This is a genomic window from Sphingobacterium paramultivorum, from assembly GCF_014109745.1.
Lineage (GTDB): Bacteria > Bacteroidota > Bacteroidia > Sphingobacteriales > Sphingobacteriaceae > Sphingobacterium > Sphingobacterium paramultivorum.
Window position 1 is genome coordinate 2,709,417 of the sequence record NZ_CP058555.1, and the last position, 461,373, is coordinate 3,170,789.

At 39.8% G+C, this 461,373-nt stretch carries 354 protein-coding genes, 8 tRNA genes, 3 rRNA genes, 1 other RNA gene and 1 pseudogene (2 of these 367 running past the window's edge); 145 read left to right on the forward strand and 222 right to left on the reverse strand.

What is annotated here, in order from left to right:
• Positions 1 to 416, forward strand: partial view of a M15 family metallopeptidase gene (locus HS960_RS11750; RefSeq protein WP_200845597.1) — the 3' portion only. It extends 265 nt beyond the left edge of the window; only the last 416 of its 681 coding nucleotides appear in the window; the start codon falls outside the window, past its left edge; its stop codon occupies positions 414 to 416.
• Positions 417 to 427: 11 nt separating this feature from the next.
• Complete coding sequence (locus HS960_RS11755; RefSeq protein WP_159728767.1) at positions 428 to 1,309, forward strand: AraC family transcriptional regulator; 882 nt, start codon at positions 428 to 430, stop codon at positions 1,307 to 1,309.
• On the opposite strand, the gene HS960_RS11760 is transcribed toward HS960_RS11755, so the two are convergent.
• The 6 genes from HS960_RS11760 to HS960_RS11785 form a co-directional block, all read right to left on the reverse strand.
• On the reverse strand, positions 1,292 to 1,999 hold the full coding sequence (locus HS960_RS11760; protein WP_153847409.1) for an HAD family hydrolase: 708 nt from the start codon (positions 1,997 to 1,999) through the stop codon (positions 1,292 to 1,294). The genes HS960_RS11755 and HS960_RS11760 overlap by 18 nt on opposite strands.
• Before the next feature lies 1 nt (position 2,000).
• Entirely contained in the window at positions 2,001 to 2,990 is a 990-nt protein-coding gene (locus tag HS960_RS11765; protein ID WP_153847408.1) for a lysylphosphatidylglycerol synthase transmembrane domain-containing protein, read from the reverse strand.
• On the reverse strand, positions 2,983 to 3,933 hold the full coding sequence (locus HS960_RS11770) for a CDP-alcohol phosphatidyltransferase family protein (protein ID WP_153847407.1): 951 nt from the start codon (positions 3,931 to 3,933) through the stop codon (positions 2,983 to 2,985). Before HS960_RS11770 ends, HS960_RS11765 begins: the two co-directional genes overlap by 8 nt.
• Entirely contained in the window at positions 3,914 to 4,798 is an 885-nt protein-coding gene (locus HS960_RS11775) for an ATP-grasp domain-containing protein (RefSeq protein WP_227550282.1), read from the reverse strand. The genes HS960_RS11770 and HS960_RS11775 overlap by 20 nt, the downstream gene beginning before the upstream one ends.
• A gap of 13 nt (positions 4,799 to 4,811) precedes the next feature.
• Positions 4,812 to 5,522, reverse strand: coding sequence for a nucleotidyltransferase family protein (locus HS960_RS11780; RefSeq protein ID WP_153847406.1), 711 nt, complete (start codon positions 5,520 to 5,522; stop codon positions 4,812 to 4,814).
• Positions 5,523 to 5,704: 182 nt separating this feature from the next.
• Positions 5,705 to 7,033: an inositol-3-phosphate synthase gene (locus tag HS960_RS11785; protein ID WP_153847405.1), complete on the reverse strand. Its 1,329-nt coding sequence runs from the start codon at positions 7,031 to 7,033 to the stop codon at positions 5,705 to 5,707.
• Between the two features lie 637 nt (positions 7,034 to 7,670).
• On the opposite strand from HS960_RS11785, the gene HS960_RS11790 reads away from it, so the two are divergent.
• Positions 7,671 to 9,530 (forward strand): CocE/NonD family hydrolase, encoded by a 1,860-nt coding sequence (locus HS960_RS11790; protein ID WP_182332756.1) that lies wholly within the window; start codon positions 7,671 to 7,673, stop codon positions 9,528 to 9,530.
• A gap of 84 nt (positions 9,531 to 9,614) precedes the next feature.
• On the opposite strand, the gene HS960_RS11795 is transcribed toward HS960_RS11790, so the two are convergent.
• Complete coding sequence (locus HS960_RS11795) at positions 9,615 to 10,823, reverse strand: CynX/NimT family MFS transporter (protein ID WP_159728771.1); 1,209 nt, start codon at positions 10,821 to 10,823, stop codon at positions 9,615 to 9,617.
• Positions 10,824 to 10,912: 89 nt separating this feature from the next.
• On the opposite strand from HS960_RS11795, the gene HS960_RS11800 reads away from it, so the two are divergent.
• Both HS960_RS11800 and HS960_RS11805 read left to right on the forward strand, forming a co-directional pair.
• Positions 10,913 to 11,707, forward strand: a complete 795-nt coding sequence (locus HS960_RS11800) for a helix-turn-helix domain-containing protein (RefSeq protein WP_153847402.1) — start codon at positions 10,913 to 10,915, stop codon at positions 11,705 to 11,707.
• Between the two features lie 407 nt (positions 11,708 to 12,114).
• The gene (locus HS960_RS11805) at positions 12,115 to 13,431 is read left to right on the forward strand and encodes an NYN domain-containing protein (RefSeq protein ID WP_182332758.1); all 1,317 of its coding nucleotides are present in this window, start codon (positions 12,115 to 12,117) and stop codon (positions 13,429 to 13,431) included.
• Positions 13,432 to 13,543: 112 nt separating this feature from the next.
• Here the strand turns inward: HS960_RS11805 and HS960_RS11810 are convergent, their stop codons facing one another.
• The gene (locus tag HS960_RS11810) at positions 13,544 to 14,209 is read right to left on the reverse strand and encodes a DUF2625 domain-containing protein (protein ID WP_182332761.1); all 666 of its coding nucleotides are present in this window, start codon (positions 14,207 to 14,209) and stop codon (positions 13,544 to 13,546) included.
• A gap of 203 nt (positions 14,210 to 14,412) precedes the next feature.
• Between HS960_RS11810 and HS960_RS11815 the strand changes: the two genes are divergently transcribed.
• Positions 14,413 to 14,943 (forward strand): YfiT family bacillithiol transferase, encoded by a 531-nt coding sequence (locus HS960_RS11815; protein WP_159728779.1) that lies wholly within the window; start codon positions 14,413 to 14,415, stop codon positions 14,941 to 14,943.
• A gap of 77 nt (positions 14,944 to 15,020) precedes the next feature.
• Here the strand turns inward: HS960_RS11815 and HS960_RS11820 are convergent, their stop codons facing one another.
• The 3 genes from HS960_RS11820 to HS960_RS11830 are packed head-to-tail and all read right to left on the reverse strand — an operon-like array spanning position 15,021 to position 20,304.
• Positions 15,021 to 15,248, reverse strand: coding sequence for a hypothetical protein (locus HS960_RS11820; RefSeq protein ID WP_153847398.1), 228 nt, complete (start codon positions 15,246 to 15,248; stop codon positions 15,021 to 15,023).
• Between the two features lie 3 nt (positions 15,249 to 15,251).
• Positions 15,252 to 17,801 (reverse strand): SEL1-like repeat protein, encoded by a 2,550-nt coding sequence (locus HS960_RS11825; RefSeq protein ID WP_182332763.1) that lies wholly within the window; start codon positions 17,799 to 17,801, stop codon positions 15,252 to 15,254.
• Between the two features lie 25 nt (positions 17,802 to 17,826).
• On the reverse strand, positions 17,827 to 20,304 hold the full coding sequence (locus tag HS960_RS11830) for an SEL1-like repeat protein (protein ID WP_182332764.1): 2,478 nt from the start codon (positions 20,302 to 20,304) through the stop codon (positions 17,827 to 17,829).
• A gap of 174 nt (positions 20,305 to 20,478) precedes the next feature.
• Between HS960_RS11830 and HS960_RS11835 the strand changes: the two genes are divergently transcribed.
• The gene (locus tag HS960_RS11835) at positions 20,479 to 21,036 is read left to right on the forward strand and encodes a hypothetical protein (protein WP_159728787.1); all 558 of its coding nucleotides are present in this window, start codon (positions 20,479 to 20,481) and stop codon (positions 21,034 to 21,036) included.
• A gap of 48 nt (positions 21,037 to 21,084) precedes the next feature.
• Entirely contained in the window at positions 21,085 to 21,645 is a 561-nt protein-coding gene (locus tag HS960_RS11840; protein WP_159728789.1) for a hypothetical protein, read from the forward strand.
• 121 nt (positions 21,646 to 21,766) lie between these two features.
• Here the strand turns inward: HS960_RS11840 and HS960_RS11845 are convergent, their stop codons facing one another.
• The 5 genes from HS960_RS11845 to HS960_RS11865 all read right to left on the reverse strand — a co-directional run bounded on the left by HS960_RS11845 (position 21,767) and on the right by HS960_RS11865 (position 26,658).
• A complete protein-coding gene (locus tag HS960_RS11845; protein ID WP_182332766.1) occupies positions 21,767 to 22,471 on the reverse strand; it encodes an NUDIX hydrolase in 705 nt (234 codons plus the stop codon).
• A gap of 3 nt (positions 22,472 to 22,474) precedes the next feature.
• The gene (locus HS960_RS11850; protein ID WP_182332768.1) at positions 22,475 to 23,386 is read right to left on the reverse strand and encodes a cysteine hydrolase family protein; all 912 of its coding nucleotides are present in this window, start codon (positions 23,384 to 23,386) and stop codon (positions 22,475 to 22,477) included.
• Between the two features lie 186 nt (positions 23,387 to 23,572).
• Positions 23,573 to 24,355, reverse strand: coding sequence for an NAD(+) synthase (gene nadE, locus HS960_RS11855; protein ID WP_182332770.1), 783 nt, complete (start codon positions 24,353 to 24,355; stop codon positions 23,573 to 23,575).
• Positions 24,345 to 25,835 (reverse strand): nicotinate phosphoribosyltransferase, encoded by a 1,491-nt coding sequence (locus tag HS960_RS11860; protein ID WP_200845598.1) that lies wholly within the window; start codon positions 25,833 to 25,835, stop codon positions 24,345 to 24,347. Before HS960_RS11860 ends, nadE begins: the two co-directional genes overlap by 11 nt.
• 10 nt (positions 25,836 to 25,845) lie before the next feature.
• Positions 25,846 to 26,658, reverse strand: a complete 813-nt coding sequence (locus HS960_RS11865) for a ribose-phosphate pyrophosphokinase (RefSeq protein WP_153847389.1) — start codon at positions 26,656 to 26,658, stop codon at positions 25,846 to 25,848.
• Between the two features lie 704 nt (positions 26,659 to 27,362).
• Here HS960_RS11865 and HS960_RS11870 point away from each other — a divergent pair.
• From HS960_RS11870 to HS960_RS11880, 3 genes are read left to right on the forward strand one after another with little or no spacing between them, the layout of a single operon-like run.
• Positions 27,363 to 27,854 carry a hypothetical protein gene (locus HS960_RS11870; RefSeq protein WP_153847388.1) on the forward strand — a complete coding sequence of 164 codons (492 nt, stop codon included), beginning with the start codon at positions 27,363 to 27,365 and terminating at the stop codon, positions 27,852 to 27,854.
• A gap of 2 nt (positions 27,855 to 27,856) precedes the next feature.
• Positions 27,857 to 28,813, forward strand: a complete 957-nt coding sequence (locus HS960_RS11875; RefSeq protein ID WP_153847387.1) for a hypothetical protein — start codon at positions 27,857 to 27,859, stop codon at positions 28,811 to 28,813.
• Between the two features lie 15 nt (positions 28,814 to 28,828).
• Positions 28,829 to 29,506 carry a YiiX family permuted papain-like enzyme gene (locus HS960_RS11880; protein WP_153847386.1) on the forward strand — a complete coding sequence of 226 codons (678 nt, stop codon included), beginning with the start codon at positions 28,829 to 28,831 and terminating at the stop codon, positions 29,504 to 29,506.
• 13 nt (positions 29,507 to 29,519) lie between these two features.
• Here the strand turns inward: HS960_RS11880 and HS960_RS11885 are convergent, their stop codons facing one another.
• Genes HS960_RS11885 through HS960_RS11915 form a run of 7 tightly spaced genes read right to left on the reverse strand, consistent with a single transcriptional unit; the run spans position 29,520 to position 37,971 of the window.
• Positions 29,520 to 30,491, reverse strand: coding sequence for a Gfo/Idh/MocA family oxidoreductase (locus HS960_RS11885; protein ID WP_228280292.1), 972 nt, complete (start codon positions 30,489 to 30,491; stop codon positions 29,520 to 29,522).
• Positions 30,484 to 31,695 (reverse strand): M20 metallopeptidase family protein, encoded by a 1,212-nt coding sequence (locus HS960_RS11890; protein ID WP_228280294.1) that lies wholly within the window; start codon positions 31,693 to 31,695, stop codon positions 30,484 to 30,486. The genes HS960_RS11885 and HS960_RS11890 overlap by 8 nt, the downstream gene beginning before the upstream one ends.
• Before the next feature lie 40 nt (positions 31,696 to 31,735).
• On the reverse strand, positions 31,736 to 33,301 hold the full coding sequence (locus HS960_RS11895; RefSeq protein ID WP_159728805.1) for an SLC5 family protein: 1,566 nt from the start codon (positions 33,299 to 33,301) through the stop codon (positions 31,736 to 31,738).
• On the reverse strand, positions 33,282 to 34,673 hold the full coding sequence (locus HS960_RS11900) for a hypothetical protein (protein WP_182332774.1): 1,392 nt from the start codon (positions 34,671 to 34,673) through the stop codon (positions 33,282 to 33,284). Before HS960_RS11900 ends, HS960_RS11895 begins: the two co-directional genes overlap by 20 nt.
• A 3-nt stretch (positions 34,674 to 34,676) precedes the next feature.
• Positions 34,677 to 35,444, reverse strand: a complete 768-nt coding sequence (locus tag HS960_RS11905) for an SDR family NAD(P)-dependent oxidoreductase (protein ID WP_228280296.1) — start codon at positions 35,442 to 35,444, stop codon at positions 34,677 to 34,679.
• 16 nt (positions 35,445 to 35,460) lie between these two features.
• A complete protein-coding gene (gene dgoD / locus HS960_RS11910) occupies positions 35,461 to 36,639 on the reverse strand; it encodes a galactonate dehydratase (protein WP_075991901.1) in 1,179 nt (392 codons plus the stop codon).
• Positions 36,640 to 36,648: 9 nt separating this feature from the next.
• Complete coding sequence (locus tag HS960_RS11915; RefSeq protein ID WP_075991900.1) at positions 36,649 to 37,971, reverse strand: aspartate aminotransferase family protein; 1,323 nt, start codon at positions 37,969 to 37,971, stop codon at positions 36,649 to 36,651.
• Between the two features lie 160 nt (positions 37,972 to 38,131).
• Between HS960_RS11915 and HS960_RS11920 the strand changes: the two genes are divergently transcribed.
• Positions 38,132 to 38,929, forward strand: a complete 798-nt coding sequence (locus tag HS960_RS11920; RefSeq protein WP_182332776.1) for an SMP-30/gluconolactonase/LRE family protein — start codon at positions 38,132 to 38,134, stop codon at positions 38,927 to 38,929.
• A gap of 33 nt (positions 38,930 to 38,962) precedes the next feature.
• Here HS960_RS11920 and HS960_RS11925 read toward each other — a convergent pair whose 3' ends face one another.
• The 6 genes from HS960_RS11925 to HS960_RS11950 form a co-directional block, all read right to left on the reverse strand.
• On the reverse strand, positions 38,963 to 39,601 hold the full coding sequence (locus HS960_RS11925) for a GntR family transcriptional regulator (protein ID WP_153848019.1): 639 nt from the start codon (positions 39,599 to 39,601) through the stop codon (positions 38,963 to 38,965).
• A gap of 66 nt (positions 39,602 to 39,667) precedes the next feature.
• Complete coding sequence (locus tag HS960_RS11930; protein ID WP_182332778.1) at positions 39,668 to 42,316, reverse strand: hypothetical protein; 2,649 nt, start codon at positions 42,314 to 42,316, stop codon at positions 39,668 to 39,670.
• Between the two features lie 4 nt (positions 42,317 to 42,320).
• Positions 42,321 to 43,313 carry a DUF4466 family protein gene (locus tag HS960_RS11935; protein ID WP_159728818.1) on the reverse strand — a complete coding sequence of 331 codons (993 nt, stop codon included), beginning with the start codon at positions 43,311 to 43,313 and terminating at the stop codon, positions 42,321 to 42,323.
• 8 nt (positions 43,314 to 43,321) lie between these two features.
• Positions 43,322 to 43,717 carry a hypothetical protein gene (locus HS960_RS11940; protein WP_046676362.1) on the reverse strand — a complete coding sequence of 132 codons (396 nt, stop codon included), beginning with the start codon at positions 43,715 to 43,717 and terminating at the stop codon, positions 43,322 to 43,324.
• 25 nt (positions 43,718 to 43,742) lie between these two features.
• Positions 43,743 to 45,575: a RagB/SusD family nutrient uptake outer membrane protein gene (locus HS960_RS11945; protein WP_159728820.1), complete on the reverse strand. Its 1,833-nt coding sequence runs from the start codon at positions 45,573 to 45,575 to the stop codon at positions 43,743 to 43,745.
• Positions 45,576 to 45,586: 11 nt separating this feature from the next.
• Positions 45,587 to 48,772, reverse strand: coding sequence for a SusC/RagA family TonB-linked outer membrane protein (locus tag HS960_RS11950; protein WP_159728822.1), 3,186 nt, complete (start codon positions 48,770 to 48,772; stop codon positions 45,587 to 45,589).
• A 376-nt stretch (positions 48,773 to 49,148) separates the two neighbouring features.
• Here HS960_RS11950 and HS960_RS11955 point away from each other — a divergent pair, with 376 nt between their 5' ends.
• From HS960_RS11955 to HS960_RS11980, 6 genes are all read left to right on the forward strand, one after another.
• Positions 49,149 to 50,669, forward strand: a complete 1,521-nt coding sequence (locus HS960_RS11955) for a PQQ-dependent sugar dehydrogenase (protein ID WP_182332780.1) — start codon at positions 49,149 to 49,151, stop codon at positions 50,667 to 50,669.
• 5 nt (positions 50,670 to 50,674) lie between these two features.
• A complete protein-coding gene (locus HS960_RS11960) occupies positions 50,675 to 51,907 on the forward strand; it encodes an Nramp family divalent metal transporter (protein ID WP_182332782.1) in 1,233 nt (410 codons plus the stop codon).
• A gap of 7 nt (positions 51,908 to 51,914) precedes the next feature.
• Positions 51,915 to 52,937, forward strand: coding sequence for an NAD-dependent epimerase/dehydratase family protein (locus HS960_RS11965; protein WP_088160970.1), 1,023 nt, complete (start codon positions 51,915 to 51,917; stop codon positions 52,935 to 52,937).
• Positions 52,937 to 53,998: a dihydrodipicolinate synthase family protein gene (locus HS960_RS11970; RefSeq protein WP_159728829.1), complete on the forward strand. Its 1,062-nt coding sequence runs from the start codon at positions 52,937 to 52,939 to the stop codon at positions 53,996 to 53,998. The genes HS960_RS11965 and HS960_RS11970 overlap by 1 nt, the downstream gene beginning before the upstream one ends.
• Positions 53,999 to 54,170: 172 nt before the next feature.
• Positions 54,171 to 55,079, forward strand: coding sequence for a helix-turn-helix domain-containing protein (locus HS960_RS11975; protein ID WP_159728831.1), 909 nt, complete (start codon positions 54,171 to 54,173; stop codon positions 55,077 to 55,079).
• Positions 55,080 to 55,225: 146 nt separating this feature from the next.
• Positions 55,226 to 56,419 (forward strand): MFS transporter, encoded by a 1,194-nt coding sequence (locus HS960_RS11980; RefSeq protein WP_159728833.1) that lies wholly within the window; start codon positions 55,226 to 55,228, stop codon positions 56,417 to 56,419.
• 263 nt (positions 56,420 to 56,682) lie between these two features.
• Here the strand turns inward: HS960_RS11980 and HS960_RS11985 are convergent, their stop codons facing one another.
• From HS960_RS11985 to HS960_RS12020, 8 genes are all read right to left on the reverse strand, one after another.
• Positions 56,683 to 60,858 (reverse strand): hybrid sensor histidine kinase/response regulator transcription factor, encoded by a 4,176-nt coding sequence (locus tag HS960_RS11985; protein WP_182332784.1) that lies wholly within the window; start codon positions 60,856 to 60,858, stop codon positions 56,683 to 56,685.
• A 62-nt stretch (positions 60,859 to 60,920) separates the two neighbouring features.
• Positions 60,921 to 63,620 (reverse strand): glycoside hydrolase family 88 protein, encoded by a 2,700-nt coding sequence (locus HS960_RS27050; RefSeq protein WP_159728838.1) that lies wholly within the window; start codon positions 63,618 to 63,620, stop codon positions 60,921 to 60,923.
• Positions 63,621 to 63,679: 59 nt separating this feature from the next.
• Positions 63,680 to 64,867 (reverse strand): alginate lyase family protein, encoded by a 1,188-nt coding sequence (locus HS960_RS11995; RefSeq protein WP_228280298.1) that lies wholly within the window; start codon positions 64,865 to 64,867, stop codon positions 63,680 to 63,682.
• 17 nt (positions 64,868 to 64,884) lie between these two features.
• Positions 64,885 to 67,455: a glycoside hydrolase family 95 protein gene (locus HS960_RS12000; RefSeq protein WP_182332786.1), complete on the reverse strand. Its 2,571-nt coding sequence runs from the start codon at positions 67,453 to 67,455 to the stop codon at positions 64,885 to 64,887.
• Between the two features lie 6 nt (positions 67,456 to 67,461).
• Positions 67,462 to 69,933 (reverse strand): glycoside hydrolase family 2 TIM barrel-domain containing protein, encoded by a 2,472-nt coding sequence (locus tag HS960_RS12005; RefSeq protein WP_159728843.1) that lies wholly within the window; start codon positions 69,931 to 69,933, stop codon positions 67,462 to 67,464.
• Positions 69,934 to 69,968: 35 nt separating this feature from the next.
• On the reverse strand, positions 69,969 to 71,414 hold the full coding sequence (locus HS960_RS12010; RefSeq protein WP_310441868.1) for an alpha-L-fucosidase: 1,446 nt from the start codon (positions 71,412 to 71,414) through the stop codon (positions 69,969 to 69,971).
• A 25-nt stretch (positions 71,415 to 71,439) separates the two neighbouring features.
• Positions 71,440 to 73,008: a RagB/SusD family nutrient uptake outer membrane protein gene (locus HS960_RS12015; protein WP_159728845.1), complete on the reverse strand. Its 1,569-nt coding sequence runs from the start codon at positions 73,006 to 73,008 to the stop codon at positions 71,440 to 71,442.
• Between the two features lie 27 nt (positions 73,009 to 73,035).
• Positions 73,036 to 76,125, reverse strand: coding sequence for a SusC/RagA family TonB-linked outer membrane protein (locus HS960_RS12020; RefSeq protein WP_228280304.1), 3,090 nt, complete (start codon positions 76,123 to 76,125; stop codon positions 73,036 to 73,038).
• Positions 76,126 to 76,452: 327 nt separating this feature from the next.
• On the opposite strand from HS960_RS12020, the gene HS960_RS12025 reads away from it, so the two are divergent.
• The 5 genes from HS960_RS12025 (at position 76,453) to bglX (ending at position 88,060) form a co-directional block, all read left to right on the forward strand.
• Positions 76,453 to 79,338: a helix-turn-helix and ligand-binding sensor domain-containing protein gene (locus HS960_RS12025; protein ID WP_159728847.1), complete on the forward strand. Its 2,886-nt coding sequence runs from the start codon at positions 76,453 to 76,455 to the stop codon at positions 79,336 to 79,338.
• 266 nt (positions 79,339 to 79,604) lie between these two features.
• On the forward strand, positions 79,605 to 82,706 hold the full coding sequence (locus tag HS960_RS12030; protein ID WP_182332788.1) for a SusC/RagA family TonB-linked outer membrane protein: 3,102 nt from the start codon (positions 79,605 to 79,607) through the stop codon (positions 82,704 to 82,706).
• 20 nt (positions 82,707 to 82,726) lie between these two features.
• A complete protein-coding gene (locus tag HS960_RS12035; protein WP_159728851.1) occupies positions 82,727 to 84,157 on the forward strand; it encodes a RagB/SusD family nutrient uptake outer membrane protein in 1,431 nt (476 codons plus the stop codon).
• A 76-nt stretch (positions 84,158 to 84,233) separates the two neighbouring features.
• Positions 84,234 to 85,619 carry a glucoamylase family protein gene (locus HS960_RS12040; protein WP_159728853.1) on the forward strand — a complete coding sequence of 462 codons (1,386 nt, stop codon included), beginning with the start codon at positions 84,234 to 84,236 and terminating at the stop codon, positions 85,617 to 85,619.
• Between the two features lie 164 nt (positions 85,620 to 85,783).
• A complete protein-coding gene (gene bglX / locus HS960_RS12045) occupies positions 85,784 to 88,060 on the forward strand; it encodes a beta-glucosidase BglX (RefSeq protein WP_182332790.1) in 2,277 nt (758 codons plus the stop codon).
• Between the two features lie 85 nt (positions 88,061 to 88,145).
• On the opposite strand, the gene HS960_RS12050 is transcribed toward bglX, so the two are convergent.
• The 4 genes from HS960_RS12050 to HS960_RS12065 form a co-directional block, all read right to left on the reverse strand.
• Positions 88,146 to 89,480, reverse strand: a complete 1,335-nt coding sequence (locus tag HS960_RS12050; RefSeq protein ID WP_228280306.1) for a sulfatase-like hydrolase/transferase — start codon at positions 89,478 to 89,480, stop codon at positions 88,146 to 88,148.
• Between the two features lie 73 nt (positions 89,481 to 89,553).
• On the reverse strand, positions 89,554 to 91,164 hold the full coding sequence (locus HS960_RS12055) for a RagB/SusD family nutrient uptake outer membrane protein (RefSeq protein ID WP_200845599.1): 1,611 nt from the start codon (positions 91,162 to 91,164) through the stop codon (positions 89,554 to 89,556).
• Between the two features lie 34 nt (positions 91,165 to 91,198).
• Complete coding sequence (locus tag HS960_RS12060; RefSeq protein ID WP_159728859.1) at positions 91,199 to 94,294, reverse strand: SusC/RagA family TonB-linked outer membrane protein; 3,096 nt, start codon at positions 94,292 to 94,294, stop codon at positions 91,199 to 91,201.
• A gap of 438 nt (positions 94,295 to 94,732) precedes the next feature.
• Positions 94,733 to 95,719 carry a hypothetical protein gene (locus HS960_RS12065; RefSeq protein ID WP_182332794.1) on the reverse strand — a complete coding sequence of 329 codons (987 nt, stop codon included), beginning with the start codon at positions 95,717 to 95,719 and terminating at the stop codon, positions 94,733 to 94,735.
• Between the two features lie 226 nt (positions 95,720 to 95,945).
• On the opposite strand from HS960_RS12065, the gene HS960_RS12070 reads away from it, so the two are divergent.
• On the forward strand, positions 95,946 to 97,283 hold the full coding sequence (locus HS960_RS12070; RefSeq protein ID WP_182332796.1) for a cytochrome ubiquinol oxidase subunit I: 1,338 nt from the start codon (positions 95,946 to 95,948) through the stop codon (positions 97,281 to 97,283).
• A 6-nt stretch (positions 97,284 to 97,289) separates the two neighbouring features.
• The gene (gene cydB, locus HS960_RS12075; protein WP_159728864.1) at positions 97,290 to 98,366 is read left to right on the forward strand and encodes a cytochrome d ubiquinol oxidase subunit II; all 1,077 of its coding nucleotides are present in this window, start codon (positions 97,290 to 97,292) and stop codon (positions 98,364 to 98,366) included.
• Between the two features lie 9 nt (positions 98,367 to 98,375).
• On the opposite strand, the gene HS960_RS12080 is transcribed toward cydB, so the two are convergent.
• The 5 genes from HS960_RS12080 to HS960_RS12100 form a co-directional block, all read right to left on the reverse strand.
• Positions 98,376 to 99,002 (reverse strand): LuxR C-terminal-related transcriptional regulator, encoded by a 627-nt coding sequence (locus tag HS960_RS12080; RefSeq protein ID WP_182332798.1) that lies wholly within the window; start codon positions 99,000 to 99,002, stop codon positions 98,376 to 98,378.
• Positions 99,003 to 99,014: 12 nt separating this feature from the next.
• Positions 99,015 to 100,982 (reverse strand): sensor histidine kinase, encoded by a 1,968-nt coding sequence (locus HS960_RS12085; protein WP_159728869.1) that lies wholly within the window; start codon positions 100,980 to 100,982, stop codon positions 99,015 to 99,017.
• 354 nt (positions 100,983 to 101,336) lie between these two features.
• Complete coding sequence (locus HS960_RS12090; RefSeq protein ID WP_159728871.1) at positions 101,337 to 101,891, reverse strand: NADPH-dependent FMN reductase; 555 nt, start codon at positions 101,889 to 101,891, stop codon at positions 101,337 to 101,339.
• Positions 101,891 to 102,388, reverse strand: a complete 498-nt coding sequence (locus HS960_RS12095) for a DUF2480 family protein (RefSeq protein WP_159728873.1) — start codon at positions 102,386 to 102,388, stop codon at positions 101,891 to 101,893. Before HS960_RS12095 ends, HS960_RS12090 begins: the two co-directional genes overlap by 1 nt.
• 1 nt (position 102,389) lies before the next feature.
• Positions 102,390 to 103,016, reverse strand: coding sequence for a superoxide dismutase (locus HS960_RS12100; RefSeq protein WP_159728875.1), 627 nt, complete (start codon positions 103,014 to 103,016; stop codon positions 102,390 to 102,392).
• Between the two features lie 187 nt (positions 103,017 to 103,203).
• Here HS960_RS12100 and HS960_RS12105 point away from each other — a divergent pair, with 187 nt between their 5' ends.
• The 3 genes from HS960_RS12105 to fabF all read left to right on the forward strand — a co-directional run bounded on the left by HS960_RS12105 (position 103,204) and on the right by fabF (position 105,808).
• On the forward strand, positions 103,204 to 103,830 hold the full coding sequence (locus HS960_RS12105) for a helix-turn-helix transcriptional regulator (protein ID WP_159728877.1): 627 nt from the start codon (positions 103,204 to 103,206) through the stop codon (positions 103,828 to 103,830).
• A gap of 84 nt (positions 103,831 to 103,914) precedes the next feature.
• Positions 103,915 to 104,508, forward strand: coding sequence for a TetR/AcrR family transcriptional regulator (locus HS960_RS12110; protein WP_075991866.1), 594 nt, complete (start codon positions 103,915 to 103,917; stop codon positions 104,506 to 104,508).
• A 61-nt stretch (positions 104,509 to 104,569) separates the two neighbouring features.
• Positions 104,570 to 105,808: a beta-ketoacyl-ACP synthase II gene (fabF, locus tag HS960_RS12115; RefSeq protein WP_159728879.1), complete on the forward strand. Its 1,239-nt coding sequence runs from the start codon at positions 104,570 to 104,572 to the stop codon at positions 105,806 to 105,808.
• A 646-nt stretch (positions 105,809 to 106,454) separates the two neighbouring features.
• On the opposite strand, the gene HS960_RS12120 is transcribed toward fabF, so the two are convergent.
• Positions 106,455 to 107,339 carry an AraC family transcriptional regulator gene (locus tag HS960_RS12120; protein WP_120334796.1) on the reverse strand — a complete coding sequence of 295 codons (885 nt, stop codon included), beginning with the start codon at positions 107,337 to 107,339 and terminating at the stop codon, positions 106,455 to 106,457.
• A 505-nt stretch (positions 107,340 to 107,844) separates the two neighbouring features.
• Here HS960_RS12120 and HS960_RS12125 point away from each other — a divergent pair.
• The 3 genes from HS960_RS12125 to HS960_RS12135 all read left to right on the forward strand — a co-directional run bounded on the left by HS960_RS12125 (position 107,845) and on the right by HS960_RS12135 (position 113,186).
• Positions 107,845 to 109,233: an aminopeptidase P family protein gene (locus HS960_RS12125; RefSeq protein WP_153848574.1), complete on the forward strand. Its 1,389-nt coding sequence runs from the start codon at positions 107,845 to 107,847 to the stop codon at positions 109,231 to 109,233.
• 82 nt (positions 109,234 to 109,315) lie between these two features.
• A complete protein-coding gene (locus HS960_RS12130) occupies positions 109,316 to 111,490 on the forward strand; it encodes a S9 family peptidase (protein WP_153848573.1) in 2,175 nt (724 codons plus the stop codon).
• 22 nt (positions 111,491 to 111,512) lie between these two features.
• Positions 111,513 to 113,186, forward strand: coding sequence for a M1 family metallopeptidase (locus HS960_RS12135; protein ID WP_202883789.1), 1,674 nt, complete (start codon positions 111,513 to 111,515; stop codon positions 113,184 to 113,186).
• Positions 113,187 to 113,438: 252 nt separating this feature from the next.
• On the opposite strand, the gene HS960_RS12140 is transcribed toward HS960_RS12135, so the two are convergent.
• The 13 genes from HS960_RS12140 to HS960_RS12200 form a co-directional block, all read right to left on the reverse strand.
• Positions 113,439 to 115,670 (reverse strand): S9 family peptidase, encoded by a 2,232-nt coding sequence (locus HS960_RS12140; RefSeq protein ID WP_182332800.1) that lies wholly within the window; start codon positions 115,668 to 115,670, stop codon positions 113,439 to 113,441.
• Positions 115,657 to 117,081 carry an APC family permease gene (locus HS960_RS12145; protein ID WP_159728889.1) on the reverse strand — a complete coding sequence of 475 codons (1,425 nt, stop codon included), beginning with the start codon at positions 117,079 to 117,081 and terminating at the stop codon, positions 115,657 to 115,659. The genes HS960_RS12140 and HS960_RS12145 overlap by 14 nt, the downstream gene beginning before the upstream one ends.
• Positions 117,082 to 117,087: 6 nt before the next feature.
• Positions 117,088 to 118,860 (reverse strand): DUF885 family protein, encoded by a 1,773-nt coding sequence (locus tag HS960_RS12150; RefSeq protein WP_200845601.1) that lies wholly within the window; start codon positions 118,858 to 118,860, stop codon positions 117,088 to 117,090.
• A 31-nt stretch (positions 118,861 to 118,891) separates the two neighbouring features.
• Positions 118,892 to 120,154: an NAD(P)/FAD-dependent oxidoreductase gene (locus HS960_RS12155; RefSeq protein WP_182332802.1), complete on the reverse strand. Its 1,263-nt coding sequence runs from the start codon at positions 120,152 to 120,154 to the stop codon at positions 118,892 to 118,894.
• 40 nt (positions 120,155 to 120,194) lie between these two features.
• Positions 120,195 to 121,193: a 4-hydroxyproline epimerase gene (locus HS960_RS12160; RefSeq protein WP_182332804.1), complete on the reverse strand. Its 999-nt coding sequence runs from the start codon at positions 121,191 to 121,193 to the stop codon at positions 120,195 to 120,197.
• A gap of 35 nt (positions 121,194 to 121,228) precedes the next feature.
• A complete protein-coding gene (locus tag HS960_RS12165) occupies positions 121,229 to 122,686 on the reverse strand; it encodes an aldehyde dehydrogenase (NADP(+)) (RefSeq protein ID WP_182332806.1) in 1,458 nt (485 codons plus the stop codon).
• Positions 122,687 to 122,855: 169 nt separating this feature from the next.
• On the reverse strand, positions 122,856 to 123,755 hold the full coding sequence (locus tag HS960_RS12170) for a dihydrodipicolinate synthase family protein (RefSeq protein ID WP_075991855.1): 900 nt from the start codon (positions 123,753 to 123,755) through the stop codon (positions 122,856 to 122,858).
• 405 nt (positions 123,756 to 124,160) lie between these two features.
• Positions 124,161 to 127,256 carry an efflux RND transporter permease subunit gene (locus tag HS960_RS12175; protein WP_182332808.1) on the reverse strand — a complete coding sequence of 1,032 codons (3,096 nt, stop codon included), beginning with the start codon at positions 127,254 to 127,256 and terminating at the stop codon, positions 124,161 to 124,163.
• Position 127,257: 1 nt separating this feature from the next.
• Positions 127,258 to 128,364, reverse strand: coding sequence for an efflux RND transporter periplasmic adaptor subunit (locus HS960_RS12180; protein ID WP_182332809.1), 1,107 nt, complete (start codon positions 128,362 to 128,364; stop codon positions 127,258 to 127,260).
• A complete protein-coding gene (locus HS960_RS12185) occupies positions 128,361 to 129,635 on the reverse strand; it encodes a TolC family protein (RefSeq protein WP_159728902.1) in 1,275 nt (424 codons plus the stop codon). The genes HS960_RS12180 and HS960_RS12185 overlap by 4 nt, the downstream gene beginning before the upstream one ends.
• A gap of 90 nt (positions 129,636 to 129,725) precedes the next feature.
• Positions 129,726 to 131,072 (reverse strand): sensor histidine kinase, encoded by a 1,347-nt coding sequence (locus HS960_RS12190; protein WP_159728904.1) that lies wholly within the window; start codon positions 131,070 to 131,072, stop codon positions 129,726 to 129,728.
• Positions 131,073 to 131,074: 2 nt separating this feature from the next.
• Complete coding sequence (locus tag HS960_RS12195; protein WP_182332811.1) at positions 131,075 to 131,755, reverse strand: response regulator transcription factor; 681 nt, start codon at positions 131,753 to 131,755, stop codon at positions 131,075 to 131,077.
• 282 nt (positions 131,756 to 132,037) lie between these two features.
• Positions 132,038 to 132,568, reverse strand: coding sequence for an NAD(P)H-dependent oxidoreductase (locus tag HS960_RS12200; protein WP_182332813.1), 531 nt, complete (start codon positions 132,566 to 132,568; stop codon positions 132,038 to 132,040).
• 154 nt (positions 132,569 to 132,722) lie between these two features.
• Here HS960_RS12200 and HS960_RS12205 point away from each other — a divergent pair, with 154 nt between their 5' ends.
• On the forward strand, positions 132,723 to 133,082 hold the full coding sequence (locus HS960_RS12205) for a winged helix-turn-helix transcriptional regulator (protein ID WP_182332815.1): 360 nt from the start codon (positions 132,723 to 132,725) through the stop codon (positions 133,080 to 133,082).
• A gap of 32 nt (positions 133,083 to 133,114) precedes the next feature.
• Here the strand turns inward: HS960_RS12205 and HS960_RS12210 are convergent, their stop codons facing one another.
• From HS960_RS12210 to HS960_RS12235, 6 genes are all read right to left on the reverse strand, one after another.
• Positions 133,115 to 133,612 (reverse strand): DinB family protein, encoded by a 498-nt coding sequence (locus HS960_RS12210; protein WP_182332817.1) that lies wholly within the window; start codon positions 133,610 to 133,612, stop codon positions 133,115 to 133,117.
• A gap of 377 nt (positions 133,613 to 133,989) precedes the next feature.
• Positions 133,990 to 135,672 (reverse strand): glycoside hydrolase family 32 protein, encoded by a 1,683-nt coding sequence (locus tag HS960_RS12215; RefSeq protein WP_182332819.1) that lies wholly within the window; start codon positions 135,670 to 135,672, stop codon positions 133,990 to 133,992.
• A gap of 253 nt (positions 135,673 to 135,925) precedes the next feature.
• Complete coding sequence (locus HS960_RS12220; RefSeq protein ID WP_182332821.1) at positions 135,926 to 137,341, reverse strand: Gfo/Idh/MocA family protein; 1,416 nt, start codon at positions 137,339 to 137,341, stop codon at positions 135,926 to 135,928.
• Positions 137,342 to 137,352: 11 nt separating this feature from the next.
• Entirely contained in the window at positions 137,353 to 138,744 is a 1,392-nt protein-coding gene (locus tag HS960_RS12225; RefSeq protein WP_182332822.1) for a 3-keto-disaccharide hydrolase, read from the reverse strand.
• Between the two features lie 248 nt (positions 138,745 to 138,992).
• Positions 138,993 to 140,870, reverse strand: a complete 1,878-nt coding sequence (locus HS960_RS12230) for a RagB/SusD family nutrient uptake outer membrane protein (RefSeq protein ID WP_182332824.1) — start codon at positions 140,868 to 140,870, stop codon at positions 138,993 to 138,995.
• Between the two features lie 10 nt (positions 140,871 to 140,880).
• Positions 140,881 to 144,021: a SusC/RagA family TonB-linked outer membrane protein gene (locus HS960_RS12235; protein ID WP_182332826.1), complete on the reverse strand. Its 3,141-nt coding sequence runs from the start codon at positions 144,019 to 144,021 to the stop codon at positions 140,881 to 140,883.
• 997 nt (positions 144,022 to 145,018) lie between these two features.
• On the opposite strand from HS960_RS12235, the gene HS960_RS12240 reads away from it, so the two are divergent.
• On the forward strand, positions 145,019 to 145,504 hold the full coding sequence (locus HS960_RS12240) for a hypothetical protein (RefSeq protein WP_159728924.1): 486 nt from the start codon (positions 145,019 to 145,021) through the stop codon (positions 145,502 to 145,504).
• 32 nt (positions 145,505 to 145,536) lie between these two features.
• On the opposite strand, the gene HS960_RS12245 is transcribed toward HS960_RS12240, so the two are convergent.
• On the reverse strand, positions 145,537 to 146,109 hold the full coding sequence (locus HS960_RS12245; RefSeq protein ID WP_228280308.1) for a Crp/Fnr family transcriptional regulator: 573 nt from the start codon (positions 146,107 to 146,109) through the stop codon (positions 145,537 to 145,539).
• Positions 146,110 to 146,398: 289 nt separating this feature from the next.
• On the opposite strand from HS960_RS12245, the gene HS960_RS12250 reads away from it, so the two are divergent.
• Positions 146,399 to 146,893, forward strand: coding sequence for an STM3941 family protein (locus tag HS960_RS12250; protein WP_182332828.1), 495 nt, complete (start codon positions 146,399 to 146,401; stop codon positions 146,891 to 146,893).
• 138 nt (positions 146,894 to 147,031) lie between these two features.
• On the opposite strand, the gene HS960_RS12255 is transcribed toward HS960_RS12250, so the two are convergent.
• The 5 genes from HS960_RS12255 to HS960_RS12275 all read right to left on the reverse strand — a co-directional run bounded on the left by HS960_RS12255 (position 147,032) and on the right by HS960_RS12275 (position 152,857).
• Positions 147,032 to 148,183 (reverse strand): AAA family ATPase, encoded by a 1,152-nt coding sequence (locus HS960_RS12255; RefSeq protein WP_228280311.1) that lies wholly within the window; start codon positions 148,181 to 148,183, stop codon positions 147,032 to 147,034.
• Complete coding sequence (locus HS960_RS12260; protein WP_182332830.1) at positions 148,141 to 148,839, reverse strand: RNA ligase family protein; 699 nt, start codon at positions 148,837 to 148,839, stop codon at positions 148,141 to 148,143. Before HS960_RS12260 ends, HS960_RS12255 begins: the two co-directional genes overlap by 43 nt.
• A gap of 268 nt (positions 148,840 to 149,107) precedes the next feature.
• Complete coding sequence (locus tag HS960_RS12265) at positions 149,108 to 149,782, reverse strand: LytR/AlgR family response regulator transcription factor (protein WP_182332832.1); 675 nt, start codon at positions 149,780 to 149,782, stop codon at positions 149,108 to 149,110.
• A gap of 5 nt (positions 149,783 to 149,787) precedes the next feature.
• Positions 149,788 to 151,284 (reverse strand): TlpA family protein disulfide reductase, encoded by a 1,497-nt coding sequence (locus tag HS960_RS12270; RefSeq protein ID WP_182332834.1) that lies wholly within the window; start codon positions 151,282 to 151,284, stop codon positions 149,788 to 149,790.
• A gap of 67 nt (positions 151,285 to 151,351) precedes the next feature.
• Positions 151,352 to 152,857 (reverse strand): sensor histidine kinase, encoded by a 1,506-nt coding sequence (locus HS960_RS12275; RefSeq protein WP_153848330.1) that lies wholly within the window; start codon positions 152,855 to 152,857, stop codon positions 151,352 to 151,354.
• A 337-nt stretch (positions 152,858 to 153,194) separates the two neighbouring features.
• Between HS960_RS12275 and HS960_RS12280 the strand changes: the two genes are divergently transcribed.
• From HS960_RS12280 to HS960_RS12305, 6 genes are all read left to right on the forward strand, one after another.
• Positions 153,195 to 153,848 carry a hypothetical protein gene (locus HS960_RS12280; protein WP_182332836.1) on the forward strand — a complete coding sequence of 218 codons (654 nt, stop codon included), beginning with the start codon at positions 153,195 to 153,197 and terminating at the stop codon, positions 153,846 to 153,848.
• Between the two features lie 198 nt (positions 153,849 to 154,046).
• Complete coding sequence (locus tag HS960_RS12285) at positions 154,047 to 154,445, forward strand: hypothetical protein (protein WP_182332838.1); 399 nt, start codon at positions 154,047 to 154,049, stop codon at positions 154,443 to 154,445.
• Between the two features lie 19 nt (positions 154,446 to 154,464).
• Positions 154,465 to 155,034, forward strand: coding sequence for an NUDIX hydrolase (locus tag HS960_RS12290; RefSeq protein ID WP_182332840.1), 570 nt, complete (start codon positions 154,465 to 154,467; stop codon positions 155,032 to 155,034).
• Between the two features lie 69 nt (positions 155,035 to 155,103).
• Complete coding sequence (locus HS960_RS12295; RefSeq protein ID WP_182332842.1) at positions 155,104 to 155,640, forward strand: GNAT family N-acetyltransferase; 537 nt, start codon at positions 155,104 to 155,106, stop codon at positions 155,638 to 155,640.
• A gap of 78 nt (positions 155,641 to 155,718) precedes the next feature.
• Positions 155,719 to 156,813 (forward strand): tetratricopeptide repeat protein, encoded by a 1,095-nt coding sequence (locus HS960_RS12300; protein WP_182332844.1) that lies wholly within the window; start codon positions 155,719 to 155,721, stop codon positions 156,811 to 156,813.
• A 161-nt stretch (positions 156,814 to 156,974) separates the two neighbouring features.
• A complete protein-coding gene (locus tag HS960_RS12305) occupies positions 156,975 to 157,508 on the forward strand; it encodes an NADPH-dependent FMN reductase (protein WP_075991829.1) in 534 nt (177 codons plus the stop codon).
• Between the two features lie 401 nt (positions 157,509 to 157,909).
• Here the strand turns inward: HS960_RS12305 and HS960_RS12310 are convergent, their stop codons facing one another.
• The 7 genes from HS960_RS12310 to HS960_RS12340 form a co-directional block, all read right to left on the reverse strand.
• Entirely contained in the window at positions 157,910 to 159,058 is a 1,149-nt protein-coding gene (locus HS960_RS12310; RefSeq protein WP_153848336.1) for a peroxiredoxin family protein, read from the reverse strand.
• Between the two features lie 8 nt (positions 159,059 to 159,066).
• Complete coding sequence (locus HS960_RS12315) at positions 159,067 to 160,257, reverse strand: thioredoxin family protein (protein WP_182332846.1); 1,191 nt, start codon at positions 160,255 to 160,257, stop codon at positions 159,067 to 159,069.
• Positions 160,258 to 160,333: 76 nt separating this feature from the next.
• Complete coding sequence (locus tag HS960_RS12320; protein WP_182332848.1) at positions 160,334 to 161,782, reverse strand: RagB/SusD family nutrient uptake outer membrane protein; 1,449 nt, start codon at positions 161,780 to 161,782, stop codon at positions 160,334 to 160,336.
• A 12-nt stretch (positions 161,783 to 161,794) separates the two neighbouring features.
• Positions 161,795 to 165,403 carry a SusC/RagA family TonB-linked outer membrane protein gene (locus tag HS960_RS12325; RefSeq protein WP_182332850.1) on the reverse strand — a complete coding sequence of 1,203 codons (3,609 nt, stop codon included), beginning with the start codon at positions 165,401 to 165,403 and terminating at the stop codon, positions 161,795 to 161,797.
• Between the two features lie 94 nt (positions 165,404 to 165,497).
• The gene (locus tag HS960_RS12330) at positions 165,498 to 166,637 is read right to left on the reverse strand and encodes a FecR family protein (RefSeq protein WP_182332852.1); all 1,140 of its coding nucleotides are present in this window, start codon (positions 166,635 to 166,637) and stop codon (positions 165,498 to 165,500) included.
• Between the two features lie 96 nt (positions 166,638 to 166,733).
• Positions 166,734 to 167,327, reverse strand: a complete 594-nt coding sequence (locus HS960_RS12335; RefSeq protein WP_227550350.1) for an RNA polymerase sigma factor — start codon at positions 167,325 to 167,327, stop codon at positions 166,734 to 166,736.
• A 176-nt stretch (positions 167,328 to 167,503) separates the two neighbouring features.
• A complete protein-coding gene (locus tag HS960_RS12340; RefSeq protein WP_200845602.1) occupies positions 167,504 to 167,851 on the reverse strand; it encodes a winged helix-turn-helix transcriptional regulator in 348 nt (115 codons plus the stop codon).
• A gap of 112 nt (positions 167,852 to 167,963) precedes the next feature.
• Between HS960_RS12340 and HS960_RS12345 the strand changes: the two genes are divergently transcribed.
• The 6 genes from HS960_RS12345 to HS960_RS12370 all read left to right on the forward strand — a co-directional run bounded on the left by HS960_RS12345 (position 167,964) and on the right by HS960_RS12370 (position 172,554).
• On the forward strand, positions 167,964 to 169,028 hold the full coding sequence (locus HS960_RS12345; protein ID WP_182332854.1) for an NADH:flavin oxidoreductase: 1,065 nt from the start codon (positions 167,964 to 167,966) through the stop codon (positions 169,026 to 169,028).
• A 150-nt stretch (positions 169,029 to 169,178) separates the two neighbouring features.
• Complete coding sequence (locus HS960_RS12350) at positions 169,179 to 169,832, forward strand: alpha/beta hydrolase (protein ID WP_182332856.1); 654 nt, start codon at positions 169,179 to 169,181, stop codon at positions 169,830 to 169,832.
• Between the two features lie 319 nt (positions 169,833 to 170,151).
• Entirely contained in the window at positions 170,152 to 171,210 is a 1,059-nt protein-coding gene (locus tag HS960_RS12355) for a major royal jelly family protein (RefSeq protein WP_228280313.1), read from the forward strand.
• Positions 171,211 to 171,542: 332 nt separating this feature from the next.
• Positions 171,543 to 171,857: a hypothetical protein gene (locus HS960_RS12360; protein ID WP_159728960.1), complete on the forward strand. Its 315-nt coding sequence runs from the start codon at positions 171,543 to 171,545 to the stop codon at positions 171,855 to 171,857.
• Positions 171,858 to 171,889: 32 nt separating this feature from the next.
• On the forward strand, positions 171,890 to 172,210 hold the full coding sequence (locus HS960_RS12365) for a hypothetical protein (RefSeq protein ID WP_182332860.1): 321 nt from the start codon (positions 171,890 to 171,892) through the stop codon (positions 172,208 to 172,210).
• Positions 172,211 to 172,221: 11 nt separating this feature from the next.
• Complete coding sequence (locus HS960_RS12370; protein WP_182332862.1) at positions 172,222 to 172,554, forward strand: hypothetical protein; 333 nt, start codon at positions 172,222 to 172,224, stop codon at positions 172,552 to 172,554.
• Positions 172,555 to 172,566: 12 nt separating this feature from the next.
• On the opposite strand, the gene HS960_RS12375 is transcribed toward HS960_RS12370, so the two are convergent.
• Complete coding sequence (locus HS960_RS12375; RefSeq protein WP_182332864.1) at positions 172,567 to 173,337, reverse strand: DUF72 domain-containing protein; 771 nt, start codon at positions 173,335 to 173,337, stop codon at positions 172,567 to 172,569.
• A gap of 200 nt (positions 173,338 to 173,537) precedes the next feature.
• On the opposite strand from HS960_RS12375, the gene HS960_RS12380 reads away from it, so the two are divergent.
• Positions 173,538 to 174,641 carry a glutaminyl-peptide cyclotransferase gene (locus tag HS960_RS12380; RefSeq protein WP_182332866.1) on the forward strand — a complete coding sequence of 368 codons (1,104 nt, stop codon included), beginning with the start codon at positions 173,538 to 173,540 and terminating at the stop codon, positions 174,639 to 174,641.
• A gap of 64 nt (positions 174,642 to 174,705) precedes the next feature.
• Here the strand turns inward: HS960_RS12380 and HS960_RS12385 are convergent, their stop codons facing one another.
• Together HS960_RS12385 and HS960_RS12390 are read right to left on the reverse strand one after the other, a co-directional pair.
• Complete coding sequence (locus HS960_RS12385) at positions 174,706 to 175,581, reverse strand: hypothetical protein (RefSeq protein ID WP_182332868.1); 876 nt, start codon at positions 175,579 to 175,581, stop codon at positions 174,706 to 174,708.
• A gap of 26 nt (positions 175,582 to 175,607) precedes the next feature.
• A complete protein-coding gene (locus HS960_RS12390; RefSeq protein WP_182332870.1) occupies positions 175,608 to 176,108 on the reverse strand; it encodes a hypothetical protein in 501 nt (166 codons plus the stop codon).
• Positions 176,109 to 176,493: 385 nt separating this feature from the next.
• Here HS960_RS12390 and HS960_RS12395 point away from each other — a divergent pair, with 385 nt between their 5' ends.
• From HS960_RS12395 to HS960_RS12405, 3 genes are all read left to right on the forward strand, one after another.
• Positions 176,494 to 176,742, forward strand: a complete 249-nt coding sequence (locus HS960_RS12395; protein WP_088160902.1) for a redox-active disulfide protein 2 — start codon at positions 176,494 to 176,496, stop codon at positions 176,740 to 176,742.
• 7 nt (positions 176,743 to 176,749) lie between these two features.
• A complete protein-coding gene (locus HS960_RS12400) occupies positions 176,750 to 176,980 on the forward strand; it encodes a hypothetical protein (protein ID WP_182332872.1) in 231 nt (76 codons plus the stop codon).
• A gap of 114 nt (positions 176,981 to 177,094) precedes the next feature.
• Positions 177,095 to 177,652 carry a GNAT family N-acetyltransferase gene (locus HS960_RS12405; protein ID WP_159728970.1) on the forward strand — a complete coding sequence of 186 codons (558 nt, stop codon included), beginning with the start codon at positions 177,095 to 177,097 and terminating at the stop codon, positions 177,650 to 177,652.
• Between the two features lie 105 nt (positions 177,653 to 177,757).
• Here the strand turns inward: HS960_RS12405 and HS960_RS12410 are convergent, their stop codons facing one another.
• The 3 genes from HS960_RS12410 to HS960_RS12420 form a co-directional block, all read right to left on the reverse strand.
• On the reverse strand, positions 177,758 to 180,004 hold the full coding sequence (locus tag HS960_RS12410; RefSeq protein ID WP_182332873.1) for a GH92 family glycosyl hydrolase: 2,247 nt from the start codon (positions 180,002 to 180,004) through the stop codon (positions 177,758 to 177,760).
• Positions 180,005 to 180,038: 34 nt separating this feature from the next.
• Positions 180,039 to 182,324, reverse strand: coding sequence for a GH92 family glycosyl hydrolase (locus HS960_RS12415; protein WP_202883790.1), 2,286 nt, complete (start codon positions 182,322 to 182,324; stop codon positions 180,039 to 180,041).
• A gap of 359 nt (positions 182,325 to 182,683) precedes the next feature.
• Positions 182,684 to 185,821 carry a GH92 family glycosyl hydrolase gene (locus HS960_RS12420; protein ID WP_159728974.1) on the reverse strand — a complete coding sequence of 1,046 codons (3,138 nt, stop codon included), beginning with the start codon at positions 185,819 to 185,821 and terminating at the stop codon, positions 182,684 to 182,686.
• A 739-nt stretch (positions 185,822 to 186,560) separates the two neighbouring features.
• On the opposite strand from HS960_RS12420, the gene HS960_RS12425 reads away from it, so the two are divergent.
• Positions 186,561 to 187,322, forward strand: coding sequence for a response regulator transcription factor (locus tag HS960_RS12425; RefSeq protein WP_159728976.1), 762 nt, complete (start codon positions 186,561 to 186,563; stop codon positions 187,320 to 187,322).
• Here HS960_RS12425 and HS960_RS12430 read toward each other — a convergent pair.
• Together HS960_RS12430 and HS960_RS12435 are read right to left on the reverse strand one after the other, a co-directional pair.
• Complete coding sequence (locus HS960_RS12430; RefSeq protein ID WP_182332875.1) at positions 187,319 to 188,029, reverse strand: hypothetical protein; 711 nt, start codon at positions 188,027 to 188,029, stop codon at positions 187,319 to 187,321. The two genes, HS960_RS12425 and HS960_RS12430, sit on opposite strands and share 4 nt — an antisense overlap.
• 114 nt (positions 188,030 to 188,143) lie before the next feature.
• Positions 188,144 to 188,893 (reverse strand): HesA/MoeB/ThiF family protein, encoded by a 750-nt coding sequence (locus HS960_RS12435; RefSeq protein WP_182332877.1) that lies wholly within the window; start codon positions 188,891 to 188,893, stop codon positions 188,144 to 188,146.
• Between the two features lie 190 nt (positions 188,894 to 189,083).
• Between HS960_RS12435 and HS960_RS12440 the strand changes: the two genes are divergently transcribed.
• Positions 189,084 to 189,434, forward strand: a complete 351-nt coding sequence (locus HS960_RS12440) for a DUF2200 domain-containing protein (protein ID WP_159728982.1) — start codon at positions 189,084 to 189,086, stop codon at positions 189,432 to 189,434.
• A 33-nt stretch (positions 189,435 to 189,467) separates the two neighbouring features.
• Here the strand turns inward: HS960_RS12440 and HS960_RS12445 are convergent, their stop codons facing one another.
• Both HS960_RS12445 and HS960_RS12450 read right to left on the reverse strand, forming a co-directional pair.
• Entirely contained in the window at positions 189,468 to 190,721 is a 1,254-nt protein-coding gene (locus HS960_RS12445; RefSeq protein ID WP_153846188.1) for a beta-alanine-activating enzyme beta-propeller domain-containing protein, read from the reverse strand.
• Positions 190,722 to 190,745: 24 nt separating this feature from the next.
• Entirely contained in the window at positions 190,746 to 191,960 is a 1,215-nt protein-coding gene (locus HS960_RS12450) for an exo-beta-N-acetylmuramidase NamZ family protein (protein ID WP_202883791.1), read from the reverse strand.
• Between the two features lie 225 nt (positions 191,961 to 192,185).
• On the opposite strand from HS960_RS12450, the gene HS960_RS12455 reads away from it, so the two are divergent.
• Entirely contained in the window at positions 192,186 to 193,052 is an 867-nt protein-coding gene (locus HS960_RS12455) for a helix-turn-helix domain-containing protein (protein WP_182332881.1), read from the forward strand.
• 176 nt (positions 193,053 to 193,228) lie between these two features.
• Positions 193,229 to 194,749 carry an acyl-CoA dehydrogenase family protein gene (locus HS960_RS12460; protein WP_159728986.1) on the forward strand — a complete coding sequence of 507 codons (1,521 nt, stop codon included), beginning with the start codon at positions 193,229 to 193,231 and terminating at the stop codon, positions 194,747 to 194,749.
• 82 nt (positions 194,750 to 194,831) lie between these two features.
• Here the strand turns inward: HS960_RS12460 and HS960_RS12465 are convergent, their stop codons facing one another.
• Positions 194,832 to 196,772 (reverse strand): AAA domain-containing protein, encoded by a 1,941-nt coding sequence (locus tag HS960_RS12465; RefSeq protein ID WP_228280315.1) that lies wholly within the window; start codon positions 196,770 to 196,772, stop codon positions 194,832 to 194,834.
• A gap of 187 nt (positions 196,773 to 196,959) precedes the next feature.
• Between HS960_RS12465 and HS960_RS12470 the strand changes: the two genes are divergently transcribed.
• The 3 genes from HS960_RS12470 to HS960_RS12480 all read left to right on the forward strand — a co-directional run bounded on the left by HS960_RS12470 (position 196,960) and on the right by HS960_RS12480 (position 198,430).
• Positions 196,960 to 197,298 (forward strand): cupin domain-containing protein, encoded by a 339-nt coding sequence (locus HS960_RS12470; protein WP_159728988.1) that lies wholly within the window; start codon positions 196,960 to 196,962, stop codon positions 197,296 to 197,298.
• Between the two features lie 124 nt (positions 197,299 to 197,422).
• Positions 197,423 to 198,124 carry a BlaB/IND/MUS family subclass B1 metallo-beta-lactamase gene (gene bla / locus HS960_RS12475; protein ID WP_159729137.1) on the forward strand — a complete coding sequence of 234 codons (702 nt, stop codon included), beginning with the start codon at positions 197,423 to 197,425 and terminating at the stop codon, positions 198,122 to 198,124.
• A gap of 232 nt (positions 198,125 to 198,356) precedes the next feature.
• Positions 198,357 to 198,430 (forward strand) — tRNA-Ala (locus HS960_RS12480).
• Between the two features lie 73 nt (positions 198,431 to 198,503).
• Here the strand turns inward: HS960_RS12480 and HS960_RS12485 are convergent.
• Positions 198,504 to 198,932, reverse strand: a complete 429-nt coding sequence (locus HS960_RS12485) for a nuclear transport factor 2 family protein (protein WP_083663549.1) — start codon at positions 198,930 to 198,932, stop codon at positions 198,504 to 198,506.
• Positions 198,933 to 199,274: 342 nt separating this feature from the next.
• Between HS960_RS12485 and HS960_RS12490 the strand changes: the two genes are divergently transcribed.
• Positions 199,275 to 200,477 (forward strand): BamA/TamA family outer membrane protein, encoded by a 1,203-nt coding sequence (locus tag HS960_RS12490; protein ID WP_228280351.1) that lies wholly within the window; start codon positions 199,275 to 199,277, stop codon positions 200,475 to 200,477.
• Positions 200,478 to 200,480: 3 nt separating this feature from the next.
• Here HS960_RS12490 and HS960_RS12495 read toward each other — a convergent pair whose 3' ends face one another.
• Entirely contained in the window at positions 200,481 to 201,605 is a 1,125-nt protein-coding gene (locus tag HS960_RS12495; protein WP_159728990.1) for a lipid II:glycine glycyltransferase FemX, read from the reverse strand.
• A 260-nt stretch (positions 201,606 to 201,865) separates the two neighbouring features.
• Here HS960_RS12495 and HS960_RS12500 point away from each other — a divergent pair, with 260 nt between their 5' ends.
• Both HS960_RS12500 and ybaK read left to right on the forward strand, forming a co-directional pair.
• The gene (locus HS960_RS12500) at positions 201,866 to 203,527 is read left to right on the forward strand and encodes a DNA polymerase/3'-5' exonuclease PolX (protein WP_159728992.1); all 1,662 of its coding nucleotides are present in this window, start codon (positions 201,866 to 201,868) and stop codon (positions 203,525 to 203,527) included.
• 3 nt (positions 203,528 to 203,530) lie between these two features.
• Complete coding sequence (ybaK, locus tag HS960_RS12505; RefSeq protein ID WP_159728994.1) at positions 203,531 to 204,007, forward strand: Cys-tRNA(Pro) deacylase; 477 nt, start codon at positions 203,531 to 203,533, stop codon at positions 204,005 to 204,007.
• 1 nt (position 204,008) lies between these two features.
• On the opposite strand, the gene HS960_RS12510 is transcribed toward ybaK, so the two are convergent.
• The 8 genes from HS960_RS12510 to HS960_RS12545 form a co-directional block, all read right to left on the reverse strand.
• Positions 204,009 to 204,776 carry a methyltransferase domain-containing protein gene (locus HS960_RS12510; protein ID WP_182332883.1) on the reverse strand — a complete coding sequence of 256 codons (768 nt, stop codon included), beginning with the start codon at positions 204,774 to 204,776 and terminating at the stop codon, positions 204,009 to 204,011.
• A gap of 42 nt (positions 204,777 to 204,818) precedes the next feature.
• Entirely contained in the window at positions 204,819 to 205,802 is a 984-nt protein-coding gene (locus HS960_RS12515) for a lipoate--protein ligase (protein WP_153846179.1), read from the reverse strand.
• 132 nt (positions 205,803 to 205,934) lie between these two features.
• Entirely contained in the window at positions 205,935 to 206,939 is a 1,005-nt protein-coding gene (locus HS960_RS12520; protein WP_159729000.1) for an ATP-grasp domain-containing protein, read from the reverse strand.
• Between the two features lie 13 nt (positions 206,940 to 206,952).
• Complete coding sequence (locus tag HS960_RS12525) at positions 206,953 to 208,785, reverse strand: flavohemoglobin expression-modulating QEGLA motif protein (protein WP_159729002.1); 1,833 nt, start codon at positions 208,783 to 208,785, stop codon at positions 206,953 to 206,955.
• Complete coding sequence (locus HS960_RS12530; protein WP_159729004.1) at positions 208,775 to 209,554, reverse strand: N-formylglutamate amidohydrolase; 780 nt, start codon at positions 209,552 to 209,554, stop codon at positions 208,775 to 208,777. Before HS960_RS12530 ends, HS960_RS12525 begins: the two co-directional genes overlap by 11 nt.
• 819 nt (positions 209,555 to 210,373) lie before the next feature.
• The gene (locus tag HS960_RS12535; protein ID WP_228280317.1) at positions 210,374 to 211,660 is read right to left on the reverse strand and encodes a Glu/Leu/Phe/Val dehydrogenase dimerization domain-containing protein; all 1,287 of its coding nucleotides are present in this window, start codon (positions 211,658 to 211,660) and stop codon (positions 210,374 to 210,376) included.
• Positions 211,632 to 212,759 carry a 4-hydroxyphenylpyruvate dioxygenase gene (gene hppD / locus HS960_RS12540; protein ID WP_153846175.1) on the reverse strand — a complete coding sequence of 376 codons (1,128 nt, stop codon included), beginning with the start codon at positions 212,757 to 212,759 and terminating at the stop codon, positions 211,632 to 211,634. Before hppD ends, HS960_RS12535 begins: the two co-directional genes overlap by 29 nt.
• Before the next feature lie 31 nt (positions 212,760 to 212,790).
• The gene (locus HS960_RS12545; protein WP_075991796.1) at positions 212,791 to 213,948 is read right to left on the reverse strand and encodes a homogentisate 1,2-dioxygenase; all 1,158 of its coding nucleotides are present in this window, start codon (positions 213,946 to 213,948) and stop codon (positions 212,791 to 212,793) included.
• Positions 213,949 to 214,265: 317 nt separating this feature from the next.
• Here HS960_RS12545 and HS960_RS12550 point away from each other — a divergent pair, with 317 nt between their 5' ends.
• Both HS960_RS12550 and HS960_RS12555 read left to right on the forward strand, forming a co-directional pair.
• Entirely contained in the window at positions 214,266 to 215,240 is a 975-nt protein-coding gene (locus tag HS960_RS12550) for a fumarylacetoacetate hydrolase family protein (RefSeq protein ID WP_153846174.1), read from the forward strand.
• A 10-nt stretch (positions 215,241 to 215,250) separates the two neighbouring features.
• A complete protein-coding gene (locus HS960_RS12555) occupies positions 215,251 to 216,150 on the forward strand; it encodes a flavin reductase family protein (protein WP_159729010.1) in 900 nt (299 codons plus the stop codon).
• A 117-nt stretch (positions 216,151 to 216,267) separates the two neighbouring features.
• On the opposite strand, the gene HS960_RS12560 is transcribed toward HS960_RS12555, so the two are convergent.
• The 5 genes from HS960_RS12560 to HS960_RS12580 all read right to left on the reverse strand — a co-directional run bounded on the left by HS960_RS12560 (position 216,268) and on the right by HS960_RS12580 (position 221,605).
• A complete protein-coding gene (locus HS960_RS12560) occupies positions 216,268 to 218,025 on the reverse strand; it encodes an aromatic amino acid hydroxylase (protein WP_182332884.1) in 1,758 nt (585 codons plus the stop codon).
• 133 nt (positions 218,026 to 218,158) lie between these two features.
• Entirely contained in the window at positions 218,159 to 219,358 is a 1,200-nt protein-coding gene (gene tyrS / locus HS960_RS12565) for a tyrosine--tRNA ligase (protein WP_182332885.1), read from the reverse strand.
• A gap of 240 nt (positions 219,359 to 219,598) precedes the next feature.
• Positions 219,599 to 220,438: a hypothetical protein gene (locus HS960_RS12570; protein ID WP_153846166.1), complete on the reverse strand. Its 840-nt coding sequence runs from the start codon at positions 220,436 to 220,438 to the stop codon at positions 219,599 to 219,601.
• A 228-nt stretch (positions 220,439 to 220,666) separates the two neighbouring features.
• Positions 220,667 to 221,086 (reverse strand): SH3 domain-containing protein, encoded by a 420-nt coding sequence (locus HS960_RS12575; RefSeq protein WP_153846165.1) that lies wholly within the window; start codon positions 221,084 to 221,086, stop codon positions 220,667 to 220,669.
• Positions 221,087 to 221,098: 12 nt separating this feature from the next.
• A complete protein-coding gene (locus tag HS960_RS12580; protein ID WP_088160876.1) occupies positions 221,099 to 221,605 on the reverse strand; it encodes a BON domain-containing protein in 507 nt (168 codons plus the stop codon).
• 233 nt (positions 221,606 to 221,838) lie between these two features.
• Between HS960_RS12580 and HS960_RS12585 the strand changes: the two genes are divergently transcribed.
• Complete coding sequence (locus tag HS960_RS12585; RefSeq protein ID WP_153846164.1) at positions 221,839 to 222,942, forward strand: DUF695 domain-containing protein; 1,104 nt, start codon at positions 221,839 to 221,841, stop codon at positions 222,940 to 222,942.
• A 61-nt stretch (positions 222,943 to 223,003) separates the two neighbouring features.
• On the forward strand, positions 223,004 to 223,627 hold the full coding sequence (locus HS960_RS12590; protein ID WP_153846163.1) for a murein L,D-transpeptidase catalytic domain-containing protein: 624 nt from the start codon (positions 223,004 to 223,006) through the stop codon (positions 223,625 to 223,627).
• A 16-nt stretch (positions 223,628 to 223,643) separates the two neighbouring features.
• Here the strand turns inward: HS960_RS12590 and HS960_RS12595 are convergent, their stop codons facing one another.
• Positions 223,644 to 225,146 carry a hypothetical protein gene (locus HS960_RS12595; RefSeq protein WP_182332886.1) on the reverse strand — a complete coding sequence of 501 codons (1,503 nt, stop codon included), beginning with the start codon at positions 225,144 to 225,146 and terminating at the stop codon, positions 223,644 to 223,646.
• Between the two features lie 141 nt (positions 225,147 to 225,287).
• Between HS960_RS12595 and yiaA the strand changes: the two genes are divergently transcribed.
• Complete coding sequence (gene yiaA, locus HS960_RS12600) at positions 225,288 to 225,755, forward strand: inner membrane protein YiaA (RefSeq protein WP_046675653.1); 468 nt, start codon at positions 225,288 to 225,290, stop codon at positions 225,753 to 225,755.
• Positions 225,756 to 225,846: 91 nt separating this feature from the next.
• Here the strand turns inward: yiaA and HS960_RS12605 are convergent, their stop codons facing one another.
• On the reverse strand, positions 225,847 to 227,592 hold the full coding sequence (locus HS960_RS12605; RefSeq protein WP_182332887.1) for a sensor histidine kinase: 1,746 nt from the start codon (positions 227,590 to 227,592) through the stop codon (positions 225,847 to 225,849).
• Positions 227,589 to 228,926, reverse strand: coding sequence for a sigma-54-dependent transcriptional regulator (locus HS960_RS12610; protein ID WP_159729028.1), 1,338 nt, complete (start codon positions 228,924 to 228,926; stop codon positions 227,589 to 227,591). The genes HS960_RS12605 and HS960_RS12610 overlap by 4 nt, the downstream gene beginning before the upstream one ends.
• Positions 228,927 to 229,154: 228 nt before the next feature.
• On the opposite strand from HS960_RS12610, the gene HS960_RS12615 reads away from it, so the two are divergent.
• The 3 genes from HS960_RS12615 (at position 229,155) to HS960_RS12625 (ending at position 233,412) form a co-directional block, all read left to right on the forward strand.
• Entirely contained in the window at positions 229,155 to 230,750 is a 1,596-nt protein-coding gene (locus tag HS960_RS12615) for an ABC-F family ATP-binding cassette domain-containing protein (RefSeq protein ID WP_182332888.1), read from the forward strand.
• A gap of 288 nt (positions 230,751 to 231,038) precedes the next feature.
• Positions 231,039 to 232,775 carry a GMC family oxidoreductase gene (locus HS960_RS12620; RefSeq protein WP_120334875.1) on the forward strand — a complete coding sequence of 579 codons (1,737 nt, stop codon included), beginning with the start codon at positions 231,039 to 231,041 and terminating at the stop codon, positions 232,773 to 232,775.
• 4 nt (positions 232,776 to 232,779) lie between these two features.
• Positions 232,780 to 233,412, forward strand: coding sequence for a gluconate 2-dehydrogenase subunit 3 family protein (locus HS960_RS12625; protein ID WP_159729032.1), 633 nt, complete (start codon positions 232,780 to 232,782; stop codon positions 233,410 to 233,412).
• Between the two features lie 54 nt (positions 233,413 to 233,466).
• Here the strand turns inward: HS960_RS12625 and HS960_RS12630 are convergent, their stop codons facing one another.
• Positions 233,467 to 234,366 carry an OmpA family protein gene (locus tag HS960_RS12630; RefSeq protein WP_182332889.1) on the reverse strand — a complete coding sequence of 300 codons (900 nt, stop codon included), beginning with the start codon at positions 234,364 to 234,366 and terminating at the stop codon, positions 233,467 to 233,469.
• A 103-nt stretch (positions 234,367 to 234,469) separates the two neighbouring features.
• Positions 234,470 to 234,994, reverse strand: a complete 525-nt coding sequence (locus HS960_RS12635) for a hypothetical protein (RefSeq protein WP_120334876.1) — start codon at positions 234,992 to 234,994, stop codon at positions 234,470 to 234,472.
• Between the two features lie 478 nt (positions 234,995 to 235,472).
• On the opposite strand from HS960_RS12635, the gene HS960_RS12640 reads away from it, so the two are divergent.
• The 4 genes from HS960_RS12640 (at position 235,473) to HS960_RS12655 (ending at position 240,529) form a co-directional block, all read left to right on the forward strand.
• Positions 235,473 to 235,847, forward strand: coding sequence for a hypothetical protein (locus tag HS960_RS12640; RefSeq protein WP_153846155.1), 375 nt, complete (start codon positions 235,473 to 235,475; stop codon positions 235,845 to 235,847).
• Positions 235,848 to 235,912: 65 nt separating this feature from the next.
• Positions 235,913 to 237,886: a DUF3857 domain-containing protein gene (locus tag HS960_RS12645; RefSeq protein WP_182332890.1), complete on the forward strand. Its 1,974-nt coding sequence runs from the start codon at positions 235,913 to 235,915 to the stop codon at positions 237,884 to 237,886.
• On the forward strand, positions 237,883 to 239,784 hold the full coding sequence (locus tag HS960_RS12650; protein ID WP_182332891.1) for a DUF3857 domain-containing protein: 1,902 nt from the start codon (positions 237,883 to 237,885) through the stop codon (positions 239,782 to 239,784). Before HS960_RS12645 ends, HS960_RS12650 begins: the two co-directional genes overlap by 4 nt.
• A 28-nt stretch (positions 239,785 to 239,812) precedes the next feature.
• The gene (locus tag HS960_RS12655; protein ID WP_228280319.1) at positions 239,813 to 240,529 is read left to right on the forward strand and encodes an HAD family hydrolase; all 717 of its coding nucleotides are present in this window, start codon (positions 239,813 to 239,815) and stop codon (positions 240,527 to 240,529) included.
• Between the two features lie 160 nt (positions 240,530 to 240,689).
• On the opposite strand, the gene HS960_RS12660 is transcribed toward HS960_RS12655, so the two are convergent.
• Both HS960_RS12660 and rnpB read right to left on the reverse strand, forming a co-directional pair.
• A complete protein-coding gene (locus tag HS960_RS12660) occupies positions 240,690 to 242,081 on the reverse strand; it encodes a sigma-54-dependent transcriptional regulator (RefSeq protein ID WP_159729039.1) in 1,392 nt (463 codons plus the stop codon).
• 67 nt (positions 242,082 to 242,148) lie between these two features.
• Positions 242,149 to 242,528, reverse strand: an RNA gene (rnpB, locus tag HS960_RS12665) — RNase P RNA component class A.
• Between the two features lie 151 nt (positions 242,529 to 242,679).
• On the opposite strand from rnpB, the gene HS960_RS12670 reads away from it, so the two are divergent.
• Complete coding sequence (locus HS960_RS12670) at positions 242,680 to 243,732, forward strand: helix-turn-helix transcriptional regulator (protein WP_153846151.1); 1,053 nt, start codon at positions 242,680 to 242,682, stop codon at positions 243,730 to 243,732.
• Between the two features lie 90 nt (positions 243,733 to 243,822).
• Here the strand turns inward: HS960_RS12670 and HS960_RS12675 are convergent, their stop codons facing one another.
• Genes HS960_RS12675 through argS form a run of 3 tightly spaced genes read right to left on the reverse strand, consistent with a single transcriptional unit; the run spans position 243,823 to position 247,894 of the window.
• Positions 243,823 to 245,013: a BaiN/RdsA family NAD(P)/FAD-dependent oxidoreductase gene (locus HS960_RS12675; protein WP_182333203.1), complete on the reverse strand. Its 1,191-nt coding sequence runs from the start codon at positions 245,011 to 245,013 to the stop codon at positions 243,823 to 243,825.
• A gap of 15 nt (positions 245,014 to 245,028) precedes the next feature.
• Entirely contained in the window at positions 245,029 to 246,105 is a 1,077-nt protein-coding gene (locus HS960_RS12680; protein WP_153846150.1) for an oxidoreductase, read from the reverse strand.
• A gap of 4 nt (positions 246,106 to 246,109) precedes the next feature.
• Positions 246,110 to 247,894, reverse strand: coding sequence for an arginine--tRNA ligase (gene argS / locus HS960_RS12685; RefSeq protein ID WP_153846149.1), 1,785 nt, complete (start codon positions 247,892 to 247,894; stop codon positions 246,110 to 246,112).
• A 108-nt stretch (positions 247,895 to 248,002) separates the two neighbouring features.
• Between argS and HS960_RS12690 the strand changes: the two genes are divergently transcribed.
• Positions 248,003 to 249,394: an arginine decarboxylase gene (locus HS960_RS12690; RefSeq protein WP_153846148.1), complete on the forward strand. Its 1,392-nt coding sequence runs from the start codon at positions 248,003 to 248,005 to the stop codon at positions 249,392 to 249,394.
• Between the two features lie 536 nt (positions 249,395 to 249,930).
• Here HS960_RS12690 and HS960_RS12695 read toward each other — a convergent pair.
• A complete protein-coding gene (locus HS960_RS12695) occupies positions 249,931 to 250,437 on the reverse strand; it encodes a thioredoxin family protein (protein ID WP_227550184.1) in 507 nt (168 codons plus the stop codon).
• A gap of 95 nt (positions 250,438 to 250,532) precedes the next feature.
• Between HS960_RS12695 and HS960_RS27020 the strand changes: the two genes are divergently transcribed.
• From HS960_RS27020 to HS960_RS12710, 4 genes are all read left to right on the forward strand, one after another.
• Positions 250,533 to 250,667 (forward strand): hypothetical protein, encoded by a 135-nt coding sequence (locus HS960_RS27020; protein WP_262885292.1) that lies wholly within the window; start codon positions 250,533 to 250,535, stop codon positions 250,665 to 250,667.
• Positions 250,668 to 250,886: 219 nt separating this feature from the next.
• Positions 250,887 to 252,464, forward strand: coding sequence for a glycerol-3-phosphate dehydrogenase/oxidase (locus HS960_RS12700; RefSeq protein WP_182332892.1), 1,578 nt, complete (start codon positions 250,887 to 250,889; stop codon positions 252,462 to 252,464).
• A 36-nt stretch (positions 252,465 to 252,500) separates the two neighbouring features.
• Positions 252,501 to 254,000, forward strand: a complete 1,500-nt coding sequence (gene glpK / locus HS960_RS12705) for a glycerol kinase GlpK (RefSeq protein ID WP_153846146.1) — start codon at positions 252,501 to 252,503, stop codon at positions 253,998 to 254,000.
• A 9-nt stretch (positions 254,001 to 254,009) separates the two neighbouring features.
• On the forward strand, positions 254,010 to 254,750 hold the full coding sequence (locus HS960_RS12710; RefSeq protein ID WP_115047842.1) for an MIP/aquaporin family protein: 741 nt from the start codon (positions 254,010 to 254,012) through the stop codon (positions 254,748 to 254,750).
• A 62-nt stretch (positions 254,751 to 254,812) separates the two neighbouring features.
• Here the strand turns inward: HS960_RS12710 and HS960_RS12715 are convergent, their stop codons facing one another.
• Both HS960_RS12715 and HS960_RS12720 read right to left on the reverse strand, forming a co-directional pair.
• Positions 254,813 to 255,772 (reverse strand): GNAT family N-acetyltransferase, encoded by a 960-nt coding sequence (locus tag HS960_RS12715; protein ID WP_153846145.1) that lies wholly within the window; start codon positions 255,770 to 255,772, stop codon positions 254,813 to 254,815.
• Between the two features lie 5 nt (positions 255,773 to 255,777).
• The gene (locus HS960_RS12720) at positions 255,778 to 256,611 is read right to left on the reverse strand and encodes a 1-acyl-sn-glycerol-3-phosphate acyltransferase (protein ID WP_153846144.1); all 834 of its coding nucleotides are present in this window, start codon (positions 256,609 to 256,611) and stop codon (positions 255,778 to 255,780) included.
• Positions 256,612 to 256,865: 254 nt separating this feature from the next.
• Here HS960_RS12720 and HS960_RS12725 point away from each other — a divergent pair, with 254 nt between their 5' ends.
• The 10 genes and pseudogenes from HS960_RS12725 to HS960_RS12770 all read left to right on the forward strand — a co-directional run.
• Positions 256,866 to 257,528, forward strand: a complete 663-nt coding sequence (locus tag HS960_RS12725; RefSeq protein ID WP_182332893.1) for a CBS domain-containing protein — start codon at positions 256,866 to 256,868, stop codon at positions 257,526 to 257,528.
• Between the two features lie 46 nt (positions 257,529 to 257,574).
• Entirely contained in the window at positions 257,575 to 258,459 is an 885-nt protein-coding gene (locus HS960_RS12730) for an NAD kinase (protein WP_153846142.1), read from the forward strand.
• Positions 258,460 to 258,769: 310 nt separating this feature from the next.
• Positions 258,770 to 259,507: an isoprenyl transferase gene (locus HS960_RS12735; protein ID WP_153846191.1), complete on the forward strand. Its 738-nt coding sequence runs from the start codon at positions 258,770 to 258,772 to the stop codon at positions 259,505 to 259,507.
• A gap of 113 nt (positions 259,508 to 259,620) precedes the next feature.
• A complete protein-coding gene (gene bamA, locus HS960_RS12740; RefSeq protein ID WP_182332894.1) occupies positions 259,621 to 262,185 on the forward strand; it encodes an outer membrane protein assembly factor BamA in 2,565 nt (854 codons plus the stop codon).
• Between the two features lie 423 nt (positions 262,186 to 262,608).
• Complete coding sequence (locus tag HS960_RS12745; protein ID WP_046671928.1) at positions 262,609 to 263,142, forward strand: OmpH family outer membrane protein; 534 nt, start codon at positions 262,609 to 262,611, stop codon at positions 263,140 to 263,142.
• Between the two features lie 103 nt (positions 263,143 to 263,245).
• A complete protein-coding gene (locus HS960_RS12750) occupies positions 263,246 to 263,815 on the forward strand; it encodes an OmpH family outer membrane protein (protein ID WP_182332895.1) in 570 nt (189 codons plus the stop codon).
• A gap of 361 nt (positions 263,816 to 264,176) precedes the next feature.
• Positions 264,177 to 264,851: a TetR/AcrR family transcriptional regulator gene (locus HS960_RS12755; RefSeq protein WP_153846138.1), complete on the forward strand. Its 675-nt coding sequence runs from the start codon at positions 264,177 to 264,179 to the stop codon at positions 264,849 to 264,851.
• Positions 264,852 to 265,043: 192 nt separating this feature from the next.
• Positions 265,044 to 266,342 carry a 4Fe-4S dicluster domain-containing protein gene (locus HS960_RS12760; RefSeq protein ID WP_153846137.1) on the forward strand — a complete coding sequence of 433 codons (1,299 nt, stop codon included), beginning with the start codon at positions 265,044 to 265,046 and terminating at the stop codon, positions 266,340 to 266,342.
• Between the two features lie 7 nt (positions 266,343 to 266,349).
• Positions 266,350 to 267,144, forward strand: coding sequence for a (Fe-S)-binding protein (locus tag HS960_RS12765; RefSeq protein ID WP_153846190.1), 795 nt, complete (start codon positions 266,350 to 266,352; stop codon positions 267,142 to 267,144).
• A gap of 428 nt (positions 267,145 to 267,572) precedes the next feature.
• A pseudogene (locus HS960_RS12770) lies at positions 267,573 to 267,817 on the forward strand (heterodisulfide reductase-related iron-sulfur binding cluster); the annotation flags it as partial.
• A 255-nt stretch (positions 267,818 to 268,072) separates the two neighbouring features.
• On the opposite strand, the gene HS960_RS12775 reads toward HS960_RS12770, so the two are convergent.
• Together HS960_RS12775 and HS960_RS12780 are read right to left on the reverse strand one after the other, a co-directional pair.
• Positions 268,073 to 268,489, reverse strand: a complete 417-nt coding sequence (locus HS960_RS12775; RefSeq protein ID WP_153846136.1) for a hypothetical protein — start codon at positions 268,487 to 268,489, stop codon at positions 268,073 to 268,075.
• Positions 268,490 to 268,604: 115 nt separating this feature from the next.
• Positions 268,605 to 269,195, reverse strand: coding sequence for an LOG family protein (locus tag HS960_RS12780; protein ID WP_153846135.1), 591 nt, complete (start codon positions 269,193 to 269,195; stop codon positions 268,605 to 268,607).
• Positions 269,196 to 269,478: 283 nt separating this feature from the next.
• Here HS960_RS12780 and HS960_RS12785 point away from each other — a divergent pair, with 283 nt between their 5' ends.
• The gene (locus tag HS960_RS12785) at positions 269,479 to 271,842 is read left to right on the forward strand and encodes a glycoside hydrolase family 127 protein (protein ID WP_153846134.1); all 2,364 of its coding nucleotides are present in this window, start codon (positions 269,479 to 269,481) and stop codon (positions 271,840 to 271,842) included.
• Between the two features lie 101 nt (positions 271,843 to 271,943).
• Here the strand turns inward: HS960_RS12785 and HS960_RS12790 are convergent, their stop codons facing one another.
• Positions 271,944 to 273,929, reverse strand: a complete 1,986-nt coding sequence (locus HS960_RS12790; protein WP_182332896.1) for a glycoside hydrolase family 97 protein — start codon at positions 273,927 to 273,929, stop codon at positions 271,944 to 271,946.
• Between the two features lie 269 nt (positions 273,930 to 274,198).
• Here HS960_RS12790 and HS960_RS12795 point away from each other — a divergent pair, with 269 nt between their 5' ends.
• Both HS960_RS12795 and HS960_RS12800 read left to right on the forward strand, forming a co-directional pair.
• The gene (locus HS960_RS12795; RefSeq protein ID WP_159729051.1) at positions 274,199 to 274,867 is read left to right on the forward strand and encodes a DinB family protein; all 669 of its coding nucleotides are present in this window, start codon (positions 274,199 to 274,201) and stop codon (positions 274,865 to 274,867) included.
• Positions 274,868 to 274,871: 4 nt separating this feature from the next.
• Positions 274,872 to 275,324, forward strand: coding sequence for an SRPBCC family protein (locus HS960_RS12800; RefSeq protein WP_153846131.1), 453 nt, complete (start codon positions 274,872 to 274,874; stop codon positions 275,322 to 275,324).
• 133 nt (positions 275,325 to 275,457) lie between these two features.
• On the opposite strand, the gene HS960_RS12805 is transcribed toward HS960_RS12800, so the two are convergent.
• The 6 genes from HS960_RS12805 to HS960_RS12830 form a co-directional block, all read right to left on the reverse strand.
• Complete coding sequence (locus HS960_RS12805) at positions 275,458 to 276,483, reverse strand: hypothetical protein (RefSeq protein ID WP_182332897.1); 1,026 nt, start codon at positions 276,481 to 276,483, stop codon at positions 275,458 to 275,460.
• A gap of 220 nt (positions 276,484 to 276,703) precedes the next feature.
• Complete coding sequence (locus tag HS960_RS12810) at positions 276,704 to 277,018, reverse strand: hypothetical protein (RefSeq protein ID WP_182332898.1); 315 nt, start codon at positions 277,016 to 277,018, stop codon at positions 276,704 to 276,706.
• A 664-nt stretch (positions 277,019 to 277,682) separates the two neighbouring features.
• Positions 277,683 to 277,766 (reverse strand) — tRNA-Leu (locus HS960_RS12815).
• A 74-nt stretch (positions 277,767 to 277,840) separates the two neighbouring features.
• Positions 277,841 to 278,719 (reverse strand): Ppx/GppA phosphatase family protein, encoded by an 879-nt coding sequence (locus HS960_RS12820; protein WP_153846129.1) that lies wholly within the window; start codon positions 278,717 to 278,719, stop codon positions 277,841 to 277,843.
• Between the two features lie 365 nt (positions 278,720 to 279,084).
• Positions 279,085 to 279,627, reverse strand: a complete 543-nt coding sequence (locus HS960_RS12825; RefSeq protein WP_159729053.1) for a hypothetical protein — start codon at positions 279,625 to 279,627, stop codon at positions 279,085 to 279,087.
• Between the two features lie 75 nt (positions 279,628 to 279,702).
• The gene (locus tag HS960_RS12830; protein WP_182332899.1) at positions 279,703 to 282,279 is read right to left on the reverse strand and encodes a phosphoenolpyruvate carboxylase; all 2,577 of its coding nucleotides are present in this window, start codon (positions 282,277 to 282,279) and stop codon (positions 279,703 to 279,705) included.
• A gap of 387 nt (positions 282,280 to 282,666) precedes the next feature.
• Between HS960_RS12830 and HS960_RS12835 the strand changes: the two genes are divergently transcribed.
• Positions 282,667 to 284,859 carry an FUSC family protein gene (locus tag HS960_RS12835; RefSeq protein ID WP_228280321.1) on the forward strand — a complete coding sequence of 731 codons (2,193 nt, stop codon included), beginning with the start codon at positions 282,667 to 282,669 and terminating at the stop codon, positions 284,857 to 284,859.
• A gap of 31 nt (positions 284,860 to 284,890) precedes the next feature.
• Positions 284,891 to 285,871: a YpdA family putative bacillithiol disulfide reductase gene (locus HS960_RS12840; protein WP_153846125.1), complete on the forward strand. Its 981-nt coding sequence runs from the start codon at positions 284,891 to 284,893 to the stop codon at positions 285,869 to 285,871.
• On the opposite strand, the gene HS960_RS12845 is transcribed toward HS960_RS12840, so the two are convergent.
• A complete protein-coding gene (locus tag HS960_RS12845; RefSeq protein ID WP_153846124.1) occupies positions 285,864 to 286,481 on the reverse strand; it encodes a TetR/AcrR family transcriptional regulator in 618 nt (205 codons plus the stop codon). The two genes, HS960_RS12840 and HS960_RS12845, sit on opposite strands and share 8 nt — an antisense overlap.
• Before the next feature lie 104 nt (positions 286,482 to 286,585).
• Here HS960_RS12845 and murB point away from each other — a divergent pair, with 104 nt between their 5' ends.
• From murB to HS960_RS12860, 3 genes are all read left to right on the forward strand, one after another.
• Positions 286,586 to 287,602, forward strand: a complete 1,017-nt coding sequence (gene murB, locus HS960_RS12850) for a UDP-N-acetylmuramate dehydrogenase (RefSeq protein ID WP_153846123.1) — start codon at positions 286,586 to 286,588, stop codon at positions 287,600 to 287,602.
• Positions 287,603 to 287,864: 262 nt separating this feature from the next.
• Positions 287,865 to 288,374 (forward strand): RNA polymerase sigma factor, encoded by a 510-nt coding sequence (locus HS960_RS12855; RefSeq protein ID WP_075991748.1) that lies wholly within the window; start codon positions 287,865 to 287,867, stop codon positions 288,372 to 288,374.
• Positions 288,375 to 288,405: 31 nt separating this feature from the next.
• Positions 288,406 to 288,651, forward strand: a complete 246-nt coding sequence (locus tag HS960_RS12860) for a cytochrome b5 domain-containing protein (protein ID WP_120334911.1) — start codon at positions 288,406 to 288,408, stop codon at positions 288,649 to 288,651.
• On the opposite strand, the gene HS960_RS12865 is transcribed toward HS960_RS12860, so the two are convergent.
• From HS960_RS12865 to mgtE, 5 genes are all read right to left on the reverse strand, one after another.
• A complete protein-coding gene (locus HS960_RS12865; protein WP_153846122.1) occupies positions 288,652 to 289,566 on the reverse strand; it encodes a PfkB family carbohydrate kinase in 915 nt (304 codons plus the stop codon).
• A 57-nt stretch (positions 289,567 to 289,623) separates the two neighbouring features.
• A tRNA-Asn gene (locus HS960_RS12870) sits at positions 289,624 to 289,697 on the reverse strand.
• Between the two features lie 88 nt (positions 289,698 to 289,785).
• A tRNA-Asn gene (locus HS960_RS12875) sits at positions 289,786 to 289,859 on the reverse strand.
• Between the two features lie 50 nt (positions 289,860 to 289,909).
• A tRNA-Asn gene (locus HS960_RS12880) sits at positions 289,910 to 289,983 on the reverse strand.
• 246 nt (positions 289,984 to 290,229) lie between these two features.
• Positions 290,230 to 291,606, reverse strand: coding sequence for a magnesium transporter (gene mgtE, locus HS960_RS12885; RefSeq protein WP_075991745.1), 1,377 nt, complete (start codon positions 291,604 to 291,606; stop codon positions 290,230 to 290,232).
• Between the two features lie 806 nt (positions 291,607 to 292,412).
• On the opposite strand from mgtE, the gene HS960_RS12890 reads away from it, so the two are divergent.
• Positions 292,413 to 295,100, forward strand: coding sequence for a TolB-like translocation protein (locus tag HS960_RS12890; protein ID WP_228280323.1), 2,688 nt, complete (start codon positions 292,413 to 292,415; stop codon positions 295,098 to 295,100).
• On the opposite strand, the gene HS960_RS12895 is transcribed toward HS960_RS12890, so the two are convergent.
• The 3 genes from HS960_RS12895 to sppA form a co-directional block, all read right to left on the reverse strand.
• A complete protein-coding gene (locus tag HS960_RS12895) occupies positions 295,097 to 295,951 on the reverse strand; it encodes an endonuclease/exonuclease/phosphatase family protein (RefSeq protein ID WP_159729063.1) in 855 nt (284 codons plus the stop codon). The two genes, HS960_RS12890 and HS960_RS12895, sit on opposite strands and share 4 nt — an antisense overlap.
• A 180-nt stretch (positions 295,952 to 296,131) precedes the next feature.
• Positions 296,132 to 297,322, reverse strand: a complete 1,191-nt coding sequence (locus tag HS960_RS12900) for a phosphoglycerate kinase (protein WP_153846118.1) — start codon at positions 297,320 to 297,322, stop codon at positions 296,132 to 296,134.
• 216 nt (positions 297,323 to 297,538) lie between these two features.
• Positions 297,539 to 299,305: a signal peptide peptidase SppA gene (sppA, locus tag HS960_RS12905; protein ID WP_159729065.1), complete on the reverse strand. Its 1,767-nt coding sequence runs from the start codon at positions 299,303 to 299,305 to the stop codon at positions 297,539 to 297,541.
• 222 nt (positions 299,306 to 299,527) lie between these two features.
• Here sppA and folK point away from each other — a divergent pair, with 222 nt between their 5' ends.
• Together folK and HS960_RS12915 are read left to right on the forward strand one after the other, a co-directional pair.
• Positions 299,528 to 300,031 carry a 2-amino-4-hydroxy-6-hydroxymethyldihydropteridine diphosphokinase gene (gene folK, locus HS960_RS12910; protein ID WP_153846116.1) on the forward strand — a complete coding sequence of 168 codons (504 nt, stop codon included), beginning with the start codon at positions 299,528 to 299,530 and terminating at the stop codon, positions 300,029 to 300,031.
• Complete coding sequence (locus HS960_RS12915; RefSeq protein ID WP_153846115.1) at positions 300,012 to 300,356, forward strand: Hpt domain-containing protein; 345 nt, start codon at positions 300,012 to 300,014, stop codon at positions 300,354 to 300,356. Before folK ends, HS960_RS12915 begins: the two co-directional genes overlap by 20 nt.
• On the opposite strand, the gene pssA is transcribed toward HS960_RS12915, so the two are convergent.
• Together pssA and rho are read right to left on the reverse strand one after the other, a co-directional pair.
• The gene (gene pssA / locus HS960_RS12920) at positions 300,353 to 301,039 is read right to left on the reverse strand and encodes a CDP-diacylglycerol--serine O-phosphatidyltransferase (protein WP_153846114.1); all 687 of its coding nucleotides are present in this window, start codon (positions 301,037 to 301,039) and stop codon (positions 300,353 to 300,355) included. The two genes, HS960_RS12915 and pssA, sit on opposite strands and share 4 nt — an antisense overlap.
• 74 nt (positions 301,040 to 301,113) lie before the next feature.
• Entirely contained in the window at positions 301,114 to 302,613 is a 1,500-nt protein-coding gene (gene rho, locus HS960_RS12925; RefSeq protein WP_153846113.1) for a transcription termination factor Rho, read from the reverse strand.
• 303 nt (positions 302,614 to 302,916) lie between these two features.
• Here rho and HS960_RS12930 point away from each other — a divergent pair, with 303 nt between their 5' ends.
• The 3 genes from HS960_RS12930 (at position 302,917) to HS960_RS12940 (ending at position 306,994) form a co-directional block, all read left to right on the forward strand.
• On the forward strand, positions 302,917 to 304,644 hold the full coding sequence (locus tag HS960_RS12930) for an MFS transporter (RefSeq protein WP_075991739.1): 1,728 nt from the start codon (positions 302,917 to 302,919) through the stop codon (positions 304,642 to 304,644).
• Between the two features lie 241 nt (positions 304,645 to 304,885).
• Complete coding sequence (locus HS960_RS12935; RefSeq protein ID WP_046671899.1) at positions 304,886 to 305,749, forward strand: N-acetylglucosamine kinase; 864 nt, start codon at positions 304,886 to 304,888, stop codon at positions 305,747 to 305,749.
• Positions 305,750 to 306,175: 426 nt separating this feature from the next.
• Positions 306,176 to 306,994, forward strand: a complete 819-nt coding sequence (locus HS960_RS12940) for a UDP-2,3-diacylglucosamine diphosphatase (RefSeq protein ID WP_046671898.1) — start codon at positions 306,176 to 306,178, stop codon at positions 306,992 to 306,994.
• 80 nt (positions 306,995 to 307,074) lie between these two features.
• On the opposite strand, the gene HS960_RS12945 is transcribed toward HS960_RS12940, so the two are convergent.
• Complete coding sequence (locus tag HS960_RS12945; protein WP_153846112.1) at positions 307,075 to 307,758, reverse strand: metal-dependent hydrolase; 684 nt, start codon at positions 307,756 to 307,758, stop codon at positions 307,075 to 307,077.
• 10 nt (positions 307,759 to 307,768) lie between these two features.
• Positions 307,769 to 308,083, reverse strand: coding sequence for a YbaB/EbfC family nucleoid-associated protein (locus tag HS960_RS12950; protein WP_153846111.1), 315 nt, complete (start codon positions 308,081 to 308,083; stop codon positions 307,769 to 307,771).
• Between the two features lie 186 nt (positions 308,084 to 308,269).
• On the opposite strand from HS960_RS12950, the gene HS960_RS12955 reads away from it, so the two are divergent.
• Positions 308,270 to 308,896, forward strand: a complete 627-nt coding sequence (locus HS960_RS12955) for a substrate-binding domain-containing protein (protein WP_153846110.1) — start codon at positions 308,270 to 308,272, stop codon at positions 308,894 to 308,896.
• 71 nt (positions 308,897 to 308,967) lie between these two features.
• On the opposite strand, the gene HS960_RS12960 is transcribed toward HS960_RS12955, so the two are convergent.
• Complete coding sequence (locus HS960_RS12960) at positions 308,968 to 309,987, reverse strand: hypothetical protein (protein ID WP_182332902.1); 1,020 nt, start codon at positions 309,985 to 309,987, stop codon at positions 308,968 to 308,970.
• Between the two features lie 234 nt (positions 309,988 to 310,221).
• Here HS960_RS12960 and HS960_RS12965 point away from each other — a divergent pair, with 234 nt between their 5' ends.
• Entirely contained in the window at positions 310,222 to 310,803 is a 582-nt protein-coding gene (locus HS960_RS12965) for a thymidine kinase (protein ID WP_075991734.1), read from the forward strand.
• 257 nt (positions 310,804 to 311,060) lie between these two features.
• On the opposite strand, the gene HS960_RS12970 is transcribed toward HS960_RS12965, so the two are convergent.
• The 14 genes from HS960_RS12970 to HS960_RS13035 form a co-directional block, all read right to left on the reverse strand.
• The gene (locus HS960_RS12970) at positions 311,061 to 313,784 is read right to left on the reverse strand and encodes a carboxypeptidase regulatory-like domain-containing protein (RefSeq protein WP_182332904.1); all 2,724 of its coding nucleotides are present in this window, start codon (positions 313,782 to 313,784) and stop codon (positions 311,061 to 311,063) included.
• 128 nt (positions 313,785 to 313,912) lie between these two features.
• Entirely contained in the window at positions 313,913 to 315,376 is a 1,464-nt protein-coding gene (gene cls / locus HS960_RS12975) for a cardiolipin synthase (protein ID WP_182332906.1), read from the reverse strand.
• Positions 315,377 to 315,433: 57 nt separating this feature from the next.
• On the reverse strand, positions 315,434 to 316,123 hold the full coding sequence (locus HS960_RS12980) for a sulfite exporter TauE/SafE family protein (protein WP_075991728.1): 690 nt from the start codon (positions 316,121 to 316,123) through the stop codon (positions 315,434 to 315,436).
• A 9-nt stretch (positions 316,124 to 316,132) separates the two neighbouring features.
• Positions 316,133 to 316,555: a FixH family protein gene (locus HS960_RS12985; protein ID WP_075991727.1), complete on the reverse strand. Its 423-nt coding sequence runs from the start codon at positions 316,553 to 316,555 to the stop codon at positions 316,133 to 316,135.
• Between the two features lie 11 nt (positions 316,556 to 316,566).
• A complete protein-coding gene (ccoG, locus tag HS960_RS12990) occupies positions 316,567 to 317,955 on the reverse strand; it encodes a cytochrome c oxidase accessory protein CcoG (RefSeq protein ID WP_182332908.1) in 1,389 nt (462 codons plus the stop codon).
• A 2-nt stretch (positions 317,956 to 317,957) separates the two neighbouring features.
• On the reverse strand, positions 317,958 to 318,884 hold the full coding sequence (locus tag HS960_RS12995) for a cbb3-type cytochrome c oxidase N-terminal domain-containing protein (RefSeq protein WP_182332910.1): 927 nt from the start codon (positions 318,882 to 318,884) through the stop codon (positions 317,958 to 317,960).
• A gap of 3 nt (positions 318,885 to 318,887) precedes the next feature.
• Entirely contained in the window at positions 318,888 to 319,085 is a 198-nt protein-coding gene (locus tag HS960_RS13000) for a hypothetical protein (protein ID WP_046671935.1), read from the reverse strand.
• Positions 319,086 to 319,089: 4 nt separating this feature from the next.
• The gene (gene ccoN / locus HS960_RS13005; protein WP_182332912.1) at positions 319,090 to 321,228 is read right to left on the reverse strand and encodes a cytochrome-c oxidase, cbb3-type subunit I; all 2,139 of its coding nucleotides are present in this window, start codon (positions 321,226 to 321,228) and stop codon (positions 319,090 to 319,092) included.
• Positions 321,229 to 322,159: 931 nt separating this feature from the next.
• Positions 322,160 to 322,271 (reverse strand): 5S ribosomal RNA (rrf, locus tag HS960_RS13010).
• 125 nt (positions 322,272 to 322,396) lie between these two features.
• Positions 322,397 to 325,276: ribosomal RNA gene (locus HS960_RS13015) — 23S ribosomal RNA — on the reverse strand.
• 229 nt (positions 325,277 to 325,505) lie between these two features.
• Positions 325,506 to 325,579, reverse strand: a tRNA-Ala gene (locus HS960_RS13020).
• A gap of 11 nt (positions 325,580 to 325,590) precedes the next feature.
• Positions 325,591 to 325,664: transfer RNA gene (locus HS960_RS13025), tRNA-Ile, on the reverse strand.
• 121 nt (positions 325,665 to 325,785) lie between these two features.
• Positions 325,786 to 327,315 (reverse strand): 16S ribosomal RNA (locus HS960_RS13030).
• The 16S, 23S and 5S rRNA genes sit together here with 2 tRNA genes alongside, the layout of an rRNA operon.
• Positions 327,316 to 327,458: 143 nt before the next feature.
• Positions 327,459 to 327,602 (reverse strand): hypothetical protein, encoded by a 144-nt coding sequence (locus HS960_RS13035; RefSeq protein WP_153848835.1) that lies wholly within the window; start codon positions 327,600 to 327,602, stop codon positions 327,459 to 327,461.
• 675 nt (positions 327,603 to 328,277) lie between these two features.
• Between HS960_RS13035 and HS960_RS13040 the strand changes: the two genes are divergently transcribed.
• Positions 328,278 to 329,300 (forward strand): LacI family DNA-binding transcriptional regulator, encoded by a 1,023-nt coding sequence (locus tag HS960_RS13040; RefSeq protein ID WP_120336504.1) that lies wholly within the window; start codon positions 328,278 to 328,280, stop codon positions 329,298 to 329,300.
• Between the two features lie 141 nt (positions 329,301 to 329,441).
• Here HS960_RS13040 and uxuA read toward each other — a convergent pair whose 3' ends face one another.
• The 9 genes from uxuA to ettA all read right to left on the reverse strand — a co-directional run bounded on the left by uxuA (position 329,442) and on the right by ettA (position 340,249).
• Positions 329,442 to 330,602 (reverse strand): mannonate dehydratase, encoded by a 1,161-nt coding sequence (uxuA, locus tag HS960_RS13045; protein ID WP_182332914.1) that lies wholly within the window; start codon positions 330,600 to 330,602, stop codon positions 329,442 to 329,444.
• A gap of 12 nt (positions 330,603 to 330,614) precedes the next feature.
• A complete protein-coding gene (locus HS960_RS13050) occupies positions 330,615 to 331,433 on the reverse strand; it encodes an SDR family oxidoreductase (RefSeq protein ID WP_088160737.1) in 819 nt (272 codons plus the stop codon).
• A 79-nt stretch (positions 331,434 to 331,512) separates the two neighbouring features.
• A complete protein-coding gene (gene ccoS / locus HS960_RS13055; protein WP_075991720.1) occupies positions 331,513 to 331,701 on the reverse strand; it encodes a cbb3-type cytochrome oxidase assembly protein CcoS in 189 nt (62 codons plus the stop codon).
• A 5-nt stretch (positions 331,702 to 331,706) separates the two neighbouring features.
• Positions 331,707 to 334,100, reverse strand: a complete 2,394-nt coding sequence (locus tag HS960_RS13060) for a heavy metal translocating P-type ATPase (protein ID WP_182332916.1) — start codon at positions 334,098 to 334,100, stop codon at positions 331,707 to 331,709.
• 9 nt (positions 334,101 to 334,109) lie between these two features.
• Complete coding sequence (gene hemN / locus HS960_RS13065; protein WP_182332918.1) at positions 334,110 to 335,480, reverse strand: oxygen-independent coproporphyrinogen III oxidase; 1,371 nt, start codon at positions 335,478 to 335,480, stop codon at positions 334,110 to 334,112.
• 1 nt (position 335,481) lies between these two features.
• Positions 335,482 to 335,898, reverse strand: a complete 417-nt coding sequence (locus tag HS960_RS13070; protein WP_120336507.1) for a Rossmann-fold NAD(P)-binding domain-containing protein — start codon at positions 335,896 to 335,898, stop codon at positions 335,482 to 335,484.
• Between the two features lie 364 nt (positions 335,899 to 336,262).
• Positions 336,263 to 337,330, reverse strand: coding sequence for a response regulator (locus HS960_RS13075; protein ID WP_153844966.1), 1,068 nt, complete (start codon positions 337,328 to 337,330; stop codon positions 336,263 to 336,265).
• Between the two features lie 42 nt (positions 337,331 to 337,372).
• Positions 337,373 to 338,557, reverse strand: a complete 1,185-nt coding sequence (locus HS960_RS13080; RefSeq protein ID WP_159729155.1) for a PAS domain-containing sensor histidine kinase — start codon at positions 338,555 to 338,557, stop codon at positions 337,373 to 337,375.
• Positions 338,558 to 338,566: 9 nt separating this feature from the next.
• Positions 338,567 to 340,249, reverse strand: coding sequence for an energy-dependent translational throttle protein EttA (gene ettA, locus HS960_RS13085; RefSeq protein WP_046672222.1), 1,683 nt, complete (start codon positions 340,247 to 340,249; stop codon positions 338,567 to 338,569).
• A gap of 185 nt (positions 340,250 to 340,434) precedes the next feature.
• Here ettA and HS960_RS13090 point away from each other — a divergent pair, with 185 nt between their 5' ends.
• Positions 340,435 to 342,960: an ATP-dependent Clp protease ATP-binding subunit gene (locus tag HS960_RS13090; RefSeq protein WP_075991716.1), complete on the forward strand. Its 2,526-nt coding sequence runs from the start codon at positions 340,435 to 340,437 to the stop codon at positions 342,958 to 342,960.
• Between the two features lie 138 nt (positions 342,961 to 343,098).
• Positions 343,099 to 343,518, forward strand: a complete 420-nt coding sequence (locus tag HS960_RS13095) for a hypothetical protein (RefSeq protein WP_159729157.1) — start codon at positions 343,099 to 343,101, stop codon at positions 343,516 to 343,518.
• A gap of 49 nt (positions 343,519 to 343,567) precedes the next feature.
• Here the strand turns inward: HS960_RS13095 and recN are convergent, their stop codons facing one another.
• The gene (recN, locus tag HS960_RS13100; RefSeq protein ID WP_153844970.1) at positions 343,568 to 345,229 is read right to left on the reverse strand and encodes a DNA repair protein RecN; all 1,662 of its coding nucleotides are present in this window, start codon (positions 345,227 to 345,229) and stop codon (positions 343,568 to 343,570) included.
• A 303-nt stretch (positions 345,230 to 345,532) separates the two neighbouring features.
• On the opposite strand from recN, the gene HS960_RS13105 reads away from it, so the two are divergent.
• Together HS960_RS13105 and HS960_RS13110 are read left to right on the forward strand one after the other, a co-directional pair.
• The gene (locus tag HS960_RS13105; protein ID WP_075991714.1) at positions 345,533 to 346,147 is read left to right on the forward strand and encodes a SprT family zinc-dependent metalloprotease; all 615 of its coding nucleotides are present in this window, start codon (positions 345,533 to 345,535) and stop codon (positions 346,145 to 346,147) included.
• A gap of 67 nt (positions 346,148 to 346,214) precedes the next feature.
• On the forward strand, positions 346,215 to 346,628 hold the full coding sequence (locus HS960_RS13110; protein WP_112374214.1) for a hypothetical protein: 414 nt from the start codon (positions 346,215 to 346,217) through the stop codon (positions 346,626 to 346,628).
• A gap of 175 nt (positions 346,629 to 346,803) precedes the next feature.
• On the opposite strand, the gene HS960_RS13115 is transcribed toward HS960_RS13110, so the two are convergent.
• Together HS960_RS13115 and HS960_RS13120 are read right to left on the reverse strand one after the other, a co-directional pair.
• Complete coding sequence (locus HS960_RS13115) at positions 346,804 to 347,064, reverse strand: hypothetical protein (RefSeq protein WP_075991712.1); 261 nt, start codon at positions 347,062 to 347,064, stop codon at positions 346,804 to 346,806.
• Between the two features lie 167 nt (positions 347,065 to 347,231).
• Positions 347,232 to 348,245 (reverse strand): PDDEXK nuclease domain-containing protein, encoded by a 1,014-nt coding sequence (locus HS960_RS13120; RefSeq protein ID WP_153844971.1) that lies wholly within the window; start codon positions 348,243 to 348,245, stop codon positions 347,232 to 347,234.
• A 270-nt stretch (positions 348,246 to 348,515) separates the two neighbouring features.
• Here HS960_RS13120 and HS960_RS13125 point away from each other — a divergent pair, with 270 nt between their 5' ends.
• From HS960_RS13125 to HS960_RS13135, 3 genes are all read left to right on the forward strand, one after another.
• Entirely contained in the window at positions 348,516 to 349,115 is a 600-nt protein-coding gene (locus tag HS960_RS13125; protein ID WP_153844972.1) for an SMI1/KNR4 family protein, read from the forward strand.
• A 93-nt stretch (positions 349,116 to 349,208) separates the two neighbouring features.
• Positions 349,209 to 349,994, forward strand: a complete 786-nt coding sequence (locus HS960_RS13130; RefSeq protein ID WP_182332920.1) for an esterase/lipase family protein — start codon at positions 349,209 to 349,211, stop codon at positions 349,992 to 349,994.
• A gap of 154 nt (positions 349,995 to 350,148) precedes the next feature.
• A complete protein-coding gene (locus HS960_RS13135) occupies positions 350,149 to 350,559 on the forward strand; it encodes a hypothetical protein (RefSeq protein WP_182332922.1) in 411 nt (136 codons plus the stop codon).
• A 108-nt stretch (positions 350,560 to 350,667) separates the two neighbouring features.
• Here HS960_RS13135 and HS960_RS13140 read toward each other — a convergent pair whose 3' ends face one another.
• Entirely contained in the window at positions 350,668 to 352,002 is a 1,335-nt protein-coding gene (locus HS960_RS13140; RefSeq protein ID WP_182332924.1) for an SWIM zinc finger family protein, read from the reverse strand.
• Positions 352,003 to 352,006: 4 nt separating this feature from the next.
• Positions 352,007 to 355,117, reverse strand: coding sequence for a DUF6493 family protein (locus HS960_RS13145; protein ID WP_182332925.1), 3,111 nt, complete (start codon positions 355,115 to 355,117; stop codon positions 352,007 to 352,009).
• A 212-nt stretch (positions 355,118 to 355,329) separates the two neighbouring features.
• Between HS960_RS13145 and HS960_RS13150 the strand changes: the two genes are divergently transcribed.
• The 3 genes from HS960_RS13150 to HS960_RS13160 all read left to right on the forward strand — a co-directional run bounded on the left by HS960_RS13150 (position 355,330) and on the right by HS960_RS13160 (position 357,388).
• Positions 355,330 to 356,091 (forward strand): hypothetical protein, encoded by a 762-nt coding sequence (locus HS960_RS13150; protein WP_228280325.1) that lies wholly within the window; start codon positions 355,330 to 355,332, stop codon positions 356,089 to 356,091.
• 49 nt (positions 356,092 to 356,140) lie between these two features.
• Positions 356,141 to 356,587 carry a hypothetical protein gene (locus HS960_RS13155; RefSeq protein ID WP_182332929.1) on the forward strand — a complete coding sequence of 149 codons (447 nt, stop codon included), beginning with the start codon at positions 356,141 to 356,143 and terminating at the stop codon, positions 356,585 to 356,587.
• Between the two features lie 273 nt (positions 356,588 to 356,860).
• Positions 356,861 to 357,388 carry a hypothetical protein gene (locus HS960_RS13160; protein WP_075991705.1) on the forward strand — a complete coding sequence of 176 codons (528 nt, stop codon included), beginning with the start codon at positions 356,861 to 356,863 and terminating at the stop codon, positions 357,386 to 357,388.
• Positions 357,389 to 357,457: 69 nt separating this feature from the next.
• Here HS960_RS13160 and tamL read toward each other — a convergent pair whose 3' ends face one another.
• On the reverse strand, positions 357,458 to 359,809 hold the full coding sequence (gene tamL, locus HS960_RS13165) for a translocation and assembly module lipoprotein TamL (protein ID WP_182332931.1): 2,352 nt from the start codon (positions 359,807 to 359,809) through the stop codon (positions 357,458 to 357,460).
• An 8-nt stretch (positions 359,810 to 359,817) separates the two neighbouring features.
• On the opposite strand from tamL, the gene HS960_RS13170 reads away from it, so the two are divergent.
• Positions 359,818 to 360,567 (forward strand): TrmH family RNA methyltransferase, encoded by a 750-nt coding sequence (locus HS960_RS13170; protein ID WP_182332947.1) that lies wholly within the window; start codon positions 359,818 to 359,820, stop codon positions 360,565 to 360,567.
• Between the two features lie 24 nt (positions 360,568 to 360,591).
• Here the strand turns inward: HS960_RS13170 and HS960_RS13175 are convergent, their stop codons facing one another.
• Positions 360,592 to 360,762: a VOC family protein gene (locus tag HS960_RS13175; RefSeq protein ID WP_202883792.1), complete on the reverse strand. Its 171-nt coding sequence runs from the start codon at positions 360,760 to 360,762 to the stop codon at positions 360,592 to 360,594.
• Positions 360,763 to 361,094: 332 nt separating this feature from the next.
• Here HS960_RS13175 and HS960_RS13180 point away from each other — a divergent pair, with 332 nt between their 5' ends.
• From HS960_RS13180 to HS960_RS13200, 5 genes are all read left to right on the forward strand, one after another.
• Complete coding sequence (locus tag HS960_RS13180; protein ID WP_182332949.1) at positions 361,095 to 362,267, forward strand: MFS transporter; 1,173 nt, start codon at positions 361,095 to 361,097, stop codon at positions 362,265 to 362,267.
• Positions 362,268 to 362,465: 198 nt separating this feature from the next.
• Positions 362,466 to 363,380 carry a hypothetical protein gene (locus HS960_RS13185; RefSeq protein ID WP_182332951.1) on the forward strand — a complete coding sequence of 305 codons (915 nt, stop codon included), beginning with the start codon at positions 362,466 to 362,468 and terminating at the stop codon, positions 363,378 to 363,380.
• A complete protein-coding gene (locus HS960_RS13190) occupies positions 363,377 to 364,054 on the forward strand; it encodes an ABC transporter ATP-binding protein (RefSeq protein ID WP_182332953.1) in 678 nt (225 codons plus the stop codon). Before HS960_RS13185 ends, HS960_RS13190 begins: the two co-directional genes overlap by 4 nt.
• A 27-nt stretch (positions 364,055 to 364,081) precedes the next feature.
• Positions 364,082 to 364,630, forward strand: coding sequence for a GNAT family N-acetyltransferase (locus HS960_RS13195; RefSeq protein ID WP_182332955.1), 549 nt, complete (start codon positions 364,082 to 364,084; stop codon positions 364,628 to 364,630).
• Positions 364,631 to 364,773: 143 nt separating this feature from the next.
• Positions 364,774 to 367,509: a DNA gyrase/topoisomerase IV subunit A gene (locus tag HS960_RS13200; RefSeq protein ID WP_182332957.1), complete on the forward strand. Its 2,736-nt coding sequence runs from the start codon at positions 364,774 to 364,776 to the stop codon at positions 367,507 to 367,509.
• Between the two features lie 81 nt (positions 367,510 to 367,590).
• Here the strand turns inward: HS960_RS13200 and msrA are convergent, their stop codons facing one another.
• Both msrA and HS960_RS13210 read right to left on the reverse strand, forming a co-directional pair.
• Positions 367,591 to 368,106: a peptide-methionine (S)-S-oxide reductase MsrA gene (gene msrA, locus HS960_RS13205; RefSeq protein WP_083663801.1), complete on the reverse strand. Its 516-nt coding sequence runs from the start codon at positions 368,104 to 368,106 to the stop codon at positions 367,591 to 367,593.
• A 199-nt stretch (positions 368,107 to 368,305) separates the two neighbouring features.
• A complete protein-coding gene (locus HS960_RS13210; protein ID WP_120336530.1) occupies positions 368,306 to 369,334 on the reverse strand; it encodes a N(4)-(beta-N-acetylglucosaminyl)-L-asparaginase in 1,029 nt (342 codons plus the stop codon).
• A 419-nt stretch (positions 369,335 to 369,753) separates the two neighbouring features.
• Between HS960_RS13210 and HS960_RS13215 the strand changes: the two genes are divergently transcribed.
• The 4 genes from HS960_RS13215 (at position 369,754) to HS960_RS13230 (ending at position 376,859) form a co-directional block, all read left to right on the forward strand.
• Positions 369,754 to 370,980, forward strand: a complete 1,227-nt coding sequence (locus HS960_RS13215; protein WP_182332959.1) for a C40 family peptidase — start codon at positions 369,754 to 369,756, stop codon at positions 370,978 to 370,980.
• 8 nt (positions 370,981 to 370,988) lie between these two features.
• Positions 370,989 to 372,044, forward strand: coding sequence for a dipeptide epimerase (locus HS960_RS13220; RefSeq protein WP_153844988.1), 1,056 nt, complete (start codon positions 370,989 to 370,991; stop codon positions 372,042 to 372,044).
• A gap of 121 nt (positions 372,045 to 372,165) precedes the next feature.
• Positions 372,166 to 375,372, forward strand: a complete 3,207-nt coding sequence (locus tag HS960_RS13225) for a SusC/RagA family TonB-linked outer membrane protein (RefSeq protein WP_182332961.1) — start codon at positions 372,166 to 372,168, stop codon at positions 375,370 to 375,372.
• A 17-nt stretch (positions 375,373 to 375,389) separates the two neighbouring features.
• Positions 375,390 to 376,859 carry a RagB/SusD family nutrient uptake outer membrane protein gene (locus HS960_RS13230; protein WP_153844990.1) on the forward strand — a complete coding sequence of 490 codons (1,470 nt, stop codon included), beginning with the start codon at positions 375,390 to 375,392 and terminating at the stop codon, positions 376,857 to 376,859.
• A gap of 73 nt (positions 376,860 to 376,932) precedes the next feature.
• Here the strand turns inward: HS960_RS13230 and HS960_RS13235 are convergent, their stop codons facing one another.
• The 6 genes from HS960_RS13235 to alaS form a co-directional block, all read right to left on the reverse strand.
• Complete coding sequence (locus tag HS960_RS13235) at positions 376,933 to 378,336, reverse strand: M14 family zinc carboxypeptidase (RefSeq protein ID WP_153844991.1); 1,404 nt, start codon at positions 378,334 to 378,336, stop codon at positions 376,933 to 376,935.
• Between the two features lies 1 nt (position 378,337).
• The gene (locus tag HS960_RS13240) at positions 378,338 to 379,393 is read right to left on the reverse strand and encodes a S66 peptidase family protein (RefSeq protein WP_153844992.1); all 1,056 of its coding nucleotides are present in this window, start codon (positions 379,391 to 379,393) and stop codon (positions 378,338 to 378,340) included.
• Between the two features lie 9 nt (positions 379,394 to 379,402).
• Positions 379,403 to 380,740, reverse strand: a complete 1,338-nt coding sequence (locus HS960_RS13245) for a dihydroorotase (RefSeq protein ID WP_153844993.1) — start codon at positions 380,738 to 380,740, stop codon at positions 379,403 to 379,405.
• Between the two features lie 237 nt (positions 380,741 to 380,977).
• A complete protein-coding gene (locus HS960_RS13250; protein WP_075991688.1) occupies positions 380,978 to 381,673 on the reverse strand; it encodes a response regulator transcription factor in 696 nt (231 codons plus the stop codon).
• A gap of 103 nt (positions 381,674 to 381,776) precedes the next feature.
• Positions 381,777 to 382,874: a TlpA family protein disulfide reductase gene (locus tag HS960_RS13255; protein WP_153844994.1), complete on the reverse strand. Its 1,098-nt coding sequence runs from the start codon at positions 382,872 to 382,874 to the stop codon at positions 381,777 to 381,779.
• A gap of 231 nt (positions 382,875 to 383,105) precedes the next feature.
• Positions 383,106 to 385,721 carry an alanine--tRNA ligase gene (gene alaS / locus HS960_RS13260; protein WP_182332963.1) on the reverse strand — a complete coding sequence of 872 codons (2,616 nt, stop codon included), beginning with the start codon at positions 385,719 to 385,721 and terminating at the stop codon, positions 383,106 to 383,108.
• 422 nt (positions 385,722 to 386,143) lie between these two features.
• Here alaS and HS960_RS13265 point away from each other — a divergent pair, with 422 nt between their 5' ends.
• From HS960_RS13265 to HS960_RS13285, 5 genes are all read left to right on the forward strand, one after another.
• Positions 386,144 to 386,992: a universal stress protein gene (locus tag HS960_RS13265; RefSeq protein WP_153844996.1), complete on the forward strand. Its 849-nt coding sequence runs from the start codon at positions 386,144 to 386,146 to the stop codon at positions 386,990 to 386,992.
• Positions 386,993 to 387,002: 10 nt separating this feature from the next.
• A complete protein-coding gene (locus HS960_RS13270; RefSeq protein WP_153844997.1) occupies positions 387,003 to 387,845 on the forward strand; it encodes a universal stress protein in 843 nt (280 codons plus the stop codon).
• 90 nt (positions 387,846 to 387,935) lie between these two features.
• A complete protein-coding gene (locus HS960_RS13275) occupies positions 387,936 to 389,279 on the forward strand; it encodes an OmpA family protein (RefSeq protein WP_120336541.1) in 1,344 nt (447 codons plus the stop codon).
• Between the two features lie 144 nt (positions 389,280 to 389,423).
• Positions 389,424 to 390,749: an OmpA family protein gene (locus HS960_RS13280; RefSeq protein ID WP_182332964.1), complete on the forward strand. Its 1,326-nt coding sequence runs from the start codon at positions 389,424 to 389,426 to the stop codon at positions 390,747 to 390,749.
• Between the two features lie 207 nt (positions 390,750 to 390,956).
• On the forward strand, positions 390,957 to 392,315 hold the full coding sequence (locus HS960_RS13285) for a S41 family peptidase (RefSeq protein ID WP_182332966.1): 1,359 nt from the start codon (positions 390,957 to 390,959) through the stop codon (positions 392,313 to 392,315).
• Positions 392,316 to 392,320: 5 nt separating this feature from the next.
• Here the strand turns inward: HS960_RS13285 and HS960_RS13290 are convergent, their stop codons facing one another.
• The 6 genes from HS960_RS13290 to HS960_RS13315 form a co-directional block, all read right to left on the reverse strand.
• Complete coding sequence (locus HS960_RS13290) at positions 392,321 to 392,635, reverse strand: hypothetical protein (RefSeq protein ID WP_182332969.1); 315 nt, start codon at positions 392,633 to 392,635, stop codon at positions 392,321 to 392,323.
• A 78-nt stretch (positions 392,636 to 392,713) separates the two neighbouring features.
• Positions 392,714 to 393,517: a hypothetical protein gene (locus tag HS960_RS13295; RefSeq protein ID WP_182332971.1), complete on the reverse strand. Its 804-nt coding sequence runs from the start codon at positions 393,515 to 393,517 to the stop codon at positions 392,714 to 392,716.
• Positions 393,518 to 393,573: 56 nt separating this feature from the next.
• Positions 393,574 to 394,929: a hypothetical protein gene (locus HS960_RS13300; protein WP_182332973.1), complete on the reverse strand. Its 1,356-nt coding sequence runs from the start codon at positions 394,927 to 394,929 to the stop codon at positions 393,574 to 393,576.
• A 370-nt stretch (positions 394,930 to 395,299) separates the two neighbouring features.
• Positions 395,300 to 398,653 (reverse strand): TonB-dependent receptor, encoded by a 3,354-nt coding sequence (locus HS960_RS13305; RefSeq protein WP_228280327.1) that lies wholly within the window; start codon positions 398,651 to 398,653, stop codon positions 395,300 to 395,302.
• Positions 398,654 to 398,816: 163 nt separating this feature from the next.
• The gene (locus tag HS960_RS13310; RefSeq protein WP_153845003.1) at positions 398,817 to 399,779 is read right to left on the reverse strand and encodes a FecR family protein; all 963 of its coding nucleotides are present in this window, start codon (positions 399,777 to 399,779) and stop codon (positions 398,817 to 398,819) included.
• A gap of 131 nt (positions 399,780 to 399,910) precedes the next feature.
• Complete coding sequence (locus tag HS960_RS13315; protein ID WP_153845004.1) at positions 399,911 to 400,525, reverse strand: RNA polymerase sigma factor; 615 nt, start codon at positions 400,523 to 400,525, stop codon at positions 399,911 to 399,913.
• Between the two features lie 263 nt (positions 400,526 to 400,788).
• Between HS960_RS13315 and HS960_RS13320 the strand changes: the two genes are divergently transcribed.
• Complete coding sequence (locus HS960_RS13320; RefSeq protein WP_153845005.1) at positions 400,789 to 402,666, forward strand: DEAD/DEAH box helicase; 1,878 nt, start codon at positions 400,789 to 400,791, stop codon at positions 402,664 to 402,666.
• Positions 402,667 to 402,824: 158 nt separating this feature from the next.
• Complete coding sequence (locus tag HS960_RS13325) at positions 402,825 to 404,606, forward strand: AMP-dependent synthetase/ligase (RefSeq protein WP_182332975.1); 1,782 nt, start codon at positions 402,825 to 402,827, stop codon at positions 404,604 to 404,606.
• Positions 404,607 to 404,667: 61 nt separating this feature from the next.
• Here HS960_RS13325 and rlmB read toward each other — a convergent pair whose 3' ends face one another.
• Together rlmB and HS960_RS13335 are read right to left on the reverse strand one after the other, a co-directional pair.
• Complete coding sequence (gene rlmB / locus HS960_RS13330; RefSeq protein WP_046672182.1) at positions 404,668 to 405,456, reverse strand: 23S rRNA (guanosine(2251)-2'-O)-methyltransferase RlmB; 789 nt, start codon at positions 405,454 to 405,456, stop codon at positions 404,668 to 404,670.
• 77 nt (positions 405,457 to 405,533) lie between these two features.
• Positions 405,534 to 407,378: a DNA polymerase III subunit gamma/tau gene (locus tag HS960_RS13335; RefSeq protein WP_153845007.1), complete on the reverse strand. Its 1,845-nt coding sequence runs from the start codon at positions 407,376 to 407,378 to the stop codon at positions 405,534 to 405,536.
• A gap of 151 nt (positions 407,379 to 407,529) precedes the next feature.
• Between HS960_RS13335 and HS960_RS13340 the strand changes: the two genes are divergently transcribed.
• Positions 407,530 to 408,729, forward strand: a complete 1,200-nt coding sequence (locus HS960_RS13340; RefSeq protein WP_227550107.1) for a hypothetical protein — start codon at positions 407,530 to 407,532, stop codon at positions 408,727 to 408,729.
• A 159-nt stretch (positions 408,730 to 408,888) separates the two neighbouring features.
• On the opposite strand, the gene HS960_RS13345 is transcribed toward HS960_RS13340, so the two are convergent.
• From HS960_RS13345 to HS960_RS13360, 4 genes are all read right to left on the reverse strand, one after another.
• Positions 408,889 to 409,710 carry a hypothetical protein gene (locus HS960_RS13345; protein WP_182332976.1) on the reverse strand — a complete coding sequence of 274 codons (822 nt, stop codon included), beginning with the start codon at positions 409,708 to 409,710 and terminating at the stop codon, positions 408,889 to 408,891.
• Positions 409,710 to 410,000 (reverse strand): hypothetical protein, encoded by a 291-nt coding sequence (locus HS960_RS13350; RefSeq protein WP_153845009.1) that lies wholly within the window; start codon positions 409,998 to 410,000, stop codon positions 409,710 to 409,712. The genes HS960_RS13345 and HS960_RS13350 overlap by 1 nt, the downstream gene beginning before the upstream one ends.
• 480 nt (positions 410,001 to 410,480) lie before the next feature.
• Positions 410,481 to 411,869 carry a T9SS C-terminal target domain-containing protein gene (locus HS960_RS13355; protein WP_153845010.1) on the reverse strand — a complete coding sequence of 463 codons (1,389 nt, stop codon included), beginning with the start codon at positions 411,867 to 411,869 and terminating at the stop codon, positions 410,481 to 410,483.
• An 85-nt stretch (positions 411,870 to 411,954) separates the two neighbouring features.
• The gene (locus HS960_RS13360) at positions 411,955 to 414,747 is read right to left on the reverse strand and encodes a TonB-dependent receptor (RefSeq protein ID WP_153845011.1); all 2,793 of its coding nucleotides are present in this window, start codon (positions 414,745 to 414,747) and stop codon (positions 411,955 to 411,957) included.
• A gap of 447 nt (positions 414,748 to 415,194) precedes the next feature.
• On the opposite strand from HS960_RS13360, the gene HS960_RS13365 reads away from it, so the two are divergent.
• The 3 genes from HS960_RS13365 to HS960_RS13375 all read left to right on the forward strand — a co-directional run bounded on the left by HS960_RS13365 (position 415,195) and on the right by HS960_RS13375 (position 417,873).
• Positions 415,195 to 415,836 (forward strand): ABC transporter ATP-binding protein, encoded by a 642-nt coding sequence (locus HS960_RS13365; protein WP_153845012.1) that lies wholly within the window; start codon positions 415,195 to 415,197, stop codon positions 415,834 to 415,836.
• A 47-nt stretch (positions 415,837 to 415,883) separates the two neighbouring features.
• On the forward strand, positions 415,884 to 417,278 hold the full coding sequence (locus HS960_RS13370) for an ABC transporter permease (RefSeq protein WP_153845013.1): 1,395 nt from the start codon (positions 415,884 to 415,886) through the stop codon (positions 417,276 to 417,278).
• Between the two features lie 118 nt (positions 417,279 to 417,396).
• The gene (locus tag HS960_RS13375) at positions 417,397 to 417,873 is read left to right on the forward strand and encodes a hypothetical protein (protein WP_182332978.1); all 477 of its coding nucleotides are present in this window, start codon (positions 417,397 to 417,399) and stop codon (positions 417,871 to 417,873) included.
• Positions 417,874 to 417,969: 96 nt separating this feature from the next.
• On the opposite strand, the gene HS960_RS13380 is transcribed toward HS960_RS13375, so the two are convergent.
• From HS960_RS13380 to HS960_RS13420, 9 genes are all read right to left on the reverse strand, one after another.
• The gene (locus tag HS960_RS13380; protein WP_153845015.1) at positions 417,970 to 418,683 is read right to left on the reverse strand and encodes a 16S rRNA (uracil(1498)-N(3))-methyltransferase; all 714 of its coding nucleotides are present in this window, start codon (positions 418,681 to 418,683) and stop codon (positions 417,970 to 417,972) included.
• Between the two features lie 17 nt (positions 418,684 to 418,700).
• Entirely contained in the window at positions 418,701 to 420,014 is a 1,314-nt protein-coding gene (locus tag HS960_RS13385) for a hemolysin family protein (RefSeq protein ID WP_153845016.1), read from the reverse strand.
• A gap of 8 nt (positions 420,015 to 420,022) precedes the next feature.
• Positions 420,023 to 420,565 (reverse strand): inorganic diphosphatase, encoded by a 543-nt coding sequence (locus HS960_RS13390; RefSeq protein ID WP_115047605.1) that lies wholly within the window; start codon positions 420,563 to 420,565, stop codon positions 420,023 to 420,025.
• Positions 420,566 to 420,573: 8 nt separating this feature from the next.
• Entirely contained in the window at positions 420,574 to 421,224 is a 651-nt protein-coding gene (locus HS960_RS13395) for a DedA family protein (protein ID WP_046674211.1), read from the reverse strand.
• Between the two features lie 143 nt (positions 421,225 to 421,367).
• Entirely contained in the window at positions 421,368 to 421,784 is a 417-nt protein-coding gene (locus HS960_RS13400) for an HIT family protein (RefSeq protein WP_153845017.1), read from the reverse strand.
• A 238-nt stretch (positions 421,785 to 422,022) separates the two neighbouring features.
• On the reverse strand, positions 422,023 to 422,496 hold the full coding sequence (gene greA, locus HS960_RS13405; RefSeq protein WP_046674213.1) for a transcription elongation factor GreA: 474 nt from the start codon (positions 422,494 to 422,496) through the stop codon (positions 422,023 to 422,025).
• A gap of 143 nt (positions 422,497 to 422,639) precedes the next feature.
• A complete protein-coding gene (locus tag HS960_RS13410) occupies positions 422,640 to 423,338 on the reverse strand; it encodes a response regulator transcription factor (RefSeq protein ID WP_046674214.1) in 699 nt (232 codons plus the stop codon).
• A 15-nt stretch (positions 423,339 to 423,353) separates the two neighbouring features.
• The gene (locus HS960_RS13415) at positions 423,354 to 425,012 is read right to left on the reverse strand and encodes a sensor histidine kinase (protein WP_153845018.1); all 1,659 of its coding nucleotides are present in this window, start codon (positions 425,010 to 425,012) and stop codon (positions 423,354 to 423,356) included.
• 12 nt (positions 425,013 to 425,024) lie between these two features.
• Entirely contained in the window at positions 425,025 to 426,905 is a 1,881-nt protein-coding gene (locus tag HS960_RS13420; RefSeq protein WP_153845019.1) for an alpha/beta hydrolase family protein, read from the reverse strand.
• A gap of 177 nt (positions 426,906 to 427,082) precedes the next feature.
• Between HS960_RS13420 and HS960_RS13425 the strand changes: the two genes are divergently transcribed.
• The gene (locus HS960_RS13425; RefSeq protein ID WP_153845020.1) at positions 427,083 to 427,373 is read left to right on the forward strand and encodes a DUF4286 family protein; all 291 of its coding nucleotides are present in this window, start codon (positions 427,083 to 427,085) and stop codon (positions 427,371 to 427,373) included.
• Positions 427,374 to 427,393: 20 nt separating this feature from the next.
• Here the strand turns inward: HS960_RS13425 and HS960_RS13430 are convergent, their stop codons facing one another.
• From HS960_RS13430 to HS960_RS13455, 6 genes are all read right to left on the reverse strand, one after another.
• Positions 427,394 to 427,744: a DUF983 domain-containing protein gene (locus tag HS960_RS13430; protein ID WP_227550108.1), complete on the reverse strand. Its 351-nt coding sequence runs from the start codon at positions 427,742 to 427,744 to the stop codon at positions 427,394 to 427,396.
• Positions 427,745 to 427,853: 109 nt separating this feature from the next.
• Positions 427,854 to 428,117: a hypothetical protein gene (locus HS960_RS13435; protein ID WP_153845021.1), complete on the reverse strand. Its 264-nt coding sequence runs from the start codon at positions 428,115 to 428,117 to the stop codon at positions 427,854 to 427,856.
• Between the two features lie 27 nt (positions 428,118 to 428,144).
• Positions 428,145 to 428,846 (reverse strand): RluA family pseudouridine synthase, encoded by a 702-nt coding sequence (locus HS960_RS13440; RefSeq protein ID WP_153845022.1) that lies wholly within the window; start codon positions 428,844 to 428,846, stop codon positions 428,145 to 428,147.
• A gap of 141 nt (positions 428,847 to 428,987) precedes the next feature.
• Complete coding sequence (locus HS960_RS13445; protein ID WP_153845023.1) at positions 428,988 to 429,992, reverse strand: MlaD family protein; 1,005 nt, start codon at positions 429,990 to 429,992, stop codon at positions 428,988 to 428,990.
• 5 nt (positions 429,993 to 429,997) lie between these two features.
• Positions 429,998 to 430,771, reverse strand: a complete 774-nt coding sequence (locus HS960_RS13450; protein ID WP_120336563.1) for an ABC transporter ATP-binding protein — start codon at positions 430,769 to 430,771, stop codon at positions 429,998 to 430,000.
• 6 nt (positions 430,772 to 430,777) lie between these two features.
• Complete coding sequence (locus HS960_RS13455) at positions 430,778 to 431,536, reverse strand: MlaE family ABC transporter permease (RefSeq protein ID WP_075991659.1); 759 nt, start codon at positions 431,534 to 431,536, stop codon at positions 430,778 to 430,780.
• 256 nt (positions 431,537 to 431,792) lie between these two features.
• Between HS960_RS13455 and HS960_RS13460 the strand changes: the two genes are divergently transcribed.
• From HS960_RS13460 to HS960_RS13470, 3 genes are all read left to right on the forward strand, one after another.
• Entirely contained in the window at positions 431,793 to 433,367 is a 1,575-nt protein-coding gene (locus HS960_RS13460) for a DUF6600 domain-containing protein (RefSeq protein WP_159729259.1), read from the forward strand.
• Positions 433,368 to 433,527: 160 nt separating this feature from the next.
• Positions 433,528 to 434,709 carry a nicotinate phosphoribosyltransferase gene (gene pncB / locus HS960_RS13465; RefSeq protein WP_153845025.1) on the forward strand — a complete coding sequence of 394 codons (1,182 nt, stop codon included), beginning with the start codon at positions 433,528 to 433,530 and terminating at the stop codon, positions 434,707 to 434,709.
• Positions 434,693 to 435,403: a class I SAM-dependent methyltransferase gene (locus HS960_RS13470; RefSeq protein ID WP_228280329.1), complete on the forward strand. Its 711-nt coding sequence runs from the start codon at positions 434,693 to 434,695 to the stop codon at positions 435,401 to 435,403. The genes pncB and HS960_RS13470 overlap by 17 nt, the downstream gene beginning before the upstream one ends.
• Before the next feature lie 53 nt (positions 435,404 to 435,456).
• Here HS960_RS13470 and HS960_RS13475 read toward each other — a convergent pair whose 3' ends face one another.
• From HS960_RS13475 to HS960_RS13510, 8 genes are all read right to left on the reverse strand, one after another.
• Positions 435,457 to 436,389: a DUF4097 family beta strand repeat-containing protein gene (locus tag HS960_RS13475; RefSeq protein WP_153845026.1), complete on the reverse strand. Its 933-nt coding sequence runs from the start codon at positions 436,387 to 436,389 to the stop codon at positions 435,457 to 435,459.
• Between the two features lie 97 nt (positions 436,390 to 436,486).
• A complete protein-coding gene (locus HS960_RS13480) occupies positions 436,487 to 437,308 on the reverse strand; it encodes a hypothetical protein (protein WP_153845027.1) in 822 nt (273 codons plus the stop codon).
• On the reverse strand, positions 437,298 to 437,855 hold the full coding sequence (locus tag HS960_RS13485) for an RNA polymerase sigma factor (RefSeq protein ID WP_153845028.1): 558 nt from the start codon (positions 437,853 to 437,855) through the stop codon (positions 437,298 to 437,300). Before HS960_RS13485 ends, HS960_RS13480 begins: the two co-directional genes overlap by 11 nt.
• Positions 437,856 to 438,082: 227 nt before the next feature.
• Entirely contained in the window at positions 438,083 to 438,565 is a 483-nt protein-coding gene (locus HS960_RS13490) for a hypothetical protein (RefSeq protein WP_075991653.1), read from the reverse strand.
• A 68-nt stretch (positions 438,566 to 438,633) separates the two neighbouring features.
• Positions 438,634 to 440,229 (reverse strand): SusD/RagB family nutrient-binding outer membrane lipoprotein, encoded by a 1,596-nt coding sequence (locus tag HS960_RS13495; RefSeq protein ID WP_153845029.1) that lies wholly within the window; start codon positions 440,227 to 440,229, stop codon positions 438,634 to 438,636.
• Positions 440,230 to 440,241: 12 nt separating this feature from the next.
• On the reverse strand, positions 440,242 to 443,583 hold the full coding sequence (locus HS960_RS13500; protein WP_228280331.1) for a SusC/RagA family TonB-linked outer membrane protein: 3,342 nt from the start codon (positions 443,581 to 443,583) through the stop codon (positions 440,242 to 440,244).
• A 103-nt stretch (positions 443,584 to 443,686) separates the two neighbouring features.
• Positions 443,687 to 444,787 carry a FecR family protein gene (locus HS960_RS13505; protein WP_153845030.1) on the reverse strand — a complete coding sequence of 367 codons (1,101 nt, stop codon included), beginning with the start codon at positions 444,785 to 444,787 and terminating at the stop codon, positions 443,687 to 443,689.
• Between the two features lie 192 nt (positions 444,788 to 444,979).
• Positions 444,980 to 445,537 (reverse strand): RNA polymerase sigma factor, encoded by a 558-nt coding sequence (locus HS960_RS13510; RefSeq protein WP_153845031.1) that lies wholly within the window; start codon positions 445,535 to 445,537, stop codon positions 444,980 to 444,982.
• Between the two features lie 214 nt (positions 445,538 to 445,751).
• Here HS960_RS13510 and HS960_RS13515 point away from each other — a divergent pair, with 214 nt between their 5' ends.
• The 3 genes from HS960_RS13515 to HS960_RS13525 all read left to right on the forward strand — a co-directional run bounded on the left by HS960_RS13515 (position 445,752) and on the right by HS960_RS13525 (position 447,079).
• A complete protein-coding gene (locus tag HS960_RS13515) occupies positions 445,752 to 446,270 on the forward strand; it encodes an NADPH-dependent FMN reductase (RefSeq protein WP_153845032.1) in 519 nt (172 codons plus the stop codon).
• Positions 446,271 to 446,352: 82 nt separating this feature from the next.
• Positions 446,353 to 446,574: a VF530 family protein gene (locus HS960_RS13520; RefSeq protein ID WP_153845033.1), complete on the forward strand. Its 222-nt coding sequence runs from the start codon at positions 446,353 to 446,355 to the stop codon at positions 446,572 to 446,574.
• 55 nt (positions 446,575 to 446,629) lie between these two features.
• Positions 446,630 to 447,079: a KTSC domain-containing protein gene (locus HS960_RS13525; protein ID WP_153845034.1), complete on the forward strand. Its 450-nt coding sequence runs from the start codon at positions 446,630 to 446,632 to the stop codon at positions 447,077 to 447,079.
• A gap of 128 nt (positions 447,080 to 447,207) precedes the next feature.
• On the opposite strand, the gene HS960_RS13530 is transcribed toward HS960_RS13525, so the two are convergent.
• The 3 genes from HS960_RS13530 to HS960_RS13540 are packed head-to-tail and all read right to left on the reverse strand — an operon-like array spanning position 447,208 to position 450,544.
• Entirely contained in the window at positions 447,208 to 448,998 is a 1,791-nt protein-coding gene (locus tag HS960_RS13530) for a peptidase associated/transthyretin-like domain-containing protein (RefSeq protein ID WP_153845035.1), read from the reverse strand.
• A gap of 47 nt (positions 448,999 to 449,045) precedes the next feature.
• Positions 449,046 to 450,014, reverse strand: a complete 969-nt coding sequence (locus tag HS960_RS13535; protein ID WP_182332980.1) for a FecR family protein — start codon at positions 450,012 to 450,014, stop codon at positions 449,046 to 449,048.
• Positions 450,011 to 450,544 (reverse strand): RNA polymerase sigma-70 factor, encoded by a 534-nt coding sequence (locus HS960_RS13540; protein ID WP_153845037.1) that lies wholly within the window; start codon positions 450,542 to 450,544, stop codon positions 450,011 to 450,013. The genes HS960_RS13535 and HS960_RS13540 overlap by 4 nt, the downstream gene beginning before the upstream one ends.
• Before the next feature lie 355 nt (positions 450,545 to 450,899).
• On the opposite strand from HS960_RS13540, the gene HS960_RS13545 reads away from it, so the two are divergent.
• A complete protein-coding gene (locus tag HS960_RS13545) occupies positions 450,900 to 451,463 on the forward strand; it encodes a porin family protein (RefSeq protein WP_088160652.1) in 564 nt (187 codons plus the stop codon).
• Between the two features lie 158 nt (positions 451,464 to 451,621).
• Positions 451,622 to 451,695 (forward strand) — tRNA-Pro (locus HS960_RS13550).
• A gap of 46 nt (positions 451,696 to 451,741) precedes the next feature.
• Here the strand turns inward: HS960_RS13550 and HS960_RS13555 are convergent.
• The 5 genes from HS960_RS13555 to HS960_RS13575 all read right to left on the reverse strand — a co-directional run.
• Positions 451,742 to 454,801, reverse strand: a complete 3,060-nt coding sequence (locus tag HS960_RS13555) for a DUF5107 domain-containing protein (protein ID WP_182332982.1) — start codon at positions 454,799 to 454,801, stop codon at positions 451,742 to 451,744.
• A gap of 194 nt (positions 454,802 to 454,995) precedes the next feature.
• On the reverse strand, positions 454,996 to 458,001 hold the full coding sequence (locus HS960_RS13560) for a glycoside hydrolase domain-containing protein (RefSeq protein ID WP_159729269.1): 3,006 nt from the start codon (positions 457,999 to 458,001) through the stop codon (positions 454,996 to 454,998).
• A gap of 162 nt (positions 458,002 to 458,163) precedes the next feature.
• A complete protein-coding gene (locus HS960_RS13565; RefSeq protein WP_182332984.1) occupies positions 458,164 to 459,648 on the reverse strand; it encodes an aryl-sulfate sulfotransferase in 1,485 nt (494 codons plus the stop codon).
• A gap of 72 nt (positions 459,649 to 459,720) precedes the next feature.
• Positions 459,721 to 461,289 carry a RagB/SusD family nutrient uptake outer membrane protein gene (locus tag HS960_RS13570; RefSeq protein ID WP_200845613.1) on the reverse strand — a complete coding sequence of 523 codons (1,569 nt, stop codon included), beginning with the start codon at positions 461,287 to 461,289 and terminating at the stop codon, positions 459,721 to 459,723.
• A 26-nt stretch (positions 461,290 to 461,315) separates the two neighbouring features.
• Positions 461,316 to 461,373, reverse strand: the 3' end of a protein-coding gene (locus HS960_RS13575) for a SusC/RagA family TonB-linked outer membrane protein (protein WP_159729273.1). 3,041 nt of this gene lie beyond the right edge of the window; the window shows 58 of its 3,099 coding nt (coding positions 3,042–3,099); its start codon lies beyond the right edge, outside the window; its stop codon occupies positions 461,316 to 461,318.

Below are 461,373 nucleotides of genomic sequence, written 5' to 3' on the forward strand. Positions count from 1 at the left end.
AAATATTCGACGCCTACCGCCCGCAACGTGCTGTTGACAACTTTAAAACATGGTCCTTAAACACCAATGATACGATCGCAAAAAAAGAATTCTACCCGCTTATCAATAAGAAGAATTTGTTCAATCTAGGCTTTATTGCGTCCAAATCGGGCCACAGCCGGGGCAGTACAGTAGATCTAACGCTCATTAGCTTAAAAGATCAAAAAGAGATTGACATGGGTGGACCTTTTGATTTTTTCGGGGCAGTCTCACATCACCAATACGCGAATCTGACAGCCCAACAGAAAGAGAACCGAAAGATCTTAAAAGAAGCGATGGCTAAATTTGGCTTTAAAGCTTATGATAAGGAATGGTGGCATTACACCTTGCAAGATGAACCCTATCGTAAAACCTATTTTGATTTTATCGTAAAATAAACATGTCTGTAATGGAAACTTCCATCGAACACAAGGGCTTTTATGTTTTTCATTTTAAAGGCAACAAATCAAAACCCGTCTTTAGTTCCGAGCAACAGCACATTTTATCAAAAGGTGAGCTCTATTCACTCTGTTTAATAAAAAAAGGTGAAACTTCCTTCATCATTAATAATGAACGGGTACAAGTTGCTCAAAATCACCTATTGTTAACCAATCCTTCTTCGCGAGTTAATGGCTCTTCGGTCGTCAAATCTTGGGATTGTGAGGTATATTTGATTTTCTTTACGCTGGATTTTAGCTTCAAACTGGATTTCCAGGAGGATTTCTTCGAGGTCACCAAGAAGTCTCTTGCCTTAAATGACAGCTACATCTGGTCGCTATCGAACCAAGATTCAACTAACTTATCCAACTTATTTAAACAGTTTATTCATTACGATCGACAAGGGTCTAGCTATCTTTTCAAGAATCAGATTATAAAGTCATTAACGGAAATATTATTTTGCGAAATAGCCCGTCTAGGAAGCCAAAATATGCGAAATACACCAGCTATTCCCTCTCGGAAAAGAGAGATACTTGCCAATTTCCATTTGCTCCTAAAAAAGTCGTTTCATAAAGAACACATGGTGCAATTTTATGCGATGGAACTTGGTATCACAGCAAAACACCTATCCGTAATTACGAAAGAACTAACCGGAAAATCAGCAATAGAACTTATTCAGAACGTCTTAGTGGAGGAAGCAAAATCGTTACTTTGCCAGGGGCTTTCCATCGGAGAAATTGCGGTGAAATTGCATTTCTCGGATCAATCCTTTTTTGGTAAATTCTTTAAGCGAAATGTTGGAATCTCGCCTAAAGAATTTCGTCAGAATCTTTATTTAAACAAAGTCGATTAAATCAAAGATACTTGTAAATTGTTGGTCTGCAGCTGAAGTATCTTGCAATTTATCCTCGCCCCAAGTCTGCCCTTTCAACCATAAGGTCTGGCAGCCAACGGCTTTGGCAGGTACCATATCTTTACTATAGGAATCACCCACAACCAATACATCTTGCGCAGGAAGACCTATTTTAGTCACACCTAAAGCATAGATTGCAGGATCAGGTTTGCGTACACCGACGACAGCAGACTCCACAACAGACTGAAAATATGGCAGGATACCAAAATCGTCAAGTACTGATTTTAAATTACCATAAAAATTGGACACCATGACAATTGGATATTTTGCATGAAGTGAATTTAACAGTGGTTTTACCTGCTCAACTGTATTCTTTGCCAGCGAATAACCGTCAAAGGCTATTTTATGAGCTAATGACCGATCTAGGTCGTACCCTGCAGCAATAAGATAATCAAATTGTACATTGAGCTTTGCTTCAAGCACTTCTAAAAAATTAAACTGCGGTTTAATGATAGGCTGTAAAGCCATCTGACGTTCCGCGTAGGTATAGGCCTCCTGAAAAGCGTTCAAATTTACAGGAACCTGATATTTTTCATAACCCGACCAGATAACAGCTCCCCAGTGGCCCCCGTTAGTGTCTAAGGTTCCACCATAATCAAAAATAATCCCTTTAATATTAAACTTATTCATGTTATTTCTTTTTTACTAAACTCATCCACCCCAAACCGATCATAATCCAGACAATTTCCCTAATTCGTGTCACAACACCCATAAAAATACCGACTTTCGCAGGCAATCCTATACTCATCACAGCCATTGCTAATCCACCTTCCCGCGTTCCCAATTGCATTGGAAAGAAAAAAACAAGATTGGCAAATAAGGAAGATCCGGAGCTAATGATCATAGCATCAATAAAATCAATATTAATATCTAAGGCTAAACCAATAAAATAAATCTCAAAACAGCCCACAACACGTGCTACAAATTCCCAAAAAAGGGCCGTATAGAAACGATCGCGACGATTTTGAAAGAGGTTTTTCACCTGCTGATCGACGTCATTCAACGTTTCATACTTCGTCTCCAGTAAATTACCGACTCTCTTGCCTACCAAAGGTAGTTTAGACAAAGCTTTCAATAGTGAAACTGTAATCCCCTTCTTATAAAATTTCGTAAATAGCCAAGTACAAATGATAGCCATCACAAAAATCACAGCACAGGCCACATCAACCATTGTACTTGCCGGAACAAACCAAAGAATTAGAAAAACAGAAGCGACCCAGAATAAAATATGCGACAAGATGTGCATGACACCGTATAACAGCACGGAAGAACCTGCCTTTGAACCACCGACATAGTTTTTAAGCTCCATAATACGATAAGGCTCACCACCTAACGCCACAAATGGCGTTATATAATTAATGGCATACCCCGATATAGTCAATTGTAAGACCTTCCAAAAGGGTACATCCGTCTGTGGCAATTCGGGTTCCTGAATAATTGCCTTAAATGCCATTGCGTTCATCCAGTAGAGTATTGCCCAGCTACCGAGTACAGGCAAAAACCACCAGCCAATTTTTTCGAGGTTGTTCCAAATCTCATCGATTCCCATTGCATGAATCATATAGGCCAGTGTACCTATACCGATTAGCATAAAGAGTACTTTATAGACCTTACTACCCATAGGTTGGATCATTTGTTAATTTATCAACAAAATAACCACTTACTTTTTCTTGTCGGTTACACATGTATATCAATATCGGATTTAGGACAAACATATCAAAGAAAAAGTAAATCCAAGGCTGACCGATAAACAACCAGACAAATAGGAAAATCACCCTTGTATTGAACTGTACAATATTTGTATACTTCATCAATGGTTTATTTTGAATTCTAAAGTCGACCATCAATTGTTTTGGCAATTCATCTTTATAACGACTCTTCACAATATGCAACAGCTTTTGCAGTTTTGGAGAAAGCTTTTCCTGGTTACGTGTATAGCCCATGTAGCCATTCAACACAAATTTGCTAAAAAAATTCTTGCGCCAAGACAAAGCATCATAGTCAACTTTCAAATCACGTGTATTGTCCAGCTCACTTCCAGCTTTACCTTTTATAAAATACAAATGTACATTACGATAATAATCAGCCATTGCCGACTGAAGCATATGCGATACACCTGCAAGTACACAGAATACCCATAGCCATTGTGGCCATCCTTCATTAATACTGCGTAAACAGATCGCAATATGAATAGAAGCAAACCAAAAATCTCCAGCAAAACCATCCAAAATACGACCAAAGCGACTTTTATTGTCTGTCATTCTTGCCAGCTGTCCATCAGCACTATCTAAAGAATTGGCAAAAACCAATAAAAGCATGCCAATCACATTAATCCATAATGCAGGATAATAGAATAAAATACCCGCCGCAACACCAAAGAAAATACTAATAATTGTCACAGCGTTGGGTGTAATACCGATTTTGGCACAGACTTGCGCGATGCGATAACCTATAGGTCGATAAAACCAAATATCAATTCGCTCTTCTGTATCATTAGATTTTAAAGATTGTTCGAATGCACTCAAATTATCTTCTTCGATTACATTAACTTGTTCTTTCTGCATTGTGGTTCTTTTCAGTAAATTTATGGTAAACCATTTGAGCAATGGCCTCAGCAGCCTCTGCCCGACATGGCGCAAAACTTGGCCAGTCATTTAAGTCAATAATATGGAAGTCTCCATTTGCATCAATAATCACATCGCCGCCGTAGATATGTACATCCAGGACTTCCGCAGCACGATTAGCAACTTCTTTTAGATTGTCGAGATCAAAAGGAAAATGTACTACCTCGTCATTAATTTGTTCATACAAATCATATTTGTGATGATTGTGTTCATATGGGTAGAAATAAAAGAAGAAATCCGTTCCCCGCACGGCATAAAACTTGAGTAAGTCTCCGGCAAGATGTTCAGAAATCACAGCCTCTTTAATCCCACGAAGTGCATATTCATTCAAGATATGTTGCGCTTCTTTCAGACTAGCAGCAAAGGTAACATCTTCCTTATGAATCGCATGAAAATCGCCACGCTTGATCCATACACCCTTTCCTTTCAATTTTTCGAAAATAGATTGAATATCTGCAACGGTAGAGATCACGATACTCTTCGGATAAGGAACTCCACCTTCCAAAAGCTTAAGGGTCATGTTTTTCCGAAAGCAATTTTCAATTCCAAATCCTGAATTCAAAACATTGATCCCATTATTTTGAAGAGATTGCAACTTTTTAACTAAAGTCTTTGTTCTCCCCATAGTCAGAATATTATCCTGCTTCACCGATGGTGAAGACAAAAATTCATCTTCATTACACACCTCCACCGAAGCACCTTTTTCAGTCAGTTTTAAAACTACTTCATTAAATATAGCGGCATCATTCCCCACATGATTGGGTGAAAAGCGATTTTTTCGAGTTACGCCTAAAATAGAAATCATATCGCTCATTTTACTAACTAACCTCCTCACTCAAAAATTGTTCTGCGACGACACGATCTTTTAAATGATCAATATCGACCACCTTGTCAAATACAAATGCTTCTACTTGTAAATCGTTTTCCAATAAAGCACGCTGAAAATTACGCATTCTGGAATTACCTGCTTCAACGGAGCTTAATGCACAATCCATAGCTGCTTTTCGGAAGCAATAAATTCCGCCAGAAACATACTTCGTTTCTGCGGTCGCTGTATCCAAAAAAGCTTCCACCCGAAGCTGTGAATTTGTGTTCACATAGAGCGGACTCTCATCGTCGACAAAAGGTGTGACTGCCATAAAAGCATCTGCATGTTGATGTTGCTGAAATGCTTCCAAATAGGCATGAAATTCATGTGGTCTAAAAACCGTATCTGTTGTTGTCAGACAACAGGACGACCAATCGGGGTTATTTTTAACAAGCAAGGCAAAACTATGCAATGAACTTGCAGTATCTTCCTCTATTAGCACAATAGGTAATTCAAACGTTGTTTTTTCCAAAAACAATTTCAGCTCCGGAGATTGTTTATTGATGATAACATGAACTCTTTGCGCCCCTTCTTTAACAAACACGCGAATCAATCGCTCAATTAATGGAACTCCATGTAATGGTAGCAAGGGTTTCGGTAAATTAAATCCCTCTTTTCGCAATCGAGAACCTTCTCCCGCCGCTATAATTGCAAATTCCATTTCTTTTAATTGCAAAATAAAATCATTTATAAAAAAGCAAAACCCCCGTCACTATCTCAGCGTTCGTAAGCGCAAAAGTCTACAGAGGGTTATATCACAAATCTTCAATATCGTAAAGATTTTGAAGAAAAAGGGGAAAAACTGTTTTTAAACAATTGTTTCCCCTCTCTTATTAAGGCAGTTTATTGAATACTATCTACTAGCTCCTGGTAATAATCCAATCCCAAATGTGTGATTAAATCTTCACCCATAATGTGGCGCAATGTATTTTGCAATTTCATCAATTGTTTGAAGATATCGTGTTCAGGAGGTAATCCCGGAGCTGTCTGAGGAGATTTCAAGTAAAATGATAACCACTCTTGAATACCTGACATACCCGCACGTTGAGCCAAATCAATAAACAAAGCCAAATCCAACGCAACCGGAGCTGCTAAAATTGAATCGCGACACAAGAAATTGATCTTAATCTGCATTTTGTAACCCAACCAACCGAAGATATCGATGTTATCCCAAGATTCTTTATTATCGCCGTGTGGAGGATAATAGTTGATACGTACTTTATGGTAAAGATCACCGTATAACTCAGGGTTCTTTTTCGCATCCAGAATTTCTTCCAATACCGATAATTTAGAGACCTCTTTTGTTTTGAAATTTTCAGGATCATCTAATACTAATCCATCCCGGTTACCTAAGATATTCGTCGAAAACCAACCTTCAACACCCAAAGCTCTCGCTTGAAGACCAGGTGCCACAATTGTTTTCATCAATGTTTGACCTGTTTTAAAATCTTTACCTGCAATTGCCACACCGTTTTGATGCGCCAACTCCACAATAGCTGGAACGTCACATGTTAAATTTGGTGCACCATTTACATACGGAGCTCCCTCTTTCAATGCCGCATAACAATAGATCATACTTGGTGGAATACGTTGATCATCATTGTCTAATGCTTCCTCTAATTTAGCTAAAGTTGAAAAAGCTTCGTTTGTTTCAATATAACGCTCAGTAGATCCACACCATACCAATACAACACGGTCTAATCCGTTTTTCTCTTTAAATTCACGAATATCACGTTGCACTGCATCTGCCAATTCACGGCGAGTTTTTTCAGATTTGATGTGCGTTCCGTCCAAATTTTTCACAAAATTACGGTCAAACACAGCTTTCATTGGTTGGATTGCCTCCAATTCGGCCTTAACAGCATCCAATTGACCTTTCTCCAATACCTCTGCTTTTGATGCAGCCTCGTATACGTTATCCTCATATACGTCCCATCCACCAAAAACAACATCTTCCAATTTTGCTAAAGGGACGAAATCTTTAATTAATGGATTTCTGTTCTCAGTGCGTTTACCCAGACGGATTCTGCTCAATTGAGAAACAGATCCGATTGGTTTTGAAAAACCTTTGTTTATAGATGCCACACCAGCGATTAATGTTGTAGCCACAGCACCTAATCCCGGAATAAGAATACCCAATTTTCCATTGGCATCTTTCACTTGTTGTCCCATATTAATTCTATATACTTAAATTGTTATTTAATTGATGTATTATGATAAAATAATTCTTAAAATTAGCTTAAAAAAACATATTTCATACCACCCCCCACTTAATTTATAAAATCGTGACAAATACCAATACAAACCCCATTCGAAACCTAAAGAAATAATCTGAAAATGAATTATTATTTAGTGCTCTACTAATCCATCTGATTGAAATTTAACGTTTTTAGCTAAAGTTGTTAACCCCAAAAATAATTCTCCTTAATTTTACTCAATATATTAAGATTCGAAAACTAATCCAAATTCCATCCAAAAAAAGTTTTTCTTTCTTAAAAATTGGTCAATTTTTCTTTTTCTATTCGCTATAAATATGACAATAAAATTGGAAAATGGTTTTAGTAGCACTAACTTTAGCCTTAAATCTAAATATAGGCAATGGATCTATCGTTCAATTTATAAACCAACAGCTGTTGATCCGCTCACTGTAGCTGGAGAAATAGTCTGCCAAACGATAACGCGATGACAAATTTAACTGTATCGCATAGAGCCCAAGGTGCATAAGAGTATCCATAGCATTGCAAAAAATGAAACCAAGTGTAAAATTATAATTTACACCAAAGAATGTACTGAACAAATAATTATCTGAATGAAAAATACAATTTCGTACCTAACTTTAGCGCTTTTAAGCGCAAGCCAGTTACATGCTCAAACAGCTGCCGACTCGGCTTATGTTAGAGATCATTATGAAAAGACCGAAGTAGCAATCCCCATGCGAGATGGGAAAAAATTATTTACTGCGATCTACAGTCCAAAAGACAAATCCAAGAAATATCCAGTTTTGCTCAATAGAACACCCTACACAGTTTCTCCTTATGGGCAGAACGAATACAAAAAAAGCTTGGGAAACTTCCCCCAAATGATGCATGAAGGCTATATTTTCGTTTACCAGGATGTCCGTGGCAAGTGGATGAGCGAAGGTGATTTTGAAGATATACGTCCGACCACGTACAGCAAAGATAAAAAAGCAATCGATGAAAGTACGGATACCTATGATGCGCTTGAATGGTTACAGAAAAATCTCAAAAACTATAATGGCAAAGCCGGGCTCTATGGGATTTCCTATCCAGGCTTCTATTCTACCGTCGGATTGGTCAAAACACACCCTAGCTTGAAGGCAGTCTCCCCACAGGCTCCCGTAACAGACTGGTATATCGGCGACGACTTCCACCATAATGGCGTATTGTTTCTTCAGGATGCGTTTACATTCATGTCAACCTTTGGTGTCCCTCGTCCAAAACCCATCACACCGGATCAATTTAAGGGCAAAATTCAGATCAAAGAAGCCGATAAATATAACTTTTTTGCAGAAGCAGGAACAGCGCGGGAACTCAAAGAAAAGTATTTTGGTGACTCCGTACAATTTTGGAATGACCTGTTTAAACATCCCGACTATGATGATTTTTGGAAATCGCGTGTGATCACCAATTCTTTACAGGAGGTAAGACCAGCTGTGATGGTGGTCGGTGGTTTCTTTGACGCGGAAGATGCATATGGAACATTTAAGACCTACCAATCGATTGAGGATAAAAGCAAAAAAAACAACTCGATTTTAGTCGCGGGACCTTGGTATCATGGCGGCTGGGTTCGTGCAGAAGGAAACTATCTAGGTGATATCCAATTTGAGAAAAAAACCAGTATTACTTATCAGGAACAATTTGAACAACCGTTTTTCAAATATTACCTAAAAGATGAAGGAAACTTCGCCCCTTCCGAAGCCAACATTTTTGTCTCAGGAAGCAACGAATGGAAACATTTCGAACAGTGGCCACCAAAAAATGTAGAGACAAAAAAACTATACTTCCAACCGCAGGGGAAACTTGGATTTGACAAAGTTCAACGTACAGATTCCTGGGATGAATATGTAACAGACCCTAATAAACCTGTTCCGCATCAAGGTGGGTTAATTCAAAACCGAACACGGGAATATATGGTAGATGATCAACGTTTCGCAGCTAGTCGCCCTGATGTCATGGTTTATCAAACAGAACCGTTGACGGAGGACTTAACTATTGTAGGCCCAATCAAAAACTTCCTCAAAGTCTCTTCAACAGGAACAGACGCGGACTATGTTGTCAAACTGATTGATGTTTACCCGAATGATGCCGCAAGTTATCAAGGAAAAACAATGGCTGGATATCAAATGATGGTACGTGGTGAGATCATGGCGGGGAAATACCGAAATGGTTTTGATAAAGCACAGGCCTTGACTCCAGGAATGGTCGAAAAGGTGAATTTTGAAATGCCAGACGTTGCGCATACCTTCAAAAAAGGACATCGCATTATGGTCCAGGTACAAAACTCGTGGTTTCCGCTGGCAGAACGAAATCCACAGGTGTTTTTAGCACCTTATACAGCTACGAAAGCTGATTTCCGCAAAGCTACCCAACGTATTTTTCACGATGTGAACAATGCCACATACATCGAATTTTCTGTCCTCAAAGATTAGCAGGTAAATTCGAAAGCTAGCGCTTAAGAGCTAGTTGAATAAGGCTACATCAGCTAAACACCTATGCCTGATGTAGCCTTATCTTTAATCTTCCGCTACATACTTATCTTCGCCGGCCTTCCATCCCGCAAACAATAAAAGTACGATACTCCCCGCCAAAAAGTAGAACGAGTAATTCCAGGTAGCATCTATTTCGTGCAGCCTACCAAAGACCGGCGGGCCAAAAGCCGCAATGAAATAACCGACAGACTGCGCCATGCCCGATATTTTGATCGCATTTGCCGTTGATCTAGCCCGCAGGGTAAAGAAGAGAATAGACAAACTGAAAGACAGTCCATTGGAAAGTCCCAACAATATGGCGGCAACATAAATTCCCTGAAGCTTGTAATGCCAGAATATAAATATACTTCCGAGCATGCCTATCGCAACAGCAGTTGCCATTAAACGTTGATCCTTCATCCGATGAGCCAAAATAGGTCCAATGAACATAATGGGAATCATGGCAATTTGGATCAAAAACAGCAACCAGCCCGTATCCTCCTTTGGCATACCATAATCCACCAATACTTTGGGCAACCAAGAAATCAAGCTGTAGTAAATTAGGGACTGAATACCCATGAATAGGCTGATATACCAGGCCAATCTTGACCTAAAGATATGCCCGATTCCACTTGTTGTTTGTCTATTTTCAGTAATACCTTGAGCCTTCTTTCGGCCTAAACCATCAAAAAAAACAACAATAAGTGATAACAAGGCTAAAATCACCCAAACACCCAGCGAGCCTTGCCACCCAAGACCAGTCCATTCACCCAATCGTAAACTAAAACCCGAAGCAAAAGCCGCAGTCAGATTCATTGCTACCGCAAAAATCCCTGTCATCAGCCCAATCTGCTTTGGAAAACTGGTTTTTATATAGCCAGGTGTAACGACATTGCCCACACAGATCCCAAGTCCAATTAAAAAAGATCCCACAAACAGCGTTGGCATATTGCCCCAGACCCGAAGCACAATCCCTACACTCAACAGCATTAAACCAAACAATAAAAAACGATGCATGCCCAGTTTATGCGAATATCGGCTTACTGCTACAGAACAGCTCGCAAACATAAAAAGGGGAATTGCCGTCAATAGGCTGCTTTGAAAACTATTTAATTGTAAATCTTCACTGATTTGCCCCAGTACAGGGCCAACGGCTGTAATTGGCGACCGCAGATTGGTTGAGACCATAACAACAACCAATATGGATAACCAGGTCCAAGAAACAGCTGTGGATACTTTTATATTTTCTTTCATAATAAAACCGCGCTATACATGTAATGATCGCCTGCAAAGATATACCTGAAATTTTAATTAAATTTGCCATTAATTTAATTTAAAACGACATGGATCAAACAAATCATACATTGACAATTGAACGCATCCAGAAATCAACCTTTGTCTGGTTTGAAGAAAACTGGATACACGACAACGAGTTGCACAATCATCGGAAAGGCCAGTTGATTTATGTCGAACAGGGTTTCCAATACCTTACCGTCGCAGGAAAAATGTATTTACTCCCCCAAAATCACGTTGCCTGGATTCCCTCTGGTGCATTACATAAGACCAACTCCCACTCTGAGCGCATCAAGCTTATGGTGCTTTTTTTTGATACTCCACAATTCGACAGCGCACAAGACCAGTTGTTTTTCAGTCAGGTGCAGCTATTTTCTGCCCCTAAAGTATTACGGGAAATGATTTTGTATTGTGAAAAATGGTCGAAATTGATTGAAGAAGATGAACATGAAAAAGTTTTCCTGGGTGCTTTACTGCATGAACTCCCCTATTTCGCCGCACAATTGCTCCAACTTGGGATCACCCTTCCTCAGGAGAATAGACTTCAAGCCGTCTTAAATCACCTACATGACCATTACACAGCAGCCTTCACATTAGACGAGATTGCCATGTTGTCCAATCTTTCGCTCCGAACTATTGAGCGTCTTTTTAAAAAGGAAACCGGAATGACACTTGCAAAATATCAGCAGTTACTCCGCATTATCAAGAGTTTGGAACTTCTTAGCACAAAACAATTCACCATCTCCCAAATTGCATATAAAGTCGGTTATAAAAGCGTGCAAGCGTTCACCAATAGCTTTTATGCTGTGATGAAATATAGACCTTCGAGCTTCATGATGGACTAGTTTCGGCACAGCTACAGGTAACCTGTAGCTGAACAGCTACAAAATTCAGAACGTTTTAAAAAAATAGTAATGAAATTTGCACAGGTGTAATATTTACACTATCTTTGTATCATCATAATTTAGGTTTATAATTGGTTATTTAAGGTTTTCATTCTCCCCGTTTGAAAACCTTTTTTTATTTTCACCGTCCCCCAAATCATTTCACTGCTCCGCAAACGTAATAATTCCCTCCCTACGCCCAAACAAAAGCAGCAGATAGCATGTTCTAAAAAAATAGCATTCAAATTAATTCTAAAAAATTCAAGAAATTCTTTAACAATACTGTATTTTTAAAGAATATATTCAGATCAGAAAGGTCACACGAATAGAAAAGAGTTCAAATATTGAAAAAAATAATCTAAACATATATGGCAGAACATGGGGATTTGCAAATCGCAATACTAATCGATGCGGATAATGTATCTTATCGAAAGATCGAAGAGATTTTGAATGAAGTCAAAAGATACGGGATTCCAACCATCAAACGCATCTACGGAGACTGGACCAACCCTTATGTTGAAAAATGGAAGGACAAACTTCTTACCCACGCGATTACCCCCATACAACAATACAGTTATACCCAAGGCAAAAATTCTACTGATTCCGCATTAATTATTGACGCCATGGATATTCTGCATTCGGACAGAGTGGACGGGTTTTGTATTGTATCGAGCGACAGCGACTTCACCCGCTTGGCCACGCGCCTCCGGGAATCAGGCAAGCTCGTAATCGGTATAGGTGAGAAAAAGACACCTAAGCCTTTTATCGCCTCCTGTGACAAGTTTATCTATGTGGAAATTTTTGAAAAAAATCAAAAGAAGGAAACAGTCACAAAGAAAAAACAGCAAAATCAACCCAAACCTGCCCCGGTTGACAACCCGGCAAGTATAGCGGTACTGGATGAAGAAACCCTGGAACTTTTAAAAGACACTGTCGATGATACAGCTGATGAAAATGGCTGGGCTTTCCTAGGCGAAATCGGAAGTCTTTTCAATAAAAGGAAACCTGATTTTGATGCGCGAAATTACGGATACGACAAGATGTCCCACCTTTTTAAAGCCTACAAGGAAGATTTTGAAATTGAAGAGCGGAACACCGACAAATCGCGTATAAAACACTACTACATCCGCAATATCATTAAACGGCCTTTAGCAATGACCAGCCCGGCTACAGCAGCGGAAACCGAGCACAAAACTCCTTCTACTCCTTCCGTACCTCCTACAGAAACTGCGGGAAAAACTGCAAATCAAAACAATAGAAAGAAAGGGCGCCAAGAGAAGCAACGTCAAGATAAAACAAGTTCTGAACCGATACAAAATGAGTCTCCAAAAGTTCAGGAAATTCAGGAGCAAAAAGCCGAGTCCCAAGCCTCCACAGTACAGACACTACCGACAAACATGCTTTTTCCTTCGGAGGGCAACAAGATTACTGCAGATGATGTTAAGAAATCCCAAATAAGGATTACAAAAGAATTTAAACCTTTATTTCCCACTAAATCCCAAAAATTAAGGATTATGATCAATGCCGGAGAATATGAATGCAATTTTACCTACCGAGGCAGAGGATTTCATGTACTTAAACTGGGGAAAGAAGCCGCTACGCAGCTTGGTCTTGCAGAAGGAATACAAATACAACTGATCAAACTGAATGAAGTTAGCTTTAGCCTTCAAAATAAATCCGTTTAGCACTTATTTAGGGTTATTCTTCTCGCTACGATAAGGTGATAGAACAATATACATATTGTCCTATCACCTTATTAAAGCATTAAGCTGAAGGTTTGTCGTATTGAAATAACGATTAGCGTCTGCCTGCAAATTCCATCGTAAAGTGGTAGTTCTCATCGATTGCCATTGGCTTGCGATCTACTTTACGAAAATCCCGAGCTTCTTCAGTCCATAGAAAAGGATAAAACGAAAAAACTTGATTACCAGTCAAGGATTTGACGTCTTCACTCCAGTCTTTCCATTTAAATGTTTCATAAAACTGTCTGATATCCCCTTTCAAAGCCCAAAAAACAAAGTCCGAATAGCCACATTCCAAACTTTCCCATTGTAAGGTATCTTGAGCAAAATAATAGACCTGTCCAATAGCATCTCCCAGAGCGCCGGCATTGATGGCAAAATAACCACCCAAAACATCATCAGCTATAAGTAGAAATCCTCCTTTTTCGCCTTCCTTGTCAAAGCTCTTACCCTTATTCCACTCCATAATTCCGCGATTCAGCTGCGGCGAACCGGAGCCTAAAATCCGTAACCAGCCACCATCGATCAGTATACCACCGCTTTGATAAATAATGGCCCCCATCGGAGATTTTGTCGTAATTTGTGCCCTTAAAAGTTCCTCATCAGCCCGCTTAGGGTTTTGAGGGAGCACTTCATATGAATTTGTCGCTTCCTTCAACCAGCCCTCAACCAGCTTCCACCCCGAATTACTTGTATCAATCAGTTCTTTTAGACTTTTCATTTCTTGTGCTTTTATATGCTAAGATCAATGATCCTCCACACAAACGGGAGGATCATTGATCTTAGCATTTTTGCCGAAATTAACACAATTCTTTATCGCATCCAAATTACAGCTTGCACAAGAACCTATCGAAAAAAAATATTCATCGAAAACATGAACATAAAGATTAGGAACCTTGCATCTATTTTAAGTAATTTTAGGTTATGCAACATGAATTAGAAAAACTCAGATACCCCATAGGTCGTTTCGCGATACCCGATGTAATTGACAGCTCCCTGTTGAATGACTGGATCAAGACAATTGCAGATTTTCCGGCTCGGTTAAAATCCGAAGTCGGCGACCTTACGGACAGTGCGCTAGAGAAGCGCTACCGTCCTGACGGCTGGACGATACGTCAGGTCGTTCACCATTGTGCCGACAGCCATATGAATAGCTTTATCCGGTTCAAATTGGCCCTAACCGAAGAAGATCCAACCATCAAATTATATGAAGAAAAATTGTGGGCCGAACTTCCCGACGCCAAAATAATTCCCATAGAAAGTTCGGTAAAATTGCTTGAAGGTCTACATGAACGTTGGGTCATACTGCTGAAAAGCCTTTCAGCCGAACAACTTGAAAGGGGTTTTATCCACCCCGTTACCAAAAGACTAATTTCTTTAAAGGTCAATATAGGCCTGTATGCATGGCATTGTAACCACCACCTCATGCATATTATCAACGCCAAAAACCATTGATGGAATTACATAGCACAATGATCTTTTGACTGGCAGTCAAAGGATCATTGTGCTAAATTCACTTTATTGCCTTCACTTTACGACAATGACATCGCCCACAAAAAGGCCAGCAATCCTGCAATCAGGAGTCCAATAAGGCCCGACAGAAAAAACGACAGAAAATAATACCCCGCGGTTCGTGTTTTTTTCTTTACGAAATGAACAATACCTACCGTTAATGTATAAATCGTTCCAAATCCAAAAAAAACAATCATGATCAAGTCGATCAGAATGCCACTAAAATCTATATTTGCTGATGATAACATGATTTACTTTTTCTTTTTAAATAGTTTACTAAAAAAGGAAGAACTTGCATGTGAATCTTCGGACTGATTATCCCATTGCAATAAATCCTGTTCGATATCCAGTTCATTGGTTTTTGCAAAACCTAACCAATGGACAAATTTTTCCTGATTTCTAAATGTAGGATCATTCTTGTAATAATCCAATAAGCGCGCTGTGGCGCTTTCGTAAACGCCATAATCATTGGCACGCTCAAAATAGTGGATCGCTTTTTTACTGTCCTTTTTAAATTTCAGTCCCTGATCATAGAGCAATCCATAATAAATATTGGAATAACTATTTTCCTTATCTCTTTTCAAGTAAACCAATAGACGATCGTAATCTTCCAAACTGTAATAGATAGAGGCTATATTGCTGTTGTTTTCAACTAATTTTAATTCCGCTTTCTGATAATAAGTGAGGGCTTTTTCCAGATCTTCTTCAACATAGGTCCCACTTGAATAAAAGTAACCTAAATTGGACAAAGCATAGCCATTCCCCAATTCGGCTCCTTTCATGTAAGCGTCAAATGACTTTTTCAAGTCTTTGTTATAGCCGATTCCATACTGAAAGAGGTAGCCAATTGCATTCCAGGCAGGGGCATATTCTTTTTGGGCGGCCTGTTCATAATATTGAATTCCCCTGTCCAAATCTAAAAAACGATTGTCTTCGCTATCGGTATCCGTAAAGATATTCCCAAGTTCATGCATGCTGCTTTCATTTCCCTGGTCGGCAGAAAAGGTAAAATAGCGCATCGCCTTTTCAACATCGCCCTGCCGGTAGCAGTCTAAGGCCATATGATACAAGGTATAACTATCATAGCTGGATTCAAAATTATCGCCCTTTGCAGTCTTCCATCGTTCAAAAAAACGACTACATACATCAAAATCTTCCCCTGACAATTGATCCAGCTTCTTCAGAAATTGCCCATATTGTTCTTCCTGAATTACTTCCACACCATCGTAGCCTTTTTTATACAAGAGGTCACCTTGCAATAACATCAGATCCTGATAGTGATTAATGCTTGCACAGACATAATCGTAGGCGGAGCTGAGGGCCCTTTGCACTGCGTCAAAATAGTAATATCTTCCCGCATAGTCTTTCAGAATAAAATAATCCATCACAGCAGCATATACAATTTTCACATAGTGCGTTGAGAGCGGGATCAGCCAGGCCTTTTCAGCAGCCTGATAGATCCCACTTCCGGCAGCTGTTTCGATGATATAGCAATCCCAGGCACCATTACCGAAATCAGTCCCCCCTTGAACGGATTGCATTACCAAGTCTTGCAGTACATAGGCCCGGGCTTCCAGATTATACAAACGAATGCTACCGGAATCGGCAAAGAATAATGCACCTCGACCGTTTCCAGCATTGAGTATATCAACATCTTTGACCAGGATAGTTCCATCGGGAGACAAAACAGATTTTTTCTTTTTGTTATTCAAATTGACCGCATAAAAATCAAACAGCAGTTCGCTCAGTGCACCACTGGCAAAAGCACCAAGTAAAATGCCTCTGTTGGAATAATAGTGACGCAGTTTATTTTCGGGAATATCTTGATAGATAAATCCATCATAATCTATGTCAAACGGCTTGTCTGCACCAACAACATTAAAGAACTGACCTTGGGCGTCGATAATGTAGTATTGCTGATCTTTCTTTCCCTGGTAATAACCGTAAGCAAAATCTTCGAGTTCATCATATTCAAGCGGTATGATTATTTCTCCGTTCCCGACGTTGATCAATCCGTATTTTTTAGCTAAGCTCACCTTACCAACGGTTGATCCAACTCCATATTGGGCTGGCGCTGCCGATGAATAAATACAGGGAATAGTTTCTTCGCCGCCCCTATTCAAATAACCGAACAGATCATTTTTCTTTATGACAGCGATCCCTTCATAGTCAAAATCACCAATTTCCTGATAGCTTGCTTCGACCTTCACCTCCCCCTTTGCATTGCGTATCCCCCAAAACCCCTGATCTTCAAAAAATTGATTATCCAGACTATCAATCGCTTCGCTATTCCACCAGCCCAAGCCATAGTTGCCCCATTCTAGCTCGAGCATCGCTAAAAAAGAAGTATAACCAGCGGGTGCCAAAATAGATTCGAGCTCAGCTAAGGACTGTTTTTCGATTGCTTTTTCATAGGGCAAATTCTTCTCATAGATTTCAAATGCAAAATCTTTTGCCTGTTGACTATGTTTAACATCGCTCATGTTAAATACATCACTCGCGTTCAGCTGGAAGTAATCAAAGGGCAAACCGTCCAAAAAATCGAACAGTTTCCCGATAGCTGCCATGGCCAACGCATCTGAATTTAACCTATATTCATGAATGAGCAAATCATAAAAAGCGCGAAGCTTACGGATTCCAGGCTCCTTTTCGGAATAAACTAAGGTACCTTTTGCCTTCGGATTAGCAGCAAATAAGGGTAAAAAAAGCGGCGGAATCACATAATTCCATTCCCCTAAATAATGCGGAAAGTAATCTTGATCCTTCTTATCTGTATTGTAAATATATATGCGATGAGCCATTTTCTATGCGATAATAATTCTCTTACTATTGATCAATTTCAACAGTATTCTCTTTAGCAAAATTTAACCAAAACTCGTATTTATCCGCGTTTGCTGCAGCTCCATGCGCAGCATACAGCTGCAGCAAACGATTGACAGCATAGGCGTACACGTTTTCTTCATTGGCTTGTTCATAGTAACGGATGGCTTTTGGCAAACTTTGTTTAACACCCAGTCCTTCCTCATACAAAATCCCATAATAGACAGCGGCAAATTGATTTGTGGTATCCCTTTTTAAATAACGTAATAAGTTCGCGTAATCTTGTTTTTGATAATAGATTTCTGCCATTTGCGCATCGTTGGGGATACCCGCTTTTTCAGCTTGTTTAAAGTAATCTAAAGCTAAGGCATAGTCCTGTTCCACATAGGCTCCTTCGTAATACCAATTCCCTAAGTTGCTCATGGCTTGCGCCTCTCCAAGCGCAACAGCTTGCTGATACCCTTTTAAGGCCTTCGAAATATCCAATTCAACACCATGCGCTGTCGCATATAGAAAGGCCCAGTTATTCCATGCCTGAGCATGGTTCTGCGCCATTGCCTGTTCATAGAAGAACATTCCCTTTGCGATATCCATTCCATCGTAGCCTGCATCTGTATATATATTTCCAAGGAAATATTGGCAGTCTGCACTGCCGCGATCGGCCGCGATCTTGAGCAGCCGAATGGCTTCGGAGACCTTCCCTTCAGCATCGAGTTTCTTCCCCCTTTCAAGCAGTGTGTCATTATCGAAATACTGTTCATATCCATCACCCGTGCGTTTCGTCCAGGCTTGATAAAATTGCACAAAATAGCTTTGATCGCGCCCCTGTAGCTGATAACGTTCTGTATATAAATGTCCGAATGCTGTTTCGGGTATCTCTATCACATTCCGGTTTAGGTCGAGATGAAAGATCTTCTCTCCCTTAAAAAGCAACAGGAGTTCGCCTGAGATTGCCTCAGGTGCTGGATAATGAAAAGGCGAACAAATATAATCGTAATGCTCACTGCAAAAGTTAAGCTTCGTATCGAAATAGCGCATTCCCGCAGGACAGTGTATGCGCATAAAATCCAAAAAGCAATGTTCGATTTTCTGATGGTCAATAGCAGGTTCAAGTAACCATTCCCCTCGATGAGCATCATAAATCCCCTGTCCTTGGGCACAGCCTACGACAAAAATATCTTTACGGTATTGCTGTATGCTATCTACAGCTACTTTATCTATCAGGCTATCCATCAGTCGAAATACCCCCTGCTCAAGCGAGTAAATCTGCCATCTTTTATTTTTGAGATAGGCAATACTTTGATAGCCATCCAAGACTATAATCCGATCAATTCCTTCATCCAAGATATTGCCATCGGGTTGAATGACGGCAATTTTTGGCTGTAGCTTATTGGGTTTAATCCAAAAATATCGATTGGCTAGCGGCTCCAGGCTACCTTCCAGAAAAGTCCCTAAATACTGACCGTCCATTCGGTAATATTTCCTTTTTATCGTTCCTTTTTGTTGGTTATAGAACAGCTTGTTATAGTCATACATAAACGGCTCGGGTGCAGGATCTGAAATAATCAATCTTCCTTCAGCCGAAAGGAGAATGTGGCTATCCCCTTGTCTTGCGTTTATAAAACCATAAGCGATCCAGTCGAGTTCATCATAGATTGCAGGTATACTCAGCTGTTTGGCATCCATATGCAGTACCCCACGTTTTCCTGCCACTTCTACTTCAGCGTAATTGTTCCCATTGATATGCCGGGCATCGAAAGCGTCGCTATATTGACAGGACAGCAGTTCAGCGCCGCTAGCATTGATATAGCCATATTGTCCATTTGATTGAACTACCGCAATCCCCTGGTCATTGAATTCAAATATCTCATCGTAAATCGCCTCAATCAAAATATCACCTTTGGCATTTTTTAATCCTTGTTTTCCTTCCGCTTCGAAAACCTCTGCTCCTTTCTCCTGCACAAGCCCTTCTGCCCATAAGCCCAAGCCATAATCAATCCAATCGGTTTGAAGAGCATCTAAAAAAGAAGTATAACCAGATTCTTTCACAAGCGGGTCCAGCGGATCTAAGGACTGTTCTTCGACCGCTTGTTCATACAAAGCGGTCTTCATTCTTATTTCCGCCACCCAATCTTTGGCCTGCTCCGCGTCATTTTCTTCATTCATGGTAAAAACATCGCGTCCATCGATCTGAAAGGCATCAAAAGGTAGCTCTTCCAAAAATTCAAACATCCGGTTGACAGGCTCAAAATATATTTTTTTATAATGCAATTGATACCTATCAGCCAACAACGCATAAAAATAGTGCAGTCGTGCGATCCCATCTTCCTTGTTTGCATAAAGCTGTGAGCCTTTGGAACGAATATGAGCAGAAAATAAAGGTAGCATCAGGATAGGAATTTCATAATTCCATTCGGCCAGATAAGAAGGATATGTTTCTTTGGTTTTGAGATTTACATTATAGATATAAATACGATGTGCCATGCGCTAATTTTTCTGTTTGTCGTTGTATCGCATTAATCCATCCCATACGACAAGAATCATGCGAATGCCGTAAAAATACCGTATTTATCGATTTTTTCATTTAGCGGAAAACAGGGATTTTTTTCTCAGCCTATTTTAGGCAACTTTGGTTTGGATTTTGTAACAGAAAGAACAATGAATCATTTCAAATACAGTTATTATATCGGCGCATTGATACTTCTTTCATTGCAAATTGCCTGTCAGGAAAAATCAAAGCCACAGGAAGCACACCTAGCACCCGCAAAAACGACGGAAAGGCCAGTCAAAGATACTGTCTTAAAAGACAGCGCATTGCCAAAACACGCCAAACTGGATAGTATTGACCATGCCAATGCGCAAAGTGTACTGGAATCTGATGAAGTCACCACAGCTTATGTAAACCTAACTTCTCGAGACAGCATCATACGCCTACATTCCAATATACGTTTAGACCATCGCTTCTTTGGCTATGAGCAGGCAGATATAGGCTCGAAAAAACTACTTTTATTTTCCATCTTTACCAACGATGTGGAACACAATCCATTTCAACTCAAACTGGGTGCATATTACGATACCTCTGGCTTAGACAGTAAAGGCTCAAAACTAAAATATGTGGACACAAAGGGTGATTTTGTGCAAGCTAAATTCATCGATTCGACCGATATACCGGTATGCACGATCTATTTCGAAAAAAAATGGGTCGAGATCGAATAAAAACAAGTATAACCAATTTCAAAAAAGTACAACTAACCTAAAATAACCATGAAGTTCACTATAAAAACTATTTTTCTACCCTGTATAGCATTGCTTTTTAGCTGCCAACAAAAGAATGAGGCTAAAAAAACAGCCATTGCAGTTAGTACCCCCGCCAGTATAGACACTTTACAGAAAAAGGAGGCGATGAAATCCACATCCAATGATGACTTGGCTCTTTTTAATCAGCTCTATCCGATTGATATTCTTCAGCCGGAGAGCAAAAATAGTTTCAAGAAATATGGTATCGAATTTTCAGGAATATGTTATGCCTGTGATCTTGCAGAAATCAAAATAAATAAAAAACAGCTGCTTTTGGTCAATGTCTGTGATTCCAATGAAATCTATCAGATTAAAGAATTTACCGCTATCAGCAACGACACAGGCCTAATCATAAAGACCCAGCACAATGAATTTATCTTCAAGCGAGTAGAGAAAGAGCCTATTTTCGAATTACAAATCAAAGGGGATTCGTTGTTGCTAAAGAATAAACGTATCGCAAAATACTACACCCAGAAATCTTTGATCGATCAATTTGAAGTACATGATTGTGGTGATTTTCAGGGTTAGCACCGGCTTAATTTCGTTGCTGTTCACGAATAGCAACAGATCAGGAGAATAAAACAATCCCGATTATTAATAAATGACCTTATACGAATTATTTCATTTCTGCCTGCTCCACCTGTTCTACTTATACTTCAAAATAAAACCCCGATTCAGTAAGTTCTTTATATTTTACCCTGTCAAAACTATAAATCTTCGCAGCCCTGGCACGCCGATCTTTCTGCTTATCGCTGTGGTCGATCAATAAACCCATGCTGAGGATTTTTTTTCGAAAATTCCCACGGTCAATTGACCGTTGCAAAACAGTTTCATACAAATTGTGTAAATCGGGCAAGGTAAACTGTTCGGGCAGAAGCTCAAAACCGATCGGCTGATAACGTATTTTCCCTTTGAGCCTTTCGATGGCGGTATTCAAGATCTGTTTATGGTCAAAAGCGAGGTCTTTGTTTTCATCAATGCCAAACCATTTTACAGCTTCAATATCCGCACCCGCTTCCAAGATATACGTTTCAGGCTTGACGAGCGCATAATAAGCAATGCTGATCACTCTTCCGCGCGGATCACGTGCTAAGTCTGAAAATGTATAAAGCTGTTCAAGGAAAATATCCTTTAGACCGGCCTCCTCCTGCAGTTTACGACGCGCACAGTCGTCGGCGGTTTCTTCTTCCTGAATAAAACCGCCAGGAAAAGCCCATTTTCCCAAGAAAGGTTCTATTGCCCGTTTGGTCAATAATACCTTAAGTTGGTTTTTATCAAAGCCGAAGATCACACAGTCAACCGTTACCGCAGGCCTCGGATATTCATATACATATTTTTTTACAGAGGCAGTCATGTGCTACAAATTTACTTCGGTTGACAATTTGATCTGTATCCCATATTTTTCTTTTAAAGCATCAAACTGCAGGAGGGTTTGCTCTTCAAATCCGGCAATTGGCGACATGCAGTCTATCAATAAGGTAATACGGGAGGTGATGGACCGATCATGTTCAAAATATTCCAAAATCTGCACCGCCGAAGCCAATACGCAATGGCTTGATGCCTCTCCCGCGATATAAATGGCATCGTGTGCCCGTATTGCTTCAAGTACAGCATGGTTTACGAATTTATTACCATCATATTCGGCTTTAATAATACCATACATTTCCGTATTCGGATCCTGTCCTTTGTAAACCAAGATCGGTTTTACCTGACGCACAGCACTATGAAAATAGAGCATATTCGTAAATTGACTCTCAAGCTGTGCGCCAGAGGTCCCCTCCAGACAGTGATATGGCCAGATACACAATTGTTTTTTTCCCTCGGCTTCCAAATGCTGAAGATAATCCAGCGCTAAGGCTGTATGGCCATTCACAGCACGCCAGATACCGTCGCTGACATCAGCATAGCGAATGATGGTAAATGGCTCCGGATGATTTCCTTCCGTATCCAGCCAGCAATCGGCATGGAAAATCTGCATCATCGAATGACAATCAAGACTGCACATCACTTGTGTCAGGGAGCCCAAATTACGGTACATCCATTGTGTTAGACGCTGAACATCTGCTTTGGAACCATTGACCGCAAGACTCCCAATAGATTCCATAAAATCGTTCTGAACATCTATTGCCAAAAGCAGCGTCCGTTTCAGGTCCAAAGCTGCAGGCCGGACCTGCTCCTTTTCTGCCAATGCCAGCATTGCCGGTATATTATCACTTTTGCCGCTGGCAATATGCCGCACATCGACAATCTGATCAAATGGTGTTATCATGCTATTCATTTTATTTAATCAATATCTATTTCAACGCCGCATTTATTACGCAAAACGATGAAGCCATTAAACTTTTCTTCCAGTTAAAAATCATCTTCATTAAAGCATAGTTTTTGTCTCTTGTTACCTGCTATGAAGTGCTTGCGTCGATTGCCATAACTAGCCGATTGCTTTAACTAGTTAAAATTAACCCTTGAACGTAGGCACTGCTGCAAACTTGTGCGCAGATTGTTGTATACGTTTACGAATAAGTTCATCTATAACCGGGTTGCCCGATGTACCTTTCAAAATAAACCCATCGATTTGCGCATAAGTCATTCCCAGTTCATCTTCATCTGTCTGTCCTTCCCAAAGGCCTGCAGACGGACTTTTATACTGAATAGATTCGGGTACGCCCAGGTATTTTGCCAAGGTATATACTTCCTGTTTGGTAACCGTTGCCAACGGATTCAGATCGTAGGCGCCGTCGCCCCATTTCGTAAAATAACCGACTGTAGCTTCGGCCATATTTCCCGTACCAATAACAAATCTGCTGCCCAGTTGCGCAAATTGATACAAATACGTCATGCGAACACGTGGGCGAATATTTGCAAGGCTCAAGGCGCGGTTAGCGGCTGTAGCTTCTGCGACAAATTGTTCTTGATGAATTGCCAACGCATCCACAGCAGACTGAATGTCAAACACATGAAACGGAAAATCAAACTTCTGAATAAGCTCCATCGCATGCTGATGACTTTTACTATTATTCATATCGCTGCCATAGGGCATCATGACCAAATGAACATCTACTTGTGCCAGACGGCATAAGCAGGCCACAACACTGCAGTCGATACCACCGCTCATTCCCAATACAAGTCCCTGACGGCCTGCAGATTTCACTTGCTGAGCAATCCAGGATGCCATCAATTGTGCATACTGTGCAACGTTTTCATCCTGGATGAAAAACGGTTTGTTTACGCTATTTTCCATATACTCGAATTGTTTCAGTTTTCAATCTATTCCTTATTTCTTCAAAACGCGTTGTGTGTGTAAATTCACCGTCCAAATAACAGGTTTGGAGTAGGTTTCTACTTTCCAGTTCAGCTATAGTTTGTGGATTCAGGTTATCTATTAAACGAAATTCATCATTTTCGAATACCACAGCCACCATACCCTTTTGTGACTTCTTAAAGTTTCCCGTATCTGTAGCCGGACGTTTCTGAATTGCTTTAAATTCTCCATTGACAATTTCGGCAGTTCCTTTTAACGCAAAACCAAAAGTATCGCGTGTAACATATTGATAGGTATAAGAGCCTATTCCCAATATGGTATTGGTGGAAGCAAAGCCCTTATCGAGCAGACCTTGACATATTTTGTCGGCTCTATCCACTGTAATGGAATCGCCATAAACCACTCCGATATGTGGATCCAGCTCCTTAAACCCCTTGCTGTTGGTCGTACCGCCAAAAAGTTCAAATAAACGTTCGACGATACCTTTCCGAACGGTACTGCGATCAGATGCCACATCACCACAGATAATTTTTACAGGATCGCCACTATCGGGGCGAATAACAACTTTACCTTCCCTAGCCATAATAAGATCTTTCAGTTTCGGCAATACGTTGTCAACTACATTCCAGAGGTCATATGTATCCGATACGATGGAAATATTTCCACTTGGGTATACCTTGGTGATCAGATGCCGAAATGCTTCCACTTCATCCTCACCGTAGGAACACATCACACTGTGCTCCGTAGACGGGGTGTACATCATCACATCACTTTTTGCATGATAGTAGGATTTCAGATATTCCCTAACAGAAAGCGTAGCTGAGACACCGAAGCTCAATAGATGCCCCCCAGCTGTACGATAAGCCGTTTCAGGAGAGCCCATGCCACGCATGGAAAAATCACCAGCTTGGGTAAAGACTTTATTGACGTCGCCCGTTTTCTCGGCAAAACCCGTCAATAATCTTTTATAGCGATCTGCAATTGTCGCTGCTGTCATCGGTGACCAGATATAGGCCGATAATTGTGTTTCCAGATAACCCGGAAGCCAGAAAAAATTGGGATGTGTATTTTCAATGGTAAACATTGGCACGCCAATAGGCACCAGGCTACCTTCCGGCAAAGCATTTACTTTAATTGGAAGGTACCCCAGCCGATGTAGGTCGCGAATATGTTTCGATTCATGCATCGATGCGAACTTCACGTTTGTATTTTCAAAAACAGCTGCTATTGCCTCTTCGTAAGCCGCCACGACCTCTTCTTCCGGTTGAGCAAAAAAGTTTGCATCAAATGAATTCGTGATTTCGGCCAAGGCCCCCTGTAATCCAAAAAATACAACATGACTAATGCCTTCTATGCGGGACATACGTGGCGTCCAAGTCTCATAAACCCATTGCGTATGTGCAGGGTATTGATCCTTATGGCACAATTTATAACCATCTGTCCAAAGTATTGGATTCATGCTCATTGATTTAAACATAGCTTTCAGTCGTTAAGTTGATATAATTTATTTTGGGGTGCTTGGTATCCATCATAGAATTGGTGGTAAAGACGTTGGTTATCGGTGAATCATCATCCAGCAGATTCCCTTTAAAAATTCGGGGTTCGCAATGTGTGACCAAAAGATAGACTGCACTGGCTCCCATTTCTTTCAATATTTTCCCGGCCCAAAGAAATGTTCCCCCTGCCGAACACAGGTCATCGACAATAATACATTTTGCGCCGAGCGGAATATCTCCGGCCTTAAGTTCCATCCCTTCGATCCGGCCTGTTTGTGGGTTCCGCTTTTTCTCAAAAACACAGCTATTTTCATAGCCACTGTTGATGTAACGTGCCGCGGCTCCCTTATCCGGGAAAACAATCCGATCTGATTCCGAAAAATCAAGTTTTTCCATTAATTGTGGCAACCAGTCCAATGCCGGATAAAGCCCACCACTGTTCGCCAGTAGCTCCAGCGTCACATTGGAATGTGGTTCGACAACAGATACCGTATCAAATTGCAAACTATTGATAAACTCCGACACATATTTCAATGTGAATAAATCACCTTCAATTTTGCGATCCATACGGCTATAAGGCATATAACGGATTAGTAACCGACAAGTTTCAGCTTCGGTTTCATCCAATCGCTTTTTGACAAAAAGCAAGCGGATTAAATCCCCATCCTCCTGATAAGTAAATTCAATGAGATTGTTCTTTAAGATCAACTGATCAAAATCTTTCACTTTTGTCTCCCCATTTGGAAATTGCTCTGTGACTATCTGATGCTTATTTAATACAATCATAGCTTTTAATTTTGCTTTCTACTATTGAGTACTTTTTACTCAACAAATATGAAGATTAAATTTAAGCTTGCAAAATATATTGAGTACTTTTTACTCATAAAATCAAAAAACAATACATAAAATACTGACTATAAGTTAAATAATTTAAATAAAACTGCGTGACGCAAAATTCATCCCCCATTTCTAAATAGTGAACATGAAACTGATTTCCTGATTAGCGTATAGCTAATCAAGATAAGTATTAGATCGAAACATACGCATACCAAGTTGTATCTAATAACAATTTTTAATCAATACTTAGACAGTGATCATTCATTGATTATACAGTATATACTGAGTCATCACTGAACAAGCACTGAACGATCACTGAACAAGCACTGAACAAACAATGTTAAAAGGTAAAATTTGATACCACTCGGATCCCTGTTTGCTAGTACAGCTTCCCGCTCTTTGTTTGATTAACGGGTAGAAAGAAAAACACGTCCTACAAGACAGAAAAATGTGATGGAAATGTTGACTGCACAGGCCTATAGGAAATGTTCAGGTGATAAAAAACCGCTGAGAGACAGTTTCAATAAAAATTAGCTGATTATAGGGATTGAAATTTTGCGATAAAACATGATCTTTGTCTATACCAAAGTCACAAAATTCTTTGTCAGCCCACAATGTGCTAACAAAGAATTTGAATTACTTAAGCATAAAGCATGGAATTAGCCAATCTTATCAAACAGGATATTGAGTCAATTTTACAGATTGAATCTCAAGACATCAGACAATTGGTCGAGGACTATCGCGAAGACTTAATGGATGCGGAGACCTATGACGCCATCGATGCGTACAATATGTTATATTCGAATATTTACGAAATGTCGGAGGAAGAATACCTGGATGCTTTTCGTACATTAGGAGAAGCTTATCCAAACTTTGGCAAGGCCGATGAAAATGACGTCCAAAAATCAATCGCTGAATTGGAACGATTAAAACATGCTTTTAATGAACTACAACTCCATACAACAGAAGGCAAACAGCTTCTAGCATTACAATTAGCGGTTTTGGAACTGGATATTCAGGTCTATCAAAAACAAATCTTATCGCCGACTACACTTGAGATACAAGCTGAGATCAACTTACTGGAAACCGAATCGTTTGGATTAACCAATCAGATCAATCAGTTTTTAGAACAATACCACGATTAGTCATGCTATCATTTTATCCAATGAATCGCTTAGGGTTAAAAACAGGTCTTTGCCTTCTTTACTTACTAGCCGGTCTTGCAACATCGTTGTTTGCATATCAAAACAAGATCTCTTTTCAGTCACAACAGCAGACAGGAAACAGACTACCCTTTTACATTACGGACCAAGGGACGCTTTGTTATAATTTGCCTGTCGACACGATGGGCGTATACGCTATACAGATCAATCTCAACAGACTTTTCCCGACCGCAACGGCAGAGCATCTTCGTTCAAAATATTATGAACTATCAGACAGCACAATAACAATAATCAACTATGCCGAACCGGCTACCGCCATCAACTATAGGGTTACTGATAACAACTTTGTCATATCCAAATCCTCCAATTGGCTCGCGGACTATCAACCTGAATTTCAATTCATCGCTTTGGACAGTCTCAGACACATGGAGAACTTATTCGACACGAACGATTTGGACGGCCTAATGCAGGTGGAAGCAACCAAGCTCCCTTTTGAAAATATACTTTTATTTTTTAGTCAGCTGCATGGATTTTCCACGGTAGAAGAATTTAGCAGCAATGCCATTCATCGGATTTTAGAAAAGGATCAGTATGCTATTGCCAAACAATTTCATCACTTATTTCTGACCAGAAACAGACAAGTCGATGATTTCGAAATACTGAAGGCGGCAATAGAAAAAAACGACATGGATTTTATCCGTAAAAGCTCTTTAAATAGTCTGAACCGTCTGGGTATAGATGAAGTTAAAGCGGATTATAGCTTCACACAATGTACACTACTAGGAAAAGCGATCTTAATGAAAAACAACATAGCCATAGAGTATCTTTTGCAGAAAGGTGCCGCCAAAGATAAAGTATATCAGTATGAATCCGACGTATTATCTGCTTTTCAACTCGCCGAAAGGAGCAAATCAAAGAAAATCATTAAACTATTTCAGTAAATCATAAATAAAACAATGAAAAAGACACTTATTTACCTGATATCTCTTGTTAGTTATCTTGTGATCACCGCAGCGCTGACATTGCCAGTTCATGCGCAAAAAAAGCCAGTGGTTCCCAAGCAATCGAATGCTAATTCAAAACTACCCCAGTTCAACGATGGCGATATGATCTTTCAGTCTTCTATTTCACCGCAATGCAAGGCCATCCAATTAGCAACGCGTTCTCCGTATTCCCATTGTGGGATTATTTTTTACGAGCAGGGCAAACCTTACGTACTGGAAGCCGTACAGCCCGTAACTGTAACTAAGTTAGAACACTGGATTCAGCGTGGCGAAAAGCAGCATTACGCGGTCAAGCGCCTCAAAAATGCTGACCAGGTACTGACCAATTCGAAACTAGCCAAAATGAAAGCAATCGGCAAAGATTTTCTCGGAAAAAATTACGACGCGACATTCGAATGGTCAGACGATAAGATCTACTGCTCGGAATTGATCTGGAAAATATACCAGCGTGGAGTAGGCATCGAAGTTGGGAAGCTTGAAAAACTGAAAGATTTTGATTTAAGCAGCCCCGAAGTGAAAACTAAGCTGAAAGAACGTTATGGTAACAATGTTCCGCTGAATGAAACGGTCATATCACCCGCCTCAATTTTTAATAGTCCATTGTTGATTACGGTGACGAGTAATTATTAAGCAGGCTCGCCCCCTATTTTTGAAGCTGAACAACATTTCCGCCATTTAATTTACTTTCTTCTGCTGCATCTATAAATGCGCATATTGCCAGGGTTTCCATTTCGTCAACCGGACTTACACCTGTTTCGAAAAACGGAAGGATCTTATCCAACAATGGGCCGTACCCCATAAATTGTCCCAAATGGACAATCTGATCTTTCAAAAAAACCGTTCCACCAAAATCATCCTTCCCCTCACGGATACCCCGAAGTGAGGCAATTCTTCCATCCGCCCACTCCCCAACATAAAATGAAGTACCCTGTTCCTGAATAGTTTTTACCGAGCGGCATCCCGGTCCCATCAATGCAAATAACATTTCGACCCCATGGATGCCATACCAATACAGATCCTTATGTGAAGGTTCCGTTACTGCCGGACAATAGACGTCTGCGCCTATTACCTTAGTCCTATCTAATTCCTGAAGACCAGCAATATAACGCAAGGAGCTTGAGGAAAAAACAGGGCAACCGTAGTTTTTTGCCGCTTGAAAAATTTGGAAAGCGTCCCTATAGGAATTCGCTATTGGTTTATCGATAAATAAAGGTTTTTTAGCTTTGATTACTTGAAGTGCCTGCTCCAGATGAAGATTTCCATCATTTGTCTCCAAAAACACATAGTCTACTTTTTTCAATAGCTCGGCAATACTTGATACAATCGAAACACCGAGCTGCTGCACTTCCGCTGTAATTTTCGGAATACGCTCAATACTTAAGGGGATTGTTTTGCTTCCGTAGGGATAAGCCGCAACAACCCTGTATTTTCCGTAGGGATGATTGCTAGCAGCCGTATTAATCGCTCTTGTAAAAGCAACAGCGTGTGTAATGTCTAGCCCAATGATCCCTATCTTTTTTACGTTATCATGCTCCGAGAACACCTTATTATTCGCATTAACGGCATAAGATAATCCAAATGCAAAGGAGGACATCAAGAATTTTTTTCTATTCATTTGATTCATTCAAAAGGGAAATAGCTGCATTGACTAAAACAGCGATTGATGTTTCGAAAGCCTTTTCATCCAGATTGAACTGTGGATTATGAAGACCATATTGTGTGGCAGAATCGTCATTATTTGTGCCGATCAACATAAACAAGGCGGGATAACGATAAGAATAATAAGCAAAATCCTCGGCTGCCATCCAGATTTCGAGATCTTGTGGCACACTATTCCCCATCGTCTCCGCAATAATTGTTTTGACTTTTTGTGTTAATGCGGGATCATTATAAAGCGCGGGATAACCATGCCGGACTTCAACTTCTACCTTTGCACCAAGCGATACGGGAAGCGTTGCCGCTATTTCAGCAACCGTTTCCAGCGCCTCCTTGCGCCACACCTCATCCATTGTACGAAATGTTCCGGCTAATTTAACTTCCTCGGGTATAACATTGGCAGCACCATCTCCAATAAAACGACCAAAGGTCAATACAGACGGTACATCAGGGTTGGCTTTCCGACTGACAACTTGCTGTAATGTGGTGAGTAATTGTGCGCCGATCATAATGGGATCAACAGCCCGATGTGGCTCCGCAGCATGGCCACCACGTCCCTTAATGGTGAAATAGAACTCGTCGCTCGAGGCCATAAATCGCCCGGAACGTAAACCGACTTTTCCTACAGAAACACGAGGACTTACATGTAAACCCAGCACAGCTTTAATCGTTCCACCAAAAGATTCCAGAATCCCGGATTCCAAAACCTGAATCGCTCCGCCAGGAATCTTTTCCTCAGCAGGCTGAAATAGCAAAACAATTTTACCGGAAAACTCCGTTTTATAATCATTTAATATAGACGCTGCCCCCAATAGATTAGCCGTATGAAAATCATGGCCACAAGCATGCATGACACCACTATTCTTCGATTTATATCCCACATCATTTTGCTCGTCTATCGGTAAAGCATCAATATCTGCCCGTAATACCACAATATCATCACTCGCCGATTTTTGACCGGTCAGTACAGCCACAACACCTGTTTGAGCGACAATCTCAAATGGTATACCCAACCCACTGAGTTGCTGCTGAATATAGGCGCTTGTCTCATATTCTTGAAAAGACAATTCAGGATGCTGATGGATATGTCGGCGTATTGCAACGATTTTCGGAAAAATGGTCTCTATCTTGGCATTTAATTCTTTCAGTATTGGGTCGATCATCTGGGTAAGTTTTAAAAGTATAACACTTCAACAAGTTAAGCTAAAAATAACGTACATAAAAATAGAGCACCAACACCGTTATAATTATCCACCATAAGGTCGGATTTCGAAATCCACGGTAAGCGGCTTTATCTTGATCCGGCACCTGAAAAGACTCGCCCGTCAACACAAGATTTTTTAACCTTGCTTCTGAGACCGCAGGTGTCAACAAACTGACCACTGCGCAAGCAATCATACAAGTCCAGAATACAATACCTGTTCTGTTAAAAAATGGCATTTCAGGTAAGGTGTATTCCAAAAGTAAAGAAAGGGGAATTGTTAGTAAACCTGCTGTCAAAGCACCCTGCGATGTGGTTCTTTTCCAAAACACCCCCATTAAAAACATCGTTGCAATACCTGGTGTAAAAAGACCGTATAGATTCATCAAATAAAGGAAAACTGGTTTATCCGAATAACTGATCAATACAACCGCACTCATGATTCCGAGCACGATAATAGCGACTCCGGCACGCTTACCAAAACGGACTGCTTCGTAGTCACTTGCATTTTTATTAATATACTGGCTATAGATATCGACGGTCAGAATCGTTGTACAGGAATTGATCGCTCCTGAAATATGGGACATGATGGCCGAAATTAACCCTGCCATCACCAAACCAACAAGACCTTTGGGCAATAAGGTTTCCACGAGTGTCGCAAACAGTAAATCGGGCTGATCGAGATGCGGCAGGAATTTTGGAGCCACCAATGCCGGAATAGTAATAATCAAAGGAACCAAAAATTTAAGATAGTCACCAAAGATGACACCCATGCGCCCATGCCATTCATTTTTTGCCGCCAATACGCGCTGCACAATAAATTGGTTCGTAGCACAATAAAACACGCTGATACACAACAGTCCGCCTAAATACATGGTCCAGGGAAAGTCAGGATCAGATGCAGGATAAAACATTTTCCAATCCTTGGAGGATTCTACCACAGACTGAAAACCTCCTGCCGCATCAATGGTAGCAAAAGTCAATACTATTCCGCCCAGCACCAAAATGACAAGCTGTACCATCTCCGTCCATATCACCGCTTTTAGGCCGCCTAAAACGGTATATAAACCGGTCAAAATTGCCATTCCAAAAATACTGTATAAAATAGGAATACCGAATAAAGCGTGCAGTGACAGACCGCCCAAATAAAGAACGGCCCCAATCTCCACAAAAACATAGGTAAACAAGATCAAAATAGCGTACAACACGCGGGTAGCGTTGCCGTATCTTTTTTCGAGGTATTCAGGAATCGTATAGAAACCGTTGCGGATATAAAAAGGGAGAAATATCCATAATAATGCATTAAAACCGATTAGAATCGCTCCCCATTCCAGGGTAATCGCGACAAAACCGCGACTATAAGCAGCCCCCATAGCGCCAACGAGATGATGGCTGCTGATATTTGCGGCGATGATACTTCCACCAATCATCCACCAGGGCAGCTTATCACCCGCAAGAAAATAATCCCGCTTCGAGGCGGAGTTTTTTTTCGAAGCGTATAAGCCCAATACCACTATACCAATAATATATACGGCAAAAATAACGACATCAATCCAATCGAGTTTCATCGGTCAATAATGTTTGAATTCCTAATTTAGTTTGTTCAATAAGTATTTCAAGACCGCCGCTGGCATAGGGGCTTTGCCACACAGCATAAATATCCTTATCATAAAGCTCCTTCGGTGCGAGATACCCCACATAGCCATTCGCGATATTGATAAAAACGATCGTATGATCTGGAAATTGGGCTCTCACTTCGATTTGATAACAGGAATAGGCTTCATTGGCCTGCGCCACCAACACAGCATCTCCCATTTTCCAGATCCACACCGGAATAATAGCTTCCTGTTGATCTCCAATGGATTTACGGGTATTATATTTCCGCCAAAGGCGATCTTTCATAACACGATCCGTACAGCGTTCGTATTCACTCAAAATTGCTTCGGGACTAGGCAGTTTTTTGTAAGGCACTTTAACAGATAATACCCTTTGCTTAAAATCGATTGAAGCGGCCTGTTCCCGAAATCCCCAACAGGCCAGTGGAGCCCCCGAAATCAAGGATTCCTTAAAAACCCAGTTTTTATAACTATGCTGTTCCTGGGCCAGCGTCGCGAGAACAGCATAACCCAACTGCTTTCCGTTGGCTTCGACCAGTGCTGGATCCTTTACATACTGTCTCCGCGGAGCTAAATCACCTGACGCGCCCTGTAAAAAAAGACAAGGCACGAATAACGAGCGCTCTACTGTATTTCGCATTTCGCCCACAAAATCGGGTGAGAGCAGATCATTCTCGTGAGCAAAGCTGGTTGGGTGGCAAGCATAATTACAAATAACCGCTTTTAAGCTTTCAGTTTCATTATACAGCCGTCCGACCAACAGGGTTGTATCTGCTTCTTTCAATGGATTGTAACCAATCAGATAATGAGAATCTACTTCCAGATCGCGGTTGCTGGCCAAATCGCATACACCATAGTTCCAGGTTAGACTTCCCTTAAATAGCCCATTTTGTGCCATTTCAACACAAGATATCGCCTGTTGTTTGAGGAATTCAAGGTAAGGCAAAATCAGTTCACCTCCAGGTTGCGCTGCATCTGTCGAACAGATACTAGGCCCCGCATGGGTATGCGATAGCGCAAAAATCAGCTGCGATTCAGCCAGATTAAAATGACTGAGCAGTGCTAATCGCAAATTTTGTTCATCAGCTGCATTTTTCCACCAGCCTAAATCAGCGGTTAGCAGAATTGCAGGCAAGCCATCGCAGGATTGCATATATAGACAATGCATCATCAAAGGCTGATGAACAGCCGTTGCCTGGTCAAATGCAGCTGCCCCCCAATTACGGGAATAGATGCCGATCGGTGGAGTAATATCACATTGGCTAAGTCCAAATCGTCCGTACAAACTACCCGTCGTTTCTTTCAAGAGGTCTTTCTGTTGCATACGTTAAGGTCTAATCAAAGACAGTCCACCATCCATCACGATTGCGGTACCAGTCATATGTTTACAATTGTCCGAACAGATCCATAGCACCTGTTTAGCAACCTCTTCGGCTTCTATAATCTGGCCAAGTGGCACCACAGCCTTTGCTTTCATTTGAAGTTCGGCGTTTGATGACCAGACCACTTTGCTCAGCCCGGCATTGACATAGCCTGGTGCAATTTCGTTGACACGAATTCCGTATGCTGCATATTCAAGAGCCATGGCCTGACAAAGCATACGCAGGCCCGCCTTAGAGACACTATAGGCCGGTAAATTTTGATGTACGGCGTGTGCAGCCCAGCTACCCATAAAAATGATCGAGCCCGCAAGCTCAGTCTCCACAAATGACTTCGCACAGGCATTCGCCAGGAAGAATGAACCGTCGAGATTAACGGCCATTTCATTCTTCCATTCCTCGTTGCTTAACGTGCTGAAATCTTTAATAGTGACACATGCAGCATTCGCGATACAGATGGATATTGCGCCCAACTCCTGCCTTATGCGTTTCACCCAGGCGTCCACCTGCCTGGCGTCTGCAACATCGACCTGATCATAAAACAAACGTGCTCCAGCGTCATCCAACAAGGACCATCGCTCTCTCGCCACATGTGGTTCAAACCGATCCGAGATGCATACAATTGCCTGCTGGGTCAAAAATGCTTCAGCCATAGCCCTTCCGATATCACCAAGTCCCCCACTGATCAATACGACTTTATTCTTATATTCCTCCATTATCGCTATTTTTAGACTACCAATCCCCTACACTACCGTCTTTATAGAAGGTTCGCTGCAATATTTCCTGTTGAAAAGGATGCTTCTTTACCTCTTCTTCATTGATTTCAATACCCAAACCAGCGCGCTTATTCGGCAGAACAATCCGCCCTTTCTCTTGAACTGTAAACCCTTCGGTAACCACGTCCTGGCGCCATTCAACGTCCTTATGCACACTTTCGCAAATAATGTAGGATGGTGTTGCAAATCCCAGCTCAATGGAGGCGGCCGTACTCACAGGTCCCTGAGGGTTATGTGGCGCCATAGATACACGGTAAGCATCAGCCAAAGCTGCGATCTTACGCGCTTCAGAGAGACCGCCACAATGGGTAATATCAGGTTGAATCACACTCACTGCCCGCTTCTCGAGCATATCCCGAAATGCATGCACTCCGATCAAACGTTCGCCTGAAGCAATAGGTGTCGTCACTGCCCGTTGAATCAAGGCAATATCTTCCATGGTCTCTGGCCAGCATGGCTCTTCAAAGAAATACAGGCCGTAAGGCTCCAATGCTTTCGCAAATTGCATCCCCATACGTGGGCTTGGCCGCGCATGGCAATCCACCATAATATCAATATCGTCGCCAACAGCGTCACGCATCGCCTTCACGCAAGCTTCAGCATATTTAATTGGACGAAGACCTTCCAAAGACATTGTCTCTGGGACAGCCATCGATTTAAAAGCGGTAAAACCCTCGTCAACAGCTTTCAGTGCAAGATCACCAAATCGTTTGGCATCATCCGGAGCAGTCTCATAAAAATCCTCCATGCGACCTCCACCTAAATGACAATACAAACGGATATAATCACGCACACGGCCTCCCCACAACTCGTGACAAGGGACATTGTGAATTTTACCTAGAATATCCCATAAGGCGATGTCGATACCACTGATGGCCGTGCCACGAACGATCCCGTTTCCATGCCAGAAGTGTTGTCTATACATCATCTGCCACAGGTATTCAATACGACGCGGATCTTCACCGATCAACAATTGAGAAATATCTTTGATTGCTCCGACCACACTTTGCGTATGCCATTCCAAGGTGGCTTCGCCCCAGCCCCAAAGTCCGGGCTGATCGGTAATAATTTTGACAAAAATCCAATTTCGCATGCGCGCATGGCACACAAAGGTTTCAATAGCGGTTATTTTCATAGTTAGGGTTTACAAACTTTTTATTACGCGTTCAGTTGCCTCCAACGTTCTGTCTATATCATCCTCCGTATGCGCAAAGGAGATACTTCCTTGTTTAATTGGTGCCGGGAAATTGAAAATCCCTTCTTTAATAAGCTTTTTACGATATTGGGTATCCAGTTCAAAGTTGTGGTTATCCAAAATATCATGAAAATTGACTGGCGCATGGTCCATAAAATATGTACAGAAGGCAGATCCTTGACGTGCGACATAAAATGGTACGCCTAATTTAGGAAATATTTCGTTATATCCCTGCTCCAAACGCGCACCAAGTGCTTCTACGTGCTCATAAACTCGATGCTCGGAGCTGCCTAATTTTTTCAATGTCGCAATTGCCGCCGCAGTCGTTAATGGAAAAGCATTAAAAGTACCGGCAATCATCACCCGCTTCGACTTATCAGGATCTACAAAGTAATCCATATATTTTTTCTTTCCTGCAATAACACCCAATGGGTAGCCGTTTGCAACCGCCTTTCCGAAAGTTGAAAGATCCGGCTGAATACCACAGATCGACTGATAGCCGCCCAGCGCATGTCTAAATCCAGTTTTCACTTCATCAAAGATCAACAGAAATCCATGCTCGTCCGCCATCTTGCGTAAGCCTTCCAGGTAACCTTCCTTTGGCTTTACAATACCGATATTCTGAAGAATAGGCTCCAACAAAATACAGGCAACATCATATTTTTGAACCACATACAGCACACTTTCCAAATCGTTGTAGTTGACAATGTGTACTAAATCGCTGTGATTTTTGGGAACGCCAGCACTTAATGAATCGAATGGATATTCCCCCGGACTTTGATATGAGCCAACATCTGCACGTTGACTGATCACATTGCAGGCCACATCGTTATGCCAGCCATTGTAGCCCCCCTGCATAACAATCACATGATCACGCCCTGTTACTGCACGGGCAATACGGATCGCATGGTAAGTCGCTTCCGACCCTGTAGTTGTAATCTGAACGCTCTCCACCGAAGGAACAGACTGACAAAAAAGCTCCGCAAACTCACCTTCCAGTAGCGTTGGCCCAGCCCCCATCAATACCTGCTGTTCCTGCAATGTCTGTAACACTGCGGCGTTCACGTCAGGATCATTATGCCCCAGAAAGGATGCTGCAAATCCAGCCTGATAATCTATGTAGCTGTTCCCATCAATATCTTCGACCAAACTACCATTCCCTTTGACGAAGCAGATATTCGGATCTGACTTCCGATTTAACGATACCACTCCACCAGGTATCCATCTTGCATTCTCCCGCAGTATCGCGGCTGATTTTTCATTTTCTTGCATGCCTATTAAAAGTTTTGCTATTTGTTATTGTTATAATTGGACGATCACCGCCACACATGTTGCAGTCATCAATAAATTGTATTTAAATACACCTTATTTTATGTATACCAAATTACAATATTTTTGTATACATTTAAAATAAATTTTAAAATTTTTAAAAATGAACATTCTCATTGAAGGACTTCTTTTTCCAGAAGGCCCCGCTTTCGACCGGGAGGGTGGCCTATGGCTTGTGGAGAAAGAAGCAGGAAATTTGATCTATTACAAAGACAATCAGTATAGCAGAATAGCTGTGAATGGACATCCCAACGGAATTGCAATCGATAAAAATGGCATGATATGGTTTTGCGACTCACAACAAAACAGCATCCGTTGCTATGATCCCTTCGACAAAACCACGACGACAATAGTCACGGAAATCGCAGGAAAGCCATTAAAAATGCCCAACGACTTATGTTTTGATACCGAAGGGAACCTACTATTCTCCTGCCCGGGAAATGACCTGGAAGATGGCACAGGCTACATCTGCTGTCTACATAAACATGGTGCGCTTACGAAGATCCACACAGGCCTTTTTTACCCAAACGGATTGGCCTTTGCAGCAGACAACTGCACACTTTTTGTCGCTGAAACAGGCACAAAATGGATCTGGAAAATGCACTGGAACAGCTTGACACAACAGGTGGAAAACATCGAAAAATTCATAGAAACAGGCGGTAGTATCGGCCCGGACGGCATAGCCCTCACGCACGACAATTATCTTTTTGCAGCGATTTATGGATCGCAACATATCCTATCCATTGATACCAAAAACAAGACGACCGAGAAAATACCTACACCGGGGAAGAATCCAACGAATTGTGCTTTAGACCCAAAAGGCATTCAGGGACTTATGATTACAGAAGCTGAAAAAGGGCAATTGTTGCAGTGGGACAGCACAAAAAAGGGTCTATTGTAAACAATAGACCCGCTATAAAAATCCAAAAAAACATTAAACCAGTTCCAACGCCTCTTGCTCGCCCCGATCCAAATGATGAACCAGGGTGGTATAAGCTTTATTCCAATCATCCGCTTTCAGCGCATCAACAATAGCGCGATGCTCCTTCTCCGTATCCAGGTAATCTTCCATCTGCCCCATAATAGCCCCGAGTTTCATATGGAATAAGGGGATGTTACTATTCTTGTAAATGGAAATCAACCTTGAATTGCAAGTTCCTTCAATAATCCGCTCATGAAAACGAACATCCGCCTCGCAAGCGCCACCATAATAGCCTTTACTGACCATGTCGGAAAAATCGTTGCAGATCAGTTCCAAATCTTCGATAAGCTCTTTACTTTTCTTTGAAAACAGAATCTTTAATGCGCCTATCTCCAACAGCTCACGCAGCTCACGAATATCCTTCACATCTTCGACCGTCATTTTCTTCACAAAGCAGCCACCTTTTTCACCAAACTCAACCAGACTCTCCCCTGCTAAACGCATAAAAGCCTCACGAACAGCCACTCTACTCACCGCCATCTTATCCGCCCAAGCACTCTCCACCAATCTTGCCCCGCCAGACAGCTGACTGGACAAAATTTTCTTACGTACTTCTAAATAAACTTTATAGGCAAGCGAATCCTCTTTCATATTGTATACAATTTTATGCAAAAATAAGAATACAAAATCATTAAAAAAATTTAAACAATGTATTCTTTAATTAATCTTTCCCTCTTGGGCTCCATACTGTCTTCCCGGCGACAAATAAATAGTTTCGGCTTTAGATTTCCAACTGGTTGTATGATTCCCTTTCAGGACATTTATATTAAAGCTACTATTTTTTAATGAACTTTTCATATTCCAGAAACCATCTTTCAAACCGACCACAACAACTTCATACTGTTGATCTCCCGGTACCACAAATTCAATGGGCTCATCAAGATATTGATTTGGTTTGGCCACCACCAGTAAACGATCAGCCACTCTTATGAGGTAATAATTCGCTTTTTCCTCCGAATACACCGGTAATTTTGAAGAGCCACTCTCCGTCATCTGAAAAACCGAAGCGTAACTAGCCTGATCACTTTCCTGCTTGGGTGAAATCATAATCCGTGTTCCCCTAGCCTCTGGCCATGGAGACTTGACCTGATAAAGATCACCAAAAACAAAAGCAGTCGAATCATCTGAATACAACTTCACCGCACACTCTTTTAACTGTGGCTTCAGCAAATCAACATAAGTAGAACCGGCTGCGTTTTTAAATTTACTGGTCAACACAAAACCTGTTTCACTTGGTACAGGCTTTTCAAGCGTATTGATCTGCCAATAGGGTTCGAATTTCTTATCATTGGTCTTAAGCTCATCCATTAAGACAATGACAGCAGGCACATCCTTTCTCTTTAAATTCAAAAACAGGAAACTTTTTGCATAGGATTTTACTTTAGCCGTATATGCCGCCGTTAGATCCATATTGAAATAGCTATAGCTCGGCTGAATGGGATCGTTACCAAATGCGGATGCCCTGATCTCTCCGGTATGGTACCAGGAATCATTTAACACCTCGTCAACCGTGCGCGGAAAACGCTGGCTAAACCGAGTCCCACCATCGTTTGTTTTCGTCCTGAATAAAAGCGGTTCCGCAGGATCACGCACCAACAGCATACTGTGTGCAACCGACCGTTTATTAAAGTTAAAATCATAAGGGGAACCATACGAAAGATACAGCCCAAGATCACCAACCTGAATACCATGATGATAAATCTGCAGTGCACCTGCATCGGCATGCTGATGATTGCCAAAATGATAACCGCCCCCCTTAATTTCTGCAACCACATCGGAACTTCCGTTCTCTTCGCTCCAGCCTGTCCGGGCAACCATAGACCCTAAAATAGGTCCAAAATCTTTCGTCAACGGCATTTTCTCACGGTCAAAATCAGGCTTCAATTTTGGATCATCCAAGAGGAGGAACAAGATTGGATTGTCAGGCAAACCGCCCTGTTTGACAAACTCAGCCTTAATTACCGGATTGCCTGAATAGGCGTAACAAAGCAGCATGGTCTGTGGATTTTTCCAATAAAAATCAGCACTGCTGTTGTACTTTACATTGAACATATCGCCGTCGCGTAACATTTTTCCGTCAGGCGTGCGCATATACAGCCAATAATAGGGCATATTCTTGATATTATCGTCAAAAACCGGATAACCGAGCATGCGATAATACAACCAGGCTCCATGCATTTCCCACCCAAAACGATAGCCACCGTAATCAACACCTTGATTATGGCGCGGAGACTGATACTCAAACTTGCGCATGGGTACCAATTCTTCCAAAATAGAATACGAAGTATACTTGTAAGGTACAGGATCCTCGTCATATAAAGCAATACTCATTGCCAGCAGATCGCGCGACACCTGTGCCTCATTCCCATGCCCATTGATAATACTTTCGATACCAAAAAAGGGAGGCCAGCCAATTTCCATATCTTGAGCCAGACGCATCATATTTTTATGCAGACTGGTCTTAACGTGTACATCCAATAATGCGTAGCACCAGTCATACACCAGTGCACCCGTGTAAATTGCACGTCCCAACTCGCGTGTAATATCACCATAGGAAACATTCCCGAACTCCAACATTGTCAAGTATTGATCTGCCAGCCTTACCGCCTCCCTGCCTATTTTTTCGTCACCGGACATGAGGTAATAAAACGCTTTTGATTCAATAGCACGCTCGAGCTTTTCATCGTAAAACATTTCCTTATTCGGATCAAAAATAAATTGAACAGGTTGTTGCGCAAGTGTTTTCACTTTCCCCCAAGCTTCCAGATGCTCCGCTTCTTCCAACCGCCCCTTAACGACGGGCAATGATTCTTTGTTAACCCATAGCCTCGGGTGACCTGCGGGAGGAACAATCTTTGGTTTATAATTTTCTGCTGCAGCTGGCGCAACCGGAGGCACAAAGGCATTGATCGAAACAGCTTTAATCTTAAAATAAGCTGGCAATTGCATACCGACCGTCTGCTTCCCTTTCTCAAAATAAAATTTACCAAGATCTTGCTTCGCACCTTTAAAGCTGTCAAATACGATCCGTTTGGTCGATCGTGCAGCGCGAACATCAATCATTGCATACAGCGTCATCATACCTGTTTTATCTGCCGCCTTAATTTTATCCAAATAGATAACCTCACCTTCAGAAACCAAGGTATAGACACCAGCCGTCGGAACATCCACCTGCACCTGCAGGCGCTGTCCATTTCCCTTTATCGAAGTAACCTTTGCCTGCTGCCCATAGGACGTTCCAAGGGTCGCCATAAAAGCGATCCCCAGAAAAGTACCTTTAACTTTTAGCCATATCCTTGCACCCATATCTTTATTTTACTTGCAACCTTTTTACACTGATCTTCATTTCTTTCGTGGTATTATTGACGCTATTGACAAATACATAAGCATTGTATTTACCATCAGCCGTTTGCAGCCATATTCCTGATTCAGCTTTTAAATTAATCGCAAAATCTGGCGCATCTACGAACGATTTATCTTTCAAATCCACATCGTCCACAAATACACTGTATTGCAATCGCGCCAACTGTTGATCGCGCACAGTCCAAGCCTTCACGATCTTCGTTTTATTTGTCAGTCCCACGGGCAAGGTGAAGCTCGGCAAATAACTGGCATCCGTCGTGGGAGCAACCAAAGAATGTGCATAAGTCACCGTTGGCAATGCCCGGTACAAATAGATCAAATCAATCTTATCCGGGTTTGCCGCCGCTTCGGTAGCAGTATACCATTTTAGGTCGGCCACAGAAAAAAAGCAGGCCGCGCCGTCTTTCCCGATCAAGTCCAAAGCCATATCCATATTACGAATCGCATAAGCTTCGGTCTTCAAGGCAATTTCCTGCCCATTACTGGACCTCGCCCTGAACGTAAAAGTGACCGATTTACCTTTTGCTGCTGCCGGTATTTTGTAGCTATAACGCAGCGTTGAAGCGGAGGTATCTTTTGTAAATTTCACCTCCATGCTATTCCCATTTACTGCAGCAGGGTCGCCAACAACAACACCTATATCTGCCCCTGTACTACTGGTGTAGTACGATTTGTTTTCAAGCACGGTACCCTCATCACCCGAAATACTGGCTTCTACAGAAATTGATGTAAGTTTCCCCTGATCTGGCAAAATCGCCGCAGCATAAGCAAAATCTATGGTAGCCCCAACCACATTAGGCCCTAAAGAGCGCTTAATAATATCGTTTTGCAAACCATCTTTTGCTGTTGGAATTTCATAAGCTTCTTCTTTACAAGAACCGAACAACAAGAGCCCAAATCCGATGGACAACAGCCCTATTTTTAAATAATTTGTTTTCATCAGCTTACTTATTTTTGTACTGTCAAATAAACTTTATACGTCTTACGAACCTTTCTATTTCCAGACACGACAGTCCATTCACGTGGCGTATCCAAATTGGAAAAATCCTGTTTTCCTAAAATCTTAGGATCTAACACCGCATCGGTGACCAATGAAAACTGTGGGTATAGATTTTTCAAATCCGTACCAAAGAGCACCTCCACTTTTATGGTTTGCTCAACGGTATCCACCAACGCAGCTTTTGTACGTACCGTCTGAAAATCGGCGCCCAACAGTTCAAAACTACTGACATAACATTCCGACCTGGTCGTGATCAACAAACCATCCTCATCCATTGGATAATCATCCTTACAACCGGACAAGCTAACGAACAGCATACCGATTAAAAATAATGTATATTTCATTTTATTACAGTCAAGTGTTACCATATTATTTCCAAGGTATATTTTGTGTTAAATTCGGATTCCGCGAACGTTCTGTTTCCGGAATTTGATAGATATAACACTTTTGATAAGTCAATTCAGACTCATTGAAAAAAAAGCGTTCCCAATTATTTCCAAAACTATCCTGGAACCATTTTCCATCACCATAAGGTTTGCCAAATACTGTTTCCAGTTTACGCCATCTCCTCAAGTCAAACGCACGCTGCCCTTCGCCAAACAACTCAACAATTCTTTCCTGCTCTATAGCATCAAAAAATGCATCACGAGAAGAGGTTTTAGCTCCAGCAAGCGCAGGTAGGTTACCACGACGCCTGACCTTATTAACCAAATCAATTGCATCCGCCTGTGGACCACCAATCTCATTGGTTGCTTCAGCATACATCAGGTATACGTCAGCAATGCGCATCAAAGGCCAATTGTAATTTCCATCACTACGCGCCACGCCACCATAATTGCGCACAAATTTACGCGATTGCAATCCCGAGAGATTTGTGGTATTATCGGTAAAGGAAGTTTTATAGGAGACGCCGTTAACCGTCACCGCAGCTCCCCAAGTTTTGTAGACAAAGGGAATATAACCTGTGGTCTCCGTAGGGCTCATACTCATAATCAATTCGTAATCCCACAACAAAGTCGCTTTCATGCGATAATCGCGATTACGGTACGACTCAGGGTTCACCGCTGAATTTGCCGTAGTACGTGCTGCAGGATTTTTAACCGGATCTAGCTGAACCATCTTTGGTAAGAAATCTCCCGTAACGGTAGATTGGTAACGGTCGGCCAATTCATAGCGCGGAATCGCTTGATTCTGTCCTAAAGATACCAATGGCCCCGTCCATACACGTTGGTACTCCTCACTTTGTTTTGTTCCCACACCGCCGTGGGTAAGCACCATGACCATTTCCTCATCTTGGCTCAAGTTGCCCGTAGAAGGTATAAACATATAGTAATAATTTGGGAGCACATCAGCCTTCCCCAATTCACCCCATTGACCTGGATCACCATTTCTAAACATTTTGATTCCAAAATCATTGATTACACGTTTAAAATCCGCAGCGGCCGCAGTATATGCCGTTTTAGCCTCTGCAGCAGATTGTACAAATCCATCCAATTCAGGCCATCCATTTTTCTTCCACGACCCCCAGTACAATTGAAACTTACCACGAAAGGCCAATGCAGCAGGCTTACCGGCACGACCAATTGCAGACCCCTTGTTGGGCAATTTGTCCACTGCATAGTTCAAATCGGCCATAATAGAATCTTTCAGCTGTCCAATAGGCATTCTCCGCACCGTATCAGCCTCTATGGGAGCTGGCGCCGATTTATAAAAATAAGGCACATCACCCCATAGGGAAATCAATCTAAAGTATGCAATGGCGCGCAACAACTTGGCCTCCGCCACAATAGTTTCCAGGGTTTGTTTTACAGCATCAGTTTTTGCTACGGGCAACAAACGCGCATTGGTATTTTCGATCACAAAGTTAGAACTGAATATAGATCCATACAATGCTCTGTACATTGCCGATGCACCAGAGCCATAATTCATCGGACTATTGACCGTTAATGAAATAGGCGCCGCACCAGTATTGTACATTTTAAGGTAATCTCCATGTCCATCAAAATGATAGTCGCGATCAAAACAAGGCCTAAATATAGAATAATTCGCCATTAACGCAGCAAGCGCGTCATTTTCGTCCACCCAGAACGTTTCGGAGCTTGGCGTTGTTGTTGGATTCTGATTCAACAAATCTTTGCGACACGCGGACAAACCAAGAAGCAGCAAAGAAGAAATAAACAATATGTTATATATCGATTTCATAAGTTCAAATATTATAAGTCTACATTCAGTCCAACCACAAAACTCTTCGTCATCGGATAGGCATCATTGGTATAGGTACTTTTCTCCGGATCTAAGCCTTTAAAGCTCGTCAATACCGCTAAATTATCTACCGAACCAAATACACGTAACTTCTGGATACCCAGCTTAATCAGTAATTCTTTCTTAAAAGTATAGCCAAGCTGCAGATTTTTCACCCTTAAATAAGACATGTTTTGCAGCCAAAATGTGCTCAAATACGCATTTGGACTCGTTGATCCTAATGTACTTGGAAGTAACTTAGGATAATCAGCATCGCGATTGTCCAGGCTCCACATATTATTCCACTGGTCCTCAGTAATAGCCTGATTTGCCGTTCCTAAAAAGTTCGAATTCGCTTTGTTCATCCAAAATTCCTTTCTTCCTGTGGCAGCCTGCAACAGGAAAGAAAAATCAAAACCTTTATAGTCCACCGAACCTCTGAATCCGTAATTCACCTTTGGTCTACCCAGTTGATAAGCTGGATATGCCACACGGTCATTCGCGTCCAATTTGCCATCACCATTGACATCTTTCAACAAAATATCTCCCGGAGAAGCGCCCTGAGGAACAGCATTATAGACATCCTGCCAAGACTGAGCAATGCCTAACGATTCGAAAGCATAGATAAAATTATAAGGCATATCAATAAATACCGAACCTCTTTGCAACTGCTCATTCCAGGACAGCAGCTTGTTCTTGTTATACCCAACATTAAAGTTCAGCATGTAACCCACATCCCCCTTTCGGTCATTCCAGGTAACATTTGCTTCCAGCCCTTTATTCATCATATCACCAATATTACGTCGGGGGGCAGTGAATAAACCCGTCAGATGCATAGATACATCCGAAGGCCTGTTCATACCGATCGTCTTTCTTTCGTAATAATCCAACTCCGCAGTCAGTTTATTTTTAAAGAATCCAAGATCCAAACCCAAATTAAACACACGTGTCTTTTCCCAGGTAAGGTCATAGTTGATCAGTTTCTTATTGATCAACCCTTTGACAACAGACCCTGTTCCTGTACTATTGTCAATCAAATAATAAGGACTAGAGACCAAAGATTGCTTCTGCTCATACAATCCGACACCACTATTATTTCCCAAAGAACCATAAGAAGCTCTAAATTTGGCCGAACTCATCCTAATCTTTTCCTTAAATGCCGACATAAATACCTCGTCTGAAATCCGCCACCCCACTGCCGCAGACGGAAAAAAACCATATTGATCACCGGGCAAGAAACGTGAAGAACCATCTACCCGGAAGTTCCCTTCAAACATATACTTTCCGAAGGCCGTATAATTTAATCGTCCAATATAAGAACGCAAACCTTCTGCCGATGATGATCCCGACACATTTTGCACGTCTTCAGAAGCGCCATCAATTTCATGTAGACTAGGGTGCAAACGATCTAAGCGACTACCTGCTAAAACACGATTATTCCAATATTCTTCTGAATACACGGCCAAAGCAGAGAAATCATGGTTAGCGCCAAACTTATGATCGTAACTCAATTTGAAGTTCAGCTGGGTTTTGTAATTGTTCCGGTCTGTATTATATATCCCATCATTTGTCGGTACAAGATCCCGGATAGACAGTCCTGTCCGGATATTATATAATTTTGTCGGCATATCTGCCTTCCATTGAAAACGCGTATCATAATTTAGGGCATAATCCACTTTAGCCTCAAATCCTTTAAATGGCTTCCAATTTAAATAACCATTCACCAAAGCCTGCTTTTGATTCATGTGGTTTTGGTTGCGCGTCATGTAATCTGCATAAATATTATTGGCCTGCGGACTTTCATTGTAAGACATTGCACCGCCATAAAAACCGGTAATAGGATCATAAGGCAATATACCTGCTGGTGAGGTAAACAGATCCATCCCACTTGTCGAGTTGGCAGTCATACCGTCTTCGTAGTTATAACGGTAATCGGACCAGTTTCCGGAGAACCGGACCCCAGCACCGATGGTATTGGTTACTTTTGTTTCGAAGTTAAATGCAGCGTTATAACGTTTAAAATCATTATTGATCTGTATCCCCTTCTCATCCAGCATACCGACAGACAAATAATAATTATTATTTTCAGTCCCTCCATTAATGGAAACATTATAATTCCCACTTTGACCATTGCGGAGAATAACATCCCACCAATCGGTACTTGGATATAATCTCGGGTCGATCATACTTAAAGCCAACCATTCGTCGATGGTTCCATTCTTAAAATTGAATGCAGATGCGGCCGTATTATAGGCCTGCGCCCTTTGAGTAGCCGTCATTGCTTTTGCATAATTATTGACAAAATCAAAAGAGCGGGTAGGTTTCACCAGCGATTTGTTGGCACTAAAGGAAATAGCCGTCCTACTGTTTCTTTTACCAGACTTTGTCGTAATCAATACAACCCCATTGGCCGCTCTGGAACCGTATACTGCAGCGGAAGAAGCATCTTTTAGTACGGTCACACTTTCAATATCATTCACATTCACACGGTTCATATTGACATCGGGCATTCCATCGACCACGATCAGCGGTCCAGCACTGTTGACCGTCCCCAATCCCCGGATCAAAAGATCCGCTGCATTATTTCCGGCCATTCCGGAGTTTTGACTTACGGCCAAACCAGGAATAACACCTTGCAATGCCTGCGAGGCATTGGAAAGACCCCGACTCGAGGTCGATTGATCAAAATTGACACTGGCCACAGCACCGGTCAAGTTGCCTTTTTTCTGCTTACCATACCCCACCACAACAACCTCATCCAGTGCATTTTCGATCGTATCAAGCACCAAAGCCTGCACATCTTTCCCCGACACCACTTTTGTATTAAAACCGATTAACCGAAATTGAATCTGATCTGAAACGGAACCCGTTAATTTAAAACGACCTTCTTGATCCGTAACGGTAACAGTTGCATTTTTAAGGTTACGCACTTCTACACCGGACAGTGGCTGCCCTTTGGCGTCCAGCACCTGCCCGACAAGCTGCTGCTGAAATTTAGCTAAACCCGACGAAGGGTTTAAAACATCCGAGATCGGAATCTTTCCATTGTTAAGGGAAGAAGGTACATTTGCCAATGCAGCCATCGAAATAAAAGGTAGCCCCACCAAAAGGCAACTCCTGTTTATTACATCCCGGATTTTAATCTGCTTTAGTATCATGAATACTCAGGTTAAAGTGGTTAAATAAATGATTTATAAGCTCTTTAGTTTATTGGTATTTTTTCAGGAAACATAACGCTCGACCCTAATATGGTCTAAATTGTATTTCCATCGCTATCATAGTGAATACAATAATATATATTTTTTGTATACAATTCAATATTTTTTTTACTTTTTTACAAAAATAGGCTGGCTAACAAGTTCGTGACAATTCCACAACACCGCTCTTTTAGCTGTGTAATTATAAACTAAATCGTATTTAGCCTAGGCTGATAAAATATTTTTGTATACAATTTTACTTATTTTTTGTATATTTATTTTTATTCAACTACATTTGACTAACCAAATAAATCAAAGGAATAACCGTAGATCCTATATGAAAAAACAAACCTATATTTGGCTTGTATCGCTGATCCCGCTACTATCCTCCTGTTCTTCCGAGACGGAAAGAGAAAGTAAGCCAATAAATAACATCCAACTGGAGCACAGCATACTATCGCTATCAAAAGAAGCTACAAAACTCCATGTGCCATGGGATTTACAATATGACCGGATCAACGATGCCATTCTGTTTTCTGAAATCGGAGGAAGTATACGAAGACTGGATACAAAAACAAAAGCTGTTACTTTGGTGGACAGCCTCACCGACGTTTACCACCAGCGCACGTTGGGACTATTGGGAATGGCGCTGTATCAACCCGAACAGCAACAGGCCTATCTTTACCTTTCTTACACCAGCAAAAAGGACAGTCTCATTTTCTCCAACTTATATCGTTACGATTATAATACGGCAGGAAAGTTGTCAAACCCAAAATTGCTTTTACAGATCCCTGGAAACACCGGACATAACGGTTCCAGAGTTATTGTTTCGACAGACAAAAAAGTGTATTGGGCTACAGGAGATGCAGCAAGTGATACCTTTGCGCAAGACAGCACCTCATTAAATGGCAAAATCTTACGCCTCAATCTCGATGGGAGCATCCCAAAAGACAATCCAATTGCAAACAGCTATGTCTATGCATGGGGATTTCGGAACATGCAGGGACTTACCCATGATGCAAAAGGCTTAATTTACACGTCCGAACATGGCGATGCAATCGAGGATGAAATTAACCTGATCCAACCCCTAAAAAATTATGGCTGGCCGCAGATCGAAGGTATGATTGACACGGAAAAGGAAAAAGCTATTGCCAAAAACTCCCCAAGACAGGAGCCCATTAAATCGTGGACTCCAGTCGTTGCACCATCCGGTATGGCGTATTACAGTTCCAATGTTATCCCTGAATGGCAACATAGTCTATTGCTCGCGACTTTAAAAAATCAGTCTTTACGTATCCTAAAATTATCCGCCAATGGTCAACAGATCGTCGATGAGAAGATCCTATTCAAAGATCAACTTGGCCGGCTAAGATCCGTATTGACCTTACCCAATGGAGACATTTATTTCTGTTCAAGCAACCGTGACTGGAATCCGCAAAAGGGGTTTCCAAAACCCGATGACGATGTGATCTATCGTCTCCGTATTACCGATAAAGCCTCTGCACCAATGATTAAACCCCTTGCAGCCAACACGGCCAACTCCCCTGCCAAAAGTGGTCAGGCATTATATGAAGCCTATTGCGCATCTTGTCATAAAGCAGATGGAAAGGGACTTACAAATACCTTTCCCCCATTAGCCAATTCATCTCTTGTCAAAGGCGACCCAGCACCTCTATTGCAGGTTATCCTCCATGGACTGAAAGACAAAACAATAAACAACGTCAAATACGAAAGTGCAATGCCATCTTTTTCATTCCTGAAAAATGAAGAGGTCATTGAAATCAGCAATTATATCCGCACACACTTTGGAAATTCTGCCCCTAAAATCAACCAACAGCATTTAACCTCATTACGATAAATCTCATGGAAAATAAACTCGAGCCAAAACCCTCTTTATTGAAAAGTTGGCTATCCATCTTGGGTCCCGGCATCATTACCGCCGCCCTGGTTTTCGGGCCCAGCAAAATGACCATCACATCAAAAATGGGTGCAGATTATGGCTTCTCTCTATTATGGGTTGTCGTCGTCGCGATCTTTTTTATGATGGTTTTCACCAATATGTCGGCACGTATCGGTATCGCGAGAGACGAATCGTTACTTGTTTTAATTCGCCAGAAATTTGGTAAAACAACGTCCATCATCATTGGCCTCGGAATCTTCCTCGTTGCAACCTGCTTTCAATCGGGAAATGCGACAGGTGTCTCCATTTCCGTTTCAGAAGCGACAGGCACAAACCCCAAAATATGGATCATCGTTTTTAATGTGATCGGCATCCTACTGTTGTTCTTCAAGTCTTTTTATGCGCTATTGGAAAAGCTTATGCTTGGACTTATCATCCTGATGTTATTTGCTTTTCTTTCCACAGCCATTATGATAAAGACACCTGCACAGGACTTTTTCTTAGGCTTTATTCCCAGCATCCCACCTTCATCAGTGGGCTTAATAATTGCTTTTACGGCTTCTTGCTTTTCAATTGTGGGTGCCTTTTATCAAAGTTATCTTGTTCAATCAAGAAGAAAATTATCGGCCAACAAACAGCGTACAGAACGACAGATAATCGGTAGCCGAATAGGCATTATTATTCTTGGCATCATGAGTGCAGCCGTTATGATCTGTGCCGCAAATACGCTCCACCCCCAAGGGATCAAGTTAAATTCTGCCGCTGAGATGGGCCGTGCACTGGAACCGCTTTTGGGAACCTATGCTTCACATCTCTTTTTTATCGGTCTCTTCGGTGCATCCTTTTCCTCCTTGATCGGCAATGCCGTATTAGGCGGTTCGTTACTGGGCGACACCTTTGGCTTCGGCAACGATCTCAATCACCCTAAAGTGAAACTGTTTATTTCTTTGGTCATGATTTTTGGATCTGCCATCGCGCTTATCTTCGGAAATCTTCCCTTGGAGCTTATTGTTTTTGCGCAAAGCATCACCATTTTTTTAGTTCCCTTTATTGGTATTATCCTCTTTCTGATCGCAAACGACAAAGAAATTATGGGCGCGCTCAGAAACAGCCCCTTAACGCGATTATGGGCTATACTCGGACTTATATTACTCGTTTTTCTTGCTTTTAGTAATCTCTATAATTTAATCAAATAATTCAGACATGGACCATAACAATTTAGCGGAATTGGAACAGCAGCTGCTTGCACCATCATTAGATCTAATTGAAGATATAAAAAAGATACAAGGTGATATCCTTTTCCTAGGTATTGGCGGAAAAATGGGGCCAAGCATGGCAAAACTAGCCATGCGGGCTATTCAAGCTGCAGGAATAGACAAAAAGGTCATTGGTGTTTCGCGTTTTTCAACCAAGGAACTTCAACAGGAACTGGAGGATCTAGGCATAAAGACAATCGCCTGTGACCTACTGAATGAGGAAGAACTCAAAAAGATCCCGCAGGTTCCGAATGTCATTTACCTCGCAGGACATAAATTCGGCACCACAGGAAATGAAGATTTTACCTGGGCGATGAATACCTATCTTCCCGGAATGGTGGCTTCTCATTTTCAAGATTCCAACATTGTTGCTTTTTCTTCGGGTAACGTACTTCCATTTGTACCGATAAGCAATGCCGGCGTTTCTGAGGAAAGAACTCCGGAGCCTGTCGGCGAATACGCGCAATCCTGTTTGGGGAGAGAGCGTATATTCGAGTATTTTTCGAAGAAAAACGGTACACCTACCCTGATCTACCGATTGAATTATGCGGTGGATTTTCGCTACGGTGTGCTAGTAGAAATTGCCAAATCGGTCAAAGGGCAGCTCCCGATAGATTTGACAACCGAAAACGTCAACGTCATCTGGCAGGGAGATGCCAACGAAATTGCCTTAAGATCATTACTGCACTGTCAGTCTCCAGCCAAAATACTGAATGTCACGGGACCGGAAATCCTTTCTACACGATGGATCGCAGAGCGTTTTGCTGAGCATTTCAACACAAGGCCGATATTTGTAAATGAACCCGCCGGAACCGCTTTGCTAAACAATGCGTCCGAATGCCATCGTTTATTTGGCTATCCGAAAACAACCATACGCGAAGCGATAGACATTACAGCCAAATGGTTGACCCAAGGCGGCGAACTATGGAATAAGGACACGCATTTTCAAGAACGAAAAGGAAAATTCTAATGAAAACTTTAGACAACAAATTACAACAGTTGCTTTGGGAAGGGACGGTAATTCCGGCACACCCCCTTGCCTTACATGAGGACCGCAGCATTGACGAGGCACATCAACGGCTCCTGACGCAATATTACATAGCTAGTGGAGCCGGTGGAATCGCCGTAGCTGTACATTCAACCCAATTCGAAATCCGTGACCCCGAGATCAACCTTTTTGAAACCGTATTGAGATGGGCTAGCGAAGAAGTCGAGAAAGCGGAACTCCAACGACCATTTATCAAAATTGCAGGCATCTGCGGTGCCACAGAACAAGCTGAACAGGAGGCAACGACTGCACTTAAATACGGTTATGATATCGGACTTTTGAGTATGGGCGGCCTGCAGAGCTGGACTGAAAATGCCATATTAGATCGAGTCAGAGCAATAGCAGCCATTATTCCTGTCTTTGGGTTCTATCTTCAACCCGCCGTTGGTGGCCGTATTTTCTCCTATTCCTTTTGGCAGCAGTTTGCCGAAATCGACAACGTCGTCGCTATCAAATGTGCGTCGTTCAACCGCTACCAGACATTAGACGTTATGCGTGCTATAGCCAACTCCAGCCGGCGAGATCAAATTGCTATGTACACGGGCAATGATGACAATATTGTCAACGATCTGATGAGCGTGTATAATTTCCCCGTAGCTGGAGAAAATGTCGCCATAGAATTTAAAGGCGGACTATTAGGCCACTGGGCTGTTTGGACGGCAAAAGCTGTTGAACTCCTTCAGGAAATAAAAACATACAAACAGGACCCCAACAACCTCCATGCGAGTCATCTCCTGAGCAAAGCGATTGCTGTAACAGACAGTAATGCAGCTTTTTTTGACCCAGCAAATGCATTCCATGGCTGTATACCAGGCTTACATGAGGTGCTCCGCAGACAAGGTCTGATGAAAGGCATCTGGTGTCTAAACCCCGACGAAAATCTATCCATCGGACAGCAAGAAGAAATTGATCGTGTATATAAAGACTACCCAGACTTAAACGACGATGAATTTGTCAAGGAATTTTTAAAATCGAGATCCTAATAGTCGCTTCCTTATAGTCGCTTCCTTTTATAAGGTCTCATCACCCGGGCTAGTCATAGCTAACGACGTGATGGGACCTTTCTTTTTGTTCCAATTCATATTTTACGAATCAATGACCGACTAAGAGAAACAGTATCCAACATGAAATGTTTGATTTTTATAACTTTGCATCATGACAACTTCCGAAAATATTATTGATTTCTATCAACGGGTATTTCGAGAATCCAATTACCCAATTGGCTCCTCGCCCGAACAAATTTCTCATTTTAACTTATTTTCACGTGAGCATTGTCCGTTAAAATCACCTTACAATAGAAAAGATTACTTCAAAATATCCCTCATGATCGGCCAGGGTCAATTGCACTATGGCGATCAATGGATCCCTATTGACCGTCCCGCACTTGTATTTTCAAGTCCACTCGTCCCCTACTCTTGGGAAACAGACAATCCTGATCAAAAGGGATGGTTCTGTCTTTTTACACAAAAATTCATTCAGGAAGACAAACATTATAACCATAACATTCTCGAAAGTCATTTTTTCAACCCAAGTGGTAGCCCAGTCTATTTCTTAACTAATGAGCAGGTCCATCTTTTCGATCACATTTTTCAGCGTATGAATACGGAACTACGATCTGATTTTTCGTTCAAATATGAAATTATCCGGAATCAGTTACAGTTGCTCGTTTTAGAAACGTTAAAACTAGCGCCAAATGAGGGTATATCACCTTACCAAAACGCAAATCAGCGTATTTCCCATCTTTTCCTAGAACTATTGGAACGCCAATTTCCGATTGACACCGAAAATTTACTTCGTTTTAAAAATGCAACGGATTACGCGCAACAGCTCAACATCCATGTCAATTCGCTAAACAGGGCTTTGAAACAAAATACAGGAAAAACCACGCAAGAACTCATCGCACTGCGTATCACACAGGAAGCAAAGGCACTCCTTCACCATAGCAGCTGGAATATCAATGAAATCGCTTATGCCTTAGGTTTTGAAGAACCGGCGAACTTCAGTAATTATTTCAAAAAACATGCTGGTGTACCCCCTTTAGCCTTTCGCAATAAGCCTGTTTGATTTTCATAATAATTTGTTTGAATTCTATATCTTTCAAAACAGGCAATGAAGCTACTTTTGTCGACATCATATTTACAGGGCCAAAGAGAAAAAAGTGGCTGGCAGCATGAACGTCCATAGAGACGGGAAATTTAAAAAATTACAGGATGGAAAAAAACACTAAACCACAGCAATCTTTTATCCCGACGATACTAGCATTTGCACTTGTTCCGATTACAGGACTTGCCACCGATATTTATCTTCCGTCGATGCCACAAATGGCCCAGGAGCTTGGCTTGAACGAAAGCAAAATCCAGTTAACACTTTCGCTTTTTCTAATCAGCTATGGTGTTGCTCAGTTCTTTACAGGAGCATTAGTTGACGCTTGGGGAAGATATCGCATCAACCTCATATCTCTTTTCCTTTTCATTGTCAGTTTCTGGATCACAGCAAGCACGCAAGATATTTGGGTTATTTACCTGATGCGTATACTTCAGGGAATTTTATCGGCATTTGTAGTCATATCAAAACGAGCCTATTTTGTGGATGTCTATGAAGGTGAGCAGCGCAAACACTACCTCAGCATTATGACCATCGTCTGGTCGATCGGGCCGATTGTCGCTCCTTTTATTGGCGGCTACCTCCAAACACAATTTGGTTGGCGTTCTAACTTTATGGTTCTGGCCGTTTACAGTGCCGTACTTTTCATCCTTGAACTGATCTTTTCTGGCGAAACAATCAAACAGAAAAAACCACTCCATATCAACTACCTGATCGGCGAATTTAAAATGATGCTTAAAAGCAATGATTTTACGTTCGGTATAATCATGTGTGGCATCTCCTACGGTCTCGTCATGTTCTACAATCTCAGCGGTCCTTTTTTTATTGAACATCAATTGGGATATAGTGCGATTACAACCGGTTACACCTCACTTATTATGGGCTTAGCTTGGATGTGTGGTGGTTTTATTGGTAAAGCCCTTATTAAAAGAGCCTTGGTTCCAAAGTTGAGAATCGCCAATTTTATTCAGATCAGCCTGATTATATGTATGCTGATCGTTTCACCTTACCTGTCAAACCTATATACATTAACATTTTTCGCATTTGCCGTACATTGTACTGCAGGGTTTATTTTTAACAATTATTTCAGCTACTGTTTGGGCAGGTTTCCATTGTCGGCAGGTATCGCCGGTGGATTAGTTGGCGGAATTACCTACCTCCTTACCTCTTCACTCAGTTACATCACCGTAAGCTTGGTAAATCCTTCTTCGCAGTTTCAGATTGGATTAGGTTATGGCATATTTGCGCTGTTGGGATTGACCATTTTATACGTTATTCGTAAGCTGGTCAAAAGCGTATAAGCTATGCTCCGGTTCTTCCAGCGACAGGGTAACAACAGCCTGTAGCTGACCAACTACAAAATAAAGCTTAAAAGGTGAATTATTTTTAAAATAGTATTAAAAACAACTATATTTGTTGCATCATAATTTAGGTTTATAATTGGTTATTGAAGGTTTTCATTCTCCCCGTTTGAAAACCTTTTTTTTTGCCTCCAAAAAAACCTTCCGGCTGCTTTTAGGGCTGCTGATGCTTACCAAATCGTGGAGACCTTCGCTTATTTTTCTTAATTGCTGCTTTCCTTGATACCGAATTTTTCAACATAGGTACGTGGACTCTCCTTATAGAATTTCTTAAATGTTTTGCTAAAATATTTTGGATCATTGAACCCAACCTGATAAGCCACCTCGCTGATACTCAAACCAGTATCGTTCACCAAAATATAGGCTGCTTTCTTAAGACGTACCATATTAATAAATTCAACCAAATTCAGTCCCGTTTGCTGCTTAATCTTGCGGTACAAAACAGAGCGGCTCACGCCGATGGCTTTTGTAAGATCCTGCACCCCAAAATCTTCACAGCCCAGATTTTCTTCGACAACCTTCAATACCTGATCCAAGAAACGAGTTCTTTCGGGCAGATCTGTTCCCTGTGCTCCAAGAAGATAATTCTGTACAAATTTTTCCTCCAATCGTTTCCGCGTCTGTATGATGTTTGAAATTTTCTGAATGAGATGTGGCATACTGAAGGGCTTGGTAATGTAATCATCTGTACCGATTTCAAACGCCTCTGTGATATAAGGATCGGCTGTACGGGCTGTCAAAAGAATCACAGGAATATGATTTGAACTACTATCATTTTTAATCTGCTGCAAAAGTGTGATTCCATCGCAGTTGGGCATCGTTACATCTGAAATGATAATATCGGGCTGTCTTGCTTGCACCAATTCCAGTGCCTCAATACCATCATTAGCTTCTAAAACAATATATTTTTTTCGTAAGTTTTCACATAGAAAACAGCGGAGCTCCACATTGTCCTCGGCAACAAGTATGATTGGCTTATCTTCATCCGCTGCAGAAGGCTCAATTTCTGTTTTTATAGCATCCACATGTGGCATATTGGCATCTGTTGCGTCTGAGCATACCGTCGCTGCAGTACCGTCTAAAACCATGAGTTCTTCGATACGGACATCCCCCTGGGGCAGGCTGATCCGAAATACTGTATTGAAGTCTGCCGGCTCCTGGGCCATATTACTTTCAACAGTGAGTTTTCCGCCGTGCAGATGTATGATCGAACGACAAAGTGCCAAACCTATTCCGCCACTGGTAGCCGACAGGCCTTTTGCATTGGCCTGATAAAATTGTTCAAATACGAAAGGTATATCTTTTGGTGGGATCCCACGCCCGGAATCCCAAACGGAAACAAGCAATTTCTCCAACTCGCCTTCCCCTTCTAGCTCAACCTGTATCTTTATTTTACCCCCCTTGTCCGTAAATTTAAACGCATTATAAATCAAATTGACAAGGACTTTTTCAAATTGCTCCGGATCTAGACCTGCAACATAATCAGGACTTACCTTATTATCCAGGAAAAACTGAATATTATTTTTCTCGGCAATAAAGTAAAAATTCTGGCGAATGTTTTCCAAATATGTAGCGACATGAACCTTTTGGCAAAACAATTTCATCTTTCCGCCTTCATGTTTTCTGAAATCAAGCAGCTGATTAACCAGATTCATCAAGCGATCCGCATTTCTTGTTGCATAACCGAGGTGCTCCTGTGCATATGCTGAAAGCGAGCGATCGTCTTTTAATTGATTTAACGGCCCAATAATTAATGACAATGGCGTACGGAATTCATGGGAGATATTGGTAAAGAAATTCAGTTTTGCTTCATGAAGCTCCTCCTGTTTTTCCGAATCTATTTGCCGAATCAAAAGGTCTTGTTTCAGTTTGTTTCTACCGTGGAAAAATCGGATAACCAAAAAACTGGCAGCAGCAAAAAGAAGAAAATAGCCGCAATAAGCCCACCATGTCCTCCATGGCGCTGGCAGCACTTTAATCTTCAAAACCGTTGCCTTTTCGTTCCATACCCCGTCGTTGTTGGCTCCCTTTACCCAAAGCTCGTAAGTGCCAGGGTCTAAATTGGTATAAGTAGCCACGGGATTGCTCACATAATTCCAGTCTTGGTCAAAGCCTTTTAGATAATAAGCATATTGATTTTTCTCCGGATGAACATAATTCAATACACTGAATTCCAAACTAAAAACATTTTGATTGTGATCAAGAATCAATTCATCCATCATGGATATATCTTTAGGAATAACACCATCGAGGCCCGGGAGAACTGTTTTATTGAATAATTTCAACTCCGTAAACTGAATGGGGGGAATGTAATTATTGACACTTAAACTATCCGGATTAAATAAGGTGAAGCCTGAGAAACTTCCAAAGGCAAGTTTTCCGTCCCGCAACATTGCTGCTGCATTTTGAATATATTCGTTACCGGGAAGACCATCGATCTTCGTATAGGTTCGTACATGACCAGATAGGGGATCGAAACAAGAAATCCCTGTATTTGTGCTCAACCACAATTTGTTTTTCAGATCACTTAGAATAGCAAAAACATTGTTGATCGGCAATCCGTTTCGCTCATTAAACCTTTTGAACGCTTTCTTCTCCGGAAGATAGCGATTCAGCCCGCCCATATAGGTGCCGATCCAAATCTGTCCTTTTCGATCTTCATGGATACTCACAATATCATTTCCGCTAATTGAAAGGAAATCTTTCTTGTCATTTAGAAAGGAAACAAATTTATCGGTCCCTGCTAATTTTAGATTTAAACCATTGGAAGTACCAATCCATAGATTACCTTTTGAATCCTCTAGTAAAGTGCGCACCATATTGGAACTCAACTGCTTTCTGGCAACATCAAATGTCTGGAAAGTTCCTGCTTTCTGGTTTTTACGAAGTACCTGTAGCCCTCCGCCGAACGTGCCAATCCAAATATCACCATTGCGATCCTCTAAGATCGCATACACGTTATTATTTGCCAGGCCATTACTTACATTGGGATCGAAACGAAAATGTTCATAGCCTTGCTGCCCCTTTCGCCTTAAATTCAACCCGCCATCATAAGTACCTACCCATAAATTCCCTTCCCTATCCAAACAGATAGACTTCACATTATTATGACTTAATCCATTCAGGTTATTTTTATCGTGACGTTCACTAAAAAACGAATTCGTATGCCGATTAAAATAATTCAGTCCTCCCCCCTCAGTTCCAATCATAAGTTCTCCCATAGCATTTTCAACAAATGCACTCACCACATTGTAACTTAAGCTATTGCGCTTAGATTGATGGGTGAAATTCTGAAAATTAGGAATATCCTTGTCATAGATATTGACCCCTCCAAAGTAGGTCCCAATCCAAATAGACCCCCGCTTATCTTGAAATATAGGGCGAATGGAATTATTGCTTAAGCTATTGGGATTTCCGTCGTCTGCCTGGATAAAAAGCAATTTTCCGTTTTGATAAACGTATAGGCCATTGAATGTTCCAATCCAAATCTTTCCATCATCTGTTTTTTTTAAGGACCGCACATCTTGACTGGCCAAACCTGAATGATTGCCCTCTTCGGTTAACGAGGATATTTCGCCTGTATTCTCATTGATAATCCGAATACCATTATATTTCGTACCTACCCAAAATATACCTGGACTAACTTCCAAAACCGCCTGAAACCGTTGATTAACCTTATTATCTGCCGATTTCTCTTTAAAGTAAGTCCGTAGCACCTTTAAGCTATTTCCATCTTTCGATGCGGCTTGCATGAGTACAATGGCATCATCAGTACAAAACCATAATCGCTTTCTGCGATCCTCATACATGGTTCGAAAATTACGATAGTACTCTTTTCCCTGGCTTCTTTCAACGGTAATCTCATTGAAGACCAACTCCGCTTCAGGATGCCGGCCCTCTTTAATCTTGTACAAGCCTATATTTGTCGCAATCCAAATCTTGCCGTTGGAATCCTGAAAAATCTGGTGAACGTTGACATCCATTTTCCCACTGCTACTCTCTACCGTAGGTAATGGTATACGGATAAAATTGTCTGATTCTCGATTGTATAAATTCAGACCTGTCATTGTCCCTATCCAAAGCCGCCTTTTGTTATCTTCCGTAATCGCTTGAATAAAGTTGTGCTCTAAAGAAAGGCTATCTTGCGGATTACTGCGATAAATCGTAAACTTTCGGGCGTCGTATTTATTTAAGCCATCACGGGTACCGATCCACATAAAACCCAAATGATCTTGGGCTATAGCGAAAACGCTGCCTTGAGACAAACCTTCGTTGACATCCAAGTGTAAAAAACGATAGTTTTTTTCCTGCGCACGCAAAACAGAAATTAAAGCTAACGCACAGCAAAAACAGCGCATAAAAACACGTAATGGCATCATAAGGTATATAATTGAAATGGATGATAAAAATAATCATTCCATTGAATAAATACGAACAAGAATCACTTTAATCGATCTTTTAATTGTTGCTCATAAAGTGAGCCGATCGACATTATTCTGTTTTGATTTTCCCAGTAACCAGCATTTCTATTTTTCAATCTTCCAGCAACTTTTTCTCCCTTTACTCCTATGGCAAAATTTTGTCCGGAAGCCCAGGGCTGTTGTACTGCAGCACTTTTGACCGTACAATTCCATAAGACTTGTGTCACCCCAGCCCAGCCGTGTCCACTTCCCCAGTTACCCCGGTCCTGAACATTAATTTCACCATCCGTTACGATTTGATCGTATAAGGTTCCAACAGCCCATCGATGATGTGGACCGATATCCGCATGTGTTCGCTCCGCGCTAGAAAGGCTAAAAACGTTTGGACCGAGGGTCCTAGCCCCTGTTACGTAATCATGGCGTCCTTCCGTGGTATAAAGTTCTTTAAATAAATTAAGCTGACCGTCATTATTGAATGAATACCTTCGGCCACCTGTAATTTGAGATTTTCCATCCAGACACCGCGACTTCATTACTGTAATCTGTTTGGCAAAAGCGCCAAGGCTCACCGCTGCATAACCAAAATAACGCGCGGTGATATTGCGCACCCAACCGTTCGCTATTTTATCCATATCAATTGCAATCCAACCGTGATTTTCGTCCTCATCACTTACAAAATCAGATTCGAAACGTATATTTTCGATTCCAACTTCACTTATACGTCCGTCAAAGGTGTAAGGAATGACAGCCACTTTTCCATACCTCGGATCAATCGCCATCACCAAGGGATTATCAAAAAATACAGAGTCACCTTTAATGGCCAAAATAGTACGTTCAAAATTTAGCTTATATTCCCGCGCTGTCCATTGTTTCGTCCCTTCTCTTTTTTCAATTTGGTTCATTCGAAGCGCTTCAATCCAGGCGTCGTTCATCTCATACGAGAGCAGTACCTGCTCGCCTACTTTCCTTTCCTTCGCATGATCGATTAGGACATATTTAGCCCCTACAGGTCCATATCCATCCTTGACAAACTGTTTTCTAGCCTGGTCCAAGGTATAGCTGCCTGTACCTGAAATCTTCAATAAGCTGCGTTGGTGCTGGCCTGTGGCTTTAAGCAAGGTTTGCCCTATTGCATCACCCTCCCCTCTCAACACGACACCGCTGGCATGAATTTCCAGGCTTCCAGGTATATTGTACAGACCTTTTTTTAACAAAACAGCACCTCTAAAACCGTTTTTATCAAGTGGTTTTGCAGATACAGCATCGATGGCTTGTTGTATAATTTGTTGATCATCGCCATTTACGCTGGGTTTTACAGTAATCACAACAGGAACATTGGGCAGCTTTTGATCACCTTGATGATAGCCCACATGGCTAAAGTCGGGGATTACGTTTCCCTGTTCATCTGGAAAATAGATCAGTTGTCCCGCTGGATTTTTCCGGACCAGATCCGATTGAACTTTTCCGGACTGTAGATCTTCTTGCCGATGCAGTGCTTCCAAAAAGTAATAATCGGCATAACTCAAGGGTTTATCCACTTCAGTATTGGAAGGTTTCGATCCTGTACTGTGTAATAATATAAAACCTTTACTTTTATTTGGCGGCGACATGTAATTATCTATCAGGTTCGCCAATATGGTCTGTGCTTTTGCACGATAATCTTTCCCTTGGTTGCTATACGTGCTTAATTCCAATAGCCCCGACGCTATGACTGTCGCTGCCGACACATCCCTTGGTTCATTTGGAATATTAGGCGCATCGAAATCCCAGTAAGGGATCAAGTCTTTCGGCATATTGGGATGTGCAAACAGCCACTGCGCAACTTTTTCGGCTTGCTGCAGATATTTCGGATCTCCTGTTTCTCTGTAACACATCGTATAACCATACAGTGCCCAGGCCTCTCCCCGCGACCATGTGGATTCATCACTTAAGCCCTGATGGGTGTTTTTATGCTGCACAGCTCCTGTTTTCGGATTATAGTCTATCACATGATAGGTGCTGTAATCTGGCCTAAAATGATTTTTTAGCGTTGTATTGGCGTGGCTCACCGCAATATGATAATAAGTAGAATCTCCCGTAAGTTTGGTTGCTTCAAACAGCAATTCTAGGTTGAGCATATTATCGATGATGACCGGAAAATCCCAGCGGTGGCTATTGTGATCCCACGAACGTATACAGCCGACTGTCGGATTGAAGCGGGTTGCCAGCGTTTTGGCTGCCTGAACAAGCACCTCCCGGTATTGTGGATTTGCGGTTAACCGATAACCGTTTCCTACACTACAGTAGATCTTAAAGCCCATATCATGGGTCTTTCCATTAAATTGCTCCGCTTCTATCGACCTTGTCGTTTCTGAAGCAAGATCTCTCCATTTTTGTTTTCCCGATTTTTCGTAGAGATACCACAGGACTCCAGGAAAAAAGCCACTGGTCCAGTCCCCCCTTTTCACGGCAACCAATTCGTTATCTGAGGAAAGCGTACGTGGCGATACCAAGGATGAATCACTTTTTTTCAAGAGCTGCAATTCTTTATAAAGTAGCTGAGCTTGTTGATCTGCAAGCCCCCAAGCTTTTTGCAGCTGCTTTGTACTCTGTGCCTCAACATGTTGAAAAGCGCACAAAATTCCAGTCAAAAATAGTACTTTGGCAATGGATGGCCTTTTTAAATTTCGAAAGCGCAAAAAGAGGGTATATCTTCGCAAAGACGTAGCATTAACATTCATGTTATCTGTAGGTTTTTAAGGTGAAACGGTTAAGTTATTTTATAAGGGGGCTAGGAAAATCAAAGCCATATAATTGGGTTGCGAATGGGTAAATTTCGAATAACCTCTTCTTGTTCGGGTGCATGATCAAGCTTTTCCCAAAGCTGCAGATAGTCTTTATTCTGGAAAGCCACTGCCGAAAAGACAAGTGCCGGATGTGCAATTGGCCATTGATCCCAATACATGACATCTTTCTGATAAGGCCATTTTTCTTTAGCTGCAATATAGGGGACCATAAAATCAATCCCCGTTTTTATGGTCCGCCCATCAGACAATGTATACTGCCAAAGGGGGGTATTGGTCTTGGACAAAATCTGGCAGATCATGGTCATCGCATCCAGATTAAACAAGGCGTATCCATAAGGTTTTGTCCGCTGTAATTCTCTCGGGAAGCTACCATTAGCCTCCATTTGATTCGGCAATAGCACATGCGCATAACGATATGCACATGTATTGAGTAATACAGTGTCTTGCACTAAACTCGAAAATGCGGCTACCTGCATCACCCAACATGTACCATGGTTGTTGGCGGCATTCATTTCATCGATTCCATATTGATGCGTTGTAAGCCAGCGTAAATAGGTCGCAAACCAGCGATGAATGGCATCCTTGGCTGCCTGTGGAAAATTGGGGTCGTTTTCAAATATCTTTACGCCCTGTGCAACTTCCATCAGATGAATGGTATCAATAATGCCTATTCCTCGCCCTGTAAAACGCCCTTGTATAGCCTGTGCATAAAGAAGATTCGGATTCATCATCGTTTCTGCATCAACGAACCAAGCCTTTAAATGACGAAGTGCCTGTTGTACATATTTTTTATCCGGATTCAAACGATATGCTGAGGCCAGTGCACCCACGATTCGGCTAAAGCGGATCATTGCTTTACGATGTTCAACGAAATTGGCCGGATTAGTCATCCCATCCCGTTGGATATAGGGCGCAGCTGGATCTTTGGGATCGGGCCACCAATAATCGCCTTCAGAATAAAAATCATGAATACCCCCGGCACTCCGGCCCGCGCTATATGCTGTCACAGTCAATGGTTTCTGCTTCATCGCCCATTTGGACTGCTTTAGGATAACAGGACGCAGCGTCTGGATGATCTCCTGCTCAAAAACACCTTCCTTAATTTTTGCCTTCAAAAATAAGGGGGAAATTGCGATCCCAAGAAGACAGCCCATGATGCGAACAATTGATTTAGATTTCATTTTTCCTGGATTTTGATTTATAGCGGAACAATACGGTACTGCTTCCCTTTTATGGTCTCAAATTGAACTTCGAATGTTTTCGTAGCTGCTAACGACGGCAATTTGGATGGATCAGCGATCGTATACGATAGTTGTTCCGGTTTATATAATAGCGTGTTGTCAGTGACAACTGCCTGATTTGATTCGATGCCGACAACTTTAACGGGTAAAGGTGTACGCAAACGACAAACACCTCCAATATTGGATACGATCATTGCTTCGGTCAATACGTTATTTTTCCAGGCAATGTCTACGGTAAAGTTTCCCCTGGCCTTAATTCCTTTAATCGTCCCAGCAGACCATTCATCAGGTAGAGCCGGCAATAAATGAACAGCTCCATCGTGACTTTGCAGCAACATTTCAGTCATTCCGGCCGTAGCACCAAAATTACCGTCAATTTGAAAAGGTGGGTGTGCGTCAAATAAATTCGGATAGGCTCCACCACCGCTCATCTGAGCACGATCCAATTTAGGATCGATAAAATTTAAGGCATCCTTGAGGATTTTATAGGCATGATTTCCATCCTGAAGCCTCGCCCACCAATTTGTCTTCCAGGCCATCGACCAGCCGGTACTGACATCGCCCCTTAAGAGCAATGAACGCTTAGCGGCCGCAGCCAAAGCCTTGTTTTCCGCAAGGCTGATCTGATTGCCTGGGTATAAACCAAATAAGTGGGAAATATGCCGATGCTGATCTTTTGGGTCATCCCAATCTTTAAACCACTCTTGCAATTGTCCGTATTGGCCAACCTGATAGGGATAAAGCTTTTCCTTCGCTCCTTCTAGAGCCGATTTAAATTCAGGATCAACACCCAATATCGTACATGAACGAATAACAGCTGTAAAAAGCTCACGAATGATCGCCATATCCATGGTAGAGGCCATGGTCAATTGATATTCTTTACCTGCTATTTTAATTGTATTTTCAGGTGAAGTGGAAGGATTGGTCACGAGATATTTATTTCCGGGATCTGCAATCAGCCATTGCAACATAAATTGGGCCGCCCCTTTCATCAATGGGTAAGCCTTCTCCTTCAAGAAAGTTTTGTCACCCGTAAAACGATAGTGTTCCCATAAATGTGTGCTCAACCAGGCACCTGACATAGGCCATGCCGACCAGCGTGGCATTCCTTTGGGATCCCAATCATATCCGCCCGGAGGGGAGGTTTTGGCCCATAGATCGGAGTTATGATGCACAACCCAGCCCTTATCGATATGATAATTTATCGATGCTGTTTTAGCCCCGTTGATCGCCAGCTCATCCATAAAATCAAACAAAGGCTGATGACATTCCGCAAGATTGGTATTTTCCGCAAGCCAATAATTCATTTCTGTATTGATATTGGTTGTGTAATTACTTCCCCAGGGTGGCTGCACATGATCATTCCAGATCCCCTGTAAATTTGCAGGCCTTCCTCCTTGTCTGGAACTGGCAATCAACAAGTAGCGTCCAAAATGATAATACAGCGTCAGAAGTCCCAAATCGGCCGGTCCTTTGGAAAACTGCATGACACGCTGGTCTGTAGGTAATTTATCGTGAGCAGAAGTACCGGTCAGCTTAAAGGCTACACGATTGAAGAGCGTTTGATAATCCCTTTGATGGTTTGCAAGTAAGGTGTGAAAATTCTTTTTGGAGACAGTATTCATCCGGTTTTTTGCGAGCAGTGTGGCATCTTTACCTTCCTGACTCGGAGACTTATCAAAACCGTTAAAGCTTGTCGCTTCTGTCAAAAATAAAATCACCTCATCAGCGCCTATAATTTTAAGTTTATCCTGTTCTTTTTTTACCACACCACCGGTAGTTTTTACACTGACCTGTATCGCAAAGGTCATCCCTTTTCCGCCAACACTATCGTACACCACCTGTTGGGGTTCATAATCCCTATTGGCGACAAAACTCGGCGCCTTTCCCTGAAGCGTCAGTTGATTATCCCCTTGGATCGAAATGCTATATCGGAGCTTACTGGTCAAGGAAAGATCCAAGGTAATTGATTTTTTCTTGTCCGCTTTCAATCGAACCACCAATGCTTTATCCGGAAAGCTGACAAAACTTTCCCTTTGGTATCGAACACCTTGATACGAATAGCTCACCTGATTGATCGCTCGTTCAAGATCCAGCTCCCGTTTATAATCTTTGACCTTTTTTTCGTCCTGATGAAAATCCAACCATAAATCGCCCATAGGTAGATACCGAGCAGAATAAGGTCCTTGCATTTTCTTCCAAAGAACTGCTGCGTCTTCATATTTTCCAGCAAAGATGGCTTGGCGCACCTGGGGTAAGACCTGCGGGCCGTTTGGATTATTGCCAGCATCGGGTTCACCCGACCACAGCGTATTATCGTTAATTTGAAACCGATCTTTACTTAGCCCTCCAAAGACCATCGCTCCTGTTGTGCCATTTCCAAGCGGCAGTGCTTCTTCCCACAGTGTAGCCGGCTGATTATACCAAAGCTTCAGCTGCGGCGAATTGCTTTGTGCACTGCATGGAGCAATCGCCCCCAGGAGGCCGAGCAGTAAAAAGAAGTTCAAATGATTCGTTGCTTTTAACATCTTGTGTTATTTTTCTATCGTTAACAAGGTACTCTTTGATCCTTCCATCCGGCCCGATACCACTGCTCTCCCCGAAGGCAGTCGAAGTTTAATCAATGCACGACCATTATAGGCCTGTACTTTTTTCGACCCCGTAGAAGTGCCTTGATCGACGATCAACTGACCATCGCCGGTTGAACCAAAATAGATCCAATCCTTTGCATCGAGACAGGGGGTATTGGTATCATCCACAATTTGGGCTTGCACAGTGATTACTTCGCCTTCCGCAGCAATCTGTTCGACAAGTAATTTGGCAGGTTTACCCCACTTTTTTGTCTGATATTGTTGTTCAATTTCATCCACTAGAATTTCCCGTCCGTTTTTCGCAACAGCTTTAATCTGATTGTTCCCTTCGTTCAGTTTTACCATCCAGCGCAAACCTGCCGCTGGAAAATCTTGGCTATTCCTTTTCTTTAATCCTTGACTTTCTCCATTGACAAAAAGCTCAACCTCACTGGCATTGGAATACACCTTTATCATTTTCGACTCCTCTTTTTCACCCCAACGAATCGGCCAAGTATGGCCATAAATATGCAGCATTGGCTTCGCGGTCCAATACGACTGGAATACGTAGTAAGATTCTTTTTTGGTAAAATCCCGTTCAACAACACCCTTCTGATTGACATAAGGAACAGGATTGTCTGGTCGTACCGGAGTTGAAAAATCTTTAAATGGCCAATAGGCTGTTCCCGTGAGCCAAGGCATTGTTTCTTGTTCCTTTAAGTGCCAATCGATGAGATTACAGATGTAGCTTTCACTCCAATCGCCATCCTTAGAAACCCGTGCTGCACCACCAATGAGCGACGCATCGCCTGCCCGTTCATCCGTTGTGCCATCACCTTTGATTTTAGCTAAAGCGCGATCAGGGTCTTCTGCATGTCGTCTTGCATGACTATCCCCGCCCCACTCCACATGAAGGAAATGTTTTACCTTTTTCATTTCTTCTTCGGACGCTGTTTTATAGTCGGTATAAACACCTCTATACCAACCCGCCCAAATGGAGGGTGAATAAACATCAACAATATCTTTACAGAAATCACAACGTCGTATCGCTGTTTTCCGGCTCGGGTCCAATTGATGGGCTAAACCATTGAGTTCACTCATATAAGCCCTTATCTTCGCCTGATCAAACTCCGTAAAATCACCAGGCCAATCATTTTCATTACCAAGCCCCCAGATAATAACCGATGGATGATTATAATGCTGTTCAATCATATTGGTTAACATCCGTTTTCCCTGAAGTTGATAGACCTCTCCACCTAATCCACCTCTGCACCATGGAATCTCTTCCCAAACCAAAATGCCCAGACTATCACAGGCCTCAAGCACTTTACGACTCTGCTGATAATGTCCCAAGCGTATAAAGTTTACCCCCATATCTTTCATCAGGGTCATCTCTTGCAGGATCTGATCGTCAGTCATTGCTGCAGCAACGCCGGCATGGTCTTCATGACGATGGGTACCGCGAAGCAAAAGCCTTTTCCCATTCAGCAGAAAAGGACCTTTTTCTTTAAACGCTACATGTCTAAAGCCAAAGACACTCTCTTCTTTAAATACTTGTCCATTGCTTTTGATTGTCGTAACTAAACGGTATAAAGCCGGTTGATCAGGACTCCAAAGCTGTGGCTTCTTGACTAGGAATTGTCCAAATTCAAGATTTAATGCTCCCTTATTAACCTGTGGTTGCTGGGTTTGCACGATTTTTCCAGCAGGGTCATAGAGCTGCGTTTCGACTTCAAAATTTGTCTGAGCCGAAAATGGCATCAACCGTCCGCGAACGTTGACCACTCCCTGCTTACCATCGCCCCCTACTGACGCCTCAACAAACACACGCTCCAAAGCTGTCTGCGGAACATATTTCAGGTTTAGATGTCTGTAAATACCTCCATAGACGTTAAAATCAGACAGATCAGAAGGGATCATTTCGAGATCACGCGAATTATCCACACGAATTGAAAGCGGTATTTTGCCCTTAAACTGTTTTTTAAAAGCAGCTGTTTCTTTAAACTTTTCAACCGCATCTGTAATGTCCACAGTCCATTCGTCGTATCCGCCAACGTGCTCCCCAACTTTAATCGTATGGATATAAACAGCTGTCTTTTGTCCGGCTCCTTCAAAATGAAGAAGGGTGTGACCATTTAAATAGGGATTATCGATCTCCAGCGATTTTCTATACCAGCTTGGCCCCTGATAATAATTTATAGCTGGATCAACAGCGTCCAGCGCATTATAACAGTGCGGCAGATTTATCTGCTCCCAAAGTGGAACAGACTCAGGATTACCGGTACCCACCGGTCTTACAGCTTCCCAGATTCCTCCCAGATCGCTCTTTAAGAAATCCCAGCCTTGATCAATCCGCTTAACTTCCTGAGCGTGGAGCTGAGCAACTCCAAAAGTCAACAACAACGCAACTATTCTATTCAATCTACTTTTCTTCATTATGCTATTTTAGTATCTGCTTTTCATCTTCGGCCTTACTCGTCCAAAGCTCCAGTTTTCATGTTCTTTGCTCCGGGCCCTTTTTCGCGCTTAAATTTTCCTGCTACTTCGATCTTAATCACCGTAGCAACAGGATCAATGGCCTGCTCAGGTACGCCAATCTGAATACCATTGGAATTCGATTTTACCTTTAACACTTGATTATTGGCTAAAAGACTAGCTTTTAAAACTTTATTTTCAATCGGAAGTTCGACTAGGCCATTTTTTGGCCAGTCAAATACAGAGACATACAAATAAGTCCGCTTTCCATCTTCCTTCATGGTACATCTCCCCCATTCAAATGGCTGTAAAGGACTACTCTTGGTCGTGTAGACTGCTTCACTATTGGCTTTCATCCATTTGCCAATTACAGCCAAACGTTCTATACTCTCCTGTGGAAAGGATCCATCGGGTTTTGGACCAACGTTCAACAGGTAATTTCCACCTTTGGAAGCAATATCAACGAGATTGCGGATCAAGGTTTCGGCGGATTTCCATTTATGATCGGATGTGCGGTAGCCCCAAGTGCCATTCATGGTCATACAAGTTTCCCAATGTTTACCTTCGAGTTCACTCCAATCTGGAATTTTTTGCTCCGGCGTTTTGGTATCGCCGGGAAAATTAGGCCGTTTCAATCGATCATTTGTGATAATATTGGGTTGTAATGCCAATTGCTCCTGAAGCATATTTGCGGCTTCGTCGGTCATATTGGTTGGTGTATCCCACCATAGCACAGCAATATCCCCATAGTTACTCAACAATTCTTTGACCTGAGGTACAGATACATTTTTGATATAGTCACTAAAACTCGCTGTTTCTTGTTTGGGATCCCAATGGCCATGATGTGCTAGTGTGTAGTCATCTATACGGGTTGAATCTGGATTAGGCCAGCCTTCTCGCATTAATTTACGAGCAGCCGATCCACCAGGGTTATTCCAATCCTGTGCCTGTGAGTAATAAAAGCCAAGTTTCAGGCCATATTTTCGGCAGGCTTCGGCCAAAGGTTTCAAAACATCTTTACCGTAGGGCGTCGCGTCCACCATATTCCACTTACTCGCTTTTGTTTCAAAGAGCGCAAAACCATCGTGGTGTTTGGCCGTGATAATCAAGTATTTCATCCCGGCATCTTTCGCCATGCGTACCCATTCGTCTGCATTATACTGCGTGGGGTTAAATTGCTTTGCCATCGCCTGATATTCATCAACTGGAATTTTAGAGCGGTTCATAATCCATTCTGCTCCACCACGTGCCTGTTCGTGCCCCTTATAAACGCCGCCAAACTGCGCATATACTCCCCAATGGATAAACATGCCAAACCGGGCTTCCTCCCACCATTTCATGCGCACACTATCGGGCAAGCGGTTTACTTGCGCATACAATAATCCCTTACTCATTCCCATGATGAGGATAAGTGCCAGCAACATTTTATATAGAGCTTTCATACCTTAATTTTTCACAGTTCTTAATTTAGAAACCTGGGGTTTGTTTAAAATTGTCATTACCTAAACTTTTGGCCATATCTACCTCAGATTGAGGCACAGGCCATAGGGTATCTCTTGCCATAAATAATCGTGGAGCTCCATCTGGATCCTTGGTTTTATCCATCACCTCTTTAATCATCCCCCAGCGTTTCAAGTCAAAATAACGTTGACCTTCCAAAGCCAATTCAATCCTCCGTTCATGACGGATAATATCGCGGAATTCATTTTTTGTCAAGGAACCGCTAAACTGTACGAGCGGCATTTTCACATCAGCCCTGGATCTTACCTTATTCAATGCGTCTACGGCTGTCTGATCAGGCCCTGCACTTTCATTTTTCGCTTCTGCGTACATCAATAAAATATCTGCATAGCGTAAGAATACCCAATCCTGATCGCTTTGTGTCGCGTAACTTGTTGGCCATTTCGATTCGTTGATATACTTTCGCGGTAAAAAACCACCCAAAACTCCCTCGGCAACCGGATCAAAAGCAGAAGATGCTGTGGTACCTCGCCATACACCGCGGTACATAATTGTCGACTTCAACCGTGGATCTCTATTTTCGTAAGGATTTTTAGCATCGTAAACCGTCGATTCCTTAATATCTTTTCCATCGATGGCATAATAAGAATCCACCAGATACCCCAACGGTTGTATTGTCTTCAGATAAGAATACATCATATCTGCTGGGCTATACATATTGGGGGGTAAAAATCGAGCGGAGAACATGATTTCGGGATTATTATTTTGTCCAGGTTTTCGGAACAGATCGCGATAACCACCCTGATAGATCGAAAACTTGTTTTCATCCATAACAATCTTCGCTGTTGCAGCTGCCTCGGCCCATTTTTTTGAAGTCAATAATACCTTTGTTTTGTAGCCTAATGCAGCTCCCCTCACAGCGTGTCCCTTATATCCTGTATTTGGCAGTTTTTCACTCGCGTAATCTAAATCTGCTAAAATCGCTTCGATAACGTTGGTTTTAGGTGTTCTACCCAGCCGAATACTCGCATCGTCCATACCCAGAGGCTCTAAAGTCAATGGCACATCACCGTACAGATTGGTCAACAAAAAGTAGTAATGGGCGCGGATAAAACGGGCCTCTGCTTTATATCGGTCACGGTCCTGCTGGCTCATGCTTGTAATGCGGTCAATATTGGCAATCAATTTATTACATGCCGCAATGGCCTGATACGAAATCTCATACCCCTCAGATTGCATTCCGCCGGTTGTCGAGGAGATTCCGGATCGCGAAATAATATTGAAGTTATTGGAGGTACTGGACACAAAGGCATCGTCTGAAAGCCCATCCCAAAACATACTTGCTCCCCCCCAACCACCGCGTGCATTGGATGAAGACGTCGAATTGTATCCTCGGCAAAGAAATTCATAACAGCCCGATAGTGCCAAATCAGCATCAGTCTGCGTTTTCCAGAAGGTTGATTCCGAAATTTTATCCGTTGGATTTTTATTTAAAAAATCTTTTGTACAACTGCCTAGTGAAGCTAGGGCAGCTAAGCTTAGGTATAGATATGTTTTTTTTACGCTATTTTTCATCTTTAATTTTTTTTAGTTACCACTAGATTAGAATGTGATGCTCGCTCCAAATGCGAATACTTTATTCTGAGGATGAGTCACATAACGCCCTGATGTTGCACCACCGCTTGATGAAACGCCGCGTTCGGGATCTAAACCGGGGAACTTGGAGAATGTGACCAGGTTATCCGCCGCAAAATAGATGCGAAGGCCAGAAATACCAGCTTTGGACAAGGTGCTCTGTGGAATAGAATAGCCTACCTGAATATTTTTAAGACGCAGGAACGATCCATCTTTTAAAAAGAAAGTCGATGTGGTCCGTACATTATTTGCAGCAGGGGTATTTTCAGCACCAACTATTGGAAGCGATGCATTGGGGTTTTCTGGAGTCCAAGCGTCCATCCAGTCGCGGGTGAATGTACCACCTTGCCTGAAAGGGACTATTCCCCACTCACTTACAAATATTTTTTGTCCCTGAGAACCGAAGAAAAAGGCTGTAAAATCAAAATTCTTCCATACAGCCGTCGCATTAAAGGAATAATCGAAATCTGGATAAGCGCCCGGCACGACAATACGATCATTATTGTCCACAACTTTATCGCCATTTACGTCGGCAAATTTCAGATAACCTGGTTGTGCTGGAATCTGTTGCACCGGAGAGGCTGCCACCTCTTCCTTCGAACGGAATATCCCCGTGTTCTCCAAAAGATAAAAACTACCATAAGGTAAACCTTCCCGGATAATGGTATTGCCCGAGATACGTTCGGCTCCATATTTCATCACCTTATTGCGATTGGCCTGAATATTTCCATTGAGGGTCAGCGATACCTCTCCAATTTTATCACGGTACTGAAGACCGAGCTCTATACCTCTGTTACGCAATTCACCATAATTTACGGTCGGTGCAGTCAGCCCAATATAAGAAGGGAAAGCCGTAGATGCAGATAAAATATCTGATGTTACTTTGTTATACCAATCGAAAGAAGCGGTCAATTTGTTGTTCCATAGCCCGAAGTCCACACCGAAATCCAGGACTTTGGTACTCTCCCATTTGATCCGGTCATTCGCCATGGCTACCTGGCGAGCCCCCTGTTGGAGTGTTTCATCAAAAGGATAAGCAAAAGAAGAATTGTAAACAATCTGATAAGGGTAGTTACCAATATTCTGATTACCCAGTGTTCCAATGGAGGCTCTTAATTTTAGTTCATTAACGACCGTCTTCAATTTCGGCCCATAAAAGGTCTCATCCGAAACTTTCCAACCTCCGGATATTGAAGGGAAAAATGCCCATTTTCTATTTTCAGGGAAACGTGAAGACGCATCATAACGTGCATTACCTTCGAGTAGATACTTGCCTTTGTAGTCGTAGTTTAATCGACCATAGTAAGACCTTAATGACCATTCATTGGTTACACCGTTATTAGACTGTTGACCGGCTCCGCCACCATCAAGCTCAAGCAAATCATTGTTGGGAAACTGCAACCTACTTCCGAACAATTTTTGTGTTTTATTATATTCTGCCTGGGTTCCTGCCAGCACTTTCATGTTATGATTTCCAAAAGACTTATCGTAAGTCAGTTGTGTATAGCCCACCGGGTACACATTGTTGTCGTCCGTTACTTCTAATCCTTGACCACCTACATCAAGCTGTCTGGCGGGTAGGTCATCGGGTTTGGCGAACCACATGTATTGATTAATCACAGGTTTGTTGGTATAGTTTTTTGTAAAGCCATACGTCAATCCGCCGCTAGTCTTCCAATCCAGCCCATCCAATATTTTCACATTTAAAAAAATATTGCCTTGCATAAAATAATTGTTCAGTCTTGTAAATGCATTTTCAGCAACTGCAACAGGGTTTTTATTTGGGGACTGAAAAGGATATGCCCTGGACGTATAACGACCACTACCATCTGGTAATACAGGTCCATAAAGTGGTGATTGACTAATGGTAGACAAAAACTGATCTTCACTACCATTTCTAGGGTATTTCCGATCGCCATAATTCAAGGTAATGCTTGAACCAAAACTTATCCGTTCATTGATTTTAGAGCCTAGGTTAAGCTGTAGATTATACTTTTTAAAAGAAGTCCCGATCATAATATCAGGCTGATTGACGTAGCCCAGTATGACGTTGTAATTTGTTCCTCCGGCACCACCGCTTAAGCTTAAATTGTGCGTCTGTACCGGGACTGTTCTAAAGACAGCATCCAACCAGTTAAAATCGGGATATAATTTTTTATCTGTTGCATTTTTGTAGGCATCAATCATCTCCTGGCTAAAAGAAGCATTTGGATTTGTGACACCGGAGTTTTTATTTGCCTGATTATATAGGTTCATGTAATCAACGGAATTATACACGAGGTCTGGAAGAGCTGAGGCTTTGGTAATTCCGACATTGTAATCGTAGCTCAGTTGTGTTTTTCCAGCTTTACCCTGTTTTGTCGTTACCAGAATAACACCATTTGCTGCTCTTGCCCCATAGATAGCGGCTGAGGCAGCATCTTTCAATAAGGTGATATTCTCGATTGCTTGAGGATTTAAATTTTCCAAACTCCCGGGGATACCATCTACGATAACCAATGGCGCAGAAGAAGCCCCATACGACCCCAATCCGCGAACCTGGAGATTCACATTTTCATTCCCTGCTTCTCCTGATCCTTGGGTAACACGAAGTCCGGGCATGCGACCTTGAAGTAATTGCGTTGGATTTGTAGCGATACGTTTGTTAAGCACCTTTCCATCGACAGCAGCAACAGCACCGGTTAAATTACTTTTTTTCTGGGTACCATAGCCTACAACAACCACTTCGTCAATCAGACTACTGGACTCCTGGAGAACGAGATTAATGTGATCTTTCTTATTGACCTGGACTTCGGCCTTCTCTTTGCCTACCAGCGAAAATATCAGGACATCAATATCTCGCGCAAGAATCTGATAATTGCCGGCCCCATCGGTTACAGTGCCGTTTTTCACCCCCTTTATCTGTACTGTAACCCCCACAAGAGGCTCGCCTGTTGAGGAGCTTACTTTTCCGGATATCTTTATTTGCGATTGGGCAAGCACCACCGGTGCAGACATGCTCATCAATGAAAATAAAAGTAACCCCTTCCCTACCGTTTTGGTTATCGGTGTTATCATAGTTGTTTTGGTTTATTTGGTTATTTAACGAAGTAAATGAACTCAAATATCAAAAATCGTTCACAGCAAAAGGAGTATTTTTTGTTCAAATAGGTGGAATAAATAGCTTCATTCCTGATTTTCAACACGATTAAATGGTTTTTTAAAAAAAATAAAAATAAAGCTCCTGGCTTCTTCTAATTTTTCTTCCATCAATCCGTCGGTTCAGCTCCAAAATAAGATGGAGATCTGCCGGAGCTACCAGCGCTCCGTACGACGAGGGAGATTATCAATTCTGCGATAAAATCGATATATTGTCCCCAAAATCAGTTTAAAGTGAGGGAGTCGATGACAACAAAAAAATATAGTAACGTCTATATCTTTTGGTTTTGCAGCATTTTATTTTTTTTAATGCACCCTGGCTATTGCCAGACAATCATACCTACAGGAACACCTTTTGTAAAACAATACAAAAAAGACCAATACAAGGCTGGAAATCAGAACTGGTCTTTGGCAGTCGATAAAGATGGTCGCATTTATAGTGCAAATACCGAGGGGCTGTTACAATTTGACGGACAATACTGGCGTATCTTTCCACTACCAAATCACTCAACAGTCCGAAGTGTTGCAATAGGTAAAGACGGAAAGATTTACACAGGTGGAAGAGGTGAATTTGGCTATTGGACTTCCAAACCTTTCGGAAACTTGACCTATCACAGTCTCTCTAAACTTGTGCAGGACAAGACCTATTTTCCAAACGAAGAAATCTGGAAAATCATTGTTGAGGACCAACGGGTATTTTTTCATACATTTTCCAAATCCTATATTTGGGAAAACAATCGTATACGGCAACTAACGGCTAAAGGTGAACCTTTTTTATTTCCACATCAGCTCAATAACATGCTATTTTTCGAACAGCTGCCAAGTGGTCTGCATGAATTTAAACAGGATAAATTAATCCCTGTAAAAGGAAAAGATGTATTGAAAAATAAAAATGTACTTGCTATCTTACCTTTCGACGCAACGACCTCGCTTATTGCCACCTCGCGGAATGGCCTTTACCTGATGAAAGCCGATGGTTCCATCCTACCCTGGTCTGTTCCGGCAAACCAGCTCTTGAGCCAATCACAGATAAACAATGGCTTATACCTCTATGACGGACAATATGCTTTTGGCACCATCCAAAACGGTGTTATTGTCATCAATAAAAATGGCCAGGTCATTCAGCATATCAATAAAAACAATGGTCTCCAAAACAATACTGTACTTAGTATTGTCAAGGACAATCAGAAGAATATCTGGGTGGGACTGGATAATGGTATAGACCGCATTGAAATCAATTCTCCATTATCATTTTACACAGATTTTGTCGGAAAAATTGGTACGGTTTATACATCAATTATCTATCAGGGGAAAATCTATCTTGGAACGAATAAGGGATTATTTTCAAGTGAATGGAAAGGATTGACCAATTACAATTCATTGAATTTCTCCCAGATTCCCAATTCAAACGGTCAGGTTTGGACATTAGCGCTATTTGGTGATGAGTTGATTTGTGGACATAATGATGGAACCTTCAAATTGGTTAATGGGCGACTCGAGAAGATTTCACAGATCACTGGCGGCTGGATATTCAAGCCTATTTTTGGAACAAAAAATATTCTTCAAGGCAACTATACGGGCCTATCGAAATTTAGCTTCGATGGTATACACCTTCAGTTCGTCCAGCAATTCGCGGGCGTTAAAGAACCAGTTCGATTTTTGGCGCAAAAAGATAACCATACCTTTTGGATTGGCGATTGGGGACAGATACAACTACTCGGATTTGATGCGAATTTCCAACAGGCAAATATTTTATTTTCCTCCAAACAGGACAGTATCGCTTCAAAGAGGCAATTTACGGGGATTTACACATTAGAAAATAATCTTGTATTTGCGACGGACAGCGGATTTCTCCAATTCGACAATATTGTAAAAAGATTCAGCTATGCCGATGAATTAAACACAGCATTAGGCACCTATAAAAATTCAAATAAGGTCATACCGATCAATACAAACAGCTACTGGTTTATTCAGAAGACAAAAATTGCTAAAGTAGATTTTGACAGTAAGGGCAAACTTCATATTGACTCCAATCTGCTCAGTCCCTTACAGGATCGAATGATGAATAACTATGAAAACATCCTCCCTATTGAAAACCAATACTATCTCATCGGTTTAGATGATGGATTTGCGATCTATCGTCATTCCGATAAATCACAAAAATATAGGTTGCCACTTCCACAAATAGCGCAACTCATCAACTTGACAACAGGACAGGCTATTATTCCAGATTCAGCGTTTAAACTATCATCATCTGACAATAATCTTAGAATTAGCTTTTCAAGTCCATTTTATTCGTCATCACCGATTCAATACCAATATTATCTCGAAGGTTACTCGGACAATTGGTCCGAATGGAGTGAAACTGCCTATCAAGATTTCACGAATCTACCTTATGGAAAATTTCAAATTAAAATAAGGGCGAAGGACAATATGGGCTTGGTTTCGGAAATTCAAGCTTTTTCCTTTACTATTCGGTATCCATGGTACCTTTCTTGGTGGGCAAAGGTATTTTATACACTAGTCCTGATAACGCTCATCTATTTAGCATATATATTTAGTCTTCAGCGGGAGCGTAAGCGTCAGTTTCAAATACGGCGAAAATGGTTAGAAGAGAAAAAGATTGCCTTGGAACGCGAAACCGAGCAAAAGGAAAAGGACTGGATCAAACTTAAAAACCAGCAATTAGAAGATCAGCTTCAATTAAAAAATAAAGAACTGGCCAATGCGGCACTCAATATCGTTTACAAAAATGAGATGTTGAACAATTTACACGACGAGCTCAAACAACTTAAAGATGCAGATGGCAACAAACTAAGTTCGGATGAATTGAAAAAAATAAACAAGCTCATCGATGATGCCCATAATGACGATCGTGACTGGCATATTTTTGAAAGAAGCTTTAACGAATCACATGAGAATTTTTTCAAGAAATTGAAACAAGAGTTTCCTGATCTAGTCCCCAATGATCTTAAACTATGCGCCTACTTAAGGCTCAATATGTCGAGTAAGGAAATTGCCTCATTACTTAACATTAGTACACGCGGTGTCGAGATTAGACGCTATCGATTACGCAAAAAGTTGGGCATTCCAACAGACAAAAACCTCTCTGAATTCCTGATGGAACGTTAAATTCTCATCACAGACACTACATCATTACCACACACGAGCTTTAGTGTATAAAACACACTAAAGCTCGTGTTATTTCGTTAAAAAAAACAAGCTAAAAAACTGACTATCAAAAATATAAAATAAAATAAAAGGTAGACTGAGCAAGCTGAAATTTCATGTAGTAGTGATGTGAAAATGTTAAACTTTGGCAAAGTTGTACTACATCAACATATTTGCCTCAGGGAAATAACCAACTGTATTTTAAACAAACACCAAAAATTAACGATATGAGGAATCTATCCGCATTATTTTTGACATCCATGGTCGTATCGGTTGCCTATGGACAAACTTCGGTACAAGGAGTGGTCAAAGATGGCACAAGCATGATCTCCATGCCTGGCGTCACCATTAGTATCAAAGGGAAAGCAGTATCTACAAAAACCGACGCAACGGGGAAATTTCAAATCAACGCCTCTCCTACCGACTCATTGGTCTTTAACTTTCTGGGTTATCGCACACAAACCGTATACATTGGTAATCAAACGCAACTCAATGTATTCCTAGAAAATCAAAATCAAGCATTGGAAGAGGTTGTGGTTATCGGTTATGGTACACAAAAGAAAGCGGATCTGACAGGATCGATCAGCTCCTTGAAATCATCCGATATCACAAAGCAACCTGCTATGTCGGCAATGCAATCCATCCAAGGTAAAGCTGCAGGTATCAATATTATTGCAAATGAAGCACCCGGTTCCTCACCAAATGTAATTATCAGGGGCTTAGGAACGGCATTATCAGGACGGAATCCACTCTATATTGTCGACGGAATTGCACAAACAGATATTAATAATATCAACCCATCAGATATTGAATCTATGGATGTTTTGAAGGATGCATCCTCTGCATCTATTTACGGTCTTCGGGCTGCAAATGGTGTTATTATCGTGACCACGAAGAAAGGTAAAACGGGGACGACAAACATCAATTATGAAAGCTTTGCAGGCATAAAAAATGTCCTCAATCGTGTGAAAATGGCAAATGCTGATCAGTTTAGAACATTTGCCAATGAATACCTAACCTCGACCAATGGATCGTACCGTTTAGCAGAGAATCAAAAATATAATACAGATTGGTATGACGAATTATTAAATACAGGTTCTGTATTTAATAATTCCGTTAATATTTCTGGCGGAACTGAGAAAGTTGATTACTTCGTATCAGCAAACAATTATACCGAAAATGGTATTCTTGATGGCTCCAAATTTGTAAGAAATACCATACGCAATAACAACGTATATAAATTTTTAAACAATCGCCTAAAGTTCAGCCAAAATTTAAATCTTACATTAACAAACGCAACCCCCAAGCCCTATAGTGCTTTCACCACGGCTTATCGTCAGTCACCGCTGGCTCCCGTGATGTTTGATAATGGCCGTTACGGTTTAGGTCGTGTAAATACAACAACTGGTGTTGCCGGTATTGAGGCAGCTCCTGGGCAAGCCATCGGAAACTTAAATTCAATTGGAAATCCAGTGTATGAGGTTTTACGTCAAAATGAAAGAACAAATACGCTCCGTCTACAGGGAAGTTTTGAGGGAGAATTCAAGATTACGGATTATCTGAAAATCAATTCGCGTATTGGCGGGAATAAATTTTATTCGAAACAACGGATTTTTAATAATGTAAAAGATCAATGGTTAAATGCAAATACGTTATTGAATGAATCTGATTTCATCAAATTAAAGGAAAACAATCCAAAAGCCCTTGACTATGTAGACAATAGTCTGAAATATGAAAATTTGGAACAATTCCGTTGGTCTATCGAGAATTTCTTGACCTTCAACAAGAATTTTGACAAGCATCATATTGAGGCGGTTGTGGGGATGTCACGTGAGAAATACGACATTAATAGCATGAATAGCCAAACTGGCTATAATGTGCCTGAACAAGAGCAGTATTGGAATATTAACTTAGCCAAGGGCACTAATGATTATGGTATTGTCTCTTTACAAACCTATTACACACCAAGGGCATTAGCGTCTTATTTTGGTCGACTACAATACAATTACGATAGCAAATACTACTTAACGGCTACCTTGCGCCGTGACGGATCAAGCGTATTCCGTAATACAGGAAAATATTGGGGTACTTTCCCTTCCGTTGGATTGGCCTGGACGGTAACCAACGAAAGCTTTATGAAAGATGCCAGCTGGATTAATTTATTGAAAGTGCGCGGAAACTGGGGTAAATTAGGTAACCAAGATATCCCGTTAAATGTATCCACAATTTTAACAAATCCAGAAAGTTCAAATTACAACTACGTTTTCGGTCCTGAACAGAATATGGTCTATGGTAGTGCTTATGGTACTCCTGCCGTGAATCTAACCTGGGAAGTAACCAGAGAAACAGGCGCTGGCGTAGACTTTGCGTTTCTAAACAATCAGCTTTCAGGATCCATTGACTACTATCATAAGCTAAATACCAATACTATTCTTGATGTAACGCCAACTTACACTTCTCCTTCAGAGAAAAATTTCTATGCGCATGGTGCCAAAGTGCTGAATCAAGGAGTTGAAGTAGCTTTAAATTGGAACAAAAGCATTAATCCTGAATTCAGTTATACCGTTGGCGTCAATTATGCCTATAACAAAAACAAAGTAACAGAAGTGGTTCCTGCCTATGACCGTGCTACTGGAGGTAGTTTAAATAATGGGGAGATTACCAAACAACTTCGTGTCGGACAACCGATCTATGGCTGGTGGATGTTTGAAGCAAATGGTGTCTTCCAAGACGCTGAAGATGTAAAAAATTACCCATCGTTTGGCGCTGCAAAACCTGGCTATCTGAAGTACAAGGATCAAAATGAAGATGGTGTCATCGATTCCCGCGACAAGGTTTTCTTTGGATCATTTTTACCGACTTCAACATATGGTATCAATGTTGGTGTTAATTACAAAGCTATTGATTTTAATGTCTCCGGATATGGTGTTGCAGGCAATAAGGTTTACAATGGTTTAAATAGTGTTCGTTCCAATGCGGGTGAGAATATCGCGTTGTCAACTTTTGAAAATCGCTGGACTGGCGCAGGTTCAACCAATGAGCATCCTGGTGCAGAAAGAGCATATTGGGCTTCCAGTTATTTCCTTGAATCGGGCGCTTATTTCCGTATCAATAATATCACCGTAGGATACACTTTCAACAACTTATATAGCTCGAGATCTAAACTAAGATTATATGTTACTGCACAGAATCCATTTATATTTACGAATTATAGTGGTTTCTCTCCTGAACTTTCAGGCGACGGTAGTCCAAATTTAACTTCTGGTATTGAGCTTTCAGCTTATCCAACGACACGTAATTTCTTATTTGGACTTAACATGCAATTTTAATCACCTTAGTTTTGAAGACAATGAAAATTAACAAACTTTATATAGCAATTCTTCTTAGTGGGGGCATTGCATTGCAAGGCTGTAAAGACAACAACTTCTTAGATGTACCTTCTAAAGAATATGTTGAAGCCGAAGACAGTGAAGAAATCTACACACCCGAGCAATTTGTCAATGGTGTATATGGAATGTTTACTGATTGGGATTATTCTTTCTCTTACATCGGTATCACGGACATGATTTCCGATAATGCGGATAAAGGTAGCTCAGCTACAGATGCCGGTGGTGATAAACTAAGTTTAGACGAGTTGACTTACACTTCAACAACAGGTTCCTTTCTTTCCATGTGGACACGTTGGTATAAATCTATTGGGCGGGCTACGCAAGCTATTGCATACACAGAAAAATTTGGATTGACAGACGAAGCTTATAAAAACAGATTGATTGCCGAAGCCCGTTTTCTACGTGCATTGAACTACTTCTATCTTGTGCGTGGATGGGGCGATGTTCCTATTCAAGAACGTGATTTAATAAAAAGAGAACCCGCAGCTGAAGTTTACGCTTATATTGAAGCTGATTTACAATTTGCTATCGACAATCTTCCACTCAAATCTGCTTATGCTGCAAAAGATTTAGGTAGAGCAACCAAAGGTGCTGCACAAGGATTAATGTCAAAAGTCTATTTGTATCAAAGCAAATGGCAACAAGCTGCTGATATGGCGAAAACTGTCATCACATCTGGAGGATACAGTCTCGAACCGGATTACGCAACAATTTGGCGTTTAGCGGGGGAAAATGGCCCCGAATCATTATTTGAATTTCAAGCAAGGGGTACCTCTATCGCACATGGTATCCAACAATATAGTCAAGTACAGGCACCTCGTGGAGGAGCGGTCAACTTAGGCTGGGGTTTTAATATCCCAAGTCAAAACTTATTGGATGCCTTCAATGCCGAAAAAGACAATATCCGTCGCGATGCAACGATTATTTTCAGGGGTGAAACCCTGTACGATGGCCGTCTTATTGACAATGGTGTAGAAAATCCCATGTACAATGAAAAAGCGTATTCGTCTGCAAATGGAGGAGCTGCAGATGGTGATAAGAACGTACGTTACCTCCGTCTGGGTGAAATTTATCTTATCCTGGCCGAAGCTGCTAATGAGGCTGGCAATAGCAACGAAGCGCTGAATGCATTGAATATGGTACGGACACGCGTAAAATTAGCCAATGTAACGACAACCGACCAAGCACAGCTCCGTCAGTTGATCTGGAAAGAAAGACGCCTTGAATTAGCTTTTGAGCACGACCGTTGGTTTGATTTAATTCGTACAAAACAGGGAAAAACTGCCATGGCAGCCAATGGAAAAACGTTCCAGGATAAAATGATGCTTTTTCCAATTCCGGAGAATCAACGTATCCAAACGCCAGAAATGCCTCAAAATACCGGTTGGTAATCATTTATACAAAATAACTCCGTTCAAACGACCTATGGTCGTTTGAACATTTTTTCAAGAATTAAACAACATATCCATGAGAAAACGAATAGCATATCCAGCACTTAGCGGTATAGCTTTGGCGCTTATTCTCAGCAGTTCATGCCAAAACGCTACTAATAGCAGTCCAGACAGTCCCTCAAAGATTGATTCAACCGATGGAAGCAAAATCAATGAAGATTCGCTATTAACAACTATTCAGCAACATACATTTCAATATTTTTGGGAAGGTGCCGAACCTACTTCCGGTCTCGCCAGGGAACGCATCCATATGGATGGTGTTTATCCGCAAAATGATCGCAATGTCGTGACCATAGGTGGTAGTGGCTTCGGGCTCATGGGTATGATTGTCGCCATGGAACGTGGGTTTATCAGTCAGGAACAAGGTGTTCAAAAGCTGGATCACATCATGGATTATCTAGGCAAAATCGAACGGTTTAAAGGAGCCTGGGCACATTGGTACGATGGAGAACTGGGTACAGCGAAACCCTTCAGTGAAAAAGATAATGGCGGCGACATTGTTGAAACTGCATTCTTAGCCCAAGGCCTAATCGCCATTCGGGAATATCTAAAAGATAAAGGTGATTCCGCCCATTTGGTTTCTCAAAAGGCAGATAAACTATGGAAAGAAATCAATTGGAATCATTACACAAATGGACAAAATGTTATTTATTGGCATTGGAGTCCAAAATTTAACTTCCAGCAAAATCATCCCGTCAGAGGATACGACGAATGTCTTATTACCTATATTTTAGCAGCCTCCTCTCCTACTTACCCTATTGCCCCCCAAGTGTATCATGAGGGCTGGGCAAGATCTGGGGCCATTAAAAGTTCCGCTAAAAAATACGATATTCCGCTCGTGCTGAAGCACAATGCCAAAGAAGGTGAAGTGGGCCCGCTATTCTGGGAACATTACTCCTATTTAGGATTGAGTCCCAAAGGATTAAAAGACCAATATGCAGATTATTGGGAAGCGACAAGCAACCATGCCAAGATAAATTTGGCCTATGCAGATCTGAACCCAAAAGGTTATAAAGGTTATGGTTCGGATAAAGGCTGGGGCTGGACGGCCAGCTATTCCATCAACGGCTACGATGCACATCACCCAGACAACGACCCTGGCGTGATCTCGCCGACAGCAGCTTTGTCATCCATGCCTTACACCCCACATGAAAGCATTCAGTTTGCACAATACCTAGACAAACAACTCGGCAATAAAGTCTGGGGTAAATATGGCTACTATGATGCCTACAGTGAAACGGCAAATTGGTATCCACAACGTTATCTAGCCATCGATCAGGGGCCTATTATTGTCATGATCGAAAACTATAGAACAGGTAAAATCTGGGAGCTATTTATGCAGGCCCCAGAAATTCAACAAGGGCTAAAGAAACTCGGTTTTACAAGTCCTTATTTAAAATAGTGGTCTGTGGAATCATTTTCAATCCGTCACACGTTGAGAATGGTTCCTTCCACGAAAACAACAGGACATCCCATCAAAGAGGTTCAAGAGTCATCTTGAGCGCTTTATATAAACTTACCATGTAGCGAGGGAAGCAAAATCCATGCGCACAAAAAAATAATACGATGAAAAAAGTAGTAAGTACTTTCCTTCTTGCATTGCTCGCCTGGCATACAAGTCCAGCGCAATCCAATCAGAAAATGGACACGTTCATTGATCAGCTTATGGCTAAGATGACTGTCGACGAAAAGATTGGTCAACTTAACTTGGTAACCGGTGGTGAAGCGACAACTGGAACCACAGTATCCACCGGTGTAGAAGCGAAAATTAAAAATGGTCAAATCGGTGGGATTTTCAGCATGAGTACACCTGCGAAAATCCGCAAAACACAGGAAATAGCGATCAAGCAATCCCGGTTAAAAATACCCATCATTTTTGGGATGGATGTTATTCACGGGTATCGTACGGTGTTCCCAATTCCTTTAGGTCTTGCCGCTACCTGGGACATGAACTTGATTCAACAATCTGCACGTATAGCAGCCGAAGAAGCGACCGCCGATGGAATTAATTGGGCATTTTCGCCCATGGTAGATATCTCGCGCGATCCACGCTGGGGCCGTATTTCCGAAGGTGCAGGTGAAGATACCTATCTAAGCTCTCGGGTTGCCGAAGCCATCGTCCATGGCTTCCAAGGGGATAACCTGGCAGCACACAACACCATGATAGCCTGTGTCAAACATTTCGCCTTATATGGTGCCGCTGAAGGTGGCCGTGACTACAACAGCACCGATATGAGCCTCCATCGCATGTACAATGAATATTTACCACCTTACAAAGCGGCTTTAGATGCTGGAGCGGGAAGTATTATGACTTCTTTTAACGATATCAATGGAGTCCCTGCCTCGGCAAACAAATGGTTAATGACTGATGTCTTACGCAAGCAATGGGGCTTTAAAGGATTGGTCGTAACCGATTACACTGCTGTAAACGAATTAACGGCACACGGTCTTGGTGATCTCCAGCAGGTCTCTGCTTTAAGCCTGAATGCTGGCGTTGATATGGATATGGTCGGTGAAGGATTTCTGACGACGCTAAAAAAATCTTTGGATGCTGGAAGAGTCAAAATTGCGGATATTGACAGGGCTTGCCGTTTTGTTTTGGAAGCCAAGTATAAATTAGGCTTATTTGACGACCCTTATCGCTATTGTGACGAAAAACGTGCAAAAACTGTGATCGGATCGGCTGCCAATCATGCCAAAGCCAGAGAAATTGCAGCAAAGTCATTTGTTTTGTTGAAAAACGAAAACCAAGTGCTTCCATTAAAAAAAACAGGAACAGTTGCTGTCATTGGCCCATTAGCCAATTCAGGTCCAAATATGCCCGGAACCTGGAGTGTCAGTGCTGAATTGGACAAAACAGCCTCTTTAGTGGAGGGAATGAAGGTCGTGTTAGGCAATAAAGTAAATATACTTACCCATCTCGGAAGTAATCTGTTGGAGGATCCGATTTACCAAAACCACGCAACCATGTTCGGCCGCACCATAGCACGCGATTCCCGAAAAGAAGAAGAGATCATTGCAGATGCCCTGAAAGTTGCCCAACAATCCGAAGTCGTTGTGGCCGCACTTGGTGAAGCGTCTGAAATGTCAGGTGAAAGCTCCAGTCGCTCAGAACTGGATATTCCGAAAAATCAACAAAATCTGTTAAAAGCACTATTAGCAACAGGAAAACCAGTTGTACTGGTATTGTTTACAGGTAGGCCGCTAACGCTCACCTGGGAAGACGCTCACGTGCCCGCGATATTAAACGTTTGGTTTGGTGGAACGGAAACAGGAAAAGCAGTAGCCGATGTTTTATTTGGGGACGTCGTTCCTTCAGGTAAGATTACGGCCACCTTCCCACGCAATGTTGGTCAGATTCCGATCTATTATGCACACAAAAATACCGGCAGGCCTTATGGAAACTCGGGCGATTTTGAAAAATTCAAATCTAATTATCTCGATGTAAGCAATTCCCCACTCTACCCTTTCGGTTATGGACTAAGTTATACAACTTTCACCTATGGTGACATCCGTCTTGACCGCAACACAATCGATGAAAAAGGTACTATTCAAGCAAGTGTCGACATCAGTAATACCGGAAATTATGATGCGGAAGAAACGGTGCAACTCTATATCCAGGACTTAGTTGGCTCTGTTACTCGTCCCGTAAAAGAATTAAAAGGGTTTCAAAAAATATTCCTCAAAAAAGGAGAACAAAAAACCGTAAACTTTAATATCAAAGTAGACGATCTTAAATTTTTCGACAACAACCTCAATTATGTTGCTGAACCAGGGAATTTCAAAGTCTATATTGGTCCGAACAGTCGCGATGTAAAAGAAAAAGAATTTGAATTGCTTTAAATCTATTGCATCCGTATAAAAAAACAAGGCGGCCCTTATTTCCTAAGGGCCGCCTTGTTTTTTTGTTAACCATTGTTAGTTCTACCTATTTCATATTCCCATCAAAGCTTTCAAACAATACGCGCAATTCCGCCGCTTTTTCTGGATAATCCTTTAAAATATTTGTTCTTTCACTCGGATCCCAGGCAATGTTATGTAATTCTTCAATAGCATCATAGGGTTTGCCCGAAATCTGATTGACTCCGCCTGCTACCCGCCGATACTTCCAGTCGCCTGACCGAACAGCCTCAACATGTCCATAATTCACCAAAAATATCGGTCTATGTGCTGTTTTTAAATCTTCCGATTTACCATTCAACAAAGAATCGATAGCTTGGCCATCAATGGATTTCTTCGGTAATGATGCACCAGTCCATTTGGCGATAGTAGGCAACACATCCAAGTTGCTAATTGCCTGCCGAATAACTTTTCCTTCTTGCGCATAGCCTTTGCCATAAACAATGAAAGGTACGCGGACACCACCTTCTGTTGTTTCGGCTTTCGAACCTTTGAAGACTCCAGCAGTACCCACATGCCAATTTTTTGTGGCATGATCGTCAGACATCCGCGATGGATAGGATATCCAGGGACCATTGTCACTTGAAAAAATCAAAATGGTATTATCGGCGAGGCCTTTTCGCTCAACCGCTTTCCAGAGCTCCGAAAAATTATGATCCAACTCCTGCATCACCGCACCAAGTGGGCCTGCATTTTGCTGATCTGCAAATCGGTTCTTTTTGTTGGCAAATGCCAAAGGAAGATGCGGGAAATTATGCGCATAGTATAAAAAGAATGGATGATCTTTATCTTGGTCTTCTATAAACTTCACCGTTTCTTTGTGATAAAGTGCGCTCAGGTCCGAATCATCGGGCGCAACGACTTCGGGTTTCCGATTCCTAAAGATCTTAATGACAGAGTCTGTTTTTACATAAGGATCGCGATAATCATGGCTATACAGCATGCCATAAAAAGAATCGAAGCCTTGTTGATTAGGATGATGGTAAGTCTGTTTATCCCCTAAATGCCACTTCCCAATTAACGCAGTTCTATAGCCTACCTTTTTTAATAATTCGGCAATCGTTTCCTCGTCATCAGGCAAGCCTAAATTGGAGCCTGGACCGATCGGCGCGGGAAGATTATAACGGGAAGCATATCTTCCGGTTAATAAAGAAGCTCTCGACGGTGTACACGAGGGCGTAGAAACCATAAAGTTTGTTGCTCTCACGCCTTTACTGGCGATCGAGTCCAAAAAAGGCGTTGAGATATTCGGACTTCCATAACAACCAATGTCGCTATAACCAAGATCATCGGTCAGAATCAAGATAATATTAGGCTTTTTTTGCTGGGCATTGGCAAAAGCCACCAGTAAAAATAAAGCCATAGAGGTCATAAGTTTAGTGTATCGCATCATATTTGTATGAGTTAATTGGAATCGTGTCACAAGATAACAATTTTTACCAATTTGGATTCTGTTTTAGATTCGGATTGAGGTTAATTTCCCGTTGTGGGATGGGCCAGAGATAATGCTTTTTCGCATCAAAAACACGGCTTTCGGAGGCTGCTTCAACGACAACTGCCTCTCCGTTATTATTTTGATACGTGATGCCATACACTTTACCAGGAACAACCTTTTCAGCAGTTTTCCATCGTCTTATATCCGCGAGATGCAATCCCTCAAATGCCAGTTCCACTGTACGCTCGCGACGAACCAACTGGCGAAGTTGTTCCTGATTTACTTGATTACTTATTATTGGAAGTTTTACATCTGTTCGTGAATTTCTAATTTGGTTAATGGCATCGTAAACACTGCCATCAATTTCGCCGAGCTCAATCTTTGCTTCCGCATAGGTCAATAATATCTCAGCATAACGCAATAGCATGATATTCAATCCACTTTTTGAGGGGTTTGCCAAATCTTTTTTATCGATATACTTCTTTATATTGAAACCTGTTGTGGAAGCAATATAAGTACTCCCCACAGCATCAGCAGTCCCACTATTGGGTGCCGGATGAAAAATAGCTCCATTGGGAAGCGGATCGCCATCCAAAAAAATTGAAAAAGCAAGCCGCGGGTCGCGATTTTTATTGGGATTTTTGGGATCATAACCACTATTGGCATCCGTAATTACCAACCCACTGGAAGTCTCGTAACTATCTGTCAAGGCTTTGGTAGGCACATAGGTACTCTGCCCATTTTGCTGGCTATAGGGGGCTAAGAGGTTAAAAACACTTTGCGTGTATATATTTTCCAGAAATTGCTTATCCAACAGCACCTCTTTGTTATTTTCAGCCGCATACGTAAACAGATTTGCATACAGGGGGTAAAGCTCAAATCGTTTGCTATCGATAATCGTTTTTGCGGCTTTTGCTGCTGCTGCAAATCGTCCTGCATATAAATCTGACCGTGCTTTCAGGCCCAATGCGGCCCAACGAGTTATGCGCCCGATATCGTTACTGGAATAGCTTTCAGGCAAACTTGCCGCAGCCAGTTCCAATTCGGTGTCAATAAAATTGTAAATTTCTTTAAGGTCAGCGCGTTGTACCGCCCTTCCCTCTTCCAAGGTCAGCGGGGCTTTTACCAAAGGTACCCCGCCAAATAAATAGGCCAATTTGATATATTGATAGGCTCTTAACACACGAGCTTCGCCGATAAATCTGGCGATTAGTGCTTCATCCCGGCTGCCCTCGATTTTACCAACATTCGCCAAAAAGTAATTGGCCGCACCGATTCCTTTATAGGCACTACTCCAGGTATTGTACAATCGGGAGCTTGAAGCGTCATAAGTACCAAGCTCGATATACGCATCCACAGCGAAAGGCTGATTGACATGCGCTATGTCCGTCAATGCATCTGAAAAGAAGATTTCCGCTCCATCAAGATCATTGTAGAGCGCATTTACAGCAAGCTCCGCATCGGCTTGGCTCTTCCAAAATATATTTTCTGACAGACGATCAGTTGGTACGGCATCCAACAGATTCTTATCACAGCCCATCAGCATAAGCGAAAACAGTCCGAAACTGAAAATCCAGTTTCCTTTTTGATATAGATATTTGTAAAAATTCATGAGTTTTCAATTAAATAGTATAGTAACAATCACACTACAGGGTCAAATTAACTCCCAGTGTATAAAGTCCAGTTTGCGGATAATATACTGCTCGACCAGATTCCGCTTCGGGATCCAAATTCCATTCGTTCAATTTTGAAATTGTCCATAAATTTGTCGCGGATAGGTATACCCGTAGTTTGTTGATTGCTGTCTTTCCGATTGCATTTAGGGGTATTGTATACCCAACCTGTATATTTTTCAAACGCAGATAAGAACCATTGACCACTAAACGGTCCGACGTTGCGACATTGCGCAAATCATATTTGACCACACGCGGAAAGCGTGCATCGGTATGTGTCGGTGTCCAATAATTGCCTGTAAATATTTCATGTGTAAACCCTTCCTGATTTCCCATCTCCGCCAAAGCACCTGACAATCGCGTATCGACTTTCGCCGCCCCTTGAAAAAGGAGATCAAGATCAAAATTTTTAAAACTGAAACTCCCATTAATTCCGAAGGTATATTTGGGAAAGGAGTTTCCGATGGCGGCCATGTCATTTGCATTGATTATACCGTCGCCATTCAAATCCACATATTTCACATCTCCGGGCTTCGTATTGGTGGCATACGTAGCACCATAAGCTTTAATTTCCTCCGCAGACTGAAAGATACCGTCTGTCTTATATCCCCAAAGGGCATTGATAGGGAGTCCTTTGGCAATGATATACCTTGGGTCAATATCCGACCCTGCGATATAGGGTCCTGTACCTTTTAGATCTGTTACTTCATTATGGTTGATACTAAAATTTGCATTCAGCTGGTACGCAAAAGCCCCAGGAGCATTGGGTCTTCGCTGATAATTTGCACTGAATTCCCAGCCGCGATTCAGTACCGTTCCAGCATTTTGGGGCGAAGGTTTTAATCCCAAAACGGCGGGAATATCCAGATTCAGTAAAATATCGTCGGTAACCTTGTTATAATAATCCAAGGTAAACGTCAAGCGATTGTTTAGGAAAGCGGCATCCAAACCCAAGTCATACTGTGTCGTAGACTCCCAACCCAATTGCTGATTGGCATAACTGTCCAGCCGATAACCCTGTACAGATTTACCCCCAAAATCATATCCTGCTGCAATTAAGGCCGAATAATAACTATACAAGTCGACAGATTGGTTTCCCGTCTTTCCCCAGGAAGCACGCAACTTGAATTCGTTGAACCAACTTCCTATGGGTTTCCAAAACTCTTCCTTGGATAGTAGCCATCCTGCTGATGCCGAAGGGAAAAAACCGTATTGTTTGTCTCCCGTAAAACGGGATGAACCATCATAGCGACCGTTCACTTCAAGCAGGTACTTGCCTTTCCAATCGTAGTTTACCCGACCAAAAAAAGAGCGCAAGCCATATTGCACATCATAGCCGCTATTATTCTTTGTAGCGTCGTCAGCCCCCTGTCCAATAGAGGTAATGTCATTGTTGTAGAATCGTTCGCGATAGGCGGTAAGATAATTTTGGTAATTGTGAATCTGTGAATACCCAGCTAATGCCTTGATATGATTTGGCCCAGTCGTCAACTGATAGGTCAACAGGTTGTTCCATGTATACTCGCTGCTATTATCACGAATTTCGGTTAACGAATTGATCGGAAAGCTCTTTACTATCCCCGTATTTCGGTCTTTATTGTCAAAAGCGTTCAAAAAGGTTTTGCTGTTATTGAAATTTACCCTAACACCAAATTGGGAGGTAAACAACAAATTTTTCGCTAATTGAATGTCCGTTTTAACATTGGAGCTTAGGTAGTTTTCATTTACCTTTTTAAAACCACTTTTTTCAATCAACATTAAAGGATTATTTCCTTGTGTACTTAATCCGTAGGTACCATCATCATATTTAGGCACCACCCACATCGAGCCATGGAGAAAGTTATTGATCGGATCACGTCCGGGCTCGGCGGCTTTGCTATATCGGTAGTTTATACTTCCCGTAAAATTAAGCCAAGAGGTTGCTTTGTAATCGTTATTTAGCCGGATATCCGCCAATTCAGCACCATAATGCTCAATAATACCATCCTGCTTGTTATAACGAACCGCCAATCTAGAGCGCAGGATCTCATTTCCACCAGCGAATGACAAGGCATGGTCTTGTTGAGGAGCTGTTTTCAACAGCGTGTCAAACCATGTATTCGGTAAAGGATATTTTTCACGATCAGTTGCCGTTTGGTAAGCCGTAATGGATTCGTCGCTAAATCGCGCTGGCACCGCCAATCCCGCATTACGGTAGGCGTCCTGTTGCAATTGGAGGTAGGATACGGCATCCATTTGCTTGGGCTTATTAATTGATTTCTGCAAAGCGTAATAGCCATTATAATCAATCACAACATGTCCAGATTTTGCACTTTTGGTGGTTACAATAATTACGCCGTTGGTCGCGCGTGATCCATATATCGCCGTGGAAGCCGCATCCTTCAGGACTGAAATTGAGGCGATATCATTGGGGTTTAACTTGGACCAGGGTTGTTCGATTCCATCCACGATGACCAAAGCATTATTCTTGCTGAGATCATATCCACTGGTGCTGCTCGAATTGGTATTAAATGTAGTCAGTCCTCTGATTCGAATATTGGCAGCTGATTGTCCTGGTTTTCCACCAAGGTCCTGCACAGTTACCCCCGGCAATAGGCCCTGTAAAGCTTGCTGGGTATTAGAAACCGGTCTTTTCGTCAGTTTATCGCCATCAATACTGGCGATTGAATTGGTCAACGAGATTTTTTTCTGTGTTCCATAGCCAACAACGACCACCTCATCAAGGTCCTGGGTAACTGGATCCAATTCAATTTTCGTGGGAGATTCGGAAACTAACACGGTCTTTTTCTTATAACCAATGCGCGAGAGTGTAATGGAAAAGGGTAATTTCTGTCCCGTTACAATTTGAAAAAAACCTTTTTGATCTGTTGTAACAACGTGAGTTACAGCTTCAAGTTGAATGGTTACGCCTTCAAGAGGTTGTTTAAGCTGGCTATCATATACATATCCCGATAAGGATGCGTTGATAATTGGTCTAACATCTGTTTGCGCGTATACCTGGTGCCCAACGCCAGATAATAGTAAACATAGCGACAAGGTAGAATACCGGAGTACCCTAAGATTTTTCATAGATAAAGTGTTAATGGTGAATACGAACAAGTGCCAACGCCAATCGAAAACTTGTTTTTATTTTGAAGACATGGGGGGAAGCGAGCGCTTCCCCTGCTGTCAGTTTGAGAAAAGATAAGGGAAATTATCCTATATGGCACATTCGCATCTTTCTTACATAAGGGGATTTAGCCTTCAAAGACTTTGCAGTAATACTTACGAAAAATGTGCTTTTACTAATATTGATATGTTCCATAATAATGTGTTAATTCGCCACGCTGAAAGTAATGCATGTTTTCAACCGCGACCTGTTATCTTCTCACAAATATAGAAGTAATTTTAATATAATCTACCAATTCTATAGATTTTATTAAAAGAAATAAATAGGATATGCAGCGAGGCTATAAATGCGAGCTGGTAGGCTTAAAAGATTATCGATTAGGGATAAGCAAGAAGCTTCTATTGTAGTGTTTTTAGATAGGTTTTAATCAGTATTATTCCTTCCTCATGAAGTACAGTAGTTCCCTTTTGAGGCATATGCATCTCTCCCAATGTAGACATCCGTCCAATAATCTTAGCTTGTTTCAACCAAATCCCAGTTTCATTCAACGGGCTTTCATACCTCAGATCCAGCATGGTCATATAAGCGGTTCCTTTAGGGTTGTGACAATGGGCGCAATTGATCTCCAGGTAAGCTCGGGCACGATTTGCAGTCGATTGACCAATATCTTCATAACTAGCTAAACTATTGGAAACTTTCAACGATTTCAGATCGAGCGCTTCCATCTGGGTCAACCGGACTAGTTGCTGGATGCTGTCACGATCGTGAACGATTATCCGGTTTAGATTTCTGATCTTCGGACCTATCGGGAGCAGATGATTTCCTTGTCGATGGCATGACATACAATCCTTTCGTGAAGGAATAATATAATTTGTTTGTCGCTCGACACCTTTGTTGTCCAAAAATGAGACATGCACGGAAGCACTGTCCATCAACAGAAAAGCTTCATCTTGGGTCGCATTCCATTGATAGGTAGCTGCGTTCCACTGTCCGTCTTTATGAATCAAAAGCCGCGTTTCAAGCAGCCGTTGTCTCGAATCGCCTACCGCATCTCTCGGGGGATAAAAAAAAGTTTTGGCAATGATGGTACCGTCGGGAAAACTGGGCAAACCATCGTCTGACGCGATCATTTTTCCTCCCTTAGGAAGAAAGATGACACGCTTTTTATCGGTATAGTCTGTAAATAAGGCTGAAGCTAATTCATAAGAAACACCTTGGTCATTTGGAACGAGATCAGCAATTTTGCCCTTGAATAAATTGTAATCAGATAATTTATCCCGAAACACAATATTATCTTTAGCGACTGTTCCCCGCCCTGTATTATTCAGTATAATAAAAAGTATGGGGATCAATAAAACACCCATCAAAATTAGCACTTTTTTCATTTCCCTAATGCTCTTCTACCCTTCCGTCATTATCTTAAATTCGGACGAAGATAAGATAAAAAAGAGATTACAGCGGTGGATGCCTTGTGTTGAGTTTCAGATTTTACACTTAAGACAGAAAACAATAAAAAACCAGTTATTTTATCAAAAAATAAAACAGTTTCATGGATATATACGCAAATAAAATGGCTATATTTAACTGTCTTTTAACCAAAACTTCGGCTACATGGAAGATATGATTCTCTATAATCGACTTCAGTTCGCATTTACAATTACATTCCATTATTTATTCCCTCAATTGACCATGGGTTTATCCTTAATGATCGTCTATTTCAAATGGAAATTTCTGCAAACAAAAAATGAAGACTACAACCATGCTTCCAAGTTTTGGATGAAAATCTTTGCGCTAAATTTCACCATGGGCGTTGTAACAGGCATTCCCATGGAATTTCAGTTTGGTACCAACTGGGCCAAATTTTCTGAACTTACCGGTGGTATTATCGGACAGACCTTAGCCATGGAAGGTATGTTTTCCTTTTTCCTGGAATCTTCATTTCTAGGGATGTTTCTTTTTGGAGAAAAGTTGCTGGGGCATAAGCTCCATTTTTTATCCGGACTCATGGTCTTTATTGGATCTTGGGCCAGTGGTTTCCTGATTATCGCCACGCATTCCTGGATGCAGCATCCTGTTGGGTATGAGATTCTTGAAAACGGCAAATTTGTACTGAACAATTTTAGTGCATTATTCAGTAATCCATGGTTATGGCCATCTTATCTACATAATCAAGCCGCTTCATTGGTGACCAGCTCGTTTTTCGTTGCTTCTATTGGAGCATTCTATCTGTTAAGTGACAAGCATAGTAAGTTTGGAAAGATATTCGTTAAAAGCGGCGTTATTTTTGGCGCTATTTCCTCCGTTATGCTGGCGTTTCCTACAGGAGACCTTGCAGCCAAAAACGTAGTCAAATATCAGCCCGCAGCCTTTGCTGGCATGGAGGGAATTTTCAAAACTGAGAAAGGCGGATCAGAGATTATTCTGATCGGTCAACCGGACATGGAAAACAAAAAACTGGACAATAAAATAGCCGTACCGAATGTATTGAGCTTCCTTACCTACCAGCGTTGGGATGCAGAAATTAAAGGATTAAATGAATTTGACCAGTCCTTACATCCAACCAACGTGCCCGGACTGTATTACAGTTATCACATCATGGTAGGTCTGGGTACCACATTCATTGGCATTATGGTCCTTGGAGCCCTACTGCTTTGGCGGAAAAGGTTGTATCAAACGAAATGGTTGTTGTGGATCATTATGTTTATGATTCCTTTCCCCTACATCGCGAATACTGCAGGCTGGTATACGGCGGAACTGGGACGACAACCTTGGCTAGTTTATAATCTCATGCGCATGGTAGACGGTGTATCCCCTACCGTATCTTCTGGAAATACATTATTTACCTTTCTCGGCTTCGTCGGTTTATACATTCTTTTGGGTTTGTTATTTCTGATGTTAGTCTTGAAGATCATTAGAAAAGGTCCTGAAACGACAGTTGCATTAACCTAATTAGCTATGGAAATATTCTGGTTTATCGTATTAACTTTCATGCTGGGAATTTATATCGTACTCGATGGGTACGATTTTGGGGCGGGAATTGTCCATCTATTCTTTGCTAAAACCGAACAGGAGAAAAAAGCTGTTACTAACGCGATTGGGCCGTTTTGGGATGCCAATGAAGTCTGGCTCATCGCTTCCGGCGGTGTCCTATTCTTTGCTTTCCCAACACTTTATGCCTCCTCTTTCAGTGGATTTTACTTGCCGCTCATGCTTGTATTATGGCTGCTTATTTTTAGAGCGATAAGTCTTGAACTCAGAGGTCAGGTTCACCATCGACTTTGGGAGGCTTTATGGGATAAAGCTTTCGGTCTAGCAAGCCTGTTGCTGGCACTTTTCTTTGGCGCTGCCCTAGGCAATGTCGTTCGCGGAGTAAACCTAGGTATGGTAGAAAATGGTGTATCGACCCAAGAGCCACATTATTTCTTTTTAGCACTTTGGAATCCGACATTTGACCCACTAGCCCAACATCAAGGCATTATAGACTGGTTCACCATCATATTAGGTTTAGTTGCCGTCGTTACATTAACAATCCACGGTGCAGGCTGGGTCATTCTGAAAACATCCAGCACACTAAATACTAGATTAAAGAATATTGTTTTTAAACTCAACTTTGTCTTGCTTATTCTCGTCATACTATCGGCCTATGTATGGCATTATGTGAAACCCATCTCCTTAAACAATCTTCAAAATCATTATTGGCTGTGGATATTCCCTTTGATTGCAGCCGTTGGATTACTTGGGCAATTTTGGATCAAGACCTTTAAGAAAGATGGTATTGGCTTCCTATTTTCATCCCTGTTTATACTGGGGAGCTTTGCCACCACCGTTGCTTCCATGTTCCCTATATTATTACCTTCAACGAATGACATAAATCCTTCCTTGACTGTTCAAAATGCCGCAGCGCACGAATATGGCCTTTCAGTAGGTTTAGGCTGGTTTATATTTGCAGCAATTCTGGTGGTTGCTTATTTTATTATCCAATTTAGGGTCTTCAAAGGTAAGCTTGATGACGTCGGTTACGGTGAACACTAAGAGCGGTCTCTATTCGAATCCCAACAACTTATGTTTCATCGCAAGCTGTACAAGTTCAATCATATTTTTAACTTTAAATTTAGTCAGGAGATTGCGCCGATGCGTTTCCACAGTAACTGGACTTAAAAATAACTGCTCGGCAATCTGGTTGGTGGTAAGTCCATTGGAGATCAAAGTCAAAATCTCTTTTTCACGCTGTGTAAGCCTGGGTAGATTGCCGATCGTAGAAATTGCACCACGATAAAGTTCGTTTGCCCGATCACAAATTGCTTCTTTGCCGTCCAGCCCGAGCTGTACACAGCCCAAGAATTCATCGTTGGTAACATCCTTTAAGATATAGCCATTTCCACCAGCCTGCATAAACTGAAAAATAAGGTTACCATCGGCCAAATTGCTCAATGCAACAATAGGAATCATAGGAAACAGTTTCCTCACCTGAGTACAGACATCTACTCCATTTGTCTGCAACAGTTGCATATCCATAAGTATGAGATCCGCTTTCGTGACCTTTAAAAATTCAATTAACGCAATCTCTTCCAAAAAGGGATATACGAGATACCCATCCTGATTATTAAGAAAAGAGGCAACACCTTCCAACAATAAAGGATGATCGTCTAACACTGCAATTATCTTCATGACTCAGCCTATTTAAACAGTTACACCAATTTCGATTTGAGTTCCGGATCCAAGCTTACTCTGAATATCAATTGATCCATTGATCCATTTAACCCTATTGACCATATTATTTAAACCCAATCCATAATTTAACACAGCGGAATCAAAGCCTTTGCCATTATCCTCAACGAGGATATGCAGTACTTCGTCCGATTTACTTACCTGAACGATAATTGCATCTGCGTTTGCATACTTTAATGCATTTGAAATAGCCTCTTGAACAATTCGATATATGGCCAATCCTTTTTGAAAATCCACATTCAATTCAGGTTCATAGTTTTCAAATTGGATCGAAACATGACTATTTTTCATTGTTATACACAATTGCTCCAATGCTGCTATTAATCCAAACTGACGCAACGATTCGGGCATTAGATTATGGGATATCCGTCTTACTTCGCCTAAGATGTCGTTCAACTTCTGCGGCACTTCATCAGTCAAGAGTGTACCACTTGCTACATCGCCGGCAATCTTAAATTTTAGACCTGTTAACATACCTCCTATGCTATCATGCAGATCTTGGGCTATACGCTGACGCTCCTGCTGCTCCCCCTTGAGCATAGATTCCGAAATTTGCAGCTGTTTTTCCTTTTCCAATTTGTCCAACACGATTTCGTGGTTGAGCTGAATCTGTGTATTGAGATTCCGTTGTTTTCGATAGAAAAAAGCAACAAAAAGCACAATACAAAAAAGCAAAACGGCAATACCCAAAACGAGAAAAATCCGAAATTGGTTACGGTCCTTTTCTGCGCGTAGATTCAAAATTTCTTTTTCTTTTTCAACGGTCTTATATTTCGTCTCCATCTCATTCATTTTTTCCAGCAATTGGACCTTCTGAATACTATCGGATAGTTTATTTGCCATATTGGACATCTTCAGCGCATCCTGATAATTACCCATCAGCTCATTCACACCCGCCAGTTGACTGTACACAATTTTACTGTTGTAGAGATCTCGCGTTAATAATCCATTTTTCACGATTTCCTCCAACTGCAGTTTAGCATCAGCATACTTTTTCTGCAAGAGATACACATTAAACTTTCTGAACCGCATCATCTGAAATAATTTCCAATTGTTCATTTTCACCGCCCAATCCAAACCGATATCCAACAGGCGAAGGGCTTCATCAGTTTGTTGCTTTGTGGTAAAATAAAGCGCTTCATTGTAATAGTAGTTGGGTAATTGAGAAGAATTCGGGTAATCGTTCAGGAGCTGTTTGACTTTGTCCAACAGTACTCTTGCTTCTTTGGATTTCACCTGATAACAATAATTACTGACTGTATTGAGATAAGCCACCACAAGTGCAGCACTCGGCGGTTGCTGCTCGAGCTGTTTTATGGCCAATTGATGGTATTCATCAGCTTTTGCAAGCTGATTGGACGACATAAACGTCATGCCGATCATCGTATTTATACTACCTTCCATGATGGGATCATGTGCTTTCGCATAAGGCAGACACTTCCCGTTAAGGATATCCAGAAAATCAGCAAATCCTTTTTTAGGAAATCGAATTAAGCCCAGATTATACCAAGCTTTGGCCAAAAGCCCCTGCTGAAAAGGCTTTTGTGCATTTCCAAGGAGGTCTACACATCGTTGCGCTTCAACTCCTGCATTTTTACTATCCAGAAATTGCCCATAATAAAAGCTTTTGTAAAGTGCCCCCATCGCCTGTAAGCTCCGGAACGGTTTGGCTAACCGCTCCCCCTGTTGCATATGATCCCAAAATTTGGTTGTATCTCTAAATCTATAGTAATCTGCCAAATAGAAATGCTGCATTGCTTTCACACTGTCCTCCGAACTCGACAGCAATAATTTTTCCGCGTCAGATCGATATTTATTTTCATCCAATGGCAAAAAACTCTGTGCAGCTACAGCATGTACAGTAAAGTATACTATAAAAAAGGCAATTATCTTCGTTAACTCTCTCAACTGAAACATCATTAATCCAATATCTTAATCATTTAAACAATTAAACTAAATGGGGCCTTTTCAGCCAATGGTTTCATAATATGTAATAAGAAAGTCTTATGGTGGTTAAAGACTTCTCTCTACCTCTAAATTTGCCGTCGATGAGGCTTCTTCAAAGTCGACAATAGAAAATATAGATCGGAAAACCGCGTAATCAAATGGCGGGTCCAAAAAACAAAGATATATCTCCGCGATGAATTGCTAAAGATATTCTTCTACTTTTTTGAAATTAATTTTCCATATAGGGTTTGGCTAATCTATTTAAATATAGGCTAAAACATCTCTCGTTGATAAAAAAGCCTCTCGAATTACCGAGAGGCCTTTTTATCAACGAGATTCACTACTCTTTTTCGTAGCTATATCGATCATCAAGTCCAGCTTACACTGGTAAGCCGAAGACAGCACATTTGGATTGTCGGACTCAAAAAGCGCAGATTTCATGATGGGCACACTAAAGGGCAATGTCCAGGCGCGGAGCGACTTCGCGATAGCATCCATTGCATTAATGCCCTGTAGTGCATGCACACCATCGGCCCAACAAACCAGTCCGATATGTTTATCCGTCAGGTAAGCCGGTTTATTTTTAGCGCTGACTTCAAGCCAATCCAAACAGTTTTTCATGACACCGGGAATACTTCCATGATAAAGTGGAGACAACCAAAAATGTATATCTGCCTCAAGAAATAAATTATTCATAATCTTGACAGCATTGGGCACCCGATTGAGGCTCAAATCAAATAAGGGTATTCCGCTATCAGCCAAATTAAAAATAGTACTTTCAACGCCCTTTTGGTTCAGTTGGTCGGAAAAATAGTGTGACAATTTTCCCGATGTAGATTCTTGCCTTCTTTCCAAGGCGCCATTGAATATTAATGCTTTCATTATACTTTCCCTTTTTTAAAAATAACTTTTGGCATACCAACCTCACCATACATCAACGTCTGGACAATAGGAATCAAACGTTCTGTCGCTAACATATAAAGTGACGCCGGAATATTAGGACGGGCCCGTATGACAACTTTTTGCTGCTGAAAATGCGACAAATCCATCGCTTGTAAAGCCTGCATCCATAGGTCTATTTCTAAATCCTCCATCGCCTTAAAATCGTAATACGCTGCAACAGGATGAAGTTTTTCCGCCAGGGCCATATAGACCCAAGGCGGGATAATTGCGTCCACAGAACAGCTAATGGCAACCGTCTTATTTCGAAAAGCAGACCAGTCTACCGCCGCCAAAGCTTCTCTGAATTCTTTTTCTTTAACGATTGCTTCCTGATACAACAATGTTTTGATGTCAAAACTTAGGATAGCAAGATCGGTTTTAAAATCAATTAGATCTAAAGCCAATATACCCGTGTTTTCAACTTTATTTATAAACATATCAAACCAAGCCTACAATCACAGCATCGTATTTTTGTTCAACAACAGACCAATCCAAAAGCGACCAAAATGCATCCAAATAATCGGCTCTTTTATTTTGATATTTCAAATAATACGCATGCTCCCAAACATCGACTCCCAAAATAGGGAAACCTCTGCCGATCGATTGTGTATCCATCAACGGATTATCCTGATTGGGAGTAGCTACGATATCTAAAGCGCCAGAATGTTTTACATAGAGCCAAGACCAGCCCGAACCAAATTGCCCAAGACCCGCATTTTTGATCTTGGCTTTGAGCTCTTCCAAAGAACCAAAAGCAGCGTTTATTTCATCGGCTAACTTCCCTGTGGGTACCGTTTTTGGATTGGGCGATAAAATTTCCCAAAATAGCGTATGGTTAAAGTGACCGCCGCCGTTATTGCGGACTGCTGGGCTATATTTACTTACGCTTGTTAATATATCCAATAGATCATCAGCTTCGCTTGCTGTTCCTTCCAATGCCTTATTTAGATTGTCAACATAAGCTTGATGATGCTTTTGATGATGAATCGTCATGGTCTCGCGATCAAAATATGGTTCAAGCGCCGAATAGGCATATTGTAACTGGGGTAATTGAAATTTGTACATAGTTTTATTGTTTTTATGATAAGTCAAAACTAGAGAATCAATCTTAATAAAACAACTAAATAGTTGTTTTATTAAAGTCATAAAACTAAATAAAAAAGAATATACCTGCGTTTGAACCACATTTTAGAACAAAAAATAAAAATACTATCTTTGCTGATAGTCTATAAAACAACTTTTTTATTGTCAAATGCAGAAGAATCCAGCTGATCGAATATTAATGTTATTAAAAATGCGCCGAGAAGCCACTGCTGCTTTGATTGCAACCGAGTTGGCTATAACAAAAGAAGGGGCCCGTAAACATTTATTGAACCTCGCGAATCAAAACCTGATCGTCTCCAATGCCAGGAGCGAAGGTATAGGCCGCCCCTCGACTTATTACAGTCTGTCACCACAGGGCATGGCAAGATTTCCAGATAGTCACGCCGACATTACAGTACAATTGTTGCAGTCGATTAAACAAGTTCTTGGCGAGAATGCTTTGGATCTACTTATCAGTGATCGGGAGTCTAAAGTATATCAAAAATATACTGACGCATTATCGGACATTGAATCCATCGAAAAAAAACTTGAAGTTATAGCCACAAAAAGAACGGAGGAAGGCTATATGGCAGAATGGAAAAAAGAGGCTGACGATTATCTTCTCATTGAAAATCATTGTCCCATATGTGCAGCAGCAACCGAATGTCAGGGATTTTGCCGTTCAGAACTGAATAATTTTCAGCAACTCATCGGTCCGGCATATCGTATCTGCAGAACAGAATACATCATCGAAAATGCCCCCCGCTGTACCTATCGTATTTCAAAGGCGAAATAAAACCAATTTCTAACGCATTCCTGCACAAATTATTAATATACCAAAAAGTATTTTTTATATTTGCATTAAAAGAACAGGAGTAACATGTCAAAAGCAGAACAGACACGACAATATATCATTGAAAAGACTGCGCCCATCTTTAATAAAAAAGGCTACTTTGCAACTTCACTCTCGGACATTACGACAGCGACAGGTTTAACAAAAGGAAGTATCTACGGTAATTTCAAGGACAAGGATGACCTAGCTACCCATGTCTATACCTATCAGAGTAGAAAAATTTCAGAAGCTGTTAATCAGCAGATTATACAGCAAAAAACATCGCTAAAGAAGCTTTTGTCTTTTCTAGATTTCTACAAGGACAATTTCAAAAATATCGCAGCTTCAGGAGGTTGTCCCATGATGAATGCGGCCGTGGAGGCCGATGATTCGCTATCTTTTTTAACCCCCAAAGTCAGACGTTCCTTTGACCTTTGGAGACAGCGGTTAATTCTAATTCTTGAAGAAGGAGTTGCCAGCGGTGAATTTAAACAGCATATTTCTGCTGAAAATTATGCCATCACCTTTATGGCGATGGTCGAAGGCGGAATCTTGCTTTCCAAGATTTCCGGCCGAGGAAAAGATCTTGCCATTGTATTGGATAAAATGAAGGAAATGGTGGATCGGGAGATTAAGGCTTAATTTTCTTACAAAAACAAATACCATTTGGTATATTTACAGGTTTATATTAAAATAAAAAGAGATGAAAAGAGTTGTAATAACTGGCATGGGAACAATTAACCCGCTGGGAGAAAACATAGATATATTCTGGGATAACATTTTGCGGGGCGAAAACCACACAACGCTCATTAGCCGTTTTGATGCTTCGTTGTTTCGAACACAGATTGCAAGTGAAATTAAACACTTTCAACCTGAAAAATATTTAGATAGAAATGAGATTAAACGGAGTGATCTCTTTACGCAATATGCTTTATACAGTGCAGCGCAGGCAATGGAAGATTCGGGACTAGATCTCGATGCCATGGATCCATTTGATATCGGTGTCATCTGGGGTGTTGGTCAGGGTGGAATGGAAACTTTCGAAAAAGAAGTAGAAGGATATGTGACAGGAGATTATAAACCACGATTCAGCCCTTTCTTTGTTCCTAGACTTATCGTCAATATGGCTTCAGGCATGATTTCAATGAAGTATGGCTTAAAAGGAATCAATTACACTACCGTATCGGCTTGCGCCACATCCAATACGGCCTTTATGGACGCTTTTAATTACATTAGGCTCGGCAAAGCCAAAGTCTTTATAAGCGGCGGTTCCGAAGCCCCCATTACCCCCGCTTCCGTTGGCGGTTTTTCTGCCATGAAAGCCATGTCAAGCCGGCATGATAGCCCACAGACTGCAAGCAGACCCTTTGATCGGGATCGTGATGGTTTTGTCATGGGTGAGGGAGCCGGAGCTCTCATCTTGGAAGAATACGAACATGCCAAGCAAAGAGGTGCAAAAATTTACGCAGAGCTTGTCGGAGCTTCGATGACCGCAGATGCTTATCATATGACCTCTCCCCATCCCGAAGGGATAGCGGCAGCAAAAGCCATGTCTCTGGCTTTGGAGGAGGCTAAAATTAATACCAGTGAGCTCGACTATTTAAATCTCCACGCGACTTCAACGCCAGTTGGAGATATTGCCGAACTTAAAGCCGTACAACGTGCCTTTGGAAACCAAAATAATCTATGGGTCAGTTCCACCAAATCAATGACAGGACATTTACTTGGGGCAGCCGGCGCTATCGAAGCAATCATTGCCATAAAATCCATCAATAATAATGTAATTCCGGCAACAATTAATATCGAAAATATCGATCCCGATATTCCCGAGGGAATTCATATTGTGATCAATCAGCCCCTAGAAAAAACTGTTCAGACTGCGATGAGCAATGCTTTTGGTTTCGGCGGGCACAATTCGAGCATCGTTTTCAAAAAGATTTAATTTTTTTTGAAATAATTCTTGACAAAGTGTAATAAACACACTATCTTTGTTGTATCATAATTTAGGTTTATAATTGGTTATTTAAGGTTTTCATTCTCCCCGTTTGAAAACCTTTTTTTTGCTTCCTTATTCCAATTGACGGAAACCTACATACCAATCCACTTATTCAATTTATCAGCATCCAAATCAGTTCCGGCACTTACGGAAACATCGCTTCTATTGATTCATTCCCATCCTACGCCCAATTGATCGTTCCAACGAGCTATTATTCAATTCGTTATTTTTAGGTGTAGTATACGTTGTGCAAAAGAAGTATTTGACCTTATGTTCGAGGCAGTGCTAATTAAACAGATTATTTCCCAAAAGTTAAATAAAACAAATCGTTCACCTTAGTTAAAGCCGGTCATTTTATACCGTTTTCAGAGACACATCAAGCTCGTTTAAAGCACTGTTATGCACCTACCCTTACTATAACTTTAGTGCTATATCCGTGCTTAATGTGTGCTTTATCTGTACTGGAGCTGTAAAGCAGCTCTAAGGAACAGCTTTAAGAGGGCACAATAGGGAAGCCGCTCTTAACTTTGAATTAAGAGCGCCCCCTTTGTTATATCGACCAAGCAGCCAGCATATTTACGGAAATCCTATGCTAAATAACAGAGTAGAGTGTCTGTTTATACTGCTGCACATATTCCTTTGGGTTGCAGCCTACGATTTGTTTAAAAACCCGATTAAAATTAGTGATGCTGTTGAATCCACAGTTATAGGCAATAAAAGAAACACTATCCAAGTGATCCTCATTTAACTGGTTGCAAACTTCTTTGACTCTTATTCTATTGAGGTAGGTGACAAAGGTAACCCCACAATGTTTTTTGAAATATCGGCAGAATGCCTGAGGCGTAAGATTAGCGTGATCAGCAACATCTTCCAGGGTAAGTTCGTCCCGATAATGCTCCCGGATATAGTTACAGATAATATTAATTCGATTTGAAGCATGAATTCCATCAAAAATCACTTCTACTCTTTCATTACAGAGTGCTTCTGTTTCCCGGGATATATTTGCCAAAGATCTCAATAGATAGAAAAAATGCATCAATTTGTCCATTTGGTCTGCAGATTTTAATAAACAAACCCGTTCTGCAATTTGGGAAAAATATGAATCGGGGACCTTAAACCCCCTTGCGTTGTTATAAATAAACTGATTCAGCGATTCAAATTCCTCCAGAGAAAATAGGGATTTAAGCTTTCCATTTGGGTCAAAAAAAATGGAAACAGAGCGAGATTCATTTGAAAACCCGTCCTGAGAGGCCGACTTAAATACATGCGGTTGATTCGCCCCTAAAAAGAAAATATCATTTTCTTTAAAAGGATGTAAGGTATCTTCCACAATCAAAACTCCCTTACCTTTTTTTATCCACATTAATTGAGCTTCTTGATGTCGATGAAAATGAGGATAAAAAGTTTCCAAAACATCTTCTTGTATTGTTAGACTTTGTCCTCGCATGGTCGGCACATTAAATTGGAGCGTTTTCATAGGTTTGTTTAGTTTATGTTACTGCTTAGTTAACATAAATATAACAACTCCAAAGCAACAACACTACTTGCAAACAAAACATAAAAATACTATACCAAAATATGTTTAGAATTCGACAATATTTAATAATCCCTAAGAAATATGCAAACCAAAACAAAGAATTTACAATAAAAATTCACCAGCAGTAAAAAAATGGGTTAAAATACAATTAGACTTTGATAAATTGTGCAAATTATTATTCAACAGAAAGGCTGAACTTTATTTAATTTCGTTGTTTGACCTTTTTAGAGACAAAATGGCGAGCATATTCATTTGTAACAACAGCAAACACCACACTATCAAAGATAGACCTTTAAATAAATGATTTTGACATGCATAAATTTTACGATATTCGTATTAGACAATAACCCGCTAGGTAGACAATTCTACTTCAAGCCGAAGCAGATTACAAACAATTCATGATTCTAGCACAACAAAAACAGTACTTCCTTTAATTTCCAAACTTATGTTCAAAAAAGAAATATATCTTAATCGCCGAAATAATCTGTTATCAAAGTTTACAACTGGCAAAATTCTTTTGTTAGGCAACATTGAAAATCCAATCAATTTTGAGCACAATACCTATCCCTTCCGTCAAGACAGTAGCTTTTTATATTATATCGGTGTCAAAAGTCCACGTTTGGCGGCTGTACTTGACACTGAGAAAAACGAGACCATCCTATTCGGCGATGAAATGACCATTGACGATATTGTGTGGATGGGCCAACAACAGACTTTAGCTGAAAAAGCAGATCTTTCTGGTATCAGCAAGGTCCTTCCTTTCAATCAACTCTTCGACTACCTTAGCAAAGGAAAACAGGAAGATATTCACTACCTTCCTCCTTATCAGTCGCATAATAAATTATTACTTGAGCAGCTAACCGGCCGTCCCGCAAATCAGCTTCAGCCCTCTGCGGCTTTGATTAAAGCTGTCGTTGCGCAACGGAACATCAAATCGGCCGAAGAAATTATCGAATTAGAGAAAGCCGTCGATATTGCTGTTGATATGCACCGCATTGCTATGCGAATGACAAAACCTGATCTTTACGAATATCAGATCAGCAATGCCATGCAACATTTTGCGCAAGATCAGGGAACGTCCTTCTCCTATCCTCCGATAGTCACAAAACGAGGTGAAATTCTGCACAATCATATGCAATTTCACCAACTTTATGAAGGTGATCTCCTGCTCAATGATTCGGGCGTAGAAACGGCCATGGGCTATGCTTCGGATCTGACCAGAACCTTTCCCGTAGGAAAACGTTTTACGGCTTTACAAGAGGAAATTTACCAGATTGTCTTACATGCGTTTAAATCTGCAGAGCAGCTGCTGACATCCGGAATACGTTTTAAAGAAATACATTTAAAAGCCTGTGAAGCGCTTGTAGATGGACTTATACAAACCGGCTTCATGAAAGGCAACGCACAAGATGCGGTCATGAATCACGCGCATGCGCTTTTCTTTCAATGTGGACTAGGCCATATGCTCGGTCTTGATGTGCATGATATGGAAGATCTTGGGGAACAATATGTAGGCTATACCGAAGCTGAGCCAAAAGATACCAAGACTTTTGGAATCAAATCGCTGCGGCTAGGTAAGAAATTGGAGGCTGGCAATGTGCTTACCGTTGAACCCGGCATCTATATTATCCCGGAATTAACGCAGCTTTGGGAACAGCAAAATTTACACAAGGACTTTATCAATTATGATTTCTTAAAAAAACATCTCGATTTCGGCGGGGTCCGTATTGAAGATAATTATCTTATTGAAACAGATGGATACCGTCGTTTAGGAAAATACCTTGAACGTGAAATCCAGGAGATCTATCAGCTAAAAGACAATCCAATTGATTGATTAATTAACGAACAACTAACATAATGATAAACCCAAAAAGTAAACTTAAATTCTTTTGGGGTCAACTCAAACAGATAAACAAATGAACAGCATTAAACAGTCGATCTTTATTATTCTAATACTGATTTTTCAGGTTCCAGCTTCCCTTTTTGCGCAGCGACTCTGGACAGATCATGGTGATCAATATTATGAATTTTCCGACAAAGGAATAGAAATGGTCAACCCCAAAAATGGGGTGCGCTCCATCTTCCTTTCACAGCAATCGCTTATTCCGAAAGGCGCAACAGCAGCCTTGAAAGTCGAAAATTTTTCCATTTCCAAAAACAAGGTGCTTATATTGATCTATACCAATAGTAAAAGAGTATGGCGCGAGAATACAAGAGGCGATTATTGGGTTTACAACAAGAAGACCAATCAGTTGCAACAACTAGGCCAAAAATTCCCGGCCTCACAACTGATGTTTGCGAAATTTAACCCACAAGCAGATAAAGTCGCCTACGTTAATAAAGCCGACCATAATGTTTACGTGGAAGATCTCGCTAATGGCAGCATCGTTTCCGTTACCAAAGATGGAACAGACCGTTTAATCAATGGTACTTTCGACTGGGTATACGAGGAAGAATTTGGCTGTAAAGATGGTTTCCGCTGGTCGCCGGACGGTGCTTCCATTGCTTATTGGAAGCTTGATGCCCGCAACATCCGTAATTTTCTGATGATCAACAATACGGATAGCCTCTACTCCTATACCATTCCCGTGGAGTATCCTAAAGTTGGACAATCGCCGAGTGTCTGTTCGATATGGACCTATGAAATCGCCACTGGAAAAAATACCATGCTGAATATCCCGGGAGATCCCAACCAGCACTATATTCCCCGCATGGAATGGTGTCTTGATAGCAAGCAGGTTATCCTAGAGCAGCTCAACAGAAAACAAAATGAGAGCAAAATCTATACCGTCGCTCTCTCCGATAATAAAGCGCAAAATATACATCAGGAGCAAAGCGACTCGTGGATTGATATCAAAGCACGATGGAACAATAACGATCCTTCGGGATGGGACTGGGTTCAAGGTGGCAAGGCCTTCATCTGGGTCTCGGAAAAGGACGGCTGGCGCAAAATCTATCAGATTGATTTATCGGGCAACGAGAAGCTGGTTATGAAAGCGGACTACGATATGATCAATCTTGATTTTTTCGATCCGAAAAATGAAACGATTTATTTTACCGCCTCTCCAAGCAATGCAACGCAGAAGTATCTGTATAGTGTATCGACAAAAGGCGGAATTCCAAAAAGACTGACCCCGGCCTCATACGAAGGCACCTGCGATTATGATATTTCAAAAGACGGTAAAATTGCCATCTTCAGCTTTAGCAACCGGGCAACATTAAAGCACAATGCCGTTATTGAGTTACCGACACACAAAGTACTCGTAGACTTTGATTTTAAGCGTGAAAAGAAAGTCAGCGATGGTATTGCCGAGTTTTTTAAAGTTAAAACAACCGACGGTATTGAGTTAGACGGCTGGATGGTAAAACCACTTGATTTCGATCCCAATAAAAAGTATCCTGTCGTCTTTATGGTCTACGGCGAACCAGCATCACAAACTGTATTAGACAATTTTGGTGCAGGTTATAACAGTTTATATAAAGGAAATATGGCGCAGGATGGCTACATTTATATTTCTTTGGATAATCGCGGAACCCCTGCTCCTAAAGGCAGCTTGTGGCGAAAAAGCATCTACCGCAATATCGGACAGCTCAATATTCGCGACCAGGCTTCAGCAACACAAGAAATCCTGAAATGGCCTTTTGTCGACAATTCACGTGTGGCCGTCTGGGGCTGGAGCGGTGGCGGATCAAGCACGCTTAACCTACTGGGACAATATCCTCAAATCTATAAAACGGGTATTGCTATTGCAGCTGTAGCAAATCAGTTACTTTACGACAACGTATACCAAGAACGCTACATGGGCCTCCCCCAAGAAAATCTTGCAGACTTTGAAAACGGCTCTCCGCTGAAATATGCAAAAAACATCAAAGGTAATTTACTCTATATCCATGGAACCGGAGACGACAATGTGCATTATCAAAATGCAGAAGTCCTGATCAATGAACTGATCAAAAATAACGTGCAGTTCCAGTTGATGTCTTACCCCAACCGCAGCCATTCGATCAGCGAGGGACAAGGTACACATGAGCATTTAAAAACATTATTTACAAACTATCTAAAATTACATTGCCCTCCGGGTGGAAGATAGACCGAATAGTTATCATTTACAGATGAAAAGAATACTATTTTATGCATTGGGAACCTGCGGTCTACTGACCGCAGGCATACAGCAATCAGCGGCGCAGCTGATGAAAGAAAAAAATGAATTCACAAGAGCGGATTCACTGCGCGGATACCTGTCATCGCTGCGAACCTGCTACGATATCCAATACTATCATTTGGATGTTAAGGTAGATATAGACAATAAGTTTATTTCGGGTTCAAACCTTTTCCGTTTCAAGGCCACAACTGATTTTAATCGCCTGCAATTTGACCTTTTTGCAAATCTCAAAGTAGACAAAGTCGTATATAAGGGGAAAGAACTTTCCTTTACCAGAGAACACAATGCTGTCTTTGTCGAATTTCCTGTGGCTATCAAGAAAGGAACACAGGAAGAGTTTACGGTGTATTACGAAGGCCATCCTACAGAAGCGGTCAAAGCTCCCTGGGACGGCGGCTTTGACTGGAAAAAAGATAGCAATGGAAAGCCATGGGTGGCCACGGCCTGCCAGGGTATGGGCGCGAGTGTCTGGTGGCCAAACAAAGACCATCAATCCGATGAAGTGGATAGTATGCTGATTTCCATCGCTGTCCCAAAAGAGGTGATGAATGTATCCAATGGACGTTTGGTCAAGGTAGAAAAGATGAAGGATGGTTACACCAAATACCACTGGAAAGTTGCCAATCCAATCAACAACTACAATGTCGCCATCAACATCGGCGACTACGTTCATTTTAAGGAAAAATACAAAGGTGAAAAAGGACCATTGGATATAGACTTTTATATTTTGCGCGAAAATGATACGGCAGAAAAAAAAGCCCATCTTCAAAAAAACGCCAACCAGACCTTAGAAGCCTTTGAACATTGGTTTGGTCCATATCCATTCTATGAAGATGGCTATAAACTTGTTGAAACCTACCATACCGGCATGGAACACCAGAGTGCCATCGCCTATGGTAACCATTACCAGAATGGCTATCGCGGCGGGGATGCGTCTGGAACCGGCTGGGGACATAAATGGGATTTTATTGTGGTCCACGAATCTGGTCATGAATGGTTTGGCAACAATATTACTTCAGCTGATCTGGCCGATATGTGGATTCACGAAAGCTTCACTAATTATTCCGAAGGCTTATTTATCAATTATTTCTATGGTAAGGAAGCCAGCCAGGCTTACGCCCATGGTATCCGGAGCGGGATCCAAAATGATAGCCCCATCCAGGGCCCCTACCACGTAAATAAAGAAGGATCTGGGGATATGTATCCCAAAGGCGGTGTTATGCTTAACATGATCCGTACGATGATCGACAATGATGAAAAGTGGCGGAATATTCTCCGGGGATTAAACAGCAAGTTTTATCACCAACAAGTCGATTATAATGATGTTGTCAACTACGTAAGCCAGCAGTCCGGTCTAGACCTGTTAAAAGTATTTGAACAGTATGTAAAGCATACTGCCATTCCTACACTGGAAATCAAACAAGATCCTTCAGGCAGAATATTGGGCCGCTGGATCAGCGAAGTCAAAGGCTTCCATATGCCCATACATATTGGCGTAAAAGGTCAAAAAAGAGAACTTATCCAGTTGGACCAACGTTTCAGACCGATTAAAGTGGCCGGTTTAACGAAAGAGAATATCGATATTGATACGTTTAACTATTATGTCGGCGTATTGGTCGAATAAAAACAGCTTCAACGTTACCAACATGAAATAAACACAGCGCCCCGAAAGCAATTTACTTTCCGGGGCGCTGTATTTCTGAGCCACTCTTATCGCTTCATACCTCTTCCAAATTCGAATAAAATCTTCATGACTTCGCAGACACCAACAGGAATAAAAAGCATACCGAAGGTCCTTTCTGGCCAATAAGATCAGACTCGTTCAGAAAAAACAGGAAATAGGTCTGCATTAGCGGATTATTGTCCTGATGAAAGATCAATACTGATTCCAGGCAGGCGGATCTACGCCAAGAAGATGTTTTACAAAATAGTCCCTTCTTTTCCGTTCACCATAATCTCCCCCGGAAGAATGCCCCATTCCAGGAACCATGATAAAATCATGATTCTTACGCGCTTTGATTAAAGCATCAACCAATTGGAAAGTGGATGAAGGATCCACATTATCATCAAGTTCTCCAACAATCAGTAGAAGATTTCCTTCCAGCTTAGCGGCATTTTCAATATTAGAGCTAGCCGCATATTCAGGACCTACAGGCCAGCCCATCCATTGCTCGTTCCACCATATTTTATCCATTCGGTTATCGTGACAGCCACAGGAGGAAACGCCAACTTTGTAAAACTCGGGATGGAATAACAACGCGCCGGTTGAACTTTGGCCCCCGGCAGATGTGCCATAGATCCCTACCCTGCCGATATCCATGTATTTATATTGTTTTGACGCGGCCTGCATCCAAGCAATTCGATCCGGAAAGCCTGCATCTTTCAGATTTTTCCAACAGACATCATGGAAAGCCTTGGAACGATTTGACGTCCCCATGCCGTCGATCTGTACCACAATAAAGCCCAATTCGGAGAGTTCGTACATCCCGCTCGGGTTGCTATAAAATGATTTGGGTACGAAAGAACTATGCGGTCCCGCATAAATGTATTCGATGACAGGGTAGCTTTTAGCAGGATCAAAATTCGTCGGCCGAATAATAATCCCCCAGATATCCGTTGCGCCATCACGTCCCTTGGCTTTAAAAACCTCCGGTGCACGCCACCCTGCAGTTTCTAACAGACTACTGTTTGTTTTCTCCAGCTCCATGATAAGACGGCCATTTTTGTCGCGCAATACTGAAATTGGCGGCTGATCGACCCGGGAATACGTATCCACAAATTGCGAATAGTCTTTATTGAAAAAAGCTTGATGATTTGCATTTTCTTCGGTCAGCAGTTTTAAGCCCTTTCCGTCTAAACCGATAGCGTAATAGTGGACCAAATAGGGATCTTCTGCGGCATTCATTCCGCTGCCTTCGAAAATAACCGTTCGTTTTTCAGTATCAACATGCACAACTTTCCGAACAACCCAGTTGCCTGTCGTTATCTGGTTCTTTATTTTCCCAGTAATTCCATCATAGAGATACAGGTGGTTCCAACCATCACGTTCAGAGGTCCATACAATCTCCTTTCCATCGGCCAGATCCTCCCGGTATTTCTTGCCGCTATAATCAATAAAGGTCTTATTCTGCTCCTGAATCAGAAAACTCGAGGTACCGCTATTTGCATCCATCTGCATAACGCCATAGACTTGATGCCCCCGTTTGTTATACTCGAAGGTAAATGCTCTGCTGTCATCGCGCCAGGAAAGATCCGAAAGGTAAAATTGATTTGGTATGAGCGCGGCATCAAACACCGACAGTCGATCTTTTTCAAGATCATATAAGATGGGTAGTTTTTGCGCCAACTCATCTCCGGGCTTCACGTAATCGCGTGTCTGAATTTTAGGCTGCAGCTGATCTTTCGGAGAAGATTCAATAAGCGTCAGTTGCCTGATCTCTATTTTTTGAGTTTTTACTGTAGCCAGCTTACGGCTATCTGGTGCCCATTGAATATCATTGCTATAATAATTTGCCGTGTTGCCATCAAAGGTAATTTGTCGCGCCTCGTTTGTGTTTCCTTTTTTTGCCAGGAATACATTATTATTGCGGATAAATGCCACATGTTTTTTATCTGGAGACTCAACTTCCCTATAGGCATTTCCCTGTTCACGCTGCCCCCAATATCGCGTATTTCGATCTTTGTTTCTACTTGCAGCGCCCTGGCTCAATTGCGAGGAACCGCGGTTCCAGATCCACAGGTAGCCCGCGATATCGAGCGACACTTGATCCTCGTCCAGCAATTTTATCTGATCATTGGAAATAACACGATTTTCGATTTTCTTTCCCAATTTTTCATCCACTAACGAAAATACTTTCGTCAGATCAAACAGCTGTTCTTTTGTTTTTGCCTGGGGATTGACCAAAATATACTCTTTTCCCTGCAACGTATTTCGATCATACCAAAAGAGATCCCCCTTATCATTCCAATAAAATTGGCCGGGCAGATTTTCAATTTTGTTGGTCAATTGTTTTTTTAGGTTTTGTGCACGTGTATAATCTGCCAAAGTTCCTTGACCAAACAGAAACTGTGCCGACAACAACAAAACCGCTGTACTAAGAAACTTCATACTTTCTTCGCTTAGGATTGATTAAATAATAGATCGGGATACCCAATAGTGCAATGATAATGCCTGGCCAGGTATAGTTGGGTTTAAAAATAACCATCAACCCAATAAAGGCAAGTCCCATCAGAATATAAAGAATGGGAAGAAAAGGATACCCAAATGCCTTATAGGGTCTGTTCAAATCTGGACGTGTGATACGGAGACGAATAATACCCGCAATCGCGAGTACATAAAATATAACGACCACACAGGTAATCATGTCCAATAAATCACCATATTTTCCGCTTAAACACCATATTGACGCAGCAACACATTGTATCCAGAGTGCCCAGGCAGGTACCGCATGCGCATTGAGCTTACCCGCCCTTTTAAAAAACAAACCATCTTTGGCCATAGAATAATACACCCTCGCTCCTGCCAGGATAATCCCATTATTACAACCAAAGGTGCTTATCATGATCATAATGGCTATAATAGTAATCCCAAAAGGACCAAAAACCTCTTGTGCGACACTCATGGCTACACGATCTTTTGGTGCATTGACCATAGCTTCTAAAGGCAATATGCCGGTGTACATCAAATTAGTCAGGAGATAGATTACGGTAACCAGTAAAGTCCCTAATGCAAGACTCAACCCGATATTACGTTGTGGATTTTTAATTTCGCCAGCTACAGCGGAAGATGAGTGCCAGGAATCGCTGCTGAAGAGCGCACCGACCATAGCCGCAGAGAAAGCGCCCATTGCTGAAAATCCGTCATAAGATGCATACGTTCCATCCGTATTTAAACGACGCATTGACCAAAGAGATATATTGTCCCAGTTCCAAGTCCAAACTTCATGTTTCAAAGCAAGGAAGCCAAAGAGTAACAAGAGCAACAGACTCCCGATCTTGATCAATGTGATGGATGTCTGTACGCGCTTTCCACTATTTACGCCTCTTGAATTAATATAGGTTAATACAATAATGACGGCAATTGCCAGCAGCTGCGCTGCAGATACCCGGTAATCTGACCATTCGAGCAAATAAACATCTTCATCCATAAAAGGGAAGAGATAGGCTGTAAATTTCGCAAAAGCTACCCCCACAGCAGCTATTGTCGCAGTTTGTATAACGGCAAAAAATGTCCAGCCAAATACAAAACTCAATACCGGCCCATAAGCCTCCCGAAGGTAGATGTATTGTCCTCCTGCCTTTGGAAACATCGCACTCAATTCACCATAACTCAACGCTGCAGTCAATGTCATAAAACCACAGATCAGCCATACCACCATCATCCAGCCTGCAGACCCCGTGTTGCGCGCAATATCCGCAGATACAATAAAAATCCCAGAACCGATCATACTTCCAACCACCAGCATAGTGGCATCCAGTAACCCGAGAGACTTTTGAAAATCTTGTTTCGACTCACTCATAAACACCTAGTTATTAAAATGATAAAACTTCCAGTTTGTCTCGTAATCGGGCTTTAACCTCTCGCCCTTGATAATCGCTCTCAACATTTCCATCGGTAGATAATTTTCTTTGATCACACGGTCGTGGAATGCAGCAAATGACATTTTCCCTTGATCTACGACCTCCTCTTTGATGCGCATCAATTGCAAGCCGCCTACGAGATAGGCCAGCTGATATAAAGGATCATAGGAACCTTCAAACGATCTCTTTACTTCACCGTGCGCATTAGCCGACTCAAATCCCACGCGGTTTACCAGATAATCGATGCATTGCTGCGGCGTCCACTCACCTAAATGAAATTTAATACTAAAGGTTATTCTTGCACAGCGATGCATGCGCCAAAATAACATCCCGATTCGCTCCTCCGGAGTTTTTGCAAATCCCTTGCTATACAGCAGCAATTCCCAGTACAATGTCCATCCTTCCGTCCAAAATGGCGTGTTAAATGCCTCTTCGCGGTAAGGCTTGTAACGCCTATTCATAAAATATTGCAGATGATGACCAGGAATCAATTCATGTTGGACTGTGCCACGGGAGAAATAAGGATTATTGCCACGCATACTCATCAATTTCGCCTGCTGATCCATCGTGTTTGTCGGATAAGATATGCTAATTTCCCGTCCGCCTGTAAAAAAGGGGTTGACTCGTTGCCGTTCAGGTGTCATCATGATCATGCCCCAAGTCTCATCTGCCAGCTCAGGAATAGTCATGAGTTTATTTTGTTCAATAAATTGCTGCGCATCGTTATACAATCTCATGATGAGCTCCGGCTGTTCTCCAATGGGTACGTAGGAGTTTTTAACCTTTTCCTGTGCAGCCCGCCAGTCATCGCCGAACCCCATTTCACGGCTCGCTTTCAATAACTCCGCTTCACACCATTTAAACTCTTGATCAGCCAATTTTAAAAGATCGGCAGCGGTATAGCTGATCATTTCTGCTTTGAGTCTTCGGTTTATCTCTTTTTCCCCGATAGGCCAACCAGCAATCTGACTACCGTCATCAAACACTTTCCAATCACTTTTTGCAGCCAATTTCTCCTTATAATCCGACAGCTTGCTTTTCACTTGCTGAAATATGGAGGGTACCCACCAGGTAAATTCAGGGTCATATCCATTATAGAAATCGAAGGTGCTGGTAAGCCTTAAGTCGAGCGAATTTAATAAGGCAACCAGAAAGTTAACATCTGAATAAGGAATATTGGTCTTTTCCTGCAGCGCAGCTATTGACCGATCGATTTCACCGGCAACCAGCGTCAGCTCTTTTGCGACATCTTCTCCTGCCAGACGCTTCCCCCTACGGCGTTCCTTTTCAAGTGCAAAAATTCGCTGTGCGAAAGGTAAATACACGGATAACCGGTTGTAATTCGACTCATCTTCTTTCAATGAAAGGAGATCACTTTTTAGTTTGCGCTTCAGTAAGATAAAATCTACCTGCCCCGATGTTTCGAGTTCTTCATAGGGGAACTTGTCCAGCTTGTTCAAATATTCGTTATCCAAACGTTGAAGACGTGCTAACTGTTCGGGCGAAGCGGCAGCCTGCTGGTTGCCCCAGCCTTTGGGCATAGGGCCATAAAAATAGTTGATCGCCTCAACATCATGCCCATATTGTACAATATAAGGCTCTATAGGTGTTGTATGGTCGTATAATTTCATCTTTTGTGCATGCATGGAGACCGGGAATAGAAAGAGCAGTCCATAAAACAATGTTTTGGGAGCTTTAAAAGAAAAAGAACGATTCATAATTCGGGTGTTGGTTTATATCATAATTTTATCAGTCGAAACGATCAGGCCTAAAACCAGCGATTTCATACTCTATTTTCTGTCCTGCCAATAAATCTGCAACAACTTTCCCATAGGCAGGGCCCAAGCTCAAGCCCATCATACCACCCCCGCCGGCAACTAGGACATTATCAAATTTTTTCAATCTTCCCAGATAGGGCAATCCGTCAGGCGAGCAGGGTCTGTAACCATACCATATTTTTTCGCTTGGGTAATCAACCTTCAATTCCGGATAATATTTAGGAATGGATTCCACAATTCCGCGGACACGATTTTCATAAATTTTGTCATTTGCTGGTCCCAATTCCATCGTACCGCTGAATCGGATCTGGCCATTCATGGGTGTTACAGCAACACGAGCCTCCAATAATAATGCCGCATGATTCAATGTATTCTCTTTCTCGGGCTGATACATAAAAGAATACCCTTTTCCTGGCATAAGCGGTGTATTTACGTGCAACTTTGATGTCAGCTGCGGCAAATAAGCGCCACCAGTCAAGACAAAAGCATCCGCCTGAAAACTTCCTTTGTTGCTGATCGCCTCTTTCACCTTACTTCCGACCGTTATAAATTTATTGACTTCAGTTTCTTCGAAAAAAGCTACGCCTGCGGCTTTCAAATATTGAATCAATTGCCGCATTAACTTTGGTGGATATAATTTTCCGTCACAGCGATAAAGTATAGCACCTAAAACATCTAGCTTCAGATTAGGCTCCAGTTCTTGAACGGCATTCCCCTCCAGAATATCGACATCAAGTCCAAGATCCTGGGCACGATGAGCCAATTCAATTTCTTCATGCTGCATTTCCTTGGATTTATACATCATCAGGATCCCGTTCTGCTTCAGTTCAAAATCAAACCCCTCCTCCTGCGCCAATTCATCATATAATCTGCTGCTGTAGAGATTCAAATCACGTATTGCAGTCGCATGCTGTTCTACGTGTGAGCGATTAGCATGTTTTAAAAACTTCAATCCCCAATTGATCATTCGTGGATTTAGCGAAGGCCGTACATAAAAAGGGCTTTTACTATTGAACATCCACTTTATCCCCTGCGCTACAATACCGGGGGCAGCCAAGGGCGTAAAATGACTGGGGACAATCATGCCTGCATTGCCATAAGAACAGTTATTGTCCAAGGTATTTTTTTCGAGGATTTTCACATCCCATCCGTCTCTTACAAGGTAATAGGCGGAAGCAAGTCCTGCAATTCCTGCACCAACGACGACAACCGTACCTCTAATATTTTCTTTCACGTTGCTCTTGTCTTATTAATTTTTTAAATCACCTGAACTATTAAATCACCTGAAAACCGCCAAAATAAGGATCCTCATCATCCAAAAAAATGGTATTATAGCCTGTTATCCGTGCCCAGCCTTCGATGGATGGGACAATGGCCGGTTTGCCATCCACGGTTGTTTCAGCTTCAATTTTACCAGTAAATTGTGAACCGATATAACTTTCATGTATAAACTCCATCCCTTTCTTAAGTTTCCCTTTAGCATACCATTGCGCCATACGGGCTGATGTACCTGTACCACATGGTGAACGGTCCAATGCATTGTCGCCAACCAGTACCGCATTGCGTCCCGACGAGTTGGGGAGTTTAGGATCCCCTGTCCATTGGATGTGAGTCAATCCATGTATATTAGCATCTTCGGGATGAACAAAAGAATATTTTTCGTTCAGCAGCTGACGGATTATTTTTCCGTAATGAATGAGCTGGCTGGCTGAATAGGAACTGATATCTTGAAAATTAGTCTGCGGATCAATAATGCCGTAGAAGTTTCCACCGTAAGCAACATCGACGCTGATGTTGCCTAGATCCGGGCAATCGACCGTTAAGGCTTCAGCATATAAAAAGGACTTGACGTTCGTAAGCTTTACACTTTTCACCTTAGGTCCCTCTTGAACATAATCGATATGTACAAGTCCAGCCGGAGTTTCCAGCCTTAATTTTCCGGGAACTTTAGGTTGAACGAGCCCCTCCTCAATGGCAATCGTCACCGTACCGATCGTTCCATGTCCACACATCGGCAGACAGCCGCTGGTTTCAATGTAAAGGACACCAATATCATTTTGCGGATCAAAGGGCGGATAAAGCATACTGCCGCTCATCATGTCGTGCCCTCTTGGTTCAAACATCAATCCCATACGGATCCAATCGTACTCACGTATAAAATGCAACCTGCGCTCCATCATGGAATTCCCCTGTAATAATGGGGCTCCTCCTGCCACCAATCGCACGGGACAACCACAGGTATGCGAATCAATACAAAAAAAAGTCTTCTTCATTTCTGATCACTTGTTTATATGGTCATTTGTTTCTATTATGCTTTAGTCCATTGCTGATTGACCAAGCGGTCAATTTGTAATGGGTTTCCGTCTTGTAGTTCTTTAGGCAAAAATTCATTTGGCCAATTTTGAAAACTAATGGGGCGAAGAAAGCGCTTTACCGCATCGGGCCCTACAGAAGTAAAACGCGCATCTGTGGTTGCCGGATAGGGTCCGCCATGATGCATAGCATACTGTACTTCAACCCCAGTTGGCATACCCTGAAACAAAAGCCTTCCGCATTTGTCCTGTGCAATTGAAAAGAGTGCCTGGCATTCGTGGATGTCCTGCGCCGATGCCGCAAAAGTGATGGTTATCTGTCCTTCGAGCTGCTCCATTACATTTTTCATTTCATTGAGGTCCGCACAGGATATAATTAGTCCAAAAGGTCCAAAAACCTCTTCCAATAACTTAGGATTAGCCAAAACTTGGCTTGCTTCCGCCTCAGCAAGCAGGGCCTGAGCAAAATCTTGCGCTGTATTATCCTGCCCTTCTTCCAATATACTGACACCATCGTATTGAACCATTTCCCCTTTTAAACGGTTGTAACTATCCAATATTCCTGCGTGCAGCATTTTGCCGGTAGCGGCAGCTTGAAGTTCCTTCTTCAACTCCGCTTTAAATCGATCTAGTTGTTCGCCGCCGACACTTACTAAAACACCTGGATTGGTACAAAATTGGCCAACACCTAAAAGCAGTGAGGCAATATACTGCTTAGCAAAAGGTTCCAGATTGTTCCCTAAGTAGTCCGGTAAAAGAAAAACCGGATTTACGCTCCCCATTTCGGCAAATACAGGAATAGGATCAGGTCTTGACTGGCCCAGGTCAAATAAAGCTTTCCCACCACGGAAAGAACCTGTAAATGCAACTGCTTTTACGAATCTGTGGCGGACCAATTCTTGTCCAGCAGCAAATGAATCCGACAGCACATGATTAAAAACGCCACTTGGGGCTCCTTGTTTTGAGATCGCCCGATCAATAGCGTCAGCCATTAATTGCGAAGTTTTAAGATGAGCGGGATGTGCTTTTACGATAACCGAACAGCCGGCACCAATGGCACTGGCTGTATCCCCACCTGCCGTTGAAAAAGCAAAAGGAAAGTTGCTTGCGCCAAAAACCACAACAGGACCAAGCCCTTTATTATACTTCCGTAAATCAAATTGACCATTTGGGTCACGATCTATCCGTGCTTCACTGTATAAACCAGTTCGCACAGCATCGGCATATCGACGCCATTGATTGACCGTTCTCGCTTTTTCACCTTGCAGTCTACCCAAAGGAAGGGCCGTTTCCAGATGGGCCGTTTCAATCAGGATGTCTCCCAATGCCTCAATTTCAGCGGCAATGGCATACATCAATTCCGCCCGTTCAATTACATCAGTTTTTTGAAGAAACTGAAATCCAGCCTCCGCCTGTTTTACGACGTAATCAATCTCATTTTCGTTTCTATCCATTCCTTTTGTTTTTATTGTAAGTATCTATCTTCAAAAATCAATAAAAACCTTCCTGATATCTTTATTCCTTGCGGCTTTAAATATAATAAGAAGGTCCTTTTCGCCTATTTTTACCCGGTCCTAAAAAGGAAATTTTCTGAACCTTCGTCCAGAAAGTTCAGAAGCATTCCTATAATTGTGGTCTAGTTGCGATTGAATCTGCAATAATTTTTTTAACACGTTGTTCTTCCTCGCCGATCAATGGCAATCTGGGAGCGCGTGTATAAGGTGTTGAAATTCCTTCTGCTGTCGCCGCCAATTTAATATATTGGACCAATTTAGGATGAATATCCAATTCCAATAAAGGCATAAACCAACGGTATATTTCTACAGCCTTGCTGTACTCGCCAGCCTTTACAAGATCGTACATGGCCACAGTTTCTCTTGGAAATGCGTCGACCAGTCCAGCAACTAAACCATCAGCCCCTAACATCAAAGACTCAAGCCCCAACGTATCTACGCCAGCCATAATCTTTAATCGATCACCAAAACGATTTTTCAAACGCGTGATATTTGTTAAATCTCGTGTAGACTCTTTCACTGCCTGAATATTTGGTTCCAATAAGAGTTCCTCAAACATATCAAGCGATACATAAGTACTATAGTCAACAGGGTTGTTATAGATTAAGATTGGCAATTTGGTGCTTTGTGCAACAGCACGAAAATAAGCGACCGCTTCTCTATCATCAGCTCTATAGCGCATCGGTGGCAATAACATCAAACCATCTGCGCCTAATTCTTCACTGGTCTGAGCTACTTTGATCGCTGCAGCAGTTGTATTTTCTGCAATATTCAACAACACCGGTACACGCCCAGCAACAACCTTCAACGCATATGTCAATAAATCATACTTTTCTTCCGTACTCAAAACACTTGCTTCACCCAATGATCCAGCGATAATCAAACCGTGAACGCCTCCATCCAATTGTGCTTCAATGTTTTTACCAAACATATCAAAATCCAAATTTCCATTTTCATCAAATGGTGATAACATTGCAGGATAAATTCCTTCCCATTTAAATTGTGCCATAGCGTATTATTTTAATATTTCTTTATCACAAATCTATTTGGAATAGCGAGGTCAATCTTCTTATGAATTAATCAACACTGACCTAATATTGACCTTTTCTAGTAAATACAACTCATGAAAAAGCGGAAGAATGGCTTTCTAATTTTAAATACAGATTTATAACTTATTTCAGCAAAACTTCAGATTAGTGCTTTGTAATTTGAAATTTGATTTCAACAACTTAAATGTAAGTTCAACATTTATAACAAGATTTACAAAAAATAGCATGTAAAAGATATATACATGTTTATCGGCGTAAAATTTTGACAGCTATTATGGAATGTATAGCTGCAGATTAGAAATAACAAAGGTTGCACTGTCTGACAGGCAACCTTTGTATCGTATATAATAATTAAAAATGGGTAACTAATCGCGGCTCTCCTTTTTATAAGAGAAGTAAAAAACGATTGGCAGTACGGAAAACGATAGAATCATACAAATAATCAATCCGCCGACAATCATAATAGCCAAGGGTTTTTGGATTTCAGATCCCATTCCGTTTGAAAGTGCAGCCGGCAATAACCCCATTGCCCCCATTAACGCAATCATTAGGATGGGTCTGATCCGGCTTTTTACAGCTTCATAAATAGCGGGTTTCAAGCTCATTTTATTCAACAGATTTTCTTTCATTATCCCTATTAAAACAATGCCGTCAATCGTGGCTACACCAAAGAGAATAATAAATCCGATACCCGCCGAAATTCCAAATGTCGTCCCAGTAACCCACAGCGATACAAAACCGCCTATAAAAGCAAATGCCAGTGTCAGCGAAGAGATCAACGTATCTTTGACGTTGCCAAAATTGGCATACAACAAGAGTAAAATCAAAATAAGAGAAATTGGCACAACATTCATCAGCTGTTTTGTAGCCCGTTCTTTGCTTTCGAATTCTCCTGCCCACACGACCTTATAAGATTTGGGCAATTTAACATCTTTTTCTATTTGTTTTTTTGCATCTGTAATTGTACTTCCCAAATCCCGCCCTTCAATGTTGAAGCCAACACCGATATAACGGGAATTGCCCTCTCTGTAAATAAATGCCGGACCGGTATGGTAATCTATTGTTGCGATCTCCCGAAGCGGTACTTTCTGATCATTCATCGTGGGAATGATGATATTTCCGATCTTCTCAGGATTGTCACGATACGATTTTTGGAAGCGGAGACGTACATCAAAGATGCGCTCGTTTTCATAGAAATGTGTCACAGATTGCCCGCCAATAGTCATTTCAATCACAGATTGCACATCCTTGGTCGAAACACCATATTTGGCCATTTTCGAATCATGCAGCTGAATCCTTAGTTCAGGCAAACCGATATTTTTGAAAACATTGATGTCCGTAATACCGTTCACCTTTTTAAGTGATTCGGCAAACTTATTGGCTTTATTTTCTAAATCTTGTAAATTCTCACCAAAAATTTTGATGACCAGCGGACTTTTTACTCCGGCTACATACTCCTCTACATTATCTTGGATAGGCTGGCTAAAACCAAAATTTATTCCCGGAAAAGTCTGAAGACTATCCCGCATCTGACCAATCAATTTCTCTTTTGACAGCTTTCTTTTCCACTCGCCTTCGGGTTTCAATTCAATATTGAATTCAATATTGAAAAAACCGGTTGGATCTGTACCATCATTGGGGCGGCCTGTTTGCGTCATGATAAAATCAATCTCGTCAAACTGCTTCATCAATTTTGCTTTCATGGTTTTGGTCAGCTTCACAGATTCTTCTAGGTTGACACTATTGGGTAAGGTTGCGCGGACATAAATTGCACCTTCATTCAGTTTCGGAAGAAACTCTGAACCATAATGGCTAAACCGAAAAATACAGACGAGCAAAGCAGCAATAAAAATCGACAATGTCCATTTTGGATGGTCGAAAGCTTTCCTAAAACCTTTAAAAATGGCATTGCGGCTGACCTTGGTGATCTTATTCTCATCTTCTTTGATATTCTTTTTCAATAAGTATTTACACATCGCGGGCACATAGGTCAAACTCAGGATCAAGGAACCCAACAAGGCATAACCGAGCGTAAAAGCCAACGGTGAGAACATCTTTCCTTCCACCTTTTGAAAAGAGAAAATCGGAGTCAATGCGACAATTAAGATCAATAGGGCAAAAAAGATATAGCCTGCTACAGAGCCGGCACTTTTCTTAATGATTCCTAGCTTGGAGATTTTATTAAAGCGTTCCGTCCCGAGCCGATGAGCCTCTTTTTCCAAAGAGACAAAAACAGTCTCCACGATGACCAGCGTTCCTTCGAGCAACAATCCAAAGTCCAATGCCCCCATGGAAATCAAATTTGCAGGGAGCCCCTGTATTTTCAAACAAATAATCGCAAATAGGAAGGCCAATGGGATCACCGATGCAACCATAAAGGTTGTCTTCCAATTGTTTAAAAAGATAAAGACAATAATCGAAACCAGAAGAACACCTTCTATCAGGTTTTTGGAAACCGTATGCACGGTATTATTTACCAGTTTTGTGCGATCTATAACGGGTTCAATCTTGACATTTGCAGGTAAAATACGTTGGTTCAGCTCTTCAATTTTTGCTTTTAGCTTGGTGACTACAGCCGAAGGATTTTCTCCCCTGAGCATAATGACGATTCCCTGGACAAGATCATCTTCCTGGTTGAGTCCCACCTGTCCAAGCCGTGGCTTTGCCCCCAGTTCGATTTCGGCTACATGCTTGACTAAAATCGGTGTATTGCCGACCACCTTGATCAAAATATTACCAATATCATCGATTTTATCCAATAGGCCTACACCACGCACAACATAAGCCTGATTTCCTTTTTGGATCACATCGCCGCCAACATTGATATTCGAACGCGATACGGCTTCATAAACATCCAGTGGCGACAAGTTATAATTGGCCAACTCTGTTGGATTGATCTTTATTTCATAGATCTTTTCCTCCCCCCCAAAGCTGACGACATCCGCCACGCCGGGCACACCGACAAGCTCCCTTTCAATCACCCAATCCTGAATAGCGGAGACTTCCTTGATCGGAAGATTACTTTTCACTACATAGCGAAAAATTTCTCCGGTAGCACCAGATGGTGGTTCGATGGAACTCTCGGCCCCTTCTGGTAAATCAATGGAACGCATCTTATTACCCGCATACTGTTGGGCATAAAAATCCGCTACCCCATCCTCAAATTGAATCGTTACAACAGATAACCCAAACAAGGAGATGGAACGAACATCCGTTTTCTTTGGAATGGTATTCATTTCTTTGGTAACAGGCAGTGTAACGAACTTTTCTATTTCTTCAGCACTGCGCCCGGGCCACTGTGTGATAATCCTAACCCGTGTGTTGGTCACGTCGGGGAAAGCCTCGATCGGTGTATGGAGGTAGGCATATATTCCGCCGAACAATAATGCCAGCGTAAAAAACAGGACGACCAAGGAATGTTTCAATGAGAATGAAACAATATTTTGTACAACTTTCTTCATCCTATCTATTTATCAGTTCATCAAATACGATCAGCTCATTTTCGGTCAGCACCTGATCTCCCTCGGCTACACCAGATTTGACAAAAGCGTATGTTTCATTCTCAGCGACAATATCAATAGCTTTAACCGACAGGTCGCAGTCATTTTTGTAGCGTACAACGAAATTCTGATTGTTATGGAGGATAATGGCATCTTTCGGAATTGCCAGCATACGCTCTCCCTGTCCCGAAACAGCCTTTTCGACCAGCACATCCACGCTCATGCCCGGCTTCAATCTCAGGTCTTTGTTCAACAACTTTACGCGCGCTTTGACCACACGTTCCTCCGGATCAAAGAAGTTGGCTACCTGATCAATATAACCGTCAAAAGTTTCACCTTTATAAGCCAGTGTAGTGATCTTGACAGGAGCCCCGTTTTTGACAAAAGGTAAATTATTTGCATAGATATTGACCGAAACCCACACCTCATTCAGTTTACTGACCGACAGCAAATCGGCGTCATCGCCAACAGTCATACCAGGACTCACCTTTTTATCTACGATATAGCCAGCTTTGGGTGCACGGATGTAAAACACACCATTTTCCGAGGAACCATTCAGCAAACTCATGTTCGCTTTCACATGGCGGATTCCAATCTGCACGGCTTTCAATTCACTTTCCATCTCTTCCAGCTCCCGCTGGGAAGCCATACCATCTTTCAGCAGGCTACGCAGGCTAAGCAATTTACTCTCCGTCAGCCGCTTGCTATTTTCCAGCTCCCGCAGCTCCTTTCCTAAGTCATTGACCGAGGTCCCTTTAAGCGATACCAGAATCTGTCCTTTTTCTACATAATCGCCCATCTTGACCGAAACAGACTGCACGATACCATGTATAGGGCTCTTTAGCGCAGCAAGTTCATCCTGATCGTATTGGATAACCCCATTTAAAGCGATCTGTTCAAATACCGTTCGCTTCTGTATCGAATCAATTTTAATTTGGTTTTTAAAGTCGGCGCTAAGACAAAAGCCTTTAGCAGCAGGAATAGGCTGCTCATCATTTTTCGCCGGCTGACAGCTCCACAATAAACAAATAGATAGCAGTGTCAATGACGTTAAAAAATTACTTTTCATGAGACAATATCCTTTCCGATCAAGTAAATCAGTTCCTCCCTATACTGAAGATATTTCGCCCTGCGTTCCAATATTGATTCTTTGTTTTCCATATAATTATTGATAAAATCTATAAATTCAACGATGGTCAGTCTCCGTTGTTGGAAATTGCGCACATAGCGTTCTAGCGCTACGTCCAATTTACCATCAAAGCCGATATCCGTTGTCTTCAAACTCGTTTCAAGGTTGCTGAGCCGCTCCGAAAGGAAGTCGATCTCCCGTTCGATGTCGATACGAAATTGCTCGATTTCCACTTTATTTTTCTCAAGCTCCAGTTTAGCGATTTTGATATTCCCCTGGTTCCGGTTAAATAGAGGAAGATCCATAGCAACCCCCAGCCCTATAAAATCGCGCATGATATTTCCGCCACGGTCGTAATTCATGGAGACCTGCAAATCTGGTATACGTTCGGCCTTTTCTATTTTCAGCTGAGCATCGCTTTTTTTCAATTCGTTATGGATGATCTTATAGTCGCTGCGATTGTCGAGGGCCATCGTTTTCCATTCTTGTTTTTTTCCCTGGAGAAAATGCGGCATGCCGATCGTATCTGATATAGTGAGTGCGGTCCCTTTCTCTCCGAGATAGCGCGCAACTTCATTCATTTTTGTGATTTTTTCCTGTTGGATTTCATTCAGTTTATTACCAAATGCGATAGACTCGCTTTGAATCCTGAGATAGTCCATCTCACTTACATTGCCTTCTTTCCACTGATTTTGGTATGATTTTGCCAACGTCTGAAAGATATCCACCTGACTATTATATAACTTCTCCTTTTCCTGCAGGATCTGCAATTCGAGACATTGGCTCCGGAGATCATATTTTAGGTTCCGCAGCAATTCCTCAAATTGGAGCTGGGCATTTTCTTTTTCGAGAAGCTGCAATTGCACCCTTTTTTTTCGTTTGCCAGCCATTTCGATGGTCTGTTCCAGTTCGACCGCTACCTGCTGGTACTTACCGTAATTTCCGATCAGAGCCGGAAAGGATTCGCTGGAAGGGTTTTTCCAAAGATTGACTTCAGAGATGGAAATCGTTGGATTGGGCCACAACTTTGCCTGAAGCACGGCAGCTTCGGCTTGCTGCATATGAAAACGCTGCGCCATTAAAGTCAGGTTATGGGCAAGGAATACCTGCTCGATCTCCGCCTTTCGCAAACGGTTTTCAACCGCCTCCTGCGAAAATAGCTTGCTATTCAGGCCAAGAAGTAAAAATAATGTAATACGTAGTTTTCTCACTTAATTTTGAATTTCCACAAAACTAACTGACAGGGATTACAGGCAACTTTAGGTTAAATTAAAGTTTGATTAGAAGGGATTAGAAAATGATTAGAATTGAGGGAATAATAGGGATACCGTTGTACCTAGATCATTTGAACGAATATCAAAGTCTACCCCTTGATCCTTAAATACAATCTGCGCAAAAGAGAGACCGATGCCGCTGCCCTTAACTTTACCAACATTTGATCCTCGATAAAAAGTCTGTTTCACAGACTCCAGTTCGGCTTGTGGGATACCAATACCATGGTCTATGATTTGCAAAGACAGCCTGCCATTTACACCTGTCATTCGGACAAGAACTTCCTGCCCATTTGCATATTTCAGTGCATTTTCGATTAAATTGGAAATAGACAGACTGACGAGCATCTTATTGCCCCGAAAATTAAAGTATCGCGGTTCATCGACCTGTATATCGACTTTCAAGGGCACGGCAAATGATCTCGAAAACTTAGGAACAAGATCCCATACGATCTCGTCTATGCGAAAGGTTTCCAGTGAACGTTTCAGCGCCTGATCGTCGGTCAGCAATAGAAAATTACCAATAAGCTGATTCAGAAAATTCACATGCTCAGTAATGGTTTCGGCCAATTCATGATATTCTTCTTCACTTCTGACCTTTGTACCGAAGACCTCCATTGAGCCCAGGATTCCCGCCAAAGGCGTTCGAAACTCGTGTGAAACATAACTGACAAAATTCTTTCTAATAATCATATTTTCGCTGATCCGACGTAGGAGCGCATTATAACTCTCAATAAGATCTTGTAGTTCATCCTTCGTTTTTATAGTCGTCAGGGGCTCCTGAATCGTGCTTAAATCCTTATGCTGAATTTCTTGGATCACTTTACGAATGGGGAGATAAGCATATTTACTCAGCCAAACCGACAACAAGGCAATACTGATCAATGCAACGAGAAAAACAAAGACAAGCGTAATGAGCAAACGATTCAATTGATGATCAAAATCTGCGCTCGACTCTTTGACAAACACAAAGAAGTCACCCTGATTATCTGGATAATACAAACCAAAATAAAAGCTATCTTCTGTTTTAAAATAAATCGTTTTGTCTGTTTTCAGCTGGCTCAGCAAATCCTTATTAATTTGACTATCAAAGCGCATACCGCCATAACTTACTTTTCCTTCGGCGTTATAAACTGCTACCATGGCACGTTTGACCAGGCTTTCATATTGATTTTTAGATTCCAAATGCTTTAGTGGGCTCTGCTCATCCGCCTCGAGGTAATAAATACCAGCTATTTTTGCATTTTTTTCGAGGGAACTGATCAGATGTCGTTCCGAGGAATTATAAAATATCCAGTAGATGACTAGCGTTGCAAGCCCAAAAATAATGGTGAATACCAGCGTAGAAAAGAGTGTAAGCCGAATTTTTAAATTCATTGTCAGTCCGTTGTAAGCATATAACCGACTCCTTTCACCGTTTTGATAATGGAGGTATCGCTCCCCTCATCAACCTTGCCTCTTAGATAAGAAACGTACACATCGACGACATTGGTGCTGTTATCAAAATCGATTCCCCAAACGGCCTGCAAGATTGCAGTACGTGAAAGCGTTTTATTCCGATTTTCGATCAGATACTTAAATAGTTTAAATTCTTTGGGAGAGAGATCGACATTTTTACCATTCTTATGAACTTCATAACGTTCAAGATCCACTTTTAAATCACGAATTTCTACGCTACTGTCCTTTGGCGCGTTTTTATAATTGTCCCGGCGTACCAGGGCTTTGATACGGCTCACCAATTCCTTAAAGGAAAAGGGCTTGACGAGATAGTCATCAGCACCACTTTCCAAGGCCTCGACCTTATCTTCAATCTCCCCTAAGGCGCTCAAAATCAATATCGGAATATGATTTTTTCGATACCTGACCATCTTCGTAAACTGGATACCATCAATTCCGGGCAGCATGATATCAAGTACAATAATATCCAAAGAATCTGTATTGATCCATTCACGTGCGGCTTCCGCAGATTCAACTAAAATGACCTGGTGCCCCATTTCTTCCAGACCTTTCACCACAAAGCTGCTAATCCTGCGATCGTCCTCTACTAAAAGTATCTGCATATTATACGCTGTTTATTTTTATGCGGGATTATAAAAATTGCGAATTCCTCCCGGAATTCTACAAGTATACGAATTTACAATTTAATCACTCAGTGCCCCATAGCGGTTTGGTTACGACATCACGACCAATGCCAACCCAATTCAGGTGTAAAATATTACACATCCTATAATTTGTTTATATTTAGCTTAACAATTCGGTAAGGAATCAATATGAACACAGTATTGCGCTCCAACAGGAAAAGAAGTCATGAGAGCAGCCTTGTTGACATATGAATTCACTGACTATAACTGCTCCAGAAAACTCAGATACTGCGAAACACTTTGCGCTATCCATTCTTTGGATGACTCTTTTTCTATTCCGTAAAAGACGAAAGGCTTTTTATAATTCGCTTTAACATAGTCAAAAGTAATTTCAAAAGGACTTGTTAATTGCTCCATGCTATATTTATACTTACCCGTAACCCCATACTCCTGCTCGTCTATCCCAGCCGAAATCGCTAATGCGATTTTCTTTCCTTCCAGTTTATACCCACTTTGTTTACCGTAAGCCCACCCGTAGGTAAGCACCTCATCCAACCACTGCTTAAAAAAAGGCGGGCAGTTAAACCAATAAAAGGGGAATTGAAATACAATTTTATCATATTTCTCCATCATCTGCTGTTCTGCCACGACATCAATTTTACCGTCAGCATAGACTTGATGCAACTGATGGATCTCATACAAATCGGGGTGGTTTTCCAAGGCCCTGACCCAACTTTTACTTACGAGAGAGGTCCCAAAATTAGGGTGAATAACGACTATTAATGTTTTCATATTTTTATTTATGTATCTATGTACAAGTCACCAGGTCTAGCCAATTCATTGCGGCAATTTTAATAAACGACATGACTGTGATTTAAAAATAGCGACATAATTCCTATTTTGGCCTATCTGTAACCCAATGTTAGGTACTATAAAAAATGTGCGTATGACTAAAATCAAGACGAGTTCCACTAACTTTTCAAATAAAAAGCAACTTGAGCATAATTGCCCCGAAGTCTTTGCCGCTAATGTGATTGGCGGTCAATGGGCGCTAGCCATTTGTTGTTATCTCATCAATGGCGCGCTACGTTATTCTGAAATCAAAAGATGTTTACCAGGTATCACTGAACGTATGCTCACCCTACGATTGCGAAAGCTGGAAGAGGATAACATTATAAAACGTACTGTATATGCAGAGGTACCGGCACGCGTACTCTATGAGCTAACTGCGCTGGGTTATGAACTCAAACCAATTATTCAAGAACTTGGGAAATGGGGAGAAAAGTTACAACAAGTTCAAAAATAATAGCCTCTAGCGGACAAAAATATAGTTGGTTTTTAATTGATACATCGTGCCGTTACCAGTAATTGGCCAACATGGCGCTGTGCATGCTCAGCAGCGTGGAACAACAAACCAATCAAGGTCGTAGGGATTCGTTTTCTACCCAAAAAACGCACTTCCGTCAAGGTTTTCGGATCAATTAACGCTAGTTTTTGCACAGATTGCTGAATCTGTCGGTGTAAGTTTTCTACAAGCGCTGTTACGCTCACATCGCTATTTTCTATACCTTCCTTATGGAGGTCGTCAAATTGCTCATCCGACAAGGATTTGTTTTCGGCATAAGTAAACATGCGATCGATTACCCCACGAATATGCTGAAGGTGAAAACCTATACTGGCATTACCCCCCGGTTTTGTCCAAAGTTGTGCTGAAGATAGTTGTGCAGTATACTTTAAAACATCTTCTTCAACCTGCAAGAGTGCATGAGCAACAGGTTGGAGAAGAGCAGGAACCCCTTCAATAGGTCCACGCATCCATACTTCTAAATTTTCCATGTTTCTAAAATAGCTAATTGTCTACAACTGATGCTTTTTAAAGTCCACGAAGCCAAAGCGTGCAAAAAGAATACAGCGAACAGTCCGTTTTCGTTAAAAAATACAGTTTACTCCTATAAAAATAGGTACTTCCAATAGCTTGTTTAAAGAAGATTAAATTATTTTTTAAAATAAATTTGCATAGTGTAGGAAATACACTTACCTTTGTATCATCATAATTTAGGTTTATAATTGGTTATTTAAGGTTTTCATTCTCCCCGTTTGAAAACCTTTTTTTTTAAAAAATGACCAAAAAAATATAGTCTTCCAGCACTATTTTTATCATCCTAACAAATTGACAAAAACAGTCTCTCCATTATCGCTATATCATAAAAGTCTTATTTAAACCATATACTGTCAAGCGCATAGAGGTCAGCAGATTCCAATACAACTTCACCATTAAAAGTGACGAGTTCATAAGTTAAATTATTCCGATCAAAATTATAATTTATGGGCATGTAAACTTCTCCATTTTGCGCAAAAAGCTCGAGTCCTGTCCGATCTACAAGCAACTTCAATGCGAGTTTTTTATTTCGCAGCGGTACTTGAGCCCTTACATTATCAACAAGGAGCTCTTCCGTCGAAACGTTATAATTAATTGCCAAGCCCCTCACATTGATCTGAATATTTTTGGCTTGTTGTGGATCGATGACCAAATCCAATTCAGCAAGCTCAGCCTTAAAATGCTGAAACAAACTTGAATCGTTCGAACTAATTTTCTTTCGGCTGATGCTGAGTTTTTCTTTTCTTAATTTTTGCAATTCTGTCACCGGCTCCCGAAAAAGGCGAATACCCTTTTCCGTACTTTTCAATTTGAGTTCCATTGGAATACTCATGGATTGATTAAAAGCGGAGTTCCCTTGATTTGTATGTGTGCGCCACCAGCCGATTTCAATGCGTCGCTTCTTCGGTTCATTGCTAAAAGTTTGCGCGGCATAATAATCACGACCATATTGACTAAACAGGCGTTCGATCTCAGGATGAAAAGATTTTCCATCAAACTCTCCGATCGCATATTGGCTATTAGCCCCCGTCAAAACCCATTTTTTATTGTTCGGGTTACCGTCTACCGCCAATTCAAAGAATTCGGGACACTCAAATAAATAACGGTCATTACCCCGCCCGCCTTTTATTTTGCTCGCAAATGTCCATATTTTTAAATCCTTTGAGGTAAAAATCTGCATCGTGTGTTGTTCCTGTTCCTCTTCAACATAAAGTACAAGAACCCATTGCTTTGAGGGAGCATGCCAAATTACTTTTGGATCTCGGTTTCCTGTTGTTATTTTATCCAAAATATGGTTTGGCATTTTCTCAAATTTCTGACCATCCAAGCTGTATGCCAATCCCTGTCCCCATGATTTCTCCGCAGCCGTATAAAACAGGATCATGAGGTTTGTTACCCCATTTCTCCCAAAACCAGCCGTATTGTTACTATCCACGACAGCTCCACCGCTAAACATGACGCCAGATTCGTCTGGATATAAAGCCTCTCCCAATTCCTTCCAATGCAACAGATCGGAGGACACGGCATGCCCCCAATGCATATTGCCCCAATTGGTTCCATAGGGATTATGTTGAAAAAACAGGTGATATTGTCCATTAAAAAAGACCAGACCATTCGGATCGTTCAACCAACCTCTCTTGGCCGAAAAATGAAATTGTCCCCTTCGATCTTCAGCATAGACCTTATCGTTATCATCGGTATCACTCTGTGCAATAGGATTAAACAAAGGAATTTCTTTGTCTGATGTATTTGCCACCACCTTAAGCTGCTGTCCCTTCCACTTCCCTATATCAAGATAGGCTATCCAATCATAGGTACTATCTGCCAGTTCGACATCAAACCACCTTACTTTATCGTTTCCCAGCCATACCTCAACATGACGTTTGGGAGCACCATTTTTAATTGGAATTTTAAGATACCGATGGGTTGCCTGAAAAGATTGCGTTGATAAATTTTGACCATTGGCATTAAGGACCAATGCTACAATGCCTATAAAGAGCAGGGATACTTTATACATGACGTTAAGGTTTAAAAATTGAATTGCTGCATCACAAATATACCTAAGGGAGGAGAATTACTTTCTACTAGGACTGATCAAAATAGCGCTGATTTGTCTCAATTTGCTTGGGATTATCAGCTTTTTTCGACTTTCCAGCTCTTTTATATAAAGAGCAAGCAAATCGTACATTTCAGGAAAGACTTTTCATTTCAAAAACAAAAAGGGCAATGTTCACATTGCCCTTTACTTTCTATGCCCAGTTACTGGTCCATTACATCTTATAATACTGCTCCCAGCCTCTGGCAGGTGGAGGTCCAGCTAAGAGTGCATTGGCAAACTTATCATTAGTCACTTCTTTTGTCTTTGTATTCAAGATCAACTTGCTGTTTAAGCGTTGTGCAATTACACCCAAACAAAATACTTGGCTCAGAGGACCTGCAATTTCAAAAGCCGAGCGGGTCTTTTCTTCGCCTTTACAACCTTTTAAGAAATTAGCAAAGTGATTTGACGGTGATGTTGGCACTTCCGGTAACCGAGACTCCATTTCCTTAGCTTTCGCTGCTGGAATAATCTGCAAGGTACTAGCATGAGAGCCACCTTTAAATATCAAATCCTTGCTATAGATAATTTTCCCAGGATTTAATTTGGCGGGTTCCAATTTCCCTGTACTTGGTGCAGGAATATTAGGATCCAGTCCGGATACACCGTAGCCTTCCGGTATAGGTGGCAAATTATCCAGTCCATCATACCAATTGATATCTAGTGCTGGCATCTTTTTCCTTTTTGGGAAATGAAATTTCAAGGTCGAAGACATGGGGAAAAAATAGGAATTATACCCATCGAGCTTCACAGCGGACACTTCTGTAGGCAGCCCCAAATCTAAAAATTCATGCGCTGTATCCAATATATGTGCACCCCAATCACCCAATGCCCCCATTCCAAAATCATACCAACAGCGCCATTGACCATTCACAAAATCCTTATTATAATTATGGCCTATGGTCTGCATTTGCCAAAGATCCCAATCTAATGTTTCGGGCACCATTTCAGCGGCAGGAAAACCCTTCATGTTCACATCCCAGCCATGCCATCTACGCGGCATATTCATGTGCGCATCGATGCGCGTCACATCCTTAATAATACCGGCATCTTTCCAGGCTTTAAATTGAAAGTAATTGGCTTCGGAGTGCCCCTGATTTCCCATTTGGGTAGCAAGTTTAGGATTTTTCCGAGCTTTATTTGCCATCAGTTCAACTTCTAGGAATGTTCTCGCCATTGGTTTTTCCACGTAAACATGTTTACCCAAGTCCAGTGCAAGCATTGTTATGGCAAAGTGCGAGAAATCGGGAGTTCCGACACTTACAGCATCGATCTGATTTCCCATTTTGTCAAACATCACTCTAAAATCCTTAAACTTAGGTGCATCAGGAAACAAGCCCAAAATTTCCTGTGTATGCTTCGCGCCAAGATCAACATCACAGAGCGCAACAATATTACAAAGTCCTGTTTTATAGAGCTCTTTAATGATATCGGCAGCCCTATTTCCCAAGCCTACACAGGCTAAGTTGACACGCTCATTTGGCTTGGCCAAATTGACATTTCCCAAGACGCTATTAGACAACATCACAGCTCCTGCAGCGATAACAGACTGTTTAACAAAGCTTCTGCGCGATAAATAATGATTCATAAGAGATAAGCTTAATTGGGTGTATTGATTTTGATACTACGAAATGAAACACGATCACCGTGGTCCTGGAGAAGAATAAAACCTTCCTTCGCTTCGCCAAAGTTTTCCCAATCTTTATATTTGCTGATCTGAACCAAGTCTTTAAACGCTTTGGAGCCCCGCTCATAAGACAACATCTTAATTCCATTTAAATAGTGTTCAACTTTGTTATCTGCTGTAACCACAACCCTACCTCTATTCCACTCGCCGATCGGTCTAAGTGCGCGATCATCACGATTGGACGTAATGAGATCATAAAGCGATGCCAAGGTACGATTTCCATCACGTCCCAACTTCGCGTCAGGATGTAAAGCATCATCCAGCACTTGATATTCCAAACCAATCGCAGATCCTTTTGATTTTTCTTTTAAAGTCACAAAATACTTAACACCACTATTTGCTCCCGGACTAAGCTTAAATTCAAATGAAAGGTCAAACACAGCGTATTTATCTTTTGTGACGATATCACCACCATTGGTTGATTCTCCACCGTCGGATTTCAGAACAGTCATTTGTCCATCCTTAACTTGCCAGCCACGTTCCGGAAATTTATCGCCATGTATACTCCGCCAGCCTTTATTGGTTTTACCATCAAACAAAAGCTTAACACCCTTCTTCTTTTCAGCATCAGCCAAGTCATTTGGCTTCAAGTTCACGATATAAAGATCTTTTGGAAAACCTTTTGATTTGAGGTCGGTTGTTTTTATTTTAATATTCTTAAAGTACACTTTCTTTCCGTCCAGTTTAGGTGGAATACCATGCACCTGCAAACCGATAAAACCAGACCTATCGATCGTATCAACGACATAAGCAACAGGAATATCATTGATCCAAGTGCGCAGCTCATCACCAATGGCTTCAATTCGAATATGATTGAATTCCTCTACTTTATAGGCTTTTTTAGCATTTTCATTTAAATCGAGTGGATAAATCCATCCACGACGCGCCTCATCATAGATTCCACCTGTCCATGCACGGGCAGAGGGGTCTATTTCTACTTGCCTTCCATATACACGTCCGCGCCCATCGTTAGCCTTTGGATCAAGATGGCTCCGTGTCTGAATACCTGAGTTTGTTTCGTTACCTTCAAGTTTAACATCAAGTTCCAATATGAAATCACCATATTCTTTTTCAGTGATCAAAAAAGAATTGGGCGTACCTTTTGTCATTCTGCCGACAATAGCATCACCTTCAATAGAATAGGGAGCTTTTCCTCCGACGGATTTCCAGCCATTCAGCGTTTTTCCATCAAAAAGGTTTGTCCAACCTTTCTCATTACTTTTATCTGTCTGGGCATACGATAATACAGCATTGCTAACGATCGCTGCCATCACAACAGATTTAAATAGTGTATTTCTTTTCATTGTAAAATTTGATCTTGAGTCTATCGACCCGGTTTATTTATTCATCATTGGTTTGTCAATCATAACAAGTTAGAGACCATACTAGCGAAAGCCAGGAGACGATACTACACTTCACTTTCAAGCCAAATAGGCCCCCATTTACTTATTGGCTATTGATTCAATTGACTTAATAAAACAAGATATTAATTAATATAAGTGAAATGAATCAAATGATGTGATTTATTTACGAAAACGTTTGAAAACACTTGTTACTTATCTTCAACCAATAACGGCGTTTTATTTTTCTCGGCTCCCGGATAACCTATATTTTGATTGATAACACCTTTGATATTTGTATTAATTGCATTGGCAGGCACAGGCCATAAGATATGGTGCACACTAATTTTATATTCGGCCCATTTATGTTTGACCCCTTTATTATAGAAATTACTTTTAGCAACCACTCTATCGTACCAGAAATTAACTCCAGCTTGTTTAATATTCGCATTCGTTCCTCCTGGACCACTAATCTGTTTTAAATCATAGACACGACCACCAAATATTTCACATGGTTTTCGGGTTCTTGCGTAAATATAGGCAATCCTTACGAGCTCAATATGTCTGTTTTCTTCATAATACAACTCACGTGCACGCTCATCTAATAGCTCACCGATATTGATTTCGTCTGCCGTCAGCTGTGATGCACCGGCGCGTTGACGGACTTCGTTAATGGCAATGGCAGCCTGGCCAAGATCATTTTTCCAATAATAACTTTCTGCCAACAATAAATAGACTTCAGCAGAACGAAAAATATACCATGGGGTTTCCCCGCCCTCCCATTGTGTTTGCAATGGATCCGGTACAAATAATTTATAATGCGGCCAAGAGAACCATAGACGAATTGAATCCTCAACACTCATCCCCGCCGGTTTAACTAGATTTTTTCCATACCAGGGATTGCCAGTCTTTTTTAAGTTGGGCTCATTATATTTCAAATCTTCCATCTTTCTCCAACTATCCCGATTAAAGATCCCCCGCAAATCATTATCTTCTTTCCCAGATCTCCAAATCTGATTTGTAAAATACCAAGTTGGACGCAATCGTCCTATACCACGACCATAGTTCTTATTTAAATCCAATGAAAGATCAGTTTCATCCGCTGCTAATGATAGCCCTGTCCCCGTTTTTCCGTCCGGTGTTTTTATACCGCCGTTGTTCCAGAAAGGAACGCCATTACGCATTGTTCTTATGCGTGCAGAGCCATCAACTCCAGGATAAGAAACTACATACATTAAACCTTCGGTATTGGCCCCATCTAATTTTGCCTCAACACTATGAAGATCAAACATCAGATTGGTATTTGGTTTACTTTTATTCACCGTAAATCTGCTTTTCATAAGTGGATGAATAGCGACAATTTCTTTTCCAATAGCGATTGCCCGATCAAAATCTGCCAAAGCCATGCATACCTTCATCAACAATATACCACAAGCAGATTTGGAGGTACGCCCACGATCTACTTTTTCGGGTACCCATTGGTAGGCAAACTCCAGATCTTTACGTAATTTTTCGAGAATGCTCCAACGATCGTAACTATAGAAATCATATTTCGGTTCATTTATTTCTTTATCAATAAAAGGAACATCGCCAAATTGATGCACCAATTTAAAATAACGATAGGCACGTTGAAAATAAGCTGCTCCTAAAATCGCGTTTTTTTCATTTTCGTCTTTAAAAGTTCCTGCATCTATTCTTGAAATAATAAGATTAGCGTATTTTATTCCCTTAAATCCCTCGTACCAATACCAACCGACTTTAGTTCTATCGTTGTTATTGAGATCTGCATCGGGGAGCAGTGCGATATCCATATCCATTTGTGGACCAGCTTTATCTGTCGTACCTTCTACGGCTACTTCAGATTGAATCATCTCGGTCAAAATTGGTGCAGCATCGTCAAAAAATTCATGCCGCATATTTCTTTCACAGGCCGTTAAAGCGGAGTACATACCTTGCGCATCGGCTAGTGCAACATCAGGTTCATAGAAAGACAAGGGTTTCGGTTTAAGCCAATCCTTACTACAAGAAAATGTGAAAAAAGCCATTGAACCAATACATAAACTAAATATTATATTTTTTTTCAATTTCATGATCTAAAAATTATAGGGTAAGGTTTAAACTAAGATTATACGTACGGGGAGTTGGATCACCTGAAGCTTCAGGATCACCGAATCTCCAATCTTTTGTCAAATAGGCTACATTTCTCACAGATGCCGACACACGTAACTGCTGGATTTTCAATGCCTGTAAAAGTGTTTTAGGAACGGAATATGATAATACAATATTTTCCAGTCTAATATAAGATTTGTTAATGTAGTTTGTCCCGTTATTTTTGGAACCAATTCGGGCATAATCATTGATCGGATTATCTGGCGTCCAGCGAGGTAGCGCATAATCCGTACTCCGATCTGCAAAATTACTATTGTTTGCGGCCCGATTGAATTCTGCAAAATGTCCCCAATTGGAGTACATAAAGAAAGAAAAGCTCAGCTCTTTATAACGTAATTCATTTCGAAATGACCACCTAAAACGCGGTGTTGTATACCCCTGAAACACGCGGTCAGCATCCGTTAATACCCCGTCTCCATTTTGATCTACATATTTAAAATCGCCAGGTTGGTTGCCGTATTTTGCAGCTGTTTCTTCTTCCCCTAGTTGCCAGATTCCATTTCGTTTGTAGGCCCATATCCTGTCGGGATCCTGTCCAATAAACCATCTATTTTTAACATCGTCCGCTTCCTTTTGGCCGACGATATTTCCCTCACTATCTTTTACATCCACCATATCGCCATACAACTTCACAATTTTTCTCCGATTCAACATAAAGATTGCCGTCGCATTCCAACTAAAATCCCCCCTCTTCATGATATTACTATTTAAGGTAATATCAAAACCTTTATTTGAGAGCTCACCGAGATTGGCGGCAACACTGTTAAATCCGATAATTTCTGGCAATGCACGATCTACCAATAAATCCTGAGTTTTTGCTGTATAAAAATCCAGTGCGCCACTCAGACGACCATGGAATATTGAAAAGTCCAAACCAGCGTTGTACGAACTTTTATTCTCCCATTTCAAGCCCAAATTGGCCATTCTATTCACGTATAGCTGAGATGAAAGATAGAGGTTTCCACTCGCATCAATATACGGATGTAACCCCGAGGTCATGTCGGAAAGAGCTTCATACATTCCAATATCGCGGTTTCCATTTCTTCCCCATGATAGACGAAGCTTACCATAATCCAACCAGGATTTGGTATTTTTCATAAAATCCTCCGCTGTAAAATCCCAGGCAAAAGCCAGGGCGGGAAAGGTTGCTCTTGGATTTTGAGCGCCAAAGGCTGAATACCCATCACGTCGTACAGAAGCTGTCAACATATAGCGATCTTTGAAGGAATAAAACAGACGCCCCATCAGTGCGTCGCCTGTACGATAAGTATCCTCACTCTCGTTCAAAGGAATTGTCCCAGCCTGCAGACGATGCCAGCCCAGAACATCAGAAGGAACAAACTGAGAAGCTGTGGCCTTGGTTCGCCAATACTGCCCTTTCTCTGCATTTTGAAGCAATGTGACTTCAAAATTATGTACATCAAAACGCCGCTTCCAACGCAATACATTATCTAACTGCCAATTATATGTTTTTTCAAATGAGCGTTCGCTACTTCCACCCTTTGCCTTCCACTCGGGATTTTTAGAAGAATCGTGGTTATAATACTCGTGCCAGATAAACGAAGGCGTAAAATTGGATTGTAATTCGATACCAAAAGGCAAAGTAATCACACCGTACAAACTGGAATTCAATGTATTGTAATGATCTTTTCGATCTCTAAATTGATTATCAAAAAAAGGATTTACCGGTGTAACATCTCCAGTAGGAAGTCTTTGATAAATACTTGTAGGATCATCGATATTATTTGATCCATAAGGAGATATCACCGCAGACTGCTTCCAATCCGCCTGTAAAAAACCTTCATTTCGAACCGCAAAATTAGTATTAGCACCAACTTTTAAATAGGGTGTAATCTTTGTTTCTAAATTTAATCTAGTACGAAAATTCCTAAATCTATTCCCCGATATAACACCCTCTCTATCAACATGATTAAAAGACAAATAATAATTTGACACCTCATTACTATTCGATACAGCCAAAGCATAATCTTGCTGGATCCCCTTTTGAAAAACCAAATCCTGCCAATCCGTAATCTTATTGTTCATGTAATTTTCAATTTCCGGAGTCTTTAGTTCCAATCGAGAAAGCCAAGACCTGATCAACTGATCCTCTGTTACATTTGTAACGGGGGTCTTTTGATCGTAATTATACCAATCCAATTGATTGATTCCATTGAGCAGTCTTGGGTCCACAAACATTTCGGGATGTGCTTTAAGATAATCTGCGGTTCTTCGGCCTACTTCAAAATCATAGCGATATTTCAAAAACTCATCAGCGGTCATTACACGTGGCATCCCCGCATTTTCTACCATTCCAAAATTACCATTGAACGTAATCGTTGGCTTTCCTTTTTTACCTTTTTTTGTCGTAATTAAGATAACGCCATTTGCCGCTTTTGCACCGTACACAGCAGTCGCACTCGCATCTTTCAAAATATCGATTGACTGAATATCATTGGGATTAAGATCAGCAAATGTCCCGTCAAAAATAACGCCATCCACGACATTTAGTGGACTGCTGCCAGCTTTCAATGTTCCCTTTCCCCTTACAAGCAAATCGGCATCACCCTTAGCGGAATTACCCTGTCCAATCACCAATCCGGCGGCATTCCCCCTTAATAGATCCTGAACAGACCGAGGCGCCTCCTTTTCGAGCTTTTCGGTCTGCACCGAAACAATTGCACCTGTCACATCCTTTCGTTTGGCAGTTCCGTATCCAATAACGACGACTTCATCTAGATTCTCAGTAGATTCAGAAAGGGTGATCTCTATTTCCCTACCCGCTTCTACTTCAAGTTCCTTAGACGAGTATCCCGTATGGGTAAAACTTAAAGTAATCTTAGCAGTACTTTGCTGCAATTTTAAACTAAAGCGACCGTAGCTATCTGTTACTGTCCCCGTTGAAGTTCCCTTCACCAAAACGGTAACTTTCTCCAAAAAACGCCCATCATTTGTTTTGACGATACCCTTTAGTTCTTTTCCAGTTCCTTGTGAATAAACAATTCCTGTAGACAGCAATAGCATACACAAAAAAGAAAAACTAACGAAAATCAAACGATTAAATTTTCTCATAGATTAAGATTTATTGGTTATTAATAAATAAAACTATAAAAAGCCCAAAAACAGAACCTCTTAGTCATTAATATCAATTGGTTATTATTTAATCAACACAAAACAATAGTATTAATTAAGAAAAAACAATCAAACCTTTTTAATCCATTTATTTACGAAAACGTTTGAATGGCTATAAAAAACAAATCGCTGGATTCCGACAAGAAAAAGAGAACAGGTGCTACTTAAGTCCAAAAACAACATTACGCGAATAAAAACAGCCCTAAATAGGTTTTAAAGCAAATAAAATTTAAAAATAAATTGAGACAAAAGAGCATAGTTTTGACACAAAATGACACCTTTTTTAATTATAATTTCACTATCTTTTAAATTAAAATAAATTTAAGAAAATTAAATTTAACGAAATAAAAAAAATACACACTTAACTAAACATAAGACCGAAATGACCGAGAAATCTTCCTCAACAAGAGAAGCAAAGATCGCATGCATTGTCTATGTCCAATCAAATGAAAAAATATGACTTGGGAACAAAACCATATTTCTGATGAGTTAGTCAAAACAGGTTTCCATCATTCGGCGTCAGAAGTAATTGGTTTATTGCTCTTGTCCTACATCGCCCTGCCCCAACCGTGTAAACAAGGTGGCTCCACATTGAAATCAGCTAAAAAAGTAGACTCAACCTGGGCCCAGACTACTTGCAGGAGGAGCTTGGTAACACGTGGTAATAAAGCGAGCTCGACAATAGGATTATATGTTCAATCCGTATTATTTTAGAAAAGCAAATAAAAACAATCAGTAAAAAATTTGGAGAATACGAAAATTATATACAACTTTAAAGCACAAACACCTGCTCTAAACAGGCTACAAGTTAACAAAGGAAATTTTTTATTTTAAAACGAGGATTTTATCTTAGAATCGCTCATAGATAAAAGTCTAAATTAGTTTTTTTGCAGAAAAACTTACTTTTACTTAATGTACAAACAGTAGCATACAAAATATGACAACCAACCCCATTAAGGTATATACAGTAGTTTCAAAAGAAGTAAAAGAAGATCCAGATTTATTCACCAATCTGGAAGGTGTCTTCTCAACATATGAAAAAGCACAGGAATATATTGATCACTTTTTTGGTAATGCTAAATATGGTTATCGATCTATTGTTACGACCTATTTAGATCCCTTTCAGGAAGAAATCCAAAATAACGATTCTTATTATAGCATTTCATCTCAATTAATGGGGCCGCATTTAGAAGTTGAGATCTGTAAAACTTCTTTTGCCGTTGTCCTCTCCGAAGTTGAACAATTGCGTATCGATCCTGCCACCTCAGAGAAACCTTTGGAATTAAACCTGCACTGTTTTGCTGCTTCTGAGGAAAAGGCAATGGAAAAATTCGAAAAATTAGTACAAGACTATGCAAAAGAACACAAGCTTCAATTTCAAATTAGCCCCTTTCGCATTGCAGATTCGGACCAATGCTACTAACCTTCAATTGCAATGAGATTATAGCAGCAGATTCAGGGAAGTATTTTTTTACGGATTTCACTTAAATATTCTGGAGTAAATCCCAGATATGAAGCAATTAAGTATTGCGGAACACGTTGTACAAACTGAGGATATTTACGGAGCATATCATGGTAGAATTCCTCTTTAGATTTAGAGAATAGATATTTAACCCGCATTTGCGCAGCTGCATAAGCCCTTTGATAAACAAAGCGAAAATAACGCTCCATGATTGGAAATGCAGCAACCAATTTTTCTTGATTTTCTTGACTGATATAAACTAAATCTGACGTCTCTACTGCCTGAATGTAAAATGACGTAACAAGCTTATGTTCGAAAGCCATATTGTCTGTAATCCACCAATTTTCTATTGCGAATTCAGTCGTTTGTTCGACTCCCTTTTCATTAACAAAGAATTTACGGAGAATACCTTTCAATACAAAAAAATGGTATCTGCACACTTGGCCCTCCTCCAGTATATTTTCTTTTTTCGCGACCGTTTTCGTCTTAAAGTAAAGCAATATTTCTTCTAATTCGACCGGATCGACATCGATAAATTTCTTTAAATGTTCTTTAAGTTTTTCCAACAGTCCATCACTTTATTATACAAACAAAGCTACTCATTCCTTTTATCAAAAAAAAGACACGCGGTCCCATTTCAAATAAGCTCAATACGGAAGGGATGGCAAGATAAATTCAAGTAATACGAATAATCATTCAACAAGCACGAATCATAAATCGGAATAGTTTCAATGGCTTTTACCCCCTATCTTTATAACAGGTGCTCCAATAATATGATTAACAGATTGGAGCTATGATGAAAATGGCAGGCTCCATTTTTTGCGGAGTTTGTACTTTTTGAAAAAAGAGAAAGCAATGATCAAAATTAATTTTAGCAAAGGAAAAATTATTATCAGCATGCTGCTATGTTTTCTTCCAGCAGTCATTGGGTTGTATGCTTGGTTATACTATGATCTTATTTTTAAACTAGCCTCCACGATATGGGTACTCGTAGCCGCAACGGTTTTTTATCTTCGACTACAACAGTTGAACCGCTATCGAAGAGGAGAGGCCGCACTCACGATAGATGAGCATACATTACTAAATAGCAGCGTATTGAAACCGCAGCAAATCCCTTGGACGGATATCGATTATTTTATTACTGGTTTATATCGGACAAATTCTATTTTTATAAAATTAAATGACCTTTCATCGTTAAAAAAAGAAAAAACAAGCCGTCTAATTCATTTATTAAGCTTTATTGACCGCAATCTATCAACAAAACCTGCATCTTTTTGGATCGACATGGATGTCATCGATATCAAGGAAAAGGAGCTTTTATCTATGTTGCTACAGCGATTGAAAAAGTAGCTAAAAATTGTATCTCTCTCCGAAAAAAAGGTATTACATAAAAAATCAGCCCCCTATCCAAATAAGTGGGCTGATTCGCAAAATCAATCAAAGATGCAGCACAGTCCTGCTTAAATACCCCCTACTTAAAAGCATCCGCTATGCCGTAATGTAGTGAACCTCATGCGCCTCAGTCAACTGCGGAACTTCCAAATTATGAAGCATTTTATCCAGGACAACTTCCGGCAGAGGGTACTCCCTATCGCCATTCTGCGCGCGCCAAATCTTATAGGGTTTTTCAACGTACAACAATTTCACATAAGCTTGATAGCTTACGAAGAGATCGATCAATTGTTTTCGCATTTGGGAAGTTATGTTGGTGGCATTCCAGATAAAATCCTGTCCACAGCGTAAGTATTTTTTTGCTTGCTCTTTTGCTTCTTGTACAACCCATCCGTTTCTCTTTTTATCAGTAGGATCAATGCGATATTTGCGTCTGATGTCATCCAAACTAATAACAGGAAGGTCGGTATTCATGGCTAAAATCTGATAATCTTTGCCCATTCCCGGCAAACCTGAAAGTACAGTCACCGTGGATTTGAATGTATCAAAAGGCACATAATCAACATAGCTATTGTTTCCATTAAAATATGTAAATCGTGCATTTTCGGACAAAAAAGAACGCGTGGCATCCCAGCAGCCAATCTCTTTACTATACAGTTCGAACATATCCAATGCGTAGAGCAAAGCATCCAAATCGGCACAGTACCTTCCTTTAGCATCTGCTTCGGCCAACAACTTAAGTTGGCCCATATTGACACTCAATGACGCCTCCAAGGCGCTCTTCATTGGATCGACTTTTTCCATCAACCACAATGGCAATCCATGATAGCGTACCAATGCGACAATTTCCTCCCGTAATTCAAAAGGGGTCTCCACATCACGAAATAAAATCTCCCGTGCGGTCTGTGCTCCTCTTTTGGCATGATTTGGAGAGCTGATACGACCATCTGCAGCAACAATTGTCGTCGATCTCTTCTCGACATCATGCAATAAAGCGGATGCCCAGAGAAGCTCCTGCTTTTGGTAATCCAGATTCCGGTATTCAGGGAATCCTTCCAGCTGCTGTAGTACCATTTGGGTATGAATCGCGACATTCCCTTCGGCATGATGCAAAGGATCTTGTTGTACCTGTTCCATATCCCTGACCCAAGAAAATTGCTCCTCTAAAGCCGACCAATTCTTATTTACTGCTATTGTCCATTCCATTAGAAATCCCTCCTTTCCCAAATCATTTTTGTTCTTCGCCATGATTTTGTCCAATGTTCGTCGGTCTGCACATGTCCTTTTCTAACATATTTAAAAACATTGTGCTGAAATTCACTGACAGTATATGCATCAGCATTTCTGCAGACTAACCCCTCCATCGTACATGCTTCTCCAGTTTTAGGGTCAACCGATCCAAATTTAGAAGACTGCATGGCCAAATTTTCGACTGAACCCCGAAGTTCCAACTCAGTCAAACCCTTTACAATTTCAAGTTTTAAAACAGGTACAGTAGGCAAATCAAATAAACTGGCATAAAAAGTAACTTCTTCCCATGAAAGCCACTGATCTTTAATTCGAGCAGCAAAAACATAATAATAGTGCTCAAGTTGCACATATTCGATAGAATGCACAGCATAAAGATTTTCACCAAAAAACTCTAAATCATCCAGATCGTTTTTTAATCTAGACCAATGCTCCCGAAGCTGAGCCGTCCATGGCGACGTGGTTGGAGCCGCATGGGATCGTGCAAATACTCCACGCCGTGAAAGGCAATTATTTTCACCATCTAATTTTTCTGTAAATAACAGTTTATGGAAAGATTGTATATCCTTCCAATAATGTTGATTAAAACGATCGTCGCTGCTTGTCCCTGGCGAAAATGGGAAATGATAGGTACGACCATATTTTGTTGATTCCATTTTTAAAATTTAAATCCATACTAAAAAATTGAAGACATAGGTATAAGGTAAACAAATCGGGTAAATCCCGTTGTTTACTTTCTTCCTAAATATCGACAATGCATTACATGACTTTAAATTTTAAAAATTGACAACACTAATGATCTATTGCTACAAAAGTATTAAATTTATCTTAAAAACATAAACACGCTCCCTTAACCTTTTGACAGCGCAGCCCCTTCCCTACTTTCTAATCAGCCCTGACTTATCAAAAAATGCGTATTCAGCATTAATATAATTTCAATTCAGTATACGTTGTTCCAATGGGAATAACCCGGTCTGCTACCCAAATTTGGGTTTTGTCGAACTTAATCATTTTACTTCGTGCGACGATAAAGGCTCTATGGCAACGAACAAATTCGTTCTTCGGGAGCAGTTCCAGCAGCTCGCTAATGGTAATTCTGGAGCTAACACATTTATCGCCCAAATGTATCTGGGTGTAATTACCTGATGCTTCAATATACAGGATACGATCAATTTCAACTTTAACATGTTCATAACCATCTTTGATGAACAGATAGTCTTTGTTATGCTGTAGCTTTTTTGCCCGAAGGCTATACAATTCGCTCGCCTTGTTGCAGGCTTTCAAAAACCTGCTCATAGAAAATGGTTTAAGCAAGTAATCGATGGCGTCGAGCTCGAAACTCAATAGCGCATGCTCAGAATAAGCCGTCGTAAAAATCACCATTGGCGAAGTATTCAAACTCCGCAGAAACTCTATGCCTGAAATATCGGGCATTTTTATATCTAAAAAGATAAGGTCCACCTGCTCCTTCTGGAGATAATCAATCGCCATAAACGCATCCGTAAATGTACTTTTTAATTCAATAAAAGGGACTTTAGCTATATGGTGTTCAATAACCTGCAGTGCCACAGGTTCATCATCTATCGCGATGGCTATCATAACAATTATTGATTTAAAATCTGATCTATTTGGTTATACAGTTGTTTTCCATTACTTGGTCGAAGAGCCTTTTCTACAACTAATTTTCCTGTTTTATCAAATATAAAATATTGTGGATAATATTCCGCTTTGTCTTTTGCATTTAGCAGTAATTCCTTCCAAAAGGGCTCAATCTGTTTCCTATTTTTACGTAAATGGATTCCGGTTAAATTGTTGACGCGTATAAAGTCTTTCCAGTCCTGATCGCGATGGTCTTCATCCATATCCAAATAAACGAAGGCAATATCTTTATCCATGTATCTTTTCTTCAGTTCAGGTGTATATTTCAATTCAAATTTACAAGGGCCACACCAGGTACCCCAAACATCCAAATAGACCACTTTTCCCTTCAATTCAGCAATCAGGTCGTAGATCGATGAAATAGGTCGATCATCCTCAATCAACCGGATCTGTTTGTTCTGTTTATTCGCTATCAAAAGAGAGTCAAGATCGGCAATATAGCGTTCAACGAGCGGCCTATGCTTATCCGTTGGAAATATCTTCCAATGCGCTCCTGCCAATGCTTTTAAATGTGGTAAGTCCCTGTCATGATATAGATTGACCAGTTGCTGAAAATTGTATTTTTCTACGATAGGCTTGGGAAAATTATTTAAAGCACCAATAAACCGCCAATAATCTTTACTATAGATGTTCATTAATCTATTTGCACTGTCTAGGCTTATCCCGAAATAAGGGATCGGCTCGCTTGAAGGGATCTTCTCCGACCGAATCTTAACAAATGCTTTCGTTTCCAAATAACGCAGGTAATTGTCAAGGAAAGAATAGAAAGAGGGGCCTCCAAAGTTATCCTGTAAATTAATCGATGCTTTTCCAAACAGTTCTAGCACTAAACTATCTGAGGTCGGCTTTGGCAATTCAGCTACACGGGCAAAATCGTTCAGATGGTTAATTCTTTGTGCGTAAAGCTCAGCACGGATATAGTCTTTTAGTTGGCTGGGCAATGAAGTAGTTTGGATCACTTCATTCATTTGATTGCAATCTGCTAAAAAGGGAATTAACAGCTGCTGTCTCAATTCAGCCAAAGAGCGTTTAGCAAGATTGTTTAAGGCTGGGGCTTTCATAAAAAACGGCACTTCATCCAGTTTTATTTGCTGAATAGTTCTATTTTCTGTTAAAGCACTACCGTATGTAAATACGATCGTACTATCAGTTAAATTCGCGATAAGATCCTTACCGGGGCTTAATAACAAGGTTTGAAATACACCGCTGTAAATTAGTGTCGCGGATTTTCGAGCTGTTACTGGCAGCGCGACCTCAAATGTACCATCGCCGGCAACGGTTATCCGTTGCGAATTTTCTTTATAAAAACCGAAAACAAGAGGAATATTGATTTCCAAGGTCTTGTTTGGATCATAATTCCAAACCTTACCGCTCAATTTAAACTGAGCATGACTGCTTAGACAAAACAAGGTCACAAGCAAAAAAACAAGTATTTTTTTCATTGCTGTTAATTAAGAAACCGATAAATCAGGTGAATAATGGATTGAAAAATAGTGGAACTATCTTGATCTAAAGATGTAATGTTAAATGGACAAAAAACTCATTGGCATTTTCATGTATCATCAATTCATGCCGATCTCGATACAGTAATGACAGGCGTTGTCTTACATTTTCCAAGCCTACGCCGCTTTTTAGTTTTTCGGGATCGTTATCACTTTTTGGATTAATGCTATTGCTCACATCGAAAAACAGGACTTGGTCCCGCACTTGCAAAGAGATTTTAATATAAGACGAGTTCTGAAGGCTTATACCATGCTTAAATGCATTCTCAACGAAAGGTATAAGCAACATAGGTGTAATGTGGTAATTTTCAAACTGTTCCTCTATTTCGGTTATAAGGGTAATCTTGTCTGACATTGAAGTCCGGAGCGTTTGTAAGGCGATGTAATTATTCAAATATTCAACTTCACGCATCAACGAAATTTTATCTTGTGTATTTTCATGTAGCATAAACCGCATCATATCACCCAAGCGTTGAATTCCCTCCCCCGTCCGTTCTGCATTTTCCTGCAATGCAGTGCCATACAATGTATTTAAGGCATTAAATAAAAAATGTGGATTTATTTGAGATTTTAGAAAGGTCAGATTCGCGTCCGACTGTCCGAGCTCTGTACGTAGGGAGGCTATTTCGTTTTGACGCATTAGACGTTTTTTAAAGAGAAACCAGGACAGCGGCGTGCTAACCAATAATTGCGTGGGTAAATGAAACATCGCAACGATAAAGATCACTTCGTTTGTCTGATTAAAGAAAAATAACGCGGGCACACTTAATGGCAGGACTGAAACCAAGCTAATAGCAAAGATAGTCCAGAAGAAATCACGGAATTTCTTCTGTTTTTCCTGTAATTTTGGCAACAAATAGTATAAGGAATAGATTACAATACCGACCGCAGACAATACGACCAAAGTCCATAATACCGAAAGTTGTAAATGGGATCGCGATGTAATCAAAAAAAACAATCCAATAAACCAGAAACCTATTCCAAAGGATAAATCCATTTTTAGCTGCTTTTGCAGGGTCAGATTTTCTGCCTTGCTTTTAAGCAAATAGCTGATCAGATATTGCGCGCAGGTGTATAAAGAAATTATAATTGTTAATAAAATAGCTTGCGCAAAAGCCTTAAAAAACATACTATTATAGCTTCTTTGAATACTGTCATAATCCTTCAATTCGTAGGCGTGGCTATAGGTCCGGCATACACCTAAAATCAGTCCGGATGTCAAGATCAGAGCAGCTAGTAATGAATAATTCAGCAGCTCCCGTTTTCTGTTGATGAGGGAAGGAATAAGGACAAAATTTAAAAGGAGAAACATCACATATAGAAGCAAATCAATGATAAAATTCGGCACAAAAAAGTTAAAGAAATAGGAGTAGCTTATTTTTTGGTGAAGGAAATAGTTATGCATACCGCTATCATCCCGATTGTTTGTATCAACAAGCAAAGCATAAACAACAGCAACAAATACGATAGTTGCCATCCAAAATTCTATTTTTCTTACGTCTTTCAGTTTCATGTTATTGGTTTTGATGAGGCAATATTAATTGAAATGAAAACATAAAACAGAAAAATGTGACGAATACCACCAAAAATGTGATGAATCAAATGTTTCTTCATCTTATAGCTGGGATTCTATTGTTGTTTCTATAAAATAGAATTTGATTTTACTATCTTTAAGCTGAAAAGTATCAAACCGGCTTTATTAACTTTATTCAAAAAAGACACTACATAATTAATCCATTATTTACACATTCACGTCCGATTTTGCGGTGTTAGGGCAAATAGCCAAGATTGCATACAACATTGGACTGTCAAATGATCATAAATACAGGAATTAAAAAATAATTGATCACATGGATACATATATCGTGTTAAAAAGGTTCTCTAGTTTAGAAGAAGCGCAAGAATGTCATAAACTACTTTCGGAAAAAGGTGTAACAACGCGGTTGGCAGATAATGTACCCCCTGTGGATATTACATTTTCCGGAAACACGGTTGGATATCAATATGAGGTTCAAATAGATCCTGCCAATTTCGCAAATGCAGAATCTATTTTAGAAGAGCAGGAAATGCAGTCTCTCCCTTTGGTTGAAGACGACCATTACCTGTATCAGTTTTCCGACGAAGAGCTCTTAGAAATTCTTCAAAAACCCGATGAATGGAACAAATTAGACTACGCACTGGCTAGAGAAATTTTATTAAAAAGAGGGAAAGAGATGGATCAGGAAAAGCTTGATCTTTTGAAACAGAAGCGGCTCATGCAACTACGGGAATCGGAACCGCAGCAGAAGTATTGGGTTATTTTCGGCTATATTTCAGCATTTATAGGTGGACTTTTAGGAATTGCAATCGGGTATATGCTGTTTAGTTCCAAAAAGAGCCTACCGAATGGCGAACGGATATTTTCCTATTCGGATCATGACAGAAAACATGGGACAAACATATTCTATATCGGATTATTCGTATTCACAATATCCGTTCTCATCAAAATGCTCTGGGGATTATAACATAAAATGAATACGATTTACATTTTTTAGCGGAACAGCTCAAGTGCAGCTTTGTGACTGTGGTATTCTGTATCCTATCGCAATCTAATTAGTGCTAACGTCAACTGTAAATTTTTAATACTAAAAAAAATACATATATTTAAGATGACATCTTTATTCTTTAATTATTTTTTGTAAACCTACAAACAAATTAACTTTATGAATAGTTTAAAGACCACAGCCACTCATTTCCGTTATAAAAAGCATCCGGGAGATCTATTCAGAAATACGTCTGTTCAATTATTACCTCATCCCTATAAAAATCAAGAAGACTTTTGGGTATGGTTTCATCCCTCCTATCACCGTAGTGAAGACATTTCAGATTTAGGCGACCTGTACAAACAGCTTCACGATACACCCTGCCAAGAAACGATAACAACATCAAAAAATGAGCTATGTTACGCTGCATTAGCGAAAGAACATCTCTTTGAAGAAATAAAATCATTGGAACAAAAGATCTATCAGGATTGTTTTGAAAACTTTTATTTGTTGATTATTGAAGGCCGCATTGAGCTGTTTGAAAGTCATCAGATTGAAAGTAAAGAATCTAGTTCCTAATGTCTATCTTTAAACCGTTATGCATTATTTGACTTGTGCGATTATAAGGAAGGATGATAAGGTACTCATTTGTCAGCGCCCGCCATCGGTGACACATGCCTTAAAGTGGGAATTTCCTGGTCGCATAACCGAGTCCCACCTGCCAACGAAAGCAAACCTGTCGCTCAAAATCAGGGAAGAGCTAAGTATAGATGTTCTTGTCGGAAGGCCCTTAGAGATGACGCAACAAGCCCATAAAAGTCCGGCACTTTGTCGCTATCCTGTTCTCTGCACCTTTTCTTCTGGCGAAGTTGACATGCTAGAATATGTCCAAGCAATATGGGTCTCCTCTGCAGAACTATCGTATTTTGATTGGACCGATACCGATCGACCAATTGTAGAAGAGTATACCAGATACTTTGAGAACTCAAATCCTCCGTCCCGTATAAAGGAAGCTTTTTTAGAAAGCCTAATTGGACTCATTGGTTTTACACTGGTCCATATGTTCTTCAATGTATATATAGGCTTATTGATAACTTTGATCTTAATCATTATTATTGGAATCTATAGTTATTACATCCGAAAAAATATAAGGAAAAGAATCTCATAAAACTTTCCTACATTTATAAAAACTAAATAGCCCCTAATTTCATTTTAGCCATACTGAAGACTTAATCAGATGAAAGATTTCCCACAATTAGAGACAGAACGACTTATTCTTAACGCAATAGACCCGACTGATATTCCACAGATTGTAGACTATCTGCAAGACAAGGTCTATTCAGACTTTACATCAAATATCCCCTATCCCTACCGAAAGGAGGATGCTGAATACTGGCTTAAATTAGCGGAAGAAGCATTTGCCAATCGTAAAGGATTCACTTTTGCTATTCGAAATAAAGATAAAAAACTGATCGGAGCTATTGGTCTGCATGATGAAGGCTCGGATAAGGCTGAGTTGGGATACTGGATAGGTATTCCTTACTGGAATAAAGGTTATGTCACTGAAGCTGCAAAAGCAATCATTGATTTTGGATTTAAAGAATTAAACTTTAACAAAATCTTTGCGACCTACTTCCCTCATAATCCAGCATCGGGAAAAGTCATGGAAAAAATAGGAATGAAAAAAGAGGCACTGTTAAAACAACATCTAAAGAAAGACGGCCGGTATTACGATATTCCATTATACGCTATTTTTAGAACGGAATTGGTTTAGTTTTTTAAGATCTATAGCTCCATTATTACAAAAATACGTTCTGAAATAAAAATTCAATCCTTTAACTCAATAATAAAAATGAAAAACAATATTGGATATATTAGCTTCGTTTTCTTCTTTTTCATTGGGCAAACCGTTTTTGGGCAAGAAAAAAATCGTGAAAAAGCTTCTTCAAAGGGAAAGGAAGCCATTCAACTCATGGACAGCGGAAAAGTGGATGAAAGTATCCTATTACTGAAGGAAGCCCAAAATCTCGATCCAGCCAATATCACATACCCTTATGAGCTTGGTTATGCCTATTATCTAAAAAAAGATTATAAAAGCACAATAAAGTTCCTGGAAAACATTAAAAATGAAAAGACTGTTAATGATAGGGTATATCAACTGCTGGGAAATGCCTATGATATGCTTGGCGAAAGTGATAGCGCAGTGGGCATCTACGAGAGTGGATTAAAATTGTTTCCTAAATCAGGTCACCTCTATTTGGAGATGGGGGCAATCCAAAGAGTAAAAGGAGATTTGGAAAAGGCATTAGACTTTTATGAAAAGGGTATTCAGGTGGATCCGGGATTTTCTTCCAATTACTATTGGGCATCAAAGTTATTCTGTATTTCGGATGAAAAAGTTTGGGGAATGATTTACGGTGAGATATTTATGAATTTAGAAAGAAATAGCAAAAGAACAGCCGAAATAAGTGAGCTTATTTATAATCAGTACAATAACCAGATTAAATTTAAAGGCGACACTGGAATTTCAGTCAGCTTCAGTAAAAATGCGTTTATCCACGAAGGGCCAGCAGCCGATCCCAACCAAATAAAGTTACCTTTTGGTATTGGAGTTTACGAGACGACATTAGCGTTGTCAATGATTGGTTTAAATTCAATAAATATCAATACGCTTGACACGATAAGGACCAACTTCATAAACAACTACTTCAAAAATAAACACGACAAGATATTTCCAAATGTTCTATTCAATTATCAAAAGAAAATCATCGATCTAGGTTATAGTGAAGCATACAATCATTGGATATTGATGAAAGGAGATGAAGACCGTTTCGAAAAATGGCTAGCAAATAATGAAGAAAAATGGACTGATTTTACAAATTGGTTTATGACAAATCCCTTAAAAGTAGACAGCGCAAATAGTTTTTTCCGCGAACAATACAATTGATACCTATCCCCCCTTTCTTTCTTGCAACTCGATGTGTTACCTCAGGATCGGAATGGAGTCGCGAAATTAAAATAATTGTGAGTGGTTTCTATTTCTTGAATTGGATTTTTCATTATAAAATTGACTAAATTTAAACAACCGATAATCATAAAGGATAAAACATGAAAATATTTGCATTCGCTGGGAGTAATTCTTCCACATCAATTAACAAACAATTGGTCAAATTTGTACTCAAAAGCTTCGAGGGGCACGAGATTAATTTGATCGACCTGAATGACTATAACATGCCTGTCTTTTCTGTAGACCTAGAAAAGAATGGATTCCCACAGGAAGCACAGCTTTTCCTAGATCATATAGCCTCCAGTGACATGATCATTTGCTCTCTCGCAGAGAACAATCGCTCCTATAGCGTAGCATTTAAAAATGTATTTGACTGGGCATCTAGAATAAATGTTAAAGTTTTCCAGGATAAACCCATGTTGCTTATGACAACTTCACCAGGAGGTTATGGTGGTGGAAATGTGATGGCCGAAGCGCAGAAATTTTTCCCGCAGTTTGGAGCAATCATTAAAGAAACATTTTCGCTTCCCAAATTTTACGAAAATTTTGATCAGGATAATGGCGTAATCAGTCCTGAACACCTCAATAGTCTAAAGGAAAAAATAGCGGACTTTAAGCAACAAATTTCCTCCTAGCGGCATTCCGCTAAAAATCTATTTCCCTTTTGTGGGTTTTGCACAACTAATGTTATGTACTAGGTACATTTTACTTTGCATATTATTGACTTTTTGCTTACCCTTTCTTTGTTTTGAAAGCAACGAAACACCAATAAAACACCAATAAAACGACAAAGAAATAGCAAAGAAGAAGCGAATCAGCCCCCTAGCAATCCCAAAGGAATAGCGAAGAAACAGCAGAGAAACACCAAAGAAATAGCAGAGAAATAGCAGAGAAATAGCAGAGAAATGGCGACTAAGCTGCAAGCCCTCACCTTAGTCCCCCAAAGAGCAGCGCTATAACAGAAAACTGCCCCCATAGCGATAGCATCTATCAAAGGTTCATAATTAAGGAGGGGCGATTTGCCCCTCCTTAAAATTTATTTAAGTAGCTCTTCGAGTTTCTCTATCAACTTTACTCCTTTTAAGTTGATTCCAACAATCTTACCTTCGGGAGAGATGAGGTAATTTTGCGGGATAGCCTGAATACCGTATAATTGAGCGGCTTGATTTTGCCAGCCATTCAGATCCGACACCTGGGGCCAGGTTAATCCATCTTGTTCAATCGCTTTCATCCAGTTATCTTTCTTCCCGGGTTTGTCTAGTGAAACACCCAGTATCTCAAATTTTGATCCCTTAAACTTTTGATAGGCTTTAACCAAATTAGGGTTCTCAGCACGGCAAGGACCACACCATGACGCCCAAAAATCCAATAGCAGGTATTTACCTTTAAAATCTGAGAGTTTTAATTCTTTACCTTCAGGAGTTACTTGTGCAAAATCTAAAGCTGGCTGTCCAATTCCTAGCTTTTTTGCCAGTTGAATATCTGCTTCTAATTTTTTCCCGATTGCAGTCTGCCTTAATCTTGATGACAAATTGAAAAACAAAGGTTCAGTGGTAACCACATTATCATCGTAGCCGGCAACTTCCTGCAAGGCCAATAAACTGAAGTAATTGTCTGGATTATTGACTATAAAATTTCGCTGCGCCTTCTTACGCTCTGTTTCGATCTTGTCTATTTCTAGCCCAATTTGGTTGAGTGCATTTTCATCACGATTTTTTGCTTGATACAGATCAGCTCTTTTAGATTGCTGAACCATGAGCTTCTTCTCATAGGTGCTTAGATAGTCTTGATACTGCTTATAGGCTACCTGCAGTTTCCCGCCTTGTACCTGTGAAGACTCGAAAGGACTTTGAACAGTGATTTGCGTATTGGGTTCCTGAGGGTCTACATAAAATGTGAGCCGCTCCATCGGTCCACCTTTGCGATTAAAGAAGGAAGCTCCATCTTTGGAATAAAATAACATGACTTGCGTTGGTTCCATGATTTCCCCTTTATAGATAACATCATTGGGACCAAAATTAATAGAGTCAATTGTCAATTTTCTGTCCACGATGTAGCGAACAAATGCTTTAGATTTTGCGGGAAATTGTTTCCCCTTTATTGTTAATTGAAAACGCTGTCCTTGAGCCAATACTGTCCCGAGACAACTTAAAACCAAGAATAACGATGTAGCTATTTTTTTCATGTTGATAATTACAGTGCTTTAGCACGCGCCACAAGAGCATCGGCCAGTTTAATAATTTTTGAAGTTTCCAGTTCAGCCAAGCCACGCGCAGCTTCTGCCGCTTGGACGGCTTCTTTCTTTTTATTTAATGCGATACAAATATCAGCCAATGTTCCTTGATTGGAATAACTTGATGGATTCAATACAACGGCCTGTTTAGCCAGCACATAGCATTGTTTTAGGATAACTGGATTTGCAACAGTTCCCTTCGCATTGGCATTGCGGCGGGCAATAAAACTCAACCGTTCATCTTCATTCTTGAGCAGGCCTTTTCTCAATGTATTCGTAAGGACAACAAACTCCTTATCGGTTCCATGTGCTGCGGTCCACTCTACTTTATACAATGCTGCTTCAATTTTTTGTTCTGGATCTTTTAACCCTTCAAAATAGGCTACGCCAGCATTAAATTCATCTACTTTATGCTCTCTAATATAGCCATACATGGCATAACGCAGCAGTTGCGCTTCTTTTTTCGCAAAATCTGCTGGTGCGGCTATGCTTTTAAAATAAGCTTTGTTCGACTCAAAAAATTTACCGTAGCGATCATCCAGGCTCTGTGCCATCATTTTTATGGTCTCCCATCCATTTGGGCTCTTCAAGAATTCATCGGTAGCCACACTGTCCAATGCCTTTTTTGCTGCATTTGCTGCTTGATTATCGGTTTGTTCCATCACTTTAATATACCGGATCAGGAAATTCGACTCCCGCATACCCAAATCATACGATTTACGCAAATTGGGGATCTGAAAATTAGAGTCATTAGCTTGCTGTGCCTGTTTCAGGAAAAGATCAGCTTCCATGCGAGACTGGGTTCTATAGATCAATGTCCCCTGTCCATCTAAAAATAAATAAGTAGGAAAACTTTTGATTTGGTATAATTTAGCAATATCTACACCTTCTCCTATCTCACAGTCAAATTTAGTATTGATAAACCTGCTGTTAAAATAACGAGCCACTTCAGGCTGTGAAAACACATTCCCTTCCATCCATTTACAAGGAGCACACCAGGAGGTAAATCCATCCAGAAAAATCAGCTTATTTTCCTGCTTGGCCAATTCCTTTGCCTGACCAAAAGTGATCTTCTGAAACTGTATATGTTCTTGCGCAAGCAATAGCATCGACTGCGAAAAAGCCAGTGCTGTCAATAGTATCTTTTTCATTTTTTTTTATTAAGATCCTAATCAATTTCTATGCTGATAGAAGTTGATTAGGATGAGCGGTCTACATCTAATTTTGTTATCGTTCGTATTGAGGAATTCCGGGATTCAACGAAAGTACCTTGGGCGGAACTGGAAGTATCATCCGGGCATCCGTTGATTCCATTTCGAAAATTTTCCCTGCCAATGGATGTTGGATTGACTTTTTAAAATTGTCTGCTATAGCGAGTCGTTTCAAATCAATCAGCCTATCGGATGCCATAAATGGCATTTCGCGACGTCTTTCGTCAAGTACCGTCTGTAAAATAACTTTTGGATCCGTTGAGGTTAACGCTTTGTTATTCTCTATTCGACTATTTCGTAATGTATTCAAGAAACTTAGTGCTTCTGTCGCATTACCTGTTCGAACAGCTGCTTCTGCAGTAATCAAAAACAATTCAGGCGTATTAAATCCAGTACTAAATTCGACGTATGGAGCAAAAAGAACCCGCCCTGGAAATTTTACAATAGTAGCGCCTAAAGAAGCCTGATCGCGACAGAAAAATAATTCATAACGTTTGTCCTTTGCACCTGCAGGCAAATCTTTGGCATAAGTGTCAATCAGCTCTTTAGAGGCATAAAACTCGGCATTGGGGCTACCTAAGGAACTTGTTCCCAATCGAGACCATACGGCCTCCATATTCGTTCTGGAGTCGGGAAATTGGACCGAATTATCTGTTTTTAAACAAACACGTCCCCAAGTTGTCTTATCCTTATTGGTATATAAACTATAATCGATGAGCGTTTTATTGACAGCAAGTGCTTGTTTTGCATTCTCAAGGGCCTCTTTGTATTTTCCCTGATAGAGGTAAACACGGCTTAGAAAAGAGAAGCCGACTGAACGCACTGCTTGAAATCTATTTGACTGCACTGTACTCAAATTTGGCAGCGCATCATTAAGATCGCTAATTACCTGATCATAGATCGCCTGAACAGACACGCGCTCATATTTTTGATTGATATCCTCTTTCAGCACCAAAGGTACCCCTAGATCTTTTGTTGCACTTGCAGGATTATAATGCGCGGCATAGATATTCACTAGACTAAGGTATTCAAATGCACGACCGACCTTAGCCTCAGCCCAAACCCTTTTCTTTTCTGCCTCGGAGCCCTCTGTTGCTGCCAATACATTATTAATCACAACATTGTAAGTGAATATATGGCTATAAGCCGATTCCCAGTATGGATCATACTGGCCATCTTCAAATATAGCACCGTGGGCAAAGCTATAGAGTTGTTTTTTCACATAGTCATAATAGTCATAGCTTGCTGCTGATTGTACATCCTGAGGGTCTCCGGACTGTAAGTTATCTACTAAATAGTTCGGATAAACAGCGGAAGCTCTTACTAAAGATTGATCGTTTAGCAGCAATTTGTAATCATTCAGATTCTCTGGAATTGTAAAACCTTTTGGCTTGATATCCAGATATTTACTACAGCTATTCAATGTCAATAAACCGAATAGCAATCCTATATATATTTTTCTCATGATATTTTCTTATTAAAATCCTACAGATACACCTAAATTGTAAATTATTGGTGCTTGTATACCTCTACTTGGACTCGTTACCGTACTATACCCAGCCCAAACCTCGGGATCGAGATTATCCTTGTTAGCGACCCAACGCCATGCATTCAATATCTGTCCTGTTAGACGCACATAAGAAAGTTTTGTCGGTGCAATCCATTTTGCAGGCAGGTTGTAGGATAATGAAATATCGCGCAATTTAATATAGTCAGCCTTCTGAACAAATTTATGTGCAGCATTGAAAATATCGGAAATATTGCCTGAAGCAGCAGAAACAAATGCAGGAGCAATATCAGGGTTACTTTCATCACCAGGGTTCTTCCAATAATTCAACCATAATTTGTCGAAGTTACTATTGTAGTTAAGCTCCGCGTATTTACTCAGGAACTCTGGATGAACTCCCCGCATCACATGACCACCATTGAAAATGAACATAAAGGAAAGCGTCAAATCTTTATATCGAAATCCATTTCTGAAAGAAACAGTGTAGGGAGGTACTGTTGTACCTTCATAGATTAAATCATCGACAGTCAATTTTTGCGTGGTCTCGACCAGACTACCATCAGCCTTTCGTGCCAAAGGTCGTCCCTTATCATTTAATCCCGCATAATCTATGCTATATAAACTACCCATTGGGATTCCAACACGATTTTGAGGAGCATAATAGTAGTAATACGGTGTATTCTGCTCAACGTAGAGGTCTGTGATCTTGTTTTTGTTGTAGCTAAAATTTATTGTGCTGTTCCAACTGAAGTTTTCACGTTGAATCACCTTACCATTCAGCCCCAACTCGATCCCTCTATTCTGCATATCCGCATAATTAAGCAACACCATATCCCATCCCAAGGTTGGATCCAACGGCGTATTCCCCAATAAATCAGAAGTTTTCTTATTGTAAATATCAAGGGTAGCTGTAAGTCTATCTTTAAATAGTGAGAAATCAAAGCCAACATTGAATACTTTTGTTCGCTCCCATCGCAACAATGGATTAGGCGGAGAATCAATGTAGGCTTGCATTTCACCGTTAAAGTAGTTCAGATTGTTATTCACCCTTGAAATCAAATATGGTCCATTATCCTTTGGCACATTTCCATTTACGCCATAAGTCGCACGCACCGACCAACGATCTAATGGTTCCCAATCAATTTTTGGCAGATGATATAAAGCGCCTATGGACCAAAGAGGTTTGTATTGATTTTTGATATTTGTGCCAAACAAATTAGATTGATCCATCCGGATGCTTCCACTCAAAGTCAACTTACGATCATAGGTATAAGATCCATTGGCATAGAAGGAAACAAATCTATCGACTAGATCCTTAAATCCAGTCTCTTTTTTCGAAATAGTATAGCTATTAAAAAGTGCCTGTGTATTTTGGATCTGAATACCAAAAAGCTCTTCATTAATCCCCTTATAGACTAAACTGCTTTCATCGTACCCGTATTTATAAATATTTGTATAACGATTGTTAATTTGCCTGCGCTCAGCACCTGCAATAGCTATAATTTCATGTTTATCCCGACTGTTATATTGATAATTGAATTGACCACGTAAGGTATAGCTGTTGACATCGTTACGTTGTTCGGCAAATTGTCCCCCCTGCGGAATATTGCGCTTGATTGACCCGTCCTTTCCAATTTGGGTCGCGTCATTGACCATACCTACAACGGACTGGGAATTTTTCCGATTTAAAGTTCCATTGTATCCTTCTGTTCTTTCACTTTGATAGGATAGATCGAAGTCCAACCCTTTAAGTAGCTTAAAGTTGGCAGCAAAATTTAAATTAAGGTATTTATTATAAAACTTTTCATGAATCGCTGCTACGTGCTTTAAAGGAATATAAGTTTCATCTTCCAGTCCCAAGGCATTCAAACGATCAATCTCAAATTGCGATTTTGAATTATACCATTGAGCCGGAGAACCGTCTTCATTTTCAAGAAGATAATAGGATGCCTTGCCTCCCATATAGTTATCGTAGAAATTGAAGCCGATATCGCCTTCTCTATTTTGATTTTTCCCTAATACGTTTGCGCGTAAACTAAACCAATCGGTAAACTTAAAATTATTTTTCAGACTGAATCCCAGTTCCTTATTTGTTGCACGGCCTTTATTATAATCTCCTGGTTGGGTATAATTGAGGGAATAATGATAGGTATAACGATCGGAGCCTCCCGAAACAGCGAGGTTATGTTGCTGATCGAATCGAGTAGTGTTCAGAAACTTATCCATTTGACTGAAGCGGTCACGATTTCGGTATACATCCAAACGTTTTTCCATCTCTTCTTCCGAAATCACGCCACCTTTACGATCGTACAAAATCCGATACACATCATTCATTGCTTTTCTAGGATCAATAACAGCATAATCGCCCGAACGATAATTAAACATTTCTTTTTGAAAGTTGACCAGTTCAGCACTGCTCATCTGATTAAGATAGCTACGGCTTGAAAGTCCCCTAAAAGAAAGTGTATTGCTATAGTCGATCTTTGTTTTACCTGCGGAGCCTATTTTTGTTGTGATCACAATGACACCATTGGAGGAACGTACGCCGTAGATAGAGGCTGCCGACGCATCTTTTAAAACGGTTATAGCAGCGATATCATTGGGATTGATTGCTGTTAAATCGCCTTCAAAAGGCATACCGTCAACGACGATCAGAGGCGCAGCCTGCGCATTGATTGTAGATCGTCCGCGAACCTCGATACCCAGATTATTTTTATTATTCTGCGGACTTGAGGTATTTCGCACCAAATTTAGTCCTGGCAACAATCCATCGATCCGGTCCAGCAAATTAGGCTGGAGCCGTCCTTCCATGTCTTTGGCAGTGACCTGCGCAATTGAACCTGCTGCTCTTTCTTTGCTTATTTTTTGGTATCCTGTATTGACCGTAATGTTCACTTCCTGCAATTGCTCATCCAGGGCCCTTAAGGTGATCGGACCCAAATCGGACTTAGCTGCAATCGTAAGCGGAGCAAATCCGACCATTGTAATGTCCAAAAAGCTATTTGAACTAACACCGTTAATTTCAAAATGTCCATTTTGATCTGTAACGGTCCCTTTTGGAACACCTTTAACACGAATGGTTGCACCTTGAAGCGGTCTGTTGTTATAATCGACAATAAAACCTTTGACCGTCATTAACTGATTAGCGATCGAACGTTGTGTTTGTTGAGATTTCTCATGTACGACAATAATCTTCCCCTTGATCTCAAAATCGAGATCCAAATCGTCCAATAACTTCCCAAGTGCATTTCCCAACGATTCTTTTTTAACAGTTAAGTTAACCTTTGTATCTGGATCAATAGTTGTGGCCGCCCATACATAAGAATAGCCAGTCTGCTTATTGATCTCTGAAAAAATCTTTCTCAACGACACTGATTTCTCATGTATCGATATGTCCTGTCCATACGTTTTAGCTCCAACATGAAGCAGACAACAAGACATTAGTATGGTTGTAAGCGATATGCGCATAATGTTTCCCCTCCATTGCGGCCTACCCCAAATATCTGGGCGATCGCTGTTTTTCATTTGTTGCGTTTGATCGTGTAGGGCACGACCAAGTTGTGCATAATTTTTATACATTTGTTTTAGGTTAAGAATTAAAATTCTGTTACAGTTAGAATTACTTGATCTGAAGCCCTAAATGTTGCAAGCGTTTAGGGTTTCTTCTTTTCATTTAGGTTGTTTTGTCTACATAAATGGTCTTTCCTTTAAATTTAAATTTAATTTTCCTTGTACTCTCCAGTACATTGATGATATCTTTCAGGCTGCTGTTACGCGACAACATCGCTTCAAATTTTTCCGATTTTATTTGGTTATCGAGATAGACGACATCCACGTTATACCAAGACGCCAACTCATCCATAATAACCCCTAAAGTCTCCGAATTGAACACAAAATATCCGTCTTTCAATGCATTACGCAGGTCGAGATCAATTATCCGTCGTTCGATCTGACCAAGTTTGATATAAGATTCTTCTCCTGGCAACAGTATAATTTGCCTGTCGCCTTGTCGAACCCGAACTTTACCTTCGTATAATGTCGCTCTAAAGTCTTCTAGATTCTTGGTTGATTTCACATAAAAATGAGTCCCCAATACGGAGATATTGATCTTCCCTGCTTGTACCACGAAAGGTTTCAGTTTTGGGACCTCACCTCCCCACGGCAAATGTTTCTTGGCAACTTCGAAGTAAGCCTCTCCCACTAAACGAACTTCTCGCATGCTATCTACTTCATAGTAATCTAACTGCGTTTTGGCATTCATCCATACTTTGGTTCCATCAGGTAATACCATGGTCATTTTTCCCCCTTTGGGTGTTGTCGCGAATAAGCTATCCGTCTGGCTGGATTTATTTTTCATGGGAGCAGCAAACGATAATAAAGTATCTCCGGGAACCATCGAAATTGAATGTCCATCTCCCAGACGAACTACCCCCGTCATTTGAGCGGGTTGAATATCTTTATCCGGAGTCTCCTGATATACCATATCCGAAAGATTATGGATAAAAAATAACACCAATAATCCAATCAGTACTGCTGCAATACCGTAAGACCACAAGCGTTTATAAAAAGGTTTAGTGTATGATGTATTGAGGTAATCTTGTTCAAAGAGGGCAAATGACTCCTCCCAATCATAACGGGCTATCCCATCTAAATCCGCTTGCATTTGATCTTTGTTGTCAATAAGATCACATAGCCCCTTATTTGCAGCCTTTTCGGACCTCCATAAGTCCAACTGCAATTTTTCGTCATCGCGCAATCCTTCCAGCTTGGATTTGCTCAGTAAATAAATGATATGTTGGGGTATTTGTTCCATATTGCTCTATATCCTTAAAACAATATTTTGATTTCGTTTCTCTAAAAAGATGGTAGATATTTTTACAAAAACCTATGTATCAGAAGTATAAATTTTCTAATAATAGAGTAAAAGCAAAAGTAGGCAAAAAAACTGGTCAGGCTTGAGTCTTAATCTCAAAAGTTCAATTCCCCTTTTCTTTTGATTGTAGATCGTACTAGTGGTTAGTCCTAAGGAGATTGCTGCTTCCTGTGGGCTTAGATCTTCAACAATCAACTTACGCATCACTTGCTTACACTGCTCAGGCAGCGTATCAATGGCATCATGGATCGTTCGAAGCGTTTCCATATAGATCATTTGATGGCTGATCGGTAAATCGACCAGATCAACTTGTGACGTATAAAAATTGGTTTTTTGTTGAATCCTATTCTCTTGTTGAATCCTGTTTAAAGCGGTGTTTCTACAACTTGTATAGAGAAAACCACGGATTGATTCAACATGATCAAAATCAATCCGGCGCTCCCAAAGCTTTAAAAATACATCCTGCACTATTTCTTCGATGGTACCTTTATCGAGGTTCATCTTTTCTAAAAAATAGCACATTGGACTATAGAAAGTTTTGTACAAAAACTGTAAACCATCCCTTCTGCCCTCTCGAAAAGATTTTAAAAAATCTTGCTTGCTAAATTCTTGGTTTACCTTGTTTTTCACAATTCAATATTACTTAAATTTTAAATAAATATGAAAATTTCATTTATTGTGATCAACAATCCCGCGCTGGCAAGCGATAGAAAACGTACAGGCCAAACCGGTTGACGCGATACTATTCCATTCGATAGCGATTGGCGTAAATACGAAGTAAGATCTATGTATTTAGATTGTAATTTCTACGCGATCAATTCAGTTGACACAGGCTCTTGATAGTAGGCTTCATTCCATTTTGCCAATTGGCACATAATAGGTATTAATGCCTTGCCTTTTTCTGTCAAAGAATACTCTACACGTGGCGGAAGCTCCCTGTACCCTTCTCTCAAAATTACACCATCCTCTTCCAATTCTTTTAATGAACTGGTAAGGACTTTCCGAGAAATGTTTTCGATAAGCGCATCCAATTGGCCAAATCGGGCTTTTCGATCGCGCAAAGTATAGATAATCACGGGCTTCCATCGGGTACCTAAAATTGCCATAGAACGCTGCATCGCGCAAGAACAACTTTTAAATTCAGTCCTTTTCATTTGAATATATTCAAAATAGTTACGCAAAGGTAACTAGTTTATACCAATAATAGTTACAAATATACACTATTTAAAATATCTTTGTGAAGATTCACGATTTAAAACAAGAAAAATGAGCATACAAACACTTTTTAATCCATTTGAGTATAAAAATTTAACACTCAAAAACCGCTTTGTAATGGCGCCCATGACGAGAGCATTTTCTAAGGATGGGATTCCCGACAGCGCTGTAGCGGGTTATTACGAGCGTCGTGCCGCGGGAGATGTTGGTTTAATTTTGACGGAAGGTACAGTTATTGAAAGACCTTCATCAAAGAATTTAAAGGATATTCCAAACTTTTACGGTGACCAAGCATTGGACGGCTGGAAAAATATCGTCGATGCTGTGCACGAAAAAGGCGGAAAAATAGCCCCTCAACTATGGCATGTTGGTTATACCCCAATGCAATGGACTCCGCCTGCTGCGTTTGAAAGCCCAGATACAATGACATTAGCGGATATAGAGGCCACAATACAGGCTTACGCTGACGCTGCAAAATCTGCAAAAGACCTCGGTTTTGATGCTTTTGAAATCCATGGGGCCCATGGTTATCTGATCGACCAATTTTTCTGGGAAGGGATGAACCACAGAACAGACGAATTTGGTGGAAAAACAATTAAGGAGCGTTCTAAATTCGCCGTTGAGGTCGTAAAAGCAATGCGAAAAGCGGTCGGACCTGATTTTGTGATTATTCTACGTTTATCACAATGGAAACAGCAGGACTATACAGCCAAGCTTGCCGCTACCCCTGCAGCGATGGAAGATTGGATCCTACCATTGACGGATGCCGGTGTCGACATTTTTCATGGAAGCCAACGTCGTTATTGGGAGCCGGAATTTGAAGGCAGTGACTTAAATTTTGCTGGATGGCTCAAAAAGATCTCAGGACAGCCCACAATCACGGTTGGATCTGTAGGTCTTGACAAAGACTTTGGTGAAGTATTTACAAATTCTGAGTTCAAGTCCTCTCCCGCTTCACTGGACGAACTTGTCCGTCGTTATGAACGTGGCGATTTTGACCTTGTAGCTGTAGGCAGGGCGATCTTGCAAGACCCGAATTGGGTGAAGAAAGTAAAGGCCGAAAAATACAACGAATTATCGACTTTTGAAGCTAAGAGCTTGGCGAGCTTATCTTAGTAAGCTCGCGCGATTAGGTGGATTAAAATTACGTTATTCAATAGTATAAAACAGGGGCAAAAAATTGATTTTCGAATCAATTTTTTGCCCCTGTTTTATAGCGATAATTCAGTAACTTGTCTCCACAAATGGATACAAACACTTGATTAAATGAAAATCACCGCAACCAAAATATATGTCATCAGCGGTTTGGGTGTAGATCAACGTGTATTCAGCAAGATAGACTTTGGCTCGCTTGATATAACCTATCTGGATTGGATTACACCAAGCTCCAATGAACCACTTTCTATTTATGCAAAAAGAATATCGACTAAAATTACCGCAAAGAACCCCGTCCTCATTGGGCTTTCTTTCGGAGGAATGCTTGCAATGGAAATTGCCAAAATTATAACTGTTCAACGAGTTATTCTGCTAGCTTCGGCCAAAGGACGGTATGAATTACCCGTACTGTATCGATTAGCGGGTAGACTCAAGCTGAACGTGTTTGTCCCTAATTCATTGCTCAAGACCCATAGCTTTCTGTCGGATTATTTTTTTGGTATACGCTGCAAAGAAGATTCCTTACTGCTAAAACAAATCCTAAAGGATACAGATCCAATCTTTATGGCCTGGGCAATACATCAAATTCTACAATGGAAAAACAATTCGGTTCCGGACAATTTAATTCATATACACGGTAGTAGCGATCGTATTATCCCCATCAAAAATGTAAAGCCCAACTTTATCATTAAGGGTGCGGGACATTTTATGACAGTTACACATGCACAGGAGATTGAAAAGCTCTTGCAAGAAATTTGTTCGTAAATCACCCCCTTTTTTAATCACCGAGACCAATCCCAACTTTTCTAGTCGCTCAGAAAATTAAATCCAAGTGGATTCGTATCGGCATTAGTCGTACGATATGCTGAGCAGTGTAAAAAAGTATTATTTGGAGAAAAGGACAAACAATAATTGAGAATAGAAGGTTCTTCTATGAGAGCGCGGTCTCTCTATGAAGCTAAAAATCCCCCTTTATTACTTAGTGGGAACAGTCAAAAGCAATATAGTTAGGTTAAATTATAACAAGAATATGCGAACACGGCTCATATTAAGTTTTTTATTCTGTCACATCTTTTTTCTCACTATGCTGGCACAAGTCAATAATACTACAGCCTCGAAACTGGAGGTCGCAGCAGCCTTAGGTCCGTACCGTCCGATCGGTGTGAGCGTTACCTCCAACAATCGATTATTTGTTTCCTTCCCAAAACAAGCGAAAAATTATCAGTATGCACTTACTGAAATCATCAATGGAAAACCTGTTCCTTATCCAAATGAAGAATGGAATTTAAAAGGAAAAGAGAATTCCCACTTTGTAAATGTTCAGGATATATTTGTCGATACCGAGGACAATCTCTGGGTATTGGATTCTAAACCATCTTCGGCCGGATCAATTTTTGGAAAAGATGAAAAATCAACTCAAGGCCAATTTAAATTGTTAAAAATCGATACAAAAAAAAATAAAATTGAGCATATTTATCGTTTCGACGACCTTGATAAAACCAAATCAGGTTTAAATGATATGCGCATTGACCACAAGCGAAATTTAGCCTATCTCTCCGATCCCGGCCAAGCGGCCATCATTATTTTAGACCTTAAAACTGGACAGACTAGAAAGGCTTTAACTGGAAGCCGTTTTACGCTGGCTGATCCTGATGTAATATTAAGCTATAATGGAATTGAAATGCGCAATGAAAATGGAAAGCCTTTTTCTTCCAACGTGAATAGCATAGCATTGAGTCACGACTTTAAATATTTATATTTCAAACCGATCAATCAAACCCATCTGTATTGTATTGCAACAGAATTTTTAGCAAACAAAAGGCTGACGGATCAAGAATTGGAGGCAAAAGTGAAAGACAAAGGAGAAGTCGGAATCACGCATGGCTTACTAGCAGACATTGATGGAAATATTTACCTAACATCGTCAATAGACTATAGTATTAAATATTTAAATCCTGATGGAAATGTGAATACCCTGGTACGGGACTCCCGAATACTATGGCCCGATTCTATGGGCATCAGCGGAGATGGATACCTTTATTTCTCTTGTGCACAGCTCTTTAAAGACCATCAATGGAATAAGGGAGTTGATAAGGTAGAGTTGCCATATTATGTCTTTAAGGTCAAATTACCGAAATTTTGAGAAGAATGTTACAACAAGTGAAGTTCTGAAGCATAAAACTCGCGCTAACGCATCTACTTTTTACCTAGGTATTATCCCCATGCGCAGCCTTAACAAAATTCCCTTCGAATAGTTCCCCTTTATATTTGTCTACCTTTTCTACCCACAAGATAAGATATTGAAATTCAATCCCATAAAAACAATAAAATCGAAGTAAAAGCACAAATCACTAAGACATGCCCCCAACTATAAAAAACAACGGCATCTTAGATAAAGTATAAAATTTTTAGCAAAAAATTTGCAATACTAATATTTTTAGTATATTTGAATATCAGTTTTAGACAACGCTTTTTATGGAACACAGCGCAGCATATGACAATAAGGATTTACATGTAGGTGACATCGTTCGCTTTCATACCCCCTATCCCGATGAAGATCCGAATACGATTTTCATTGTACTGTGGTCATATTACGATCCTGCTGGAAAATCCTCACGGGCTGAACTAGTTAAATTTGACCAAAGTTCCAAACAAACGCCTGTTATTCAGAAGTGGTTTATACGAGATTTAGAAAGAGTTCCCGAAGTAAGTCCAAAATTGCTGAAACAAATTGAGCTATTTATGAAAAGTAAACTTGGTAATGCTATTATCAGTAAGCTAGTCATCTAACAAATTTTAGATCTTCAAATTCGACGTAAAACATGGAAAACAAATTTAAAGAGAAGCGAGGTATAGTGTCAGGTCCGATCTGGTCTGACTGGCGCGAACAACTTCGGGAAAGTGAATTAGTCGGCTTACATCAGAGACTCGAGAAACTAGAAAGAGAAATACTCCTTGATTGGCTGCAATGGCATGATCCAAAAGGAAACTATACAGATCGCAAATGTATTGAAAATGGCGTGCAGCAGCTTTCCAAATTAAAGGCTGTCGCATATATACATAAAGAAATCCTGCGCATCCACATGAAAAGAAGCTATAATGACTTTTCGAATGCGCATGCACAACTCATCTTTAACAACTAAAATTTCAAATTATGGAATCTCTTATTAAACAGATCATAGCGCATCAGCTTCCAAAAATTCTAGCCATGGAATCGCATCGCAAGGATTGGCGTTATCAGCTTATGAGCTTAAAAGATAAGACGCTATTCGATAGATTAACGCTTATGAAGAGACAAGAATTACTTGCGTGGCTACAATGGTACGATAATGCCGGGACTTACGCTGATCACGACTGCATCCGGAGAGGTATTCCCTTATTTACGAAGGTTGGGGCATTGACCGCAGCTTATCAGCGGATTATGCGTGAACATGAAGGCTGGGACGGCTACATGGGAACTGAATATATCCGTGGCAGTGCACTTTAAAAAACAGACTTTTTAAGCAGGAAATATTTTGCTCGCTGTGATATACTTGGCTAATGTATTCAGATTAGACAGTGCCGCTCCGATTGTATTATTAAAATAAGTATAGACTTCTTTTCCCTCTGCAATCCAGTCGTTAATATAGGTGCTGTATTCAAACAATATGTCGTCCGTATAGCTTCCCTTATAGTCACCATTTGGGCCATGGAATCGCATATAGATTATGTTTGCATTTGCATCTGCGTATTGAAGACGCATACCTTGCATATTCTTATCATGAATAACCAGATTCATATTATAAGATTTTAAAAGTTCAGAAGTTTCTTCCCTATACCAAACGGGATCCCTAAATTCTACACAGATCGGCCACCCTTCACTTCTCTTGTCCTGAGCAATACAATCCAGCAATTCAGCAAGCAATCCAATAGAAGCAAATTTAAAAGATGGTGGTAATTGTATGAGCAAACACCCTTTCTTTTGGCCGACAGCGTCAATAACGGATAGAAATCTGGCGACATCCTCTGGATCAAATTTGAGTTCATTTTGATGTGTAATTCCTTTCCATAGTTTAAACGTAAAACGAAAATTATCGGTCGTTTCTTCGGACCATCTTCTGACGGTTTCTTCTCTGGGGATTTTATAAAAAGAACTGTTTACTTCCAATGAATTAAATAATAAGCTATATACAGCCAATCGACTTTTATCCTGAAACTCCTCAGGATAGTAGCTTTTATTCTTGTAAGGCAAAAGGATACCGCTCGTTCCAGTAAAATATAATCTTTCCATACCTTTATAACAATCGGCTAGCATGTAATTGTTCATTTTTTTCTTTCACAGACAAATTATCTTTTGTATTGATCAGCAATTGAATTGCATATAAAAAACAATTTATCTAAGTTTGAGAAACGAGTATTACAGCAACAGCTATTTATAATCAACTCGTTTTCTAGTTTATTAGCGGATAATTAATCAAGCACCCTCTATCAATGCACAAAAAATCTTACCTCATTTGTTTCGTTATTGGCACCATTTTGGGCAGTTGTACCGGAAATAAAAGTAACGATACAACTTCAAGCTCCCAGCCCGAATATGCCGATAAAAATCCGACATTTACCTTTGACAACATTAAACAGAGCTATACGCAGGGCGAGGATCTGATCTTAAAGATGGGTAGCGAAAAAACGTCCAAAATAGACTCTGTTATTTACGCTATAAACGATAAAAAGATTGGTCAAGTAATCGGAAAAGAACCTTTCAATTACTCATTAAAACAGGAGAAATTTGGCAAGCAAATTATTAAAGCTGTCGTATTTAGTGATGGAAAACGAGAAGAAAATTCAGTCAATATAGATCTATTCCCTTCCACCCCTCCACTTTTGCTAAGCTATAGCATTGTGAATATTTACCCCCATGATATTAAAGCTTTCACACAAGGATTGGAGTTTTACGGGGATAATTTGATCGAAAGTACCGGGAATGGGGTTGGTCCTAGCGGAAATAAGGGTAAATCGAGTGTTCGCATTGTTAATCCTAAAACGGGTCAGCCCACCAAAAAAATTGAATTGGATGATTCAATTTTTGGCGAAGGTGCCACCGTACTAAATGGAAAATTATATCAATTGACTTATAAAAACAATCTAGCCTACCTATACGATATAAACAGCCTTTCTGTTATTAAGACACTTCCTTACTTTCAGCCAATGGAAGGCTGGGGTTTAACTTCTGACGGTAAAAACTTATACATGTCCAATGGTTCTGATTATATCTATACGCTAAATCCAAATGACTTCTCAAAAATGGACTATATCCGTGCAGCAACGAACACAGCCATGGTGGATCAAATCAATGAAATGGAATGGGTAAAAGGAAAAATCTATGCAAATTTCTTTATGGAGGATGTCATTGGACGGATCGACCCTAAAACTGGTACAGTGGAAGCTTTAGTTGATCTATCTAAATTACGTGAACATGTAACACAACATGTGGATTTAGATGTATTAAATGGTATCGCCTACAATAAAAGATCAAACACTTTCTTTGTTACCGGTAAAAACTGGGATAAAATGTTCGAGATAAAGCTAACAGAATAGCTTTATCTCCATCAAAAAAACAACGTATTGTTCCGGAAACATCCAAATTGCGGTATCGCTAACTTTATGGTAATTCTTTCATTTTGTTAAAACCTTCGGTTACCATAGGGACAATTTGCGGTGTAAATAACTGTGGCAAATACATCCTTGCCTCCATATCTTTATTGACAATCCATTGCGCATATTTATCTACTAAAAATTGTAATCGCTGTGCTGAAGATAATCCTGGTAAGGTATAATAGATACTTTTTTCGCCTTCTTTCCCTTCCATCTGCACATACCTCCCTTTGGTCACATTCAGGTGACTGCGGTGTTCAAAATCACGTAGAAAGAGCTCATCTTTATCGACGTTATCCCATTTGGGGTCACGCGGGCAACAAACCGATCCGTAACTTTCTTTTCGATAAACGGTAAGCATGTCTTTTGGGGAAATTGGTTTAACAAAATCGAACCTCGCGTTATCTTCACCAGAAAGCCGGATGCTGTCGACTTTAACCCCGCCATCCTCTCTTTTTATGGAATAATAAAAATTGGTCGTCGCAGGTTCTATACACATTCCGTTTTTCGAGGCTTCTTTGGCAACCTCATCATAATACCTCCAATCGGGGACAATCAGTACAAAATGTTGAAGATCGGGATAGAATTCAGTTGACCTTTTTAGTAACTCCACTGGAATTCTAGTACTCAAAAAGAAAACGTAAGTGGAATCTGGAACGATCTGCAAAGGAAGATCTATTAAGTAACTGCCATTTTTCTGAGTCACAAAATCATTGTCGATCATCACAACCTGACCATAGTATTCGCGATACCAATCGGGTTTCACAGTATCAGCTAATGAATACGGGGGTATTGACTGATGTGCAGCTATTTTGCTCTTACAGGACAATGCCATCATGGGTAAAATGATAAGCAAGTACCACTTATTTTTTAGTGTTAACATTGTTATAAAATTAAAATATATTTCAACTACTTTCCTCTTTGACTATCGACTTTTATTCCAGCTTGATTCAAGAAGGCTATTTGATATCCTAAACATGACTCAGCTAAGGCGGCAATTTTCTCTTTTTCATCAGTAATCTCCCGCAACAGACTTTTTCGATCCCCCTTTTTCTGTTCATCAATATATTTAATTAATAAAACACCATATCCATCAACGATCTCGGTCATATAACCAACTGTAGCGATGTGAAAACTTTCGGCAGTTTTACTGTATTTCAATTGAGAGGCTTCGCATTTTATTCCCTTTATGTAGCTACTCAAAGCGCGTGCCTCATTCAATTTCATGTGATACGAATAGTCTGATTTATCGACATCATATTCGCCTTCCAGCAATTTTCCATAGCTCTCATCCATTTTTTCTCGACAGCTATGAAAGAGCTTAGCCATTTTCTCGTTGTACCCCGATTCCGAATTACCCCTACAGGAACACATGGTAAATATCATAAAGATTAAAGCTAGCATTCTCATTTCTTGATTTTTTTTACAAATAACAGCTTTTTAAAACAGTCTTTCCATCTCGTTTAATATTCGTGGTCTTTGTTTTAAGATTCGTTATTTTCCGCACAATCTACTTGTTCAAAACAAGACGCTTATACCTACTTACACAAACTGTTCGTTACCTGAAAGATGAAAAGGTTGCTCTTTTAAAAAACGAAATCCATAAAAATCACCTTATGCCGTGTTATTAAGAAAAAAGGTCCTTCGAAACCGACTATTTTTGCCATTTAATTAATCCTTTTTTAAAAAAAACAAGAAAAAGACTATATTTAACAAGATTCACACATCATTTAACGCAGAAAACTTTGTTTCTTAAAAAGAATTACGGAACTTAGAGACTATAAACCACCGAAATATGAATAATAGACCTTTAAACGGAATGACTGACGAAGAGCTTCAAACCAACAAAAAAACTGCTCTGGTAATTACTTGGATGCTCACAACCATGCTTTTTATCCTATTAGGCATGGGAATTTATACCTCAATTAGCAAAGGATTCAGTGCACTGATGGCCATTCCTTTCGCCTTATCTCCCATTGTTATTCTGAATTTTAAAAGAATAAAAGAAATCAATGAAGAACTCAAAATAAGAGGAGCTCAATAAAGTCATCATGAAACACCTCTCATTATTCGTATTCTTTATTTTACTCGCGGATATCGTATTTGGTCAAGAGATAAGTAAATCAACGACACAGACGATCACACAATCGGGTATTGGACTAGGTTCCGTAATTGCCGTTGTCACCTCATGGGATCGTAACAAATCTATACTTTGGGCTCTAATTCATGGAATACTAGGTTGGTTATACGTCATCTATTATGCCTTCACCCGCAACGAGTAACGATTCTTAAATATGATTCTCACCAGAAGAGCCAAGCCTATCGTTACCAGAATGTCTTTTCTTACATAACATCGCGATCAATTCCTTTTCTATATCTCGTCCTCAATCAAACACATGAGTTCCTCACCTATTTCCCATACAGATTTTGTCATTGAAGAAGTCAAAGAATCTAGCATTAACTTAATTTCTGAACTAGTAGAGCTGACTTTTAATATTGTCCAAGGAGGTGCCTCCGTAGGTTTTATGGAAGATCTAACAATTGAGCAGGCAAAAAGATTTTGGACTGAAGTACTGAACAAGGTCAAGCAGCAGAAAACAATATTGATTATTGCAAAAGATGCGTTTACGCATCGAATCGCTGGAACTGTTCAACTGCAAATCGACCTCCCATCAAATCAAACACATCGCGCAGATGTAGCCAAAATGTTAGTCCATACCGACTTTCGAAGAATGGGCATCGCACAAAATCTACTTCAACACATTGAAAATATAGCCATTGATCTAAATAAGACACTATTGGTACTAGATACAGTAACCGATAGCCCGGCTTATATCATGTATCAAAAATGTGGCTGGACGATAGTCGGAGATATCCCAAATTATGCCCTCTTCCCGAATGGAACATTGTGTAGCACGACTTACTTCTACAAAAGCTTGTCTATAAAAGCTTGATTCTGCCGACAAAATAAAAAGCCTCCAAAACGATTAAATATTCATTTGGAGGCTTCTCTTAATTATTTGGGAGTTTCACATAAGAAACTCCATTTACCTATAGACCTATCTATTTTTGTACCATACCGGTCCCGGTTTTTCGCCCATTTCTAGCACCAATGTCGCTCCAGACATAATTTGTTCATGTGTAATATAACTTGTTTCAAGAGGCTTACCATCGATCGTAATGGATTGTATATAAATATTAGATTTACTGACATGATTAGCTTTCACAGTAAATTTCTTTCCATTGGACAACTTCAATTCAACTTTTTCAAATAAAGGTGTACCGATTTCGTATTTTCCACTGATGGGATCTACAGGATAAAATCCCAATGAGCTGAACACATACCAAGCCGACATCTGCCCGCAGTCATCATTTCCACTTAATCCCGAAGGTGTATTCAAGTAAAGTTTGTTCATTACCTCTGCCGCATATTGCTGCGTTTTCCAGGGCTGTCCAACCGCATTAAATAAATAGAGTGCATGATGGCTCGGCTCGTTACCGTGTGCATATTGCCCAATCATTCCTGTACTAAAAATTGGCAGTTTGCTGGTGTCAGAAGGATGAAATGTAAACATGCTATCTAACTTCTGTCCAAAGCGCTCTTGTCCGCCAACAAGTTTAATCAATCCAAGGATATCATGTTGTACAGACCAAAAATATTGCCATGCATTACTTTCACAAATATGGGCACTATATTCCTCCGCATCAAATGGAGTAATAAATTTACCATGGCTATCTCGAGGTTGCATAAATGAAGTAGCCGGATTATACACATTTTTATAATTTTGAGCTCTTGCAAAAAATGTTCCCGCAATCTCTTTCTTTCCCATCTTATCGGCCATCATTGCGATGCAATGATCGTCATAGGCGTATTCAAGTGTTCTTGATAGGGACCAGTTTTCGGCATTGTATTCATCTTTGACATCATAAGGCACATAGCCTAGTTTTTTATACAGACCTATACCCCGATAGTTGTCAATATTAACTGTGGCAACACAGGCTTCCAATGCTTTTGATGCGTCAAAATCACCGATTCCTTTTAAATATGCATCTACAATGACAGGAATGGCATGATTTCCAATCATCATATCCGTTTCACTTCCATAAATATTCCATACGGGCAATCGACCGTGCTGTTCATAAAAGGCAATGAAGGACTTAATCATATCATTTACCCGACTAGGGTCGATATAGGTAAATAATGGATGCGAAGCCCTATAGGTATCCCAAAGTGAGAATGTACTATAATTGGTCCAACCTTCGGCCTGATGTACCTTCCGGTCAGCCCCCATGTAAGCACCATCAACATCACCGAAAATTGTCGGTGCCAGCATAGAATGATATAACGCTGTATAGAACTTAACTTGCTCCTCTTTGTCTTTGGTCTCGATTGCTAGCCTACCCAATTCGTGATTCCAATTTTGCTCTGCCTCCTTTAAATAATAATCAAAATCATCTTTTGGAACTTCTACTTTTAAGTTCTTGGAAGCGCCTTCCATACTTACACCCGAAAGGGCCGTACTTAAAGTCACTTGTTCTCCAGCTGCTGTCTTGAAATCAAAACGTGCTTTGAATGCAGTACCAATTCGTTTTGCACTTTTTGCCGTTGTATCAGCGCTGGATAATATTGCTGAACTATCGATATGAACGGCCATAAAAGGCTTAGAAAACCGAGTTTCAAAATAAACGCGTTGGCCTCTTGCCCAACCCTCCGAAAAACGATAACCACGAATAGTGACAGAATCAACCACTTCGATGTGTGAATCCGTGGTAGCATCCCAATTCATTGCTTTCTTTAAGTCTAAAAATACAGCAGACTCGGCTTTTGGAAACGTATAACGTTGAATACCGCAGCGTGCTGTTGCTGTCAGCTCTACATTTATATCATAATCAGTAAGTTTTACCTGATAGTATCCAGCGTGAGCCTTCTCGTCTTTATGCGAAAATTTGGAATGTATACCTAAGGGAGCCGCGGCTTCATGATAAGGTAAGGTAACCGGCATAAAAGATATGTCGTACAAGTCGCCAGCCCCGGTTCCACTTAAATGTGTATGGCTAAAACCAGAAATCGTACTGTCAGGATAAAAGTATCCGGAAATACGGTCCCAGCCAGGCAGCCCATTATCTGGGCTGAGCTGTACCATCCCAAAAGGTGATTGTGCTCCAGGATATGTATTGCCCGTAAAATCCGTTCCGATAAAAGGATTTACATACCCTGCATAAGAAGTCTCATCGGAATTTTTTAGTGAAGCGCAACCAATTAAGGACAAAAGGCCTGCACAGACCGCATAATTAATATATTTCATCGTGTAGATCAGTTTTTCAATTTAGTTTGCCTAATTATCTATTTCCAGTAACGATTAGAATATCCTTACTATTGACCAAAGTCTGATGGTTGATTTTAAATCCATTGAATAGTTTTCCATCGATAACGATCTTTTTGATATAATCACCAGCATCCTCTTTTTGACGTCTTATCGTCACTTTGTCCCCGTTTGGATAATATTTCTTATCGAGTTGGATGGTCACTTTGTCGAATACCGGTGTTACAACTGTATAATCAGGTCTACCTGGACAAAAAGGATAGATTCCAATCATGTTCATTAAAGCCCATGTAGACATTGTTCCCGTATCGTCATTTCCCGGTATACCCCCTGGGCTGTTCGTAAAATGCTTTTCTAAAATTTCTTTGACCAGCTTTTGGGTACGCCATTCTTCTCCTTTGATTTCTGAAAACACATGTGGATACAGCATATCTGGTTCGTTGGTAACATCAAAATACCCTTTATCAAACGTTGCCTGCAGTCTATCCACAAATTTTTGCTTTCCGCCCATCAATTTCACCAAACCAGGTATATCAAATGGTATGGCAAAACTATAGTTCCAAGCGTTACCTTCATGGAAACCATGATTAGGTTCAAAATTGGCGCCCATCAATGGGCTAAATGGACTTAAAAACTCGCCGTTAGGAAGAATAGGTCTGAAAGTCCCATACTCCGAAGAATAATAATGTTTATATCCCTGTGCTCGCTTAGCAAAAATCTGAGCGTCTTTGGTTTTCCCCAATGAACCGGCCAATTGGGCTATGTTCCAATCTGCAACATAATATTCAATGGCATGAGATACCGAATTATCGAATGAATCGCGCAGTGGAACATACCCAAACTTCACATAGTCCGCATTGTCTGGTCTAATTTTATTCGTGGAATCCGTAGTCGTTGCCGATTTCAGAAACGCTTCATAAGCTGTATTAACGTCAAAATCCCGAATGCCTTTCATCCATGCGTCAACGATCACTGGAACTGCCGGATCGCCATCCATGGTATAGCTTTCTCGGCTATACAACTCCCATTTGGGCATCCAACCACTTTCCTTATAAATATCGATCATGGAACGTATCATACCCACCTGCTTATCGGGATAAACCAGCGACATTAAAGGCTGAACATTTCGGTACGTATCCCATAGCGAAAACACGGTGTAACGATTGTGATCTGCAACAAGTGTCTTCCGACTTTCCATGGCAGGATACTCTCCGTTTACATCCTGCAAGATATTTGGATGAATCATAGCATGATATAATGCTGTATAGAACACTGTTTTTTGGTCCTCGGTACCGCCTTCTACCTGTATCTTTGACAATGCATTGTTCCAAAGCGAACCTGCGTGCTTTTGTGTTTTTTCAAAGCTAAAATCTGCTTGTTCAGCATTTAGATTTTTACGTGCGTTCTCAATGCTCACAAATGATACGGCAAGCTGTACTTCTAAGCTTTCATTTTCTTTGACATCAAAACTAAAATATGCGCCAAGATCATCGCCGGAAAGCTGATCGGTATAGTCCGTAAAAATTTTATATTTTCCGGCATCTTTATTCCAATCATTTTCCCACTTTTCTCCGGCACGCTGGAATTTCCAATACCCTCTTTTTGACGGTTTTTTATTGACCCGCATAACAAAGAAGATTGGGTAAACAGCCTGATTATTCGTGTAACAGAAAGAGCCCAACAACTTAGATCCTTCTATTTCGGTATCACTTACATAACGAACTGTTGCTCCCGTTTCATTTGTTAAACCTTCGCCCAAATTAAGCAGGATATTTGCCTGTCCTTTTGGAAAAGTAAATTTCGAAACACCTACACGGGTTGTTGCTGAAACTTCGGTCTTGATACCGTATTTCTTTAACACATTGCTATAATACCCGGGGTGGGCAACCTCCTGCGTATAGGTACTTCCGTATTGATGATAATCAACCTCTAATTTCCCTGAGGTTGGCATCAACAACAGACTTCCCATGTCTGGACATCCTACCCCACTTAAATTAACATGAGAAAAACCTGTAAAATAACTGTTGCTATGTTCATATGGAGTAGACCACCATCTTGCATCCTTATCAAATGCATTAAGTGATGATCCCATTACATTAAACGGAGAAACATTCATCAAGCCGTTGGGAACCTGAGCTCCCGGATTAGTTGTTCCATAATTGCTGGTACCGATAAACGGGTTGACATAGTCTGTAGGAAGCTTTTGGGCAGAAACGTTCTCCCAAAGAAATAATCCTAAAAGTAAAAAACGAATAGATTTGATCATATAATCTTGATAGACGACATTGTTAATTGCTTTCATTCAAGCAAACACCATAGGCCGCGCATTTTAGCGTGTACCTACAATACTACAGATAATCGCAAAGATTTACAAATCTTATAAGTGGTTATATCGATGATTTTACGTTTGTTAATAGGATTTAGCAAAACTAAAAATGTTAAGCAAAGAGATTTATGATAACCAATAACAACAAAAGCCTGAAGTGGGGAACTTCAGGCTTTTACTAACTAACCAATTATTAACCTAAATTATGAAACTACAGATATAACGCCGTCCGAAGGCAGTTTCTTATATCAGACCTCTTAGTTTAACCAAACTTTAACACATCCTTACTATACTTCAACTCGCCCTAAGTATGGTGCGGCAATAAAATATATCTTTTATTGGTACAATCCCCATTGCTTATTAGGGCTGGCTCCCATTTCTAAGACGAGCTCTCCTCCCTTTAGAAGTTCAGAAGCATCAAAGTAAAAGGTATTGAGGGGTTTTCCATTTAATGTTGCGCGTTGTACATACATATTTTTCTTATTTGCATTTTTCGCTTTGATAATAAACTGTTCACCTCTTCCATATTTACCATCCAATCTAATCTTAACCTCCTCAAAGAGTGGGCTTCCTATTTCATAAATTGGTTTGACCCTTGTTCCGCCATCTATCTGAAATAAACCAATAGCATTCATGATATACCAAGCACTCATTTGCCCCTGGTCTTCATCGCCGAGATAAGCATTCGAAACCCCTTGGCCATAATAGCGCTCACCTATGGAGCGGCTCCATTTTTGTGTCAACCAGGGCTTACTCAACCAATTAAAAATATAGGCAAAATGCATTGATTGCTGATTTCCCTGAACAACAGGATAATCCCAATATTGATCATTAGGGCCATTATAGCGCCATTTTTCACTTTCTGGAAATCCCCATTCCAATCGTTTTAAAAACACATCCTGGCCGATCATTTTAGCTAGTCCAGGAATATCCTGTGGCACAAAAAAAGTCAGTTGCCATGCATTTCCCTCGACATAATGATGGTTAGCTCCCGATTTAAAAGGGTCAAAATCTTTATACCATTCTCCTTTTGAATCCTTCATCCGAGCATATCCGCTACTGACATCTATCGCATTTTTCCACCAGTTTCCGCGATCATTGAAATAGCGATACTCCTGCTCTTTTCCTAGCGATTTTGCAAACTGCCCAACTGTCCAATCGTCAAAACTATATTCCATTGAATTTGAAAACCGCCCCACATCATAGGGAACGTACTTATATTTTAAATAGACATCCAAATCCCTATTACCCGCAAAACCACCTTCAAATTTCAATGGACTCGTTGTCTGCATTTTTTTAACAGCTTCAAATGCCTTTTCGGTATCGTAGTCTCTAATCCCCATCTGGTATGCCCCAACAATTAACGGTATTTCATGTTCAGCAACCATGACGGGTATATACTCCATTCCAGCCGGCCCTTTCGCCAGCCAGCCATTTGCGTCATACATCGCAAGTTGCGATCTAACCCATTTACTGGACCATTCCGGTGTAACCAGATTCCAAAACTGATTTAAATTCCAAAAGGTATTCCAGAAAGCATCACAGCCTAAGGCGAGATCCCCTTTATGGGTTAAAGTTCGTATCACTTCATCCGAAGACCTCCATTGACCATTCACATCACTAAATGTGTTTCGGCTTGCCAAAGTGCGATACATATTGGTATAGAATTTCTCTTTTTCAAAATAGTCTGAAGACTTTATCTCCAATCTACCTAAAAGTTCATCCCAAACTTTATGTTGATTTTCCACGACCCGATCAATGGACCATCCGAATGGCTCCGACAGTTCCGTTTTTAAATTCTCCTCTGCATTGGCTAAGCTCACATAGGAAATCCCCGTGCGCAGTTGTACAGCCTTATCTTTGTGCACATCAAATTCCACGTACATTCCCGCAAATTGAGCACTATCGGCGACCAAATCGGTCCGTTCTGTTATCTTATCATTATGCCATGTACCATAGTTTTTTATCGGTTTATCAAACTCCATCACAAAGTATACGACATAATCCTGTTTTGCATCCGTGGACCAAACGTTTTCAGATAATTGATTACTGTATCCCACAACCTTATAGTCAGAAACCTTTTTCAGCGAGAAATCTTTAATTTTATAATCATATTCTCCATTAACCTTAAGATCAATCATAATACGTCCTGTGTCCGACTTATGATAAGTATATTGTTGAAAGCTGGAACGTGTACCAGCCGTCAATTTTACATCGATATCGTGATCAAGGAGATGAACAGCATAATATCCCAATGGAGCCTTTTCGCTGGTTTTATCTATTGCTGATCGATATCCTGAATTTGTACTATACTGATCTCCGACCCGAGTTTTCAATTGACCTGCTGTCGGAAATGTTCCCAATCCAGCCATTGTCCATTCGTGAATATGGCTAAAAGTACCAATAGATTCGATAGAAGGCTCATAACCAGCCTGCCAGCCAATATTTTGGTTATCTGGACTTATCTTTACCATGCCAAAAGGCATCCACGGTCCCGGGGCTATCATCCATCTGGAATGTCCTGCACCCATCATCGTGTTCACATAATCTGAAACTCCACCTAGTCTTTTTGGGCCCCGCTTGATTGTTGATGACTGTATTAATTGCCCATTACTATAAATTTCATACTTACTCCATATATCCTTAGCGACATAAGGCATTGGTATTTCAAGTTTCGCTGTACCTTTTTCAAGTGTTTTCTCATAAATTTTCTTTCCATCTAAGACTACTTTCAACTGTTCATCATCTTTCAATTTCAAGAGATCAACCAGCATATTTTGGACGGGTTTCCCTGCACTTAGGATCTCAAAATCAGCTTGCTGTACATTTTTAACAATTACAGAGCGATTAGCTATTAACTTTACTTGCTGTGAACCCAGCAGTTTAAAGGAATCAAATTCAACCCAACCTCCCTTTATGACAGTCATGGTAATCTGATTTCCTCCTTTCTTAATGAGATTAGCTGGTAATGGTATATTTATCGTAGAATTTCCAGATTTTAAAGGATTCTCTAGCGGCTCACCATTTCCTGCTCCCCGCTCCACCTCAAAATTATAGGGCTTGCCATTGATTGCGATCTGTAGCGTAGGTCTATTTTTAGGGTCACTATTTGCTAATTTAACCTGGAGTGTGCACTGACCATTTTTTATACCATTGTTTAACACATAGTATAGATTTAAAAAATGTGTTCTCAGACCAGAGGTTCCTCCAGTCCCCCCCCATTCATTGGCCGGACCGGGCAATACATAGGGTAAATCCTTTGTTAAAGAAGATTGACCGATGATAAACGCATTGTCTTCATAACCAAAATCATGTTCCAAAAATTTCTTATATCCATTCGGAGACAAGGCAAATTCGCTGCTTGAACCGTCTGAATTTCCCAATTGCCAAATTGCGTGCTCCTGACCAACAACAGACTGCACACACATGAACAACAGACCGGTGGCAAAAGAAAGTGAGAAACGTAATTTCATAAGTATCAGATTTTATAATTTTTAATTACATCAGTTGCTTTCCTCGTAAACTATACGAAACAATTCACAAAACACATCACATTGTACATACATTAATAATCTACAAAAAACGTTTAAAAGCAAAACTTTAAGCACAATATTACTACAAAAAAAACAAATATCAAACGAATAAAATCAAAATGTATATACATATAAAAAGAAAAAAATAAACTGAATCTAATTGACACAAGCGTGGGAAAATGAAAAGTTTTGATTCTTAGATGGAAAAGAGCTGTATTTTGCAAAAAAGGGCAAAATATAGTCCAGTGAATAGCTACTCAGAGAAATAGTTTTATAGGAAATTAGCGGGAATTGTTATTATATTTGCTCCAAACTTTGTCAAATATCTTATTTATTTAAAAATTATTATTGGGAAATTGATTTCAATAGGTTATATTTATATAATTTAATTGCAATATTGGGCAAAGGTAAGCAGTAAAACTATTAGATTTATAATCTAATAAATATTCTACACATTTGTGTAGGACATTTATTATCAAGTAAAATAGAGACAAAAAGTGTTGAAATACGTCATTTTTTAGTTCTAGAAAAACATAAAACACGTATAAATACTTAACAAACGGCTATTTTAAATATTTTATTTGAATTTAAGTCATTATTTTTGCCTTACAAATTAGCGTAAAATTTACGCTAATTTATTATTTAGATACTAGAGTAAATCCTTTTTGTAGTTTACAATATGAAAGTTGAGATTGAAGATTTTTTTAAGCCGGTATATGTTAAAGATAATTTTACTAAGGATGACTACGAAATTGTAGATGCCTATATTAATTTTGCAAAGTCTCTCAGCAAATTAACTTACCAAAGCATATATTTAATTGATTATTCAAAAAAGAGCTTTCTGTTCGTGTCTGATAACCCTATATTTTTATGTGGAAATACTCCTTCTGAAGTTCAAAAAAAAGGATATCAGCATTATTTGGATAATGTACCTGAAGGAGACTTACTGCTGTTAAAGAAAATAAATGAAGTCGGATTCGAATTTTTCGAAAATCTTCCGACTGAAGACAAATTAACGCATTCAATATCCTATGATTTTCATTTGAAGCAAGCTAAAGGAAAACCTCTTCTTATAAACCATAAACTGAAGCCTATTCTTTTAGACAAATCTTCAAACCCCTGGATTGCACTATGTGTAGTTTCCATTTCTTCACATGCCAATGCGGGGAATATTAAGTTTAAATCTGACGATGCGGGCAAACAATTTGAATATAATTTAGATACTGATCTTTGGGTAGAATCTCCTCATGTCAAACTAAAACCACGCGAGAAAGATATTCTTCTTTTTTCAGCTCAGGGATTCACAATGGAACAAATTGCCGATAAATTATACGTTTCAATTGATACCATTAAGTTTCACAAAAAGCAAATATTCTCAAAATTAAAGGTGAAGAGTATTACTGAAGCAACAGCATTAGCTATTGAGCTATCTCTATTCTAATTAGATACTCTATTTTTGCCGCCATTATTATCATTAAAACCCATATGTTTTGCTTTAATAGCAAAGCTATCCGAATCATCACTATTAGCTAAACAATATTGAGCGACTTTATTTTTCTGAATGAAGTAATCGAGCCATTCAGTTCTAATATAAATAGGCAGGGTTTCTGAATATAAATAGATGATTGGACTGCCAAGCTCATACGAAGGTATGCCAAGTTTTAGCAGCGTATTAACCAATTTTTTGTCACACTCGGCGATGATTAAGCCGTTATCCAAAAAATGAGGTGGAAAAAATGCATCAAAGAGCATTTTTTTTAAAATGCTGATCCGTTGACCTTCAATCTTCTTCGAAATAATAAATCGTCCGATATGCCAATAGTGATTTACTTTTTGCGACAAAAGCTCTTCTTTTGATACGGAAAATAATTTTTGAATGGGTAATATTGTTTCTCTATCCCAATAGGTGATGCGAATTGATGCATGGATATTATGCATTTTTCGGTCACGCAGAACATAATAAATTGAAGTATCAAAAAAACTTAAATCTTCGCCTAATAAATTCTTATAATGATGAGTATATTCTTCATTAAGAGAATCATCCAAATTATAATATTCAGCTGTCGTCCTTAAATAAAAATGAATGAGTTCAAAAAGTTCTTCCTTTTTAAGTTTAGTGAAATAATAATTATCAGATGTCCAATTCATGTAGATGGTATTCAAGAGCAATAAAAATAAGCACTTTCCTCCTAAATTCCCGCAGCATTAAAATTACTACACAAAAGTGTAATAAAACAATCGATTCTTTATCTTATATTATAATCAGCGAATCATGGATAAATAATAGGAATCTGGAAACAATTTCACAGGTTTTGCTGTTGCCAAATTGAATACGACGTGACTTACCATGCCAGATAGGAGGTATAAACCTAGGGATAGCTGCGGCGGAGGTGACGTCAACGCAATCTTACCATATTCTTCCAAAAATTCCTCGAACCATTTCGTTTCTATACCTTTTGTTTTTAAACTATCCACAATGAATTTCCCGACATTTAATTCAAATGTCTTGTGGGCCTTTTCCAATGAATGTAGATTAAGACCCTCAGGTGGAAGAACTGTTAAAAATCCTGCCCAGCCCAAATTATAAGGATGTACTACCGGTATATTTCTTTTTGCCATATACTGGTCAAAAACAAAAGGAATATCAGAAGAAAAATCCAGCGCATTGATAGCAACCTTATGGTTAATACCGATATCAAATAGATTATCTTTGTCAATAAATTCTGGAAATACTGTTATTTTGGCTTCCGGATTAATTGTCTGTAAGCGATCCTGTAAAGCAATTACTTTCTTTACACCAATATCCTTGTTTGTATAGTTTTGTCTATTTAGATTTGACAACTCGACAATATCACCATCGGCAATTGTGAAATTTTCGAAACCCATACGCAATAAGCACTCTGCAATGTAACTTCCTATTCCGCAACCTCCTATCAGCACAGGAAAGTCTTTGATACGTTGTTGATCCTCTTCTTTAATATGTATGTTATTTCGAATATACCTCAAATCCATATATAATCTTTCAATAATTTTGTATCACATAAAAATAGAATTATAATTTATATTATTATTAAAGAAATTGCTAAGTAAATTCTATAGTTACGTAGCACCAATTAGCGATGTTTTTGCTTAATTTAGCCAACTATCCTTTGTTTTTATTTTCATTCAAAATGAATACCTTTAATAAAATCAATGTGTAAAAATGGATAATACAAGAATATATCGCATGTCATTTGCTGGTGTATACCCGCTTTATATACAAAAGGCCGAAAGAAAAGGACGCACAAAAGAAGAGGTTGACGAAATCATTTTCTGGCTTACCGGCTATAATCCGGTATCCCTACAGCAAACGATTGACGATAAAATCGACTTTGAACATTTCTTTAAACAAGCACCTTGCTTAAACCCGAATGTTTCAAAGATCTCTGGTGTAATCTGTGGCTATCGCATTGAGGATATTGAAGATCCGCTAGTTCAGAAAGTTCGTTATCTCGATAAGTTAATTGATGAACTGGCCAAAGGTAGATCCATGGAAAAAATATTGAGAAAGTAAGACCTGCTACGATTTGTAAATAGCGCGTACTTACTATTCCAATGCATAGATGGCACCATCAGCGGAACTAAAATAAAGCCGATTTCCATCAATCCATATTGTTGAAAAGATACTTCCCATCTGCAGGTAGTCTGCAAAGAGTCTTGTAATATTATCCTCATATTTTTGTTGCAGATCGGCGCGGAGCATATTTTCATCATTTATAAACAATTGCCTATTCTTTTTACTCGACTCCGTTTGAAAAATAGGCACAACTTCTCCGTTTTTTATATCCAATCTATAAATTACACCATCCAGCGTTCCAAAAAAAGCCTCATTACCAGCAATTGAGGCACTGCTAAATGTATTTAAAGGTACTTTAGGTTCAACTATTTTCACGCCGTCCATTCTATTTAAAACAAGTATACTATAGGAATCCGACATGGTTACAACAAGCTTATCGTCAAAAATACTAGGAACACTTGTCCAGCTTCCCGGTTGATGATATACCCAAAATCCACTTCCATTCGTGGCATTTAGCGCATATACATTAAAGTCACGAGCACCAAAATAGACTGTACTGTCGGCGACTGCTGCATGGAACTGAATCTCACCTTTTGGAAAATAACGTTCGCCAACCGTTTTAAACTTCCAATGAAGGGTACCATCTTTTTTCAAACAATAAAAATAACCATCAAAACTACCAATGAAAACACGCTCTTGTGTCAGCGTTGGGGCTGCATGCACAATACCTCCAGTTAGGAATTTCCAAACAAGTTTTCCCGATTTAGCATCTACGGCATAGACATGATGATCCCCAGACCCAAAATAGACTACACCATCTGCAACCGCAGGAGATGAGAGGAAATAGTCCCATACATCATAACTCTTTTCACCATCTGTTGAAAACTGCCATAATTTTCGACCTGTTTGGGCATCCAGGGCATACAAGTAGCCAGCAGTGCTTAAAAAATACACTGTTCCGGCATCAAGAGCAACAGTTGACCGAATTTCACCTGTAGTTTTATACTTCCAAAGTATATTACCGCTCGTTTTATTCAATGCGTAAAGATTACTGTCGCAAGACCCGACAAAAACGATGTCCTGCCAAACGACGGGCGAAGAAAACAGCATTCCCTTTGTTTTGAATTTCCATTTCAACGCGGGATTTAACCTAATGTTGGATTGTGCTGTATAATTTTGACGATCTAGGCCTCTAGCCAGGTGCTGCGCCCGTAATTGACAAAAACATCCCACTGCAATACATAGGATAATAATTGGGCGCCAATCATATTTTAGTCCAAACATCGATGTACTTTTATTCAGGTTATATTATTGATAGATAAGGTATTTTTCCCTAGTCTTTCTATAATTACTTAGGCCCGGCTCCCAGCTTTTTCGGATTTCTTCTTCCGAAACACCGGCTTCAATTTGCTTGCGAAATAAATCTACGCCCACGAGCTTTTCGATACTGCCAATCTGTTTCGAAAATGATTGATCAAAAAACTTGTCTTTTTCCGGAGAATTCCGATAAAGCGCTATCATCCAGGATAGGTTTATTTTTTTGCTATCTACAAGCTGCTGCAGATCATATTTACGCAGGTCTATTCCATAACATTCTTCATTCATAAACAGTGGCGATTCACTCATCCCTTTTTTACTGACGGGGACAAATGAGAAGTCATATATACCCTTATAGATTGGGCTACCAATTACAACAAAGGGATAATCGGTGCCTCTGCCATGATTCACTTTCACACCTTCAAAGAGGCAGGTACTGGGATATAATAGTATGCTTTGTTCCGTATTTAAATTGGGCGAAGGATTGACTGGTAACTTATAAAGCATACTATGATCATAATCTGCTACGGGAATAATCTTCAATTTACATTTCTTTTTAGTATCCATCCAACCTTCTCCATTGATCATCTGGGCGAATTCAGCTGTAGTCATCCCATGTGCAATAGGAACTGGGAATTGCCCGATACCCGACTTATGTTTTGTCTCCAAAATAGGACCATCAATTAGGTAGGCATTGGGATTGGGCCGGTCTAAGATCAAGAGCTCCTTATCATTTTCTGCGCAGGCTTCCATAATATCCCGAAGGGTATTAATGTTGGTATAAAATCTCACCCCCATATCCTGCACATCATAAATAAACAGATCGATATCTTTTAGATCCTTCGCTGTTGGCTTTTTCTTATTCCCATATAAAGAGACAATAGGAATTTTAGTTGTCGGATCGATTTCGTCTCCCACTTCAGTTCCATTACTTGCATTGCCTCGAAATCCGTGCTCAGGTCCAAAGATTCTCACAATCTGAACCCCGCGTGCAAGTAGACTATCAACAAGGTGTCTCCCTTTAATAACCGTAGATGGATTGCCCAATATTGCAATGCGTTTATTCATTAAATAAGGAAGATAACGCTCGGTCTGCTCGGCTCCAGTTTGTATACGATCATTACAATAATTCAACAAGATCTGTGCTGTTGCATTTCTGAACAGGAATAGAGTCAATATAAAAATGAGCACTGGTTTCATATTCATTTGGTTTATAATATTAAAATATAGCCCCTGAGCATCAGGCTATTTATCCGATTGCAAAAACTAAACTAAGGATAAAGCTTTATTTTAGCAAATCATTTGTTAAAATTGATAAACAAGTTTTATCCAGCTACCTTTGGAGTATTATTGTGAGCATGATTTACACATGAAACAATAGATGACATTCAGAAGCTGTGGCATACTAAATTTTTATAATAATAATTGATAATGGAAAAGCAGGTAAATGCGGGTGAGTTTGTAGATCGTTTTATGACAGGTAGTTTGGAGCATCTTCGCTACCAGCAATCGCCGATCAAGATATTTCAGCTCAGTGAAATCGCTCCTTACATTAAATTCCCTACCCCACCTATTTTCTTGGGCTATAACCTCCTCGTTCATATAACTGAAGGTTATTTTAAACATCAAATTGGAGCTAAGGAATACGTTGTAACAGCTCCGGCAATTCTTATCAGCAATTACGGCAATATCTCAACAATAAAGTCGGTCGATAAATCCGCGAAAGGACATTGCGTTTTGATCAACGACAATGCAATGACTTCCATATTCAGGGAACAGGAGATTTTGAATATCTTTAATATCTCGCCCTTACTGAACTTAACTGCGCGAGACAGCAGCGATCTTCAAGAGCTTTTTAGATTGCTTTATAATGAACTGCTTTCGGAATTACCTTATCGAGAACTATTTGAAAATTTATTAAAATCGGCAATTCTAAAAATCATCAAGCTATCTTCATCCAACCTAGCCCTCAATCGGAGACAGGAAATTGCTATGATGTTCAAACAGCTTGTGCACAAAAACTTCAAAAAGCAAAAAAATATTTCATTCTACGCGGATAAACTCGCGGTATCTACAAACTACCTTAATCGATGCGTATTTTCTGTATTCAAGAAATCGTCGAAGGAACTCATTCTTGAAGTGCTGATTATGCACAGTCAATTTCTATTGTTTGAATCCACTAAAAGCATTGCAGATATCTGTTATGAATTGGATTTTTCTGATCCTTCTTATTTCTCACGGCTTTTCAAAAAAATAGTTGGCGTTTCTCCTACTTCTTATCGAAACAGAGCAACTTAGGTTTTCAATATGCACGATTTGTCCTATCTTTTATACTGAAGTACACAAGAGAATCAAATTGATTGCAGTTATTTTTGTGTAAGTGATTGAAGCAAAAAGAGAATTTCAGTTCGGTAGTACACTTTATTCTCGATGTTTCAAATAAATTGTTCCATCATTTAATTACATATTTAAAGATGCTTAAGGTTTCAGAACACAACAATATAACCCAAGATTTCGATTTGTTTATTGCGGATTTTAAAACTAGGCTATCAAGCTTATTTAATAAAGAGTATGATTACAACTCGCTCAGTTTAACGCGAGGGCTACCGCCTGAGTTTTTAGCAGAGATCATGAAAATGCAACCCTTGTCGGTTGCTATTCCAGAACACCACGGTGGTCGGGGCCTTCATGTAAAAGAATGCTTGGGTGTACTGGCAGCAGCTTCTTATGAATCACTATCTTTATCGCTAATCTTCGGGATTAATATTGCGCTATTTTTGGAACCTTTTGCCAAATACGGCGACACCTTACTTCAAGAGAAGGTATTCCCTCAATTTTTGGAAAACCAAGCTATGGGGGGACTAATGATTACCGAACAAGCTTACGGCAGCGACGCACTCAATATGCGAACATCTTACGAACAAAAGGACGATAAGTACTATATAAAAGGTGAAAAACACTGGCAAGGTCTTACTGGAGCTGCAGACTTTTGGCTCGTGACAGCACGCAAGAAAAATGAAAGCGGAGAACTGGTGCGGGATATAGATTTCTTTGTCACAGAGAACGCCGTCGAAGAACAAAAGATTGTTGTTACAAAGAAATACAATAGCCTTGGTCTCTATGCGATTCCTTATGGTGTGAACGACATCGACATCAATGTTCCCACGGACCACAAACTAAATCCGGAAAGTACAGGAATTAAATTGATGTTAGACACCCTCCATCGCAGTAGATTACAATTCCCTGGAATGGGCATGGGTTTTATAAAACGTATGTTGGATGAGGCCATGAAGCATTGTTCCGAACGTCGTGTATCGGGTATTAGTTTAAATGAATTAGACGCTGTTAAATTTCAGTTGTCGCGCATACAGGCTGCATTTACATTATGTTCTGCAATGTGTTCATACAGTGTCTCGATCAGTTCTATCCATAATGACCTTTCAGCCTATGGTGTAGATGCCAATAGTGTGAAAGCATTTGTGACAGACTTAATGCATGAAGCCGCGCAAATATGTGTGCAATTATCCGGTGCAAATGGTTACAGGTTAGACCATGTTGCCGGTCGTGGCCTCATAGACAGTAGACCTTTTCAAATCTTTGAGGGGTCAAATGAAATGCTTTATTCTCAAGTTGCTGAAGCGATCGGTAAACTTATGCGCAAAACCAAAGAAAGCAACTTATTGTCTTTCTTAAAAAAATATAGCTCAACTGAATTTGCAGCACCATTTTTCTCATCAATCTTGAATTTTGACTTTCCGCTACAGCCGAAACAGCGCGAACTGGTTACACTTGGAAAGATAATCGCCCGCGTCATTTGTTTTCAGTATGTTTTACAAATTAACAACGCCGGGTTCAATGATAAGATGACAGAAATAACACGTCAACACGTGAGCATGGATATTTATATGTTGGTAGGCCAATTATCGAATAATAATAATGCCGAACCACTTATGAACTACGACGAAAACACAGATTGGATGAAATTCACTTCTTAATAAGGAGAGATTACAGGAATCAATCTAGTCAGTAAGTTTCAATAAAAGCAAGATGCCACTTCCTATGAAGTGGCATCTCGCGTTATATTGCTGAAATATCCCATTCCCACACACTATGATAGTGCCCTATCGACTCGGTATAGGCTATAAATTCTCGGTAAAACGGATGTGAACCTATTGTAGCACTATCTCCAATAACAAGCAGTTTCTTCTTAGCCCTCGTCATTGCCACATTCATCCGGCGAACATCAGACAAAAAACCAATCTGCTGTTCGGCGTTACTTCTTGTCAAACTGATATAAATAACATCCTTCTCCTGTCCTTGAAAACTGTCTATTGTCTGTATTTTAATCAAGTCATTAAAAGGTCGTAGCGCGTCTTCCCCATCCAATACCTCCTTCAATAAAGTGGCCTGCTTTCGATAAGGTGCGATCACCCCGATGCTCAGGCTTTCATTTAGGCTCAAGGAAGCTTTCCAAGCCCCAATATGGTCGTTCAGATGGGCTTTAATAAAATGAGCTTCTCCTAGATTGAAAATTGCGCCGTCACTTTCTGTTTCTTCAAACCCCGCTCCCGCTGTATCGATAAATAAGACCGGCTCGGTATCCACTGCTAAGCTCCACTGTGCCACTGTACTATCTGCTCTCAACAAACCATTATACAAGGCTGCGGACGGGTATTCCATAATTTGTTCATTCATGCGATACTGCACATCTAACAAAGAAACTAATTGCGGATTATGGTCCACCAATTTTTCGAATAATGTATGACTCAGACCATGGTTAGATACCCTACTAGATTTTACTGTTGGAGGTAATTGATTGTGATCACCGGCCAAAATAAGCCGATGTGCCTTTAATATCGGTATCCAGCAAGCAGGCTCCAATGCTTGTGCGGCCTCATCAATAATGACTGTTTCATAGCTGCGATTGCGAATAACCTCATGATTCGATCCAACCAAAGTTGCAGTGATTACCTGGGATTTATCCAAAACATCTGCACTGATAAAATCCTGAATCTTATCGACATCTTTTCTGATTCGATGGGCTTCATCAAACAATGCTTTTCTTTGCTCCCGCTCAGCCTTTCCAAAATTACGCTTATATTTTTGAGCCATCTCTGTATACGTCCGCACTTGCTTTTGAAGTGTTTTAATATCCTTATTTGCGGGATGTCGATCAATCTTTGCATCGAGTGTCAATTCTTGAAGATTTTCCGAAACCTTAACGGGGTTTCCTATTCTTGTTACTGCAACTCCAGCAGCGTCTAAACGTTCGGTTAACAGATCAACGGCCGTATTGCTCGGCGCAACAACCAATACTTGCTTGTTGTATTGTTTTAGCAATGCCCTCACGGCCTGAACCAATGTTGTTGTTTTCCCTGTCCCCGGCGGCCCATGCAAAAGAGCCACAGTACTTGCTTCCAATAGCTGTTGGATCGCTTTATTTTGCCCCGTATTTAAACTGGGATGCTCATAGAATTTTCCAATAGATTCAGTTGGAATCACCTCTTCACCGATTAATCTTCTCACAAAACTACCTTGCTTTGCATTACGGCTCAATTCCTTTCCTTTCTCCAATGCATTGAACATCTCCCGATAGGAATACTCATCAAATAACAAATCAACACCAAGCTTCCCTCTTCTGCTCCATTCTGGAAGTTCATCGACACGAAATGAAATTCGCATCCCGTCCCTATTGATCGCAGATATGATGCCCTCTATTCGATCTCGGTCGGGATCGTGATTTGAGAACAGGCAAACTGGCATACCAAAGCGAAACTTATGTTCGACCTCATAATGATTTGTTCGATTTAAATTAACGGACAAATAGTCTCCTCTTCCAAGCTCCGTATCTGTTATCTGAATCGGAAACCAGGTGACACCTTGCATTCTTCGTTCATTCAAACTACTTTTCAACAACAAATTTTCATGTTGTAATCGATCAAATTGCTGCTCTTCTTGTAATAAAGTAATAAGCTCGTCGAAATAATTCATCGTGTAATATACATATTGCTCAGGCACAAAATAACTGTTTTTTCACTTATTTGAGTCTTTTGGTTTTTAATTCGCCACATCTTTTATCAAATTTTGCAAAGCAAGTTGATATTCTACAAAAGAAGCAATGGATCTAGCCGTAAATTCATATTTATTTGCTATAATTGAAAAACAGAGCATTTTTCAATCGAAACATCCATAAATCAATAATTAGATGAGCGAAATATTCTTACACGACAGCGAGCAGCAATGGACAGACCTCGGCGAAGGCGTTATGCGAAAAATACTCGTTTTTAATGATGAACTCATGCTCATGAAAGTTCGTTTTAAAAAAGGAGCCATCGGTGCCCTTCATCAACACCCCCACACACAGATTTCTTATGTTAGTGCAGGAAAATTCCGATACCATATTAATGGTGTCGACAGCATCCTAACTGCAGGCGACTCTTGTATCATTGATTCACAATTGATTCATGGATGTGAATGTCTTGAAGAAGGAGAACTGATCGATTCGTTCACTCCTTATCGCGAAGACTTTGTTCAGTCTACCTAAAAAATGTATTAATAAGGTCTTGAAAAAATAATAATCATTTTGTTCTAACGTTAATGCTATAACATTCAAAAATATGATCTCACTTTTTTCACCCTATATTCGCACAAAACTCGTTGGTTTGTGCATGAGCATTGGTTTACTCGGTCTTTCTCCATCTCTACAAGCGCAAGAAAAACCTCTTTTAATAGAGAAGATAAATCCGCAACTGTATCTTTACACGACCTTTAATACATTTGGAGGCACCAAATATGCTGCTAATGCTGTATATCTAATTACGAAAAAAGGCATTATCCTTTTTGATACACCATGGGATTCCACACAATATCAACCCTTATTGGACAGTATCAAACAAAAACATAATTTACCCGTCATTGCCGTTTACGCGACACACTGGCACGAAGACCGGGCAGGTGGCTTTGCTTATTACAACCGCATTGGAATTCCAACCTATGCAACAAAAATGACGAACGACCTGCTAAAGGCAAATCACAAAGCCCAGGCCACTCATCTTGTTTCCACCAATAAAACCTACAGCGTCGGCGGACAGTCTTTTGTTTTGAACTTTTTTGGTGCCGGACACTCCATGGACAATGTTGTTGTCTGGTTTCCCGAATATAAGATCCTAGATGGTGGTTGTTTTATAAAAAGCTCCGAAGCCCAAGATCTAGGATTTACGGCAGATGGGGATATAAAATCCTGGAAGCCATCCCTAGCGAGGTTATTGGCAAAATATCCTAAAATTAACATGGTTATTCCTGGCCATGATGCCTGGAAAGATAAAGGTCAGATAAAGCGAACCGAAGCTCTTCTTACAGAAAAACAATAATACATCTGGATGAGCGTAAGTAGGTAGGTCTTAAGATATCTTCGTTAAACGTACTTGTTTTTCAATAGGATTGAAATATCTTGAAACAGACAAACATACAGATCCTTGATTCTAAAGTATTTACACCATAAAAAAAAGCGACTAAATAACATGCGTAGAAAAATATGTAGAAAAATAAAAAAGAGGCTTTGTTTATCCAAAAAAGTACTATCTTAGCGACACAAATAAAGCTGGGGCATTAGCTCATTTGGCTAGAGCGCTTCGCTGGCAGTGAAGAGGTGATCAGTTCGAATCTGATATGCTCCACAAAAAAAGGGTACTTACTCTATTCTAAGTACCCTTTTCTTATTTTTAATCGACCAGTTTTGACGGCAAATTCTTATTTATAAGAGTTTACAGATTTAGAAATTTTCCAGGTTCCGTTTTCTTTAACAAGTGTGATCAGATCTGTTTTCGCAAAACCATCAAATTGCATCGTAACTTTCGCTATTGCATAATCAGGTAATTCTTCAACGATCTGTGTTGTTGTTCTGCAGTTCATCTTGATTCCTTTTTGTTTTTTCAAAAATTCAATCATCTCATGACGGCTATGTTTCAAATCTTGTTTACCGCAAATTTTTTGGTCAAAATCAGCTGTAAAAAGCTTGTCCAAATTAGCTACTTGACCTTCGGTCATTGCACCAACGTATTCATCGATGGCTAAATCAGCAGTAATTAAATTGCGTTCTTCTGGCTTAACTGAAGCCATTGAGCAAGTAGAGATTGCAATCATTGCCGCTGCTACAAATGTTTTTACTAAAGTTTTCATATCTTTTTCAATTTTATAATGTATTAGTATATTTTCTTATTTTATTGTCGCTTACTATATAAATTTGTTGCGTACTTTTTTTATTTATTTTCTGATTCAAAGTTAAGACAACTCATATATTGATTTCATTACATTTAGATTAACATTACATTAAAATCGGTAAATGATATTTTTTTCTAGGCGAATGAAATTTCCAATCAATTCTCTTTATAGCCAAAACGTGACAGAATGAATAAATTATTGGTTTGAATATTGTTATTCTGTCTATTTCCTGCTAGATTGCATTCTTTCATGACACACTACGATAGCGCATACCTTTTTTATATTAAATGGTCTATTTTGATGGTTCTACTTGTACTTGCCGATACTGCATATGCACAACGTCCCGTCAATGAAATAGAAACCACCAAACATCTCGCTGATACAAGTAAACAACGGGACCTGATTGATATTGGAAAAGAAATATTAAATATCAAGCCACCCCAAACTGTCGATAGTACAGGAAAGAAAATCTATTTTTCCTTTTTACCCTTTTCGACAAATGTTCCTGGAGGAGGGCATGCTTTAATTACAAGTACAACCGCAGGATTTTATTTAGGAGATCGTTCCGATACCTATATGTCCAAAATGACATTTACTCCCTACACAAATTTTGGCAAACGATTTGGTCTGCCAATCCGTTCTTACATTTGGTTAAAAGAGAATGCATGGGTGATTGATGGCGATATCCGCCTACTAAAATACCCGCACGAAACTTGGGGAATTGGCAAAGAGCATCATGGCGACCAGCAGATTAATTTAGATTACACCTACTTTCGTTTATACCAACATGCATTAAAAAGAATTCATGGGGGCCTTTTTATGGGAATTGGTTATGACCTGGATTATAGAATGAATATTAAGTCTACGAGCAATACCAAGCTCGAAGACTACACTTCCTACCCTTATGGAACAGATTTAAAAGACAATACCATGTCTTCAGGAGTCAGCTTCAATTTAATTTACGATACACGCGCCAATTCGATCAATACTTGGTCGGGTAACTATGCCAATTTACAGTTCCGTGTAAATCCGACATTTTTAGGAAGTGATCAGAATTGGAAATCGCTATTTCTTGAAGTTAGACGATACCATAGGCTTACCCAAGACCGAAACCGCCAAAATATGATTGCCATAAGAAGTTTCTTCTGGACCGTATTTAATAGTAAAGCGCCCTATCTTGATCTTCCTAATTTAGGATGGGATCCATACAATAGTTCGGGAAGAGGCTTTCCAGTCAGCCGTTTTCGTGGCAAATCACTTTACTATTTAGAAACGGAATATCGTCGTGATATCACCCAAAATGGCTTATTTGGATTTGTTGCATTTATGAACTTTACGACATTAAACGGGCCAAAGAATTCCATGTTCGAAGACTGGAACGTCGGCACTGGTGCTGGTGCACGAATTAAGTTTAACAAAAACTCGGGCACCAACATTGGAATCGACTATGGTATCAGTAAGAATCACCGCGGCGTTAGACTCACCTTGGGTGAGGTCTTCTAATTTCTAACTCAAATGATAGCTCTGGTTTTTAAACTCCATTGAAGCATAGTACTGATATTTCCTATTGTCCAAGGGATAATCCCAACAGCCCATACGGTGGTAGATTTCACCACCAAATCCTGTTTTGAAACGATAAAGTCCATATAAAGGGTGTGAAGGATCTGCGTGTGGCGATACTCCAAAGAAATCATATTCTGTACAACCTTTTTCTTTCGCAAGCTGCATCGCACGCCATTGCAAAGCGTATGTCGCCATATAATTACGATTTTCGGAAGCAGAAGCTCCGTATAGATAAGTCCCCCGATTTGCCGCAATTACCAAAAACATAGCGGCCAAAGGCTTGCTATCCACTTCGGCTACTAAAAGATATACATCTGCGGGAGATAATGTATCACTTGCCCTTGCAGAAAGAACGATCTTAAAATAGCTTATATCATGTAAGAAAAAGTTGTTTCGAAGAGCTGTCTGCCGATAAAGCTCATACCAAATCTCCAAACTTTCAAGTCCCAGCGAATGCACACGTACTCCTTTTCGCTCTGCTAAATTAATATTATATCGAGTCTTAGATTTCATATTTCCAAGCAACATATCCTCACCCTTTCTAAGATCCATAAAAATAGTATTGGAAGGCAGTATATCTGTATTGGCTTTATGAAAGTTCCAGTTTTCTGTATTAAAATTAAAGCGCATTTCCTGAATACGTTTCTCCGGCACCCCTAGCCAATTGCCATGAAGGTCATAACAATCATCCTCTTTAGCCCAATGTGATTCCCAAGATAGATCATAGCGTATCATTATACAATTTGGTGGCAGATGGGAACGTAAACTCTCCGATAACTGTTCTAAAAAATAGCCCTGGTTTTCATCTGAAGGTTCAATCTCAGGTCCATAAGGTACATAGGCAATGCTATGTTCCTGATCTATGGCTTGTATGATAATTAATAGATCGCCGATAAAATAGGTATCGTCGTCGATCCCAACATACAGATCGGATTGTTTGGATTTAAAATTAAATGCCTTGGATTGTATACCTTGCATTTTTTTTACTGCAGACCAATAAGCAGTTTGTTGAATAATACCTGTTTTATAAAGCCCACTGATTTCTTTGTCACTAATGTCTGCTATCATGATATTTTACTATTTAATAGGGTTGTTTTTATAAGATATGCACAAAATAACCACAATTTTAACACCCAAAAACGGCAAACATAGCCAAAATGTTTGGTTAAGCGCATATGCATTTGTCACTTTGTTGTTAATTTCAAGAAATAGAGAAAAACAGGCATTTAAAGTAGCTTTTTTACATTATTTAACGCTATAATATCCGTATTTGAATTGTTATTTTGACCTAAAATTTAAGATATTTGTAGCTTAACAATTCAAATACGATGGACAATAAAGCGATCTCAAAAATTTTCAAATTATGTAGCCAATTGATGGAGCTTCACAACGAAAATCCTTTTCGAACAAAATCCATTGCAAGTGCCTCTTTTAAGTTGGACAAGCTACCTTTCCGTATTGACGAGGCTAGTCTTGAAGATTTGAGTGCACAGCCTGGAATAGGAAAAAGCACGGCTGAAAAAGCCAAAGAAGTCGCTGCTACAGGAACTTTCAAAGAGCTTGAGGAGCTTATTGAAAACACACCAGCCGGTATTATTGAAATGTTAAATATTAAGGGCCTTGGCCCTAAAAAGATTCAAATTATCTGGAAAGAACTCGAGATTGAAAGTGTCGGCGAATTACTTTACGCCTGTAATGAAAACCGTCTCGTAGAAGCAAAAGGGTTTGGTCTTAAAACGCAGGAAGACATCAAAAAATCCATTGAGTTTTCTATTTCCAACAAAGGATGGTTTTTATATGCGAAAGTGCTTCCGCTGGCAGAAAAATTTTTCAACGAATTGAAATTGCATTTCCCTTCTTCCCTGCTGTCATATACAGGAGATTTCAGAAGAAAATGCGAGGTTTTGAGCACCGTAGATCTTTTAATATCGGAAAGTATAGACAACGTCGAAAAATTCCTTGATGGACTTACTTTAGTGGAAAAAACAGAAAACTCCATAGAACTGACCGATGAATTGGGGTTTACTTTCAAAGTCTTCAGTAGCAATATCAATGATTTTTATCGCGACCTGATTCTTAGTACCGGATCCACTGCACATCTCGATCTCCTATTTAATATTCTACCAGATCTCCCTTCACTTTCCAGTGAAGAGGCCATTTACCGTAACTTGGGTTTAGATTATATTGAACCCGAATTACGAGAGGGGTTAGATGAAATAGTGCAGGCTCAAACGCATTCACTGCCAAAGCTGATTCAATACAAAGATCTCAGGGGAACACTCCACAATCACTCCACCTATAGTGACGGCGTACATAGCCTCGAGCAAATGGCATTACATTGTAAAGATGTCCTGGGGCTAGAATATTTGGGTATATGCGATCACTCGCGAACTGCAGTCTATGCCAACGGCCTCTCCATTGAGCGGTTGGAACAACAATGGAATGAGATTGCTACATTAAACGAAAAATTGGCTCCATTCAAAATTTTCAGGGGAATTGAATCCGATATTCTAGGTGACGGTTCATTAGACTATCCCGATGAGGTATTGGCTAAGTTTGACTTCGTTGTCGCCTCCGTCCACTCCAATCTGAAAATGGACGAAGACAAAGCCACAACAAGACTAATCAAAGCGATCGAAAATCCGTATACAACAATCTTAGGCCATCCAACAGGAAGACTATTATTAAGCAGAGCCGGATATCCGTTAGATTTTAAACGGGTAATCGATGCTTGTGCGGCAAATGGCGTTGTCATTGAGATAAATGCAAATCCTTTACGATTAGATCTGGATTGGAGATGGCACCGTTATGCAGTAGAGAAAGGAGTTTTACTTTCCATCAATCCCGATGCCCATCGTACAGAGGGATTGCACGATATGCAATATGGTGTATTGGTGGCTCAAAAGGGTGGTCTGCAAGCAAGCAACTGTTTGAATGCATACGCGCTAGATGCCATAACGACCTATTTTAATAAGAAAAAACAAGGCTAGGGTATGTCGAGTAAAACAAATGCTGTTCGGCTGTTGGACACGGCAAAAATAACGTATGAACTCAGAGCATATGAGGTAGACGAACAGGACGTCAGTGCTGAGCATGTCGCCCAAACCCTAGGTCTGTCACCCGAGAGACTTTATAAGACCTTGGTCTTAAAAGGCAACAAAGATCCTTATATTGTTGCCGTAGTTCCTGGAAATGCACAGCTCGACCTTAAAAAAATAGCGAAGGCCTCTGGGAATAAAAACTGTGAAATGCTCCCGATGAAAGACCTTTTAACGGTGACCGGCTATATTCGTGGTGGCTGTTCACCTATTGGCATGAAAAAACAGTTCCCAACCTTTATTGAAGAGGCCGCACAATTGGAGACAGCGATTTCGGTAAGCGCGGGAAAAAGGGGGCTTCAGATTATTTTAGCCCCAACAGACCTAGCGACGATTACAGCTGCCCATTGGTCCGATCTGATCGATATGTGAATTACCTTTTACGCCCATATAATAAAATGCGCTTGAAAGAATAGATCGCTGGAAATTTAGTAAAATGTTTTTTGATGCGTGTTTTAAATTCAGTTACAAACACAGACTTCTTATCTTCCTCCAATTGTTCCATGTAAGGAATCAAAGCAGACCCAGCAATAAAATTGTAAAGCATGTCTGCATCAGCAGCAATGAGTGGATATACACGAAGAGAAAGGTTTAATTGATCCAGGCCATTATCAAATAACAATTGCGCATAAGTATCCATATCCAATACCGAAGAAGGCCTATTCCAGCCCCTTAAATAGGATCGATAGGGTTCTTCCATCGCCAATTCAAATAAAATTTTATTTAGTATATTTTCGGGCTGATAAGGCATTTGTATCGCCAATTGCCCGCCAACATTAAGCTTAGAAATAAGCTGAGGAAAAAGAACCTGATGATCTTCCAGCCATTGTAAAGCAGCATTACTGAATATAAGATCCCAGGTTTTTGGCTCTGCAAGGAAGTTCTCAACGGAACTTTGCCTAAATTTTAGACGTTCCGTTTCCAACTTATGACTTTTAGAAAGCATTTCCGCAGAAGAATCTACCCCAAGAAAGGTCGCTTGAGAAAATTGTTCGCTTAAGATAGCTGTCTGTTCACCTGTACCGCAACCTAAATCGACTGCATGTTCCATTTTATCGGCAGTAATTAGTTCAGATAAATCATAAAACGGTTTAAAACGAATATCTTTAAATTGATTGTATATATCTGGATTCCAAGGCATATATTTATTAATTAACACCCATATCGGGCAATACTACATTTTCTATTTAAACAAGGTAAGAATTTCTGCGGGTTCAACTTTACCAAAATACGTCGTCAAATCAATTGATTTCAATAAGGTATCAATCTCTCCTACCTCATGCTTTTCACCAATCAATAAATTTTCAAGTTCATGAATTGATCGGGATGCAAAAAAATCACCGAAAATTTTAGCCCTTTCAATGTATCCTTTATGTACATCCAAATGCAACTCGATGAATCCCGCGGGGATCTTAATTGCTTTTTTAAAATTATAATTTGGCGAAAAACCGAAGTTCCAATCCCATGTTTCATACTTCTCTTCGACCAATTTTTCTATATTTTCAATATCCAAAGCGGTAAACTCAATCATTTTGGCCGCCGGATTCTCAAGTTTTATTTCTTCAATCAGCAATTCCTTAAAATCTTCAGTCGTAAAACCAGCAGGTAAATATTCAATTAAATTTGTGACACGTGCGCGATTCGATTTTACCGCCTTATCTACAAACTTCAATGGATTGACCTTTAAAGCATCACTTAATACCTGCATCTGCGAATCAATCAATATCGTACCATGTTGAATCATCTTCCCATTTTTTGCAAGCTTGGCATTTCCACTAAACTTCTTCCCATCTACTAGGAGGTCATTTCTTCCTTCTAATTTTGCAGGGATATCCAATTTGTTCAAAATATGTACAATCGGCTGGGTAAAGGTCGAAAAATCCATAAAATCATGATTTCCCAATAAGGTATGAAAAGAAAAATTTAAGTTTCCAGCATCATGATAAACAGCACCACCACCAGACATTCGTCGCACAACCTTAATCTGATGCTCGTTGACATAATCAAGATTGATTTCGGCCAAGGTATTCTGAAATTTACCCACGATAATTGAAGGGTCATTTACATAGAGTAAAAAAATATCCTCTTCCGGAAATTTACCCAATAAATACTCCTCTGAAGCGATGTTAAAATAGGCGTTGCGGGATGGAGAATCGATAATCAGCATATTTTTCTTTTTTCAAAAATAACAAGAATTTAATTCCTGTAATTCATTTCAAATTCATAATTACCGCAAATCATTAGCTTAGCAATCCCGCAGCGATTTCAACAACATCAATTTTCATCGATACAACTGTCATCAACCTCGTTTTCTGAAAGCAACTTTCTCCGCTAATTTTTCAATAATAAGCGCCGAAAAATCCTCTTTTACAATTTCTTCCGTCTGGCATAATGCACCCGGACTAAATACGTTGATTTCCATAATACGATCTCCTACCACATCCAAACCAACAAAATACATTCCGTCTTGAACTAATTTATTCCGGATCTTATCGACCATAAGCAATAACTCCGGTGAAATAATGGCTGCTTGGGTCTTTGCACCTTGATGCACATTGCTCCGAATCTCGTCCCCTTGTTGCACGCGATGAACAGCAGCATATTTACCATTAATCAAAATAGGCTCTCCATTTAGTAAAAAGAATCTGATATCACCGCGGGCAGCTTCCGGAAGATATTCCTGGCCAATCACATAACCATCTCGGGCAATAGCTTCTACAGTTTGCTTGAGGTTTTGCTGATTATCCTTATTGATTAAAAATACGTTTTTACCGCCGGACCCCTTCAAGGGTTTCAAAATAATAAGTTTATTCTGTTGTTCAAAAAATTCAATGACATCGGCATAGTTTCGGGTTACAATTGTTTTAGGTCGAATAGATTCATCAAATCCCTCGAGATACAACTTATTACTAGCCCGACTAAGGCTATCGGGATCATTGATAACCAATACACCTTTTTCTTTTAGGAGAGCGGCAAATTGTAGGGCTGAAGCGGCAGCCCAAGGTCGGCTAACCATATCCAGAACTGGATCAAATCGTAGCCAAACCACATCCATATCTTCCAAAATCATCTTAGTTTTTTCTGTTGCGCGCAATACTTCCATGAGGCTATTGGTAGAGGTAAGCATCTGATCAGGGAGTACTTTTCGCACATGGGCGGCAATATGGGCCGACTCATAGTAGAAATCGGCCAAGCCAATATAATAAATTTCATGTCCCATTTGATGGGCTTTCAATGCCAAAACAGTCGTCGTGAAACGAGCAGTTTCTTTATGGGTTTGGTTGATCACGAATGCTATCTTCATATAAAATATCTGATTACTGAATCATTTGAAATATTCCATTATTCTTTTTGAGGTTTAACAAGGCATCCTTATATGGATCCATTAGATACCTTGGTGTCAGGGTCGGAGCCTTCAATACGCCCTTTAACATGAGTTCTTCAACGATTGGTATATAATCTTCGCGGATTTTGCCCATCGTCAACAGAGATAGATCTCGTCCACTCTTGATATAATTGGTCAATTCGATTAAACCACTCAAGTATAATGCATCTTTGGTAAGCCCACCACTTCGATAGACCCGCATCGTCATTTGAAAAGCTGTTTCGGTCAAAAATTGGTATTTGTCTACCAAGACTGAAAATGTATCAATAAATGAACTGCCTTGCTGCATATGATGGACAGCGATAACTCTTCCAGCCAGAATACGTAGTCTATTATTTGTCAGGCCCCCTACCAAATACTCAGCAAGTACAGCGAGGCCTTCCTGAAGTTTTTCATAACCGGGAACGCCTAATCTAAAGAGGCTGAACGGCTGTTGCTTCCCATTATAGTAAGTAACAATATGTGTACCGACCTCATGTTGAATCAGTGCCTTTACCCTATTCCTTGGCAAACTATACTGCTTACTTATATTGAGTACGCCTTGATTTACCATCACGCCATAAATATCATCCCGTAGCCTCACTGTGGTGCCAAAGCTTGGATCTTGGTTTTTCAGATAATCCAATTCTTCCTGGGCGAGCTTAGCGAACTCTTCGGCATAGACAATATCCTCTTCTTTCGTTCTTACTTCTCGATCCGTTGTCGTAATTGTCAAAATTGCCTGTGCCTTTTCCAGCAATTTTTCATTGACAGTACCAAAAACCTGCATGCTGCCCAACAAAAACCCTTCTTTCCCCCGCTCACTCAACATGGTCATCATCTGATCTAGCTCCTTGCGTTTATCACGAAACAAATAAGCAATGGAAGGATCAAATAAATCTTCGATATGCAAGTTATAGAGGTTTCTCTTGATAATATCTGGATCAATGGGCATGGGCCTATATCGAAACACAGGAGTTTTTCGGTAATTTCCTTTTTTAAATTGCTGCCAGGCATCGTAAGAATTTGTTGGTGTAACCAATAATAAAAAATCAAATCGTTGGCTTTCCCGCGCTAATTTCTGATCAATCTCCCAAGCTAAAGGAAGCATCTTTTTAGGCTGGCTTATTTTAAATGCCGTAGGTTTAGATAAGGTATGTATGCGTATGAATTCAAAGAATGTTTTCGACAGACTCCTGGATATGGCTTCACGGAAATGACGCAGATCGATCGGTAAAATTTGCTGATCTACCCCTAAAAGGTATTTCGGTTTTATCTCCAGCCCCATGTAAAATATATTGGTGTTCAGATTATCCAACTGCACACTCGAAGGGGATAAACTTTGCGTTGCATTTGTTTTGGAATCTGTCAATATCTCCACTTTGGAAATCGATTCTTCTGTCGTCAGTTGCTTACCTAGATACTGAGCGATAGCCTGTACATTTTTCCGCGCAATATGTATTTGGATATCCTCCTCCTGTGCTGAATCCGCTGCCCAAGCTTCAATAATCAAACAAGCACCAAACTCTTCGACAAGTTGATTGAGGATTGGAGCGATCCATTCAGAAACATTCATCTGTGAATCTCTTACCCTAAAATAAGCTGGTTCTGATTTAACCAACTCTGCCAGCATAGGATCTTGACTAAAAAACTGCCTGTATAAAAACAGATAAGGAACAACTTGATTAAATACCAGTTTGTTTTTTGGCGGAATCTGTACGTGGAAAACCTCCTTATTTTTGATCATTTTTAAAATGCCAGCAAGTTGTTTCGCATTATCTTTCATAGGCAAAATAATTTTCCAGTGTTCCAATGCTGTGCAAGAGAAGTTGCTTATACTCCTGAAGCTTTTGCGGAAATACTTCCCCAGTCCATTCGTCCATAAAGTCTTTCCGAAATTCGATGGAAAAAATACAGCCTTTATCACCAAACTTATCATTCAAATACGCAGAAAGGAATCCGCCCTTAAACTTTACATTCTCACGGACGTCGTAAACTTGTCCATCTTTTCCAGTCTGTAATGCTTCCAAAACCTGATCAGTCAGCGTTCGCCATTTTTTGTGATTATGTTGTGTCCCAATATTGATCTGAGGGTCGGTTGCATTGTTCAAACTGGTTTCAGCCCCACCGCGACGCATATTATAACTATGAATATCATACATGATAAAATAGCCATAACGATCAATCGTGCGCTGAATCGCTTGGCTTATTTCATCATATATGCCATCATAGACTGCATACAGCTGATCTTTTAGTTCATTGGGTAGATCTGTTCGCCATACCCGCATCCCCCAAGATTGCTCTGGTGTAAGATAAATAGCATCTTCTCGTTTTCGATTAAGATCCAGTTGAAACCTGGAGGTTCCAGATACAAATCGATTACAAGGTAATTCGGCCAAAATAGCCGTATAAGGATCCTCTTCGCGTAATCGTTCCTCGTCTGCAATATTTATGTAGGGCATCAAATGCGCATCGACCTGATGTCCATCATGAATGGCAAAAGCCCAAAATGGGCTATCGTAATTTTCAAATTGATAGCGATATGTTAAAGACATGTACCTTTTTTTAAACAGTTTACGTCAAATAGACAGCATTGATTGCTATCTTTTTGTTTAGATAAACGCTTATGAGCAACAAAAGGTTTGAAAATTAACTGGATTGTCTTGAGAATTAGGGGCTCCCCTTCTTATCCGAAAAGAGGCTGTTAAAAATCGTTAAACAGCTAACGGGTTCAATACATTGGCATCCTTCTTGAATATTATTTCGTAGTTTCATAAATTTAGGTTAATAATTTAGTTAGTTTATAAAAAACCTGTTAGTCCCCGCTAACAGGTTTTTTATTTCCCCTAAAAAGAAAACAAAATAAATAGTAGTACATTTTATTGAAAATCAACAGCAAATAGTCAAAAAATGTTAAAAAGTAAAAAAAACTACAATCGGTTGAAACATTTTTTGAACTTACTACGTTATATAGGTACTTTTCATAAATTTAGGTTAATAATTGGTTAGGAAAACTCCTGTTGCTCCCCGCTTCGGGAGTTTTTGTTTATCAGCACTTTAAGGCAAATAAAAAACAAAAAATTTCATCAAGCGGACCAGTATTTGAAAACTATACAATGAAATTTGTTTTTAGTCTACCCCGTTTTGATCTTTCAACAAAACTTCAAAAAAAATCGAATTTCTGACAGAAATTTTAATAACAAAAAAAATGACAATATGTTCATGCTAAGAAAATAAGTTTTGGCATAGGTATTGCACTGTTTTAAGCATTCATAAATTTAGGTTAATAATTGGTTAGTTAAAACACTTGAAGTTCCCCGCTTCAAGTGTTTTTTTTATAGCGTTATAGCAAAAGCAAATTAGAATTTAGCCTCTTATTGTTCGTTATCGGTTTCCACCAACTGTTTCAATGCAAGCTCATATGCTCTCGATGATATATGCGTCCTTTTGGAAGAAACCGACCTAATTTTCTTTAATGCTTCAAAAATTACGCTGGAAACATCAGAAAAAATTGCATCATCACTAATTTCGATATTACGTTGCATTAAATAAGCAAATACTCTCGCCATACCACAATTGGCAATAAAGTCAGGTATAACCGCAACATGCTGATCTGCGAATTCCATAACAGGCCCATAAAATATTTCTTGATCTGCAAATGGTACATTGGCACCTGAAGCGATCACCTCAAGCCCATGATTTATCATGTGTTGGATCTGATCCTTTGACACTAAGCGGGAGGCCGCAGCAGGCACAAAAATATCCGTTTCCAGGCTCCATATTTCTTTCTGTATCTGATCAAAAGAAATCAAATCCGGAGAACAAAGCTCATTGCCTTTGCGCTCTAAAAACAAACGGGTAATATCTTCCTCTCCAAATCCTTCCGGATTGATCAGTCCGCCGACTCGATCAATTATACCAACTATTTTTACACCAAGTTTAGACAGATAAAATGCCGCAGCGGCAGCAACATTACCCCAACCTTGAATTACCGCTCGCTTCCCAAAGCAATTTTCGCCAAAAAGTTCATAATAATGACGAATTGACTCTGACACGCCATATCCCGTGATCATATCTGCCACTTTGTACTTGCGCTTCAGATCTGGGCTGTAGGAGCTATCTTCCAATACTTTGGAAACCCCATAACGCAATTGTCCAATTTGATGAATACGATTGCTTTCATTCACCTTAAAGTGACCATTCAAAATTCCTTCTTGTGGATGCCATAGTCCATATTCTTCCGTCAACGGGATTACATCATGAATTTCATCAATATTCAAATCTCCACCTGTCCCATAATAGTTTTTCAATAGCGGTGTGACAACCTTAAACCAACGTTCTAAAACTTCATTTTTCCTTGGGTCATGTGGGTCGAAATCAATTCCAGATTTTGCCCCCCCTATTGCAGGGCCAGATACCGTAAATTTGACCTCCATTGTTTTTGCCAAAGATTCTACCTCATGCCTATCCAATCCAGCCCGCATTCGGGTCCCCCCGCCAGCAGCACCTCCACGTAAGGAATTGATAACAATCCATCCCCTGGCATCAGTTTCACTATCTTTCCATTCGAAAACAATTTCCGGACTTTTATGCTCAAAAGCCCGCAATAATTCCTTCATCCCTTCCATACTTCTATAAGTTTCCTCGGCGTTCTTGTTCACGTTCTATTGCTTCAAAAAGAGCCTTAAAATTTCCTGCGCCAAAACTTTGTGCCCCCTTACGTTGGATGATTTCATAAAATAAAGTCGGTCTATCCTCTACCGGTTTTGTAAAAATTTGTAGCAAATAACCTTCTTCATCACGATCAACTAGAATACCCAGTTCTTGGATGATCCGTATCTCTTCATCAATTTTTCCAACTCGTTCGGGCAACATATCGTAATATGCTTCGGGAGGAGCACCCAAAAATTCTACCCCCCTTGCTTTAAGTTCCCGCACGGTGGCCACAATATCTTTGGTTGCTAGAGCCGCATGCTGTACACCTTCACCCTCATAAAATTCAAGGTATTCTTCTATCTGCGATTTTTTCTTTCCTTCGGCAGGCTCATTTATCGGAAACTTAACAAAACCATTTCCATTGCTCATCACTTTACTCATCAAAGCTGAATATTCTGTATTAATTTGCTTGTCATCAAAAGATAAAATATTGACAAACCCCATCACATCCTGATACCATTTTACGGTTTCATTCATCTTATTCCAGCCAACATTACCCACACAATGATCAACATAAAGCAGTCCAGTTTCCGTTGGATTGTAATCGCTTTCCCATTTTTCATATCCTGGCATAAACGGGCCAGAATAATTGCGGCGTTCAACAAACATGTGGACCGTTTCGCCATAGGTATAAATGCCTGCGGTCCAAACTTCTCCATTTTCATCCTTCAGAAGTTGTGGTTCCTGATAGACTTTCGCCCCTCTATTTGTTGTTTCTTCAAATGATTTTCGTGCATCATCTACCCAAAGCGCCAATATTTTGACACCATCACCATGTTTTTTAACATGTTCTGTTATAGGGTGGTCAGATTTCAACGCTGTGGTAAGCACTAAACGTATTTTATTTTGTTTTAACACGTAAGATACCCGGTCTCGAACGCCTGTCTCAGGTCCGGCATACGCATCCGACTGGAAACCAAAAGCTGTTTTGTAATAATGTGCGGCCTGTTTGGCATTGCCAACATAAAATTCAATATAATCTGTGCCATTAATAGGTAGAAAATCTTGCGCTTGGGCAATCTTTTCTGCAAATGTATTTGCCATAATTTATATAAAGGTTATTCTTTCATTTTTCCTAACTCATCCAAGATTTATAATAATCTGGATCTTCTATATCGAGTGCTTCTTGGGTCAACATCAATGGTCGAAAAGGATCGATCATCACGGCCAACTCCTCGGTTTTCACTTGCCCAATGCTTTTTTCCACCGTCCCAGGATGAGGTCCATGCGGTATACCACCTGGATGTAACGTTATCTGTCCCCTTTCCACGGATTTTCGACTCATAAAATCACCATCCACATAATATAGGACTTCATCTGAATCTACATTACTATGGTTATATGGAGCAGGAATCGAATGAGGATGGTAATCATACATACGAGGGCAAAAACTGCATAATACAAAATTATCTGTTTCAAAGGTCTGGTGAACGGGTGGCGGTTGATGCAATTTACCTGTTATCGGCATGAAATCATGAATCGAAAATGCCCATGGAAAATGATAGCCATCCCAACCAACAAAATCAAATGGATGGCTCCCATAAACATATGGATAAATCATCCCTTGCTTCTTGATCTTCACTTCAAAGTCACCCAGTTCATCGAAAGTTTCCAAATTTTGAGGTACCCGAATGTCCCGCTCAAAAAAGGGCGCATGTTCCATCAATTGACCAAATTCATTGCGATAACGTTTGGGCGTACGTACGGGAGAGAATGATTCAACAATAAACAATCGATTATCTTCCTGTTCAAATTCCATTTGATAAATCGTTCCTCGGGGTATTACCAAATAATCTCCATACTTGAAGGGGATACTCCCATATCCAGTCTTGAGTTTTCCCATCCCCTGATGGATGAAGACAATCTCATCTGCCTGGCTATTTTTATAAAAATAGTCATCCATCGACCGACGGGGAGCTGCTAAGGATATATGTAAGTCCTGATTAACCAACACTGGTGTCCTGCTTTCGAGATAGTCATCTTTTGCCTGTACCTGAAATCCCTTTAGACTGGTATGTTTAAGATGTTTGTCGCGGGCAATCCGGGGAGACACATCATAAGGCTCTCTTATTTGTTTAACGAGTGTGGGTGGATGACAATGGTACACTAAGGAATAAAGACTGGAAAAACCATGTGTGGATACTAATTCCTCGGCATAAAGCGTGTTATCGGGCTTTCTAAAAACAGTATGTCGCTGCATTGGAATTTGCCCTTGTTTAACATAAAATGGCATAATTCTACGATTTAAACGGTTATAAAATTAAATGAATATCCAAATTGCCAATAGAACTATCGGCAAGTAGTAAAAGAGAAGATTAGTATTGTGCAAAAACGATATCAGCTATGATTGCTTTATTAAAAGCAACATAGGGCATGGAGGACGCAAAGCGATGTACACCACGATTGATCATTTTTTATAGTTTATAATGCTTTAATAAAGGTAAGAATATTTTTCTATTTTCAAGAGAAGAAATATTTTTTTCAAATCTTATACAATATATTTGTGTCGAATGCTAACAACATTGAATAACCAAATAGAACACTTCATATATGAGAATTGTCACTAGCACTAAAAATGGTCAACAAGAATTGGGCATTGTTATAGACGACCGCTTTTATAGTTGCTCAGTCATCGATCAAAACCTTCCCACAACGATGTCGGACTTCCTCAAAGGTGGCGAAGATACCATGAATCAGCTACAAATCTTTGAAACAGCTTTGCGTCAAGGAGCTATGAACAGGCCCTATCGTCTACTAGACGATATCCAACTTATCGCCCCCGTACCACAGCCAACATCTTTTCGTGATGCTTACGCTTTTCGACAGCATGTCGCAACCTCAAGAAGAAACCGCGGATTAGATATGATCCCCGAATTTGATGAATTTCCTGTTTTCTATTTCTCCAACCATCAGTCCATACAGGGACCTGGTCCTGTTCAATGTATGCCCTTACATTTAAATCAACTGGATTTTGAACTAGAAATTGCAATAGTCATCAACAAACCAGGAATCAATATTCCTGCCGCTCAGGCGGATGAGTATATTGCTGGCTATATGATTATGAATGATTTTAGTGCCAGAAAACTTCAAATGGAGGAAATGAAATTGAGTTTGGGCCCTGCCAAGGGCAAAGATTTTGCAACAGCAATTGGACCTTACTTGGTGACAAAGGATGAATTGGAACCTTATAAGGTTCAACCTGCAGCAGGACATATTGGCGACTGTTATGAGCTCAATATGACTTGTAAAGTAAACGGCACGCAAGTCTCAGTGGGTAATTTTGCGAGTATGCACTGGACTTTTGCAGAAATTATTGAACGGGTTTCCTATGGTGTACAAATTTCCCCTGGTGATATAATCGGTTCTGGGACAGTCGGAACAGGCTGCTTTCTTGAGCTCAATGGCACGGCACGCATAGCGGATCCTAATCATAAAGACCAATGGCTCGACCTTGGCGATGAGATTGAACTAGAAATCACAGCGCTCGGAAAACTTTCCAATTCTATTGTATTATACCATTCATAAATCTACGGATATGACCGCTTCCTTTGAAACCATCACCTTTGAATCTGTTAAAGACAAAGCTATTATAGATAATTTAATTAAGTATGCTGTTGCACCGCGGCCAATTTGCTTTGCAAGCACGATCGATAGCAATGGAAACATAAATTTAAGCCCCTTCAGCTATTTTAACCTGATGTCCCATCAGCCGCCAATCTGTGTTTTCTCTCCATTGCGACGCATGCGTGATGGTAGTACCAAACATACATTGGATAATATACAGGAGGTTAATGAAGTTGTCATCAATATTGTTAACTACGATATGGTCCAGCAACAATCACTTGCCAGTACCGAATATGGCAAGGAAATAAATGAATTTGATAAGTCGGGTTTTACGCCCATCCCCTCTATTCGAGTTGCACCACCTCGTGTAGCCGAATCCCCAGTCCAGCTGGAATGTCGGGTCAGAGAGGTTGTCGCATTAAGCGATGAGCCAGGAGCTGGAAATCTCGTTATCGCCGAGATCCTCTATATGCATGTCCATAAACACTTGTTGGGCAAGAACAATACCATTCAACAAAAAGATTTGGATCTGGTAGCAAGGCTTGGTGGTGATTGGTATTGTCGTGTAACCGACGAAAACTTATTTATTGTACCGAAGCCCCTCCGTAGCCTGGGAATTGGCATAGACCAACTTCCAGAAAAAATTAGATTTTCCAATGTATTAACCGGAAATCACCTTGGGCTGCTGGCTAACGTAGAAACACGACCAACATTAAAAGACCCACAGCAAGAAGATAAGTACTTCAACTATCTGAAGCTAAACTTTGAAGACAGCCCATCAAAGTTCACACAAAAAGTTCACGAATATGCTGCCCAACTATTAGATGCGGGCAAACTTGATCAAGCCTGGCAAATACTTTTGCAGGCATAGCTTAAAATAGACAGTAAAAAAAGAGAGCTCTACATAGGTCTAATAGCTCTCTTTTTTAAATTTCAATGTTTTCTTCTACCGTTTAATGTTAGAAGTCCATCTCACGCAAACCACTTTTTAGTGGTTATTTAAATCTTCCTCCTTAGCAACACGTAATCCATCATCAATCAGTTTTTTCAAATTTGGATATAGGATAATAAATTCCAAGAGCCTTTGTTCGGCCTTAGTAGTTAATTCCGCTCCATCATTAGCCCGGGCAATTTCAAATAATTCAACCAAACCTAACCAATGATCTGCATTTTCCGGTCCCAATTGACTGAAAATCTCCAGCCAGACTTTCTGATCAAAACCGTTGTCCCGCAAATTCCGTATCGCAGCATGACAATTCACTAGTTTTACATCTTCCGTTTCGGTAGGTATTGAAGATAGATCCTGATCCAGCTGTTCTTCCAGCGCGTCATAGGCATCTTTATCCGCAGCGCCTGCAAATACAGATACTATTTCGGCTCCGACAGCCATATCGTATGTTCCCCATTCAGGTTTAAAATACACCTCTTCCCTATCGCTACGGTATACCTCACATCCTATAAATGAAATCAAAACAATCTTGCCAAATTGACGTACAATCTTTTGAACAATTCCCGATACAATAATCCCTGAAGCAAAGTTTAACGAACACTGCTGCCCTTCCACTATACCATATTGAATCAATGTTGCTTCATCAAAATCGGCTAAGTTACGATCTGCACCGCGCAAGTGTCCTACTGGAGAGCCAAACCCTTCGCTATGATAAATTATACCGTGGCCTTCAAGCTGTTTACCTGCTACCGCCAAAGCTGTAGGTCCTTGTGTTTGAATATAAGAGAGATTTTTATCCGCGTTGGCCAACTTAAAAACGCCCGACACCTGCAAACCAGAACTATATTCCACCGTGCAAACAGCTTTACAGTCTATTGCCTTGTCAAGGCTCTGTTTGCCCCCTACGCGAAAAGCCATGGTATCAGCAAATTTATCCAATACTAGCTTTAGGTGTTCAAAATCCGGTGTAACAAATAGCTGTGGTTGTGGTTTGGTAATATCATAAGGATATTCGATTGCATTTAAACCATACGCCAACTTAGGCACATCTTCCTTCATGCAGCTTGCGCTTTCTCCAATGGAAGACAGTAAACCAGCTCCATAAATTTTGGGGTTATGAAGATCTCCAATAAGTCCGTATTCCACAGTCCACCAATGCAACCTGCTCAACAATGCCATCTCCGAAGGCTCGCCCATATTATCTTGAATGATCTGCAAATTTTTCTCCGCTTCCGCCAACTCAGCCGCCGTTGTTGTAGCGTGTTCTTTTAAAATAGATAGGTGGCGAATAGCTTCGTAGAGTTCAAAATCTTTGCCCGAAGAAAGTGCTTTCGTACCAACCTCCCCAAAGTACTGCAAATATGTAGCATAATCTGGCTCACCGATTATAGGTGCATGTCCTGAAGATTCGTGAATAATATCTGGTGCCGGTGTATATTCGATATGTTCCAATTGACGTATGTCTGCAGCAATAACTAGTACGCGGTGCGCCTGAAATTCCATAAAAGCAGCCGGCGGAATAAATCCATCCACAGTCACAGCTCCCCAGCCAATTAATTTTAGACTATCGTTCATGTCCTGTAGGTTCGGGATGGTCGCGATGGATAATCCTGCTTTCTTCAATCCCGGAATATAAGGGTAATAGGCTACATCTTTCAAGAAAGAATAATTCTGACGCATGACATAACGCCACAATGCTTGATCCAGCGCGGTGTAACGTTCATATCGTTGGGCTACTACATAGCGTTTCAAATGTTTCGGCAACCGCTCCAAAACAATGTTATTATATGTTTCCATCTATAATTGGTATGAAAATAAAGTATGAGACTCCTATATGAAGGTAGAAATTATTTATGGCTTAAGAAAGAACCACGATATTATTTCACTATTTTCAGCAAAATATTAAAAAAGTATACCGTCACAAACCTTACTAGATAACTCTAAAATAAGCTCTTTTACCTAATTTAATTTTAAAACACGTATTCAAATCAAGCATCAGATCCGGATTCAGCTGTTTTATTGAATCGATCTGCACTGCACCGCCTATAATCAATCTTCGCATAGCTGACTTTGTTGCCCCCTTTAGGAAATGACATAGATCGACCAGTTTAATCTGTTCACCAAACTGTGCGCGCAATATTTGACCCGACACCTCCTCAAAAGCCTTTTCTTCTAATTTCTTGCTCTGAAATTGCTTAACAAAAAAATCAACCGCACGCATCGCAAACTCGTCGCCATGGTATTGGGCAACTAGATTATGTGCAATAAGTTTTTTAATTTCCATTGGATTTTCGCCCATTTCAATACGGGTCTTCATGCCAAGTTTGGTTTCCTGATTGAAGTCAGTTGTCAAGTCAATATATTCTGGAATTAAATGATCAGGAATAGACATGGTTTTACCAAACATTTCATTCGGTTCATCCAAAAGACCGATCGTATTGTTTAATGATTTGCTCATTTTTTCTTTTCCGTCCAGCCCGCGCAACAAGGGCATACACAGTACTATTTGTGGATCCTGTCCAAAAGATTCCTGTAGCTGCCGGCCCATCGCGCAATTAAACAGTTGGTCCGTTCCCCCCATTTCGATATCACTATTGACATGTACAGAGTCAAAGCCCTGCAATATCGGGTAAAGCAATTCATGCATGGCTATTGATTGGTTTTCGTTAAAACGCTTATTAAAATCATGCCGCTGCATCAATTGAGCGACGGTGACTTTCGATACCAGCTGGATAACTTCTGTAAAATTTAGTTGATCCAACCAGTCTCCATTAAAAACAACTTTCGCTTTTGAAACATCAATAATTTTAGACAGTTGCGCAATGTAGGTTGCCGCATTGTGCGCTATCGCATCCTGGCATAAAGGTTTACGGGCTTTATTTTTTCCTGTAGGATCGCCGATCCGAGCTGTAAAACTACCAACGAGGATCACGACTTCGTGCCCCAGCTGCTGAAACTGCCGTAGTTTCTTTAACACTACAGCGTGCCCTAAATGAAGATCCGGCGCTGTTGGATCAAAACCAAGTTTTATAATCAATGGTCGGTTCTTTTCTTCAGCCTCCTTCAACTTCGACGCAAGTCCCTCCTTCGGTAAAATAATTTCGATATTTTCTTCTAACTCTTTTAACATGGTGTTATATAAAATAAAAAAAGCCCGAACGTTATGTTCGGGCTTAGCTATAAATAATAATTTGAATTTCTTAATTTAATAGGCATAGGGGTCCCGAACGATTATCGGGCGATAATAATTAAAGAAAAATGGAAGACGTAATATGTTGTTCATTTTCTTCATTGCTTGACAAAGGTAGCGCTATATTTTTAAAATGCAAAAATATTAGCATCCATACTTGATTCGATATGCATTTTTAAATTATCCGCCGGTATTTTTGTTTATCAATTTTCCGGCTCCATTATAAACATACTTTTCTGTATTTCCTTTATCCTTTTTCTCCACGACCTTTTGCACTAACAATGAATTCTTAAAATACTCATGGTAAAAGCAGTTATCAAGGTTATATTTCCGCTCAACGAGATTATTATTCTGATACAGATCAGTGTAATCAATTTTAGCTTTCCGATAGGTATGTTTTAGTAATTGACCATTGGTATCAAATGACTTTGATTCCTGTATCTGCCCACCACAATTCAATTTGGCGCTGTACATTAAGGTATTGTCTAATCGATAGTCAGCTCGGGTATGGTCAAAATCATTTTCAACCGTATAGTAATTATCAAAGAAGACTTTTGTCACTTTTTTACCACTATTTGCAGCTCGGTAGAATACCGTTTTTTCCTGACTGATTTTCCCGTTCTTAAAATTACGCTGCACACTTGAACTATCCGTTATGGTGTATTGAAAGTCTGGTAACGCAGCAGATTTCACAGTCATTTGCTGCAATACACCATGTCTTACGATAACATCACCGGTACGCCCATCTTTTTCAATTTTAAAATCACCATCGACAATGCCATCCTGATTAATCGTAATAAATGCATTGGAAAGTCCCATAAATTGATTCTTTTGCAGAATATATTTACCCTGTTTCAACTTCGTTTCTTTACCTTTTTCAAGTACTCGGATTGTATCTTTTGGATATTCTGATAAATGCAATTGATAACTATCTTTGTCCAAGCGAACATACTCTTGCGCAACTCCCAACTGAACAGCTAAACACAAGCATAATGATATGATAAAACGTGATTTCGACATAATGTAATAAAATTGTTGCAATCATAATGATACAATTATTACACCAAAAATTAAAATCCGGTTGATTTTCCAAATAATTCCCCAATACGATAGATGCTGTAGTACCTCCATATTACAGAACAGACAAGCTTAATCGTGAAATGAAAAAAGGGGAGTTATTTATCAATAACTCCCCTTTTTTCAAAGCCAATTGGTACTGGTACCCATCATGCGAATAACATTCGAGAACTAAACAGACTCTAAATATTGTGCATAACAATACCCTTCTTCATTATCTTTGGTTCTGACCAACCACCATTGATCATTAGCCTTACTAATCAACGTGATGATTTCTCCTTTAGCTGCTTTTCCCACGATAGGCTGGTCTGTACCAGGGCCTTTTCTAATGTTCAAATTGCTATTTTCTGTTATAACTTTCACCTGGCTTCCGGGCACTTCCGTAGCCACATCCACATTTAAGACCACATCTCCGGTTTGGAAATTAGGATCTATATTACCATAGATTTCCCAGAGCTTATTTTTCACATCTGCTGCTGGTGCTGTACCACGAATTTGCAATACTCCATCCATTTCGGCGTAGTTCAGGTCATTTACACCTGAAGATTGTGCCGTATCTAAAAGAACCTTATATTTTTCTTGCAATGACATAATTTCACTATTTTATTTTTTGACAACAATACCGCTTAGATCCACTTTCTTGGGATTTAAGTTATCCAAACCTTGTTTTAAGGTAATTATCTTAGGTTGCTCCAAAGTACCTGTAACAGCGATCACACCATCCTTTACACTTGCCTGTACCGTAGGAAAATCCTTCATAAACGTATTCACTGCTGCTCCAAGCACCGCATCATTATTGGATACCTCAATAGGAGCTGGAGTCGACGACACTGGGGCGCTAACGATAATATTGTTTTGAATAGACTTGATGTCCTTATCGCCTGCTGTTTTAGCAATAGACTCCACTTGTTGCTTTTCTTCTTCGGAAGCAACCGTACCACTTAAGATAACTTCCCCTTTTTTAACGTCGACGTCCACGGTTTTACGACCGGTAAGTGCATTTTCGATCTTTTCTTCCAACTTCTCATCAGATAAACCTGATTTGCAAGCCGTAAAGGAAAGCACAACTGTAGTTGCCAATAGACAAAATGTTAATTTGCTAAATTTCATAAGACCAATTTTAATTTATAATTCAACAATAATCCTAACAAACTCCATACGCAATTGTTTGTCCAATTATTTTTAAACTTAAATTCCCTTGCCGGATTATAATTATATAATTAAATTTAGGAGCAGAGGTATTCATGATTATTTTATTCGGATCATTTTCTCCTCTGTGGTTATAAAAAACACTTTAAGAAACAGATACGCACTTTGATGATTCAATCAAACAGCTATTAATTATGGGATTTTTGAACAATATTTTTGGTAAAAAAGAAAATAAAAAGGACAGTATAGCGGATTTTTGGGATTGGTTTACAAAAAACGAACACGCATTTTTTCAAATCGTCAAGAATGGAGAACAAATTGATCAGAATTTTTTCAGCAAACTTTCGCCGAAGATCGACGCTCTTCGCAAGGAACTGTATTTCTTAACGGGAATGTACGATGATGACACTGCAGAACTTGTAGTCACGCCAGATGGTGCCATCAAAAACATTGCGTTTGTGGAACATCTGATCGCTTCTGCTCCAGCATTGGCGCATTGGAAATTTACTGCATTAAAACCCGCTATTGCGGATATGGAAAAATTCAAAATCACGATGTATGGATTCACTTTCGACATCAAGGATATGTTTTTTTATCCCATTCAACATAGATACCATCCGGATGAAGTCGATATTATTATTGTTCACCCCGATTTTACGGAAGAGAACAAAGCTAATATTTCCCATGGGATAGAAATATTTCTCGACAATTACATTGGTGAATTGAACTCGATCATAGCCATAGACAACTTGAATGTAACCTCAAAAGAACTCGCAACAGAAGAGCTGATTCCTCTACTTAAATTAAAAGACTATTTGATCTGGCGAGAAAAGGAATTTGTGGAAAAATATACCGACGTTAGACACCGGGCCGCAGATGACACATACACTGCTTTTGAAGGCATCCTGGAGAACGACTTACCTATCTTTGCTATCGTAAATACAACGTTATTAGACTGGGATGGAAAATCTTCTCACCCTTGGATAGTTACATTAAAGATTAGCTATGACGGAACAGCAACCAATGGCATGCCCGATCAGGAGAACTACGACTTAATGGATAAATTTGAAGAGGAATTAATGGATAGTCTTCCAAGTGATATTGGGTTTCTTAATATCGGCAGAGAAACTGCCGATAACCTAAGGGAAATTTACTTGGCTTGTACAGAATTCCGAAAAGCCTCACGAACGATTGATCGATTAATCGAAGAATACAGGGACAATCTTCAAATTGATTATAGCATCTACAAAGATAAATACTGGAAAACCTTCGAACGATTTTATAAACAAATAGAATAGATCTCTCGAACAGCAGACATAAGTTTCAATAAAACTATTTTATGAAATATGCTTTATTTATATGAATAAAATCATTCTTTTGGTTATTATCCTTGGGATTGGCCTTATCACATACAAAACCATTCAAAAAAACACGCTTTTAGCCGTTGTTGATAAGGAAGAAAATGCTCCTTCAGACGCTTTTCGCTATACGATGGCGATAAAGAAAGTAAAAAAATGCATCGTAAATAACAAAAAGTATAATAGTGACATATCCTTTCTCTTGGATATGAAAAGACCCTCGGGAAGAAATCGTTTTTTTGTCGTAGATCTAAAAACAGATCGGATTCTGGATCAGGGGCTAGTGGCGCATGGATCCGGCTCGGAAACCGGAAAAAAGAATCTTTTGCAATTTAGCAATACGGATAACTCTCATGCGACGTCGCTAGGCAGTTATGCTATCGGCAGCTCGTATAACGGTAAATTTGGAAAAGCATATAAATTATATGGCTTAGATAGCTCCAATAGCAATGCATATGCTAGAAACATCGTTCTACACAAATATGACCGCATGCCTTACGATGAACAAGTAGATCCAATATGTCTCAGTGAAGGCTGTCCTATGGTAAACGTCGAATTCTACAAAAGACTACAGAACCTGATTGACTCCTCAAAGAAACAAATCGTCTTACATATTTATTATTGATCACCTTTATTATTGATCACCGGCTATTTTCTTTGATCAAATTCAATAAAACCTGATACGGACTTTGAGATACACTAAGAGCTTTCAACCAAGCAATAAATCCCATAACAAATAAATCCTTATTTTCTTTGTCTTCCGCCATAGCCTGAACAGCTGCCCGAAAGGACTTCCCTTGAATAACTGCTGGATTTAAAAGATATTTCTCTATCAATTTGGCAAAATCAATCACTCTGTTTTCCTTGACATTCAGCAAGTATTTTTTATACCTACCGACAAAGCTTTTTAATTTCAAGGTTGCCAAATCGATGTGATCGAATTGAATATGGATCAGAATTTCGAGCAGACTCTTCCGAATCGTCCACAACATGCCCATTTTCTTCTCGTACCAAGCATCTGTTCGAATCAACTGTCGAAGCTCAATCAATGCTGTTTTATCTTCAAATTGCGTTAAAAACATTACCAAACATAACTGTAGATCTGCAAGATCAACCTCATTTGATTTTGGTGCGGCTTGTTTAATCCCCGCCCTCAACACGGAAAGACCTTTTATTCCATCGCCGAGGTAATGGAAATTCAATGCCATCAACAAATGGCACCGTAACTGAAACTGGGCTCGAAAAACCGCGTTTCCATGAGATAAAACTTCATTCAAGCGTTCTAAATACACGATGCTCTCGTTAAAGAATCCATTCCTCAAATTAAAATTGGCCAGATAATACAAAATATGAAGATAGTAAAATAGATGATGCGCCGATTGTTCATCATACTTCATCAAAAAATTGTCTGCTGTTTTTAAAAAAGAACGAACCAGTGTATAGTTTTGATGTATTGCGGCATACTCATTTGCAATATACAAAAGTTGATAGAGTGATTTAAATGATAAGAGATCATCCAAAGAAATACTGTATTTACTCAGTACACTCAAAATCAACTTATTGATATCAATTATTTTTGCTTTCAAATGAATATCCTGCAATGCTGAACGCAACAGCGCATAAGCAATCTGAAATTTTGCTTCTTGCTGCAACTTTTGCTGATTTTCGGTAAAACGATCGATAAGCAATTCTAAATTGACATTCAAATCTAAATGTGCATATTGTAGTCTGATTTGCAAGATTTCGTTCAGCAAACTAAACTGCTCCAGAACAAGAGCCTTGTCCTCAGCCCGTTGAAGGCATTTGAATCCAATCTTAATGAACTGACTTTCCAATAGAAAACGACCCACAACAAATAATCTCAACGCTTCGTGGGCTTCACTGTTTTCTCGTTCAAAAACCTTATTTGAAAGGAAAAACAAAAGACTATCATGAAGCCTTTTCCTCAATGCGTGATAAGCATCCCGGTTTTTACTGGGATCATATAACTTTTTTAGCTTATTTATATCATCAGTTTCTATAATCTCAAGTAACTTGATATTTTTCACATCATTTCGCTTATTCTTTTGTTTCAAAAAGGTTTTAAAATCCCTAATATCATCCTTATTCAATAATAATAGTAGATCCGATATCGCGTCCGCCATAGCTTAAATTTAGAATTAAACAAATATATTAAACAATATTATATCGTCAGTATTCTTATAAATTCAAGTTTTAAAATAATTAGTTCCTATCGATATTTGAATCATAAAACAACAACAAATTAAAACTAAAACAAGAAAATTATGGAACCGCTAAAAAACATGATTGAAGAAAAAAAGGCTGAAAGAAATTTAGACAAAAGAAATCCATTTAAACCAACAGGAGCATTTATCGGGGCCTCATGGACCGCATTATTGGTTGGTACCGTTGGCTATTGTGTAGGCTTATGGAATGCAACAATGGCATTAAACGAAAAAGGGTATTATTTTACAATTTTACTATTTGCGCTATTTGCGGTTATCTCCGTTCAAAAAAGTGTAAGAGATAAAGCAGAAGGACTAGCTGTTACGGAATTGTACTATGGTTTAAGCTGGTTTGCAACAATTGCTGCCGTCGTGCTATTAACTGTAGGCCTATGGAATGCGGATCTGCTCCTAAGTGAAAAAGGATTCTATGCAATGTCCTTCTCATTGAGTATTTTTTCAGCTATCGCAGTACAAAAAAATACACGTGATGCAAAACTTATCGATGACAATGAAATAAAACTTTAGCGGGTGCCGATCCTGCAGCCTCTGCGTAGCAAGCTGCAGGATCTTTCAATCCCTCGTAAAGGAAGAGCTTTTCATTAAGCTCTTCCTTTTTTTAAGTGGATTGTTTAAGCGGTGCAATAGGAAGGTAAACGAAAAATGTACTTCCAGTTCCAAAAACACTTTGCACATCAATCTCTCCCCCCATGCTTTCGATAAATTCCTTGCTTATGCTTAACCCCAAGCCTGTTCCTTCTTTTGTACCCCCTGGAACACGGAAATACCGATCAAAAATCTTCGCTAAATATTGTACCGGGATTCCTTGTCCCTGATCTTCAACACGCAAAAGCACCCTGGCGCCCATTCTTTTGACAGCAAGACAAATCGCCCCCCCTTCATCGGAATAACGAATTGCATTGGACAGTAGATTCGTCAATACCCATGCGGTCTTCTCGTTATCAATAAAAACCATTGGCAGTTCCTCTTCCAGTTCAACCTGTAGTTGAATTTTCTTTTGGTCAAGCATTGAACGATTGGCTAAAAGGGCATAATCTATAATCGGTCCGATTGTCGCCGGATTCAGCTTCATCTGAATGGTACCGCTCTCCACTTGTGCAATATCCAAAAGTTCCCCCGTAATTTTCAGAAGCCGCTCTGTATCATCAGCAATTCCTTCAAGCAAGTCTTTTTGTTCTTCATTCAACTCTCCAATCCGCTTATTCTCGAGCAATTGGATCCCCATACGTATTGATGCGATTGGTGTCTTCAGTTCATGAGATACCGTTCCAATAAAATTTGTTTTTGCGACATCACGTTCCTTAAAACTTGTCACATTCCTCAACAAAATAAATTGTCCAATAAACTGCGAACTCTCCTCTCCCGTTGGTACAACATTGATGTCAATGACCTCCAATTCAAAGTAGTTATCTTTTCCATAGGCAAAGATCTGAACCAAACCCAGATGCTCGGATTGCTGGTTTAAAGCGTTGATCCTATCGAGAAGCTTACGAATCAAATCATTGGAAGAAGCTATTTTTGCTAATTTTTGCCCCTCAAATTCTGCGTGTTTTAACCCCGAGAGCAAACAAGCGGGTTCATTTGCAAAAAGCACTCTTTTTTCCTCATCTATCCCTATAACGGCATCATGCATATTATCAATAAGCGCTTCAATTCTCTTTTTATGCTGCAAGATCTTACCCAATTTACTTTCCGTATATTCCTCGAGTTTTTGAGCCATTGTATTGAACGATTGCGCCACTTCTCCAAATTCATCCTTTCGCTTAAAATGAAGTCTCCTTTTATAGTTCCCAGCAGCAATCTGTTTGATACTATCGGTTAATTGTACAATGGGACCAGCAATGGCCAGGGGGAGATTGACAAGCAATACAAACGCAATCATAAAACAGATCGCACCTACAATGGAGATCGCCAAAATAGCTTTTTCAGCTGTTGCATTGGCGATATTATTTTTGTTTTCAATTGCCTGCATATTGAGATACATTAGCTGAAATATATCTTTGTGTAAGTCAGCAGCAATTGTAGAATCTTTCAGCTGTTTCGTTAAACTCAAAAAGTGATGATCTACACGTTCGGTCACCGCTCGTTCTCCAGGCTCAGTTACATTGCGCTTTTGGAGTCTTAAATTATGTTCAAATAGCGCAATGCTCTTCCCATTCGTATGAAGATCTTCCAAGGCCAACAGCATATTTCTGGAATAATGCAACGTATTATAATTGTCGACTAAAATATTATTGGTATCTTTTTTTAATCGATAAACATAATACCCACACACTATTGCAAGCAGTAAGATCATAAAAAATAAAAATCCTACCCCGAATGTCAGCTTTGCTTTAAGTTTCATTGGATTTTATATTCTTCAATTTTTCGATACAAGGTAGCTATGCCAATTTCTAACAATCGAGCAGCTTCAGCTTTATTTCCATTCGTATGTTTCAATACACGTTGTATATGTTGCCTCTCCATATTGGACATTGAAAAGTTTGATAAGACGCTTGCCCCTTCTCTATACTCACGTTCACCAAAAGGAAGGCCCTCAACACCTAATATGCCGCCCTCGCTCAAAATCACACTGCGCTCAATCACATTTTTCAGTTCACGGATATTTCCCCGCCATAGGTTATTTTCCAATGCCAGCACAAACTCAGGGGTCATCCGCAAGGGTTTCAAGTTGGATTTTAAAGCAAAGATATCAGCGTAGTATTGTGCCAAAGTTGCTATATCTTCAATGCGCTCACGCAGTGGTGGCAATTCAATCGTGAAAACGGACAACCTATAAAATAGATCACTCCTGAAATGGTCAGATGCAATTTCGGTTTCGAGATTTCTGTTGGTCGCGGCTATGATGCGTACGTCCACTTTCGTTGGTTTGGAGTCACCTACTTTTAAAAACTCGCCCGTTTCCAAAACACGGAGAATTTTGGCCTGAAGTTCCACAGCCATCTCCCCGACTTCATCCAGAAAAATAGTTCCCAAATGTGCTTCTTCAAATAAACCCCGCTGATCTTTAGTAGCACCGGTAAAGGCACCGGATTTATGCCCAAACAGCTCGTTTTCCAGCAGATCTTTTGTAAATGCGGCACAGTTAATGGCCACAAAACTACGCTCTCTCCTGGAACTCGCCTGATGGATTGCCTGTGCAAAAACCTCCTTACCGGTACCAGTCTCGCCTGTGAGCAAGACCGTTGTATTTGTAACGGCAACTTTTTGTGCCATGCCAATGGCAGCCTTTATTGCACTAGATTTTCCAATAATCTTATCGAAAGAAAGTCTATCTCCCAATCGCTTTTCTAACTGTTGTACCCTTCTTGCCAATGCAACCTTTTCACTGGCTTTATAAAGTAGGGGTATAATGCGATTATTGTCATCTCCTTTGGTAATATATTCAAAAGCACCATTTTTTATCGCCCGAACACCGTCCGGTATATTCCCGTATGCTGTCAATAGAATAATCTCTACAATTGGATACCGCTCTTTAATTAATTTGGCCGTTTCTACCCCATTACCGTCAGGTAGTTTGACATCACAAAGTACAACGTCCACATCACTGACTTCAAGCTTTTTCAACCCCGATTTAATATCAGCAGCTTCAATCACATCAAAACCTTCCAGGCTAATAATTTTGGCCATCAATTTCCGAAGTTTCTCTTCGTCATCTATAAGGAGAACTCTATTCACAATATTCGTTTTTTCAAAAGTACAATTTGTCCGAAGCAAATAGTAGAAAAATAAACAATTTGACTATTCCTCAAAAACTTTCCCGTCATCAAAATAAAAAGGCTATATTTGCTTCTCTCAACATCCTTAAAACTGCATGTAAGATTAAAATTCTTTAGAACGAAATAAATACCATCCATTGACAATACCTGTCCAAATGGTCTTTTCTAACATTTAAAGAATTTCAACATGCTTTCATTACAACAACTTTCTTATATACATCCGAATAAAGATTTATTGTTTGGGAACATAAATCTACACATCAATGCGCAAGAGAAAATAGCGCTCATCGGCCACAATGGTGTCGGCAAATCAACTTTATTGCGACTGATTGCCAAAGAACTATTACCTTCCAGTGGCAGCGTACAAGTCAGTACCAGTACCTATTATGTCCCTCAAGTTGTGGGACAATTTGAGGATAATACAGTCGCCGAAGCACTTGGCATTGCCAAAAAATTAAATGCACTCCACGCCATATTAGCTGGCGATGCGTCTGAAGAAAATTTCAATAGACTTCAAGATGATTGGACCTTGGAGGAACGATGCCAAGAAGCTTTCGAGCAATGGGATCTACACGATATCCAGTTGACACAGAAGATGTCGTCCCTTAGTGGTGGACAAAAAACAAAAGTCTTATTGGCCGGAATCCACATTCACCGATCCGAACTTATTCTTCTTGATGAACCCAGCAACCATTTGGATATGGATAGCAAAACGCTACTATACGATTGGATTCAATCAAGCAAAAACACAGTGATTATTGTCAGCCACGATAGAACCCTGCTTAATTTACTGGATGACATGGCCGAAATGACCCCAATGGGCATCAAGCGGTATGGGGGGAATTATGCCTTTTACGAAACTCAAAAAGAGACCGAGCGCCATGCGTTACAACAAGATATCCACCACAAGGAAAGGGCGATCAAAATTGCAAAGGAGAAAGAAAGAGAAACAATCGAACGCCAAAATAGATTAAACAACCGCGGTCAAAAAAAACAGGAAAAGGCAGGTGTAGCGCGCATCATGATGAATACACTGCGCAATAATGCTGAAAAGAGTACCGCCAAGATAAAAAATGTGCATCAGGACAAAATTGGAGATATCAAATCCGATCTACAGGAACTCCGAGGTTCACAATCTGCACTGGATGAGATTAAAATAGATTTAGGAAACAGTACCTTTCCAACCGGAAAGAGTATGGTCAAAGTCGAAAATGTCAATTTCAAGTATGACTCACAAGGACTCTGGCCAGCTAATATCAACTTTCAATTATTCAGTGGAGATCGTATCGCACTACAAGGACAGAATGGATCTGGTAAAACGACATTTGTCAGACTTCTACTCGGCCAATTGACACCTGTACAAGGAAAAATTGAACGCCAATCATTTCGTTCGATATATTTAGATCAAACATACTCCATTTTGTCTTCGCATCTAAGTATTTACGAGCAGGCCCAGCAATTCAATAGCGACACGCTACCTGAACATGAGATCAAAATTAGGCTCAATCGGTTCTTATTTGGAAAAGACGATTGGGATAAACCCTGCCAACTATTGAGTGGTGGTGAAAAAATGCGTCTGATATTATGTTGCCTCACCATTCAGCAACAGTCTCCAGATTTAATTATTCTTGATGAACCAACAAACAATTTAGATCTTCAAAATATCCGGATTCTAACCCGAGCGATTCAGCTTTATAAAGGTACGCTACTCGTCATTTCACATGATGCGGTCTTTCTACAGGAAATCCATATCAACAAAGTCATCAAACTAAAAGACCTGTAAATCACAACTGCGTTTGTTTCGTTGCAACGGAATAAACGCAGTTGTGAATGACTGCACTACCTAAAATTTCAATAAAACACGGTATCTTTTGTAACAATCCCATATTCTTTATTTAAAATCTGCTAAATCGATAAATTAAATTAAAAAAAACGAATTTTTATCGATATATTCACGATGATTTTAAACATGAAACAATAACCATTAAATTAATTGAACCTTCTCATTTACATATTAAGCCTTAGGGCAAATGTAGCGTACAGGCCTCTCAATTAATTACTTCATTTAATTATGTCAGATTATCAAATTAAAGAAAATCCCGAATTATTTGACGCCATCGTAGTTGGTTCCGGCGCAGGTGGTGGTATGGCAGGTTATATACTTGCACATGCGGGGCTTAAAGTATTGATGCTGGAAGCAGGTCCTTTTTATGACCCAGCAAAAGATTCGTTACAACTACGCTGGCCTTGGGAATCTCCAAGAAGAGGTGCCGGTACCACAAGACCATTCGGGGATTTTGACGCCGCCTTCGGTGGCTGGCAAATCGAAGGTGAGCCCTACAGCAAGGTAGCGGGAACTGAATTTGAATGGTTTAGAGCACGTATGCTGGGCGGCAGAACCAACCACTGGGGTCGAATTTCATTACGTATGGGACCTGACGATTTCAAACCAAAGGATGGAGTAACAGACGAATGGCCTATCACTTATGAAGAAGTTAAGCCATTTTATGACCGTGTAGATCGAATGATCGGAATATATGGCACGGCAGAAGGTATTCATAACGAACCCGATGGTATTTTTATGAAACCACCTAAGCCACGCTTAAACGAATTATATATTGCAAAAGGTGCCAAAAAAGCTGGAGTTCCAGTGATTCCCGGAAGAGGAGCCGTGCTAACCGAAGTATCAAAAGATATTAAAGATCGAGGTACCTGTTTCTACTGTGGCCAATGTGGTCGTGCATGTAAAGTTTATGGAGACTTTTCTTCTTCATCTTGTCTGGTTATTCCAGCGATGAAAACGGGTAATCTAAAGGTGATAGACAATGCAATGGTAAGAGAAGTCATTACAAATGATGAAGGAATTGCAGTTGGTGTTTCTTATGTAAACACCAAGGATTTGCAAGAATATACCGTTAAGGGAAAAACCGTTATTTTGGGTGCTAGCGCCTGTGAAAGCGCGCGGATCATGTTAAATTCCAAATCAAAATCGCATCCTGGGGGTGTTGGTAATAGCAGCGGTTTAGTCGGAAAATATCTCCACGATTCTACAGGGGCCAGTTTATCGGGCTTTTTACCACAACTGCTTGACCGGAAGCGTTATAATGAGGATGGTGTTGGGAGTGTCCATATTTATTCACCATGGTGGGAAGATAATGCCAAGTTGAATTTCCCAAGAGGTTACCACATCGAATATGGTGGCGGTTTACATATGCCCTCTTATGGATTTTTGAATTGGGTACCGAAAGTAAATGACCTTGCGAAAAATTCGGATGGGAAGTCAAAAGCCAAAGGCGGTTATGGTACTGCATTAAAAGAAGATTTCCGTAGCTATTATGGTGCAAATGTAGGTATGGCAGGCCGGGGAACGGCATTGGCAAGAAAAGACAATTACTGTGAAATTGACCCCGATAAAGTCGACAAATTCGGAATTCCTGTGCTACGTTTCAACTACAAATGGGCTAATGAAGAAATAGCACAAGCCAAACATATGCAAGAGACATTTCAGTCTATTATGCACGAAATGGGCGCTGTAATTACTTCTAAAATACCAGGAGCAGATACATTGTATGGCCTGGAAGCTCCCGGAAAAATTATTCATGAAGGTGGTACCACAAGAATGGGAAATGACCCTAAAACCTCCGTTTTGAACAAATGGGGACAAGCGCACGATTGTAAAAATCTCTACGTCGTGGATGCGGGACCATTTGTACAACAAGGTGACAAAAATCTGACCTGGACAATACTCGCTTTATCAATGCGGACAGCAGAATATATACTTCAAGAAAAGAAAAAATTAAACGGTTAAAAGCATGAATAGAAGAGAATCTTTAAGAGCATTAGGATTAATTGCAGCTGGATCTGGTCTTTTAACCGCAGCTTGCAATTCAAAAGATGCTAAAAATGCAGTAGCAGACAATAGCAAAAAATTACCTGGAGTCCAGGATTTTGAATACGAACGTACGGAACAATTATACGCCGAAAAGTTTTTTGACGAACATGAAATGGCTACAATCACTGTTTTGGCTGATATTATTATTCCTAAGGATAACATTTCAGGAAGCGCTTCGGAAGCGGGAGTACCCGATTTTATCGAATTTATCGTAAAAGATTTGCCTGATAATAAAATCCCTATGCGTGGCGGACTTCGTTGGCTCGACCTCCAATCCAAAAAGCGTTACGGAACAGTATTTATCAAATGTAGTGCAAAAGATCAACTTGCATTGGTGGATGATATCGCCTACCCTGATTTGGCAAAACCGGAAATGAAACAAGGTGCTGCCTTCTTTTCATTGATGCGCAACCTGACTTCCTCGGGATTTTACACGAGTGAAATAGGTGTAAAAGATATTGGCTATGCCGGAAATAAACCCGGCGTCTGGAATGGTGTACCAGATGATGTGTTGAAAGAGCACGGTTTTGACCCGACTAAATTCTTTGGATAATAAAAAAATCCTTTCCGAAAACGGAAAGGATTTTTTTATTTACCTCATTAAAATCTATTGTGCCGATGGTACCTCAGTAGCCTCCGGAGCCTTATCAATCAACTCCATAAATTGATCCAATTTAGGGGTGATAATAATCTGCGTTCTTCTATTCCGTTGCTTACCTAGCGCGGTCGTATTATCTGCAATTGGATTATATTCTCCCCTACCGCCTGCAGTTAAGCGTTTAGGATCCACACCATATTTATTTTGTAAAGCCTGTACCACAGAAGAGGCTCTCAGGGTACTTAAATCCCAGTTATTCCGAATATTAGATTTAGAAATTGGATCGGTATCGGTATTACCTTCGATCAATACTTCATAATCTCTATAATCCTGGATAATTTTCGCAATTTTACTTAATGTCTGATCAGCTCTATCATTAATTTCATAGCTACCGGATTTGTAAAGCATATTATCAGCAAGTGAGATATAAACTACCCCTTTTAATACCTGTACATCAACTTCCTGCAATTCCTCGCGGCTAAGCGATCTTGTCAAATTATTGGTCAATACCAGATTCAAGGAATCGGATTTGTTTTTCGTCTCAACAAGATGCTTAATATATTTATTTGAAGCGTTAATTTCATCAACCAACTTGGAAATATTAATATTTCCCTGTGAATTCTGATTAATACTGTTATCTAGCGATTTCTGCAAAGCAGCATAAGCCGATCGGAGATCCGTATTATTTTGCCGTTCGGAAGCCAACTGATCTTCTAAACTCTTGATCCGTGTCCGACCTTCAGCCAATTGAAGCTGTCCATCCTGATATTGCTTGGTCAATTGACTGTGCTCCGTTTGCAATTTACTATAGTCGGACTGTAAACCAGCATATTGCTTTTTGCTGACACCACATCCGATAACAAACAAACTGGCCGTTAATACAGTCATTGGAAAAACTAAATTCTTCATGATATACTCTTTTTGTAGATGTTGAATTAATTCATACAGCAAGATACGCAATATTCTAGCCAAAATACCCCACAGTCTTGTCAAATTAACAACCTTTAACGTCCTATTGGGCTAGCTCCTTCAGCTCTGTAGCGCTAAATACTTGCCCACCTTTAAGATAGGGATTTGCGCCTTTGAGATAATTATAAATAATTGATTTAGCCTCTTCATTGGGTAATTTATAAAGATTTTTAACAAGGAAATTTTTATCCTCAAGGATATTATTGTTATATCCCAAAAAAGAAGGCGCATGCACCTGTACGCTCCAACGTATAAACCGTGCTTCAATATGATTTGGATTTTCCTTAATCACTTCTTCCAAATGCTTTTTGCCCTCTTTGAACTGCCCAACTTTCTTAAAAGGATTGCCTATATGTTTCGCTAAAAGTATTTGATAAGCGGCCAGGTATACTTTCTCGGTCGGTGATTTGGCACCTTCCGTCAGCACCTCTAAATTATGTTCACACAGATCCTCATCCTTCACGGCCTCCGCATATTCTTTTCGAATTTTATCAATATTCACCTGTTGGCCAAGCCCAACTTTTGTTAAAGTAAATAGAGCAATTGTCAATACTATTCGTGTTATCATAATTATAAATCAGGCTATTTCAACAATTTCATTTTCCGACTTAAATTACTAAAAAAATCGAATTCAAATATTAATTTTCAATTATCATACCACAAAGCCAAAAATTCATGTCATCGTATCGCCACAGCTAGCTTTAAATAAGAGAAAAGTCTTCATTCAAGCATATTTTTAAAGCAATTTTGCGGCATGAAACTAATTTTAGCAACAAGCCCAGTATGGTTAAAAGTGATTTTGTCGATTCTATTTGGCGTTATATTAGGCTGCTTCTTAGGAGAGATTGTTTTCACCTTATTACAAGCCTAAGTTATTCATCATGATTGACATCCCGTCCTTTACCTGAGGATCTGGTGAATTTTATACCTACAGATAATCCGCTTATTACAGCTCCTTTGAGTAGGCCAATAAGTTTCATTATCCTTGCCAAAAATCAAATTATTTTTGCTATATTGGTTATACCAATATAAATTTAAAGCGAGCTATGGAGACAAAAGCAGAGTATCAGATTTGGGACACTATTGTGAATAGCGCAAAAACTAAATTCGATTATAAGCATATTCGTGCTATGTTCAAAAAGGAAGATGACGAAATAACCGATAAGTTTCTATTCCATATCATTGCAGGGTTTGCCTGTGGTGAAAATCATCAGACCATTTCAACCAATCTTTTCAATGAATTACAGAGCATCAATTTTGAATGTAATGAAGAACAGATCGATAGGTTTATTGCTGATAAGCACGTAAAATTCAGTCCGGAAATCTACGCCACCTATCTTGCATTCTCTATGCTGGAAGATGGTGAAGATATCGATAACATCACCGAAATTATTAATAATCTTTTGCAACTAGACAAATAATTATTCTGAAGTATCGTTTAATTTTGGCTAAAAACTTATATTCGTGAATTATTACACCTATAGTTATGCGCCAGTTTTTAACGCTATTTTTAATATTTTCTATTTATACAAATAGTATAGCCCAAACTTTTGACTTTGGTAAGGTTTCTATTTCGGATTTCTCGAAAACAGACCTGGATAGTAATGCCAATGCTATTGTGCTCAATGAGTTTGGACGGAGTTCTGTTTTTGTTGATGATTATGATAATCGTATAAAACTTCAACATGAATACCATGTACTTATCCGGATCAATAACAAAGAGGGGTTTAAAAAAGCTAATTTTGAAATTCCCTCGTATAAACGCGGAAGTTACATACGTGACTATTTTGACGAACTAAAGGCTGTTACATATAACTTAGAAAATGGCAGGATCGAGAAAACGGAGCTTGAAAATAAGAAAGTTTTCAGGGAAAATTACTCGCCCTATCTGGACCTTAATAAATTCACCCTTCCGAATATTAAAGAAGGATCTATTATTGAAGTGTCCTATCGGACGCTAGAGCAGGATTTATTTAATTTCAAGACATGGGAATTTCAAGATGATATTCCCAAAATACAAAGCCAATATATAGCTATTATTCCTGCTTCTTTCGCCTACAATGTAGTTTTACGTGGTCCTTACAAACTTGCCGATCAAAAAGCCGAAGCATTGAAAGAATATATTTTCCTGGATGGACTGCGAATGGATTGTTCAAAATTGACCTATACAATGAAGAACATTCCGGCATTTGTTGAAGAGGACTACATGACTTCGCCAACCAATTTCAAATCTGCTATCTATTATGAGCTTGAATCAATCTTTTATCCGAGTACAGGTAGCAAGAAGACATTTAGCAAAACCTGGAAAGACGTAGATACGGACCTAATGAATGAAAAGGCTTTTGGTGGTCAATTAAAAAAAACAGACTTATTCAAAGCCAGTTTAGCAACAATTGTTTCTCCTAATGACACCAAATTAGAAAAAGCAAAGAAGATATATAACTATATCAACAAACAAATAAAATGGAATAACTATTTAGGCAAATATGCAGAATCTGGCATTGAAAAAGCATTGGAAAAACGAACTGGCAATATTGGCGACATCAATTTAGCGCTAGTAACCGCGCTATTAACTGCAGATCTGGAGGCCTACCCTATTATTCTTTCAACGCGACGAAACGGAACTCCCAATGCCTTATTTCCCGTATTATCTGACTTCGACTATGTCATCGCCTGCGTAAATATAGATGGTGTAAAATATAAACTAGATGCCTCCAATTCATACTTACCTTTTGGAGAACTGCCTTTACAATGTTTAAATGAACGAGGAAGAATTATCTACTCCAAAAAGAACTCGGATTGGTTTCCGCTTACGGTAGAAGAATCTTCCGATGTGAGCTACGTATTGGAGGGAGCTTTAGATGAACAATCTAAAATTAAGGGAAAACTGACCATAAGTAGCAGGGGTAACAAAGCCTTCTTAAAGCGCCAACATATCGCCAAATTCAATTCTTTGGAGGAATACTGGGAAAAACTGGACGAAGAAATGCCCAACGTAACTTTAACAAAATCGAGTATCCAAAACCTTGAAGAAATTGATCAGCTATTGATAGAGGAATTTGATGTCATCGTAGATGTCTCCAAACAGATGGGACAAGACATATTATTGCTAGCGCCCAATGTTATTGACAGGATTTCCTACAATCCATTTAAAGCACAGGAAAGAACTTATCCAGTCGATATGGGTTTTAAATCCAAAACATTGTACTCCGTTAAATTGACCATTCCTGATCATTATGAAATTGCTGAGAAGCCTCAGAATGCATCATTAGCACTCCCGGAGTCAACTGCAAAATATAGATATGTAACGCAGGTCAATGGCAATCAACTTGAAATACTACAAAGCCTTGCGTTTAACAAACCTATATTTTCAGTCGATGAATATTTTTCGCTCAAAGAATTGTATTCACGTATTATTCAACAACAAAAGCTAGACATAAAATTAATCGGTAAAAAATGAAAATCGTATTCATCAACTTACTATACTTCCTGCTCCCGATCCTCGCAATTGGGCAAGATAACTACGACGTCGCCAATATTCCAAGTGCATTAAAGAGCAGAGCAGTAGCAACTGTACGCAATGATAAAACTGTGGTAGAAATGAAATCGCCCGAACAGGTCATCACAACCATAACCTGTGCTATCACAGTTTACAATAAAAATGGGGACCGTTATGCCGCACTCCCAGTATATTATAATAAATCCACTGAAATCAAGAGTCTTAAGGGGGCCATCTATAACGAAATGGGGATATTGCAAAAGAAAATTGCAACGAAAGATTTCAAAGATATTAGCGCTGTGGACAACAGTACGATGTTTGCCGATTCTCGGGTAAAATTATATGTACCTGACTATCACAGCTATCCCTATACCGTCGAATACCAATACGAAGTTAGAAGTAAACAAAACTTGATCATTCCATCTTGGACTCCTGAGGTCTCAAGTAATGTATCCGTAGAGAAAAGCAGCTTTCAATTTATTGCACCAATTGGCACTGAATGCCGAATTGAAACAACGAATTATAACGGAAGTATCAAAGAAGAGAAAAATGACAAGACTGAAAGTAAGACATGGAATACTGAACAGATCGCTGCAAAAAAGGATGAATCTTATAGCCCCAATCCTAACCTGAAAAGAATAAATGTACTCATCGTTCCCAAAAATTTTATTTATTATGGTAAGACTGGAAATTTCGGGGATTGGAAAGAATTTGGCCAATGGGTATCCAATAGCCTATTGAACAAAAAAGAAGATTTGACGGAAGCGTCTAAACAAAAATTTATAGCATTAACAAAAGATGCAAGCTCAGATAAAGACAAAGCAAAGATTCTATACAATTATTTACAAAAAAACACACGTTACATCAGTATTCAAATCGGCATTGGAGGCTTAGAACCATTTCCGGCTTCTGAGGTTGACCGCTTGGGCTACGGTGATTGTAAAGCACTGGCGAATTACATGCGAAGCATGTTGTCGGCGGTCAATATCCCTTCCTATTACTGTATTGTCGAAGCAGGCAGACGCAAAGAAAGTTTTCACAAAACCTTTGCAAATGCCCAGGACGGAAATCACGTCATTTTATGTATTCCATTCAAAAATGATACGACCTGGCTGGAATGTACGAGCCAAAACCTTCCATTTGGTTTTCTTAGCGACTTTACCGACGATAGAGATGTCGTTGCTTGCACCGAAAATGGCGGAGTTATCATGCATACGCCGAAATATATTAACTCAACCAATCTTCAACTGCGCTATGCCGACCTAAAACTTTCGGAAGACGGAAGCATCCAGGGCACCTTAAATACCAAGTTCTATGGAGCCCAATATGAGAACCATATGGACGTGCTTTTAGCCAGCAATAATGATAAGAATAAACTTCTAACGGAATATTATAATATAGACAATATCAATTTCAATCAGGTAAACTATATTGAACATAAGGAGGAAAATCCATTTATTGAGGAGAACCTGAATATTTTTATCAAAAACTACGCTGTGAAAAATGGTAATAAACTTTTGATCCAGCCTAATTTATTCAATACACATTCCAATATTGCAGAAAGTAGAAATAGAACGGAAGATATTTTCATTGAAAGGGGTTACGCTGATATCGATAGCATTAGCATCGCCCTCCCAGAAAATATGCTCAAAAATATAACTCCTGAAAAGAAAATTATTAATAAACCATTTGGAAAGTATGAATTTAGGTCAGAAATAAAGGACAATAAACTATTCACCTACAGAAAATTGGAACTTTTTGAAGGCAGCTATCCTGCCAATGATTATGAAGACTTTTTCCAATTTCATAATGACGTAAGTAATTGCGACAAAGGGCGCTTTAATCTCAGCTTTCTCTAGTCGGAAGAAAATATTTACCAGAATATGAATGAGTAAAATCGATCAAACAAGGCAATTATTGTATATTAGCTCAATGACAGAATACGCAGCGATATTTGACATGGACGGTGTCATAAGCCACACCAACCCTTTCCATGCGGAAGCTTTTAGAGCTTTTTTTAAAAACCACAATGTACAACAGGCTACAGAAGAGGAATTTGAACAGCACATGTATGGTAAGCATAACAGTTACATCATGCAGCATTTCTTTCAACGTCCGATATCCCCTGAGGAACTACGAACGCTTGAATTTGAAAAAGAGCAACTTTTTAGAGTTATCTATAAAGAACACGTTGCTCCTATTAAGGGCTTAATTGAGTTTCTAACGGAATTAAAAAATAACGGTTTTAAGCTTGCTGTGGCGACATCTGCTCCCCGAGAGAATATGGACTTAATTTTGGATGAATTGAATATACGTCAGCTATTCTCTTCCACACTAAGCAGCGAAGACGTAAAACTACATAAGCCACATCCTGAGGTTTACCTAAAATCTGCGGAAAATCTGCAAATTCCTGTTGACCGCTGTATTGTTTTTGAAGATTCTTTTTCTGGTATTACCGCGGCGAAAAATGCTGAAATGAAAGTTGTCGCCGTACTTTCAACCCATAAAAAAGAAGAATTACCTGCAAGTAATGATTATATAAATAATTATACAGAAATATCAGTTGCCAATATAAAAGCAATTTTAAAAACACAAGAAATATAACCCGGTTGAGGGGTTGACGACACTTAGTCCGATAAACTTCGGATGTCACCTCTCTACCGATAAAAAAAGAGATTCCATAAGGAATCTCTTTTTTTATCGCTTTGTCCGAGTGAACTGCAATTTTCGCTCACAGCTGCTAGACTGAAATTTCACTAAACTGTTAATCTCTTTTTAGACCAAACTTCTCTATTTTACTATACAGGTGACTACGTTGAATATCTAAATCATCGGCCGTCTTGGAGACATTCCAATTATTTTTTTCCAACTTATATTTTATAAATTCTTTCTCCGCATGATCTTTATAATCTTGAAACGAATCAAAGGAGTCCATATCTAATCCGTAATTCGTTGCACTTTTTTCATGAGCTATACCATTCACAGGTTCGCGGGACGGGTTAGCAAAGGCAACAACATCTTTATCGGTAATCGACCTGTCGCTCAAAATAATTAAACGTTCAATCATATTGCGCAATTCCCGAATATTACCTGTCCAAGGAAGATGACTCAATTCCCGCATTGCAGCAGTAGTAATCTCCTTTACAGGTATCCCGTATTCCATACAGATTTCTTCACAGAAGTTTGTGGACAATAGAGGAATGTCATCGACACGATCAGTTAACGCTGGCACATGGATCAATATGACAGATAGACGGTGATACAAGTCCATTCTGAAATTACCATCTTCTATCTCTTTCAATAAATCCTTATTGGTCGCAGCTACTACCCTGACATTGACGTCAATTTCTTTGTCGCCCCCAACTCGCGTGATTTTATGTTCCTGTAATGCCCTTAGCACTTTAGCTTGCGCGGATAGACTCATATCTCCGATCTCATCCAAGAACAATGTTCCACCGCTAGCTTGTTCAAACTTCCCGATACGTTGTTTAATAGCCGACGTGAAGGATCCTTTTTCATGCCCGAATAATTCTGATTCGATTAATTCAGAAGGTATTGCGGCACAGTTCACTTCGATCAATGGGCCTTGTCCACGATTTGACTTTTCATGTAACCAGCGTGCAACCAATTCCTTTCCCGAGCCATTCGCCCCGGTAATCAATACACGGGCTTCTGTTGGTGCAACCCGGTCAATTGTTTCCTTAATACGTTTGATGGCCCCCGATTCACCTAGTATATCTTTTGTTTTCGAGCTGCTAACTTTTCGTTTCAGGACCTTGGTTTCTGTGACTAGGGAACTTTTATCCAGTGCATTACGAACCGTGATCAATAGTCTGTTTAGGTCCAGCGGTTTTTCTAAAAAGTCAAATGCTCCTTTTTTCGCTGCTTCAACAGCTGTTTCAATCGTACCATGTCCAGAGATCATAATAAAAGGGATATCCGGGCTGCTTTGGTGTGCTTCCGTCAAAACTTCCATCCCATCCATCGTATTCATCTTGATATCACAAAGAACAAGATCTATTTTTTCCTTTTTTAAAATATCTAATCCATCCCGGCCATTGTCGACATCTAAAATCGTATAATCTTCATATTCCAAGATATCACGCAACGAACTTCTGATGGCGCGCTCATCATCAATGATTAAAATTGTACTCATAAATCGAGAGTTATGCTATTTTTTCAATTACGGGAATCAATATAAGGTTTTTTTAGCAATTAGCGAAAAAGAAGCAAACCTTGTAAGCCGGGTTCTGTAGACCACCGAAGTGGAATTTCTATCATTTATCTAGATTTGCCATCGCTGACAAACTCAATCAACCTACCCATTACGAATTCCAATAAATTGAAAGAAGACGAGCAGCCTTCGAATTTCGCAACCTATTTGGTCTTTCAACACACGAGGTTTACCGTAATATATGTCACCATACAAGACCGTAAGCTCTTACCTTACGTTTTCACCCTTACTCCGAAAAGCGGTATATTTTCTGTGGCACTTTCTGTCTACTATTTTCATAGCAGCCTTCCCGTTAGGAAGCGTGTTGCTCTATGTTGCCCGGACTTTCCTCTCCTCTCAAAAAAGAGCAGCGATAGAACCAGTTTGCTTCTGCGCAAAAGTAGCTATTTTACTCGGATAAACCCGAATTTCTTTTCAATTTCGAAAAGACCATTCATTTTGCTTCACAGGCACAAAAATCTACGCAATTACCTTGCGTAGATAAAGAAAGTTTTTGTATTTTCAATTTATCAAAAAAAACATGGCACTCAATAAACTAGCTCTTATACGTTATAAAACGATTGACCATTGTCTTCGTTTACGACATCGGAAATGGACCTTGGAAGATCTTATGGAAAAGGTTTCCGATGCACTCTATGAATTTGAAGGAATCAAAAATGGGATAAGTAAACGCACCATACAAGGAGATATTCAACTCATGCGTAGCAATAAGCTCGGCTACAATGCGCCTATTGTCGTCTTGCACCGCAAATTCTACACCTATGAAGATCCCAACTATAGCATTAGCAATTCACCGATTTCTGTCGGTGATATGCAAAAAATGAAGGAGGCTGTAGAGGTACTTAAGCATGTGAGCGGTTTCTCCAGTTTTGATGAAATGAGCGATATCGTCGCACGACTTGAAGATAGCATCCACACAAAAAAAGACAATTCACCTTCTATTATACAAATGGAAAGCAACAATCTGCTAAAAGGCCTTACTTTTATCAGTCCACTGCATCAAGCCATTCGTGAAAAAACACCACTCCTGATCAGCTACCAATCGTTCAAAGCAACACAACAGCAGGATCTTGTTTTCTCGCCCTATCTCTTAAAAGAATATCGTAATCGATGGTTTCTAATTGGTCAGCATAAAAAGAGTGAAGGATTGATGACACTAGCGCTTGATCGGATCAATGCCATTGAGGAAATGGGCAAAAATTCATACAAGGAATATACAGGCGTCGATTTCGAACGTTACTTTTCGGATACCATAGGCGTAACGAAGACACAAAAGGACCGCGGCCACCGGGTGATATTGGAAGTCAATGCAAAAAATGCACCTTATGTAGCAACAAAACCCTTACATTCTTCACAGCAGATTTTAGACAAAAAGGAGGATGGCTCAATCTTAATTCGTATTGATGTTGTACTTAACTTTGAACTGGAAAGAGAAATTTTAGGTTTTGGCGAATCCATTAAAGTACTCTCCCCAAGAAATTTACAAACGAGAATAAAACAGCGCTTGGCTGCTGCCACACAACTCTATGCTGAGAAATCTGTCGATAAAACGTCAAATTCACAAAATGAATAATATTTCTATCGAATAATATTTCTATCAATGATCTTGCTTAACCCATTTTTTCCGGAATAGATTGGCCCCTCTCACTCCCCCCCAAAATGCCTAAATATCTTGGGCGATGGCATAACCACTTGCCCAAGCCCATTGGAAATTATAACCGCCAAGCCATCCCGTAATATCAACAGTCTCCCCTCCAAAATAAAGGCCTTCAACTTTTTTAGACATTAAAGTCTTTGGGTGTAGCTCTTCCGTTGAAACTCCTCCACGCATGACCTCAGCTTTATCATACCCCTTATCTCCCGCAGGTTTTACCTTGAAGCGATGGATAGTATCAACAATCAATTTCGCATCAGCTTTACTAAGTGAGGCGATTTTGGTATCCAAGGCCAAAAATTTCCCAAGGGCATCGACCAATTTTCTGCTGAAATAATCGTTTAGCAATTGTGAAACAAGTCGTTTCCCTCCGTATTGTCGCTCTTGTTTAATCAGATTATCTAAATTAAAATTAGGCAGTAGATCAATCGTAATCTCCTGTCCAGGTATCCAATAACTTGATATTTGAAGAATTGCAGGTCCGCTTAGCCCCCAGTGCGTAAAGAGAATATTCTCTTCAAAAGACATTCCGGCAACAGAAACTTTCGAGAACACCGAATTTCCAGCCAAAGAACTATACCAATCAGCATCTTTCCCAGTTATTGTCAAAGGGACTAATGCAGGCGCTGTACCGACTACATTCAAACCAAATTGTTTGGCTAGGCGTATTCCAAAGTCCGAAGCCCCGAGTTTTTGGACCGGAAGCCCGCCAGAAGAAATAACAACTTTATGTGCATGATATCGGGACTCACCTTTTGCATTTTCGACCGTTACCACAAAGCCATTATCGTTTTTTTCTACAGATTTCACCAAGGTATTCAATGCAATATCCTGCCCTGTCTCGTATAAAATTTTTGAAAATACAGCAACGATATCTTTTGCTTTATTGGTCTCTGGAAACAACTGGCCCAGTGTTTTTTCCTGCCCTACAATACCATATTGTTCAAAAAATGTAATGGTATCGTCCACTGTCCATTGTTTGAATATACCATGTAAAAAATCTGGATTTTCAGAAATGAAATTAGCGGGACTATTACCGATATTTGTATAATTGCAGCGTCCACCTCCTGAAATCAAGATCTTCGCACCAATCTTATCGTTTCGTTCAAGCACCAAGGTCTTCTTTCCAATAAGCCCTGCTTGGGCTGCACACATCAAACCACAGGCTCCGCCCCCAATAATAATAGCATCGTATATTATACTCACAGCAACAATCTAATAAGCAATCAATGTATTTTCAACAGAAACAACTCTTCGTTCCAATTGACTCTGATATCCCAATTCAATAATTTTAATGACATCCCGTGCCTGCTCTGCCGATGCGATCAAGGTAGTTTTTCCCAATATACTATCTGCAACGTTCTGATAAAAATCAGGATAGGAACCTATTTCAGAAGGAATCATTTCTTCAATGTCATTCCCCTGTTCAACAATATTAAGCTTGCCGTATAGACTCGGATCTTCTTGTCCCCAGGTTGGATCCTCATCAGGAAATTTACCATCACGCAGTAAGGCTTCCTGTGGGTCGACACCATATTTTACAAAATTTCCGTTCATTCCAAAGACACGATAACGTGGCGTGGGTTCTTTTGCAAGCATAGAACCTTTCAGGGATACCCGTAAGTTATCATAGTACAATAGGCAGTCGAAATTGTCAATGGTCTTCGCATGATCCCGTTGGACAGCCAAATCTGCAAAGACAGCATACGGCTTTCCAAATAACTGCAAAGCCTGGTCGATGAGATGTGGTCCTAGGTCATAAAATATACCAGAACCCGGCAAATTTTCTTCTCGCCATGCATTAGGTCGCAAGTAATTACGAAAACGATCAAACCTAGATTCCAAATTTACAATCCGTCCCAGCCGCCCACTTTTGATCACTTTCTCCAAGGTCCGATAGTCTGAGTTGAACCTTAAATTATGGTAGGGTGCCAAGATCAGATTTTTCTCCTTAGCCAGAGCGATAAGCTCATCGGCCTGCTCAACGCTATTCGTAAAGGGCTTTTCTACAACAACGTGTTTCCCTGATTCCAAAGCACGTTTTGCAAAAGGATAATGCATTTCATTGGACGTTGCAACCACGACTAAATCAATGGTTGCATCATTAAAAATATCATCTGCAGATAAAGCAATTTCTGCCAGTGGATAGCGTTCCTTTAGCAAACTTTGCTGATCTGCTTTACGAGCGGTCACTTTAACAAGATCCAGTTCAGCTATCGAACGCATCACGGGAGCGTGAAAAACCTGACCTGAAATTCCAAAACCAATAAGTCCTACGCGAATTTTCTTCATAGCATTACATTCTTTCAGGTACACGAATACCCAATAAGTTCATCCCTTTGGCAATAACCTTTGCCGCAGAAGCCGAAAGGTGCAATCTAAAGTTTTTCACATCATGATCTTCCGCTTTCAAGATGGTTTCTTCATGATAGAATTTATTATAAAACTTAGCTACCTCATAGATATAATTTGCCAATTGTGCAGGACTGAACTCTTGCGCAGAAGCTTCAATGATCTCCGGAAATGCACCCAGCTGTTGAATTAAGTCACGTTCGTAAGAGGAAATCGTCGCCGGTACAGACACAGCACTATCAAAATCGAATTCAGCTTTACTCAAAACAGATTTGATACGGGCATGTGTGTATTGAATAAAGGGTCCTGTATGACCTTGAAAATCGACAGACTCATTTGGATCAAACAAGAGGCGTTTTTTAGGGTCCACTTTCAATAGAAAATATTTAAGTGCGCCCATTCCAATCGTATCGTAAAGAACGGCTTTTGATTCCTCGTCCAATCCTTCAGTCTTGCCAAGCTCCTCAGTACGTTCCTGTGCGGTTTTAAGCATTTCAGCCATTAAATCATCCGCATCAACAACTGTTCCCTCCCGTGATTTCATTTTTCCGGAAGGAAGATCGACCATCCCATACGATAAATGGAACAATCCGTCAGCCCAAGCTTTACCAAGTTTTTTTAAGATTAAGAACAATACCTTGAAATGGTAATCCTGTTCGTTACCGACAACATAAATAGAATCATTCATTTTGAATTCATCATATTTCAACTGTGCTGTCCCCAAATCTTGTGTAATATAGACAGAAGTACCGTCGCCACGAAGCACAAGCTTCTGATCCAGTCCCTCTGCAGTTAGATCAATCCATACGGAGTTATCCTCTTTTTTAAAGAAAACCCCATTATCTAAACCTTCCTGGATAATATCTTTACCCAACAAGTACGTATTGGATTCATAATAGTATTTATCGAAATCGACGCCTAATTGTTTATAGGTCTTTTCAAACCCAGCGTACACCCAGCTGTTCATGGTTTTCCAAAGTGAGATCACCTCTTCATTACCAGCTTCCCATTGTTGCAACATCGCCTGTGCTTCCTTCATCAAAGGTGCATTTTTCTTTGCCTCATCTTCGGTCTGCCCTTCAGCCTTCAATGCCTCGATTTCCTGTTTATATGCTTTGTCAAAGACAACGTAATATTTTCCGACAAGGTGGTCTCCTTTAAGTCCAGTAGACTCGGGTGTCTCACCGTTACCAAATTTTTGCCAAGCCAACATGGACTTACAAATATGGATACCACGATCGTTCACCAAATTTGCTTTGATTACATCATAACCATAAGCTTTTAGGATTTCCGCAACAGAATATCCTAATAAATTATTACGAATATGCCCTAAGTGCAGGGGTTTATTGGTATTTGGCGAAGAGTATTCAACCATCAGTTTCTTTCCATTCGCAGGAAATATACCAAAGTCCTTCGCCGTTATGGTCTGATTCAACAACGTGATCCAGTAAGCATCGGAAAGAACAATATTCAAAAAGCCTTTTATCACATTGAAATCCGATATTTCAGCGATATGCTGTTGCAAATATGCACCAATTTCCTTTCCGGTTTGTTCCGGAGAAGATTTCGAAAAGCGCGTTACGGGAAAAGTTACGATTGTAATTTGTCCTTCAAACTCCTTTCGGGTAGCTTGTAAAGCAATTTGATTTTCTAAAATATCTGCATTGTAAAGCTCTTTTACTGCCTGTACAGTGACTTCAACAAGTCGCTTTTGAATAGAATTTGCCATTTAATGATTTTGTAATTTTTACAACTTCCTGATAGTGAATCGGAAATAAATAACATTCCTTATTTAGGTATTCACCATTAAAGTATATCTTTGCAAAAATAATAAAAAATGCAGAGCTATCAGGAATTTCTTGACTTAAGTGTTGGTTTTCCGCAAGACGGATTCGAAATCATCGACGACGAATTGTATTTCCACGATTTGAATTTAATGGAAATGATAGAAACGTACGGTACACCGTTACGTTTTACCTATTTGCCTATCGTCAGCAAAAAAATTCAGCAAGCGAAAATCCTCTTTCAGACCGCAATTCTGAAACATAATTATCGTGGATCTTACAAATATTGTTATTGTACCAAATCATCCCATTTCAAGCACATCGTAGAGGAAGCCTTGAAAAATGATATCCACTTAGAAACTTCATCTGCATTTGACATGCCGATGATTGATTCATTGGAAAGACAGGGAACAGTAACAAAAGACATTACAGTCATCTGTAATGGATTCAAAACCTATCAGTACAAACAGTATATTATTGACATGATCCATGATGGATACACCAACATTATACCTGTATTGGATAACAAAGAGGAGTTTAACCTTTACGATGATGAAATCGAACTGGATGAGCCCTGTGCTTTAGGGATCCGAGTTGCTTCTGAAGAACAACCAGATTCTCAGTTCTATACATCTCGCCTGGGAATTCGCCAAGAAGACGTTGTTGAATTCTATAACAACAAGATCGCCGACAATCCAAACTTTAAAGTAAAGTTACTTCACTTTTTCATTAATTCAGGCATCTCTGACACCCCGTATTACTGGAACGAATTAGAGAAATACGTTACTTTATATTGTAAATTCAAGAAAGTAAACCCGGATTTAGATACCCTAGATATCGGTGGTGGGATGCCATTTAAGGACTCACTGGTACACGACTTTGATTACGAATATATGGTCAATGAGATTGTCAATCGGATCAAACAAATCTGTGCGCACCATGAGGTAATGGAACCAGATATTATTACCGAATTTGGCAAATATACTGTTGCTGAAGCATCAGGTATTCTCTATAAAGTTTTGGGACGCAAGCAACAAAACGATCGCGAACGTTGGTTTATGATTGACGGTTCATTTATTACAAATTTACCGGATGTATGGGCATTGAACCAAAAATATATTCTATTGCCGATCAATAACTGGGATTCAGAATATGAACGCGTCAATTTAGGTGGAATCACATGCGATGGACAGGATTACTACAATCAGGAGGCGCACATGAACTCGGTATTTATGCCGAAGACCCGTAAGGTGCAGTACTTGGGCTTCTTTCATACAGGAGCATATCAAGATGTATTAAGCGGATATGGAGGAATCCACCACTGCTTACTTCCTTCACCTAAACATGTGCTTGTACGCCGCAATAGAGATGAAACATTCAACTATGAGGTGTTTGGTGAGGAGCAAAACTCCAAACAAGTCATGAAATTATTAGGCTATCAATAAGATATCCCACCAAGAGCAAGGCCTCTTTTTAACTGCGGGATTAAAATATCCTTGTAGAAAAAGATTGGTTTTAAGCCCATATAAAAAGGTCTCGATCTTAGGAACGAGACCTTTTTATTTTCAGCCTATCCTAAACTGAAAATCTGGATTAAATCAAATTCGAAAACCAAAGTCACAGACACAACCCAACATCCATCACTGGAAACAACAAAGGTAAGCCTTGAATTAAATTTAAAAATAACACGGACTTTATCCGTACCTAATAGGGACTTCATAGGGACCTCATTCGGATGAATGCGTATAAAACACCTATTAATTCCGATTAAGCTTATGCGGAAATTCGCATAATTTAGTATGCTGATCACCAATCTTTCCCGACTTGCTGTACAAAGAAATGCTAAGTTTTACGGGAGTAAACCCTTATCCGATCCTCCAATTTATTACATCAAAACAAAAGCCCCTTAAAAGGGGCTTTTGTTTTATTTACGCACTACTGTTAATTTAGTGCAGAATAGCAATATGATAGTCGGTAATTTTTATTTTGCGACCCAAGCTTTAAAGAAATTAAGCACTTTTTCTTCATCATAGCCCTTCCCTTTTTCTAGGCTGCCACTCTCCTGTACATGCAATGTTTTTCCATTTCTATCCAAAACAATAAAAAATGGATAACCTAGTTTATTCCCTTCAGGAGCATACTTTTGAAACACAGCCTCATTTTTATTCTCTTTTGAATAATTGAGGTGATAATAGAGGAAATGACTCTTTAACAACTTGTCTACACTTGCCGTTTTATGGATATAATCATTAAACCTTAAACACCAGACACACCAATTCCCACCAGCCTGGATGATGATATTTTTCTTTTCTTTCTTTGCCTGAACCAATAGTTGATCAATATCACTCTGTGCATTAGCGTCTGGATTGTAAGGCTTTGAAACATCCTGAGCTGTAGCAATCTGCTGTGAGAACGCTTTGGACTGTACGAGTACCGTCCCAAAAAACACGATAGCTCCACACAGTAATAATCTTATATTTCTCATCATAAATAAATTAAATAGTGATCTAAAATTACAAAATCATTTTCCCAAACCAAAACATAAGCAGCACATAATGGTTAAACATTATATAGCTATTGACCATGAAAAAAAACAGCCAAGATCACAATGGACCATATTTCAGCGGATTTATAAAAACGCGATTAAGTCGTAAACACATCAGCTTAGGCGATCAGAATGCAGTCATTATTAAAGACAACTCCTTTGGGGAGAAGTAAAAAAACAACTGTTTATACGCCATATCCTGTCACTGGTAAAAACCAAAAAGACTTCCTTTTGCTGAAATAAAAACAAAACAAAACAAAAACAAACACCTTACCTTAACATAAATATTATTTAATTTCCTTTAAAATTCAACAAATATAGCATAACTTAGTATAAAAGAAGTTGAAATACCCATATAGAAGATTCACCACAACAGGCCAAAACGAAACAAAATGAAACACCAAGAATTCAAAAGGTCAAAACTGATAGAAAAAATAAGAGAGACGAGCGCATGGGATGTTATCGTCATAGGTGGCGGTGCCAGCGGATTAGGTGTTGCATTAGATGCCTTAAGCCGAGGATTCAAAACAATTTTGCTGGAGCAGGTTGATTTTGCAAAAGGCACTTCAAGCAAAGCAACGAAGCTTGTTCACGGTGGTGTACGCTACTTGGCTCAGGGCGACATCTCCCTGGTTAAAGAAGCACTTCACGAAAGAGGTCTACTTCAAAAAAACGCTCCCCATCTTGTCAAAAATCAATCCTTTATCATCCCCAACTACAGCTGGTTCGACGGCCCATTCTATACCATTGGAATGAAAATATATGACCTGCTGGCAGGTAAATTAAGTTTGGGAAAATCCATTCATATCAACAAAGAAGAAACCCTTAACCGCATAAGCACTGTGCGACCTAAAGGGTTATATGGTGGCGTGGTTTATCAAGACGGACAATTTGACGACTCAAGACTTGCGCTCAACGTTGCGCAAACCTGCATACAAATGGGCGGCGTCGCGCTAAATTACGTAAGAGTCAATAACCTCACCAAAGACAGCGATGGACGAATAAATGGTGTCATCGCTAATGATACCGAAACGGGTGAAGTTTTCACCATACAAGGGAAGGCTGTTATCAATGCTACAGGAATATTTGTCGATGACATCCTAAAAATGGACAGACCGGAAGCAAAACAAATGGTACGCCCCAGCCAAGGGGTTCACCTTGTATTTGACAAGTCCTTTCTCCCAGGCGACGATGCCATTATGATTCCAAAAACGGATGATGGACGGGTCCTTTTCCTGGTACCATGGCACAATCGAGTCATTGTGGGAACAACAGATACACCGATAGACGAACATAGCCTTGAACCGGTAGCTTTGGAGCAGGAGATCGATTTTATTCTAAAAACTGCGGGACGCTACTTGACAAAACAGCCAACAAGAGCAGATGCATTGGCAGTATTCGCCGGTCTCCGTCCACTGGCAGCTCCTACAGGTAACTCCAACAAAACCAAAGAGATTTCACGAAGCCACAAGGTTATCGTCAGCGACTCCAAATTACTTACTTTAACTGGCGGAAAGTGGACAACATTCCGTCGAATGGGCCAAGATACCATCGACAAAGCGATAAAAATTGGTTGTTTACCGCAAAAAGAAAGTCGGTCTGCCACTCAAAAGATTTATAGCGCCATTCCGACATCAGACAGAAGCAATCATATGTATATTTATGGCGCCGACCAAGAAGCTATCAACGCATTGGCTCAGGAAAATCCCGAATGGAACGAAAAATTAATAGCACATCTTGAATTCAAAAAGGCTGAAGTTGTTTGGGCAGCACGCAATGAACTTTCCAGGACTGTGGAAGATGTCCTATCCCGTCGGGTACGGATACTATTTCTTGATGCAAAAGCTGCAATTGAAGCTGCTCCTGAAGTCGCAAAAATACTCGCACAGGAGCTGGAAAAAGATCAAGACTGGCAAAATGATCAAATAGCGCATTTTCAAAAAGTTGCAAAAAATTATATCTTAAAGTAATACAAAAAATAACCAGCAATACTCAATTACTCAATTATGGAACAACAATACATCTTGGCAATGGATCAAGGCACCACCAGCTCCAGAGCTATAATTTTTGATAAGGACAGAAATATAGTCTCCATTGCCCAGAAGGAATTTACACAAATATTCCCACAGCCGGGATGGGTCGAACATGATCCACATGAAATCTGGTCAACGCAGGCAGGTGTCACAGCAGAAGCAACTACAAAGGCAGGATTAAACGGCAAAAATATTGCCGCCATTGGTATTACCAATCAACGCGAAACTGTGGTTGTTTGGGACAAAGAAACAGGAAAACCCATCTACAATGCCATTGTATGGCAAGATAAACGCACAGCAGATTATTGCGACGAGTTACGTAACTCCGGAAAACATGAGCTGATCCAGGAAAAAACAGGCCTGATATTAGATCCTTATTTTTCTGCAACCAAAATAAAATGGATTCTGGATAACGTGGCGGGTGCCCGGGAAAAAGCACAAAACGGGGAATTAATCTGTGGAACCATAGATACTTGGCTCGTCTGGAACCTCACTCGTGGCGACGCTCACATCACGGATGTAACAAACGCTTCCCGCACCCTACTCTTTAACATCCATAGCATGGAATGGGACAAAGAGCTATTAGAATTATTTGACATCCCCGCTGCCATGCTGCCCGAAGTAAAAGAAAGCAGTGCAGTATATGGGGAATCCCGGACAACCATTTTTGCACATAAAGTCAAGATAGCTGGAATTGCCGGCGACCAGCAGGCAGCACTTTTCGGACAGCAATGTATTGAAAAGGGAATGGTCAAAAACACGTACGGCACCGGATGTTTTATGTTAATGAACATCGGTGATAAACCAATCCGTTCAAAGAACAATCTTTTAACAACTGTTGCCTGGAAAATTAACGGGAAAACAGAATATGCCTTGGAGGGAAGCATCTTTATCGGTGGCGCATTGGTCCAATGGCTACGCGACAATCTCAACATCATCTACAAATCGGCGGACGTAGAGCAATTAGCTCTTACAGAAAAAGATAATGGCGGTGTCACATTCATCCCTACCTTTGCTGGACTGGGAGCGCCGTACTGGAATGCTCGTGCACAAGGGACGCTATTTGGCCTGACGCGTGCAACAACCAATGGGCATATAGCACGTGCCTCACTAGAGGCAATCTCCCTCCAGACACGTGATGTACTGCAAGCAATGGAAGCTGATAGTGGCATACCGATCAAAGAACTACGTGTAGACGGCGGTGCAACGGCAAATAATCTACTCATGCAGATTCAGGCCAATGTACTTAACAGCAAGGTTGTACGCCCTAAAATTACAGAAACTACAGCTTTGGGGGCAGCATACCTCGCAGGACTGGCCGTGGGATTCTGGAAAAATGAGGATGAGATATCAAAGTTTTGGGCACAGGATCGTATATTTGAACCTGAAGCAGAGCAAGAAGAGCAAACAAAAAAGATCATTAAGCTCTGGACCAAGGGGGTCAAAGCATTACAGTACTGGACCGAAAACTAACCAACAAGCATGAACCATTATTTAGCAGAATTTATCGGCACAACCCTTCTCCTTCTTTTAGGCAATGGGGTTGTGGCCAACGTTATCTTAAAAGGAACAAAGGGAGAAAATGGAGGATGGATTGTAATCACTACCGCATGGGCACTTGCAGTCTATGTCGGTGTTGTATTTGCTGGCCCCTATACCGGAGCCCATCTCAATCCTGCGGTAACCATTGCCGTCGCTCTTAATCATGGTCTTCCTTGGATGGAAGTGCCCGGCTATATTCTCGCACAGATCGCCGGTGGTTTCTGTGGCGCCATGTTAACCTACATCATGCACAAAGACCATTTCGATGCAACAGCAGACCCAACCACCAAACTTGGTGTATTCGCTACGATACCCAACATTCGAAATACGTCAACAAATCTGGCAAGTGAAATTATTGGAACCTTTGTTTTGATTTTTGTTATTTTCTTCATAACAGGTCAAGATGTTACCATCGACGGAAAAACAGCTCCTATTGGCATGGGCTCTCTTGGTGCTATCCCCGTTGCATTTCTAGTGTGGGCCATCGGCCTCTCGCTAGGTGGAACTACGGGATATGCCATCAATCCTGCCCGGGATTTTGGACCGCGCTTATTTCATGCCCTGTGGCCGATCAAAGGAAAAGGAAGCTCCGACTGGTCTTATGCCTGGATTCCAATCCTAGGACCTATCTTGGGCGCTATTTTAGCCTTTGCACTTTATACCTGTATAAAACCGGCCTAATCAAGGTCGCTGTACTCACAAAATAAAGGGGGATTCAATTTTTGAATCCCCCTTTTAGTTTATTATCCGCGTTTGGGTTTTCTGTGACCGTATTCACGATCCCGCTCAAACGTATTCATATGACGTTCCTTCTTCACCGGATACACATCATCGATTACAATTAAAATACCTTTTTCCTCCACTGTACCAAATTCATTATTACGCGCCGTACCAAAAGATTTCATGGTAGGCGACAGGTTCATATAGGTATTGATCAACGGCGGGATATTCTCTCCCAATGCCCTTACATGACTGTTTAGCACCTTATACCCTTCCTTATAATCCAATCCGTCAAAAATACCAATAAAACGATCGTAATCGTTCTTTATTTCTAACTCCGGAAGAGGAAGCACCAAGTTATCATGGTCCGGGAAATAATAATCCATAAAATAAAGCAGCATATCTCGGGCATCTTTATTGTAATGCGGATACATGGTCACCTTACCAAAGAGGTATCTAATTTCCGGATTAAGCATTACCAAGGCTCCTAAGCCATCCCATAGATTATCCAGTGAAAAAATTCCTTTTCGATTGTCTATTGCGGGTTGATACTTCGGTTGAACAAAAGAGCGCCCCAATTCTATGGTATAGGGTAAATATTCTTTTGAGAACAAATCGGAAAACTGAAAATAATGTGCTGTTGATAAATTGGGCACACCGTTCACCTCTCCAGCGTCAGCACATTTGATGACACGGTAGCCGGCAACCACTTCTTCATCTTCGGGATTCCATGCGATCAGCTGATCGTAACAATCTTCGCATGTATCATTTTCATCGATATCAATTGAAAGTCCTGTACCTCCGCCTGCTCCACGAAAAGTCAACTCCCGCAAACGCCCAATTTCCCGCATGACATTTGGCGAATTATGATAGTTGATTAAATATATCTCGTTATTTCCATTGTTGGTATATCTTAAAAAGACCTCTTTATTCAATTCGGTCTTCAATAATTCTCTATCAACTGGAGGTATAATTTCTTGCATAAATTCTATTTTTCTTGAGCCAATCCATAAACCCTTCTTTTCACTTCCTCAGCCCAAGTTTTTTCGTTTTTTGATTGATCAAACGCTGTATAAGGGATTCTTTTTCCTACTATAATATTGACGGTATGTCCGCGTTGGGCAAACATTTCATCAGGTAAATATAACATTTCAATGTTTACCTTAAGACCTAATTTCTGTCTAAGCCTTGCAAAATTATAAAAAAACTTAGAGTTTTTACCGTCTATCAAGACCGGAATGATATCTTTTTTATATTTTTTTGCTTTGCTAATAAAACTTTTCTTCCATTCTAGGTCTTCTATACGGCCATCGTTTTGTTTTCTGGAAACCAAACCTGCAGGAAATACCAGTAGCGCGTCATCGGCACCATAAGCCTCTTCAATAGCGGAAATAGCTTGCTTCCCCTGCCCGCCAAGCTTGTTTACTCCGACAAACAAAGGTCTCAAATTGCCTATATTGAGAAGAATATCGTTAACCAAAAATTTCACATCACGTCTGTACTTGCCAATAGCATGCATGAATGCGATACCATCCAATCCACCCAAAGGATGATTAGACGCAAAAATCACAGGATCAGATACCGGAATATTTTCTGCGCCATACAAATTGACTTTGACATCCAGATCATTGATCAAGGCATCGACAAAATCCAGTCCCTGAAGATCCGCAAAGCGCGTCATAATATCGTTTATCTCATCTTCATGAATTGTCCTTTTTAAATAATTTAGTAAAAAAGACGGAATCCATTTAGCAAGCCCCGCATTCTTTTTGTGAATAACTTCACGTATATCAATAAATTTCTTATTCTCGCTTGTGATCATCAATCCTATTTTTCCGATTAGAAATACTATATTTTTACCATGGGCCCTATTCAAGCCTTTCTCAATTCGCTGACAAAAATAATAACAGAATGGTAATAAAAGTACAATTTTAAACTTTAAAATTGTACTTATTTGCAATTATGTAATGTGTTCCTTATAGATCGTGTCTGAAGCGCTACAGTAGCTCAAAGAATTAGGTAGAAATCTGACCCCGTAAAATTTCTTTTCACATAGTTTTTTTATTAAGTTTGGATATGCTAATAGGTCAATTTCTTTCAAACGCAGATTTCAGCATCCAAAATGCTGATTCAATACAACAGGCGCTCGAAAAGCTTCAGGATATGCTTTGTAAAGAATTAGTCGTTTTAAATGGAGATGAGTATATTGGCCTGGTTAATGAAACCCTCTTATTGGATGCGGAAGATGAAGATGCTCCCCTTTCTTCCATAAAAATAAATACAGCCCCCATACAGCTGAAGTTCAATCAACACCCCTACGATGCATTGGTGATGATAACTGTGTATAATAGTACAATCATTCCTGTTTTAGATCAAGACAACAAATATATTGGTGTGTCAACACAATTAGATATATTAAAGGCAATAAGTTCAATTCAATCGCAAAATGAATCTGGGGCTATTATTGTTTTGGCAATTGGCCTACATGATTTTTCACTTTCACAGATTGCGCACCTTGTTGAAAGTGACAATTGCAGAATCCTCAATTGTGCGACCAAAATAAATTTGGAAAGTGACAACATTGAAGTTACCATTAAAGTTGACAAGTCAAACATCAATGCATTACTGAATTCATTCCTAAGACACAACTATTTAATTCTTGAAACCCATAATACCATAGCTGCATTTGACGACACTGCCGACCGTTATCAGCAGCTTATGAATTATATTAACATTTGATAAGGATTAGTTTTTTCTCATCTTTGCCCCATAAATTGAAAACAATATGAGAATCGCAATATATGGAAGAGAGTTTCAACCCTCTGTTATACCACATGTGAAACACTTATTTGAATATCTTGTCGATAAAAATATTGAGATCTGGGTCTATGATCCATTTCATGAATTTCTGATATCACAATTTGAATGCGCCTTTAACTTCTCAACATACAATACATATCAAGAAATCAAAGACCATATTGACATTATGTTAAGTCTGGGCGGAGATGGAACCATGTTATCTGCTGTTTCCCTGATTAAAGACTCTGGAATTCCAATTGCAGGGATAAACTTTGGACGCCTCGGTTTTTTAGCTTCCATCAATAAAAATGATTTTGAGGATGCCATCGACGATATACTGAACCAGCGTTTTACGATACAGAAGCGCGTATTGCTCTCTGTTGAATCTGAACAGGTTAATTTGTTTCAAGGCAATCACTATGCGCTCAATGATATTACCGTATTTCGGTATGACAGCTCGGCCATGATTACCGTCAATGCACGCATCAATGGCGAACTACTGAATTCATACTGGGCTGATGGACTAATTATCGCTACACCTACCGGATCCACAGCCTATTCATTGAGTTGCGGCGGACCTATTATTATGCCGGAAAGTGGCAATTTTGTCATTACCCCCATCTCCCCGCACAACCTCAATGTGAGACCCATTGTCATCTCGAATCAGTTTACCCTTGAATTGGAAATAGAGAGTCGAAGCAATCAATACATCCTTAGCTGTGATTCCAAAAACGAGTCCATTGATACATCTGTAAAATTAACTATTAAACAGGCTCCATTTACGATTAATCTCATTAGACTCCCCCATGAAAGCTTTTTCAGCACGCTGCGTGAAAAATTACTTTGGGGCATCGATGTCAGAAACTATTAGGCTATCAGTAGCTTCGCACAGCCTCGCTTTGCATGAAGAAAAGGAGATAATCTGCTAGATGAAGATGTTTCAAACAATCTTTCTACATATTGTACTTCTGAATTTCCAATTAAAAATCGATATTTGGAAGAAATAAAGGAAGACGGAATAAGAATATCCATAATAGAAATCCAGGTGCAATAATTAATCAATGAAAAGTACGTTAAACAAACAATAATCATTGATAGCAATACAGGAAACCAAAAATAGGTTTTAAAACGCCAAAATAGCATTTATGGCTAAGGTGTTAATTTTATTGAAAACAGCAAAAATGAGTTTTTTAGATCAGATAGATACTATTAAATTGCCACAGCATATAGCCATCATCATGGATGGCAATGGCCGTTGGGCAAAACAGAAGGGGAAACTTCGTGTATTTGGGCATCAAAATGGTGTAAAAGCAGTACGAGAAGCATTAGAAGGATGTGTAAAAGCCAATATTAAATTTCTGACACTTTATGCTTTTTCTGCAGAAAACTGGAATAGACCTAAACTTGAAGTGATGGCACTGATGGAACTATTGGTTAGTTCCCTTAAAAAAGAAATCAAAACTTTTCAGGAGAATGGCGTCCGCTTGAATGTCATTGGTGATATCACCAAATTACCCTCAAATGCACAAAGAAAGCTGCAGGAGACCATTGAAGCAACGAAAGAAAATACACACTGTACATTGACATTAGCTTTGAGCTACAGCTCCCGACAAGAAATTGTGGACGCCGCTCGAAATCTAGCCCAACAAGTAAAAGACGGAAAACTCAATGCAGACGAAATTAACGATGAGTTATTCGCTGCAAATCTTTATACACAAAACCTACCCGATCCTGACCTCCTGATACGTACCAGCGGAGAATTGAGAATAAGCAACTTCCTACTTTGGCAAATTGCCTATTCAGAATTATGCTTCCTAGATAAGATGTGGCCTGAGTTTACGAAAGAAGATTTATTTAAATCCATCGTCGATTATCAGCAACGCGAAAGAAGGTTTGGAAAAACAAGTGAACAGTTATAAAGATTTTATTAAATTTGACCACTGATTTGAAAAAAAGCAAGCTGGTTAAATTTTCTTAATTAACAAAAATTAACAAACGATTGGTGTACTTTAGCGCCAATAATTATAGATAAATGAAGCGTATACTACCCGTAATACTATTTTTTGGCCTCTCATCAATGCAGCTTGTCTACGGACAAGACAAAGGTGCGTTTAATTTAAATGACCCAGAAAAAATCAGCTATCTCAATCCTAAAAACTATGTAATTAGTGCTATTGATATAACTGGAACACAATTTTTAGATAAAAATGTATTAATTACGATCTCTAAATTGTCAGTAGGTCAATATTTGGAAGTTCCAAGTGAGGCGACTGCAAAAGTAGTGAAGGATATGATGGCTCAAGGCCTCTTTGATGATGTCGAATTATGGGCAGATAAAATTGAAGGTGAAAATATATTTTTGACCATCCGTGTAGTAGAACGTCCTCGTTTAACTCGTATTGATATCAATGGTCTAAGTAAAAGTCAGACCGAAGAAGTTCGCAAACGTTTAAATAGCAACACGGGTAAGATTGTCAACGAAAACTTGATGAACACCACACGTGCTACAATCCAACGGTTCTTAAAAGAAAAAGCTTTTTTATATCCGGAGATCACCCTAAAAACAGTAAAAGATTCGGCACAGGCTAATAATGAAATACTTATTGCCGATGTGGATAAGAAACATAAGGTAAGAGTCAAAAAAATGACTTTTACAGGGAATGAACATTTTTCTCAGCAAGAGTTGAGAAAAATGGCCAAGCCAATCAAGCAAAAAATGTGGTACCGTATTTTCGGTCCTGGAAAATTCAAGGAAGAAAAATACAAAGAAGGTAAAGAAAACCTAATCAAGAAAATGGCCGCCAAAGGCTATCGTGATGCGACGCTCCTGAAAGATACGGTTATTCGCGAGGGTGAAAAAAATGTGTTGGTTAACTTTGACATCTATGAAGGTCCTAAATATTATGTAGGTAATATTGTTTGGACAGGTAATGCCAAATATTCTGACACCTTGCTGAATAAAATTCTAGGTGTCAAACGTGGTGATGTTTTTTCGGAAGAAAAATTAACAGCAAAATTGATGGGTCCTACAAAAAATAGTGATGACATCTCTTCAATCTATATGAACGATGGTTATCTTACGTTCTCAGTAGACCCTGAACAAACGCGTATTTACAACGATACAATCGATTTGAATTTACGTGTGTATGAAGGTGCTCAATATACCATCAATAACGTTATTGTTAAAGGTAATGATGTAACCAACGACCGTGTTGTATTACGTTCTATTTATACAAAACCTGGTCAAAAATTCTCAAAAGAACAAATTATGCGCAGTGTGCGTGAAATTGCGCAGTTGGGAAATTTTGATGAACAAAAAACAAACCCAGTACCGACAAATTTAAATTATGCGGATGGTACAGTGGACATTGTTTATAATGTTACTGAAAAACCTTCGGATCAGGTCGAGCTTTCGGGTGGTTATGGTGCCGGTCAGATCATCGGAACCTTGGGTTTAACATTTAACAACTTCTCTACCAGCAATTTCTTTGACAAAAGTTCCTGGAAACCGCTACCACGTGGAGATGGACAGAAGTTGAGTGTCCGTGGTCAAACTTCGGGTAAACGTTATCAATCGTATAGTTTCTCTTTCTCCGAGCCTTGGTTGGGTGGTAAAAAACCAATTTATTTTGGTTTGAGCGCCTATACCTCGAGTTCATCATATGGTGGATTTAACTATTATACTGGCGAGCAAATTGTTAAGGATTCCGAGTTGAACCGTATTTGGATGACTGGTATTACCGCAACATTAGGTAAACGCTTACAATGGCCAGACAACTGGTTCCAGGCAAATACATCTTTGTCATTCCAACGTTATAAGCTTCAGAACTATGGAAATTACTTCCTATTTGATAATGGTACTGCCTATAACATCAACTTGACGCAAGAGTTTAGCCGTAATTCGATCGATGCTCCTATCTATCCTACTTCAGGTTCAAACATCAAATTCTCGGTGCAATTGACGCCTCCATATTCATTGTTCAACAACATTGATTATAAAAATGGTTCGGCTCAGGAACGTTACCGTTGGACAGAATACCACAAATGGAAATTTGACTCACAATGGTACGCAAAAATCGTTGGTAAACTTGTTTTCAAAGCACAAGCTCAATTTGGTTTCTTGGGTAAATACTCCAACAAAACTGAAATATCGACTTTCGAGCGTTTCAAAGTCGGTGGGGATGGTATGCAAGGGTTTGATTACCTACAAGGATCTGAAATTGTCGCATTACGTGGTTATGCAAATGGTGTAATTATTCCTGAAGGAACACAAAATGTGAATGTGGCACGAAATTCAGGTAGTCCAATCTATACGAAATATCAAATGGAATTACGTCACCCGGTGATGTTAAATGATCAGGCAACAGTGTACGTATTGGCTTTCGCTGAAGCGGCAAATACCTGGAACAAGTTCACCGAATACAATCCATTTAAAGTACGTCGTTCTGCAGGTGTTGGTGCCCGTATCTTCTTACCTATCTTCGGTATGCTAGGAATAGATTACGGCCATGCATTCGACCCTATCCCGGGCTTACCAAGCAGTACATGGAAACAAAACTTTACATTTAGTATCATGCAAAATATGGGTGGATTCTAATCTTTGTTGATCCAATCATATCGAAATAAAATAAAAAGCTATCGCAAGAAATTGTAGATAGCTTTTTTGTTTTAAGATTGTTTTCCAGTAAATCATGTATTTTCTTTCATTTCCACCTGATCTAATTCAATGCGAAATCACCCGAAATATCTTATAAATTTTCTTATATTGAGTGCGGCTATGATCATCGAAAAAAAGAGGCCAAAGGCAGCAATCAGGGAACTAGCATTGGAGCATTCGTCAACAAGTTAAATAGTGTTAAACCCGAGAAATATCTATTAGATTGCTTCTTTTTTCTTATTTTTGAGCCGTAAATTTACGTAGAGCGGTTTTCTCGAATTAAACTTTTGGGATTATCCGAAGTCATAAGGTAAATTAGTGTTAAATAATAAAAAGTATAGTCTATAAAAACTTACAGGAAATATGAAAAAAATATTGTTAGTTATAGCTTTTGTAGTCGTGAGTGCTACAGCGACATTTGCCCAACAACTTGCATATGCTGATTCAGAATATATCCTAAAACATATTCCTGAATATACGACTGCACAGAAACAGTTAGATGACCTATCTAAGCAATGGCAGGAAGAAGTGGATCAGAAATATGCTGAGATTGAAAAACTATATCAGGCTTATCAAAAGGACCAGGTTTTATTAAATGAAGATATGCGTCGTCGCCGTGAGGATGAAATCGTGACAAGAGAAAAAGAAGTAAAAGACTATCAGAAACAAAAGTTTGGATTTGAAGGTGACCTTTTTAAAAGACGTACTCAATTGATGAAGCCTATTCAAGATCGTGTAGCAAAAGCTATCCAAGATGTTGCTTCTGCGCAGGGAATTGATTTTATTATGGACAAGGGCAATGAGTCTACTTTTCTTTATGCCAATCCAAAATTGAATAAAAGTAATGATGTCATTACAAAATTAGGATATAAACCTAATCCGAGTCTTGCAAACTAAGCGGGAGTTTATTATCATTGTGGACACAAATAATAATAGTAGTAATTAATTAGAAAACTAAAAGATTGCCATAAAGATGGCTCATTAGATTAAAATGAAAAGCATGAAAAATTTATTAAAGGGTGCGGTTGCTTTAGTGGCAGTATTTTTCTCAACTCAATTCGCAAATGCGCAACAAAAGATTGGTCATATCAATTTTGCTGAAATTATTCAGTCTACATCTGAATTTAAAGCAGCTGAAGGGCAATTGAAGACATTGAGTGATGGTAAAACCAAAGAAATTCAAGATATGGTTACCATTTATCAAACAAAACAAAAAGAAGCAAACGATAAATTGCGTAACAGAAGTGAAGCAAATAAAGAAACTGTTGATCCAGAAATCAACAAAATAGGTCAAGAATTACAAGATATTCAGGCTCGTATTCAAACAGCACAACAAGCTGCTCAAGAAGACTTGAACAAAAAAGAAGAAGAATTAATTGCACCTATACATAGAAAAGTTGGCGATGCTGTCAATGTTGTATCTAAAGAAAAAGGTATGGCTTATGTATTTGATATTTCAAGCACAAATATTCCTTATTTCCAAGGTGGAGAAGATTTAACTGCTGCTGTAAAAACAAAATTAGGTATTTCAGCTACAGCTGCTCCTGCTACTGCTCCAGCAAGAAAATAAGCTAGCATACAAGGCAATAAAAAAGGGATTATCTATGTAGATAATCCCTTTTTTATTGCCTATCTATTTTCCCAAAGGTAAGTGAATCGCAATCAGCGTACACCGCCGATAGCACCAAATACGCTCCAGTTCTACAGCCAAAAGAATAAGGTAAACTCAAAAGCTTATCGAATCAGTCAAATTATAGTGTAAATAAAAATCTGCTGCTTGATTTTCTTGCATTTACCAGCTAAATTGTAGATATTGGTTCGGAAAACAAACATATCTACCCTAATGAAAACTTCATGGTCCCAAATTTGTTCATTAACTGACGAATGTAAGGTACTCAGGAAAGCTTCGTCGTTAAAATGATTTTATTCGCATGAAAAAGAAAGTAATTGAGGATAACCCTAAAAAAGAAAGAAAGGTAACTTCCGGTCCTATACGCGACAAGGAACGCACCAAGGCGCGAATGATCGCTGCTGTCGGAAAGGTAATTCAGAAAAAAGGATACCATGCATTGAATGGACCTAATATTGCTTTGGAATGTGGACTGAACAAAGCATTAATATGGAATTATTTTGGCGGTCTCGATCAACTGGTGGAAGCTTATCTGACACAAAAAGATTTTTGGCAAATCGGAGATAAGGGCGTATTGGAACAAATGATCACAAATCCCGGTTCCATCAGCGTTTCCTTGATAGAAGAATTGCTTAATTCTCAATTTAACACCTTTTTGAAGGATAAGACGAAGCAAAAAGTGATTCATTGGGGACTGGGCGAAAAGACAAAAGCGCTTAAAAATATAGCCGACAGAAGAGAATTGCTCGGCGAAGAACTATTTAAGCATGTCGATTCAAAATTCGAAAACTCCGAAAACGACCTTAGAGCGACATTGGCGATTTTAGTCAGTTCAATTTATTATTTGAGCCTTCAGGCAAAATCTACCGGAAGTACCTTTTGTGGTATTGATGTAAATACCGAAGCAGGAAAAGAACGAATTCAAAAAACAATGCGTAAAATATTAGAACAGACATTTTCTGATGTTGAGCTATAGTCTACTCAGATATAACTAGAGAAAACGTCCAAGAAGAATAATTTCTTCTTGGACGTTTTTCATTACAACCTATACTTACCATTAGAAATTTCAAATAAATTATCACCTTAGGTCTCTATTTTTGATTTATTTTTACTATGTTAGCATAACAAAATAATATAGTATATTTGTTTATAACCAAGATCCAGGCATATGATAGGTCAACTAATATTTGCGGTTTGTTTCGCTGTGGCATTGTTCCTTTTTAGCAAAAATGCACAACAGATTTATCGTAATATCAAGCTGGGTAGACCGGCAGATCGTTCGGATAGATCCCCAGAGCGTTGGAAAATGATGCTCCTCGTCGCCTTTGGACAAAAGAAAATGTTCAAGCGAATTTTCCCCGCAGTCCTACATTTATTTGTATACCTCGGATTTGTCATCATCAATATTGAGATGTTGGAGATTGTCATAGACGGTCTTTTTGGTACACATCGTATCTTTTCATTTTTAGGGAGTTTTTATAATTTCCTAATTGGGGCATTTGAATGGCTCGCGCTGGGTGTACTGGTATCCTGTGTCATCTTTTTAATTCGGAGAAATATCGCTAAAGTAGCTCGCTTAAATAGTGTAGAATTGAAACATTGGCCCAAGACGGATGCAAATATTATTTTAATCACAGAGATTCTTTTAATGTCGGCTTTCCTGCTGATGAACGCTTCTGATCTTAAATTGCAGCTCTATGGCTTCGCACATTTTAAATCGGTAGGTTCCTTTCCAGTAAGCCACCATCTTCTTCCATACCTTCCAACTTCGACGGAGGCCTTATTTTTAATAGAGCGGTCTTGTTGGTGGTTTCATATCCTAGGTGTACTTGCCTTCTTGAACTACCTCCCCTATTCTAAGCATCTTCATATTATTTTGGCTTTTCCGAACACCTATTTTTCTAATCTGAACGCAAAAGGCAAACTATCCAATATGCCAGCTGTGACCAATGAGGTTAAGGCAATGCTTGATCCGAGTTTCACCCCACCTCCAGCAGATGCAAATGCACGTTTTGGAGCCAAAGATGTTCAGGATTTAACCTGGAAGAGCCTATTGGATGCATACACCTGTACTGAATGTGGACGTTGTACATCTTCTTGCCCCGCAAATATAACGGGAAAGCTGCTGTCTCCACGAAAAATTATGATGGATACACGGGATCGCCTCACTGAAGTCGGTACGAATATCAAAACAAATGGAAGCTTTCAGGATGACGGAAAATCTTTAATTGACACGTATATCAGTCGAGAAGAGTTATGGGCCTGTACAAGCTGTAATGCATGTGTAGAACAATGCCCAGTCAATATTAATCCACTGGATATTATTATTGAACTTCGTCGCTTTGCTGTTATGGAAGAATCACAAGCTCCTGCGAGTATTAACAATATGTTTGGAAATATTGAGAACAATGGTGCCCCATGGAAATATGCGCAATTGGACCGCGCCAATTGGACTCAACAACAATAGTTTTATGATGGAAAATGAATTAAAAGTTCCCACAGTTGCTGAACTGTTGGCCAAAGGAGAAACTCCTGATATACTATTTTGGGTAGGTTGTGCAGGGAGTTTTGACGAACGTGCACAGAAAATTACGCGCGATATCTGCAGAATATTACAACATGTTGGTTTAAAATATGCCATCTTAGGTACAGAAGAGAGTTGTACGGGTGATCCTGCCAAAAGAAGTGGAAACGAATTTCTATTTCAAATGCAGGCCATGATGAACATCGAAGTACTCAATGGCTATGAAATCAAGAAAATAGTAACGGCTTGCCCACACTGTTTCAATACATTGAAAAATGAGTATCCATCCCTAGGTGGCAACTATGAGGTCATTCATCATACACAATTGATCCAAAACCTGATCGATGAAGGAAAATTAAAACCAGCGGATAACAACGTATTCAAAGGAAAGAAGATAACGTATCATGATCCCTGTTATCTTGGTCGTGCAAATGAGGTCTATGAGGCACCGAGAAAAGTATTGGAAAGCTTGGATGCCCAGCTGATCGAACTGAAACGTTGTAAGAGCAATGGACTTTGCTGCGGTGCTGGGGGCGGACAAATGTTCAAAGAACCAGAGCCTGGAGCAAAAGACATTAACATCGAACGTATCGAAGAAGTCATCGATGCAAAGCCACACGTTGTCGCTGCAGCATGTCCTTTCTGTATGACGATGTTAAAAGATGGCGTAAAAATAAAAGAAAAAGAATCAGAGATTGAGGTGTTGGACATTGCCGAAATAACTGCCCGAGCAAATCAATTGTAAATTACATTAATTACGAAATAAAAGAGGCCCGATCGTATGATCGGGCCTTTTGTGTAGGGAGAAGAATATCTCCTGTTCACGCTTAAATTAGGGGAATCCCAAAGCCGGTTAAAATATAGGGGATTCCCCCGAATCGAAGATCAGCGCCGTATTTATGCTGATCAAACAACTCTAACATCTAGCCATAACAAAGGTATCACCTCTAGTTCAATTCATTGTTGTTCATTTCTTCTAAAATGTTGTTCAAAAATTAACCATTGAAAAAAAATGATATTTATTTCCAGCCATTCAACTAAGTAACAAACCTAAAAGCACCTTTCTCGTCGCGTTAGATAGCACCTGCTTTATCTCATAAGTGGTCATTCGATCGCTCATTACAATAGATTTATAATTCTGTCTGCCTTTTCCTTGCCATAAAGTCTATAAGTTGTAAGAGCAATGAACTTTGCTGTGGTGCTGGGGGCGGACAAATGTTCAAAGAACCAGAGTCCGGAGCAAAAGACATTAACATCGAACGTATCGAGGAGCATCGATGCACAACCTCAAGTTGTCGTTGCAGCATGTCCTTTCTCTGTATGACGATGTTAAAAGATGGCGTGAAAACAAAAGAAAAAGAATCTGAGATTGAAGTGTGGACATTGCGGAAATCACTGCCCGAGCAAATCGATTGTAAATTACATTAATTACGAAATAAAAAGAGGCCCGATCGGATGATCGGGCCTTTTGTGTAGGGAGAAGAATATCTCCTATCCACGCTTAAATTAGGGGAATCCCAAAGCCGGTTAAAATATAAGGGATTCCCCCGAATCGAAGATCAGCGCTGTATTTATGCTGATCAAACAACTCTAACATCTAGCCATAACAAAGATATCACCTCTAGTCCAATTCATTGTTGTTCATTTCTTCTAAAATGTTGTTCAAAAATTAATCATTGAAAAAAATGATACTTAGGCCCTTTTCCCAATGGACGCATATCAACGCCATTACGCTGCGCGCTGATATAGCCGCCACGGGAATAGATATCTGGAGATATACCATTATGCAGTTCCTCCCGAAATGTACCACTGCTGTTTCGGGTAGCACTTTCATTGAGGTTGAGTACCACTTGATCCCTAAAAATCTCGCTGTTCACCACTTGAATATGCTGTGGTATATTTAACAATGAGGCTTCTAGCCGCAATGCTTCCGACAGTTGTTTCGGATTATATCTTTTGTAATACTTCGAACTAATTTCGACTTCGTCAATTCTGAACGATTTCATGGTATCCTGAGATACTGTTTGAGCAATAAGCCCAAACGGAGAAACGATGAAAATACAGGCTAAAAAACCCCGAGATTGTAACATATGGAGGAATAAGAAATTCTGTTACAAATCTCTAAATCGAAATTAAAAAGCGATAAGAATGCTATTAGTCAGAAATAAGAGCGGGATTAAGATGACATAAGAATTTATTGAAGTCCTAAATTTCATCCTTCTCAATCCATTTTGGAACCAGTGGTGCTTCATACTGTTGCATCTTCTCGATCAGCTCTTCAATCGTATCAGCGACCAATAACATTGCTCTATTTTCCTGCTTAAGAAGCCCCTCTTCGACCATGTGATCAATAAATTGAATTAGATGATTATAAAATCCATTGATATTTAATAAACCAACTGGCTTTTTATGTAAACCCAATTGAGCCCATGTAATCATTTCAAAAAGTTCTTCCAAGGTACCAAAACCGCCCGGCAGTGCGATTACCCCTTCGGCATAATCATTCATAATTCGTTTACGATCATGCATGGTATCAACAGTAATCAGTTTTGTTACGCCCGTGTGCTCTCTTTCTTTCGAATTCAAAAAATCGGGAATCACACCTATTACTTCACCTCCGTGCGCAAGAGCTCCATTCGCAACAGCCCCCATTAGGCCGACCCTTCCACCACCATAAACCAAACGGATACCATATTCAGCCAAAACCTTTCCCACATAGGAGGCTTGCTCTTCATACACGGCCGAATTCCCTAAACTGGAAGCACAAAAAATAACAATACTATTAACTTTCTTCATATACAAGTATAGTTAAAAATAAACGGATCAGCTTTTTTATTGCGATCTTACCAGCAGGCCAACATTTCACCTCCCTAAGTACAAAACAAACAAAACACTAATTATCAAGTAAATACAACTTAAAACTATCCATCCTTTTTCTCTCGTATAGATAAATGTAAAAAAAACACTTAAAATAAATAACACATTTAATATCTTTGATTTACCGGTCTTTTTTATACATAACGGCTAACCAGACAAGCTCATCAGATCTTGTTAATAACAAATGATAATTTCAGTCCATATGATCTTCAAAAACAAATTTTTGCACAGTGCTCTCTTAAGCTTATTTAGTCTGGCGCTATCTGCTCAAACAACTCCGCAATTAAATTATTTCGATTTAAGAGATGTAAGGTTGTTACCTGGAGTTTTTAAACATGCTGAAGACCTGGACATCACTTATTTATTGGAAATGGACCCGGATCGATTGTTGGCTCCATTTTTACGCGAAGCCAATTTACCGCTTAAAAAAGACTCTTATACCAATTGGGAAAATACAGGATTAGATGGCCATATCGGAGGTCATTATCTATCTGCGCTTGCTCATATGTATGCCGCTACAGGAGATCTTCGCATCAAGGAACGCCTGGATTACATGCTGGCCAACTTGAAACGTTGTCAGGAAGCAAATGGAAACGGATACATTGGCGGGGTACCTGGGGGTAAAATTAGTTGGACAGAGATTCAACAAGGCCGGATCAACGCCGGTAGCTTTAACTTGAATGGAAAATGGGTACCGCTATATAATATACACAAAACCTATGCTGGCCTGCGAGATGCCTACTTGTTGACAGGCAATGAATCTGCGAAAGACATGCTTATTCAGATGACTGATTGGGCGCTTAAGTTGGTTGGTCAACTTTCCGAAGCTCAAATACAGGAGATGTTACGAAGTGAACACGGTGGACTGAACGAAACCTTTGCTGATGTCGCTGCAATTACCCAAAATCAAACTTATCTCGAGCTGGCTCGTAAATTCAGTCATCAATCCATACTTGAGCCCTTATTAGCGCATAAAGATCATTTAACAGGATTGCACGCAAATACGCAAATTCCAAAAGTTCTCGGTTTTAAACGCATCGCTGACCTTTCCCACAACGAAAAATGGGCTGAGGCTGTTCGGTACTTTTGGGATAATGTTGTCGAACATCGCTCGATTGCTATTGGTGGAAATAGTGTGAGTGAGCATTTTAACCCAACGGACGATTTTTCAAAGATGTTATATAGCATTGAGGGACCTGAAACCTGCAATACGTACAATATGTTACGGCTCACAAAAATGCTCTACCAAACTGATCCGCAAGGAAAATACCTCGATTTTTATGAACGTGCTCTTTACAACCACATCTTATCGACACAACATCCCGAACATGGTGGATTAGTTTATTTCACACAAATCCGTCCGGGGCATTATCGCGTTTATTCACAAACACAGACAAGTATGTGGTGCTGCGTTGGATCGGGGATGGAAAACCACGCCAAATATGGTGAAATGATCTATGCACAACGCAACAATGACTTATTCGTCAATTTGTTTATTCCTTCACGCTTGGATTGGAAAGCGAAAAACACCGAAGTCATTCAAGAAACGAGCTTTCCGACAGAAGCCAACACAAGCATTCGAATCAACCCCAAAAAACCGACTTCATTCAGCTTGTTTATTCGTAAACCCAACTGGCTGACCGCAGCTCCGCATGTATTGATCAATGGAAAGCCCTACCACAATTTCAGTTCAACGAATGAGCATATCCAAATCAAACGTACATGGCGAAAGGGTGATATCGTCAGTCTTGAATTGCCTATGGGGATACATACTGAGCAGTTGCCTGATAAAAGCAATTATTATAGTATTTTATATGGACCTCTTGTTATGGGTGCCCGTACTGGACAGGAAGATCTTTTGGGACTTCAGGCCGATGACAGCCGAATGGGGCACATTGCATCGGGAAAACAAATCCCTTTACGTGATCTCCCAATTCTTAAAGCTGAACCGAACAATATTCCGACACTTGTAAAACCAATAGCATCAAAGCCCTTACACTTTACGCTCTCAGATCTTTATTTGGAAAAAAAAGGTATTCAAATGGAACTAGAACCCTTTTTCGGTATTCATGATTCCCGTTATATGATCTATTGGCCTCAAGCAACAGAAAAGGAACTAGAGGCGTTACAGGAGAAAATGAACAGTGATGAAATAGAAAGCTTAGCGCTAGCTGCCAAAACAGTCGATAAGGTCGTCGCTGGAGAGCAACAGCCGGAATCAGATCACTTTTTTCACGAGCAAAATAGCAATGCTGGGGCATTCGGCGATACACGCTGGCGCGATACAAAAGACTGGTTTAGTTATGTGATGAAAATAACGCCCGAGACCCAACTGATAGCAATCAAATTGCTGGCAGACAACTCATCAAGGGTAACTGAGGTTGTGGTCGATGGTAAAACTATCTGCACAATGGAAGACAAGGACGAGAAGCCAACCATTAAAACAATACGTATAAAGCTTCCCATTGATGGTACAGGTAAAACCAAAATAGAACTAAAAATTAAGGCCGGGGCAGGATCTACAAGCCACAAGATCCTAGAAATCCGAACTCTTCGTCCTGACTAATGGATCTGTGCGGTAGTTTCCATTAGTCAAGATTGATTCACTTAGCCTGGAGTAATTCAGTTTATCAAGAATGATTCAATTCGTCAGAAGAGCGCTGTTATTTATTTTCCGATTAAAACAATCGCGCCATCAGGTTGCAATGTCAATTTGATGGTCTTTGTTTTGGAAAGTCGAATTTGTTTCTGTTTTGATTCCCGGGCGATGTTATCGTCGATTAGCTGTACCGCATCCGTACTCAATATGGGCAAATTCACCGATACAATCTTTTCTTTGCCCTCGGCATTTATACCCGCTATATACCATGTATCACTCTTTCTCCGGGCAAGTATGACATATTTACCTGGATAACCATCAATAAAAATTGTTTCATCCCAGGTTGTAGGTACCTGTTTCATAAAATCAATCACATGGGTTGGCATTTCCTGTAGATTATTGGGTGTCAATCCAAAATTTTGCACTGGAGTCTGAAATAAAATCGCGGTTGCCAATTGAAATGTTTCTGTCGTTTTGCGAATAGTACCACCGTTATTCTCACGGTTATGACGTTTGTTCAGCAAAACCGGACCAAAATCCATTGCCGCCACGGCATTGCGAATAAATGGATGTAAAGTCGCATTAAATGCCTCCGTATCATTTGCATGTTGTGTGAAAATCAAGTTTTCGGAAGCCAATACAGCTTCACTACCCACGAAATTCGGATACATACGCTCCCAACCCCGCGGTAAAGTACATCCATGAAATATAACTGTTAACCCATAATCATTTGCATCTGAAAGAATATCTTCGTAAAGCTTAAGTGTTTCCTGTTTATCACCTCCAAAAAAATCAACTTTGATTCCTTTAATGCCCACACGCTGCATCCATTGCATCTCGGCTTTACGTGCGATCGAAGTATTCATTTTATTTTTTGGTGTTTGCGGTGCGTCGTTCCAGAATCCGTTCGAATTGTACCACAGGCAAATACCTACACCCCGCTCCTTTCCATAAGCCACCAATTGTTCAATTTTTTCATGACCGATCTTTGTATCCCACCAATTGTCGATCAATACAAATTCATAACCCATTGAAGCTGACAAATCAATAAACTTCTTTTGGTCTTCAAAATTAATACTACCATCCTGCCATTCCAGCCAACTCCACGTCGCCCGTCCGAATTCGTATTTCTTCGACGCCGGATATTGCGGCTCTACAACATCAAAAGGAATGGTCGTCTCCACAATGGGTTTTAGATTGCTCCCGATAGTCAGTGTGCGCCAAGGTGTATAACCGGGTAATGAAATTGTGGGAGCTGCACGTCCAATGCCATTGTTCTCCCCTTCTTCCGGGAAAGCAATACTATAAAGGCCATCCTTCGTACCTTCGCTTAACTTGGATGCACAATATGCGCTTGATACACCCGTTTCCGAAATGAGTACCCATCCACGATCCCCAACATGAAAGAGCGCAGGAAAAGTATATCCAACACCATACTTCGAAGGTACCCCTAAGGCCTGATCTACCTGATACTCCTCTTCATAACTTGGTTTTGTTTTCATCCAGCCTATCATCGGGGAAGCTTGGGCTGTTAAAAATGTTGTTGTAATGAGTGGAAATTTAAAACCACTCTCCTCCTTTATTAATGCAAAATTGGCCGGCTCGCCTACCTGAGGCACATAATATCGGAATGCTATATTGCTGTTGCTAACACGGAAAGTAACCTCAATCTGTTGCTTTGAAGCATTCTCCAACAAATAACGCAATTCATTCGCTTTATACGCTACCTGACTGCGTTTGATTTTTGACTCGTTATAATTGGTCGAAATTTCAGCTCTTTTTTCTGCTACTGGATGCAAATTATCACTTAAATTTATCGTCTTGCTTTGAAGCCCAAGCGGAGAAGCCTCCAACATCGTTTTCCCTTCCAGTTCAACCTCATAAAATAGATTGCCATTTTTCAGATCCAACTTAACGGTCAAAGTTCCATCAGGACTAGATACCGATGTCTGCTGCGCTACAGCAATTGTGCCCAATAAAGATACGATACATACCAAAACACAAGGTTTTAATGGTAAACGTCCAAAATAGCGCGTATAATTGTGATTTAACATAGATTAACTCAAATAGTAGGTTAGTTATTACGTTAAAGATAAGGTTTTATTTTAATAAATGTACAAAAAACACTTATTATACAATACGTCCCTTATCCAGCAATTGATGCCACTATCTAAGGAATTATTACCTTCTGATTAGGGAGCCGGCCTCCCCACCTTTTCTTGCCTTATGGAAAGATATAGAAAACAAAAATGTGTTATAATTGTAAAGAAGTAGTGACATTTATTTTTACGATTTTAATACGTATTAAACTATGAATCTAATTATGAACATGATAGCAATTGCAAGTATAGCAACTGCTTCCTTAGCTCCATTGTCAGCTAAATCACGATTATTGCTCGAGCAAAAGAACGAAAACATTGCGCTGATATTAAAAAAACAGAGCTTAAAACGTAATTATGTGGGAACCGACTCGCTATTACAATACTTTAATCAAACAACTGCGGAACTTGAAAAGCAGGTTGCGGGTTTAAGCGAAGCGCAGCTCCAATTTAAACCAGCGCCTGACAAATGGTCCATCAGTCAATGCCTTGAACATATCATTCGTTCAGAACGAATGATATTTGACATGGCAAAAAAAGGCCTGGATCAAGATCCACAACCTGAAAGGCGGAAAGAGATCAAGATGACCGACGACAATCTCAAGAATGCACTCACAGACAGGAGTCACAAATATCAGGCACCCAAGGAACTCCAACCGGAGGGGATTTATAAAAATGTGAAAACAGCACTCGCTGATTTCAATGCCGCGCGTCAGCCAGTACTTGATTATATCAAAAAAGCTGATGCGGAAGATCTTAGAAATCATGTCAGCGACTCCCCAACCGGTCCAATTGATGGTTACCAAGCCCTGATGTTTATTGCTGCACATTGTGCACGTCATACCAAACAGATCGCTGAAATAAAAGCCGATCCCAATTTTCCAAAACAATAGAAAGATGAAGAAATTGACCTATCAAATTAAGATTGATGCTCCTGTGTCGCGGGTTTTTAAAACAATGCTCGATAAAGAAACGTACAAACAATGGACCAGTGCGTTCAATCCGAGTTCTGATTTCGAAGGCGTTTGGGAAAAGGGACAAAGAATTCATTTTACCGGCGTCAATGAAAATGGTGAAAAAGGCGGAATGGTAGCAGAGATTGCTGAATATATTCCAAATTCATATGTATCTATTCGCCACCTTGGCATCTTAGATAAGGGCCAGGAAATTTTATCCGGACCAACTGTTGAAGATTGGGCAGGAGCGTTAGAAAACTATTCTTTTTCAGCCATCGAAGGACAAACATTATTGAAAGTGGATGTTGATACAAACGACGAATACATCGATTACTTTAATGAAGCTTGGCCAGATGCTTTGCAACGGCTAAAGGAAATCAGTGAAACGGAATAAGTAAAATACGCCTACGTATTGAATAGCTTTGCGATATCAATACACAGGTCAGCAGCTTGTCGTTTAAATACAAAAACGGCATCTAGATTTAGATGCCGTTTTTGTATTTAAACGATGCCTTTTTTTCGCTCGTTTACTTTTGTTTTTTAACCCTAATATCGAATATATTATAATACTTTAAGGTACTATAGTCTTTCAGACTCATGAAGTCATAAGTAAGTGGATAATTAAAGATATTTTCCGTCTGACTCACATAAAGGAGCATATCGCGGAGTGCTGTCCCAATAGCCTGGGCTCCTTTTGGATACTTAATAAAACTGTTCTTCCCGCCACCACGATAGTAGATCAGCAGACTACTACAATCCAGGACTTTGGTATCTATGTCATCCAGCGCTTTCTTTTCCAATATTTTGTCTATCGCTGTATTGAGCCTTACCCGTGTTGAATCAGTTTCTCCCATCAGAATCATATGAGTACCATAAGTCACCGAAGCAAGCACATAAGGAGAATAGCCGGCTTTGGTTAATGCCTCTACTTCCGATGTTGGATAAGCTTCATAATACTCCGTATAATCAATATATATTGTAAGCTTATTGACATTGCCTATCCGAAGTGTACTATTGGGTTTACTGATCGTCGTTGAATCTGCATGTCTCACAAGGGATAGGGCCTTTTTTACATCCTTCGAATTACCAAGAAATCCCTGTATTTCGGCGTAATCTTCAAAAGTACTGGAGGAGAAATTCATGCTGCTCGCCTGTTTCGATTTTTCGAACTTATTGGCATAAGCAAGGCCATTCGCATAGCTGGGTTCAAAGAACCCCATATCTACAGAGAAATCGTTATCAGACAAAAAATGGAATTTAACTTTTTTTGCTTTTGCTTCCAGGCTTTCTAACCGAGGCCCCTCCAGGGTATCTTTGAGGCTCCAAAGTCCACCCAGAAAAACCTTTTCATCAATATAGTCATCAGCGAACAGTTTATTCATCTGAAACTCTACTTTTCGAATTTCATACTTATCTGGCGGAACAGTGGGTTCATTTTTGGTGGTATCTGTAGGCACCACCTCTGGAGGCTCTACCTTTGGCTCGATGGGATCTTTTGTACAACTTAACCATATCAGTGAGCTAAGAAGAAGTAAAAAATTTCTAGTGTGCATATTGAAGTTCTTCGGTTTCAAATTCCGTTATCATTAATAAACAGGGATCACTCGCTCTTTTTTATCTGATAAATTAAATATAATAATCGAAGATAACATTTTTTTTCATCAGTCCAAAACAAAAAAGCGGGGTTTTCACCCCGCTTAGATTTAATCTTTTGTAACACCGTGAAAATGCAGACGCCTCTCAGCTGGTTGAAATCAAGAGCGATCGACTGCATTAAACACCCCAAAAAGCTCTACACGCTCTAAAGAACGATCCACAACCACCACTCGTATAGGTGTCTGAAGTATGTGTACCGACCAATTGTGCCGTATCATAGTCATAAAAACTCAATACAAAAACACAATGCGTTAATTGGCCTTTGCTTTCTTTGACCTCTTCGGTGACCTTCACGAGGGTGTTCGTTTTAGGAAGGCGGTAAGTCATTGTTTTGACATTGACATTTTCTTTCGGAGCCTTTTCTGTTGTCTTTGCAGAAGCCACTGTAGATAGCAGCACAACTGCCATCAAACTCATCATTAATTTTTTCATTGTTTCCATTTTTTTTGTTAAACCATAACATGCTTTTGAAGCAGGTCTTTATTTTATGGAAGTAAAAATAGAAACGCCTTTAACTAATTTTACGGTGATTTATTATTTGTTGTGGCCCATTCGTTATTCGTGGTTGTTAGTCTATTATTCGTAATACGACTGTTTGTACTGTATAGGTTAATCATGACAGCAAGTCTTATTTTTATACATTGTATGTCTCTAGCATTATTTGTATTTTTAGGGGTCTGATTCAAAATAAACTGTAGTTCAGCTGCCTAATTATTACAGCATCGGACAAATTCGTCAACAATGCCCAAATATACTAGCGCAAATGGGGTTAAAAATTAGAATAACCAAGCGTAAACATTACTATTTATAAGAAAATGGAAAATAATCGAGAAAGCAGAAAGTATTTACCTGTGGTGGTAATGGCGCTAATTGGTTTCCTGGAAAACCTATCTATACAAGATAAACACCACGAGCAAATTACAGAATAGCTTCTTATAAGACTTAGGTCATAAACTTAGAACCGGCCCCGGTGTAAATTTTTATCCAAATAAACCAATAAAGCTTTATTATTATCAAATTTATCATATGCCTTGGATGTGAGATATATTTTTGTTCATAAAAAAAGGAGACTACTATTGACTAGTGTCTCCTTAAGTGCCCAGGAGCAGATTCGAACTGCCACGCCCATGCGAGCGCCACCCCCTCAAGATGGTGCGTCTACCAATTTCGCCACCTGGGCTCATACTCACCTTTGGTATCACAAAAATAAAGATTTTTCGCTCTTTTACAAGTCGAAAATCGCTTTTTAAAGCATTATTTCACTAAATTCCTATTGATCAAGGTTCTAATTACACCGTCAACAAGTCCAACCCTTGGAACAATGATTTGTTTTAGACGGCCATACTTCATAATCGTCAGGAAAATTTCACTTGCAGGTATAATTACATCCGCACGATCTTCGTTTAAACCCAATAAAATAATGCGCTCTTTTAAAGAAAAGGAAGATAAATGCTCGTACACCGCTTTTAATTTGGCATAGGATAATGGTTTGTCCACTTTTTCATTAGAGAGGCGTGCAAGCTTATTAATATTACCGCCAGTACCGATCCCAACGACTTGCTTATACATATGCGTATTGCTACGTACCCATTCCCTCAATTCATCCCAGGTTTCTGCCTTATCCTGATTGTCCAAAATACGAATCGTACCCAAGTTGAAAGACTTAGAATTAACCAAAACACCATTGGCGAATAACGATAATTCAGTGCTACCGCCACCAACATCAATGTAAAGGTAAACTTTGTCCTTTTCCATCTTATTATCCCAATGGCTATTGTAAATAATCTCAGCCTCCTTTGCCCCTTCGATAATGTCGATGTTTATACCGTTTTTCTTGACCTCCGCAACAATGTCAGCCCCATTTCGCGCATCACGCATGGCCGACGTCGCACAGGCCATATAATCCTCCACGTGATAAACATCCATCAACTCCCGAAAAGCCTTCATCGTTTTGATCAAACTCTCGGCTTTCCTTGGTGAAATTTCCTGATGAATAAACGCGTCATCTCCCAAACGGAGCGGAACACGTAACAGTGTATTTTTCTTAAAATTATATTGGTCTTTCTGTCCTATAATGTCAGCTATCAAAAGACGGACTGCATTGGAGCCTATATCTATTGCGGCGTATCTCACTTTATATACGATTTCATTAAATTACGCTAAAATAAACACAGTTATTAAAAACTATGTTATACAAGTGTTAAGTTATCATTAATTTAACAAATAACAAACGATTATTACAAGGAATTCTTGCGTACACAACACCTGATATTGTCGTAAAACAACTAAAATTCCTGTTGATCAAAAATATGAACTCATTTCCCGACAAAATCATCTCGCTGACAATCAACTGACTCAGGATACAACTAGCGCATGCCATCGAAACGCAGTACCTAGCACAATTCCATACAGGAAATCCATTATTGCCAGCAAAAAACTCATAAAAAAAGGAATATTCATTTTAATGAATACTCCTTTCCTTCTATTTATCTTATTTCTTAGTGATGGTGTTCTTCAACTTTACCGCCAGCTAATTTGTAGATCTCTTCCACTTTTTTCAAAGACTCCTCCGAAAGGTGAATAACATCCTTGTTTGTATTGTGTTCTTCATGAGACAATCTTGTATTGATCTCACCTTGTTTTTTAACCACAAGTGCTAAAAATGCTTTATCGTTGAATGCCGCTGTGCTGTCCGAACCAACTGAAGCTGGAACTTGAAATGCAGGCACACCACGTTGCGCCTCGCCAACATGCAATTCTTTTGCTAAATTGTCCAATTCTGGTAAAACTGTTGCGTAAGCCTCTTTAATCTTTGCGGCTACATTTTTCACCTCTGTTGAGGTAGATTGTTTTGCAGCTACATCGGCAAGATTTACCAAGTAGTTTCCATTTTCGCCAACGAATTTAATCATTGCGAAGGCATCACCATCCGCTAAGGATGCATTAGAGTATTGACGCTGTCTATCTGCAGCTGTTTGACCACAAGATGCAAATAATGTACCCGCACAAGCCGCAACAATAAATAACTTATTAATCTTCATATCAATTTTGTTAACTATACAAAAGTAGATAAAATATATGTTCTCCGAAACCCTATCCGTGAAAAGAAAGAAAAATTACGCAACATTTCTTCCGGCATTCACCACGCCAAAGATTGTACGCGCTATTAACTTCGAATAATCTTCACGTTGCGCATCAGTCAGCTGATCCGAATTCAATGCACGAATCGCAAAATGCTGTATAACTAATAACGGTAATACAATCCCCTCGCGCGCTAAAATAGACTCACGATCCACAGGATAGTTCTCCATCAATTTTGAGGTTCCGCTCAGTTTTAACAAATATTCTTTTGTTATCTGATACTCGGCATACAAAGTTTTCCAAAAATCACCATAGATAGGATCATCTTTCATGTATGCTGTAATATCAAAGTTTGACTTTGTCATCGACATCATACAGTTGTCGATCAATGTCTGGAAAAATCCCGATGAAACATATAATTGCTGCACGTCTTTCCAGAGGTTATTTTTTTCAGCCCATTGCAATGCTGTTCCGACACCATAAAATCCAGGAATATTTTGTTTCAGCTGGCTCCATGAAGTTACAAAGCTAATCGCCCGCAGGTCTTCCAGTCGCAATTCACGGCCTGAGTTACGTTTTACAGGTCTACTTGAAATATTGATTGAGGATAACGCTTTCAATGGCGACATCGTCTCCAAATATGGTAAAAACAATTCATTCGTGCGTAGATCCATAAACTTATGATGACTCAACTCAGCTAGCTTATCAATGATCTCCTGTTGATGCTTGGTTAAAGTATCGCCCACACGTTGCTTTAAATCTGAAATAATGCCGGCATGCAAAAGTTGCTCAATATTAAACCGCGCTGTATCTAAAGATCCGTACTGGCTACTGATTGTCTGTCCCTGAATCGTCAATTGAATATGATCGTTGGCAATCTCCTTACCCATAGACGCGTAAAAACGTTGCGTTTTACCACCACCACGTGCTGGAGGCCCACCGCGGCCATCAAAGAATACCAAATCGACATCGTATTCGCGTGATATCGCCGTAAGTTCGATTTTCGCACGATAGATCGACCAGTTCGCCATCAGATATCCACCGTCTTTGGTACTATCTGAATAACCCAACATAATCGTCTGTTTGTTTCCTCTTCGTTTCAAATGTGCCTTGTACTCCTTATTACTATACAAGGTTTTCATCACTTCCGCTGCTCTCGTCAAGTCATCAACGGTCTCAAACAAGGGCACAAAATCGATCGTTAAAGCATCCTTCTTCCATCCGGACCACAAAAATAATTGACGCAGTCCCAAAATATCACTTGCTTGCTGGCAATTACTGATGATAAAGCGTTGTGCAGCTCGCTCAGAACCGGAACGTTGAATCTCCTTTAATAATTTTATCACGCCCGAAGTATCTTTCGTTAACGGATCCGCATCCTCTCCCACCGTTAAATCAAGTTCTTTGAATTTTAATGCTTTTTGCTTATCATTTTCACTAAGCTCCAGATAATCCAATGGCATTCCAGTCTTTTCCTGGTTGTGCTGAATCAGATAATTGGTAGCCTCACGTAATATGCGGCTGTCTTGTCTGATATCCAATGTGGTAAAGAAACAACCAAAAGTCATCACTTTACGGAGTAGATCATCAACGATCTCTACAAAAAGCCCATTGTGATATTCCTCCAAAACATTTTTGATTGCTTTTAGATTCGTGATAATATTATCGGTTTCGTCTGCAGGATGTTCGACCGGATTAAAACTATTTTCGTAGAACAATGTCTGCAGATTTTCCATATACTCCTCCACACCTCTAAATGTGATGCGTCGTCTAACGATACGGAAATCTCTATAGTAACATCTAAACAAGATAGTACGTAGCAAAGCGGCAACTTTCTTGGTGCTATCAACACTTACGTTAGGATTCCCGTCTCGGTCACCTCCCGGCCAAAAGCCAAGCTCAATCAATTGTTTTACCTCTTCGGTATCAACATCCAATTCATCATCAATGAAGGATTGAATCTCCGATGCCACTTTATAAAACACGTTTTCCAAAAACCAAGCTAAGCTCGCAGCCTCATCAACTGGAGTAGGTTTATTTTTATTGATGAAAGGTGTTTTACCCAATTGCTGTAACAGCAGGTGGATACTATGAATATCGTTGGTCTTGATTGCATCGATCAGGTCGTTGATAATACCCAATACCGGTCCCGGATAAAATTGAGTAGGATGTGCAGTCAATACAAGACGTACAGAAAAATCCTTCAATTTTGACACAATCTTACGGCGCATATCTTCGTTACCTTCGGCGTTTTTAATTAATGCCCCTAAGACATTTTCATCATCGCCACGACCCACCATCTGAAATGACGAATCTTCGATCGCATCAAATAAAACAACCTGACGCTCTATATATTGAACAAATCGAAATAACAAATCAATACGTTGCTCTTCCGAAGAAAATTCCTCATGCTGATCGAAGAAACTCTTTATGATCTCATCAGGAGTTAAATGCTGATCCACACCCTTTTCACATTGCTTTGCAAAAAATGGTAATAAAGTACCGGTATCTTTAACACGTTGAAATGGCAATGTTAAAAACAAACTTTTGAAAAGCTCAAAGCGTGTCAATACCTCGTCCTGAAAGACGGCTTCATTTTTACTTTGCTTCATATTTAAATCTTTGAAAGTGGTCAAGAGAGTTTAGGTGACTCTTGAAATTTTGTAATGTCTCTGAAATTACCCTATGGCCCCAAATATAACAATATTATATCTAAACAAATAAAAAAGTATAAATTAATCAAAAAAACAATTGAAATTTTATAAACATACTAACAAATTTTAGTAATTTTTCATTTTTAACACATTCACATAGTACAATATGGAAACGACCAGTGTCGATCCCCTACCTCATAAAGCCCGGCTACAAAATGAACCTTTCTTGATCAGACAGGAATCAACCAGCTATATCGCTATCATCAGTACAAAAAAGAGCAAACATAGCAGAACAATTGTTTTTAATATGAAAAGCAATTTATCTAAGTTTGTACTATACACATTATGAAACAGACACAAGAAATAAAAAGTTTTTTCTATAGCCAATATTTTGCAGATGGACTCCGAATTACCATCGGATGTATCGTGCCTGTCCTGATCTTTGCAACCATCGGGCAATTTACCAATGGAACCATAGTCTCTCTGGGAGCGCTCTTAGTAGGCTTATCGGATACCCCCGGTGCGCCTAGCCATAGAAGGAAAGGTATGATTGCCGGTGCGATATTGACTACTTTAACTTTTATTTTAACCAATATAGTTAATCAAAATGTATATCTATTGGCAATTTTTATCGGCGTAGCCTGCTTTATATTTGCCATGTTTGCGGTTTTCAATGGAAGAGCCGCCAACGTCGGTCTCATGTGCATCCTGATGATGTTGATCCATGTGCAGATTCACTACCCTCTTGCAGAGGCCATCAACTATTTAGGTTTCTATACTTTAGGTGGTTTATGGTATATCGCTATTAGTCTTTCCATCACCCAAGCACGCCCTTACAGGCTGGCCGAACAGGAACTATCAGAAACAATTCGCTATGTTGCTGATTACATCCGGCTAAAAGCTAATTTTTACGATGCTAAAATTGATAATGATAAAAACTACCTCAAACTAATCGACAAACAAGTTGAAGTCAATCAGCATCAGGAAAATCTACGGGATGTATTATTTCAAAGTAAACGATCGATTAAAGACACCACAAAGGTAGGACGTTATTTAACCCTCGTTTTCAACGATATTGTCGATCTCTTTGAACAAAGTATGGCGGCGCACTATGATTACAATACCATTAGCGAACGCTTTGGACCTACTGGCATTTTGGAAGACTTCAAAAATGTGATTTTAAAATATACCAATGAGCTTGACAATTTAGCCTACCAGCTTAATACAAATACACAGCCAAAACCATTGTACGATTTCGACTCGGACCTCAGTCGTCTTCACACTAAAATTGATCAACTAGATAAAAATCAACAATACAGCACATTTGCTTTACGCAAGGTGTTGATCAATTTACGTGATCTGGTTCGCCGGATCAAAAATATCTATGGTTACTCGCATCTACAACCTGACGATGTCAAACGAAAAGAAATTGACGACGCAAAACGCTTTGTTCAAAGCTCTGCAATTGATTTTAAAAAGTTTCGCGAAAATCTTACTCTAAAATCCACCATCTTTCGACATGCCTGCCGTATGGCAATTGTCATGTCGGTCACCTATTACGTGTTTGAGGTCACCAATATCACCAATAATGTATACTGGATCCTCCTAACCATCATGGTTATCCTAAAACCTGGCTTCGGACTCACAAAGGAGAGAAATATCCAGCGTCTCATCGGTACAACAATAGGTGGACTCATCGGAGCCCTCATCCTGTTAACCATACATGACCCAACTATACTATTTGTTCTCTTGGTATTCTTTTTTCTGACGGCATATAGTTTATTCCGCGTCAACTATGTTATTGCCGTACTTTTTATGACACCTTATGTATTAATAATGCTGAGCTTCGTCAGCGCCAATACCCTGGACGTCACGAAAGAACGAATATTGGACACCTTTATCGGGGGCATGATTGCATTCTTATCCAGTTATATTATTTTTCCAAATTGGGAAAGCATGCAAGTCAAGGAATCCATGCGAAAGCTACTCATTGCCAACTACAATTACATCTTTCAGGCATTGAAAGAAATTGCAGGCCAAGCGCCTTCCATCACCGATTACAAACTAACCCGCAAGGCAGTCTACGTTGAAACAGCCAATATGGGTTCGACGTTCCAGCGCATGCTTACCGAACCCAAGAAACGTCAAAAATATAGTAAGGAAGTCAATAAATTCGTCATATTCAACCATATTTTAGCTTCTTTTTCGGTGACATTAATGAACCATCTCGACGAAATGGACAATAATTATATCAATAAGGACCATGTCCGGACAATCCGAAAAATATTAAGCTCCTTGGAGCAGTCCATTCAGCTGCTACATTCTGACGATAGCGTCAATGCATTTATTCCTTTGGCGATCGAAATTCCCAATGACCAATTTGATAATGCAGATGTCAGTTCAGTTGATGGACAGCTATTGACCGAACAGCTGGACTTTCTCAATAAAATTTCACAGGACCTGCATAAAATAGTTCAGGACCTTCATGCTAAAAGCACAGCAGTGTCAGAAAATGAACTGTCTAAAGCTTTAAGCTGATTTATTCTTTAAAATTCTCGACATTTATGCCATGAGCGATACGATAACACGGTACGACCTGATTATAGTTGGCGGCGGGCCAATTGGCTTAGCTTGCGCCTTAGAAGCCAAAGAAGCAAATTTAAGCTATCTTATTCTTGAAAAAGGCTGTTTAGTCAACTCACTGTATAATTACCCCCAAAATATGACCTTCTTCTCTTCCTCCGAAAGATTAGAAATAGGTGACATTCCCTTTGTCACAACCAACCCCAAGCCAAAACGCATGGAGGCTTTGGAATATTACCGACGTATACAGCAAAAGTTCGCTCTGGATACCCATCTTTTTGAAGAAGTACTGGAAATTAAGAAAGAGGATACGGAGTTCCTGGTCAGTAGCAATAAAAGTATGTACCTGACCAAGAAAGTCATCATCGCCACAGGTTTTTATGACATACCGATGTTGCTCAATATCCCGGGCGAAGAACTTCCCAAAGTTAGGCATTACTACGATGACCCACATTATTATAGCAGCCAGAAGGTGATCGTTGTCGGCGCCAGTAATTCATCCATTGATGCAGCGCTTGAAACCTACCGAAAAGGAGCGCAAGTTTCTTTGGTAATCCGTGGTAGCGAAATCAGCCGTCGCGTAAAATATTGGGTAAAACCTGATATTGAAAATCGAATTGCTGCTGGTGAAATCGATGTGTATTATAATAGCCACTTAACAGAAGTTACTCCGACTACTGCACATATCCAAACACCAGACGGTATCGTCGAACTCGATAATGATTTTGTACTGGCTTTAACCGGCTATCGTCCAAATTTTGATTTTTTAAAAAAGATTGGAATTGATATTCCCCAAGAGGCACCTTGCATTCCTAGCCATAATGAAGAAACAATGGAAACAAATATAGCCGGGATTTATTTGGCAGGTGTCGTTTGCGGTGGCTTAAATACCCACCTTTGGTTTATTGAAAATTCACGAATTCATGCCAAACAGATTATCGGACATATTCGCTCAACACTTACTTAACGACTTGAAAACGTAAACCATTTAAGAAGATTTTCATCATTTTCTTCTGTAAACTGAGAATATGATCGAATTCTTCTTTTGTTGGGAACAACATGTTTTTCATGTCCTTTAAAATGCCCATACGCATACCGAATAGTGAATACAGAAGAATTCGCGCAGTTTCATTGATATCTTCAACCTGTATCTCGCCGGCATCGATACCAATATTGAGAATCTTTTCAATAATTTCTACTTCACGTAGATAAGATTCTTTGAACACCTGCTCCAACTCATCAGGAAGCTCTTTCACCATCTTCATGGTGTATTCAAATAAATTATAATATTGATTGATAATCTTGACCCGCATGTCAATAGAATACATCATGATCTCCTCAAAGTCACCCCCCTTAGCAATGACATCCTCGAGATCCTCGATCATTTTATCAATAACGTATTCGAAAACTGCAGAATATAAGCTATTCTTATCCGGAAAATAATAATACAGCAATGCTTTTGAGAAATTGAGATCTTTGGCTATTTCCGACATTGTTGTCTTAGCCATTCCAAAATGTGCAAAGCGCCTCGTCGCAGCTTCTAGAATTTTGATTCTTTTTACATCTGCATTACCCATTAAACTTATATTTTTTATCGTTAAATAAACGGTTTATACTATCTTTACCGATTATCATGCTAAAGATAGCTGATTTTTTTGAATTTCTGAAAACTAAAGTCAATATGAAGTTAAACATTCAATCGAATATATCTTTAAAAGCTTTCAATACGTTTGGAATTGAAGAAAAGACAAATTTTCTAATCGAAGTGAATGACAATGAAACATTGACCGAAATTTTTAAAAATGACATTTTTAAGGAGAACTTTTTTGTTCTTGGTGCCGGTAGCAATGTCCTTTTCACCAAAGCGTTCGAGGGCTACATTATTCGCATGACCAGCAAGGGCATACAGTCGAAAATTGATGGCGATGATGTTTATGTCACAGCACAAGCTGGAGAAATCTGGAATGACTTCGTTTGGTATTGCATCGAACACAATTACGCTGGCATTGAAAACATGGCCCTAATTCCCGGTACTGTCGGGGCTTCACCTGTACAAAACATCGGTGCCTATGGTACCGAGTTAATGTATGTCTTTCACGAATGTCAGGCTTTCGATACGCATACCGGCAACTTTGCCACATTTAAAAAAGAAGATTGCAATTTCTCCTACCGCGACAGCATCTTTAAAACAGCTCATAAAGGACGGTTTATCATTACCCAGGTAACCTATAAGCTTAGCCGAACAGCTCATATCAATACAACTTATGGTGCAATAGAAGCCGAACTCGCTAAAGAAAATATAACGAACCCAAGTATTGCCGATATCGCAACCATTGTCTCCAAAATCCGTGTAGAAAAGCTCCCTGACCCAAGTACAGTGGGAAATGCCGGAAGTTTCTTTAAGAACCCCGTAGTTACAGCATCGACTTTTGAGCCTCTTCAGAAAGAATACCCCACAATACCGCATTATCCAATGCCCAATAATGAAACAAAATTGGCTGCTGGATGGTTAATAGAACAATGCGGTTGGAAAGGAAAAGAATATGGACAAGCAGGTGTATGGAAAAATCAGGCACTTGTACTAATAAATAGACAAAACGCTACAGGGCAGGAAATTTATAATCTATCGGAACAAATCATAAGTGATGTAGCCAACAAATTTGGCATTAAGCTGGAGCGTGAAGTTAATTTACTGTAAAGATTTAAAAAAAGTAAAAATATTTTTTTAAAATCTGAAAGTAAAAGAAAAACAGGCTTCACCTTAGTAAAACATCACTCTGAGCTAATTTTATTTACTTAAAGTTAGTTCGCGCAAACGTTTGCTCTGCTTAAAATAATCTTAAAATTATATTAACAAATCTAATTTTGCCATTTTTGGCGCATTATTTGCCTCATACTTAATGAACCGCATTTTATAAACGTACTGTTTTGTAAAAAGAACAGTTATAATTCATTAAGCTATGACAAAGAATGAATTTGACACAATGGTTATTGAGCAATCGGACTCATTAAAACTCTACGCCAGAAATTTTACCAGTGATTACGAAGATGCCAACGATCTCGTTCAGGACACTATCCTGAAAGCTGTGACCTATTTTAAAAATTTCAAAGAAGGAACCAATTTGAAAGGATGGCTTTACACCATCATGAAAAACACGTTTATTAATAACTATAGACGTATTGTGAAAACCAATTCTTTCATTACGAAAGACGAGGATATTTCTAACTCTAACCTCCTATTATCCGCCTCCTCAAATCAGGGCGAAAGCAAATTTGTCATGGAAGACATCCATGAAGCTTTATCTAGTCTTTCCGAAGAATATTACATCCCATTTTCACTGTACTTTGAAGGGTTTAAATACCACGAGATATCTGAACATTTAAATATCCCTATCGGAACGGTAAAAACAAGAATACATGTCGCTAGAAAATTAATGAAAAGATCACTATCGGCATATAAAGTAGCCTAGTTTTTCTATCTTCGCCTTTTTACAATTACGAATGGCAGAGGAATTATCGGAATACAGCAAAAGCCAACTGGCTTTACGTAATGGTCAGGACAAACCACAGATCTGGGTTGCTTATCGCGGATTTATCTATGATGTCGGAGAAAGTAGACTGTGGAAAAACGGCATGCATTACGAACATTGGGCCGGACAAGATCTAACTGAGGAGCTCCAAGAAGCCCCTCATTCAGAATCTGTATTTTCAAAATTTCAGATCGTTGGAAAACTGAAAGATCAATGATTATAAATTAAACTGAGATAGGGCAACAAAAGCATTCAAGCGCTTTTGTATGTCCTCTTCGGTAAGATCGACCAAACGATCTGTTCCAAATTTCTCTACACAGAATGAAGCTAGCGCAGAACCAAAAATCAACGCATTTTTCATGTTTGTAAAGTTTATACTTTTTACTTTGGCAAGATAGCCAATAAAACCTCCTGCAAAGGAATCCCCCGCGCCAGTTGGATCAAACACATCTGCTAATGGTAGAGCTGGTGCAGAAAAAATCTGATTCTCTCCAAAAAGAAGCGCACCGTGTTCACCTTTTTTGATAATTAAATATTTAGGCCCCATTGCTAAAATGACTTTTGCAGCTTTAACCAGAGAATACTCTCCTGACAGCTGTCTCGCCTCTGCATCATTTATGGCTAACACATCAACCTTTAGAAGAACCTTTCTTAAGTCATCCATCGCAACATTCATCCAGTAGTTCATGGTGTCCAGAACAACCAGCTTAGGTTTGTGCACCAAGCGCTCCAACGTTGTTAATTGTATTTGAGGTGTAAGATTACCCAAGAGAAGATACTCACAATCCTGGTAACTTTCAGGAATAATTGGATCAAAATCAGCTAATACATTTAAGTCTGTCGCCAGGGTATCACGGCTATTCATATCGTTATGATACCTGCCTGACCAGGAAAAAGTTTGCCCACCAGTAATCACCTGAACACCCGTAACATCTATACCACGGTTCCTGATAAGATCGAGATTGTCATTTCCAAAATCCTCCCCAACAACACTGACCAATTTGATTTGATCACATAGATATGATGCCGCCAGACTAGCAAATGTACCGGCACCACCTAGAATTTTGTCAGTTTTACCGAACGGTGTTTCTATTGTATCGAAAGCCACCGTACCAATAATTACTAAACTCATAGTTTTTTAATAAGCATGGTAAACAAAAAAACCGGCGTAAAGCCGGTTTCAATATTGCTCCTGAAGCTGGGCTCGAACCAGCGACCCTCTGATTAACAGTCAGATGCTCTAACCTGCTGAGCTATTCAGGAATTTATTTTTCGAGAAATTCCTTTCTCATAGAGTGTACAAAAGTAGTACATTTTAATATCATTTGCAAATAAAATATTTGCATTGTTGCTCCTGAAGCTGGGCTCGAACCAGCGACCCTCTGATTAACAGTCAGATGCTCTAACCGGCTGAGCTATTCAGGAATGAAAAATTGAATATTTTAAAAACCCCGGTTATGTAAGTTATTAAATTGCTCCTGAAGCTGGGCTCGAACCAGCGACCCTCTGATTAACAGTCAGATGCTCTAACCTGCTGAGCTATTCAGGAGTGTTTTTCAATTTTTCCGGAGACCCTATCGCGTTTCCGTGATGCAAGTATCGGAAGATTATTAGAATACTACAAATTTTTTGAGCACATTTTTTACAACTTCCTAAATTCCAATTAGAATAATTTATTTTTATTTTTCAAACAGCTATACAAAATCCCCTTTTCAGCACTTAAACCAACATTATCCTTCTTTTACCTTCAATAGCAATTAGCTGATCAGTGGGCAATATTGTAAATTCAGCACGATTAAAGCAGTACACCTTTCAAAATAAGCGTCGCCACACTAAAATAAATCAGCAAACCTGTTACATCGACTAATGTCGATACAAAGGGCGCTGAAGAACTCGCAGGGTCGGCCCCAAGCCGTTTCATCACAAAAGGCAACATAGACCCCGTCAACGATCCCCAGAGAACGACACCGACCAAGGATAAAGAGATAACCAAAGCAACCAACACCCAATACTCACCATAGCTATGCGCAAAAGACTGCCATGCCATAATCCTTATAAAACCCAGCGCTCCTAAAATAAGTCCCAGCAGTAAACCCGACAGAATTTCTCTTCGCATCACACGCCACCAGTCACCCAAGGTAACTTCCCCCAAGGCCATCGCCTGAATAATTAATGTTGACGCTTGCGAACCGCTGTTCCCACCACTGGATATAATAACAGGCATCAGCGCAAACAACATAATCGCACTTGCCATTTGCTCCTCGAAGTGCTCAATAACTGTAGCGGTCAAAAGTTGTCCCAGAAAAAGCACAATAAGCCAACCTGCTCTCTTCTTGACCAAGTTCTTAATCGACACATCCAGGTAAGGCTCATCCAAAGCCTCCGTTCCCCCGATACGCTGCATATCTTCCGTGTACTCCTCGTTTGCTACCCAAAGAATATCATCGACAGTCACAATCCCCAACATAACCCCCTGTTCGTCGACAACAGGCAAGGCCACTCGATTATTCATCCGGAAGATGTTGATCGCTTCCTCCTGGGGATCGTAAGCATTTAGCGAAATCAGACGATGATCAATCAGTTCTCCAACGACTCTATCTGGCTCCGCCATCAGCACATCTTTAATCCGAATATCATCAACCAACTTCCCATTTCCATCAATCACATAGAGTACATCTATCGTCTCCGAATCTCTTCCATAACGTCTAATATGTCCCAATATCCGTTCAATACTCCAATGCTCTTTTACGGTAATATAATCAGGCGTCATTAGACGCCCAACGCTATCTTCTGGATAGCCCAACAAAGCCAATGCTTCAACACGATCTTTGGGTGGTAACAGTAAAATTAAATGCTTAATATCGTCCTTCATTTCTGAAAAAAAAGAAGTCCGATCATCGGGGGGTAACTCGTTAATTAGTGCGCTAATTTTCGCTTTAGAAAGCTTCTTAAAAATCCTATTTTGAGTAGGGAAATCCAGAATACGAAAAACGTTAACTGCGCGATTCAAATTTAATGATTCAATAAATAATGAACCATGCTCGGGCAACTCATCAATCAGCTCCTCTACTTCTGAAATATTTAATTCATTCAAAAATTCTTCCAGCCCAACAAGATCTCCACTTGCTATCAATTGCTCTATTTGATTCACCTGCATTTCCAGTTCTTCCATATCTCCTATCAATTTAAAAATCCTACATCTACACAAAATTTATATGTTACAAAAATCGCTTTTTTAAAGTAAATTCTGCATAAAAAAATAAATAATAAAAACCTGCTGTGTGTCGCAGTTATTGGGATAAATTCCCCACGCATCGTTCAATGCTTAAATTAAAAACAAGACATTTTGTCACCAATCAAAATTAAAGAGAAAAACGTTCTCACCAACAACTTCAACAGCTCTAGGCAAAAGTTAGACGATGAAATTTATCGTCTAATTACCGATCTATTTTTTTATTGAATAAAATAAATCAGACGACACCCATCTCACCAAGAGACACCCGAAAGCAACAACCCATAGTCATCAGATTTTTCCACAAAAAAAGCAAACAAATTTTCCCGGCACAGTCTTAGAATCGCCAATTATTTAAGTATATTCGTCGTATGCTTTAACCTGTTCAATTTAGCGCATTTTTTCAGAACAGCCCAATATTACCAGGTTATTTAAAAGAAAAAATAACAAAAAAAAAAGTAATATACAAAAAACATAAAAACCTATTATTCAAAGATAAAGCAATTTCAAAAAGAACTTAAAGTTCACATAAGTAACAATAATAAAACTAAAAAAAATAGCAAACACACGATATACAGAAATTAATGAGACATAAAAACATAATTATCAATACATTATCATTATTGTCATTAATAATATATTCACAAAAAAGTTCCGCTCAATTTTTTGAAGACAGCCAGGCCCCTTTAAGCCAAAAATGGTATAAGATTGAAACGAAGAATTTTCAACTTATTTTCCCCGAGGAAATGAAGAGCAAGGCTCCTACCCTAGCTGACCAGGTTAACCGATCGCTGCGTACAACTTCCAGAAATTACAAAATAACACCGCGGAAAATTCCATTCATTATCCATAACACGAATCTACAAACGAATGGTTTTGTACAACTGTCTCCACGTAAATCTGAACTGTACAGCACCGCCGGAGCAGAGCCAGACAATCAGACCTGGCTCCCCAATTTGATCCTGCATGAGTCAAGACACGTAAGTCAATTTGACAAATTGACAGGAAAACTACGCGCCCCATTTTTTGAACAATTAGCCCTAGCCTACTATGGACTGACCGTCCCTTCTTGGTATTTCGAAGGGGATGCGACGCTAACTGAAACGATATATTCGGAGGGAGGAAGAGGAAGATTACCCGCTTTTGAAATGCCAATCAAAGCAAACTTTCAATCGAATCACAACTATAGTTTTAATAAATATTTACTGGGATCCTATAAAGATATTGTCCCAAGTTACTATACAATCGGCTATCTGATGACCTCCACTTTAAAATCAGAATTACCCTCGAATTATGAAGCCGACCTCTTTTCAGAGCTTAACAAAAAACCGCTATACCCCTATAATATCAATCGCGTTTTAAAGAAAAAAATAGGTGGAAATAGTGCCTATTTATACAACAAAACAATAGCAAATTTAGATGCCATATGGAATAAAAAAACAAGCGATTATCAATACCAGAAGTACACAGAAATAAACAAAAAAAACAACAATTATTACAACAGTAATTTATTGCCGAAACACAAGAATGGTCTGATCTATTTTATTAGACAGAATCCACAAAAGACCAATGCAATTTACACCTATGATGCGGCAACAAACACAGAAAATAGGCTCGTCAAAACCGGCATACAGTTGACGCCACACTTTGACGTAAACAGCAATTACATCTTATGGGATGAGCTTCATAAAGATCCGCGTTTCAACAAGAGAACATACAGCGTCATCAATATCATGAATCTCAAAACAGGGAAAATTAACCAGCTCAGTAAACAGACGAGATATTATTCACCTATTTTTAGCCCACTAGACGAAACCATCGCCTGTGTTGAGGTAGATTTATCCAACGACAGCTATCTGACGCTTATAAGCCTTAAAAACAACAGTATCATCAAACGGATTAAAATAGGCAATGCCGAACAGCTCCAACACCCAGCTTTCAACTCCCAAGGAGATAAAATAATAGGTATACGATTGTCCCAATATGGAACCGCATTGTGTGAAATTGACCTGAATAATAACAAAATCACCAACTTAACACCATGGGGTAACCAACAATATGAAAGACCGCAATACCTTTCAGGTATGAAAATTATCACAAAAGCTAACTTCAATGGTATCGATAACATTTACAGCATCGACCTCTTATCTGGCAAAAAACAGCTTTTGACAAAGGCACAGTTTGGCGCGTTCAACCCTTTTTACGACAAGGATACAAGACAATTATTCTTCAACGACTACCAGTACAATGGCTACAAGATTGCCCAAACACCTATAGATACAGCATTTGATATCGCTCCAGAAACGGATTATTTTTCCCATTATTACGCCACGGCATTGACCAGAGACAGTGTAAAAAATATCGCTTCAGTCTCAGTAGATACTAGTCAGCACTACCAAATTGTTCCCTATCGTGGACTAGGTAGAACCTTCAATTTTCATAGTCTTTCGCTAAGTAGCAGCAATTTTGAAAGCTTCGACAATTTTAAGCCCGGAGTTTTCTGGTTATCAAACAACATCTTAAACACCACACAAATTGCACTGGGATATGAATATGACACCGACATTCGAAAAGGAGTATACTCGGCAGAACTGACCTATAACAAGTACCTCCCAAAATTCTCACTACGTTATGAAAACAGAGGGCAAATCGCAGCAGCAAGCATCCCTAATAAACCAGACAGTAGCATCCGTTTCGACTGGCGCGAGCATTATATATCCTCACAGATCTCTATCCCACTCTCCTTTTACAGAAGAGACTACGTCTATTCCACTGGATTCAACCTGGCAACAGCCTATCTAAGACGCTATGATCTTAGCCGAACAGATGTCAAAAACTTTAATTACGAGACTGCATTTCCATTAACATACCAGCTTTACCTTAATCGCAATGCGCGTATGGCCAACATGGATCTCTACCCAAGATGGGGGCAAAATTTTAGCATCACCTATCGGCATACTCCATTCGAAAACAATGCAAAAGGTGAAATTCTATCGGCAAGAACAGTATTTTATCTACCTGGATTCATGAGCAATCACGGCTTTCAAATCAGACTGAGCGCTCAAACAGGATCAGGAATTTATCAATATATCAACGATATCCCTTTAGTGAGTGGATTTAGCTACTACAAATATGAAAAAATAAAAAACACGGTATTGGTCAACTATCGTTTCCCCATAGCTTATCCCGACCTTGGATTAGGATCCTTAGCTTATATTAAACGTGTAAAAGGAGGAATATTTGCCGATTATCAAAACATTCACAAACACAGGGAGATTTCACCAAAAAGTTTTGGAGCCTATCTCTCGCTTGATTTCAATGCTTTCAGATACCCACTTCCAGATTTTGAATTCGTCGTTAAAGGCACCTATATCAATGACAACACAACAACGCAACGCATAGTTCCAACATTCAGTTTAAACTACACCTATTAAAGATGAATCGCCCAGTTAAAATTCAGTGCCAAAGCATAATGATCCGATAAGGGCAGCCCTTTAATATTGGTGAATAGGTTATTTTCTATATTATAATCCCGGGCAGTAAGACTTACGTGACTGCTGCTCCGATAAAGAATCTTATCGATAGATTCGCTCTGATTGCCGATAGACAACATATGTGGAGGCTTAAACTCATGTCGCACCTCTGGCACTAAGCCTCCATTTTCGAGCTCAACCCAGCTATCAACCAATGTTGTGGAATCCATAAAATCATGCAGGTTATCATCACAAAAACTATAATGTGCATTAAAATCGCCCATTACAATAAGAGGCCTATCACTCGAATGCTCTCCGATATAATCACGTAGCTGATTGAGATTATCCCGACGTGCACTTGAAGCTTTCCTGCTATTTTGCGCATTCGCATGAACGTTATAAACATCCAACCAGACTTCAGGAACGATTTCTATCTGAACTAGGGTAAAGCCTTTCGGTGTTAGAAAATCTGCTCCCGTACGTTTCTTCCAAGGCACGCGAACAACATCGGTCATTGGAAAATGAGACAAGGTATTGAGACCATCACCAAAGGGAACGCGCCCTTTTGTTCTTGTGCGATATGGATGTAAATTCCCGCCCCAATATAAACTTCTATTATAATTGAAATCCTCCTGTACATTAACAATATCAAAAGGATTGATCTTCTTTCCAATTTCAGCAATACTTCTACTTCTGCCTGTAATCGCAGAAGAAATAATCCCGGGCAACCCCGCTACATTATACGTCAGTACCGAAAAAAAACCAGAATTACCTTTTTCTTTACTCTTATTAGCATCCATCAATATCTGCATATATAACCCATGTCATGATAAATTTAGCAAATACAATAAAAACTCACCAGTACTACACAAACATTTAACAGATAATTGATTTAATCTGACATTACATCAATAGTTTAGTACACAATACAGATCTTTTTTAATAAAAAAGGGACAACCTATTGTTGTCCCTTTCTAAAAATTTGATTTATATTAATCTTCAAGTGCCTTCACACCTGGAAGAACTCTTCCTTCCATGTATTCCAAAAGTGCACCACCACCTGTACTGACGTAACTTACATCTTCAGTCATACCAAATTTACTTACCGCAGCAGCAGAATCACCACCCCCTATTAAAGAGAATGCGCCATTCTTCGTTGCTTCAACAACAGCATCAGCTACAGCTTTGGTACCCTTCGCAAAAGTATCAAATTCAAAAACACCCATCGGACCATTCCAAAGAACCGTTTTAGAATTTTTGATGATCGCAGCGAAATTTGCTGCAGACTCCTGACCGATATCAAGACCTTGCAAATCTGCCGGAATTTGATCATTTGGCCCATCATATACATTAGCATCGTTTGAAAATGCATCTGCAATCTGAGCATCCGTAGGAATAACCAGGTTTACACCTTTTTCCTTCGCTTTTTTCACCAACTCATTCGCTAAATCAAGTTTATCGATTTCAACCAATGACTTACCAATTTCGCCCCCTCTAGCTTTGATGAACGTATAAGCCATACCTCCACCGATCAAAAGATTATCAACTTTATCCAATAAGGCCTCAATCAACTGAATTTTATCAGAAACTTTTGCCCCCCCCATAATAGCAGTAAAAGGTCTAACCGGATTGTTTAATACTTTTTCTGCATTTCCAACTTCTGCTGCCATCAAGTAACCGCTATATTTAGCTCCTGGAAAAAATTGCGCAACAATTGCTGTCGAAGCATGAGCCCTGTGCGCTGTGCCGAAAGCATCGTTTACATACACATCACCTAATTTGGACAACTTTTCTGCAAATCCAACATCTCCTTTTTCTTCTTCTTTATAGAAACGAAGGTTTTCAAGCAATAAAACCTGACCAGCCTGTAGCGCTGCAGCCTTTTCTACGGCCTCTGTGCCGATACAATCATTGGCAAACTGAACATCAGTACCTAAAACCTGTGAAAGATGAGCAACAATATGTTTTAATGAATACTTATCAGTAGGACCATCTTTTGGTCTTCCTAAATGGGACATCAATATCACGCTTCCACCATCACTCAAAATCTTCTTTATTGTTGGAGCCGCTCCCTGGATACGATTATCATCCGTAATATTGAAATTTTCATCCAAAGGCACGTTGAAATCCACGCGTACCAAGGCTTTTTTACCTGCAAAATTTAAATCGTCTACTGTTTTCATTATGTAACTTTATTGATTTGGGATTAGGTCGTTTTGTCAAACGAACAGCTAAATATAAAAAAAAGCATTTGCTTTCATTAGAAATAATTATTTATTAACAGCAATTCTTACCTTGCATAAATCTTCTCATGACACAAAGTAAGAATTGCCTACATCGTTATAAACCATAATAACCTAGAGTCATACAACGATTGAATTTTCTTTACGAGGCGATTACTAATGAATCTCAACGCTATAAGGCAATCTCGCCTGCACACCCGTCTGTGCAGTAGCTTTTCTCATGACATCAAAATAACGATAATATTCACCCATTTGTTCTTTTGCTACCCAAACTTGAACTTTTTCTTTTGAATTATTCAATATTGAGGTAAAAGGATCTTCTTTCTCTGGATACTGGGACACTTTATATTTACTCAAGTTTGCCTTTTTAGCGGCAGCCTGAATAGCCGCATCCAAGTTCCCCAGACGATCAACCAATTTATTATTCACTCCTTGTGCACCAGTCCAAACTCTTCCTTGTCCAATACTATCAACATCAGCAATGGATAATTTACGGCCGTCTGCAACAACTTTCGTAAATGTACCATATACTTTATTAACTTCTCGCTGGATGATGTCTCTTTCTTCGGCTGTCAACGGTCGATCAAAAGAAGTCATCAAATCGGCAAACTTACCCGTTTTTACACCATCGTAATGTACTCCAATCTTATTGTTCATCAGATTCTGGAAATTAGGAATCACGCCAAATACGCCAATTGATCCCGTAATCGTGGTTGGCTCAGCAAATATCGAATCGGCTGCCGCCGAGATATAATACCCTCCTGATGCAGCTAAATCTCCCATAGAAACGATGACAGGTTTAACTTTCTTGGTCAAGATAACCTCCCGCCAAATAATATCTGACGCTAAAGCAGATCCACCGGGTGAATTGACACGCAAAACAACAGCTTTAACCGCATCATCTTCTCTTAATTTTCGTAGTTCGCGGGAGAATTTATCACCGCCAATTTGGCCAGGTCCAGTTCCTTCACCGTCAACAATTTCTCCAGCAGCATAAAGAACCGCGACTTCAGATCCACTCGCATCGTCTTTTACCTTTTTATTATAATCCAGTAGGGAAACAAACGATATTTCATCTTTTTCCGAAATTTTCAAACGCTTTCTCAGATCTGACAAAAGTTCGTCTTTATACAGCTTGGCATCCGCAAGCTTATATTTTACCGCATCGTCCGCATCCCGAACACGATAGTCATTCGCTATAGCCCGTAATGAATCGGCAGCAATATTTCTGCTCGCCGCTATTTCATTGATAAAAGTACCGTATATACTTCCCAAATATGATGTTACCTGTAAGCGATTGGGATCACTCATTTTATTCAAAAAGTAAGGTTCAACAGCACTTTTAAATGTACCCACCTTCACAATCTGCATCTCTACCCCAACCTTATCCAAGAGGTCCTTATAGAACATCGTAGAACTTGCCAAACCTCTAAAATCAATCGTCCCTTGTGGATTAACATACACCTTATCAGCGGTGCTCGCTACATAATAGGCCTTTTGGTCATACCCGGCATTATAAGCAACAACAAATTTCCCGGTTTTCTTAAAGGCCAAAAGTTCGTCCCTTACTTCCTTTAAGCTCGCAAAACCAACACCGATATGACTAGCATCTAAATAGATCCCTTTAATATTCCCATCCGTAGCTGCATACTTGATCCTCGCCAAAATATCGTCTAGCCCAATATTTTTGGTAGAATAGCCTGGAAGATTGAGACTACCCAAAGGATTAGCTTCACTTCTCTCTGTAATATCATAATCAAAAGATAGGTATAAAACCGAGTTGCTTTTAACAACAATCTCCTGATCAGAGGACGCCGAGCTGATGATCGCCCCAATAATTCCCATCAAAACAATAAACAACACAACAAAAGAGATCACAATCCCCGTAATTGTTGCCAGTACGTACTTAAAAAATGATTTCATATTTTGTAATTAAATCCGATCCATAACCTATCTTCCAGTGGAAAGACTTATTTTTCACTAAAGGTAACGCAATATTTTTTATTCACCCAGTCTTTTATTTCAACTACAACATATTTTTTTCCACGAAATTAGGGCTTCTGGCCGACGGAAATTCACTTTTTCACCTACAATTAATACCCGCATTTCTTCCCATTAAAATCAACAAAAGCTTAATTTAGCATTATGAATAAGATTTATATACTTTTGGGCACTAACCTTGGAGACCGTTTTCAACAGCTTAATCTAGCAAGAAAACAACTTGAAACACACGTTGGAGCAATTATTGAAGCATCGTCGATCTATGAAACAGCGGCTTGGGGAGTTGAAGACCAACCGGCCTTTTTGAATCAGGTCGTTTTAGTAACGTCCGAGTTACAGCCTTTGGCATGCTTAAATCTAACACAACATATCGAACAAGAATTAGGACGTATACGTTTCAAAAAATGGGGAGAAAGAGTAATTGACATCGACCTTCTCTACTTTAACCAGGAAATCATCGACTTGCCCTCACTGCAGATTCCACACCCTTACATCGCCGAACGGAGGTTCACGCTCGAACCATTAGTAGAAATAGCCCCTGGCTATATCCACCCCGTTTACAAAAAAAATAACGTATATTTATTGGATAAATGCACAGACGACTTACCTGTAAAGAAAATTAGCGACGATGAACCATATCGACATTGAACTGATCCGCCAAAACATGTTTGACAACCACGAATTAATCAAACAATTTGTATCCATGTATCTTATTCAAACACCTGTAGATCTCGACAAGCTCCGACAAGCGCTGGCTGAAGGTGATCTTCAAAAGATTGGTGATACAGCCCATCATATCAAACCGACAATGGACTATATCGGTGCCTTTCACTTAAAAGAAAAATTTGAGGAATTAGAGGCCAATGCAAAAAATGAGGAGTCTCTCGAGGGGCTTCAGGCCACCTTTGATATTATAGATATCGAAATGAAAGAGCTCCTTTTTGAATTGGAACAATATGAAAAAACGATCTAAACCAGATCGTTTTTTTTATTGAAATGCAATGCCGACAATAGGAAATATAAAACTAAAATAATCGGTAAAGCCATAAATTGACCAACAACAAACAAGATCAGCGTCAAGATCAAAAATATAAAGCGAAACTTATTCGTTTTCCAGTCCATCGAACTAAATTTCATCGAAAACAACCTAATTTCACTCACCAAAAGATAACTGGTTAGAAGAATACTAACGAGTAATACAATCGGATTTAAAACCAATTGCGGGTACTTGTCTGCTATATAAGGCAATGAAAGCACATAAAATGTATTCATTGGCGTATTCAAACCAATGAAATCAGAAGTTTGACGCTCATCCAGGTTGAACTTTGCTAAACGTAAGGCTGAGAAAACAGTAATGATATACCCTAAATAAGGCAACAGAGAGCCATCAGGAAATACCTTTGTCAATAAGGTAAACATGATTGTCCCAGGTAAAAAACCAAAACTGACCATATCGGCCAACGAATCAAGCTCCTTTCCGATTGGCGATTTAACATGAAGAAGCCGCGCCACCATTCCGTCAAAAAAATCGAATATCCCGGACGCAAAGACACAAATAGTAACCACTTGAATATTGCCTTGCAATGCCATCAATACAGCGATACAGCCACTAAATAAATTTAGGCAAGTCAGTAGATTTGGGATATGTTTTTTCATTTACAGGATCTATTTTATAAAAAAAGCCATCATTCGATTAAAAATGATGGCTAAAATATCAAAATTTGATGGGATTACCCATTCATACTGATCAAAAATTCTTCATTTGATTTAGTTCCACGCAATTGACCTTGTAAAAATTCCATGGCTTCTGTAGAATTCATATCAGATAAGTGGTTACGAAGTACCCAAATACGTTGTAATGTATCTTTGTCAGTCAATAGATCATCGCGACGTGTACTGGAAGCTGTGATATCGATCGCAGGGAAGATACGTTTGTTAGCCAACTTACGATCCAACTGTAATTCCATATTACCTGTACCTTTGAATTCTTCAAAGATAACTTCATCCATTTTAGAACCTGTATCTGTTAATGCTGTTGCTAAAATTGTCAATGAACCACCGTTTTCGATATTCCGGGCAGCACCAAAGAAACGTTTTGGCTTATGTAAAGCGTTAGCGTCCACACCACCTGACAAAATTTTACCTGACGCAGGCGCAACCGTGTTATATGCACGAGCCAATCTTGTGATTGAGTCTAACAAAATAACGACATCATGTCCACACTCTACCATACGTTTCGCTTTCTCAAGCACGATATTCGCGATTTTCACGTGGCGGTCAGCTGGCTCATCAAATGTCGAAGAAACAACTTCAGCGCGTACGCTTCTCGCCATATCAGTAACCTCCTCAGGACGCTCATCGATTAATAAGATAATCAAATAAACTTCTGGGTGATTCTTTGCAATAGCATTTGCAACCTCTTTTAACAAGTTTGTTTTACCCGTTTTCGGTTGAGCAACGATTAATCCACGTTGGCCTTTACCTATAGGCGTAAATAAATCCATGATGCGCGTAGAGTAATTTCCAACGCCCATATCCAAATTTAAACGCTCATCAGGGAACAATGGTGTCAAATAATCAAATGGCACACGGTCACGAACCTCAGCAGGATTTTGCCCATTGATAGCCTCAACCCGTACCAAAGGGAAGTATTTTTCACCCTCTTTAGGTGGACGGATACAACCACGTACCGTATCTCCCGTTTTCAAACCAAATAATTTGATCTGAGATTGTGATACATAAATATCATCAGGAGAAGTCAAATAGTTATAATCTGATGAACGTAAGAAGCCATAACCATCAGGCATGATCTCCAATACACCCTCATTAACGATCACATTATCGAAATCTGTACTTGAAGAAGTGTTTTCTGCTTTAGGAGTTTGTGTTGCTTTTTCAGGTTGGGGACCTTTATCTGCTGATGGTGCATCTTCGGTTACAACCGGAGTTTCGTCATGCTCAGAAACTTCACGTTTTCTTACCGTGACAGGTTCCGCTGTTTTTACAGTCCGGACACGTTTACGTGTACGTTCAGCATGTTCCTGATTATCTTCCTCTACTTTAGCTGCGTTTTCAGCTGGCGCTGGAGCTGCTTCCTCTTCCCCACCAGTATTGCTAATTCTTTCGATTAATTCTTGTTTACGCAATTTATCAGCATCTGCGATACCGATCAATTTAGCAATCTCGCGCAATTCCGATACGAGTTTAGCGTTTAATTCGTTAATATCCATTAATGTGTTGTGTATGATTTTTGGATTTTTTTTTGAGCTTTTTTCTGAATTCTGATTACACACTTAAACAAGTTTCCATGATTAAGTGTGATGAAGAACTTAATGATTTCTTTTAAACCCGAAGTGGATTAAATATTGAGAACCTAGACAAAGAAAAAAACAAATTTTGTTATTTCAAAATATTTCAAAAAAAATATTTACTATTGTAGCTAGTAAAACGATTTAACAACATTTTTAGATTGAATTTTATATTTTTTTTCATAAGTTCGTACCTTTCAAAATTTAAGTTTTTAGATCCCTTATATGGAACAGCAACAAACTAAAACCAATTACCCCGCACTCTACACATTGATTATTGTGTTTTTCTTTTGGGGGTTCATTGCGGCAGGGAACAGTGTTTTTATACCGTTCTGCAAAAATTACTTTCATTTAGACCAGTTTCAATCCCAGTTAATAGACTTTGCTTTTTATACAGCCTATTATATTGGTGCATTGTTACTATTTATTTTCAGTTCAATCGGAGGAAAGGACCTGGTTGGAAAATGGGGATATAAAAAGAGTATCGTTTACGGTTTACTTTTCTCGGCCTTGGGTGCAGCAGCCATGATTGTTGCTGTCGAAGTAAATTTGTATGTTGGTATGTTGTTGGGACTATTCGTTGTAGCCCTTGGTTTTTCATTACAACAAACTGCAGCAAATCCATTTGCCGTTTTATTGGGCGATCCAAAAACGGGTGCTTCCCGCGTGAACCTAGGCGGTGGTATCAACTCATTTGGTACAACAATAGGACCTCTTGTTATCGGATTTTCCTTATTCGGAACTTTTGAACCTATTTCTGACTCCGAGATCGCCAACCTTCCTCTAAACAAGGTTGTGTATCTTTACATAGGTGTTGGTCTATTGTTCCTGCTTGCTGCAGCATTATTTAATTTCAGTAAAAAAGTTCCTGCTGGCATTAGTGATGAACCGATGGAAAAGGCTAATAAAGCTTTACGTACATTGATCATTATGACCGTACTACTTTTTGGTATGTTCACACCAGTTTTTTTAAGCTACAAGAGTGACTTAGCCTTGCAGGTAGAGCAGTTACACAAACAGGTTTCAAGTTTAACGGATCAGGTTCAGATTGACCAACTCAAATTGCACATTAAAGAAGTTGCCAAACCACTCGAAATGCAACGTATGTTATGGTTGGCTGGAGCATTGGTCGTTGTCATCGGTGGTTTATTGTTCTCCAATAAGAGCGCGCAAAAAAATCCAGAAGGCTGGGGTGCGATGAAATATCCACAATTGGCTTTGGGTATGCTCGCCCTATTTATCTATGTCGGTATCGAAGTTGCTATCGGTAGTAACCTCGGCGAATTATTGACATTGAAGGAATTTGGTCACTTGCAATCATCGCAAATTACACCTTATGTATCCATGTATTGGGGGAGTATGATGATTGGTCGTTGGGCCGGTGCAATTACAGCCTTTAACTTGAGTAAATCGGCTAAAAATGGATTATTGATTATCGTTCCTCTGATTGCATTCTCCATTATCATCGGAGTCAATACGCTTGCAGGATTTGAAATGTCGCATCTCTATTATTACGTAGTATGTATTCTTCTTCAGATTGTAGCATTCTACCTAAGTAAAGAAAAACCTGCTCGTACATTGATTATTTTCGGATTATTTGGAATCATCGCGATGTTAATTGGCCTATTCTCATCGGGTACTATTGCAATCTATGCTTTCTTATCAGGCGGTCTTGCTTGTTCAATTATGTGGTCTTCGATTTTCAGTTTATCCATTGTAGGTTTAGGTAAATATACCGCTCAAGGTTCGGCATTTCTTGTCATGATGATTCTTGGTGGTGGTGTTCTTCCTCCGATTCAAGGAAAATTAGCGGATATTATCGGCATTCATAATTCGTATATTCTACCATTAATCGGATTCTGTTATGTTGTTTTCTTTGCGATATTTGTTAAGGGAATATTAACAAAACAAGGAATCAATATTGACGAAATAGAGGCTGAAGGGGGACATTAACACCCCTCACTAATTGTAAATAGTACACTATTTAAACAATTTTATTACACAGCTCAAAAACTGGCTTAACAATATCGTTAAGCCAGTTTTTTTATACGGTCACCAAAGTACAAAAATTTATTTTTTGAAAAATACGTGGATAAATTATGATATTTAAAATTAAAAAATGTATTTTCGGGGAATTGATTAATGAATTGATTACTCATTTTATAACGATAAACACAATTAAAACTACTCAATAATGATAATCATTGCTGACGGGGGATCAACAAAAACAAACTGGTGTTTGTTAGACGATTCGAATAAAAAAATCTACTTCAACACAGAAGGATATAACCCTTATTTTGTTGATAGTGAATACATTGTAAACTCCCTAAAAAAAGGACTACCGCAAGATTTACCTTTTGAAAAAATCTCAGAAGTAAACTATTATGGTGCAGGTGTTCATAACAAGGAAAAAGCACAAATTGTAGTTGATGCCTTAAAACAAGTATTTACGACAGCTGAAGTTGAAGTAGGACACGATCTTCTTGCAGCAGCAAGAGCATTATTAGGAACTCAAGCCGGATTCGCTGCGATCTTAGGAACAGGAACAAACTCTTGTCTCTACGACGGCAAAGAAATCACATTAAACATCGACTCAGGTGCTTACATTTTAGGTGATGAAGGTTCTGGTAGTTATATCGGTAAAAAATTACTGGCAGATTATGTTCGTAATTTGATGCCTAAAGATGTTAAAGAGGTATTCTACAACACGTATAAAATGACAAAAGATGAAATTATGGACGCGGTTTATACCAAACCTATGCCAAATCGTTTCTGTGCTAGCTTTAGCAAATTTGTCTATGACAACAATGTAAATATCGAATATACACGTAATATCGTTGATGAAGCTTTTGAAGCATTTTTCAGAAACCTTGTTAGCAAATACCCTAATTATCAAAGTTATACTTTCAACTGTATCGGTTCAGTAGGTTATAATTTCAGAAATGTATTAGCTGAAAAAGCTGAGCAATATGGAATGAAAGTAGGTAAGATCTTACGTTCCCCTATTGACGATTTAGTACAATTCCACATCGATAGAGCGGCAGCAACTGCCAAATAAAAAAGAAAAATAATCTTTAACATAATGAAAGGTGTTCAATAAAATTGGATACCTTTTTTTGTGGCCCTTACCCCACTCCATTGTCTTTCTGATCGTCTCCTCAACGAAAATTTCCTGCTAATATTAATTTCCAATAAACTAATTCATACCGTTTTACAAGATATTTTAATGATTTAATAACAGGAATTTCATCGGTACAAAATAAAAGTATCTTTTTTTTGTAAAAGAAGATAACAGATTTATTGAATGAAAAATCGTGGCATACAATAACACAAAAAACGGTAAAATAGATCGTTCATGATCGATTCATTTCAGACAAATCCGTCAAAGGTGAAAAATATAGTCCTCAACAGACGGACAGACAACAAAATCAACAAAGGTTGATAAATCTTTGTAGACATAGATGAATAAACAAATTTATTGCAAATGAAAAGAAGCCTTGATATACTTGTAATCTCAGATTTACACCTAGGTACCTACGGTAGTAGAGCTAAAGAGCTTTTACTTTACCTAGAGTCCGTATCTCCCAAAATACTGATACTCAATGGAGACATCGTAGACATTTGGCAATTTAAAAAAAGCTATTTCCCACAGGAACATCTCAAAGTCATCAAAAAGATTATTGACATGAGCTCTTCTGGTACAGAAGTGCATTACATCACGGGCAACCACGATGAAATGTTGCGCAAATTTACCGATCTAAAATTAGGTAATATCAAGCTGAGCAATAAACTACTTCTCTCACTCAATAATCAAAAAGTGTGGATCTTTCATGGGGATGTTTTCGACGCATCCATTCATCATTCTAAATGGTTGGCCAAACTGGGTGGATGGGGATATGACAAATTAATCCAGCTCAATAATATCATTAATTATTGCCTGGATAAAATGGGTAAGGAGAAATACTCTCTTTCTAAAAAGATCAAAAACTCTGTTAAAAAGGCCGTCAAGTATATATCGGATTTTGAACATACAGCTACTGAACTAGCGATTGAAAAAAATTACGATTTCGTTATCTGTGGACACATCCATCAACCTCAAATCAAAGAAGTTATTACCCGAAAAGGAACCTGCACCTATATGAACTCAGGGGACTGGATTGAAAATCTCAGTAGTTTAGAATATAAAAATGGGGAATGGAAGCTGTTCTACTTTGAAGAAAACAAAGAACAAATCCTGAAGAATAAAATCATCGATATCCCTCTTTTCAGCCTGGAAGATCTTAAAAAGATTGTCATATCTTAATGGACACAACGCAGATCTGCATAAAATCAGGAAAACAATAAAACAAAAAGCCGAGCTAGCTCGGCTTTTTGTTTTATTGTTTATAACTCAAATGTCGAACCGATTTCCGGCAATGACAATGAAATATCCTCATTTTGGAATTTATCCAAAGCTTGTTGTTTATCGATCATTATTGGCGGAAATGAATCGTAATGGATACCAACTACCCGAGCACAATTCACAAATTCAGCGGCTTTAATTGCATCATCCACGTCCATTGTATAATGCCCACCAATAGGCAAAAATGCCCAATCCAGCTTCATGTCTGCCAGCAATTTCATTTCCATGGTTAACGCAGTGTCTCCAGCAAAATAAATTCGCTTGCCTTTTACATTAAAGACAAAACCTACAGGAAACCCACCGTATTGACCATCAGGTGTACTATTGGTATGTGCGGCATATACCATCTTTACCGAACCAAAAGGCAGTTGAACTGTTCCGCCCAAGTTAAACTCGATAACTTTATCGTCAGGCACTCCCTGTCTTCTCACCCAGCCTGCAGTTTCAACAATCGCTAAAACAGTGGCACCGCTGTTTTTTTGAATCGTCGCCATATCTGCTACATGGTCCTGATGCCCGTGACTTAAAAAGATATAATCCGGTTTAATTGTATTTACATCGATTTCTTTTGCAAGTGGATTATAGCTTACAAATGGATCTAAAAGAACCTTCGTGCCGTCAAAATCAAACTCCATACAAGATTGTCCGTAATAAGTCGCTTTCATGGTAATATTGCTATTGATTAAATAATCCGCCTAGTCCTCCTAGTCCACCCAACATATCCTTGCTTGCTGCTTGCATTTCAGCCTGGCTGATATTCTCAGCTTGAGCAATTGCCTTATTCAGAGCAACCACAAGCAACTCCTCCAATTCTTCTTTATCTGCGTTTGATAAAAATATAGGATCGATGGTAACCTCTTTTATCTCTTTATTTGCTGTCGCTATCACACGGATTAAACCACCTTCCGCTTCACCAGACACAGAAATTGAATCCAATCTTTTTTTGATTTCCTCCGCCTTTTGCTGGGCTTGAAATAATTTGTCAAACATATTTATATCATTTATTTGATGCCAATTTACAAAAATCTGTGCATACCTACTATTGCTAATTTACTTTCGCTAATGCTTCCCTTTTATTTCTGAAAGTGTCTGATCTTATTGGCCAAAAAGAACCTTCAGTTCGCTTTCATTGCTCTTGGTGTCTGCGAAGTCAGGAAGGTTTTGTATTTTTGCAACATGCAAAGCAATCAAGAAAAACTAGTCGCCCATATTTTGGACCAGTTGGACCTAAATCCGGCAGCTATTCCAGCTGAAACCTACGACACATTGATTTCAGATCGCCCTCAACTTGTCGACATCGATGATATGGTCTCCTATATCAAACGTATCGGGACTGATCTCGATGCCATCGATAAAACAGTTGAACTGGTTGAAAAAATTGAAGACGAAACAAGTATTCTAATCCATAAGCTTAAGTTTATTTCGGCTACTGACAGGCCCAAGGTATTGGTACTGGACCAAATACAGCCCCTTGAAATAAACCGTTCTGCCTATCTGCAGGAAGCCATAAAAATTGCAGGTGGTATTCCAGTTACGACAGAAAATGAAGCCGATAAAATCATTGTCATCGGTCATGGGGAACAGACATTTATCCAAATCCCACAATTGTTGAATACGGCAGCTATCGCATCATCCAAAGCTATCGAGCTAGATCAAGTCTTTATTATGATCAGTGAACAATTTGCAAAGATTCCCGGATACAATTACTTGAGCGAACTCGAATCCTTAGCCGAAATTCTTCAGCCAAAGTATTTTGTATATGGTCATGAAGGGAACGATTGGCTACAATTTCAACTAAGCTAAAAAACCAAAAATATCGGCATAAAAAAACAGCTCCAGTAGAACAAGAGCTGTTTTTTTTATGTTTTATGATTTTAGTTATATCTTCTGCGCAGGACGTCGTATAATTTTTCAACGGTATGCGGCTTATCTGCCCATTTATTTTTAATAGCATAATTTGTCTGCAAAAATGCGTCCGCTTCTGCGTAGCTTGTAAACCTATTCAATAATTCGACAGCCTCACTATACGCTAAACTATACCCATTAAACAAATCCTTAATAAATAAGAGTTTGTCATTTAAGCTTATCCCTGCTTTAATATCCGTGAGTTTATCGGTATGTCCAGATTGATTCACCTGATAAACACGATTCTGCACGCCGGCTTGTTTCTGTTGAGAGATAATTTCATTTAAGGTCAATGGTCTCGCTGGAGCTTCCTCAATGACCGTATTGATTTCTTCCTGAATAAAAACTTCTTGCGGCTGTTCGATAACGACTTCTTTTGGTTCTTCGATTACTTCTGTAACGAAGACAGTCGGTTCTTCGACTTGCTCAGTGACGTCCTTTTCTGCCTGATAAGCTAATTCCTCCACTGGGGCAGCTGCAAAAACCGAGGGAATTGCAGCAACTGGAGGAATGACAGGTTCAACAATTTCAGGACTAGGTTCCTCCGATTTTGCAGGTTCACTTTCAGAAACAAATGGGACTTCTTTTTCCGCCACGATAGTTTCTTCATTTACCAGAATGCTTTCTTCATTTCCACGGCTGAAATCTTCAACTGGCTGAGCGTCTTGAACCTCTTTTTGAGGCTGTTCAGCAACAACTTGTTGCGCTGATGTTCTAATGGTAGAAGGTGGGGTAAAATAATCGTTGAAAGCAATCTTCTTACTGTCCAAGGCAGCAGTACTTAAAGCATGCTGCGATTGACCTTCCTGAAGAACAGCCTTGGTCTTTAGTAAAGTTATGTATGCTGCCACAGCCTGTGCTTTCGCTTCCAGTGTTACTAATTCGTTAATTTCGGACAAACTCCCCTGCTCTGACAAGCTTAGATACTGTCCATTTAAATCCTGTAATAAATCGCCTATCTTATTAAAAATTTCCTCTTTAGTACCCATAATTCTATTTGAAATCACCAATTAATCATTTATAATACTTATACCTTCAACCGACCGAAAAGTGGAAAACTCAATCCTTTGATTTAGAAATATTTGGATTTACGTTCACTTTTTTGCTACCCAAATTTAATATTTAATTCTGATATTAGCAGTGTCAAAAACAGAATATAATGGGAGGTCATTTTACAAAAATCACCTTATTTGCAGACCTTCCGACAAAATTAAATTAATCAAATGCTTTTTTCCGAACATAATTTGGCTTTGCGCCCCGCTCAATATGGTAGCATTGAAATTGTCTGTGGCTCGATGTTCTCAGGCAAGACAGAAGAATTGATTCGCAGGCTAAAACGAGCACAATATGCACGTCTGAATGTCGAAATCTTTAAACCATCTGTTGACAAACGATACGATGAAAAGTTGGTCGTTTCTCACGATAGTAATAGCATCCCGTCAACACCCGTTGATCATTCTTCAGCGATCCTACTCTTAAGCTCATCTACCCAAGTTGTCGGAATCGATGAAGCACAATTTTTTGATGACGGTTTGACAGAGGTGTGTGTCAAATTGGCAAACAGTGGTATTCGGGTAATTGTTGCCGGGCTCGATATGGATTTTCAAGGGCAACCATTTGGCCCAATTCCCAATCTAATGGCAGTAGCCGAACACGTTACGAAAGTACATGCGGTTTGCATGCAATGTGGCGCTCCAGCGAATTATTCCTATCGCCTGACCAAGGATACGGAAACCGTACTTTTAGGTGAAAAAGACGCTTATGAACCACGTTGTAGACCCTGTTATTTCCACTTGAATAAATAGCCTGATCAAAAAAGTCAACTAAAAATCTGCCAAAAGTGCTATAAACACTATTTGGCATAGGATTTGAAATATACTTTATAAATAAGAAGATTAGCGCTATTAATAGCGACAAAATACTTTTCATAATTTAGGTTTATAATTGGTTAGTTAGCACCTCCTTGCCCATCAAGGAGGTGTTTTTTTTAACAAAAAAAAGAACGCTGCTCTCTTTGACTGAGAACAGCGTTCTTTTTTTGATCAACTCCTATATACAAGGTTTAAGGCTGAACACCGTAGTTTATTACCTTACGGCCGATATTCCCTGTTTGATCCATTCCCTCGACGATTACCTTGTAATTTCCATTTCCGTCGGCATTATAAAACTGAATGGCAGCCTCCCCGGTCTCTGTGATCGAGACTTTCGGATTCCAGTAAATGGTCGTTCTCAAATCGTTTGCAGCCTTTCTTTCCGGCGTATCATATTTTGGAACATAGAATTTCCGCTCTTTAATATACCCCAATGGATACATATCGATTACATTTGATTTAGGCAATAAGCTTTCAATCTCACTCAATGACATCCGTGGTTTCTTCGCTTCCACTTTCTTCGTATAGATTGACACAACACCATTATTTTGATACATTCTGGAGACTGTACCCAATTCATCACGTAAGAAGATTTCGATACCTTCGATATCCGCGACATTGATGCTATTCAATCCGGGCTCATCAATAGCCATACCGTTCAGAAAGAATTGAACAGGTGTACGCCCACCCGCATTATAATCACGAGAAACATAATATTTCAATGTCTGTGGATCATAAGTAATGCCCGTCAATACCGTTTGAAGACACATGGTCAACACGTTACAACCCGTCAAACGTTCGGGTTCAATACGGTGTTCCGGCATGGACAGCCCCGAAATAGAAGGAAAATCTTTATTGGTGATTACTTTCTTCACTACCGCTGTCACTTCGACCTCATCCAAGAGAATCGATTTTCGATATTCTTTTCGGCTATTCGCCAAATAAGGAGCAAAAGCTTGGTCTATATTAGGTACAAAATAACTCTTATAACCATTATTCTTATCGATCTCGGGGTAAAAGCTCTGGTCCATATTAATAACCAAGCTTCGGTAATTGTCATTCGATCGGGCATTAACCGTTACTTTGGACGAATCCGGGAACACAAGATCTTTAAATGTGAATCGTCCATTTTGATCCGTATAAACGTCCTTCTTAATATTACGGGAAGGTACCGATAAAAGTAACCCACCATTTGGATAAGGACGTCCCGTATTCATCCGAAGTATACCTGACAATTCGATTCCTTGCTCAGGAAGGAAACTAATCTGCGGCAACTTCTCCGATATAAGCGTCGGGTAGTCAAATCGACGATAGCCCTGCGTCATTAATAAAGCATCCAAAGCTTTATCCCGGTTGGGATTTTTTTCATCAAAATATGAATTTGGGTTCTCTACATTTCCTTTGAGGTCCGAAGTCAACAAAAAGTTGCTCACAATCGATAGATCTGCCTGATCATTATAAGGAACTTTGGATTCGTCTATTACAGCTACTGAATAGCTTCCTGGGAACTTCTGTCCATTGTTGTCTACAGCAAGTTTAAGATTGACCAAGTCTTTGGCCTTATAACTTTGCTTATCGCTGGTAACCTGAATATTTAAAAGCTTTTCACTTTGAACAAATGCCAGACGCTCACTGAGAGGCTTTCCATCAGGACTCAATAAAGTTACCTGGACAATACCATTTGGTAAACGCTCTTTCGGAATATTGACCAATGCTGATGAAGATTTTAAATTCACTTGCGCGCCAAAACAGAGATGTCCATTCGACTGAACTAAAACATAATAGGATTGCCCCTGGTTTTTTGAAAAATTCTCTTCACTGGTTACCACGGCAAACTCAGCATTCGTGGCATCCTGTTTTACAAAAACAACATTTGCCTTGTCATTGACAACAGCCGGCAATTTGTATTTGCGTTCCTGTCCATTCTCAAACTTCACAACAGCTTGATAATTTTCTCCTGCGAGCGGCAGAAGAGAAAAATAGCCCATTCCAGTTCCGAAGTCCGCAAACTCCGCTACAGACTTGCCCTTTGAATCTAAAATACTTCCTTTTACCTTTAGACCTTTCCCATCGGATCCGAGAGCTTTAAATGCCACTTTTTTTGCCAATCCGGCGATAATATCTCCCCCTTCAGGAAAGAATTGCACGTCTGCATCCCACAAGGCATTTTTGAGCAAGAAAGAACTAGACAAAGGTTTTTCATTTTTATTCTCCTGAATGCTAATCTTCAGTTGTCCTTTCTCCAAATTTGCTTTTTCCTTTGCAGACAAATTTATCGTTACTTTCCCTAGACCATCCGTCTCACCTTTACCCTTGTCGAACGTTTCCCATCCCGAGACAAACTCCCAATTGATTTTTGAATTGATCATCGGTTTTCCCGTACGATCGCGGAACTGTATGACAGCTTGGGTTTTATTGCCACCAATGTTATTTTGAAATTCAATGTTCGTAATCAATTTCTTATTGATAACATCACCGATTGGCACCACTTTATTAAAGAAGTAGGCATTATCAAAGTTGGCCATCCATTTTGTGTAACCTCTAAATCGATAATTGTCCTGAGACATAAATTGAGGATCAAGTACAATCTGCCCATTTCCTACCCCTTTATCCAATGGAATTTTTAGTGTTTGAATCAGGGAATCACGACTGTTCAGTACTTCCACATAAGCTATTTTACTCGGCTCATATTCGGCCAAATTGCGGGATAAATAGGTCGAAAACCAGAGGGTATCCCCCACCGCATAATATGGTTTATCGAAATGTAAATGTACCTTTTCAACTGGGTAGACCTGAAAATATTTCTGAACTCGTTCTACGATCGTATTAATAGGCAACGTAGGTGTAGTCTGGGCATAAGTCGTCCCCATTCCTAACAGTCCTATCGATAAAGTCAATAGTTTTATGTGCTTCATTGAAAGTCTTAGAATAAAAAATGAATAGCTAAATATATTCAATTTTGAGCAAAGACCAACCCCATTGGGGTATTTTTAACATTTATTATACCTATCCATAGGGTCATTACCGACTCTTTAAAGATAATTTAAAGCAATGGAGCCAAAAGCCTACAGATGGAATCAACTCCTCTTTTCCAGCGACTTCGTTGCATCCATTTTCGGATTGTAATCAGATCTGAGACCTCAATATCAGACAAAAATTGCGCATTAAGACGGTCGCAAAGCGCTTTATCCGAGACAATTCCCGAGATTTCAAAATTGATGTAAAAACTTCTGATATCTAAGTTTGTCGTACCGATATAAGCAAGCTTCCCATCAATACAGATGGTTTTGGCATGCAGAAATCCCTTTGTATAAAGGTATACGTTGACTCCTCTTTCCAACAGTGGTTTTATAAACGAGAATGAGGCATGCTGTACAAAAAACGAATCAGACTGGGCCGGCAACATCAAGTCCACACGGACTCCTGAAGATACTGCGAGCATTAAAGCGGTCGTCAATTGATCGCTGGGAATAAAATATGGCGTACACAACTGTACATATTCTTTTGCTTCGTTGATACCGGCAATAATTGCTTCCATATTGAAAGGCGCTGGCGATCCAGGATCACTGGCTGTAAATCCTACTCCACTCGCATCTTCATCGGCAAGGGGAAATCGGTTTAAATAACCTCGACCCAATTCAAACGATTCCGCATCTGTCTGGTTCCAGCTGTTCCAAAACTGGATTTGCAACGTATTTACAGCCGCGCCGACAACCATCATAGCTGTATCCCGCCAATAAACCTCATTTTTTCCATTATTGATATATCGATCTGAAATATTGATTCCGCCGACAAAACCTATTTTCCCATCGATCACCGCTATCTTGCGGTGATTTCGGTAGTTGCTATTCGCCAAGGAACTAAAGGTTACTGGAAGAAAAGCTTGAAACACAAAATCGGGTTTATGCCTCCGTAAATATTTAATTACATCTGGAGCACCAAAACTATCCAATATCAGACGTACGGTGACCCCAGCTTTTGCTTTTTCTTCTAGAATATGTAAGATCTCCTGCCCTATTTCGTCCATTTCCCAGATATAATATTCCATGTGAATGGAATGCTGCGCAGCTTTAAGGCGATCAATAAGTACCGGAAACTTTTCTTCCCCATTGATAAACAGGGTTACATCGTTGTTGAGGGAGAATGTAGAGATCTTCTGATTTTTAAGGTAGCGGTACACCATGGCCAAACTACCGATCCGCTCATTTAACGTATCAATATGTTCCTCCATAATTTCGGATTCCTTACGCCAGGCATCCAGTAGCTTTTTGGACTGCTCGCGATACACGCGTTTCATTCTTTTGACCTTCTTAAACTTCTGACCAAAGAAATAGTAACTGAGCAAACCGACGACAGGTAAGAAAACAATGACCATAATCCAGGCAATGGTCTTGGAAGGATTACGGTTTTCGATCAAAATCGTCCCGATTACACCAATATAAAGGATGAGTAAGGGAATCCAATAATATTCTAATGCAATCTGTAAAATATGATGAAGTACCTCCATATTGTGTGCTAAGGGTTTTACCAAATATAATACTTAGCATCGACATATTGTTTGTCGTTAAACACAGTTTATTGCACCATCGACATGGATGAATGGACTTAAATAAGGAATGTCTAAATTGGCACCCCGGAGTATAAACCAAATTCCCAATAAGAAATAGAGAAAGGGAACCCATTTCGAAAATCCGATTTTGAAAGATCTGGAGAAATTTCCCAGAAAAGAAAACGCAAACAATAGCGGGATAGTTCCTAAGCCAAAACACAACATAAAAAAGAAACTTTGCTGTGGACTGTCTGCATTTATGGACGACATGAGTGCCATGTAGACCATACCACAGGGCAATAAGCCATTCAGTACGCCAGCAATAAAACTCCCGCCCGGTTTATACAGCCATTTCGACAATAAGCGTACAATTGGCTGCACAGCCTTCGTCTGCCAGCTAGCGATTTTTCTATTATGCTTACCAATAAGCTGGAATAAAGCAATTCCGATCAGAATAATACCTGTGGCCCAGCTCAAACTTCGCTGCCAACCTTGAATCTGCGCAAATGTTCCGATCGTACCGAGTAAAAGTCCTAAACATCCATAAGTCAGTACCCTGCCGGATTGATACAGTATTTTATTTAAAAAAACGTTCCAACCAAAACCCTGCCTTCCTTCAATAGCAAAGATTAAAGGACCACACATTACCGCACAATGTATGCTTCCAAACAATCCCATGAAAAATGCAAAATAGGTATAGCTCATTTCCTTAAACTAAAATAAAATATGCTCTTCAAACAAAAAATCTTTACCTACACTCTTCCAGTCAATATACAAATTCCACATTCCTTTATCGAACGTGGAAATGGGCAGTGTATATAAATTACTGGTTGTCTGAAATGGTAATTCTTTATCCAATCGGTTATCCGAAGGTTTTCGAAACAGCAATTTCCCTTTATTTACTTTGGAGACAAAATGAATATACAAGGTATCTTGCCTGATTTCTATTGTCGGTGATTCCTTCATAATCAATACATTTTGCTTTTTATCGTAAGCTTGATCATAATTCAGTCCCTGCTCGTAATAATCATCTTCTTCCAGACTATCCGAATCGTGACTCACCATGTATATTCCTGCTCCGACTATACACAACATAAATACCGCCAAGGTTAAAAAAATCTTTGTACCCCAATTCATTGTTTTTCATTTTAATTCATACCCGGAGGTGCAATAAAAGTGGTTTTTAAACTTTCCACTTTCTTATCTCCCGAATAGATAGCTAATTTTATATTACTTTTATAGGTCTCAACATCCTTATTCGCGATAATTAGAAAAAAGCTCAGTGTCGCATGCCCATCTTTACTCAATTTTTGAATAGGATTGACCAGTTGAATCTTTAAACGCGGATCATCACAGACCAATTTAAAAGGCATTTCTTTACCAGACTTATTAATCAATTCCAAAGAATACAGGTTGCTTATTGTCTTATCATCACGAAGCTGGTAGGTGCTTCCCTTTGCCCGAAGCAATCTTCCATCCACCTGAGAACGATTGAACAACAGAAAACAAAAGACCGACATTAATGCAACCAACACGATAGAATAGGCTATTGCTCTCGTATTGCTTTTTTTCTTCAGTGTTCCTTCAATCTCACCCATTGGATAAAAGCCAATTAACTTTTTAGGCTTTCCAATTTTGTCCATGACAGCATCACAAGCATCAATACAGGCCGTACAGCTTACACATTCTAATTGCAGACCATTTCGAATATCAATTCCTGTCGGGCATACATGTACACAGAGTTTGCAGTCTACACAATCTCCATGTGTCGTCGTTGCATCCTTTTGCTGTTTTCCTCTTGGCTCTCCACGTCTATGATCATATGCAACAGTAATACTTTGGTCATCGAGGAGTACGCCCTGCAATCTGCCATAAGGGCAAATTGCAATACATACAATCTCCCTGACGTACGCAAACACACCATAGAAAACCAATGTAAATATGATGATTGATATCAATCCACCGATATGTTGGTCCAATGGATCAGTGATGATCTTCATCAGCGCATCAACACCGATGATATAAGACAAAAAGATATTTGAAATGAAAAATGATATGATCAGGAATATACCATGTTTCAAAAACTTTTTCAATTGTTTTTGATCCGTATTGGGTCCAGCATCCAATTTCTTTTGTTGTTGCCAATCACCTTCTATCCAATATTCAATTCGTCTAAATATTAATTCCAAAAAAATGGTCTGGGGGCAAGTCCATCCGCACCATACCCGTCCAAAGACAACAGTAAACAAAACCACACATACCATCACGATTAACATGCCGAATACGAATATGTAGAGATCCTGTGGATAGAACAGATTTCCTAAGATGGAAAACTTTCGCTCAATAATGTTGAACATGAGAAACGGTTCACCATTTATTTTGATAAAAGGAACTACAAACAAGAACAGCAGTAGTGAATACCCAACCCACTGTCTCTTTTTGTAAAGCTCTCCCTGCGGTTTTTTGGCATAAATCCATTGTCTTTTTTTTGACTTAGATCCACCGTTATTGGCATTATTCACGACTACTGTATTCATTGCTATTTCAATTTATTACTCTGCTTTTTTTCTGTTTCAGCCTGATCTGCTTTGCTCTCATCCGCCGCCTTCTCTCCGCTTGCAGCCTGGCCACCGCCATAGATTACCTCTTCACCTTGCGGAGCTTTTGGATTAGCAGGGTGTGTATCCCTTAAGGTAATAATATAACTGGCAACCTGTGCGATTTGTGCAGGACTTAAAGTTTGTTCCCATGGCACCATTCCTTTATCAGGAACACCATACTTAATGGTTTTGAAGATATCTTTAATCTCGCCACCATGCAGCCAAAACTTATCGGTCAAGTTAGGTCCGATGCCTCCCTCGCCACTAACACCGTGACAAGCGACACAGTTTGCGGTAAAGATCGCTTTTCCATCAGCTGCCATTTCCGGCTGAAACTCCACGCTACTTTCGTCTACATTGCTCGCAGAAGCAGTAAGATAAGCCTGACGCTCTTTCTCGGCAACGACCATCTCATGTTCATACTCCTGGTCCTGGTTCATTCCGATACCCGACACCTGATAAACAAATAAGTAAACAAGGCCGAAAAAAATCGTTCCATAAAAAAGGAAATTAAACCAGATCGGAATCGGATTATCCAATTCGCGGATACCATCATACTCATGGTCTATGACAATATCCTTTTCTTCTGAAATCGGTCTGATACCCATGATCTTGTTCCACGACCTTTTCATCCAGCCCTTATTCGCCGCCTTTTTGAGTTTTTCCTCCTTGGCCAATTCAGGCATGGTAATCTTAATGATGGATTTCATCGCGCGATTGACCATCAATGCCGAAGCGAGAAGAGCCAGCATTACAACGATCAATACAACAATTAAGATATCTGTGTATAAATTATCTGTACCGAATCCTATCGTAGATTGAACAACTTCTGCGGTAGCTGGTGCAGTATCCAATAATAAACTCATATATTATAGACTTTCAGGTGAATGATTCAGTTCCTTTTCTGTTTCATCTTCTTCCAAAGGCAATTCCTTCATATAAGTAACATAGTCTTTTTTCATTCGAAACAACATTATTGCTACTGAAATGAAGAACACCAAGAAGATCCAAAGTGATGCAATTAGATAAAGCTCACTGCCGTTTAGATTTGTTATTTGCTTAAACATGGCTTTATTGATTTGCGTTAACATTATCAGCTACTTTTGGAGCTGCTTTTATATCTGTTCCTAATCGCTGTAAGTATGCAATTACAGCTACAATCTCACGGTCAGCTAGCACATTCACTTGATTTTGTTTTAGATCATCAGCAATTTTTTGTGCCTGTTTGGTGAGATCCTGCTCAGCATGTTCAATTTCCGCATCGGTATAGGGGATTCCCAATTTCCGTAATGCTTTCATTTTATCTTGCAGAATAGAATTATCCAGTTTCTGATCGATCAACCAAGGATATGTTGGCATGATACTTCCTGGCGAAGTAATCGTCGGATCCAACAGGTGATCAAAGTGCCATTTATTTGGGTATTTTCCACCGATGCGATGCAGATCCGGTCCCGTCCGCTTCGAACCCCATAAAAACGGTGTATCGTAAACAAACTCTCCCGCCTTGCTATACTCTCCGTAACGGGCGGTTTCGGATCTAAATGGACGAATAGTTTGCGTGTGACAGTTTACACAACCTTCTCTCACGTAGAGATCCCTTCCCTGCAGTTCCAATGCTGTATAAGGTTTTACACTCGAAATCGTTGGAACGTTTTTAGAAATTGTAAAAGTCGGCACCATCTCCACCATACCCCCGATGAGGATGGCAATAAGAGCCAGTACCATAAATAAAATTGGCTTACGTTCAAGGCGACGGTGTTGAGACTGTTCGTTTACTTGAACCGGCAATAATGCAGGAGCTTCTGCAGGCTCATTGGCCAAAAGCTTCCCTTTTTGCATAGTTTTGATCAAGTTGAACGTCATCAGGAACACGCCCGATAGATAAAGTGCACCACCTAGTGCACGCATCATGTGCATTGGCAAAATTTCCAATGTTGTCGCAAGGAAGTTTGGATATTTCAAAACCCCTTCCGGTGTAAATTCTTTCCACATCAAGCCTTGTACTACAGCTGCCCAATACATCGGGATCGCATAGAACAAAATACCCAAGGTACCTATCCAAAAGTGCGTTGATGCCAATTTTTTAGAATATAACTCCGTTTTATAAATACGTGGTATCAACCAGTACAGAATACCGAATGTCATAAAGCCGTTCCATCCCAATGCACCTACGTGTACGTGTGCTACGATCCAGTCGGTAAAGTGAGCAATTGCATTCACCTGCTTTAAAGATAGCATAGGGCCTTCGAAAGTCGCCATACCATAACAAGTAAGGGCCACGACCATGAATTTTAACATAGGCTCTGTCCGTACCTTATCCCAGGCACCACGTAAGGTCAACAAGCCATTGATCATACCGCCCCAACTCGGAGCAATCAACATAATGGAGAATACAACCCCTAAAGACTGTACCCAACCAGGTAGCGCCGTATAGAGCAAATGGTGAGGACCTGCCCAGATATAAATAAAGATTAAAGACCAAAAGTGAAGAATACTTAACTTGTAAGAGTAAACTGGACGGTTGGCCATCTTAGGAAGGAAATAATACATCATTCCCAAATAAGGAGTTGTCAAGAAAAAAGCAACTGCATTGTGACCATACCACCATTGTACCAGCGCATCCTGTACGCCTTTGTAGACATAATAGCTTTTCCAGCCAGCTACAGGTAATTGGATGGAGTTAACAATATGCAATACGGCTACTGTAACAAATGTGGCAATATAGAACCAAACAGCGACATACATGTGACGTTCGCGTCGTTTGATAATAGTACCGAACATATTGACTCCGAATACGACCCAAATGAGGGTAATTGCGATATCAATAGGCCATTCCATTTCGGCATACTCATGGCTTGAAGTAAGACCGAGTGGTAGTGTAATAGCCGAGGCAACAATAATTAATTGCCATCCCCAAAAATGGAGCTTACTCAAAGCATCACTGAACATTCTTGCTTTAAGCACCCGCTGTAAGGAGTAATAAACTCCCATAAAAATACCATTACCTACGAAAGCAAAAATCACCGCATTGGTGTGTACAGGACGTACACGGCCAAATGTTGTAAATTGCAATCCAAAGTTCATCTGGGGCCAAACAAGCTGCGTTGCCACAAGCAATCCTATGGTCATACCAACTATCCCCCAAATAATGGTAGCGATTCCGAAATTCCTGACAATCTTGTTGTCGTAATTAAATTGCTCTAACTGCATTACTTAAATTGTTGATTCTGATTCAAAAATAAGTAGCAATTTATGACAATCTAATGATAGACAATGCGTACAAAAGTGATGTACGTCACTTTTTTATTACCCGATTACAAGGCTTAGTTAGCAATTTCGACCATTGGTTGTAAATGACTTATGGAAAATAGAGATCTTGAAAGATACTTTTTACAATTAGATCAGACATTAAAAGTGACCGTAGTCACATTTCCTGCAGTTTAATACCTTGTTTTGATGGCAATATGGGTTAGAATCACTGTTACATATACACGAATTTATCCCAAAAACATCGGGACTATTGGCACGAAGTGAATTGTAGCTATAGTGCATCAAACCTCATCACAATAGCAAACCTTAATCTGGAGACTCATTGCACAATTCGCCTATAGCAAGTGAGCTAAAGACTCTTTGAAAAGAATCGGTAGTGGGATTAGCTTGAACTGGCCTCCGTATACTGTTATAACATAAGTTAGTTAACCGCTGTAGAAAAAGCTACTTAAAAGAAAATATAAGCTCAGCCTGAATTTAGCAATTCCCCTTAGCTACAAGGATGCACCATACCACCGGAGCACAGTGATGGCTGCATGACCGCCTGCTATGACTGTGTACCATTACCTGTATACTTCCCAACAGTCGGATAGCATATACAGTATTACAAGTAGCTACTGCAAGGCCAATTGATATGCAACTATAGGATACAGGTAAAAAGTAATAGGATTTGATACGGTCAGTGAAGGCTGCAGGGCTGCTACCGGTTGCGAAACAGCTGCCGATGGACAGGGCTCACCGACGGTCCTGTGCTGTGATAACCGATAGGCGGAGGATATGCAGTGATGGTCAGTGGCGGAAGTGTAATGGTCATGGAAGTATTTAAACGAAAGAAGCCCTTGACTGTTTCCAGCAAGGGCTTCCGTGTAAAAAAAGGCACCGACCTACTCTCCCACCTGTTACGGCAATACCATCGGCTCTGGCGGGCTTGACTGCTCTGTTCGGAATGGGAAGAGGTAGACACCGCCGATATAGGCACCTAAAAATCTTTATTGGCTGATCTATGATATTCATATCATCTTATTCATGCCAACTGACATATCTATTGAAAGAGGTTCGTTTCTGTTTGTTTCAAAAATTAAAGAGGAAGACAACAGTGTCTGTCTGCTTGAGAAAGCTTCGGGCTATTAGTACCACTTGGCTTTGGTCTCTCAACCTTTACACCTATGGCCTATCAACGTAGTCATCTTCTACGACCCTATAAGGAAGTCTCATCTCGTGGCTAGTTTCGCACTTAGATGCTTTCAGCGCTTATCTATTCCAGACGTAGCTACCCTGCCGTACACCTGGCGGCATAACAGGTTCACCAGAGGTCTGTCCAACCCGGTCCTCTCGTACTAAGGTCAGATCCACTCAAACTTCCAACGCCCACAACAGATAGGGACCGAACTGTCTCGCGACGTTCTGAACCCAGCTCGCGTGCCACTTTAATGGGCGAACAGCCCAACCCTTGGGACCTTCTCCAGCCCCAGGATGTGACGAGCCGACATCGAGGTGCCAAACCTCCCCGTCGATATGAGCTCTTGGGGGAGATCAGCCTGTTATCCCCAGCGTACCTTTTATCCTTTGAGCGATGGCCCTTCCATACAGAACCACCGGATCACTATGTCCGTCTTTCGACCCTGTTCGACTTGTCGGTCTCACAGTCAAGCAAGCTTATGCCATTGCACTCCACGTACGGTTACCAAGCGTACTGAGCTTACCTTTGAAAGCCTCCGTTACCTTTTTGGAGGCGACCACCCCAGTCAAACTACCCACCAAACAATGTCCTCGGCATGACCGAGTTAGAAACCGAATACAGAAAGGGCGGTATTTCAAGGTTGATTCCATGACTCCTGGCGAAGCCACTTCAACATCTCCCGCCTATCCTACACATCCTGTACCCAATCTCAATGTTAAGCTATAGTGAAGGTGCATGGGGTCTTTCCGTCCCGTTGCGGGTAATCGGCGTCTTCACCGATACCACAATTTCACCGAGCTCATGGCTGAGACAGCGCCCAGATCGTTACACCATTCGTGCAGGTCGGAACTTACCCGACAAGGAATTTCGCTACCTTAGGACCGTTATAGTTACGGCCGCCGTTTACTGGGGCTTCGATTCAATGCTTCTCTTGCGATGACATCCCCTCTTAACCTTCCAGCACCGGGCAGGTGTCAGGCCTTATACTTCATCTTGCGATTTTGCAAAGCCATATGTTTTTGTTAAACAGTCGCCTGGGCCTTTTCACTGCGGCTGCTCATCGCTGAGACAGCGCCCCTTCTCCCGAAGTTACAGGGCCATTTTGCCGAGTTCCTTAGCCATGACTCACTCGAGCACCTTAGGATTCTCTCCTCGACCACCTGTGTCGGTTTGCGGTACGGGTCTTCATAACCTGAAGCTTAGCGGGTTTTCTTGGAAGTCTGTTTACCTGCTCTATCAGCGCCACCGGAGCTTTGCTGTACTATTGGGTTTCAGCAGGGTCGGCGGATTTGCCTACCGTCCCTATACCTACGCCTTTCAACGAACTATTCCGTCAGTTCGCGGCAGTGTCACTACTCCGTCACCACATCGCAGTTATGAAGAGTACTGGAATATTAACCAGTTGTCCATCGGCTTGCCCCCTTCGGGTGCGCCTTAGGTCCCGACTGACCCTGATCCGATTAACGTTGATCAGGAAACCTTGGTCTTTCGGTGGGCGGGTTTCTCACCCGCCTTATCGTTACTTATGCCTACATTTGCTTTTCCATAACCTCCACAGTTCATTGCCAAACTGCTTCTCCGGCGATGGAATGCTCCCCTACCAGATGCACCTAAGTGCAAATCCATAGCTTCGGTACCGTTCTTGATGCCCGTTTATTATCCACGCCCGGCCGCTCGACTAGTGAGCTGTTACGCACTCTTTAAATGAATGGCTGCTTCCAAGCCAACATCCTAGCTGTCTGGGCAACCGGACCTCGTTAGTTCAACTTAGAACGAATTTGGGGACCTTAGCTGATGGTCTGGGTTCTTTCCCTCTCGGCCTTGGACCTTAGCACCCAAAGCCTCACTGCCGGCTATATTTGATAGCATTCGGAGTTCGTCTGGATTTGGTAGGATTTGACTCCCCCGCACCCAATCGGTAGCTCTACCTCTATCAAACTCTACGCCGACGCTGTTCCTAAAAACATTTCGGGGAGTACGAGCTATTTCCCAGTTTGATTGGCCTTTCACCCCTACCCTCAGGTCATCCGGAAACTTTTCAACGTTTATCGGTTCGGTCCTCCATTACATGTTACTGCAACTTCAACCTGCCCAAGGGTAGATCACAAGGTTTCGCGTCTACCTCATCTGACTATGCGCCCTATTAAGACTCGCTTTCGCTTCGGCTGCGTCCCTGAAGGACTTAACCTTGCCAGACAAGAGTAACTCGTAGGCTCATTATGCAAAAGGCACGCTGTCACAGAACTTGTCTGCTCCAACCGCTTGTAAGCACACGGTTTCAGGTTCTTTTCACTCCCCTGTTCGGGGTTCTTTTCACCTTTCCCTCACGGTACTGGTTCACTATCGGTCTCTCAGGAGTATTTAGCCTTACCAGATGGTGCTGGTGGATTCCCACAGGATTTCTCCGGTCCCGCGGTACTCAGGATACCACTATGTCAACATTCTTTACCTGTACGGGGCTCTCACCCTTGTCGCGCAGTTTCCCACCTGCTTCCAGTTCATAGCGCTGTACAATGTCGTGGTCCTACAACCCCGACCATGCCGTAACATGATCGGTTTGGGCTCTTTCCCGTTCGCTCGCCACTACTTGGGAAATCATTGTTATTTTCTTCTCCTACGCCTACTTAGATGTTTCAGTTCAGCGCGTTCGCGTTTTATACGACTATTCTTCAAATAGTCAGGTTGCCCCATTCGGAAATCTCTGGATCAAGTCGCATTTGCCAATCCCCAAAGCTTATCGCAGCTTATCACGTCCTTCTTCGCCTCTGAGAGCCTAGGCATCCCCCGTGTGCCCTTATTTACTTTCTTCACCGGCATAGCCTTTTGCTACTATGCGGCTGCTTTTGATATATATACACGTATGCTAGGTTCGGGATCGTTCGGCCTTGACCGAGGGTCTCTCCCTTACTTCAAACACATACACGTATTGTCTCTATACTGTTGTCTTCTCTTGTAATTTTTTTTCTCTTTCAATATGTCAAAGAACTCTTTTTCCGGTTTATTTTAGGAGCATCTGTCGATGCTCCTCCCGGAGATGTGGAGAATAACGGATTCGAACCGTTGACCCCCTGCGTGCAAGGCAGGTGCTCTAGCCAGCTGAGCTAATTCCCCTCTTTTTTTCGTAGTCCCGAGCAGATTTGAACTGCTGACCCCTACATTATCAGTGTAGTGCTCTAACCAACTGAGCTACGGGACTAGCTTATCTTGTTCATCTCTTTCTCTCGGTCCTGCTCCTTTCGGGGCGGGCACTTTCTTCTGATGTTTTCTCTTTTTGCAATCATATGTAACGTGACGAGTACCGATCCGCGATACTCTAGAAAGGAGGTATTCCAGCCGCACCTTCCGGTACGGCTACCTTGTTACGACTTAGCCCCAATTATCGGTTTTACCCTAACACGCTCCTCGCGGTAACATGCTTTAGGTACCCCCAACTTTCATGGCTTGACGGGCGGTGTGTACAAGGCCCGGGAACGTATTCACCGCGTCATTGCTGATACGCGATTACTAGCGAATCCAACTTCATGGGGTCGAGTTGCAGACCCCAATCCGAACTGTGAATGGCTTTTAGAGATTAGCATCATATTGCTATGTAGCTGCCCGCTGTACCATCCATTGTAGCACGTGTGTAGCCCCGGACGTAAGGGCCATGATGACTTGACGTCGTCCCCACCTTCCTCACTGTTTGCACAGGCAGTCTGTTTAGAGTCCCCACCATTACATGCTGGCAACTAAACATAGGGGTTGCGCTCGTTGCGGGACTTAACCCAACACCTCACGGCACGAGCTGACGACAGCCATGCAGCACCTAGTTTCGTGTCCCGAAGGACGAATGCGTCTCTGCATTCTTCACTAACTTTCAAGCCCGGGTAAGGTTCCTCGCGTATCATCGAATTAAACCACATGCTCCTCCGCTTGTGCGGGCCCCCGTCAATTCCTTTGAGTTTCACCCTTGCGGGCGTACTCCCCAGGTGGATAACTTAACGCTTTCGCTTGGACGCTGGCTGTCTATCGCCAACATCGAGTTATCATCGTTTAGGGCGTGGACTACCAGGGTATCTAATCCTGTTCGATCCCCACGCTTTCGTGCATCAGCGTCAATACCAGCTTAGTGAGCTGCCTTCGCAATCGGAGTTCTAAGACATATCTATGCATTTCACCGCTACTTGTCTTATTCCGCCCACTTCAAATGGATTCAAGCCCATCAGTATCAAAGGCACTGCGATGGTTGAGCCACCGTATTTCACCCCTGACTTAATAGGCCGCCTACGCACCCTTTAAACCCAATAAATCCGGATAACGCTCGGATCCTCCGTATTACCGCGGCTGCTGGCACGGAGTTAGCCGATCCTTATTCTTCCAGTACATTCAGCTTCCTACACGTAGAAAGGTTTATTCCTGGACAAAAGCAGTTTACAACCCATAGGGCAGTCATCCTGCACGCGGCATGGCTGGTTCAGGCTTCCGCCCATTGACCAATATTCCTTACTGCTGCCTCCCGTAGGAGTCTGGTCCGTGTCTCAGTACCAGTGTGGGGGATTCTCCTCTCAGAGCCCCTAGACATCGTCGCCTTGGTAAGCCGTTACCCTACCAACTAGCTAATGTCACGCGAGCCCATCTCTATCCTATAAATATTTAATAGCTAACCGATGCCGGTCAGATATGTTATGCGGTGTTAATCTCTCTTTCGAGAGGCTATCCCCCTGATAGAGGTAGGTTGCTCACGCGTTACGCACCCGTGCGCCACTCTCACCGTCTTCGAGCAAGCTCTCCGACGGATCCCGTCCGACTTGCATGTATTAGGCCTGCCGCTAGCGTTCATCCTGAGCCAGGATCAAACTCTCCATTGTAAAATGAAGTTTTTGATTCCAACTATTTACATAATCAGAATTCTTTTTTTTATATCTCTGATCTTGGATCGAATTGAACTAATTCTTGAATTTGTTCATGACTTTCGTTTGTCTACTCGTCACGCTTACATGATTGTGTTTTCTTAAAGAACTTTTCGCGCTTCAACTTCCGTATCCGCTATATTCCGATAGGCATTGCGCCCCTCTTTATCGTTTTGTTTTTCCCTTCGTTTCCGTTGGGACTGCAAAGGTAGAAATCTTTTTTGAACTTCCAAAAACTTTTTCAAGTTTTTTTTCTTTTTCTTTTTTTCGATTTCCGCGTTTAAAATAAACTGAGCGGGATCTTAAATCCTGTCAGGCTTCTCTTAAACCCTTCTTTTTTCATCGTTCCCTCTTTCGGGGTAACCGTTCCTCCCTTGCGGAGTGGTGCAAAGATAGGGAGTTTTAACAATCACTTCCAAGCCTTTTGTTCTTATTTATTTCGTTTTGTCCCTAACTGCCTGTAACGGTGCGAGATTCTTTTTGTAAAACAGGTGATCGGAGGGCCAGGATGGCTGATCCGGCAGCCAGATTGGGCCTTCGGAGAACCCCAGGTCATCATATATAGTATGGAGGCAGGCTTCGCATCGGATCTATTACCAATTTCGTTTAACTTTTGTCTATAATTAATAGGGGTATTACAGGGAGATAACAGGGGGTTAACAGGGGGTTAGCAGGGGTTGTACCCCTATTAACACCCTGTTAAAACGGTGTTATATTGGTATTAATTATAAATCAGTATACAATTCGAGTCTAAGCGGGGTAACAACAGGCCTCCCCTTTTGTCAAAACTGCCGCTGAAACAAGCAAAATATCAATATGAAAAGCCAAATAATAGCAGCATTGGTCCACTTATCAAGATAAAAAACCTATTTATCTATTTTTTTATGTAGATTTATCATCTTAAAATAACCACCAGAGCGATGAGCAGAACTACCCTGAAAGATATAGCGTTGGCACTCAATATTTCTGTTTCGACGGTTTCCAAAGCATTATCAGACAGCTACGAAATAAGTGAAGCGACTAAAAAGATGGTTCAGGAATATGCCAAAAAGCATAATTTCCACCCAAATAAGTTGGCACGGAGCTTAAAAATAGGAAAATCCAATACAATAGGGGTTATTGTATCCAATATTAGCAATACATTCGTTTCACAAATCCTCGATGGAATTCAAATAGCCTCTCAACAGACCGTCTATGACGTTATTTTCATGCAAAGCCGGGAAGATGAACGGATCGAAAAAAATTGTATTGACGTCTTACGCATGCGCGGTATTGATGGCTTAATGATATCTCCGGTTTCTTCCGATTCAAATATTGAAGAGCTAAAAGCATTGATAAAATCGCAGATCCCAGTCGTTATTTTTGATCGTATCAATCACCAGCTCGACACATTCAAGGTTGGTGTCAATAATTTCCAGGGTTCATATAATGCCACAAAGCATCTCATCGAACAAGGTAAAAAGAATATTTTACATATCACCGGAAAGAACTTAGGTGTGGCAGCCGAACGATTAAATGGCTTCAAATCTGCTTTATCAGATGCGGGGATTCCTTTTGATAATAGACATTATATCGAATGTAGTTTTAATAATACCACCGATATAGACGAAACAATTCGGGAGATTTTGCGCAAAGAATATCTTGAACATAAAAGTATAGATGCGATTTTCGGCGCTACGGATGTTATTACAACCCGAACACTAGGTATTTTGGCTGAGCTTCAGATTCAAGTCCCTTCCGAGGTCGCCGTTATTGGTTTTTCAAACACACAGATAGCAGCTTCCTTAAATCCGGCACTATCCACAGTTGTACAACCGGCAACAGAAATTGGGGAACTGGCGACAAATAAATTAATCGCCACCATTAACCAAACAAGACCAATACATGAATTTGAAACGATTGAGCTTCCAACACAGCTCATCATTCGCAAATCTTCCTTATAATTCTTTTGATTATAGTCTCATCGACATACTTAAAACAAAACAGTCGGGAAATAAGAAGTTAGCTCCCCTATTTCCCGACTGTCTTTATGCTAGACCTCTATTACAGGTCATAATCTCTAATCTTCGCCTGAATTATTGGTATCATTCACCAACAATACCATACTCTAGGCCCCGTAATTCCGCAAGCCCTCTCAATCTTCCAATGGCAGAATACCCTGGATTTGTTACTTTATTCAGATCATCCAGCATCTGATGGCCGTGATCTGGTCTGAATGGGATCGCTGTAGATCGCAATTGATTTTCAGCAACCAGGATTTTCATGATTTTATACATATTGACATCCCCATCCAAATGGTCTGCCTCATAAAAGCTTCCGATCGCATCTTTCCTCACATTCCGTAAGTGAACAAAGTTTACCCGCCCTTTAATATTTTCTAAGATAGCCGGCAGATCGTTTGTCTGACTGGCGCCCAAGGATCCTGTACAAAAGCAGACACCATTAAATCGTTGTGGAACCGCATTTAAAAAATAATCGAAATCCGCACCATTACTGGCGATGCGGGGCAAACCTAAAATAGGATACGGTGGATCATCGGGATGAATAGTCATACATATACCGTTATCCTCACAAGTTGCCGCAATTCCCCGAAGGAAATAAACCAAATTATCGCGTAAACCATCTTTCCCAATATGTTTATAGGTATCAATGCTCGCTTTTAACGCATCCAATTCCACATTTTTCTCTCCGGGGATCCCCATTAAGACAACATTTGCCAATTCTTCTTTTTGCTGTTCGGAAATTTCATCAAATCGTAAAGTCGCACGTTTAACAACATCCTCTGGATACGCTGTCTGTGCCTCATCACGTTTCAATATAAAAATATCAAAAAGTGCCAAATCAATCCAGTCAAAATACAATGCTTTTGAACCATCCGCCATGGTTAAATCCAATTGTGTACGTGTCCAGTCCAGCACCGGCATAAAATTATAACAAATTGTTTTGATGCCGCATTGTGCAAGATTGGTTAAAGTCTCATTATATTTCTGAAGGTATTCATCGACCCTAGCACCTTTTGTCTTAATCTCCTCATGTACTGTCACACTTTCCACAACAGACCAGGTAAGACCAGCATCTTCTATAATGCGTTTTCTTTCTTGAATATCGGCAAGTGGCCATACCTCACCGTGTGGAATATGATGTAATGCCGTAACAATACCAGTAGCTCCAGCCTGTTTGATATCTTGTAAAGATACCGGGTCATTGGGACCATACCAACGCCAGGTTTGTTCTAATTTTCTCATCTTAAAGTTTAATTAAACGCCACACCATGCATTAAAACCACCATCGACAAAAACCGTCTCCCCTGTCACAAAGGCCGATGCATCGCTCAATAGATAGATTAAAGTTCCTTTTAACTCACGAGGGTCGCCCAAACGGTTATAGGGAGTTCCGTTAAGAATACGTTTGGTACGGTCGCTATACGTACCGTCTGGATTGATCAATAAGTTTTTGTTTTGTTTGGTTAAGAATACACCGGGAGCGATTGCATTGACACGAACTTGATCGCCGTAACGCTGAGCGAGTTCGGTGGCCATCCATTTTGTATACCCATCGATACCGTGTTTTGCTACAGTATAGCCCAAAACACGTGTAAAAGGACGACTGGCTGTAAGAGAAGATATATTGATGATGACACCTTTTCCGCTTTCAGCAATCACACGACCAATAATATGCGTAGGAATCATTGTACCATACAAATTAAGCTCAATTGCTTTAATAGTATCCTGAATATTGCTCGCAAATAAATCTTGATCGGCACCAATTGTTGCACCTGGAATGTTGCCTCCAACGGCGTTTACTAAAGCGTCTATCCTACCCCACTTTTGCAAAACTTCATCTTTCGCCCGAGTGACATCCTGTTCGTTCATGATGTCAACTTCAACAAATATAGCTTCGCCACCAACAGACTCTACCTGCTGGACACGCTCCGCTCCGATTTGTCCATTACGTCCAAGTACTGCGACTTTGGCTTCTGCCTCGGCCAAAGCCTCAACAAATGCTTCGCCTAAAATCCCTGTACCTCCCGTAATTACAACTACCTTATCTTTTAATGAAAATGGATTATTATGCATGTATTTTTATTTCAAATTGGTATTTACCCCCAATTTTATTGATAATAACCTTAATTACAAAAAAAAGTAATTGATTTAATTACGATAACGTTTTAGTTACGTCACCTTCTTTATCTTCCCCTTCTGTCGTTTCATCATCAAACAGAATCCGTATAGAAGGTGTATAGGTATCATTATGCTGACCGGTTTTATTTGCCCAGAAAAAAGCACATAGGAAAACCAAAGCCAACAAAACACTACAACCGATCAAAATATACATTATTTCCATAACAACTAGAGTTTACGACGTTTGGCATACCACCTCGTCATGAGACTTGTAAAGGAGATGATCGTTACCGTACTTATTGGCATTAGAATCGCGGCAAATAACGGGGACATAATACCTTGCACGGCAAAGCTCAATCCAATTACATTATATAAAAGAGATATACCAAAGCTCATATGTATTACTTTCACCGCATCTTTGCTAAAAGCAAAGAAATCCGGCATTTTTGAAAATGACTCCCCATCCAGTATCGCATCACAGCCGGGAGAGAAGTTATTGATATCATCACTCACGGCGATACCCAGATCTGCTTTACGCAATGCCCCCGCATCATTAAGGCCATCACCAATCATGCAGACATGCTTTCCTGCTACCTGAAAATTTTGAATGGTTTCCAGTTTTTCCATTGGTGATTGATTAAAAAGCAGGCTTGCATTCGAGGGAAAAATTAACTGGAGTGCATCCAGACGTCTATCGTTATCCCCTGAGATTAAATGAAGGTCGTATTCGACTTTAAAATCTTCAATCAAAGCCGAAAGGCCATCCCGCCAGGATTGCTCCATGGTAAAATACCCTTTTAACTCTTCACCTATACGAATAAAAACCACAGAACCATCTGTTTTAATATTACCGATATTCAAAAAGTTAGCACTACCGATTTTAATTTCCTTGCCACCTACATTAGCCTGCATCCCCTTTCCCGGAAATTCCTTAAAATCCTGTATCGAAATAGCAGAAGAGACATTCAGCCACTTGACGATTTCACGGCTCAACGGATGGCTAGAGTTTCTACATACCGCATTCAGTAGTTTTTTGTCAATTGCCGAAAGGCTACCTTCAAAATAAATTGAGGTTGCTTTAGGCGACGATATCGTGCCAGTTTTATCGAACACCAGGGTATCAATCGTTGCCATCTGCTCAATAGCAGCCGTATTTTTCACATAGAACTTATTTCGATCAAAAATACTTAGCGCTGCAGAAAGGGTAAATGGAGAGCTCAACGCCAACGCACATGGACATGCAATAATCAATACCGCCGTAAAAGCTCCCCAAGCCCTGCTTGCACTCCCATCAACGGCCCAAAACAAGGCCGCCAATAGTGCAATAGCCAATAAAACAACAGTAAAATATTTACTTATAAAGTTGACAAAAGTCTGAAAATGTTTGTCATAATCTTTATAATTCTCATTATTCCATAATTTGGTCAAATAGGACTGTGAAATCGGTTTGACCACTTCAAGTTCTATCGCTTCCCCGGTCTGGCGCCCACCGGCATAGATAATTTCGCCTAAGGTCTTACTGACCGGACTTGATTCTCCCGTTACAAAGCTAAAATCTATCGCAGCATCACCTTTTAAAAGCATAGCATCGGCCGGTATAATTTCATTGTTCCGAACCAAGATACGGTCACCTATATGAACGTCAGCTAATTGTACAGGTTTATCCCCAGATTCGGTCAATACTGTTACAGCCACCGGAAAATAACTCCGGTAATCCCGTTCAAATGAGATATGATAATAGGTACGTTGTTGTACCCATTTTCCGATCAATATAAAAAACACAAGACTACAGAGCGTATCCGTAAAACCGGCACCTGTCTGTGTGATCACCTCAAACGCGGAACGCAAAAATAACACGAGGATTCCCAGAGCTAATGGCACATCCAGATTCAACCGCTTTTGTTTCAGACTCCAATAGGCCGATTTGAAATAATCCGATGCACAATACAATAAAACAGGGAGACCAAAGGCAAGGTTTATATAACCAAAGAAATTGGCATATTCCTTTTCAAAACTCCCCATTCCAAAATAATCAGGGAAACTGAATAACATAGAATTTCCAAAACAGAAACCGGCAACAGCAATTTTTGCGACCAAAGGATTCAGATTATTTCTATTCCCTTCCTTTACAACATCCTGCAAGGTGATTTTAGGGTCATAACCGATATTGACCAAAAGATAAACCAGGTCTTTCAATGGCAGCTCATTGTGATTGAATGTAATGCTCGCCTGTTTCTTCATAAAGTCCACGCGCGACTGCAGTACATTGGGATTGAGTTTATATAAATTTTCCAGCAACCAGATACAAGAGCTACAGTGAATAGCCGGAATATAAAAGGTGATGATGGTCATCTTATCATCTTTATAATCCACTAATTTACCGGCAATCTGTGGTTCATCCAGATAGGAAAAATCTTCTTGCTTGGATTTATTCGATTTACCCGGGTGCTGATTATAGCGATAATATTGCTGCATACCACTATCGTTCAGTACCTGGTAAACGGTCTGACACCCCAGACAGCAAAAATCGTGATGATCGAGCTGATAACCCGTTTCCTCAATTTTATCGCCGCAATGGAAACATTTTTCTGCAAGTTGTATTTCATCCCTTAGCTCTCCCATACCTTCGTTCTAAATTGCCTGACTAAATAATTGATTTTGTGCTTTTGAACGCAATAATCGCTGATCAAAGGCCATACAGATATTTCTTAAAAAAGAGCGTCCAATAGCAGTACATTGAATTAGTTCGCCGGTTATGGAGACTAAACCATCTGCAACAAGTTCAGACAATTCGTCGATAATCTGCTCATTCAACGGCGCACCTGTCGGCAACTGCACTTTACCTTTACACATCATATCGAGGATATAACGCCTTACAAGAAGATCCTCCTCGTTGAGTATATGTCCTTTTACAACGGGCAATACCCCTGTATCAATGAGTTTATGGTATTCTTCTACGGTCTTCACATTTTGAGCAAAAGCCCCCCAGGCATCGCTGATCGAAGAGACTCCGATACCGATTAACAAGGGACTAAATCGATCGGCATACCCCATAAAATTGCGATGTAATCTTTCTTGTTGAAAAGCCACAAATAACTCGTCCTCTCTTTTCGCAAAATGATCCATACCGACATCTTCATAGCCATGGGCCAAAATCATTTTTTTCCCAAGGTTATATAAGGCGAGTTTGGCTGCGCCATGAGGTAGATCTGCTTCAGTATAATGCCGTTGACCGGGTTTTATCCAAGGCACATGGGCATAGCTATAGAAAGAGATCCGGTCTGGACCGAGCAGCATCGCTTTTTGGATCGTATCTTCCACCGTAGCCAATGTTTGCTTAGGCAATCCATAGATCAAATCGAAGTTGATCGACTCAAATCCAATTTTCCGCGCATTCAGCATCACTTCTTTCACTTCCGCCGATGTTTGATGTCGGTTGATCACAAACTGCACAAGTGGATCAAAATCCTGTATTCCCAGGCTCAAGCGCCGAAACCCCAAGTCAAATAAGGTTTCTAAATGTGTGACGGTTGTATTAGCAGGGTGAGCTTCAAAGGAGAATGAACGATCAGGAGCCAGGTCTGCGTGTTTAAGGATCCCCTCAATCAGTACCTTCAAATTATCCGGATGGAAAAAGGTCGGAGTACCACCACCCAAATGTATTTCTGCCAATAACGGTCTTTCTCCCTTAAATAAAGCGACATACATTTCCCATTCTTTCAAAAGAGCGGCAATATAAGGTTCTTCAACGCGATGGTTTTTTGTAATGCGCGTATTGCAGCCACAATAAGTACAGAGGCTTTCACAAAAAGGAAGGTGTATATATAAGCTGATACCTTTTTCTTTCGACTGCTGGAAAGTTTGGTAGACTTGATTAGTCCAAGCCGCCCGAGAAAATGCTTCATTATCCCAAAAGGGAACAGTAGGATAGCTTGTATAGCGCGGTGCGGCAACATTATATTTTTGCACCAATTCTTCCATTGTAACCTGCGATGTAATCATTTTATTTTATTTTTTTAGCACAGTCGTTTAGACAACAACAGGCTTTACCAACACATTTTTCTAATCCCCATAAGTTGAGATTCCGGACGGTCTGCTCTGCCAGTCCTTTTGGACTCTGATCTTCAAATGGCGCATTGGCAATCTGAATATGCAGATCTCCAGCCTTTACCAGATCGATATGAGCAGTATCCTTACTGCGGGTCATAATCTTATTGATCCCTAACCCTTTTAAATTAAGTAGCATGCTCTCGTCCAAAATATCGCTCACGGAAATAACTACCGCATCTTTTCCACGCGCGTAATTCTGTGTCTCCGCATTTAATCCATTTGAAATCAAAGTCAAATCATGTTGTTTGGCATTTGCCAATGCCCAAAACTCTTTTTCAAATGACCTTACATTATATACTACTACTTTCATTCTGATTCTACAATCACCAATTAAGGTTTATCCTAAGAACAAAAGTAAATCATGCATATGGGCAAAAAGATGATATAGCACCACACCTTAAAATGATATTTATCACAATTCACAAAAACTTGCATGATTTCGCTAACATCAACAGCTTTAAAAGTCAACCGAAAGCTATTATCTAGCCAACAATCGCGTACAATACGTTCATTGAAACCAAACTAGTTCAATAAAACGGCATAGCGAACTCGCATTGATACTTTAATGAAAAGACACAAATCAGTAAACATAGGCTATCAGAAAAAAAGCGTGTTCAGAAAAACTGAACACGCCTTTTTTAGTAAATTGATTTTTAAATCTTAGCTGCTGATCCCTACTGCTTCACATCCCGCAGGTTCTTGATAGAATTGATGTATATTTTTCCTTTTTCTTTCGAAATCAGTTTTTCTTCTTTAAAGTCGGAGAGCATACGGGAAACAGTTTCATTGGCTGTACCTGCAATTGAAGCTAGGCCGTCTCGTGTCACATCAATTGAGCATGCATCAGCCTCATTGATATTGACTCCACTTTTTTCAGCAACGCTAATCAAAGCATTGGCGACACGCTTACGGACAGAATGATAGGCAAAACCCAGCAATTGCTCTTCTTTTTCACGTAAGTCGACAGAAAGGAGCTTAATAAATTTACTGGCTATTGCAGGTTTTTTCCATAACAGTTCCAAAAAACTATCCTTTGGAATCAACACAATTTCACTTTGTTCAACAGCTTCGGCGTAGTCTTCATAATTATCATTCAACAAAATCGAAGCATAACCAAAGTAATTGCCTTCAATAAAAATACCTGTAGACAGCTCACGTCCATCTTTATAGGACTTAAAGCTGCGTACCTGACCAGATTTCACAAAATAGACGTACGTTGGCGAATCATCTTTTTCATAAATAGACTGTTTTTTCTTCACTGTTTTCACACGTGAATTGGCAATTAGCTCTTTTAGCAACAATACCTGCTCTTCGGCGCTCAAACTCAAATCTTCTTCCCGAGGGATATCTGCTGCAAGCTGCTCATGTCTTTTGAGGCGAACATCTATTGCATTCATCAATTCGACATCATCAAAAGGTTTCGTCAAATAATCATCCGCCCCCATTTCCATCGCTTTGCGCATATCTGCGCGTTCCGCTTTGGCAGTCAGAAAAATGAACGGAATTTTGGCTGTACTTTCAATTTTGCTTAACATAAATAAGACTCCGTAACCATCCAATTCAGGCATCATGATATCACAGAGAATCAAATCAGGAATATGTCTTGTCGCCAGGTCGACGCCAACGCGCCCATTTTCGGCTGTAATGACATCATACCTTCCTGTCAACTCCAATATTTCGGTAGTCCCTTCTCGGATATCGATATTATCTTCAATAATTAGAATTGTCTTTTTATTTCTCATCTGCAATTATTTATTCAGTTATGCGAATCTGCAAGTTCACCTTTATTTAAAGCTTACTCTGAATGAAGTTCCTTTGTGTACTTCCGATTCAAATTCCATCTGCCCCGCCATCAATTCGATGTATCGTTTTACAATATTCAAACCTAATCCTGTACCAGGGATATTACCTGTATTATGTGCTCTAAAAAAAGGCTCAAACAAATGTACCTGATCTTCCTCGGGTATACCAATACCATTGTCTTTCACGGATATTAAGCAGCCTTCGTCGTCGATACAGGTTGTGAATTCGATCAAGGTATCTTCTCCGGAATATTTGATCGCGTTGGAGATTAAGTTGACCAAAGCATTTTTCAACAAATTTGGATCTAGGGTGAAATGCCCAATTTCTCCGGTATGTTGGTATACAATATGCTGATTTTTCTTACAGATCAATTGCATTTCTTCGGTGATCTCTTCTGCCAACTCAACGAGATTGATGTACTGCTTATTCATCACAACAATACCCGCTTCCAATTTTTCAAGTGACAGAAAGTCGTTCAGGATACTTGTGAGCAATTGAACTGCACTTTTAATTTTATTGGTATGTTTAAGGATATTAGCTTTATCATCCGGTCGTTCGGAATACTTTTCAATCAGAGAAGCCGAAAGCTGAACCGAGCTTAAAGGTGTCCGGAACTCATGCGAGGCCATGGACACAAACCGTGATTTCAGCTGGTTAAGTTCAATTTCTTTTTCCAAAGACTTTGAGACTTCTGCTTTAGCTTTTTCAAGTTCAGATACCAGAGAGATCAGGTCGCGTGTACGCTCACTGACTTTATGTTCAAGTTCGGCTGCATGTTGCTTGAGCATATCCTCGGCAGCCTTCTCACGCGATAAATCGTGAATAAAGCCGGTAAAGATATTCTTATCTTTTAACCAAACCTCACTGACTGCCAAGCGAAATGGAAATGTTTCTCCATTTTTCTTTAAGCCCATCACTTCACGGCCGATTCCGATGATTTTCTTGTGACCTGTGGTTTGGTAATTATGCAGATAACCATCGTGATTGCCACGATCAGGTTCAGGCATTAACATGGAGATATTGTGTCCGATCACTTCTTCAGCCTGATAACCGAACAATTCCAAGGCAGCAGGGTTAATGCTTTCCACATTCCCCCTGTTGTCTATGGTAATTATTCCATCAATAGCGTGATCTATTATAGCAGCTAAAAGCCTTCCACCGTCCATGATCGTTGCTTATTTTACCAGTTTCTTGTATTTAATACGGTGCGGTGTCACGTCACCAACGCGTTTTTTACGGTTTTCTTCATATTCAGTGTAGTTACCTTCAAAGAAATAAACCTGTGAATCCCCTTCAAAAGCAAGGATGTGTGTACAGATACGATCCAGGAACCATCTATCGTGGGAGATCACAACGGCACAACCACCGAAATTCTCCAAGCCTTCTTCCAGTGCCCGTAAGGTATTTACATCAATATCATTGGTCGGCTCATCGAGTAAGAGCACATTTGAGCCTTCTTTGAGTGTAATAGCCAAGTGAACACGGTTACGTTCTCCACCGGAAAGTACACCTACTTTCTTTTGTTGATCAGCACCGTTAAAATTAAATTTGGAAACGTAAGCTCTTGAGTTTACCGAGCGATTGCCCAGCATCATATTGTCGCTGCCACCCGTAATATTTTCCCAAACCGATTTTTCAGGATCGAGGTCGTGGTGCATTTGGTCTACGTAACCCAATTTTACCGTTTCTCCGACCTTAAACGAACCCGTGTCAGGTGTTTCCTGACCTGTAATTAGACGGAATAAGGTTGTTTTACCCGCACCGTTGGGTCCAATAATCCCTACGATACCCGCAGGCGGCAACATGAAACTCAAATTTTCAAACAAGATACGATCGCCATACGCTTTGGAAATATTAGTTGCCTCAATGACCGAATTACCTAAACGTGGTCCCGGTGGAATAAACAATTCCAATTTTTCTTCGCGTTCTTTCGTTTCCTCAGAAGCTAATTTTTCATAGTTATGCAAACGAGCTTTCGATTTGGCGTGGCGTGCTTTCGGTGCCATACGCACCCATTCCAGCTCACGTTCCAAGGTTTTTTGACGTTTGGTTTCCTGTTTTTCTTCCTGTGCCAAGCGTTTTGCTTTTTGATCTAACCAAGAAGAATAATTTCCTTTCCAAGGAATACCCTCACCGCGATCCAATTCAAGAATCCATCCGGCTACATTATCCAAGAAATAACGGTCGTGGGTAACGGCAATGACCGTTCCTTTATATTGTTTTAAATGTTGTTCTAACCAATCAATCGACTCGGCGTCCAAGTGGTTGGTCGGCTCATCTAGGAGTAATACATCAGGTTCCTGCAACAATAAGCGACATAATGCTACACGTCTGCGCTCACCACCTGACAAATTGACAATCTTCGCATCTGGTTCGGGGCAACGTAAAGCATCCATTGCTCTTTCCAATTTCGAATCGATTTCCCAAGCGTTAGTGGCATCAATGATATCCTGAAGTTCCCCTTGTCTTGCCAACAATTTGTCCATCTCATCGGCATTTTCATACACCTCTGGCAAGCCAAATTTTTCGTTGATTTCTTCGTATTCCTGTAAGATGGCTGTAATTTCAGCGACACCTTCCTGAACGACTTCAAGAACAGTCTTTTCAAGATCCAATTGAGGTTCTTGTGCTAAATAACCCACAGAGTAACCTGGGGAGAACACCACCTCGCCTTGGTAGGACTTATCCAATCCAGCGATAATTTTTAATAGGGAAGATTTACCTGATCCGTTTAAACCGATCACACCGATCTTCGCCCCATAGAAAAAAGATAAATAGATATTTTTTAAAACTTGTTTTTGAGGCGGATAGATTTTGTTGACACCCGCCATCGAAAAAATGATCTTCTCGTCTGACATAAAATTTAAAAAAATTCGAAAACTCTTATTATATTAACATACAAATGTAATCTTTTATACTGACATTTTGGACGTATAACGGTCATGGCTTAATTGTTGATGACATTATTTAAAATAATTTTAAGGTTTGAAATGCAGAATTTACTACATTTATATATCCTTAATATAAAACAGAAAGGTATTCAATGGAAGCAAAATTTTCACCGCGCGTAAAGGATGTCATATCGTACAGTAGAGAGGAAGCTTTGAGATTGCGTCACGATTATATAGGAACGGAGCATTTATTGCTCGGATTGATTCGTGAAGGCGATGGTATGGCGATAAAGATCCTTAAAAACATAGGCATTGACACGACAGCACTACGTCAATCTGTGGAGGACGCAGTGAAGGGGGCATCGGTTTCACGCGCTCCTATTGGCAATATGCCATTAACAAAACAGGCTGAAAAAGTTTTGAAGATCACTTATTTGGAAGCTAAAATATTCAAATCGGACATCATCGGAACGGAGCATCTATTATTGGCTATCTTACGAGATGAAGATAATATTGCTTCTCAGATTTTACAACAATACAATGTGACTTACGACATCTTCAAATCTGAAGTTGAGCAAAATAGAACGACCATCAAGGATGAGGCTCCAGGCTCTCCTACCGGCGACGATGATTTTGCTGAGGATGATCAATATATCCAACCTAAAAAAGTTTCGGATATCAAATCCAAAACTCCGGTATTGGACAACTTTGGCCGTGATTTGACCAAAGCTGCCGAAGAGGGTAAATTGGATCCTATTGTGGGTCGCGAGAAAGAAATTGAGCGTGTATCTCAAATTTTATCCCGACGCAAGAAGAACAATCCTTTGTTGATCGGTGAACCGGGAGTTGGTAAATCAGCTATTGCGGAGGGACTTGCTCTTCGTATTGTCCAACGCAAGGTCTCGCGTGTACTATTCAATAAGCGTGTAGTCACATTGGATCTGGCTTCATTGGTTGCCGGGACGAAATATCGCGGTCAATTTGAAGAACGTATGAAAGCGGTCATGAATGAGCTGGAGAAATCACCGGATGTCATCTTATTTATCGATGAGATTCACACCATCGTTGGTGCAGGTGGCGCTTCAGGATCGTTAGATGCTTCCAATATGTTCAAACCAGCCTTGGCAAGAGGAGAAATCCAATGTATTGGTGCAACCACATTGGACGAATATCGTCAATACATTGAAAAAGATGGTGCTTTGGACCGTCGTTTCCAACGGGTAACAATTGAGCCGGCAACACATGATGAAACGGTAGAGATATTGAATCGTATCAAGGAGAAATATGAGGATCACCACAATGTGACCTACACTCCCGAAGCGATCGAAGCCTGTGTGTCGTTAACAACACGTTATATTACAGACAGATTCTTACCAGATAAGGCTATTGATGCTTTGGATGAGGCAGGCTCTCGCGTGCACTTAAACAATATTCATGTACCGCAGTCCATTATTGACATTGAAAATAAAATTGAAGAGGTCAAATTGGAAAAGAACAAGGTCGTTCGTAGTCAAAAATACGAAGAGGCCGCCAAATTGCGTGATACGGAGAAAAAATTGATCGAAGAGCTCGAGAAAGAAAAAATCGCTTGGGAAGAAGAGACAAAATCTAAACGCTATACTGTTTCAGAAGAAAATGTTGCTGAAGTAGTGGCCATGATGACAGGTATTCCAGTACAACGTGTTAGTCAAACAGACAGTCAAAAACTGTTGAATATGGCTGAGTTGATGAAGGGAAGAATCATTGGTCAAGATGACGCTGTAGGTAAATTGGTGAAAGCTATTCAACGTACACGTGCGGGCTTGAAGGATCCTAAAAAACCAATCGGGTCATTTATCTTCTTAGGTCCTACTGGGGTTGGTAAAACAGAGTTGGCTAAAGAATTAGCGCGATTTATGTTTGATACAGAAGATGCACTGATCCAAATTGACATGAGCGAATACATGGAGAAATTTGCGGTATCTCGCCTTGTTGGAGCGCCTCCAGGATATGTTGGTTATGAAGAAGGTGGTCAATTGACTGAAAAAGTACGTCGTAAACCTTATGCGGTTGTCTTATTGGATGAGATTGAGAAAGCTCACCCGGATGTATTTAATCTCATGTTACAGGTGTTGGACGAAGGCCAATTGACAGATAGTTTGGGCCGTAAAGTAGATTTCAGAAATACCATAATCATTATGACTTCAAATATTGGGGCACGCCAATTGAAGGAATTTGGTCAGGGTGTTGGTTTCACCACTGCAGCAAAATCACAACAATCTGATGCGCATTCACGTGGAGTTATTGAAACCGCTTTGAAAAGAGCTTTCGCTCCTGAATTTTTGAACCGTATCGATGATGTGATTGTGTTCAACTCATTGACGAAAGAGAATATCTTCAAAATCATTGATATTGAATTAAGGTCATTGTTCAAACGTATCGCTGATTTGGGCTATACCATCAATTTAACCGATGAGGCAAAAGATTTCATCGCAGACAAAGGTTATGACAGTAATTTTGGTGCACGTCCATTAAAACGAGCAATCCAAAAATATCTTGAAGATCCGATTGCAGAAGAGATCCTCAAAGGAAATGTGCAAACAGGTTCAGTTTTGACCGTGAGCATTAATCCTGAAACCAAAGATATTGAGGTTTCTAGCTCAGATTCTAAGTCTTCAAAAGATACAGCTGAGAAGTAAGCTTCAGCTATCTTTAAAAATAATTTCAATAAAATGCACCTTTATGGTGCATTTTTTGTTGTATATAAATTTGGCGTTAAACTTTCGCACTATTTTATCGTCCTATAATAAAAAAATGTCACAAATAACACGAACAATATGAAAAGACTTTTATTAGCAGCATTAATTGGAACCGCAGCCTTGGTTTCATTTTCTTCTTGTAAGAAAGAATACGTTACAAACTATTTACCGGGAGTAACTTTTAATACGAAGGTGGTATCTTCTTCTTGGGGAGTTGATAATACTGGATATTCTTTCTCAAATGAATTGGACTTTCCCGAACTAGATGCAAAATATTTCGACTACGGACATGTGGGAGTAGCTGTATCATTTGATAATGATCCAAATTATTTCATTAACATTCCTTCAGCTATTGGCCCTTACAATTATCGTGTGGAGTATAAAATTGGTAAAGTATATCTCTATGCTGATTATGTGGGTAGCGACAATAAACCAGTCCGTCCGACCAATATGTTAGTAAAAGTAACATTAACGGATGCCGATAACGGTGGAAACTAATAAAAAAAGGTCTTAGAAAATCTCTAAGACCTTTTTTTATATTTAATAACTATCCTTTCAGTAACAACTCCGCATGTTCCAGTGCTGCATCTGTGGGATTGGTACCACTGAGCATCTGAGCAATTTCCTTGACTCTCCCCTCTTGATCTAATCGAACAATATTAGATATGGTTCGATTGGCTTTATCTTCCTTATATACTTTATAATGCGCAGCACCTTTAGCTGCAATTTGGGGCAAATGGGAAATAGCAATAACCTGCATATTCTCCGCTAGACTTTCCATTACCTCCCCCACACGCAACGCTACCTCTCCAGAGATTCCTGTATCGATCTCATCAAAAATAATAGTAGGTAATGCAGAAGTTTTAGCAACTAAGGATTTAATGGCCAACATCACGCGAGAAAGCTCTCCTCCGGATGCAACCTTATGAATGGATTGCAATGCCTGTCCTTTATTGGCCGAAAATAAAAACTGTATTGAATCCATCCCCGATTCCCGCATATCCCCCTCCTTTAATGGTTCAAGATTAATTTGAAGTCGTGCATTCGGCATACCTACATTTGACAAGGTCGCTTGCGCATCCTTTGCGATCATCTCCAGTACCTTTCTTCTGGCTGCTGATAGTTCCTTTGCGTTTTTCTGGGCAATGGCTAATTTAGCCACAACCTCTTTTTCCAATCGCTCCAATTGCTCATCCGAAGAATTTATAGCAAACAGTTTGGATTCAAGATCATCACGTAATTTGATCAGCTCATCAACGGAGTCCACATGATGTTTTTTCTGTAAGGAATACAATAAGCTCAAGCGCTCATTGATTTCCAATAAAGTTCCTTCGTCGATTTGGGTATCCTCCTCAAGTGAGCTCAGCTCTGCTGCGACATCCTTCAGCTCAATCCAAGTGCTCTTTAATCGCGTAGCCAAATCTGCAGCCTCAGGCAGAAATGAAGCAATGCCTTCCACCTGGCTCATCGTCTCTTTTAAACGGCTTAAAACTGCTGTATCTTCGTTTTCCAAAAGATGTGATGCCCCAGTTAGTGCACGCTTGATATCCTCTGCATTTTCCAATTGTCGCTGTTGTACTTCGAGTTGTCCCTGTTCATCTGCTACCAATCGGGCGGCGTCAAGTTCATCAAATTGAAACTGAAAATAATCTTGTTCTATTGCAGCTTTTTTTACCAGATCCTTAAATTCTTCGAGTTCTTTTTTTGCTTTCTTATAAGCGAAGAAGCTCTCTCGATAGCTTTGCTTCAGTCCAAAAGAGCCTGCTACACTATCCACTACCAAAAACTGAAAATCTTCTGTATTAATCTGCAATGTTGCATGTTGAGAATGCACATCAATCAACTGCTCGCCTAAAGCTTTAAGGATAGCCAGGGTGACGGGAGAATCATTAATAAATGCCCGGGATTTACCATCGGGAGATATTTCTCTTCGAATAATCGTGTGGTCCGCGTAATCGAGATCATTTTCCTCAAAAAAACGAAGTAGCTGGTAAGAACCAATTTTAAATTCCCCTTCAATCACACATTTCTTGGTTGGGTCGAAAAAATGCTTGCCCTCTGCTCTATTTCCTAAGATCAACGATAATGCTCCCATGATAATAGATTTACCGGCACCGGTTTCACCGGTAATCATATTCAAACCTTTATCAAATTGGATTTCCAATTCGTTGATGAGCGCATAATTTCTAATATGTAAGGTATCTAGCATATTCTTGAAGGTCTAATTACAGTTTAGAGGAAATACCGTTCCTCAATCGGATCCTATGTTTCATGAACCTTTCTGTAGGTAATTTACCTAAAACTCAGGCGATTTCAATATATTTTATTTAAAAAAAACAGCTACTCTGCTTTAATAACATGCCCACTTTTAATATTCTCAGGCACTAAATACTAAAAATAATATCATTTTTCCAAATTAAAAACTACTATTTTTAGTAAATAGATTTTATTTTTTACAAAAGAATGTTCTCATTTAGCACTATTGACATGAATAAATCCCTATTTTTATGGCATGCAAGATTATAGTGCTACGCTTAAAAAATACATGCCTGAAGAAGCTGCGCCGATTATATCCAACTGGATTAATCATACCCGCTGCTTATTTAAGATCTCTCGTTCAAGGAGTACCAAACTAGGAGATTACCGTGCACCGTTTAAAGGAAGCCCACACCGCATCTCAGTCAACCATGACTTAAATTCCTATTCATTTCTGATTACGACGATCCATGAATTTGCCCATTTACAAACCTGGAACAAACACCAACATCGTGTCAAGCCACATGGTACTGAGTGGAAAAATAATTTCAAGGAACTGATGGAGCCCTTCCTTAAATTGAATATTTTTCCAATCGATATTAGCAGTGCCATTCATCGCTACATGGAAAACCCCGCGGCTTCAAGCTGCACGGACCTTCACCTGTTTCGCACCTTAAAATCATACGATACCGTCAAAACCAGTGCCCTTACGGTGGAATCTTTGGAGGATGGCCATTTCTTTAAACTAAAAAATGGTCGTTCATTTCAACGCATTGAAAAGATAAGAAAACGCTATAAGTGCATGGAATTAAACAGCAAACGCATGTACCTATTCAATCCAATAGCGGAGGTATTTCTGCTAGAACAATGATTTTTGACAAATACATTCATTATATTTTTATCTTTGCTAACTTAGGAAACAATTAAAGAGAGCTTTTATGTTACACTTACACTCGACTATAGCAATTGTATTATTGCTAGCCCTGGTGATATCGATCGTGATCACCCTATCAAACTATTTAGGCAACAAACCGTACAACCGTAAAATTGCTTTATTGGGTTTTATCGCATCGCATATTCAATTATTGGTGGGATTGATCTTATTCTTTTATTTAAAGTATCCATCGATGATCTCTGGCGCCGTAATGAAAGATCCGACATTACGTTTTAAAATCATCGAACACCCATTAACCATGATCATTGCTATTGTATTGATCACAATTGGTTACTCTAAAGCTAAAAAGATTGAAAATGCAAAAAAAGCAAACCAAACGGTTGTTATTTTCTATATCATCGGTTTGATTTTAATCCTTGCTCGTATTCCTTGGTCTACTTGGTCACTTTTCGCGTAGTCTGCGATAATCATACAAGAAAAGGCCTCACGATCGTGAGGCCTTTTTTTGTACCTTGTAGATCATAGAAGCATAACGGGACGGGATCGTCCACGATGAACTGAGTTCGAAAAAAGGATTAAAATAAAAAAGCCCCAGTAAACTGGGGCTTTCAAATATCTTAGTTGACTTTTAATTAGTCACGGTTTTTTCCAAATCCCAAAATTCCGAAAACGGTTTTGAATGCGATAAGTGCACCTACGATCATGGAGATGTTAGCTATCGCGGAAAACAAAAAAGTTTGTTGACCCATTGCCGCACATACATCCGGTACAAAACGGATAAATGTACCTATTAAACCTAAAGCGATCGCTACTACCAATGTTTTGTAGTAATGAGTTTGGTTCGCATTATTATCAGTTGTCTTTGGACCTCTTGGTTGTACAGTTTCTGCCATTTCAATTTCGATTTTATTCGATACAAATGTACAAAATAATCTATGTTAGAAAAATAAAAATGAAAAAAGCGGAAACACAGGGCTTTCATCTCCCAATACTTATAAATTAACTCGGTTTAGCGCGTTTAAAATTCCCTTAAATGGCGCCATACAAACACTTGAAAGTTCTACTCAGCGTCACTTTTACCTACAAAACTATTCAACTCTTTATTCACCTCATCCAGCAACTGTTGCTCTGTCGGTAGATAAAGGTCGTATTGACTTGCAACAATCTGTTTTTGATCTTCAGGAAGCGTAAATTTGACGACCGCGTCGTTTTTACTCGCACATAGCAAGATACCAACCGTCGGATGTTCATGCGGAAGCTTTTCAATACGGTCATAGTAATTGACATACATCTGCAATTGACCAATGTCCTGATGCGTTAATTTATGGGTTTTAATTTCAATGATCACAAAACTTTGCAACAAACGGTTGTAAAAGACCAAATCGACAAAAAACTCATCGCCTTCGATATGAATACGTTTTTGTCTAGCGACAAATGAAAAGCCATTCCCTAATTCTAATAAGAACTCTTGAAGATGGGCAATAATGGCGCCCTCAAGATCTTTCTCATAGTAAGCGCTTTCCCGTTTCAAACCCAAAAATTCCAGCACCATCGGATCTTTGATAATCTCCTTCGCATCGGAAGGCATCTTTTCCTTTTTCGCTACAGCCAACACACTTTCCTTATCGTTGCTAAGCAACAGGCGTTCGTATAGATTCGTATTGATCTGCCGCTCAAGCTGCCGGACTGTCCAGTTATTCTTAATGGTCTCGGCGATATAAAACTCACGTTGTTCTTCGCTCCTAAGACTTAAAAGTAGCTTGTATTGGCTCCAGCTCAATTGCGTCCACAGTGTAGACACAATTGGAAATGTGCGATAAAACTGACGGTACCAATTTAACTGTCTAGATGAAAAACCACTTCCAAACTCAGGCTGTAACTCTGCTGAAAGATATTTAATGATGTATTTTCCATAATCAGCTCGATCCTTGCCTTCCTGTTCCTGCTCAAAAATACGTTTGCCTATGTGCCAGTACATTAATGTGCGCTGATGATCGACCGCACGAATCGCATTATCTTTGGACTGCGCAATAATTGCCTTTATATCGGATACTAAAGTTTGATCGGACAACATAATTGTTTATTTTCTTGGTATTACTTCTGTAAGTGAACAATACAAAGATAACTATAAATAATTTAAATACTAAATATTTTAGCAAACAATAATTCCCTATCACATCAGATTTAATTATCCTAGTCTTCAAGAATTATTGGCTAAAATGATTCTTTTCTATACTTTTAAATTTCAGTTCCTTTTTAAAATCAACAGAATAGGAGATACGCGAGAATTTACTTTTATTCTATCATAAAGTTTGGCTAACTTCACTGACAAGAAGAAAAGTAAATGAAAATAGCTGACAATTATTTATCTGGTTTAAAGAAAGCATACTATGACAATGGTAACGAAGAAACCTGGAATCATTTTGAAAAGATTAAACATGGTGCAAGCAAAACAGATATTAAGAAACTTCAAGAAGCTTTTCCAGCAATCCCCCAGGGACTGGTCGATTTGCTCGAATATGTCGATGGGACTTATTGGAGGACTTATGCCGATGAAGAAATTGCCTTTTTCTTTTTGGGGTCTGACTTAAATGAGTATCCTTATTATCTGCTATCATCTAAGGAGATGGTAGATAATCAACATATTGCGCACACCTATTATGCTGACTATATTGACCGAAAATACGATCATGTAGAGATCGACAACAAGATTACTGATAAATCAACGGACTTAAAATGGCTTCATTTTTCCGATTGTATGAATAACGGCGGAACTTCTCAATTATTTGTTGACTTCAGCCCCTCCGGAAAAGGTAAAAAAGGACAAATTGTACGTTTCGTGCATGACCCTGATGAGTTTCGTGTCATAGCGGATAGTTTCGATGCGTATCTCCAGCTACTGATCAATACTGGTTGCAATTTTATTGATGAAGAAAATATGTAATAGCATCGAAATAGTGGTTTTTCCCTAGTTTATAAATGCGATAAAGCTAATTTAAAAAATCTATTGGATGGATTAAAACGTATAAAAAAACCAATGAATGCCTTTAAATTAAGATATCCTATTATATTGATCCATGGTACCGCAGCTGGAGATAGTAGTTTGTTTTGGGGCAGGATTCCCAAGACTTTCAAAAAAAACAATATTTCATTTTTTTATGGTAAGACCGATGGATGGGGCACCGTTGCTAACAATGCACAGATGCTGAAAAGAAATCTGTCAGATCTTGCAGAAAAAACAGGTGTCACTAAATTTAATCTCATCGCGCATTCTAAAGGTGGGATCGACGCCCGCTATTTTATTTCAACGCTAAAAGGCCATCAAATGGTGGCCTCCTTAAGCACAATATCCACGCCACACTTAGGAACACCAATAGCAGATTATCTAATGGAAAAACATCTATCCGGGGTTTCTGTTACAAAAAAACTGATCCAACGTATTTCTTTCTTATTTGGAGGGCAATCTCCCGCCCCAATCGAATTAATCCGAGATCTCAGTGTAAAAAAAATGCGTGCTTTCAACCAGCTCAACCCCAATATGGACAATGTATTTTATCAGAGCTTTGCTTCGACAATGAATAAGCCACAGGATGATTTATTGTACGCATTGAGTTTTAAATACCTGACGGGACTGGCAGGTAAAAATGATGGGATGGTCCCATTAGAAAGTGCAGTGTGGGGAGCCAACTTTAAACATATACATGCTTCCCAGGGTATTTCGCATGCTGGTATTACCGATATCACCCGTAACAATATTGGGAATGTACATATACCACAAATCTACTTAGACATTATTAGTGGATTAGGAGCTTTAGGATTATAACGATTAACAAATGTATACGCTATACGCGCTAATTTTTTTGATATGGTTTGGCATCCCAGGCCTATTCATCTATTTAATGTACTCGATCCTAAAAAAATCTGGCCGTAAAAAGTTGGGAACTATCGTCTCGATTGTTTTAATATTGCCTTTTCTTATGCTCACGCTATACCTACTATTTGATGATCTATTATTCTCTAAATCTGATGCAAGACAACTACTCAGCGAACACCATATCACGCTAAACGATGATTTTAAAATTATTTCCAATCAAAGTGGTGGCTTAAGAGATTACACACATCAATTTGAACTATCTATTTCCGAAAAAGACAAACAATCTTTTATCGATCAACGAACTTGGAGTGACAAAATGGATGAAAGAATAGAAGTTCATAGCTCCGCGGTAGACAGATATGAAGGTGACACGCTACGCGCCAATTATCATGACAATGATTCCTATACTTATTCCATGTATCGTCCAAATGGCAAAGGCATCACTCCAACATTTATAAAAATCTGTGTATCCAATCATAAAAACACATTGACATACGAAGAGATCTTAGACTAGTTCAACACAGAACAGGTCAAACCTCCTATCGCTTTACTTTTAAATATGTGCCCCTATATTTTGTTACTTCATACTTCGCAGCAAGTAAAGTATGAAGCAACAAACAGGTTAGCCATTCAACATCTTGACGGCAAGTATATGTTTGCATAACCCTCTTTTTCCCTGATGATTGGTAAACCAATTGCAGGTACATTGATGCTTGTCGCCCTGTATAATGACGGTATGTTGCACACCTGATCCATCCACTCTAGCTTCAATATAATCCGTTGTATTCTTAACAAATTGTACACCTGCTGTCGCAACAAGTTTTTTAGCATTTTTTAGCCTTGGGTTCAATGCCAAGATACGTTCCATCTTAAACGGTAATCGTCTATAATAGTGCTGATGGCTATGCAAATCATAACCAAGCAACCCAATAGAAGACAATGATGCTGATAGCGTGTCCATCGTATCAAAGTCGACATCATGCTCAATTGAAAGCATTGTTGGATCAAATAACTCGTTGGATTTAAGTAATCCGTTGACCGCATGTATCCATTCATCCGGAACGGCCTTAATCATATTTTCCAATACATTACCTTCGCCCGAAAATCCGCGATAACTATCTGGTGACAACGCAAGAGTCAGTCTCATTTTACCAAAGTCGGCAACAAAAGCTGCACTTTCACCTCCTTTTTCCTGATAAACAAACAACTTATCTGCGTAAGTCAGCAATCCCTCCAATAAACGCAACCGCTGTAAACCACCAATACGCACCGCATCACCTGTACTTATAGGGGAAAACACAAACCGGTTAGCCCTTTTCGTCAGATAAAATTCCCCCTTCACATTCCCTTTCGGAATGCCCTGAAATAATTGGATAAGCTGAATTTTATTTAATTCAAACTGTAACTCCATACCTGCCAAATATAATTGGACCGAAGTCAGCCCTTTGATCCAACGCGGGGGCAAAGTCACTTTCTTTTCGGTCACTTTAGCCTTATCGGTACTAATGGCAACCTCATTGCTTCCTACTCCCAACACCATCTTTTCGGTTTTCTTGACAGCATTTAACGCATTGAGCATCGGCTCATTGAAATCCACATTGGTTGTACCACTCGTAATAAACTCCCCATCAATAGCATCTTCCAATAAATCCAGGCGTGCATAAACACCATTACAGGAAGAAAAGCCCTCAAAACGAATCTGATTGGTACCAGCAGAAACGATAGGATCCCGTAAACTCGGAGGTACGGGACCAAAACTTGACTGCACTACTTTCGACAAGGTCAACAAACATTTGGATGTCAGTAAAGGATCCGTCAAACTCCCCCAAAAGAAACAAGGTACGTTGGCGATTTCTGCCAATTCCGACTGATGTGCCAATACCAATTGCTGTATGCCCGATTGTTGGGTCAGTTGTGAATTTCTTGCATAGCTAATCGCTAAATCTTGCTCTGCCATATTGTTATTTTCTTATTTTTTTCAAAATGGATTGTAAACTCTTATATATTTCCAGCTTCTCAAAAACCTGTTGAAGATCATCCGGAAAATGATATTGTTCCTTGTTCATCAAATCGTAATAATATTCGACGATTTTCTTAAAATTGGTCGGCATTTTTTCAGCAATGATGTAATGCGCAAAAGCCGCATCCAATAGCTGCAACAAAGCATTGTTATGCTTCGAAGATATATCGCGACATTGCTCCAACACTTCAATACAACGGCCAATCGGACCATACCCATTGCTCAGCAACATTCCCAATTGTTCACCTAATACAGTGGTGTCCAATCTATTTTCGTTAACTGCAGCCAAGATGACTTCAACAGCCATCGCGCGCACCTCCTTCTCTTTATTGAAGAGCGAAGTTGCCAGATATAGATTGGACTGTTGATCAAAACGGAAAAAATCGTACAGCATCTCTTGCAGATAGGCTGCCGAAGACTTTCCACCGATATCGCTTTTGCTATTCAGCCCCATCGTTAAAAACATAGAAAGACTTTCTGTATTCTGTGGCATCAAACTATGCATATAAGGGACATCTGCCCTATATAAATAATAAGACAATAAAACATCGTTCCCACGGTTGAAAATATCTTTGTGATACAAAAAGGTATCCGTTCCTAGCTTGTATGGGGGGAAATGATAGGTGAGCTTATCTCCGTTATATACCTGCTCGGATTTTCTAGTCGTATAGTTATAACCGTTATAATAGGTCGGTTCTATTTTCAAGACCGGACGGAATGGCTGTCCAGCGAAAGGAATATCCGCCAAAGGCTCTTTGTTAAATTCTTCAAAATAGGTATCACGATGATGCGTGCGCGCCACTGTAGCCCATACACCAATCCAATTGAACTGATCGGAATCTTTGGAAGACAATAAATTTCTAACCCAAGATTGCTGCTGAACCTTCATCGGATTCAAACCTAGGGCATAGCTGATCACATCCTGTACCTGCTGTTCCTTTATTTGTTTTATCAGTACTTCAATTCCTTCCAGATCTTCACGGACAGTACGGCTCAGTGCTATAGACAAATCCAATAAATTGATTCTCACTCCTGCTTCCTGGTAAGCCAAAATACGCTTAACGAGAATCGTCGGCGCGATCCAAAATGGTCGATGTGTCGGCAGACTCAAAAGTGGCAGGCGGATACCATCAATCCGATAACGTTGCAATAGCTCCAATTGGCTGCCCATGAGACTGACCCATTTGGAGTAATTGTGATACCGATCCTTATCTTTATATACTACCGTGGGTTTATAATACATATTAATGAAGGTCCCTGAGAAATGATTGTACCAGGAAGATTCGCGATAAGCTCCTGTTAGCTGTTTTATATAAGGCTCCAGCTGGATCTGATAGTCTGAGGGAAAAACAGCTGTCTGTTGCACCCAGGCATTCATTAGGATCTCCACCTGAATGGGGTCGGAACCTCCGATTACCTCCCCTACCTTGAAAAATAACTCGTTCCAGGTCTGTGGATAGTCATAAGCTTCGTTCAGGTAACGAACTTCTGTTGGCTGATAAATATATTGCTCTGAAGATTGACCATTCAGCTCTGCTAGGATTTCGGCTTCAGAATATCCATCCTCTTGCAAAAGATGCTTCAGGTCAACAGCCACTGAACCCATCATTTGGGCTTTATATAACTGAAGCTTACCGGAAAGTTCTTCTGAAGGCTCTGTCTGATTTTTTAAGATGAATTTACTTGCTCTTTCCTGTAACTGTAGGTCCGAAATCATAAATAGATCCGCAGCCAGGGAAACAAATCGCTCCCGCCATTCCGGTTTTTGTTTCAATAGCTTATCAAATTGAATCAAAAGAGTTTTAAGACTTGTCTTAATATCACTCCGCATAAAGATAGGTTCGGCCCAATCTAAAAATTCCTGTAACTGGAAATCACGATGCGCTAAGAATGGTTTTAAATACTCAACCACAAAATTGACCACAGCACTATGCTCAGCATGCAATAAAGGGAAAAACTGTTGCTGATATTCAATAACTGTATTCTCGGAAAGCTTCATCCGCTCAATAAGCTTTCTGAAATAGCTTTTTAGATTATTATTCCAATTTTTGGTTTGAGCTTCGAGCGCTCCAGTGATGATGAGTACCGGATCAATTTTTCCGTTTTCCAACAACGTATCGAACACTCTATCCCATAACAGTTCATTGACTACATTCTGATAGTTATAGTCCCAATACCTACTATGAACGCCCGTTTCATATTCAAATACCAGAGGAATATCCCGCTGGATCGTCAATTCATCTGTTGTCAGCAGCTCAAAAAACTTTTTGGATTCATAATTATTAAACCCAGAAATTGAACTTGCATAAAGCTCCGGTTCAAAATCAACATGCCCCATTCTCTCCAAAAAACGGAGATTGTCGTAATTAATCTGCTGCCACTCATTTTTACGAACTAACTGTAATAAATATCCGCCCAACCAATTGGGCTTCGCATAGGCAAGGATCTGTATCACCTCCTTGCTCCGAGCCTGGTTCAAAAGTTCATAAAAAATATCCCAATTGCCGGCATCGGAGCCGGAAAATGTGGCGAGCGCCAGTAATTTTACTGTACGTTGTTGCTCCTTCGTACCCCGTGTCCCCCAGTTGTACTGCGTCTTATTTTTAAATTCAGGATCTTTGGAGAGATCACTGTAGTCGACCCAATATCGTTTGGCTACACGAATTTCTTTTTTTAAAATTTCCAGGTTGCCACTGGAATATTCTTCCAGAAAAGGGATGATATCTTCCGTCCTTGCCTCTTTAATAAGCAACTTCAGAGCTGCTACCGCTTCTTCTTTTCGCTGGCTGGCAGCCGTTGGCTGTCGAACAGCGGATCCTTTATCCTTGCTGTCTGCATCTACAGCACCATCTTCAGAATAGCCCTTTTTGGTCTTCTCTGCAATTAATTTATCTGCATCTTTAAGACAGGCTTCCTCGGAATCAAAGGTTTTACTTTTACTTTGTCCAGCGGTACCGTTCCGTCCATAGGTGACTGTATGAGTTGCTCCCGCTGTTTGTATTTCCCAAAATTTATCCGATGTACCGTCTATGTATTTTAAGTGCTTAAACATTATTTATAACTGTAATATCAATTATTTCGCTTACTGTTTAAATATAACGAAAGTAGAGAAAAAAACGTATATTGACATTAAATCACAGACAGATCATGCGTATATATTTCCTATTCAGTTTTTCACTACTATTAGTTACTTTAACGTCAGAAGCCAAAATTTCAACAGCGGAAGAGTATACCCGAATATGGTCCGATCCCCCTTCTAATAATATGAAAAAGTACATGATTAAAATGGCAATTTCAGATGGGCTAGATAAAAACTCCATAAAAATAGAAACCGATAGCTGGGGAGAAGTTGTTCTTTCAGACACATGGAGAAATACCATTAAATTTAGACGGGGTAGCCTGGGTGAATATACAACTGTCAATAAGAGTGGTATTAAACTGACCATAAAAGAAGATTTTTCAGGAAATATTGTTGTAAAAGATGAGAATGGAGATAAAACTACTACCAGAAAAAATAGCAGCGGCGATTTTGATATCCCCGATCTAGACAGAAGTTCATCTACAGTTTTAAAAAATATACACGGTAATTTAGAAATACATGATGAAAAAGGAAATGTAAAAACTGTATCAAAAAATATTTCTGGAGATCTCGACATCCGAGATAATCAAGGTAATAGCTCAACGATATCCAAAGATATTTTAGGAAATCTGGAAATTCGAGACAACAAAGGTAATTCAAGCCGGATAACAAAAGATATTCTTGATAATCTCACTATCGAAAATAGCAATGGTCAACGTACCACAGTGAGAACTGATATTCTAGGGGGTAAAACGATTGAAGACAATAGCGGAAATCGAGTTTCAGTTAGAAAGGATATTTTAGGAAATTATGATGCGAGTGACAATAAAGGAAATCGGGCTTCCGTCAAGAAAGATATCCTTGGAAAAATAACTATTGATGATCCAAAAGGTATTCTAAATGACGCAGTGAAATTGCAATTGATCCAAGAACTTTCAAAGAACTAAATTTTTCTGGAAATTAGCCTATTTTATAAGTGAATAATCCAACATTACGATGGACCAAAATATTATAGATGAACTAACAAAACACCCTGAAATCTCATACCGAAGACCAAACGCGAACGAACTTCAAATATTAGGCACTCCCACTCAGGGCTTTGATATTACATTATGTATTGACGTAAGAGAAAATATGCTCTTTTTTGACCACTTCCATTGGCATTCTGATAATACAGAAGAGGAAATAGATGAAATGTTAAATCAGATTACCTATGCCTTATTTGGGGTTATTAGGATAAAGGAATTTTCCAACAACAAACGACCTTATAAATGGGTACTACAAGTCCAAGATCAGAACGGTAACTGGTGCGATGATCAAACGATGGGAAAAATAAACAAGTTTTTGGGGGAGCCTGAAATTAGATATTTCCAAAATATGATCTTAACAAAAGACACAGATAAAAGCAATTCGTATGCTTTACCCAACGAGGATAATACTTAATTTACCCATAGAAGAAAATAAAAGGAGGGTTAACTGAAGCAGGAGATAATACCTTCTTCTGAGGAATAATGAAAAACCCTCGAGCCTATTTACAAAGGTTTCAACATTCGTATAGTTAAAGATTTTCAAAAGAAAATTAAAATCCCTAAAATTGCAGTCTCATTTCAAGGAAATCGGATTCAGCATATTAATGCTACTGATCTTCCAAACGATATTGACGCTACGGAAATAGGCCCTAAAAAGGGAAATAGCGAGTTGAATAAAAATAAAACGATGAAAAAGATTATATTTTTTCTATTACTGATACCTTTTTGGGCGGCTGCTCAAGAGCAAAATATCCAAAACTTTATCGTAAAAGAAAACCTTTCCAAAAATGGAAAATTAGCTGTAGTTGCATTGGATTCACTTGGAAACACCAATGAAAACATCCATGGCAATTACCTATTTACAATCAATGGTTTCTCGCAAGCACTACAATTTCATGAGGGTGTCGCTGTCCCTAATCAGAAAATTGAGTCATCAACATTTGTATTCTTTAGCCATAAGAATCAACAAACTTCCAAAGGTCGCTTATTTTATATCTATAAGAGCGATAGCGGACTCTCTCCTTTTGCCATTAGCGGATTGATGTTTTTGATTATTCCGGCCATTGTATTAGGAATAGCTTATATGTTTAAAAAAGTGATTATGACAGCGATCGCACTGGCTATAGTTTTCTTTTTATTCAACCATTCACAGGGTTTAGACTTGAGTAAAATTTTTGAATCTATATTTTCAAGTCTCAAAAATCTCATCGGTTGACAACACAATCTCTTGGGAAATCACATCAATTGATGTGATCAAAGTAAATCATAACAAAACGATTGTACATTAGAACGGCATACCGATTCCAAAATTGTATTGAATAAAATTGTATCTGTCGGGTCTATGGGTTTCATAATATTGTGCCTTAAATTCCTTGGAATCAAAGAAGTGCTTGATAACCCATTGATCAGCACCTGAGAATTGTGGATCTTTTAGTTTAAGCCCGGCATCTAAGCGAATCACAAAATAGTCCGAATCGAAACGAAGTCCGAAACCGGTACCGATGGCGACTTGCCCAAGGAATTTATTGAATTTAAACTCTCCACCCGGATTTAGTTCTTCATCCTTCTTCAGTCGCCAAACATTTCCCATATCCACAAATGTCGCTCCATTCATCTTTGCGCCCAGGAAGTTATTAAGTAATCTGAATCGATACTCCGCATTCGCTTCCAGCTTAATCTCCCCCAACTGATCCAAGTTACGCAGGTTTAAACGCAAATCCTCACTAAGACTCTGCCGGTTATAGGCACCTGGTCCCAGGGTACGTGCCTGCCAAGCGCGTATACCATTCATCCCCCCACTATAAAAGCTCTTTTCAAAAATCAACAGTTTAGAGTTATTACCATAAGGAATCGCTATCCCTGGATTAAAACGGAAGACAAACTGCCTATTTCCACCAAGATTTCGGTATAAACGATAATCAAATTCTGTCTTGGCGTATTGAAGAAAGGGCACACCAAATATTTTTTTCTCACCATCAGCATTCTTGGGCAATTTTGCCAAGGAGCTAATAAGGTCCAGCACGTTTCCACTCACGTCCAATGTTCCTCTGAAATATTGAAAATCCTCCTTGCTATTCAATTTCTTGCCATTCAGGATAAAGGTATATTGTGTTCCTAAACCAAAATACTGGCGATCGTTGCTACGTACATACAGCTGGTAGCCTTCCTGTACAAGCTTGTTCCGAAAATTGGAATCCAAGCGTCCATCCCGATACTCCAAAACGATAGGCGTAAAACTATGGTACTTATTTTCTGTTTCATACCAAGAGTAATTCAGCGATGTGATAAAATAGCGGTTTGAATAGGTTTTATCTTGATCGAACAACTGCAATGTCATCGAGTAGGTCGTTTTGGGCAAACCAAACTTCCCCCCTGGATTAATATGAAAGGGCACCATCAGACGAGGAATAACCAAATTTACGCCCGCTTGAAAATCGTTATTGAATATTTTACTGGAAAGCCCTCCTGCTAAACGCGGATCAAACAATACACCATAACGTAATTTCACTTCCAATTGCTCCGAACCACCAAAGATATTACGTTGTGAGAATGTATTTCCAATATTAAATCCGCTCATACCTGAACTAAAGGTATACTCCCCCTCTATCTGGTTTCCCATACGAGGTCTTGGAACGAAATCATAGTGCACATCTAGTTTATTGGAATCTTTTTTGACAAACTGCATTTTGACAGAACGAAAACCATTCATCTCGTACAATCGGTCATAGGATTTATTTTCCTCCCGCAAGGAATAGTACTGACCTGAGCGTAAATACATATAGCGTTCCAAAGGTTTCCACCTGAAACTATTCGTTTCATCAACAAATAAAAGACGTTTTGCAGAATCTAGGATACGACGTGGCTCCTTCTTCGACATTGTTCCATAATTCCTTATCGTCATATAAACACTGTCTATTTGATACTTTTTATGTATCGTAGAGTCAGATGGATTTTCGACATTAATTTTCAAGTCAATCAAAGCTCCATCGATAGTTGAATCGACCCCAGCACGCATATATTGCCTTACATAATCGTAATACCCATTGTTACGCATCGAAACATAAAGTTTCTCCCGCTCATCAAGCAACTTTGCGGCATCGTACTGAGTATTGGATTTTACGGAAGTTTTAGGAAGTACCTCCCGTTCAAATATTGCCTTTATATCTTCATCCTCAAATTTTCGATCTATATTTCTAACTTGATAAGGAACACCTTCATCCACTTTAAAATCGATATGTGCTCTCTTTTTGGAAACTGAAATCGTAGGTTCGACCTTAGCTTTAAAGTAACCTTTTGAAAATAGAAAACGCCGGATTTGATTGGCAGACAAATCCACCATTGCCGAATCCAGCAAATGAGGTGGTTCACCGACATTCCGAATTTTCTTGGTTTTATAGCGTCCGTTTTTAGTATTGAACGTATTGTAAATGAATAGATTTACCCTTGAATTAGGTCTTATTTGATTGGAAATATACGTTTCGGATGATTCTTTCAATGCAGGGGTGACACCAGAAATCTGTACTTTTGTAACCAGAGCTTGGTCATCGTCAAGATATTTTGAAGACCGGCATGATGCAAAAAATAACACTAAAAGCGTTATACTTGCAAATCCGATAAAACGAGTATACTTAATCATCAATAAAAATGTTGTCAAAAGCGCAAATCAGTCTAATAACGTCTCTACAAAATAAAAAGTATAGAAAACAACACGGCCTGTTTATCGTTGAGGGTATAAAATCCGTGATGGAATTTATTTCATCAAGTTATGAGGTTGAGTCTATTTTCTACACGGACGACGCCAACACAAAAGTGGGTAAAATCTCGCATAATATAAAATCCCATGAACTAACGGAAACTGAATTCCAAAAGATTAGCGCACTGAAATCGCCACAAGGTATACTCGCTTTGGTCAAACTTCCTTTACAGCAAAAAATTGTATCAAGTGATTTAAAAAATAAGTTTAGCCTCGTACTCGATGATGTGCAGGATCCAGGCAATCTAGGGACAATTATCCGCACGGCGGAGTGGTTTGGAATCGAACATATTATCTGTTCCATTGGCACTGTAGACGCTTACAATCCTAAAGTAGTGCAAGCAACTATGGGCTCATTGGCAAGACTGCAGATCCACTATACTGATTTAACTGATTTTATTCCGGCTACTGGATTGAAAGTGTATGGCGCCCTACTTGATGGTCAATCCATTTATCAGACTGTGTGGGCTGATGAGGGGCTAATTGTTATGGGTAACGAAGGAAATGGCATCAGCGACGAAATAATACCTTTGATCGATCAAGCTGTCACTATACCACGCCTAGGGCAAGCCGAATCATTGAATGTAGCCGTAGCAACAACGATCTTCTGTAGTGAGATTTCCAGACAAAAACTGACCTAAAACAGATTCAATTTGATACTTCGCTTATAGCTTTTGATGTAATCCAATCCTGTTTCCTTCCAAATCTTCAATCTCTGCGACGGCAAAGCCCAAGTCGGTATGAAAGGTGGCTGAATATAACTCTTTTCCCCCAAGCGCTAGCGCTTTCCCGATTGTATCGATCACATTTTCTACATGGAAATAAATGATTTCCATCAAATTCTTCCCGTTCAAAGGAAAAGTTAAATGTTTGGCTGTAAAACCGAACAGCTCTTTCCATATTCGTTACAGGAATTTCAAAATATACTCCTGAGATTTCTATACCCTTCCATATTTAAACACTGATCTTCATCAAAAATATCAATTTTAATAGAGAAAAAGCCCCGTCGCGACATTTTTCTATTCGTTTAAAAGATTCGATTAATTTTTGTCAAAAGAAAAAGCTTAATCGCTCCAAAAACTGTACATTTGAACAGTTCAATTGAAAGACGGATCGATACCGCTATCCATGTTCTTTTTTGAATATTCACACACGATAAAATTACACCATGCCCGCTGAACAGAAATCCATCTATACGTTACAATTTATTTTACTTTGCTTAAGCTCGCTCCTATTTTCTTCTAGTTTCAATATGATTATTCCGGAACTACCCAATTATCTGAGCAGTTTGGGGGGTGCGGAGTACAAAGGGCTAATCATAGCATTGTTTACTTTGACTGCTGGAATTTCGCGGCCTTTTAGTGGTAAATTGACCGATCGGTGGGGACGTGTACCGGTCATGGCAATTGGATCCATCGTCTGTTTCATCTGTGGTTTTCTTTATCCCATTTTAACATCAGTCGCGGGCTTCCTATTCTTACGATTGATACATGGTTTTTCCACCGGTTTTAAACCTACCTCAACTTCTGCGTATGTCGCCGATCTGGTTCCTCAAAAAAGATGGGGTGAGGCTCTTGGCATGCATGGACTGGCTTTTAGCGTCGGTACAGCTGTTGGCCCAGCAATTGGGAGTGCCATTTTCGAGGCCTTTGGTATCAATGTTATGTTTTATTGCTCTTCTTTCATGGCACTTCTCTCCATTCTTATCGTCATTAACATGAAAGAAACACTGGCGAAAAAAGAAAAATTCAATCTTTCCATGCTCAAAATAAACCGCAAGGATATTATTGAATGGCGTGCCCTTCCAGCTGGAATCGTCACGTTTTTATCTTATACCGCTTATGGAGTCATTTTAACTTTAATTCCCGATTGGAGTGAATATCTGGGACTTAAAAATAAAGGGCTATTTTTTCTGGCATTTACAATCGCATCGGTGCTGATACGTTTCGTATCCGGCAAAGTTTCGGACCGTTACGGGAGACCAAAAGTCATTGTTGTCGGAATAGTCATTATTGCTATTGCACTCGTTGCTATCGGTATGGGCAATAGTTTCATTGGAATGATGATCGGCGCAAGCATCTATGGCGTGGGCACAGGTATACTCTCCCCTGCCGTCAATGCTTGGACGATCGACCTTAGCCTACCTGAACATCGGGGCAAGGCAGTAGCAACCATGTATATCTCACTTGAAGCTGGAATAGGGCTTGGCGCACTGCTTGCTGGATTATACTATAGTGATGTTATCCTCCGGATTCCAGTCATTATGTATGCCAATGCGGTAGTTTTGCTACTGGCACTGACCTATATGCTGAGCTGGCAGAGAAAGCACAAAGCCCACTAGCCTTTATTGCTTTTGCAAACTCATGCAGGACCAAACCTCATTTCCTCTTTAAATGTGTTTCTCAATGGATAGCGGAGAAATCAGTAAACTGCGCAGTAATCCGAGTACCGAGAAGAACAGAGAAAATCGAATACTTGCTTTTATATGCCACGCAATTATATTGCATATAAAAGGTAATTTATCTAAGTTTGATTTATCATGTTAAGCAATTATTTAAAGCTTCAGTATACTTTACTGTCTCGGCATATTCGGGCTACAGGACTGCCTGTTTGGCTCGCCTTTCTCCTGTTGTTTGGATTATGTTATTTTGCTTATTATGCTTTGGTTCAATACCCGCTTTTTGGTTGTTATGCACTACTGCTTGGTAATTTTCAAGCACTGTTTCTGCTCACTGAAAAGAACAGAAATGACTTTCTCAAAAATACATACAGTAAGCGAGATTTTCACAAGATCAGAATAGTTGAGAATGGCCTATTAACGCTGCCGTCCTTCGTCATTCTTTTCCTCCACAGCCAATGGCACTATGCGTTGTTATTGGATACTTTGGCTGTTGTTTTTGCATTTTTGACATTTGGGGCTTTCGTAAAATCTATTCCGACACCTTTCGTAAAAAAACCTTTTGAATTTATCATCGGGTTCCGACGGAGCTACTTGCTTTTGCTTGTATTGTATCTATTGGCTGGAATCGGTTTTTATGTCGCCAATTCCAATCTTGTTTTATTTTGCGTCGTTTGCATTGCGCTCACCTGCGTTTTCTATTATCAATTGCCGGAGCCTATTTTTTACCTCTGGAATCACCATCATACACCAACAGTCTTTCTGATGCGAAAGTTTAAAAGGGGAATTTTACAGTGTCTGCTCTTGGTACTGCCCCTTCTTTTTCTGTATGTTGTAATCTTTCCATCGGATTTATTTAATGCCTGTATTGTATTGGGCGGAATATTACTTTTACTTCCTTTTGCAATCACATTGAAATACGTCGCTTACCCACGGGAGATCAATTTCCCCGAAGGTTTTGCTTTGGCACTTTGTTTTAGCTTTTACCCTTTGATTCTAGCGCTCTTACCTTTTTATTATATCAAAGCAATCAACAATCTAAAAAATTACTTATGATCGAGCTTGCGAATATCAATAAGTCCTTTGGACAGCATCAAGTACTCCACGAGGTTACTTACCTCTTTGATAGCGGAAAAGTATATGGTATCGTCGGTGAAAATGGTGCTGGAAAGACAACGCTATTTCGTTGTATTGCTGGACTAGAAACCGCCTCGGGAAGTTTAAAATCTGATTTAGAGCCGCTGAAAAACAATTTAGGTTACCTTACCTCGGATCCGTATTTTCTTTCAAAGCTCACCGGCGAAGAGTATATTTATCTGCTGACGGATGCACGCGGTAAACAGATCAAAAACCTCAGTGAGAGAAATATTTTCGAGTTGCCCTTAAAGGAGTATGCCAGCGCCTATTCCACGGGAATGAAAAAAAAACTAGCCCTGACAGCTACTTTACTTCAGGACAATAATTATTATATCCTTGACGAACCTTTTAATGGCATCGATCTACAAAGCAGCATTATTCTTACGGAGATTATTCTTCGCTTAAAAGCAATGAGTAAAACGATCCTGATTTCGTCCCATATCTTTTCTACGCTAAAAGATACCTGCGATGAAATCTTGGTACTCGAAAATGGCAGAATTAGTAAATCTGTAAAAAAAGAGCAGTTCGGCGATTTTGAAGAGGAAATGAAAGAAAAAATACTACAAAAAGATATCGACAAATTGTGGCTTTAGCATGCCGTAACACTTGAGATAAACAATATGGAAAAACACTTACCTATACTGGAAACTGAACGTTTAATTATCCGTCCAATACAGATGGATGATGCAGCTTATTTTTTCGCAATGGATTCACAGCCGGAGGTTCATACCTTTCTGAATAACGAACCTGTTCAATCTATTGAAGAAATGAAAAAAGCCATCGCACATATTCAGCAACAATATGAAAAATACGGTATAGGCCGTCTAGGGGTCATTGAGAAATCAAGCAATCAATGGATAGGCTGGACGGGATTTAAGTATATTGACGAATTGGAGAACGGACGTATTGGATTTTTAGACCTTGGTTATCGTTTCAGAACGGAATCTTGGGAAAAAGGCTATGCGACAGAAGCCGCACTAGCCTGCATGCAATATTACAGCGAACAGCTGACCCATTTTGAAGTACATGCCATCACACATACGGGAAATCTGGGATCAAGGCATGTCTTGGAAAAAGTAGGATTTCAAGTAACTGAAGAATTTCATTTCGATCTATGGAATATTCCCTGTTATTGGTATGATCTAGCCATTGACCAATCAACAAACTAATTATATTAGTTTTAAAAACTAATTTTTTTAACTTTTCATAGTTTCACTGGGATAAAACAAAATGGTTTTGTATTTTTACACGTTCGAATAAAATATTATTTCGAACATTTCTGTATTGTACAATTTAATCTATTGCTGAGTAAATGAGTGACGAAACGAACTTCCCAACGGAAGATAATCAAGAAGAGCTGGGATCAGGAAAAACAGAAAACGGAAGTCAGACGATACCTTTATCAGGACTATACGAAAACTGGTTTTTGGACTATGCATCCTATGTTATCTTGGACAGAGCCGTTCCACATATCAATGACGGTTTGAAACCCGTACAACGTCGTATCCTCCATTCCTTGAAGGAAATGGATGATGGACGATATAATAAAGCTGCCAACGTCATTGGTAACACGATGAAATATCACCCACATGGTGATGCTTCTATCGGTGATGCCATGGTACAATTGGGCCAAAAGGATCTCCTGATTGACTGTCAAGGTAACTGGGGCTTCCCAATTACGGGCGACTCTGCTGCTGCTCCACGGTACATCGAGGGAAGATTATCCAAATTTGCAAATGACGTTGTCTTCAATCCCGAAACAACTGAGTGGCAATTGAGTTATGATGGACGGAATCGCGAACCTGTCACACTTCCGGTAAAATTTCCATTATTATTGGCTCAAGGTGCCGAAGGTATTGCTGTTGGTTTAGCAACCAAGATTATGCCGCACAATTTCATTGAGTTAATTGATGGATCTATTCAGGTATTACACGGTGAACGTCCGAATATCTTCCCAGATTTCCCTACGGGTGGTATGGCCGACGTTTCAAATTATAATGAGGGTCAACGTGGCGGTAAAATCCGTGTACGTGCGAAAATTGAAGAACGCGACAAAAAGACGCTCGCAATTACAGAAATTCCATTTGGAACCACGACGGGCGGTCTGATTGAAAGTGTGGTCACAGCAAACGATAAGGGAAAAATTAAGATCAAAAAAATCGAGGACAATACAGCAGGAAATGTAGAGATCATTGTGCATTTGGCTCCTGGAATTTCTCCTGATGTAACGATTGATGCCTTATATGCCTTTACCGCCTGTGAAGTCTCTATCTCACCTAACACTTGTGTTATCAAAGATGAGAAACCTCACTTTATGAGTGTCAATGACATTCTAACGGAAAACACAATAAACACCAAAAATTTATTGAAACGAGAATTGGAGATTCGTTTAAACGATCTTCAAGAAAAAATCTTCTTCAGTAGTTTATTAAAAATATTTATTCAAGAGGGGATGTACAAACATCCGGATTATGAAAATGCAGGTGACTTTGAGGTCGTGGTGCAGGTTCTGAATCGCTTGTTTGAACCTTTCTTCGATCAATTTTATCGCGAGATACGACCAGAAGATTACAAAAAATTGATCGATAAACCAATGAGTAGTATTACACGTTTCGACGTTAAAAAAGCGGACGAAATGATGAAAACACTCGAAAATGAGATCAAGGAAGTCAAGCGTCATCTACGTCAATTGACAGAATATGCCATTGCATGGTTTGAGAAATTGCGTGAGAAATATAGTAAAGACCGCGAGCGTAAAACCGAACTGCGTATATTCGATAAAGTAGAAGCGACCCAAGTTGCCCTAGCAAATGCCAAGCTATATGTCAATCGTGAGGAAGGATTTATTGGCTCAGGCATGAAGAAAGATGAGTTTGTATGCGACTGCTCGGATATCGACGATATTATTGTATTCCGCGAGGATGGCAAGTATGTTGTCAGTAAAATCCAGGATAAAGTATTCGTTGGAAAAGGAATTATCCACGTTGCTGTTTTCAAAAAAGGTGATGAACGTACAATCTATAATGCCATCTATAAAGAAGGTGAAACTGGTACCAGTTACATCAAACGTTTCTCTGTGGTAGGTGTCACTCGGGATAAGGAATATGATGTATCCAAAGGATCCAAAGGATCTAAAATCCTATATTTCACAGCCAATCCAAACGGTGAAGCAGAGATCGTTAATATACAGCTTAAACCGCACACAAAATTGCGCAAGTTGAATTTTGACATGGACTTTGCCGAGATTGCAATCAAGGGCCGTGCTTCACAAGGAAACATTGTGTCAAAATATCCCGTCAAAAAAATCAGCTTTAAAAGCTCTGGTGTCTCCACACTGGCAGGACGAAAAATATGGTACGATACCATCATGAAACGTCTAAATGCAGATGAACGTGGCCAATACCTTGGCGAGTTTGACGGCGACGACAAGATATTAGTGGTTCTTTCGGACGGTAGTTACGAATTGTCAAACTTTGATCTAAGCAACCACTTTGACGAGAAAATGATCCGGATCGAAAAATACTACCCGGACCATATCTATACAGTTGTGCATCAGGACGGCAAGAGTGGAACGTACTTTGTCAAACGTTTTAAATTTGACGATCAACCTATTGGAAAACGTATTTCCTTTATTAATGAAGATGCGGGGTCTAAATTGGTATTGATGAGTAATGCGGCTGAACCGATGGTCAAATTGGATATTTTAAAAGGTAAATCCCAAACGGAAGAAACTCTTGATCAACCTTTGACTGAAATTATTGACGTAAAAGGAATAAAAGCACAAGGAAACCGCCTCTCTTTCCATACCGTAAAATCGGTTACGCTAACAACGGTGGATGAAGATTTAAGTCAAAAAGGTAAAGAAAAAGCAGCCGAAACGAGTACTGATACCACAGAAACAACGGTTGATAGCACCATAACGGCGGTGGACAGTTCCGTGAAGGAGAAGGAGGTAGAGTCAACCGATAAAAATGACGATATCAAATTGGAAATCACTAATCCAAATGACATCCAAATCGACGATAAAGGACAGATGGAAATGTTCTAATTCGTATTCCATACACAAAAAAGGCTCGAATAAATATTCGAGCCTTTTTTGTGTAGGATACAACACCTTAAGTATTGTCCTTTAAGCTTTAAATTCTTTTAGGAATTTTTGAAGTTTTGGAGCAATGACTACTGAACAAAATGGATTTTCAGGATGATCATTAAAATAATTATGATGATAATCTTCTGCTAACCAAAATGTCACGGCTGGTTCTACCGTTGTGACAATAGCGTCCTCATAAACATCCTCATTTTCCAATTCGTCGATAAAATTCTGCGCTAAGATCTCCTGTTCTTCATTATGATAAAAAACAACTGATCTATACTGCGTACCCACATCGTTACCTTGACGGTTTAATGTCGTCGGGTTATGTGTCTTAAAAAAGATTTTCAATAGGTCTTCATAGTTCACCAGCTCTTCGTCATATTCTAGCTCGACAACCTCAACATGATCAGTTGTACCCGTACAGACCTGCTCATAAGTTGGCTTATCTACATGCCCTCCCATATAACCAGGCAATACCGATGTTACCCCTTCAGTGTTTTGGAAAATAACTTCTGTACACCAAAAACATCCTCCTCCAAATGTTGCTTTCATACTTTTATAATCTTGCGTATTTTAATCTTACTTTTTCAAACACTATAGCCGATTTAGTAGCTACAGCGAAAAATGTTTAGACAAATATAATTATTAATCGGCAATGAGATACACTGCTATCATTGCGAAAAATGGCAGCTTACGTTCCATTTGCCACTTGAGAACGAAGCCCTCGTACCCATAGCCCCCTATTTTAATATTAATAGTAGTGTTTTCCCTTAATCAATAAATCTTGTTGTTTACTGTCACAAACCGCATAGGAAAAACCTTGTTGTAGCGCATAGGCACCATATTCGCCTTTTTTATTTATTGCTAAGAATCCAACTTGAATTTCCTTCGCAATTGCAGGTTTCTTCTTCACGATACGCATAACGGCTTCCTTACAGGCATCTTCCGGAGAATAACCCTGACGCATCAATTCGACAACCAAGAAACTACCTACATTCCGTATGACTTCTTCACCAACTCCGGTCGATGTAGCTCCGCCCACTTCATTATCGACATAAAGTCCGGCTCCAATAATAGGGCTATCTCCTACCCGGCCGTGCATCTTGAAAGCCATACCACTGGTTGTACAAGCTCCAGAAATATTCCCATTGGCATCCAAAGCCAACATACCGATCGTATCGTGGTTATACTGGTTCCCTGGCAGACGTTCCGCTGCAAAGGATTGATTTTCAATATTGGCTACAGGTTTGTATTTTTTCTCCTTTAACCATTCTTTCCAAGCCTTTTCACCTTCTGGCGTTAGAAGATTCTCTTCCTTAAAACCATTTTCTAACGCAAATTGCAATGCACCTTCGCCTACTAGCATCACGTGGGGTGTTTTTTCCATGACCATCCGCGCTACTGATATTGGATGTCCAATTTTTTCCATTCCAGCAACAGCACCACAGTTACCATCCGCATCCATGATACAAGCATCAAGTGTGACGTGACCATCGCGATCTGGATAACCACCTTTACCAACTGTCATATTTTTGAGATCAGCCTCGGGTACACGTACGCCTTGTTCAACGGCATCCAATGCCTTACCACCTTTCGACAATATTTCCCAAGCGGCTTTATTTGCTGCAATCCCAAAGTCCCAAGTTGAAATTACAATAGGATATTTTTTAACACTGCCCTTTGCTGCAATCGTCAATCCTTTCGCATCAAATGCTGTCAATGTCCCCATTGCCGTCGCAGCAATCAAACCTTGCCTAATAAAATCACGTCTTGAACTCATTTCCTTATTAATATTTTATAAAACTATCGCTATTGATTAATCCGGCAAAAAACAATCAAAAAAATTGCCTTCGGTCTACCGAATACAAAAAATTTCCATTATTGACTGCACAAAGGCATCGCTCTCTTTCTAGTGTATTGCACGACCTTACGTCACATCTGACCCCAATCTACTTCATCGATATACGCCGGAAAATGCTATTCTACATTTTTACAGCTTCGTGTTAAACTGAAGAAGGATATTGACTTTACAATCAATAAGCAATATTACAAAATGGTTTTAGCAATTAGATAATTTAATTAAAATTAAACCCAAACATTCGTTTTTTAGCAACATAACATCAAAATCACTTAAAAATCGACAATAAAAATTGACTTATATTATGAATTAATCCTATCTTTAGAAACAAACTAATTCGCATGAAAAACACTCTTAAATTCGCTATTTTAGCTTATGCAAGCCTAATAGGTGTTGAAAGCAGTCAGGCGCAGCAGCTAGATTCCACGACTTATTTCAAGATCAAAGAGTTGCAAGAAAACGTAAAACGTGAATTCGCTCCCGATAAAAGAACCAAGATCGTAGCAATCCAAAAAGCGGATATAGCACAGAACCAATATGTGCTTGAAACAACTGAAAAAGATGCTAAGTTCGTTTTGGAGCAAAAAGCAAAAGAAATATCAGCCAATATTCAGGTACAGCTCTTACCTGATGCAAGTGTAGGCGAAAAAACTACTGGAGTCATCAGGCTCTCCGTTGCAAATATGCGTACATTTCCAGATAATGCGGCGGAACTGACGAGCCAGGTGTTATTGGGAACACAAGTAGACCTTCTACAGAAAAAGAGTGGCGACTATCGCGTACGCACCCCCGACGGTTATATCGCATGGGTACCTACTTCGTCCATTGAAGCGATGGACAAAACCATGTTGGCCAATTGGCGACAAGCAGAAAAAGTTATCTATACAGCAGAATTTGGAAAATCATATTCCGAACCAAATGAAAAGAGCCAGCGTGTATCTGACCTCGTCTATGGCGACATTCTTCAGGTAAAAGGACAAAAAGCCAATTTTTATGAGATCGTCTATCCCGATGGACGTTTGGGGTATATTAAAAAATCAGAAAGTGTAACATTGAAAAACTGGCTTGAAACGCGCAACCCTACAGCAGAAAACATTATTGCCAGTGCGAAAACTATGTTAGGCCTGCCTTATTTATGGGGGGGAACATCGGTGAAAGGTGTAGACTGCAGCGGTTTTACCAAAACAAGTTTTTTTATGAACGGCTTCGTAATTCCGAGAGATGCATCGCAACAAGTACTCGCAGGTGAAAAAATCGACATTTTAGATCAAGAAGGACATTTCGACCCTGAGAAAGCACTCAAAAATCTAAAACCGGCAGACTTATTGTTCTTTGCGGCAGGCAAAAACAGCAACCCTAATGCGCGTGTAACACATGTTGCACTCTATATCGGCAATGGAACTTTTATTCACGCTGCCGGATTAGTCCGGATCAACAGTATGCTTAAGGACGCTGCAAACTACGATGATTTCCAAACCCGAACTGTGGTTGCTGCACGCCGTTACCTCGGGACCCACGATAGCGCAATACAGAAAGTCGTTGAAAGCAATTATTACAACAATAAATAAACATAACGATGAGCAATCAATCTGAATGGATCAGTAAAGATTTTGGGGCCTTTAAATTAAGGTTTAGACCTTACACTTTAACTTTGCGCCATGTCTTTACAGTAGCTTCCTTTAGCCGAAGCACAACACCGGTTGTATTGACCGAACTAGAGTATGATGGCATTATCGGTTATGGTGAAGCGAGTATGCCACCCTATCTAGGCGAATCTCAGGAAAGTGTCCTATCATTCCTCAATCAGATTGATCTGACAGGCTTCAACTCTCCTTTTCAAACCGAAGAGCTCCTGCATTATATTGATCAGCTTGCTTTGAAAAACACGGCTGCAAAAGCGTCCATTGATATTGCCCTACATGATATCCTTGGTAAAATTATGAATCAGCCCTATTATAAGATATGGGGATTGAATCCTAACCTTATCCCACCGACGTCCTACACCATCGGAATCGATACAGAAGAAATGATCCGCCAAAAAGTCGCCGAAGCTGATCAGTTTAAAATTTTAAAGGTGAAACTGGGTCTTGATACGGATAAAATGATCATAGACACCATCCGTCAGGTTACCGATCGTCCTTTGTGTGCCGACGTCAATCAAGGTTGGAAAACACGTGAAGAGGCTTTGGAAATGGCACACTGGCTTGCAGAAAGAAATGTTTCTTTCTTGGAACAGCCGATGCCCAAGGAGCAGATAGACGACAACGCCTGGCTTACTGAGCATAGTCCTATCCCTACTATTGCCGATGAAGGATGCCAACGCCTTGTAGATGTTCCGGCATTAAAGGGTGTATACTCGGGGATCAACATCAAATTGATGAAATGCACGGGCATGCGTGAAGCTAAACAAATGGCAGAACTTGCTCGTTCTTTGGAAATGAAAGTTATGATCGGCTGTATGACCGAAACTACCTGCGCGATCAGTGCAGCTGCACAACTTGCACCATTAACAGACTGGGCTGATTTAGATGGTGCTTTATTGATCGGAAATGATATATACGACGGCATGACCGTTGTCAATGGTAACTGCCTTCTTCCCGACCGTCCGGGGATTGGAATTTTAAGAAAATAACCCTATATTCAGTGCAATGTTTTTTTCTTAAAGAAAAGATTGCACTGAATTGCTATCACAAGTTTGACCAACATCGATAGCACCAAAATATTAACAACTAAATTAATCAATTCACACTTTTATGAAACAACATGTGCTCACAACGTTGTGTCTCATAGCCTGTAGTTCGATGCAGTCTTTATATGCACAACAGATCCAAATTGCAGGTAAAATCACAGACAGCAATGGAAAACCAATTAGCGGAGTTACAATAAATGTAAAAGGCGCTAGCCAAGGGACCTCAACAAACGAAAATGGCCTGTTTACCTTAAACACAAACGCCAATGCGACATTAACTATATCTGCCGTCGGCTATAGCCGACAAGAAATTCAGGTCAATGGCCGAAAAACCATTAGTATTTCACTCAACAGTGATGAACAGGCACTGGACGAAGTCATTGTCATTGCTTACGGAACGGCTAAAAAGAGCACCTATACAGGTTCGGCGGCACAAGTAAAATCAGATGCCATTGATAAACAACCTGTCACTTCTTTTGAAAAAGCACTTACTGGCCGTGTTGCAGGTCTGCAAGTGTCAAATGGATCTGGTCAGGCAGGTGCAACTTCAGCTATACGCATTCGAGGCATAGGCTCCATGAACGCGTCGAATGAACCACTCTATGTCATTGACGGAGTCCCGGTGATTTCAGGTAGTGTTGGACAAATGGGCGATTATATTGTCAATACAAATAATGTAATGAGCACATTAAATCCGAGCGATATCGAATCTATTTCTGTGTTAAAAGATGCCGCTGCCTCATCCCTTTATGGGTCCCGCGCGGCAAATGGTGTCATCATCATCACCACAAAAAAGGGAAAAAACGGAGATCCGAAGATCAATGTTAAGTCCTCTATTGGCATTAGTCCCTCATGGGCGACAAAAAATAATGAACCCGCTTCGGTACAGGATCAAATCAATATGCTTTATAGTGTATTATATGATTCTAGAATAGCAGCAGGTCAAACAGTCGAACAGGCGAATAAAAACACCTTATTCCGCTTAAATTCTTTGGACTGGAATCCAAATTCGGCAAATTACGGTAAACCAACTTCTTCTTATGGTTTTGGTATTCATGGCTATCAATTCAGCACGGATGGAACCTCACAATGGGAAAATGTACATATCTCAGGAAAAACAGATGGTGTAGAGAATCGAGATGGTAAGTATTATGACTGGAACAAAGCATTGTTTAGAACCGGGATATTCAACAGCAACGATATCTCGGTAAGCGGAGCAACAGAAAAAACCAATTACTATGCGTCTTTAGGATACACGCAAGACAAAAGCAGGATTATTGAGAATAACTTCGACAGAATCAATGGTCGGATTAATTTAACGCAAAAGATTGGGAAATATCTCGAATTTGGTTCAAACGTCAACTACGCTAAAAACAAGCTTATCGGGATGAATGACACCAGGAATACAGGAACAAATTACCTGTATCAAGCGAGTAATTTATTATGGCAGATGTATTGGCCAACTGATTATAAAACAGGTAACGAATATACAGCTCGTTATGGCAGTCTCGCTTATAATCCACTGTATTACAACAAGGAATGGGAAAACTCTTCGAAAACAAGCAAATTATCAGCTATAGAATCTTTATCATTAAAGCTATTGCCTGAACTTACATTGAAGACTATTTTCTCCTATGACCGGACCGAAGTCAAAGATCATATCTATTACAGTGCTAAACATTATAACGGTATGGCAGACAATGGCCGGGTCACAGAGGTGTCTACGTCCATTGAAAAATTGGTATCATCCACAACCGCCAATTACAACAAGAGTTTTGGCTTGCATAATATCGGGTTATTAGCTGGTTTCGAAGCTGAAAAAAACACGACTGATTTTATCCGTGCTACAGGTAAAGATTTACCATCCTCATCACTTCATACAGTCGCCACTGCAGGTATATTGGATGCGTCCGCCTATTCTTGGGGCAATAATATGATGTCTGTACTATCGCGGGCGGAATATAACTACGATGAACGCTATTTTGCCTCGGCATCTTTTAGAAGGGACGGTTCATCCCGCTTGGCACCAGGTCCTCGTTGGGGCAACTTTTGGTCTTTAGCTGCTTCCTGGAATTTGGCCAAGGAATCTTTTATTAAAGAGATTGAAGAAATCAATAACCTAAGAATTAGAGGTTCCTATGGGGTAAATGGAACATTACCTACGGATCTTTTTGCCTGGCGCAATTTAACAAGTTATTCCAACAAATATATGACGCAGCCAGGTGGTGGGCTTAATAATTTAGGCAATCCGGACGTCGCTTGGGAGAAAAATTACTCCACAAACATCGCATTGGAATTTGGTCTGTTCCACAATAAACTATTCGGTACAATTGAATATTTTAACAGAGACTCGAAGGATCTTTTACAGAATGTTCCGATCTCCACAATTACTGGTTTCGGCTCCATATTGCGAAATGTTGGCGAAATGAACAATAAAGGTATAGAGATTGAACTGGGCTCAGATATTGTTAAAAATGAAAATTGGAAATGGACATTAAGTGCAAATACCGCAATTATCAAATCCAAGATTACAAAACTATATGGTGGACGAGATATCGTCTGGTATGATCCCACAGGTGGAGACGATAGAGCTCGATTTATTTATCGCGAAGGAGAATCGTCTTTATCTTTCTTTGGGTTGGAATGGGCAGGTACCGATCAAACCAATGGCAAAAACGTCTGGTATACAAACGACGGCACGGATGGCGATTTTATCTTTAACGGAAAAGCTGCAAGTTATGATTACAAAAAAGCTAAACAAACCATCATCGGAAATGCTAATCCTAAACTATATGGCGGTATAAATTCTGACATCGATTATAAAAACTTTTCATTGGGATTGAACTTTGCTTATAAAATTGGCGGCAAACTTTATGATGCGACATCCAAAGATGTTGCCGATGACGGCTATTATTGGGAACGAATTCATGCCGCTTATTTTACAGAAAATAGCTGGTCACCTTCAAATACGGATGGAACTTACCCGATGGTTACCGGAAGAGATCTGGAAGATGTGAACCAGATCAGCAGTAGACAACTGTTTGACGCGTCATATCTTAGATTAAAGAACATTTCGTTGAGCTATAGATTACCAAATGAATTTTTAAAACGAGCTGGCATCTCCAATGCAAGGGTATTTTTCAATGGAAGCAATTTATTGACTGTTTCGAAATACAAGTATATGGATCCAGAAGTTAACCAATTTGGTACGCGGGGCTGGGAAACACCATTGGCAAAAACGTACACTTTCGGTGTTGAATTTAGTTTTTAACGAAAAGAAACAGTATTATGAAAAAGCTTTTTATTGCCTCGTGCATAACAATATCATTAGCAATCAGCTCTTGTAGCAATTTTTTGGATGTCACACCGACCAATATGGGGGACTCCAATACCTCCATCCAAACTGCTGCTGACGCAAAGGTTATTATGAATGGATTAATGAGTAAAATGGCAAATGTTGCCTACTATGGACGAAATTTCCCGCTCTATGCTGATGCCAAAGGGGGGGACTTTACGATTGCATCCCAAGGCCGCGGTTATGACTATCTTTATGTATTTAATCATTCGGCCTCTTCTAATCCCTATTCAGGCATCTGGACACAAGGGTTTCATACACTCGTGCAGATCAATAATCTTTTGACAAATATCGATAAACTAATCGCTGCCGGTTCGACAGAAAATTTTAATACGTATAAAGGACAAGCATTGACCGCAAGAGCCCTCATCAATTTTGATCTTGTCAGGTTGTACGGAAAACCCTACAACATGGAAAAATCTGCCCTTGGTATCCCTAATGTGACGAAAGTACTCGAATATAGCGCGCAGGAAAAACGTATCTCCGTTGAGGAAAACTACAAACAAATAGTACAGGATCTAAAGGATGCAGAAAGCTTATTGCCAAAATCCAAATCGGATGGATATTTCAATTTTTTCGCCAATAAAGCACTGCAAGCTCGTGTGTATCTCTATATGAATGATTATGATAACTCGTTAAAATCAGCGCAGGAGGTCATAGACTCCAAAGTCTACACATTGTATAGCAATGAAAACTGGGTGAAATCCTGGACAGGTATGTTTGGAACTGAATCTATTCTAGAATTGGGTGTCTATCCGAATGAAGCTGATGCGGGGACTAGTTCTCTGGGTGCGATGTTCCGCAGAAAAGGACATGGCAGTACAGCCATATTGGGAAACTTTATAGCCGCAGATCCATTCTTGGCCAAACTTAAGAAAGACGAGACAGATGTCAGATGGGGTGTTATGGCGTACGATGAAGTCGGCACCACCCATTTAGGAGCGGTCTATAAATATAGCGGTAGCACCACTCTTGCTGGTGATAAAAATTCAACAGCAAATAGTACCGCAGTCAATATCAAGGTCATCCGTTTGTCCGAAGTATATCTTATCGCTGCTGAAGCTGCTCTATTAAAATCATCTCCTGACAAGGCCCTTGCAGCAAATTACCTGAATGCAATACGCCAACGTTCTCCAAAATTAGATGTCGCGACCTCAGGCACGATTACTTTAGATATGATTGCCGATGAGAGAAGCAAAGAGCTCCTTGGAGAAGGTCATCGCTTCTTTGATATGATGCGCTGGAACAAATCGATAACTTTTGATGATGATTTAGGAAATATAAGCACAACAAATAGGCAAAAAACGATCGATAGAACTTTCTTTAAAACCATTCTTCCTATTTCACTGGATGAGATGAATGCAAACCCAGCTATAGCAAATCAACAGAATACCGGCTACTAGTAGTCTCAAAAAAGGAAAAAGGTCACAGCCTATGCTGTGACCTTTTTCCTTTTTTGAGCTATATTAGGCATTGCTAACTTATCTGATTTTTATACTGCTGTTGCTTTGGTTTTTTCAAATCGATCACCCAACCATTAACTACGGCGTAAATAATCTTTCCTTCTTTCCGAAGAAAGAAATCCGCCTGAGCTCCGAGAGCTAATTGTTGTGAAAATTCTATAGCTTTTTTAGTTAATACACGAATTGGAAGGTTATGCAAAAATTCTCCCGGGATCACATTTTCAATAATAACAGCGGCATAGCCTTTTTCAAGTAATCCCATCACGATGGTATCATCTAAATCGGTCAGGGAAGCAAATGGCTCCATATACATCTTGGCTGGGGCAAACTCCATTCCTGCAACATCAATATCTACATAACCATAAAAATCTTGCAGATCGCCAATATCCTCTACTATCCCCTCCAGATAATAGTCAGAGCCTATCGTCTTTTCATTTTGCCGGATGGCGACATCGACAAGTAATGGTTTTCCACTCCGCTCAATGGTCAAATTTCTCAGCAACACATCATGGAGCTTTTCATCATTGAAGGGAATTGCATCGTAATCGGTAACCGAATGCCGTTTAAAGGATTGATCAGCAATTTCCTCAAATGCTTTTAACAATGCTACGAAATTACATTTTCTGACCAGCATTTTTTCGGTATCACCAACATAAGCTCCTGATTCAATTAAAATCGTCCTAGCGCCCCATTTTTGAAAATTATCACCGAAACCGCGCGGTGTATGCTCATCGTCATACCTTGCAACTGCCTTTGGAACAAAGTCCTGAAGGATTTTATTTATTCCAACAATCACCCGCATCGCATCTCTCCGAGTTTCATTGATACTCCGCGCATAATCATAAGCAGGTGCCAATAAGGAAATTGTTACTGGCGTATTTGTTCCGGGAATATTGTAGTAATTGTTTTGGTTATGCAGGTTAAAGGCAAAATCAGGTTTTAGCAACATGGCTTGCGCCTTCAATAAGGCTCCTTCCACTGTTGCTGTTGCCCTTGCATCTCTGTTCATATCCACATCCATGGTTGTCCTACGCTGAAACCGTTCTGTTCCATCAGGATTTAGCATCGGAATAAAATATAAGGTCACTTTTGATGCTATGTCATCTCTAACCGCATCAAAACCATCATCTTTTCCGTTGAAAAAATTAAATAGATCAAACAAGGCCATTGTTGCTGTAGGTTCATCACCATGCATTTGCGACCATAAAAGTATCTTGATTGGCCCTTGTCCGTATTGTAGTCGAAAGATCGAACGATCTTCGGTAGACTTGCCAATTTCCGCTACAGCAAAACGTCCAGAGCTTCTGATATTTTCTAATAACGGCAAAATATCAGCATGTTTAAATCTTCTATGCATCAAAGCCTTTTCTTCATATAAAGAAAAGGCTTTGATGAAATCAACTTTTACTAATTTCATATTAATCTTTTAATGCAGGCTCCATTAAAGCAATCGTTCCTTGCGAAGCATCTACACGGACTTTTGCTCCTACGGGCAAAATAAACTGTTCGGCAATATGACCAACGACAGCCCCTGTATAAGCGGGTATTTTTAACGGTCTGATATAATCATTGAACAGTTGGTCAAGTGTTACGGATCCATAGCCACCAGATGGTTTACAATTGGTGCACTTGCCAAAAATAAAACCCTTAATCGCACCCAGTACACCAGCATTTTTCAATTGACAGAACATGCGGTCAACACGTTCCATATCTTCGTCGACCTCTTCAAGAAAAAGAATTTTATCTTTAAAATCTGGCAGATAAGGTGAACCACATAAGCCGGTCAACACGGTCATATTTCCACCCAGCAATACCCCATCTACTATACCAGGATGAATTGTGGCAATTCGGTCTTTGGTCTGCACAATGCTATCACCTTTAGACTTGGGGTTTTCAAATATTGCTGGCTGATTGGCTACAAACTGAGCATTGAAAGCCTCTGCAAGCTTCTTAGTCCAGGTACTGATCCCCACTGCACCATGAAACGTTATAAGTCCTGTCTTGGCATATAATGCCAAAATTAAGGCTGTTATATCTGAATATCCCAATAAAATTTTTGGGTTATTGGCGATCAGTCTGTAATCTAATCTATCTAAAAGACGTGATGTACCCGAACCTCCTCTGATGCAAACAATCGCTTTGACGGTCTTGTCTGCAAACATATCATGAATGTCTGCTATACGCTCCTGATCTGTACCGGCCAAATTACCGTAGCGGCTGCGTATATGTTTACCTTCTTTTACTTTAAAACCTAAGGTCTCAAATATCTCACGTGCAATACTAATTGATTCTTCATCATCCAATACACCAGCAGGCGTTATTAAACCTACGATATCCCCCAATTTTAACCTCGTTGCAAGCAAAGCAGCTTGACCGTACAATTCGGCTTTATCTCCGGTTGGCTTCCCCATTCCCAGTACAGGAATAGACAACACGCTTAAAGCAATCGATTTTAGAAAGGCTCTTTTTTCCATTGCTAAATACTATCGGTTGAACAACAGACGTTCACCAGCACCTTTCTCAATAAGTTGTCCATTGGAGAAAGCAAGTTTACCTGATACGAGAGTATGTTCAATCGTTGAACTAAATGTGTGCCCCTCAAATGGTGACCAGCCACATTTCGACAGGATATTCGCTTTCGATACCGTATAAGGTTTATTCAGATCGACCAACACAAGATCCGCCCAATATCCCTCACGAATGTACCCTCTATCTTCAATTTGGAACAATGTAGCTGTATTGTGTGCAGATTTTTGCACCAATTGTTCCAGGGTCATTTTTCCTGCTTTGACCATATCTAACAAGGCTTGCAACGCATGCTGTACAAGAGGTCCTCCGCTTGGTGCTGAAACATAGGGCTGAGATTTCTCCTCAATTGTATGCGGAGCGTGATCTGTCGCTATCACATCGATATGTCCATCCAGTACAGCTTTTAAAATCTGATCGCGGTCATTGGCTGTTTTTACAGCTGGATTCCATTTGATAAAATTACCTTTTGAGGCATAATCCTGATCAGAAAACCAAAGGTGATGAATACAGGCTTCAGCCGTTATTTTTTTATCCTTTAGTGGAATATCATTATTAAATAATGCAATTTCTTTGGCGGTTGAGATATGAAGGATATGCAAGCGTGTATTGTGCTTTTTTGCCAGCTCGACAGCTTTTGACGAAGACAAATAACAAGCTTCCTCAGAACGAATCAATGGATGCATCTCAATTTTTAATCCATCCTCGCCATATTTTTCCTTAAATAGGGCCAAATTCGCCTTTATCGTTGCCTCATCTTCACAGTGCGTAGCCACCAAGGTCGGAGCACTTGCAAAAATACCTTCCAACGCTTTTTCATTATCAACCAGCATATTGCCAGTAGAGGAGCCCATAAAAACTTTTATACCACAGACATTTCTTGGATTCGTTTTAAGTACCTCCTCAAGATTATCATTAGCTGCCCCCATAAAGAATGAATAATTGGCCAGCGCATTTTTTGCCGCAATATCATATTTATCTTGAAGCAATTGCTGGGTCAACGTATTAGGAACAGTATTAGGCATTTCCATGAAAGAGGTTGTCCCACCGGCAACTGCTGCGCGACTCTCATGCCATATATCCGCTTTATAAGTTAAACCGGGTTCTCTAAAGTGAACCTGGTCATCAATAAGTCCAGGTAGCAAGTGTAGCCCCTCAGCATTTATTTCCTGATCAGCAGGATGATTAATTTCCTGAGCAATCATTTCGATTCGACCATTGCTGATATATACGTCAGCAACCTCAACTTTACCTTCATTGACAAGTTGCGCAGATTTTATAAGAATAGATGACATGTTGAAATTTTTACTTTGCTTTAGGTCAAAAGTAAAGATTTGTTGTGGTGATATCAAGTTATCTCGATAAAGAGTTCCCTATAACGACGACAATTTCTTCCTTAAATTCTCGCCTTCCTCTTATGTCAAATTTGAAATATCCTACTCGTATTTGTCTAGATTTGGCGCAAAACAAATCGCATTAAATCTAAACTCCGGAAGTTAATCGCATAAAAAAAGAGGCTAAAGCCTCTTTTTTTATTCTTTATCGAATTTGTATCCTACTCCTTTTACAGTGGTTACATAATCGTCACCTATCTTTTCGCGCAGCTTGCGGATATGGACGTCAATTGTACGATTGGTTACCACAACAGAATCTTCCCAAATACTCTTTAAGATCTGTTCGCGTGTAAACACCTTGTTCGGTTTTGATGCCAATAAATACAATAGTTCAAACTCTTTCTTTGCTAGAACGATCTTTTGTTCCCCTTTATATACCAAGAAAGAATCTCGATCAATGACCAAGTCGGCAATTTCAATTTTATCCTGAACAGAGGCATCTGACTCTTCGGAAGCATTTCTTCTTAAGATAGCATTGATGCGGCTCATTAAAGCACGCGGCTTAATTGGCTTTGCTATATAGTCGTCTGCACCGACATGAAATCCTGCGATCTCCGAATACTCTTCGCTTCTAGCAGTCAAAAATACCATGAATGTACTTTTGAATTCAGGCATTGCGCGCATGATACGACAAGCTTCAATTCCATCCATCTTTGGCATCATCACATCCAAGATGATAAGATCAGGATTTACTTGTTTGGCAACGTTGATTGCCTCTTCCCCATTTTGCGCTGTAGAGACCTGATAACCTTCACGATTTAAGTTGAATGCAATTAAATCCAAGATATCCTTTTCGTCATCAACAATTAAAATCTTTTGTTTCGAAGAACTCATTTGTCTTATTTTTTTTGCTAAATTATAAACAAAATGATAACAATCAGTTAATCTAATGTTACCAAATTATTAAGTAATATAATATTTAACAATAACACATTGATTACTTAATTGTTTTCTTCAAAAATGCCTCTAACTCTTCTCCACGCAAGTTCTTTGCTATAATAATGCCGTTCGGATCGAGAACATATGAGGTAGGCAAGGCTTTCACACGGTAATCAATGACAACCGGTGAGCTCCAAGCCTTCAAATCTGACACATGTGTCCAAGTTAACTTGTCATCTTCAATAGCACGCATCCAGGAACCAGGATTATCATCAAATGAAACGGAGAGTATATCAAAGCCTTTACCATGATAGGTATTGTACAACCTAACGAGATTAGGGTTTTCCTGGCGACAGGGCATACACCATGAAGCCCAAAAATCCACCAAAGTATATTTCCCTTTAAAACTCGATAATTTAACTTCTTTATTTGATGGTGTAAAAGAAGTCAACTCAGGAGCAGGTTGCCCAATTGCCATTTTTTTCAGTTTTTGGGTCTCCTCTTTAAACTGTGTTACATATCTGTTCTCCGTAAATTCATTTTTTATTTTATCTGCATAGGTAATGATTTCATTTTCGGCTACTTCAGGATCTAAGGTCGAGATTGCATAAAAACCTGCAAGATCATTATGTTTATTCGAGAAATCGACTGCTTTTTTTGTATATGTACGCAATTCTTCTGCAAACTTTGCTTTATATTCAGCACGAATCTTTTCGATCTCAGCTGCTGTCGAATTGGCCGTTAGCTTTGAAAACACTGTCTGCAATGAGTCCTGTAGATAATCGCGATAATTTCGCTCTTTGGCAAAAGGCTGTATAGTCTTTGACAATTCAGAACCATCAACCTGGTAATCATTTACATCTTTATGCAAATCTGTCTTAAATGTAATCGTTTCTCCCGGAGAAGCAATTAAATCGTACCGATTTTTACCAACACGCAAGGACAACAATCTGGATTGGCTAGCAGGTCGTACGAACTGAAATTTGTTATTATCGCCAAAAAACATAGAATCCAGCTTGGTATCGCCTTCATACAATGAAATAACTTTGATATTGCCAGGATTTTCGACATTTCCAGCGATGGTAAACTGTTCTTTATTTTGGCAACCCATCATCAAACCAACGATCCCTACTGCTAAAAAAACTGCCTTTTTCATCCTTTTATTTTTATTTGTTAAGTACCTATTCCCAATTACGCAAATGGCTTTGCTCTGTTTGATTCACGCTACATGTCACAGCTTAAAGAATCGTAAAAACTATCAGATTTATTCGAATCCTCCAAGGAAGAACTCGAATAAATCTGATGGCTTCGTATTGTATATTTAGGAAATAAAATCATCTATTTACATCCTAGTTTAGCTAAGTAGCCTGTTCAACTACCCTAAAATTTATTTCAAGAAATCTATTGCTCGCTCAATTGCACCTTTTAATCCGGCAGGGTTCTTACCTCCAGCTGTTGCAAAGAATGGCTGACCACCGCCACCACCTTGGATATCCTTGGCTAGATCACGAACGATATTACTTGCATTCAATCCTTTTTCTTTAGCCAATTCATCTGATATGACGACTGTTAAACTTGGTTTACCATCAAATTCAGCACCGATAACCAAAAATAAGTTGTTAACGGCACCCTTCACGGCATAAGCCAAGGTTTTCACCGCCTCTGCACTCGGTAGATCGACGATTGTGGACAAGAAATTAATCTCGCCAACCTGCTGGATCTTTGCTTCCAGATCTGACTTTAACGCTAAGGATTTTTCTGTAATACTTTTCTCTACCTCTTTTTTCAAAGCGCCATTCTCATCGATGATTTTACCCAGTGCAGAAACAAAATCCTTCGGATTATTCATGAGCTCTTTCAGGTGGTGAACCAATTCGAAATGTTCACGGATAACAGCTGCAGAACGAGTTCCAGTAATCGCTTCTATACGACGTACACCAGCTGCTACAGCAGATTCCGAAACGATTTTGAAAAACCCTATTTGCCCTGTTGCTTTAACATGTGTACCACCGCACAATTCTTTAGAATATTGATCTTCGAAGGTGATTACACGAACAAAATCGCCATACTTCTCACCAAATAGTGCTGTTACACCCGAATCCAATGCTTGTTGATAAGGTACATTTCGTTCCTCCTTCAACGGAATATTTTCACGAATTTTGGCATTGACAATATCTTCCACCTGTTTGATCTCTTCTTCTGTCATTTTTGCAAAATGAGAGATATCAAAGCGCAAAATATCAGCGTTGACCAACGATCCCTTTTGATTCACATGACTTCCCAACACCTGCTTTAAGGCAGCGTGCAGCAAATGGGTTGCGGAGTGATTGTTCTCAGTATCGATTCTTTTGGTTTTATCGACCTGTGCAACAAATGTTCCTTTCAATTCCAGCGGCAATTTGTTTGTAAAATGTACAAATAGACCGTTTTCCTTTTTCGTATCTGTGATATAAATCTTTTCTCCAGTTTCTTCGGAAACCAATTCTCCAGAGTCGCCTACCTGGCCACCACCTTCGGCATAAAAAGGACTAACAGAAAGCACCAATTGGAATTGCTCTTTATTTTTCGCAACAACTTTACGGTATTTAATAACTTCAGTAACAGCAGTCAATGCATCATAGCCTACAAATTCAAATCCCTCTTCATCATTTACCACAACCCAATCACCCGTATCTATAGCAGTGGCAGCACGAGAACGATCTTTCTGAATTTGAAGTGCTTGGTTGAAACCTTCCATATCAACTGTTAAACCTTTTTCGCGCGCTAGCAATTCCGTCAAATCGATAGGAAATCCATACGTATCGTATAATTCAAAAGCAAAATCCCCGTTAATTACGGTGTGGTCCTCCACATAATTTTCAAAACGTTGGACGCCCGTAGACAACGTTCTTAAGAATGAAACCTCCTCTTCCAAGATTACTTTCTGCACAAAATCCTGCTGCTGGATCAATTCGTCAAATACTCCGGCGAACTGAGCTGCCAATACAGGTACAAGTTCATTGATAAAAGGAGCCTTAAAGCCTAAAAATGTATAAGCATAGCGTACTGCACGACGTAAAATACGACGGATCACGTAGCCAGCTTTATTGTTGGATGGCAGTTGACCATCGGAAATTGCAAAACTAACCGCACGAATATGATCAGACACTACCCGCATGGCAATATCAGACTTTTCATCTATACCATATTTTATACCTGATTTCTCAGCAATAAAATCAATGGTAGGCGTAAATACATCTGTATCATAATTGGAGGTCTTCCCCTGTATACATCGCACCAAACGCTCAAAGCCCATTCCCGTATCCACATGTTTAGCTGGTAACGACTGAAGTGAACCATCTTTCAACCGATTAAATTGAATGAAGACAAGGTTCCAGATCTCAATTACTTGAGGGTGGTCTGCGTTGACCAAACTCTGCCCTGAAGTCTGTATGCGCTCTTCCGGACTACGCATATCGAAATGGATTTCGGAACAAGGTCCACAAGGTCCTGTCTCGCCCATTTCCCAGAAATTATCTTTTTTGTTACCAAGGAGAATTCTATCTTCACCAATCCATTCTTTCCAGAAATCGAAAGCTTCCATATCACGTTCTAAGCCTTCTTTTGCATCCCCCTCAAAAATAGTCACATATAAACGATCTTTGTCTAATTTATATACTTCTGTCAACAGCTCCCAAGCCCAAGCAATAGCTTCTTTCTTAAAGTAATCACCAAAGCTCCAATTTCCCAACATCTCAAACAACGTATGGTGGTAGGTATCGATCCCTACTTCTTCCAAATCATTGTGCTTTCCGGAAACACGCAAACAACGTTGCGTATCGGCAACACGCGGAAATTTAATGGGTGCTTCACCAAGAAACAAATCTTTGAATTGATTCATCCCCGCATTGGTAAACATTAATGTCGGGTCATTTTTTACAACTACTGGTGCTGAAGGTACTATCTGATGCCCTTTACTTTTAAAAAAGTCCAGAAAGGCTTGACGAATTTCTCTACTTGTCATTTAATTATCTAAAAATATGTGCAAACTTACTCAAAATTGGTAGGTTATGCAATGTAGAATTCCATATATTGACCTTGAAACGACTGTTTTCTCTAAACGACCAAAACTTCAATATTGACTTTTCAAACAAAAAAATCAGGAGATAACATACAGACAATTAGGGTACACTTATTTTGGATGTGACAGAAATCACAAACTGATATTAAATACAACATTTTAAAAGTGTTATTAGTTATTCATTTTTGTCTAAAGCGCGTCAAATTCAACACGTAAAACAACAAAAACTATTTGACTTAAGGTCATTCACAATTACATTTGTTTTATTACATTTGATAGTAAAATAGGGAATCTAGTACACTTTCACGCACATTCCCTAAATGCAAAATAAATAAGATTAGATTTTGTAGATTAAATTCCTTCTAATGAAAAAAAACATTCTACTACCGGTAGATTTTTCGGCTCATTCTAATAATGCTGTAAATTACGCAGTGGACCTTGCTCTCGAAAAGGGGTATTCTATCCATCTTTACCACAATTATACTTCGGCTTCTGCTGTATTTGAGGACGAAAATGGCCGTAATGAGACTAATTCTCCAACATTCAAAGCTGATATTCTTATTAAAAATCTGGCAGAATCAATAAAATTAAAGCATCCTACGCTTGAAATAACCACCCAATGTGAGCGCGGTATGATTACTGAAACACTACCGGAGCTCGCCACCCCTAGTCGATTTGATTTTGTCATCATGGGGACTAAAGGCATCACCAATGACGATAGCCAACTTATTGGCAGCACGACCTATGTCATTAGCAAAAAAGCCAAAATACCTGTCTTGGCCATCCCCACTGAAGCGTCCTTTACACCTATTGACAAAGTTGGCTTACTGTCTAATTTTAAAGAAGAAGAGGTACAGACCGTACAAGATTTTGTCAACATCATCGGCAAAGACTTTGAACTAAAACTTATGCATGTTCACTACGATCATTCATCAGAAAACAGAATCGAAGACAAGCTTGAAGTATGGAAATATAAGATCAAAAAATATATTGGTGTGACCAATATTGCTATAGAAGTGGATTCAATACAAGGCGACATTGAGGACTTAGATACGGTTCCGGAAGTGATTAATGAGATGATCCATGAGGAAAAGATCAAAATATTATTGGTGACACGATCGAGGAAATCGTTCTTTGAACGTGTTTTTACGCGTTCCGTTGCAAAAGCATTATTTAGTCATCCCTTAGTTCCAATATTTTTTACTAAAGCATAACCTTATAGCCATGTCTAAACTATTAATACCAGTAGATTATTCCGAAAACGCACGAGTTGCCGCATTTTATGCAGCTCAAATCGCGACGACAACAAATGATGAGATTACACTCTTTCATTCGTTCACTTCGCATATCAACAAATTTGCAAATGCGAAGCATTTAGTAGACCCCACCGAGGGAGAAGCTCGCCGTCAGATGGAAAAACTTGTAGCCGAACTTCTACAGGAATATCCTTCGCTTAAAATTTCTACCTTATTTGCCAACGGTATTTTGGCTGAAACACTGGATAAACAAGAGATAAAAGAGGTCTATCAAACGGTGATTATGGGTACAAAAGGAGTGACCGGACTTGAATCTGTATTGATTGGAAGCAATACATATGATGTCATTAAAGAGTCGAAGATCCCTGTTCTAGCCATCCCAAAAAACGCGATAAAATTCAAAAATGACAACATCGCTCTATTGACAAATTTCAAACCCGGTGAACTTGAAGTGCTTAAACAAGCGATACCATTGTATGGGAAAAATTTCCATTTACAACTCATACATATCAATAAAAATGAACTAGAAATCAATATATTAGGAGAAAAACTTGAAAATTGGATTGAACAGATTATTGCTGAAACTGGGATCGAGGATATTTCCTATATCATCAAGTCGCCAAGTTATTTTGCAGGTTCACGAGAGAATATTGCTAACGGTATCCATACCATTATCCGGGATGAAGATATCGATGTTATTTTGATCACAAAAAGCAGAAAAACTTTTTTCCAAAACATTTTTACAGAAAATATTGTTAAGCATCTGGCTTTTGAAATTGAGGTGCCAAACTTTTTTGGGCGTGTAGAGTAACCAAATAATTTTTGGCAAATTTATTGCAAGAGTGTTCAGTGAGTTAATTTAACAACAGTATTATAGTAGATAATTTTACAAACACGCATTATGAAAATTAGCCTTAAAAAATCAGGATTACTTGTTGCGGCAGGAATTTTATCCACCGCATCCTTTGCGCAAAGCACAAAAGAAGCATCAATCGAAGGCACAACTCCATTAGGTTCGGCGACACAATATAGAACCTGGTCTATCGGTGTAGGGGCCGGTGTAACAAGCTTGCAGAATATCGCCAAGTTTAACAATGGTGGTTATGACAAACTAGACTGGAATTTAGGATATAGTGCTTATATCAAGAAACAAATCTCACCATCATTCGGATTGAAAGCAACTTATTTTGGCGGAAAGACAGCTGGTTATGATAACAGTGACAAGCAAACTGGATTCGAAACCAAAACTCCTTGGTCAGTTGCCTTATCTGGTGAGTTTTTAGCAGCCAACACGAATTGGAGATTTTTCAACAGTTTTATTAAACCTTATGCATCGATTGGTGTTGGGGTAATGAATGCTGAAACTGCTGCAATCGCTGGTGGTAACAAAGGTGAATATGGAGATTCCTATTCCAAAATCTTTGTACCTGCAGATTTTGGTTTGAAATTCGCTGTTGCCAAAGGCATCAATTTTGAATTGGGTTATCAATTGAATTGGGCGAACCAACGATTTGACAATCGTTACAATACAACTCCGCCACAACAATACAAAAATGACTTATTTACTTACGCACATGCCGGCTTAGAATTCGCCTTAGGCAGCAGCAGCAAACCTGCATTGAATAATTCGAATCCTGTCGCAACCCTTGTGAATGACTATACAGTAAAATACGATGATCTAAAAGCTCAAAATGATGCATTGAATGCTAAAAACCAAGCTTTGCAAGGTCAATTGGATGGTCTAAACAATGATCTAAAAGATGACGACGGTGACGGTGTTGCCAACAAATATGATAAATGTCCGGGCACACCTTCAGGTGTTCAGGTTGACGGATCAGGTTGTCCAATTGTCGTGAAAAACGAAACCAAAGTTGTTGAAAAAGTAGTGGTTACTGAAGCAGATCGAAAAGTTGTTGCTGAAGCGATCAAAAACTTAGAATTCGATTTAGGTAAAGCAACTATTCGCTCCACTTCGTATGCAACATTGAATAAAGTTGCTGCGTTATTGATCGAGAAGAATTTTAGTTTAAAACTCGCAGGTCACACCGACAATACAGGTTCACGTGAATTAAATATGCGTTTATCTAAAGAGCGTGCAGAGTCTGTAAAAGCATATTTAGTATCTCAGGGTGCTAATGCGTCGCGTATCGAAGCAACTGGATATGGTCCAGACCAACCAATTGCATCTAATAAAAATGCAGCGGGCCGCCAACAGAATCGCCGTGTTGAATTTACACTTTATTAATAACTAACAAATTACACTAATAAAAAGGTGTTTTAAACAGAAACACCTTTTTATTTACCAAACGTCATATTTCAACTACAAACCTATAGTTAATTTAATTTTTAACTTATTACTTTTGCAGCGGTTTATACAAACACAAATTATATGAAACTAAAATTACAATTAGTACTTGCTCTAGCATCAGCGGGCTTATTTGCCAATAATGCAATTGCTCAAAATGCAAAGGTATCATCCATTGAGGGAACAACTCCATTTGGACCAGCTACACAATACAGAACATGGTCTATTGGTGTCGGTGCCGGAGTGACAAACCAAACTAACATTGCTGGTTTTAATCGTGAAGGATACGATGACTTAGCATGGAACTTGGGGTATAGTGCTTATATTAAAAAGCAAATCTCTCCTTCTTTCGGCATTAAAGCGAGTTACTTTGGCGGTAAAACAGGTGGCGCATTTAAAGATGGATCACAATCTTTTGAGGCTAAAACACCATGGTCTGCTGCATTGTCAGGAGAATTCCAAGGGGCTAATACCAACTGGAGATTCTTCAACAGTTTTATCAAACCTTATGCATCTATCGGTGTTGGGGTGATGAACAGCAAAACTACGTTGACAACAGGATCAACTTCCCAAGAAGCGGATGGTATTTCTAAAATTTACGTACCATTGGACATGGGACTTAAATTTGCTGTTGCCAAAGGAATCAACTTCGAGTTGGGTTATCAGTTAAATTGGGTTAACCAAAACTTTGACGGTATTCAAGGTGGTCAATATAAGAATGACTTGTTTACTTACATCCATGGTGGTTTAGAATTTGCATTGGGTAATGGTAGCAAACCAGCTTTGAACAATTCAAATCCAGTAGCAACCTTAGTTAACGACTACACATTGAAATATGATGATCTTAAAGCACAAAATGATGCTTTAAATGCTAAAAACCAAGCACTAAAAAATCAATTGGATGGTCTAAACAGTGATCTGAAAGATGATGATGGTGATGGTGTAGCTAACAAATATGACAAATGCCCAGGCACACCTTCAGGTGTTCAGGTAGACGGTGCAGGATGTCCAATCGTTGTGAAAAACGAAACGAGAGTGGTTGAAAAGGTTGTTGTAACAGAAGCTGACCGAAAAGTTGTTGCTGACGCAATCAAAAACTTGGAATTCGATTTAGGAAAAGCAACCATACGTCCTACGTCATACGCGACATTAAATAAAGTAGCCGAACTGTTAATCGAGAAAAATTTTAGCTTAAAACTAGCTGGTCACACTGATAATACAGGTTCCCGTGAATTGAACATGCGTTTATCAAAAGAACGCGCTGAATCGGTAAAAGCCTATTTAGTATCTCAAGGTGCTAATGCATCACGTATTGAAGCGACAGGTTATGGCCCTGACCAACCGATCGCATCAAACAAAACCGCTGATGGTCGTCAACAAAACCGTCGCGTAGAGTTCACGCTTTATTAATCGATATTCTTTGATTTATACAAGCCAAAGGCATCACTTCACGGTGATGCCTTTTTTATTACTCCTTTTCTTATCGAAACCTTATTCTTTAGTAAGGTAAACGTAAAAAGCTCCCCCTATTTAAAGTAAATAAACATTTGAGCAACAAAAAGATAACTTCCAAACAAACAACATAACACGTATTTTTAATAAAGCAAAATTTAAAAAATGCGTAGACCCCATGCTCTTGTGTTGGCTTTCTTTTCGTTGATCTTTTCCTCTTGTGAAAAGGATCCACCGCTTCACGAACCCGGATCAAATGAAACCATCAACCAGTGGACATTAGACCAAATGAAACGCTACTACTACTGGAATGATAAAATTAGATCAACCCAAGGTTACCAACAAAGTCCAGATTTATTTTTCAAAAGCATCTTATTTCCAGATGACCATTATTCCAGCATATTACAGACACTTAACAGCGACACCTATGGCAATACGCTGACGAACACCTTTGGGTTAGATATGGTACAACTCCAAACAACCGGTAAAACCATCCAACTGATCACCCAGATTGTTCCCTTCAGCGAAGGAGATTTAATGGGACTCAAACGGGGAGACAGCATAAGCCACATCAACAACGAGCCCATCGACCACAGCAACCTGAAATCGCTACTAAGCAAATCCTTGCTTTTACCGGCAATGCATTTGACGCGAAACGATGGCAAAATATTTCATCTGCCTTCTTCCTATATTTCGCAGCCCGTCCTCTATACCGCTAAACTCATCTCCTCCTCCCCCACGGTAGGCTATATGTTTTTAAGTCAATTTGACTTTAGTGGGGCATATTCATTATTGGAAGCGGTCCAAAATTTCAAGTCCCAACAGGTACAAGAACTTATTGTCGATTTACGTTATAACCCCGGTGGACAGGTTGCTTTCGCCTCATTTTGCGCACTCTTATTGGCAGACATCAAGGAAAACGACATTTTTGCTAAATACCAAGGCAACAAAAATATCAAAAATAGAGAAGACAGCTTCGCAGCAGCACTGCAAGGTCAGCCCGATGGCTATTCATTTTCAGCAAAAGATGTTCTAAAACAAGGTTTACATTTAAAAAGAATTTATATGCTCACAGGGCCAAACACGGCATCCGCGTCCGAAATGTTAATTAATGGATTACATCCCTATGTACAGGTTGTACAGGTTGGCGATAAAACCTATGGAAAAGATATGGCATCGACCACGCTATCTACACCTGAGGAGATTCATGGCACTGAACGTGCTTGGCATTTGATTCCCATGATCTATAAAATATACAATAAAATGGGACAAGGAGATTATAGTAACGGAATTACTCCTTCTATCAAGATCGACGAATTTGCCTTTTTACCTTTGCCCCCAATAGGTGACACCAGAGATCCATTGATCCGGGAAGTATTACGAACAATTAGCGATAAAAACACCAGAGTCAGGGGCACTGTCAATACAACAGAAAAGACGAACATTTTATCCCCAAAATATAGAGGAAGTACTTATCAGGTAATACCTATCGAAGTAAGTAAAGAGGATAAGACCGAAAAATAATTTTATCAGTGTGCACAAGAATTTAATGAGGTGATGATCATACGTAGATCGGCTCCAATCTGTCCATTTTTGGCTAATTTGCGAAGAGAAGGAGACAAAATTTTTGAACGAATGGTTCGTTCCTTCGATTCATAGTCCTGCACGATGTCTTCCAGCCGCTGCAACAGTTCCAAATATTGCCGATAAAGTTCATTCAGCTCCGCCATTTCATTCCGTAAGGCTAACAGCGCAGCCGCATCAACGGATTGATCTACATCTCCCTGAATTTTCAGGGAGATAGCAAATAAATTGCGATGTTTTATAGCATTGATGCCTTTCATAGTGACTATTTTTTTGAATTAATGGCTTACCATTGATATAAGTGTTGACGGTTATCTGTGTTTGTTTTGTAATGAGTTTTATTTCTGTAGCCAGATATTATCCAAACCATAGCCTATCCCTCCAATTTCTGAGAATGCATCAACATCAAAATATGCATCGGATTCTTTTTGAGGAAGATATACAATACCGATATCTACCGAAAAATTAAAAAACAAAAAGACTTTTTGTCCATCTATAAGGATCGGTTTTAAATCCTTATCTAATACTTGCGCCTTTGGCACAAAAGTAGCGTCAATCGGTATTTTGATAAATTCTTCGGGAATTTTATCTGATATCAAGTCGGTAATCAGGATTGGATTTTCGTCATACTTGACCATATCCATTCCCCAACTTTCATCATAGACAGGCTTACCTTGATAAACCGCCAATCGAATTGGCTCACCATTAGGTGAAATTGTTTTATTATAATTTAAGATCTTTACTTGCCTCACACCCGGAATCGATTCGACATCATCTCCTAAGGGATTTGGCCCGACAACGAGTGACGGATCAATGGGACTTTTACTATGTACACCAAAGGTATTTAATCCTGATTTGAGCGGAAGCCGTTGCTCCAGGACGACCTGATCATTACTATTATATGCAACGACCGATGAAGAATCGGCATCTTTATTTCGTAGAAAAATAAAATTAGCATCGCTTGGATTAGCAACTTTTCCATCTATCGTTACTCTTTTTACATCCACCGACGCAGTGCTATAGGATCTAAAAGCAATCCGGGCTAGTTCTTCAGTTTCTACAATAGGTTCACCTTTTTGACAGGAAGACAATAGCGCCCCAACCCAAAGGGCTATAAAACAGAGAAATAAATTTTTAATCATCTATAAAGGATAAAGAAGTGAGCCATTGTATGGCTCACTCAATTAAATAATCAATATTAATAAGTTTTTGGAGCAAATTGAGTCCAGTTTGCAGTCCAAGGAGCAGTTGTCGGATGGAATGCACCTTTATAAGTTGTACTTCCATCACCATATGCAGGTGAAGTTGACAATGGTCTTAAAAAAGCAGGATTAAATGTAGATGTTGTTGGATAAAAAATATTTCCAGCTCCTGCTAAATTCAAATATGTCGTTGCATCTGTTGACACATTTGTTTGGTTTCCTGTTGGTGTAGCACCACTGAATGCCGCAGTATAAGCATGTACAACATTACCTGTAAAAGTACCTGTTGCACCATCCTGAAATGCTGCACCTGTTGCATAACCAGCGATAATCGAATTTTGAATATCATACTGTGAAGCTCTTCTCCAACGGTTACCAAATTTCAGTTTTGTACCAGCTACAGTAGCATCCTTAATTCCCAGGAATGTAAAATTTTTCAGTACTGGGCGAGTCTTAGGTGTCGCTGCATATGGCGCTGTACCTTCGTTATCCGATTCCAAACCGTTTGAATCCGAGCTACCACTTGATGTGCTATTTGTTGAATTAGGATCCTTTAATGATAAGGCATACTGAATTGTTCCGGTATATCCATGATCGAAATCAAAGTCATCATCGTCATTCGATAAGGCTACCAGGTATTTCGCATTTACAGTACCGCCAAAGAACTCAAAACCATCATCTTTACCCCAAGATACCTGAATATTTTCCAAGGTGGTACCAGTACCAACACCACCTAAAGTTAGTCCGTTGATCTCATTGTCAGCAGTTAAGTTGTAACCCGCAAATTCAATACGTACATATTTCAATGAGCCTGAATTATCTGCAGCGTTTGTACCTCCATAAGTAACATCTACACCCACAGGTTGAGGAATCCCTTCGATTCTCCGTGTGGCAGCTTGATTGGTAGTTGCGCTACCCAACAATACGACACCTCCGAAATCACCAGGGTTACGAGATCCTGCCGCATTTGGAGAAGTGAATACGATTGGTGCGGAAGCAGTACCGTTGGCGATTAATTTCGCTGTTTTAGGTACAACCAAAACGCCTTTGATATTTTGTGTTATTCCGCTGATTTGGTCATCGTATGCTTTAGTTACACCAGAAGTAATGTAAGTACCCGCTTGAATCGTCAATGTCGCGCCCGGTTTTACGAAAGCAACTCCATCAATTTTCCATACGGTATCTGCAGAGAGCGTAGTTTTAGTAATAATACCGGCAGCATCTGTTGGGATCGTTGCCTGAGGTTTGTTTGGCAAACCAGCATTCAAATCTGAATTAGGTCCTACGTTGTCTTTGTTACAAGAAGCCAATGCGATTGCGCATACGCTTGCTACTGTTAAGATTTTTTTCATTTTGTGTTAAATAATTACTAGTTTTGCCATCACAAGATCATTTTTTAGACTATGCATCCCTATGGGATAGCATTTCATAAGGTTGCATAGTTGTTTTCAATCACCCGTTTTCTGTATTTTTCTATTTTATTTCCCTGTTGTGCGACTTGGACAAACCCGGAACTTATGTACATTATTGAGGAGTGATATGAAACTGCCTCGCGCAGGTATTTTTTTTACTTTTAAATTCTTTTAATAAGTTTTTGGTGCGAATTGAGTCCAACCAACAGTCCACAGAGGTGTTGAAGGATGAAACGCATCTTTATATGTCGTACTACCGTCCCCATAGGCCGGCGAAGTTCATTTCTTTAATTGATTTAAAACTTATTTATTAAAAATTATAGGTAACTGAAAGATTAAATCTTCTTCCATCTTTTTTACGATAGGTTATTATATCCCCATCCGCTTTATTATATTTATTATCTCCTTTTACTTTTGTGGTAACATAGTCACCTGTCTGAGGATCATTGGCAGTCGTAAATCCTTCAGTATTTTCATAATAGCGTGTCCAATCATCAAGCAGATTAGCCAAATTAAGTTTGACTTCCATTTTTTTATTAAAAAAACGTGCATAAAATTGTGCATCCAACTGCTTTGGTGCCAATTCATATTCAACTGCTGAAAGGTTAAAATTCCCAATATTTGTCCGGTACCCCCTATGGTTATAACTTGTCGTAATTCCGAAATAATCGCCCCAATAACCAAATCCTAGGTTTAACAACCATGGCGATTGTCCCATCAAAGGTCTATCTTGCCCCGGATAACGCGACTGGCGACGTTTAGGTCCATCGGGCGTGGCGCCATCTATAGTTTCCCAATGGGATAACACATTGACTTTAGATTTCAAAAGCGTGCCATTAGCTGATATAAATAGATCTTTTAGCCATTCTTGATCACCTATAAATGCAAAGTTTTTTCGAATTTCTAATTCTAGCCCTAAATTCTTTGCAGATTCCATATTTGCAAAAGTATAATTCCGCTTATCGTCCCCTCGATGTACGAGCTCTATTGGTTTGTCTAAATACTTATAATAGCCCGTTAGGGATATTATTTCACCTGAAGACGGATACCATTCAAAACGCATATCCAGATTATCAATCACAGTACTCTGCACTTGTTCGCCCGATACATAACCATCTAATTCAAAATCATACATCGCAAACATACCTACCTCTCTAAAATCCGGACGAATTACCGTACGCGCATAACTTCCTCGAATATTGAATGTATTGGTTAAATTAAACGTGGCATTAATAGATGGTAAAAACCGCCAGTTATTTTCTTTTACACCAAGTTCATAGGCTTCAGCACCATTTGTATCTCCCTTTTGATACTTTCTTTTATACAGCTCCTCCTGTCTACTATTAAGATTAAAATATTCAGCCCTTACACCATACACCAACCGCAATTTTTGCCATAGCCTTTGATCAGCCATTAAAAAAAGTGCATGGGAGCTCATTTCTCCATTATAATACCTACCGCCAAGACCTTCGGCATAATAGTATGCTTGCCCATCTCCATTTCCAATATTTTCATTTGAAAACAATCTATCATAACTCGACTCAATTGGAGGAGCAGGGACACTAACATTGCCAACCAAGGTCGATCGTGTCATAGGTAAAAATTTAAACAAATCCAATGTTCTTTTTTTGACCCAAGCCTGATAACCTAATTTTACAAGAGTTGATACTCCTGTACCTCGTTGAAATTTCCGAGAAAATGCTGCGCTCCAATTATAATCGGTCTCATCTATACTAGTCCACATTCGCCAATCAGTTACCGCCCCTTTATTAGAAAATCCAGCAGTTGTCAATAAATTAGGTGTTTGAAAATAAGGTTGATCATCTATCGTGGTCGTTATTCTATAGGAGAGCTTTCGTTCATCTAAAATTTGCTGTTTAATCTTATTGATGGTAAACATTCCCTCCGCTTTTACCTGCCAGGGCATCTGATATTCTCCGATCAACTGATGTTGCTGCAACGACATCGCCTCAGGTAATTGATACGTAAGCCTATTTGCTTTTGGATCAGGGTCAGTGTATACTTTTCGAATACTTTCATTGTAATTATTTGCATACGTACGTGCATACATATTTCGTAAAGAAACTTTAAATCCATCCGCTTGATACCCCATATTTGCAACCAATCCAGCGTTACTGTTAAAGCGATAAGAGGTGCCGGCACCGTTGTCTCCGATACCGGTACTATCTATATAGTGCGCTCCAATTAATGCAGACCCCCTCGTATTATTAAACGCAACAATATTCTGCTCGTTTCTAAAGTTTACCGAAGCTGCAAAACCGAATCGATTTCCGTTATTTAACTGATACAAGCGACCAAGCGAAAAACGCATATTCTGATTAGGGTAAGCTTTATATTTATATTGCCTCATCGCGTCACTGTTAAAGCGTTTGGATTGTGCGATAGCGTCCAAATCGTTGTACTTCACGGCATCACCAAATTCAGTTGGATTTAAAGGGGTATTATTTAATTCCTCGTCTGTCAAAATATAACCCGGAGGCGCATCTAATAATAAAGACCTGCTATTCCATTGCCAGGTTTTTATTCCATCAGGCATTTTTGACGATTTGTCAAAGAAACCGAAATATTCACTTGTATGTCGTTTTCCAAGTCGGTAAAAATTTTTTCCCAAAGTTTGACTATTACTTCCTGATCCAATTTGTATTGTTGTAAAATTCTCTTCTGGAATATCTATCGTATTCACCGAAACCTGTCCGCCGGAAAATTCAGCGGATACATCCGGTGTTGCCGTTTTATTGACTACCACCGAGCTCACCATTTCTGTCGGTATAATATCAAAGGAAAAATCCCGTCTATTCTGCGAAGTACTCGGAATCACCACACCGTCCAACATGGCCTGATTGTAGCGGTCGGACATCCCCCGCACAATGACGTTCCGATTATTAACAGTGGTCAATCCGGTAACACGTTTTAAAACCTGCCCCATATCATTGTCCGGTGTACGGGCGATCTGTTCGGCGGATATTCCGTCCGTCACCGACGCTGCGTTTTTTTGCGCCGCATACAGACCGGCTACGGAAGCTTTTTTAAACGACACATTGACAACTGCCGTCTCTAGCGCATTTACCTGCGTCTTCATAGCAATGTTTAACCCTGTCCGGTCTCCGGCCTGTATTTTGACCCCTTCAATACGTTGGGTCTGGTAAGAGAGGTAACTGACTTCCAGTATGTAGGTTCCCGGTTCAGCATTCAAAAGATAGCTCCCATCAATACCGCTCTGTGTTGATTTATTGGTACCGATCAGTTTGATGCTGGCATTAGCCAAAGGCTGACCGCGATCATCAATAACTTTACCTGAAATATACCCATTCTGCTGTACAGGTTTTTCGACTAATGTAATATAGACACTGTTGTCATGAGCCATTAGGTCAGTCTCCCTGAGCAGATAACGCATGACATCGCGGACACTATTACTTTTAAAAATTTTGGCATTTACCTTTTTCTTTGCCAGATTATATTTCGCTGCATCGAAAGCGATATGTATATTTTGGGATTCCAAACGTTCGAAAGCCGCCGGAATATTAGATTCACTAAAAGAAACTGTAATCTTTTTATTGAGTAACTGCCCGTATGCGCCCGAAGCTAAGAGCATTTCGGCCGACACGATCGAAAGAAATAGACCTACCAACGATGTCCTTATCATAAACTTAATATCGTTTTGCGTAACGTATTGCTTAAATTTCATAAATTTGTATGCGTATATAATATCTCTTAAGTTGTTGTATATATTATTTATACCATCTCCAAATGGTACATGATGCAGAGTTGACGATGGCCGTCGTCAGCTCTCTTTTTTTATCCCCGAATTAGTAAATATGCACTATCCTGCCCTCCTTCCTTGATTTGTTGTGATGAATTGCTTTGATACTTTCCAGGGTTGCCGTCCAGGACAGCTGCTTTGATATCGGCATACTATACCGTTGTTGGGCAATCCGCTGATCGTCAGTTTTAATATCCACATCATAGATATTTTTGACCGCCAGTGCCAATTCTTCAAAACTGCTTTGCTTAAGATAGACTCTTCCCTCAATCCAGCTATTACGTGTCGTCAGATCAAAAGTCTCCTGATGGCTATTGTGGTTATTTTGGGTATAACGGATCTGTTCGCCGCGGGTCAGCACACCCAGCGGATTGCTATCGGCAGTAACCTGCACTTTACCTGTAAATACAGACACCGATATATCATCCAATTCCGCATAGTTTTTCACGGTAAAAGAGGTCCCCAGCACCCTTGTCTGTATTTGTCGGGCGTTCACCACAAAAGCTTTTGTGGAATCTTTCTTGACCTCAAAATAGGCCTCTCCAGCCATAAGCTCCACAACTCTATCACGCCTATTGTAAGAGACGGTATCCAATTTAATTTTGGAATATGCGTTCATTACAACGGTTGATCCGTCGGCCAAAAATATCCGCTTACGTTGTGAGGCCCCTGTTTCAAAAATCCGGTAACCGGGTTTTAAATTCGCTTCTCTTTGGGAGAAATTCAGATCATGCTGCTTTGTCCAAAATAAAACGCCAACACATAACAGTAGACTTGCCGCAACCGCTCCGCTCCAGTAGATTATGCTCCGACCCACTGATTTTTTAGACGCAGTACTTCCAATACGTTGCTGTATATTATTCCATAATCGAACCTCATCTACCTCCCCTGCAGAAAGTTCTTCCCGATCAAGCGTATCATACCAGCGATCAATCAGGGACCTCTCAGCCTTGTTCGCATTATTATGCTGGTATCTATAGATTAAGGATTCAAAAATTCTTCTTTTCACTTTTTATGCCTGCTGTTTATATACAAGTCCGCAAAAAAGCCCCAAAGTACTTCAAGAAATAGTTAATGTTGTATGAAAGAATTGTTAAAGGATCAAAGTTCAGAAAATAGGAATGTGGCAAGGTGGGTAAGCTACTTAGCGAGCTCGTCTATAATAAAGACCAAAAGAAGGCTAAAACTACCGTTTTGAACATGTTGATAGCCCAAAATAGCTTTCCGTAGTCGTTTGGATGCTTCCGTAAGGTTATTTTTGACCGTTTGCTCAGACAGCCCCATACGTGTAGCAATCTCTCGAATGGATAAATGTTCCCACTTCAATAAAAGTGCCTGTCTCATATTATGGGGCATAACCTCGAGTTCTTCCTCCAACAATTTCTCTAACGCTAGATATGTTTTGAGATCCTCTGGATGTTCCTGTACATAATCAAAAATATGCTTGCTCCAATGATCCAACAATTTATCTTTGGCTTTGGTGGAATTAAAAAAGTCTATAATTTTATATTTGAGCATTCCTTTCAAATAGGCTGGGAGATTCATTTGGATGTCGATTGTATGCCGCCTTTCCCAAAACTGGACAAACAGCTCCTGTAGAATATCCTCCACATCCTGTCGGTCTAGGATCCGACGGGCAGCGTGCTGATAAAGATCTTTCCAGCAATAGCGATACAATTCCTCATAAGCGGAAGTATCGTTAAACTCTTTAATAGCTTGTAGCCAACGCTGATGTACAACTGGTCCTTGATTCATGCTAATACCAAAATTAAGGTTGAAATATTAAGTTTCTATTAATAAATGAATAAAGAAACTGTAGGTATATAAAATAGTTTCACATTCGAAATAATACTTTTCAAAGTGAGCTAAATCTATATAACAGCGCTCAATTTATTATCACCTGGTATAAAAGAATCAGATCACCTTAAAAATCAATTATTTAAATTATTTGTTTATTCCAATATTATTCTTACCTTTGCAACGCCTTAGGCAATAGTGCCTATTGTATAAAATATTTCATGAACCCATTTTTAGAACTGGGAATCCGTGAGGAAGTTGTTAATGCCATCTCAGAATTAGGTTTCGAAAAACCTTCTGAAATTCAGGAAAAAGCCATTCCTGTTTTATTGACTGGTAACGACGATTTTGTCGGATTAGCCCAAACTGGCACAGGAAAGACCGCGGCATTTGGTCTTCCATTATTAGAGCAATTAGACTTTTCTCAAAAACACCCACAGGCATTAATTCTTTGCCCTACTCGGGAATTATGTTTACAAATCTCAAAAGATTTAGAAAAATTTGCTAAATACGTTGACAACGTACATGTTGTTGCTGTATATGGAGGTGCAAATATCTCAGACCAGCTACGTCAAATTAGACGTGGAGTGCAAATTGTAGTAGCGACCCCAGGTCGTATGTTGGATATCATCGGCAGAAATGCGATTGATTTTTCAAATGTAAAATATGTTGTATTGGATGAAGCGGATGAGATGCTCAATATGGGCTTCAAAGAAGACATCAACAACATTTTGTCAGAAACTCCTGACGAGAAAAAAACTTGGTTATTTTCGGCGACAATGCCTTCTGAGGTACGTCGTATCGCAAAGAATTATATGACCGATCCAGTTGAGCTTACTGTAGGAACAAAAAACACCGGTAACGCCAACATTGAACACCACTATTATTTGATCAAAGCAAAAGATAAATACGCTGCGTTCAAACGTATTGTGGATTCAAACCCTGATATCTTTGGTATCGTATTTTGTCGTACAAAAATCGAAACACAGGATATCGCTGAAGCGTTGATCAAAGATGGTTACAATGCGGATTCACTGCATGGTGATTTGTCCCAACAACAACGTGATAAAGTAATGAAACGTTACCGTGACCGTAGTTTACAATTGTTGATCGCAACAGACGTAGCCGCTCGTGGTATTGATGTAAGTGATGTAACTCACGTTATTAACTTCTCTTTACCTGATGAAACAGAAAACTATACACACCGTTCAGGCCGTACAGCCCGTGCAGGTAAAACTGGTATTTCACTTTCTTTGGTAAACGTAAAAGAACTAAGCAAAATCCGTCATCTTGAAAAGATCATCGGTAAGCCTTTTGAGAAAAAACAAGTACCTCAAGGTGCTGAAGTTTGCGAAAAACAATTATTTTCTATCGTTAAAAAGATTGAAAATGTTGAAGTAAACGACGAACAAATCAGCCCATTCTTGCCTGCAATTATGGAAAATTTGGAGTCACTTTCAAAAGAAGATATCATCAAAAGATTCGCTTCTCTTGAGTTCAACCGTTTCTTGGATTATTACAAAAATGCACCTGATTTAAATATCGAAGCGCGTGACGGTGGTCGTGAAGACCGCGGTGATAGACGTGATGGTCGTTCACGTGAAGGTTCAAAAGGCTACACGCGTTTATTTATGAACTTAGGTTCTGTAGATGAATTCTCTCGTGGAGATATGTTGGGCTTCATCTGTAACAATGCGAATATTTCAGGAAAATCAATCGGTAAAATTGATTTGAAAGGCGTGTTCACATTCTTCGAAGTTCAAGATGCAGAAGTAGAAAAAGTATTCCAAGGATTCCAAGGTGTAGATTACAACGGTCGTCAAGTACGTATCGAAGTATCTGGTGAAGCAAGAGGTGAAGGTCGTAGCGACCGTGGCGGAAGAAGCCGTGGTGGTGATCGTGGCGGAAGACGTGAAGGTGGATACCGTGGTGGTGATCGCGGTGGAAGACGTGAAGGTGGATATGGTGGCGGCGAACGCAGCGGAAGACGTGAAGGCGGATTCAGTGGTGAGCGTCGTGAGCGTGGTGAGCGTAGCAGCAATGGCGGTGGCTTCCGTGATTTCTCTGGAAAACGTAAAGAATCAAAAAGCAAATACTAATCATTAGTACTTAGCATAAGAGTGAAAGACTCTGGCATAAAAGCGATCAGCTTGAGATGCCAGAGTCTTTTCTTTTATATCCCTTCTAGCAGTACAGGTACTAATCTCGCCCGCCAATACAATAGTATCTATAAAAAAACGTAAATTAGCTGTATTACATGAACTGGATTTCCAACATGCCAACAGCAACAAGATTATTTGATTTAGCAAGCTTGCAATATGCTATTGCACCAGATTTCCCTATGTTTTCTTTCAAAAAAGACAACGAGTGGATAAAAGTAAGTAATACCGAATTTATTGAACGGGTCAATAAGACATCAAAAGGTTTGATCGCCCTAGGTGTTCAGCCGGGAGAGAAAGTAGCATTAATTAGTGAGAACCGTATCGAGTGGAATATCCTTGATTTTGCCATTCAACAAATTGGAGCTGTAGTAGTTGCCATTTACCCTAATATTTCGACCTTAGATTACACGTATATCTTCAATCATGCCGAAATCAGGAAGTGTATTGTTAGTTCAAAGACACTATACACAAAGATATTAACGATACAAGATGATTGTCCTCAACTAAATGCTATTTACAGTCTAGACAAAGAGGATGGTCTAAACCATTGGTATGACTTCGTCTCCAAGGGCGAGATCATTACAGATGAAACGCTAAACCAACTACGTGATGATATAAAAACCAATACATTGGCGTCCATCATTTACACCTCTGGCACAACAGGAAATCCCAAAGGTGTTATGTTGTCTCATAAAAATTTATTGGCAGATACGTTGAGTAGTGAATATTCCTTTCCTGTCGAACGAGGTGATCGTGCCCTCTCCTTTCTTCCAGTTTGTCATGCCTATGAACGCGTATTCCAATATGTATATATGTACAAAGGTTTGACAATCTTCTTTGCTCAATCGATGGATACGATAGGTGAAGATTTTAAATCCGTTAAACCGCATATTTTTTCCGCAGTACCTCGTGTATTGGAGAAAGTTTATGAAAAGATTATGGCTACAGGAGAGCAGCTAACAGGAGTCAAGCGTAAGCTATTCTTCTGGTCCTTGAGCGTCGGAGAACAATACAAACTGGAGGGACGTACATGGTGGTATGACTTTCAACTGAACATTGCCCGTAAATTAGTTTTTTCAAAATGGCGCGAAGCATTAGGTGGTGACATCAAAGGAATTGCCTCCGGGAGTGCTGCTTTACAGGAAAGATTAATCCGTCTGTATATGGCATCAGGAATTCCAATATATGAAGGTTATGGCCTCACTGAGGCGGGACCATGTATCGCTGTAAACTGCTATAAACGAGGTATGAAAATTGGTACTGTAGGCTTACCGTTAATTAATATCGAAATAAAGCTTGCTGACGATGGAGAAATATTGACTAAAGGCGAGAATAATATGATTGGCTATTATAAAAATCCAGAGGCAACAGCAGAAGCGATCAAAGATGGCTGGTTGTACACAGGAGATATTGGTGAATGGGTAGACGGTAAATTTCTCAAAATTATAGACCGAAAGAAAGAGATGTTCAAGACTTCTGGAGGAAAATATATCGTTCCGCAGCAGATCGAGTCTAAACTGGTCGAATCTTCATTTATCGAACAGGCTATGGTACTTGGAGAAGGCCGTAAGTTTCCTGCGGCGTTGATTGTTCCCAACTATAATAATCTTCTAGAATGGTCAAGAAGTGCTTTTCCCGCCCTTGCTAATCTTTCTAGACTAGATTTTCTAAATAGCCCAGAACTGAAACAGAAAATGGAATCGGAACTCAACCGTATTAATCAAAATTTTGGCAGCTGGGAACAGATCAAGAAGTTCACCATAGTCCCCGACGAAATGACCGTTGAAACCGGTGAATTGACACCGACGTTAAAAATGAAAAGAAAAGTTATCTTACAAAGATACGAACAAGAGATTGAAGAGATTTATCAAAACTAGTCTACAAAAAAAGCCTTTGTCAAAACAAAGGCTTTTTTTGTAATCAACTAAATTATATTCTTTATTTTTTAACAATCCGTTGGCGAATCGCTTCATAGATCACTACTGCGGCCGATACAGATACATTTAACGAACCTATTTCACCGTACATTGGTATCTTGGCCAGGTGGTCGGCAATGCGGATTAGGTCATTGGAAACACCAACATCCTCCGCACCCATAATCACACAGGTTGGAGCTGTATAATCCACATCGTAAATGCTCGACGTTGTTTTTTCTGTACTGGCAACTAACTGTACACCTGAATCAATCAAAAATTTACCAACTTTGGACAAGCTATCATGGCGACAGACAGGGATTTTATAGAGTGCTCCAGCAGATGTTTTAATCGCATCAGGGTTAACCTCAGCCGAGCCCTTTTTAGGGACAATGATGGCATGGACTCCAGAACATTCTGCTGTACGTGCAATAGCACCCAAATTGCGCACATCTGTCACTCCATCCAACATCAGAAGTAAAGGAGTTTCACCTTTTTCATAAATCTGAGGGAGAAGTTCTTCTATATCATGATAGGTAATTGGAGAAATAACCGCAATTACACCTTGATGATTTTTACGTGTTATCCGGTTTAATTTTTCAATTGGCACCTGTTGAGAAGCGATATTATGTTCCTTTAACAAGGCTTTCAATTCTAGAATCAAACTGCCGCTCAAGCCGCGTTGTATAAATAATGACTCGATCTCTTTACCACTATCGATTGCTTCGATGACAGCACGAATACCAAATACCATCTGATTCACTTCACGTCTTTCCCCGTGGTCGCGATCACGTCTCTGAAAATTTCCTTGCATAATAAATACTAAATATTTCCCTCTTCATGGAAGAGTTTGCAAATGTACAAAAATAAAAAACAACTAGCGTGTTTGAATTAGCTTAGCCCCAAGTTAAACTCTTTCCGCAAAGTATCTAAAAGCGGGTTTTTATTGACCATGGCTTGATACTTCTCCTGTGAGGTATAAGGTTTACGCGAAATAGTATGTTCCATCATCACGCCCTTTAGATCCAATGAAAAATTCTGGAGTTTCACACGTAGGTAGTTCAGTACATCAACCTTTGCACTTTGCAATACATCCATCTGAACACCATTTTCAACATCAATTTCAATCAATACACCATTTAATCGGGGTTGCATAGCCGTCATCATGGTGTACAGATTGATCTTGTTTTCTGTTTTAAGCTGTTCAGCATAACTGTTCCAAACAGTAATAAATTGGCCGAATGAAACATCACGCTGTTCGTTCCCACGTATCAATTCTGGTTCATCCCCTTCTTTGGCAACCGCATTGTTATCGTATATGGTATTCAAATCCGGCAAAGACGGAATAATTGCTGCAGTAGATGCTCCCCATCCGCCTTTTTTTACTTTAGGGGGCACGTTGGAAATAGGATCTTTTTTCACCTCTTCCTTAGTCTCGGAAGCCTGATAATTTACGGGGTTAGCTTGCGAACGCGGTGCCACATGGTTTTCAACGACAGGAGCATTCGCAGGAGAAGTTGCTTGCGGAGTGGAGACTACCGAAGTTTGTTGCGCTTGTCCAACTACTGGCTCAGGAAGTTTTTTTTTTACGCCCTCGGTTGCCGAAGGAATCTGTGCGGATCCAAGCTGGCTCAATTTAATCGCACTTGCGATATGACATGTCTTGAGGAGTGAAAGTTCAACTTGCAGGCGTTGATTTTTACTTGTCTTATAGTTGATCTCACATTGATTGGAAATATTCAATGCAGATAACAAAAATCCTGGAGAAGCTTTTTGGGACTGCTGCAGATACTTTTGACGAATACTATCACTGACTTCCAATAATTTTAGCGTAGTTGGCTCCTTAGCAACCAACAAATTTCTGAAATGCGCTGACAGACCTGCTATGAAATGACTGCCATCAAATCCGTGATTTAAAATCTCATTGAAAATCAATAAGGTTTGTGCCGCATCCTCAGTTAAAATAGCATCTGTTAGCTTAAAATAATAATCGTAATCCAAGATATTCAAATTATCGATTACAGCTTGATAGGTGACATTTTTATTGGAAAAACTGACGATCTGATCGAACATCGACAAGGCATCCCGAAGTCCACCATCGGCCTTTTGGGCAATGATATGTAATCCGTCCTGATCATAAGCAATACCTTCTCTGTCAGCGATACGGGCCAAATGACTTGCCATATCTTCCACTTTGATCCGATTAAAATCGAAAATCTGACAGCGCGAAAGAATAGTAGGTAAAATCTTATGTTTTTCTGTGGTCGCCAGAATAAAGATAGCATAGGAAGGTGGCTCCTCTAAAGTCTTCAAAAAAGCATTGAAAGCCGCTTGAGAAAGCATATGCACCTCATCTATGATATAGATTTTATATTTTCCAGCCTGAGGTGGTATACGTACTTGATCAATCAGGTTACGGATATCGTCTACGGAATTATTGGATGCCGCATCCAGTTCATGAATACTGAAAGAATTTCCATTTTGGAAAGACTTACAGCTATCACATGCGCCACAGGGTTCGGTACCTGCCAAGATGTTTTCACAATTTATTGTTTTAGCTAAAATCCGTGCACAGGTAGTTTTACCTACACCACGGGGACCACAAAACAAAAATGCTTGCGCCAACTGGTTGTTGTGAATTGCATTCTTTAAGGTACCAGTGATGTGTTGCTGACCTACAACCGAATCAAAGGTAATCGGGCGGTATTTACGTGCAGAAACAATAAAATTATCCATTGCACGAAGATACGGATTTTAAAAATGAAAAAGGAGAATCTAAAACCTAAAAATAGATTGTAATTTTTTAATAATAATTCCTTCAATGTACAAAAAAAGCAAATTTTATCGTTAATTTTATATTAATACAATGTTATTAAATTGTTAACAATTGAAATTAAGGGAAATCCATAGGCTGTTTTTGACCATTTTAATTTGGCTAACCTGTGCTTCACAACAGCTACAGGCGCAGCATCACGATTTCGATTTTTACGATGGCAAAGTATCTATTGATGTCCCCCCCTCCTTTAATATTCCATTCAAAGACAGCTTAACAATAGCCCACATACAAAAATTCTATCAAATAGCTGATCAGACGGATTACATACAGCTTATAAATAGCCTTCTCGAATACAAAGATGAACATCATTTAAATGATTGGGTATATTATCAGCTGATTCGCCGCACCGCACAACAGATTGCCCCGAAAGCCGAAAATTATACACGCTATACTTTATATAAATGGTTTTTAATGTGTAAATCCGGTTATGATGCCCGTTTGGCTGTGGGTAATAATCAGATCATATTTTTCATTCAGAACAAAGAAGATATCTCTGATATTCCCTTTTTTGAAATCGATGGTAAGAAATACACCTGTTTAAACTTCCATGACTATGGAAAGCTCTTTCAACGCGCAGACACCTATATTCCTGTTAAGATTAAAGTACCAGAAGCCATTGAAGATTTTAGTTATAAAATCACAAAATTACCTGATTTTGTACCAGCAAATTATAAGGAGAAGCAAATTGAGTTCAATTATGGACATAAAGCCTACCATTTTAATGTCAAGTTGAATGAAGATATCAGTGATCTTTTTAAAAACTATCCGGGTGTAGATTTCGAAACTTATTTCAATATTCCACTCAGCAAAGAGACTTATCAATCCCTGATTCCTGCCCTCAAGGAAAATTTAAAAGGAAAAAATCAGCAGGAAGGTGTCGATTATTTAATGCGATTTACGCGATATGCATTCTTATACGAAAATGACGAAGATAATTTCGGATCCGAAAAGCGCCTTTCTGCAGAACAAACACTATTGAATAAATACAGTGACTGTGATGACCGTGTTGCCCTGTTTTTTTATCTGGTAAAGGAAATCTACAATCTACCTATGATCACCCTGCTCTATCCCACGCATGTAACGATGGCCGTTCAATTTGAACATCCTATCGGTGATGCTATTTTGTACAATGGAAAATATTATTCTGTCTGTGAGCCTACTCCACAAGCGCAAACACTGGATATAGGTCAATTGTCTGAGGAGCTTAAAAATCAGTCTTATCAGATTGTTTATCATTACGAGCCGAGATAAGCCTTCTTTTGGCGTAAGCAAACTATAAGCAAAAAATAGCTTCATTAAATTAGATGCAAGTAAAGATCCACTTGCACCTAAATTTATCACTTCCACTTAGACAGCTATTTTTTGGGTAACATAGAAAAAATGAATAAATCAATGTTAATTTCCACAGAGTTAATCTTGGTAATAGTCAAACTTTTTTGTCATATCACTGATACTTGGATTTGCATCTGATATAATTTTAATTTGAATTTCATACTTATTAAAACCACCGACGAGACCATATTGCAATGCTGAATAATCAACGCTATAACTGCCTGTATTAGGAACATTTTTGCCGATAAAGCCTTTACTCACCCCATATTGATAAAGTTCAAGCGAAACTGTACTTGTGTTAACTAGATTTTTATTCCAGGTGATAGCTGGCGGAATGTCATTATTGTAAATAGCAAAATGGCCAATATCATTAATCCAATTATCATAGCTTGGAGGTTGAACAACCGGAGGAGGAATTTCATAGTCAAAAGATTTAACATGATAAGCTTCCTTAAACCACAATGATGATGGAACATTTGAAGGATGGTTTTCGATCACCAAATAGATCTTACCTCCTGCAGGAAGTTTTGAATGATCTATGTTAGCTGTATATTCCTTATCCAAAATAGAATTATATTGCCCAAAACTCGAATTGGTAATTTCTTTAGAACCATCCAACCAAACAAATTGTCCATTGATTTGTGTTCCAAGTCCAATTAGCATATTTGTTGGATACCAATTCCATGGACCACCTGAAGGATTAATAGCTCTCGTTAATGTCACATTATATTTCACTGTTGTACTAGAACCTGTTGCAGATAAGGCAATTTTTGTAGAACTCAGCAGGTTATTATTGTTAATTTTAAAATCACTTACATAAGTAGGTATTCCTTGTGCAAATGAAATTTGAGCCGCAATAAAGAAAAACAGTATTATTATATAATATTTTAGCTTACTCATTATCTTAATTTTTTAGAGTTATTAAACATTTCAATTAATTTTTCTCGACTTACCTGATCAACTCCCCATAATTTAAACTGTTGGGTTTTTGCATCATAGGTTACATCGCTTTTTTTAACATTTATGGAGTTAGCAAGATAATCAACTAATTCAGATACACTTACAGTAGCAAGTTCTGCCTGAGAGACTTCTGAAGGCGCGACTTCTTCTTTTTTGCAGCCGGTAAAAGCTGTTACACACAAGAATGCAACTATTGCTATCTTGAGAAAATTTTCATATATTCTTTTCATTACCTGAAGATAACATCACAACATTAAACAACAATAAATTAAATATTACATTATTTTAAACAACTGGAAATAAAATTAAATAAACACACTAAACAAAATAGCTATTTGTAAAAAAAATAAAAACTAGAAATATAACAGTGTATTTTAAAATACGGCCAAACTATCACAAATAACCATTCGTGATACTTTAATTCAACATAAGATAGTATTCAAACTACAATGACACGACATCAAATCACCTTATAAAAATATAACCTAGCTAGAGAATAAAGGGGCATCTTTCACTTCTACATCCAGGTTACAGCAACTCAAACGTGACGACCAAATAACTTGAATGGATAAGGTTATGTATTGGACAAATCAACTATTCATGAAAATGAGCTGCGATTGTTCATTGACCACCGTGAAAAATTGGTCAAAAAAAAATCCTGCCAAGGCAGGATTTTCCATCTATTTTACTAAACTATAATTATCTATTTCTTAGAAAGAAGCACCAGTAGCAGCTACTGATCCTGATTTCAAGATAAAGTTTGGCGCTGTTAAACTATATGGATTAACCAAAAGATTTTTAGCTGCCGCATCGTCCAAGAATGTATTATTATTTGTAGTCAAATACGTTTTCAATAAATCAACAGTAGCAAATGAAGGTACTGTACCATCGGCTATAACGTCTCTACCAGCCGTAAATGATTGGTAAATGTTGTTTTTGATCAAAGATGTTTTATCTGTCAAAGCATCACCAGTTTCTTTATCGCGTATATCGATACCATAACGCATGTTGATAAAGATAGAGTTAGCAAGGATCATCTTACTTCCTCTTCTCCACAAATTTGCATACTCATGTTTTGGATCAACCTCAGTATTACCAGGTCCAACCAATGTCATATTTGATATAACAGGACGTGTTCTTGGAGAAGAATCAAATACTTTTTCCGAATTATCAGATTCAATACCATTTGATTGACCAGCTTGATCCGCTAATTTCGGATCTCTAAGACCTACTAAGAATTGAAGTTTTCCTGAGTAACCATTATCGAAATCGAAAATATCATCGATGTTTGCAGTAGAGACAAGGTGCTTAGCATTTACTGTACCACCAAACCACTCAAAAGAATCATCACCAGAATAAGCAACTTGAACGTATTCAACAGTTGTTTTAGAACCAACTGATCCAAATGTAACACCGTTAATCTCGTTGTTTGTTGTATAAGCAATACCTGGGAACTCAACACGTACATATTTAAGAACTCCTGAGTTATCATCAGCAATGGTTCCACCATGATTTCCGTATGGAGCTGTTAAACCGCCTTCAATAAGACCTGTTCCACCTGGGATATTATTAGGTGCCTTACCTAAGATAATAATCCCGCCCCAATCACCTGGAGCTCTTGTACCAGCGGGTTGGTTTGAAGTGAATACAATTGGCTTAGCAGCAGTTCCTTCTGCATTGATTTTACCACCCATTGTGACAACCAATGTTGCTTTAGTATTTTTATCTCCTCTAATTACTGTTCCAGCTGGAATCGTTAATGTAACACCACTTTTAATGTAAACAAAACCTTTTAACAAGTATGTTTTTGATGCATCTAAAGTTTTATCTGCAGTTATTTCACCTGAAATCTCCTCTGTAGCAGCAGAATATGCTGTTTTATTTGGTTCATAATTAACCCATCCTGATGTCCAGTCAGTAGAACCAAATGCACCTTTATAAGCTACTTTCTCAAAGAAAGCATCAGCAAGCGATTCATTTGAATCACCCGGGGTAACAGGAGGTTCAATTACCGAAGGATCACTCTTACTACAGCTTGCAAATGCAGTTAAGCCTGCCGCTAAAACAGCTAAAAGATTTAAGTTTAAATTCGTTTTCATTTTCATGTTTTATTTGTACAAAAAGAATAATTTAATTTAACGATACAATTAACTCTATGTTAAGTATTTATGAATTAACAATAGACTACCAAAATTTATAAGAGAGCGTAAGGGACACAGTAGATCCATATTTCTCAGCTCTATTGATATTATCTGTGTTTTTATTGAATGCTGCGTTTGGATCAGAACCTTTTGGTTTTTGATAGAAATAAGCTTTATTATTTAAAATATCACTATAATTCAATTTTACTTCGGCTCTGGAGTTCGCAAATTTTTGCGCCAATTGTAAATCAAGAATATTTCTAGAATATTCGTAAATATCTGGATCTTCAGCATTACCAATTGCCCATATTCTTGGTCCCACTCTATTATACAAGAGTGTAATCGCTGTGGTATTTGGATTTTTGGTCGTATACGATAATCCAGCATTGATTAGATAAGGTGATTGTCCTTGCAGTTTTCTTTTACCTGTTGAGTTCACAGTAGTTGGAACAATAACTTTCGAATAAATGTATGATCCATTCGCGTTGATGACAAAATTATCCAATCGCTCATCAATGAATTTCAGATTCTTTCTTACTTCTGCTTCCACTCCAAACACATCCGCAGACTTTGAATTGGTATAATTAAATGAACGGCCTGAGTTTCCTAATTGTAAAGCTTGTTCGATCGGATTTTCAAAATATTTATAAAAAGCTCCCACCGATAAAACTTCACCAGCTGTTGGATAATACGCATATCCCAGATCAAAATTTGACGTTTTTGATTGTTTCAAATTGGGATTTCCACGAACGTTCATGTTTTTATTGAAGTCATAAAATGGGAAAGGTGCCATTTCTCTAAACTCCTGTCTTCCCACCGTTTGTGAGGCTGCAAAGCGAAAACTTTGCTTACTATCTAAATTATAGATTAAATTCAACGATGGTAGTAGTGAAATTGTCGTTGTGTCAACACCTACTGGATTGCCATTGTCTTCACTATTCAATTTCAAATTATATGACTCAAGACGTGCTCCAGCAATTACCCTCAATTTCTCCATCACAAATCCATCATACATCAAATAGCCTGCGTTCAAAAATGCTTTCGCATCATAATGATCACCACCGTTGGTTATTTCATTTAGTATAAAGCCGTTTGGACGAATATTGGCTTGATCAAAAATTTTGTCTTGCGGTAGTTTCAACAAACTTGCATCAAAGTTTCCATTTCGAATAAATCCAATCACCCTTGCATTAAAATTTCTATCACGCAATTGATTGAAATAACCTGCTTTTAATTTGTCATTTTCCGAGAATAAACGGATCGGTAATGTCAAATTTAAAGCCCCACCATACGAATTCTCAGTCATTGTCGAATTGAAATTACCTGCTCTGTCTGCTGTAGACGAACTGGTCGCAGAAATCGATGCAATACCATCTTTTGAATATTCCATCCGCTTATAACCGGGCTCATCTCTATCCGTACGACCATAATTCAAGGACCAATCCAATTTTAATTTACTGTTATCTGAAAGGATATGTTCACCAGATAATTGATTTGTTAAAATAGATCGTTGTAATAGATAATCTCCCGTGCGATAGAATTCACTCCCCGAATCATCTTTTCCTTCACGGAACGTAAATTGATTCTCTAAAATTCGATTATATAAGTTTTTGAAAGAGATTTTATTTGACTTCCAAGAGTACGCGAAGTTTGCAAGAGCTCCTAAATTTGTATTGTAACTATATTGATCGTCATGGAATACTTCTGGCAACGACTGGCCAACATATGCTTTTTGGTCTGCTTCGCGTTTCCTTTGGTCGTAACGATAAGTCAATGAAAAAATAGCTCCAAATTTAGAATCATCTTTAAAATTCTTAGTAGAACCGTAGTTCAGTTGAAAATTCGGCGTTAATGTTGACTTCTTCGTATCATAACCCCAATTGTTTTTAAACAATTTAGAATACTCAAAAATTTCATTTGAATTATTTTGTAAAGATTGAAAGTCCTTTGTGGAAGGAAAACCTTTAGGAATTTCGCGGTCACTTCCTGCAAAACCAAACACTTCACCACCAGCTCTTTTTGCTGAGGTAAAATCTTTAAATGTTGATTGTGTATTATAAGATGTACCTATGGATGCATCAAAGAAATTTTTCTCTGGAAAATCTTTAGTATTCACTTGAACTACACCTCCGGAAAAATCAGCAGGGATATCTGGGGTTGCAGTTTTATTAATTATGATTGATTCAATTAAATTTGAAGGAATAATATCAAAAGAAAAAGCACGTTTATCTACTTCTGTATTGGGTAAAATCGCATTATTCAACATAGCTGAATTGTAACGATCACTCAGCCCTCTTACAATAACATATTTATTATCTTGGATACTAGCGCCACTTACACGCTTAATTGCCTCTGACGTATTTCTATCTGGACTTCTCTTAATTTGTTCGGTCGAAATACCACTGGAAATTCTAGCACTATTTTTTTGCTGCGAGTACAAAGCACTTATCGACTCTTTTTTGAAAGTTCCCGTAACAACAACCTGATCCAATACAGTTTCCCCAGTATTATCGAGTACTACATCTAGCGTCGTAACATCCTTATCCTTTATCTCTACATCAGTAATTTGTTTAGTAGCAAAGCCTACATAACTAAATTCTAATGTATACTTCCCTGCAGGTACCGCAGGAATATTATAATTACCAGTCACATCCGAACTTCCCACTCTCGCCGTACCGAGTACCTTAACAGTCACACCTGTGATTGTTTCACCTGTTTTGACATTTGTTACTTTACCCGCCACCTTTCCACTGCCCTGTGCATAAACTGTTGTTGACGCAGCTACTGCTAGCGTTACGACTGCAGCGATTCTTTTAAGTTGTAATTGTGGTTCCAATTTATTTGTTTTTTGTTTCTGCAAAGCTATTAGCAGAATATTAGATTAACATTAACAACAAATTACCATTGCGTAAACCGGTTGTTAATTTAATGTTACTTATCTCCTATTTTTCTTGATTTTCAGCAAAAAATGGCTTTTTATCCAATTTATACGAATATTTGCCCCCCTTAATGGGACAGCATATTAAAGAAGTGTAATAAAATTATTAAGCACTTAATTTATTAACACAATAAGATTATTTTTCTAATTTATACCTTAATGAAGACCGTGTAACGGTTTTATATAGATAAGTGGTACTGCTAGTTGAGAGAGACCGATCATCTTCCATTGCCAACTGTTAACCCACTGCAGTAAATTGCTTTTTATATGCAATATAATTGCAATTATATTGCATATAAAAAGCAATTTATCTAAGTTTGAATATATTTTCAATTTCTGATCCTCATGAGCACTCCAATCGTATCGACAACACAGTTATCATTTCAGTATCCCAATTCAACGCCAATTGAATTTCCAGATATTCACATCGAGAAAGGTCAGCATACGCTGTTATTGGGGGATTCAGGTTCTGGAAAAACAACGTTACTTAATATATTAGGAGGTTTGTCACGACCGGAGACAGGTCTTGTCAAAATAAATAACCAAGACCTATCCTTATTATCAAACAGTAAATTGGATCAGTTTCGTGCGCAATATATCGGATTTATATTCCAAGAGGCTCACCTCCTAAGAAATTTAACACTTTTGGAAAACATCAAGTTGGCACAATCTTTAGCAGGGAAAAGAATAGACCTTAATGCAATACATTTCATATTGACGCAACTGCAATTAGATCAAAAAAGTGATGCCTACCCGAACGAATTGAGTCGCGGCCAATTACAACGTGCTGCTATTGCACGCAGCGTCATCAATAAACCAGCCCTACTTATTGCTGACGAACCGACTGCCGCTCTAGACGACAACAATACCTACAGAGTATTAGAACTACTGTTATCGATAGCTGACACTGCAGGATCGACTTTACTGATAACAACACACGACAAGAGAATAAAAGATCAGTTCTCCAAAATGTACCTTTTAAAATAATTGTTTTACTTTATTTACACGTCACCCTTTACTTTTTAAAATTTGTTATGAACACGATACAATTGGTTTGGAAAAATTTAAGTAGACAGTTTGGCTCGGTCTTTCTAAGCATTCTGTTAACGGCGTTTGGAATTTCCATCCTTGCCGTGCTTTCAATTACCGGAGAAACTTTTGAAAAGCAGCTTGACAATAACAGTAAAAATATTGATTTGGTTGTTGGTGCTAAAGGAAGTCCGCTTCAGTTGATTCTATCCAGTGTTTACCATATTGACAATCCGACCGGTAACATTCCATTGGATGAGCTGGAGCCATTACGTCAAAATCCCCTTGTTCAGCTAGCAGTTCCCTTATCTTTAGGCGACAATTTCAAGGGCCATCGCATCGTTGGAACCGATTCATCTTTCTTGTCTATTTACGAAACATCTGTAGCTGAAGGTCGTATCTGGCAAAGTAATTTTGAAGTAGTCATTGGTGATCAAGTTGCAAAAAAACAACAGCTCAAAATTGGCGATCAGATCCATAGTTCACATGGCTTGAGCAAAGATGGGCACCATCATGATGAACATCCTTTTACCATTGTTGGTATTCTAAAACATAACAATAACGTTACCGATAACTTAATTCTAACCAACTTAGAAAGTGTTTGGGATGTACATGGCATTGCACATAAACATGAGCATCAAGAAACAGCGGTAGAGAAAGAATTACGCGAACGTCAAGAAGACCGAGAAGAAACCCTCAAAGCGCACCTGCACCATCATGGTGAAGATATAGCAGAAAATTCATCTGCTCCAGCCAAAACGAACGAAAAAGGACGTCACGAACAGGAAGAACACACTGATCACGAAGAGGGAGCAGTATTTGTGAAATCTATTGGTTCGGATATGGTGAAGCAAAATGGGCTAGAAATAACAGCAATTCTACTAAAATATCAATCACCTGCTGCTATTGGAATTTTGCCAAAATTGATTGATCAGCAAACAGACATGCAGGCCGCATCTCCCGCCATGGAAAGCACTCGTCTATTCTCGCTATTAGGCGTAGGGATAGATTCTTTATCGATACTCGCTTATGTAATTATGTTTATTGCAGGTTTGAGCGTCTTTATTAATTTATATAACGCATTAAAGCAACGTAAATACGACCTTGCCATCATGCGTACGCTTGGAGCCTCCAAAGGAAAACTCTTTGCCATTGTGCTTCTTGAAGGACTAACCATTACGATTCTTGGTGGGTTAATTGGGCTTATAATGGCACATCTAGCGCTTTACTATATCAGTAATCAGACAAGTCAAAGCGCCGATTTTATAGAGGCCTTTACACTTCATCCGAAAGAACTGATTTTCTTGTTTGTTGCTTGTTTAATAGGTATCTTCGCAGCACTTATTCCGGCGATCAAGGCCTACAGGACAAGTATTTCTGGAACACTATCAAATAAATAAGTTTAACTAAGATCACACAACGACAAAAGATCGCAATAAGAAGAGTCGCTTATCCATTAGACAGGAAAATGGAAAATACAGACGAACAGCTTCTCGATACATAACAATAGCATAACACATGAAAAAAACACTGACAGTATTCTTATTTATATTATTCTGTACCATACAGTCCCAAGCCCAAATAGGCGGTAATCCGGATCTTCCCGATCATACACCTATGATGAACAAAACTTGGGAAGCAATTGATAAGATGGCTTATAAAGTAACTTATAATGGGGCAAAGAAAGTATATACTCCTTTCTATCCAAAAGAACTTAAAGCGCTTGAAAATAAAATTGTTGAATTACCTGGTTACATGGTTCCTCTTCATAGTGGCCGCAACCATAAAAACTTTATGATGTCTGTATTACCCGTAATGCAATGCCAATTCTGTGGATCCAACGGAATACCACCAATGGTTGAAGTAACATTAAAGGGCAATGCAATAAAATTCTCTGAAGATCCAATTAAATTAAAAGGGAAAATGATCTTTACTAAAGATCCGCTTAAGGGAAATGCTGAAATTCAGATTGTAGACGCAGAACCAATAAAATAAACTAGCGTCTATTATTAAACTATTAAATGGGCTTTGCAGATCTCTCACAGCCCATTTACTGGGCCAGGTTCGTCGCTTATTCCCCTATTATCTATTTTATCTATTCAACAGGGAAACTTCCATACAGGCCGCTAAAGCAGCCGTTTCGGTCCTTAAACGCGCTTCTCCCAGTGAGATTGGATGGAATCCCATCTGTAGTGCCAAATCAATTTCCTCTTCAGAGAAATCTCCTTCCGGACCAATTAGGATAATATAATGCTGGTCAGGCTCCAAAACCTGGTTTAAATACTTCTTTTCAGCGTCAACACAGTGTGCAATTGCCTTTTGAACACCTTCTTTTGGGATTTCTCTCAAAAACTGTTTAAACGATACTGCTGGATTTAGCTTGGGGAGATAGGCTTTCAACGATTGTTTCATCGCTGCAACAACCACCTTATTTAGACGATCTAATTTCACCTCTTTTCGCTCAGAATGCTCACAGATAACTGGAGTTATTTCTTGAATTCCAACCTCAGTCGCCTTTTCCAAAAACCATTCGATGCGATCAATATTCTTCGTTGGACCAACAGCAATATGCAAATGATATTTTGGCCGCTGAAAGTCTTCCGCAACATTTAAAATAGTGAGAACAGTACGTTTGGGGTGCGGATCAATAATTTGAGCTTCGTACAAACCACCGCGACCGTCTATGAGATGTAAACGATCGCCAGTATCCATACGAAGCACACGAATAGCATGTTTACTTTCTTCCTCACTAAGGATAAAATTTTCTAATGAAGGATTTAAATCCGGCGTAAAAAATAACTGCATGTGCTTTCGTTATTGTTTTATTCTTCTGTATCATCATCGGCCGATTCGACCAATTCCAATTTGACAAACTCTATGTTCTGCTGAGCCTTCCGGATAATAGTGAATACGTAGCCATATTCTTCTTTACGCTCACCGACTTCAGGAATCTTATCAAAGATTTCGCTCACCAGACCCGACATCGTATCGTAATCCTGACTCTCTGGTAATTCTATCGGGAGAAATTCATTCACATCATGAATACTAGCTCCTGCATCGACCATATATTCCGTTTCAGAGATACGTTCGACAACTGGAGTTTCCTCATCGTATTCATCTTGAATCTCACCAACAAGTTCCTCAACAATATCTTCAAGAGTAACCATACCCGCAGTCCCACCAAATTCATCCAATACAATCGCTAACTGTAGACGTTTTTGCTGGAACTCAGCCATTAGATCATTGATCTTCTTCGTTTCAGGAATGAAATAAGGCTTGCGCATGATATTTCTCATGACAACCTCTTTTCCTTTTGCTAATAGGGGTAAAATATCTTTCGTATGGACAACACCAACGATTTGATCGATATTATCCTCATAAATCGGCAGACGAGAGTACCCCTCTTCCGTCATGGTTTCTATCAGCTCAGAGGCATCAGCCGTGACCTCAACAGCCACAATTTTGGTACGAGGTACCATAATATTCTTAACGATACGTTCGTTAAAATCAAATACATTTTTGATTAACTCGTGCTCAGAAATATCCAGAGCACCAGACTCTTTACCTTTATCCAAAAGATATTGCAACTCCTCAGAAGAGTGAGCAGATTCCCCTTTGGTAACTTCAAATCCCAAAATCTTCAACAGAAAATTAGCGAAACCATTTAGAATCCAAATAAATGGTCTAAAGATAAAGTAGAAAAATTGCAGTGGAACCGCAATTTTCATTGTTGTTGCAACAGGTTTTTGAATCGCAATTGATTTAGGAGCGAGCTCTCCGAACACAATGTGTAACACAGTAATAATCGTAAAAGCCAATACATGTCCTGCATTGGTCGCGATAGTACCTGTCAATTCAACACCGAAAAAACCTAGTACCCCCTGCACAATTTGGGTCATCACAGCCTCTCCTACCCAACCTAAGGCAAGTGAAGAAAGTGTAATACCCAATTGTGTAGCGGCCAAATAACCATCCAAATGCTCCGTTATACTTTTGGCTATTGTAGCAACTTTGCTACCTGTTTTTGCCTGAACTTCAATTTGGGAGACTCGGACCTTTACAATAGCAAATTCTGCCGCGACAAAAAAGCCGTTGGCCAATACTAAAAACAATGTCCAAAATATATCGAGCGCCATGCTTGGGGTTATTTGTTAACAAATTCTTTTTTGTACAACTCGATAGCCTCGATCAAGATTCTTTGTGCTTCTTCACGTCCCTTTACACCTTCAACAATGACATGCTTCTTTTCAAGTGCTTTGTAACTCTCAAAGAATTGTACAATCTCTTTCATTGTATGCGGAGGTAACTGATCAATATCTTTAATGTAATTAAAAACCGGATCGTTTTTAGCTACCGCAATAATTTTATCATCTTGTTCTCCACCATCAACCATATTCATTACACCAATAACCTGTGCTTCAACCAATGTTAATGGTAAAATATCCACTGAACAAATGACCAAAATATCCAAAGGATCTTTGTCATCGCAATAAGTCTGTGGGATAAAACCATAATTGGCAGGATAAACGACAGATGAACTCATTACTCTGTCCAAAAGCAACAAACCAGTTTCTTTGTCTAATTCATACTTTCCTTTGGATCCGTTTGTAATCTCAATGATAGCATTTACGGCATTTGGAACATTCTCACCTGGAGAAACCATGTGCCAAGGGTTTTGTTTACTCATTTTTTAATTTACTGTATATTTTGTTTGTTTCTTTTATCTTTTATACGCTTTTTTAACAACGTTATTGCAATTGGTAAAAATGCAATAACAATCATACCAACGACAACATATTCTACATAATGTATAATCCAAGGGAACTCAATACCAAGGAAATATCCAGACAGGGTCAACACAAGTACCCAAATGGCAGCCCCAGCGACATTATACAGAACGAACTTCTTAAAATCTAATTTTACAACACCTGCGAAGATAGGTGCAAAAGTACGAACTATTGGAACAAATCTTCCTATAATTAAAGCTGTTCCTCCATATTTATGGTAAAATTCTTCGGCCATGACCACATATTTTCGCTTAAAGATGAAACTATCTTTTCGCTTAAACAGCATCGGCCCCGCTCGATAACCAAACCAATAGCCTGTAAAATTCCCTAATACTCCCGCAACAAACAACCCCAAACAAAGCGTGTAAATATTAACGTCAATTTTATTTAGCGCACAAAATAATCCTGCAAGAAATAATAAATAATCACCAGGTAGAAAAAATCCAAAAAATAGACCCGTCTCAGCAAATACAATTAAGATAACCAGATAAAACCCTCCTGAGCTCAATAGCTCCTCCGGGTTTAATAATTGTTGAAATGACAACAAAAGTTCATGCATAACCTTTAGTAAAAATCAATGTTGCGTTCCTTTTTTAGAACAAATCCTACGCTTATTCTTGTACAAATTTGAAACAACAAAGTACAAATATAGCATTCTTCTAAAAATCGAACGTAAATCAAGTGTAATATAATCTTTTCTAATTATTGATTTTGAGCAGTTATGCCGACGATAGACTCGCGAATAGTAGTCGCAATTTCATGAAGTTCGTCCTCTGCCAAGCTCAATTTAGGTCCAGCAAAATTTAAATCACTAATTTTATTAATAGGTACCAGATGTATATGTGCATGAGCCACCTCCAAGCCAACTACTGCTACACCGACTTTTACACAAGGAATCACCTTTTTAATACCTTGAGCAACAATCTTAGCAAAGACCCAAAGTGCCATATATTCATCATCCTCTATATCAAAAATGTAATCTGTTTCTTTCTTAGGGATCACCAGAACGTGCCCCTTAGCCAATGGACTGATATCCAAAAAAGCTAGAAAATCATTACTTTCTGCAACTTTGTAAGCTGGGATCTCCCCAGCAACGATTTTTGAAAAAATTGTCGACATATTATTCTAATCTTGGAATAAATCTTTTAAACAATAATCAGCAAACAACAGACTTTAAAATGCAAAGCCTTCGGTATGTTAGCAATTAAAAATTTAACTGCAAATTTTATCATACCCTGTTTTTCTACTGCCAACAAATATAAACAAAAAAGGTCGCGATTACTATATCACGACCTTCTTAATATAAAGTTAATTTGTGGATGTGCGGTTATGGCGTACCGCACATAACCGACATATATTATCTTGAAATCTCCACAATCTCGAATTCAATTTTACCAGCAGGAACTTCAATAACAGCTGTATCACCTTTCGATTTCCCCAACAAACCCTGGGCAATAGGAGACTTAACTGAAATCTTGCCCGACTTTAAATCTGCTTCTGACTCCGCCACCAATTGATAAGTCATTTCAGCACCATTCTTTTTGTTCTTGATCTTAACAATCGATAAGGCCAAAACTTTAGATGTATCTAATTTGGACTCATCAATTAAACGTGCTGTCGCCAATGTATTCTCCAAATTGGCAATTTTAGCCTCATGAAGACCCTGAGCTTCTTTAGCAGCATCATACTCTGCATTTTCTGACAAATCTCCTTTGTCTCTAGCCTCTGCAATAGCATTGGCAATTTTAGACCTTCCTTCCGTCTTCAGATAAGCCAATTCTTCTTTAAGCTTACGCAATCCTTCTTCCGTAAAATAAGTTACTTCTGCCATAATTTTATCTTTTTTCTTATTTTCTACTTTTTAAAAAAGAAACAAGACCATATTTCCCTCGTCAGGAAACATGGTCTTGCTTTGAATCTATACGAAGATAATAATTGTTTTCAACAAAACAAATTCTTACCCGTTAAATATAATTAAATCTCTTCCTCATCAACAAATTTATACCCCAGCCCCCGAACTGTTTGTAGATAATGTGGCTTATCTGGATTTGTTTCGATCTTTTTCCTCAAACGAACCACATGCATATCCAAAGTACGTGTGTTGACATTTGAGCTATAACCCCAGACAACCTCCATTAACTCCTCGCGTGTAATCTCCCGGCCTAAGTTCTGTAAAAAATGAAGCAAAATTCGGTTTTCCAAAATAGTCAACTCAACTTTCCTTCCATCACGTATTAGGGAATGAATATTTGGATGATGTTCCGTCTGACCAAATTTATACACCTCGGGACTGTTCTTAGGTAAGAAAAATTTCACCTTATTATCGATCATAGCAATAAGCACATCCATATTGAATGGCTTGCTAATGTAATCAGTCACACCAAAGCTATAGGCTTCAATTTTGTCCACATCTTGAGACTTCGCTGTCATCATGATAATGATATTCTCAAACCCGGCTTTACGGACATCTTCACAGATTTCGTTGCCTTCTTTTCCTGGAAGCATCCAATCCAACAAAACCACATCGGGTCTCTTTTCCAAGATCAAACTTTCCGCTTCATTCCCATTTCCACTTTGAATGACCTGATAGCCTTCGGATTCCAATCGATGTTTTACCAAGAACCGTAAGTTCTCATCATCTTCAATAACAGCAACAGTGATGTCTTTATTCATATTTAAATTTATTTTTTAAACCGGAAATACCAAGGTAAAGGTGGTCCCATGTCCCAATTGACTTTTTACTGTAATATCACCGCCTATAAATTCAGTAATCTCTTTACAGAAAGCCAAGCCCAAACCGATACTTCCTTGCTGATTATATTGACTTTTTATTCTATAAAACTTTTTGAAGATGTTGTTAAACTCTGCCTTCTCAATACCTATTCCTTCATCCTTAAAAGTGATAACAAAATTCTTCTTGTTTTGTTGTATCGCAATATCTAAGATTTTATGCCCCGCTTTCGAATATTTATAGGCATTATCGATCATATTTTGAAACACACTACTTAACAGTACCGGATCTGCAAGCATTGATGTCCTTACATCAATTTTTGTGCTAATCTTGAAATCCGCATATTTTATTCTTGACGAAGCTACTAGATTTTCGGTAAATTCCTCCAAATCAACTTCTTCTTTATTTAATTTTATGGTTTTATTTTCGATCTGACTAAAAGACAACAGCTTATTCATCAAGTTATTTAATCGGTCTGCCTCCTGATCTAATATATTTCCATACATTTTCCGTTCTTCATCAGAGAGTACCTGCGCACTCTTAATATTATTTCCAGCAATTTTAATAACACTCACAGGCGTCTTAAACTCGTGGGTAAGATTATTGATGAAATCGTACTGCAATTTAAAAAGTCTTCCGTTAATTTCTAAATTTCTATAAATTAAATATAATATTGCAATCAAAATAATATAAATCAGGGATACCCCTCCCAATACCGGCCAAAAACTGCGATTTATCTCTTTTGACAGAAAACTTTTACTCGACCTAAAAAGAAGTTTGTAGTCAGCTAAGGCTCCAGGTAACGGCATCTCCGTTGAAATCTCGTCATTTTCCGGCGTGATCGGAGCACCAACCAGTGGGACTATTTCTACTTTCTCATAAAGATTTGAATAACTATTTTTTACTTCCAGATACATTGGATCAATCTGAAAATTGAACATATCCTGTTCATATCCGACAGTATGATCCAAATTACCTTCCATAATGGACTTATAGACTATTAAGTCGTTGACCCTTGGAATATTCAGATAGGTAATCTGTCCAGGTCTTATGGTATAAAAAACCTTCAGTATATCCTTATCAGAAAGCTTGGCATTCGGTTGCAATTTATCGATATAAGTTGCCAGCTTCACACCAATATTATTAATCTCTTCGGAATGCAAGCCCATCTGCCCACGATCCCGAATCGTATTTTTGTTCAGGCCAGACCTGGAAACGGTAAAAAAAGTAATGGTTTTCGGTTGAATTCTAAGGTTATTAACAATAAAACCATAGTTCAAGTTATGATCATTATTAAATTGTAAATCAAAAAAACCAATTTCTCTAACGAATGGGTAGGAACTTAATATACTATATGCATATTTTCCCGCCTGGACTGAATCCAAAAAACCTTGATAAAAAGATACTTCAGGAATTCTATTCTGAAAAAAATCATTGAAAGGGACTAAGGTTTGATCAAATATCTCCGATTTTCGATTGGTAAATTCGTTCTTAATATGCGATTCTGTATAATTACGCGAAAGAAAAAGGGCAAATATATACAGACCACTAATCACGATGAAAAACATCAACAATAATCCGTAGTTTTTTCGATAGCTATATTTCTCTGCTTTCATAATCTCCCGCCCTTAGTCTACAAGATATTTCGCCAAAAACCGCTCCAACTCATTATAGTAACCAAAGACATTCTCGTCCCGTTTAAAAGTTCTATCCTCGTCCTCTTTTAGGATGTATTGTACGGGAATATTATTATTCTTTAATTTCTGTACAAATTGATTTGCATCTGTTACCGAACTAAACCTATCCTTTCCTCCCTGTACCAATAACACCGGTATCTTTACTTTATCCGAATGAAATACAGGTGAAATATTTTTAAATAGCTCAGCCTCCCGAATCGGATTCCCAACTACTTGATACATTTTCTGTACATACGATTTAAAATATGGTGGTATATCTCTAAAGTAAGTGAACAGATTGGTATAACCGGAATAAGACACGGCACATTTATAAAGATCAGAATTAAAACAAGCAGCGTGTAGCGCCGAATAGCCCCCAAAACCTTTCCCTACAATAGCGACACGTTCCCGATCAGCAATTCCTTCTTTAATCAACCATTTCACTCCATCGGTAATATCATCCTGAATCTTCCCTCCCCACTCTTTAAATCCAGCAGTCCAAAACTTCTTACCAAAACCAGTCGATCCCCTATAGTTCATCTGAAAAACCAAATAGCCCCTGTTTGCCAAAAACTGCGCTTCATTATCAAATCCCCAAACCTCCCGTCCGTTAGGTCCATCGTGGGGCAATACAACCATAGGCAGATTTTTGCGATTGGAATGAATGGGATAAGTTAAATAACCCGAAATCTGAATACCATCTCTCGCGGTATAAGTGATATACTCATTTGGCGAAAGTTCTTTGTCCTTTAGATCGGAATTATTATCTGTTAGCTTCGTTAATTTTTGTGTCGAAAAATCATAAAAATAAATCCCGCCCGGATTTACGTCCGTATAGGTTTTAACAATGACCTTATTCCCCGAAATATCAGTGTTCAATACCTGAAACTCAAAGCCATCAATCTGCTTCGACAATTGATCATATTTCTCTTTGGTAGCCTCATCAAAAAAATGTCTGTTCTGTCTTGATGTGCTATAATTGACAAATAACAGCTTATTCTGTTCAGTGAAATACCCCCCAGGGCTCACGTCAACATCTTTATGACTATATAGCTCGCCCAGCTCTTTTTGATTTACTAAATCATAACTTACCAAGGCTAGTTTATCCCGGTCTATATTAGATAAAGCATAAATAATGGCATTTGAACTATCCTTATAACCCAGTGGAGTAAAACTACTTTCAACATCACATCGTATAATCTCTTTAAATGGTTCTTTTTCTGAGCTTCTATAGAGCACAGATTGCTGTACAGAATCGTTGGCCACAGCCAATCGTACCTGCCCATCATTAGATACAACCCAGGAACTCATATTTCCGGGATTCTGTAAAACCAATTCCCGTGGCCTCCCGTCTAAATAGATACGATAAAGGTCAAAAAATGAGGAATCTCGGTCATTGATTCCCGCTATAAAACTATCCCCTCCGGTCGCCATAGCATGAATCCATCGAAACCGACCTCGTACCGGTTTAATCAATGGCCAAATCTTTTCTGTGTTGATGTCCACAGCATATAAACGTAAACTATCCTGCGAAGATTGTTCCGTCAAAAAGGAAATTTTTGAATCATTGTTCCAAGCGAAGGATTTTACATTAATATCATTTTGATAAGTAAGCTGTTTGGAACTATCCTTATTGATCAAATCTATTAAATAGATATTTTTACAATGATTATCCAAGCCAATGTAAGCTATAAATCGACCATTTGGAGAAATCTTAAAATTTGATTTTTCAGGTGTAGAAAAAAATTGATTTATTGGAATAAGATCAACACTATGTCGTCGACACCCCAACATGATCATGGCAGAAAAAAACAAACCTATCCAAAATTTCATCCTCATAATCCCAAATACATCCTTATCATTTATTCCAAATATTGCAATTAAATACGGAATTGCATGAAATGCAACCTTATTTTTACAAGATATAGTAATTAAATGTAATATTCAAACTTATCTCGGTTCTGTCCTTTAGAATCTTTTTTATAGCAAAAAAATAGCGTATTTTTGCATATGTTTTTATACAATGTCTCCGTTATAGCAGAAGAAACAATCCATCAAGAGGTCGTTTCATGGATTCAGGATCATATCGTGCAATCCCAAAAATTTCAAGTGCATTTTCTGGAAATGCTCCAGTCTCCACATGAAGGTATGACCTACTGCATTCAGGTTGTACTCCCTTCAGAAGACCATATAGCAGATTTTCAGCAAGTACATCTAATCCCATTACAACAACTCATTTCGGAAGTATATAAAGACAAGGTGTTCCTTTTCGACAGTACCATGAAGTATCTAAAAAAATAAAAGAGCTCTTTGGAGCTCTTTTATTTTTTTAGATCATTAATACCGTTGCTATCTTCTTCAAGGTTCTTATTATCCTTTTCACCTATCTCTGCCGCCAATTCATAGCGCGGATCATAACTGATTTTTGGCGTTAAAAAATGAAGTAAAATCAAACGGGCATATCTAAAATTAAAAGGTGCGAAGACCAAAATAGTTACAGCTAGACCAATCAGATAAGACCAAGGAGACTCGCTTCCGGTCAAAATTGCGATAGCAACAGATACAGTAACAATCTCAGCGACAGACAAAGCATAACTCACATACATGGCAGCATAGAAATACCCCGGCTCAACCTCGTACTTGACACCACAATAAGGGCAAGTATCATTCATATGCTGCTTGTGTAAACTGTATACCTTTCCTACAAATACATTACCAATATGACACTTCGGACATTTGGAATGTATCATTGCATGGAATTTGGATGTGGGCATGAAGAATCTATTTTATTTCGTTTAAAAATTTCTTTGTTACAGGGTTCTTCTTACGGTATTTTTTATACCATAAATAACCAAGGCCCGCCGCAGCTAGATAAGGTATTACCAATAGAAACAAAATACCGTCATTCAGACCTCTTCCTTGCATATTTCCTTCCTTCGTAGAATTCTCAGCGGTCAATGTACACATCGCACACTGTCCGTACGAAACAGACACAGCCGAGCAGCTTAAGGTAAATATTAGGAGTAAATATTTAAACCATTTCATAACACAAAGGTACTGAAATTTTAACGATTAGCGTGCCAAAGATTCAAATTTATCCCAAAAGCCATCTTTCGGCAAAGAAGCGGTCAATTCCATCTTATCCTTTTTTATTGGATGCGTAAAGGCCAATGAACGAGAATGTAAACAAATACTGCCCAAAGAACTACCTCTTGGATATCCATACTTATTATCACCAACAATAGGACATCCCATCGCTGCAAGTTGCGCACGAATCTGATGTGTACGACCTGTTAAAGGCTCTACGCGCAGCAAATAGAATCCATTCAACTCACCCACCAATGTATAATCCAACTCGGCATAACTTCCGCCTTTCACCTCGCGTGGAAAGGCCTTTGTTACCCTTGTTTGTCTATTCCGAACCAACCAATTGATAAGTTTCCCCTCAGTTTTTCGCGGACGCTGTCTGACTATTGCCAAATAGGTCTTTTTCACATGTCTATCCTGAAAAAATTTATTCATTCGCTCTAGAGCCTTGCTTGTTTTGGCGAACAAAATCATACCACTAACAGGTCTATCTAATCGATGAATAACACCAACAAATGCTTCATTTGGCTTATCATATTTCTTTTTCAAATATACTTTCACCATATCTTCTAAAGATAGGTCTCCTGTTTCATCCACCTGCACAATATCCCCGGCCTTCTTATTTATAGCTATGAGATGATTGTCTTCGTAAATGACGTCTTTATCGGTTATTTCGCTGTGATTCATTTCTTTCAAATCTAAAAGGGTTATCCAAATGCTATACAGTGCTAATACCTGTTGAGTTGGATCCCATAATGACGCTATTATTTATTAAAAAAGGCCCTACGCAAGCGTACAGCCTTTCCTTATGTTCTTTTTTAACACAACTTATTTTGCAGTGTCCGCTTTAAGCAACTCAGCTTTTTTCGCATCTTCCTTCATCTTCTTTTTAAAGAAACCACGCAACAAGAAATTATGTTGTAGCGCTTCCATATTCTCGTCCAGTTTGGATGTGCTCGAATTTAAATTATTGATTGCCGATTTAATTTGATTTGCCGATGCCGGGTCATTCAATAACACACCCACCGCATTATCTTTATCATTCAATCGACTTGAAGCATTATTCAAATTGTTTATCAACGCATTTGCTGTCTGAGAAACTCCTTGCAACTGCGCTGCAGACTGACGCAGGTTAGAGAATATAGCGGTATCAGTCGTTAAATCATGGATCAAGCCCTTATTGCTATTTAAAGAGTTTGTCAAGGTAACCAAATTAGCAGATGCTTTATTCGCATTATTCATTGCAGCACTGATTGACAATAACGTAGCACGCAATGTATTAACCATAGAAGTATCGGTCAACATCGCTCCAACCATTCCTTTTCCGTCCGCCAATCCACGTGATATTTCTACAAAGTCAGTAGTAATCTTTGCTAAGTTTTCATTATTTACCTGCAATGTTTCCATCATTGCTTCCATGTCCGCAGTCTTCGCCGAACGCAAGAAATCACCCGTCTCCACTGTTGGCGCATTTTGCGACCCCCCAGAAATCACTACAATCTTGTTACCAATCAAACCGTCCGAGCCCAATTTTGTTACAGCATCTTTACGAATATATTCAGCAGATTTCTCCTCGATTGTCAATACCACCTCAACATCCTGCACGCTTTTAAAATGTATATTCTTAATGATCCCTACCTTAACCCCAGAAAACCACACATTACTTCCCACTTTCAATCCAGCGACATCGGGAAATGAAGTCGTAATTTCGATATTTCTAGTAAATTTCTTTTGCTGGCTACCCAAAACAAAAATACCCGCTAAAAGAATCAATACGCCTAAAAAAACAAAAATACCGACAATGATTGCTCTTTTATTTTCTGCCTTACTCATGTATATTATAGAATAAAATTATAATTATAAAACGCTCTTACACGTGCGTCATCTGTATCAAAAATCTCTTCAAAAGACCCCTGTCTTTCAAACTTGCCATCCAACAACATCACAATACGGTCTCCCACTTCTTTCGCACAAGCTAAATCATGCGTAATAATAATTGATGCTGTTTTATACCTCTCCTGAACCTCATTAATCAATCCATTAATCTCCAAACAAGTGATCGGATCTAGTCCTGCTGTTGGTTCATCGTACATCATGATTTCAGGTCTAAGAATCAGTGTGCGCGCAATACCAATTCGTTTACGTTGTCCACCCGACAACTCCGATGGCATCTGATTGATAGCTTGCGAAAGCCCTACTCCATCCAAAACCTCTTCTACAGCGTGGTTGATCTCCGAACGTGTTAAGTTCCGTTTATTTCGAACCAATGGAAATTCCAAATTTTCGCGCACAGTCATACTGTCATAAAGTGCACTATTCTGAAAAGAAAACCCTATTTTCAAGCGTAATTCACGCAGTTCGCGATCATTTAATTCAAGAACTGACTCTCCCAAAACATTGATCGTCCCCTCATCAGGTCTTAATAAGCCCGAAATCAATTTGATCAACACTGATTTCCCTGTTCCAGAACGCCCAAGCACAACGAGATTTTCTTCTTTATATAAATCCAGGTTGACACCACGTAGGACGTGATTATCACCGAAAGATTTGCTAACATCCCTAATTTCAATGACCGGCTTCGAATGGTCGATGGTTGATTTAATCTTTTCCATAGCTCACTATCCAAAGAACGATAAAACTTGAACAATAATTATTTCCTCAATAAATACAAGGAACATCGAAGCGACAACGGCCGCATTGGCCGCCTTACCCACACCTTCAGTCCCCTTTGAAGAAAAATAACCGCAATAACAACTTACAGCTCCAATAGTAAAACCAAATATAACCGCACGCAAAACCATAGCACCTAAATCCTTAAATGCTATTGTCTCAAATACCTGCGTAAAAAAACTCAAAAAGCTTAAGTCGTCTTTACTCATCATACTTAGGTAACCACCTAAAAGACCTATACCCGCTACATAAAAACATAGTACAGGAATTCCAATAGTTGTAGCTAATATTCTACTTACAATAAGATATTTATATGGATTAGTTCCCGAAACTTCCATGGCATCGATTTGCTCCGTGACATTCATCGAACTTAGTTCCGCACCAATTTGCGAGCCCACTTTACCCGAAGCAATTAAAGCTGTTACCAGCGGTGCAAGAGCACGAACAATAGCAATCGAAATAAGCGAAGGCAACATCGAAGTCGCCCCGAATTCTTCCAAAGAAGGACGCGATTGTTTTGTAAAAACAAATCCAACAATAAATCCCGTTAAACTGATCAAAGGCAAAGATTTGTAGCCTATTTCATAGCACTGGCGGACAATTTCTTTAAATTCATATGGTGGAGTTACCAATTCGCGCCAAAACCGTAGCAAAAAACGGTGAATGTTTGCGAATTCTAGAAAAAAAGTCTGAAGTTTTTTAGCCATTTAAATGATGTCTATTTCAAATTAATGTGTCATAAAACACGTCTTATGCTGAACAAACACGTAGCAATTCGAGCGGTAAAGGTAAATAAAAAATATGTATCTAAAATTGTCGTTTATGTAAAAAGATCATCAATTTGACTTTTATATAAAAAAAATCAGATTTCCAGTGTACCGATTAAACCATTTTATACGTTATGCTGTCATAATAACAAAGACAATACAATAGAGTTTTGTCACACTTTTAAATATTACAGTCATGAAAAATTTAGGCAACATAAAATATTGGGTACTTGGTTTTATAGGTATCGCTTCTTTTTCAAGTTGCGCGACTTCAATGGCCCAACGGGGTGGATATAATGGTTATAACAATTATAACAATGCTGGAGTTTCGTTCCAGATGTTCTATGATCAACTCTCCCCTTACGGACAATGGGTTAATGACCCCAATTATGGCTATGTTTGGATTCCGGACGTTGGCCCGAACTTCCAGCCTTATGCCACCAATGGTTATTGGACAATGACCGACTATGGTAATACCTGGGTATCCAACTATGACTGGGGTTGGGCTCCATTTCACTATGGTCGTTGGAACTACAATGACCGTTATGGTTGGGGATGGGTTCCTGACTATGAATGGGGACCAGCATGGGTAAATTGGCGTCAAAGTAACGACTACTACGGTTGGGCACCAATGGGTCCGGGCATGAGTATCAATGTATCCGTTAATATTCCGATGAACTTCTGGACATTTGTGGGAGTCAATCACTTTATGAATAGGGACATGGATAGGTATTACGTTAATCGAAGAAATTACAATAATATCTATAACAGAACCACCATTATCAACAATACAACGATAATAAACAACAACTATTATGTTGGTGGACCGCGAAGATCTGACATCGAACGTTCGACAGGAAGAAGCGTAACGGTTAATAGAATAGCAAATGTCGATAGACCTGGGTCTGCCCGCAGTAGCAGCAATCGTAGTAATGAAATCAGTATGTACCGTCCAAATGTAGACCGTAATACAAGATCTTCTGCACGTCCTACAAATGTCGTAGATGCTTCTACCCGAACACGAAATAACAATAGTGAGATTTCAGATCGAACCAATCGTGTCATCGGCAATCGAGATAACATCGACTCAAGATCAGGAAGTCGTGAGTTATATATTGATAACAGTGGAAATGCTTCTGTAAGGTCTAGTAATGATGCCAACAGCGGTGGCTCGAGCCGTAGTTCAAATAATAATACGAGAACCAGCGACAATGGAACTGTAAATAGAAATACGAACGGTACACAACCTAATTCGAATAACTATGATTTTAGAACGCGATCAGGTCGCCAATCGGATGCTTCAAACAATAACAACCCTACATCTACCAGTAGAGATAGACAAAATGGCTCCGTTGATAATAATGGTGTTGTAAACGGCAGAAGTACAGACTACAATAGAAACACAGATTATAATTCTCGTTCGCGGTCAAATGCGAACAGCAATGATCAGACTGTGCCTCCACGAGTAGTTCAACCGACAACGACACCGCAACGAAATGGAAATTATGATGGCAGCAGAACACGTTCTAGCCAACCAGTATCGCAGCCTGTTCAAAATGGAAATAACGATGCTGGCAGCAGGACCCGCTCGAGCCAACCGGTATCGCAACCTGTAGCACAACCAACTCAAAATCGGAGCTACGAAAACACAAGAAGTAGATCAAATACAGACAATTCATCGTCCGTATCTCGATCAAGGTCTTCAGAAAGCTCAGGTGAACGTAGCTCTGGACGTTCTTCACAAGGATCAGAAAGATCTAGAACAAGATAATGACAGCCGAATAAAATAATAAGTCAAATGAGGCGGGTAAAATAAAAAATTTTACCCGCCTTTTATATACATGTCTTTTTATATTTATCATGAACAATCCATACATTTTCACGTTAATTAGTAAATTTACCGCTTCAAACAAAAAAACAGATCGATAAAGATGGCTTCATTTACCTCTATATTAGATAATGACTTTTACAAATTCACCATGCAGCATGCTGTGGTTAAGTTGTTTCCAAAGGCCAAGGCACGTTATCATTTTATTAACCGGGGACATCATAAATTTCCCGATGGTTTTGACGTACTCCTGAAGGAGGCCGTCAATGAAATGGCTAATTTGAAGTTAACAAAAGCAGAAAAGTCTTTTTTTGCCAGAACTTGTCCTTATATAGACCCCACCTATTTTGACTTTCTTCAAGGTTATCGCTACGATCCCGAAGAGATCAAAATATTCCAGGATGGCCCCGACCTTGAAGTCATTATCGAAGGGTACTGGTACCGTACTATTCTTTGGGAGGTTCCGTTGATGTCGCTCATCTGTGAACTTTTTTATGAATCCCAAGGTTTACAACGTGCCTCGGATGCAGAAGTAATCGCCACGGCCAAAGATAAAATCGAAAAATATAAAAAACTCAATATCACAATTGCTGATTTTGGCACCCGCAGGCGTCATTCTTATGAAGTCCATGATATGGTCGTTCGCACACTGAAGCAATATGGCGAAAAAACATTTATAGGGACCAGCAATGTACATTTAGCAATGAAATATGAGACGAAACCAATTGGCACACACGCCCATGAATGGTTTATGTTTCACGCCGCCAAATACGGTTATAAAATGGCCAATCTACTTGGCCTTGAACATTGGTCTGATGTCTACCGGGGTGACCTCGGAATAGCACTGTCGGACACCTATACTACAGAAGTTTTCTTTCAGCAATTTGATAAAAAGTTAACCAAATTATTTGATGGAGTCCGTCACGATAGCGGCGACCCACTTGAATTTACAGATAAGGTTATTGCACACTATAAGAAAAATGGAATCAATCCCCTCTCAAAGACAATCATATTCTCGGATGGCCTAGACTATGAGAAGGTCGAAAGAATCGCGAGCTACTGTGAGGGGAAAATCTTGCATTCCTTTGGCGTTGGTACCAATTTCACCAATGATGTGGGACTCAAACCCATGAATATCGTCATTAAGATGACTGATGCTTTGCCAGAAGATGATCAATGGACACCAGTTATCAAACTATCTGACGAACCAATGAAACATACAGGAGATGAGGACTCCATATATATTGCAAAAAAAGTATTAATGATTGATGATGACAATGCATAGAGATGTATACGGTGAGGCCTTAGATGATTACTTTGTACATCAAGAAGAAAAGTTCCCTTTAATACTCCATACAAGTTATGGCGACCAAGATGAAATGCCCGTCGAGATTTTCTTTCGGGAACCCGATGATTTTCCTGAACTGGAATTTATTGGTCTATCTTTATGTGATGGACGTGTACTTGATGTTGGAGCCGGAGTTGGCAGCCATAGCCTGTACCTACAAGAAAAAGGTTTTGAAGTAGATGCACTGGAACTCTCGCAAACCGCTTGTCATATTATGCAACAACGCGGGGTACAACATATTATCTGCGAAGATTTCTTTAAATTCGAAGGCCAAAAATATGATACGCTATTGCTTTTAATGAACGGAATAGGTCTTGCCGGCGATGTAGATGGTTTTCGAAAACTATTACAACATAGTAAAGAGTTACTGACTGAAAATGGCCAACTGATTTTTGACTCTTCAGACATCAGTTATTTGTACAAAGATTACAACATCAAAAAACCAGCGCATTATTTTGGGGAAATTCAATACCAGTATGAGTACAAAGGGACTCGAGGAAATCTTTTCAAATGGCTCTATTTAGACCAGGATTTATTGATCAAAATTTCACACGAACTGGGTTGGGTTGTCCAAATTTTATATGAAGATGAGAATGATCAATACCTCGTCCGCATGGAACTAAAAAAATAGCCTGTTGTTTATAACAAGCTATTTTTTTTATTATTTCTGTGTTCTTATATCTATTATTTCTGTGTTCTTATGTAGATATCTCCCATAGATGTTTTTAAAATAACATCCTGTCCACCACCATTCATTTTGCCTTTCACGGCGTTACCCATAGGAGTTGATTTGGCTTCCTCGGCAGGTTTTTCGAATTGAAATTCCTCCGCGGCATAGATATTCCCCATAGCAGATTTTACATCCACATTAGCTCCGAAATTCTTTGGGAAGGCAACATCTACGGCGCCCATAGCAGCGACTAAAGAAATCGGTCCTTTGACAGGTTGAACAAATTTGGCTGTAACATCTCCCTGTGAAACCTTTACATTGATCGGCCCGGTAACATTCAATAAATTCACGTCGCCTATCGTACTAGCAACTTCAACCTCAGCCCGTATATCTTTTAATTCGATAACTCCAGCATTAAACATGGCTCCACGCCCTCCTTTGATCGTCACAGGTAAATCCATTGGTATCTTGATACGAATAGAATCCTCTAAGGGCATCCCTACCATACTTATTTCCGTCACTCCACCTTCTGTCTTGATATTCATACCAAGTCCTGAATTATCCGATAATCCCGAGCCATTGATCACACGTAGGCCTTTTGCGCGGTCATTTTCTTCACTTTCCTCCACCTTGGCTGTAATCAGCACATCTTTCCCCTTATAACCTTCAATATAAACATTATCCAATTTTAGTAAAAGCTTATTTCCCAAGTTGGGCACTTTAATTTCTTTCCAGTTTTTCGGTCCCTTTTCACGGCCGAATCCGGCAGAACTGTATGTAAAATTATTACTATTACTAACAACAACTCCTGAAACCGCTCTAGCCTTTTTAGGAGGATTAGGAGGTTTTGGTGCAGCCACACTTTCTACAGTTTCATTTACCTGGGCCTGCAATGCGCTTGCAAAGATCAGTGCGACCCCAATCATCATTATCCTTATCTTTTTCATTTCGTTTTAGTTTGTCTTCATTATTTGTCAAATAATGCATTTTAAGCTTTTTCATAGATTAACCTACACAATCTGACTTCTACCTTAATATATCCTATTATTGATTTAATAATACCGCATATGCTTGCTCCTTCACAAATTTCAGGGTAAATGGATCTTCCACAATTTCATTTAACTTTTCTTTTGTTGTTGCTTTCATCGTCGGATCCTCCTGTTGGGCCATCATTTGCATCAGTTCCATTTGTAAAGTGGGATCATTTTGCTCCACAAATAAGTCCTGAACTTTCTGCTGACGTTCTTCTGGGCTAAGTCCACTTAATATGGTTTCGATTGCAGCCATGCGGACATTACTACTTTGATCTGACACAGCTGTCTTTTCCAAAGCTCCCACACTATTGCGATCTAACTTACCCCCATCTTTCATCGCCAAGACAGCACTTAAACGCGTGCTTGCGGAACTCGAATCCTGAAGCATCTGAACGTAATCCATTTTCTCTTCCATTTCACGATGAGCAGCTTCCAATACGCTTACTTTTGCCAATTGTTTTCCTTTGCTTTCGATACCGGCGATTGCCTTAACAGGAGCTAAAGTCTCTTGGCCTCCAGTATCAATTCCCATCACCTCAGCATCAACTGCTTTTGCATTGTCTTCTTTTTCCGGAACAGTAATAGGATGTACCGCAGCTACAGGCTTTTCTACTTCTATTTCTCGTTGTTGATTAAAAGCAATAAAAGTTGCTGTCCCCACTAAAAGGGCTGCTGCCGCAATACTAGCCCACTTCCATAAAGGCTTAATCTTTCTTTCCTGAACAGGGGGAACTACTTGTGGTCTTATTTTATTCCATAAGTCAGCCGAAGGTTCTCTCTGATCAAATGCCTCCCGATTAGCGTTTACAAAATCTTTTAAATTATCCCGCATAATTATACCTTTCCTTCAATTCTTCGTAAATTTTCTTTTTAGCACGGTGATATTGACTACGTACAGCAACCGCTGTCATCCCCAATGTTTCCGCAACTTCATCATGGCTCATGTTTTCAAACAGGTAAAGATTAACGACCATCTTAGGCACGCCTGTCAATTGATCGATCACATTCTCCAAATCTGTCAAACGACATTCACGCCATTCTTTTTCCAGCAATTCGTCTTCGCCATCATCCTTAATTTCCAAATCATCCACCGGCGTAAAATATTGCTTATTCTTCCGTAACAGTGAGATTGCCTTATTCACCCCCATCCTTCTCAACCAGGCTTCCACACTGAGAACTAAATGCCATTTATCTGATCTTGAAAAAAAGTCAACAAAGGTTTCCTGTAAAATATCTTCACTTTCTTCCTGATTGGACAAAATCCGATAAATAGAATTAAAAATCTTTTTTGCATACCGATGATAGAGCTGTGCAAACCCAGACTCATTGCCCGTTTGGCACATCGCTAATAAATCTTTATCGCTAAGCTGATTTTGCACGTTATAAAATTAATACTGTTAATTCTTATGTTTCTACTATGTAGTCGGGGCTCTGCTGAAAATGTTGCAATATAATTTTATTTTTTTTCTAAAATAATTCTAAAAATGCACAAAAGCCCATTAAAGGGTCCCTTTTCAACAAAAAACACTCAAGGATGAACTTGAGTGTCTGCATTAATAAAATAAACTTAATAAGGATTTTAAAACTCCAGGTATAAGATTATCGATTATTTAACTTTTAGATAGGTCTCCACAATGGTATGTTTAACTCCCAATTCAGGTAAGTTTTCCTCACCGGTCTGAACCAATGTATCTCCTTTTAAAGTAAGTTGAAAATCAAACTTATTACTTTCCCAATCGCGCATTGAACAATATTGTAATCTTTCTTGATAGTTGACACCATCAAAAGAATAGGTGCCCCCGCCTGCGACAAACAGCGGTTCTTTACCTTTACCTTTTTCCTTATCGTGGTTAAAAAAGGAAAAATGGTCATCATTGAACATTTTAAACATTTCGGTTTTGCTCGTGTCCGTAAAAGCAGTTACCGTATCTTTCCCTTTGATTGTTTTGCTTTCAATAAGCTTATAGGTACCGGTCAAGGACTTGGCTTTTACGGCATCCACATCCTTCTTTTCGGTAGTATTTTTACATGAAAAAACAAGACAGGAAATCGCAATCGCAAATAGCAGTTGATTTTTTAGGTTTATCATATTTTATAAAAGGTTTAAAGAGGCCAAACTACGAAAGTTCAGCCTCAATCAAAAACAAACCATTGTAATTATTTATCCCACCAAACTCGACCAGACAACTTATCTCCGCCAGGTACTGCGGCCGAAGCTGCTCTGTAGTTTTCGCCATTGATAGCCGCTTCAGTAGAAGGATAAGGGAATCTTCTTGGAATAGTCCCCGAAGTAGCATTTCCTGGATAATTCACCGGAGTTAACGCTGGATAGCCGCTTCTACGCCAGTTGCTCCAAGTTTCATAAAAATCCATCATTGTTATGGTATGTGCCCAGTATTGGGTATTGATCTGTTTTAAGGCATCAGCAGCATTAAATGGATTCGCAGCCAAATAAGTCTCAGCATCAGCATCACTTATTGCTAAGGAACCATCATACTGATTCAGATAGGTAATACTTGCCTTCACACCTTTTTTATAATGATCGCTTGCACTACCAGCTATTCCCCAACGTTGGGCTGCCTCAGCCAAAAGCAACTCGGATTCGCCATAGGTCAAAATAAATGTCGCACCAGTCCGCTTGATCATATTAGGATTGGGCGAAGAATATTCTGCAAAGGTCGTATAACTTGGGTCGCTACTGATGTTATACTGTGCATTTGATCCCAAATCTTTTCCATTCGGCATCCCCTTTTGCTTGGTTGGATCTGTGATAAAACTCCCGTTCTGTGTTTTGTCCTTTTCTGATAAATATAGCTTTGTAACAGCAACCTTTTGCAACCTCGGGTCATTGTTGCTTTTTAAATAGTCAATAAACGTTTTAGACCATTTTACATAATAATTCTCTTGGCCACCATCGCCCAATAAAACCTGGCTGTTTCTATTCTGAGTGACTCTAGATCCTGATTCATCATGTAAAATAAAAGCATTGTCGGCATTACTGTCCATTGTCTTACCCGCAGCCTTCTGCACATATTCCTTCGCTTTAGATTCGTCTACTTTAACCAAACGCATCGCTGTGCGTAAGAGCAGAGAATTGCCAAATTTACGCCATTTGGCAATATCACCTTTATAAATAACATCACCAGTGACTTTATCACCATCATCCTTTAATGCTGCAGTAGCCGTTTCAAGTTCCTTTAGCAAATCGTTATAGATGTCCTGCTGCTTATCATACTTCGGTTTATAAACTTTGGTATAAAAACCCAGTCCCGCCTCCAAATAGGGAACATCCCCATACAAATCAGTTAAGCGAGCAAAAATTAAAGCTTTCCAAATACGTGCGACATTATACAGATTTGCATATTTTGGTTTGTCTTTTGTAAACTCAACCACATCCACAATATTACGAACCTGCTCAATATAGGCCCCAACTGTACCCGTACCCCAATACGCCGCGGTATAGCTTTCATTCAGCATATATTTATCGCCGGCCCAATAACTCACTACAGTCGATAAACCCTGCATCATTGTCGACGAGTAAATTAGATTTCCACGCCATGTATCGTATGCAAAATCAAAACTTCCTGTGTAAAATAATTGTGCAGAGCTCAATGTATAATTTGGATCCCAATTTTCTTTACCATAAGCAACTGGATCTGTATTTATCTTATCAAAATCTTTTGTACAGCTACTTTCCATAAATAATGTCGCTGCCATTAAACTAATAACTACCGGTTTAATATATCTTTTCATGATTGTTTGCAATTAGAATTTAACACTTAAATTAACACCGTAAGTACGTACTGCTGGTACACCTCCAAGCTCTAAGCCGGGGAAAGTTGCATTATAGCTCGATTCTGGATCTATGTTATTTGTTTTCTTCATGATCGTCCAGAGATTGCGCGCTACAGCACTTACTGTAATCGACTTAACTTTGTTATTAAATAGATTGGATGGGAAAGTATAGCCCATAACGACCTGTCTCAATTTCACAAAATCAGCGCTGTTTACAAATATCTTAGATACATTATTTGCCGTATTGGTATAATAGGTAGAAGCTGTTCTGCCCAAGCTTTCACGATCAGCCACAGTTTCCTGATGTAATCCAAAAATATAACCGTAATAATCTGTTCCCGAGAAAAGCTTTCCACCCCATTTTCCATCAACCAAGAAAGAAAAATTGAACCTTTTGTAGCTAAACTCATTATTCCAGCCAGCAAACCATTTATTCATTGCCGAACCATAGGACTTTAACTCACCCCGGTCAGGAGAACCATCGGCCAATTTTACGATCTCACCATTACTATCGTATTTATAATCGAAAGCCATGATCTGGAAAGCAGGCATACCAACTTTATTCATTAAGTAACCTACACCCGAACGCGAAGTCGCTACCGTCTGTTCGTCCATTCCCTCAGCCAATGAAATCACTTTATTGTCGTTGTAAGAACCATTCAATGAGGATACCCATTTAAAATCTTCCGTTTTGACAACTGTGGCTGAAATCAATGCTTCAAATCCCTTATTTTGCATTTTACCGGCATTGAGTACGGCACCAGCATAACCGCTTGCGGAAGGCGTTGTGATAAAGGAAATTTCATCTTTCGACTTTTTGTTATACCATGTTAGATCCAAATTTACACGATCATTAAAAAGACGCAACTCCGTTCCGATTTCCAACTCTGTTGCTGTAGAAGCTTTTAAGGAAGAGTTCGGAATATTCACATTGTTAATAACCCCTAAAGGTTGTCCGTTGAGTACTTCACTTCTAAAATTATAGGTTAACAAGGTTTGATAAGGATCTGTTGCCTGTCCTACCTGAGCAAAACCTGCTCTCAACTTTCCAAAGCTCAACCATGATGGTTTTAGATATTCTGAAAAGATAAATGAACCTGAGATTGCGGGATAAACAGAGTTTAATTTATTATCTACTCCAGGTGTAGCTAAGGTAGAAAACCAATCAGAGCGTAAACTACCAGTCAAATAGGCTATATCTTTATAAGCAAATTCTAAGGTACCATAAGTAGACTGCGTCTCCGATTCACTTTCGAGATACGCTACCGACTTATTTTTTGCGTTCAAAATATTATACACACCAAATATCGCGAAGTCGGCACCTAAATTGGTCGTCTGTCTGATTTTAGTATTTCGGTAACTCGCACCAAGATTAGGTGTAAGGCTATAATCTCCGAAAGTGAATGACTTACCGACCAAAACATCGGCATTAATATCTGCAAATTTAGTTTCCTGCTCTGCAATTTTACCATTCTCATAATAGCCGGTTCCAGATGGAACAACATTCTTATAATGATCGGTATAACCATCTCTTCCTGCCCTACCCTGAACAAACAAACCATTACCCATGGTATACTTTGCTGTTACGGAAGCGATCGAACGATCCCGGTTCGTATTATTGATAAACTCATTTGCTGCAAACCAAGGGTTGGTTGCATACACATTACCCGAATTATAGAGGATCTCTTTTCCATTGTCATCTTTCCATGGCTTCAAATCGTTTATATTGATGCTCGTTGGCAAAAACATGACGTTGTAATTGGCATTTCCAGCACCGTCAGAAACCATTGGACGATTTTTGACCTGCTCCAGAATCATATTATAGCGTGCATCGATCGTCAATCCTTTAAGTGGCTCAAAAAGTCCGACCAAATTGAACGACTGTCTTTTCAGTCCCGAATTTGGAACAACTGACCTGTTATTGACATCTGTTCCTGACAGACGAATAGAGCCACCATCAAATGATTTATTTAACGCTAATGTATTAGTCCATGTCGAACCAGTGCGGTAAAACCGATCTAAATTTCCCTTTTGTAATGAATAAGGTCTTGAAGCTCCATCAAATTGTACGACTGGTGTTCCATCTAATTTAGCTCCCCAGCTTGAACCTCCCACTTGGGCTGCGCCTGCTTGGGTCGTTGGCTTCTCACCGTTTGCCCCCTGACCATAGACTGTTTGCCAATTCGTGTTGTCTATAATTTGCTCGGCAACAAGGTTACTATTAAAATCGATCGAATTGCCTTTTCCTGATTTTGTTGTAATAAGGATAACCCCTGCCTTGGCTCTTGAACCATATAATGCAGATGCGGCAGCACCTTTCAGTACTGAAATACTTTCAATATCGTCTGGGTTGATATTGCCAATTGCATCACCAAGATCGGGTGCATTATCCCATTGGCTTCCTGAGTTTCCTTTGGAATTGGCATTTCCGATACCTACCGGCTTACTTTCCATAGGAATACCATTAATTACGTATAATGGTTGATTTGTCTGGTTCAAACTCGATACCCCGCGGATGGTCACATTGGACGCAGCTCCGGCACCGCCAGAAGTAGAACTGATATCCAACCCGGCCACCTTTCCAACGAGTGAATTCATCACATTATTTTCACGGGCTGTGGTTAGCGATTCACCGGCAACCTGCGTAACAGAATACCCCAATGAGCGCTTCTCTTTCTTCATACCCAATGCCGTCACAACAACCTCATTGAGCATCCGATTATCTTCCAATAAAACAATTTTCAGATCACCCTCTTTGGTTACGGCTACTTCTTGCGAAGTGTAACCCGCAAAAGAAATAATTAAGGTGTTTCCTGTTGCCGCATCGATCATAAAGCGTCCATTGATATCTGTTGCACGTCCCACCGCGGTTCCCTTAACACGTACCGTAGCACCAGCTAAGGGATTGCCTTTATCGTCAGTGACGACACCTGCGACAGCCACCTGCTGCTGTTGACTGACAACCACAAGCCCCTCCTTAGAAACGGAATAAACCAATCCACTTTTATTAAAAAGCTTAGCCAACACATCCAATACCTTGGTATTATTTGCATTGACTGACACCTCTTTATTTAAATTTTCATTCGTCGAATTATAGACAAAGTAATAATCACTTTGCTCTTCGATCATTTTAAGTACCTTGCTCAGTTTTGTTTTTTGGACATCCAAGGATACTTTTTGTTGGGAAAATACATTTGCCGAAACATTCATAACAGCACACGTAGTCATAATTAAGGCTAGTTTCATCCGGATAATGAATCTAAAATGCACAATATATCCATTGCGCATTTGCAATAAGCAATTTTTAATCATATTTTAGTGTTGGTTAAAATTAATATTAAGCAGCACGCCCCAATGTTGCTGCTTTTGGTTAATCATTTTTTCAATGAAGGATGGTGTTGGTCCGCCATCCTTTTTACTTTTCTGATATAGTTATTTTTCTCCCATATACATTAAATTTAAAAGGTTCAACGCTCTGCAAAGCACTCAGTACCTGAGTAATACCCTCCTTACCAAAGGTTGCTGTAAAGCGATATTGTTTTAATTGATCATTTTGGATTTGGATATCCACATCATACCAGCGTTCCAACGTCCGGCGAAGCGATTCAAAATCTTGGTCCACGATTTCTAATCTATTTTCACGCCATGCAATATCTGGTATTTCAGCTGTATTGGATTCTACTGTAGGGATGTTCTCTATGGCAATCTCCTTAATCGGTAATTTGCTCGCTGTTGGTTTATTGGTTTTACGAGCGACTGCTATTTCTGCTTGATTCTTAAAGATCGTGATTTTTTGGTTCGGCTTGATGACAACAGAATTTTCACGCTGTCCTTTGCTCGTCATTTCAATCGAACCCTCTACAAGCAGTGCTTCTGCTGTAGGTTCATCGGAATAACTCTTCACATTAAATGTTGTTCCCAGGACCTTGATATCAAAATCAGATGCTTGTACCACAAAAGGTTTATCCTTATTCTTGGCCACCTGAAAATAACCTTCACCCGCAAGCCGCACCACACGCAATTCCTGATTGAAATCTGCCGATAACTCCAGTTTACTCGCAGAGTTTAACGTAACAGTACTTCCGTCACTTAATTCGAAGGTCTTTTTTTCACCATTTTTTGTTTGATACACCTGGCCAATTGCGCTTATTGGTAATGTCGTATCAACTTTGCCCGGTTGAGCATAATACCAAACACCACCCGATACCAAAGCGACAAACACAGCAGCAATGGCTGCCCATTTAGGCCAGTTAAACCGATAGGGCAAGCGATGTTCTACTGGAGCATTCTGCAGATCTGTCTTCAATTTTTCCAATTGCTCATTCACAGGTCTACGGTTGCCAACCAAGAGTTGAAATAGGCGTTTGGCTTTCAGAATCGTCTCCGCTTGTTCTGGATGGTTCAGACTATATTGTTGCCAGTAGAGAATACAGTTCTTATCTTCTCCCGAACAATACTTTTGAAAGGTATCGTCAATCAAAAAATCTTCTAACTGTTTATAATCTTTTTGGCTCATTCTTTTGGGTATTTACTCTATAGTGCCCAAAAGGAGTTATTTTGCCTAAAGAAAATTTAAAATATTTCACAAAAACCTGAAAATCAGATTATTATTTTTTTTAAAGAAAATACAAGGATGGCATTTTACAATAGATTTAAGCGCATTTCTATGCGATTATTGAATCTTCAAAGGGAGAACAACAAATTAAACTTAAATATCTTTCAATTCCTCCCTCAGAATCTTTAAAGCATCATAAAGCGTATTGTAGGCAGTTTTCACGGACATCTGCGTAGTTTCAGCTATTTTTTCATAGGAATAGCCCTCAAAAAACTTCAGATTCACCAGCTGTTTCTGACGAAAAGACAACTTCTCCAACGCTTCCTTTAAACGGATCTGTATAATTTCATTCGTCTGTACTTTGATAACAAACTCCTCATAAGGCATCTCAACCCAATCATCTTCCGCTTTTACATTTTGAAGGGCGGTATTTATCCTATGTTGTTTCTCTAGTAGACGTAGGATACGTCTTTTTAAAAAAGTAATGAGATAGGACTGTACATTTTCTACCCGATCTAGCTGTTCTCTTTTCTCCCAAATTTTAACAAATACCTGATCGGTTGCTTCACTTGCCAAGTCACTGTCGCCACAGGTGCGTATTCCAAAATTAACAAGCTCTTGATAGAGCGCCGCATAAAGATCAAAGAAAGCCGTCTCGTCTCCAGTACGAATACGCTCCCACAATAAGCGGTACCCCATTTTATTTCTCATAATAAAGCATATAATCCGAAAAAAGCTAATATAAGTCCTCAGTTCCAAAAGTATAAACTTAATCGGTAAAAGGAGAAAGAAACGAAAAATTACATTGAAGCGAAGAACAAAGTAAATCGTTTGAATTGAATATTGTAATTTAGTTCCTTCATTAAGAATATAAAAAGTAAAAACAAAGCAGCAGTATACAGCCGTTGACTAGATTTAAACTCACATGAAAACTATTTTTGCCATTGTAGGTAGTGCCCGTGCACATTCATCCAATCATCATATTGTAAGTCACCTCCAACAGGAGATTAATGCCGATATCCATTTCACCCTATTTGACCGCCTTAAAGAACTGCCTCATTTTGATCCTGAAGAGAGCCAGTCCCATCCACCTATTGAAATTATTGCACTCCGTCAGGTAATTCATGATGCTGACATCGTATTGATAAGCAGCCCCGAATATATTTTCAGTGTGCCCAGTGGATTAAAAAATCTACTCGAGTGGTGCGCAGCAACTACGGTTTTCACCGATAAGCCCGTTAGTATCATTACCGCAGCAGCGCAAGGCGAAACAGCACATGTTGAACTACAACGTATCCTGCAGGGACTAGGAGCTCAAATTGACGAAAAAAGAAATCTGCTCATACAAGGAGTCAAAGGAAAGCTGGATGCTACGGGAGCAATTTGGGACGAACAGCTCAATTTAGAACTAGAAAAGCTGGCAACACAACTTAATGAATATTAATACCCATTAAGTTCTGCTCCATTTTCATCCAAACCATAAAAATTAGCGCAATCCATAATTTGAAGATTATTATCTTTACGACATGCAAGAACAAATTAATAATCCATTACACGGAAAAAGGCTCGACACCATCATTGAATATTTAGTGGAGTATTATGGTTGGGAAGAGTTGGGACAACGCATATCCATCCGATGCTTCAATGACAATCCGAGTGTCAAATCTTCCCTAACTTTCTTAAGGAAAACACATTGGGCTAGAGAGAAGGTTGAACAGCTCTATGTAAAAACCTTGTTGAAGAAATAAGTTTTTTTCATATTTCATAACGAATAATCTGATTATTAAGCATATCTTTGCCGCCATGAAAAAAATTGCCGACTACCGGAAGTTACTTAACGTAGAGAAATCTGTGGATCTTAAAACCCTGAAATCTACCTACCGGACAATCATGAAAGAATGTCATCCAGATAAATTTGTCAATGATGAAGAAGGTCGTTTGGCTGCAGAGCAAAAAAGTGTGGAAATGATTGAAGCCTACCATTTCCTGGTAAGCATCTGTCCGGAAACATTAGAGCAACAGTTACCGATCTACACGGAGACAATTACCAATTCTGGTATTCAGGATATTGACTGGAAAGGACAAATATTGACAGTCACTTTTCACGACGGCAGTCAATATGAATATTTTGGTGTTCAGCGGAATGACTATATTAAATTTGTAAACGCAGATTCTTTAGGTCGATTTGCTCGCAGACACATCTTCCATTCTTATCCTTACCGTAATGTATTAAAGACTGCAACAGTCGCTTAAACACTGTTCTTTCATCCGCTATACAAAGATAAACGCCCTCTATCAGATTGATATAGGGCGTTTACGTAAAATGTTAAATGTTTAAAAGCTATCTATAGAACAGCGCTATTGCCAAATAGTTTTTAGTTTTATAATTTTAACATAAGACCTGCCATTCCACCTCCATAAAATGTATTTCGTGTACGGTCTCTCCGCCAAGCTCGCCATACCGTGCTACCACCAGAAATTGTATTTTCATCCCTCTCCGCATAGTTCAGGCTGGGAGCAACAAATATAGACATGCGCTCACTTAGTTTAAACGCCGGAATTACCCGCAGCGACGACTGATGATTATCCAGGCTTTTAAATTTCTCTGTCAGATAATTACGTGTAGCTATTTCCGTACGCAGGCTAAACTTGGTCCTATTGATCAATACTGCACCTAAACCTGCTTCAAAGGCATATTTATCCGGTCTGTTGCCATCGAGTGCCCTATTGATCGATAATATACTATAGAGTACCCGACCACCTGAACGAAATTGTAGTCCGAGATAGCTATCCTCATTGACCGCTACTGAAAGACTCTTCTCACCATTTTTAATAAAATTAAGCAGACCAATGGGATAATCACTACTATCAGCAATATTAACGATACCTGCCAATTGAAATCCTTTTACTTTTTTTGCTTTATTGGCGATGCCTGCTACTTGACTTCCAACAGTCGATTCGCTATTGTTAAGTATGCTAGCAAGCTGTGTCGTTCCTGGAGCCTCATTGGCTAAATTTACAACACCAGCGATTTGAACACCTCTAACCGTATCCGCTTTGTTAAAAACACCCGCTACTTGCAGACCTTTCACTTCCCCGGAAACATGGTTTCCCACACCGGCGATCTGTACCCCACTTACATTTCCTCCCACACCATTGAAGACGCCTGCCATTTGCAAACCTTTCATTTCTCCGAACACACGGTTTCCTACACCGGCAAGTTGTACGCCACGCACACTTCCCCCAACGGCATTGAAAACACCGCCCATTTGCAAGCCTTGCATATCATATTGATTAATATTAAATACGCCACCAAGCTCAATACCTTTTACCCCCGCAGTAGATCCACCAATAATGTTTATGGAAAATTTATTCACAATTTGCGATTGTATAAAACCATGTGTACTTAATCCCGGTGTCATCGAAATTTGGTATGGGCTATACAAAAACATCCCGCCTAAATTCATGCTTTGGATCTTTTGGGCAGGAGACAGAAATACCCGTCCCCAAAAAGATCGATAAAGACCATGATCTTCTTCATACCCTTCAAAATAGCCGTATTCACGCTTCTTCTTATCGCCAATTTGCGCTTCTATCGGAAAAATCACCATAACACTGGTGTCCCGAAAAGCCTCCTTACTAACGTTCACTGCAATGAGATTACTTTTTTTCTTTACGTCCAACTCAAAGTAGCCATTTTGGTCCGTCAACGTAGACAATAAAGCACTTCGATCAAAGATACTGGCATTGGAAATCGGATTATTAGTCCGAATATTTTTGATATACCCCGCTATAACAACTTTGTTTTTATTAGGTGTCTTCACTTCAAACTCCACGGACATCCGCTGAGGTGTATATTGAATAATAATATGCCTTCCAAGTTCTTTAAAACTATATTCCTTTCCCAAAATCCGATCCAGATAATCATACAAATTCCCTTTGAAGGCCTTAGTATGAATCACACTGTCTGTCTGTAGGATATTTCCATTAAAGGAGAACAATACATCCTGCTGCTCCTTCAACAAGCGAAAAACTTCGCCTACAGTAGTCTCTGGAAAGGCTGGTATTTGAATCGCTGCAGCGAGCTTTTGCTGTGCCCTTCCCAAATGGAACGAACACAGCATTAAAATTAAGAGATAAAGCTCTACCCTCTTTATAAAAAATAGTATCATGTTGTTTTCTATACAATTTTGTTCTGAAAATATATCTATCTGTTGGCTCACCTCGTCAGATGAATCTCTCTGTCTTTCACATTTACTTTTAATCCAAATGTGCTAGAAATGACTTTCAAAATTTCAGTTAAACTATTTTGTTCGAATTTTGCTGTCAATAATAATTTCTGATCAGCAGGATGGTCAATAATAATCTTATATGCATAAGCTTGATTTAGCAACTCAACAACACGCTGTAATGGGGTATTCTCAAAATCAAACACACGATCCACGTAATATTTATAAAATTGATCCTTGACAGGTTCCTTTCCTACTTTTATTGTATCACTATCCCGGATTGTAATCATTTGTTGTGGTCGCAAAAAGACTTCCTTATTTGCATAACCGACTTTAACCAATCCTGTAGCAACAATAACTTCCGTCGCATCTGATGTTCGGCGCACATTAAAACTGGTGCCCAATACCGTAATTTTGGTTTTACCTGTCTCAATGACAAAGGGATGTTTTTTATCCTTGTGAACCTGGAAAAACACTTCCCCTCTCTTCAATGCCACATTTCTATTTTTATTGGTCCATCTGCTTGAATAAGCCAGTTCCGTATTTTTATTTAAGGTAACTACCGAACCGTCAGGTAGGGAATCTTGTCGTACTTGCTCCATACTCGAAACAAACATTTCCTCACGATGAGATTGATCAAACACATAGAATCCTACTGCACAAAAGACCAAGATACTGGCTGCTAACCACCAGCTCCATTGAATTACAGAAGTCTTTTTTGGGGGGATTACCGCAGCTTCTGCCGCTCTTTTATCTCGCACAATTTTGAAGTCAGCCCAAGCCTTATCTATGTTCACATCAGGAACATCCAGGGGTTTAGGCAAACTATCCCACATTTTTTTCATTTTTATGTACTCCTCCTTATTGTTAGCGTCTTCTTCTAACCAACCTTGTATCATGATATTCTCTACTTCATTGGTCTCACCAATGATATATCTTTCTAACAGTTCCTTATTCATAGCGTATAGATAAGAAAGCAAATAATCAATGTTAAATAATCCATAAGTTCGATACGCAAATGCTTCAGTGCCTTGCTCATATGTCCCTCAACAGTTTTTATCGACAGATCCAGGGTTACTGCGATATCCTTATATTTCATTTCCTGAAAACGGCTTAACTCAAAGACCGTCCGGCTTTTTTCAGGTAATTCCGCCAATGCCACCTGTAGCTTTTCGTTCAAATCCCGCGTACTTTCATCAACCGCAGGTACAAAATCCTGTCTATGCTGTTCGTGGGATTGATATTTTAGCTTACGTTGCTCTTTTTTCAGCACATTCATACTTTCATTATAAATAGCCCGATATAAATACGCTTTTAATGAAGTATGTATCTGCTCCTCCCAATCGCGTTCCCAAAGCCGCAAAAACACCTGTTGCACAACCTCTTCCGCCACATCACTATCGCCTAGATACCGGTAGGCATAACGATGTAACTCTTTGTAGTGCGCCCGAAATAGCTGCTCAAAATTCTTCTCTTTATTTTCCGACATTGATCAATTCTATTGTTTAAATAATCCGCTCTATTAGTAAGACACCCCAATAGACTATTACCCTTACAAATTTTTCACTTTTTTTAATTTCAACTTCAATACATGCACCATATGATTTCAAATCCCTTATTTATCCCTATTCGTATTTCTTTTCATATAGATGCTATGGTGAGTACGGTACATCCTCCCATCTGTCAAATGATATTTGCCCAAGAAACTTTATAAAAAGGCGTCTGTGACGACTAAAGGTAAGCCATCTATTTTATAAAATATTTTTTTTTCTAAGGGTATACGGATTTTCCATTGTCATAAAGGAAAGAACAACATACAATTGATCACAAAAAATAATTTGACAATGAAAACAACATTCAAAGTAGCCCTGTTGGGATTGACATTATTAGGAATTGCAGGTACTACACAAGCGCAAGATATCACTTATGGTTTACAGGTCGGAAGCAATTATCATATGAGTTCCTTTGGTAACAAGTCTGTCAAAGATAATAATGGCAAAGTCGGCGTATCAGTAGCAGGATTTGCCCGTATAGGAGATCGCGTTTTCTTCCAGCCTGGAATCGGTGCCAGTCTGTTGCGTAAAGAATATACCTTCGAAAATGTGCAGAAAACACCTAAATTCTATCAAATAAATCTACCATTACAGGTCGGTTATAAATTTTTGGAAAATGGCGACTTCAACCTCCGTGGGCTATTGGGGCCGCAGTTAAACTATGATGTAAAAACAGTGAAGTCCAGCGCAAATACCGATTATAAGAAATTTTCATTCGATGGCAGAGTGGGGATCGGTGTAGATATCAGTCACCTTACATTAGATGCTTATTACAGCCATGGTTTTACGAGTATCGACAAAACCTTAGATGCAAAAAATAAAACTATCGGCATTATGGTCGGTTATAAGTTCTAATCAGCATCTATTAGCGAAGAAAAACGCCATTCTAAATCGAATGGCGTTTTTTTTTTTACATTTTATTTTTTGTCAATAATTATTATTTTAGCCCTACCAAAAAATTATTCCAGCTAATCGTCCTATTTAAATACGACTTTCGATCAAATTGGAATAAACGGGATGTAGCGTAGCCCGGTATCGCGCCAGCATGGGGTGCTGGAGGTCGTCGGTTCAAATCCGGCCATCCCGACTTTTTTCCTTTATGATTAACGTCTGTTTCATTCTCCCTTCTGTCATCAGAATAAACGTTGATCCTGTTCAAAATAGATTTTTCGGATCAATACCGGCCAATAACTTGCAAGGGTTCCTTCTTTAATCTGCTTGAGAAGATCATGATCCGAAGGAATCATTCCTTTTAAATCATCCTTCTTCGCGGCAGATCCTTCCCCTTTCGACAGCTTTAATTGTTCTTCTGCAAGTTCGCGAAGCATCAGTTCATACCTGTTTTTTGAAGGTTTACTATGGGCAATTTTTTTCAAAAGATCTGGATTTCCCCGATTATTCCCTTGCTGCAAATGCAGTTCAAGCCAGTCGGCCAATATTTCATTTTTTTCATCGGAATAAGGCTCACCAACGCCCAAATTCATGGGCCATAATCTCGATTCCGCAATTTTCAACTTTGCCTCTTTATATTTCTTTTCAAGGATAAATTGGTAGGCCAGCATTAATTTGGTCTGTACATAATACCGATGGCCTTCAGTTGCGCCTTCAAATGGAAGTATCGTCACCTCTTCCAATTCTTTCTCAGCCCGCATGTATTCTTTCCCCAATAACAATGCACGTACCTGTGCCAGGGTTAGTATATAATTCTTCGGAAATTTGCGATGATATGCTGTACTCACCTTAAGCGCTTCTTTATAAGACTGACTATTGTTTAGGAGCTCCACCAAATGTAGCCCATATCGCCATTCTTGTGGTTCCATCAAGGTTGCCTGCTGCATCATCTGTACCGCTAGATCTATGCGGCTCGTATCTTGCAAACTTGATTTCAGTGCATAATAGGCCGCAAAATCTTTTGGCTCCTGCGCTACTGCCGACAAAATTTCTCTTGCTTTTTGGGGTTGATTCCTGAAACGATACAATAGTGCAGTCAGATAATCGATAGTCCAACTTTTACTCTTCTCTTTTGCCCATTGGAATACCTGATTACTTTCTTCTCGAAATGGGAAGACAAAAGCGGGCTTACTTTGCGTTGCCTGATTTAACCATTCCTGACTGATCGACTTATTCGATCGTGTCAGCCAAGCTAGCCAAATTAAAGCTTCCGTATTCTTCTGTCCCGAGCGGAGTAGATCGGTGGCAGATTCAGATTCTCCAAGATCAGCATACCATATCGCCAGTTCCATCAGCTTTTCAGCGGCAAACTCTTGCCTGGATGAAAATGTCTTCTTTTCCTCAAATTGGAGAAAAGCATTAAACGGATCATATTGGAGAATTGTCTGATGGGAAAGACGATCTGTTACAGCTCCTTTTTTGTGCTGAACCAACACGTCCATCTGCAAGGCATCTATATTTAGCGGATTGGCAACCACAGCTTTTGCGATATAATCCCCTGCACGTTCATATTGTTTAATCCGATAGTAATATTTGGCCATTTGCACAAAGGAAGCACTTCGCCAAGTTGGATTTAATGAAGCGACTTCAAAACCATCTAAAGCATCGTTATCTTTTTTTAGCTTAATCGCTGCCAAACCATAGTAATAATTTGCCTGTGCATCATAAGTATCCATAGACAATGCTTGCCGGGCATAGGCATAACATTGCTCATATTCCATTTTAAACCAGGCCAGTTTGGCCATTTCAAGGTAGGTCTGCGAAGTAGCGCCATGCTGGATCAGTTCCTTTAATTTTACTTCCGCAAGCGTATATTGCCTAAAGCGAATGAGATCACGTATCTCCAATAATTTGGTCTGCCCCGTATCTAAGCTTACTTCCGCTGAAATTACAGTGGGTCTATTCAGTTTTGACCAAGATGTATCGGTTCTGAGATTAAAATAATCCTGTCCCAATTTCAGATAGCGAGGTCTTGAGTCGGTTGCTACAATCAAGGATAATCTGGTAGGCTCGCCCAATTGAGCTTCAATAAAACTTCGATTTAATACAGTACCTATGCTATCAAGCACATATATACTATCTTTTAAAGGTCGCTTTGGATCAAGATCCAATAATAGCTTATTGTCCTCACGTTTTATCTGAATTGCTGCTGAAAGTTGTATCTCCTTCGGTTTTCCTATCCCTGAAAATGGCATCCAGTATTCCGTCCAACTGTCACTTTGATAAGGAGCAAAACCAAGCTGTTTAAAGGGGGTCTGGCTGCTGGAAGGAACATTTTGATTGAACAGACGTCCACTTTGGATTTCCACATATTGCCCACTCTGATCAGTCAGTAAATTTTCCCAGATCTTGCCATCTCCAGCCTGCGACCAAAGAAATATCTTTTTCCCTAATTTATCTTCACGGAGGGCATAACGGGCCATTCCAAAATTATGATCTGTATAGTAAACCCCGAAAGCATTGCTATGCGCGCCCAATACATGATATGATTTAGAACTGCCAAAAGCATTCTCGCTATAGTTAGAAAGATCCCGTCCCTGGCTATCGATAGGCCAGGCATGCACATCCCCATCATGACCTATATATTGATTTCCGGGATACAAAAACTTCAGATCTTGTCCCGCAGCAACACCCAGATTCATCCAGGTATAATAAGGTTGTTCAACCGCATTGGCATTATACCAAAAGGAGCGTGTAGAAAAATAACCTTTGTCTTTTTCTAACCGGATCTCCAAGGTCCAGTTACTACGGCTCAGCATATCATAGGCATGGATAAAGCAACTTACGCTTCCATCCGCATTTTCCTGCGTAAGGTAATCGACCGGTGTAGAAGTATTGGGCGTGTGTCCAATAATACCATAATTAGCTTCGATACCACCACTCGTCCATGGTCCCCGCATGGCAATATCCCTAAATTTCACAACGCCATTGTTGTAAATATAGTCCCGCTTATTGACCTTATCATAGGCCGACCAAATTTTCCCACCGATCTCTGGCATCACCTGTACCCGAATATAATCGTTTTCCAGGATAACGGTTTTCCAATCCTTTTCAATAGCCGTATTTGTAAAACCGTCAAAGCGGAAATAAGGATACAACTTTTGAGCTGAAGCTATGGGATCCGGATCCGTAAAGGGATAGGTTACATAACGTTTCTTAAGCTCAGAAACCTTTGCCGGATGCTGTGCAAAAACTCCGAGCACACAGCTGCCCATTGCCCATAACATAATCCAATTTTTCATTGGCGTTTTAATTTAAAAATTTCACAATTTTAATGGCATTCCCCAAATCGTTGATTTGTCCGATGTGATTAAATCCGTCATGTAAGCCATTACTTCACCAAATTTCAACATAAATGAATCTATCATAGGTTATTTGCATCTTTGCATCAACAAAAAGCCTATGATAAATTACACCTTGTAGCGCTATCGTACTGCTATTCAATAATCAACAAAAGTCCTTTATTCTTTTCTACCGGAATCGCATCGCCCAATTTATACTGCGCTCCCTTTTGAAAATTAGGAATTAATGGTGCGGATAATTTTGCCTTTCCAGAATCAATCCCCAATTTTTCCCAGTCAATGGCCAATTTTACATCCACATCACCATCCGCCCAGCTAGCGATAGCTACCATCGCCTTGCCCGCACGGCTATAAACAGTTGTAAGAACCTTATCATGATCGGTTTTAACAGGAATATTCGGCGACCAATAACCTATCATTTTACTCCCTTTGATACCAAATTGATCCCACGCTCTCCATAGATCAGCAGGTGTCAATTTTTGGTAAGGCATCCTATTGGTCATGCCATAGAGCATACCCCGCCAAGGATTTCCACCATCCTGTAGCATTTCACCCATTAAACCAAACGGAATGCCGCTCACCTCGGTAAGGAAAAAATCGGGTTGGTTATTCTCGTAGTCAAAGTATTCACCAAACCATAATCTATTGATGTACGGAAAATGCTCCAGATACAGATTCGCGCTATTATTGAATCCATCACTTTTATTATATTGATTTGCCGAATGCAAATCGATCAGACCAGGTTTGCCATTTTTTGTCAGTACACGTTTTATTCTTTTCATGGTTACCCGATCAAAGGCAACATCATCCAAATAAATCCCATCGATACCGATATGATCTACCAGCCAGTTCATGCCTTCGACGTAATAATTGTGCCATCTATTCATTCCGCTATTGATAATAGCCGCGTCTTTAAATTGGGGAACATACCATGCAGCGATATAATTTTTACCCACATGCTCCTGCAACCAGGAATATCCGCCTCCTTTTCCAGGTGAAAACACCTCAGTGCCCAGGCTACGCAATGGATAGAGCTCATAAACCCGATTTGAAACCTCACGAACGGTATTGTAGATCTTGACCTTTAACCCCTTATCATGTGCCTGATCGATATATTGCTTCATTTCTTTTGTCGCAATAAACGGATAATTGATATATGGATTTATTTCATTTCCGTGATGGATATTGATGACATTAGATCCACTTGCAACAACAGAATCAACGGGTTTATAAGCATGGTAATACCGTTCATTCCATTGCGCTTCCGTATTGATCGGGTGAAAAGGGGTAATTAGCAGGTTAAAATTGTAATAAAGCACATCGCCTTTTTTGAGTTCACGGGCTCCGCTGTAACTATTGACCAAAACCGATTTTCCTTTCAGGCCAATATCAATTCCCCCTTTATTTTCGTTACCCCAGGACTGTGGCAGCACAAGCGGCTTTTGAAGATAAAAATTCGTGTTGAGCGGACGAGAATAATGCTCGTCACGGAGTGAAAACTGGAGTCCGGCATCTACAGCACCTATCCAACCACCATCCTGATTTTTATGGGCTACATCCCATTTCCAGGTAAGCTGTTCGGGCCTCTTTCCTCCCTTTTGCCCGAGTCCCATAAAATAATCCGTCTTATCGGGCATCATCGGGATATGCATCGTGGCATCTTTTAATGACAGGTCCTTCAGCGCCGTCAGCTTGACCACATAATGCATATAGCCATCAAATTCCAATTTACCCTCTACTTCCATTGTCAGATCGGAAGACTCATTTTTGGCCGTCCAACTATATTCACCGTCACTTTTGGTTTCAAATCGGATCCCGCTTGGTTTAAGTTGAATTTCCTTTCCGTCCGAAGCACTATAAAAATGAAAATGAAGCGGTTCAAATAAGAGGTTATTCGCCTTGGACGATATTTCAGTCAATTCGGGCGTAAAAAACGTGCTGATCTGTTTTGGAAAACCACTCGCATGGAGTTTCACCTCGCGGCCTAAAATATGTAAGGTAGAGTCCGCTTTTAATTCAATAGCTGTATAAGGCGCAACCACTGTATTTTTTTGGGCCAATGTCGAATTGAGCCATGGTAGTCGCGTCATTTTCCATGGTTGATCAACACCGGATATATCACCTGAAGCATCTGAAACCCTTATTTCCACATTGACCTGTTTCGCTACTGCATTTTTTGGCTTTACGGTAACCACGCCATGATAAGTTCCGCTTGCAGTGACCTCCGGAATCTGTATACCACACCACAGGGCCTGAACCTTATCTTTTGGTATATCAACCTGGAGTGCCATTGCTTTTCCGGTATAATCCGTACCTTGGGTATTGATACAATTCAGGCTATTCGCGGGAATAATAGCCCCATCACTTGCTTTAAAATCCGAGAATGAAATTTGGATTTCATGGAGGTCCTGCTTTGGAGACCATAACCCGAGTTGAAATGCATAAAATTCACCTTTCTGCCCTGTGCCCTGCAACTTAGTCATGGCTTTACCTTTCATAAGCCAGCGTTGCGGAAGATTGCTTTCCATTTTAATCGGAAACTCCCGCAATTCAGGAAAAAGATAATAAGCGGCATTCGCATTTCTGTTCACAAAGCCTCGCACTTCTTCGGCACTCGCGATCAGTTCCATCGGATCATTACTATTGTATTTATCTACGGCATCAAAGCGTGCAACAGTAACTCCTTTTGAGTTTCCTGCCCCATGTTGTACTACTTTCACTGGTGCTGAAACGGCATTTTTAAGATAAATTGCATCCGGATAATTGCGGCTGCGGCCACCCATCTGATACGGTAAATAATAGACATAGTAAACGCCCTTCCCGGAAATCGGCTTAAACCGTAGTCCACCAGATTCCGTATTCATCCAAAGATAAGAGCTGGGTGCGATTTGCCTATTGCTGGCACTGTCGACGATAATAACTTGCTGATTTGCCTCAACCCAGCGATTTCGCCACGGAATAGTAACCTGCACCTCCTTCTGATCCGTGTTTACCTGCAGCACTGCTCGATGATTACCCAGCTGGTCCGCATCCCACTTTTGTGTTTCCGGAGGATAGGTCAATTGCGCCCGGGCCGAGTTTGCGCATAAGGATACGGCAAGGATAATTGCCAGCTTATAAGAGGCTGTTCTTTTTTTCATGCGAATAGTATTTATTCAAAATATTTTTGTCTTTACCAAGCTTTTCCATAAGCCTGATACGATTTACAAGCTGCACTGCTTCCCCAACATGAGTCCGTAGTGCAGCTACTTTTATTGGTCAATAAGAGGACTAAAATTAAGTTTTATTCCTAACATCTTAACTTAGTTTTGCCTGTATTTATGCCAGGTTTCCTCAGGCACATAAATAGCGCGATAGGGAATAAAATAAGCGTTTAATTCCCAAAGAACTTTCCCCCTTTTATCCGTCACCAGTACACTACCTGTTTTCGAGCTAGTCTGCAGTAAATTACCATTATCCAGTTCATAGGCACTGCCCATTCTTGCTGTAAACTGCTTTTTCGGAATTGGGGCCGCATAAGCTACTGTTGCCGTTTTATTCTTTTGATCAAGCCTAAAAGCGATCGCCCGAGATTGCTTATTGGCTGTTGTACTGTCACGCGGAGAAAAATCACCATTGTCAAAAAGCAACAGCTCACCAGTTTTTGTGATATGCGGTGCATGCTGGAAATAAAATAGTTCCTGGTCCTTTAATTTATAATCGCCACCCTTTCCCAATTTCCAGAGAATATCACCGGTTTTAGCATCAATTTTCCAGACCTGATTTTCAATTGGCGAAGAAGTCAAATAATTGTTGTCACGATCGAAGGAGATCGTATTAAAATGAAATCGATCATGCTTCAGGCTGTCTAATTTTTTATCCTGCTGAATATCCCATTTTTCCCAGGGAGACCATTTCTTCAAGATATTACCTTTCATATCCATCGTCAAAATAGCATCACCCCAAAGGGTATCTTTCGGATGGTTGGGCCGATCGTCGATCCTAAAATCCCGCACGATACCGACAATATTATTGTTGTGATCCATCTGCACGTCATGGTGCATGATGATCCCTTTTTTATCCAAATCGATACGTGCTATTTCTTTACCCGTAAGATCAATTTCAACAAGTACCGTCCCACCGACAAATCCGATACGGCCGCTTCTTAAATAATAACTTGCATTGGTCGATTTCTTGCTTGGCTGATTGGGTTTGTTGAATTCATCTTTACTCGCTGGAGCCAATAAGGCAAGGATAGTACCCCTTGGAGTCAAAGAAGCAAGACGCACGCCCAGCTTTTCGTCCTGCCAATACCAACGAATCGTCCCCTTGCCGTCCACCATGGCCATGTAGCCCGGAAATCCGCGATAACATAATAATACCATACCATTACCTAGGGCCTTTTCATCATGAGGATGGTCGGCCTTGATCCAGTCGTGTACCATCCATGGCGATTGCGCTCTTGTTTTAAAAGATTGTTCGCTCGATTTTATGGGAATAATCCGGTCTATGATAACCCTAAATTTATAACTTGTATTTGGTTCAAGCGTCATTAACGGAATGTTATGCTGAACAGCAGCATTTGAAACAGTTGTTTTATAAGACTGTTTATCCCCCTCTTTCCAATACTCCACATACACGGCTTCTGCCTTATTTAGTTTCACCTGAATAGCAGCGTTGAGCGGCAAATTATTGGGTGAGCTCACCTCAATATTTTCAATGTCAACCTGATGTGCATAATAATAGTAAGCAGCAAATACCGCTATAGCTACCACAATCAGTGCAATAATTGCTTTAATTGGTTTCATCTGTAAATAATTTCAATTCCACTGGTCTATCAAACAAAGCGCATTACCGAATATAATGCGCTTTAGTTTGGGTTATTTAGGCAATCGCGATGGATTGGCTGTCGTCATTTCTTGATGCAAACGTGCTTCTTCCAATGGATAAGGGAAATAGCGCATGGCTTCAGTGACATTTTCTTTCAGTCCGCGGCCTTTCAAATAAGCATTGCTTACTTTTTCATAGCGGCCCAGGCGGATCAGATCCTGACGTCTTTTGTATTCAAAGACAAGCTCAAAACCACGTTCGTCAACAAGCGCATCGATCATAGCCTCCTTATTTGCAGGACTAGGAAAATCAGGATGCTTACCATATTCAGGTGCTCCAGCTCTCTTCCGGACTTCATTGATATAAGGCAATGCTGCCGCGGGCCCATTCAGTGCATTTTCAATCTCAGCCTTGCACAAAATAACATCCGCCAAACGGAGAACCTGAATCGTCCGCCCATCCAGATAGGAGTTATTGACCATATCATAAGAATACTTTTTCGTTGCAACATTTTGCAGGAATTTCACGGTATCACTTGGCGGAGTAGTCTGACCTTTAGCAGGCAACATGTAAAAAAATCCATACTTTGTATTTTTGTCCCGTGCAGCCTTTCCGGTGTAATTATAATAGAAAAACTTTTTACGCGGATCGAGATCACTATATTTTCGCCAAAAATCAAGGGAAACACCATAGTACTGCCATCTATCCGGTACTTCAGGGTTGTCGGTCGGACCAAAGTGATTGGTAATCTCGCCTCCATTTAATGTAGGCTCATGCAAGATGCCAAATATCAGCCCCATATCCATTTTATTATTGTCGGACCACTCCTTCTTAAAATCCGGATTCAGCGTGTATACACCTTTATCACGTAACGCTAAAACCTGATCGATATACGTTTTTGCTTTTTCATAATTGTGCGAACGCATATACATCTTTCCCATTAAGGTCAACGCGGCGCCTTTTGTAGCACGGCCAATGCCCAGTTCGTCCGACCATTTCTCCGGCAAGTTATCGATTGCATACTGACAATCTTCAGCAATCTGTGCATCAATTTTCTCTACAGCAACCAAAGGCTCATTGTAGCTTTCCGTCGGATTCTTGACTGTCGTTATCAGTGGTACCGGTCCCCAGGCATCTGTAAGATCCATATAAGATAATGACCGCAAGAACCTGGCCTGTGCGATAATTTTCTTCTTGCGATCGTCGGGAATAGTTACACTCTCAATACGATCAATCAACATATTGGCATTGCTAATCACCTGGTACATATTCTGATAATTAAATTTAAAATACCTATTATTATCATCATAGGTAAAGTTACTCATCCGTGTAGGATCACCTGCCGCTGTAGAAAAGCCTATATCCGTTGCGTAATCGGTGATCATCACCAAATAACCCGCATAGTATAAATAGGCATCCCCCGGATAAGGCGATAAACTCGTATAGACACCCGTCAGGGCAGCATTGATATCACTTTCTGTTGAGTAGGCATTTTTTGTCGTCAGATCACTGTATAATTTAGGGTCAAGCTTGGTACAGCTATTCAAGCTGAGGCCCAAAACAGCGGCCAGACCCGCCATACCCAAGATATATTTTATATTATTTTTAAACGTCTTCATGTCATTTCTGATTTAGATATTAGCTATTAAAATGTTGCACTTACACCAAAAGTAAACGAGCGCATCGAAGGATATGAATTAAAA

What these genes read in the sequence shown, in the direction of transcription:
- HS960_RS11755 (WP_159728767.1), top strand. Translation starts at nt 428, where the DNA reads ATGGAAACTTCCATCGAACACAAGGGCTTTTATGTTTTTCATTTTAAA.
- HS960_RS11760 (WP_153847409.1), bottom strand. Translation starts at nt 1,999, where the DNA reads ATGAATAAGTTTAATATTAAAGGGATTATTTTTGATTATGGTGGAACC.
- HS960_RS11765 (WP_153847408.1), bottom strand. Translation starts at nt 2,990, where the DNA reads ATGGGTAGTAAGGTCTATAAAGTACTCTTTATGCTAATCGGTATAGGT.
- HS960_RS11770 (WP_153847407.1), bottom strand. Translation starts at nt 3,933, where the DNA reads ATGCAGAAAGAACAAGTTAATGTAATCGAAGAAGATAATTTGAGTGCA.
- HS960_RS11775 (WP_227550282.1), bottom strand. Translation starts at nt 4,798, where the DNA reads ATGATTTCTATTTTAGGCGTAACTCGAAAAAATCGCTTTTCACCCAAT.
- HS960_RS11780 (WP_153847406.1), bottom strand. Translation starts at nt 5,522, where the DNA reads ATGGAATTTGCAATTATAGCGGCGGGAGAAGGTTCTCGATTGCGAAAA.
- HS960_RS11785 (WP_153847405.1), bottom strand. Translation starts at nt 7,033, where the DNA reads ATGGGACAACAAGTGAAAGATGCCAATGGAAAATTGGGTATTCTTATT.
- HS960_RS11790 (WP_182332756.1), top strand. Translation starts at nt 7,671, where the DNA reads ATGAAAAATACAATTTCGTACCTAACTTTAGCGCTTTTAAGCGCAAGC.
- HS960_RS11795 (WP_159728771.1), bottom strand. Translation starts at nt 10,823, where the DNA reads ATGAAAGAAAATATAAAAGTATCCACAGCTGTTTCTTGGACCTGGTTA.
- HS960_RS11800 (WP_153847402.1), top strand. Translation starts at nt 10,913, where the DNA reads ATGGATCAAACAAATCATACATTGACAATTGAACGCATCCAGAAATCA.
- HS960_RS11805 (WP_182332758.1), top strand. Translation starts at nt 12,115, where the DNA reads ATGGCAGAACATGGGGATTTGCAAATCGCAATACTAATCGATGCGGAT.
- HS960_RS11810 (WP_182332761.1), bottom strand. Translation starts at nt 14,209, where the DNA reads ATGAAAAGTCTAAAAGAACTGATTGATACAAGTAATTCGGGGTGGAAG.
- HS960_RS11815 (WP_159728779.1), top strand. Translation starts at nt 14,413, where the DNA reads ATGCAACATGAATTAGAAAAACTCAGATACCCCATAGGTCGTTTCGCG.
- HS960_RS11820 (WP_153847398.1), bottom strand. Translation starts at nt 15,248, where the DNA reads ATGTTATCATCAGCAAATATAGATTTTAGTGGCATTCTGATCGACTTG.
- HS960_RS11825 (WP_182332763.1), bottom strand. Translation starts at nt 17,801, where the DNA reads ATGGCTCATCGCATATATATTTACAATACAGATAAGAAGGATCAAGAT.
- HS960_RS11830 (WP_182332764.1), bottom strand. Translation starts at nt 20,304, where the DNA reads ATGGCACATCGTATTTATATCTATAATGTAAATCTCAAAACCAAAGAA.
- HS960_RS11835 (WP_159728787.1), top strand. Translation starts at nt 20,479, where the DNA reads ATGAATCATTTCAAATACAGTTATTATATCGGCGCATTGATACTTCTT.
- HS960_RS11840 (WP_159728789.1), top strand. Translation starts at nt 21,085, where the DNA reads ATGAAGTTCACTATAAAAACTATTTTTCTACCCTGTATAGCATTGCTT.
- HS960_RS11845 (WP_182332766.1), bottom strand. Translation starts at nt 22,471, where the DNA reads ATGACTGCCTCTGTAAAAAAATATGTATATGAATATCCGAGGCCTGCG.
- HS960_RS11850 (WP_182332768.1), bottom strand. Translation starts at nt 23,386, where the DNA reads ATGATAACACCATTTGATCAGATTGTCGATGTGCGGCATATTGCCAGC.
- nadE (WP_182332770.1), bottom strand. Translation starts at nt 24,355, where the DNA reads ATGGAAAATAGCGTAAACAAACCGTTTTTCATCCAGGATGAAAACGTT.
- HS960_RS11860 (WP_200845598.1), bottom strand. Translation starts at nt 25,835, where the DNA reads ATGAATCCAATACTTTGGACAGATGGTTATAAATTGTGCCATAAGGAT.
- HS960_RS11865 (WP_153847389.1), bottom strand. Translation starts at nt 26,658, where the DNA reads ATGATTGTATTAAATAAGCATCAGATAGTCACAGAGCAATTTCCAAAT.
- HS960_RS11870 (WP_153847388.1), top strand. Translation starts at nt 27,363, where the DNA reads ATGGAATTAGCCAATCTTATCAAACAGGATATTGAGTCAATTTTACAG.
- HS960_RS11875 (WP_153847387.1), top strand. Translation starts at nt 27,857, where the DNA reads ATGCTATCATTTTATCCAATGAATCGCTTAGGGTTAAAAACAGGTCTT.
- HS960_RS11880 (WP_153847386.1), top strand. Translation starts at nt 28,829, where the DNA reads ATGAAAAAGACACTTATTTACCTGATATCTCTTGTTAGTTATCTTGTG.
- HS960_RS11885 (WP_228280292.1), bottom strand. Translation starts at nt 30,491, where the DNA reads ATGAATAGAAAAAAATTCTTGATGTCCTCCTTTGCATTTGGATTATCT.
- HS960_RS11890 (WP_228280294.1), bottom strand. Translation starts at nt 31,695, where the DNA reads ATGATCGACCCAATACTGAAAGAATTAAATGCCAAGATAGAGACCATT.
- HS960_RS11895 (WP_159728805.1), bottom strand. Translation starts at nt 33,301, where the DNA reads ATGAAACTCGATTGGATTGATGTCGTTATTTTTGCCGTATATATTATT.
- HS960_RS11900 (WP_182332774.1), bottom strand. Translation starts at nt 34,673, where the DNA reads ATGCAACAGAAAGACCTCTTGAAAGAAACGACGGGTAGTTTGTACGGA.
- HS960_RS11905 (WP_228280296.1), bottom strand. Translation starts at nt 35,444, where the DNA reads ATGGAGGAATATAAGAATAAAGTCGTATTGATCAGTGGGGGACTTGGT.
- dgoD (WP_075991901.1), bottom strand. Translation starts at nt 36,639, where the DNA reads ATGAAAATAACCGCTATTGAAACCTTTGTGTGCCATGCGCGCATGCGA.
- HS960_RS11915 (WP_075991900.1), bottom strand. Translation starts at nt 37,971, where the DNA reads ATGCAAGAAAATGAAAAATCAGCCGCGATACTGCGGGAGAATGCAAGA.
- HS960_RS11920 (WP_182332776.1), top strand. Translation starts at nt 38,132, where the DNA reads ATGAACATTCTCATTGAAGGACTTCTTTTTCCAGAAGGCCCCGCTTTC.
- HS960_RS11925 (WP_153848019.1), bottom strand. Translation starts at nt 39,601, where the DNA reads ATGAAAGAGGATTCGCTTGCCTATAAAGTTTATTTAGAAGTACGTAAG.
- HS960_RS11930 (WP_182332778.1), bottom strand. Translation starts at nt 42,316, where the DNA reads ATGGGTGCAAGGATATGGCTAAAAGTTAAAGGTACTTTTCTGGGGATC.
- HS960_RS11935 (WP_159728818.1), bottom strand. Translation starts at nt 43,313, where the DNA reads ATGAAAACAAATTATTTAAAAATAGGGCTGTTGTCCATCGGATTTGGG.
- HS960_RS11940 (WP_046676362.1), bottom strand. Translation starts at nt 43,717, where the DNA reads ATGAAATATACATTATTTTTAATCGGTATGCTGTTCGTTAGCTTGTCC.
- HS960_RS11945 (WP_159728820.1), bottom strand. Translation starts at nt 45,575, where the DNA reads ATGAAATCGATATATAACATATTGTTTATTTCTTCTTTGCTGCTTCTT.
- HS960_RS11950 (WP_159728822.1), bottom strand. Translation starts at nt 48,772, where the DNA reads ATGATACTAAAGCAGATTAAAATCCGGGATGTAATAAACAGGAGTTGC.
- HS960_RS11955 (WP_182332780.1), top strand. Translation starts at nt 49,149, where the DNA reads ATGAAAAAACAAACCTATATTTGGCTTGTATCGCTGATCCCGCTACTA.
- HS960_RS11960 (WP_182332782.1), top strand. Translation starts at nt 50,675, where the DNA reads ATGGAAAATAAACTCGAGCCAAAACCCTCTTTATTGAAAAGTTGGCTA.
- HS960_RS11965 (WP_088160970.1), top strand. Translation starts at nt 51,915, where the DNA reads ATGGACCATAACAATTTAGCGGAATTGGAACAGCAGCTGCTTGCACCA.
- HS960_RS11970 (WP_159728829.1), top strand. Translation starts at nt 52,937, where the DNA reads ATGAAAACTTTAGACAACAAATTACAACAGTTGCTTTGGGAAGGGACG.
- HS960_RS11975 (WP_159728831.1), top strand. Translation starts at nt 54,171, where the DNA reads ATGACAACTTCCGAAAATATTATTGATTTCTATCAACGGGTATTTCGA.
- HS960_RS11980 (WP_159728833.1), top strand. Translation starts at nt 55,226, where the DNA reads ATGGAAAAAAACACTAAACCACAGCAATCTTTTATCCCGACGATACTA.
- HS960_RS11985 (WP_182332784.1), bottom strand. Translation starts at nt 60,858, where the DNA reads ATGATGCCATTACGTGTTTTTATGCGCTGTTTTTGCTGTGCGTTAGCT.
- HS960_RS27050 (WP_159728838.1), bottom strand. Translation starts at nt 63,620, where the DNA reads ATGAATGTTAATGCTACGTCTTTGCGAAGATATACCCTCTTTTTGCGC.
- HS960_RS11995 (WP_228280298.1), bottom strand. Translation starts at nt 64,867, where the DNA reads ATGAAATCTAAATCAATTGTTCGCATCATGGGCTGTCTTCTTGGGATC.
- HS960_RS12000 (WP_182332786.1), bottom strand. Translation starts at nt 67,455, where the DNA reads ATGTTAAAAGCAACGAATCATTTGAACTTCTTTTTACTGCTCGGCCTC.
- HS960_RS12005 (WP_159728843.1), bottom strand. Translation starts at nt 69,933, where the DNA reads ATGAAGAAAAGTAGATTGAATAGAATAGTTGCGTTGTTGTTGACTTTT.
- HS960_RS12010 (WP_310441868.1), bottom strand. Translation starts at nt 71,414, where the DNA reads ATGAAAGCTCTATATAAAATGTTGCTGGCACTTATCCTCATCATGGGA.
- HS960_RS12015 (WP_159728845.1), bottom strand. Translation starts at nt 73,008, where the DNA reads ATGAAAAATAGCGTAAAAAAAACATATCTATACCTAAGCTTAGCTGCC.
- HS960_RS12020 (WP_228280304.1), bottom strand. Translation starts at nt 76,125, where the DNA reads ATGATAACACCGATAACCAAAACGGTAGGGAAGGGGTTACTTTTATTT.
- HS960_RS12025 (WP_159728847.1), top strand. Translation starts at nt 76,453, where the DNA reads ATGACAACAAAAAAATATAGTAACGTCTATATCTTTTGGTTTTGCAGC.
- HS960_RS12030 (WP_182332788.1), top strand. Translation starts at nt 79,605, where the DNA reads ATGAGGAATCTATCCGCATTATTTTTGACATCCATGGTCGTATCGGTT.
- HS960_RS12035 (WP_159728851.1), top strand. Translation starts at nt 82,727, where the DNA reads ATGAAAATTAACAAACTTTATATAGCAATTCTTCTTAGTGGGGGCATT.
- HS960_RS12040 (WP_159728853.1), top strand. Translation starts at nt 84,234, where the DNA reads ATGAGAAAACGAATAGCATATCCAGCACTTAGCGGTATAGCTTTGGCG.
- bglX (WP_182332790.1), top strand. Translation starts at nt 85,784, where the DNA reads ATGAAAAAAGTAGTAAGTACTTTCCTTCTTGCATTGCTCGCCTGGCAT.
- HS960_RS12050 (WP_228280306.1), bottom strand. Translation starts at nt 89,480, where the DNA reads ATGGCTTTATTTTTACTGGTGGCTTTTGCCAATGCCCAGCAAAAAAAG.
- HS960_RS12055 (WP_200845599.1), bottom strand. Translation starts at nt 91,164, where the DNA reads ATGAATTTTTACAAATATCTATATCAAAAAGGAAACTGGATTTTCAGT.
- HS960_RS12060 (WP_159728859.1), bottom strand. Translation starts at nt 94,294, where the DNA reads ATGAAAAATCTTAGGGTACTCCGGTATTCTACCTTGTCGCTATGTTTA.
- HS960_RS12065 (WP_182332794.1), bottom strand. Translation starts at nt 95,719, where the DNA reads ATGAAAAAAGTGCTAATTTTGATGGGTGTTTTATTGATCCCCATACTT.
- HS960_RS12070 (WP_182332796.1), top strand. Translation starts at nt 95,946, where the DNA reads ATGGAAGATATGATTCTCTATAATCGACTTCAGTTCGCATTTACAATT.
- cydB (WP_159728864.1), top strand. Translation starts at nt 97,290, where the DNA reads ATGGAAATATTCTGGTTTATCGTATTAACTTTCATGCTGGGAATTTAT.
- HS960_RS12080 (WP_182332798.1), bottom strand. Translation starts at nt 99,002, where the DNA reads ATGAAGATAATTGCAGTGTTAGACGATCATCCTTTATTGTTGGAAGGT.
- HS960_RS12085 (WP_159728869.1), bottom strand. Translation starts at nt 100,982, where the DNA reads ATGATGTTTCAGTTGAGAGAGTTAACGAAGATAATTGCCTTTTTTATA.
- HS960_RS12090 (WP_159728871.1), bottom strand. Translation starts at nt 101,891, where the DNA reads ATGAAAGCATTAATATTCAATGGCGCCTTGGAAAGAAGGCAAGAATCT.
- HS960_RS12095 (WP_159728873.1), bottom strand. Translation starts at nt 102,388, where the DNA reads ATGTTTATAAATAAAGTTGAAAACACGGGTATATTGGCTTTAGATCTA.
- HS960_RS12100 (WP_159728875.1), bottom strand. Translation starts at nt 103,016, where the DNA reads ATGTACAAATTTCAATTACCCCAGTTACAATATGCCTATTCGGCGCTT.
- HS960_RS12105 (WP_159728877.1), top strand. Translation starts at nt 103,204, where the DNA reads ATGCAGAAGAATCCAGCTGATCGAATATTAATGTTATTAAAAATGCGC.
- HS960_RS12110 (WP_075991866.1), top strand. Translation starts at nt 103,915, where the DNA reads ATGTCAAAAGCAGAACAGACACGACAATATATCATTGAAAAGACTGCG.
- fabF (WP_159728879.1), top strand. Translation starts at nt 104,570, where the DNA reads ATGAAAAGAGTTGTAATAACTGGCATGGGAACAATTAACCCGCTGGGA.
- HS960_RS12120 (WP_120334796.1), bottom strand. Translation starts at nt 107,339, where the DNA reads ATGAAAACGCTCCAATTTAATGTGCCGACCATGCGAGGACAAAGTCTA.
- HS960_RS12125 (WP_153848574.1), top strand. Translation starts at nt 107,845, where the DNA reads ATGTTCAAAAAAGAAATATATCTTAATCGCCGAAATAATCTGTTATCA.
- HS960_RS12130 (WP_153848573.1), top strand. Translation starts at nt 109,316, where the DNA reads ATGAACAGCATTAAACAGTCGATCTTTATTATTCTAATACTGATTTTT.
- HS960_RS12135 (WP_202883789.1), top strand. Translation starts at nt 111,513, where the DNA reads ATGAAAAGAATACTATTTTATGCATTGGGAACCTGCGGTCTACTGACC.
- HS960_RS12140 (WP_182332800.1), bottom strand. Translation starts at nt 115,670, where the DNA reads ATGAAGTTTCTTAGTACAGCGGTTTTGTTGTTGTCGGCACAGTTTCTG.
- HS960_RS12145 (WP_159728889.1), bottom strand. Translation starts at nt 117,081, where the DNA reads ATGAGTGAGTCGAAACAAGATTTTCAAAAGTCTCTCGGGTTACTGGAT.
- HS960_RS12150 (WP_200845601.1), bottom strand. Translation starts at nt 118,860, where the DNA reads ATGAATCGTTCTTTTTCTTTTAAAGCTCCCAAAACATTGTTTTATGGA.
- HS960_RS12160 (WP_182332804.1), bottom strand. Translation starts at nt 121,193, where the DNA reads ATGAAGAAGACTTTTTTTTGTATTGATTCGCATACCTGTGGTTGTCCC.
- HS960_RS12165 (WP_182332806.1), bottom strand. Translation starts at nt 122,686, where the DNA reads ATGGATAGAAACGAAAATGAGATTGATTACGTCGTAAAACAGGCGGAG.
- HS960_RS12170 (WP_075991855.1), bottom strand. Translation starts at nt 123,755, where the DNA reads ATGGCACAATTTAAATGGGAAGGAATTTATCCTGCAATGTTATCACCA.
- HS960_RS12175 (WP_182332808.1), bottom strand. Translation starts at nt 127,256, where the DNA reads ATGAAGAAAGTTGTACAAAATATTGTTTCATTCTCATTGAAACATTCC.
- HS960_RS12180 (WP_182332809.1), bottom strand. Translation starts at nt 128,364, where the DNA reads ATGAAAAGTAATTTTTTAACGTCATTGACACTGCTATCTATTTGTTTA.
- HS960_RS12190 (WP_159728904.1), bottom strand. Translation starts at nt 131,072, where the DNA reads ATGAATTTAAAAATTCGGCTTACACTCTTTTCTACGCTGGTATTCACC.
- HS960_RS12195 (WP_182332811.1), bottom strand. Translation starts at nt 131,755, where the DNA reads ATGCAGATACTTTTAGTAGAGGACGATCGCAGGATTAGCAGCTTTGTG.
- HS960_RS12200 (WP_182332813.1), bottom strand. Translation starts at nt 132,568, where the DNA reads ATGAAAACATTAATAGTCGTTATTCACCCTAATTTTGGGACCTCTCTC.
- HS960_RS12205 (WP_182332815.1), top strand. Translation starts at nt 132,723, where the DNA reads ATGACTAAAATCAAGACGAGTTCCACTAACTTTTCAAATAAAAAGCAA.
- HS960_RS12210 (WP_182332817.1), bottom strand. Translation starts at nt 133,612, where the DNA reads ATGGAAAATTTAGAAGTATGGATGCGTGGACCTATTGAAGGGGTTCCT.
- HS960_RS12215 (WP_182332819.1), bottom strand. Translation starts at nt 135,672, where the DNA reads ATGTATAAAGTATCCCTGCTCTTTATAGGCATTGTAGCATTGGTCCTT.
- HS960_RS12220 (WP_182332821.1), bottom strand. Translation starts at nt 137,341, where the DNA reads ATGAATCATTATTTATCGCGCAGAAGCTTTGTTAAACAGTCTGTTATC.
- HS960_RS12225 (WP_182332822.1), bottom strand. Translation starts at nt 138,744, where the DNA reads ATGAAAAGAAATACACTATTTAAATCTGTTGTGATGGCAGCGATCGTT.
- HS960_RS12230 (WP_182332824.1), bottom strand. Translation starts at nt 140,870, where the DNA reads ATGAAATTGAAAAAAAATATAATATTTAGTTTATGTATTGGTTCAATG.
- HS960_RS12235 (WP_182332826.1), bottom strand. Translation starts at nt 144,021, where the DNA reads ATGAGAAAATTTAATCGTTTGATTTTCGTTAGTTTTTCTTTTTTGTGT.
- HS960_RS12240 (WP_159728924.1), top strand. Translation starts at nt 145,019, where the DNA reads ATGACAACCAACCCCATTAAGGTATATACAGTAGTTTCAAAAGAAGTA.
- HS960_RS12250 (WP_182332828.1), top strand. Translation starts at nt 146,399, where the DNA reads ATGATCAAAATTAATTTTAGCAAAGGAAAAATTATTATCAGCATGCTG.
- HS960_RS12255 (WP_228280311.1), bottom strand. Translation starts at nt 148,183, where the DNA reads ATGGCGAAGAACAAAAATGATTTGGGAAAGGAGGGATTTCTAATGGAA.
- HS960_RS12260 (WP_182332830.1), bottom strand. Translation starts at nt 148,839, where the DNA reads ATGGAATCAACAAAATATGGTCGTACCTATCATTTCCCATTTTCGCCA.
- HS960_RS12265 (WP_182332832.1), bottom strand. Translation starts at nt 149,782, where the DNA reads ATGATAGCCATCGCGATAGATGATGAACCTGTGGCACTGCAGGTTATT.
- HS960_RS12270 (WP_182332834.1), bottom strand. Translation starts at nt 151,284, where the DNA reads ATGAAAAAAATACTTGTTTTTTTGCTTGTGACCTTGTTTTGTCTAAGC.
- HS960_RS12275 (WP_153848330.1), bottom strand. Translation starts at nt 152,857, where the DNA reads ATGAAACTGAAAGACGTAAGAAAAATAGAATTTTGGATGGCAACTATC.
- HS960_RS12280 (WP_182332836.1), top strand. Translation starts at nt 153,195, where the DNA reads ATGGATACATATATCGTGTTAAAAAGGTTCTCTAGTTTAGAAGAAGCG.
- HS960_RS12285 (WP_182332838.1), top strand. Translation starts at nt 154,047, where the DNA reads ATGAATAGTTTAAAGACCACAGCCACTCATTTCCGTTATAAAAAGCAT.
- HS960_RS12290 (WP_182332840.1), top strand. Translation starts at nt 154,465, where the DNA reads ATGCATTATTTGACTTGTGCGATTATAAGGAAGGATGATAAGGTACTC.
- HS960_RS12295 (WP_182332842.1), top strand. Translation starts at nt 155,104, where the DNA reads ATGAAAGATTTCCCACAATTAGAGACAGAACGACTTATTCTTAACGCA.
- HS960_RS12300 (WP_182332844.1), top strand. Translation starts at nt 155,719, where the DNA reads ATGAAAAACAATATTGGATATATTAGCTTCGTTTTCTTCTTTTTCATT.
- HS960_RS12305 (WP_075991829.1), top strand. Translation starts at nt 156,975, where the DNA reads ATGAAAATATTTGCATTCGCTGGGAGTAATTCTTCCACATCAATTAAC.
- HS960_RS12310 (WP_153848336.1), bottom strand. Translation starts at nt 159,058, where the DNA reads ATGAAAAAAATAGCTACATCGTTATTCTTGGTTTTAAGTTGTCTCGGG.
- HS960_RS12315 (WP_182332846.1), bottom strand. Translation starts at nt 160,257, where the DNA reads ATGAAAAAGATACTATTGACAGCACTGGCTTTTTCGCAGTCGATGCTA.
- HS960_RS12320 (WP_182332848.1), bottom strand. Translation starts at nt 161,782, where the DNA reads ATGAGAAAAATATATATAGGATTGCTATTCGGTTTATTGACATTGAAT.
- HS960_RS12325 (WP_182332850.1), bottom strand. Translation starts at nt 165,403, where the DNA reads ATGTATAAAAATTATGCACAACTTGGTCGTGCCCTACACGATCAAACG.
- HS960_RS12330 (WP_182332852.1), bottom strand. Translation starts at nt 166,637, where the DNA reads ATGGAACAAATACCCCAACATATCATTTATTTACTGAGCAAATCCAAG.
- HS960_RS12340 (WP_200845602.1), bottom strand. Translation starts at nt 167,851, where the DNA reads ATGAAAAGGACTGAATTTAAAAGTTGTTCTTGCGCGATGCAGCGTTCT.
- HS960_RS12345 (WP_182332854.1), top strand. Translation starts at nt 167,964, where the DNA reads ATGAGCATACAAACACTTTTTAATCCATTTGAGTATAAAAATTTAACA.
- HS960_RS12350 (WP_182332856.1), top strand. Translation starts at nt 169,179, where the DNA reads ATGAAAATCACCGCAACCAAAATATATGTCATCAGCGGTTTGGGTGTA.
- HS960_RS12355 (WP_228280313.1), top strand. Translation starts at nt 170,152, where the DNA reads ATGCTGGCACAAGTCAATAATACTACAGCCTCGAAACTGGAGGTCGCA.
- HS960_RS12360 (WP_159728960.1), top strand. Translation starts at nt 171,543, where the DNA reads ATGGAACACAGCGCAGCATATGACAATAAGGATTTACATGTAGGTGAC.
- HS960_RS12365 (WP_182332860.1), top strand. Translation starts at nt 171,890, where the DNA reads ATGGAAAACAAATTTAAAGAGAAGCGAGGTATAGTGTCAGGTCCGATC.
- HS960_RS12370 (WP_182332862.1), top strand. Translation starts at nt 172,222, where the DNA reads ATGGAATCTCTTATTAAACAGATCATAGCGCATCAGCTTCCAAAAATT.
- HS960_RS12375 (WP_182332864.1), bottom strand. Translation starts at nt 173,337, where the DNA reads ATGGAAAGATTATATTTTACTGGAACGAGCGGTATCCTTTTGCCTTAC.
- HS960_RS12380 (WP_182332866.1), top strand. Translation starts at nt 173,538, where the DNA reads ATGCACAAAAAATCTTACCTCATTTGTTTCGTTATTGGCACCATTTTG.
- HS960_RS12385 (WP_182332868.1), bottom strand. Translation starts at nt 175,581, where the DNA reads ATGTTAACACTAAAAAATAAGTGGTACTTGCTTATCATTTTACCCATG.
- HS960_RS12390 (WP_182332870.1), bottom strand. Translation starts at nt 176,108, where the DNA reads ATGAGAATGCTAGCTTTAATCTTTATGATATTTACCATGTGTTCCTGT.
- HS960_RS12395 (WP_088160902.1), top strand. Translation starts at nt 176,494, where the DNA reads ATGAATAATAGACCTTTAAACGGAATGACTGACGAAGAGCTTCAAACC.
- HS960_RS12400 (WP_182332872.1), top strand. Translation starts at nt 176,750, where the DNA reads ATGAAACACCTCTCATTATTCGTATTCTTTATTTTACTCGCGGATATC.
- HS960_RS12405 (WP_159728970.1), top strand. Translation starts at nt 177,095, where the DNA reads ATGAGTTCCTCACCTATTTCCCATACAGATTTTGTCATTGAAGAAGTC.
- HS960_RS12410 (WP_182332873.1), bottom strand. Translation starts at nt 180,004, where the DNA reads ATGAAATATATTAATTATGCGGTCTGTGCAGGCCTTTTGTCCTTAATT.
- HS960_RS12415 (WP_202883790.1), bottom strand. Translation starts at nt 182,324, where the DNA reads ATGAAAGCAATTAACAATGTCGTCTATCAAGATTATATGATCAAATCT.
- HS960_RS12420 (WP_159728974.1), bottom strand. Translation starts at nt 185,821, where the DNA reads ATGAAATTACGTTTCTCACTTTCTTTTGCCACCGGTCTGTTGTTCATG.
- HS960_RS12425 (WP_159728976.1), top strand. Translation starts at nt 186,561, where the DNA reads ATGAAAGTTGAGATTGAAGATTTTTTTAAGCCGGTATATGTTAAAGAT.
- HS960_RS12430 (WP_182332875.1), bottom strand. Translation starts at nt 188,029, where the DNA reads ATGAATTGGACATCTGATAATTATTATTTCACTAAACTTAAAAAGGAA.
- HS960_RS12435 (WP_182332877.1), bottom strand. Translation starts at nt 188,893, where the DNA reads ATGGATTTGAGGTATATTCGAAATAACATACATATTAAAGAAGAGGAT.
- HS960_RS12440 (WP_159728982.1), top strand. Translation starts at nt 189,084, where the DNA reads ATGGATAATACAAGAATATATCGCATGTCATTTGCTGGTGTATACCCG.
- HS960_RS12445 (WP_153846188.1), bottom strand. Translation starts at nt 190,721, where the DNA reads ATGTTTGGACTAAAATATGATTGGCGCCCAATTATTATCCTATGTATT.
- HS960_RS12450 (WP_202883791.1), bottom strand. Translation starts at nt 191,960, where the DNA reads ATGAATATGAAACCAGTGCTCATTTTTATATTGACTCTATTCCTGTTC.
- HS960_RS12455 (WP_182332881.1), top strand. Translation starts at nt 192,186, where the DNA reads ATGGAAAAGCAGGTAAATGCGGGTGAGTTTGTAGATCGTTTTATGACA.
- HS960_RS12460 (WP_159728986.1), top strand. Translation starts at nt 193,229, where the DNA reads ATGCTTAAGGTTTCAGAACACAACAATATAACCCAAGATTTCGATTTG.
- HS960_RS12470 (WP_159728988.1), top strand. Translation starts at nt 196,960, where the DNA reads ATGAGCGAAATATTCTTACACGACAGCGAGCAGCAATGGACAGACCTC.
- bla (WP_159729137.1), top strand. Translation starts at nt 197,423, where the DNA reads ATGAGCATTGGTTTACTCGGTCTTTCTCCATCTCTACAAGCGCAAGAA.
- HS960_RS12485 (WP_083663549.1), bottom strand. Translation starts at nt 198,932, where the DNA reads ATGAAAACTTTAGTAAAAACATTTGTAGCAGCGGCAATGATTGCAATC.
- HS960_RS12490 (WP_228280351.1), top strand. Translation starts at nt 199,275, where the DNA reads ATGGTTCTACTTGTACTTGCCGATACTGCATATGCACAACGTCCCGTC.
- HS960_RS12495 (WP_159728990.1), bottom strand. Translation starts at nt 201,605, where the DNA reads ATGATAGCAGACATTAGTGACAAAGAAATCAGTGGGCTTTATAAAACA.
- HS960_RS12500 (WP_159728992.1), top strand. Translation starts at nt 201,866, where the DNA reads ATGGACAATAAAGCGATCTCAAAAATTTTCAAATTATGTAGCCAATTG.
- ybaK (WP_159728994.1), top strand. Translation starts at nt 203,531, where the DNA reads ATGTCGAGTAAAACAAATGCTGTTCGGCTGTTGGACACGGCAAAAATA.
- HS960_RS12510 (WP_182332883.1), bottom strand. Translation starts at nt 204,776, where the DNA reads ATGCCTTGGAATCCAGATATATACAATCAATTTAAAGATATTCGTTTT.
- HS960_RS12515 (WP_153846179.1), bottom strand. Translation starts at nt 205,802, where the DNA reads ATGCTGATTATCGATTCTCCATCCCGCAACGCCTATTTTAACATCGCT.
- HS960_RS12520 (WP_159729000.1), bottom strand. Translation starts at nt 206,939, where the DNA reads ATGAAGATAGCATTCGTGATCAACCAAACCCATAAAGAAACTGCTCGT.
- HS960_RS12525 (WP_159729002.1), bottom strand. Translation starts at nt 208,785, where the DNA reads ATGAAAGATAATGCGAAACAACTTGCTGGCATTTTAAAAATGATCAAA.
- HS960_RS12530 (WP_159729004.1), bottom strand. Translation starts at nt 209,554, where the DNA reads ATGTCTTTAACATATCGCTATCAATTTGAAAATTACGATAGCCCATTT.
- hppD (WP_153846175.1), bottom strand. Translation starts at nt 212,759, where the DNA reads ATGGCAAATACATTTGCAGAAAAGATTGCCCAAGCGCAAGATTTTCTA.
- HS960_RS12545 (WP_075991796.1), bottom strand. Translation starts at nt 213,948, where the DNA reads ATGCCATTTTATGTTAAACAAGGGCAAATTCCAATGCAGCGACATACT.
- HS960_RS12550 (WP_153846174.1), top strand. Translation starts at nt 214,266, where the DNA reads ATGAGAATTGTCACTAGCACTAAAAATGGTCAACAAGAATTGGGCATT.
- HS960_RS12555 (WP_159729010.1), top strand. Translation starts at nt 215,251, where the DNA reads ATGACCGCTTCCTTTGAAACCATCACCTTTGAATCTGTTAAAGACAAA.
- HS960_RS12560 (WP_182332884.1), bottom strand. Translation starts at nt 218,025, where the DNA reads ATGGAAACATATAATAACATTGTTTTGGAGCGGTTGCCGAAACATTTG.
- tyrS (WP_182332885.1), bottom strand. Translation starts at nt 219,358, where the DNA reads ATGTTAAAAGAGTTAGAAGAAAATATCGAAATTATTTTACCGAAGGAG.
- HS960_RS12570 (WP_153846166.1), bottom strand. Translation starts at nt 220,438, where the DNA reads ATGTCGAAATCACGTTTTATCATATCATTATGCTTGTGTTTAGCTGTT.
- HS960_RS12575 (WP_153846165.1), bottom strand. Translation starts at nt 221,086, where the DNA reads ATGTCATTGCAAGAAAAATATAAGGTTCTTTTAGATACGGCACAATCT.
- HS960_RS12580 (WP_088160876.1), bottom strand. Translation starts at nt 221,605, where the DNA reads ATGAAATTTAGCAAATTAACATTTTGTCTATTGGCAACTACAGTTGTG.
- HS960_RS12585 (WP_153846164.1), top strand. Translation starts at nt 221,839, where the DNA reads ATGGGATTTTTGAACAATATTTTTGGTAAAAAAGAAAATAAAAAGGAC.
- HS960_RS12590 (WP_153846163.1), top strand. Translation starts at nt 223,004, where the DNA reads ATGAATAAAATCATTCTTTTGGTTATTATCCTTGGGATTGGCCTTATC.
- HS960_RS12595 (WP_182332886.1), bottom strand. Translation starts at nt 225,146, where the DNA reads ATGGCGGACGCGATATCGGATCTACTATTATTATTGAATAAGGATGAT.
- yiaA (WP_046675653.1), top strand. Translation starts at nt 225,288, where the DNA reads ATGGAACCGCTAAAAAACATGATTGAAGAAAAAAAGGCTGAAAGAAAT.
- HS960_RS12605 (WP_182332887.1), bottom strand. Translation starts at nt 227,592, where the DNA reads ATGAAACTTAAAGCAAAGCTGACATTCGGGGTAGGATTTTTATTTTTT.
- HS960_RS12615 (WP_182332888.1), top strand. Translation starts at nt 229,155, where the DNA reads ATGCTTTCATTACAACAACTTTCTTATATACATCCGAATAAAGATTTA.
- HS960_RS12620 (WP_120334875.1), top strand. Translation starts at nt 231,039, where the DNA reads ATGTCAGATTATCAAATTAAAGAAAATCCCGAATTATTTGACGCCATC.
- HS960_RS12625 (WP_159729032.1), top strand. Translation starts at nt 232,780, where the DNA reads ATGAATAGAAGAGAATCTTTAAGAGCATTAGGATTAATTGCAGCTGGA.
- HS960_RS12630 (WP_182332889.1), bottom strand. Translation starts at nt 234,366, where the DNA reads ATGAAGAATTTAGTTTTTCCAATGACTGTATTAACGGCCAGTTTGTTT.
- HS960_RS12635 (WP_120334876.1), bottom strand. Translation starts at nt 234,994, where the DNA reads ATGATAACACGAATAGTATTGACAATTGCTCTATTTACTTTAACAAAA.
- HS960_RS12640 (WP_153846155.1), top strand. Translation starts at nt 235,473, where the DNA reads ATGGAGACAAAAGCAGAGTATCAGATTTGGGACACTATTGTGAATAGC.
- HS960_RS12645 (WP_182332890.1), top strand. Translation starts at nt 235,913, where the DNA reads ATGCGCCAGTTTTTAACGCTATTTTTAATATTTTCTATTTATACAAAT.
- HS960_RS12650 (WP_182332891.1), top strand. Translation starts at nt 237,883, where the DNA reads ATGAAAATCGTATTCATCAACTTACTATACTTCCTGCTCCCGATCCTC.
- HS960_RS12655 (WP_228280319.1), top strand. Translation starts at nt 239,813, where the DNA reads ATGAGTAAAATCGATCAAACAAGGCAATTATTGTATATTAGCTCAATG.
- HS960_RS12660 (WP_159729039.1), bottom strand. Translation starts at nt 242,081, where the DNA reads ATGAGTACAATTTTAATCATTGATGATGAGCGCGCCATCAGAAGTTCG.
- HS960_RS12670 (WP_153846151.1), top strand. Translation starts at nt 242,680, where the DNA reads ATGGCACTCAATAAACTAGCTCTTATACGTTATAAAACGATTGACCAT.
- HS960_RS12680 (WP_153846150.1), bottom strand. Translation starts at nt 246,105, where the DNA reads ATGAAGAAAATTCGCGTAGGACTTATTGGTTTTGGAATTTCAGGTCAG.
- argS (WP_153846149.1), bottom strand. Translation starts at nt 247,894, where the DNA reads ATGGCAAATTCTATTCAAAAGCGACTTGTTGAAGTCACTGTACAGGCA.
- HS960_RS12690 (WP_153846148.1), top strand. Translation starts at nt 248,003, where the DNA reads ATGCAGAGCTATCAGGAATTTCTTGACTTAAGTGTTGGTTTTCCGCAA.
- HS960_RS12695 (WP_227550184.1), bottom strand. Translation starts at nt 250,437, where the DNA reads ATGATGAGAAATATAAGATTATTACTGTGTGGAGCTATCGTGTTTTTT.
- HS960_RS27020 (WP_262885292.1), top strand. Translation starts at nt 250,533, where the DNA reads ATGAAAAAAAACAGCCAAGATCACAATGGACCATATTTCAGCGGATTT.
- HS960_RS12700 (WP_182332892.1), top strand. Translation starts at nt 250,887, where the DNA reads ATGAAACACCAAGAATTCAAAAGGTCAAAACTGATAGAAAAAATAAGA.
- glpK (WP_153846146.1), top strand. Translation starts at nt 252,501, where the DNA reads ATGGAACAACAATACATCTTGGCAATGGATCAAGGCACCACCAGCTCC.
- HS960_RS12710 (WP_115047842.1), top strand. Translation starts at nt 254,010, where the DNA reads ATGAACCATTATTTAGCAGAATTTATCGGCACAACCCTTCTCCTTCTT.
- HS960_RS12715 (WP_153846145.1), bottom strand. Translation starts at nt 255,772, where the DNA reads ATGCAAGAAATTATACCTCCAGTTGATAGAGAATTATTGAAGACCGAA.
- HS960_RS12720 (WP_153846144.1), bottom strand. Translation starts at nt 256,611, where the DNA reads ATGATCACAAGCGAGAATAAGAAATTTATTGATATACGTGAAGTTATT.
- HS960_RS12725 (WP_182332893.1), top strand. Translation starts at nt 256,866, where the DNA reads ATGCTAATAGGTCAATTTCTTTCAAACGCAGATTTCAGCATCCAAAAT.
- HS960_RS12730 (WP_153846142.1), top strand. Translation starts at nt 257,575, where the DNA reads ATGAGAATCGCAATATATGGAAGAGAGTTTCAACCCTCTGTTATACCA.
- HS960_RS12735 (WP_153846191.1), top strand. Translation starts at nt 258,770, where the DNA reads ATGAGTTTTTTAGATCAGATAGATACTATTAAATTGCCACAGCATATA.
- bamA (WP_182332894.1), top strand. Translation starts at nt 259,621, where the DNA reads ATGAAGCGTATACTACCCGTAATACTATTTTTTGGCCTCTCATCAATG.
- HS960_RS12745 (WP_046671928.1), top strand. Translation starts at nt 262,609, where the DNA reads ATGAAAAAAATATTGTTAGTTATAGCTTTTGTAGTCGTGAGTGCTACA.
- HS960_RS12750 (WP_182332895.1), top strand. Translation starts at nt 263,246, where the DNA reads ATGAAAAATTTATTAAAGGGTGCGGTTGCTTTAGTGGCAGTATTTTTC.
- HS960_RS12755 (WP_153846138.1), top strand. Translation starts at nt 264,177, where the DNA reads ATGAAAAAGAAAGTAATTGAGGATAACCCTAAAAAAGAAAGAAAGGTA.
- HS960_RS12760 (WP_153846137.1), top strand. Translation starts at nt 265,044, where the DNA reads ATGATAGGTCAACTAATATTTGCGGTTTGTTTCGCTGTGGCATTGTTC.
- HS960_RS12765 (WP_153846190.1), top strand. Translation starts at nt 266,350, where the DNA reads ATGGAAAATGAATTAAAAGTTCCCACAGTTGCTGAACTGTTGGCCAAA.
- HS960_RS12775 (WP_153846136.1), bottom strand. Translation starts at nt 268,489, where the DNA reads ATGTTACAATCTCGGGGTTTTTTAGCCTGTATTTTCATCGTTTCTCCG.
- HS960_RS12780 (WP_153846135.1), bottom strand. Translation starts at nt 269,195, where the DNA reads ATGAAGAAAGTTAATAGTATTGTTATTTTTTGTGCTTCCAGTTTAGGG.
- HS960_RS12785 (WP_153846134.1), top strand. Translation starts at nt 269,479, where the DNA reads ATGATCTTCAAAAACAAATTTTTGCACAGTGCTCTCTTAAGCTTATTT.
- HS960_RS12790 (WP_182332896.1), bottom strand. Translation starts at nt 273,929, where the DNA reads ATGTTAAATCACAATTATACGCGCTATTTTGGACGTTTACCATTAAAA.
- HS960_RS12795 (WP_159729051.1), top strand. Translation starts at nt 274,199, where the DNA reads ATGAACATGATAGCAATTGCAAGTATAGCAACTGCTTCCTTAGCTCCA.
- HS960_RS12800 (WP_153846131.1), top strand. Translation starts at nt 274,872, where the DNA reads ATGAAGAAATTGACCTATCAAATTAAGATTGATGCTCCTGTGTCGCGG.
- HS960_RS12805 (WP_182332897.1), bottom strand. Translation starts at nt 276,483, where the DNA reads ATGCACACTAGAAATTTTTTACTTCTTCTTAGCTCACTGATATGGTTA.
- HS960_RS12810 (WP_182332898.1), bottom strand. Translation starts at nt 277,018, where the DNA reads ATGAAAAAATTAATGATGAGTTTGATGGCAGTTGTGCTGCTATCTACA.
- HS960_RS12825 (WP_159729053.1), bottom strand. Translation starts at nt 279,627, where the DNA reads ATGAAGATTAATAAGTTATTTATTGTTGCGGCTTGTGCGGGTACATTA.
- HS960_RS12830 (WP_182332899.1), bottom strand. Translation starts at nt 282,279, where the DNA reads ATGAAGCAAAGTAAAAATGAAGCCGTCTTTCAGGACGAGGTATTGACA.
- HS960_RS12835 (WP_228280321.1), top strand. Translation starts at nt 282,667, where the DNA reads ATGAAACAGACACAAGAAATAAAAAGTTTTTTCTATAGCCAATATTTT.
- HS960_RS12840 (WP_153846125.1), top strand. Translation starts at nt 284,891, where the DNA reads ATGAGCGATACGATAACACGGTACGACCTGATTATAGTTGGCGGCGGG.
- HS960_RS12845 (WP_153846124.1), bottom strand. Translation starts at nt 286,481, where the DNA reads ATGGGTAATGCAGATGTAAAAAGAATCAAAATTCTAGAAGCTGCGACG.
- murB (WP_153846123.1), top strand. Translation starts at nt 286,586, where the DNA reads ATGAAGTTAAACATTCAATCGAATATATCTTTAAAAGCTTTCAATACG.
- HS960_RS12855 (WP_075991748.1), top strand. Translation starts at nt 287,865, where the DNA reads ATGACAAAGAATGAATTTGACACAATGGTTATTGAGCAATCGGACTCA.
- HS960_RS12860 (WP_120334911.1), top strand. Translation starts at nt 288,406, where the DNA reads ATGGCAGAGGAATTATCGGAATACAGCAAAAGCCAACTGGCTTTACGT.
- HS960_RS12865 (WP_153846122.1), bottom strand. Translation starts at nt 289,566, where the DNA reads ATGAGTTTAGTAATTATTGGTACGGTGGCTTTCGATACAATAGAAACA.
- mgtE (WP_075991745.1), bottom strand. Translation starts at nt 291,606, where the DNA reads ATGGAAGAACTGGAAATGCAGGTGAATCAAATAGAGCAATTGATAGCA.
- HS960_RS12890 (WP_228280323.1), top strand. Translation starts at nt 292,413, where the DNA reads ATGAAGAGCAAGGCTCCTACCCTAGCTGACCAGGTTAACCGATCGCTG.
- HS960_RS12895 (WP_159729063.1), bottom strand. Translation starts at nt 295,951, where the DNA reads ATGCAGATATTGATGGATGCTAATAAGAGTAAAGAAAAAGGTAATTCT.
- HS960_RS12900 (WP_153846118.1), bottom strand. Translation starts at nt 297,322, where the DNA reads ATGAAAACAGTAGACGATTTAAATTTTGCAGGTAAAAAAGCCTTGGTA.
- sppA (WP_159729065.1), bottom strand. Translation starts at nt 299,305, where the DNA reads ATGAAATCATTTTTTAAGTACGTACTGGCAACAATTACGGGGATTGTG.
- folK (WP_153846116.1), top strand. Translation starts at nt 299,528, where the DNA reads ATGAATAAGATTTATATACTTTTGGGCACTAACCTTGGAGACCGTTTT.
- HS960_RS12915 (WP_153846115.1), top strand. Translation starts at nt 300,012, where the DNA reads ATGAACCATATCGACATTGAACTGATCCGCCAAAACATGTTTGACAAC.
- pssA (WP_153846114.1), bottom strand. Translation starts at nt 301,039, where the DNA reads ATGAAAAAACATATCCCAAATCTACTGACTTGCCTAAATTTATTTAGT.
- rho (WP_153846113.1), bottom strand. Translation starts at nt 302,613, where the DNA reads ATGGATATTAACGAATTAAACGCTAAACTCGTATCGGAATTGCGCGAG.
- HS960_RS12930 (WP_075991739.1), top strand. Translation starts at nt 302,917, where the DNA reads ATGGAACAGCAACAAACTAAAACCAATTACCCCGCACTCTACACATTG.
- HS960_RS12935 (WP_046671899.1), top strand. Translation starts at nt 304,886, where the DNA reads ATGATAATCATTGCTGACGGGGGATCAACAAAAACAAACTGGTGTTTG.
- HS960_RS12940 (WP_046671898.1), top strand. Translation starts at nt 306,176, where the DNA reads ATGAAAAGAAGCCTTGATATACTTGTAATCTCAGATTTACACCTAGGT.
- HS960_RS12945 (WP_153846112.1), bottom strand. Translation starts at nt 307,758, where the DNA reads ATGAAAGCGACTTATTACGGACAATCTTGTATGGAGTTTGATTTTGAC.
- HS960_RS12950 (WP_153846111.1), bottom strand. Translation starts at nt 308,083, where the DNA reads ATGTTTGACAAATTATTTCAAGCCCAGCAAAAGGCGGAGGAAATCAAA.
- HS960_RS12955 (WP_153846110.1), top strand. Translation starts at nt 308,270, where the DNA reads ATGCAAAGCAATCAAGAAAAACTAGTCGCCCATATTTTGGACCAGTTG.
- HS960_RS12960 (WP_182332902.1), bottom strand. Translation starts at nt 309,987, where the DNA reads ATGGGTACTAAAGAGGAAATTTTTAATAAGATAGGCGATTTATTACAG.
- HS960_RS12965 (WP_075991734.1), top strand. Translation starts at nt 310,222, where the DNA reads ATGCTTTTTTCCGAACATAATTTGGCTTTGCGCCCCGCTCAATATGGT.
- HS960_RS12970 (WP_182332904.1), bottom strand. Translation starts at nt 313,784, where the DNA reads ATGAAGCACATAAAACTATTGACTTTATCGATAGGACTGTTAGGAATG.
- cls (WP_182332906.1), bottom strand. Translation starts at nt 315,376, where the DNA reads ATGGAGGTACTTCATCATATTTTACAGATTGCATTAGAATATTATTGG.
- HS960_RS12980 (WP_075991728.1), bottom strand. Translation starts at nt 316,123, where the DNA reads ATGAGCTATACCTATTTTGCATTTTTCATGGGATTGTTTGGAAGCATA.
- HS960_RS12985 (WP_075991727.1), bottom strand. Translation starts at nt 316,555, where the DNA reads ATGAATTGGGGTACAAAGATTTTTTTAACCTTGGCGGTATTTATGTTG.
- ccoG (WP_182332908.1), bottom strand. Translation starts at nt 317,955, where the DNA reads ATGAATACAGTAGTCGTGAATAATGCCAATAACGGTGGATCTAAGTCA.
- HS960_RS12995 (WP_182332910.1), bottom strand. Translation starts at nt 318,884, where the DNA reads ATGAGTTTATTATTGGATACTGCACCAGCTACCGCAGAAGTTGTTCAA.
- HS960_RS13000 (WP_046671935.1), bottom strand. Translation starts at nt 319,085, where the DNA reads ATGTTTAAGCAAATAACAAATCTAAACGGCAGTGAGCTTTATCTAATT.
- ccoN (WP_182332912.1), bottom strand. Translation starts at nt 321,228, where the DNA reads ATGCAGTTAGAGCAATTTAATTACGACAACAAGATTGTCAGGAATTTC.
- HS960_RS13040 (WP_120336504.1), top strand. Translation starts at nt 328,278, where the DNA reads ATGAGCAGAACTACCCTGAAAGATATAGCGTTGGCACTCAATATTTCT.
- uxuA (WP_182332914.1), bottom strand. Translation starts at nt 330,602, where the DNA reads ATGAGAAAATTAGAACAAACCTGGCGTTGGTATGGTCCCAATGACCCG.
- HS960_RS13050 (WP_088160737.1), bottom strand. Translation starts at nt 331,433, where the DNA reads ATGCATAATAATCCATTTTCATTAAAAGATAAGGTAGTTGTAATTACG.
- ccoS (WP_075991720.1), bottom strand. Translation starts at nt 331,701, where the DNA reads ATGGAAATAATGTATATTTTGATCGGTTGTAGTGTTTTGTTGGCTTTG.
- HS960_RS13060 (WP_182332916.1), bottom strand. Translation starts at nt 334,100, where the DNA reads ATGGGAGAGCTAAGGGATGAAATACAACTTGCAGAAAAATGTTTCCAT.
- hemN (WP_182332918.1), bottom strand. Translation starts at nt 335,480, where the DNA reads ATGATTACATCGCAGGTTACAATGGAAGAATTGGTGCAAAAATATAAT.
- HS960_RS13070 (WP_120336507.1), bottom strand. Translation starts at nt 335,898, where the DNA reads ATGAAAGTAGTAGTATATAATGTAAGGTCATTTGAAAAAGAGTTTTGG.
- HS960_RS13075 (WP_153844966.1), bottom strand. Translation starts at nt 337,330, where the DNA reads ATGAGAAATAAAAAGACAATTCTAATTATTGAAGATAATATCGATATC.
- HS960_RS13080 (WP_159729155.1), bottom strand. Translation starts at nt 338,557, where the DNA reads ATGGACGGTGGAAGGCTTTTAGCTGCTATAATAGATCACGCTATTGAT.
- ettA (WP_046672222.1), bottom strand. Translation starts at nt 340,249, where the DNA reads ATGTCAGACGAGAAGATCATTTTTTCGATGGCGGGTGTCAACAAAATC.
- HS960_RS13090 (WP_075991716.1), top strand. Translation starts at nt 340,435, where the DNA reads ATGGAAGCAAAATTTTCACCGCGCGTAAAGGATGTCATATCGTACAGT.
- HS960_RS13095 (WP_159729157.1), top strand. Translation starts at nt 343,099, where the DNA reads ATGAAAAGACTTTTATTAGCAGCATTAATTGGAACCGCAGCCTTGGTT.
- recN (WP_153844970.1), bottom strand. Translation starts at nt 345,229, where the DNA reads ATGCTAGATACCTTACATATTAGAAATTATGCGCTCATCAACGAATTG.
- HS960_RS13105 (WP_075991714.1), top strand. Translation starts at nt 345,533, where the DNA reads ATGCAAGATTATAGTGCTACGCTTAAAAAATACATGCCTGAAGAAGCT.
- HS960_RS13110 (WP_112374214.1), top strand. Translation starts at nt 346,215, where the DNA reads ATGTTACACTTACACTCGACTATAGCAATTGTATTATTGCTAGCCCTG.
- HS960_RS13115 (WP_075991712.1), bottom strand. Translation starts at nt 347,064, where the DNA reads ATGGCAGAAACTGTACAACCAAGAGGTCCAAAGACAACTGATAATAAT.
- HS960_RS13120 (WP_153844971.1), bottom strand. Translation starts at nt 348,245, where the DNA reads ATGTTGTCCGATCAAACTTTAGTATCCGATATAAAGGCAATTATTGCG.
- HS960_RS13125 (WP_153844972.1), top strand. Translation starts at nt 348,516, where the DNA reads ATGAAAATAGCTGACAATTATTTATCTGGTTTAAAGAAAGCATACTAT.
- HS960_RS13130 (WP_182332920.1), top strand. Translation starts at nt 349,209, where the DNA reads ATGAATGCCTTTAAATTAAGATATCCTATTATATTGATCCATGGTACC.
- HS960_RS13135 (WP_182332922.1), top strand. Translation starts at nt 350,149, where the DNA reads ATGCTCACGCTATACCTACTATTTGATGATCTATTATTCTCTAAATCT.
- HS960_RS13140 (WP_182332924.1), bottom strand. Translation starts at nt 352,002, where the DNA reads ATGGCAGAGCAAGATTTAGCGATTAGCTATGCAAGAAATTCACAACTG.
- HS960_RS13145 (WP_182332925.1), bottom strand. Translation starts at nt 355,117, where the DNA reads ATGTTTAAGCACTTAAAATACATAGACGGTACATCGGATAAATTTTGG.
- HS960_RS13150 (WP_228280325.1), top strand. Translation starts at nt 355,330, where the DNA reads ATGAAAAAGTACATGATTAAAATGGCAATTTCAGATGGGCTAGATAAA.
- HS960_RS13155 (WP_182332929.1), top strand. Translation starts at nt 356,141, where the DNA reads ATGGACCAAAATATTATAGATGAACTAACAAAACACCCTGAAATCTCA.
- HS960_RS13160 (WP_075991705.1), top strand. Translation starts at nt 356,861, where the DNA reads ATGAAAAAGATTATATTTTTTCTATTACTGATACCTTTTTGGGCGGCT.
- tamL (WP_182332931.1), bottom strand. Translation starts at nt 359,809, where the DNA reads ATGATTAAGTATACTCGTTTTATCGGATTTGCAAGTATAACGCTTTTA.
- HS960_RS13170 (WP_182332947.1), top strand. Translation starts at nt 359,818, where the DNA reads ATGTTGTCAAAAGCGCAAATCAGTCTAATAACGTCTCTACAAAATAAA.
- HS960_RS13175 (WP_202883792.1), bottom strand. Translation starts at nt 360,762, where the DNA reads ATGGAAATCATTTATTTCCATGTAGAAAATGTGATCGATACAATCGGG.
- HS960_RS13180 (WP_182332949.1), top strand. Translation starts at nt 361,095, where the DNA reads ATGCCCGCTGAACAGAAATCCATCTATACGTTACAATTTATTTTACTT.
- HS960_RS13185 (WP_182332951.1), top strand. Translation starts at nt 362,466, where the DNA reads ATGTTAAGCAATTATTTAAAGCTTCAGTATACTTTACTGTCTCGGCAT.
- HS960_RS13190 (WP_182332953.1), top strand. Translation starts at nt 363,377, where the DNA reads ATGATCGAGCTTGCGAATATCAATAAGTCCTTTGGACAGCATCAAGTA.
- HS960_RS13195 (WP_182332955.1), top strand. Translation starts at nt 364,082, where the DNA reads ATGGAAAAACACTTACCTATACTGGAAACTGAACGTTTAATTATCCGT.
- HS960_RS13200 (WP_182332957.1), top strand. Translation starts at nt 364,774, where the DNA reads ATGAGTGACGAAACGAACTTCCCAACGGAAGATAATCAAGAAGAGCTG.
- msrA (WP_083663801.1), bottom strand. Translation starts at nt 368,106, where the DNA reads ATGAAAGCAACATTTGGAGGAGGATGTTTTTGGTGTACAGAAGTTATT.
- HS960_RS13210 (WP_120336530.1), bottom strand. Translation starts at nt 369,334, where the DNA reads ATGAGTTCAAGACGTGATTTTATTAGGCAAGGTTTGATTGCTGCGACG.
- HS960_RS13215 (WP_182332959.1), top strand. Translation starts at nt 369,754, where the DNA reads ATGAAAAACACTCTTAAATTCGCTATTTTAGCTTATGCAAGCCTAATA.
- HS960_RS13220 (WP_153844988.1), top strand. Translation starts at nt 370,989, where the DNA reads ATGAGCAATCAATCTGAATGGATCAGTAAAGATTTTGGGGCCTTTAAA.
- HS960_RS13225 (WP_182332961.1), top strand. Translation starts at nt 372,166, where the DNA reads ATGAAACAACATGTGCTCACAACGTTGTGTCTCATAGCCTGTAGTTCG.
- HS960_RS13230 (WP_153844990.1), top strand. Translation starts at nt 375,390, where the DNA reads ATGAAAAAGCTTTTTATTGCCTCGTGCATAACAATATCATTAGCAATC.
- HS960_RS13235 (WP_153844991.1), bottom strand. Translation starts at nt 378,336, where the DNA reads ATGAAATTAGTAAAAGTTGATTTCATCAAAGCCTTTTCTTTATATGAA.
- HS960_RS13240 (WP_153844992.1), bottom strand. Translation starts at nt 379,393, where the DNA reads ATGGAAAAAAGAGCCTTTCTAAAATCGATTGCTTTAAGCGTGTTGTCT.
- HS960_RS13245 (WP_153844993.1), bottom strand. Translation starts at nt 380,740, where the DNA reads ATGTCATCTATTCTTATAAAATCTGCGCAACTTGTCAATGAAGGTAAA.
- HS960_RS13250 (WP_075991688.1), bottom strand. Translation starts at nt 381,673, where the DNA reads ATGAGTTCTTCGAAACAAAAGATTTTAATTGTTGATGACGAAAAGGAT.
- HS960_RS13255 (WP_153844994.1), bottom strand. Translation starts at nt 382,874, where the DNA reads ATGAAAAAGGCAGTTTTTTTAGCAGTAGGGATCGTTGGTTTGATGATG.
- alaS (WP_182332963.1), bottom strand. Translation starts at nt 385,721, where the DNA reads ATGACAAGTAGAGAAATTCGTCAAGCCTTTCTGGACTTTTTTAAAAGT.
- HS960_RS13265 (WP_153844996.1), top strand. Translation starts at nt 386,144, where the DNA reads ATGAAAAAAAACATTCTACTACCGGTAGATTTTTCGGCTCATTCTAAT.
- HS960_RS13270 (WP_153844997.1), top strand. Translation starts at nt 387,003, where the DNA reads ATGTCTAAACTATTAATACCAGTAGATTATTCCGAAAACGCACGAGTT.
- HS960_RS13275 (WP_120336541.1), top strand. Translation starts at nt 387,936, where the DNA reads ATGAAAATTAGCCTTAAAAAATCAGGATTACTTGTTGCGGCAGGAATT.
- HS960_RS13280 (WP_182332964.1), top strand. Translation starts at nt 389,424, where the DNA reads ATGAAACTAAAATTACAATTAGTACTTGCTCTAGCATCAGCGGGCTTA.
- HS960_RS13285 (WP_182332966.1), top strand. Translation starts at nt 390,957, where the DNA reads ATGCGTAGACCCCATGCTCTTGTGTTGGCTTTCTTTTCGTTGATCTTT.
- HS960_RS13290 (WP_182332969.1), bottom strand. Translation starts at nt 392,635, where the DNA reads ATGAAAGGCATCAATGCTATAAAACATCGCAATTTATTTGCTATCTCC.
- HS960_RS13295 (WP_182332971.1), bottom strand. Translation starts at nt 393,517, where the DNA reads ATGATTAAAAATTTATTTCTCTGTTTTATAGCCCTTTGGGTTGGGGCG.
- HS960_RS13300 (WP_182332973.1), bottom strand. Translation starts at nt 394,929, where the DNA reads ATGAAAAAAATCTTAACAGTAGCAAGCGTATGCGCAATCGCATTGGCT.
- HS960_RS13305 (WP_228280327.1), bottom strand. Translation starts at nt 398,653, where the DNA reads ATGATAAGGACATCGTTGGTAGGTCTATTTCTTTCGATCGTGTCGGCC.
- HS960_RS13315 (WP_153845004.1), bottom strand. Translation starts at nt 400,525, where the DNA reads ATGAATCAAGGACCAGTTGTACATCAGCGTTGGCTACAAGCTATTAAA.
- HS960_RS13320 (WP_153845005.1), top strand. Translation starts at nt 400,789, where the DNA reads ATGAACCCATTTTTAGAACTGGGAATCCGTGAGGAAGTTGTTAATGCC.
- HS960_RS13325 (WP_182332975.1), top strand. Translation starts at nt 402,825, where the DNA reads ATGAACTGGATTTCCAACATGCCAACAGCAACAAGATTATTTGATTTA.
- rlmB (WP_046672182.1), bottom strand. Translation starts at nt 405,456, where the DNA reads ATGCAAGGAAATTTTCAGAGACGTGATCGCGACCACGGGGAAAGACGT.
- HS960_RS13335 (WP_153845007.1), bottom strand. Translation starts at nt 407,378, where the DNA reads ATGGATAATTTTATTGTTTCTGCACGTAAATACCGCCCGATTACCTTT.
- HS960_RS13345 (WP_182332976.1), bottom strand. Translation starts at nt 409,710, where the DNA reads ATGAGTAAGCTAAAATATTATATAATAATACTGTTTTTCTTTATTGCG.
- HS960_RS13350 (WP_153845009.1), bottom strand. Translation starts at nt 410,000, where the DNA reads ATGAAAAGAATATATGAAAATTTTCTCAAGATAGCAATAGTTGCATTC.
- HS960_RS13355 (WP_153845010.1), bottom strand. Translation starts at nt 411,869, where the DNA reads ATGAAAACGAATTTAAACTTAAATCTTTTAGCTGTTTTAGCGGCAGGC.
- HS960_RS13365 (WP_153845012.1), top strand. Translation starts at nt 415,195, where the DNA reads ATGAGCACTCCAATCGTATCGACAACACAGTTATCATTTCAGTATCCC.
- HS960_RS13370 (WP_153845013.1), top strand. Translation starts at nt 415,884, where the DNA reads ATGAACACGATACAATTGGTTTGGAAAAATTTAAGTAGACAGTTTGGC.
- HS960_RS13375 (WP_182332978.1), top strand. Translation starts at nt 417,397, where the DNA reads ATGAAAAAAACACTGACAGTATTCTTATTTATATTATTCTGTACCATA.
- HS960_RS13380 (WP_153845015.1), bottom strand. Translation starts at nt 418,683, where the DNA reads ATGCAGTTATTTTTTACGCCGGATTTAAATCCTTCATTAGAAAATTTT.
- HS960_RS13385 (WP_153845016.1), bottom strand. Translation starts at nt 420,014, where the DNA reads ATGGCGCTCGATATATTTTGGACATTGTTTTTAGTATTGGCCAACGGC.
- HS960_RS13390 (WP_115047605.1), bottom strand. Translation starts at nt 420,565, where the DNA reads ATGAGTAAACAAAACCCTTGGCACATGGTTTCTCCAGGTGAGAATGTT.
- HS960_RS13395 (WP_046674211.1), bottom strand. Translation starts at nt 421,224, where the DNA reads ATGCATGAACTTTTGTTGTCATTTCAACAATTATTAAACCCGGAGGAG.
- HS960_RS13400 (WP_153845017.1), bottom strand. Translation starts at nt 421,784, where the DNA reads ATGTCGACAATTTTTTCAAAAATCGTTGCTGGGGAGATCCCAGCTTAC.
- greA (WP_046674213.1), bottom strand. Translation starts at nt 422,496, where the DNA reads ATGGCAGAAGTAACTTATTTTACGGAAGAAGGATTGCGTAAGCTTAAA.
- HS960_RS13410 (WP_046674214.1), bottom strand. Translation starts at nt 423,338, where the DNA reads ATGAATAAAGACATCACTGTTGCTGTTATTGAAGATGATGAGAACTTA.
- HS960_RS13415 (WP_153845018.1), bottom strand. Translation starts at nt 425,012, where the DNA reads ATGAAAGCAGAGAAATATAGCTATCGAAAAAACTACGGATTATTGTTG.
- HS960_RS13420 (WP_153845019.1), bottom strand. Translation starts at nt 426,905, where the DNA reads ATGAAATTTTGGATAGGTTTGTTTTTTTCTGCCATGATCATGTTGGGG.
- HS960_RS13425 (WP_153845020.1), top strand. Translation starts at nt 427,083, where the DNA reads ATGTTTTTATACAATGTCTCCGTTATAGCAGAAGAAACAATCCATCAA.
- HS960_RS13430 (WP_227550108.1), bottom strand. Translation starts at nt 427,744, where the DNA reads ATGAATGATACTTGCCCTTATTGTGGTGTCAAGTACGAGGTTGAGCCG.
- HS960_RS13435 (WP_153845021.1), bottom strand. Translation starts at nt 428,117, where the DNA reads ATGAAATGGTTTAAATATTTACTCCTAATATTTACCTTAAGCTGCTCG.
- HS960_RS13440 (WP_153845022.1), bottom strand. Translation starts at nt 428,846, where the DNA reads ATGAATCACAGCGAAATAACCGATAAAGACGTCATTTACGAAGACAAT.
- HS960_RS13445 (WP_153845023.1), bottom strand. Translation starts at nt 429,992, where the DNA reads ATGAGTAAGGCAGAAAATAAAAGAGCAATCATTGTCGGTATTTTTGTT.
- HS960_RS13450 (WP_120336563.1), bottom strand. Translation starts at nt 430,771, where the DNA reads ATGGAAAAGATTAAATCAACCATCGACCATTCGAAGCCGGTCATTGAA.
- HS960_RS13455 (WP_075991659.1), bottom strand. Translation starts at nt 431,536, where the DNA reads ATGGCTAAAAAACTTCAGACTTTTTTTCTAGAATTCGCAAACATTCAC.
- HS960_RS13460 (WP_159729259.1), top strand. Translation starts at nt 431,793, where the DNA reads ATGAAAAATTTAGGCAACATAAAATATTGGGTACTTGGTTTTATAGGT.
- pncB (WP_153845025.1), top strand. Translation starts at nt 433,528, where the DNA reads ATGGCTTCATTTACCTCTATATTAGATAATGACTTTTACAAATTCACC.
- HS960_RS13470 (WP_228280329.1), top strand. Translation starts at nt 434,693, where the DNA reads ATGATGACAATGCATAGAGATGTATACGGTGAGGCCTTAGATGATTAC.
- HS960_RS13475 (WP_153845026.1), bottom strand. Translation starts at nt 436,389, where the DNA reads ATGAAAAAGATAAGGATAATGATGATTGGGGTCGCACTGATCTTTGCA.
- HS960_RS13480 (WP_153845027.1), bottom strand. Translation starts at nt 437,308, where the DNA reads ATGCGGGATAATTTAAAAGATTTTGTAAACGCTAATCGGGAGGCATTT.
- HS960_RS13490 (WP_075991653.1), bottom strand. Translation starts at nt 438,565, where the DNA reads ATGATAAACCTAAAAAATCAACTGCTATTTGCGATTGCGATTTCCTGT.
- HS960_RS13495 (WP_153845029.1), bottom strand. Translation starts at nt 440,229, where the DNA reads ATGAAAAGATATATTAAACCGGTAGTTATTAGTTTAATGGCAGCGACA.
- HS960_RS13500 (WP_228280331.1), bottom strand. Translation starts at nt 443,583, where the DNA reads ATGATTAAAAATTGCTTATTGCAAATGCGCAATGGATATATTGTGCAT.
- HS960_RS13505 (WP_153845030.1), bottom strand. Translation starts at nt 444,787, where the DNA reads ATGAGCCAAAAAGATTATAAACAGTTAGAAGATTTTTTGATTGACGAT.
- HS960_RS13510 (WP_153845031.1), bottom strand. Translation starts at nt 445,537, where the DNA reads ATGAGAAATAAAATGGGGTACCGCTTATTGTGGGAGCGTATTCGTACT.
- HS960_RS13515 (WP_153845032.1), top strand. Translation starts at nt 445,752, where the DNA reads ATGAAAACTATTTTTGCCATTGTAGGTAGTGCCCGTGCACATTCATCC.
- HS960_RS13520 (WP_153845033.1), top strand. Translation starts at nt 446,353, where the DNA reads ATGCAAGAACAAATTAATAATCCATTACACGGAAAAAGGCTCGACACC.
- HS960_RS13525 (WP_153845034.1), top strand. Translation starts at nt 446,630, where the DNA reads ATGAAAAAAATTGCCGACTACCGGAAGTTACTTAACGTAGAGAAATCT.
- HS960_RS13530 (WP_153845035.1), bottom strand. Translation starts at nt 448,998, where the DNA reads ATGATACTATTTTTTATAAAGAGGGTAGAGCTTTATCTCTTAATTTTA.
- HS960_RS13535 (WP_182332980.1), bottom strand. Translation starts at nt 450,014, where the DNA reads ATGAATAAGGAACTGTTAGAAAGATATATCATTGGTGAGACCAATGAA.
- HS960_RS13540 (WP_153845037.1), bottom strand. Translation starts at nt 450,544, where the DNA reads ATGTCGGAAAATAAAGAGAAGAATTTTGAGCAGCTATTTCGGGCGCAC.
- HS960_RS13545 (WP_088160652.1), top strand. Translation starts at nt 450,900, where the DNA reads ATGAAAACAACATTCAAAGTAGCCCTGTTGGGATTGACATTATTAGGA.
- HS960_RS13555 (WP_182332982.1), bottom strand. Translation starts at nt 454,801, where the DNA reads ATGAAAAATTGGATTATGTTATGGGCAATGGGCAGCTGTGTGCTCGGA.
- HS960_RS13560 (WP_159729269.1), bottom strand. Translation starts at nt 458,001, where the DNA reads ATGAAAAAAAGAACAGCCTCTTATAAGCTGGCAATTATCCTTGCCGTA.
- HS960_RS13565 (WP_182332984.1), bottom strand. Translation starts at nt 459,648, where the DNA reads ATGAAACCAATTAAAGCAATTATTGCACTGATTGTGGTAGCTATAGCG.
- HS960_RS13570 (WP_200845613.1), bottom strand. Translation starts at nt 461,289, where the DNA reads ATGAAGACGTTTAAAAATAATATAAAATATATCTTGGGTATGGCGGGT.